Raw genomic sequence first — 417,740 nt, forward strand, 5'->3', positions numbered from 1 at the left:
AGCGAGCTCAGCGTGCCGGTCTTGCGGTCGATCTTCTGTGCCGAGTCGGCGCGATAGAACAGCCAGATCGGCTCGTAGAACAGGCTGCCGAGCGAGGTCAGACCAGCCTCTTCGTCGGCCACGGGGTCGGCGCTGCCGCCGCGCACGAAGCCCACGTCGGCGCCGCCGGTGCGCAGCAGCTGCAGGTTCTCGGTCGAGCCCGACGTGGGCTTGAGCTCCACCTCGATGCCGGCGCGCTTGAGGGCTTCCGCGTAGTGCTTGCCGAACTGAGCATAGGCGCTGCCCGTGGGGCCGGTGGCGAGCGTGACGTGCTTGGGCGGCTGTGGCTGCAGCCACCAGTAGGCGGCGATCAGCAGGCCGATCACGATGAACACGATCGGCCCGGCCGAGGCGATCAGGTCGCGGATCGACAGCAGGATCAGTTTCAAGGTTCTGGGAAACGCCATGGTGGTCTCTTCCGTGTTCAGCCGCGCGGCGTGGCGAGATCGGCCGCGCAGGGAATGTGCAGCTCGCCTACCGTCACGGACCGCGCCGCGTGCACCGCGCGCAGCGTGGCGATCGCGACGGCCTCGGCCGCCATGGTGCTGAGCACCGTCATGCCCGGCGCGCTGCCTTCCAGCGGCACGCGGCCGGTGGCCAGCGCGAACAGCGTGTCGCCGTCGCTCATGGTGTGCACCGGGTTGATGGCGCGCGCCAGCCCGTCGTGCGCGACCATGGCGAGCCGGTTGGCCTGCACCTTGGTCAGCACCGCGTCGGTGGCGATCACGCCGATGGTGGTGTTGGTGCCCGCCAGCAGCGGCTTGGGGCTGTCGCCGCGCAGCAGCGCGCGGCGCGTGTCGAGCAGCGCCTTGCCGTCTTCGGTGCGCGCGCCGGCCACGGGCTGGCCGGTGTTGTGGTCGATCACGTCGCCCAGCGAGTTGACCGCGATCAGCGCGCCCACCGTGACGCCGCCGACCGTGACCGACGCGGTGCCGACGCCGCCCTTCATTGCACGGTCCACGCCGAAGAGTTTGCCGACCAGCGCGCCGGTGCCCGCGCCCACGTTGCCTTCGGCGGGCGCCGCGGTGCTCGCGGCCTCGCAGGCCGCATAGCCGGCGGCGGCATCGGGGCGGATGCGCGCATCGCCCATGGGCAGGTCGAACAGCACGGCGGCCGGCACGATGGGCAGGGTGCCGAAGCGCACGTCCATGCCGATGCCGCGTTCTTCCATCCATTGCATTGCGCCATCGGCGGCCGCGAGGCCCCAGGCGCTGCCGCCCGCGAGCATCACCGCGTGCACCTGCTGCACGAGGTTGCCGGGCGCGAGCAGGTCGGTCTCGCGCGTGCCGGGGGCGGCGCCGCGCACGTCCACGCCGGCCACCGCGCCGTCGCGCGCCATGACCACGGTGCAGCCGGTGGGGCGGCGGGTGTCGGAGAAATGGCCGACCTCGATGCCGGCGACGTCGGTGATGGAACCGGCGGATTGGGAGGGAGCAGAAACTGAGGCTGACATGGCGGCCGATTATGGGACCGCACCCTCTACGATCCTTGCCATGACGGTTGCAAGAAGTTTCTCTCCCGGCGGCGGACGCCGCCATGTGGTGGTGATCGGCGCGGGCGCGGTGGGCAGCGCCACCGCCATCGAGGCGCTGCGCGCGGGCCTGCGCGTGACGGTGCTGGAGCCCGGCGAACCGGGCGGCCCGCATGCCACGAGCTACGGCAATGCCGGCTGGCGGTCGTCGCACTCCGTGGTGCCGCCCGCGTTGCCGGGCGCCTGGCGCAAGGTGCCGGGCTGGCTGGCCGACCCGCTCGGTCCGCTCGCCCTGCGCTGGCGCTACCTGCCGCGCGCCTTGCCGTGGTTGCTGCGCTACCTGGCTTCGGGCCTGACCGAGGCGCGCGTGCAGCGCGCGGCCGACGCGCTGCGCACGCTGCTGGTCGATGCGCCCGCGCTGCACGCGCAACTCGCGGCCGAGGCCGGCGTGCCGCAGCTCATCGAGCGGCGCGGGCTGCTGCATGCCTATCGCTCGCGCGCGGAGTTCGATGGCGATGCGCTGGGCTGGCGCGTGCGCCGGCGCGTGGGCATCCAGTGGAACGAGTGGAGCGAAGACGAACTGCGCCGCCGCGAGCCCGATCTGGACGCGCGCTACACGCTCGGCATCTTCGTGCCCGAAGCCGGCCATTGCCGCAATCCGGGCGCCTACGTGGCCGCCTTGGCGCGGCATGCGCTCGATGCGGGCGCCGAACGCATCACCGCCCGCGCGACGGGCTTTCTCGTCGAGGGCGGGCGGCTGCGCGCAGTGCGCACCGAGGCCGGCGACATCGTCTGCGACGGCGCCGCCATCTGCGCCGGTGCGCGCTCGGGCCCCCTCGCGGCGGCGGCCGGCTCCGCGGTGCCGCTGGAGTCCGAGCGCGGCTACCACGTGGTCGTCGAAGACGCCACGGCCGGCCCGCGCACGCCGACGATGGTGGCCGACGGCAAGCTCATCGCTCACTGGATGGACGGCGGCCTGCGCGCGGCGGGACAGGTCGAGATCGCCGGCCTCGGCGCGGCGCCCGACTGGCGCCGCGCCGAGATCCTGCACCGGCATCTGCAATCGATGTTTCCCGCGCTCGCAGCGGGCGCATCGCCGGCGAGGCACTGGCTCGGCCACCGCCCGAGCCTGCCCGACGGACTTCCCTGCATCGGCCCGGCCGCCGCCAGCGCCGACATCGTTCTGGCCTTCGGGCATGGCCATGTGGGCCTGTGCGGCTCGGCGCGCACGGGGCGCCTGGCGGCGCAACTGCTCGCGGGCGTTGCGGCGGAGATACCGCTGGCGCCGTTCGACCCGGGCCGCTTCAAGCCATAGGGTCAGTCGGCATGCCGAGCGCGTCAGTTCACCGGCGCGATCGACAGCACCGTGAGGGCGCCATCGACCTTGTCGGCCGTGAACTGCACCTTGTCGCCCGGCTTCACCTTGGTGAGCAACGCAGGGTCGCTCACGCGGAAGACCATCGTCATGCCGGTCATTTCGAGGTTGGGAATGTCGCCGTGCTTCAGCGTGATCTTCTTCGCGTCGGTGTCGATCTTGCGGACCTCGCCTTCGACGGATGGCAATGCGGCCTGCGCGAAGGCGGCTGCGGCGAGCAGGGCGGCGGAGAGTGCGGTGAACAGTTTCTTCATGACGGTTTGCTTTCGTTGGTTGCTGGTTGATTCAGCGATAGCTTTGGTAGATGCGCGTGCTGCCGTCGGCGAGCACCAGCAGAACGTCGTAGGGATCGCGCTGGTCGCCATAGGCCGGGCCGTCCATGCCCGGCGAGCCGACCGGCATGCCGGGCACCGCGAGGCCCACGGCCGTGGGCTTTTCCTTGAGCAGCCGCTGCACCTCGCGCGCGGGCACATGGCCTTCGATGGCGTAGCCGCCGACGACGCCCGTGTGGCACGAGCCCAGTTTGGCGGGCACGCCCAGCCGGGTGCGCGCGGCGGCGTTGCCCTCGTCGTGCACGCGGGTGGCGAAGCCGTTCTTGTTGAGGTGTTTGACCCAGTCCTGGCAGCAGCCGCAGCCCGGGTCTTTCCAGATCTCGACCATCGGTGCCGCGGCCATGGCGAGGGGGGCGAATGGCAGCGTGACGGCAAGCGCCAGAAGGGTTCTTCTTTGCATGAGCTTCTCCTCCCTGTCAGGACTGGCCGGCCGGCAGCACGCGGATGCGGCCTGCCATGCCGAGTTCGTAGTGGTCCTTCACGAGGCAGGCGAAGTCGAAATCGCCCGCGCGGTTGAAGGTCCAGACCATGTCGCCGGTCTTGCCGGCGGGCACGTGCACCATCCATGGATCGTCATGCTCCATGCCCGGGAATTTCTTCATCATGGCCGCGTGCGCCTCGATCTCGGCGGTGGTGCCGAGCACGAGTTCGTGCAGTTCCTTGCCGCGGTTCTTCAGGCGCAGTCGGATGGTGTCGCCTTCGCGCACCTCGATGACCGAGGGCGAGAACGTCATGTCGTCGGCCATCGCGATGTCGATGGTGCGCTTCACGGCACCTGCTTTGCCCGCGATGCCCCAGGCCTTCTGCTCGGGGGCGAGCGCGGCGGCGCTTTTCGGCTTGGCGCTGTGGCTTTCGTGAGCCAGTGAGGCTGCGGCAACTGCTGCGAGCGCGAGGCCTGCGGCGATGGACTTGAATGTCTTGTTCATGGTGCGAGTTCCATAAAAAAATGAAAGGGATCAGTGGTTCTGCGCGCCGTGCCCGGAAGGCTTGCGCACGGTTGCATCGGGGTTACCGTCCGTCGAGGGCGCGGGCGACTTGCGCGTGGCCGGCGGCACATTCGCGTTCGGCACTTCGCGTGCGACCGTGCCGGCCGGGTGCTTGAACCACCCCGGGTCGCGGTAGTCGCCGGGCTTCTGGTCGCGCCGTACCTTCAGCAGCGTGAACATGCCGCCCATCTCGGCCGAACCGAACGGGCCGGTGCCCGTCATCATCGGCACCGTGTTGTCGGGAATGGGCATCTCCATTTCGCCCATGTCCGCCATGCCCTTGTCGCCCATCACCATGTAGTCGGGCACGAGCTTCCTGATCTTTTCGGCCACGCCCTTGTGGTCCACGCCGATCATGGTCGGCACGTCGTGCCCCATCGGCCCCATGGTGTGGTGCGCCTTGTGGCAGTGCAGCGACCAGTCGCCTTCCTCGTCGGCGATGAATTCCATCTGCCGCATCTGGCCCACCGCCACGTCCACCGACACCTCGGGCCAGCGCGCGGTGCGCGGCACGGGGCCGCCGTCGGTGCCGGTCACCTCGAACTCGTGGCCGTGGATGTGGATCGGATGGTTGGTCATCGTGAGGTTGCCCACGCGGATGCGCACGCGGTCGCCCTTGCGCACGTTGAGCGTGTCGATGGCCGGGAACACGCGGCTGTTGAAGCTCCAGATGTTGAAGTCGGTCATGGTGTTGACCTTGGGGGTGGCGCTGCCGGGCTCCACGTCGAAGCTGCCGAGCAGGAAGCAGAAGTCGCGCTCGACCCTCTCGATCAGCGGATGCTCGGCCTTCGGGTGCGTGACCCAGAAACCCATCATCCCCATCGCCATCTGCACCATCTCGTCGGCATGCGGGTGGTACATGAAGGTGCCGGGCCGGCGCGCCGTGAATTCGTAGACGAAGGTCTTGCCCGGCGGAATGTGCGGCTGCGTGATGCCGCCCACGCCGTCCATGCCGTTGGGCAGGCGCTGGCCGTGCCAGTGCACGGTGGTGTGCTCGGGCAGCCGGTTGGTCACGAAGATGCGCACGCGGTCGCCCTCGACCACCTCGATGGTCGGGCCGGGCGACTGGCCGTTGTAGCCCCACATGTTGACCTTGAAGCCGGGTGCCATCTCGCGCACGACGGGTTCGGCGACGAGGTGGAATTCCTTGACGCCGGCGTTCATGCGCCAGGGCAGCGTCCAGCCGTTGAGCGTGACGACGGGGTTGTAGGAGCGGCCGTTCGGCGGCATCAGCGGCGCCGCTGTGGCGGTGGAGCTTTGGGACACCGGCTCGGGCAGCGCGGCCATGGACACGCGGCTTACGGTGGTCGCGGCGACGGTTGTGGCTGCGCCTGCGAAGAAGTTGCGGCGGTTCATTTCAGTTTTCCACAGTGGGTTGGGTTGCGAGGCGCTTGTTGTTCGGGGCGCTCTTGTTCGGGGTGCGTGCGAAGGCCACCGGGTGACTCCCTCCGCGAATGTCCCCCGGCTTCGCCTCCTCCTTTATTTCGCTGCGGGAGCCACCCGGTGTCCTTCGCACGAGGACACGCTGCTGGTGTGCGGCCGATCAACCACCGCACTGACCGATCACGTCGATGGGGGGCTCTGTTTCGCGAAATAAAGGAGGAGCCCGAAGGGCGGGGGACATTCGCGAAACAGAGCACGCCGTCGGCGGGACCGCGCCCTGGAGAAGAGCAAGAACGCATTTCAGTGCCCTCCCGCCGCAGGCGCATCGCCGGCCGCCGCGGTCTGCGGGGCCGTCATTCCACCGGGAGAGCTGCCCGTAAGCACCAGCTGCAGATCGGTGTCCGCCAGCCAGAAATCGCGCTGCGCCTCGATGCCCGCATTCACCACCAGCATGCTGGCGCGCGTTTCGCCGAGCAGTTCCCACACGCTCGCGAGCATGCCGTTGTAGCGCAGCACCATCTCTTCGTTGACCTTCTTGCGCAGCGGCAGCACCTCGTCGCGGTAGCGGCGGGCGAGGGCGTAGGCGGTGTTCCAGCCCTGCCATGCCTCGCGCGCCTCGCTCGCGGCCAGCACGCCCACGTTGCGCACGCGGGCGGCCGATTGCATGTACAGCGCCTCGGCGCGTCCGCTGCGCGCCTGGCCCCAGTCGAAGATCGGAATCGGCAGCTCCAGCTCGAAGCCGCGCTGCGTTCTGTGCGAGCGGTCTGCGCCGTTGTCGAACTTGCTGTTGTGCGCAACGCCGAGCTCCATCGCGTTGATCACGCTCGTGGCGCGCGTGAGGCCGAGCGAGCCGGCCATGGCCGTGTTCTGCGCCTGGGCCGAGCGCACGTCGAGCCGGTCGCGCAGTGCGAGCGCCTGCACGTCGCCGAGTTCAGGCGCTGCCTTGGGCAACGGCGGCAGGCGGTCGGGCAGGGTGTACTTGGCGGCGTGGTCGCCACTCAGTCCGAGCAGCCGGGTGAGCTGTTCGCGCGAGGCGACGGCTGCCTGCTCGGCACGCGCGAGCTGCGCGGATGCATCGGCCAGCAGCAGTTGCTCGCGCGTGCGCTGCAGCGCGCTCCAGTTGCCGACCTGGGCCATGCGGTGCGCGAGTTCGGCACCGGCTTCGGTGGCCTCCCTCGCGTCGCGCAGGTAGGCCACGCCCTGCTGCGCGGCCACCGCGCGCACCCAGGCGCGGCGCGTGTCGGCGGCCAGCACCAGCACGCTCTGCGCGGCCTGCAGCTTGGCCGACTCGTGCCGCTGGCCGGCCCAGCGCGCCTGCCAAGGCAGAGTGAGCAGGCCCACCACGTTGAAGCTCAGCAGCCGGTCGATCTCGCGCTCGCTGCCCTCGGTCAGGCGGCCGAAGGCGAACACCGGGTTCGGCAGGCTCTGCGCCTGCACGCGGTCGGCGTCGCTGAGCTGCAGGGTGGCGAAGGCGTCCTGCACGCGCGGGCTGTTGGCCAGCGCGATGCGCACGGCGGCCTCGGCGTCAAGCGGCCCGGCGAGCAACTCGTCGATGTGCTTGCGCGAGGCTTCGTCCGGGGCGCGCCGGGCCGTTGCGCCTGCCATGAGCGGGTTGCCCGAGACCAGCGCCTGCACGTCGGCGCTGCCGCCGTCGGGCGAGAGGCTGGCGCAACCGGCCAGCACCAGCGCGGCGGCCAGCGCGGCGCTGGTTCTGAGGAATGAAAGCCGGGGCCTGCGGGCGCTGGGCGGACGCCGGCCGCTGCGCTTGCGATAGATACCGGCAGGCTGCCGGCCAACAAAGGGGTTCACGCTCGATCTCCATGAGCAATACGACGAACGCCGCGAGCCGGAACAGGCTCACCGCGGACGGACTACGGGCAGGGAGATCAGGAAATGGGCGGCTTCAGGCCCGCAACGGGCTCCGCACTGGCGAAGCGGGCCGCGTGCGCCGCTGGCGGCGCCTGGGGCGCGCTGTGCACGATGCCGACGAGGGGCATGCCGCCGAGCGCGACGGTGTGGCAGACCTGGCAGGCGGTGCAGGTGCCGCAACCTTGGTGGTCGGCACCGCCGTCGTCGTGGCTGTCATGGCCGGACATGTTCATGTCCATGCCGTTGCCGGCCTCCATTGCCTCATGGCAATGGGCCTCGGTGGCCGCACTGGCCATCGAGACGGCCGCTGCCGCCGCCGGCAGCGAATGCCGCACCATCTCGACCGCCATCGCGTCGCCGAGCCAGCCGCGGACGGGCAGCAGGACGATCATGAGGGCGAGCAGCAGGGTGCGCATGGGGCGGGATGATAAACCTGCGGCCTAAGACACCAGCTGGCCGCGGGCCTTGTCCGCCCACACCTGCAGGTTGTCGAGCAGGTCCTTCTGGCTGAAGGAGCAGCTTTCCTCGCTGAAGAGCGCGCTCGACTCCAGCCGGTCGAGCAGGCTCAGCAGCACCTCGCCATAGCGCGGGGGCAGGGCGCCGATCAGTTCGGCGCTGCTGCGCGCTTCGTTCGACAGCGCGGTGACGGAGCCGCCGGAGTCGGTGCGCAGCGCCGCGATGTGCGCGGCGATGGCGTCGAGCTGCGATGCGGCGTTCATGGCGTGGTCTTCCCGGGCGGCGGCAGCGACAGCCCGCGCTCGCGCATCAGGTCGCGCAGGACGTCCGGGTAGTCGGTGATGATCCCGTCCGCGCCCCAGTCCATCAGCCGCTGCATGTCGGCGCGCTGGTTCACCGTCCAGGGCAGCACCTTCAGGCCGAGCTTCTGGGCTTCCTTGATGACAGTGGGCGTGAGGTCGGCGAAGGCAGGCGACCAGATCACCGGCCCGGGTGCATTGGCCGAAGCGGCCCTGACCATCTGCGGCACCGACGCGAAACCCGCCGCGTCGTGGCCGGCCGTCCAGCGGCTGTCCTTCAGCGTGCGGGCCGTCGTGAGGTAGGCGCGCGGCAACTGCGGCGCGAGCCGGCCGACCAGCGCCAGCGTGCGCCAGTCGAAGCTCTGGATCGTCACGCGGTCGGTCATCTTCGCCTTGTCGATCTCGGCGAGCAGCGCGCGCACCATCGGCTCGGGCGCGGCGGTTTCCTCCGGCTTGGTCGGGTCGATCTTGGTCTCGATGTTGAAGCGCACCGTCGCCGCGTCGGCGCCGCGCGCCTGCACCTGCGCGAACAGCGCGGCCAGCGTCGGGATGCGCTCGCCGTCGCGCGGCTGCTGCAGCGCGAACTGCTTGCCGTAGTTGCTCGCCGGGTTGAGGCGGCCCACGTCGTAGGTCTGCAACTGCGCCAGCGTGAGCGAGCGGATCGCCGCGCCGCTGTTCGGCGCCAGCCATGCGCCGCTCGCATCGCGCGTGTGGTCGGGGTTGAGCGACGTGTCGTGCGAGATCACGACCACGCCATCGACCGTAAGCCCGATGTCGAGTTCGAGCGTGGTCACGCCGAGGTCGATGGCGTTGGAGAACGCGGCCAGCGTGTTCTCGGGTGCCAGCCCGCGTCCGCCGCGGTGGGCTTCGAGGTCGAAGTGCTGCTTGGCCGCGGGCAAGATGGCGGCGCAGCCGGCGACGAGCAGGGCGGAGGCGAAAAGCGCCGCATATTTCATTTGAGTTGTACCTTGATGCCGTCGTCCAGCACCGTGATGTCGCCGATCTCGTAGGTCTTGCGCCCGACCGTCAGTTCGTCGGCCGTGAAGCTGCGCAGCACTTGGCCCTGCAGCAGCTCCTGCGCAACTATCGCGCCCATCTTCTGCAGCCGCTCGGCATCGCGGCCTTCCACGCCCTGCAGCTCGAGGCGCTCGGCCTTGGGCTGGTCGAGCCGCAGCGCACGCGTGGCCGCGTCGTACTTCAATGCGCTGCTGACCGACACCACGCCCTGCACCGGCGAGGCCGCTAGCAGGGGACTGGCAATGGTCAACGTGGCCGTGATAGCCGCACGGTTGCTGCGCGCATCCAGGCCCAGTTGCGGATCGCGCAGCCCGACCATGAAGATCTCGGCATAGCGCTCGGCCACCGGAAACCGCTTGGCGATCTGAATCTGCAGCTCGTCGCGGGTGGCGGTGTATTCGCTCGTGAAGAAATTGAAGCCGGCCAGCGCCGCGAAGGGCGCCTGCAGGGCCGCGGCGCCCAGCAGCGCGCGCAGCACCCGGCGGCGGGAGGTGGGGAACGGGGTGCGGAGGTTCATAGGGGCTCCGAGCTTGCCACAGGCGGGAACGTTCCCGCCAGCGCGATCGTCAGCGCCGTGATTGATTGGTCAGCCCCACGACCGCCCCTCTCGTGCGCAGGGCACCGGGTGCTCCCCGCAGCGAAATAAAGGAGGAGCGAAGCGGGGGACATTCGCGGAGGGGAGCACCCGGTGCCCTGTGCACGCACCCCGAGGCAAGTCAGTCGTGCAGCGAAGAAAGAAACTGCTTCAACTCCGCCGTCTGCGGATTCCCGAACAGCTCCGCCGGCGGCCCCATCTCGTGCACACGTCCCTGGTGCATGAAGATGACGCGGTCGCTCACCTTGCGCGCAAAGCTCATCTCGTGCGTCACCATCAGGAGTGTGATGCCCTCGTCGGCCAGCGACTCCACCACGCGCAGCACTTCGCCCACCAGTTCGGGGTCGAGCGCCGAGGTGATTTCGTCGCACAGCAGCACGGCCGGTTCCATCGCCAGTGCGCGGGCAATCGCCACGCGCTGCTGCTGGCCGCCCGAGAGCTGGTCAGGCATGGCGTCGAACTTCTCGGCAAGCCCCACGCGGTCGAGCAGCTTGCGCGCCTGAGAGGCCGCCTCCATGCTGCTGCGCTTCTTCACCAGCGTGGGCGCGAGCATCACGTTCTTGCCGACCGTGAGATGCGGAAACAGGTTGAAGCTCTGGAAGATCATGCCCACGCGCTGGCGCAACTCGCGCATGGCCATGGTGCTTTCGTGCAGCAGCGGCTTGCCGTCGACGGTGAGCGAGCCTTCCTGGAACACCTCGAGTCCGTTGATGCAACGCAGCAGCGTGCTCTTGCCCGAGCCGCTCTTGCCGATGATGGCGATCACCTCGCCGCGCTTCACGTCGAGGTCGATGCCTTTCAACACTTCGTTGGTGCCGTAGGACTTGCGCAGCGCGGTGATGCGCACGATGGGTGCGCCCACCGAGGTGGCGGGTTGCTGTTGTTGCGGTTCAAGCACGGCGGCCATGGGTCTTCCTCTCGAGGGTCTTGGCGTACAGGCTCACGGGAAAGCACAGCACGAAATAAAGCAGGGCCACGCAGCTGAACACCACGAAGGGCTTGAAGGTGGCGTTCGAAATCATGCTGCCGGCCTTGGTGAGCTCGACGAAGCCGATCACCGACGCCAGCGCCGTGCCCTTGATCACCTGCACCAGGAAGCCCACCGTCGGCGCAATGGCGATCTTCACGGCCTGCGGCAGGATCACGTGGCGCATCTGCTCGCCGAAGCTCAGGGCCAGGCTGCCCGAGGCTTCCCACTGGCCCTTCGGGATCGAGGCCACGCAGCCGCGCCATATCTCGGTGAGAAATGCGCTGGTGTAGAGCGTGAGCGCCACGCTGGCCGCGGTCCACGCCGACACGTCGATGCCGAACAGCGCGATGCCGAAGTAGGCGAGAAACAGCTGCATCAGCAGCGGCGTGCCCTGAAAGAGCTGAACGTAGAGGCCGACGGCGCGGTTCATGGCGCTGCCGCCGCGCAGGCGCAGGAACAGCAGCAGGGCGCCGACCAGTCCGCCGCCAATGAAGGCGATGAGCGACAGCACGACGGTCCAGCGCAGCGCCATCAGCAGGTTGCGCAGGATGTCCCAGAGGGAAAAATCGACCATGGTGTGTGTGGCTTTCCCGCGTTCAGCGGCCGAAGAAGAATTTCGGCCCGGCCCAGTCGAGCAGCCGCCGCAGCGCCACCGACAGCGCCAGGTAGATCAGCGTGGCGATGATGAAGGCCTCGAAGGCGCGGAAGTTGCGGCTCTGGATGAGGTTGGCCGCATAGCTCAGCTCCTCGGTCGAGATCTGCCCGCACACGGCCGAGCCCAGCATCACGATGATGATCTGGCTCACCATGGCGGGCCACACCTTCTTCAGCGCCGGCGGCAGCACCACCCGAAGGAACACCTGCGACTTGCTGAGCGCCAGGCTCACGGCCGCTTCGATCTGCCCCTTGGGCGTGGCCTCGATGCCGGCGCGGATGATCTCGGTGGAGTAGGCCCCGAGGTTCATCACCATCGCGATGATCGACGCCGTCTCCGGCGTGAGCTTGACGCCCGCCGCGGGCAGTCCGAAGAAGATGAAAAACAGCTGCACGATGAAGGGCGTGTTGCGGATCAGCTCCACGTAGGTGCCCACGATGGCGCGCAGCCATGCGGGGCCGTTGGCACGCGCCCACGCGCAGAAGGTGCCCACGATCATGCCCAGCACGGTGCCCACGGCGGTGAGGCCGATGGTCCACGCCACGCCGCGAAGCAGCAGCGGCCATTCCGACAGAACCGCCCCGAAGTCGAATTCGATGTTCATGGCCGCGCAGTTCGATCAGACGGGCAGGTCGCCAGCGGCCTTGCCGAGCCACTTCTTCGACATGGCGTCCAGCGTGCCATCCTTCCTGGCGGCGGCAATGATCTCGTTGACCTTGGTCTTCAATGCGGTTTCGCCCTTGGCGACGCCGACGAAGCAGGGGCTGTCCTTCAGCAGCAGCTTGAACTCGGCGCTCACCTTCGGATTCTTGGCGAGCATGTCGCCGGCGACCGCCGCGCTGGTTGCGATGGTTTGCGTTTGTCCGGCCACGAAGGCCGCGATCGTCGCGTTGTTGTCCTCGAAGCGGCGGTAGTCGACGTTCGAAGGCGCCACCTTGTTCAGTTCCTGGTCTTCCATCGCGCCGCGCGTCACGGCGACGGTCTTGCCGGCCATGTCGGCGAAGCTGGTGAGCTTCATGCTCTTGGCCGCATACACGGCCTGGAAGAAGGGCGCGTAGGCCGAGGTGAAGTCGATCACCTTCTCGCGCTCCGGGTTCTTGCCGAGCGTGGAAATCACGAGGTCGGCCTTGCGCGTCTGCAGGTACGGAATGCGGTTGGCGCTGGTCACGGGCACCAGCTCGACTTTCACGCCGAGCTTGGCGGCGATGAGTTCGGCCATTTCCACGTCGAGGCCCTGCGGCTTCATGTTCCTGTCGACCGAGCCATAAGGCGGGTAGTCGGTCGGCACGGCGATCTTGATGGTCTTGGCCTTGAGCACGTTGTCGAGTGCGTTCTGGGCCTGGGCGGCGCCCGCGGCGGCCAGCATGGCGACGGACGCCAGTGCGAGCGAGAAGCGGCGTTTGGACAGGGAAGAGAAGGTCATAGCAGGGCTCCTAGGTAAGTCGAAGAATCGGAAGCGGGGGATGCGGCCGCCTTGCGGCGTTTGCCCTTGGGCGCTGCTGCTGCGGCAGCGGTGTTCGTGTTCTGCAGCGGCGCCAGCGCATCGCGCAGCTGCGCGAGCGGATCGGCGGGCGCCTGCACGCGCAGCGCCGACTGCACCGTGCCGATGTGCGCGGCCATCAGCGCCTCGGCGGCGGCGTGGTCGCCGCGCTCCAGCGCCGCGACGATCTGCACGTGGTCTTCGCACGACTGCACCGCGTCGTGCGTGGACTGGTAGAGCATGGCGATCAGCGTGGTGCGCGCCGTGTAGTCGCGCAGCGTGTCGGCCAGCAGCGTGTTGCCCAGGCATTCGGCCAGGCACACATGGAAGTCGCCGAGCAGGAAGCTGCGGTTGCCGACGTCGCTCTCTTTCAGTGCGGCTTTTTCACGCTGAAGGTGCGCTTTCAGCTCGCGCAGGGCGGCCTTGTCGATCTTGCCGGCGCTGCCCGCGCTGCGGATCAGCCCCAGTTCGATGACGCGCCGGGCCTCGAAGGCCTCGCGCGCCTCGTCCTGCGAGGGCTCGATGACGAACCAGCCGCGCCGTGCGCTCACCGTGACGATGCCGCGCGCCGCCAGCCGCGTGAGCGCCTCTCGCACGATGGTGCGGCTGCAGTCGAACAGCATTGCCAGCTGCTGCTCGCCCAGGCGCGAACCCGGCGCGAGCTTCTGCGCCATCACCGCTTCGATGATGCGTGCACTGATTTGGGATGCGGAGGTGGCCATGGCCTGCATACCAGCAGCTTCTGTGCCAACTGGTATGCAAGATCTGTGCACCGAAATGGGACGTGGCCCCGCCCCCGGGGCCCCGGTCTGGCGCGTTGCTCAGTGCCTGGTGCGGCCCAGCGCGCTGGCCGGCAGTGCCACAAGCATGAGCAACGCCGACAGCACCAGCGCCCCGCTCAGCACGTACAGGCTGGCCGTGAATCCGCCCGTCAGCGTCTTGAGCGCGCCGACCATCATCGGCGCCACCAGTCCCGCGCTGCCTCCGATGGTGCTGATGAGCGCGATGCCCGCGGCCGCGGCGCTCTTTGACATGAAATTGCCGGGCACCGACCAGAGCACGGTGAACGCGGCGGAAATGCCCATGGCCGCCAGTGCCAGGCACAGCACGGCGGCGAAGGCGTTGTGCATGAACAGCGTGGTCAGCGCCAGCCCGGCCGCGCCCACCATCGCGCTCAGCGCGAAATGCCAGCGGCGCTCCTTGCGCCGGTCCGAATGCCGCCCGACGACGATGTTGGCCGCGATGCCCGCCACCGCCGGAATGACCGAATAGAAGCCGATCTGCAGCACGCTGAGCCCCATCGACTTCAGGATCGTGGGCTGCCAGAACGACAGCGCATAGATGCCGAGGATGATCAGGAACGACATGAAGCCGATCAGCCACACCCGGGCGTCGCGCATCGCCGCGCCGAAGGTGTGGCGCCCGGTGGCGCCATTGGCGGCCTGGTCGTCGGCCAGCAGGCGCGCCACGCGCTGCTTCTGCGCCGGCGACAGCCAGGCCGCCTGCGACGGGCTGTTCGACAACCAGCGGAAAGCCGCCACGCCGAGCAGCACGCTCGGAATCCCTTCGAGCAGGAACAGCCACTGCCAGCCGCGCAGCGACAGCACGCCGTCGAGATACGTCATCGTGAGCCCCGCGATGGGCCCCGCCACGATGGGCGCGGCGCCGAAGGCCATGAAGAACAGCGCAGTGGCCTGCGCGCGGCGGTGCGAGGGGAACCACAGCGTCAGGTAGAACAGCACCCCCGGCGCAAAGCCGGCCTCGAACACGCCGATGAAAAAGCGCAGCACATAGAACTGCGTGGGCGTGGTCGCGAACATCATCGCCGCCGACGCCAGCCCCCACAGGCCCATGATGCGCAGCAGCGTCGCGCGCACGCCGATCTTCGCGAGCATCAGGTTGCTCGGGATCTCGAACACCGCATAGCCGATGAAGAAGATGCCCGCGCCCAGGCCGAACACCGCGTCGCTGAAGCCGAGCTGGTCCTTCATCTGCAGCTGCGCGTAGCCCACGTTGGTTCGGTCGAGGTAGTTCAGCACGTAGCAGGCGCACAGCAGCGGCATCAGGCGCCAGGTGATCCTGCGGAAGAGCGCGGCGTCTTCGCGTGCGGCGGTATCTGCTGCCGGGGTGCGCGCATCCGCTGCGTCGAGTGTGGCGGTGTTCATCGTGTGTCTCCTTCTGTTGTTCCTGCCGAGATGCTTCAGGCGACCGTGGGCGTGCCGAAGCTCGTCTCGCCCCACAGGTGGCTGGCCGGCGCACCCGGAAACAGCCAGTGCGGCGAGCATTCGGCCGACGGCACCACGTTGCTGAACCCGTGCGAGGACGAGGTGCCGGCGAGGGTCTTCTCCAGCACCATCGAGAGGTACTGGTCGTTGCTGCCCTCCTGCGTGTTGCCGTTGAGGATCACCTCCGCGCCCGTGGCCTGCGCGTAGCGGCGGATGCCGTTGTGCCGCGACTGCAAAGGCGCCCAGCTGTCGGCCGCCACGCCGTTCTCGCTGCTCACGCGCAGGCCGTCGCCGGTGCGGTAGACCAGCGAATGGTTGCCCTCGGTGTGGCCCGGCGTGTGCACCAGGGCGAGCCCGCGGCCCAACTGGATGCTGCCGTCGAAGGCGACGATGCGTTCGGCCGGCACGCCGTCGACGCCGCGCGGGCAGTACCACTCGGCCTGTACCGGCAGCAGGCCCTGCACGTTCGCGAGCTCCTGGCGGTGCACCAGCAGCCTTGCGTTCGGCAGCAGGCCGGGCGTGCCGGCGTTGCCGAGCCAACGGCGCACGTCCTGCGTGTGCAGGTGGTCGTAGGTGATGTAGTCGACTTACTCCGGCGCGATGCCGCAGCTCGCCAGCGCTTGCGGTACGGTCTGATAGACCGGCGCGATGGCCTTGTGCAGGAACTTCGGCGTCTGCTCGCTCAGGCGCTTGAAATAGGGCGTTTCGTTGCCGGCCTCGAAGTCGGCCGGCGTGAACAGCAGCGTGCGCAAGCGGCCTTCGAAGTCGTCGTACTGGATCAGCACGGTGCGCGCCAGCAGATGCACCATGTGCGGCTTGAGCAGCTGCTGCGAGTAGACGCCGGTGAAGGCGAACCATGCGGGGTACGGAATGCGCAGCAGGTTGAAGCTGCGCGCGAAGCGCACGGGCGGCGCGTCGAGCAGCCGCTCGCGCAGTGCCTCGGCGCCGTGGCGGATGGTGCGCAGGCGGTCTTGCGGCATGGCTGCGTTGCGCGCGCCGTCGAATTCGGTCAGCTGGGCGAAGCCGGTGGGTTCGGGGTCTCGGATCATCATCGTCTCCTGGAATGAATGCTTGCTTTTCGATTCGTTGCGGTTGTTGTTCAGGGCGCGATCCCGCCGACGGCGTGCTTCTTTTCGCGAATGTCCCCGCTTCGCTCCTCCTTTATTTCGCGAAAAGAAGCCCACCATCGGCGTGATCGTTCAGAGCGGCGTTGTTCACAGCCGCGAACCAGCAGCGTGTCCTCGTGCACAGGGCACCGGGTGCTCCCCGCAGCGAAATAAAGGAGGAGCGAAGCGGGGGACATTCGCGGAGGGGAGTACCCGGTGGCCTGTGCACGTGCCCTGAACATCTCCACTCAGTACATCGACCGCCCGCCGGATATGTCGAACACCGCACCCGTGCTGAACGAACATTCATCCGATGCAAGCCACGCAGCCATGGCCGCCACCTCATCGACCTCGACAAAGCGCCCCATCGGCACGCGCGACAGCAGCGCAGTCCGCAGCTGTTCGCGGTGCTCCGCAGGCACGGCCGCGAACACTTCGGTGTCGGCCGCAGACGGCGTGATGCAGTTCACCAGCACGCCCGAAGAAGCAAGCTCCTTGCCGAGCGACTTGGTCAGCGCGATGAGCCCCGCCTTCGACGCCGAATACGCGGCGTTGAAGCCGTTGCCTTCCTTGCCCGCAACCGATGCGATGTTGACGATGCGTCCGCGCCGCTGCGCGAGCATCACCGGCGCCACCGCGCGGCAGCACAGCCACGCGCCCGTCAGGTTGATGTCGAGCACGTTGCGCCACTGTGCGGGCGTGTGCTCCCAGGCCGGCACGGTCGGGCCGAGCACGCCCGCGTTGTTGATGAGGATGTCGATGCCGCCGAAGCGCTCCTGCGACTGCGAGGCCGCGCGGGCGATCTGCTCCTCGTCGCGCACATCGACGACAGCCGAGGTCGCGGTGCCGAGCGGCGCGAGCGTTTGAAGCGCATTCGCCATCACGGACGCATTGAGGTCCCACAGCGCGACGCTGGCGCCGGCCGCGAGGTAGCGCCGCGCAATCGCCAGGCCGATGCCGCGCGCGCCACCCGTCACGACGGCGTGTCGGCCCGCGAGCGCATCGTTGCGCAGCGCAGTCATGCGGCTGCCGCTTCTTGCGGGCGTGCGGCTGCGGGCTGGCCCAGCAGCCCGCTCACCAGAGCGGCCACATGCTCCGCGGGTACGCCCGCCAGCAGTTGCCGCAACATCGTCAGTGTGTCGAAGTACACGCGCTCGCACACCAGCCGGTCGCCTTCGAAGATGAAGAAGGCGTTCATGCGGCAGCGAAAGCTGTTGCCCGTCGGCGGCAGGCCCTTGAGCGGACCGCGATGCGTGCCCAGCAGCCAGAACTCGACGACCACCGAATCGTCGGCATGCCGCAGCTGGATGATCTCGTGGCGCTGGTCGGGAAAGGCGCGGCGCGTGTCGGTGTAGTACTGGCGCACGTCGGCAATGCCGTCGTGCACCTCGCCGCTCGGGATCAGCTCGTAGTGCGGGTGCGGGAAGGTGCCGAGCACGGCGTCGAAGTCCTGCCGGGTTTCGTCGGCGAAGTGATCGAGCACGAGGCGCTCGCGGCGGGCCTGAAGTTCGGTGCGTTGTGTGTTCATCGGGGTGTGCTCCATGTGACAGGGACGACAGGTGACATCGGGTTGCTGCGAATGCGCCGGCCCGGGCTCGCTGCGTACTATCGGCACGCCCCTGAAACAAGACTGTCCGGTGTTGGCAATCGCCGCTCCGGACAAACCCGCGATGCCACGCACGCCCCTCTCTTCCAGCAGCAAGCCGGATGCGCCGTCGACACCGGCGCACAATGGCGACATGCGGCTGGCCGACGACGTGCAGCAGCGGCTGCTCGCGGTGGCGCACCGGCGCACGCTGGCGCGCGGCGAGTCGCTGTTCCACAAGGGTTCGCTGCCTGATGCGCTGTTCGGCGTGGTCAGCGGTTCACTGCGCGTGAGCGTGGTCGCGCCGGGCGGGCGCGAGGCGGTGATTGCCATGCTCGAACCCGGGCACTGGTTCGGCGAGGTGTCGCTGCTGGTCGGGCGCGAGCGCGTCTACGACACCTGCGCGGTCGACACGACCGAGATGGCCGTGGTCGCGGCGGCCGACTTCCACCAGCTGGTGGCCGAGCATCCCGACGTGCACATGGCCTTCACGCGGCTGGTGTGCCTGCGGCTGCGCCAGGCGCTGGCGTGGATCGACGACGTGATCCTGATGCCGCTGCCAGTGAGGCTCGCGCACCGGCTGCTGACGCTGGACGCGCGCGCATCGAGCCCGGGCGAGGGCGGCGGCACGCTGCTTGGCGTGTCGCAGGAAGATCTGTCGTTCATGCTCGGCGTGTCGCGCCAGAGCGTGAACCGGCAACTGAAGCTGTGGGAGGAAGATGGCACGCTGCGCGTGCGCTACCGCAGCATCGAGCTGCTCAGCCGCGCGCAGCTGGAGCGGCACGCGGCCACGCCGAGCTGAACGCGCCGGCGGGCTTCGGTTCAATCCATCCGCGCGCCGGAGGCCTTCACCGCTTTCTCCCAGCGCGGCGTTTCGGTGGCCAGGAAGCGCGCGAAATCCTCGCTGCCCAGGAAGGCCGGGTCGGCGCCCTGGCTCACCATGCGCTCGCGCACCTCGGGGCTGGTCAGCACCTGCTTGAACGCTTCGCCGAGCCTGGCGACCACGTCTTTCGGCGTGTCCTTCGGCGCGAAAAAACCATAGAAGCCCACCACTTCGAAGCCCTTGAAGCCCGACTCGATCACGGTCGGCACGTCGGGCAGGGCGGGGTTGCGCTCGCGGCTGGTCACGGCCAGCGCGCGCACCTTGCCCTGCTTGTGGTAGTTGGCCGCCTGCGGGATCGACTCGGCCATGAACTGCACCTGCCCGCCCATCAGGTCGGTGAAGGCCGGCGCGCTGCCGCGGTAGGGGATGTGCACCATGAAGATGCCGGTCGAGGTCTTGAACATCTCGGGCACGAGGTGGCTGATGCCGCCGTTGCCGGCCGAACCGTAGTTGACCTGGCCGGGCCGCGCCTTGGCGTAGTCGACGAACTGCCTGAGGTTCTGCACCGGCAGCTTCGGCGTGACCAGCAGCGCCAGCGGCTGCATGGCGGTGCGCGCGATGGGCACGAAGTCGCGCTGCGTGTTGTAGGGCAGCTTGCTGTAGAGCGCACCGTTGATCACGGCCACGCCAGTGTTGGCCAGCATCAGCGTGTAGCCGTCGGCCGGGCTCTTGGCGACCGCGTCGGCGCCCACCGAGCCGCCCGCGCCGGGCTTGTAGTCGACGATCAGCGGCTGGCCGAGCACGGCCTGCAGCTTGTCGGTGAGCAGGCGCGCGTGCTGGTCGAGCGGGCCGCCGGCCGGGAAGCCGATGACGACCTTGATCGGCTTGTCGGGGTAGGCGGCCATCGCCGTGGTGCCAATGGCAAGGGAAAGGACCGCGAGCGCGGTCCGGGCAGTCTTGTTGTTCATGATCCGTCTCCTTCTTGTGAGGAGACGATCATAGGCAGCGCGCTCAGCCGGCCAGCGTGGCCTTCAGCGTGATCTCGGGCACGCTCGCCAGCGCCTTCGAGAGCGGGCAGCCGGCCTTGGCGGCGGCCGCGATCTGTTGGAACTTCGCGTCGTCAAGGTTCGGCACGGCCGCGTCGAGCTCGAGCTGGATGCGGTCGATCTTGAAGCCGTCGCCGTCCTTGGCCAGCCGCACGGCGGCCTTGGTGTCGATGCGGGTGGCGGCCAGGCCTTCCTTTTCGAGCGCGAAGGCGAATGCCATCGTGAAGCAGGCGGCATGCGCCGCGCCGACGATCTCCTCGGGGTTGGTGCCGCGCTTGTCGTCCTCGAAGCGGCTCGCGAAGCCGTAGGGGTAGTCTTTCAGGGCGCCGGTCTCGGTGCTGACCTGGCCCTTGCCGGTCTTGCCGGCGCCTTCCCAGTGGACGCTTGCGTGCTTGTCTGCTGGCATGTCGGTTCCTTCGCTTGGGTGGTGTGTGGAGGAACGGCAGGTTCGCCCAGAAACCGGCGGCTGTCTGTAGTCGTACGGCGCGTGCGGAGGCTCGAAGGGAGAGCGGCGTCAGAAGAATGGGCGTCACCTAGGCGACGCTCCGGGGGGCTTCCCCCATGGGAGCGGCGGCCGTGGCGGCTTAGTCTGGCGAGCTGTCGCTTTTCCTTTCCCCCGCCTGTACTCACCATGCAACAACGCCCGCATTACAAGTTCTGGCCCAAACGCCTCCCTCACTCGATCACCGTTCCCGCCACCTCGCTCTGGCACAACCTGGCCACCTCGGCCGCACGCTATCCCGACAAGCCCGCGCTCGTGTTCTTCGGCCGCGTGACCACCTACCGCGACTTCGCCGCCCAGGCCGAGCACCTGGCCGGCGCGCTGCATGCGATGGGCGTGAAGCGCGGCGACCGCGTGATCCTCGACATGCAGAACTGCCCGCAACTGGTGATCGCGCATTTCGCGATCCTGCGCGCCAATGCCGTCGTGGTGCCGGTCAACCCGATGAACCGGGCCGAGGAGCTCAAGCACTACATCACCGACTCCGACGCCAAGGTGGCCATCATCACCGGCGACCTGGCGGGCGAGCTGGCCAAGGCCAGCAATGCGCTGTCCGCGGAGCAGCGGCTCGCCCACATGGTCGTGACCCAGTTCACCGATGCCTTCGACGCCGATGCATCGGGCGACGACGCTCCGGCACCCGCCTGGAAAGACTGGCTCACCACGCGCCACCCGCTGCCCGCGCTGGTCGGCGGCGAGGCCATCGCCTGGACGGATGCACTCGAAGCCAACCACCCACCGCCCGAGCACGTGGTGGGTGCCAACGACATGGCGCTGCTGCCCTACACCAGCGGCACCACCGGCCTGCCCAAGGGCTGCGTGCACCACCATTCGAGCCTGATGCACAACGCGGTGGCCGGGCAGCTGTGGGGCGGGTCGACTTCCGAGACGGTGGTGCTGGCCGTGGTGCCCATGTTCCACATCACCGGCGTGGTGAGCATGATGCACACGGCGATCCTGGCGGCGGCCACGCTGATCATCATGCCGCGCTGGGACCGCGACGTGGCCGGCCGGCTCATCTCGCGCTGGAAGGTCACGGCCTGGACCAATATCCCGACCATGGTCATCGACCTCATGGCCAGCCCCAACTTCGCGAGCTACGACCTGTCGAGCATGACCTACATCGGCGGTGGCGGCGCGGCCATGCCGCAGGCCGTGGCGCAGCGCCTGCTCGAGCAGTACGGCCTGAAATACCAGGAGGGCTACGGCCTGACCGAGACCGCCGCGCCGTCGCACACCAACCCGTCGGACCACCCCAAGCAGCAATGCCTGGGCATCCCGTTCATGAGCACCGACGCGCGCGTGGTCGACCCCGACACGCTGGCCGAAATGCCCATCGGTGAATCGGGCGAGATCATCATCCACGGCCCCGAGGTGTTCCAGGGCTACTGGAAGCGCCCCGACGCCACGGCCGCCGCCTTCGTCGAGTTCGAAGGCAAGCGCTTCTTTCGCTCGGGTGACATGGGCCGCATGGACGAGGACGGCTACTTCTTCATCACCGACCGCCTGAAGCGCATGATCAACGCGAGCGGCTTCAAGGTGTGGCCGGCCGAGGTCGAGCTGTTGATGTTCCGCCACCCGGCGATCCAGGAGGCCTGCGTCATCTCGACCAAGGACGCCTACCGCGGCGAGTCGGTCAAGGCCGTGGTGGTGCTGCGCGCCACGCACAAGGACACGACCGAACAGCAGATCATCGACTGGTGCCGCGAGAACATGGCGGTCTACAAGATTCCGCGCAAGGTTCAGTTCGTCGATGCGCTGCCGAAGAGCGGCAGCGGCAAGGTGATGTGGCGGCTGCTGCAGGAGGTGGAGGGCGCATAGGCAAACGATCGTCGGCAAGCCGTGAGGAAAGCGGCAGCGCGGACTGCATCGGGTTCTATCGATCTCCCCCGCACCCGTTGCGCTGGAGCACAGGCAGCAGCTGCGGCCCCAGCGACTTCAGCAGCTGAGTCGGCAGCGCGCTGGTGAACCGATAGCGAGCGGCATAGGGTTCATGCACGAAGGCCATGATGGTGCCGAAGTAGCGGTCGCCGATCATGAACACGAAGGTGGCCGAGCGGTCGATCTTGCGCTCCGAAATCACTCGTCCGTTCCGGTCGGTTTTCTCGTAGCGATGGTCGCCGGTGCCGGTCTTGCCGCCGATCTCGATCGCGCGGCCATGCGTGTCCGCGAGCGAGCCCTTCAGGCGCCGTGCCGTGCCGTCGTTCACCACCTCGACCAGCGCGCGCCGTACCGTCGCGACCACCTCCGTGGGCAGCAGCCGTTCGGCGCTCGCATTGCGCGGTTCCAGCCGTGTCTCGTAGGGCGTCTCGCGCCCGAAGTGCAGTGCCCCGACCCGTTGCGTCGGCAGCCGTACGCCGTCGTTGACGAGGATGCCCATCAGTTCCGCCAGGGCGGCCGGCCGGTCGCCTGACGCGCCGATCGCGCTCGCGTAGGACGGCGTCAGCGATGCGAACGGGTAACCCAGGCGCTGCCACGAACGATGAACCTGCGCGAAGGCGTCGAGCTCGATCAGCTCGCGCAGGCGCTTGTCCTGCGCGCTCTTGTGGCGTGTCTTGAAGAGCCACGCGTAGGTTTCCTGGCGTTCGCGCGTGCTCGCCTCCAGCACCTGGGTCAGCGAGGCGCCGGGGTGGCGCTGCAGGAAACCGACAAGCCAGAGCTCCAGCGGATGCACGCGCGCGACGTAGCCGCGATCGGCGAGCGACAAGCCGGCGTAGGTGCTGCGCAGCGCCCGCAGTGCGCGCGGCGAGCCGGCGCCACGGCCCAGCCGCTGCACGAGAAGCTCGTCGAGCCGCGCGTCGCTGGCCTCGGGCTCGACCGTGAACAGCACGCTCGCCAGGCGCGGCGCCGATGGCCTCAGCCCCTGCAGCAGCAGGGCTTCGGCCTCCGCGGCCGACAGGTGCTGGTACTTGCGGTGGAAGCGGATGAGGAAGGCCGAGCCTTCGCGATCGGCAAAGCGCTCGAGCAGCTCGCGCCGGCCCGCAGCGGCAGGGTCCGCCAGCAGATGCTCGGCGTCCGACGCGCCGCCGAACATGTGGTGGCGCACCAGGTCGCGCATCAGGCGGATGAACACCAGGTTGACCGAATGCTTGAAGCCTTCGCGCACCGACATCGTTTCGCTGTTGCTCGAGCGTTCGAAGTTCGCGAACTGGTGCAGGCCGCCGCCGGTGAAGAAGGCCTCGCCGGGGTTTGCCGAGTACTTCCGCTCCATGGCCGCCTCGAGCATCGGCGCGAGGCGGTGGTCCTTGGCGCGCAGGAGGTACTGCCGCGCCCACGCGCCCAACGGGTCGCGCGGGCTCGGCGCCACCGCCGACAGCTCGGCGGGGCTCAGGTCGGCCCAGTCCCCATGCAGCTCGGCCACGAGCTCCAGGTAGCTCACCAGGGTGCGCAGCTTGGCGGTCGAGCCGAGGTCCAGCCGCGCGCCCTGGTTCACGTCGAAAGGCTGGTCGATGTTGTCGGCCTGAACGCGCAGCAGGTTCTCCTGCGCGCCGCGCTCGAACAGCGTGAAGCTGTAGACCAGCGGGCTCGGGTCCGACCCCGGGTCGAGCATGTGGAATCCGAACAATCCCGCCGCCTTGGTCGCGGCGGGCGTCCGCAGGCCGGCCAGCACCCGCGCCACCATCGCTTGCGCCTCGCCGTCCAGGCTGCTCTCGGCCTCGAGGTCCAGGCGCTCCAGATCGTAGACACGCGGCACGCCGAGCAGCGTTGAGATGTGGGTGCGCAATGCGTTCGCGGCCTTGCGCTGCACGAAGTCCGGCCGGGGCGTTGGCGGCAGCTCGGGCCGCAGGTGCAAGGGCAGCGGCAGGGCCGCATCGCGCAGCTCGGGCGAAATCAAGCCTGCCTCGGCCATCAGCCGAAGGTAGCTGTCGGTCAGCCGGGCCAGCCCTGTGCCGTCGCCGAGCAGGTGCTGCGACGGGCGGCGCTGCGCGATCATCAGCGACAGTGCCTGCTTGAAGGCCTCGGCCTGCTGCTGCAACGCTTCGTTCGTGGGCGCCGTCCCCTCGGCGTTGTCGGTGAGCAGGCGGTTGATTTCGCCGAAGTCGCGTCCGTACCAGGCCCACAGGCCGTCACCCAGGCCGTGTACCTCGCCCATCCCCGGGCGTGCGGCCAGCGGCACCGTGTCGAGGTAGTCGACGACGATCTGGCGGCGTCGCGCCAGCGTGTCTTCTCCGTCCTGATAGGCACGCATCGAGGCCGATGCCATCTGGCGCAGCTTGTCGCGGACCGACCCGGTGCGGCCGTGCGGCGAATGGCGGTACTTCTCGATCTGGGTCGCCAGCGTACTGCCGCCGGTCGCCGCCTGGCCCAGGCTGACCGCTCGCAGGGCCTGCTCGAGCGCGGCCTTCGCGAAGCGTTCCGGATCGATCGCGGGATTGCGCTGCGGCGGTTGCGCGTCCAGCAGGTGGCGGTCCTCGACGAACAGCAGGGCGCTCACCAGCAGCGGCGGCACCTCATCGAAGCGCTCGTACGCGCGCTTCGGCACGCGCGTGTGCAGCAGCGCCGCATTGCGGCAGTCGCGCACCGTCAGGCCAGCCTGGTTTTTCTCGCGGTAGGGCACGAAGAGCCCGTACCCCTGCAGTTCGATCAGCCGCGGCGACATGCGGGCCTGGCGGGTGACGACATAGCCCTGGGGCTCCAGGCGATCGATGAAGGCGGGAAGATCGTGGTAGCCCAGCCGCTCGTCGTAGGGCCCGGTGTGGGGAAAGCGGATGGCATCGCTGGCACCGGCGTCGACGCTGAAGCTGGCTCCGTTGCCGAGGTCGCGCCACAGGGCCGATTGCAGCCGGGAAGTCTTCAGTTCGTCTACCGCGAATACGGCAAGCGTACCCCCCACGGCGACCCCGGCGCCGACCCAGAAAAGTGTTTTGAACCAAGTCATGCTCTGCCTCGCGAACAGTCTGCACCGTGGGTTCGTCAGTGACGATGATGCACCTTTCGAAGCCGTTTGGGTTGCGCATGATCGAGGCGGCGAATTGATTTGCCGACACCAGGAACCGGACGGCCGGGGCCCGGCGTTTTTCTTTCTTACTTCCGGCCCAGGGACTTCAGCAGCCGCCCGGCTTCCTTCTTCCCGTCCACGCTGACATACGTCGAAGACACCGCCTTGGTCAGGTAGTGCACGACCTTGCGGTGGTTCTGGTTCGGGCCTTCCCAGAGAAATAGGCGGCCCAGTTCGAGCGCCGCGTCGCCGTCGCCATGCGCATAGGCGCGCTCGAACCAGAAGCGGGCCCAGCGGAAGTTGCCTTCGTCGCGATAGCAGATGGCGAGGTTGGCGCAACCCGCAACGTCGCCGGCCCTGGCGGCCTTGCGGTACCAGTCGCGCGCGGCGGCGCTGTCCTGCTTCACGCCGATGCCGTGGTCGAGGAAGTAGCCGACGCTGTTGAGCGCGTGGGTCTCGCCTGCGGCCGCCGCCTTGAGGAACAGCGACAGCGCCTTCTTGTGCGCGCCGGCATCCCACGCGTCGTTCGCCGCGAAAAACCAGTCGTCCCGGGTGGGTTCCTGCATGTGAGGGGTCTCCTTCGAAGCGCGGTTCAGAAGAAAGAAAAAATCTGTGTCCCGACCCCTCCCTGCGCACGGATCACTTAGCCTCGATCGGTCCGGCCATTCTGCCCACATCCGGCTCTTCCATGCACTTTCGCGCGCTGCCCATTTTTCTTCTTGCCTTTCCTCTTCTCACCCAGGCCGCTTCGCGCAGCTGCCTCGTCGTCGGCATCAGCGACGGCGACACGCTCACCGCCCGCTGCGGCCGCCTTGGCGCGTACGAGCGCGTGAAGGTGCGCATCGCCGCCATCGACGCGCCCGAGAAAGCCCAGCCCTACGGCCAGCGCAGCAGGCAGGCGCTGAGCAACATCTGCTTTCGCGCGCAGGCGCTCATCACCGAGATCGACACCGACCGCTACGGCCGCACGGTGGCCGACGTGAGCTGCAATGGCGAGGACGCCGGCAGCCGCATGGTGGCCGATGGCTGGGCCTGGGCGTACGACTACAACCACCTCGCCACCAGGCGCGGTGGCGGGCTGTTCAGGCTGCAGGACGGTGCGCGTGCGCGGCACCTCGGCCTGTGGGCCGACTCCGAGCCCACGCCGCCCTGGGAATGGCGCAGGCACCGGCGCAACGAGCAGCCGCACTGGGGCAGCTTCTTCTGACGGCGGTGTGATCGGAACCTGAGGCCGCGGACGAGGAGGGCGTCGCTCAGGATTCGCTCTTGCCCTGCACTTCCGCCACCACGCGCGCATTGCGCTGGAAACTCCAGTAGGCGCCCGCCCAATCCATCATCACGACGATGCGATTGCGGAATCCGATCAGGAAGTACGCGTGCGCGAACAGCCAGAACAGCCACGCGAGCCGGCCGCTGAAGCGCAGCGGGCCGAAGGGCGTGCCCAGGTCGACCACGGCCGAGTTGCGACCGATGGTGGCGAGGTTGCCGTAGTCGGCATAGCGGAACGGCACCGTCGGCTCGCCCGCGATGCGGCGCAGGATGTTGGCAGCGGCAGCACGGCCCATCTGCTTGGCGCCGGGCGACACGCCGGGCACGGGCTTGGGTGGCTTGCCGGGCGCGTGGCTCACGGCGGCCGCGAGGTCGCCGACCACGCTGATCTCTGGATGGCCGGCCAGGCTCAGGTCGGACTCGACCTTGATGCGGCCCGCGCGGTCGCACTCGACGCCGGTGGCCGTGCCCAGCATGCGGCCCAGCGGCGATGCCGCCACGCCGGCCGCCCACACCACGCAGCTGCTATCGATTCGGTAGCTCTCGACGGGTGCACCGTCCGCGCCGCCGCCGGTCTGCACTTCGAGCCCGGTGGCGTCGATGGAGGTCACGCGCGCATTGAGCCGCACTTCGACACCCAGCTTCTCCAGCTGTTCGAGCGCCTTCCGGCTCAGCGATTCGGGCATGGCCTGCAGCACGCGCGGACCGCCTTCGACCAGCAGCACCTGCGCGCTGCTGGGGTCGATGTGGCGGAACTCGCCCGACAGCGTGTGCTTGGCGATCTCGGCCAGCGTGCCGGCCATCTCGACGCCCGTGGGGCCCGCGCCGATCACCACGAAGGTGAGCAGGGCGCGGCGGTGCTCCAGGTCGGCCGTGATTTCGGCGCTTTCGAACGACAGCAGCACACGGCGGCGGATCTCGAAGGCATCGGCCAGCGTCTTCAGCCCCGGCGCCACGGGCGCCCATTCGTCGTGCCCGAAATAGCTGTGCGTGGCGCCCGCCGCGACGATCAGGTGGTCGTACGGCACGCGGTCGCCGTTGGCCAGGTGCACGGACCGCGTCGCCGGGTCGATGCCGCCCACTTCGCCGAGCAGCGTCGTGATGTTTGGCTGCTTGCGGAACAGCGCGCGCACCGGCGCCGCGATCGATGGCGCCGCCAGCCCCGCGGTCGCCACCTGGTACAGCAGCGGCTGGAACAGGTGGTGGTTGGTCTTGTCGATCACCGTCACGTTCACGTCGGCGTTCTGCAGCTTGCGCGCGGCTTCGAGCCCGCCGAATCCGCAGCCGACGATGACGACTTGGGGCCTGCCCGAGGGGTTGGTCGTTTGCATGCGGCGAATGATACGCAGCCGGTCTGCACGTGCTTCCATCTTGTGCCACAGTGGCTGCCCTTTTTGCCGATGTGCACGCGGCGGGCCGGCGGCGTTTTGTCCTACGCGCCGCCGCGGGCCGGATGGGCTACAACTTGCGGTTGACCCGACTGGAGATTCCATGACGCTTTCCCGGCCGATCACACAGGCGGCGAGCGCACTGCGCGACAGGTTCCGCGAGGTGCGTGCAGCGAGCCTGGCACTTGCCGCCCCGCTTTCCGCCGAAGACCAGTGCATCCAGTCCATGCCCGACGCGAGCCCGACCAAGTGGCACCTCGCGCACACCACCTGGTTCTTCGAGACCGTGCTGCTGCAGCCGCACGCGGCGGGCTACCAGCCTTTCGACGTGCGCTTTCATTACCTTTTCAATTCGTACTACGAGGCGCTTGGCCCGCGCCACCCGCGCCCGCAGCGGGGTCTGCTGACGCGGCCGTCGGTGGAGGAGGTGCACGCCTATCGCCGGCATGTGGACGAGGCGGTGGTCGCGCTGCTGGAAGAGGGCGGGCTCGACTGGGCCACCGTCGAGCCCATCGTCACGCTCGGGCTGAACCACGAGCAGCAGCACCAGGAACTGCTGCTCACCGACATCCTGCATGCGCTCTCGTGCAATCCGATGCTGCCGGCCTACAAGCCCGCCGGCGGGCCAGCGCTGCGGCTGGCCGCGGTGCCGCCGGCGGCGCGCTGGCTCTCGCAGCCCGGCGGCGTGGTCGAAGTGGGGCATGCGAGGCAGGGCTTTTCATTCGACAACGAGACGCCGCGCCACAAGGCCCTGCTGCAGCCCTATGCGATTGCCGACCGGCTGGTGAACTGCGGCGATTACGCGCAGTTCATCGCGGATGGCGGCTACCGGCGGCCCGAGCTCTGGTTGTCCGACGGCTGGGCGGCGGTGCAGGCGAACGGGTGGCGGCATCCGGCGTACTGGCTCGCGTCCGACGATCCGCGGCTGGGCTTCGGTTCGCAGCCGCAGGGCGCTGCGGGCTGGCATGTGTTCGGCCTGCATGGCGTGCGGCCTATGGAGGCCGATGCACCCGTCTCGCACCTCAGTTTCTATGAAGCCGCCGCGTATGCCGAATGGGCCGGCGCGCGGCTGCCGACCGAATTCGAATGGGAGGCCGCGTTCGACGCGCCCTGCATCGCGCAGATGACCGGCCATGTCTGGCAGTGGACGCGTTCCTCGTACGACCCGTACCCCGGCTTCCGTCCGATGCCCGGCATCGCGGCCGAATACAACGGCAAGTTCATGGTGGGGCAACTGGTGTTGCGGGGTGGCAGCGTGGCCACGCCGGCGGGGCACACGCGGCCCAGCTACCGCAACTTCTTTCCGCCGGCGGCGCGCTGGCAGTTCTCGGGGCTGCGGCTCGCGAAAGACCTTTGATCATGCGCAATCCAACTTCCTCTTCCTCGTCGCTGTCGTTTGTGCCTGCCGCGAAGCCGCGCGCTTCGTCTGCGCCTGCAGCCACCGCGCCGTTGTCCGAGTTCGGACGCGAGATGCAGGCCGGCCTCGCGCGGTCGCCACGCCGCATTTCGCCGAAGTTCTTCTACGACGCGGCGGGCTCGCAGCTGTTCGACCGGATCTGCGAACTGCCGGAGTACTACCCGACGCGCACCGAGCTGCGCATTCTTGGCGAGTGCGCGGGGGAGATCGCCGGGCAGATCGGGCCGAATGCGGAGATCGTGGAGTTCGGTGCGGGATCGTTGACGAAGGTGCGGCTGCTGCTCGATGCGCTCGACTCGCCCAGGCGGTATCTGCCCATCGATATTTCCGGCGAGCATCTGGAGGCTGCTGCGCAGCGGCTGAAGGCCGACTATCCGGAGCTGGTGGTGCAGCCCATTGCCGCAGACTACACGATGCCCTTGGTGCTGCCCGCACCCGTGGCTGGTGCCGGGCGGCGCGTCGGTTTTTTCCCGGGGTCGACGATCGGTAATTTCGAACCGGAGGAGGCGCTGGCCTTCTTGCAACTGGCTGCCCGTATGTTGCGTGGCGGAGGTCTCTTGATTGGCGTGGACCTGGTGAAGGATCCGGGGCGGCTGCATGCGGCGTACAACGATGCGCAAGGGGTGACTGCGGACTTCAATCTGAATCTCCTGCGGCGCGCCAATGCCGAGCTCGATGCGGATTTCGACCTGGACGGGTTTGCGCATGCGGCGTTCTACAACGCGCCCCGGCAGAGGATCGAAATGCATCTTGTGAGCCGGCTGGCTCAGAGCGTTTCGCTGAATGGGGAGACGTTCGGGTTCGAGGAGGGCGAGACCATTCATACGGAGTACTCGCACAAGTTCACTGTTGAAGGGCTTCGTGCCTTGGCTGTTCGGGCCGGGTTTCGGCCTGGGGCTGTCTGGACGGATCCGGAGAAGCTCTTCAGTGTTCACTGGCTGGTTGCCTAGGTTGGGTTCCGGGGCCGGGTCTCGCCCCGGCGGGCGACTTACTTTCTTTTGCTTCGCCAAAAGAAAGTAAGCAAAGAAAAGGCGACCCCACTGTCTGCGACCCCTTCTCTGCGCTACGGGGCAACCTGCGGTGCTCGCGTTTCGCGGGGTCTCGCCCAAACTCGCTTCGCTCAAACAAGGGCGAGCCCTTGTCCGCGAAACGCTGCGCTCCTCGGCGTAGCCAGAGGGGCTTTGGAACCGGTCGGGCCTTTGCTTCGCTCGGCCACCATGCCACCGCAAGCGCTTCGCGCCTGCGGTGGTTGCTGTAGCGAAGCGCAGGGACGCAGACAGTGGGGTCGCCTTTTCTTTTGCCCACTTTTCTTTGGCGAAGCAAAGAAAAGCAGGTCGGCCGCCGGGCCGAGACACGGCCCCGAAAAACAAACACCCCAACAGGGCGCATACAGCAACGAAGAAAGCGACTGTGCCAAGCAAACGGCACAATACCCCAGCCCCGTGCGGCAGCGCAACGGCCAGCGCCCCGCAATCCTCCCCCTGGAGCCAAGACCATGAAAGCAACCTGGAACGGCGTCACCATCGCCGAAAGCGACGACACCGTGATCGTCGAAGGCAATCACTATTTCCCGATGAGCGCACTCAACCGCGACTACGTCACCTTCAGCAACCACAAGACCACCTGCGCCTGGAAGGGCTCGGCCAGCTACTACTCGCTGCTGGTCAACGGAGAGCTCAATACCGACGCCGCCTGGTACTACGCCGACCCCAAGCCCGAAGCCGAAGAGATCCGCGACCGCGTCGCGTTCTGGAAGGACGTGAAGGTCAGCGCGCAGTGACCACGGCCGCCTTCACTCCGCCGTTCATCGCCCCGGCCGAGCTGCCCGCCGCACTGCGCGAGCAAGGCTATGCGGTACTCAGTCCGCAGGGTGTCGGCGATTGGCTCGGCGCACCGATCGCGCAGCTCGACGCACTGCACGCAGACTGGAACGGCCTCCCGCCGGACGACTACCTGAAGGACGGTGGCCGCTACCGCACTCGGCGCCACGCCTGCTTCACCATCGAAGCCGACGACCACGCCACGCTCACGCAGGTGCCGCACCGCGCGCACTGGCAGCCGGTCGAATACAACGCGCTGCACGGCGGCATGCAGCGCTGGTTTGCGCCGATGCTCGATGCCACCGTGGCACAACCCGTGTGGCAGCGGCTGCTGCGGCAGCTCGGCAAGGCCAGCAGCGACATGCGCGGCACGACACGGCAGCGCTGGTACGTGGAAGCGCACCAGTTCCGCATCGACACCGCCGGCGGCATCGGCCGGCCGACGCCCGAAGGTGCGCACCGCGATGGCGTCGATCTCGTGGCTGTGGCACTCGTCGGCAGGCACGGCATCAAGGGCGGCGAGACGCGCGTGTTCGAAGCCAACGGCCGCCGCGGCGAGCGCTTCACCATGACCGAGCCGTGGTCCCTGCTGCTGCTCGACGACGCGCGCGTGATCCACGAATCGACGCCGATCCAGCCGCTCGAGGAGGGCGGCGAAGGCTGGCGCGACACGCTCGTGATCACTTGCCGGGCCAAGGGTTTCCAGGGGGATTGACGCCCTGTTTCCCGTCGCTGCCTTGAGTCCTACAGGTTCCCTCCGGCATCGGGGTTAAATTCGGGGCCCGGCTCGACGGTGAGTCGTGTCTGTCTGCGACGAAAGCGAGGTCCCGCCATGTTCAATCACATCCTGGTTCCGATCGACGGCTCCGAAACTTCCATGCTCGCCGTCAGCAAGGCCAGCGGCCTCGCGCTGGCTTTCGGTAGCCGCATCACGTTGATCCACGTGATCGACAACTATCCCTTCATCGGTGTGGGCGCGGACTACGCGCTCGGCCAGAACGAATACCTCGCCGCAGCCACGGCCAGTGCCAATGCGGCGCTCGCGCGCGGCGTGGCCGCCCTGGCGGCCGAAGGCCTGCACAGCGACCAGCGCGTGATCGACGGCCACGTGGTGCACGAAGGCATCGTCGACACGGCCATCGCCATCGCGGCCGACCTGATCGTGATGGGCTCGCATGGCCGCAGCGGCATCGAGAAACTGCTGCTCGGCAGCGTGACGCAGCGCGTGCTGCAGGACGCCAACATGCCCGTGCTGGTCGTCAAGGGCGGCTGATCGCTCAGGAGACGATGAAGAAATTGGGCGGCCGATTGAAGCAGAGGTCCTGCTGCGTCACCGGGTGCACGAACCTCAACTCGCTCGCATGCAGCAACAGGCGCGGCGCACGCGCCTGCAGGGCGGCATCGCCGTACAGCGCATCGCCGAGGATCGGATGGCCGATCGACAGCAGGTGCACGCGCAGCTGATGCGAGCGGCCCGTCAGCGGCTCCAGCAGCACATGGGTCGCTGCCGGTTCGCCCGGCAGCAGTGACACCGCCTTCCACCGCGTGATGCTGGGCTTGCCCGCCGGGTCGATCTTCTGCAGCGGCCGGCGCGGCCAGTCGGCCATCAGCGGCGCGTCGATCAGCGACCAGTCTTCCCGCACCGGCATCGCTCCATCGACGACGGCTTCATAGCGCTTGTGCACCCGACGCTCGGCAAAGGCCGTGCTCAGCGCGCGCTGCATGGCGATGCCGCGCGCCATCACCACCAGCCCGCTGGTGCCCATGTCGAGGCGATGCACGATCAGCGCGTCGGGCCACTGCCGCATTGCGCGCGCGCTCAGGCAATCCTGCTTGTCCTCGCCGCGGCCGGGCACGCAGAGCAGGCCGGCGGGCTTGTCGAGTACCAGCAGGTAGGGGTCTTCGTGAAGGGGGTGCAGGAGCGGCGGCGCGGTCATGGGTGCCGCCGAGTGTAGAGAGCGCGCTGCAGGCCCGTTTTGGCCCTCTCATGCCGCGCTCATGAAGCCTCGGCTATCCTCGAACGAATGTCCGGCCCCGCCCCTGTTTCCGCTTCTTCCTCCGACGCTGCAGCCGTTCCCCCAGGCACCGCGGTTTCTCCCCCCAGCTTTTCCGACCTGACGCGCGAGCGTCCGTTCATGCAGATGTGGACGGCGCGGCTGTTCGGCACAGCCGCCTCGCAGATGCTGCTGGTGGCCATCGGCTGGCACATGTACGAGCTCACCGGCAGCGCCTGGGACCTGGGCCTCGTGGGCCTCTACCAGTTCGTGCCCGCGCTGCTGCTGGCGCTGCTGGCCGGCCACGTCGTCGATCGCCACCATCGCGGGCGCATCGTGGCGGCCTGCTTTGCGGTGCAGGGGCTGGTGGCGCTGGCGCTGCTGCTGGCGGTGCTGGAGAAGCACGACACGCGCGGCCTGCTGCTGGGGCTGTCGCTGGTGCTGGGCGCAGTGCGCGCCTTCCAGATGCCGGCGCAGCAGGCGCTGACGCCGCTGCTGGTGCCACCCGCCATGCTGTCGCGCGCGATGGCCTTCAGCTCGGCCGGCATGCAGGGCGCGATCATCGGCGGGCCGGCCCTCGGCGGGCTGCTGTTCGTGGCGGGCATGGCGGTGGTCTACGGTGCCAGCGTGGTGTTCTTCGCGGTCGCCTGCGCGCTGGTGCTGCGGCTGCGCTATGCCTACACGCCGGCCGCGCGCGAGCCGGTCACGCTGGCCACGGTGTTCGCGGGCGTCGATTTCATCTGGAAGCGCAAGCCCGTGCTCGGCGCAGTCTCGCTCGACCTGTTCGCGGTGCTGCTGGGCGGTGCGGTGGCGCTGCTGCCGATCTACGCCAAGGACATCCTGCACACAGGCCCCTGGGGGCTCGGCCTGCTGCGCAGCGCACCGGCGGTGGGCGCGCTGGTGATGTCCATCGCGCTCACGCGCCGGCCGGTCGAGCGCAACGTGGGGCGCACGCTGCTGCTGGCCGTGGGGCTCTTCGGGGTGTGCATGGTGGTGTTCGGCATTTCGAAGAGCTTCGTCGTCTCGCTGATCGCGCTGGCGGTCTCGGGCGGCGCTGACATGGTCAACGTGGTGATCCGCCAGACGCTGGTGCAGCTCGAGACGCCCGATGCCATGCGCGGGCGGGTGAGCGCGGTCAACTCGATCTTCATTGGCGCGAGCAACCAGCTCGGCGAGTTCGAGTCGGGCGCCACGGCGGCGCTGCTCGGGCCGGTGGGCTCGGTGGTGGTGGGCGGCGTGGGAACGATGCTGGTCGCGCTGACGTGGTTCAAGCTGTTCCCGTCGCTGGCGCAGCGGGACCGGCTGGTGGTTGCGGCGCCTTCTGTCAGGCCCCCGCCGGCCTAATCTGCGAACAGGGCGCGCGCGCCTGGCACGTCAAGCGTCAGATCTTCGAGCGCTACCGCCACGCAGGGCAGGATCCAGCCCTCGGCTTTTTCCTCGGCGCTCAGGCCGGGCCATTCGATGGTGTGGCGGGTTTCGCCGGACAGCCGATGGCAGATGCACGTGCGGCAGGTGCCGTTGCGGCACGAACTCGGCAGTTCGATGCCGGCTTCTTCGGCGGCTTTCAGGAGCGTGGTGGCGGCGTCGGTCTCGAAGTCGAGGCCCGAGGGCTCGAGTCGAACCTTCATGGCTGCGGCGGCGGGTCCTGTTGTTGCTGCTCGCGGCGTTGCTCGCGCAGCATGAAGAGGTACAGGCTCTCGACCTTCTCGCGCGCCCACGGCGTCTTGCGCAGGAACTTGAGGCTGGAGCCCACGCTCGGGTCGAGCGTGAAACAACGGATGGGCACGAGCTCGCTCAGGTGCTCCCATCCGTAGTAATCGGCCAGCGCCGTGACGATGGCTTCCAGCGTCAGCCCGTGCAACGGGTTGCGTGGCTGGGCCTTCTTGGCCGCGGGAGCTGGCGCTTGCCCGGTCACTTGTTCTTGAGCTTGCCGCGGGGGATCACGGCGGTGGTGATCGTGCGCACGGGCTCGATGCCGCCGGTGCCCACTGGCTTGGGTGGCGAAGTGTCCTTCTTCGGTTTCTTCGCTTCCTTGGTGGTGCGTTGCTGACCCTTGGCCATGTCGAATTCTCCTGTTGTTGCGACGGATGCAGCAGGCAGTTTAGCGGTGCGGCGACAATACGCGGTTCCATCCGATTTCCCGCATTCATGTCAGATTACGAAGTTCGCCCCGCCACCCTGCGCGACGCCAAGGCCGTTGCCGAGGTCCACGCCCTGTCCGCCAAGGCCGCCTACGAAGGCATCCTCCCCGAAGAAGAGCTGCGCATGCTGGCCCCGGCCTCGCGCGAAGCCAAGTGGCGCGAGGCCATTGAATTCAGCGAACCCCAGGTGCACGTGGTCACGCTCGACGGCCAGATCGTCGGTTTCGTCGGCTTCGATCGCTCGCGCGACCCCAAGACTCCTCCGACGACTGGCGAGATCTGGGCGATCTACGTCAAGCCCGAGCACTGGGGCAAGGGCGCGGGCGTGGCCCTCTGGGATGCCGCGCGCGAAGGCCTGGAAGAAGAGGGCTGCACGACGGTCACCATCTGGGTGCCCATCCGCAACGACCGCGCCATGCGCTTCCACGAACTCGCGGGCTTCAAGCGCGAGATGAAGACCGCCAAGACCACCGCCCTGGGCACGGTGCGCGTCGAGGAAATCCGCCTCAAGCGCGACGTTTCCTGACATGGACGCCGGCAGCAGCACCCTCGGCCACGCCGCGCGCGTGCGATCGCACCAGCGCCGCACGGCTGTCGTGCAGTGGATACGCCGCACCCATGGCTGGTTCGGCCTGTGGGGTGCGGTGCTGGGGCTGCTGTTCGGCTTTAGTGGCATCTGGCTCAACCACCGCAACGTGCTGAAGCTGCCGCAGGCCCAGGAGCGCACGCGCGTCCAACTGGCGCTGCCCGATCCGGTGCCGGAAACGCCCGAGGCGATGAGCCTGTGGCTGCAAGGCGCGCTGCGCATGAGCGCGCCGCCCAGCTCCTCCCGCATCGAGCCGGCCAAGCCCGTTGCCTGGGCCGACAAGAGTGACAAGGGCACCCCGGCGCTCATGCAGCCGGCGCATTGGGTGTTCAACTTCGGCGGCCCCAACGAGATCGTGCAGGCCGAGTACTGGCAGGGCAATCGCTCGGTCGGCGTCGCCACCACGCACAACGGCTTCGTCGCCACGCTCACCAACATGCACAAGGGCGGCGCCATGCCGCTGCCATGGATCCTGCTGGTCGACACGCTGGCCGGCAGCCTGATCTTCCTGTCGATCTCGGGCGTGGCGCTGTGGATGCTCACGCACCGCCGCCGCCGCGTGGGCCTGGCGCTGTTCGGCGCGTCGCTGGCCGCGATGCTGGCCATTGCGCTCGGCGCCCTCTGATTCGCCGGCGAACTCGCATGCCGGCTCCCGTTCAAGGCGCCCGCGTACGGTTATTGCAAGGGGCGGTTGGCGGCTGCGGATAAGCTCGCCGCTTCTTTTTCAGCCCGAACCTTGCCCATGGCCACCAGCCTGCTCCTGCTGCTCGACGACATTGCGACCGTTCTCGACGACGTGTCGGTCCTCACCAAGGTCGCCGCCAAGAAAACAGCCGGCGTGCTGGGCGACGACCTCGCGCTCAATGCGCAGCAGGTGTCCGGCGTCAAGGCCGAGCGCGAGATTCCGGTGGTCTGGGCCGTGTGCAAGGGCTCGTTCGTCAACAAGGCGATCCTCGTGCCCGCGGCGCTCGCCATCGGCACCTGGCTGCCGTGGCTGGTGACGCCGCTGTTGATGGTGGGCGGTGCGTTCCTGTGCTTCGAAGGTACCGAGAAGCTCGCGCACAAGTTCCTGCACAAGAAGGAGCACGACGCCGACACCCAGCGCCACGAGAAGGCCGTGGCCGACGCCTCGGTCGACGTGGTGGCAATGGAAAAGGACAAGATCAAGGGCGCGGTGCGCACCGACTTCATCCTCTCGGCCGAGATCATCGCCATCACGCTGGGCACCGTGCAGGGCCAGCCTTTCACGACACAGCTGAGCGTGCTGGTCGGCATCGCGCTGATCATGACCATCGGTGTCTACGGCCTGGTGGCAGGCATCGTGAAGCTCGACGACGCTGGTCTCTACCTGAGCCAGCGCGCCAGCGCCGCATCGCGCGCCCTGGGCCGCGGCATCCTGGCTGCGGCGCCTTGGCTCATGAAGGCACTGTCGGTGGCCGGCACGGCCGCGATGTTCCTCGTGGGCGGCGGCATCCTGGTGCACGGTGTGCCGGCGCTGGGCCATACGGTCGAAGACTGGGCCAAGGCCACCGGCGGTGTGTTCGGCACGCTGGGCTCGATGGGCGCGAATGCCGGCGTGGGCCTCGTGGCCGGCGCTGTCGTGCTGGCCGTGGTGGAACTGGTCGGCAAGCTGCGCGGCAAGAAGGCCTGAGAGGCCAGTTTGCCGGCTATTGGCGTGGCTTGCCGCGCTTCACCAGTTCGACCACGATCAACGCCACGCCCAGCACCACCGCGAACCAGCCGACGAGATAGGCCCCGGCTACCATCTCGAACCAGCGCGTGCCCTGGAGAAAGCGCGGCCCCAGCAGAACGGCGGCGCCGATCACGAGGCAGAGGATGCCGCGTTCGAGCGTGCGGAGTTGTCGTTTGGGGTGCGCCATGGCTTGTTCTTCGTTCGGGGAGTGTGGATCGATCAGTGCGTCATTGTCCCGCGCATCGCGGCCGGATGGCCCTGCAGCGGGAACGACTTGCCCGTCGGCACCAGCATGTCGCCGTCCAGCCGCAGGATCGTGATGTCCTGGTCGATGAAGTTGCCCACGTAGAGGTACTTGCCGTCGGCGCTCCACACCGCGCCTTCGGGCAGGCCGCGCACCTCCACCTCGTTGGCGCGCGTGACCTTCTTGCCGTCGATCTTCAGCAGCACCACCGAGCCGTTGCGGTTGTAGAAATACGCGCTCTTCGACGCGTTGCTGCCGCGCAGGATCACCGCCACCGCATGCCGGCCGGTCGGGCTCACGGCCAGGCCCTCGGGTCCGTCGCCCACCACCACCTTGTCGACCACGCGCGGCGGTGCGGCTTCGAGGTCGATCACGCTCACGGTGTCGACCTGGCCGTCGGAGGCGCCCGAGTTGCCGTTGTCGGCCGTCAGCGCGAGCTTGCCGTCGGGCGTCACGTCGACGTTGTAGGGCCACAGGCCCGCCGCGAGGTCGACCTTGCCGTAGCTGACCTTCTCGCCGTTCACGTCGAGCAGCGCGATCTTGTGGCTCGGAAACTTGGCCGCCAGCGCACGCTTGCCGTCGGGCGTGAAGCGCACGTGCGCCACCGAATCGCCCATGGCCACGGTGTCGACCAGCGTCACCTTCTTGCCCGCGATGCGCAGCACGCTCACCGAGTTGTCGGCGCGGTTGGCCACCAGCGCGAGGTTGCCCGCGCGGTTGATCGACAGGCCCGAGGGCTGCTTGCCGACCTGCAGCGTGTCGAGCAGCCTGGGCGGCGTGGTGGTCAGGTCGATCACGAAGAGGCGGTTGTCGGGCACTTGCTTGCGCGCGCCGTTCTCCTCGACCACGTTGAGCGAGTTGGCGACCAGTGCCAGCGTTTCGCCGGGCGTGATCGCGAGGTTGGTCGGCGGCCCGGCGATGGTGTTGTCCAGCTGCAGCGTGCCCAGTACCTTGGGCGCCAGCGGGTCGGTGCCGATGTCGAGCACCTGCACCGTGTCGCGCCCCATCGGGCCGAGGGCCACGACGCCGGCGTCGTTCCACGACTGCTTCTCGTCGTTGGCGACCAGCATCAGCTGGCGCTGCGGCACGGTGGGCGTCATGTTCGTGCAGCCGGAAAGCGCTGCAAGGGCGGCCAGGGTGAGGGCCGCGAGTGCGACGGGGCGGAACTTCATGCTGTCTGTCTCCGGTGTTGTTGTGCGCGCATGGTAGCGAACGGCGTGGCTTCGTCGCCAGACCCGCGCCCGGCACAATCGATCAATCCACTCCCCGGGGCCCACATGACCATCGAGATACCGAAGGAAGCGCGCCAGCAGGCCATCACCTCCATCGAGCGCTACTTCCGCGAGAACATGGAGGAGCCGATCGGCAATATCGCGGCCGGCGCGCTGCTTGGCTTCTTCCTCGAAGAGGTCGGCCCGCTCGTCTACAACAAGGCCGTGGCGGATGTGCAGGAGCGCCTGCAATCGCGCATTTCGGAGGTCGACCTCGAAGTGCACGAGGACGAATTCCAGTATTGGCGCAAGTACGACAAGCAGAAGAAGGGAAGGTAGGGCGTCGCGCCCGCGCATCGCCGCGCATTCAGGAGTGCTTCAAAACGTTGCAGAATTCGAAGCCATGCATCTCCACAGCACCTCCCCCCGTTCCGCGCTCACTCCCGTTCTGCGCGCCCTTGCCGCCTTGCCCTTCGTGCTGGCCGCGTCCATCGCCACCGCGCAGCAGGAGCCGTCCAGCTTTCCGCTGGATTCGGTCGGCTACCTGAACGAGGAGCTGCCCCGCATGGAAGCCGCCATCGCCGCGAGGGACCGCAGCTTCTTCCATGGCGCGATGGTCCGCACGGTGCAGTTCTCGGAACGCTGGGGCTTCAAGGTCAAGGCCAACCCCGATCTCGCGGCCTACCCGATGTGCACGTCGGCGGTGATGGACTACGTGGTCGTCGGCATGTGCAGGCTCACGCCTTCCGAGGAGTGCGAACCGGGGCTGGCCTCGCGCTTCGATGCCAATGTGCAGCGCTGCCGCGAAGCGGCCGCGAAAAAGTAGACGAAAGAAAGAGACACCCGCCATGGACTACGCCCGCTACCAGACCCTCGCCATCACGCGCCGAGGTGCGAATGGCGCGGTGCTCGACATCCAGATGCGGGCCGCCAATGGCAAGCTGCCTACGGCGGGCCATGACGGCCACCGCGAGCTGGCCGAAATCTGGCGCGACGTGTCGGCCGACGAGTCCGTACGCTGCGCGGTGCTGCGGGGCGAGGGCCAGGGCTTCTCGGGCGGGGGCGACCTCGCGATGGTGCAGGACATGACCACCGACGACGTGGTGCGCCAGCGCGTGTGGCGCGAGGCGCGCGACCTCGTCTACAACATCATCAACTGCGACAAGCCCATCGTCAGCGCCATGCATGGCCCGGCCGTGGGCGCGGGGCTGGTGGCGGGGCTGCTGGCCGACATTTCCATCGCCGCGAAGAACGCGAAGATCGTCGACGGCCACACGCGCCTGGGCGTGGCGGCGGGCGACCATGCAGCCATCGTGTGGCCGCTGCTGTGCGGCATGGCCAAGGCCAAATACCACCTGCTGCTGTGCGAGCCGGTGAGCGGCGAGGAGGCCGAGCGCATCGGCCTCGTGTCGCTTGCGGTGGAGGAGGCCGACCTGCTGCCGCGCGCCTACGAGGTGGCCGACCGGCTCGCGGCCGGCAGCCAGAGCGCCATTCGCCTGACCAAGTACGCGCTGAACAACTGGTTGCGCCAGGCCGGCCCGACCTTCGATGCTTCGCTGGCGCTCGAATTCATGGGCTTCGCGGGCGCCGACGTGCGCGAGGGCGTGGCCTCGCTGCGCGAACGGCGCGCGCCGAACTTCGGCTGACAGGTCAGGCCTTGCGCAAACCTTGCAGCGTCTGCAGCAGCACGACGCGTGTCTGGCCCAGGATCATTCCCTTCCACTCGTCGTTGTCGCAGTAGAACGCGTCGCGCAGCTGTGCGCGGATCTCGCGCTTCTGCATCTCCGGCGCTTCGGGGTGGCGGCGCAGCCAGGTGTCGGCGCGCAGGCGCGTGAGCACTTCGCCGTCGGGCAGCGTGCCGAACTCCAGCCCCATCGGCGCGATCTTCGCGTTCGGGCATTCGTCGTACGCGGTCGAAATGACGGGGCCCGATACGTCGGCCGAGGCCGAGTCGCCGGCAAAGGGCGCAAACACGTCGGCGCCCCACCAGTCATGGGCTCGCGCGAGGTCTTCGGGCGCGTTGCGGCCCGGGTAGATCTTCTCGCCGTGGCCGTAGGGACCGAGGCCCGTGTGCATGTCGATCCAGCCGAGGTGCGTGGCCGACGCGGCGTACTTGCGCAGGATCGCGCGGATCGTCTTGTTGCTCCACGAGGGCGCGGTGCCACCGTAGAACAGGCCGTCGGGCGATGCGTACTGACCCTTGGTAACCGCCGCGCGAAACGCGCGCTTACCGTGCCTTTCGACGTAGGCGGCCACAGCCGCTTCGTCGGCGGCCGTGGGCGGCCAGGTCGCGGTCAGCACCAGTGGCTCGACCTCGGCGTACTCGGCGTTCACCGGCAGCGGCGCATGGAAGTCGATGTGGTTGCGATTCAGGTCGATGTTGTCTTCGTTCGTGCGGTGCAGGTGCGAAAAGCCGTGCGGGTTGATCGCGTGCACCAGCAGCAGCGAGACGCCGGCCTGTTCCAGCCGCGAGAGCAGGTCGGCGTCGTTGAGCGTGGCGATCTGCGTGCCCGAGCCGCAGAAGCCCTCGGGCCCATGCGTGCCCGAGCTCACGAGCAGGACCTTCTTCGCGTCGATCGCGCCGATCAGCGCCACGTCAGTGGCCAGTTCTTCGCCGAGCGCGCCGCGGTGCGCTTCGAGCACGAACGACTCGACGGCCGCGCCGCGCTGCGCGGCGGCCTCGAGGAACTTGGCGCGGGCTTCGACATAAGTGCCCGAGAAAAAGCGTGTGGCGGCGGTGGGTTGTGCTTGCATGAGATGAGGGCTCCTGTGCCTTGAAGATGGAAAGCCGTCAGGCCATCGCGTGGGCGCCCGCGGCATCGATGTCGCGGCCGGTATGGTCGCGCAGCCAGAGCAGGCCGAGCAGCGAGACCAGCGTCATCGCCACCAGGTACCACGCCGGTGCGAGCTTGCTGCCGGTGGCGTTGAGCAGCCAGGTGCTGATGAAGGGCGCGAAGCCGCCGAACAGCGCCACGCCCACGCTATACACCAGCGACATGCCGCTGGCGCGCACCGCCTTCGGGAACATCTCGGGCAGCATCGTGATGCCGGGCACCGTCTGCACCACGAGGCCGATGCTCAGCACGCCGAGCACGGTGAACAGCACCGTGGGCGTGGGCGAGGCGTTGAGCCACAGGAAGCCCGGGTAGATCAGGATCGCCAGCACGATGCGGCTCCAGAGGATGAGCGGCTTGCGGCCCACCACGTCAGACAGCCTGCCTACGAAGGGCGCGAGCGCGAACGAGATCAGGCCGGTGAGCGCGGCGCCGAACAGCGCCACCGATGGCGTGAGGCCCAGCTCGCGCACCGCATACGTCGGCATGTAGAAGTTCACGACATAGGCTGCCGTGGTGCCGCCCACCAGCGAAAGAATGGCGGCCAGCGCCGTCCGGCCGTGCCGCGTGCAGACGATCTTCAGGCTGCTCTCGCGCGGTGCGGCGGCTTCCTCCGGCGAGATGTGCAGCGACTCTTCGAGGTGGCGGCGGATGTACATGCCCACCGGCGCGATCAGCATGCCGATGACGAAGGGCACGCGCCAGCCCCAGCTCTGCATCGCCTCGGGCGTGAGCGTGAAGGTGAGCCCGCCCACCACCATGGCACCGAGCATCACGCCCAGGCCCTGGCTCGCGAACTGCCAGCTCGCCATGTAGCCGCGGTTGGCGGGCGTGGCGTGCTCGACCAGCAGCGTGGTCGAAGCGCCGACCTCGCCGCCGGCCGAGAAACCCTGGATCAGCCGTGCCAGCACGATGACGACGGGCGCCGCCACGCCGATGGCCGCATACGTGGGCGTGAACGCGATCAGCGCGCAGCCCAGCGCTATCAGGAAGATGGTCAGCGTCATGGCCTTCTTGCGGCCCGCGCGGTCGGCGTACGCGCCGATGACGATGCCGCCCAGCGGCCGCATGATGAAACCCACGCCGAAGCTCGCCACCGTCAGCAGCAGCTGGCCGTACGAGTTGAAGGTCGGAAAGAACAGCTTGCCGATCACCAGCGCCAGGAAGCCGTAGACGGTGAAGTCGAAGAACTCCAGCCCGTTGCCGATGGTGGTGGCAACGATGGTCTGGCGCCTGCGTGCGGATGACGAAGGCGGGTTGCTTGGGTTGCTCATGTCTCTCCAGTGTTTGCTTTTCGAAGGTGTCGGTCGAAGGTATGCCTTCGATCGCGCCGGATGCTAGAGACTCGCCGCTGTCATGAAAAGACAATAATTGGGCGTCAAAGATAACTTTTGGTTGTCATGAAGCCCAATCAGTTGCACGCCTTCGTGGCGGTGGTCGAGCAGATGAGCATCCGTGCCGCGGCCCGCGTGCTGGGCATTTCCCAGCCGGCCGTGACCAAGATCGTGCGGGAGCTGGAGCGCGAGGTCGGCGCGCCGCTGGTGGAGCGCAGCGTCAAGGGCGTGCGGCTCACCGAGTTCGGCAAGGCCTTTGCGCCGCGCGCGCGGCTGCTGCTGGCCGACATGCAGCGCGCACGCGACGAGATCGCGCAGATCCGCGATGGGCTCACGGGCAAGGTCTCGCTGGCCGTCAGCACCTCGTTCGCGCTCACGGTGCTACCGGCTGCGTTCAAGGATTTCCATGCGCGGCTGCCGGCGGTCGACGTGCAGTTCAGCGAAACCGTGCTGCCCTGGATGCTGGCGCGCCTGCGCGAGGGCTCGCTCGACTTCGCGGTGGCGCACGTGGTGCCGGGCCGGCTCGATCCGCAGTTCGAGGCCATGGAGCTCTTTCCGGTGAAGCTGGTGGTGGGCCTGCGCGAGCGCCACCCGCTGCGCGCGAGCCGCTCGATCCGCGAACTGCACAAGGCCGAGTGGATTCTTCCGGGTGACGACCACTTCAGCGGCCGCGATGCCATGTCGCCACTGCTGCCACTGGGCCTGCCGCCGCCCCCGCGAGTGATCCAGGGGCAGTCGGTCACGGTGGCGCTGGCGCTGGTCGGGCAGATGGACCTCGTCGGCATGTTCGTCGAGCCGCTGGCGACGCTGGCCTTCAAGCGCCACGGCATCCGGCGCGTGGAGGTCGAGGAGGAGCTGCCGATGCTCAGCGTCAGTGTCATCAAGCGCCGTGGGCAGCTGCTGACGCCGGCCGCGCAGCATTTCGTCGAATGCATCCAGCGGGCCTCCGTGGCGGCGATGGGCGGTTAGTTTGGAGGAAAGTCGATGCCGGCATCGCCGGTCTTCCATGGCGCGTACTTGTGCATGGCGCGCTCGAACAGGTCCGAGGCGGTCCAGCCTGACAGCCATGTTCGCAGGCGGGGCCAGGGCTGGGCATCGAACCATGCCGGGTCGACCATCGCGAACTGGCGCACGAAGGGCATGACGGCGGCGTCGGCCAGCGTTGCGTGGGCGCCGGCCAGATGCGGCGTGGCCGACAGCCTGGCTTCGAGGCCGCGCAGGAACTGGGCGCCGCGCTCGCGGGCGGGTTCTCCGCCATCCGCATGCCGGTCGGGATACTTGTAGCGGTCGAGCTGGGGCTTGAAGTCGTCGTCGCAGGCGGCGACCAGCGCGAGCATGTCCTGCAGCGTGCCGGTGCCGGGCTCCAGCCAGCGCCGCGGGTCGTTGCGGCGCAGGGCCCACAGCATCACGTCGAGGCTCTGTTCCAGCACCTTGCCGTCTTCGGTGAGCAGTACGGGCACCGTGCCCTTGGGCGAGGCACGCAGCATCTCGGCGGGCTTGTTCTTCAGCACCACCTCGCGCAGCTTGCAAGGCTGTTCGCTGGCGACCAGCGCGAGGCGGGCACGCATCGCGTAGGGGCAGCGGCGGAATGAATAGAGAACGGGCATGTGCAGCGGACAGGCGAAGCGTTCGATTTTCAGCCACGGTGGAGCGCTCGCGCGGCAGCGGGTTTTTCCACACAATCGCCGCATGGGCGAACGCCTCTTCCTCCGGCTCGACGACGACCCCTTGCACGGGCCTGAATCGAGCGTGCCCGCAGGAACGCTGCGCGCGCTGCCGGTGAGAGCCGCGCTGCGCGGCCATGTCTCGCACATCCTGCTGTACCGCGAGACCTTTGCCGAAGGCCATGAGGTGAATGAACGCGTGCTGCCCGATGGTGCGGCGCGGTTGGTCTTCAACTTCGGTGATGCGCCGTCGGCCGATGGCAGGGAAGGGCATGCGGTGGAAGCCGTCGGCGCTTCGGCTGCACCAGTCGTGGTGCGCATGCGGCGGAAGGTGGAGGGGCTCGCCCTCACCTTGCGCCCCGGCGCTGCCGCCGCGCTGCTGGGACTGCCGGCCGGCGAGATCGGAGGCAGTGCCGTGCATCTCGACACGCTGTGGCGTGGCGAAGGCGCGGAACTGCTGGAGCGCATGGCCGAGGCGCGGGGCGAAGCGGCGCGGGTGGTGTTGTTGCACTCAGCCTTGCAGCGCCGGCTTCGCGGCGGCGGCACCGCTGCGGGCAACGCAGCCGCCGCCATGCATGCAGTTCGGCTCATCACGGCATCCGACGGACGGCGGCCATTGCGCGAGGTGGCAACCGCGGTCGGTGTTGGCGAGCGGCGCCTGCAGCAGCTCTTCCATGCCCATGTAGGCCTTTCGCCGCGCACGTGGAGCCGGCTCGCGCGCATGCACGGCTGCCTGCGCGCGCTGCGCCTGCGGCCGTCGCCCGCTTGGGCCGACGTGGCGTTTGAGGGCGGTTTCTACGACCAGTCGCATATGGTCAACGAGTTCCGCGCGCTGTGCGGCGTCACGCCCACCGAGTTCATGGGCCGGGCGGTTTCGGTTTCTTCCAAGACGACGGGCTGAGGGCGGACTATCTTCATCCGCTCTCATGCAAAACGGATCGAAGGAGCCCATCGAATGAAGGACGAGAACACGAATCGCCCGCTGAAGGATTGCGTGGCGGTGGTCACAGGCGCGAGCCGGGGCGCGGGGCGCGGCATCGCGGTCGAGCTGGGCGCGGCCGGCGCCACCGTGTATGTGACCGGGCGCAGCACGCGCGAAAAGCCCGCCGATACCTACGGCCAGTTGCTGGCCCTGTCGGACATGGCCGTGGTGCCCGGCAGCATCGATGACACCGCCGACGAGGTCACGCGCCAGGGCGGGCGCGGCATCGCGGTGCGATGCGACCACACGAGCGAAGAGGAAGTGGCCGCGCTCTTCACCCGCGTGGAGCGCGAGGCAGGCCGCCTCGACCTGCTCGTGAACAACGCCTGGGGCGGCCACGAAACCTTCAGCGGCGTCTTCGACGCGCCGTTCTGGGAGCACCCGCTCGCCAACTGGGACGCGATGTTCGACCGCGGCGTGCGCAACCACCTCGTGTCGAGCCGCTGCGCCGCGCCGCTGATGGTGCGGCGCAAGAGGGGGCTGATCGTCACCACCACCTTCTGGGACCGCGGCCACTACCTGCGCGGCAATCTCTTCTACGACCTGGCCAAGGCGTCGATGACGCGGCTGGCCTTCGGCATCGCGCAGGAGCTGAAGCCGCACGGCGTTGCCTCGGTCGCCGTGTCTCCAGGCTGGATGCGCACCGAGTTCGTGCTCGCGGGCCACAAGACGGACGAGGCGCACTGGCCACAGCGGCCCGAGCTGGCGCGCACCGAATCGCCACGCTACCTGGGGCGGGCGGTCGCGGCATTGGCGGGCGATGCGAAGGTGCTGGAGAAAACCGGCGAAGTGTTGCGCGTGGCCGACCTGGCGCGCGAGTACGGCTTCACCGACATCGACGGAAGGCAGGTCGCGGCTTTCGAGATGTCGGCCGGGCCGTAGGACAAGTTCGCGCCCGACCGGGGAAAAGCGCGTACCGGCAACGGTCCGCGCGCGGGTGCACCATGCAGGTCGATTCTTCAATCACCCCAGGAGGTGACCTGCCATGTCTGCTCCAGCCGAAGCCGCCGAACTGGTATCCGCCAGCCGGCTTGCCCATTCCAATTCCGTCCGGTTCCCGGGCGAGAGCGTCGCCTACCGGCGGGCTCGCACGGAACTCCTTGCCGAGGAGATCGATTTGCGCCGACGCATCGAACGCGTCGCGCAAATGCGCCGCGCGCTGCCCCCGGGCGGCGAGGTGCCGCAAGACTACGAGTTTCAGGGAGTCGGCGGGCCGGTCAGGTTCTCCGAACTCTTCGGCAAGCACGGCACGCTCATCACCTACAACTGGATGTATGGCCCGAAACGCGAGCGTCCGTGCCCCATGTGCACCTCGCTGCTGAGCGCCTACGACGGCGAGATGCCCGACATCCTGCAGCGCGTGGCGTTCGCGGTCGTGGCCACTTCGCCGATCGAGCGCATGACGGCCTTTGCCACCGAGCGCGGCTGGCGCTACCTCCCGCTGTATTCATCGGGCGGCAACACCTTCAACCGGGACTATGCCGGCGAAACGCCAGACAGCGGCGACAACCCGGCATTCAACGTGTTCCGGCGCGAGGGCCGGACGATTCGCCACTTCTGGGGCGGCGAAATGGGCTTCGGAACTTCGGACCCGGGGCAGGACCCGCGCGGCGCGCCCGATGCGATGCCGATCTGGAACCTGCTCGACATGACGCCCGAAGGGCGCGGGACGGATTGGTATCCGAAGCTTGCCTATTGAGCGTCTGGCCTCGTGAAGTATTAAAACGCAACACAGTTGCGTTGTTCCATATAATGCAATTCTGTTGCATCTATGGAGACTGCCCACATGGCCGACCGCCTCCCCGTTACCGTGCTCTCCGGATTTCTCGGCGCCGGCAAGACCACGCTGCTGAACCACATCCTCCACAACCGCGAAGGCCGGCGCGTGGCGGTCATCGTCAACGACATGAGCGAGGTCAACATCGACGCGGCACTCGTGCGCGACGGTGGCGCCAAGCTTTCGCGCACCGACGAGAAACTGGTCGAGATGAGCAACGGCTGCATCTGCTGCACCTTGCGCGAAGACTTGCTGGTCGAGGTCAACCGCCTCGCGAAGGAGGGGCGCTTCGACCAGCTGGTGATCGAGTCCACCGGCATCTCCGAACCCCTGCCCGTCGCCGAGACCTTCACCTTCGCCGGCGAAGACGGCAAGAGCCTGGCCGACGTGGCGCGGCTCGACACCATGGTGACGGTGGTCGACGCCTTCAACTTCCTGCGCGACTACGGCTCGGCCGACAGCCTGGGCCAGCGCGGCCAGTCGCTGGGCGACGAGGACACGCGCACGGTGGTCGACCTGCTGATCGAGCAGATCGAGTTCTGCGACGTGCTGGTGGTCAACAAGACCGACCTCGTCACGCCCGAGGAGCGCGAGCGGCTGATGGCGATCTTGCACAGCCTGAACCCGCGTGCGCGCATCGAAGTGTCGGAATTCGGCCGCGTCGCGCTCGACCGTGTGCTCGACACGGGCCTGTTCGACTTCGAGCAGGCCGAGCAGGCGCCCGGTTGGCTGGCCGAACTGCGTGGCGAGCACTTGCCCGAGACCGAGGAATACGGCATCCGCAGCTTTGTCTACCGCTCGCGCATTCCGTTCCATCCGGCGCGTTTCTGGGAACTGGTGCAAAGCGAATGGGAGGGCGTGGTGCGCTCCAAAGGCTTCTTCTGGCTCGCGAGCCGTGCGACGCGCGCGGGTTCGTGGTCGCAGGCCGGCGGTGCCTGCCGCTATGGCGCGGCGGGTTTCTGGTGGGCCGCGGTGCCGCGCGAGCACTGGCCGACCGACCCGGACGCGCTGGATCTGATCCGCAAGAACTGGGACCCGGCCACGGGCGATGCGCGGCAGGAACTGGTGCTGATCGGCATCGGCATGGACGAGGATGCGCTGTGCGCGCGGCTCGATGCCTGCCTGCTCACGGAAAACGAGATGCGCTTCGGTGCTTCGTGGTGGCCGAACTTCCCGGACCCGTTCCCTTCTTGGAACGTGTGAGCAAAGGCTATCTGGCGCAGTCGCCGCAGGTGCCGTGCAGCGTGAGTGCGGTGTGGCGCGTGTCGATGCCCTGCTTGCGCAAGGCCCGCCCCAGCCGGCCCATCACCTTCGGCAGCTCCGGGTCCGACGGCAGTGCCAGCACCTTGTGGCACTGGTCGCATTCGAAGGTGTTGCCCGACTCGGCCTCCACGTGGCGCGAGAAGCGGTTGACGCGGTCGGCACCCACGCGGCGGTCGCACAGGCCGGCCTCGACCAGGCGGTCGAGCACGCGGTAGATGGTCACGCGGTCGGGTGCTTCGCCGGTGGCCGCGGTGTAGGCCGCGGCCACTTCCTCATGCGTCAGCGGTTGCGAGCTGTGTTCGATGAGTTCGAGCACGGTCTGCGCGGCGCGGGTCACGCGCAGGCCGGTGCCGCGCAACAGGGTTTCGCTGTCGAACGGGGCGGCGAGAGGGCGCTTCGGGTGCGAGGTCATGGTCTTCATATGCGAAACGCCATTGTGTTGCATTCCGGGGAGCCGTGGGCTGCCTCTTCGGCAGGCCGTGCGCAACGCAACGATGTGCAAGTCAGCCAACCAGCCGTTTCCGAGCCTCGGACGAGGGCCGAATGCGCTAAGGTCTGGCCATCCGCGTTCCCTAATACCTTTGCCCGATATGTCCCGTCCCCCCATCGAGATCGAAACCGCCCCCAATCCCACCGCCACGGTGATCGTGATGCACGGCCTCGGCGCCGACGGCAACGATTTCGTGCCCATCGCCAACGAGCTCGACCTTTCTGCCGTGGGCCCGGTGCGCTTCGTGTTCCCCAATGCGCCGGTGATGCCGGTGACCATCAACGGCGGCTACCAGATGCCGGCCTGGTACGACATCGCCTTGCCCGATCTGGCGGCGCAGGAGGACGAGGGCGGCCTGCGCCGCTCGCAGGCGACCATCGAGGCGATCATCTCGAATGAAAAGGCCCGCGGCATCGCCGCCGGCCGCATCGTGGTGGCCGGCTTCTCGCAAGGCTGCGCGATGGCGCTCATGACGGGCCTGCGCCACACCGAGCGCCTGGCGGGCATCGTCGGCCTCTCCGGCTACCTGCCGATCGCGGCTACCACGGCGGCCGAACGGCACGCAGCCAACCACGAAACGCCTGTGTTCCTCGCCCATGGCCGGCAGGACCCCGTGGTGCCCCTTGCCGCCGCAATGCGCTCGCGCGACGCGCTGGCCGCTCTGGGCCATGCCGTCGAGTGGCACGAATACACGATGGCGCACTCGGTGTGCATGGAAGAAATCGCCGATCTCAACAGCTTCCTGCTGCGGGTGCTCGGCTGAACCTTGTCGAAGGAGGCAACAAAATGATTCTGGTCATCGGACACGCCCTGGCAAAGCCCGACACCCTGCAGGCAATGCTCGCCATCAGCACCGAGCACGTGCTGCGCTCGCGCGCCGAAACCGGCTGCATCTCGCACGAAATCGCTACCGACGTGCAGGAACCGCTGCGCCTGACTTTCGTGGAGCGCTGGAGCGACATGGCCGCGCTACAGGCGCACTTCCGCGTCGATGCATCACGGGCTTTCGGCAAGGCGCTCGCGGCCATGGCCGACGGCACGCCGGAGATCCACGTCTACGAGTCGAGTGAGATCGACCTGTCGGCGGGCCGCGCCGGGGCCTGAGCTTTACGCGCCATCTGCAGCGCTGCCTATGCAGAAAGCTATCAAAAACATAGCGAACTACAGGGTAGCGGAGCAAGGGATTCCCTGCACGAGCAATGGCCACGCGCCCGTGCTACCTTCCAGCCCCTCAGAAGATCGATGGGTATAACAATATGAGCAACAGATTGCAGGAGAGGCTGGTTGCACTTTCAGCCGAACGACTGAAGGGCATGCGGCGTGGCATCGAGAAGGAAAGCCTGCGTGCGCTGCCGGACGGCAAGCTCGCGCTGACGCCGCATCCGCTCGCCCTGGGCTCCGCGCTCACGCATCCGCACATCACGACCGACTTCAGCGAATCGCAGCTCGAACTCATCACGGGCGTGCATGCGGGCGTCGAATCGGCGCTCGAAGAGCTCACGCGGGTCCATCAGTTCACCTACCGCGTGCTCGACCAGCTCGGCGACGAGCGCCTCTGGGTGTCGAGCATGCCCTGCGGCCTGCCGACCGACGAGACCATTCCGATCGGCCGCTACGGCTCCTCGAATGTGGGCCGTGCCAAGAGCGTCTACCGCATGGGCCTGAGCCACCGCTATGGCCGCCGCATGCAGACCATCTCGGGCATTCACTACAACTGGTCGCTGCCCGACGTGTCGAGCGAACAGTACTTCGCGCTGATCCGCAATTTCCGCCGCCAGGCCTTCCTGCTGCTGTACCTGTTCGGCGCTTCGCCGGCGCTGTGTTCGAGCTTCGTGGCGGGCCGCCCGCACGAGCTGCAGCCGCTGGGCGATGGCAGCATGTTCATGCCGCACGGCACCTCTCTGCGCATGGGCCGCCTGGGCTACCAGAGCGATGCGCAGGCCTCGCTGGCCGTGAGCTACAACAGCCTCGAGGGCTACGCTGCCTCGCTGCAGGACGCGCTCACGCGCCCATGGCCGGCCTATGAAGCTATCGGCATCCGCAACCTCGGCGGCGACTACAACCAGCTGGGCACCAGCCTGCTGCAGATCGAGAACGAGTTCTACGGCACCATCCGCCCCAAGCGCGTGATCAACCCCGGCGAGCGTCCGCTGCATGCGCTGCGCGAGCGCGGCGTGGAGTACGTCGAAGTGCGCCTGATGGACCTCGACCCCTTCGAGACCGTCGGCATCAACGCGCAGACCATGCGCTTTATCGACGTGTTCCTGCTGCACTGCCTGCTGAGCGACAGCCCCGACGACACGCCGCAGGAAATCGCCGAGCTCGCGCAGAACCAGCACCTCACGGCCGCGCGCGGCCGCGAGCCGGGCCTGAAGCTGCTGCGCAACGGGCGCGAGGTGGCGCTGGCCGACTGGGGCCTGGAGCTGGTCGAGCAGTGCCAGCCCATCGCCGCCGCGCTCGACGCGGCGCAGGGCGGCACGGCGCATGCCGATGCAGTGCGCGCCGCCGGGGCCGCGCTGCGCAACCCCGACAGCCTGCCCTCGGCACGCGTGCTTGCGGCCGTCGAGAAAGACCACGGCAACTCCTTCACCGGCTTCGTGCGCGCCCAGTCCGAGCAGACCCGCGCCACATTGCTGGGCCTGCCGTTCCCACCCGCGCAGCAGGCCGAATTCGAGCGCATGACGGCCGAGTCGATCCAGGAGCAGAAGCGCATCGAGGCGGCGGACACCATGCCCTTCGAGATTTATCGCGAGCAGTACGTCTCGCCCGCGCGCCTGGGCATGGCACGCGGCCGCATGGCGGTTGCCGCTTAGGACTTTGGTTCAGTCCTCGTTTAGCGCCTCCTTCGCTTGACGACAGGGGTGGTGGCGGATGACCTACAGGCATTGACCCGCATTGCCCACCGCGTGCAAACAGGCCGGGGCGAAGATGGCCGCCATGCGGTTCAAGGCATATCTCGTCGAAGACAGCCCGGTGATCCGGGAGAACCTGGCCGGTTTTCTGGAAGACGTGGCCAAGGCACAAGTCGTGGCTTCCGCGAGCACCGAGCAGGAGGCCATCGACTGGCTGCGCCTGCACACCTCCAAGGACGACTGGGACCTGACCATCATCGACCTGTTCCTCCAGCGCGGCAACGGGTTCGGCGTGATTCGCGCCTGCCGTCATCGGGCGCCGCACCAGAAGGTGGTCGTGCTCAGCAACTACGCCACCGCCGACATGCGCGAGCGTTCGCGTGCGCTGGGCGCCGATGCCTTCTTCGACAAGTCGGCCGAGCTCGACCAGCTGGTGGCCTTCTGCGAGAAGGTGCACTCTCCCGGGTGACGCGCGCATGACTGGGGTCGTACGCCTTCTGGGGTAAAAAGCCACGCTGCCGCCCGAGGCGGCACCCGAGCAACGGCAACTTCCCAGGAAAGCGACAGAGAGACATGAGCAACAGCAGCAGCATCGACTTCAAGGGCCGCGTGGCCATCGTGACCGGCGCGGGCGGCGGCCTCGGCCGACAGCATGCGCTGGCGCTGGCCGCGCGCGGCGCGAAGGTGGTGGTCAACGACCTGGGTGGCGCGCGCGACGGCTCCGGCGGCTCGGTGAGTGCCGCGCAGGCGGTGGTCGACGAGATCAAGGCCGCAGGCGGCGAAGCCATTGCCAACGGCGCGTCCGTCACCGACTTCGAGGCGGTGCAGGCCATGGTCCAGCAGGCGGTCGATGCCTGGGGCCGCGTCGACATCCTCGTCAACAACGCCGGCATCCTGCGCGACAAGAGCTTCGCCAAGATGGAGCTGGCCGATTTCAAGCTGGTGGTCGACGTGCACCTGATGGGCGCCGTGAACTGCACCAAGGCCGTCTGGGCTCTCATGAACGAGCAGAAGTACGGCCGCATCGTGATGACCACCTCGTCGTCGGGCCTGTATGGCAACTTCGGCCAGAGCAACTACGGCGCGGCCAAGCTCGCGCTGGTGGGCCTGATGCAGACCTTGAGCATCGAAGGCGCGAAGAACGACATCCGCGTGAACTGCCTGGCGCCCACCGCCGCCACGCGCATGACCGAGGACCTGTTCCCCAAGGAAATGCTCGAAGCCTTCCGCCCCGAGGCCGTGGTGCCCGCGATGCTGGTGCTGGCCGCGCAGGACGCGCCCAACCGCACCATCCTGTGCGCGGGCGCCGGCACCTTCGAGGCCGCGCACATCACGTTGACGCAGGGCGCCTGGCTGGGCATTGACGCCGACACGCCGGAGCAACTGGCGGCGCGCCTGTCGGAAGTAACCGAGCGCGAAGGCGAGGCTGTGCCGCAGAGCGGTACGGCGCAGGGCGCGAACGAAGTCGCCAAGGGCATGGCGAACGCGAAGAGGGGCTGATCGACACCCTGGCGTCCATGGCGCTTGACCTCGAGTGCACTCGAGCATTTCCAATGAATTCTCCGGGTATCCGGTTCATTCAATCCAAGGAAATCAAGCCATGAACACGATCGACAACAAGGCCCTGGTCCAGCGCATCCATGACGAGCTGGACAAGGGCAACGGCCAGGCCTTCGTCGACAGCCTGGCCGACGACGCCAACTGGAAGCTCGAAGGCACCACCCCGTGGTCGCGCACCTACCGGGGCAAGAAGGCGATCCGGGAGGAGTTGCTGAACCCGCTCTTCGCGCAATTCGCGGCGCCCTACGTGAGCAAGACCGAGCGCATCATCGCCGAGGGCGACCGCGTGGTGGTGCTGTTCAGCGGCGACGTGCCCACCAAGGCCGGCAAACGCTACAACAACCGCTACTGCTACGTCTACCGACTCGAAGGAGGCAAGGTGAAAGAGCTGACCGAGTACTTCGACACCGCACTGGTCCAGGAGGCGCTGCAGGCGCCCCCGGTCGCCGTTGCCGCCCATGCCGGCTGACGGCGGCACGCCTTTCCACATCGGCGAGCTGGCCACGCGCACCGGCCGCACGGTGCACGCCATCCGCTGGTACGAGACGCAGGGCCTCGTGCCCGGCGTGGCGCGCGACGAGGGTGGCCGGCGCCTCTACGTCGAGCTGCACGTCGGCTGGCTCGACCTGATGGAGCGGCTGCGCCGCACCGGCATGTCGATTGCCGAGATGCGCGAATACACCGCGCTGGCAGTGCAGGGCAAGGTCACGTTGCGCCAGCGGCGCGACATGCTCGCCGCGCACCGGGAGCGCGTGACCGAGACCATTGCCGAGTGGAAGCGGGCGCTGTCGCTGGTCGACCGCAAGATCGGCTTCTACGACGAATGGATGGCCAGCGGCCACCGCCCGCCGCTCGTTCCCGCCGAAAAAACGCCCGGCCTGAAGCCGCCGAAGCGCAAGGGCAGGTGAGCGGACCTACTCCGCGATGAAGCCCGGGTCCGTGCGGATCGAGCCGCGGTCGCGGTGGTTGTGCAAGCGCCCCAACGTGTTGTCCAGCAAGCGCTTGAGCTTGTCGGCCGCGCCGCGGAAGGCCTCGTCGAGGCTGGTAGCGTGCTGCGTCACCGCCAGCGGCTGGTGGTGCGCCAGGCGTGCCTCCATCACGCAGCACTTGTCGCCGCCGCCAGTCTTGTCGTGGTTCTCGTCGCTCAAGTGCACTTCGACGCGCGTCACGTCGTCGACGAAACGGCTCAGGTGCTGCTTGATCTCGGTGTCGGCCCAACGCTCCAGCGCGTCCTTGTTCGTGATGCCGTTGCTCGTGTTGACCTGGATCTGCATGCAATATTCCTGCTGGATGGAATGGATGGAAGTCCACTGATCGCCCTGACGCGCCGCAGGGTACGTAGGCCCGTTCCCTACCCATGCGCGGGGCAGGGTCCGCAATGGGGCACAGAGGGGCTCAGCTCTGGATGTACGTGGTCAGCTGCTCGATGGTGGCCTCGTGGTCCGAGATGATGTCGTCCATCAGGTCCTGGATGGAGATCATGCCGATCACCTTGTCGCCATCGACCACCGGCAGGTGGCGGAACTTGCGCTGGCTCATCAGCGTCATGCAGGCGCGCGTGCGGGTCTGGGGGGTGACGGTCATCACGTCGGGCGTCATGATGTCGCGCACCTTCACTTCCTTCGAGTTCTTGCCCTGCAGCGCGACCTTGCGGGTGTAGTCGCGTTCGGACAGGAAGCCCACCAGCTTCTCGCCGTCCATCACCATCAGTGCGCCCACCTCGAAGCGCGCCAGGGTGGACAGTGCGTCGAACACGCTGGTGTCGGGGGAGGTGCGCCATGCTGCGGAATCATGGCGCTTGAGCAGTTCGGAGACGGGTTTCATCGCGGGTAACTCCATCAAAGGGTTTCGATTCGACCGACGCTCGGGCGCCGCACTCGGTCAAATCATAGGGGCGATGACTGCCTCCGCGATGCAAACCCCCTAGGGGATTGCGCGTGTTTGCAACGCACGCGCAATGCGCGAGAACTTATGGCTGGGCGGGTGCAGCGGCCAGCATGCGGCTCAACGCCACCGGATCGCCCACCACCGTCTTCACGAGGCCCTTCTCGTCGAACTGCACCTGGAACTCCGACCAGCTGTCGCGCCAGTAGCGCCACACGGGCGCGTCGAGGCTGGGGTTCTCGCTGGCAACCGGGTAGCCGATGGCCATCAGCACCTGGTCGCGCGTCATGCCCGGCATCACCTTCACGGCGAGGATGGCGTCGCGCACGGCGGGCGGGAAGGCCGCCATCTTCTGCTTCGGGTCTTCGGTTACCACATAGCGCTGTGCGAACGCGGGCAACGGGATGTTGCGGCTGTAGTCGTTCTTGATGCGCTGCGGCTTGCCGCCGAGATCCAGGTTGAACCAGCGGAAGTCGTACGCGGTGATGCGCGCCGGCGTGCCCACCGCGACGATGCGCGTGCCCTGCTCGTCGTAGTTGATGTCGCTGATCGAGTCGCCGTAGGTGCGCATGTTGCAGCACAGGTAGCCGTTGATCATGGGGCCGGGCGGAGGAGAGGGCCGCTGGGCATGGGCGACGGTGACGGTCGCGGGCACGACGATGGCTGCCAGCAGGGCGGCAGCGGCAAGGCGCTTGAACATGGATTTCCCTCGAAGTTGTTGGAGTGGCTGCGCGGGGCAGCGCGCGGATTCTAGGATCGAACAGGCCCCAAGCGAAGGCAGAATGCCCGCATCCAGCTATCGAAAGCGTAGCAACAAGGTCCCGTTCAGGTTCCCGGTTCACAATGCGCACCCGGCCCCCTTTCGGCGGCCATCCCATTCCCAGACAGCGCGAAAGAAAGAGCCAACCGATGGCGATCCAGTGGTTCCCCGGTCACATGTATGCGACCCAGAAGGCCATCACCGAACGGGTGAAGGACATCGACGTGGTCATCGAACTGCTCGATGCGCGCCTGCCTGGCTCCAGCGCCAACCCGATGCTGGCCGAACTCACGGCCGGGCGGCCCACGCTGAAGGTGCTCAACAAGCAGGACCTTGCCGATCCCGCGCGCACTGCACTCTGGCTGGCGCACTACAACGCGCTGCCCGCCACGCGCGCCATCGGGCTCGATGCGAGCCAGACTACGCCCGCGCAGCAACTCGTGAAGGCCTGCCATGAACTTTCACCCAACCGGGGCGGCATGGCCAAGCCGATGCGCGTGCTGATCTGCGGGATTCCCAACGTGGGCAAGTCCACCCTCATCAACACGCTCATCGGCGGGCGCAAGGCCAAGACCGGCGACGAGGCCGGCATCACCAAGCTCGAGCAGCGCATCACGCTGGCCGACGACTTCTACCTGTGGGACACGCCCGGCATGCTGTGGCCGCGCATCATCGTGCCCAAGAGCGGCTACAACCTCGCGGCCAGCGGCGCGGTGGGGCGCAACGCCTTCGACGAGGAGGAGGTGGCGCTGGAGCTGCTCGACTACCTCAAGACGCACTACGCCGCGGGCGTGGCCGCGCGCTTCAAGCTCGTGGAGCTCGACGCCGAGACCATGGCCGGCATGAAGGACGAGGCGCTGCTCGACACCATCGGCCGCAAGCGCGGCGCGCTGCTGGGCAAGGGCCGCGTCAACCTGCAGAAGGCGGCGGAGATCGTGATGCACGAGTTTCGCGCGGGCAACCTGGGGCGCATCACGCTCGAAACGCCCGAAGAGTTTGCGCTGTGGCTGGCCGATGGCCAGCGGGCCGATGCCGAGCGCGCGGCGAAGAAGGCCGCGCGCAAGCACAAGGGCAAGCCGAAGCCCGAGATTGCGCCCGAACAGGACGCCTGAGAGCGCGCGGCTGCCGGCCTGCCATGGCGCCGCTGTCGCCAATGCAACTGTTCGCTACCCTGCCCGTCACGCGCGTGACGGAGCTTGTCCTGCGTGGTTCGTAGAGTGGCCTGACCGCTTCTCACACCCGCCACGCACAGGACACGCCATGCTCGAAACCTTCAAGGCTCTCAACGAAACCGCATCCTTCAATCGCTGGGCCGGCATCGAGGCCACCCAGGCTGGCAACGGCGAGGCCGAGCTGCGCATGAAATGGCGCAAGGAAGACATGGGGCAATACGCCGGCTTCCTCCACGCGGGAATGATCTCCGCGCTGCTCGATACCGCGAGTGGCTATGCGGCCGCCACGCTGGCCGGCCGCGTGATGACGTCGCACTTCTCGGTGAACTTCATGTCACCGGCCGTGGGTCAAGCCTTTGTGGCACGCGCGCGTGTGGCGAAGGCCGGGCGCAAGCAGGTGTTCGTTGCGTCCGAACTGTACGCACAGCCCGAAGGCGCAGGCGACGATGCGCTCAAGCTCGTGGCGACGGGGAACGCCATCCTGGTTCCGGTGGAAGAGGCTTCTCCGAAGCCGGCCGCCTGAGCTTCAGCCCGAACAGCGGCCGAAGCCAGTTCACGCGGCGGATCAGGCCGTCGTTCAGCGCCCAGCAGCCGAGCACCGTGAGCGTCACCAGCAGCGCGGGCTCCAGCACCGGGCCGAGCGCAAGCGGCGCCAGCGCGCTCGCGGCGGCGATGATCAGCGTCTGGTGCAGCACGTACCACGGGTACACCGACTCGTTGGCCCAGCGAAGCCAGGGCCATGGGCAGTTCAGGTGGCGGTGGGCATGGCCGAGGATGGCCGCGACGGCCAGCCACAGGTAGAGCATGCGCAGCGTGTCCATCGTCAGGCCGGACGCCGGGCCCTTCGCGCCGGCCCGCAGCGCGATGAAGGCGGCGATCGCCGCGACCGCCAGTGCGAGCGACACCCGGCGCAGCCGTTCCAGTTCCTTCCACACGCCGGTGTCCACGCCCATCCAGTAGCCGTAGAGGAACATCGTGAAATACAGGCTGTGCAGGTGGAAGTCGCGCACCAGGTTGTGCGTGGGTGGAAAGCGCGAGGCCAGCAGCGTGGTGAAGACGAGCAGCGGCACCACCGGCAGCAGCAGCTTCCAGCCCCGCAGGCCGTTGAAGCCGCGCCGAAGCCACTGGCCGGCGGCGGAATTCCACAGCGGCAGCGTCAGCGCGACCAGCGCGGTGTAGGTGAACAGATAGGGCAGGTACCAGAGGTGGTTCCAGGTGATGCCGAACTCCGCGCCGTCGAAGGCCCGCTTCGGCCACGGTTCGGCCATCGACAGGTAGCGCAGCAGGAAGGCACCGAAGCCCGGCGCGACCAGCCCGTTGGCCACGCCCTGCGCATAGGCCTGGTACGGCACGATCACCGCCATGCCGAAGGCCAGCGGCAGCATCAGCCGCAGGCCGCGGCTGCGCAGCAGGTCCCAGGTGCCCTGGCCCCGGCTCAGGAAGCCGAGCGACACGCCAGAGACCAGGAAGACGAGGTCCATGCGCCAGAGGTTCAGGATGCGCATCGGCCACTGCAGCCATTCGGCCGCGTGCGGGCTCTTGAGGTGCCAGGGCCAGTCGGCCACGTAGTACATGCCCACGTGATAGAGGATGACGAACAGGAAGGCCAGCGCGCGCAGGGCGTCGATGTCGTGGCGGCGGTGGCCGGGCGGGTTGGCGGCGATGTTCATCGCAAGCTCCTCGAAGCAAAGAAGCCGCGATGCTCGGCCCCGTGGCGGCTGCGCGGCTCATCCGGGGGACGGAGGGCCCCCGCTTTGTGACGAGCGGTGGTCCCAAGGGACGAAATTCACCGCCCCGAGGCCCGTTTTCGGGAGAATCCCGCCCCATGGGAGACCCACGCAGGAACCTCTACGAGCGCTACGAGCCGATTCGCCGCCCCGTGGAGGTGGCGTTCTGGATCGTGCTGATGGCCCTGCAGGCCGTGTTCAGCACGATGGTCGCGATCGTCGACATGCGCACGCGCGCCGTGCCGCGCGCCAACTGGGAGGTCGCGACCTGGGAAGGGTCGAGCCACCTGGTGCTGTTGCTGCTGATCCCGGCGCTGGTCGCCGTCGAGCGCCGGCTGTCGCCGCTGGTGCGCGGGCACTGGGTGCGCTTCCTGGCCTGGCATGGGTTGGCGAGCGTGGCGTTCAGCGTGGTCCACGTGGTGGGCATGTTCGGGTTGCGCGCAGTCGTCTACGCATTGGCCGGCGAGCGCTACGACTTCGGCGGCTGGGCTGGCCAATGGGGCTACGAATACCTGAAGGACGTGCGGGTGTACGCGAGCATCGTCTTCGGCGTCTGGGCCTACCGGCTGTTCATGCTGCGGCTGCAGGGCGAGGCGCGGGTGCTCGATGCGCCGGAGGCCCCGGCCGAACCGGAGGGCGCCGCACCCGCCGAGCCCGAAGCCTTGTCGCCGCCCGTGCGCCCCGAGCGTTTCCTCGTGCGCAAGCTGCGCCGCGAATTCCTCATCGCCGCAACCGACATCGACTGGCTCCAGGCCGAGGGCAACTACGTCGGCCTGCACGTCAACGGCCATGACTACCTGCTGCGCGCCACGCTGACCGACTTCCTGGCGCAGCTCGACCCCGCCTGTTTCGTTCGGGTGCACCGAAGCCATGCGGTGAACCTGGGCCGAATCAAGGAAATCGAGCCGCTCGACGGCGGCGATGCCCGGCTGCACATGCACGACGGCACCACCGTGCCCTGCAGCCGCCGCCACCGGGACGCGTTGCGCGCCGGCGCGGGCTGATCCGGTGCATGGCGGGCTTGCGGCAGTCCGTTTTGGTTCATTGCGCACCATCGAAGAGCTTTCAGGCACCATTTTTGCTTCATTGGCCGACCGCTCCGGGTCATTCGGGTGCGGCGCACCAATCCGAATCAAAAATCAGCAAGAAGCTTCAATGGACGCACTCAAACAGGGCGCAGACGCGCTGTTCATCCTTCTCGGCGCCATCATGGTCCTGGCCATGCACGCCGGCTTTGCCTTTCTCGAACTGGGCACCGTACGCAAGAAGAATCAGGTCAATGCGCTGGTGAAGATCCTGGTCGACTTCTCGGTCTCGACCATCGTGTACTTCCTCGTGGGCTACGGCGTGGCCTATGGCACGCATTTCTTCGTCGGCGCCACCGAGCTGGCGGAAAAGAGCGGCTACGAGCTGGTGAAGTTCTTCTTCCTGCTCACCTTCGCGGCGGCCATCCCGGCCATCATCTCGGGCGGCATTGCCGAGCGCGCCAAGTTCTGGCCGCAGCTGATCGCCACGGCGGTGATCGTCGGCTTCGTCTACCCGCTGTACGAAGGCATCGCGTGGAACAAGCACTTCGGCATCCAGGACTGGATCGCCTCGCTCACGAGCCACGAGTTCCATGACTTCGCGGGCTCGGTGGTGGTGCATGCGGTGGGCGGCTGGCTCGCGCTGCCGGCGGTGCTGTTGCTGGGCGCGCGGCGCAACCGCTACAAGGGCGACGGCTCGCTGAGCGCGCATCCGCCGTCGAACATTCCGTTCCTCGCGCTCGGTGCATGGGTGCTGTGCGTGGGCTGGTTCGGCTTCAACGTGATGAGCGCGCAGAGCATCGACAAGATCTCCGGCCTCGTGGCCGTCAACTCGCTGATGGCGATGGTCGGCGGCACGCTCGTGGCGCTGGCCATGGGCAAGAACGACCCCGGCTTCGTCTACAACGGCCCGCTCGCCGGCCTGGTGGCCGTGTGCGCCGGCTCCGACCTGATGCATCCGCTGGGCGCGCTGGTGGTGGGCGGCGTGGCGGGCGCGATCTTCGTCTACATGTTCACGCTGGTGCAGAACAAGTGGAAGATCGACGACGTGCTCGGCGTGTGGCCGCTGCACGGCCTGTGCGGCACCTGGGGCGGCATCGCGGCGGGCATCTTCGGCACGCAGGCGCTGGGCGGCATCGGCGGGGTGAACGTGTGGGCGCAGCTGATCGGCACCGCCATCGGCGTGGCCTGGGCCGCGCTGGCGGGCGCGGCGGTGTATGGCGCGCTCAAGGCTTCGGTGGGGCTGCGGCTGTCGCAGGAGGAGGAGTACGACGGCGCCGACCTGTCGATTCATCACATCTCGGCCACGCCGGAGCGCGAGGTCAACTGGTAATCCTCGGTCCCTGAAGCACGGCAGGCCTGCTTGGGCTATTCTCGGCGCCCCTTACAACCGCCGAGGAGCAGACCCATGACAAGAACACCCGCCCGCTGGCTGCGCCGCGGCATCGCCGCACTGGCCGGCAGCCTGTTGATGCTTTCGTTCGCAGCGCAGGCCGGCGCCCCGCAGGTCAAGACCCAGGCGCCGGGCTTCTACCGGATGATGCTCGGCGACTTCGAGGTGACCGCGCTGTTCGACGGCACCCTCGACCTCGAGCCCAAGAAGCTGCTCACCAACACCACGCAGGCGCAGGTCGGCAAGCTGCTCGATCGCGGCTTCGAAAAGGATGCCGTGCCCACCTCGGTGAACGGCTACCTCATCAACACCGGCAGCAAGCTGGTGCTGGTCGACACCGGCGCCGGCGGCCTGTTCGGCCCCACGCTCGGCAGCCTGCAGGCCAACCTCAAGGCCGCGGGCTACCAGCCCGACCAGGTCGACGACGTGCTCATCACCCACATGCACGGCGACCACGTCGGCGGCCTCGTGCAGGACGGCAAGCTGGTGTTCCCCAACGCCACCATCCATGCCGGCCAGGAAGACGCCGACTTCTGGCTGAGCAAGGCCAACCTGGAGAAGGCCCCCGCCGAGATGAAGGACTTCTTCCAGGGCGCGATGGTGTCGCTGAACCCGTACGTGGAAGCGGGCAAGTTCAAGGGCATGAAGGGTGGCACCGACCTGCTGCCCGGCATCAAGGCCGTGCCCGCCCACGGCCACACGCCGGGCCACAACATCTACGTCGTCGAGTCCAAGGGCCAGAAGCTGGTGCTGTGGGGCGACCTGATGCACGTGGCCGCCGTGCAGTTCGCGCAGCCGCAGGTCACCATCTCGTTCGACGTCGACTCGAAGCCGGCCGCAGTGGAGCGCAAGAAGGCGTATGCGGATGCGGCGAAGGGCCGCTACCTCGTGGGCAGCGCCCACCTGCCGTTCCCGGGGCTGGGGCACGTGCGGGCGGAGGGGAAGGGCTATGTGTGGGTGCCTGTGGATTACCAGCAGGTGAGGTGATGGGGCTTGGCTGAAGCGTATTTGCCTGCTCGAACGAACGGGGCAGGGCAAGGCCACGCGGTACGCGCTCGTTCTTGCAATGCAGCAGCGCGAAGCACGAATGCGTGGCCTGTAGCAAACTCGCCCGACCGCTCCGTTTCACGCCCCACGACCCCATGACCCAATCTCCTCCCGCCCTCGAAGTCCTCCCCCGCGACCTTTCTGCGTACCGCAAGGGCAACGTCGGCATCGACTACGTGCACCGCTTCGAGTCGGGCAAGCCCGGTCCGCACGTGCTGATCAACGCGCTGACGCACGGCAACGAGATCTGCGGCATGACGGCGGCCACACACCTGCTCGACAACAACGTGCGCCCGAAGATCGGCACGCTCACCGTGAGCTTCGCCAACGTGGCCGCGTACGAATCCTTCAACGAGGCGCTGCCCTTCGACAGCCGCCAGCTCGTGCACAACCTCAACCGCATCTGGTCGCCCGAGTGGCTGGACGGCACCGAGGACAGCCCCGAGCTGAGCCGCGCGCGCGTCCTGCGCCCGGTGGTGGAGGCGGCCGACCACATTCTCGACATCCACTCGACCAGCCAGCCCGTCGTGCCGTTCTGGGTCTACCCGGCGTTCGAGCGCAACGCCAAGGTCGCACTGGCCATCGGCCGACCGTCGGTGCACCTCGTGATGCCCGACGGCCTGGGCTCGGGCACCCCGCTGATCCAGTACGGCGGCCACGGCGGGCCGGACGGCAAGGGCGTGGCGATGGTGGTCGAATGCGGCCAGCACTTCCTGCGCTCGGCATCGGAACTGGCGACGGCCGTCACGTACGACTTCCTCGCGTACTTCGGCCTCGTCGACAAGGACCAGGCCGCGCCTGCGACCGAGCCGCAGCGGCGCTTCCAGCTGCTGCAGACGCACGTCATCAAGTCGCCGGAGTTCGCCTTCGTGCGACCGTTGATCGGCTTCGAGACTTTCGCCAAGGGCGAGCTGATCGCGACCAACGGCGACGAGGAAATTCGCGCGCTGTGCGACGACTGCACGATCTTCATGCCCGCGCAGCGCGTGATCGTGGGGCGCGAGGCGGTTTACCTGACGAAGCCGATCTGAGGTCCGCCGGCAGATCGGTGGGTATGGTCGAATGGTCGTTCGATGGCCTCAGGCTGCGATGAACAACGCCGGATCCACCATCGCCCGGTTCAGCATCACCGACCAATGAAGATGCGGCCCCGTCACGCGACCAGTCGCTCCGACTGCGGCCAATGGTTCGCCAGTCTTCAGCACATCGCCGACCTTCACATCGACCCTGCTCAAGTGGCAATACATCGTCAGCAGCCCGCCGCCGTGGTCGAGCCACACCGTGCCGCCGTTGAAGAAATAGTCCCCTGTATCGATCACCTTCCCGGGCAGCGGCGCGAGCACTGGCGTGCCCGTGCCCGCGGCGATGTCCATCCCGCTGTGTGGATTGCGCGACTGTCCGTTGAACACGCGGCGCAGGCCGAACGAACTGGAGCGGCGGCCCGGCACGGGCACGCGCATCTGCAGCGATGCATCAGGGGGCATGTCGGTGAGCGTGGCCATCACGGTGGCCAGGTGGTCCCGTTCGCGTTCGTAGCGCGCCTGATCCTCAGGCGAGAGGTCGACCGTGCGCGGCGCCACGGTCAGGCGTTGTTCGCGATACTGCTTCGGGGCCACCGTGTAGGCGATCTGCCGCTCGGGCCTGCCTTCGGCGCGCACCGCGATGCTGGCCTCGCCGGGCTCGGCCGCGAGCGGAATGCCGACCAGCGCGGTCCATTCGATGGCATCGCGGAGCACCAGCAGCGGCACATCACCCGCGAAGGCTTGAGGCCGCTTCGCTGACGGACCCAGCGACAGGCGGGCCACGCCGCCCGGCACCTGCGATGCATGCGGCCATACAGCGGGCGGTGGTTGTTTCTTCGTCTTGGACGCGGTTGCGGCCTTGGCCTGCATCGCGGGCAGCGCAAGAAGGCCGATGGCGCCGAGCACGGCGCTGCGGCGGTTCAGAACGGCGGAAGTGAGGTCGGGTGTGTGCATGGATAAGTTTCGAATGAAGGTTGCGCGGTGGTGCGCTATTCCCGCCAGGTTCCGGGTGCGAGTCCGTCGAGCGTATGAGGCCCGATCGCGGCGCGGATCAAGCGCAACGTCGGCAGCCCCACGGCTGCCGTCATCCGCCGCACCTGGCGGTTGCGGCCTTCGCTGATCGCCAGCTCGAGCCACGCGGTGGGAATGTTCTTGCGTTCGCGGATGGGAGGCTGCCGCTCCCAGACTTCGGGCGGCGGATCGAGCAGCCGCGCTCTTGCCGGACGCGTGGGGCCATCGTTGAGTTGCACGCCGCCGCGCAAGGCTGCAAGCGCTGCTTCGGTCGGAACGCCTTCCACCTGCACCCAGTAGATCTTCTCCATCTTGAAGCGCGGATCGGCAATGCGCGCCTGGAGCTTGCCGTCGTCGGTGAGCAGCAGCAGTCCCTCGCTGTCGGCATCGAGCCGGCCGGCGACGTAGACGCCGGGGATGTCGATGAACTCTTTCAGGCCGCGCCAGCGGCCCTCGGGCGTGAACTGGCTGAGGACGCCGTAGGGTTTGTTGAAGCGGATCAGGCGGGAAGAGCTCGGAAAAGTCATGAGCGCACAGGATAGCCCGGGTCTGTCCTGCAGCATTCGGGCCGCCTTGGAGATTCCAATCGGCTCATCACACAGGAGAACCCGGCATGACGATGCGAAGCCACATCCATCTCGCGTGCGTGGCGGCGGCAGGCCTTTCGATGGCTGCCTGCAGCAGCTCATCCCTGCGCGTCGGCGGCGCGCCCGAGGCGAGCGTCAAGAACTGCGTCGCTGCGGCCGCACGCGAACTGCGTGTGTCTCCTGGCAGCATCGTGGTGGACAGCGGCACGACGCCGCGCGACGGCGTCTACACGATCAACCTGAAGGTCGGGCCGCAGGGACGCTCCGCCGTTTGCACCACCGACGAGAACAGTGCGGTGCTGGGCGTGGTCTACAAGCGGCCCGGATAGCGGCGCAGGGCTTACTTGCCCCAGCTGTCCCGCATGCCCGCCGCGCGGTTGAACACGGGCTTGCCATCCGCGCTCGCCTTCGCGTCGAGCACGAAGTACCCGTGCCTCTCGAACTGAATGCCGACACCGGCTTCCGCCTTGGCGAGCGAAGGCTCGACGAACGCCGAGCACACTTCCAGGCTCGTCTTGTTCAACTCGTCCAGCAGCTCACCGCTGCCCGGATTGGCCGCGGCAAACAGCCGCTCGTACAGCCGCACTTCGGCCTGCACCGCATCCGCGGCCGCCACCCAGGTGATGTTGCCCTTTACCTTGATCGCATCCGCGCCGGGTGTGCCGCTCTTGGTGTCTGGAACCAGCGTGGCCTGCACTTCGACGAGCTTGCCGCTCGCGTCCTTGGTGCCGCCGGTGCATTCGATGACGTGGCCGTACTTCAGCCGCACCTTGTTGCCGGGGAACAGGCGGAAGAAGCCCTTGGGTTGCACTTCTTCGTAGTCGGTGCGTTCGATCCATACCTCGCGGCCGAGCTTGAATTCGCGGTGGCCCATTTCCGGGTGATGGGGGTGAACCGGCGCCGAGCAGTTGTCGAGCGCATCGTCGCCACCCATCAACTCGCCCCAGTTGGTGATGACGAGCTTGACCGGGTCGAGCACGGCCATGGCGCGCGGCGCGACGGGGTCGAGGGTGTCGCGCAGCGCGGCTTCGAGGCTCGCGTAGTCGATCCATCCGCCGGACTTGGTCGTGCCGCTGCGTTCGCAGAACAGCCGCAGCGCCTCGGGCGTGTAGCCGCGGCGGCGCAGGCCGGCGATGGTGGGCATGCGCGGGTCGTCCCAGCCATCGACGTATTTCTCCTCGACCAATTGGCGCAGCTTGCGCTTGCTGGTGAGCACGTGGGTCACGTTGAGGCGCGCGAATTCGTACTGGCGCGGATGGGGGCTGGCGACGAGGCCGCCTTCGGCGAGGCGGTCGAGCAGCCAGTCGTAGAAGGGGCGCTGGTCTTCGAATTCCAGCGTGCAGATGCTGTGGGTGATCTGCTCCAGCGCATCCTCGATGGGGTGCGCATAGGTGTACATCGGGTAGATGCACCACTTGTCGCCGGTGTTGTGGTGGGTGGCCCGGCGCACGCGGTACAGCGCGGGGTCGCGCATGTTGATGTTGGTGCTGGCCATGTCGATCTTCGCGCGCAGGATGGCGGCGCCGTCGGCGACCTGGCCGTCGCGCATGGCGCGAAAGCGCGCGAGGTTTTCTTCCGCGCTGCGGGTGCGGAAGGGGCTGTCGGTGCCGGGCGTGTTGAAGTCGCCGCGGTTCGCGCGCACCTCTTCGGCGGTCTGTTCGTCGACGTAGGCGAGGCCGGCGCCGATGAGGTATTCGGCGGCCTCGTACATGAAGTCGAAGTAGTTGCTCGCGAAGTACTCGTGCGGCTGCAGCGTGCCGGGCGCGCTCGGACGATCGGCCAGGTAGGTTTCGTAGCCGAGCCACTTCACCGCGTCGCGGATCGAGTCGACGTATTCCTGGTCTTCCTTCTCGGGGTTGGTGTCGTCGAAGCGCAGGTGGCTCACGCCGCCGTATTCCTTGGCCAATTCGAAGTTGAGCCAGATGCTCTTGGCATGGCCGATGTGCAGGTAGCCATTGGGCTCGGGCGGGAAGCGCATGCGCACCCTGGCCGGGTCGACCATGCCCTGGGCGTGGTGGGCGGCGTTGCCGGGCGATCCGCCCCATTTGCGGCCAGAATAGGCACCCTGTGCGAGGTCGTTCTCGATCACGTGGCGCAGGAAATTGCTCGGTGCAGCGGTCGTTTTGGCGCCGTTTTTGTCGGTCGGGGAGGTCATTGCCTCATTCTAGAGGGCACCCTTTATGGGTTACCTTTGGCAACGTTCTTCACAATGCCCGGTGCACCCCCTTTGCATTTGCCGCGTTCAATACATCCATGGGCGGTTCAGACCCGAACGCAGCCCACCGAAACAAGGAGTCCAGGATCATGAGCCTCACACGTTCAACTTTCTTCAAATGGGCCACCGCAGGCGTGGTGGCAGCCGGTGCACTGTTTGCAGCCACTTCCGCCAGCGCCCGCAGCGACGTAAGCTGGTCGGTCGGTGTCGGCCTTCCCGGCGTGGCAGTGGGCGTGGGCGCTCCGGCCTACTACCCGGCGCCGGTCTATGCACCGCCGGCACCCGTGTACTACGCACCCCCGGCCCCGGTCTACTACAACCCGCCGCCCGTGTACTACCGTCCGGCCCCTGTCTACTACGGTCCGCCGGCCTATTACGGCCCGCGCTACTACGGTCGTGGCTACTACCGCGGCCATGGCCATGGCCACTGGCGCTAAATTGCAACGTCATTCGTGACCGAATGAAAAAGCCGGCCCCCAAAAAGGGCCGGCTTTTTCTTGGGCGTTCGCCAGTCGATTTCACATGGCGCGGAAGAGATGGGCGTACAGGCGGCTGACCGGGATCTTCTCGGCCCTGCCACGCAGCATCAGGTGCAGCTTGCCGGCCTCGTCGCGGTGCACCGATTCGATGGCCGAACTGCGCACCACCACCGCCCGGTGCACCTGCCAGAAGGTGTCGGCGTCGAGCTGGGTCAGCAATTGCTTGAGCGGCGTACGGATCAGGTATTCGTGCGAGGCGGTCAGCACGCGCAGGTATTTGTCGGCGGCCTCGAAGTACAGCACTTCGTTGATGGGCACCATGCGCACGGTGCTGCCGCCGGCATCGCTGGCGGCGATCATGCGCAGCGGGGCGGGCGCCTCGGTCGCTGCGCCGGCTCCGGCGGCCGTCAGCACCTGGCGCCATTGGGCGAGCGTTCGTTCGAGCGCTTCGCCGGCCCCCGCGGATATAGGTGCGGGTTGCCGCGCGGCCAGCGCCTGCTGCAGCCGGCCCACGGTCTTGCGCAGCCTCTCCGGCTGCACGGGCTTGAGCACGTAGTCGATGGCCTGGGCCTCGAAGGCGCGGGTGGCGTATTCGTCGTAGGCCGTCACGAACACCAGTTGGGGCATCGGCGCTTCATCGATGGGCCAGCTGTCGGCCAGTTCGGCGGCGGCGCCCAGGCCGTCGAGGCCGGGCATGCGGATGTCGAAGAACAGCACCTGTGGCAGCAGGCGCAGCGCCTCGCGCACGGCGCTGCGGCCGTCGCCTGCCGTGGCGACGATCTGCAATTCGGGCCAAGCGGCGGCCAGCTCGGCCTTGAGGGCCTGCGTGAGCAGGGGTTCGTCTTCGGCAATGAGGGCGGTCGGGGTCATCTGCTTGTTGTTGTGTGGAGTCGTTGTTCAGACGGGCATGGGAAAGCTCAGCGTGGCGCAGGTGCCGCCGGCGGGTGAGGACGCGAGGCTCATGCGGCCCCGGGCGCCGTACACCGTGGCCAGCCGCTCGCGCACCTGCTCGAGCCCGAAGCCGCTGCCTTCTGAAGGCGGTGCGGCATCGAGGCCCACGCCGGTGTCGCTCACCTCGATCTCCAGCAGGCCGGCTTGCCTGCGGGCGCGCACGACGATCTCGCCGCCTTCCACCTTCGGCTCAAGCCCGTGGCGGATGCTGTTTTCCACCAGCGGCTGCAGCAGCAGCGGCGGCACGGGCGCATCGCGCAGGTCGTCCGGCAGCTCGAGGGTGTAGCGCAGGCGTTCGCCCATGCGCACCGACATCAGTTCGAGGTAGTCGCCGAGCCGCTCGAACTCGGCCGACAGCGGATGCGACAGCGCGCGCGAGCCGCTCAAGGTCATGCGCAGGTAGCTGTTGAGCCGGTCGAGCATGGCCACGGCGCGCGGCGGGTCGACGGTGATCAGCACGCGCAGGTTGGCCAGCGTGTTGAACAGCATGTGCGGCTCGAGCTGCGTCTCGAGCAGCTTGAGCCGCGCTTCCGTGGCGTTGCGCTGTGCCAGCTCGATCTGGCTTTGCATGTGCTTGCTTCTGCCGAGGCTGTAGAAGAAGAAGCACATGCCGACCGTCGCGATGATGGTGATCGTGGCGGCGGTGGCCAGCTTGTGGCCCTTGAATTCGAGGAAGTCGAATCGGGGCGCGCCGAACCAGGCGTCGCCGATGAGATTGCCGACGAAGAAGCCGACGACCATGCCCATGGCGATCAGGAGAAAGCCCGCAGGCCATCCTGGCCAGAGGGTTTCGCGGTGTCCGCTGATCAGCAGCCGGCCGATGTCGATGAACAGCCAGCTCACGGTGCCGATCGCCAGCGAATAGACCAGGTGGCCGGCCCAGTTGCCGCCGCCGGTGACGGTCATCGCGGTGGCGATGAGGCAGCAGAAGACGGCGGTGATCAGGCCATGCCGCAGCATGCTCCTCAGGTTCTCGGGCGCGAACCTGTTGTTTGCAGCAGGCAGGCCTGGGTTCACCCGCGGTCCCCGGCACCCAATGCGCGGCGCTCGCGCTCCACCAGCCTGTCGTAGAAGCCGCCGCCGGCCACGAACCAGACCACGGCGCCATGGATCAGCAGGCCCAGGCCCCAGCCCATGAGCGGGTACATCGCCCAGCTGCGGCCATGGGCGGCAGAGAGCGTCACGAGGCCGAGGTTGACCAGCACGTAGACGAAAGCGTGGATGTACCAGCCCATCTTGGCGCCTGCGCGGCGGCGGGCGCGGCGTTCGATGTCGGAGCGGGCGGGGTTCGATGCGATGTGGTTCATGACAACTCCTTGTATTGGACAGGAATGAAATCGGAGGCGGCCAGCGATGGCGGCGATGCCGCCTGCAAGGCCGCGCGCTGCCGCAGCTCCTCGGTCGTCTCGCCCGGTCCGTCGGGCTTCCAGCCCGGCGGCTTCACGAGGTAGCCGACGAAGGCGCGCACCGAGCGGGCCGAGGCCAGGTCGCGGAACAGCGCGCGCCAGTGCGTGAACTCGATCTCGAGGAGGTTGTAAGAGGTGATCGGGTTCACCAGCCCGTAGCGACAGGGAATGTCGGTGCGCTCGGGAATGTAGGTGCCGAACAGGCGGTCGAACACGATCAGCACGCCGCCGTAGTTGCCGTCCAGGTACTCCAGGTTCGAGGCGTGGTGCACGCGGTGGGCCGAGGGGGTGTTCAGCACCCATTCGAGCGGTCCGAGGCGCGGGATCCAGGCCGCGTGGATCCAGAACTGGTACAGCAGGTTCAGCGTGAACATCAGCAGGATCACCCGCGGCGGCATGCCCAGCAGCGGCGCCAGCATGAAGAAGGCCAGGGTGCCGGTGAGCTTGCCGGTCCAGCCGAAGCGGTAGGCGGCCGACAGGTTCAGCTGGTTCGGCGAATGGTGGATGGCGTGGGTGCACCAGAACCAGCGCACCCGGTGCGCGGCGCGGTGGTACCAGTAGTAGCAGAACTCCTGCCCGATGAAGCAGGCGGCCCAGCCGGTCCAGTGGTCCATCGGCAGGGTGAAGATGCGGTGGGCGTAGAACCAGTCCATTGCGCCGGTCCAGAAGGCCAGCGGCAGCAGCCAGCGCAGCGGGTATTCGCGCACCAGGAAGTCGACCACCGAGATGCCGGACGCCTTCCAGTCGTAGCTGCGCCAGCCGTTGCGCCAGGACAGCACGAGCGCCTCGGCGATGGAGGCGGCGAGCACCACCGTGACGGAGATCTTGAGGATCAGCAGGAGTACGTTCATGGCGGTGGTTTCCTGGAGGCTGCGGCTCGGGATCTTAGGCGGCGCGGACCGTGGCCGTCATGGCGTCAGTACGGATGGCCAGCTTCCACAGGCGCACTGCACGGGCCGCGAAGACACCGCTGAACGCGCCGTACATCACCGGGATCACCAAGCCGAAGGCGGCCTGCTGGCGCAGCTCGGGGTGCATGGCCAGGGCGGCGCCCACCACGTACTTGGTCAGGAAGATGCCCATCATGAGCATCAGCGGCACGGGGCTGCCGGCCACGTGGAAGCGGCGCGCTGCCGCGTCGTAGCGGGTGGCGGCTGGCAGCGGACGCTGCAGCACCAGCGCCAGCATCGCCACCGCCGCGGCGGCCCAGCCGAGCAGGGCGCCGAAGGAGTCGCCGAAGACCGAGACCACACCGTAGACCGACAGCGCGCCCATGGCGGCGGGCATCAGGGTGACGCGGCTCAGGCTCACGTTGTTGGCGAGCAGCTGCCTGGCGCCGAGCCACAGCAGCAGGAAGAACACGGCGAACACCCACTTGGGCGTGTGAAGGATGATTTGCATCAGCATGGTGGCGCTCCGTTGAAGTGAAGAAAGAAATCGGGAAGGGCTGCAAGGGAATCGATGAAGCGGACTGTGCCGGCGCCCGCCCGCAGCCGCCAGCGGCGTGCGACGAAATGCACGCGGGCGGCGCGGATTGCAGCCAGGCGGCGCGAATTGCGGATGCTCCGCGGGCAGCTTTACCGTCGCTTTACGGCGCAGCAAACAGCCGGACTACCATTCGGCGCTGTACTACGCTGGTCCGCACTCCTGCCCTGCATTTCCTGCACGCACCGTCCATGGAACAAGAAAAACCATCCGAGCCCCTGCCTCCCACCGTCTCGCCCACACATCCGACGGTGCGCAGGCGCCGCTGGGTCGGAGTGCTGCTGACGCTGCTGCTGCTCGTGGCACTGGGCGGGGGCGCCTGGTATCTGATCCAGCGGTCGAAGACGCCCGTTCCCGGGCCCGGTGGCGGCCCTGGTGCCGGGCGGCAGGGCGGGCCTGGTGGTCCGGGCGGCCCGGGTGGGCGCGGCGGCGGTGGCGGGGCCTCCAGCACGGTGGGCATCGCCACGGCCAGGCAGGCCGACATCCCCGTGCAACTCGAAGCGCTGGGCACCGTCACGCCGCTGGCCAACGTGATCGTCCAGCCGCAGGTGTCGGGCGTGCTCACGGCCGTGCTCTTCCAGGAAGGGCAGATGGTCAAGAAGGGCGACGTGCTCGCCACCATCGATCCGCAGCCGTTCCAGAACGCGCTGGCGCAGGCTTCCGGGGCGCGGCAGCGCGACGAGGCGCAACTGGCCGCTGCGCGCGTCACGCTGCAGCGCTACCAGACCCTGCTGGGGCAGGACTCCATCGCCCGGCAGGACGTGGACACGCAGGCCGCGCTGGTCAAGCAACTCGAAGGCACCGTGGCCATCGACCGCGCCAACGAGAACACGGCCAAGCTCAACCTCGCCTGGAGCCGTATCACTGCGCCGGCGAGCGGGCGCATCGGCCTGCGGCCGGTGGACGCGGGCAACTACATCTCGACCGGCACCACCAACGGCGTGGCGACCATCACGCAGATCGCACCCATCGACGTTGAATTCGCGATCCCGCAAGACCGCGTGCCCGAGGTGCAGGAGCGCCTCGCAAAGGGCGCCAGGCTCGACGCCACCGCCTTCGACCGCACGCGCACGCGCCGGCTCGCGAGCGGCAGCTTCGCCACCCTCGACAACCTGGTCGACACCGCGACCGGCACCGTCAAGGCCAAGGCCCGTTTCTCCAATGCCGACGATGCGCTGTTCCCGAACCAGTTCGTCAACCTGCGGCTGTTGCTGCGCACCGTGAGCAGCGCGGTGGTGGTGCCGGTCACGGCGCTGCGCCACGGCCCCAACGGCGACTACGTGTATGTGCTGAACGACGACAGCACGGTGTCGCAGCGGCCGGTGACGCGCGGCGAATCGAGCGTGGACAACGTGGCGGTCATGTCGGGCCTGAAAGCCGGCGAACAGGTCGTGACCGAAGGCGGTGACCGGCTGAAGGACGGCGCGCGGGTGCAGACCCAGGCCGACCGGCCGGCCACGCCGGCCTCGGGCGCCGCCTCCGGTGCGCGCCGTGGCAACAGGGAAGGTGGGCGCCGCGGCGAACGCGGTGCCCGGCGCGAAGGCGGCGGCGCCAATGCATCCGGGGCGGGCGGCGCACCGCCGGGACAGCCGATCGAGTCGGCCACGCCACCGGCCGGCGCACCGGTTCCCCCGGCCGCCCCAGCCGTTGCGCCGACGCCAGCCAACGGCCCGGCGCGCTGAGGCCGGCTCGCAGCAGCCACGCGCACGATGAGCCCCTCACGTCCCTTCATTCTTCGACCGGTGGCGACCTCGCTGCTGATGGTCGCCATCGTGCTGGCCGGCCTGGTGGCGTTCCGCTTCCTGCCGCTGTCGGCGCTGCCGCAGGTCGACTACCCGACCATCCAGGTGCAGACGCTCTACCCCGGGGGCAGCCCCGAAGTGATGAGCAACACCGTCACCGCGCCGCTGGAGCGCCAGTTCGGCCAGATGTCGGGGCTCGACCGCATGAGCTCGACCAGCGCAGCGGGCGTGTCGATCATCACGCTGCAGTTCTCGCTCGGCCAGACGCTCGACGTCGCCGAGCAGGAAGTGCAGGCCGCCATCAACGCCGGCGGCTCGCTGCTGCCGGCGGACCTGCCCGCGCCGCCGGTGTATGCCAAGGTCAATCCGGCCGATGCACCGGTGCTCACGCTGGCCATCACGTCCGACACGTTGGCGCTCACCGAGGTGCAGAACCTTGTCAACACGCGGCTCGCGCAGAAGATCAGTCAGGTCTCGGGCGTCGGGCTGGTGTCGCTCAGCGGCGGGCAGCGCCCGGCCGTGCGCATCCAGGCCAACACGCAGGCCCTCGCCGCCAACGGCATCGGGCTGGACACGCTGCGCACCGCCATCAGCGCGGCCAATTCGAACGGCGCCAAGGGCAGCTTCGACGGCCCCAAGCGCGCCTACACCATCAACTCGAACGACCAGCTGCTCACGGTCGAGGACTACAAGAACCTCATCGTCAGCTACAAGAACGGCGCGCCGATCCGCATGGTCGACGTGGCGCAGGTGGTCAACAGCGCCGAGAACACGCAGCTCGGCGCATGGGCCGGGACCAAGACGGGTGAGGGCGCAGAAGGCAAGCTCACGCCGGCCATCATCCTGAACGTGCAGCGCCAGCCGGGCGCGAACGTGATCGCCACCGTCAACGCCATCAAGAAGCTGCTGCCCGAACTGCAGGCCGGTTTTCCCGCGGGCCTGAAGATCGAAGTGCTCAGCGACCGCACCGCGGGTATCCGCGCGTCGGTGCAGCACGTGGAGATGGAACTGGTGCTGGCCGTGGTGCTGGTGGTGCTGGTGATCTTCGCCTTTCTCGGCAGCCTGCGCGCCACCGTCATCGCCAGTGTCGCGGTGCCCATCTCGCTCATCGGCACCTTCGGCCTGATGTACATGCTGGGCTACAGCCTGAACAACCTGAGCCTGATGGCGCTGACCATCGCCACAGGCTTCGTGGTGGACGACGCGATCGTGATGATCGAGAACATCGCGCGCTACATCGAGGAGGGCGAGAAGCCCCTGCAGGCCGCCTTCAAGGGTGCGACGCAGATCGGCTTCACCATCATCTCGCTGACGGTGTCGCTCATTGCCGTGCTGATTCCGCTGCTCTTCATGGGCGACGTGGTGGGGCGGCTGTTCCGCGAGTTCGCGGTGACGCTGGCCATCACCATCCTGATCTCCGCCGTGGTGTCGCTCACGCTCGTGCCGATGATGTCGGCGCGCTGGCTCAAGCATCAGCCGAAGAAAGAAGGGGGCACGGGCTTCGGCGCGCGCGCCCAGCGTTTCTTCAGCGGCGTGATGGTGCGCTACGACCGCTCGCTGCATTGGGTGATCGATCACCAGCCGCTCACGCTTTTGGTCGCCTTGCTCACCATGGTGCTGACCGTGGTGCTGTACCTCACCATTCCGAAGGGCCTGTTCCCCACACAGGACACCGGCCAGCTGCAGGGCCGCATCCAGGCGGCGCAGGACGTGTCGTTCGACCGCATGTCGCAGCTGCAGCAGCAGGCGGCCCGCGCGATCCTGGACGACCCCGACGTGGAGAATCTCAGCTCCTTTGTCGGGGTGGACGCCGCCAACAACACCATGCTGCACACCGGCAGCATGCTCATCAACCTGAAGTCCGGCCACGACAACCAGCAGAAAGTGATGGACCGGCTGCGCGAACGCGCGCGGCAGGTGGCCGGCGTCACGCTGTACCTGCAGCCCACGCAAGACCTGACCATCGACGCCGAGACCGGACCGACCGAATACCGCGTGTCGCTCGAAGGCGTGGACAGCGCGGCGATCACCGAGTGGATGAAGAAGCTCGTGGCGAAGCTGCAGGACTCGGACAAGGTGCGCAACGTGAGCAGCGATGCAGGGGCGCAAGGGCTGGCGGCCTTCGTGAACGTGAACCGCGACACAGCGGCGCGGCTGTCGATCACGGCGAGCACGGTGGACGATGCGCTCTACAGCGCCTTCGGGCAGCGCATCGTGTCGACGATCTTCACCGAGACGAACCAGTACCGGGTGATTCTCGAAGCCCGGCCCGGCATGGTGACCACGCCGCAGACGCTGGGGCAGCTGAACCTGATTGCCGGCTCCGGCACCGCGACGCCGCTGTCCGCCATCGCCGACATCACCGAGCAGCAGGCACCGCTGCAGATCACGCACGTGGCGCAGTACCCGGCGAGCACGCTGAACTTCGATACCGCGCCTGGGGTTTCGCTTGGCGCTTCGGTCGATGCGATTCGGGCGGCCGCCAAGGAGATCGGGCTGCCGAGCAGCGTGACGATGACTTTCCTGGGCGCTTCAGGGGCCTACGAGAGGTCGCTGTCGAACCAGCTGTGGCTGATTCTTGCCGCGGTGGTCTGCGTGTACATCGTGCTGGGGGTGCTGTACGAGAGCTACGTGCATCCGCTGACGATCTTGTCGACCTTGCCGTCCGCCGGCGTCGGCGCGCTACTGGCGCTGATGGTCACGGGCAATGACCTGGGGGTGATCGGGATCATTGGGATCATCCTGCTGATCGGCATCGTGAAGAAGAACGCGATCATGATGATCGACTTTGCGATCGATGCGGAGCGGACCCAGGGCAAGTCTCCGCGGGAAGCTATTCATCAGGCGGCGTTGCTGCGCTTCCGGCCCATTTTGATGACGACGCTGGCGGCCTTGTTTGCTGCCATTCCTTTGATGTTGAGTTTTGGGGAAGGCGCCGAGTTGCGCAGGCCTCTTGGCTTGGCGATCTTCGGCGGGCTGATCGTCAGCCAGTTGCTGACGCTGTTCACTACGCCTGTGATCTATCTGGCGTTTGACCGGCTGGGTGGGGGAAGCTCCCGGCAGGCTGTGATCGAGGAGGAGACGGTTTGAACCGTTTTGCTTCCTGCGGCTTGTTTGTTTCCCGAGGCCGGGAGTTCCGCCCGGCGGCGGACTTACTTTCTTTTGCTTCGCCAAAAGAAAGTAAGCAAAGAAAAGGCGACCCCACTGTCTGCGACCCCTTCGCTGCGCTCGGCCACCAAGCCATTGCAGGCGCTTCGCGTCTGCAATGGTTGGTATTGGTTGTCGGTATTGGATATTCAGTGGCCGAGCGTAGCGAAGGCCTGTCCCCAAATCCCTTCTGGCTGCGCCGAGGAGCGCAGCGTTTCGCGGATCAGGGCTCGCAGCTGTTTGAGCGAAGCGAGTTCTGCGAGACCCCGCGAAACGCGAGCACCGCAGGTTGCCCGCAGCGAAGCGGAGGGACGCAGACAGTAGGGTCGCCTTTCTTTTGCCTACGTTTCTTTGGCGAAGCAAAGAAAAGCAGGTCGGCCGCCGGGCCGAGACCCGGCCCCGGAACTCAACAAGAGGCAGTGAGATGAACCTCTCCCTGCCTTTCGTCCGCCGCCCCATAGGCACAGTCCTGCTGACCATCGGCGTCGCCCTCGCAGGCATAGCCGCGTTCTTCGTCCTCCCGGTCTCGCCGCTCCCCCAGGTCGACTACCCCGTCATCTCGGTAAGAGCATCCATCCCGGGAGCAAGCCCCGAGACGATGGCAACCAGCGTGGCAACCCCGCTGGAACGCCACCTGGGAACCATCGCTGGCGTGAACGAAATGACGTCCACCAGCTCGGTAGGCTCCGCAAGAGTCACCCTGCAGTTCGACCTGAGCCGCAACATCGACGGCGCGGCCCGCGAAGTGCAGGCCGCCATCAACGCCAGCCGCGTCGACCTTCCCGCCACGCTGCGCAGCAACCCGACCTACCGCAAGGCCAACCCGGCGGCCTCGCCGGTCATCATCTTGGCCCTCACGTCCAAGACCAAGACCCCGGGCCAGATCTACGATGCCGTCTCGAACATCGTGAGCCAGCGCCTGTCACAGGTGGACGGGGTGGGCGACGTGGAGATCGGCGGCGGCTCGCTCCCCGCGGTGCGCGTGGAGCTGCTGCCGTTCGCGCTCAACCGCTACGGCATCAGCACCGAGGACGTGCGCGCCGCCATCCAGGCCTCCAACGCCAACCGCCCCAAGGGCATGGTGCAGGGCGAAGGCCGCAAGCTCCAGATCTACACCCAGACGCCAGCCCTGCGCGCCAGCGACTACGCCTCGATGGTGGTGGCCTGGCGCAACGGCGCGGCGGTGCGGCTGCAGGACGTGGCCGAGGTGCTCGACGGCGTGGAAGACACGCGCACGCTGGGCCTCTTCAACGGCCAGCCGGCGATCATCATCCTCATCACGCGGCAGCCCTCGGCCAACATCATCGAAACCGTCGACAGCGTGCGCGCGCTGCTGCCCGAACTGCAGGCGCAACTGCCGCCCGACGTGACGCTGCAGGTGGCGTCGGACAGCACCAACTCCATCCGCGCCTCGTTGCGCGAGGTCGAGTTCACGCTGATCGCCTCGGTGCTGCTCGTGGTGCTGGTGGTCAGCCTGTTCCTGCGCAGCGTGCGCGCCACCATCGTGCCGGCGGTGGCCACCGTGGCGGCCCTGCTCGGCACTTTCGGGGTGATGTACCTGCTGGGCTTCAGCCTCAACAACCTGAGCCTGATGGCGCTCACTGTGGCGACGGGCTTCGTGGTGGACGACGCCATCGTGGTGCTCGAAAACACCAGCCGGCACATCGAGTCCGGCATGTCGCGCATGAAGGCGGCGCTGCTGGGCGCGAAGGAAGTGGGCTTCACCGTGCTGTCGATCAGCGTGTCGCTGGTGGCCGTGTTCATTCCGCTCCTGTTCATGGGCGGGCAGGTGGGGCGGCTGTTCCGCGAGTTCGCGATCACGCTGTCGGCGGCGGTGATGATCTCGCTGGTCATCTCGCTCACCACCACGCCGATGATGTGCGCATGGCTCCTGAAGCCCGGCGGTGAGCACGACAAGAACAGGCCGCAGGGACGCCTCGGCCGCATGGCCGCGCGCAGCTACGACTGGGTGCTCAAGCGCTACGAGACCAGTCTCGACTGGGCGCTCGACAGCAAGGCGCTCGTCATGCTCATTCTGGTGGCGGTGGTCGGGCTCAACGTCTATCTGTTCAGCGCCGCGCCCAAGGGCTTCTTTCCGCAGCAGGACAGCGGCCAGCTCAACGGCGGGCTGCGCGCCGACCAGAGCATTTCGTCGCAGGCGCTGGCCGACAAGCTGCGGCAAGTGATCGACATCGTCCGCAAGGACCCGGCGGTCGACACGGTGATCGGTTTCACCGGCGGATCGCGTGCGGGTGGCGGCTTCATGTTCGTCAACTTGAAGCCGGCCAACCAGCGCACGGAAAGCGGCCTGGCCGTGATCGCGCGGCTGCGGCCACAACTCAACGAGGTGACCGGCCTGCGCGTGTTCCTCGGCACCGTGCAGGACGTGCGTTCGGGCGGCCGCGCCAGCAATTCCACCTACCAGTACTCGCTCAAGAGCGACAACCTGACCGACCTGCGCACCTGGGCCACGAAGCTGGCCGACGAGCTGAAAACGCAGCCGGTGCTGACCGACATCGATACCGACCAGGACCAGAACGGCGTGGAGACGGTGGCCAAGGTCGACCCCGACAGCGCGCGCCGACTGGGCCTGACTTCCACCGCCATCGACAACGCGCTCTACAACGCCTTCGGCCAGCGGCAGGTGGCAACCATCTACACCGAGCTCAACCAGTACCACGTGGTGATGGAGTGGGCGCCGCGCTACACGCGCAGCCCCAATTCGCTGAGCGATGTGTACGTGCCGGCGACCAAGACCTCGGTGATCGGCGGGCAGACGGTGACCACCCAGGTGGCGGCGGCGACAAGCACCACGTTGGCCTCCGGCAGTTCGGCGGCATCGGCATCGGCCACGGCCGCGACGGTGCCGGTCTCGGCCAACGCGGGCCTGCGCGGTGCATCGACCGGCAACGTGCTCAGCAACACGGCCACTGCCCTGGTGCCGCTGTCGGCGGTGGCGAAGTTCGAGGAGCAATCCGTCGCAACCTCGGTAAGCCATGAAGACGGCGAGCTGGCGACCACGATCTCGTTCAACCTTGCCGAGGGCGCGAACCTCGGCGACGCGCGCGAGGCCATCGCCAAGGCCGAGGCGAACATCGCCATGCCCACCAATGTGCGCGGCGCGTTCGCCGGCACGGCAGCCAGTGCGCAGCAGTCGCAGGGGCAGCAGTTGATGCTGATCCTGGCGGCGCTGATCGTGATCTACATCGTGCTGGGCATCCTCTACGAAAGCCTGGTGCATCCGATCACCGTGCTGTCAACGCTGCCGTCGGCCGGCGTGGGCGCGGTGCTGGCGCTGCTGATGTTCCGCATGGAGTTCTCGATCATTGCGCTGATCGGCGTCTTCCTGCTGATCGGCATCGTGAAGAAGAACGCCATCTTGATCATCGACTTCGCGCTGGAAGCCGAGCGCTCGCGCGGCCTGAGCCCGCTCGAAGCGGTGCGCGAGGCCTGCCTGCTGCGCTTCCGACCGATCCTGATGACCACGCTGGCCGCCGCCTTGGGCGCGCTGCCGCTGGCCATCGGCTTCGGGGAGGGCGCCGAGCTGCGCCGGCCGTTGGGCGTGGCCATCATCGGCGGGTTGATCGCGAGCCAGCTGTTGACCCTGTTGACGACGCCAGTGGTCTACCTGTTGCTGGACAAGCTGCGCCGCCGCAGCAAACATGAACACGAATTGAGCCGTGCCACGCCCGTCTGAGAACAACACCGCCATGAACGCACTGCTTTCCACTTCGCGCTTTTCGCTCTCGGCGCTCGCGCTCGCCGCGGCCCTCGCCGGCTGCGCCGTCGGCCCGCGCTACGTGCAGCCCACCACCGCCGCGTCCATCGACTGGAAAGAGCAGAAAACCGCCGAAGGCTGGCTGCCCGCCGCACCGGCCGATGCGCTCGACCGTGGCGAGTGGTGGAAGCTGTTCGCTGACCCCACGCTCGACGACCTGGCTGGCCGCGTGCAGGTGTCGAACCAGAACATCGCCGCGGCGGTGGCCAACTACACGCAGGCCCAGGCGCTGGTGCGCGGCGAGCGGGCGGCGCTGTTCCCGTCGGTGTCGCTCGACGGTTCGGGCAAGCGCTCAGGCACGGTGGGCAGCAGCACGTCGAGCCCGACGAATACTTTCTCGGCCACGCTCGGCGCGAGCTGGACGCCCGACGTGTGGGGCCGCCTGCGCGAAGCCGTGAGCAGCGCGCAGGCCAATGCGCAGGCGAGCGAGGCCGATCTTGCTGCCGCGCGGCTCTCGGCCATTGGCGACCTCGCGACCAGCTACTTCTCGCTGCGCGAGGCCGATGCCGAGATCGTGCTGCTCGACGAAACCATCCAGGGCTACCAGCGCGCCTTCGAGATCACGGGCAACCGCTATGCGGCCGGCATCGCCGCGCAGACCGACGTGCTGCAGGCACAGACGCAACTGGTCAATGCCAAGGCCGATCGCGTGGGCCTGCAGCGCACGCGCTCCACCTACGAGCATGCCATCGCGATGCTGCTGGGCGTGGCGCCCGCCGACTTCAGCCTGCCCGCCGCGCAATGGACGCCCATGGTGCCCGGCGTGCCGCTCGGCGTGCCTTCCACGCTGCTGCAGCGCCGGCCCGACATCGCGGCGGCCGAGCGTTCGGTGGCGGCGGCCAATGCGCAGATCGGCATTGCGCGCGCGGCGTACTTCCCGAACATCGGCCTCACGGCCTCGGTCGGCAGCAGCGCAAGCCGCGTGAAGGATCTGTTCGGTTCGGCCAACACACTGTGGGGGCTCGGGTTGTCGGTGGCGCAGGTGATATTCGACGCGGGCGCGATTGCGGCCAATGTCGATTCCGCCAAGGCCGGCTACGAGTCCAGCGTGGCGCGCTACCGCCAGACCGTGCTCACTGCCTTCCAGGCCGTGGAAGACCAACTCACCGCCAGCGCAACGCTCGCGCAGCAGGAGGGCCTGCGCCGCGAGGCGTCGGTGGCGGCCGACAAGACCGAGCAGCAACTGCTCAACCGCTATCGCGCCGCGCAGGTGAGCTACACCGACGTGGTCACGGCACAGGCTGCCGCGCTCAGCGCGCGGCGCACGCTGGTGCAGCTACAGGTCAATCGCCAGAACACCGCCGTCGCGCTGATCCAGGCGATGGGCGGCGGATGGCAGGCCGGGTGGATGGAGGGCAACGCCAAGGCGGATACGGCAGCACCGCACCCCGCCGCTTCCCGCACGCAGTAGAGCGGCGATGCCGGGATGGGCGCGAGGCCCATCCGCAAGCCCGAAGATCAGCGCAGGCGCTTCGCCGGGCCTGATTGCAATGTCACGACGTCCGGGCGGTCAATGCGCCGTACGGTCGATGGTGTGGCCCAGGTAGTCCTTGTCGGTCACCAGCACCCACAGCGCCAGCACCAGGATCACCGCGGCCACGAGCACCGCGTTGACCATGGCCATCTCGATGCCGCGGAAGCCGAGCACCCAGGGCGAAACCGCGAGCCAGGCCGCGAGCCCGACCTCGGTCCATTCTTCCCACTGCCGGGGCACGAAGGTCGCACCGAGCGCCACCGCGCCGAGCAGGATGCCGGTCGCCACCATCGTCCACATGGCGGCCGTCGTGCCCGAAAAGCCCAGGACCCAGGGCGAGACGATCAGCCAGGCGCCGGCGACGGCGTTGACAGGGTCTTGCCAATGCTTCACTTGCTTCATGGTCATTACCTCCTGCCGCGACAAGGCGCCGCGACCTGCGTTGGACACCGGCGTTCGGACGTGGTTCCGCGATGCGGTACGGGCCGGGCTTGCGCACCTGCAATCTCTTTCTATAATTGAGTATGTACTCAATCAATAATTGAACCCGACGCATGGCTCGACCCCGAAGCGAAGACAAGCGCAATGCGATCCTCGATGCCGCCGTGGCCGAGTTCGCAAGCCACGGCGTGTGGACCACGCCCACCTCGGCGATCTCCAAGGCCGCAGGTGTGGCCGAAGGTACGCTGTTCACCTACTTCGCGAGCAAGGAAATTCTCGTCAACGAACTCTATCGCGCGCTGAAGACCGAGCTGGCCGAATGCATGCTCGCAGACTGGCCGGAAGAGGCCGACCCCAAGACCAAGTACCGCCACATCTGGGACCGCTACGTCGACTGGGGCGTCGACAACCCCGAAAAGTGCAAGGTGGTTTCTCAGCTGAAGGTGTCTGACCAGGTGAGCGACGAGAGCCGCACCGCCGGCATGGCACCTCTCCTGAAGCTCGAGCTGCTGGCCGAGGAGTGCATCGGGAACAAGCTGATCCGCGACCAGTCTCTGCCCTTCCTCGGCGCAATGATGTGTGCGATGGCCGAGGCCACCATGGTCTTCGTCGCGCAGGCCAGGGCGAAGAAGGAGCGGCTCAAGTACCGCAGCGCTGGCTTCGAGACTTTCTGGCAAGGCATTGCCGTCATCTGAAAAAAAGAAACCCACCATGCCCAAACTCAAGCGCCGCCACTTCGTCCTCGGCACCCTCGGGGCCGTCGGTGCCCTTGTCGTCGGATGGTCCGCCACGCCGGCCGCGTCGCGGCTCGTGCCTTCGAAGCCGCTGCCCGCGGGTCCGGGCCAGGTCGCGCTCAATGGCTGGGTCAAGGTGAGCGGCGACAACACCGTCACACTGATGATGTCGCAGTCGGAAATGGGGCAGGGCACGCACACGGGCCTGTCGATGCTGCTGGCCGAGGAGATGGGCGCTGCGCTCGACCAGATCCGGCTCGAGACGGCCGGCTCCGACGCCATCTACAACAACCAGGCGGCGATCCTCGACGGATTGCCTTTCCGGCCCGGCGACGAAGGCGCGGTGAAGCGCTCCACCCAGCACGTGGTGAGCAAGCTGCTGCGCGCGATCCCGGGGCTGACGGGCACGGGCGGTTCGTCGAGCATCACCGATCAGTGGCTGCCCGTGCGCGAAGCCGGTGCCTCCGCACGCGCCATGCTGGTGGGAGCGGCAGCCGCGCTGTGGCAGGTGCCCGCCGCCGAATGCCGTACCGAGGCCGGTCGCGTGCTGCATGCGGGCGGCAAGAGCGCCAGCTTCGGCGAACTGGCGGCCAGGGCTGCGCAGCAGCCGCTGCCCACGCAGGTCGCGCTGAAGAAGCCGGCCGACTTCAAGCTCATCGGCCAGCCCGCGCGTCGCATCGACAGCGCGGCAAAGCTCGATGGCTCCGCCACCTTCGGCCTCGACGTGCTGCCGCCCGGCCTGCTGTACGCGAGCATCGCGATGTGCCCGACCACCGGCGGCCGCGTGGTGCGCTTCGACGCCACTGCCGCGCAGAAGCTGCCCGGCGTGCGCAAGGTGGTGGCGCTCGAACCGGTCGGCGCCACGCTCATCGGCACCGGCAGCACGCCGGGCGGCGTGGCCGTGATTGCCGACACGCCGTATCACGCCATGCGCGCCGTGAAGGCGCTCGACATCGAATGGGACCACGGCCCCGCCGCCAGCCTCTCCAGCGCCGAGATGATCGAGCGGCTGTCGCAGACGCTGAGCACCAAGCCCGGCAAGGCCCAACTCGACGACGGCGACGTGGCCGCCGCGCTCGAGTCGGCCGCCAGGACCATCGAGGCCGAGTATCGCGTGCCCTTCCTGGCCCACGCGACCATGGAACCGATGAATTGCACCGTGCAGTTCAAGGACAGCGCGGCGACCGTCTGGGCACCGACGCAGATCCCCGGCATGACGCGCAGCGCGGTGGCCAAGGCGCTGGGCATCGACGGCGCCAAGGTCGACCTGCACGTGACCTACCTCGGCGGCGGTTTCGGCCGACGCTACAGCACCGATTTCGTCACGCAGGCCGCCATGCTGGCGCGCGAGACCGAGGGCGCACCGGTGCAGCTCTTCTGGTCGCGCGAGGAAGACATGGCGCACGACTTCTACCGGCCGGCTTACGTGGCCCGCTGCAAGGCGGGCTTCGACGCAGCCGGTGCGCTGGTTGCCTGGCAGACCGCCACGGCGGGGTCGAGCCTGGGCATACCGTCGGTCATGGACACCACCACCGACGGCGCCTGGAACACGGCCTATGCCTTTCCCAATGCGCGCGTGGCGCACGAGCCGGTGGAATCGGCCATGCCCACGGGTGTGTGGCGCTCGGTCGCGCATTCGCAGAACGCCTTTTTCGTGGAGAGCTTCATCGACGAATGCGCCGCCGCCGCGGGCAAGGACCCGCTGGCGTTCCGCGCCGCGCTGCTGGCGAAGGACGAACGGCATCTGCGCGTGTTGAAGCGCGTGGCCGAGTTGTCGAGTTGGGGCCAGCCGACGGCAGCGGGCCCCGATGGGGCGAAAAGGGCGCGCGGCCTCGCGATCCATCGTGCCTTCGGCAGCATCGTCGCGCAGGTGGCGGAGGTGTCGGTGTCGGCGGACAAGCAGATCCGCGTGCATCGCGTGGCCTGCGTCATCGATTGCGGCGTGGCCATCAACCCGAACCTGATCCGCCAGCAGATGGAAGGCGCCATCGTCTACGGCCTGTCGGCCGCGCTGCACGGCGAGATCACGGTCGAGAAGGGCCAGGTGCAGCAGAGCAACTTCCACGACTACATGCCGCTGCGCATGAACGAATGCCCCGCCATCGAAACCGACATCGTCGCCAGCGGCGAGGCGCCCGGCGGCGTGGGCGAGCCCGGCACACCGCCGATTGCGCCGGCGGTGGCCAACGCCGTGTTCGCGCTCACCGGCCAGCGGCTGCGCAGCCTGCCGCTGAAGCTCGCCTGAACGAAAGACAGACAGGAAGGAACGCCCCATGACCACCACGCTCACCATCAACGGCAAGGCCACCACCGTCAACGCCGAGCCCGACACTCCGCTGCTGTGGGTGCTGCGCGGCGAAATGCAGCTCGTCGGCACCAAGTTCGGCTGCGGCAAGGCGCTGTGCGGCGCCTGCACCGTGCACCTCGACGGGGAGGCGGTGCGCTCCTGCGTCACACCGATCGAGGCGGTGGGCAGCCGCGAGGTCACCACGATCGAGGGGCTGAAAGGCAAGGAGGCGGACGCCCTGCGCCAGGCCTGGACCGAGGTCGACGTGGTGCAGTGCGGCTACTGCCAGAGCGGCCAGCTGATGTCGGCCTGCGCGCTGCTCAGGAAGATGCCGAAACCCAGCGACGACGACATCACGAACGCCATGAGCGGCAACATCTGCCGCTGCGGGACCTACCCGCGGATCCGTGCCGCAATCCACCTCGCGGCGGAGACGGCGGCTTAGCTCGCTGACGAGCTTTGCGTGTCGCGCACCCCGGCGCGCACCGCCGGAGCCATGAGGTAGGCCCCCGATTCGAACAGTTGCGCCTCCGCCTGGTCGATGCGCCGGATCACGGGCTTGCCGGCGCGGCTGGCCAGCAGCTCGACCAGCGCTTCCGTTACCGCCACCCCGGCCGCGACCGAGGGGAAGAACGAGGGGCTGTTGATCGTGAAGAGCAGCGTCTCGTCCGCCAGCAGCGACAGCGGCGAGGCCACGCTGTCGGTAATGGCAACGATGCGGCAGCCCGCCGCCCGAGCCGCCTGCGCCACCTGCAGCGCCTCGCGCGAGTAGGGCGCGAAGCTCGCCACCACCAGCGCGTCGCCCTTGGCGAAGGCGCGTTGCTGCATCTCCAGCGAGCCACCCTGGCCGTCGACCAGATGCACGCTGGCGCGGAAGAGCCGGTATACGTAAACGAATGAAAAGGCGATCGGAAAGCACGCCCTGAAACCCGCGGCGTGCACGGCCGGGGCCTTCTCGATCAGCGCGCAGGCCTTCTGCAGCGCCTGCTCGCTCTGCTGGTGGGTGGCTTCGAGGTTGCGGCGCTGCACCTCGAACATTTCGCCGGTCAGCGTCTGGTCCTTCGCGCGGCCGACGAGCTGCTTGGCGCGCCCGCCGTAGGTTTCGGAGCCCAGGCCCATGTCGGCGGCAAAGGCCTCCTTGAGTTGCGGCCAGCCCCCGAAACCCAGATGCTGCGCGAACCGCACGAGCGTGGCGGGCGTGCTCTGTGAACGCGTGCCGACGTTGCGCATCGAGCCTGTGACCACCTCGTTCGGATGGTCGAGCACGTAGCGCGCCACCTGCTGCAGCGCGGGGCTCAGTTCGTTGAAACGCTGGCGGATCTGCTCTCTGGCGCCCATGACTCTACCTTTCTTCGGCTGCGGTGGAACAAATGTACCGGAGGTGAAATGCAGGAATAGTTGACGGAACAAATGTTCCAAACAATAATTCAGGCGAAACGTTGGTTCCAAGTATCCGAAACACCATGACGCACGTCTTCCACCGCCACCTTCGCCAGACCCCGCCCGTAGCCGCCGGCTCCCACGGCATGTACGTCCGCGACGCCGAGGGCCGCGAATACCTCGACGCCTCGGGCGGCGCTGCGGTGTCGTCGCTGGGCCATGCGCACCCCGAGGTGCTGGCTGCCATGCACGCCCAGCTCGACAAACTGGCCTATGCGCACACCAGCTTCTTCACGAGCGAGGTGGCCGAACAGCTGGCCGACGAGATGATCGGCGCCGCCCCCGAGGGCATGAGCCACGTCTATCTGGTGAGCGGCGGTTCGGAGGCGGTGGAATCGGCGCTGAAGATGGCGCGGCAGTACTTCGTCGAGATCGGCCAGCCGCAGCGCACGCACTTCATCGCGCGGCGACAGAGCTACCACGGCAACACGCTGGGCGCGCTCGCGGTGGGCGGCAACGCGTGGCGGCGCGAACCCTTTGCGCCGATCCTCGTGCCGGCCACGCATGTGGCGCCTTGCTATCCCTACCGCGAGCAGCGCGCCGACGAAGGCGCCGAACAGTACGGCCTGCGCCTCGCGGCCGAACTCGAGGCGGCCATCCTCGCGCAGGGTGCCGACCGGGTGATCGCCTTCGTGGCCGAGACCGTCGGCGGCGCCACGGCCGGTGTGCTCACGCCCGTGCCGGGCTACTTCAAGGCGGTGCGCGCGGTGTGCGACAAATACGGCGTGCTGCTGATCCTCGACGAGGTGATGTGCGGCATGGGCCGCACCGGCTCGCTGCACGCCTGCGAGCAGGAGGGCGTGGTGCCCGACCTGATAACCGTCGCCAAGGGCCTGGGCGGCGGCTACCAGCCCATCGGCGCGGTGCTGGCGCAGCGCCGCGTCGTCGATGCGATGTCGAAGGGCAGCGGCTTCTTCCAGCACGGCCACACCTACCTCGGCCACCCGATGGCCTGCGCCGCCGCGCTCGCGGTGCAGCAGGTGATCCGGCGCGACGGGCTGGTCGCCAAGGTGCGCGAAGACGGCATTGCCTTCGGCGCGATGCTGGCCGAGGCGCTGGGCGCGCACCCGCACGTGGGCGACATCCGCGGGCGCGGCTTTTTCTGGGGCATCGAGCTGGTGGCCGACCGCGCGAGCAAGGCACCGTTCGATCCGGCGCTGAAGCTCAACGCCACCGTCAAGAAGGACGCCATGGCGCGCGGCCTGCTGTGCTACCCGTTCGGCGGCACCGTTGATGGCCGGCAGGGCGACCACGTGCTGCTGGCACCGCCCTTCATCGCCACGCGGCAGGACCTGCAGGAAATCGCCGCGCGGCTCGCGGCCTCCATCGACGCCGTCACGCGCGCCGCTGCAACTGCTGCTGCGCGCTGAGCACCACTTTTCAGTTCTCTTTTCCTTCAACCGTCGTTCCGAGGAGCGTTCCATGCCCAAGCTTCGTCTGCCGTTTCCCTTCGGTGCCACCGCGCTCGCGGTGCTCTTCGCGGCCCTCATGCCGCTCACGGCCGCGCAGGCCCAGGAAAGCGACACGCTCGCCAAGATCAAGGCCAGCGGCGCCATCACCTTCGGCTACCGCGAGTCATCGTTCGGCTTCTCGTACCTCGATAGCAACCTCAAGCCGGTGGGCTACAGCATCGAGATCTGCAACCGCATCGTCGAGGCGGTGAAGGCCGAGCTGAAGATGCCCGCCATCGAGATCAAGTACCAGGCCGTGACCTCGGCCAACCGCATGCCGCTGGTGCAGAACGGCACGGTCGACATCGAGTGCGGCTCCACCACCAACCTGGTCGAGCGGCAGAAGCAGGTGGCGTTCTCGCCGGACATCTTCCGCTACAACGTGCGCATGCTGGTGAAGGCCGATTCGGGCATCAAGGGCATCGCCGACCTGCAGGGCAAGACGGTGGCAACCACCACCGGCACCACCTCGTTCCGCCTGCTGCGCGAAGCCGACCGGGGCCGCAGCCTCGAGGTGAACAACCTCGCGGGCAAGGACCACAGCGACTCCTTCCTGCTGGTGGAAAGCGGCCGCGCCCAGGCCTTCGTGCTCGACGACATCCTGCTGGCCGGGCAGATCGCGAATGCGCGCAACCCGAAGGACTTCGTCATCACCGGCGAGAGCCTTCGCACCGAGAACCAGTCGCTGATGTTCCGCAAGGACGACCCGGCCTTCAAGGCGTTGGTCGACCGCGTGGTGTCGGGCATGATGAAGTCGGGCGAAATGGAAAAGCTCTATGCCAAGTGGTTCATGTCGCCGATTCCGCCGAAGGGCATCAACATCAACTACCCGCTCAACGCCGAGACGAAGGACGCGTTCGCGAACCCCTCGTCGAAAGGCATCTGAACCCCGTGACCCCATGACTCGCATTGCCCTGATCCACGCCCTGTCGCACTCGGTCGCGCCCATCAACGACGCCTTCGCGCGCGACTGGCCCGAGGCGCAGCGCATGAACCTGCTCGACGACAGCCTGTCGGCCGACCTCGCGCGCAACGGCAGCAAGGGGCTCGACGGCGCCATGCACGAGCGTTTCCAGCGGCTCGCGCAGTACGCGGTCGACACGGGCGCGCAGGGCATTCTCTTCACCTGCTCGGCCTTCGGGCCGTGCATCGAGGCGGTGGCGCGGCGGCATGCGGGCATTCCGGTGCTCAAGCCCAACGAGGCCATGATCGAGGAGGTGGCGCAGGGGCAGGGGCGACTCGGGCTGATTGCCACCTTCGCGCCCACGTTGGCCTCGATGCCGCCCGAGTTTGCGCAAGACACGGCACTCGAACTTGCACTGGCCGAGGGCGCACTCGACGCATTGAACGCTGGCGACACGCAGCGTCACGACGCCCTGATAGCCGCACAGGCCGCGGCCCTGGGCGAGCGCGGCTGCACGCGCATCGCGCTGGCCCAGTTCAGCATGGCGCGGGCGCGCGCCGCCTGCGAAACGGCCAGCGGCCTGCCGGTGCTGACCACGGTCGACAGCGCGGTGCGCGCACTGCGCCGGCGCATCGGACCCGGTTCAGCGTGAGCGCGAAGCTTCGATGACCGAGAACAGCGCCGTCATCGCGATCTGCGCCGCGTCGCCGCGCCCCAGGTAGCGGGTGATGCCGGTTTCGCGGTCGGTCGCTTCCAGGCCCTGCGACAGCCGCCGGTAGATGTCCGCCGAGGGCATGCATGCCGAGGTGCCCAGCGCATCGCAATAGGTGTCGATGAGCACGCCCGCGAGCTGCTCGCTCTGTGCGTTCGACAGCTTCATCGGGGTGCCCGCGAACACGGCGGCGATGCAGTGCATCAGGTAGGCCTGCGTTTCGAGCGAGAACGACTGCTGCCGCACGTAGCACTCGACGGCTGCCCAGAACAGCGGCTCGGAGGTGCGGCGCCAGCTTTCCAGCACCTTGCGCGCCTTGGCCACCAGGTCGGCGTGCGCATCGCCGGGCTCGGTGGGGCGCAGCGCCAGGCCCTGCAGCGTGAGCGCGGCGTCAGAGCCGGCCGCACCGAGGATGAAGCTCCAGAACTTCCAGCGGGCGTACCACTTCTTGTCGTGCGCCGGGTCCAGCGTTTCGAGCAGCCAGAAATCGATGCTCTGCATGGCGTCGACCTGCTGTTCGGCCATGTTGCCGCCGCCGAGGTCCAGCACCGGCATGCCCGACTGCATGCGGTCGGCCGCGATATGGCCCTGCGCCACGATGCCGGCGCTCGTGCCCGTGCGGTCGATGTCGAGCAGCCGCTGCATCAGCTGCTGCAGCTCGCTGGCCGATGCGCCGGTGGCCTCGGCCACCCGCCGCATCGAGGCGCGCTGCTCGCGCTCGAGATCCTGCGCGTTCTTCCGGCGGTCTTCGCCGTGGTCGTCGGCGGTCGAGACGTGTTCTTCGAGCCCGTCGTTGGGCGTGAACGTTCGCATTGGTCAAAGCTCCTTCGGGCGCCACACATGCCCGAACATGCCCGACTGTGTGCCAACGCACCGGGTCTGAACATCACCCGAACAGGGGAGCCTGAATGGCGCCTGACTGCTCCCTCGCGATAATGGCCGCTCTTCAAAGGAGTGCGCGTGGACATTGTTTTGCTGGTCAAGGCCGCCGTGATGGGCATCGTCGAAGGGCTGACCGAATTCCTGCCGATCTCGTCGACCGGCCACCTGATTCTTGCGGGCTCGCTGCTGGGTTTCGACGACGACAAGGCCAAGGTCTTCGACATCGCCATCCAGACCGGCGCGATCTTCGCGGTGATCCTGGTCTATTGGCACAAGATCAAGTCGACGGTCGTCGCGCTGCCCCGGCAGCCGAAGGCGCAGCGCCTGGCGCTGAATATCTTCATCGGCTTCCTGCCGGCGGTGGTGCTGGGCCTGCTGTTCGGCAAGGCCATCAAGGCGCACCTGTTCATTCCGATCGTGGTGGCGAGCACCTTCATCATCGGTGGCTTCATCATCCTGTGGGCCGAGAAGCGGCCGCCGGGTTCGGTGCGCGTGGAGCATGTCGACGACATGTCGCCCTGGGACGCGCTCAAGGTCGGCCTGGTGCAGTGCTTCGCGATGATCCCCGGCACCAGCCGCAGCGGCTCGACCATCATCGGCGGCATGCTGCTGGGGCTGTCGCGGCAGGCGGCGACCGACTTCTCGTTCTTCCTGGCCATTCCGACGCTGATCGGCGCCGGCGTGTACAGCCTCTACAAGGAGCGTGCGCTGCTGTCGATGGCCGACCTCCCGCTGTTCGCGGTGGGGCTGGTGTTCTCGTTCATCAGTGCGTGGCTGTGCGTGCGCTGGCTGCTGAAGTACATCAGCACCCACAACTTCATTCCGTTCGCGTGGTACCGCATCGCCTTCGGCGTCGTCGTGCTGGCCACCGCGTGGAGCGGGGCGGTGGTCTGGGCGGAGTAACTTTGCGCGGCGCTCAGCCTGCCTCTGCCGCCAGCGGCACCTGAAGCGTCAGCCGCGTCTCGCCCGGGCGCGACTGCAGCCGCAGTTGGGCCCCGAGGCGCCGCGCGCGGGCCCGCAGGCTGCGCAGTCCGGCACCCGCGCCCTTGTCGGCGCCATCGACCACGAAGCCGCGACCGTCGTCGCGCACGCTGAGCTGCAGTTCCGCGCCGGTGCGGGTCACGGCCACGTCCACGCGCCGGCCTGCGCTGTGCTTGAGCGCGTTCGTCAGCGCCTCCTGCAAGAAGCGCAGCAGATCGAGGCTCTGTGACGGCGGCAGCTCGAGCGTCTCGATGTTCGACACCTGCCAGCGGCAGTCGATGCCGTTCGCGTCGAGCAGCTGCGAGGTGCGATGGCGCAAGGGCGCGAGCAGCTCGCCGAACGCACGCGCCCCGTCGTGCTGGCCCGTGGCCTCGATGATCAGCCGCAGGTCGTCGCGCAGGCTCTTGAGCATCGCGAGCAGTGCGGGTGCGGAAAGCTCCTCGGGCCTGCGTTCGAGTGTCGCGATGCTGCCGACCAGCATGCCGCCCAGCCCGTCGTGCAGGTCGCTCGCGAGGTTCACGCGCTCGCCGATGCGCGCATGCGCCAGCTCCAGCGCATGCTGCTGCGCGAGCGTGGCGGCCAGCTCGGCCTTGGCGGCGTTCACCTCCTCGATGAGCTCGGTGTTGAAGTTCTCGATGCGCTTCAGGCTGCTCACGAAGCGCCCGGCCTGCGTCAGCGCCATGCCCAGCAGCAGCACGTACGACGACATGGTCGTGTAGTAGATGTTGCTGTGGATCACCTGCGTGAACACCAGCAGGTCGTGCATGGCCGTTGCCGCCGACACGGCCATGAAGGGCGCGAGCGAACGCATCGGGCTCGCGCGGTGCCGCAGGGCGTGCACGATCGATGCGCTGTTCACCGCGATGACCGTGAGGCCGCCCACCAGCGTCCAGATGGCGCGGTGAACCGGCAGGTCCAGGCCGCTCGCCAGCCACAGGTCGAGCACGCCGGCCAGCGCGACCACCAGTGCCGCCGCTTCAAGGCGCGGCATGCGCGACGCGCAGAAGCGAAGCGCAAAGACGATGTAGGACACGCCGAAAGCCAGGAGCAGCGAAGTGTTGAGCGCCTGCCAGCCGTGGTTGGAGGCAAACGGCCAGGGGCTGGTGGCGATCTGGTTGTAGCCGAACAGCAGCCACAGCACCGACATCAGCGCGAACCAGCCGTAGGCCGTCTCGCGCCGCCGCAGCAGCCACAGCGCGGCGAAGAACGCCGAGACCGCCGCGCTGACCGCGAGGCCCAGCACCTGCAGGTCGCGGCGCACGAACCGCTCCTGCTCGTAGGTCGCCTGCACGGCGGTGGGCCTGCCGAGGCTGACCGGGCCCAGGCCGGCCTGGTAGGCAGACAGGCCCGAGACGCGGACCATCAGCATGTTGGTGGCGCCCGGCTTCAGCAGCGGCGGTGCCAGCAGCCAGTAGCGCGGCATGTTCCAGGCGCGAGTCAGCGGTTCGACCAGGTTCTGGTCGCGCGAGATCGGCGTGCCGTTCAGCGAAACCTCGCCGGCCATGTTGAGGTAGTGCAGCAGCAGGCCCGTTTCATCGGTCTGCGCGGGCTGGTCCCAGCTCAGCCGGTACCAGGCCACGCCGTCGAAACCGGGCCAGCGTTCGGCCCAGCTGTCGGGCAGCGTGACGCGCGTCCAGCCGTCGGTCGGCGGGGTGGTGTCGTTCCAGCCCGCGCCGCGCACGGCTTCGACGCGGAGCTCGGGAGGAAGGGGCTGCTGCGCCAGCGTTCTCGCGGGGATGGAAACAAGGAGGAAGAAAAAAAAGGCGCCTATCAATGCGGCAAGCAGTGCCTGTGCGGGCGATGTGGGCTGCCGGCGTTTCATTCGATCCAAATCCTTCATCTACCAGTTCTCGGGGATGGCTTCGATGAGAACGAAAAGACACACTTTGCCACGTTTCGTCTTATTTGTTCACAGGGGAGAAGTCCATGTCCATTCGGATCCACGCCAATGGCGAGCATGAAGTCTTGCGCAAATGCCCGAGAGGAAAACAGCGGTTCGCACGGAGGCTTCGGCATCTGCCTGCGCTTGCGTTGCTCGTCGCGGCAAGCGTGCATGCGGCAGGATTCGTCGCTGGCACTGCGGGCAGCAACGGTACGGGAGTGGCCGGTGGCTCGGGAGGCGCCGGAGGGGCTGCGGCCGTCGTCTCGGGCGACGGAGCTACGGCGCTGGGGGCGGGTGGCAATGGCGGCAATGGAAGCGCCAGTGGAATCGGCGGCATCGGAGGGGGCGGTGCAAGTGCAACTGCAGGCAGCTCGACGGCCATCGGCGGCGGCGGTGGCGGCGGAGCAGGCATTTCACGCGGCACGGGCGGGGCAGGGGGAAGCGGCGCTCAGGCCACGTCCTCCAGCGCCGTTGCGGTCGGCGCGGGCGGCGTCGGCGGAGGAGGCAGTTCAGGCGGCACGGGCGGGGTAGGGGGGCGCGGCGCTCAAGCCACGTCCTCCAGCGCCGTTGCGGTCGGCGCGGGCGGCGTCGGCGGAGAAGGCAGTGCGGGCGGCACGGGCGGGGCAGGGGGAAGCGGCGCTCAGGCCACGTCCTCCGGCGCCATTGCCGTCGGCGCTGGCGGCACCGGTACGGATGGTTGCTGCGGCTCAGGCGGCCAGACAGGCGGCAGCGGCGCGCAGGCCACGGGCAACTCGGCGATCGCCATCGGAAGCGCCTCGGGCACCAGCCAGGGCGCAGTGGCGTCCGGCAACGGCAGCATGGCGATCGGCGGCGCAAACGGTGGCGCTTCGGGCGCGGCGGCGCTTGCGACAGGCAGCGTGGCCATCGGCTCGGCCAGTCGGGTCGAAAGCGGTGCGACCGGCAGCGCGGCCATTGGCGCCAACTCCGTTGCCACGGCGGCCAATACGGTCTCTTTCGGGTCCGCCGGCCAAACGCGCGGCCTGGTCAACGTCAGTGCCGGAGCAGTGACCCCCACGAGCACCGACGCCGTCAACGGCAGCCAGCTGTACTGGGTGCAAGAGACCGCCGACACGGCTCGGGCAACCGCCAGCGGCGCAACTGCCATGGCTGCTCTTGCCCAGACTGCCGCGGCGGCAGCTGAGGGCACGGCGAACACTGCGCTTGCCAATGCGGGCGCTGCACAGACCACGGCCAACGGTGCCCAGACGGCGGCGGCTGCCGCCCAGGGCACGGCGAACACCGCCTTGGGCGTGGCGAACAACTCGGTCCAGTACGGCCCGGGCGGTAACACCGTCAGCCTGAATGCCAACGGCGGCGCGGGAACGACACTCAGCAACGTTCGCGCCGGCACGGCCATGACGGATGCCGCCAACGTCGGCCAGGTCCAGCAGGCGGAACAAGGCGCCGTGACGGCCTCCAACAGCTTCACGGTGCAGCAGGTGACCGCATTGCAGAGCGTCATGAACCAGGCCTTTGCCAACGGCCTGTGCAGCTTCAGCGGGGGCAGCGTGACCTGCGGCACGGGCAGCAAGGCCACCGGTGCGGGCGCCACGGCAATGGGCACCAATGCCACGGCCAACGGCGACAGCACCACCGCCGTGGGCAGCGGCGCCGAGGCCCGCTATGCCGGCTCGGTGGCCATTGGCGCCGGTGCCAGGGCGCTGGCCGATCCCACTACCGCCGTGGGCAACAACGCGGTGGCCACCGGCAACAACGCCGTGGCGCTCGGGGCCAACACGCTGGCCTCGGGCAGCAATGCGGTTGCGTTGGGGCAGGGCTCGGTGGCGGACCGCGACAACACCGTGTCGGTGGGCAACGCCGCCACCGGGCAGTTGCGCGGCATCGCGAATGTCGCGCCCGGCGTGCTGGGCACCGACGCCGTCAACGTCAACCAGCTGCAGCAGGCGGTGAGCAGCGCGACCAGCCAGGCGAATGCCTTTGCTGCAAAGGGCATTGCAGCGGCGCTCGCCATGCCCTCCATGCCGACGCTTGCTGCAGGCAAGAAGTGGATGGGGGCCGCCGCGGGCAACTACGCCGGCGCATCCGCCATCGGCTTCGCTTTCGGCTACCAGGTCAACGACAACCTGAACCTGGGGCTGGGTGTCTCCACCGCCACTAGCAGTGGCAGCAGCAACCGCGTGGCCGCCCGCGTTCAGGCGGGCTACGCATGGTGAAGGGCGGATGAAGAAGGCCGGCGCTGGTCAGGTCAGCGCAGCAAGCCGTGCCTTCGCGCCTGGAAGACGGCTTCGGTGCGGGAGTTGACGGCCAGCTTGCGGTAGATGTTCTTGGTGTGGCATTCCACGGTCAGTTTGGAGATCGACAGCGATTCAGCCATGTCGCGGTTGCTCAGGCCTTGCGACACGAGCTCGAGGATCTTGTGTTCGCGCCGTGTCAGCACGGCCGGTGCATCGGCGGCCGCCGTCGCTTCGCCGGGGGCTTGTGCCTGCGTATCGGCCGACGCCTGTTGCGTGGCGAGCCACGCGAGGATGTGGCGCGCAATGCTCGGGTCGATGGGCGCGCCGCCCTGTTCGATGCTGCGCAGCGCGATGCTCAGTTCGAGGTCGTCGCGCTCCTTCAGCAGGTAGCCGATGGCGCCTGCGCGCAGCGCCGCGAAGATGACCTCCTCGGTGCGCCAGGCCGAGATCACCACCGCCGGAATGCCCGGGTGGTGCGCCCGCAGCCAGCCGATGAGATCCACGCCGCTGCCGTCGGGCAGGCCAATGTCCACCAGCACCACGCCGTAGCTGCGTTTGCCCAGCAGCTGTTGCGCCCCGGCGACGCTGTCGGTCACTGCGATGTGTTTCTCCTCGCAGCCGAGCGTGGACAGCACGTAGCGCAGGCGTTCCTGCATTGCCGGATCGTCCTCGACGATGAGGGTGGGGCTCAGCAGGACGGGTTCGGCGCCTTCGATCAGGGGAGGGGACATGCAGCGGATTTTTCGGCCAACTTGGAACAGCGGGTAGGACGTATCTACTTATTTTCGCGGCACATGATCACGTAAGCCGAGTTCGCGGTCTTCCGGCATCAGAACGCGCCCAGTCCGCGCGGCCTCGTCCAGCGAGTAGGCGAAGTACGCGGCGAGAACCGCCTTGCGGGCCGGCATGTCGTGCTCGAAGTCGACGGAGATCGCGAGATAGAACGGATCGACGATCAGTGCGTCGGCCAGCGCGGGTGCTGATGGGGATTCGGGCTGCATGCGGGATCGGCAAGGTTCAGGGTGACCCGCGCGATTCTAGGGAGCCGCCCTCAGTCCAGCGTGATCCCGCCGCTCAGGTTCAGCACCGCACCCGTCATCGCGCCGGCGCCTTGCGATGCCGCGAACAGCGCCGTGGCCGCCATCTGGTCGAGCGAGGGCAGGTGCTTCACCAGCAGCCCGGGCGGATTGCCCGAGAGCATCTGCTCGACCGTGATCCCCATGCTTTCAGCGACGGGGCGGAACACCTCGTAGGCGTGCGAGCCGCCGAGCGCCGCTTCGGGAATGGCGTGCGAGCGGATGCACACCGTGCGGATGTTGAAAGCCGCCAGCTCGCCGGCCATGTGGCGCGACAGCGCCTCCACGCCCGCGCAGGCCACCGCGTGGCCGAGGTAGCCCGGGCCGGGCAGGCGCGAGGCCGGCGTCGACACCGACAGGATCACGCCGCCGCCGCGCTTCGCCATGTGCGGCGAGACGGCCTTGGCCGTGAGGAAAGTGCTGCGCGTGTAGGCGTGCACGGGCAGGAAGAAGTCCTCCAGCGACAGCGCCGACAGCGGCGTGCCCTGCACATGCAGGATGCCGATGGCATTGAGCGCGACATCGATGCCGCCCGCGCGCTCCGCCACCTCGCTGGCGTGGCGGAGCATGGCCTGCTCGTCGAGCCCGTCGACCACCGCCGCCTCGGCACTGCCGCCCGCCAACGCGATGGCCCGCACCGCCGCATCGAGCCTGGTGCGGTTGCGCCCCGTGATGAACACCTGGGCGCCTTCGCGCGCAAAGGCGCGGGCCACCGCGCTGCCGATGGCGCCGCTGCCGCCATGAACCACCACGCACCGGCCTTGGAATGCCTGGGACATCGTCTTCTCCTCGGGTTGCCGCCCGCGACATGCGGGCGTTCGAACCAAGGACGGACGGCGGCGGTGCGATCCGACAATGCCGGTGATTTTTTTCAGACCTGCGGAATCCGCGCCGGAATCACGCCCGGGTCGTACCAGGTGATCGGCCGGATCTCGAACACGCCGGTCTCGAAGGCCAGCCGGTGCGCGGCATGCGTGGCCTCCTCGACGGTCTCGCATTCCACGATGTAGATGCCCATCAGCTGCTCTTTCGTCTCGGCGAAGGGGCCATCGGTGACCATCGGATGCATATCGCCCGCGCGGCGCACCGTGGTGGCCACGTTCGGCATCAGCCGCAGCACCGTGCCGAGCCGGCCCTGCGCCTGCAGGTCGTCGCGCAGGTCGGTGTGGCGGTCGAGCATTTCCTCTTCGACGCCGGGTTCCCAGGCGGCCACTGCGGATTCGGAACCGTAGATGAGGATGGAATAGAGCATGGCTTTCCTTTTCTGGCTGTGGTTCTTGATGGGAGATCAGCCGCCCGGTGCGCCGAGGCCGTCGAGCATCGTGCGGATGTGCGCTGCCTCGGCGGCCGTGCGGGCCAGGCCGAGGGCGCGCGCGAAGGCGGCGCGGGCTTCCTCGCCGCGGCCGAGCTGCATCTGCAACGCGCCCTGCAGGCCGTGGAAGTGAAAGTAGTCGGCCAGTGCGCCGGCCAGCGGTTCCGTCAGCGACAGCGCCGCCTGCGGCCCGCGCAGCTTATGTACCGCCACCGCGCGGTTCAGCGTGACGACCGGCGAGGGTTGCAGGGTTTCGAGCGCGGCGTAGAGGCGGTCGATCTCGGCCCAGTCCGTGTCTTCGGCGCGCGCGGCCTGCGCATGGGTGCCGGCGATGGCGGCTTGCAGCTGGTAGGGGCCGGGCCGGTGCTGCCGCAGCGCGCCTTCGACCAGTGCCAGGCCTTCGTCGATCAGCGCATGGTTCCAGCGTGCGCGGTCCTGGTCTTCGAGCAGCACGACCAAGCCGCCGGCATCGAGCCGCGTATCGGCGCGCGCGTGCTGCAGCAGGAGCAGGGCGGCCAGGCCCATCGACTCGGGCTCGTCGGGGAACAGCGCGAGCAGCAGCCGCGCCAGCCGTATCGCCTCTTCGCACAGCGCAATGCGAACGTGCTCGGTGCCGCCGCTGGCCGAGTAGCCCTCGTTGAACAGCAGGTAGACCGTGGTGCACACGGCCGCCAGCCGCTCGTCGCGCTCGCGCCGCCCTGGCGTGTCGAACGGAATGCCTGCCGAGGCCACGCGCTTCTTGGCGCGCGTGATGCGCTGCTCCATCGCGCTCTCGCCGACCAGAAAGGCGCGCGCGATCTCCTGCACCGACAGCCCAGAGACGATGCGCAGCGCCAGCGCGATCTGCTGCGTCAGCGGCAGCTCGGGGTGGCAGCAGACGAACAGCAGGCGCAGCACGTCGTCGCGGTAATGCGCCTGGTCGAGCTGCTCGACCAACCGGGCCTCGGTGTCTTCGAGGTCGCAGAGGCTGGAGATGAGCGCGTCGTCTTCGGGCAGCGCCTCGTGCCGGCTGCGCCGGCGCACCTCGTCGAGTGCCGCGTTGCGCCCGACGAAGATCAGCCACGCCAGCGGGTCGCGCGGCGGGCCGCTCTCGGGCCAGTGCTGCAGGGCGCGAAGACTGGCTTCCTGGAAGGCTTCCTCGGCCGTGTCGAGCTCGCGGAAGTAGCGCAGCAGCGCCGCCACCGCGCGCGGGCGCGAGGCGGTCAGCGTGGTGGCGATCCAGGCGGTGTCGGTCATGCGATGCGCTTGCCCCTCGTTCTTGATCACCCAAGGACGAGCGAGTATGCGTCGCGCCGACATGCTCGGCAAAATCGGCCGGACAGTCCTGGAAACGATATGGAGCACCACGGATGACGCTGGCAATGAGCTGGAGCGAATGGGCCGATCACGACGGCATCGGGTTGGCCGAACGGGTTCGCAAGGGGGAGTTGACGGCGGCCGAGCTGGCGGCGCAGGCGGCTGCCGGCATCGCGAAGGTCGATCCGTCGCTGGACGCGGTGGTCGAAGTCTTCGACGACGTGGTGGCCGACCCGCTGAAGGACGGCATGAACCCCGAAGGCGTGTTCGCGGGCCTGCCCTACCTGATGAAGGACCTCGGCCCGACGCTGAAGGGCCGGCTGCAGGAGTTCGGTTCGATGATGATGCAGGGTCATCGCCCCGCGGCCGACAGCTTTCTCACGCAGCAACTGCGCAAGGTGGGCCTGAACATCGTGGGCCGCAGCACCACGCCCGAGTTCGGCGTGTGCAGCTCGGCGGAGAACGCGCTTTGCACCACGCGCAATCCGTGGAATCTGGAATACACGACCTGCGGGTCCTCGGCCGGCACGGCGGCCGTGGTGGCCGCTGGCGTGCTGCCGCTGTCCCATGCCACCGACGGCGGCGGTTCCATCCGCATTCCAGCGGGCGTGAACGGCAACATCGGCCTGAAGGTGTCGCGCGGCGTGTTCTCGCTGGCGCCCAGCCTGTCGGACCTGTCGGGGCTCGTGTCGATCCAGGGCTGCCACAGCCGCACCGTGCGCGACACGGCGGCCTTCGTCGATCACTGCCGTGGCGGTGCGCCGGGCGAGTTCATGCCCTTCTGGTCGCCAGCCGAGCCGTACAGCGACCTCATCCGGCGCGACCCGGGCCGCCTGCGCATCGCGCTGTCGCACGAGTGGGGCGACTTCCGCGCGACGCCGCATTTCGTGGCCGAGCTGGAGCGCGTCGGCCGCTTTCTCGAGGGGCTGGGCCACCACGTCGAATGGGCGCTGCCGGAGATCGACTTCCGAACGGCCTTCGACGCGCAGACCACCTGCTACATCAGCAACTTCGCGCAGGTCATCGACGGCCATCTGCACCGGCTGGGGTTGGAGCGCCCGCCGGCCGAGCTGCTGGAGCCGATCAACATCAAGATCTGGGAAGCCGGGCTGCACACCTCCTACACAGAGCGCTCGAAGATGCAGGCGGTGTTCAACAGCACCTCGCGCGCCTTCGGCGACTTCTTCCAGCGCTGGGACATCATCCTGACGCCGATCAGCGCGCTGCCCACGCCCAAGGTCGGCACCAGCGAGTACCTGACGACCAGCACGAACCCGTCCGTTTACGACTGGTTCGCCAATCTCTGGAAAAACTTCGCGTACACGCCGCTGGCCAACCTGTGCGGCATGCCAGGCATCTCGCTGCCCATGGCGGCGCAGGAGAACGGCATGCCGCTGGGCATCCAGGCTCAGGCCGCGCAGGCGAACGACGGGCTGCTGCTACAGCTGGCCGCGCAGATCGAGCGGGCGCTTGGCGGCAAGTGGAATGCGGGCAGGCGGCCCGGGGTGCACGTCACCAGCGGGTGAGGTGCAGGCCGTTGGCGTTGTGGTCGATGTAGTCGCGCAGCAACTGTGCGTCCCACTTCGCAAGGCCTTCTTACTGCGAAAGTGCTCGAACATCGCCTCGCGATGCGCTCATTTGCATCGCGGCGTGCACACGGGCTTGACCTGCGGGAGAACGTCCGCATACTGCGCTCCGTCACAAGCGCAGCTAACAGTTGGGACACGATTGAAGAGCCGCGCTTCCGGACTCAGGGGGAGCGAGAAAACAGCGTACCGCGAAAGCACTATGGAACCCGGGCGTCGAGCACGCCCACGTTCTGAACGATCCGAATCTTCTTCTTGATCTCGATCTTCTTCATGGAACCAACCGAGGCCTGCATGACCACTCCTTTGTCGCAGACACGATTCATCCTTCCCGCACTCTTGTCCTGGTACGCCCTTCGGGACTCGATTTGGAGAACCGCCCTGGTCTTCTTCATGTCGGTGGTCGTGACCGCCTGCGGGGGCGGCGGCAATGGCGGCGGTTTCTTCCCGTTCTTTCCATTGCCCACGCAGCTCTACGCGGTGGGCGGAACCGTCACAGGCCTGACGGGCTCCGGGCTCGTCCTGCAGAACAACGGAGGCGATGATCTGGCCGTGCCGGCCGGCAGCAGCAGCTTCCGCTTCGCGGGCAAGCTGGCCAAGGGCGAGGCCTACGCCGTGCGCGTGAAGACGCAGCCCGGCTCTCCGGCACAGACCTGCACCGTGAACAGCGCCACCGGCACCGTGGCCGACGCGGACGTGAGCACCGTCACGATCGTTTGCGCCAGCAACAGCGTCACCGTGAGCGGCACGGTCAGCGGACTGGTCGGCTCCGGGCTCGTTCTGCAGAACAACGGCGCAGACTCTCTCGCAGTGGCAGCCAATGGCAGCTTCACCTTCGCGACGCCCATGGCGAACGGCGCCACCTACGCGGTCACGGTGAGCGCGCTGCCCGCGGCGGAATTCTGCAGCGTCACCAACGGCAGCGGCACTGCGGCTGCGGACGTGAGCAATGTGGCCGTGCAGTGCTCGGTCGGCTCGGTCACGACGGTGGCAGGCACCGGTGCAAAGGGCTCGGCCAATGGGAACGGCACGGCTGCCTCGTTCAACCAGCCATTCGGCATGGTCGTGGATTCGGGCGGCAACCTCTATGTGGCGGACAGCGCCAACAACACGATCCGCAAGATCACCCCGGCGCGCGATGTCACGACCTTCGCGGGCTCCGTGACGCCGGGCTCTACCAACGGCAACGGTACGCTTGCGTCGTTCGACCGCCCGACGGGCCTGGCATCGGATACCGGCGGCAACTTCTATACGGGGGATTTCAACAACAACATGATCCGCAAGATCACCCCGGCAGCCGATGTCACGACGATCGCCGGCTCCGGGGCCTTCGGCTCGACCAACGGCAACGGCACCGCTGCGTCCTTCAACAATCCAGCGGGCGTGGCAGTGGACGCCGCCGGCAACGTCTATATCTCGGACTACAACAACAACCTGATCCGCAAGATCACGCCAGCGGGCGATGTCACGACGTTCGCGGGCTCCGGGGCGGTGGGCGGGGCCGATGGCAACGGCACGGCCGCGTCCTTCAACAGTCCGGTGGGCCTCGCGCTGGACGCCGCCGGCAATCTCTATGTGGCGGACTCCCTCAACAACGTGATCCGCAAGATCACTCCGGCAGGCGATGTCACGACGTTCGCGGGTTCCGGGACGGCGGGCGCGGTCGACGGCAACGGCACTGCCGCGTCGTTCCGCGTTCCGAACGGGGTGACGGTGGACGCCAGCGGCAACATCTATGTGGCGGACTACGGCAACAACCTGTTCCGCGTGATCACCCCGGCTGGTGACGTGAGAACGCTGGCGGGCTCGGGGGCGCCCGGCGCGGCCGACGGCAAGGGCGCGGCCGCAAGTTTCAATGGCCCTGTCAGCGTGGTTCTGGACGGCAGTAATGCCTTTTACGTCGCCGACTACGACGGCCAGTTGATCCGCAGGATCGTGCTCGTGCCCGGGCCTTGATCGACGCTGTCCTGCAGCGCGGTGGCGCTCAGATCAGCTTTTCGTCGGGCGTGGAGATCTTGCGCAGCGCGCCGTGCCGCGTGGCGGGCATCTTCAGCGGATGCTCGGTATGGCTGTCGTCCCACACCGGGTCTTCGATGCTGTCGAACACCTCGCGCAGCTTCTGGCCCCAGCTGTTGTGCATCATGCGGTAGTAGGGGTTGTCGGCATCGATGCAGATCACGCGGTCGGTCTCGAGCTTGTTGGCCTCGTACACCACGAGGTCGAGCGGCAGGCCGACCGACAGGTTCGACTTCATGGTCGAGTCCATCGACACCAGCGCGCACTTGGCGGCTTCGTCGAGCGGGGTCTCGGGCGTGAGAACCCGGTCGAGCACGGGCTTGCCGTACTTCGACTCGCCGACCTGGAAGTAGGGCGTCTCGGTGGTGGCTTCGATGAAGTTGCCGGCCGCATAGACCAGGAACAGTCGCATGCCCTCGCCCTTGACCTGCCCGCCGAAGATGAAGGACACGTTGAAGTCCAGCCCCGCATGCTTGAGTGCTTCGGCATCGCGGTCGTACACGTGGCGCACCGCCGAGCCCAGAACGCGCGCGGCATCGAACATGCTCTTGGCGTTCCAGATGGTGATCGGGTCGCCCTGCGTGCCGTCTTCGCGGGTCTCGCGCAGCTCCTCGATCTGGAGAATTTCGCGCACCGACTGCGAGATGCTCAGGTTGCCCGCCGACAGCAGCACCATGACGCGGTCGCCCGGCTGCTCGTAGACGATCATCTTGCGGAAGGTGCTGATGTGGTCCACGCCCGCGTTGGTGCGCGAGTCGGAGAGAAACACCAGGCCGGCGTTGAGTTTGATGCCTACGCAGTAAGTCATGAGTTCATCTTGCATGAACGGTGCCCGGTCATGCGGCGCCGAGTTCACGTTTATTTAGTTTTTGAAGGGCGTACAAGGCGTCGAGCGCCTCGCGCGGGCTCATGGTGTCGGGGTCGAGCGCAGCCAGCGCGGATTCTACGGCGCTGGCCAGCGGCGTTTCGGCCACCGGGGGCGGTGCGAACAGGTCGACCTGTGCACGTGTTTGCGCATGCTGCGATTCGAGCGCCTCCAGCGCCTGCCGCGCATGGTTGACCACCGCCGCGGGCATGCCCGCGAGCCGCGCCACCTGGATGCCGTAGCTCTTGCTGGCCGGGCCGGGCTGCATTTCGTGCAGGAACACGATGTCGCGGCCCGCCTCGGTGGCGCTCACGTGCATGTTCACCGCGCCATGGTGCGTGGCCGGGAACTCGGTCAGCTCGAAGTAGTGGGTGGCGAACAGCGTGAAGGCCTTGCTGCGGTCGTGCAACTGGGCCGCGATGCCGGCGGCCAGCGCCAGCCCGTCGAAGGTGCTGGTGCCGCGGCCGATCTCGTCCATCAGCACCAGCGACTGCGCCGTGGCGCTGTGCAGGATCTGCGCGGCCTCGGTCATCTCGAGCATGAAGGTCGACTGCGCATTGGCCAGGTCGTCCGCCGCCCCGATGCGGGTGTGTATCGCGTCGATCGGCCCGAGCCGGCAGGCCGCCGCCGGCACGTGCGAGCCGATGGAGGCCAGCAGCACGATGATCGCCACCTGCCGCATGTACGTCGACTTGCCGCCCATGTTGGGGCCGGTGATGACCTGCATGCGCTGCTGCGGCCCAAGCTGCGTGTCGTTGGCGATGAAGCCGCCCGACGACTTCTCGGCCAGCCGGGCTTCGACCACCGGATGGCGGCCCTGCTGGATCTCGATGCACGGGTGCGCCACGAAGCTGGGCGCGCGCCAGTGCAGCGTGTGCGAGCGCTCGGCCAGCGCGCACAGCGCGTCGAGCGTGGCGATGCCGCCAGCCAGCTGCGTGAGCGCGGGCACCGAGGGCTGCAGCGCGTCGAGCAGCTGTTCGTACAGCCATTTCTCGCGGGCCAGCGCGCGGTCTTGCGCGCTCAGGGCCTTGTCCTCGAAGGTCTTCAGTTCGGGCGTGATGAAGCGCTCGGCGTTCTTCAGCGTCTGGCGGCGGCGGTAGTTGTCGGGCACCTTCGAGAGCGCGCTTTGCGTCACCTCGATGTAGAAGCCGTGCACGCGGTTGAACTGCACGCGCAGGTTGCTGATGCCGGTGCGCTCGCGCTCGCTCACTTCGAGCTTCAGCAGGAAGTCGTCGCAGTTCTCGCTGATGGCGCGCAGCTCGTCGAGCTCGGCGTCGTGGCCGGTGGCGATCACGCCGCCGTCGCGCACCAGCGCGGAAGGGTCGGGCTTGATCGCGCTCGCCAGCAGGTCGGCGCAGCCCGGTGGCGGGGCGAGGCGTTCGGCGATCCGGGCCAGCAGCGCGGCGGCGCCGGGCAGCAGCGGCGCCAGTTGCTCCGCTTTGGACAGCGCCTGGCGCAGCGCCAGCAATTCGCGCGGGCGCACCTGCCGCAGTGCGATGCGGGCCGCGATGCGTTCCACGTCGCTCGTGTTCTTGAGCTGCTCACGCAGCGTGCGCCAGGGTGCGGCCGTGCCGCCCAGTACCGTGGCCTGCAGCGCACCGACGGCCTCGAGCCGGGCCTGCGCCTCGGAGCGGTCGCGCCGCGGCGACAGCAGCCAGCGCTTCAGGAGCCGGCTGCCCATGCCCGTCATGCAGGTGTCGAGCAGCGAGAACATGGTGGGCGAATCTTCGCCGCGCAGCGTCTGCACCAGTTCGAGGTTGCGGCGCGTGGTGGGCGGCAGCTCGATCAAATCGCCATCGCGCTCGACCGAGAGGCGCTGCACGTGCGACAGCGCACGGCCTTGCGTGTGCTCGGCATAGCCCAGCAGCGCAGCGGCCGCGGCGTGCGCGTTGGTGAGCGATTCTGCGTTCCAGGCGGCGAGGCTGTTGCTGCCCATCTGCTCGCTGAGCTTGCGTTCGCCCAGGCCGCCATCGAACTGCCACGCCGGTCGCAGCGACAAGGTGAATGGCGTAGTGGCGCGCGCCGCCTTCAGGCGCTGCTCGAAGGCGGGTGTCACTTCGGCGCTGTAGAGCAGTTCGCTCGGCGCGATGCGCGCGATCCAGGCTTCGAGCGCGTCGGCCGGGCATTCGGCCAGCCGCAGTTCGGCACCTGTCACGCTCAGCCAGGCCAGCCCGCAGAAATTGCGCGTACCCGCATGCACCGCGAGCAGCAGCGATTCACTCTTGTCGTTGAGCAGTTCGGAGTCGGTCAGCGTGCCGGGCGTGACCACCCGCACCACCTTGCGTTCCACCGGCCCCTTGCTGGCTCCGACCTCGCCCACCTGCTCGCAGATGGCAACCGATTCGCCCAGCTTGATGAGCCGGCCCAGGTAGGTGTCGACCGCATGGAAGGGCACGCCGCACATCACCACCGGCTGGCCGGCCGACTGGCCGCGCTGGGTGAGCGTGATGTCGAGCAGGCGGGCCGCTTTTTCGGCGTCGGCCCAGAAGAGTTCGTAGAAATCGCCCATCCGGTAGAACAGCAGGGTGTCCGGATGGTTGGCCTTGAGGCCAAGGTACTGGGCCATCATGGGCGTGTGCCCAGAGAGATCGCTGGTCGAGGGGGTAGGGTGGGCAGTCGTCGTGTTCACTCGGGCAATTATCGGGGAGAGGCGAAAGTCTCAACCCGCATCCCCCACTCTAAAATCCCCCAGCGCAAACCCCGCGTGAAGAACAAGGCGCCCATGGCCCAGCTGGATGAATTCAAAGGCCCTGAAGCGGACGCGCTGCCGGATACCGCCACCTTGCCTGCCGAACTCGCGGCTCTGTATCTCTGCATATCGCCGGCCCAGCTCGCGGACCTGCGCAAGCCGAAGCGGCCCGAGGGGCGCGGGGGCAACGGCCCGCCCGTCATCAAGCCGGTGGAGGGCGGTGCAGCCGGGTCCAAGGATCCGGTGCTCTACACACTCGGTACCCTGCGCGAATTTGCCAAGGCGCACCCCGCCCCTTCGGCCTTCGACACCGCGCTGAACAGCGGCCTGCTGGGCTGGGTGTCCGCCAAGCTGCCTTTCTTCGCCGAGCGCGAACCTCGCATCAAGCGCGGCAAGCGCGTGCTCATCGGCGGCGCCTGGGACCGCGCGGACCCCCTGCGCGAGAAGCGCTTCGTGGCGCTGGCGAAGGGCCGCATCCGCTTCACATCGCTCACATGCGCCGAAGCCGCCGCGAGCCTGTGGGCCGACGTTGCGAGCCACGCTGCATTCGCCGAGAAGGGGCTCGCCCTGCTCAAGGGCGAGACGCTGGCCATCGAGGCGTCGCTGGCTGCCACGGGCCAACTGGCCGCGGCCGGCCCCCGGGACTGAACACGGACGCATACCGATGCTTATCAACTGCGTGGCCTACGAAAACGGCTCCAAGCTCGCCGACATTTCGGTCGAGGACATCAGCGACTACATCAGCCGGCCGGGCTGCTTCGTCTGGGTGGCGCTGAGCGATGCATCGCCCGAGGAACTGAGCGTGATGCAGCTTGAATTCGGCCTGCATCCGCTCGCGGTCGAAGACGCCCACCACGGCCATCAGCGCCCGAAGGTGGAGGAGTACGGCGATTCGCTCTTCGTGGTCATGCACCTGGTGGAGCCTTCGCCCGAGGGCGAGCACTGCACGAACGTGGGCGAGGTCGACGTGTTCGTCGGCACCAACTACGTGCTGTCGGTGCGCAACCGCAGCAAGCAGGGCTTTCTGGGCGTGCGCGAGCGCTGCGAGCGCGAGCCCGAGCTGCTGCGCAACGGCGCGGGCTTCGTGCTGTATGCATTGATGGATGCGGTGGTCGACCGCTACTTTCCGGTGATCGACGCGCTGGAGGTGGAGCTCGAGGCTATCGAGCAGCAGATCTTTGGCCAGGGCGGCGCGGCGCGCGACAAGATCAAGCAGCTCTACGACTTGAAGCGGCGCAGCATGATCCTGAAGCGCGCGGTGGCGCCGCTGCTGGAGGCGGCCAGCAAGCTGCACGGCGGGCGGGTGCCCCAGATCTGCATGAGTTCCCAGGAGTACTTCCGCGACGTGGGCGACCACCTGGGACGCATCAACGGCTCGATTGACGCCATGCGCGACACCATCGGCACGGCGGTCCAAGTGAACCTGTCGATGGTCACCATCGAGGAGAGCGAAGTCACCAAGCGCCTCGCGTCCTGGGCCAGCATCTTCGCGGTGTGCACCGCCTACGCCGGCATCTGGGGCATGAACTTCGAGAACATGCCGGAGCTGAAATTCCGCTACGGCTATGCGGTGGCGCTGGGACTGATCGCCGGCACCTGCGGCTATCTCTATTACCGGTTCAAGCGCGCCGGTTGGCTGTAAAGGCGGGGCTGCCCGGTTTTTCTCCCTCCCCTCCCGGAGGAGGGCGGGGGTGGGGGCTGACGGCGTATCAATCATCAGCGGCTTATCGAGCGCCGCTTGCCCCCATCCCAGCCTTCCCCCGGAAGGGGAAGGAGCAATACCAACACGTCACTCGTCGTGCGAGTCGTGCGTTGCCACTGCGCCGCGGCGCCAGTAGCCCGAGGCCCGTGTCCATTTCGGGTTCGCGCCGCGCTCGCCCACGAGGTGCGCGCGCAGCGCCTTGGCGATGGCCGATTCGCAACCGACCCATGCATGGAAGTCGCCAGCCGGTAGCTGCATCGCTTTCAGCGCGTCGAGCAGCACAGGGCTCAGGCCCGGCTCGGTGCTGCGGCGGTGCACCCACTTCAGCGTGAGTTCGGCCTGCGTGTCGAACGGAATCTCGTCGGCTTCGCTGTCGACTTCCGCCAGCACCACCACGCGCGCGCCGGCCGGCAGTTCAGCCAGGCGGCGCGAGATCGCGGGCAGGGCGGTGTCGTCGCCGATCAGCAGATGCCAGTCGAATTCGGTCGGCACGATGAACGAGCCGCGCGGGCCGCCCACGCCGACGACGTCGCCGGGCCTGGCCCGCTCGGCCCATTGCGTGGCGGGGCCGGCTTCGTGCAGCGCGAAGTCGATTTCGAGCGTGCCGGCATCGGCGTCATGGCGGCGCGGCGTGTAGTCGCGCATGGTCGGGCGGCCTTCGGGCCAGATCGGGCCCTCGGGGCCGACCGTGGGCAGCGTGAGCTTGCCGGTGGCGTCGGGAAAGAAGATCTTCGCGTGGTCGTCGAAGCCGGGGCTGGTGAAGCCCGCGAGGTAGTCGCCCGCGAGGGTGATGCGGATCAGGTGCGGCGTCACGCGCTGCGCGGCCTTCACCGTGAGCCGGCGAAAGCGCAGGTCGTGGCGCACCCGGCGCGGCATGCGGTCGGGTGCGGCGGAAGCAGATGAAGTACTGAGGTCAGTCATTGCAGAAGTCCTGGGTGAGCAGGGCGGGTTGAGATTCGGGAGGAGGGCGCGGGCTCAGATCTTTTCGATCTGCTGGGCCGCGGCGTCGAGCACCGCGGCGAATTCATGCGCCTGCTGCTCGGTCATCGCGGCGCCCGACAGGCGCATGCGCATTGCGAGCTTGAGGTTCTCGATGGCGCGCGTGACCTGCGGCGGCCGTCCGCCGCGCGGGCCGGCGCCGTCCACGCCGCCGCTCATGCGGGCCATCATGGCGTCGGCCATCTCGCGGTTGGCCGCGAGGAATTCCTGGCCGCTGGCCGTGATGCTGTAGCGCTTGCGGCCGCTGCCGTCGCCGGCTTCCACGCTGAGGTAGCCCATTTCCTCGAGCAGCGTGAGCGTGGGGTAGACCACGCCGGGGCTCGGCGCGTAGCTGCCGCCGAGGCGGTCTTCGATGGCCTTGATCAGTTCGTAGCCGTGCGCCGGCTTGTCGGCGATGAGCTGCAGCAGCACGAAGCGCAGGCCGCCGTGGCCGAACACGCGTGCGCCGCCACGGCCACCGCCGCGGTGTTGTCCACGGCCGCCGGAAAGGCCGTCTTCATGTTCGCTGCGGGCGGTGCGGCAGTGGTGATGGTTGGAATGGAAATGTCTCATGGTGAGCATCCTTCAAGATGTGTATCGGAATTATTTTAGATATATCTAAAATAAAGTCAAACCGATACACCCCGGACCGCACGGGCGGCGGCCCGCCCACCGCCACGAGTCAGCCGTCCGAAGCCTCTCCAGCGGCCACGAAGCGCCGCTGCCGCATCCACTTGGTCGCCACCCATTTCTCGCCGCGCAGCACGGGTGCGCCCGCATGCAGCGATGCAGGGTCCACCTGCCCGAGGCTGTTGTAGTACTCGAAGTACACCGCGCTGCCGCGTCGTGGCGACACCGACCAGCCGCATTCGGGAAATACGGTTTCGCCGCCTTCCTCCACCTCGTTGAGGTAACTCACGAGCGTGCTCACGCGCTGGCCGCTGCGTGCGAGCGAAGCCTTGTTGGCCTCGTTGGACGGCACCAGGAAATCGAAGTGCGGCATGCTCTGCGTGCCGGCCGGGTAGTACAGCACCTGCAGGCCCTCGCCGTTTTCCACCGGCAGGTTCATGAGCTCCGACACGCGCCGGTCGAGTTTGGCGATGAAGGCGTTTTCGCGCAGCCGGAAGAACATGCCCAGGCTGCTGCGCTGCTCACCGACAAGGTCGCGCCCGGACAGCGGATCGACAGTGGTCGATGGCGCGAGCCGGGGCCTCGCGAGCGCGATCAGCTCTTCGCATTCCTGCGCGTTGAACACGTCGTCGAGCACCGCCATGGCCGGCTGCGCCGCGCGCGCGGCCACACGCACGAGCCGGTCCGTGGTGCGGATCGACGTGCCCGGCGGCAGCCGCGGCGGCTCGTACTGGTAGGGGGGCGCTATCGTCACCGAATCGATAGGCAACGGGCTACCGGTGCGCAGCGCGAACACGAAGGCATCGACGATGGCCTTGGCGGCCTCGGGCGGCATGTCCTGCGCGCGCATGGCCTCGATCACGTTCGCGGGGGCGCAGCCCTGGTGCAGGTTGTGCGATACCCAGTCGCTCAGCGCGGGCGAGAAGCGCAGCACCGCATCCATCGGCTCAGACTTCCGCCGGAACCCAGCCGTTGTCGGTGCGTTTGAAGTTCTGCTTCAACTGCATGGTGCCGGCGCCGCGCACCACGCGGTCGACCATCGGAAAGGCCTTTTGCACGTCGGCATTGCCCGTCCAGGGCGCGGCATCGATCCTGTAGGTGTAGGTGACGACGACTTCGGCCGGGTCCTTGGCGTCCTTGCGCGCTTCCCAGCCGACGATCTTGTCGAGCGTCAGGTGGGCGGCGCAGAAGTCGCCCTGGCCGCTCTGGCCGCTTTGGTTCTTGCGCACCAGGAAGTACTTCTTTCCTTCGTCGGTCAGCGCGTAGCGGGTGACCCCGATCTCGCCGGCCTCCTTGCCGTCCTCCACCTTCGCGGTGGACGCGCTCACCAGCCCGACATGCTCCAGCACCGGCATCTGCACCGCGTTGCGCGCGCGCGTGCCTGCCTCGCGCTGCGGCACGTCGATGGGCCATTGGGTCTTGCCCAGGCACAGGTCGCCTTTCTTCGCAAGGTAGGCGTTCATCGCGGCCGTGAGGTTCGGCAGGTCGGCTTCGGGCTGCTGCGGGCCGCAGCCCGTGAGTGCGGCCAGGGCGGCGGCGGCCATTGCCGCGCAAAGGATCTTGTTGTTCATGTGTAGGCAAATCAATTGACGCACGCCCCCGGCTTCGCGGGCGTGGCCGGTGCCGTGTCCGCATCGCTCAGGGTGTTCAGGAAGCAGAGCAGGTCCGCGATGTCCTGCTCGGACATGGGAGGCGCGGAGCCCGCGGCGCGGCCGTCCATCGGCAGTTGCGTGTCGATGTTGGTGGCGTAGGCGGGCGGCAGGTCGTCGTACTTCTGCACCTTGCCGCCCGTGTACTGCGTGGTGACGAGGCCATATGCCGGAAAGCCCGGATCGTTCTTCGCCTTGGGCGTTCCGCCGACGGTGGGGTACCACAGCTCGGGCTGCGTGTCGCGCGTGTTGTAGAAGCGCACGACCTGCTCCAGCGAATGCATCACGCCGTTGTGGAAGAAGGCCTGCCGCGTCGCCACGTTGCGCATGGTCGGCGCCTTGAACATGCCGCAGAAACCGTTCGCGGCATTCGGTGCGGCCGGCGCGTGGTCGGTGCGCAGCGGGCCGCATACGCCCATGTCGAAATACTTCAGGTCGCCGTTGGCCGGAATGCCCGCGTTGCGCGGCACGCTGATCGCCTCGTACGAGAAGTCGGTGAACAGCGCCGAACTGCCGTTGAGCCCCGCGCCCTGGTAATGGCACGAGGCGCAGTTGCCGGTGGCCGGGTTGGTGAACACCTTCAGCCCGCGCGTTTCCGCCGGCGTGAGCGTGCCGCCGATCTTGTTGGCCGCGTACAGGTCGAACTTGCTGCTGTACGGATGAAAGCTCTTGTCCTCCAGCTGATAGGCCTGCAACGCCTGCAGCGCGCTGGTGAAGGCGGCATCGCTGTCGTCGAACACCTTCGCGCCGAAGGCCTTGGCGACGAGCGGTGCGTAGTCGGCGGCCTGCAACTTCTTCACCACGTCGGTGCTGCTCGCGTTGGCCATCTCCAGCGGATCGAGCAACGGAAGGCGGGCCTGCGCGGCCAGCGTGCCAGCGCGGCCGTCCCATGCGAAGCCGCCGCCGGGGCCCGGCACGCTGATGCCGTCGGGGTTGTCCAGCAGGTCGGCGTAGGGCGGCGTGACGTCCTTGTAGCGCAGCGAAGGCACCGCGCGCAGGCCGGCCTTGTCCATGTGCTCGCCGCCGAGCTGCACGGAGAGGTCGTTGGCCGGCGCGTACGCATGGGCCGGGTCGTGGCAGCTCGCGCACGACATGGCGCCGGAGCCCGAGAGGTTCTTGTCGAAGAACATCTTCTGGCCCACCTGCGCCGCGAGGCTCAGCGTGCTGGGGGCGGCGGCGGGGGCCGCGGGCGCGGAGCCCGCCGCTGCGGGAGCGGATGCGGCCGGCAGCGCGGCGGCCGATCCGCCGCCGCCACAGGAGACGAGCGCACCGCCCGCCGCGCCTGCAGCGGCCAGCACCGCCAGCCCGATCCAGCCGGCGCGTGTCACGGCCGGCCCTTTCGGGCCCGAACGGCGTTCTTCGCTCATTGCTTCAGCGACCAGACGTTGAACTGGTTGGCATCCGGCCCGACCTGCGCGGCGGTCGACACGTCGCCCGACTGCTTCTGCGTGTAGCTCGCCGGGATCACGAAGGCGTGGTTGATCGGCCGCACGCTGTCGAAGTGCGTGTCCGCGCTGCCCGCGTACTCCGGCAGGTTCATGATGTTCTGGGCGATGAAGGCCTCGGTGTACTTCGAGCGGTTCATGTACGAACCATCGATGGCCGGGTCGGCCAGCTGGAACATGTCCTGCAGCGTACGCACGAACGAGAAGTGGCTGTAGGCATCGCTGTCCGACACGCCCTTGGGCGCATCGGGCTGGTTCGTCAGGATGCCGAAGATGCTCTCGCCGTGGCCGCGGTTGCCCTTGGTGTAGTTGTTGATCGTGGCATCGACCGACCAGGTGCCATCCGCGTTCTGCTTGATCGGATTGGCGACGGTGCTGTTGGCCACGTTCCAGCCGCAGCAGGAATTGAAGCCGCTGGTGGCGCTGCCTTCGTCGAACATCAGCACGATGGCCACCCGCTTCTGCGTGTTCTTCCACAGCGGCGAAGCCTGGATGCGCTTGACGGTGAAGTCGACGTAGTTGTCGCCGCGCGTGATGATCGGCGACACGGCCGTGGTCGATACGTTGTTCGCCACGCTGCTGCAGTCGCTCGCGGTACCGGTGCCGCCAGTGCCCTTCACGCTGATGCCGTGCATGTCGTCGCACTGGTCGGGCACCAAAAAGTTCAGGTTGCCGACGTTGCCGCTGGCCAGGTCGGTGCCGAGCTGGTCGTAGTCGTAGCTGGCGGGAATGGCGTAGTCGGCGCTGTTTTTCAGCGTGGCGTCCCACTGGCCGCCGCCCATGGTGCGGTTGCTGTACTTCCACTCGGGCGCGCTGCGCACATTCTGGTACGCCATGCCGGGGTGGTGCTTGGTCTTGTACAGGCCGCCCGGCAGCGGCAGCGTGAGCGTGGCGTCGCCGATGGTCGTGGTGTTGCCGCCGAGCGTGCCGGGCGGGTAGACGTTGTCCTTCGCGGTGACGGCGGTGTCGGCCACGCTGTCGGTGCGGAAGTCCTGGCCCGGGTTCATCGACTCGCTGTAGGTGCGCCAGGTGAGGCCGGCGCTCGTGATCGCGTTGAAGAGGTTCGGCTTGCCGACGATGTTGTGGTTCACCGCGGCGGCCTGCGTGCAGGTGGCCGCGAAAGGAGACTTGGCCAGACCCGGCTGCGTGTTGTCGGGCACGGGCAGGTCCTGCACGGCGTTGGCGCCGGTCGCGTCGCAGTTCCACTGGCTGTCGTCGGTGATGCCCCAGTCGTCCGCGCCGCCCAGCGCCGTGTAGTTGGGCTCGCTCGGGTTGCCGGTGGCGTAGTAGCTCACGAGCTGGTTGCCGGCCTTCAGGTAGCTGTTGATCTTGGGCGCGTAGGCCGAGTTCAGGATCGACATCGTGGCCTTGTTTTCCAGCATCACGATGAAGATGTTGTCGTAGCGCGGCACGCCTTCGACGTTGAACGCCGCTTGCTGCGACTGCAGGAAGGTGATCGGCTTGCGGTTGTCCGCGACGCCCGCCGTGGCGACCGTCACGCCGGCCATGCCGCTCAGGCGCGGATCGCCGCCTGGGTTGGCCAGCGCATCGGGAAACAGGTCGCCGCGGTCGAGCTTGGTGGTGGCGTAGGCGAAGCGGTTGTTGAGCGCATTGGCTTCGTCGAGCAAGGCGGTCTTCACGTTGGCGGCTGCGGCACTGAAGTCGCCGAGCAGGGCGTCGGCCGGCACGCCCAGGCGCGTGGCCAGGTTCTGCTTCTCGACGGCATAGCTCGTGCCGTTGGCTTCGATCAACCGCGCCACTTCGGACGACAGCGGGCTCACCACCACGTTCGTGCCTTGCTCCTTCACCTGGTCGAGCGCCACGCGCAGCACTTCGCGCCTGGGCACGCTGACGTTGCTGGCGGTGTTCTTCGCGCTGGTGCCGATGTCGGCAATGAGCGCGGACGCGGCGGACAGCGAGAGGCTGAACTTGCCGTTGGCATCGGTCACGGCGGCGGGCTCGCCGCTGTCGCAGCGACCGTTGTTGTTGCTGTCGACGCAGACGGTGGCACCTGCGTAGTAGCCGGCGGTGATCACCGGATCGGTGCTGCTGCCGGCCTTGAAGGCGGTGGCGGCGAGCACGCCGCTGAAGGTGGTGTTGCCGGAGCCCGCGGGCTGGCTCGTCGGCTGGCTCGCGGGCGGCGGGAGGAATGCAACCGGCCCCGAGCCGCCGCCTCCGCCTCCGCACGCAGCCAGCAGCGAAGCTGCGAGCACGGTCAGGGTGGGGCACAGCAAGCCGGATCTGATTTTTTGAATGGCTTTCAATTTCTTCTTTCGAGCGTGGAGGGGAGCGTGAAGCAGCAGCGCAGCCGATGGCTGCGCTTGCACTGCGGATCGCGGATGAATCTAGAAGCCCTCTGTGTCAGTCAAAAGTCGAAAGACTTAGCGCTGAATTAGCAAGCTTCGTGGCCGAACTTGTGCGACAGCCACCGACCCCCTTGCAACATCGGCCGGTTCGCGGCATCGTGCGCACGCACCAGAAGCCGAAGCAGGAGAGATGGCATGGCAAGCAACCCCCCGACCACCATTGCCGAGTACATCCAGGCTGCCCCGGCCGAGGGCCAGCCGCATCTGCGCCGAGTGCATGCCATTCTCAAGAGCGTCGCGCCGCAGGCCCAGGAGGCGATCAAGTGGGGTACCCCCTTCTTCGTGGAGCCCCGGTTCCTGTTCGCCTTCTCGGCGCACAAGGCGCACCTGAGCTTCGTGCCGATAGAGGGAGCGTTCGAGCCTTTCCGCAAGGAGCTGGAAAAGCACAAGACCACCAAGGGCACCCTGCGAATTCCCTACGACGACCCCATGCCCGAAGAACTCATTTGCAAGATCGCCGAGCACTGCCTGCGGACCGTGAGCGCCCGCAAGAGCGACGCCTTCTGGTGACGTGGCCTCTCAGGCCTTCGTCTTCTTCGCCACAGCCTTTTTCGTCGCCGGCTTCTTCGCCTTGCCCGCCCCATTGAGCGCTACCGCTTCGAGAACGAGCGCCGTGAACGCGGCCGCGTCCAGCTCTTCACCTTCATGGATGTCGATGGCGCGGCGCACGTTGCCGTCGAGGCTCGAATTGAAGAGACGGGCCGGGTCCTTCAGCGACGCGCCCTTGGCGAAGGTCAGCTTCACCACGCTCTTGTACGACTCGCCCGTGCAGATGATGCCGTCGTGCGACCAGACCGGCGTGCCCATCCACTTCCACTCCTCGATCACTTGCGGGTCTGCCTCGGTGATGAGCTTGCGCATCCTGGCGAGGGTTGCGCCGCGCCAGTCACCGAGCCCGGCGATTTTTTCGGAGATGAGCTCCGAGGCCGGCTGGCCCTGGTCTTCTTTCGTGTCCGACTGCTTCATGTTCGTACCTCGATGAGTGGATCCAGTTCGGCGCGAAGGCGTCTTACCGCCACTTCGTGCCGCAGCGTCTGCGCGCCGCGCCCGTAGGTCGCGGCCTTGCGAATCAGCCGCAACTGCTCGCGCTGCAGCCGTGTCTTCAGGCGCCTTGCGCGCCAGCCGTAGGTCCAGCCTGTTTCCCTGCGGACCTTGTAGCGCTGCATGGGCGCGCCCAGCCGCACCCATTCGTCGTCGCGGATCAGCTCGCGCTCCGGTACGAACCACGCCGCCAGCGCATGCAGGTACGTGCCGTTCTCGCGCGCGGCAACCTGCCAGAAAAGCCCCGCGACGATGATTGCGGGGAGCCCCTTGATCACCAGCATGATGGCCATTTCACCGTATCCGCCGTCGAAGAGATCTTCGAGGAAAGGTGAGTTCCAAATGAAGTGCATCGCCCACGCGAGCATGAAGCACAGCAGCGCGCACGCGATGCGCACCGCCATCGGCCGATGCGGATGCAGCAGGAACCACGCCACGCCGAAAGACGCGATCGCCGTGTAGGCCGCGTGGCTCCACAGCCCGCTCAGCAGCCCGCGCGTCAGCAGGTTGAGCAGCACCGGATACACCTGGTTCTCCAGCGGAAAGTGCATGGAGGCGTTGACCGTGTAGCTCAGGTTCTCGATCACCTGGAAACCCAGCCCCGCCATCGCGCCGACGATCAGCACCGAAAGGTAGGTCTGGAACTGGTTGCGCGCCACCAGCACCAGCAGGACGACGCCGGCAAGCTTCAGGAACTCTTCCGTGATCGGCCCCGCAACGGCCGGCCCCCACACCGCGACGAACTCCGGCGACACCAGCTTCGCGCACAGGCTCTGGATGGCGATGTTGGCCGGCGCCGCGAAATACACCGCGCCCATGCCACCCCATGCAAAGGCCAGCACGTAAGCTTCCGGCGGATGTTGCTCGAGCAGGTCCAGCGTGCGAAAGGCCAGCACGAAAAGCAGCGTGTAGACCCCCCACACCAGCAGCCCCAGGAATGCGGTGATGGGCACCACGCGAAATCCCATCGAGAACATCTGGACCGTGTAGAACAGCCCGTTGACGATCAGCGCCACCAGCAGCCAGAAAGCGGCGCGCTGCGGCTGGAAGAACGAATCGGTGCCGACCGGCCATTGGGCCCCGTCCTGCTCGAAGACGGGCGGCTTCACTGCGCCGCCTCCAGGTCCATCGAGTCCAGCATGCCGCGGGCTTCGGTCAGCGCGTCGTCCATGCCTTCGTTGGCGCCGTAGAAATCGATTTGCACCAGCGATTTGCGCTGCAGGTCGACCACCTGCCAGAACCGGCCCGCCAGCTTGGAGCCGTAGTAGGCAAAAGTCTTGCCCTGCAGCCCCCACGACGTGACGAAGTCGGACACGTCGCCATCGATGCGCAGGCGCTGGCCGCGCTCCATCAGCCGCTGCTGCCGCAGCAGCGAGCCGTCCGGCCCGCCGGCCCACGGCTGCGTCGTTACCAGGAACTTGTGGCTGCCCTTGAACAGCATCAGCGACTGGCCTGCCTTCGAGCGGGAAACGTCCATCTCCCATCCCTCGGCGGGGACGAACCTGGCCTGGCCGGCGTCCACCGTCTGCCCCACGGGCAACGGCCGGTTGCCCGGCGTGTGGCGGTTCCAGAACGTGAGGCCGCCCACATAGGCGGCAATGGCGAGGAGCACCGCCAGCGCGCCTGGCCAGGTGCGATACGGTATGCGGCGTGACGGCTCATGCATCCTTTGATCGTGCCATACGATCGCATGCGCCTGGCGGCCCCCGCAACCGATGCGGCATACTGCCAGCCCCTAAAAAACTCCCAGAAGCCCGCCGAATGGAAAACGAAGTCGACCCCCAGGTACTCGCTGTCATCAATGAAAAGCGACTGTCCGGACCACGGCTCACGCCGGTCGAAATCGTTGCCAAGATGGGCGTGTTCGACGCGCGCGAAAAGCCGTTCGACCACGCCTGGCTGGCCACCGGCGACAACGTCATCGCCACCGTCTGGGCCGAATGGGTGAACGTGGGGGCCGGCGGGCGCTGGTTCTGCCTGGAGTCGCTCGACATCCACCACCGCGCGGGCGGCGGCGAGCGCAATGCGCAACAAGTCCAGCGCGGCAAAGACCGCCTGGCCTTGCTCAAGCGCACCTTCGACGCCGGCCAGGGCTTCCGCGCCGTCGTGCAGACCAACCGCCTCGCCATCGTCGAAGTGGAAAGCAACAAGGACGCCAAGGTGTCCACCCGCGTGCGCGACGACGACGAATGGCACGTCGCCAGCTGGGAGCCCGCGCAGAAGTTGGCCGTGCTGGTGCGCGGCCCGCGCGGCTGGGTGCCGACCGAGGCCGAAGTGCAAGCCGCCAGGGCGCGCAGCAACGTGCCGCAGCAACTGGCCGCAGGCGTCGGTGCAGCCGATGGCGCGGCAAGCAAGGCGTCGCCCGAAGAAGTGCGAGCCGCCGCCATCGCGTACGTCGTCAAGCACTTCACCGGCTACGGCTACAAGGCCGAGAACATGACCGGCAAGGGCTACGACCTCGAAGTGTCGAACGCCAAGGGCCAGACGCTGCTGCGCGTCGTGGTCAAGGGCACCGCACCGGGCGTGCCGAGCTTCAAGCTCAACGCGGAAGAAAGCGCATGCGCCGTGCGCGAGCCGCTCTGGCGTTTGCTGGTGGTGACCGACGCGGGCAGCCCGACCGCGCAGCACAAGATCTACAAGCCCACCGAGATCAGCTCGGCCCCGGGCCACGACCCGTCGTAAGCAGCGCGCCAGGGCCGGCGCATCTCAGGCCCACCGCATGGAGGAATCCAGATGCCTGTCGCCATGTTTGCCGCCCTGGGCTTTACGGTCGCGCTCCTCGTCACGACGGCCTACTTCATCATGGGTTCGATCCCGCTCCTGGTGCTGAAGCACGACACGCCGCTCGACGCCCGCTTTGTACGCGGCTTCTTCAACATCTACTACAACGCCGCGTTCATTACCGCGACTGCAACGGCCATCAGCCTTGCCTTTGCGGGACGCGCAGGGCTCGCAGCGGGTGCCGTGGTGCTGGCGCTGATTGCCATCGCCCTGCGCAGGAAGATCATCCCCAAGATGGACTCGCTCGGGGCGCAGATCCAGGCGAACTGGATGCCATTCCGGGATTCCGCCGAACGCACATCATCGCGATCCTGATCAACATCGCCCAGCTCGTGGCCATCGTGTGGAGCCTCATTTCGCTGGGGCGGTAGTTCGGGCCGGGAGCCCAACTGTCAGAGCTCTGTGTCTTGCCCTTGCCTCACGGCGGGTGGCCGGTGCCCTCGTGCATCGGTGCGAATGTGAGGCACAAAAGGCGACGGCCAAGGCGCGTGAACACCCTGACCGTCTGACCACATGACGTGCATCTCCTTGGAAAGGGCACACCACATGGCTGATCGAATTATGGCCGGGCGTTCCACGCCCCAATCTTCCCGCCGCACACGCGGCTCCACCAAGCCCACTGCGGCCACCCCGACGCCCGATGAGACAAGGGAACTGCTCGAAATCAAACTGGCGCAGCTGAACTCGCTGCTGTGGTGCTGCTACGGCGACGGCAACAGGTGGTTCGCGGAAGCAGGGGAGAAGCACCGGGATCGCATGCTCTGGATCGCGGCGGATCTGGCGCGAGAGGCGGAGAGTTGTTGCAGGTGAGTGGGCGGGGGTAGGCTCCGTTCAAAGGTTCAAGAGTTTCGTATTGTTTGATTTATCGTAGTTCAACTACGACATATCGATTAAATCGAAGGCTTGCAAGCGCTTAAACTTATCTGAATAATCGTAGTATGGCTACGATAAATCGTTCAAAACTAAACGCATTGCTGGCGCGGGTGCCAGGCGGAACGCCCATAGCCAGTGAAGATCTGGCGCTCGAGGGCATCTCCGCCGACCTGGCCGTCCACTACGTACGCGCGGGGTGGCTCAGGCGCTTGGCGCGAGGCGTGTATTGCCGCCCGGACGCTCCCTTGCAGCGTGACCCCAGCTTGCTGCTGCTCCAGCGCCAGATCCCCGCGCTGCATGTGGGAGGCAAGTCCGCACTGGAATGGCACGGCATCCGCCACTATGTTTCCCAACTGCCCAAGCTCCATCTCTATGGCCTGAAGTCGGCCAGGTTGCCGGAGTGGTTCACCGACGCCTTTCCGTCGGAGTACCACCGCAAGCGGCTCTTCAGCAGCGATGCGACCGGCATGCAGCACACGGGCCCTTTCGAGGGCCGCGCAAATGGACCGAATGTTTCGGCTCCTGAGCGCGCGTTTCTTGAAATGCTGAGCGAAGTGGGCGTGCGTCAGCCGGTGGCGGAGGCGCGCGAACTGGCGGAGAGCATGTACGGCTTGCGATCCTCGGTCCTCAATGAATTGCTGCGCCAGTGCACCAGCGTGAAAACGGTTCGCCTGTGCCTTCATTTCGGGCGCGAGTTGTCCTTGCCATGGGTGAAGAAACTCGACACGGCAAACCTGCCCACCGGTGGCGACCGCCGGTGGGTCTCCCGAACCCATGACGGGCTGCTGGTCCTGAAATCGTGAACGACATCTACCTCAAGACTGCGCGCCTGCTGACGCAGGTCGCGCCTTTCGTCTTTGCCGACGAAACCTTCGCGCTCAAGGGCGGCACGGCCATCAACCTATTCGTGCGGGACATGCCGCGGCTGTCGGTCGATCTGGACCTCGTGCTGCCGGACCACACGCTGTCGCGCGATGACGCGCTCGACAAGATCAAGGCATCCCTCGGCAAGGCCTCCGGCGCGCTCAGGGCAAGGGGGTTTCAGACTCGTCTCTCAGGCGTGCCCGCCGCTGACGAAACCAAACTCTTCGTGAGGCGCGATGACGCCGAGGTCAAGGTAGAAGTCAACTATGTGATGCGCGGCACCGTGAGGCCCGTCGCGATGGCGGGGCTCGCCCCCAAAGCCGAGGAAGTGCTTCAGGCGGAACTGGATATTCCAGTGGTGTCGGTCGATGACGTGTACGGCGGGAAACTTGTCGCAGCCATGGACCGGCAGCACCCGCGGGATCTGTTCGACGTGATGCAGTTGCTGGCAAACGAAGGCATCACGAGCGGTATTCGGCGTGCGTTTGTGGTCTACCTCGCAAGCCACAACAGGCCGATCCACGAGGTCTTGTTTCCACCGCTGCGCGATGTGACCGCCGAGTTCGCGGCCAACTTCCAGGGCATGACTGCCGAGCCTGTCGGGTTGGGCGCACTGCTCGCAGCGCGAGACCAGATGATTGCCACGCTTCACAAGGAACTTGACACGGACGAGCGCGCATTTCTCGTGACGCTCGCCAACGGCGCTCCAGAGTGGAGCCGCATGGAGCTCGCGCATCTCAGCGCTATGCCCGCGATTCAATGGAAGCTGAAGAACCTGGCCAAACTGAAGGAAAAGAATCCGGCCAAGTTCGTGGAGCAGTCACGAGTGCTGGCCGAAAAGCTTTCAGGCTCGTGAAGGAGTCCTCGATCCAGCGCGGAAGTCAACGCTGCGGCATGTCCTTGACTGAATACCCCAGGCTCACAGTCGCATCCTCCGGAATCGCCGGCATCGTCGCATTCCAAGCCTGCCAATCCGCCCGCATCGCAGCCAGCCTTTGCGGCTCCTTCTTCGCCAGATTGGCCCGCTCGCGCTCATCCCCAGGAACGTTGAACAGGTACTCGTTCCCGTCCACCTTCAGGTACTTCCAGTCCCCATCGCGCATGGCTTCCTGCCCGCGGTGGTTCATGCGCCAGTGCAGTGGCCTGCGGAAGCTTTGCTTCGCGTCCTTTAGCACGGGCATCAGCGACACGCCGTCGAGCGGATAGTCCGCATGCGCCGCCACGCCGGCCGCGTCGAGCATGGTGGCCGACCAGTCCATCGTCATGCACAGCTGCGTGCTCTCGCCGCCCTTGCCGATCACGGCAGGCCAGTGCGCGATCCATGGCACGCGGATGCCGCCTTCGGTCAAGTCCATCTTGCCGCCCACCAGCGGCCAGTTGTCCGAGAAGCGCTCGCCGCCGTTGTCGCTGGTGAACACCACCAGCGTGTTGTCGGCCATGCCGTGCTTCTGTAGCGCGGCCATGATCCAGCCGATGCCTTCGTCCATGTGATGGATCATGCGGCGGTACACGTGGATGTTGCCGCCGGCCAGGTCGAACAGGTTGTCCTTCACGGCGGGTGCCTTGGCCGCGTCGTCGCGCGTTTCCCATGGCCAGTGCGGGGCGGTGTAGTGCAGGCTCAGGAAGAAGGGCGCTTCCTGCTTTGCCATGCGGTCCACGTACTCGACCGCGCGCTTCGAAAGGATGTCGGTGAGGTAGCCCTCTTCCTGCTTGTCTTCCTCGCCGAACCACAGGTCGTGCCGTCCGGTGGAGTCGCAGTGGGTGAAGTAGTCGACCCCGCCCGACATGGGCCCGAAGAATTCGTCGTACCCCGAGCGCAGCGGCCCGAAGCTGGGCGGGTAGCCCAGGTGCCATTTGCCGATGAGCGCTGTGCTGTAGCCGCTGGCCTTCAGCAATGAAGGCAGCGTGGGATGGTCAGTCGGCAGGCCCAGGGTAGTGCTGCCGCGGCTCTTGCTGTTGATGGGCTCTTCGGCGGCGCCGCGCAGGCGGTACTGGTAGCGCCCGGTGATCATGCCGAAGCGCGTGGGCGAGCACACGGGCGAGTTGGCGTAGCCCTGCGTGAGCTTCAGGCCGTTGGCGGCCAGTCCGTCGAGCACGGGCGACACGGGGCCGAACACGGCGTCGCGGCCGCCGTAGCAGCCGAGGTCGGCATAGCCGAGGTCGTCGGCAACGATGAAGATGATGTTGGGTCTTGCTGTCATGTCTCTTTGGCGTCGTCGAGGCTCAGGGCTGGTAGCCCGACTTCTGCACCACCGGCGCCCATTGCGCGCGGTAGGACTTCAGCATCGCGGCGGTCTGCGCCTGCGTGCTCACCACCGGGGTCATGCCGGAGTCCTTGAACTTGCGCTGCGTGTCCGGGTCCTGCATCACTTCGCGAATGATGTTGGACAGGCGCTCGACCTTGTCCTTGGGCATGCTGGCCGGTGCGAAGAAGGTGTTCCAGCCGGTCGCGGACAGGTCGAGGCCGGCTTCCTTGAAGGTGGGCACGTTCGGCGCAAAGGGCGAGCGCTTGGCGCCCGACAGCGCGAGGATGCGCAGCTTGCCGGCCGCGTGCTGCGGGATCACCACGTCTTCGGTGTCGACGGCAATGGGCACCTGCCCGCCGATCAGGTCGTTCAGCAGCGGCGCAGAGCCGCGGTAGCCGATCACCTGGGTCTGCACCTTGGCCTTCTCGCCCACCATGAGGCCGAAGAAGTGCGGCAGGCTGCCGGTGGCCGGCACGCCCACGTTGGCCTGGTTGGGGTTGGCGCGCATCCAGGCGAGCAGGTGGTTGAGCTCGCGCACGGGCAGGGTGGGCGACACGGCCAGCGCGAAGTTGTAGTCGTTGACGTAAGACACGGGCACGAAGTCGCGCTCGGGGTCGTAGTTGTTGTCCTTGAAGACCAGCGGCGCCACCACCATCACGGCGGGGTTGGCGAGCATCAGCACGTTCTGGCTGGCCGGGGTGGTCTTCACCTGCTGCGCCGCAAGGCGGCCGCCCGCGCCGGGCTTGTTGTCGACCACCACGGGCACGCCGAGGCGCGAGGAGAGCTTGTCGCCCACGATGCGCGCCACGCGGTCGGTGGCGCCGCCCGGGGCGTAACCGACGACGATGTGCAGTGGGGTGTCGAACGTCTGTGCGCTCGCTGTGGTCGCCGTGGCGGCGATGGATGCCATGAAGCCGGCTGCGGCAAGCAGCGTGGCCAGGCGGCGGGTGATGGGGGTGGTCTTCGGCATATCGGGGTTCCTCCTCGTTTCGGTCGTTCGTTCGGTTGTTCAGTCGTTGGCCTGGAAATTCACGGCCTTCATGATGCCCGCCCAGCGCGCGGTGTCTTCGCGCATGGTCTTCAGCAAGGCGTCGCTGCCGTCGCCGACCGGGTACATGCCGTTCTGCAGCAACTGCTGGCGCACCTCGCGCGAGTTGACGGCGCGGGCGAATTCCGCGCGCAGCTTGTCGACGATGGCCTGTGGCGTCTTGAGCGGTGCGTAGTAGGCGAACCAGGCGGTGGCCACCACGTCCTTGTAGCCGGCTTCGACGAAGCATGGCAGGTTGGGCATGAGCGGCGAGCGCTTCTCGCCGCTGGTGGCCAGCACCTTCACGCGGCCCGTGGGCATCATCTGCTGCGCACCGCCGATGGTGTCGAAGTACACGGGTATGGTGCCGCCCATCACGTCCTGCCGAGCGGGCGTGGAGCCGCGGTAGGGCACATGCACCATCTTCAGCCCGGCTGTGCGGTTGAGCATCTCGCCCAGAAAGTGCGAAGGCGTGCCCGCGCCGTAGGAGCCGAAGCTCACCTTGTTGCCCTGCACCTTGGCCCAGGCGATGAACTCGGCCAGCGTGTTGGCGGGCACGTCCTTGTGCACGGTCAGCGCCAGCTCGAAGCGCGCCGCGTTGATGATCGGCACGAAATCCTTGAACGGGTCGTACGAGAGGCTGCGGTAGGCGCTCGGGTACATGGTCATCATGCTGGCCGTGCCCAGCAGCAGCGTGTGGCCGTCGGGGGCGGCGGTCTTGACGGTTTCCGCCGCAATGCGGCCCGCCGCGCCCGCGCGGTTGTCGACGATGAGCGGGCCCAGCGCCTCGCGCACCTGCTGCGCGATCGCGCGGGTCAGCACGTCCTGCGTGCCGCCGGCGGGCACGCCAATCAGTACCTTGATGGGCTGGCCTGGCCTGAAGGCCTGGGCCTGGGCCCGCGCATCGAGGGCGAGCGGTGCAAGGGCAAACCCACCCAGGGCGGCGAGTGCGTGGCGGCGGTCGAAAGAAAAAGGGGGCGTGGGCATGGGCGCGGTGTCTCCGGGGTTTTCTCGGGGTTGGCGTTCGATCCCGAAGACTGTAGAGACGCTACAGTCGATTGATCTAATCAACCAACCCCCGGACTAACCCCCAATGACCACGCCGCACCGCTCGCTGGACGACCTGCTGCTGTACCGGCTGTCGCGTGTGGTCGGCGTGGCGGGCGGCATGGTGATCCGGCTGTGCGAGGGCCGCTTCGGCATCACGCGGCGCGAATGGCGGCTGATCGTGGTGCTCGCGCGCCGCGGCGAACTGGGCTCCTCCCAACTCGCCGAGCATGCCCAGCTCGATCGGGCCCGCACCTCCAAGGCCGTCGGTTCGCTGGTCGAAAAGCAGCTGGTTTCGCGCGTGTCCCGAGCGGGCGACCGGCGGCAGGTGCTGCTGGCGCTGACCGAGGCGGGGCACGCGCTGTATGCGGAACTTTTCCCGCTGGTCGCCGGGATTAATGCCGAGCTGACAAGCGCCCTGAGCGGCGAAGACGCGGCGCGCCTGGACGAATTCCTGCACCGCCTGCAGGCGCAGGCCGAGCGCATGGTGGCAGTGGCCGTGCTGCCCAAGGCGGACCGGGGCCGCCGCGGCGCGAGCGGCATCAGTCCACCTTCATCCCGGTCACCTTGACGATGCGGCCGTAGCGCGCCTGGTTGGTTGCCAGGCGCTGCGCCGCGGGGGCGCCGGTTTCGCCGAGCGCCACCATGTCGAGCGAGGCCAGGCGCGACTTGATCTCGGGCTGCGCCAGTGCTTTCTGCAGCGACTGCCGCAGCGTCTGCATCACCGGCTCGGGCGTGGCGGCCGGCACCATCGCGAGATAGAGCACCTCGAACTCCAGGTCCTTGAGGCCGAGTTCGCCGACAGTGGGCACCTCGGGCAGCAGCGGCGAGCGCTGGCGGCCGGTTACGGCCAGCGCGCGCAGCTTGCCGGCCTGCACCTGCGGAAGCAGGCCCGGCGTGGCAAGGATGCCTGCCTGCACCTCGCTCGAGAGCATGGCCATCACAGCTGGTGCATTGCCCTTGTAGGGCACATGCGTGATCTTCGCGCCGGTCGCGTTCGAAAAGATCTCGGCCGCAAGGTGCCCGGGGCTGCCGTTGCCGGCGGAACTGAAGGTGGCGGCTTCGGTCTTGGCCTGCGCGACGAAGTCCGGCAGCGTCCTCGCTTTCACGGATGGCGCGACACCGAAGCTCAGGCCCGACGAGCCGAAGACCATCAGCGGCTTCAGGTCCTTGGCCGCGAAGGGCATCGACGCGTACAGGTGCGGGTTGATGGTGAAGGTGCTGTCGATGCTCAGCAGCACCGTGTAGCCGTCGGCCGGGCTCTTGGCCACCAGGTCGGCGCCGATGTTGCCGCCCGCGCCGGGCCGGTTGTCGACGACGAAGGGCTGCTTGAGCTCCTTCTGGAGCACGTCGCCCAGCGCGCGGCCCAGGATGTCGAGCGGGCCGCCGGCCGGGAAGTTGCTGATGAACTTCACCGGCTTCGTGGGATAGGCCGCATCGGCCTGCGCGGACGGGCTGCCCAGAGCGAGGGAAAGCGCCGCGCAAGCGGCCGCAGCCAGGGCCAGGCGGCGCGATGCGCTCGGGGCGTTCTTCTTCATGAAATCGGTGGTCATGTCTTGCTTGTCTCCGTATCGACGGCCACTCTAGAAGGCAGAAGCGGCTCGCACAACTGAAAGCTCTTCTGTCAGCTATTCCATTTGGTTATATTTAAATCGCCACCCCACAGGGAACAAGCATGTCAGCCATGAACTTTGCGCGCCTCAAGCTGCGCCATCTGCAATGCCTCGTGACGGTGGCGCAGGAGCGCAACTTGGTACGCGCGGGCAGGGCCCTGTCGCTCACCCAGCCCGCGGTGTCGAAGACCATTGCCGAGCTGGAAGAGATCGTCGGCCGCCAGTTGCTGCTGCGCCGCCGCCGCGGCGTCGAGCTCACGCCAGCGGCCGAGGTACTGGTGCGCCACGCCGTCTCCGCGCTGCGCGGACTGCGCGAAGGCCTGGGCCTGGCCATGGACCAGCCCGAAGCCGATCAGCTGCGCGTGGCCGTGGGCGCCCTGCCCAACATGGCGGCCAACCTCTTGCCTGAGGCCGTCGCGCGGCTGGTCGAATCGAATCCGGCGCTGCGCGTGCGTGTGGTGAGCGGCACCAATGCGCAGCTGATGACGCAACTGCGCCAGGGCGAGATCGACCTCGTGCTCGGCCGCCTTGCGCAAGCCTCGGCCATGGCCGACCTGGCGTTCGAGCAGCTCTACAGCGAACCTCTGTTGCTGGTGGTGCGCCCCGGCCATCCGCTCGCGGCGCGCCGCAAGCCGGCGCTCGATGCATTGGCGGCCTATCCGCTGGTGCTGCCCGTCTCGGGCACCCTGATCCGGCACACGGCCGATGCCTTCCTGATCGCGCAGGGCTTGGCGCTGCCGAACCGCCTGGTCGAAGCGACCGACACCAGCTTCGTGGTCGGGCTGCTGCAGCGCTGCGACGCGGTATGGTTCGCGCCGCAGGGGGCGGTCGAGGGTCTCGTTGCGCAGGGCGCCTTGAAGCGCGTTGCCATCGACACCTCGGGCACCGAAGGGCCAGTGGGCTTCACGGTGCGGCGCGGCGGCGATTCAGGCGAGGGCGTGCGGCTGCTGGTCGAGGCGATCCGCGGGATCGTTCTGGCAGCGGCGCGGGGCCGGGTCGATGCCAGACGCGGGAATTCCGCATGACAGCTCTTTCGCAAGGCATGGCGCGCCAGAACCCTTCCACGCAGGCCATGGGCGGCGCACCGAACGAACGCCAGCAAATGGTCGATGCGCTGCGCGGTTTCGCGCTGCTGGGCATCCTGCTCGTGAACATCGCGACCTTCTCGTCGCCTTACTACGGCGCGGGCTTGCCCGACCCGATGGCCGTGTCTCTGGCCGAGCGCAGTGCGCTGTTTGTGCGGACCTTCGTGTTCGAGACCAAGTTCTACCTGCTGTTCTCATTCCTCTTCGGCTACAGCTTCACGTTGCAGATGCAGTCGGCGCAGCGCGACGGCAAGCCTTTCGCACCACGCATGGCGCGGCGGCTCGTGGGGCTGTGGGTGCTCGGGCTGCTGCACGCGGTGCTGCTGTACCACGGCGACATCCTCGCGACCTATGCGGTGCTGGGCGCGGTGCTGCTGATGCTGCGGCGGCGCGGCGATGTGTTTCTGGCCCGCTGCGCGATCGGGCTGGTGCTGGCGACGTCGCTGCTGTGGGCCGGCATCGGCTATCTGCTGACGGTGGCCGGAGCGTCGCCGGAGACATTGCGCAACGCGTATGCCGACGCCGCCGTGGCGTTGGCGGCGTATCGCGGAACGCCCGCCACGGTGATCGTCCAGCATCTGCGCGAGCTGTCGCAGATCTGGTGGATCACCGGGCTGGTGCAGGCACCGACGGCGCTGGCCATGTTCTTTGCGGGCTTCATCGCCGGGCGGCATGGACTTTTTGCGAACGCCGCCGCGCATCGCGCGCTGTTCCGGCGGCTGCTGTCCTGGGGGCTGGCGATAGGGTTGCCGGGGGCCGCGGTGTATGCCTTTCCTTCGATGCGGCTGGACAACGCGGTGCGGGAGTTCTACGGCCTCGCGGCCACGCTGCTGACGGCGCCTTTCCTCGCGGCAGCCTATGCGGCCGGCCTGGTGCTGCTGATGCAGACGCCGCGCGGCCGCATGCTCCAAGGCCTGCTGGCGCCGGCGGGGCGGATGGCGCTGACCAACTACCTCATGCAGTCGCTGGTCTGCGCATGGATATTCCTGGCCTACGGGCTGCGCTGGATCGGCACGGTCGGGCCGCTCGCGGCAACCGCCATTGCCTTTGCGATCTTCGCGGTGCAGCTGGCGCTGAGCCGCTGGTGGATGCGCCGATTCGTCTATGGGCCGGTGGAGTGGCTGCTGCGGGCGTTCACGAACCTGGAGCGTCCTGTGGTGCGCCGCAGGCGCTGAACCGCAACACAGCAGAGTTCACGGCGGCGGCAGCGGCCGCGACCACAGCCACGCCAGCACGACGGCCATGCACCCGATGGCCAGCACGGCGAGCCATGCGCGGTGCGCCGTGAACGACACGACCACGGCGCACGCCGCCATCGTGACCGTTGCACTCCACTTGGCGCGCCGGCTGACGGTGCGGCCGTTGGCCCAGTTGCGCAGCAGCGGGCCGAACAGCCGATGGTTCAGCAGCCAGGCGTGCAGCCGCGGCGAACTGCGGGCAGCGGCCCATGCGGCCATCAGGATGAACACCGTCGTCGGCATGCCGGGCACGACGACGCCGATGAGGCCGAGCACCAGGCACAGCACGGCAAAGCCGTACAGCAGGGCCCGCACGAGCGCGGAAGTCCGTTCGGGCTCGGGCTTCAACGCCGTATCAGGCCGCGGCCCGTTGCTGCTGCTGCCCGTATTCCTGGTCGCCGTCGCTCGCGATGCGCATCTTCGGCAGGAACTGCGGGTGCTCGCGCTGCATGAAGTCGATCAGCCCTTCGCGCACGCTGCAGCGCAGGTCGAACGCAAGGCCCGATGTTGCCGCGGTGCAAAGCACGCGGATCTGCATGGTGCGCTCCGTCGCATCAGTCACGCGCAGGTTGAAGAAGCGGCCGTCCCATTCGGGCGCGGCCTTCACGATGCGCTCGACCTCCGCGCGCAGCGGCGCGAGCGGCATGCCGTAGTCGACGTAGATGAACACGGCGCCCAGCAGCTGCGCCGAGTGCCGCGTCCAGTTCTGGAACGGCTTCTCGATGAAGTAGGTGAGCGGCAGGATCAGCCGGCGCTCGTCCCAGATCTTGAGGACGACGAAGGTGCCGGTGATCTCCTCGACGCGGCCCCATTCGCCCTCGACCACGAGCACGTCGTCGATGCGGATCGGCTGCGCCAGCGCGATCTGCAGGCCCGCAATGAGGTTGCTGAACACCGGCTTGGCCGCGAGGCCGGCCACGATGCCGATCACGCCAGCCGAGGCCAGCAGGCTCGCGCCCACCTGGCGTGCGCCCGGAAAAGTCATGAGCATCATCGCGCCGCCGGCCACCAGCACCACCGTCATGGCGGTGCGCGCCAGCACGCGCGTCTGCGTGAGCACGCGGCGCGCCTGCAGGTTATCGGCAACGTCGTAGGGGTTCTGGGCCAGCACGCCCTCCGCGAAGCCGCTGATGGCCTTCACCGCGAGCCAGGTGGTCGCCGCGATCAGCAGCAGGCCCGTGAGATGGCGCACGCTGCCGATGAAGCGAAGGTCGTCGGGCGCGCCCTGCCACACCATGGTGAGGGCCGCCAGCGGAAGGACCAGCCGCGCCGCTGCGTTGCAATTGAGCACCATCGCGTGGATCGCCGGCGCGGGGCGTGTCACCCGCTTCAGGACAAGACCGCCGATGCGGTGAGCGAGAAGAGAGAGGGGAACTGCGACGAGGGCGGCAATCCATGTGCCGAGCCAGGGGTGGGCGAGTATCTCTTTGGTCATCAGGCGGCGGTCGTCTTTGCTTGCGTTGCTGCTGTTGTCTCGTTCAGGGGTTGAAGAATGCGCGCCGCGTCGTCGCGCAGCTGCGTGGCGAGTGCCGTGGCCAGGTCGAGCCGGCGCAGCAGCCAGGGGCTGATGTCGTTGTCGAACGGGTCGGGCAGGGGGATCGGGCCGCCCACGGTGGTCGAGCCGGCGCTCTCGGGTTGGGAGGGGCCGGTGGTCGGGATGGTTCCGATGGCCGCCTCGATGCGCTGCGCGGTGCGGCTGATCGGGCCTTCGACCTCTGCGGGCGTGAGGCGGTCGCGCCGCAGCACGAGCATCGACTTCACGGCGCTCAACTGCGCGAGCAGCTGGTAGCTGTGGGCCTGCAAGTGCTCGAGCGGCTCCAGCGGCGGCTGCACCGCGCGCGGCTCCGAGAGCGAGCGCTGCGTGGCCTGCACCAGCGCCGAGAGGCTGTCGTAGGCCTCGCGGCGCGCGAGCCGCCATTCGAGCTCGGGGCTGCTGTCGATGGCCTTCAACTGGCCGAGGCCGAGCGCGAGCCGCGCGTGCCGGGCCTGCGCGGTGAGCACGCGCGACACCAGCGCCGGAATCTGCGTGCGCTCCCACGAGGGCAGCACGTAGCAGAAGCCCCAGGCCAGCGCGGCGCCGATGAGCGTGTCGGCGATGCGTTCGAACAGCGCGAAGATGGGCGCGATGCCCACGTTCAGCATGTGAGCCTGCACCAGGCCGAGCACAGTGGCGGCCACGGCGGTAATGAGGTAGCGCCGCACCGCGAAGCTGTGCGCGATGGCCTGCGCCACGGTGACGATCACCAGCAGCATCAGCGCCGACGGATGCGCCGACAGCAACCCTACCGCGAGCACGCAGCCAAGCAGCGTGCCGGCCACGCGTGCGTTGCGGCGCTCCAGCGTCTGCGACAGGCTGCCGCGCAGCACGACCACGATGGTCAGCAGGATCCAGTAGTCGTGCGAACCCCAGGGCATCGACACCGCGATGGCGTAGCCCGCGGCAATCGCCAGCGCGGCGCGGATGGCGTGGCGCAGCGGCGGCTGGTCCCAGCGCCACAGCGTGAGGAAGGGGCGCAGCGACCAGGCGGTCGGGCTCACGAAGAGCTGCCAGTTGGCGCGCACCACGGCAAGGTTGGGCTCGGCGTCGCCGCGCGCCATGGCCGACAGGCGCAGCACCTCGTCGTTGATGTGGCCGATGCGGCTGGCCAGCCCTCGCGCGAGCATGGCGGCTGTGGGGCCGATGTGCCCGCCGCCGCTGCCGGGCGTGTTTGCGCTGTCGTCGGCCGAGACGTGGATGGCCGCGAGCCTCGGGCGCCGGTCGGCCACGGCCTCGGGGTGGCGGCCCAGCATGAGGGCATCGGCCAGCGCGATGGTTTCGTCGGCCAGCTCTTCGAGCACGCGGCGCATGTCGACCAGCGCCTCGGCGTGCGCGGGGTGGGCGCGCAGGGTGTCGAGGTCGAGCTCGCTGGCCAGCAGCTGATCGCGCATCTCGAGCACGATCACCAGCATGGCGGCAAGGCGCTGGCGGCGCGGGGTGCGCGGCGATTCGAGCACGATGTCGCGCGTGGCCTGCAGCTGGTCGGCCAGTGCGGCCTGCTCGCGCAGCAGCTGGCCCAGCATCGGCGCGGGGGTGTCGCGCACGTCGCGGGTTTCGTCCTGCGGCAGGAACTGGCTGGCCTCGGTGCGCATCAGCGCGGCCAGCGAATACAGCACGTCGGCCACCGACTGGGTGCGAAAGCGCCCGTTGAGCGCGAGGTTGGCAAGCGTGGCCCAGATCACGTACAGGCCCGCGCCCAGTCCGAAGTGCCAGGTGCGCACCAGCGCGTCGGCCAGGTCGGCGGGTGCCGGCGTGGCCATGGAGAAGATCATCGAGAACATCACCGCAATCGCGATGGGGATGCCCCGCTTGCCCCAGGCCATGGCGAGGAAGGCCATGAAGGTGGCGGGCACCAGCAGCAGCCCGAGGCGGATCGGTGCGGCGTGCAGCATCTGCACCGCAAAGAACAGCGGCAGGCCGATGAGCGGCGCCGGCAGCATCTGCAGGAACTTGCCGCGGCGCGGGCCCGGCAGGTCGGGCGGCGCGGTGACGATCACGCCGGTGGCGGCCGCAGAGGCCGCGATGGTGCCCAGCCAGAGGTGGATGCCGCCCGAGATGAACAGCAGGCCCAGCGCAACGGTGAGCCCGCTCGCGACGTAGTGGCTCAGCGCAATGCGCAGAGCGGCACGAGCGCGGGGCGCGGCGTGGGGCCCCAGCATCGTCACTTGGCGGGCGTGTCGCCCTCGGAGGGGCCACCGGCGTTGGGTGCGTCGCGGCGGATGCGTGTGAGCTTGCGGGGGGCGGGTGCGGCGGCGGGTGCCGGGGCGGCGGCTTCGGCAGCTTCATCCGCGAAGTCGACCACGGTGCTGCGGGCGTACAGGTCGGCCGAGGCGTCGGCGGCATTCGACTTGGTCGAGGCGGACACGGCGCGCACGCGGTCGCTGGCGCGCAGCTTGTCGTCCACGTTGGCGAACTTGGAGTACTTGGCGAGCAGCGGCACCAGCTGGCCGTAGATGCGCGGGGCGCCGGCCAGGCATTCGCGCTGTTCGAGGAATTCGGGCTCGCCCGTGAAGTTGCCGATCAGGCCGCCGGCTTCGGTAACCAGCAGCGAGCCCGCGGCCACGTCCCATGGGTTCAGGCCGGTCTCGAAGAAGGCGTCGGTGAAGCCGGCCGCCACGTAGGCGAGGTCGAGCGCGGCCGCGCCGGGGCGGCGCAGGCCGGCGGCGCGGGGCATCATGTCCGCCATGATGGCCAGGTACTGCTTGAAGTTGTCGCCGGTGCGGAACGGGAAACCGGTGGAAATCAGGCACTCGTTGAGGCGGGTGCGCTTCGAGACGCGGATGCGGCGCTCGTTCATGTAGGCGCCGCGGCCCTTGGTGGCGGTGAACAGGTCGTTGCGGGTGGGGTCGTACACCACGGCCTGCTCGATCTTGCCGCGCACCGACAGCGCGATCGACACGCAGTACACCGGGAAGCCGTGGATGAAATTGGTGGTGCCGTCGAGCGGATCGATGATCCAGACGTAGTCGGAGTCTTTGGCGCCGTGTTCGGTGCCCGATTCTTCGGCCAGGATGCCGTGCCCCGGGTACGCGCCAAGCAGCGTCTCGATGATCGCTTTTTCGCTGGCGTGATCGACTTCGGTGACGAAGTCGTTGACCTGCTTCTGGGAGATGCGCACGGCCTCGACGTCGAGGGCGGCGCGGTTGATGATCGCGCCGGCGGCGCGTGCGGCCTTGACGGCCACGTTGAGCATGGGATGCAGGTTGGGGGACGACATTGGATTGTGAGAAGAACGGTGGGGAGGCCCCCGGAGGCGGCCCGGCGATGCGGGCGGCGAGAATCGGGGGATTTTACCGGCTCCGCCGTTTCGTGTCTCCAAATCCGCCATGCGCACCCGTTTCATCCTGATCCAGACCAGCCACGCCGGCAATGTGGGCGCCGCTGCCCGCGCCATGAAAACCATGGGTTTTTCCGACCTCGTGCTGGTGGCGCCGCGCTGGGCCAACGTGCTGCGGCGCGAGGAAACCATCCAGCGCGCGAGCGGCGCGCTCGACGTGCTGACCAATGCCCGCATCGTCGAGACGCTGGACGAAGCCCTGGACGGCGTCACCCACCTGTGCGCCACGGCCATGATCCCGCGCGACTTCGGCCCGCCCACGCGCACGCCCCGGGAACACCTGGAACCGCTGGCCAAACAGAGCGAGAAGGACGACCAGCACGTGGCCTTCCTGTTCGGCTCCGAGCGATTCGGCATGCGCAACGAGGACGTCTACCGCTGCAACGTGGCCCTGAGCATCCCGACCGATCCGAAGTTCGGCTCGCTCAACCTGGGCGCGGCGATCCAGGTGGTGGCCTACGAATGGCGGCTCGCCCTCGGCGGCTACGAGGTGCGCGAGGCCATCAACCCGGTGCAGGCGGCCGATGCGCAGGCGGTGGCCGGCATGCTCGACCACTGGGAGCGCTCGCTCGTGGAGATCGGTTTTCTCGATCCCGAGGCGCCCAAGAAGCTGATGCCAAGGCTGCAGCAGCTCTTCAACCGCGCCCAGCCTACGCCGGAAGAAATCCACATCCTGCGTGGCATCGCCAAGGCCATGGCCGACGCCGCCAAGGCACCCAAGGGTTCGTAAAACCCCATCGGCCGTACGCGAAGACCCCCGGCCTTAGACTGCGCCGCCCCTATCGATATAACGACAACAGACAGAAGGCAGCGATGTTCTCTCGACTGCGCGCCGACATCCGGTGCATCCTCGAACGCGACCCGGCCGCCCGCAGCGCCTGGGAAGTGATCACGGTCTACCCCGGCTTCCACGCCGTGGTGCTGCATCGCTGGGCGCATGCCTGTTGGACCCATGGCTTCAAGTGGCCCGCGCGCTTCATCGCGCACTGGGCGCGCTGGCTCACCGGCATCGAGATCCATCCGGCCGCCAAGCTCGGCGAGCGCGTGTTCTTCGACCACGCCATGGGCGTGGTGGTCGGCGAGACGGCCGAGATCGGCGACGGCTGCACCATCTACCAGGGCGTGACGCTGGGCGGCACCTCGCTCTACAAGGGCGCCAAGCGGCACCCGACGCTGGGGCGTGATGTGGTGGTGAGCGCGGGAGCCAAGGTGCTGGGCGGCTTCGTCGTGGGCGACGGCGCCAAGATCGGCAGCAACGCGGTGGTCATCAAGCCGGTGCCGGCGGGTGCGACCGCGGTGGGCATTCCCGCACGCATCATTCCGTCGAAGACTGGCGAAAGCGCCGATGTGGCCGCGCCGCAGAAGTTCTCCGCCTATGGCATCACGCAGGAAGACGATCCGCTGAGCCAGGCCATGCGTGGGCTGATCGACAGCGCATCGAGCCAGGAGCACCAGATCGCGCTGCTGTGGCAGGCCATCGAGAAGCTGTCGGCGCAGCCGGGTAGCAAGGACTGCGTGCCGGGTGACGCGGCGCGCGACGAGAGCTTCGAGGCGGACAAGCTCACGCAGCTGGTGGGCAAGTAAGAAGAAGCCCGATCAGCCGCCCCGGTTGGCCGGCGCATGCAGCGCCCCGTGCACATGGCCTGCGTGCTGCCCGAAGGTTTCGAGCGCGGGAGCGGCGGTGTCCAGCTCCTGCAGGATGCCGCAGACGTTCGCCGATTCGGGGCCGCAGCATTGCTGGCGCAGCGCCTTCAGTTGCTTCTCCAGCATCTTGAGTTCGGCGATGCGCGTGGCCACGTGGCCGATGTGGTCGTCCAGCAATTGGTTGACCTCGCCGCAGTCGTCCTGCGGCGCGTCGCGGAATTTCAGCAGGCTGCGGATCTCGTCGAGCGTCATGTCGAGCGAGCGGCAGCGCCGGATGAAGCCCAGGCGCTGGGCATGGTCTTCGTCGTAGATGCGGTAGTTGCCATCGGTGCGCGCGGGCTCGGGCAGCAGTTGCTCGCGCTCGTAGTACCGGATTGTTTCGACCGGCGTGTTCGCGACCTTGGCCAGTTCTCCGATTTTCATGATGCGGCAAATGAACGAGTGAGGATGGGCGTTTGACTCTACACCTGCTTCAGGGTTTCCAATCGATGCCATGACGAACCAGAACGCCCTGAAGCCGGTGACGCCGGCCCTTCATCCGCACGACCACGATCATGGTCACGACCACGCGCCCGGGCATGCGCATTCCCCTGTCGCAACGTCCTGCTGCGGCAATCCGGTCTGCGGCTCGTCGCCTGCCATCGACCCGGCCGACATTCCCAAGGGCGCCTTGCTCTTTCGCATTCCCACGATGGATTGCGCCGTCGAGGAATCCGAGATCCGCCGCGCGCTCGAGCCGGTCGCGGGGGTCAAGGGTCTGCGCTTCCGGCTCGGCGAACGCACCCTGGCCATCACCACCGACGACGGCGTGCTGCCCGAGGCGCTCGCCGCTATCCGCAAGGCCGGCTTCAAGCCCGAGCCGCTGAACGTAGAGGGTGCCGCTGCAGCCGCGCCCGCGAAGATCGCCGGCATGAGCATCGGGCTTGCACGCCTGGTGGCTGCACTGCTGCTGGCCATCGCGGCCGAATCGATCTCCTTCATGGGGTTCGAGAGCAAGGGCTTCATGGCGGCCGAGATGGTGCTGGCACTGGGCGCGATCGGCCTCGCCGGTCTCGACACCTACAAGAAGGGCTTTGCCGCATTGGTGCGCGGGCGCCTGAACATCAACGCGCTGATGGCTGTGGCCGTCACCGGCGCTTTCATCATCGGCCAGTGGCCCGAAGCCGCGATGGTGATGGCGCTCTATGCGATTGCCGAATTGATCGAAGCGCGCGCCGTGGACCGCGCGCGCAACGCCATCCAGAGCCTGCTGGCGCTCGCGCCCGAGCAGGCCGAGGTGAAGCAGGCCGACGGCAGCTGGCGCACCGTGATGGCCAGCGAGGTGGCGCTGGATGCCATCGCGCGCATCCGCCCCGGCGAGCGCGTGCCGCTGGACGGTGTCGTGACCGAGGGCACGAGCGCCATCGACCAGGCGCCGGTCACCGGCGAGAGCATTCCGGTCGACAAGACCGTCGGCGATCAGGTGTTCGCGGGCACCATCAACCAGACCGCCGGGCTGGAGTTTCGCGTGACGGCGGTGGCGGCCAACACCACCTTGGCGCGCATCATCCACGCGGTCGAGGAGGCGCAGGGTTCGCGCGCGCCGACGCAGCGCTTCGTCGACAGGTTCGCCGCCATCTACACGCCCACCGTCTTCGTGCTGGCGCTGGCTGTCGCGGTGCTCACGCCGCTGTTCATGGACTGGACGTGGATGCAGGCCATCTACAAGGCGCTGGTGCTGCTGGTCATCGCCTGCCCGTGCGCGCTGGTGATCTCGACGCCCGTCACCGTGGTGAGCGCGCTGGCCGCGGCCGCGCGGCGCGGCATTCTCATCAAGGGCGGCACGTACCTCGAAGAGGCGCGCAAGCTCAAGGCGGTTGCGCTCGACAAGACCGGCACCGTCACCGAAGGCAAGCCGAAGCTGGTCGACTCGGTGCTGGTCGACACCTCGGGCAACGAGGCCACGGTGTTCGCCATTGCCGCCAGCATCGCGGGCCGTTCGGACCACCCGGTGTCGAAGGCCATCGCCGAAGGCTTGAAGGGGCCGCAGGACGAAGTCGGCGACTTCACCGCGCTGCCGGGCCGCGGTGTGCAGGCCACGCACGCGGGGCAGGCCTACGTGCTTGGCAACCACCGCCTGATCGAGGAGCGGGGCCTGTGCACGCCGTCGCTCGAAGCCGAGCTGAAGCGCCATGAAGAGGCGGGCCGCACCGTCACGCTGCTGGCCTCGGCCAAGGCCGTGCTCGCGCTGTTCGCCGTGGCCGACACCATCAAGGAATCGTCGCAGGCCGCGGTGGCGGAACTGCGTGCGCTCGGTGTCGTGCCCGTGATGCTCACCGGCGACAACGCAGCCACCGCGAAGACCATCGCCGCGCACGCCGGCATCGACGACGTGCGCGGCAACCTGCTGCCCGAGGAAAAGCTCGAGGCCATCAAGGCCATGCAGCAACGCTACGGCGCCGCCGCGATGACCGGCGACGGCATCAACGACGCCCCCGCGCTCGCGCAGGCCGACATCGGTTTCGCGATGGGCGGGGCCGGCACCGACACCGCGATGGAGGCGGCCGACGTGGTCATCATGAACGACGACCTGCGTCGCATCCCCGAGACCATCCGCCTGTCGCGCCGCGCGCATTCGGTGCTGTGGCAGAACATCACGCTGGCGCTGGGCATCAAGGCCGTGTTCTTCGTGCTCGCGGTGTTCGGCAGCGCGACCATGTGGATGGCGGTGTTTGCCGACATGGGCGCGAGCCTGCTGGTGGTGGCGAACGGGCTGCGTTTGATGCGCGCGCAAAAGTAGCAGCCAACGGCTTCGGCCGGCGCGCCCGAACTCGGCAAAGCGGCTTCGAACTAACATCTGCCGCATCGCCTCCCGGATTCCAGCCCCTCGATGTCCGCCACTTCGCTCCTGCTGCAACTCATCGTCATCCTGACCACCGCGCGCCTGTGCGGATGGATTCTTCGCCACGTGGGACAGCCGGGCGTCGTTGGCGAGATGGCGGCAGGCCTGATGCTCGGGCCGGTCGTCATGGGGGCGCTGTTTCCCTCGCTGCATGCGCAGCTGTTCTCCAAGGAGTCGCTGCAGGGGCTTTCCTCGCTCTCGACGCTGGGGCTGGTGCTGTTCATGTTCGTGGTCGGCCTGGAGCTGCGGGCGTCGCAGGGCGTGCGTGAGCAGCTGCGCTCGGCGGGCTATGTGGGTGTGCTGAGCGTGGTCGTGCCGATGGCGCTGGGCCTCGCGATCGCGCCGGCGCTGCATCCGGCGCTCGCGCCGGCCGGGGTCGGGTTCTGGCCTTTCGCGCTGTTCATTGCGGCGGCGCTGTCGATCACCGCCTTTCCCGTGATGGCGCGCATCCTGAAAGACCGCGGCATGACGCGCACGCCCTTTGGCCAGCTCTCGCTGGGCGCCGCGGCCGTGGTCGACGTGTTCGCGTGGATCCTGCTGGCCGTCGTGGTCGCGCTGGTTGGCGCGGGCGAGGGCTACCGGGGCCTGCTCAAGACCACGCTGGGCATGGCGGTGGTGCTGCTGGCGTTGTTCTTCGGGCTCAAACCGGCCTTCGCACAGCTGCTGCGCGCCAAGGCGCCTGAAGGCGAGCCCTCGACCACAGTGATGGCGGCGCTGATGCTGGGCCTGCTGACGACGGCGCTGGTCACCGAGTGGCTGCACCTGCATGCGGTGTTCGGCGCCTTCCTGTTCGGCGCCTGCCTGCCGCGCGACGATCGGTTGCTGAAGTCGCTCACTGAGCGCATCGAGCCGATCTCCATCGTCGTGCTGATGCCGCTGTTCTTCGCGCTGGCGGGGCTGGGCACCACGGCCAATGCCTTCTCGGGCGCGAGCCTTGGCGCGATGCTGCTGATCGTGGGCGTTGCCACCGTCGGCAAGATCGCCGGCGGCGCGGCCGGCGCGCGCATGGCGGGCTACGGCTGGCGCGACAGCCTGGCCACGGGCTCGCTGATGAATGCGCGCGGGCTGATGGAACTCATCGTGATGAAGATCGGCCTCGACGCGGGGCTCATTGGGCCGGAACTGTTCACGATGCTGCTGGTGATGGCGCTCGTGACTACCGCAATGACGGGGCCGCTGATCAACCTGTTCATCGGCCGCAAGGCGGCGGTCGCGTCGGACGGCGCGCACGCCAAGCCCTGATGGCGGCTCAGCCGTCGCGGCGCACCGTGAAGCCGATGCGCGTCTCGCCGCCCTGGCTCGCCGCGAACACGCGCCCGCCGTGCATGCGCGCGATGGCTTCCACGATGGACAGGCCCAGGCCGTGGTGCCGGGGCGAGCCGTCGCGCGCCGGTGCTGCGCGATAGAAGCGCTCGAACAGGCGAGGCAACGCGGCGGGGTCGATCGGCTCGCCCCGATTGACCACCGCCAAGGTGAATTCGCTGTCGTTATTCTCGCCCCCGATCTCGATGCGGATCGACGAGGCCGGCGCCGCAAAACGGATCGCGTTGCCCAGCAGGTTGAAGAGGGCGCGCCGGACCAGTGCGGCGTCCACGTCGGCCATGGTGTCGCCCTTCACCTCGGCGCGCAGGCCGGCTTCTTCGAGCATGGCGTCGTAGAAGTCGATCACGTCGCCCGCCTGCGCCGCCAGGCTGGCCGCCGCCCGCGTGCGCATCGGCGTGCCGCGTTCGGCCTGCGAGAGAAACAGCATGTCGGTGACGATGCCCGAGAGCCGGCCGATCTCTTCGAGGTTGGACGCGAGCACGGCCTGCAGCTCTTCGTTGCTGCGCGGGCGCGTGAGAGCGAGTTCGGTGGAGCAGATCAGATTGGCGAGCGGGGTGCGCAGCTCGTGCGCCACGTCGGCATTGAAGGATTCGAGCTGCACGTAGGCGCGCTGCACCCGCAGCAGCAGCGCGTTGAACTGGGTGATCCAGGGGCGCAGTTCTTCCGCGAAATCTGCTGCGTCGATGGGCCGGTTGGCCTTGTCGGGCGCCATCGCGGCGGTGCGCCGGGTCAGCGCCACGAGCGGGCGCAGGCCGCGGCGCACCAGCCACATGCCGGTGAGCGAGACCAGTGCCGTGCCCAGCACCACGGCGCCCAGCAGCGTCCACGCCAGGCGCCGCAGCAGTTGCGCTTCCTGCGCCGTGTTCACGCCGATGCGCGCCGACAGCCGCGTGGTGGCGCTGCCTTGCGTCCAGGGCACTTCGACGTCGCGCAGCATCCAGCGTCCGCCGGCCAGGGGCCTGGACTGATAGAGCGGCTTGCCCTCATGCGAGATCGACAGCGTCACGTCGTCATGCATCGAGAAGAAGTCGTCGAGCTTGTGTTGCAGGAAGCCGAGGTCGCCGCCCTTGTCGGCTTCCTGCAGCAGGTGCTGCACCAGCACGGCCTTGCGTTCGAGTTCTTCTTCCTGCTTCTGCCCGAAGTTCCAGGCCGTGACGAGGTAGATGGCGAAGCAGATCGCGCTCAGCCCCAGCAGCGTCTGCGCGGCGAGCCAGAGCGACAACCGGCTCTGCAGCGATTGCGGCCGGGGACTCAAGCCCAGGACCGGTCTTCCAGCACGTAGCCCATGCCGCGCACCGTGTGCAGCAGCTTCGCTTCGAACGGATCGTCGAGCTTGCTGCGCAGGCGCCGGATGGCCACTTCCACCACGTTGGTGTCGCTGTCGAAGTTCATGTCCCACACCTGCTCGGCGAGCGCGGTGCGCGACAGGATCTGGCCGCGCCGGCGCAGCAGCACCAGCAGCAGCGTGAACTCCTTGGCCGTGAGGTCGAGCCGCGTGCGGTTGCGCACGCACTTGCGGCTGACGAGATCGACCTCCAGGTCGGCCAGCCGCAGCACGGTCGATTCCTGCGGCTTGCCGCGGCGCAGCAGCGCCTGCACGCGCGCCAGCAGTTCGGAGAAGGAGAAGGGCTTGACGAGATAGTCGTCCGCGCCCTGCTGCAGCCCCTGCACGCGGTCCTCGACCTTGTCGCGCGCCGTCAGCACCAGCACGGGCACGTTCTTCGTGCGGCGGATGGCCTGCAGCACGGCGAAGCCGTCGATGCCGGGCAGCATCACGTCGAGCAGGACAAGGGCGTAGTCGCCCTCGGTGGCGAGGTACCTCCCCTCGATGCCGTCGCGAGCGATATCCACGACATAGCCGTTCTCCTCGAGTCCCTTTTTCAGGTACTCGCCCAGCTTGGGTTCGTCTTCTATGACAAGGATTCGCATTCACGCATGGTATCGAAGCACTTTCGATACGAGGATTACGATTTGGTAATCCTATTGACAGACAAAACCTTCATCCGGCGTCATACATGGCGCCGGGCCCGCAGGCCGCAAGGCCTTTGCCGGAGCCTGCCGCGCGCCGCCGATATACTTTTTGCTCCCATGCGCCGCTGGCTTCTCATCTTCCTGCTCGTCCTGTTGCCGTTCCAGTTCAGCTGGGCGTCGGCATCGGCGTACTGCCAGCATGAGCGCGACACGCAGCCCGAGCACTGGGGCCATCACGAAAGCGAAACCCGCGGCACCGACCGCAGTCACAGCGGCGAGGGTGCGCAGAAAAACTCCAGCACCCAGCCGAATGCCGTGGTCGGCGACTGCGCGGTCTGCCATTCCGGCAGCGTGCAGCATGCGGAAGCTTCGGCGGAGCCGGTGATGACTGCGGCCCGCGCAGCCCAGGCCCTGCGCGCGATGCCCGCCCAGCGCTTCGCCTCGCACATCTCCGACGTTCCGGTCCGTCCCGACTGGTCTCTCGCCCTCTGATTCGGCGAGAGAACACACCCCTTTTCTGATCCCCACCATCAGCTGAGCTCTCGCCGAATTCGTCCGTCCGTTGTTTCGCAACCCAGGAGAATTCGATGCGCACGCTCTTCGTGCCGCTGGCCGCATTGGCCATGGCGGCGCCCCCGGCTTTTTCGCAGGTCGCACCTGCCGCTGCCGGCTCCCCGTATTCACAGCAACCCGGCGTAGCGGCCCGCATACTGGAGCCCGCAGGCCCGCTGACGTTGGGCAACGCCGTCGCGATGGCGTTGCAGGCCAACCCCGGCCTGTCCGCGGCATCCCGCGAGCAGGACGCCACCGAGGCCGCCATCGTCCAGGCCGGCGCCTGGCCCAACCCCACGCTGGATGCGCAGGTGGAAGACCTGCGCCGCGACAACCGCACCACCACGCTGCAGCTGAGCCAACCGCTCGAACTGGGGGGCAAGCGCGCCGCCCGCGTGACGGCGGCCGAGCGCGCGCGCGACCAGGCCGCCTCTGCGCTGGCCGGCCGCCGCGCCGAGATCCGCGCGGCGACGGTCACCGCCTTCTTCGACGTGCTGACCTCGCAGGAGCGCTTGCGGCTCGCGCAGGATTCCGCCGGACTCGCGCAGACGGCCACTCGCGCGGCGGCCAACCGCGTGGCAGCCGGCAAGGTCTCGCCGCTGGAAGAAACCAGGGCGCGCGTTGCCGAGGCCGGCATCCGCGTCGAGCTGCTGCAGGCGGAGGGCGCGCTGCGCTCGGCGCGCCGGCAGCTGGCCGCGCTGTGGGGCAATCCGAGCCCGCGCTTCACGCAGGTGGATGGCGCGCTCGATCAGCTGCCGGCAATGGTGCCGGCGCAGGAAGTGCAAAGCCGCCTCGGTGCCGCGCCCGTGGTGCGGCAGGCGCGGCTCGAAGTCGAGCGGCGCGAGGCGCTGTCCGAGCTGGAGCAGGCGAAGCGCATTCCCGACGTGACCGTGTCGCTCGGCGCCAAGCGCGTGCCGTCCTCCGATGGCGAGACCGGGGGCGGCCGCCGCAACCAGGTGGTCGTGGGGCTGTCGGTTCCGCTGCCGATCTTCGACACCAACCGCGGCAACGTCGCCGAGGCCCTGAGCCGCGAAGAGAAGGCGCGCGACGACCTTGCCGCTGCCGAGCTGCAATTGGGCACCGACGTCACGCAGGCTTCGGAGCGGCTGCGCTCCGCACGCGCCACCGCGCAGACGCTGCAGCGCGATGCGCTGCCTGGCGCCGAAGCCGCCTACAAGGCCGCGACGAAGGGCTTCGAGCTCGGCAAGTTCAGCTTTCTTGAAGCACTCGATGCGCAGCGCACGCTGTTCCAGGTGCGCGCGCAGTACCTGCTCGCACTGGCGGACGCGCACCGCGCGGCCGGCGAGCTCGACCGGTTGCTCGGCAGCGAAGGCAACGACATCTCTCCCGCGACGGCGCCCATTGCGCGCTGACAAGCAAGGAATTCCAAAGATCATGAACACAGAAGAACGCAAACCTTTCGCTGAAAAAAGCACCGGCAGGAAGCAGTGGATCGCCATCGCGGTCGTCGTGGTGCTGGGCCTTGGCGCGGGCGCGATGATCCTGCGCACCGCACCCGTCAAACCCGAAGCAGCGGGCCATTCGGAGGCCGCGGGGCACGGCGACGGCGAGCACCACGAAGAAGAAGGTCAAGAAGGCCACAAGGAAGCCGGGGCGCAGGCCAAGGACCACGACCACAGCCATGGCGAAGCCTCAGGCCATGCCGACAAGGAGCACCACGAAGAGGACAAGCGGGAAGCCAGCCACGAGCCCGCCGGCCACAAGGAAGACGAAGAGAAGATCGCCTTCACGGACGAGCAGATCAAGGCGGCCGACGTGAGCATCGAGAGCGCCGGCCCCGCGCGCATCAAGACGTCGCTGCAGCTGCCCGGCGAGATCAAGTTCAACGAGGACCGCACGGCCCATGTGGTGCCGCGCGTGGCGGGCGTGGTCGACAGCGTGCCGGCCAACCTGGGGCAGGAAGTGAAGCGCGGCCAAGTGCTCGCGGTGCTGTCGAGCCCGGGGCTCTCGGAGCAACGAAGCGCGCTGCAGTCGGCGCAGCGCCGGCTGGAGTTGGCCCGCACCACCTACGAGCGCGAGAAGAAGCTGTGGGAAGAAAAGATTTCTCCGCAACAAGACTACCTGCAGGCCCAGCAGGCGATGCAGGAGGCGCAGATCGCAGTGGCCAACGCCAACCAGAAGCTGCTGGCGCTCGGCGCCACGCCCGGCTCGTCGGCGCTGGGCCGTTACGAGCTGCGCGCGCCCTTCGACGGCATGGTGGTCGAGAAGCACATCTCGCTCGGCGAGTCGGTGGGAGAGGCCGTCAACGTCTTCACCATCTCCGATCTGTCGAACGTGTGGGCCGAGATCAGCGTGGCCGCCAACAACCTGAACCTGGTGCGCATCGGCGAGCCGGTGACCATCCGCTCGACTTCGTTCGACCAGACGGCCAGCGGCACGGTGTCGTACGTGGGCTCGCTGATCGGCGCGCAGACGCGCACCGCCACCGCGCGCGTCACGCTCACCAACCCGCAGCGCATCTGGCGACCGGGCCTGTTCGTGAATGTCGAGCTCGTGGCCTCGGAGACGGATGCGTCCGTGACCGTCTCGGCCGAAGCGGTGCAGACGGTGGAGGACAAGCCGACCGTGTTCCTCAAGGTGCCCGGCGGCTTCGTGCCGCAGCACGTGCAGACCGGCCGCAGCGACGGCAAGCGCATCGAGATCGTGAGCGGACTGAAGCCCGGCGCGGCCTATGCCGCCAGCGGCAGCTTCGTCGTGAAGTCGCAGCAGGGCAAGAGCTCTGCCACGCACACCCACTGAGGACGCCCGCATGTTCGAACGCATCATTCGCTTCTCCATCGAGCAGCGCTGGCTGATCCTGCTTGCCGTGCTCGGCATGGCCGCACTCGGCATCTTCAGCTACCAGAAGCTGCCCATCGACGCGGTGCCCGACATCACCAACGTGCAGGTGCAGATCAACACTGCCGCGCCCGGCTATTCGCCGCTGGAGACCGAGCAGCGCGTGACCTACCCCATCGAGACGGTCATGGCCGGCCTGCCAGGCCTGCAGCAAACCCGTTCGCTGTCGCGCTACGGCCTGTCGCAGGTGACGGTGATCTTCAAGGACGGCATCGACATCTACTTCGCGCGGCAGCTCGTCAACGAGCGCATCCAGTCGGCGCGGGAAAGCATGCCGAGCGGCATCTCGCCGGTGATCGGGCCGATCTCGACCGGCCTCGGCGAGATCTACCTCTGGACCGTCGAGGCGGAAGAGGGTGCGAAGAAAGCCGACGGCAAGCCGTACTCGCCCACCGACCTGCGCGAGATCCAGGACTGGATCATCAAGCCGCAGCTGCGCAACGTGGCTGGCGTGACCGAGATCAACTCCATCGGCGGCTACGCCAAGGAGTTCCAGATCGCGCCCGACCCCGCCAAGCTGCTGGCCCACGGCCTCACGATGACCGAGCTGGTCACCGCGCTGGAACGCAACAACGCCAACGTGGGCGCGGGCTACATCGAGAAGCGCGGCGAGCAGTACCTGATCCGTGCGCCGGGCCAGGTGAAGTCGGTGGAAGACATCGGCAACGTCATCCTCGGCAACGCCAACGGCAATCCGCTGCGCGTGCAGGACGTGGCCGAGGTCGGCATCGGCAAGGAGCTGCGCACGGGTGCCGCCACCGACAACGGCCGCGAAGTGGTGCTGGGCACCGTGTTCATGCTGATCGGCGAGAACAGCCGCACCGTGTCGCAGGCCGTCGACAAGAAGATGCAGCAGATCAACCGCACGCTGCCCGCCGGCGTGAAGGCGGTGACGGTGTACGACCGCACCGTGCTGGTCGACAAGGCCATCGCCACGGTGAAGAAGAACCTGTTCGAGGGCGCGGTGCTGGTCATCGCGATCCTGTTCCTGTTCCTCGGCAACATCCGCGCGGCGCTGATCACGGCACTCGTGATTCCGCTGTCGATGCTCTTCACCTTCACCGGCATGGTGAACCAGAAGGTCAGTGCCAACCTCATGAGCCTGGGCGCGCTGGACTTCGGCATCATCATCGACGGCGCGGTGGTGATCGTGGAGAACTGCGTGCGGCGGCTGGCCCATGCGCAGGCGCACAAGGGTCGTCCGCTGACGCGCATCGAGCGCTTCCATGAAGTGTTCGCGGCCTCGCAGGGGGCGCGGCGGCCCCTGCTGTTCGGCCAGTTGATCATCATGATCGTGTACCTGCCCATCTTTGCGCTCACGGGGGTCGAGGGCAAGCTGTTCCACCCGATGGCCTTCACCGTGGTGATCGCGCTGCTGGGCGCGATGATCCTGTCGATCACCTTCATTCCCGCGGCCGTGGCGCTGTTCATCGGCAACAAGGTCAGCGAGAAAGAGAATCGCCTGATGGTGTGGGCCAAGCGCGGCTACGAGCCGCTGCTCGCGCGCGTCATGTCGGCCAAGCCGTTGGTCATCACGCTGGCCGCGGTGGCGGTGGTGCTGTCGGGCCTGCTGGCGACGCGACTGGGCACCGAGTTCGTGCCGAGCCTGAGCGAGGGCGATTTCGCGATCCAGGCGCTGCGCATCCCGGGCACCAGCCTTACGCAGTCGGTCGAGATGCAGAAGCAGCTCGAACGTACGCTGAAGGCGAAGTTTCCGGAAATCGAGCGCGTGTTCGCGCGCACGGGCACGGCCGAGATTGCATCGGACCCGATGCCGCCGAACATCTCCGACGGCTATATCATGCTCAAGCCCGAGAGCGAGTGGCCCAAGCCGAAGCGCACGCGCGAAGAACTGCTGGCCGCCGTGCAGGAAGAGGTGGAGAAGCTGCCGGGCAACAACTACGAGTTCTCGCAGCCGATCCAGCTGCGCTTCAACGAACTGATCTCCGGCGTGCGCAGCGACGTGGCCGTGAAGATCTTCGGCGACGACATGGACGTGCTGAACAAGACGGCGGCCGAGGTGTCGGGCGTACTGGGCAAGATCGCCGGCGCGGCCGAGGTGAAGGTGGAGCAGACCACCGGCCTGCCGATGCTCACGGTGAACATCGACCGCAACAAGACCGCGCGCTACGGCCTCAACGTGGGCGACGTGCAGGACGCGATCTCGGCCGCGGTCGGCGGGCGCGAGGCCGGCACGCTGTTCGACGGCGACCGGCGCTTCGACATCATCGTGCGCCTGCCCGAGAACCTGCGCACCGACCTCGAGGCCATCAAGCGCCTGCCCGTTGCATTGCCCAGGGGCGCGGGCGCCGAAGGCACGCGCACCAGCTTCATCCCGCTGGGCGAGGTGGCCACGCTCGACATCGCGCCCGGCCCCAACCAGGTGAGCCGCGAGGACGGCAAGCGCCGCATCGTGGTGAGCGCCAACGTGCGTGGCCGCGACCTGGGTTCCTTCGTGGCAGAGGCCGAGGAGGCGATGCGCAAGGTGGCCATCCCGGCCGGCTACTGGACCGCATGGGGCGGCCAGTACGAGAACCTCGCCTCGGCCACCGAACGGCTGCAGGTGGTGGTGCCGGTGTCGCTGCTGCTGGTGTTCACGCTGCTGTTCGCGATGTTCGGCAACCTGAAGGACGGCCTGCTGGTGTTCACCGGCATTCCGTTCGCGCTCACGGGCGGCATCGTGGCGCTGTGGTTGCGCGGCATTCCGCTGTCGATCTCGGCGGCGGTAGGCTTCATCGCGCTGTCGGGCGTGGCGGTGCTCAACGGGCTGGTGATGATCTCGTTCATCCGCAACCTGCGCGAGGGCGGGCTGCCGCTGGACGCCGCGATCCGCGAAGGCGCGCTCACGCGGCTGCGGCCGGTGCTGATGACGGCGCTGGTCGCTTCACTGGGTTTCGTGCCGATGGCCATCGCCACGGGCACCGGCGCCGAGGTGCAGCGGCCGCTGGCCACGGTGGTGATCGGCGGCATCCTGTCGTCGACCGCGCTGACGCTGCTGGTGCTTCCGCTGCTCTACCGCAGCGCGCACCGGCGGGAGGAGGACGATGCGTTGGAAGACGCCCGTGAACGGCATCACGGCGCGCGACTGGATCCTTCGCAGGGCGTGACGATCCACCACGGCACATGAGCGTCGGCAGGCGGCCGGGCGCCATGGTTTCGGGCCGGCAATGACGGCTGCCTCGCTCGGCAGTGCTGCCGATTCCGGGAAATTTCGATCCCGGCGTCACAAACGCCCCCCGCTGGACGTCTTCCTCGCATGGACGCCCACGGGGGGCGTTCCTTTGACTCCCTTTACGAGGAATCGACCATGAAGATCGTCATCATCGGAGGCTCAGGCCTCATCGGCTCCAGGCTCGCCGCCCGGCTGCGCCAGGCCGGCCAGGAGGTTGTCGCGGCCTCGCCTTCCACGGGCGTCAATACGCTCACCGGCGAAGGCCTTGAAGACGCGCTGGCCGGCGCCCAGGTCGTCGTCGACGTGGCGAATTCGCCTTCATTCGAAGACGCAGCGGCGCTCCATTTCTTCGACACGGCAGGGCGCAACCTGCTGGCGGCGGCCGCGCAGGCTGGCGTCGCGCATTTCGTCGCGCTGTCGGTGGTCGGCACCGATCGCCTGCTGGCCAGCGGCTATTTCCGCGCCAAGCAACGGCAGGAAGAACTGATTGAGGCCTCCCCGGTGCCCTGGACCATCGTGCAGGCCACGCAGTTCTTCGAATTCGTGGCCGGCATTGCCGACGGGAGCATGCGCGATGGCGAGGTCCGGCTCTCGAACGCGCTGATCCAGCCGATGGCAGCGGACGACGTCGCGGCCGCGCTCGCAGTGGTGGTGGGCGAGCCGCCCGCGCGGGGCCGGATCGAGATCGCGGGGCCGGAGGCTCTGCCGCTGGATGTGCTGGTGCGCCGCCTGTTCGCGGCGACCGGCGATGAGCGTCCGGTTGTCACCGATGCCCAGGCGAGCTATTTCGGCGTGCAACTCGATGACCGCTCGCTGACACCCGGCACCACGCCGCGGCTCGGGGCGACCCGCTTCGAGGAGTGGCTCGCGCAGCGCGCGCGGGCCGGAAAGACACCATGACCCGATTCCGGAAGACCTGCATTTCCCTCGGCCTCGCATTCGGCGCGTTCACCGCGATGCCCGTGCTGGCGGCGCGCCGTTGCTGACGCTGGTCAAGTAACCAGCGGGCAAGGCGCTCAGCGCGCCGGGCGAACGGCCGACTTCGGCCTGAACGCCTTGCAGACCGAATCGTCCGTCTCGAGGTACGGCCCGCCGATCAGGTCGATGCAGTAGGGCACTGCTGCAAAGATGCCGGGTACGACCTGCACGCCTTCGGTGTCCTTGAGTCCTTCGAGCGTCTCCGCGATCGACTTTGGCTGCCCCGGCAGGTTGATGATCAGGCTCTTGCCGCGGATCACCGCCACCTGCCGCGACAGGATCGCGGTCGGCACGAAGCGCAGGCTGATCTGGCGCATCTGTTCGCCGAAGCCGGGCATTTCCTTGTGGGCCACGGCCAGCGTGGCCTCGGGTGTCACGTCGCGCAGGGCAGGGCCGGTGCCGCCGGTGGTCAGCACCAGCGAGCAGCCGGCGTCGACCAGTTCGATCAGCGTGGCGCTGATTTGCGCCGCCTCGTCCGGGATCAGCCGGGGCTCGAATTCGATGGGGTTCTTCAGCGCCCGGCCGAGCCACTCCTTCAGCGAAGGCAGGCCCTTGTCTTCGTAGGTGCCGCTGGAGGCGCGGTCGCTGACCGAGACGATGCCGATGCGAACAGAGTCAGGTGCGCTCATGGTGTTGCTCCTTCCCCTTCCGGGGGAAGGTTGGGATGGGGGCAGGCAGAGCGCTCGATGGATACGCCGCTTGCCCCCACCCCGGCCCTCCCCCGGGAGGGGAGGGAGAAAGACAAGGGGCTCATGCGTCGTCTTCCCGGTCTTGCGCGGCGGCAGCCGCCGCATGGTCCGCGCCTCCGTGCACGGCCAGTTGCGCGCGCACGAGCTGAAAGATTTCGCGATAGGCCTTGCCCTGGCGCGGCGCCTCGCCGGCCGGGCCGGACTTCATGTCCTTGCGGGCCTGGCGCACCAGTGCGCGCAGCTGTTGCGAGTCGGTGGCGGGGTGGGTTTCGATCCAGCCGCCCAGGGCGTCGTCGTCGGCAATCAGCCAGTCGCGCCAGCGTTCGGCCTCGTGCAGGGCGGCGGTTTCGGCGGCCGGCACGCTGTTCTGCTCGGTCAGGGCGAGCTTCACGGCCTCGAGCACTTCGGGCTCGAGCTTGCGCATGAGCTTGCCGATGAACTGCATCTGGCGGCGCTTGCCCTCGAAATTGGTGATGCGCCTGGCCTCGGCGATGGCGTCGACCAGTTTCTCGTCGAGCTGGAGCGCATCGAACAGGCCGGCGCGCAGCGTGAGCAGCTCGGTGCCGAGCTTCTGCAGTTCGTCGCTTTCGCGCTTGAGATCGGTGCGGCTGGCTTCGTCGGAGCCCTTGAGCTCGCGCTTGAGCTCGAGGTCGAGTTCGCTGCCCTCGGCAACGAACTGGCCACGGACGAAATAGCCTTTTTTGGGTTTGCGGGACATGAGGTGGATTCTGGGCCGCACCGTGCGGCGTTGCAACGCGTGCAATGCGCAGTGGGAAGCTGGGGAAAACGGGAAATGGGGGGCGCAAGTATCATAGCCACCACATGACGACATCCTCCTCGCGCGCCGATTCCGGCTTCGCCTACAGCCGCTCCTTCTTCGAAAACCTGGTCGACTCGGCCTTGGCCCATGCCAAGAAGCTCGGCGCCACCGACGCCGGGGCCGAGGCCTCAGAGGGCTGCGGCCTGAGCGTCTCGGTACGCAAGGGCGAGCTGGAAAACGTCGAGCGCAACCGCGACAAGTCGCTGGGCATCACGGTCTACGTGGGCCACCGCCGCGGCAACGCCAGCACCTCCGACTTCTCCGAAGCCGCCATCGAGCAGACCGTGCAGGCGGCCTACGACATCGCCCGCTTCACGGCCGAAGACCCCGTCAGCGGCCTGCCGGACGAAGAAGACATCGCCAAGGTGCACCCCGAACTCGACCTGTTCCATCCCTGGGACGTGACGAGCGAGCAGGCCGCCAAGCTGGCGCTGGAATGCGAAGAGGCGGCCCTGACGACCGACAAGCGCATCACCAACAGCGAAGGCGCGGGCGTCTCGGCGCAGCAGAGCCACTTCTTCAGCGCCCACACGCACGGCTTTCGCGGCGGCTATGCCAGCTCGCGGCACTCGATCTCGGTGGCACCCATCGCCGGCAAGGGCGACGACATGCAGCGCGACGCCTGGTACAGCTCCATGCGCTCGGCCGGCGAACTGGCCAGCCCGAAGGCCGTGGGCCGCTACGCCGCCGAGCGGGCGCTGAGCCGGCTGAAGTCGCGCAAGATCAAGACCACCGAATGCCCGGTGCTGTTCGAGTCGCCGCTGGCCGTGGGCCTGCTGGGTGGGCTGGTGCAGGCCGTGAGCGGCGGTGCGCTGTACCGCAAGAGCAGCTTCCTGCTCGACTCGCTGGGCAAGCCCGTGCTGCCCAAGCACGTCGATGTGGCCGAAGATCCGCACGTCATGCGCGGCAAGGGCAGCTCGCCCTTCGACGACGAAGGCGTGACCACGCGGGCGCGCAAGGTGGTCGATGCTGGCCGCCTCGAAGGCTACTTTCTCTCGACCTACTCGGCCCGCAAGCTGGGCATGAAGACCACCGGCAACGCCGGCGGTTCGCACAACCTGACGCTGAGCTCGCGCCTCACCAAGCACACCGACGACCTCGACGCCATGCTGGCCAAGCTCGGCACCGGCCTCTTTGTCATCGAGCTGATGGGCCAGGGCGTGAACTACGTGACCGGCGACTACTCGCGCGGTGCCAGCGGCTTCTGGGTCGAGAAGGGCCGCATCGCCTTCCCGGTGCAGGAGATCACCATCGCCGGCAACCTGAAGGACATGCTCATGGGCATCGAGGCCATCGGAGCCGATGCCTATACCTTCGGCGCCAAGACCACGGGGTCGGTCCTGGTGAACCGCATGAAGATCGCGGGCAGCTGAGCCCCAAGGCGGGCGCCTGCCCGCCGATCACTTCTTCGCATGTTCTTCCGGCGGCGCGATCAGGTGCTCGAGCATGCGCCGCGCATTGAGCGGCAGGTCTTCCGACGAGCGCACGCAAGCCATCAGCGTGCGTTCCGCCCAGGCGTCGGAGAGCGAGGCGCGTGCAATCTTCATCGAACGCGCGCAGCGTTCGGCCGCGGTCTGCGGCACGATGCCGACGCCGATGCCGTACTCGACCATGCGGCACACGGCCTCGAAGTTGCGCACGCGCACCCGGTAGGCCAGGTGCTTGCCGAGCGCGCGCACATGCTGGGTGATGAGCTGCTGCAGCGCACTGTTCGCAGGCAGGCCCACGAATTCGCTGTCGACCACGTCGGCCAGCCGCAGGCGCCGGCGTCCGGCCAGGGCGTGGCCGCGCGGCATCACGAGCACGAGGTCGTCGCGGCGAAAGGGATGGCATTCGAGCCCTTCGCTGTCGATAGCGTCCGAGACGATGCCGATGTCGCACAGGCCGCCGCGCAGCGCTTCCACCGTGTCCGGGCTGGCGCGCTCCTCGAGGTCGACCGAGATGCGCGGATGCTCGGCGAGAAAGCGGCTCAGTACCTCGGGCAGGTGCTCGGTCAGCGCCGAGGTGCCGCACATGAAGCGCACGTGGCCCTTGAGGCCCTGGCCGTATTCGCCGAGTTCGCCGCGCAGGCGCTCCATCTGCTGCAGCACGACGCGCGCGTGGTGCAGCAGCGTGCGGCCGGCTTCGGTGGCGCGCACGCCCTGTGCGTGGCGCGTGAGCAGCGGGCTGCCGAGGGCGTCTTCCATGCCGCGCACACGCTGGCTCGCGGAGGCCAGCGTCATGTGCGAGCGCCCGGCGCCGCCGGTGAGGCTGCCGGCTTCGACGACGTTGAGAAAGAGCCGGAGGTCGGTGAGGTCGAATCGCATGGTTCGGCGGAGTGTGCATCAAGAGCCTCAGCCGCAGCCTGAGGCCGGCTCTGCGAACACCGCATTTCCCGGCGCGGCATTGCCCGGCAGACTCGGCCGCGATGATGCATTCGAACGACTTGACGAGCTTCTGGATTGCCGCAGCGGCCGTCTTCCTGCTGGCCGGGGTGATCAAGGGCGTGATCGGGCTGGGGCTGCCCACGGTGTCGATGGCGCTGCTCGCCCTGTGGATGCCGCCGGTGCAGGCGGCGGCACTGCTGATCGTGCCGTCGCTGGTCACCAACGTCTGGCAGACCGGGCCGCGCGCGAGCTTCGTGCCGGTGCTCAAGCGCATCGGCGGCATGCAGGCGGGGATCGTCGTCGGCACGCTGGGTAGTGCGCTGTGGCTGGGCGTGCCGTCGGGGGCGTGGGCGACGGGGGCGCTTGGCGTGGCGCTGGTGCTCTATGCGGGCTGGGGGCTGACGGGGCGGCAGCTGTACGTGGCCGAGGGGCAGACGCGCTGGCTGGGGCCGTTGGTGGGCATCGCCACGGGGCTGGTGACGGCCGTGACCGGCGTGTTCGTGGTGCCGGCGGTGCCGTACCTGCAGGCGCTGGGGTTCCGGCGCGATTCGCTGATCCAGGCGATGGGCATTTCGTTCACCACCTCGACGGTGGTGCTGGCCATAGGGCTGGCCGGAAATGGGAGCTATCCGGTGTCGGTGGTGGGTGGGTCGATCGCGATGCTGGTGCCGGCCATCGGCGGCATGGTGCTCGGGACCTGGCTGCGGCAGCGGCTCTCGGTGGCGGTGTTCCGGCGCTGCTTCCTGGTGGGGCTGGCGCTGCTGGGCGTGTACATGGCCACGCGCGCCGCGGGCTGAAAAGCCTCAGGCCGCGAGCAGCAGGGCCGTGCGCACGCGCTCGATGGTCTGTCGGTAGGGCAGGGCGAAGTCGTCGATGGCATCGCCGGGTTCGAGCCAGCTGAACAGGAAGACGAGGCCTTCTTCTTCGGGACTGCCGGTGGCGGTGTGCATGAAGGTCTCGGGCAGCCTGCCCTCGGCGCGCATCAGGAACAGGTGCCACAGCTGCGGATGGCGGTGCGTGTTGCCCTCGACGCCGGCCTCGCATTCGCGGTCGAGCGTGCCGAGCGATTGCAGCGCGCCGGCGTAGTCGATGCCCGATTCTTCGAGCAGCTCGCGGCGCACCGCGGCCTCTGGCGATTCCCCGGGCTCGATGGTGCCCTTGGGGAGCTGCATGTTGCCATCCTCGGGATGGCGGAACACCAGCAGCCGGCCCTGCGCGTCGACCAGGCAGGCACAGGCCTTGAGGATCGGGGCGCGGGGGCTGCCGGTGCTCATCAGGCGCCTGTCAGGGCCGCTTTGACGGCAGCGCTGACCTGGCCCATGTCGGCCTTGCCGGCGAGGCGGGTCTTGACCACGCCCATCACCTTGCCCATGTCGCCGGGGCCGCTGGCGCCCAGTTCGGCCACGATGGCCTTCACTGCGGCCACCGTTTCATCGGCGCTCATGCGCTGGGGCAGGTAGACCTCGAGCACCTTGATCTCGGCGGCTTCCTTGTCGGCCAGGTCGATGCGGCCGCCGGTGGTGAAGGCGGCGATCGAGTCCTTGCGCTGCTTGACCATCTTGTCGACGATGGCGACGACCATGGCGTCGTCGAGCTCCACGCGCTCGTCGACTTCCTTCTGCTTCAAGGCCGCGAGCAGCAGGCGGATGGTGGCGAGGCGCTCGGAGTCCTTGGCGCGCATCGCCGTCTTCATGTCTTCGGTGATCTGTTCTTTGAGAGTCATTCGACAACCTTTCGGAAAAAACAAAAGCCGCGGCAGGTTTCCCTGGCGCGGCTGAGGCAACTGGGCGACGGCGCCGACTTTCGTCGAGGCCTGCCGCCCGGGGCGTTGCTTAGTACAGCTTCTTGGGCAGCTGCATGCTGCGCACGCGCTTGTAGTGGCGCTTGACCGCGGCGGCCTTCTTGCGCTTGCGCTCGGCGGTCGGCTTTTCGTAGAACTCGCGGGCGCGCAGGTCGGTCAGCAGGCCGAGCTTTTCGATGGTGCGCTTGAAACGGCGAAGTGCGACGTCGAAGGGCTCGTTTTCTTTAACGCGGATGGTGGTCATTGATGAATCGTTGAACTGAAGTTGGCTCGGGGAGATCGAGGCCCAAAGCCGGGGTTCCTCAACTGAAATCTTTGGTGGCCGTTGAGGGGAGGCCAGAAGTTAGCCCGAGATTATAGCGCGCTTGCGCAGGCATGCGCGCTCGCCCAGGCCCATTGGAAGTTGTATCCGCCCAACCAACCCGTCACATCGACCACTTCGCCGATGAAATAGAGGCCCGGCTGCTTCGATTCCATGGTCTGAGACGACAGATCGCGGGTGTCGACGCCGCCGGCCGTCACCTCGGCCTTCTTGTAGCCTTCGGTGCCGCTGGGCGTGATCTGCCAGCGGGCGATGCGCTCCGACAGGGCGGCCAGCGCCTTGTCGGCGGCCTCGTTGACCGGGCGCTGCAGGGCCGGGTCCTGTCCGACCCAGGCGTCGGCCAGCCGGGAGGGCACGAGCGTGGCCAGTTCGTTGGCGATGCGCTTCTTCGAGCGCAGCTTGGCTTCGCCGAGCGCCTCGGCCACGTTCGTGCCCGGCGCGAAATCGAGCGTCAGCGGGGTGCCGGGCTTCCAGTAGCTCGAAATCTGCAGCACGGCCGGGCCCGACAAGCCCCGGTGGGTGAACAGCAGGTCTTCGAGGAATGCCGTCTTTTCCTTCCTGGCGCCGGTCTCGATGCGCACTGGCAGCGCGAGTCCGGCCAGTTCGGCATACGGCGCCCAGGCCTCGCCGCCGAAGGTCATCGGAACCAGCGCCGGCCGGGGCGTGACGAGGCGCAGGCCGAACTGCTCGGCGATGCGGTAGCCGAAGTCGCTGGCGCCGATCTGGGGGATCGACAGGCCGCCGGTGGCAACCACGATCTTCGGCGTTTCGATGAGGCCTCGATCGCTCTCGATTCGATAGCTGCCAGAGCCCGTCAGCGTGATGTTTCCGGCCCTGCACGGCTGCCATCGCTCGACCCCACCCGCCGCGCATTCCGCCAGCAGCAGGTCGACGATCTGCTGCGAGGAGCCGTCGCAGAACAGCTGCCCCTTGTGCTTTTCGTGGAAGGCGATGCCGTGCTTTTGCACCAGCTCGATGAACTGCTGCGGCGCATAGCGCGACAGCGCCGAGCGGCAGAAATTCGGGTTGTCGCCGATGAAGTGGCGCTGCGGCGCGCGCACGTCGAGGTCGCGGTTGGTGAAATTGGCGCGGCCGCCGCCCGAGATGCGGATCTTCTCGCCGACCTTCTCGCTGTGGTCCACCACCAGCACCTTGAGTCCGCGCTGGCCGGCCACGCCGGCGCAGAACAGCCCCGCGGCCCCGGCGCCGATCACGACGACGTCGAAGCGGGAAGACGCGGCCGCGCTCAAGGGCCGTCTGCCGCGAGCAGCGGCGGCGGGTTGTATTTCAGGTGGCCCACATAGCGCAGCGGCTGCGTGGCGGCAATGGAAGGCACGTCGCCTTCGCGCATGTGCAGCAGGTCGGCAGGACTCACCCAGCGCGGGTCGGCGCTGGTGATCGGCAGGCCGGCCCGCTTGTAGGCCTCGAGCACGAACTGCGAGCAGAAGAACTGGTCGTCGCGGCTCGCACCCAGCTGCACCATCGCCATGCCACTCATGCAGTAGTGGCTGACTGCGCCCGGCACCAGCGGCAGCTCGCACAGGCGCCGGTTCAGCACGAAAGGCGCGTTCAGCAGCACGCCCACGGTGTTGTAGCGCGCGCCGACCTGCGACAGCGCCCATTCGCGGATGCGCCCGGCGCCGGCTTCGTCCACGCCCGGCACGCGGAAGGCCACCACCATCTGTTCTTCGTCGACCACCTCGGCCAGCGGCCGGGCGCGCACGCCGGTGCCCACGGCTTCGGCGATCTGGCCGTCGCCGAGGTAGAGCACCGCATGGCTCACCGGCGAGAAGGTGCCCAGCCGGATGCCGAAGGAGTTCACCGTGGCGATGGAGGTCAGCAGGATGTCGCCCGGCGCCAGCGCGTCGGCGGCGATGAGCTCGCCGCCGTTGCCCGGTGCGATGACCGAGCTCTGCACCCGCACGCGCAGGCCGGCGTCCTTGGTCGGCAGGTCGACGCGGGTGGCGCAGGCCGTGAGCAGCAGGGCGGCGCCCGCGGCAGCGAGGGCCGCGAAAGTCCGGAAGCGGGAGCGCATCAGCCTTTCCAGACGAACGGGAACTTCAGCTGCTTGAAGAAGCCGTTGGGCACGTAGTCGCCCAGCACGCCGTATTTCTCGGGCCAGAGCTTGGTGCTCTTCACCGCGGTGCCGAAGAGGTAGTCGAGGAAGGCGTAGTGCGCCGCGTAGTTCTTGTCGAGCGCCTCGATGTCCTGGCTGTGGTGCCAGTGGTGGAAGTTGGGCGTCACGATCAGGTAGCGCAGCGGGCCGAGCCGCACGCTCACATTGCAGTGGTTGAACACCGCCTGGAAGCCCACCACCACGATGTAGGCGTCGATCACTTCCTTGCTGAAGCCCAGCACGTAGATCGGCGCGAGCACCAGCGTGCGCGTGATCAGCAGTTCGAGAATGTGCTGGCGCGAGCCCGCCATCCAGTCCATGCTCTTCACGCTGTGGTGCACCGCGTGCAGGCGCCACAGCACCGGCACCTCGTGGTACGCGCGGTGCGTCCAGTACTGCACGAGGTCGGCCACCAGGATGATCAGCAGGATGCCGGCCCAGAACGGCAGGTTGCCCACCCAGCCGCGGATGCCGTCGTTGGCGGCCCAGCCGAAGAACTTGTGCACCATCAGGTTGGTGGCCAGCAGCACGAAGCCCACGATCATGTGGTTCACCACGAAGTGGTGGAAGTCGGTTTGCCACTCCTCGCGGAACACGGGCTGGTCTTTGCGCAGCGCAAACAGCTTCTCGATGAAGATGAAGATCAGCGACGAGCCCAGCAGGTCGAGGATGAACCAGTCCAGGCCGATGTACGGCGTGTTGTCCGCGAAGTCGTGCACCGGCACTTTGTGCCCGCCCAGCAGCGCCGAGGCCACCACCAGCAGGAACGCGGCCGACGAGAGCCAGCGCGAGCGGTTGAAGATGATGTTGACCAGCGACAGCCCGCCCGAGATCACCATGGCCGCCAGCAGGATGAAGCGCATCACGTCGACGTTGTAGCTCTTGCGCAGCTCCGGCGTGGTGAGGTACTGCGGAAAGTGGAAGGCCAGTACGCCGAGGAAGCACAGGATGCCAAGGCTCAGTGCGATGGTTCCGGTGACCAACCCCTGGCCGCGGCGCAATTCGCCGTGGCTTTCCGTGAATTCATTGAGTTTCTCGAGCATTTCCGCCTCTTTCTTGTTTGCGCTTTTGTTGGGGCGCGATTTTAGGCGGCTGTAGGAAAACGCTCACGCCTTCCGCACGGCGCGCCGGCGCAGCAGCGCAGCCGCGCCCAGCGCCGCCGCCATGACCAGCAGCGACACCACGGTGGTCACCGTGCCCAGCGCATAGATCGACGGCGTGGTCACGGTCGAGGTCAGCCCCTGCAGTTCGAGCGGCAGCGTGTTGACGTCGCCGATGGCCTGCGAGGTGCGGGCAATCTCGTCCCACGACAGCGTGAAGCCGAACATGCCGATGCCCACGATCGACGGGCCGATCAGCGGCAGCACCACGAAGCGGAAGGTTTGCCACGGCGTGGCGCCGAGGTCGCGCGCGGCTTCCTCGTAGGCCGGGTTGAAGCGGTTGAAGACCGCGAACATGATGAGCAGCCCGAACGGCAGCGTCCACGTCAGGTGCGCGCCGAGGGCGGAGCTGAACAGGCCGAGCGCGGTGCCGTAGCCCTCGAGCAGCGTGGTTGCGTCCACGGCCGTGAGCAGGCTCTTGATACCCGTGTCGAGCAGCCGGAACTGCAGGCCGATGCCCAGCGAAATGATGATCGACGGCATGATGAGGCTGGCAACCGTGACGAAGAACAGGGTGTTGCTGCCCGCGAGCTTCTTGCGGAACGCGAGCCCGGCGAGCACCGAAAGCACGACGGTGAAAGCCATGACCACCGCGCCCAGGGCCAGCGAGCGCCGGAAGGCCGCGCCGATGTCTACTGTGCCCAATCCCTCAGCCAGTTTGTAGAACCAGTGCAGCGACAGCCCTCGCAGCGGGAAGGTGAGGCCGCCTTCGGGGCCCTGGAAGCTCAGCACGAAGATCGTGATCATCGGGCCGTAGAGGAACAGCACGAACAAGGCGAACACGGTCGCCAGGGGCCAGAAGCCGGGGGGACGTTGTTCTCTGATGTGTTGGGTCATGGGTTGGGTCCTTCAGGGCGTGTGCACAGGCCACCGGGTACTCCCCTCCGCGAATGTCCCCCGCTTCGCTCCTCCTTTATTTCGCTGCGGGGAGCACCCGGTGCCCTGTGCACGAGGGCACGCAGCGAAATAAAGGAGGAGCGAAGCGGGGGACATTCGCGGAGCAAGGCACCCCGTCGGCGTGATCGCCCCCCGAACGACGCCGCACGATTCGAACGTCGGAGTTCCGGTTCACTTCAGAGCTCCTTGCGAATATCGACCAGCCGGGTGAGCCCCCAGATGATCATCAGCACCACCGCCAGCAGGATCATCGCGTTGGCCGCAGCCAGCGGAAACTGCAGGTACGAGGTCTGCACCTGGATGATCTTGCCGATCGACGCGATCTGCTGGCCGCCCATCACGCCGATGGTGACGAAGTCGCCCATGACGATGGTGATGACGAAGATCGACCCGATCAGGATGCCGGTGCGCGACAGCGGCACCACCACGTTCCACAGCGTCTGCCAGCCCGAGGCGCCCGCGTCGCTGGCCGCTTCGAGCAGCGAGCGATCGATGCGCATCATGCTGTTGAAGATCGGCACGATCATGAACATCGTGTACAGGTGCACGAAGGCCAGCACCACCGAGAAATCGGAGAACAGAAGCCACTCCACCGGCTGGTTCACGAGGCCCGTGCCCATCAGCGCCTGGTTGACCAGCCCGTTGCGCCCCAGCAGCGGCACCCACGAGACCATGCGGATCACGTTGGAAGTCCAGAAGGGCACCGTGCACAGCACGAACAGCACCGTCTGCATCGTCGACGAGCGCACGTGGAACGCCAGGAAGTAGGCCACCGAAAAGCCGACGAGCAGCGTGATGCCCCATACCAGCACGCAGAACTTGAACGTGCTCAGGTAAGTGTTGAGCGTGACGCACAGGTCGCCGTTGTCGGTGAGGTGCGAGCAGCCCTCGAACAGGCTCCGGTAGTTGCGCAGCGTGACGGCCGGGATCAACTCGTACTCGTTGAAATTCCATAGGCTGACCATCGCGACCAGCGCCAGCGGAATCAGGAAGAACAGCAGGAACACCAGCGCGAACGGCGCCGCCTGCCACCACGCCTTCACGGTGTGAACGGGGGCAGTGGCGACGGACGCGCGGGTGGCGGGAGCGCTCACAGGCTCAGGCCGCAACGAACTCGTTCCACTTGCGGACCATGTATTCGTTCTCGTCCATGACGGCGTTCCAGCACGCGATGCCGCCCATGCGCTGCTCGTAGCTGCCGCCGTCGCGCACTGCGCCGGCCTTGGCGATCACGTCGCCCTGGGGGCTCTTGATGTCCTGGGCCGCGGGCTTGCCTTCCATCCAGTAGGCCCATTCGTAGGCTTCCATCTTGGCCTTGGCGGTGTCGAGCACGGCGCTGTAGTAGCCCTGGCGGTTGAGGTATGCACCGGCCCAGCCGTCGAGGAACCAGTTGATGAATTCATAGGCGCCGTCGAGCTTCTTGCCCGAAAGTGTGGCCGGCAGGCCGAAGCCCGAGGCCCAGGCGCGGTAGCCTTCCTTGAGCGGCTGGAAGGCGCAGTCGATGCCCTTGCTGCGCACGGCCGTGACGGCGGGCGACCACATCGACTGGATCACCACCTCGCCCGAGACCATCAGGTTCACCGACTCGTTGAAGTCCTTCCACAGCGCGCGGAACTGGCCGGCCTTCTTGGCCTCGATCAGGGTCTTGATCGTCAGGTCGATCTCGGCCTTGGTCATGTTGCCCTTGTCGGCGTACTTGTGGATGCCCTTGGCTTCCACCACCATCGCGGCGTCCATGATGCCGATCGACGGAATGTTCAGGATCGCGGTCTTGCCCTTGAACTCGGGGTTCAGCAGCTCGGCCCAGGAGCCGATCGGGCGCTTGATGAGGTCGGGTCGAATGCCCAGCGTGTCGGCGTTGTAGGTGGTCGGGATCAGCGACATGAACTGCGTGGCCGACTTGGCGAAGGCCTTGCTCTTCTCGCCTTCGAGGTAAATCACCTTGACCGGCGCCGTGCCCTGGCTGCCGACCTTCTTGCCCGCCACTTCGCCCTTGGTGAACAGCGAGGTGATCTTGTCGGCGTTCTTCACGCGCCTGGTGTCGATGCCCTTGAGGTTGCCGGTCGGCACGATCTTCTTGAGCGAGAAGAACTCGGTGTCGATCAGGTCGAAGCTGTTCGGCGCGGTGACTGCGCGCTTGGTCACGTCGTCGGTGGTCACGGCGACGTACTGGATCTCGATGCCGGTGTCGGCCTTGAACTTCTCGGCGATGGCCTTGTCCTGGTTCACGGCGGTGCCGAGGTAGCGCAGCACGACCTTCTCCTGCGCATGCACGAAGGGCGCGACGCCCGTGGCCAGGATACCGGCCGTGCCTTGCAGAAGGGTGCGGCGCTTGACGCCGGTGGACGAGTCGATGGGATCGGTCATGGCTGAGTCTCCAGAAGAAAAGTGGAAGGGGACGAACGCGGGAAAAAGAGAAAGCTGGCTGGGGAAGCGCTCACAGGGTCAGGGCGAGCGCGGCCATGTCGTCGCGCAGGGCGTTTGCGTTGACGGGCGCCGACACGCGCTCGCCCGGCGGCCTGGCGCCGGGGCCGAGCACGCGCGCGTCGGCCTCGGCCCACGAAAGGCGCACCGCCTCGCCCTGCGCATAGGGGCGCGAGAGAAAGGCGGCCTCGCCCAGCAACACCGAGACGTTCTGGCGCCCCGGCGCGACGGCGTCGAGCGTCAGGCCGAGCAGCACGTAGGTGCCCTGGTACTCGACGTCGGTGACGGTGGCGGGCAAGCCGGCCGCCGTGATGGCATCCGTTGCCGCGACGATCCGCATGTGGTCGTTGCGCACCGCGATCGGGCCGGCCGGCGTATCGAACACGTTGTGGCCGCCCATGAAGCGCGCCACGAATTCGCTCGCCGGATGGTTGTAGACCGCGTGTGGCGAGCCGACCTGCTCGATCACGCCGTGGTTCATGACCACCATGGTGTCTGCCAGCGCCATCGCTTCCTCCTGCGAGTGCGTGACGTGCACGAAGGTCAGGCCCAGTTCCTTCTGCCAGCGCCGCAGCTCGGCGCGCATCTGGATGCGCAGGAAGGGGTCGAGCGCCGAGAGCGGTTCGTCGAGCAGCAGCACGCGCGGTTCGGTGATGAGCGCCCGCGCCAGCGCCACGCGCTGCTGCTGGCCGCCCGACAGTTCACCGGGCTTGCGCGCGGCCAGGTGGCCCATGGCGACGCGCGCGAGCAGGTCGTTGGCGCGCCGGTGGCGCTCGGCCTTGCCGACGCCTTTCATCTTGAGGCTGAAGGCCACGTTGTCGGTGGCCGACAGGTGGGGGAACAGCGCGAAGCTCTGGAACATCATCGCCGTGCCGCGCGCGGCGGCGGGCAGGTTCGTGATGTTGCGGTTGTCCAGCAGGATGTCGCCGCTGGTGACCGACTCGTGGCCGGCAACCATGCGCAGCGTGGTGCTCTTGCCGCAGCCCGAAGGGCCCAGCAGGCAGCAGTAGCTCCCGCTGGCGATACGCAGGTCGATCTGGTCCACGGCGGCCGGCGTACCGGGGGAGTAGCGCTTGGTGAGCGCGATGATCTCGACTGCGGCGGGGGCGGGCGTGGCAACGGCATTCATTGCCGGGAGCGCAGCAGGAAACATGCCACGCGGCGGCCTGCGGCACCTGCGGCATCCCCGCCGCCATCGCCCTGGTCAGGTGCTGCTCAGGTACCGAATTTGCCCGCGCTCGCCGGCAGCGCCGCTGCCGCAAGCCCACGCAGCACGTCGCCCACGACGATCACCGCCGGGCTCGCCAGCCCGGCTTCGGCGATGCCGCTTTGCAGCTTGTCGAGCGTGGTCGCGATGTGGCGCTGGTGCGGCAGGCTCGCATGCTGGATGACCGCCACCGGCGTGTCGCCCGGCAGGCCTTGCAGCAGTTCGCGTTCGATGTGCCCGGCACCCGACACGCCCATGTAGATCACCAGCGTCAGGCGTGCGTTGTAGGCCGTCGCGGCCAGCGCGCGCCAGTCGGTCGGGTCTTCGCCCGCGCCCGCGCCGGTCTTGGCGTGGCCGGTGACGAACACCACGCCCTGCGCATGGTCGCGGTGCGTGAGCGGCACGCCCAGCGAGGTCGCGGCCGCAAGGCCCGCGGTGATGCCGTTGACCACGGTGCATTCGATGCCGGCTTCGCGCAGGTGCTCGACCTCTTCACCGCCGCGGCCGAAGATGAACGGGTCGCCGCCCTTGAGCCGGACCACGGTTTCGCCTTCGCGCACGGCGGTGATCATCAGCCGCTCGATGAAGGCCTGCGGCGTGCTCTTGCAGCCGCCGCGCTTGCCCACGTGCACGATGCGCGCGCCGGGGTTGGCGTAGGCCTGCACGATCTGGTCGTTCACGAGATCGTCGACCAGCAGCACCGTTGCGGCCTGGATCGCCTTCACGGCCTTGACGGTCAGCAGCTCGGGATCGCCAGGGCCGGCGCCCACCAGGGTGCAGCGGCCGGTGATGAGAGTGGATACGTTGTTCATGCGTGGGATGCCAGTTGCGTGATGTGCCTGACTTGCGTTGCGATGGCCTCGGGCACGGGAAGCTCGCCGGCCAGCACGCGGCGCGTGTAGTCGGCGGTGGTCGCGACGTCGATTTCCTTCGGCAGGCCCGGCACCTCGGTGGCGGTGCCGGCCTGCTGCGCCTGCAGCTCGGTGCGCACGCCGCGCACGAAGCCGTCGATTTGCGCGGTGCGGCGCGGATCGGACACCACTTCGCCTTCGAGGCCGCGCGAGAGCAGGGCGGTCATGCCCATGAGCTCGAAGGTCTCGCCCATGGTGCGCGCGTATTCGGGGTGCGTGTAGCTCGCGATCACCACACAGGGGCCGGCCGCGGGCTGCATCAGCTTCACCACGCTGTGGCCGGGGTTGCGCAGGCCGACCACGCGGCGCACGTCGAGCAGGCGCTTGAGCGCGGGGTTCAGCAGCTCGGTGGGTGCAAAGGCCGCTTCGCCGTTGGCGATGGGGCGGACTTCGGTCATCGGCGGCAGGTCGAGTGCCGTGAGCACGTTCGATGCGAGCACGCGCGAGGTTTCGCTCGCGCTGCCATGCACTAGCACCGGCAGGCCTTCGCGCGCCAGCAGCAGCGCTAGCAGCGGCGTGAGCACGGGCAGCTTGCGCGCGCCGTTGTAGCTCGGCAGCACGACCAGTGGGCGGTCGCCGGCCGGGATGCGGTTCAGCCGCGCGTGGGTCGCATCGAGAAAGCCGGCCATCTCCTCGGGCGTTTCGCCCTTGATGCGCATGGCCAGGCAGAAGCCGCCGATTTCGAGATCGGTGACGGTGCCGTCCAGCACCTGGCCGAACAGGTCGGTGGCCTGTTCGCGCGTGAGCGGCTTGGCGCCTCTCGCGCCGCGGCCGATTTCCTTGATGTATTGGCTGATTCCCATGGGTGGGTGGATTGTCCTGCAAGGCTTATGCCGGAATGCGAGGTGGCTTATGCATTGGATTGGCTCCTTCCCCCTTTGGGGGAAGGTTGGGATGGGGGCAGGCAGAGCGTCCCATAGGCGCGCCGCTTGCCCCCACCCCAGCCCTCCCCCAGCGGGGGAGGGAGCAAGACGGGGAGTCATGGGGTGACCGCCTCGGATTCGGCCGCCGTAGCCCGCACCATCCGCTTGAGTTCCGGAATGCACGATCCGCAGTTCGTGCCGCACTTCAGCGCCCCCTGCAGCTTGGCCAGCCGCTCGTCGGCTGTACCGCTGCAGCGGCCCAGCTCGGTCTGGATCGCCACGTCGGCCACGTTGAAGCAGGTGCACACCATCTTGCCGCGCGACTGCACCGCCACCGGCGCCTTCGAACCTGGCGACAGCAACAGCCGGCCGTAGCTCTGCGCCGGCAGTTCCTCGCGCAGCAGCGTGGCGATCCAGGCTTCGGCGCTGGTGTCGCCGCCCAGCAGGAAGGCTTCCAGGCCGGCGCTGCCGTCGGCGCGGCGCACCAGCCGCGCGGAGCGGCGCTGGCCGCGGCGGCGGTCGGCGTAGCGCAGGGTGTCGGCGGTCTGCAGGCCGAGCAGGGTTTCGATCTTCTCGACCAGCGCCTCGTCGGGCGCGTCGTGCGCGGCGGCGCGGAACAGGATGCCGCTGCGCTCCTGGCCTTGGGTGTTGCCCGCGAACGGCACGCAGGTCGCAAAAGGAAACAGCGCCATCAGCGGCTGCAGCGCGCGGTGCGCGGTCAGCGCCGCGTCGGCGGGCAGCCAGGCCATGGTCAGCAGCGACCACGGCAGCTCGGCCTTGAGGATCTTCACCGGCGTGTGCTTCAGCTCGGGCTGCTTCGACGTCGGGCAGTAGGCCGGCGTGGTGAGCGCGTTGATGCCCGCAAGCCGCACGCCGGTCGACGAGCAGCCGCTCAGGTATTCCTCGCCCCAGTGCATGGCGACGAAGGCCTGGCTCAGGCCGATCTCGGCGCTGGCGCGCGCGGGCAGCATGATCGAGCCCCGCTTCGAGGTCAGGTGCACCAGGTCGCCTTCGCCGATCTGGCGGCGCGCCATGTCCTGCGCGTTCATCTGCACCACAGGCTCCGACACGTGCCCGAACAGCCGGCCGGCCGTGCCGGTGCGGCTCATGCCGTGCCACTGGTCGCGCAGGCGGCCGGTGTTCAGCGAGAAGGGGTAGCGCGCCTCGCGGGCCTCGGCCACCGGCTTGTAGACGGTGTCGACGAAGCGGGCGCGGCCGTCGGGCGTGGGGAACACGCCGTCTTCGTACAGGCGAATGCGGCCGGTGCTTTCGCCTTCCTTCAGCGGCCATTGCTGCGGACCGGCGGTTTCCAGCATCGCGTAGCTCAGGCCGGTGATGTCCAGGTCGCGCCCGCGCGTCGATTCGCGGTGTTCGTTCCAGACCGATTCGGCCGTCTCGTACGGGAACAGCGTGGACGCGCGGCCCAGCTGGCGTTCGAGCCGGTGCGCGAACGCCACCGCAATCGACCAGTCGTTGCGTGCCTCGCCGGGTGCGGCAACGGCCGGGCGCACGCGCGAGATGCGGCGCTCGCTGTTGGTCACGGTGCCTTCCTTTTCGCCCCAGGTGGTGGCGGGCAGCAGCAGGTCGGCGAAGGCGCAGGTGGCGGTGGTAGCGAAGGCTTCCTGCACCACCACGAACTCGGCGCGCTCCAGCGCGCGGCGCACCGTGGCCTGGTCGGGCATCGACTGCGCCGGGTTGGTGCAGGCGATCCACAGCGCGCGGATCTCGCCGTCGGCCGCGGCCTGGAACATCTCCACCGCCGTCTTGCCCGGCTTCTCGGGCACCGAGGGCACGCCCCACAGCGCGGCCACTTCGGCGCGGTGGTCGGGGTTCGCCAGGTCGCGGTGCGCGCTCAGCAGGTTGGCCAGGCCGCCGACTTCGCGCCCACCCATCGCATTGGGCTGGCCGGTCAGCGAGAACGGGCCCGCGCCGGGCCGGCCGATCTGCGCGGTCGCCAGGTGCAGGTTGATGAGCGCGGCATTCTTCGCCGTGCCGCTGGAGGACTGGTTCAGGCCCTGGCAATACAGGCTCAGCGTCGCGGGCGAGGTAGCGAACAGCCGTGCGGCCGCGAGCAGGTCGTCCTTCGGGATGCCGCAGACCTGCGCCACCTTGTCGGGCGTGCATTCGCGCACGGTGGCCTTCAGCGCGTCGAAGCCGCTGGTGTGGGCGGCGATGTACTTCGCATCGATCCAGCCTTCCCACAGCATCAGGTGCAGCATGCCGTTGAACAGCATCACGTCGGTGCCGGGCTGGATGGGCAGGAACAGGTCGGCGATCTCGACCGTGTCGGTGCGGCGCGGGTCGGCCACGATGATCTTCAGCGCCGGGTTCGCGGCTTTCGCGTCCTCGATGCGGCGGAAAAGAATGGGGTGCGCCCACGCCGTGTTGCTGCCCACGATGAACAGGCAGTCGGCATGCTTCAGGTCGTCGTAGCAGGCCGGTGGCGCATCGGCGCCCAGCGTCTGCTTGTAGCCGGCGACCGCGCTGCTCATGCACAGGCGCGAGTTGGTGTCGACGTTGTTGGTGCCGACCAGGCCCTTGGCGAGCTTGTTGAAGACGTAGTAGTCCTCGGTCAGCAGCTGGCCCGACACGTAGAAGCCCACCGCGTCGGGGCCGTGGTCGCGGATCACCTGCGCGAACTTGCCGGCGGCGTTGTCGAGCGCGGTGTTCCATGCCACGGCAGTGGGCGCTTCTCCGCGCACGAGGCGCTGCATGGGCTGCAGCAGCCGCGTCTGCCGCGTGACCGTGGCGCTGGCCGTGAGGTGCAGCGTCGAGCCCTTGGTGCACAGGCGGCCGAAGTTCGCCGGATGGTCGGGGTCGCCGCGCACGCCGGTGATCTCGTCACCACTCGATTCGATGATGACGCCACAGCCTACGCCGCAGTAGGGGCAGGTGGAGCGCGTCTCTTGCGTCATGCGTTATTCCAGTGGAAGGACCGACAGCGTCGCGAACGGCTTCGGGCCGGCGACCGGGCGTTCCAGGTCGATGGCATGCGTGGCCAGTTCGCCCGCATCGAGGTGCACCACGCCGTCTTCCAGCTTCACGGCGAACTTCGGCGTACAGCCTTCGTCGGGCGACCTGGCGCAGCCGTCGTCCAGCCCGATGGCCCAGTTGTGCAGCGGGCAGGCCACGCTGGTGCCGAACACGATGCCCTGGCTCAGCGGGCCGCCCTTGTGCGGGCAGCGGTCGAGCAGCGCGAACACCTGGTCCTCGGCATTGCGGAACACGGCCACGTCCACGCCGGCGGGCCGCGCCACGCGGCGGGCGCCGAGCACGGGGATGTCGTCGATGCGGCAGATGACTTTCCAATCGCTCATGGTGGGCTCTCTTTTTATCTATGTCTTGATTTCTGAGTACAGGCCAGTGACGCGGTCCATGATCGCCAGCAGGTTTTCGCTGGCGACGAACACGTCGGACATCAGGGCGGGCGACGCGCCGGCGCCATCGAGGCGCTGCAGGCCCCGGTTGAAGAACATCCATTGCGCATCGGCCAGTACCAGTTCCTGCCTGATCTGCGCGGTGGCTTCGGGCGCGTTGCGCAGCACTTCGAGCGCGGCCAGGAATTCGGTGCGCGACTTGCCGATCTCGGCCGTGCTGCCGGCCGGGTCGATCTGCATGGCCGTGGCCAGGTAGAACTTGGCCATGCGCTGCGACAGCATGCGCTGGCGGCCCGCGATGTTCACGAGCTTGCCCCCCGGCTTGCCGGACGCGGCCTCGTACTGCGCGGTGCCCTGGTTGGCCAGCGCGAGCACGGCGGCGTCAAGCTTCACGACCCGGGCGGCTTGTTCCCTGCCGGGCCCGGCGTCGGTGAGTTCGTTCTTGAACGCGACCCAGGCGCCCTCGAGCGATTCGTAGGTGGCGCGGATGGCCGTGCTGGGCGCGAAGGCCTTGAGCTCGCCGAGCTGGCGCTCGAACAGCGCAACCGACTTGTCGAGCACCTGCTGCGCGTTGCGCGATTCCACCTTCTGCACCAGCGCCAGATACGCCTTGCTCGTGCGCTGCGACAGCATGCGCAGGCGGCCCGCCTTGTTGATCGCGTCGTTGAGGTCGGCGACCTGGGCGTTCGCGCCCAGCCCGACGCCCATGCCGGCGGCGGCCGCGATGAAGGCCCTGCGCTTCATGCGCTCAGCGGCGTGAACTGCCGCACGTCGACCGAGGCCTGCGCCGATTCGAACCACGGATCGGGTTCGCCGTCGAGCGCGAACTGCAGGCGCTCCCACAGCGTCTTGCGGGCCTCCGCGTCTTCGAGGATTCGCTTCTTCACGTAGTCCAGCCCCACGCGGCCGATGTAGTGCACCGTGCGTTCCAGGTACCAACCCTCTTCGCGGTACAGCTGCAGGAACGCGCCCGCGTACTCCATCACCTCTTCGCTGGTCTTCACCTTGACGAGGAACTCGGCCACTTCGGTCTTGATGCCGCCGTTGCCGCCCACGTAGATTTCCCAGCCCGAGTCGACGCCGATCACGCCCACGTCCTTGATGCCGGCCTCCGCACAGTTGCGCGGGCAGCCCGATACCGCCAGCTTGACCTTGTGCGGCGAGTACATGGCCCACAGCGCGCGCTCCAGGTCCTTGCCCATCTGCGTGCTGTCCTGCGTGCCGAAGCGGCACCATTCGCTGCCCACGCAGGTCTTCACGGTGCGCAGCGACTTGGCGTAGGCAAAGCCGCTGGGCATGCCGATGTCCTTCCAGACGTTCTCCAGGTCTTCCTTCTTCACGCCCAGCAGGTCGATGCGCTGGCCGCCCGTGACCTTGACGGTCGGGATCTTGTACTTGTCGGCCGCGTCGGCGATGCGCCGGAGCTCGTCGGGCGTGGTGTGGCCGCCCCACATGCGCGGGATGACCGAGTAGGTGCCGTCCTTCTGGATGTTGGCGTGGCTGCGCTCGTTGATGAAGCGGCTCTGCGGATCGTCCTTCGCCTCTTTCGGCCAGGTGCTGATCAGGTAGTAGTTGATGGCCGGGCGGCAGGTGGCGCAGCCGTTGGGCGTGCGCCAGCCGAGGTTGCGGTACACCTCGTCGTGCGTGAGGTAGTGCTGCTTGCGGATCGCGTCGCGCGCGTCCTGATGGCTGACGTCTGTGCAGGCGCAAATGGCCTTCTTCTTCGGCGTGGCCGAGTAGTCGCCGCCGGCCGTGAACATCAGGATCTGCTCGACCAGCCCGGTGCACGAGCCGCAGCTCGCGCTGGCCTTGGTGTGCTTCTTCACCTCGTCGAGCGTGAACAGGCCCTTGTCCTTGATGGCCTTGCAGATGGTGCCCTTGCTCACGCCGTTGCAGCCGCACACCTCCGCATCGTCGGGCATGCTCGCGGCCTTGCTGTGGCCCTCGTGGCCGGTGTCGCCGATGTTCGATTCGCCGAACATCAGCTTGTCGCGGATGTCGTGCACGCTGCGGCCGTCGCGCAGCAGCTTGAAGTACCAGCTGCCGTCGACCGTGTCGCCGTAGAGGCAGGCGCCGATCAGCTTGTCGTCCTTGAGCACCAGCTTCTTGTAGACGCCGCCGAAGGGGTCGCTCATGACGATTTCTTCCGTGCCTTCGCCGCCCATGAACTCGCCGGCCGAGAACAGGTCGATGCCCGTCACCTTCAGCTTGGTGGAGGTCAGCGAGCCCAGGTAGCGGCCGATGCCGAACTGAGCAAGATGGTTGGCCGCCACCTTGGCCTGCTCGAACAGCGGCGCGACCAGCCCGTAGGCAATGCCGCGGTGCGCCGCGCATTCGCCGACCGAGTAGATGCGCGCATCGGTCACGGTCTGCATGGTGTCGGTGACGACGATGCCGCGGTTGCAGTGCAGGCGCATCTTCTCGGCCAGCTCGACGTTGGGGCGGATGCCCACGGCCATCACCACGAGGTCGGCCGCGACCTCGGTGCCGTCCTTGAAGCGGATGGCCTTCACGCGGCCGCTCTTGCCGTCATCCTCGTCGCCGACGAGGTCCTGCGTCTGCGCACCCATCAGGAACTTCAGGCCGCGGTCTTCCAGCGACTTCTGCAGCAGCTTGCCCGCCACGTCGTCGAGCTGGCGCTCCATGAGCCAGGGCATCACGTGCACCACCGTCACGGTCATGCCGCGCAGCATCAGGCCGTTGGCTGCTTCGAGCCCCAGCAGGCCGCCGCCGATGACCACCGCGTTCTTGTGCGTGCGCGCGGTCTCGATCATGTAGTCGGTGTCGGCGATGTCGCGGTAGGCGATCACGCCCTTCAGGTCCTTGCCCGGCACGGGCAGCATGAAGGGGTTGGAGCCGGTGCACATCAGCAGGCGGTCGTAGGCGGCCTCGGTGCCGTCTTCCGCGCGCACGATGCGCTTCACGCGGTCGATCTCGACCACTTTCTTGCCGGCGTGCAGCGTGATGTGGTTGTCGCTGTACCACTCCCAGCTGTTGAGCACGATCTCGTCGACCGTCTGCTCGCCCGCCAGCACAGGCGACAGCAGGATGCGGTTGTAGTTGGGATGCGGCTCCGCGCCGAAGACGGTGATGTCGTACAGGTCAGGCGCGATCTTCAGCAGCTCTTCGAGCGTGCGCACGCCGGCCATGCCGTTGCCGACCATCACGAGTTTCATTTTCTTCATGGGGCCCTACCTTTCGTCGAATCAAGCAAGCGAGTGCCCGCGGCGCGCGTGGAGAATCGCGCCATGAGCTTTGAAGTGGATATCGGCTACAGCAGCCAGCGCGGACCGCGCGAGCTGAACGAAGACTTCGCCGGCGCGGTGCATGCGCCGCCCGGCGACGAGGCGCGCGGCCTCATTGCGGCCATTGCCGACGGCGTGTCCAGCGGCGGGCATGGCCGCGAGGCGGCGCAGACCACGGTGATGGGCCTGCTGGCCGACTACTTCGCCACGCCCGACACCTGGGAACCGACCGCCGCGCTCGACCGTTTGATCGGCGCTCAGAACGGCTGGCTGGCCGACCACAACCGCCGGCGCCAGGGCAAGGACGGCGGCGGCACGGCGCTCACCACGCTCACCGCGCTGGTGCTGCACGGCCAGGGCTACACGCTGGCACACGTGGGCGACACGCGCGCCTGGCGCGTTCGCGCGGGCGGCGAGCCGGCCGTGCCGCTCACGCAGGACCATGCCTTCGACCATCCCGACATGCGCAGCCGCCTGACGCGCGCCATCGGCCTCGACGACCAGGTGCGCGTCGACTACGTGCAGGGCGACGTGCGCGTGGGCGACTGCTTCGTGCTGAGTTCCGACGGCGTGCACGGCGTGCTCAAGCCGCAGCAGGTGGCTGCGCTGGCCTTGCAGGGCGACGCCGAAGCGGCCAGCGAGGCGCTGGTGCACGCGGCGCTCGAGGCCGGCACCCGCGACAACGCCACCGCGCTGGTCATCCGCGTGGTGGGGCTCGACGCGCGGCAGCTCGACGACGAACTCGGCGACGGCCGCCGGCTCGCACCGCCGCCCGCCCTGAAGGTCGGCGACGTGCTCGACGGCTACGCCATCACCGCGCTGGTGGCCGACACCGGTGTGCACCTGCTGTACCAGGCGCGCCATCCGCTCACGCGCCAATTGGTCGCGCTGAAGACGCTGCACCCCTCGCGCGCCGGCGATCCGCAGGAGCGCGCGATGCTGGCGCACGAGGCGTGGCTCGGTTTGCGCGTCGGCACCCGCGAGGACAGCGGCTTCGTCCGCGTGCACGAGCGGGCCGAGAACGCGAGCGCGCTGTACATCGTGTTCGACTGGCATGGCGGCCGCACGCTGGAGCAACTGCGCAAGGCGAACGCGCGCGGCGCGGTGGCCGAGGTGGTCCCCGCCGCCATCGCGCTGAGCCGTGCGCTCGGCCGGCTGCACCGCCAGGGCGTGGTGCACCGCGACATCAAGCCGGGCAACCTGCACCTGGGCGAAGACGGCCGCTGGCGCATCATCGACCTGGGCGTGGCGCTGTCCGGCCGCGAAGGCGCGGCGCAGCGCGAACTTCATGCCGGCACGCCGAGCTACATCAACCCCGAGCAATGGGAGGAGGGTGGCGTGGCGGATGCGGGCAGCGACCTGTTCGCGCTCGGCGTCACGCTGTACCAGTGGCTCACCGGCCACCTGCCTTACGGCGAGATCGAGCCCTACCAGGTGGCGCGCTACCGGCGAGACCCGGTCGCGCTCTCGCGCCTGCGGCCCGACGTGCCGATCTGGCTCGACCACCTTGTGCGCAAGGCCGTTGCCCGCGATCCGCGCGAGCGCTTCGAAACCGCCGAGGAGCTGCTGCTCGCATTGGAGCGCGGCGCCTCCCGCCCGGTGAACGCGCCCGCCGCCACGCCGCTGATCCGCCGCGACCCGCTTGCGCTCTACCAGCTCGCGCTCGGTGTGTCGGTGCTGTTCAACGTGCTGCTCATCGTGTGGCTGCTGTTCTTGCCGCATTGAAACCACCCCCAGGCTTGCCCACTTCGTGTGGCCGCCAACCCCCTCGCCGGGGGCAACACCGGTGGCCCGGCAAAGCCGGTTCCACGGTGTTCCTGGCAAGAAGGCGCTTGGGTTCATGCGAGGCGCCCTGCTGACGGCGATTGCGGCATCACGCGCGCACGGCCACCCTTCTCGGCCCAGGTGCGGGTCCAGCGGATCTGCATCACGCGCATCACGCCGAGCATCACCAGCGACAGCAGCGCGAAGAACACGAAGCCCCAGACGTAGCTACCCAGGTACTGCTTCGACAGGCCCATGGCGTTGGGCACGAGGCCGCCGCCCAGCGCGCCGATCTCGCCGATCATCGAGCCGGCCACCGCCGTGCTCGCGGGCCAGCGCAGCGGCACCAGCTGGAACAGCGCGCCGTTGCCCGCGCCCAGCGCAGCGAAGCACGCGATCAGCACCAGCGTGGTAACGGTCAACGAGCCCGACGAGACGCCCACCAGCACGAGGCTCACGGCCACCACCAGCAGCACCACGGTCAGCGTGTTCACACCGCCCCAGCGGTCGGAGAGCCAGCCGCCCACGATGCGCACCGCCGCGCCCATGAAGGCCGCGAGCATGGTCAGCTGGCCGGCCTGCACCTTGCTCACACCGAACTGGTCGTAGTAGTAGGAGGGCAGGAAGGTCGTGAGGCCGATGAAGCCGCCGAAGGTCACGCCGTAGATCAGGCTGAACACCCAGCCGTCTTTCTCGAACAGGCAGGCGATGTGCTCGCGGAAGCTCGAATGGGCGTTCACGTCCGGCGGTTCCTTGGCGAACACCACCATCACGACCATGGGTATGAGGATGGCGACCGCGGCCACGCCGTACACCGCCTGCCAGCCCAGCCACAGCGCGAGCGGCGGCGCCACCAGCACCGACACCGCGGTGCCCACGTTGCCCGCGCCCACGAGGCCCATGGCCAGGCCCTTGTGCTGCGGCGGGAACCAGCCCGAGCCCAGCGACAGCGCCACGCCGAAGCTCGCGCCCGCGATGCCCAGCAGCACCCCCATGGCGAGCAAGTTGTTGAAGCTCTTGACGAAGAAGAAGCCGAACAGCATCGCCACCGCGATCAGGCCCATCTCGACCAGCGTGGCCTTCTTGCGGCCGATGTACTGCGACAGGATGCCCAGCGGAAAGCGCATCAGCGCGCCCGCGATGATCGGCACCGACAGCATCAGGCCCTTCTGCGCCGGCGAGAGGCTGAAGGTTTCGCCGATGAAGGGCGCCATGGCGCCGTTGAGCACCCAGATGCAGCAGGAGAACGAGAAGTACAGAAAGGCCGCGAACAGTGTCGGGCTGTGGCCTGACTGCAAGAAGTTCTTGAAACTGGACATGGCATTCAAAGGTGCAAAAAGCCGCGGCGCGACCCTGGAAAGGTCGTGTCGACGGACGGGGTTGTAGACGGATTGCCGGCAGCGGATGCCGTCGGCGTAGGGGTGCGCGCGGCCTGTGCGTGGCCGCGCCGGATGCAGGAGCCTGCAGCATCACCAAAGCGGTGCTTCGTTACACCGCGGCTCGCTTCATGCAAGAGCCGTGCCTGCGAATTCGAGCGGGCGTGGCCTATGCTCGCGGTGCGTTCCCACACCGCTTTTCCAAGATGTCCCTTCTCGTTGTCCTGTCCGATGAAACTGCCGGTCCCGTGCTGCCCGAGGCGCTTGCACGGGCGCTGTCCGACGCCGGTCTCGATGTGGCCGGCTGCGCGGACTGCGGCACCTTCGTGCGGCAGGTCGAGGCGCTGGCCCCGGCCCAGGCCCTGATCTGCCTGCCCTTGCCCACGCCCGCCTTGCTCGAGGCGCTGCGCGCGTGGTCTGGCGCGCCGCCGTGCGCGCTGAGCCTGGTCAGCGGGCCGTTGAGCGGCGCGCAGCACGAAGAGCTGGCGCAGCTCGGCGTGCACGCGTGGATGCAGGCCGATGGATTCGCCGCCGCGTCGCTCGCGGCGCTCACCGCCCGCGCCCAGGCCCGCTGGCAGCGCGAGAGCGCCTTGCGCACCGAACTGGAGAGCCTGCGCACCCGCATGGACGAGCGCAAATGGGTCGACCGCGCCAAGGGCCTGCTGATGTCCGCGCGCGGCATCGGCGAGGACGAGGCCTTCGGCCTGCTGCGCGGCGCCGCGATGCACGCCAACCTGCGGCTGGGCGAGGTGTCGCGCTCGGTCATCGAGGCGGCGCAGTGGGCCGACGCGATCAACCGCGCCGGGCAGCTGCGCATGCTCTCGCAGCGGCTGGTGCGCGTGGCGGCGCAGCTGCTGGGCAGCATCGATGCGCAGCGGGCGCGGGTGCTGCGTACGCAGTCCGCCGAGCGGGTGCAGCAGAACCTCGATCACCTGGCGGCCCTCGGGCTCGGTGCGGCTGGCGCGCAGGCGCTCGCACAGGCGCAAGCCGCATGGAGCGGGCTGGCCCCGGCCCTGACGGCGCGGCCCACGGCGGCGGGACTGGCCCACGTCGACCAGCGCGCCGAAGTGCTGCTCTCGGCCGCGGAGGCGCTGACCGAGGCACTCGAAGCCTCGGGCGCGCGGCGCGCACTGCGCATCGTCAACATCTGCGGACGGCAGCGCATGCGCGCCCAGCGGCTTGCGAAAGACGCGCTGCTCGCTGCCGCGCTGAAAGAGAAAGCCGCGAACGCGCGGCTGGTGCCCACCATGGCCGAGTTCGAGGCCGCCTTGCTCGAACTCGAGCGCGCCCCGCTCAGCACCACCGAGATCCGCGCCGCGCTGGCCAGCGCCCGCGACGAATGGCTGCGGCTGGTCGGCGGCGTGCACGCACTCGACAGCGCCGATGGCCGCGCCACGCTGGTGCGCTCCAGCGACGCGCTGGTCGACACCTTCGAGCGCCTCACGGCATCGTACGAGCACAGCCTGCAAGTGATCATGTCCTGAACCTGGCACGCCCCCAGGCTGCAGGGGGCAACACCAACGGCCCGGCAAAGCCGGTTCCGCGGTGTTTGCCGGAAGGAAGGCATGGCTCGACGCGCCTGGGCGCTGTGTCGATCTGTCAGGCCGCGGCCTTCTCCACGTGCGCCTGGCGCGTGTAGAGGAAGTCGATCACGGCCTTGCGCGCGTGCACGTAGGCCGGGTCTTCGGCCAGTTCGACGCGATTGCGTGGGCGCGGAATGTCGACCGCGAGCACGTCGCCGATGGTGGCGGCCGGGCCGTTGGTCAGCATCACGATGCGGTCGCTCAGCAGCACCGCCTCGTCGACGTCGTGCGTCACCATGACGACCGTGCTGCGCGTCTTCTGCACGATGGCCAGCAGCTCGTCCTGCAGCTTGGCGCGCGTGAGGGCGTCGAGCGCGCCGAAGGGCTCGTCCATCAGCAGCACCTTGGGCTCCATCGACAACGCGCGTGCAATGCCCACGCGCTGCTTCATGCCGCCGGAGATCTCGCCGGGGCGCTTCTGCGCGGCGGGCGTGAGACCCACCAGCGCCAGCGCCGCGTCGGTGCGCGCGCGCAGTTGCGCCTTGCTCTCTGTGGCCGCGAACACGCGCTCGACCGCGAGGTACACGTTCTCGAAGCAGGTGAGCCAGGGCAGCAGCGAGTGGTTCTGGAACACCACCGCGCGCTCGGGGCCGGGGCCCTTGATTTCCTTGTTGGCGCACAGCAGCGAGCCTTCGGTGGGCGTGGTGAGCCCGGCGATGAGGTTCAGCAGTGTCGACTTGCCGCAGCCCGAGTGGCCGATGAGCGTGATGAACTCGCCCTTGGCCACGTTCAGGTTCACGTCGCGCAGCGCGACGAAGCGGCCCTTGGGCGTCTTGAAGGCCTGCTCGACGCCGTGGATCTCGATGTACTTGGATTCGTTGATCATGACTTCACCTCTTCGAACGTGAATGCGGTCGCAAGCTTGATGAGCGCGAACTCCAGCACGAGGCCGACGATGCCGATCACGAAGATCGCGATGATGATGTTGGCGACGTTGAGGTTGTTCCACTCGTCCCACACCCAGAAGCCGATGCCGACACCGCCGGTCAACATTTCGGCCGCCACGATCACCAGCCACGCGGTGCCCACGGCCAGCCGTACGCCGGTCAGCATGTAGGGCAGCACGGCGGGGAACAGGATCTTCGTGAGGATTTTCCATTCGCTCAGGTTCAGCACCTTGGCCACATTCATGTAGTCGCTCGGCACGCGCTGCACGCCCACCGCCGTGTTGATGACCATCGGCCAGATCGAGCAGATGAAGATGGTCCAGATGGCGGCCGGGTTGGCGCCCTTGAACACCAGCAGGCCGATGGGCAACCACGCGAGCGGCGACACCGGGCGCAGCAGGCTGATCAGCGGGTTGAACATGCGCGCGAGGAACTCGAAGCGCCCGATCGCGAAGCCGGCCGGAATGCCCACCAGCGCCGCCAGCCCGAAGCCCAGCGCCACGCGCTGCAGCGACGAGAGCACGTTCCAGCCCACGCCCTGGTCGTTCGGGCCCTTGCTGTAGAACGGGTCGCTGAACACGGTCACGGCCTGCTGCCAGGTGGCGGCGGGCGTCGGGAAGCCGGTGGTGCTTTTCATGGCCACGATTTCCCAGATCAGCAGCAGCAGGCCGAAGCCCGCGAGCGGCGGCAGCACGCGCATCCAGAAGGCGCGCAGGTCGAGTGGTGTTCTCGGTTTTTGCTCCTTCTGCGCGCGGGGCAGAGGGTTGGGGTGAGGGGCCGCCTCGGCGCGGGCCACACCCTCACCCCGGCCCTCTCCCGCACGCGGGAGAGGGAGGGATGCGTTCAGGGGCGAATGAAATACAGCGCTGACCATGGTGTGTTTCTCCTCGAACATCAAACGTGCAACTTGAACGACTCTGCGTACTTCTTCGGATCCTTGCCGTCCCAGACCGAGCCGTCGAACAGCTTGCTGGTGCGCATGGTTTCCTTGGGCACGGGCGTCTGCGTGGCGGCGGCGGCCTGCTTGTAGATGTCGATGCGGTTGATCTCGGTGGCCACCTTCAGGTAGTCGGGGTGCTCCTTCAGCAGGCCCCAGCGCTTGTGCTGCGTGAGGAACCACATGCCGTCCGACAGGTACGGGAAGTTCACGGCGCCGCCGTTGTAGAACTTCATGTGGTTGGGGTCGTCCCAGCTCTTGCCCAGGCCGTTGGTGTAGCGGCCCAGGATGCGCTGGTTGATCGCGTCCACGCTGGTGTTGACGTAGCTCTTGTCGGCAATGGTCTCGGCCATCTTGTTCTTGTTCTGCAGGCCGGCGTCGATCCACTTGCTGGCTTCGAGGATGGCTGCGGTCACGGCGCGCGCGGTGTTCGGATACTTCTTGGTGAACTCGGCGGTGCAGCCCAGCACCTTCTCGGGGTGGTCCTTCCAGATATCCTGCGAAGTGATGGCCGTGATGCCGATGCCGTCCATGATGGCGCGCTGGCCCCAGGGCTCGCCCACGCAGTAGCCGTCCATGTTGCCCACGCGCATGTTGGCGACCATCTGCGGAGGAGGTACGACGATGTTCTTCACGTCCTTGAACGGGTCGATGCCGGCCGAGGCGAGCCAGTAGTAGAGCCACATGGCATGCGTGCCGGTGGGGAAGGTCTGCGCGAAGGTGTATTCGCGCTTCTCCGTGGCAATCAGCTTGGCGAGCGAGGCCGCATCGACAGCGCCCTTGTCCGAGAGCTTCTTCGACAGCGTGATGGCCTGGCCGTTGTTGTTCAGGGTCATGAGCACGGCCATGTCCTTCTTCGGGCCGCTCAGGCCGAGGTGCATGCCGTAGACCATGCCGTAGAGCACGTGCGCCATGTCGATGTCGCCGTTGGAGAGCTTGTCGCGCACGCCGGCCCAACTGGCTTCCTTGCTGGGCACGATCTTCACGCCGTACTTCTTGTCGATGCCCAGCACCGAGGCCATTACCACGCTGGCGCAATCGGTCAGCGGAATGAAGCCGATCTTCACTTCTTCCTTCTCGGGCTTGTCCGAGCCCTGGGCCCAGACGGCGGCACGCAGCGCGGGGTCGATGCCGACGGCGCCGATGGCAGCGGCTTGCAGGACGCGGCGTCGGCTGAGGCGGGTTTTGAGCAGGTCGGTCATGGGGCGGGGCTCCGGTTGAAGGCGAACAAACAAAAGACGGAAGACAAAAACAAAAAAGGCGTCCGCACCGCGCAGGGGCTGCTCGAAAACGAGCCCTTGCGGGATGGGGACGCCTTTGTCCGGTTCGGTGGCAAACACCCGCCGTTGGGTGCCGCCTGCCTGAAGACCCTTGGAGGGCTACGAACGAGATGCTTGCAAGCGGTGTGCCAGCTTTCAGGTCCGGCGCGCCGCTATCAAGAAGGTAGCTCGATGCAGCGGCGCGGCGCGGGCGAAGGATCGATCGGACTGCGCAGCGCCGGCCGCACGGTTGTTGTGCACTGCACCAAATTGAACGGCCAAGCCGCTTCAGCGCGCGGGCGCGCGGTCGAGCATGGGCAGGTAGTCGGCCATCGCCAGCATCGACTCGGCCACGTCGACCAGCCGCCGCTTCTGGTTCATGGCGGTCTGGCGCAGCATCTTGTGCGCTTCGTCCTCGCTGAGCCGGCGGTGCGCCATGAGCAGGCCCTTGGCGCGCTCGACGATCTTGCGTTCGTTGAGCGAGGCGCGCACGGTTTCGAGCTCGTCGCTCATGGCCTGCAGGCGATGCGACTGTTCCTGGACCATGTCGAGCACCGAGCGTTCGAGGTGGCGGCCGAGCCGGGCGGGCGCGGCGGCCTGCGCGTCGGCGTCGTCGAAGAACAGGGCGCGGGCGCCTGCCTGCGGCGCCAGCGTGTCCAGCAGCTGCCGGTAGTCCTGCAACTCGCTGCGCGCCTGCGCGGTCTTGTGCTCGCACAGTGCGCGCAAGACTGCGGCCAGGCGCTCTTCCACGGTCTTCATGGCGTCGATGCGGCGGGTGCAGCAGTCGAACCAGGCCTGGCTCAGCGGCACGTCGGCCGGGGCGGAGGTGGCGCCGCGCCGGCGGATGCGTTCGAGCTCGGCCACTTCGGCATCGGGCTGGCTGTTGCGCCAGAGCGCGAGCACCGCCTGGCCGGAGAAATCGGTGAACACCTGGAAGCAGCGCTCCTGCGACTCGATCAGGTGCAGCCATTGCAGGCGCTGCGCCTCGTCGCTGCGGCCCAGCGCCAATGCCGCCGCACCAAAGGCGCGCTCTTGGCCGGCAAATTCCTTGCCCTGCATGAAGTTGAACATCGCGACCAGCAGGCGCGAGATCTCGGGGTCGGTGGAGCCGTCGGCCGCCTCGAACACCACCGACAGCAGGCCGGCAACGAGCTTGGCGAAGGCTGCGGTGGACTGCTGCGGCTTCAGCGCGAGCGCATCGATGCGGCGGCGCAGGGCGGGCAGGGCGTCCAGGCCCGGGATGACCCAGGCGATGCGGCTGAACAGGCGCGCGCTGTTGCCGGCGCCTGCGCCGCGGTGGTCGTCGGCTTCGAGCTGGTCGAAGCCGGCGCGCACCTCCTGCTCGAGCGCCATGCATTCGGCGATCTGCGGGCCGCGCTGGTCTGCGAAGCGGCCGCCGTGCGAGGCGAGGAACATGTTCGACATGCCCCGTTCGCGCTGCAGCGCATGGACGAGGCGGCCGATCACACCCACCAGCTCGCTGGTGCGGGCGAGCCGGTCCAGCTCGTCGATTTCGCAGCGGCGGGCGGCGATCAGAAAACTCAGTCCGGATTTCATGGTGGGAGGGGGCGCTGTCTTCCTCACTGCAACATTCGTGCCTTGCAGGGCGCCGTTTGTCCCTTCGCGGGCGGCCGCCCGGGGCGCCGCCTACACTCGGCGCCATGCTCTTGTTGGGAATCGAATCATCCTGCGACGAAACCGGCGTGGCGCTGGTCGAGTCGCACGGCAGCGCGCTGCCGCTGCTGCGTTCGCACGCGCTGCACAGCCAGATCGCCATGCACCAGGCCTACGGCGGCGTGGTGCCCGAGCTAGCCAGCCGCGACCACATCCGCCGCGTGCTGCCGCTGACCGAGACCGTCATGGCCGAAGCCGGCCGCTCGCTGGCCGAGATCGACGTGGTGGCCTACACGCGCGGGCCAGGCCTGGCGGGCGCACTGCTCGTGGGCGCGGGCGTTGCCTGCGCGCTCGGTGTGGCGCTGGGCAAGCCGGTGCTGGGGGTGCATCACCTCGAAGGGCATCTGCTGTCGCCGTTCCTGAGCGCCGATCCGCCGGAGTTTCCGTTTGTCGCGCTGCTGGTGTCGGGGGGCCACACGCAATTGATGCGGGTGGACGGCGTGGGGCGCTACGAGCTGCTCGGCGAGAGCATCGACGACGCGGCCGGCGAGGCCTTCGACAAGAGCGCCAAGCTCATGGGCTTGCCGTACCCCGGCGGCCCGTGGCTCGCGAAGTTGGCCGAAGGCGGCAATGCCACGGCCTTCAAACTGCCACGGCCGCTGCTGCACAGCGGCGATCTCGATTTCTCCTTTGCCGGCCTGAAGACGGCCGTGCTCACGCAGGCCAGGAAGCTCGGCGACCAGCTCGAAGCGAACAAGGCCGACCTGGCGGCGTCCACTCAGGCGGCCATCGTCGAGGTGCTGCTGAGGAAATCGCTTGCCGCGCTCGACCAGACCGGGCTCAAGCGGCTGGTGGTGGCGGGCGGGGTGGGGGCCAACAGGAATTTGCGAGAACAGCTGAATGCCGCGTGCGCGAAGCGCAAGGTGCGCGTGCACTACCCCGAGCTGCACCTGTGCACCGACAACGGCGCCATGATCGCCATGGCCGCGGCGATGCGCCTGCAATCGGGCCTGTCGCAGGCGAGCGAGCGCTATGCCTTCGACGTCAAGCCGCGATGGCCCATGGCGTCGCTCTCGTCGGCTGAGGCGCCGCTGCCGGAGACTGCGTAGCCGGCTGCCGCGAGCGGCCGATCGCCGGCAGCGGCAGCACGTCCAGCACATTGCGCCACAGCTGGCGCCATTGCGGCCAGTCGTGGCCGCCCTCGATCGTGAAGACGCGTCCCGGCGGCAGGGCGTCGGCCAGCAGCTTGTGGTTGCTGGCAAAGCGGTCGTCCAGCCCGAAGCCCAGGTACAGCGGCGGCAGGTTCTTCGACGGCTTGGCTTCCAGGTACTGCTGGAAGAAGGGCCAGAGCTTGCGGTCGGGCTCCTCGTCGGCCTGCGGCCCGGTGGGCGCCTGCCAGGCGCGCAGGCCGCCGGCCTTCTTGATCTCCGCGCCGAGCACCCGGCGACCGAGGTAGGGCGCGAGCGCCACGATGCCGTCCACCGAGCCCGGCCGGGCCAGTTCGTGGATCAGCGCGCCGAAGCCGCCGATGGAAATGCCCACGAGCCAGATCGACTTGTAGCCCCTGGCGCGCTGGGGCTCGATGACCTCGGTGTGCAGGCGCTCGCTCAGCGTCTGCTCGTAGTAGTAGGAAACATCCGCGTCCACCAGCAGCGCGTCGGCCGCCAGGTGGCGCTCGCGCACCGCGGCGATGAACCCTTCACGCTCGAACTCGTCGGGCTTCAGGTAGGCGCCGGGCAGGAACACCAGGAGCGTGTCGGATTGTTCGTTGGGGTTGGCAAGTTGAAGGTGCGTGTTCATGGTGCCTTTTTGGGACACCCGGACCGCACCGGCGGGGATTTCGGTGCGCTCACGAGACGCCCACGAAGAAGAAAGTTCTAAGAAAACGTCACATCATGTGACGTTATCCAGCGCTATTGTGAATAAGGTGCTCGTTTAAAGTCAAAACAAGACCATTACTGACATTTTTCCTCTTGTGGGCATAGGCCGGTTAGTTGATTTGCAACTGTGCGGCCTGGTTCGCGGGCACCAGTTTGCCGAGCTTCAGCGTGAGCACGCCGTTCTCGAGCTTGGCCTCGCTGGCCGCCACGTCGATGTCCTGCGGCAACTCGTAGGCCGCCTTGAACTGGCGCTTGGCTTCGGCCTTGCTGTCGATGCGCAGCACGGCGCCTTCGATGCTGATCGCGAGGTCTTCTCGCGCAAAGCCCGGCACGTCCAGCGAGAGGGTCCAGCTCTTGTCGTCCTGTTCCACCAGCGGGGAGCGGCGGGGGGCGGCGAAGGCATCGTTCACGAAGCGTTCGAAGGCGCGGTCATAGGCGCGGGGAGCGAAGCGGGCGGTGCGAAGGGTGGGGGCGAAAAGCATGGTGAAGAACTCCTGAATGAACACAATGGGGACAAGGAATGTGTGTCCCTTACACTGCGCGGCCATTCAATCCTGAGTGCCGCTTGACACCTCATCTAGGCGCAGCCGCACGCGTTTCAAGACGATGACTCCCTCCTTTATTTGGCGCCGCCGGGCCTTGAAATTCGCGGCGCTGGCGCTATGCGCGGCTTCCTTCACCACAACGGCGCAGACGCAGGCCGCGCCCATCCGTCTTGCCTTGATCGAAAGCATGAGCGGCCCGTTCGCCAACACCGGCGAGGCGGTGTTCCGCAACCTGCTGTGGGCGGTGGAACGCGTCAACGCACGCGGCGGTGTGAAGCTGCCGGGCGGCGCTCGGCCGCTGCAGCTCGACCGCTACGACAGCAAAGGGCGGAACGAGGAGGCGCTCTCCGCCCTGCGCGCCGCAATGGACGATGGCGCGCGCATCGTGCTGCAGGGCAATTCGTCGGCCACGGCCGCGGCGCTGGTCGATGCCATCGACAAGAACAACGAACGCGACCCCGCGCGGCGCGTGATCTTCCTCAACTACGCGGCGGTCGACCCGGCGCTCACGAACGAGCGCTGCAGCTTCTGGCACTTCCGCTTCGACGCGCATGCCGACATGCGCATGGCCGCGCTGATGGATGTGGTGAGGGACGACGCCGCGCTCAAGCGCGTCTACCTGATCGGCCAGGACTACAGCTTCGGCCAGGCCGTGCTGCGCGAGGCACGCCGGCAGCTCGGTGCGCAGCGCCCTGACGTGGAGATCGTGGGCGACGAACTGCATCCGATGGGCAAGGTGAAGGATTTCGCGCCCTACGCCACCAAGATCATCGCGAGCGGTGCGCAGGCCGTGGTCACGGGCAACTGGGGCAACGACCTCACGCTGCTCGTGAAGGCGGCGCGCGAGGCTGGCTTCAACGGCACCTTCTATACCTTCTATGGCAATGCGCTGGGCGCACCGGCGGCCATCGGCGATGCGGGCATCGGCCGCGTGATCGCCGTGGCCGACTGGCTGCCCAACGTGCAGACGGCGCAGTCCGAAACCTTCTACCGCGCCTTCCGCACGCGCTTTCCGAAGCCGGCCGACGACTATGTGCACATGCGGCTGCAGCTGATGATCGAAGCGCTCGTGCAGGCCGTCGAGCGTGCTGGCAGCGCAGACGCGGTGCCGGTGGCGCGCGCGCTGGAGCAGGCCGACGTGAGCCTGTACGGCCAGCGCGGGCGCATGCGCGCAACGGACCACCAATTCCAGCAGCAACTGGTGGTCGGCGTGATGGACCGGCAGGGCAGGCCGGGCGTGCAGTTCGACGTCGAAGGCTCGGGCTACGGCTTCCGTGTGGTCAAGACGATTCCCCCGGAGCGCGCAGAACTGCCGACCTCGTGCAAGATGAAGAAGCCTTGATGACGACGATGAAGAACAGGACAACCAGACATGCGTGAAGCCATCCACAACCTCGAAGCCTCGAAGATCCGCGAAGTCGCCAATGCCGGCATGGGCCGCGACGACGTGCTGGCTTTCTGGTTCGGCGAAAGCGACGAAGTCACGCCCGAGGTGATCCGCCAGGCGGCCATCGATTCGCTGCAGCGGGGCGAGACCTTCTACGCCCACAACCTTGGCCTGCCCGAGCTGCGCGAAGCCATCGCGCGCTACACCAGCGGGCTGCATCCTGCGGTCGATGCCTCGCGCATCGCCGTCACCTCGGGCGGCGTGAGCGCGCTGATGCTCGCGGTGCAGGCACTGGTCGACGCGGGCGACGAAGTGGTCGCCGTGACGCCGGTGTGGCCCAATCTGACGGCGCAGCCCGCGATCATGGGCGCGCGGGTGCGCACCTTGCCGCTGGTGCCGGTGAACGGGCAATGGACGCTCGACCTGCCCGCGCTGCGCGCGGCGGTCACTTCGAAGACGAAGCTGCTGATCGTCAACGCGCCGAACAATCCCACGGGCTGGACCATGACGCGCGACGAGCAGCAGGCCGTGCTCGACCACTGCCGCCAGACCGGCACGTGGATCCTCGCCGACGAGGTGTACGAGCGCCTGTACTACGAGCCGACGCCCAATGCCTGTGCGCCGAGCTTCCTCGACATCTCGAAGCCCGACGACCGGCTCGTCGTCACGCACAGCTTCTCGAAGAGCTTCCTGATGACGGGCTGGCGCCTCGGCTGGCTGGTGCTGCCGCCGTCGATGGTGGACGGCATCGGCAAGCTGATCGAGTTCAACACCTCGTGCGCCAGCGTGTTCACGCAGCGCGCCGCCATCACCGCCATCGAACACACGAGCGAGATCACGCCGCGCGTGGTGGCGCACCTGAAGCACTGCCGCGATACGCTGGTGCCGTTGCTGGCGGCGCTGCCGGGCGTGCAGGTGGCCTCGGCCAAGGGCGGCATGTATGCCTTCTTCCGGCTCGAAGGCTTCGGCGATTCGCTCGAAGTGGCCAAGCGGCTGGTCGCCGAGGCGGGCCTGGGGCTCGCGCCGGGCAATGCCTTCGCGCCCGAGGCACAGGGATGGCTGCGCTGGTGCTTTGCGTCGAAAGACCCGCAGCGGCTGGTGAAGGGCGTGGAGCGCCTGCGCAACTGGCTGGCGGAGCAGCCGCAGCGCAAGGGCTGATCCGGCCCTCTGCAATTTCGTTCAATACGCGGCGCGACCGGGCCGCGAAGCTCGGGCTTTTCTCGGAAGCGAAAGGTCTGGCATGTCGGAACGGTTGAAGGGAATGGCGCTGTGCGCGCTGGCAATGGTCACGGTGGGCAGCACGGTGGTGGCCAGCAAGGTCATCGCAGGCGGGCTACCGCCCTTCACCGCGACCGCACTGCGGTTTGCGATGGCGCTGCCGGTGTTTCTTGTGCTGTTGCGGCTGACGCGCACGCCTTGGCCTCGCCCTGAGCGGCGCGACCTGGTGTTGCTCTTGTGCCAGGCCGGGCTGGGCAGCGTGGGCTACACGGTGTTGCTGATCCTGGGCGTGAGGTGGGCGCCGGCCGCGAGCGCGGGCGTGGTGGCCGGGACGCTGCCGGCCGTTGCGGCGCTGGTGGCGGTGCTGGCTTTGCGCGAGCGGCCCGGGCGCTATCTGATCGGCAGCGTCGTCTTGGCGACGGCGGGGGTGCTGGCAATCAGCTGGCCGGGCGAGGGCTCCGCAGGGGACTCCAAATCGCCCGCGGCGATGGTCGGCAACCTGCTGGTGCTGGGCGCGGTCGTCTGCGAGGCAATGTTCATCCTGCTCAACAAGCGGCTGCGGGCGCCGGTGCGTTCGCTGGCGCTGTCGACGCTGATGACGGCCTTCGGGCTCGTGCTGTCGCTGGTTCCGGCGCTGTTCGAGCGGGCCTGGGAACACCCGTTGCCGAACGATGCGCTGATCGGCGTCGCCTACTACGCGCTGGTGCCGACGGTGCTGGGTTTCGTCCTCTGGTTTGCCGGATCGGCGAGGCTGAAAGGGGCGGAAGCGGCGCTTTTCACCGCGCTCTTGCCGGTTTCCGCACTGATACTGGCGGCCCTCTGGCTGGGAGAAAGTATCAGTTCAGGGCAGATCGGCGGGGCAGCCTGCGTGCTGGGCGCGGTGGGCCTGGCTTCACTCGATGGACGGATCGGGACGCGGCCCGACGAAGTCGCGGCCCCTTCGTGAAACACCGCGGAACCGGCTTTGCCGGGCCGCAGGTGCTGCCCCCGATAGGGGGTAGGAGAAGCGACACGAAGTGCGCGTAGCCTGGGGGCGAGCCCTGTCCAGGCTATAATCCCGAGGCTTTGCATGCCGCAAGGCGCACGGTGAGGGTAGTTCCAGCGCTCACCGCAAGTCAAACATCCCGGAACAAGGAAATTCAACATGATCGCAGCCTCCATCAAGGCCGAAGTCGTCAAAGACAACGCCCGCGCCGCCAACGACACCGGCAGCCCAGAAGTGCAAGTCGCACTGCTGACCGCCCGCATCAACGAGCTCACCCCCCACTTCAAGACGCACGCCAAGGACCACCACGGCCGTCGCGGCCTGCTGCGCATGGTGAGCCGCCGCCGCAAGCTCCTCGACTACCTCAAGTCCAAGGATGCCGACCGCTACACCGCGCTGATCGCCAAGCTGGGTCTGCGCAAGTAAATCGAATCGCATGAAAAAACGCCTGGGTTAGTCCGCTAGCTCAGGCGTTTTTTACTTCGCGATCCACTTTCGGAGTGCCAAAACAGAGCGAAGCTGTGTCATTCCAATGAAGTTCTCTCCGAGCTTCGCTGGAATGGCATCGTGTTCTGAGACAGCCTCCGCCCCTTGCGAACCCCGAGTGGTTCGCTACTAAAACAGGAGCAAACATGAGCCTCTTCAACAAAATCACCAAGTCCTTCCAATGGGGCGACAAGACTGTCGTCATGGAAACGGGCGAAGTCGCCCGCCAGGCCAATGGCGCCGTGCTGGTCGACATCGACGGCACCGTGATCCTGGCGACCGTGGTCGCTTCCAAGTCCGCCAAGCCGGGTCAGGACTTCTTCCCGCTGACCGTCGACTACATCGAGAAGACCTACGCCGCCGGCAAAATCCCCGGCAGCTTCTTCAAGCGCGAAGCCAAGCCCAGCGAACATGAAACGCTGACCAGCCGCCTGATCGACCGCCCGATCCGCCCGCTGTTCCCCGAAGGCTTCCTGAACGAAGTGCACGTGGTCATCCACACCGTGTCGCTCAACCCCGAAGTCGACGCCGACATCGCCGCCATGATTGGCGTGAGCGCTGCGCTCGCCATCTCCGGCATTCCGTTCAGCGGCCCGATCGGCGCCGCCCGCGTCGGCTATATCAACGGCCAGTACGTGCTGAATCCGGGCCAGACGGCTCGCAAGGATTCGCAGATGGACCTCGTCGTCGCCGGCACCCAAGCCGCCGTGCTGATGGTCGAATCGGAAGCCCAGCAACTCAGCGAAGAAATCATGCTCGGCGGCGTGGTGTTCGGCCACGAACAGGCCAACATCGCGATCAACGCGATTCATGACCTCGTGCGCGACGCCGGCAAGCCGGTGTGGGACTGGCAAGCGCCCGCCGAAGACGAAGCCTTCGTCGCCAAGGTCAAGGACCTGGCCGAAGAAAAGCTGCGCGCCGTCTATCAAATTCGCAGCAAGCAGGCCCGCACGCAAGCCCTGCGCGAAGCCAATGCCAGCGTGATGAGCACGCTCAAGGAAGGCGGCGAGCCCTTCGACGCCGGCAAGGTCAACGACCTGCTGTTCGCCATCGAATCGAAGATCGTGCGCAGCCAGATCCTGTCGGGCGAGCCCCGCATCGACGGCCGCGACACGCGTACCGTGCGCCCCATCGAAATCCGCAACTCGGTGCTGCCGCGCACCCACGGTTCGGCCCTGTTCACGCGTGGTGAAACCCAGGCGCTGGTCATCACCACGCTGGGCACCGAACGCGACGCACAGCGCATCGACGCGTTGGCCGGCGAGTACGAAGACCGCTTCCTGTTCCACTACAACATGCCTCCCTTTGCCACCGGCGAAGTGGGTCGCATGGGCTCGACCAAGCGCCGCGAAATCGGCCACGGCCGCCTGGCCAAGCGCGCGCTCGTCGCCGTGCTGCCGACCAAGGAAGAATTCCCGTACACGGTTCGCGTGGTGTCGGAAATCACCGAGTCGAACGGCTCCTCGTCGATGGCTTCGGTCTGCGGCGGCTGCCTGTCGATGATGGACGCCGGCGTGCCGATGAAGGCGCACGTGGCCGGTATCGCCATGGGCCTGATCAAGGAGGACAACCGATTCGCGGTGCTCACCGACATCCTGGGCGACGAAGATCACCTGGGCGACATGGACTTCAAGGTTGCGGGCACCACCAACGGCATCACCGCGCTGCAGATGGACATCAAGATCCAGGGCATCACCAAGGAAATCATGCAGGTCGCACTGGCGCAAGCCAAGGAAGCGCGCATGCACATCCTGGGCAAGATGCAGGAAGCCATGGGCGAGGCCAAGGCCGAAGTCTCCAGCTTCGCACCGCGCCTGACCACGCTGAAGATCAACCCCGAGAAGATCCGCGACGTGATCGGCAAGGGCGGCTCGGTCATCCGTGGCCTGCAGGAAGAAACCGGCACGACGATCAACATCGACGAAGACGGCACCATCACCATCGCCTCGACCGATCCGGAAAAGGCCGAACTGGCCAAGAAGCGCATCGAGCAGATCACGGCCGAAGTCGAAATCGGCAAGGTCTACGAAGGCCCGGTCACCAAGATCCTGGACTTCGGTGCGCTCATCAACCTGCTGCCCGGCAAGGACGGCCTGCTGCACATCAGCCAGATCGCGCACGAACGCGTTGAGAAGGTGACCGACTATCTGAGCGAAGGCCAGATCGTGAAGGTCAAGGTTCTCGAGACGGACGAAAAGGGCCGCGTCAAGCTGTCGATGAAGGCGCTGACCGAGCGTCCGGCCGGCATGGAATACAGCGAGCGCCCGCCGCGTGAAGACCGTGGCGATCGCGGTGACCGTGGCGGCGACCGCCGTGAGCGTTCGGACCGTGGCGACCGCGGTGGTGATCGTGGCGAGCGCGCACCGCGCTTCAACGACCAGCAGCAACAGCCGCGCAACGAGCAGCCGCAGGCCCCGGTCGGCGAGCAATCGCAAGCACCGCGCGAGCCTCAGGAGTAAGAAGGGCGCAACGGCGGTTCATTGCCGCCGTTGCTATCTTTTGAACGTCAAGCTTCGCCCCATCTGCGGGCGTTGGAGGCCGAAAGACCATGAAAGCCATTGAAATCACTTCGTACGGCGCCCCTGAGGTGCTGCGCGTGGCCGATCGTCCCGATCCGGTGGCGGGTGCGAGCGAGCTGCTGATTCGCGTCGCGGCCAGTGGCGTCAACCGGCCCGACGTGCTGCAGCGGATGGGTCACTATCCGGTGCCGCCGGGCGCATCCGACCTGCCGGGCCTCGAAGTGGCCGGCGAGATCGTGTCGGGCGACGCTGCGGCGCTGGCCGAGGCGGGTTTCAAGGTCGGCGACCGCGTTTGTGCGCTGATCGCCGGCGGTGGCTATGCCGAGCTGTGCGTGGCGCCCGTGGCGCAATGCCTGCCGGTGCCGAAGGGTTGGAGCGATGTCGATGCGGCATCGCTGCCCGAGACCTTCTTCACCGTCTGGAGCAATGTGTTCGAGCGCGGCCGTCTGCAAAAAGGCGAGACGCTGCTGATCCAGGGCGGCTCGAGCGGCATCGGCGTCACGGCGATCCAGATCGCCAAGGCGCTCGGTGCGACGGTGATCGTCACGGCCGGCAGCGACGACAAGTGCGAAGCCTGCAAGAAACTCGGTGCCGACCACGCCATCAACTACCGCACGAGCGACTTCGTCGAAGAAGCGAAGAAGCTCACCGGTGGCAAGGGTGTGGACGTGATCCTCGACATGGTTGCAGGCGACTACGTGGCGCGCGAGATCGAATGCCTGGCCGAAGACGGCAGGCTCGTGATCATTGCGGTGCAGGGCGGCGTAAAGGCTCAGATCAATGCGGGCCTCGTGCTGCGCAGGCGACTCACGATCACCGGCTCGACGCTGCGGCCTCGGCCGGTGGCCTTCAAGGGCGCCATTGCCAAGGCCCTGCGCGAGAAGGTGTGGCCGCTGCTGGAAAGCGGCGCCATCAAGCCCGTGATCCACAGTACCTTTGCGGCAGCGGGTGAGCCTAGCGGCGCAGCCCAGGCTCACACGCTGATGGAATCGAACCAGCACATCGGCAAGATCGTGCTGACATGGTGACGGGAAGAATGCGATGACAACCAAGAAGAAACTGATCGCCGGCAACTGGAAGATGAACGGCAGCCTCGCCGCCAACGAGGCGCTGGTGAAGGCCTTGCAGCAAGGCCTGGCCGCAAGCCCGGCCGCGTGCGACGTGGCGCTGTGCGCGCCCGCGCCGTACTTTGCGCAACTGCAGTCGCTGCTGGCGGGCTCGCCGGCACTGGCGCTCGGTGCACAGGACATTTCGGCGCATCCGCAAGGTGCATTCACCGGCGAGCAATCGGCGGCGATGCTGAAGGATTTCGGCGTGCGCTATGCAATCGTCGGCCACTCGGAACGCCGGCAATACCACGGTGAAACCGATGAGGCCGTCGCGGCGAAAACCGCTGCGGCATTGGCCAACGGCATCACGCCGATCGTCTGTGTCGGCGAAACGCTGGCCCAGCGCGAAGCAGGGCAGACCGAAGAGGTCGTCAAGCGCCAGCTGGCTGCGGTGATTCACGTGAACGGCCATTGCATCAGCGAGATCGTCGTGGCGTATGAGCCTGTCTGGGCCATCGGCACGGGCAAGACGGCCTCGCCGGAGCAGGCGCAAGCGGTGCATGCCGTGCTGCGCGCGCAACTGCATCACGCGGCGAGCGAGCATGCCGCGGGCATCCAGATTCTTTATGGCGGCAGCATGAATGCGGCCAATGCCGCCGAACTGCTGGCGCAGGCCGACATCGACGGCGGCCTCATCGGTGGCGCGTCGCTCAAGGCGCCCGATTTTCTGCAGATCATTTCTGCCGCTGCGCGCTGAATGCGCAACGGCTGTATCAATTAGGAGTAAGAACGAATGAACGTGGTCCTCAATCTTCTGGTCGGCGTACAGATGCTGGCAGCCCTCGCAATGATCGGCCTGATCCTGGTCCAGCATGGCAAGGGCGCCGACATGGGTGCGGCCTTCGGCAGCGGCAGCGCCGGTAGCCTGTTCGGCGCCAGCGGCAGTGCCAACTTTCTCTCGCGCACCACGGCCGTGCTTGCAGCAGTGTTCTTCGCATGCACGCTGTTGCTGGCCTATTTCAGCCATGCACGTCCCGCGGGCGGCGGCAGTCTTCTGGAGCGCGCCGCGGTGGGTGCACCCGCTGCGCCGGCTTCCGGTGCGGCTGGTGAAATTCCTGGCGCAGCAGCTCCGGGTGCCCCTGCTTCGGCTCCTGCAGCCCCGGTTTCGGGTGCGGGCCAGATCCCCAGCAAGTAATCAACTCGTTTTCATGAGTTGCCTGTGAGAAATGGCTTCATTTCAGGGTAAACTCTAAATCTGTTCGGAAAGCCAAATGCCTCTTGCAGGTACCTCATGCCATCCGAACAGCAAAAACCGCGGTCGTGGTGAAATTGGTAGACACGCTATCTTGAGGGGGTAGTGGCGAAAGCTGTGCGAGTTCGAGTCTCGCCGACCGCACCAAATCTCATCGGCAGAAAACCTCATCCAGGGGTTCTTCTTGCCGGTGGCAAGCGGTGAAAAACTCTCGATGAATCTCGACTCCTACCTCCCCGTCCTTTTGTTCATTCTGGTCGGAGTCGGCGTAGGCGTCGCCCCTCAGGTCATCGGATACATCCTCGGCCCGAACAGGCCCGACGCCGCGAAGAACGCTCCCTACGAGTGTGGCTTCGAAGCCTTCGAGGACGCACGCATGAAGTTCGACGTGCGCTACTACCTCGTCGCGATTCTCTTCATCCTGTTCGATCTCGAAATTGCCTTTCTCTTCCCTTGGGCCATTGCGCTCAAGGAGATCGGCGCTGTCGGCTTCTGGGCCATGATGATCTTCCTCGCCATCCTCGTCGTGGGCTTCGCCTACGAGTGGAAAAAGGGCGCGCTCGACTGGGAATGACAAGGAAAGCACACGATGGCCATTGAAGGCGTTCTCAAAGAAGGTTTTGTCACCACCACCTACGACTCGGTGGTGAACTGGGCGAAGACCGGATCTCTCTGGCCGATGACGTTCGGCCTCGCATGCTGTGCGGTCGAAATGATGCACGCGGGTGCTGCCCGCTACGACATCGATCGTTTCGGCATGCTGTTTCGTCCGAGCCCGCGCCAGTCCGATCTGATGATCGTGGCCGGCACGCTGTGCAACAAGATGGCGCCGGCGCTGCGCAAGGTCTACGACCAGATGCCCGAGCCGCGCTGGGTGCTGTCGATGGGTTCGTGCGCGAATGGCGGTGGCTACTACCACTACAGCTATTCGGTCGTGCGCGGCTGCGACCGCATCGTGCCCGTCGATGTGTACGTTCCGGGTTGCCCGCCCACCGCCGAAGCATTGCTCTACGGCGTGATCCAGTTGCAGCAGAAGATTCGCCGCACCAACACCATTGCCCGCGCCTGAGGGATTGCCGACGATGACTGACTTTGCAATTTCGCCGGAGGTGCTGCGCGCCACCATCGCCGAGACGCTCGGCGCCAAGGCCAGGAGCGTGACGCTCGCACTGGGCGAGGTGACCGTGGTGGTGAGTGCCGTTGATTACATCGACGCTGCCACGCTGCTGCGCGACGCGCCCGGCTGCCGCTTCGAACAATTGATCGATCTTTGCGGCATGGACTACTCCGACTACCGCGAAGGCGAGTGGCAGGGCGAGCGCTATTGCGTCGTCACGCACCTGCTGTCGGTGAGCCTCAACCAGCGCGTGCGCCTCAAGGTGTTTGCGCCGAGCGAAGACCTGCCGGTGGTCGATTCGCTGCAGCCCGTCTGGAGCGCCGCCACCTGGTTCGAGCGCGAAGCCTTCGACCTGTACGGCATCGTGTTCGACGGCCACGACGACCTGCGCCGCATCCTGACCGACTACGGCTTCATCGGCCATCCGTTCCGCAAGGACTTCCCGGTGTCCGGATACGTCGAGATGCGTTACGACGAAGAACAGAAGCGCGTGGTCTACCAGCCGGTATCGATCGAGCCGCGCGAAATCACCCCGCGCGTGATCCGCGAAGACAACTACGGCGGCGGTTTGCACTGATATGGCCGAAATCAAGAACTACACACTCAACTTCGGTCCCCAGCATCCCGCGGCACACGGCGTGCTGCGCCTGGTGCTCGAGCTCGACGGCGAAGTGATCCAGCGCGCCGACCCGCACATCGGCCTGCTGCATCGCGCGACCGAGAAGCTCGCCGAATCGCGCACTTTCATCCAGTCGCTGCCCTACATGGACCGCCTCGACTACGTGTCGATGATGTCCAACGAGCACGCCTATTGCCTCGCCATCGAGCGGATGATGGGTCTCGATGTGCCGATCCGCGCGCAGTACATCCGCGTGATGTTCGCCGAGATCACCCGGCTGCTGAACCACCTGCTGTGGCTCGGCGCGCACGGCCTTGATTGCGGTGCGATGAACATGCTCATCTACTGCTTCCGCGAGCGTGAAGACCTGTTCGACATGTACGAGGCCGTGTCCGGCGCGCGCATGCATGCGGCGTACTTCCGTCCGGGCGGCGTCTACCGCGACCTGCCGGACGCGATGCCGCAGTACAAGGTCAGCAAGATCAAGAACGCGAAGGCCATCGAGCGCCTGAACGAAGATCGCCAAGGGTCGCTGCTCGACTTCGTCGACGCCTTCTGCAAGCGCTTCCCGAAGATGGTCGACGAGTACGAGACGCTGCTCACCGACAACCGCATCTGGAAGCAGCGCACCGTGGGCATCGGCGTGGTCACGCCGGAGCGCGCGCTGAATCTGGGTTTCACCGGCCCCATGCTGCGCGGCTCGGGCATCGAATGGGACCTGCGCAAGAAGCAGCCCTACGACGTCTACAGCGAGATGCAGTTCGACGTGCCCGTCGGCAAGACCGGCGACTGCTACGACCGCTACCTGGTTCGCGTCGAAGAGATGCGCCAGGCCAACAAGATCATCCAGCAGTGCTCGGCCTGGCTGCGCGCCAACCCCGGCCCGGTGATCACCGACAACCACAAGGTCGCCGCGCCCGCGCGCGAATCGATGAAGGCGAACATGGAGGAGCTGATCCACCATTTCAAGCTCTTCACCGAAGGCTTCCATGTGCCCGAAGGCGAAGCGTATGCCGCCGTCGAGCATCCGAAGGGCGAATTCGGCATCTATCTCGTGAGCGACGGCGCCAACAAGCCGTACCGCCTGAAGATCCGCGCCCCTGGTTTCCCGCACCTCGCCGCCCTCGACGAAATGTCGCGCGGTCACATGATCGCCGACGCTGTCGCGGTGATCGGCACGATGGACATCGTGTTCGGCGAAATCGACAGGTGAGAAAGAGCGAATGACTTCCTCGACCCACCATGACACGGCGCCCTCGGCGCCTTCTGCTCCTCTGAAGCCAGTGATCCTCGAGCGCTTTGCGCGCGAGGTGGCCAAGTACCCCGAAGCAGGCAAGCAATCCGCCGTGATGGCCTGCCTCGCCATCGTCCAGCAGGACGAGGGCTACGTCAGCCTGCAGCGCGAACGCGAGATTGCCGAGTACCTCGGCATGGCGCCCATCGCCGTGCATGAAGTGACGACCTTCTACAACATGTACAACCAGCATCCGGTGGGCAAGTTCAAGCTCAACGTGTGCACCAACCTGCCGTGCCAGCTGCGTGACGGCGTGACCGCGCTCGTGCACCTCGAGAAGAGGCTCGGCATCAAGATGGGCGAGACCACGGCCGACGGCGTGTTCACGCTGCAGCAGAGCGAGTGCCTGGGCGCCTGTGCCGATTCGCCCGTGATGCTGGTCAACGACCGCACCATGTGCAGCTTCATGAGCAACGACAAGCTCGACCAGCTCATCGAGGGCCTGCGTGGCTCCGTCAAAGGGGAGGCCGCCTGATGTCACCCGAACAAGTTCTCCAGCAGTTCCAGGCCACGGGCGTCCAGACCTGTTTCCATGACCGCCACATCGAGCCGCAAATCTATGCGGGCCTCGATGGCACCAACTGGCGCCTGGCCGACTACGAAGCGCGCGGCGGCTACAAGGCCCTGCGCAAGATCCTCACCGAGGGCCTCACGCCCGACCAGGTGATCGCCGAAGTGAAGGCCTCGGGCCTGCGCGGCCGTGGCGGCGCAGGTTTCCCGACCGGCCTGAAGTGGAGCTTCATGCCCCGCCAGTTTCCGGGCCAGAAGTACCTCGTCTGCAATTCGGACGAAGGCGAGCCCGGCACCTGCAAGGACCGCGACATCCTGCAGTTCAACCCGCACATCGTGATCGAGGGCATGGCCATCGCCGCGTATGCGATGGGCATCAGCGTCGGCTACAACTACATCCACGGCGAGATCTTCCAGAGCTACGACCGTTTCGAAGAGGCGCTTGAAGAAGCGCGCGCCGCCGGCTACCTCGGCGACAAGATCATGGGCAGCACGTACAACTTCCAGTTGCACGCCGCCCACGGCTTCGGCGCCTACATCTGCGGCGAGGAAACCGCGCTGCTCGAATCGCTCGAAGGCAAGAAGGGCCAGCCGCGCTTCAAGCCGCCGTTCCCGGCGAGCTTCGGCCTCTACGGCAAGCCGACCACCATCAACAACACCGAGACCTTCGCGGCGGTGCCCTGGATCATCAACAACGGCGGTCCGGCCTACCTCGAATGCGGCAAGCCGAACAACGGCGGCACCAAGATCTACTCGGTGAGCGGCGACGTCGAGTTGCCCGGCAACTACGAAGTGCCCATGGGCACGCCGTTCTCCAAGCTGCTCGAACTGGCCGGCGGTGTTCGCAAGGGCCGCACGCTCAAGGCGGTGATCCCCGGTGGATCGTCGTCGCCGGTGCTGCCGGCCGACATCATGATGGCCTGCACCATGGACTACGACTCCATCGCCAAGGCCGGCTCCATGCTGGGCTCGGGCGCGGTGATCGTCATGGACGACAGCCGTTCGATGGTCGAGTCGCTCAAGCGCCTGTCGTACTTCTACATGCACGAGTCCTGCGGCCAGTGCACGCCGTGCCGTGAAGGCACGGGCTGGCTTTATCGCGTGGTGGACCGCATCCACAACGGCAAGGGCAAGCCCAGCGACATGCAACTGCTCGACTCCGTCGCCGGCGACATCATGGGCCGCACCATCTGTGCGCTCGGCGATGCGGCGGCAATGCCCGTGCGCGCCATGATCAAGCACTTCCGTCACGAGTTCGAAGCCCTGATCCCGGGCCACGTCCCGACGGCGCCCGTCAAGGCCTGAGCGCGAGAAGAAACATACTCATGATCGAAATCGAACTCGACGGCAAGAAGGTCGAAGTGACCGAAGGCAGCATGGTGATGCATGCGGCCGACAAGGCGGGCACGTACATCCCGCACTTCTGCTATCACAAGAAACTCAGCATCGCGGCCAACTGCCGCATGTGCCTGGTCGACGTGGAAAAAGCGCCCAAGCCGATGCCGGCCTGCGCCACGCCCGTCACGCAGGGCATGATCGTTCGCACCAAGAGCGAAAAGGCCATCAAGGCGCAGCAGTCGGTCATGGAGTTCCTCCTGATCAACCACCCGCTGGATTGCCCGATCTGCGACCAGGGCGGCGAATGCCAGCTGCAGGACCTGGCCGTAGGCTACGGCGCTTCTTCCTCGCGCTACGAAGAAGAAAAGCGTGTCGTGTTCCACAAGGACGTCGGCCCGCTGATCAGCATGGAGGAAATGAGTCGCTGCATCCACTGCACGCGCTGCGTCCGTTTCGGCCAGGAAGTGGCCGGCGTGATGGAGCTCGGCATGTCGCACCGCGGCGAGCATTCCGAAATCGAAACCTTCCTCGGCGACTCGGTCGACTCCGAACTGTCGGGCAACATGATCGACATCTGCCCGGTGGGCGCGCTCACGAGCAAGCCGTTCCGCTACAGCGCCCGCACCTGGGAGCTGTCGCGCCGCAAGTCGGTGAGCCCGCACGATTCCACCGGTGCCAACCTGATCGTCCAGGTCAAGAACAACCGCGTGATGCGCGTGGTGCCGCTCGAGAACGAAGACGTCAACGAATGCTGGATCGCCGACCGCGACCGCTTCTCGTACGAAGCGCTCAACGGCCCGGAACGCCTGACGCAGCCCATGCTGAAGCAGGGCGGCCAATGGCAGCAGGTCGACTGGCAGACGGCGCTCGAATACGTCGCCAACGGCCTCAAGCAGATCAAGGCCGACCACGGTGGGCAGAGCATCGGCACGCTGGTCAGCCCGCACAGCACGCTCGAAGAGCTGCAACTTGCCGCCATGCTCACGCGTGAACTCGGCAGCGACAACATCGACTACCGCCTGCGCAACGCCGAGTTCACGGCGTTCGAGGGCGTGCGCTGGCTCGGCACCTCGATCGCTTCGCTCACGCAAGTGCAGCGCGCTCTGGTCGTCGGTTCGAACCTGCGCAAGGAACATCCGCTGTTCGCGCAGCGCATCCGCCAGGCCGTGCGCAAGGGCGCCGCGCTGTCGGTGATCACCTCGGCAAGCCTGATGGCCGCACGCGACGCCTGGGCCATCGACGTGGCGCAATCGTCCATCGTCGAAGCCGACCAGTGGGTCGAAGCGCTGGCCGCCGTGGCCGCTGCCATCGGTGAAACCAACGGTGCAGCCGCGCCGCTGGCACCGAAGAACGCACCGGATGCCGCCGCCAAGGCCATCGCAGCTTCGCTGCTGAGCGGCGAGCGCAAGGCCGTGCTGCTCGGCAACGCCGCCGCCCACCATGCCCAAGCCAGCAGCCTGCTGGCCCTGGCGAACTGGATCGGCGCGCAAACCGGCGCCACCGTCGGCTACCTGACCGAAGCTGCCAACACCGTGGGCGCGCAGATCGTCGGCGCGTTCCCGAAGAACGGCGGCCTCGATGCCGGCCGCATGCTCGCCGCAGGCTCCGGCCTGAAGGCCGTGATGCTGCTGAACACCGAGCCGGTGTTCGACTCGGCCGCCGGCGCCGCCGCTGCCGATGTCATCGGCAATGCGCAGATGGTCATCACGCTGAGCCCCTTCAAGGCCAACCTGGCGTTCAGCGACGTGCTGCTACCGATCGCTCCGTTCAGCGAAACCCCCGGTACCTTCGTCAATGCCGAAGGCCGCCTGCAGGGCTTCCATGCCGTCGTGAAGCCGCAAGGCGAAGCGCGCCCGGCGTGGAAGGTGCTGCGCGTGCTGGCCAACCTGCTGGGCCTGCCTGGCTTCTCGTTCGAGTCGACCGCCGAGGTGCTGGCCACCATCGGTGACAAGGGCGCGGTGCCCGCGAATGCGCTGAGCAATGCGACGTCCGCGAAGGCCGTCGCCTCCAGCGGGGCGGCTGTCGCACCCGTGGTCGCGAGCATCTACCAGCTCGACTCGATCGTGCGCCGCGCACCGTCGCTGCAGCTGACCGCCGACGCACGTGATGCATCGGCCGCACCCGCCACACCGGCACGGGCCGAGGAGGCACTGGCATGATCGACGCAATTCATGGCTTCGGCCAGGGGCTGGTCGCCGCAGGCTGGTGGACCGCCGTGGTCTGGCCCGTGATCTGGACGCTGATCAAGATCATCGTGGTCGTCCTCCCGCTGATGGGGGCCGTGGCGTACCTCACGCTGTGGGAACGCAAGGCCATCGGCTTCACGCAGATTCGCATCGGCCCGAACCGCACCGGACCGCTGGGCCTGCTCCAGCCGATCGCCGATGCGCTCAAGTTGATGACCAAGGAAATCATTCTTCCGACGGTCGCCAACAAAGGCCTGTTCCTGCTGGGCCCGGTCATGACCATCATGCCGGCGCTCGCCGCATGGGCCGTGATTCCCTTCGGTCCCGACGTGGCGCTGGCCAACATCAACGCCGGCCTGCTGTTCGTGATGGCCATCACTTCGCTCGAGGTGTACGGCGTGATCATCGCCGGCTGGGCCTCGAACTCGAAGTACGCCTTCCTGGGCGCGCTGCGCGCCTCGGCGCAGATGGTGAGCTACGAAATCGCGATGGGCTTCTGCTTCGTCGTGGTGCTGATGGTCACCGGCAGTCTGAACATGAGCGAGATCGTGAACGTTCAGGGCAAGGGCATGTTCGCCAACATGGGCGTCGGCTTCCTGTCGTGGAACTGGCTGCCGCTGCTGCCGATCTTCGTCGTCTACTTCATCTCGGGCCTCGCCGAAACCAACCGCCACCCGTTCGACGTGGTGGAAGGCGAGTCCGAAATCGTGGCCGGCCACATGATCGAGTACTCGGGCATGAGCTTCGCGATGTTCTTCCTGGCCGAGTACGCCAACATGTGGCTCGTCTCGATCCTGTGCGTGGTGCTGTTCCTCGGCGGATGGCTGCCGCCGTTCGAGTTCCTGAGCTTCATTCCCGGCTGGATCTGGCTGGGCGCCAAGACCTTCTGCGTGGTCACCATGTTCCTGTGGGTGCGCTCGACGTTCCCGCGCTTCCGCTATGACCAGATCATGCGTCTGGGCTGGAAGATCTTCATTCCGGTCACTCTTGTGTGGCTGGTCGTGGTCGGTGGCTGGATGCAGACGCCGTTCAACATCTGGAAATAACAGGAAGCGCCAACATCATGACTGCTTCGCACACCGCCGGCGCGCTGGCGCGCCCTTCCAAGCTCGCGTCTGCGCCTTTTTCGCTCAAGGACTTCCTGGGCAGCTTCATGCTGTTCGAGTTGTTCAAGGGCCTGGCCATCACCGGCAAGTACGCCTTCGCCCGCAAGATCACGGTTCAGTTCCCCGAAGAGAAGACGCCGCTGTCGCCGCGCTTCCGCGGCCTGCACGCGCTGCGCCGCTATGAGAACGGCGAAGAGCGCTGCATCGCCTGCAAGCTCTGCGAAGCCGTCTGCCCGGCGCTGGCCATCACCATCGAATCGGATGTGCGCGACGACGGTTCGCGCCGCACCACGCGCTATGACATCGACCTGACCAAGTGCATCTTCTGCGGCTTCTGCGAGGAAAGCTGCCCGGTCGACTCGATCGTCGAGACGCACATCTTCGAATACCACGGCGAAAAGCGCGGTGACCTGTACTTCACCAAGGACATGCTGCTGGCCGTGGGCGACCGCTACGAAAAAGAAATTGCAGCGAACAAGGCGGCCGACGCCAAGTACCGCTGATCCGACCAGCCCGAACCCATTCGAATTCCATGGACGTCAAGACCGGTCTGTTCTATCTGTTTGCCGTGGTGCTGCTGTTCGCAGCGTTCCGCGTCATCACCGCCCGCAACCCTGTGTACGCCGCGCTGTATCTGGTGCTGGCCTTCTTCCAGGCATCGGCCATCTGGCTGCTGCTGCGCGCCGAGTTCCTCGCGATCTCGCTGGTGCTGGTGTATGTCGGCGCCGTGATGGTGCTGTTCCTGTTCGTCGTGATGATGCTGGACATCAACGTCGACGGTTTGCGGGAGGGCTTCTGGAAGCACTTCCCGCTGGCCGCCGGTGTCGGCGCACTCATCGCGCTCGAAATGGCGGCCGTGCTCATGGGCGGCTTCCGCCTGGGCGAGGCACCGCGTGCCACTGCCGGTGCGATGGGCCCCAACACTTCCAACACGCTCGAGCTCGGCAAGCTGCTTTACTCCGAATATCTCTACCCGCTGGAAATCGCCGCGGTCATCCTGCTGGTGGCCATCGTGGCCGCCATCGCACTGACGCTGCGCACCCGCAAGGACAGCAAGTACGTCAACCCGGCTGACCAGGTGCGCGTGAAGGCGCGCGACCGCGTGCGCATCGTGCAGATGCCGGTCACGCGTGCGGCCGAGCCTGTGGTCGAAGCTGCGGACGCTGCAAAGGAAAACAAGGCATGACGCTCACGCTCGGACACTTCCTCTCACTCGGCGCGATGCTCTTCGCGCTGTCCGTGATCGGCATCTTCCTGAACCGCAAGAACCTCATCGTGCTGCTGATGGCCATCGAGCTGATGCTGCTCGCGGTCAACATGAACTTCGTGGCGTTCTCGCACTATCTGGGCGACATGCACGGCCAGATCTTCGTGTTCTTCATCCTGACGGTGGCCGCGGCCGAGTCTGCCATCGGCCTGGCGCTGCTGGTCCTGCTGTTCCGCAACAAGTCGAACATCAACGTCGACGAACTCAACTCACTCAAGGGTTGAACGCAACATGAGCGCAACCCTTTCCGCATCCACCTTGCTGGCCGTGCCGCTGGCACCCCTGGCCGGCGCCGTCGTTGCCGGCTTGTTCGGCACCAAGTTCGGCGGCGATCACATCGGCCGCAAGGTCACGCATTCGCTGACCATCCTGGGCGTGCTGGTCGCCTTCATCATCTCGGCCATGACGCTCAAGAGCGTGGTGGCCGACGGCGCCCGCTTCAACGAAACCATCTACGAATGGATGACCGTTGGCGGCCTGAAGATGGAAGTCGGCTTCCTGGTCGACGGCCTCACCGCCATGATGATGTGCGTGGTGACCTTCGTGTCGCTGATGGTGCACATCTACACCATCGGCTACATGGAGGAAGACGACGGCTACAACCGCTTCTTCGCGTACATCTCGCTGTTCACCTTCTCGATGCTGATGCTCGTCATGAGCAACAACATGCTCCAGCTGTTCTTCGGCTGGGAAGCGGTGGGCCTGGTGTCGTACCTGCTGATCGGTTTCTGGTTCAACCGGCCGACTGCGATCTTCGCGAACATGAAGGCCTTCCTGGTCAACCGCGTGGGCGACTTCGGCTTCATCCTCGGCATCGGCCTTATCGCGGCCTATGCCGGCACGCTGAACTACGGCGAAGCCTTCGCCAAGGCCAACACGCTGGCCGGCATCACCTTCCCGGGCACCGAATGGATGCTCATCACGGTGATCTGCATCTGCCTGTTCATCGGCGCCATGGGCAAGAGCGCGCAGTTCCCGTTGCACGTGTGGCTGCCCGACTCGATGGAAGGCCCGACGCCCATCTCCGCGCTGATCCACGCGGCAACGATGGTGACGGCCGGCATCTTCATGGTGGCGCGCATGTCGCCGCTGTTCGAGCTGAGCGACACGGCACTGAGCTTCATCCTCGTGATCGGCGCCATCACCGCGCTGTTCATGGGCTTCCTGGGCATCATCCAGAACGACATCAAGCGCGTGGTCGCGTACTCGACGCTCTCGCAGCTCGGCTACATGACGGTGGCGCTCGGTGCGTCGGCCTACTCGGTCGCGGTGTTCCACCTGATGACGCACGCCTTCTTCAAGGCGCTGCTGTTCCTCGGCGCCGGCTCGGTGATCATCGGCATGCACCACAACCAGGACATCCGCTGGATGGGCGGCGTGCGCAAGTACATGCCGATCACCTGGATCACCTCGCTGCTGGGTTCGCTCGCGCTGATCGGCACGCCGTTCTTCGCGGGGTTCTACTCGAAGGACAGCATCATCGAAGCGGTGCACGAAAGCCACCTGTGGGGCGCGAACTTCGCGTATTACGCGGTGCTGGCCGGTGTGTTCATCACGGCGTTCTATTCGTTCCGCATGTACTTCCTGGTCTTCCACGGCAAGGAGCGTTACGACCAGAACCCCGATGCGCACCACCACGACGAACATGCGGAGCACGACGACGATCACGGCCACGGACACAAGCCGCACGAATCGCCCTGGGTGGTGTGGCTGCCGCTGGTGCTGCTCGCGATCCCGTCCGTGGTGATCGGCTTCATGACGATCGAGCCGGTGCTGTTCGGCGAGTTCTTCAAGAGCGCGATCTTCGTGGACGGCAACAGGCACCACGCCATGAAGGAACTCGAAGAAGCCTTCCACGGCCCGGTGGCCATGGCCATCCACGGCCTGACGGCGCCGCCGTTCTGGCTGGCGCTGGCGGGCGTGGTCCTGTCCTGGTACATGTACATGATCAATCCGGCGCTGCCGGCCGCGATCAAGCGCGCCTTCGGCCCGATCTACCGCCTGCTCGAGAACAAGTACTACATGGACTGGTTCAACGAGAACGTCATCGCCCGCGCCACGCGCGCGCTCGGCACCGGCCTGTGGAAGGGTGGCGACCAGGCCCTGATCGACGGCGCCGTCGTGAACGGCTCGTGGAAGGTGGTCGGCCGGATTTCAGGCGTGGTTCGCTGGATGCAGTCCGGCTACATCTATCACTATGCCTTCGCGATGCTGCTCGGCATCTTCATCCTGATGACGTACTTCGTCTGGTTCAAACGCTGAGCCTAGCGCTGGAGAAAAAGAAAAATGGGTTTGTTGAGCCTTGCCATCTGGGTGCCGATCGCATTCGGCGCCGCGCTGCTGGCGTTTGGCCGTGACGAGCACGCCAGAGGCGTACGCTGGGTCGCGCTCGTCGGTTCCATCGTGAGCTTCCTGGTCACGGTGCCGCTGTTCACGCGCTTCCAGAACGGTACCGCCGCGATGCAGTTCGTCGAGAAGACGGGCTGGATCTCGCGCTTCAACGTCAACTACCACCTCGGGATCGACGGAATGTCGCTCTGGCTGGTGCTGCTGACGTCGTTCATCACGGTCGTCGTCGTGATCTCGGCCTGGGAAGTGATCACCGAGCGCGTGAACCAGTACATGGGCGCGTTCCTGATCCTGTCGGGTTTCATGATCGGCGTGTTCGCCGCGCTCGACGGCGTGCTGTTCTACGTGTTCTTCGAAGCCACGCTGATCCCGATGTACCTGATCATCGGCATCTGGGGTGGCCCGAACAAGATCTACGCGGCGTTCAAGTTCTTCATCTACACCTTGCTCGGCTCGCTGCTGATGCTGGTGGCGCTGATCTACCTGTACAACAAGTCGGGCGGCAGCTTCGACATCCTGAGCTGGCACAAGCTGCCGCTGGGTGCGAGCGCGCAGACATTCCTGTTCTTCGCCTTCTTCGCGGCCTTCGCGGTGAAGGTGCCGATGTGGCCGGTGCACACCTGGCTGCCCGACGTGCACGTCGAGGCGCCCACCGGCGGCTCCGCCGTGCTGGCCGCGATCATGCTGAAGCTGGGCGCCTACGGTTTCCTGCGCTTCTCGATGCCCATCGCGCCCGACGCCTCGCACGAATGGGCCTGGCTCATGATCGCGCTATCGCTGATCGCGGTGATCTACGTGGGCCTGGTCGCGCTGGTGCAGCAGGACATGAAGAAGCTGGTGGCTTACTCGTCGGTGGCCCACATGGGCTTCGTGACGCTCGGCTTCTTCATCTTCAACGAGCTCGGCGTGTCCGGCGGCATCGTGCAGATGATTGCGCACGGCTTCGTGTCGGGCGCCATGTTCCTGGGCATCGGCGTGCTGTACGACCGCGTGCACTCGCGCCAGATCGCCGACTACGGCGGCGTGGTCAACACCATGCCCAAGTTCGCCGCGTTTGCGCTGCTGTTCGCCATGGCCAACTGCGGCCTGCCGGGCACCGCCGGTTTCGTGGGCGAGTGGATGGTGATCCTGGGTGCCGTGAAGGCCAACTTCTGGATCGGCATGGCGGCAGCCACCGCGCTGATCTTCGGTGCCGCCTACACCCTGTGGATGTACAAGCGCGTGTACCTCGGCCCGGTCGGCAACGACCATGTCAAGGAAGTCAGCGACATCAATGCCCGCGAGTTCCTGATGCTGGCGCTGCTGGCGATCGCCGTGCTGTGGATGGGCCTCTATCCGAAGCCTTTCACCGACGCGATGAACGCTTCCGTGACCGAGCTTCTTCGCCACGTGGCGATTTCGAAGCTGCCCTCCTGATGCCACGCTGAAGACAAGAGAACGAGATGATTGACAAACTCAGCTGGGTCACGATCTACCCCGAAATCGTGTTGCTGGTCATGGCCTGCATCATTGCGCTGGTCGACCTGTCGGACGCGAGCCCGCGCCGTACCCGCACCTATGTACTGACGCTGGCCACGCTCGCCGTGGTCGCCGTGCTGTCGGGCCTCGCCGCCCTCGGTGGCAAGACTGCCTACGGTTTCGGCGGCATGGTCGTCAGCGATCCGATGGGCAATTGGCTCAAATGCTTTGCCACCGTCGCCCTGATGGTCACGCTGGTCTACGGCCGTCCCTATGCGGCCGACCGCGAGATGCTGCGCGGCGGCGAACTGTTCACCATCAGCATGTTCGCGCTGCTGGGCATGTTCGTGATGATCTCGGGCAGCAACTTCCTGCTGATCTACCTGGGCCTGGAACTGCTCACGCTGTCGAGCTATGCGCTGGTGGCGCTGCGCCGCGACAACGCGGTGGCCAGCGAAGCCGCCATGAAGTACTTCGTGCTCGGCGCCATGGCCAGCGGCTTCCTGCTGTACGGGCTGTCGATGATGTACGGCGCGACCGGTTCGCTCGACGTCAACGAAGTGTTCAAGACCATTGCGAGCGGCAAGGTGAACCACCAGGTGCTGGTGTTCGGCCTGGTGTTTATCGTGGCCGGCCTGGCCTTCAAGGTGGGCGCCGCGCCGTTCCACATGTGGGTGCCCGACGTCTACCAGGGCGCACCGACGGCGGTCACGCTGCTGATCGGCGCCGCGCCCGAACTGGCGGCCTTCGCCATCATCATCCGCCTGCTGGTCGACGCGCTGCAGCCGCTGGCGATCGACTGGCAGCAGATGCTCGCCGTGCTCGCCATCGCGTCGCTGCTGGTCGGCAACCTGGCCGCCATTGCGCAGAGCAACCTGAAGCGGATGCTGGCGTACTCGACGATCTCGCAGATGGGCTTCATGCTTCTCGGCCTGGTGGCGGGTTCGGACCAGCAGGGCACGTACAACGCCCAGTTCGCCTACAGCGCCTCGATGTTCTACATCGTGACCTACGTGCTGACCACGCTGGCGAGCTTCGGCATCATCCTGCTGCTGGCGCGCGAAGGCTTCGAAAGCGAAGAGATCACCGACCTCGCAGGCCTGAACCAGCGCAGCCCGCTGTATGCCGGCGTGATGGCCATCGCGATGTTCTCGCTGGCCGGCTTGCCGCCCCTGGTCGGCTTCTACGCCAAGCTGGCAGTGCTGCAGGCGCTGATCGCCTCGGGCCAGGCCATCTACATCGGCCTCGCGGTGTTCGCGGTGATGATGTCGCTGATCGGTGCGTTCTATTACCTGCGCGTGGTCAAGGTCATGTACTTCGATGAGCCCGTCACGGCCACCACGGTGTCGGCACCGCGCGACGTGCGCACCGTGCTCGCGATCAACGGCGCGCTGATCCTGATCCTGGGCATCGTGCCTGGCGGCCTGATGACGCTCTGCTACGACGCGATCGTGGCCACGCTGGCCCACTGACGCGGCCGACCTCGGGTGTCGCAAACCGCGTCGGTCTGGGTCGTTCTGCTGGTGGCCCTCGTGGCCGCCAACCTGCCGTTCTTCAATGACCGCCTGTTCGGCGTCGTGCCTCTGGCGACAACACCCAAGTCGCTCGCGGTGCGGCTCGCCGAACTGGTGGTCTTGTATTTTCTGGCGGGCGGTGTCGGGCTGCTGTTCGAGCGCAGGGCAGGGCAGATCGCCTCGCAGGGCTGGGAGTTCTATGCGGTGACCGGCGCGCTGTTCATCGTGCTGGCCTTTCCCGGGTTCACCTGGCGCTACCTGATGAAACACAGGCACTGACGACATGACCTCGACCACCACCACGACCACCGATTCGCACCTGAAGGAAGAACTCACGCACAGCGTGGAGCTCTTCAAGGGCAACTTCCTGCACGCCAAGCGCGACACCGTGCGCCTGCCCGACGGCCACACCGCCACGCGCGAGTACGTGGTGCACCCGGGTGCCGTGGTGGTCGTTCCGCTGCTGGACGATGGCCGCGTGGTGCTGGAGCGCCAGTTCCGCTACCCCGTGGGCCACGTGATGATCGAATTCCCCGCGGGCAAGCTCGACGCGGGTGAAGACCCGTTCGTTTGCGGCCGGCGCGAGCTGCTCGAGGAAACCGGCTACACCGCGCGCGAATGGGCGCACGCGGGTGCGATGCACCTGGCGGTGGCGTACTCGACCGAGATCATCCACATCTACTTCGCGCGCGGTCTTTCGCTGGGCGAGCGGCAGCTCGATCATGGCGAGTTCCTCGACGTGTTCACGGCCACGCCCGAAGAGCTGGCCGGCTGGTGCCGCGACGGCACCGTGACCGATGCCAAGACGCTGAGCTGCACGCTCTGGCTGCAGAACGTCCTTTCGGGCGCATGGGCTCTGGACTGGCAGGCGCTGCCCGCAGAAGGCAGCGCGGGATAATCCGCGCATGAAGGTTCTCAATCTCCGCTGCGCACACGGCCACGGCTTCGAGGGCTGGTTTGCGTCCAACGAGGCCTTCGACACCCAGCTGGCGAGCGGACTGGTCGAGTGCCCGGTCTGTGGCGACACCGCCATCGTCAAGCTGTTGAGTGCGCCGCGCCTCAACCTCGGCAATGCCAAGGCGCCGCAGGAAGCCGCTGCACCCGCTGCCGCGGCTTCGAATGTTCCCGCCGAACTCTCGCCCGAGGCCCGCTGGATGCGTGCCGTGCGCGAGGTGCTGGCGAAGACCGAAGACGTCGGCGATCGCTTTGCCGACGAAGCCCGGAAGATGCACTACGGCGAGACCCAGGAACGCGGCATTCGCGGACAGGCCACGCCCGAGCAGGCCGAGGCGCTGCTCGACGAGGGCATTGCGGTGATGGCGCTGCCGGTTCCGGCTGCGCTCAAAGAGACCCTGCAGTAACTGACCGGGCCGCGCGGCCGCTCAGGCCGTGAACTGCAGCGCAGCGAGGCGCGCGTAGACCCCGCCCTGCGCCACCAGCGTCGCGTGCGTTCCCTGCTCGACGATCCCGCCGTGGTCCAGCACCACGATGCGGTCGGCCTTCTGCACCGTCGCCAAGCGGTGGGCGATCACGACCGTCGTGCGGTTCTCCATCGCCGATTCCAATGCCGCCTGCACCATGCGTTCGCTTTCCGCGTCCAGTGCACTCGTGGCCTCGTCGAGCAGCAGCAGCGGCGGGTTCTTGAGGATTGCGCGCGCGATCGCGATGCGCTGGCGCTGTCCGCCCGACAGGCGCACGCCGCGCTCGCCGAGGAAGGTGTCGTAGCCCTCGGGCAACGCCTGCAGGAAGTCGTGGGCGAAGGCGGCGCGGGCGGCGGCATGCACCTCCTCGGCCGTGGCCTCGGGCCGGCCGTAGCGGATGTTCTCGAACGCGCTGGCCGAGAAAATCACCGCATCCTGTGGCACCAGGCCGATGCGGGTGCGCAGGTCGGGCAGGGCGAGCGAAGCCAGCGGCGTGTCGTCGAGCAGCAGGCGGCCCGATTGCGGGTCGTAGTAGCGCAGCAGCAGCTGGAACACAGTGCTCTTGCCCGCGCCGCTCGACCCCACCAGCGCCACGGTCTCGCCGGGTGCGACGTCGAGGCTGAAGCCACGCAATGCCGGCGTGTCCGGCCGGGACGGGTAATGGAAGGTCACGGTATCGAATTTGATCGCGCTGCCCGCCACGGGAACGGGCGCCACCGTCGGATTCGGCGGTGAAAAGATGGCCGCGGGCGCATGCAGCAGTTCCATCAGCCGCTCGGTTGCGCCGGCTGCGCGCAGCAAGTCGCCGTACACCTCGCCGAGCACGGCGGTCGCACTGGCCAGGATGGCGACGTAGACGACGGTCTGGCCCAGGTGGCCGGCCGTGATGTCGCCGCGCAGCACTGCCTGCGTGCCTTGGTAGAGGCCCCAGAGCAGGGCCGCGGAGGTCGCGATGATGATGAACGCCACCAGCACCGAGCGGGCCTTGGTCCGGCGTACGGCGGTGCGGAAGGCGTTCTCCGTCGAACCGCTGAAGCGCGCGGCCTCGCGGCCTTCGGCCGTGTAGCTTTGCACCACCGGAATCGCATTCAGCACCTCGGCGGCGATGGCGCTCGAATCGGCCACGCGGTCCTGGCTGGCGCGCGACAGCTTGCGCACGCGGCGGCCGAACCACATGCTCGGCAGCACCACCAGCACGAGGATGCCCAACACCTGCACCATCACATAGGGGTTGGTCCACACGAGCACGGCCAGCGCGCCCACGCCCATCACCGCGTTGCGCAGGCCCATGCTCAGCGAGGAGCCGACGACCGTCTGCACCAGCGTGGTGTCGGCCGTCAGGCGCGAGAGCACCTCGCCGGTCTGCGTGGTTTCGAAGAAGGCCGGGCTCTGCTTCAGCACGTGGCCATAGACCGCGTTGCGGATGTCGGCCGTCACGCGTTCGCCCAGCCAGCTCACCGTATAGAAGCGCGCCGCCGAGAAAAGACCGAGCGCCACGGCCACCGCGAAGAGGGAGCCGAAGTGCTCGCGCAGCGCCATGGTCTGAGCGCCCTTGTCCGCGCTGATCAAGCCACCGTCAATCAAGCTGCGCAATGCGATAGGGAAAACCAGTGTGGTGAGCGCCGCCATCACCAGAAAGATGCCTGCCAGGACGATCTGCACCCGGTAGGGACGGAGAAAAGGGCTCAGGCCCGAGAGCGATCGGGGCGAGCCCTTGGCCATGGAAGACGGTGGGGGAGAAGCCATGGAAGGATTCTACAGAAACATTGCTACTACAAAGGCAGCCTTGACAATAACTGCCTCGGCAACTAATATTGGGCCCATGAGCGATGCAACTACCCCCCAAGCCCCGTCGGCGCCTGCCGACGCCGAGCGTCGCCCGCCTGCAGCCTTCTACAGCCCGGAAACCTACCGTACCGAAGAAAGCATCGGCTACCTGATGCGCCGCATCGTCACGGCGGTCGGCCAGTCGGTCGAAAACCGCATGTGCGAGCCGGGCAGCCCGACCTATCCGCAGTGGGTGCCTCTCTATAAATTGCATGTAGGCGCCGCCACCACCGTGGCCGAACTGGCCCGTGCCTGCGAACTCGACACCGGCGCCATGACGCGCCTGCTCGATCGCCTCGAGGCCAAGGGCCTGTGCCGCCGCGTGCGCTCGCTCGAAGACCGCCGCGTGGTCAACATCGAGCTCACCGACGAAGGCCGTGCCGCCGCCAAGGAAGTGCCCTACGTGCTGAGCCGTGTGCAGAACGAACACCTTGCAGGCTTCAGCACCGAAGAATGGGAGCAGCTCAAGGGGTACTTGCGCCGCATCCTCGACAACGCCCAGGCCCTCGCGGCCCGTGGAGATAAAAATGACTGATTCCCTTGCCGTGCGCGCCGTGCGCCGCACCCCCATCGTGGCCGCCGCACTGCTGGTGGTGGCATTGGCCGGCTGTGCCGACATGGCCGGCATCGGCTCGCAGGCCAAACTGCGCGACGCCTCGTCGCTGGGCATCGCGCCCGACAGCGCCGCGGCGCCGGCGTCCCGCCTCGACAGCCAATGGTGGCTGGCCTTCGGCGACACGCAGCTCAATTCGCTGATCGACCAGGCCGTGGCCGGCAACCCGAACCTGCAGGTCGCTCAAGCCCGCCTTGCGCGTGCACAGGCCTCGGCCGACATTGCCGGCGCGGCGCTCAAGCCGCAGGTCAAGGGCGACCTCGACCTGAAACGCCAGAAGTTCAACAGCAACTACATCTACCCCGCACCGCTGGGCGGCTCGACGCAGAACATCGGCCTGCTGCAGCTCAGCGCCAGCTGGGAGCTCGACTTCTTCGGCAAGAACCGCAGCGCGCTCGACACCGCCATCGGCGCGGCCAACGCCGCGGCCGCCGATGCGGATGCCGCGCGCGTGCTGCTCGCGAGCAACGTGGCGCGCAGCTACTTCCAGTGGGCGCGTCTGAACGACCAGCTCACCGTTGCCGGGCGCACGCTGGCGCAGCGCGACGAAACGCTCAAGCTCGTGCGCGACCGCGTGTCCGCCGGCCTCGACACCCGTCTCGAACTGCGCCAGAGCGAAGGCGGCCTGCCCGAGGCACGCCAGCAGATCGAATCGCTCAACGAGCAGATCGCGCTGCAGCAGCATGCGCTCGATGCGCTGGTCGGCCAGCCGAATGTGTCGGCATCGCTCAAGCCGCCGGTTCTGGCGAACGTCAAGCCGATGGCGCTGCAGGCCAACATTCCGGCCGACCTGCTCGGCCGCCGCGCCGACATCGCCGCCGCGCGCTGGCGCGTCGAGGCCGCCACGAGCGACGTGGCCAATGCCAAGACCCTGTTCTATCCCAACGTGAACCTCACGGCCTTCGCCGGCTTCCAGAGCCTGGGTTTCGGCAAGCTGCTGAAGTCGGGCAGCGAGCAGTGGGGCGTGGGCCCGGCCATCACGCTGCCGATCTTCGAAGGCGGCAAGCTGCGCGCCAACCTGCGCGGCAAGTCGGCCGACCTCGACGTGGCCATCGAAAGCTACAACGCCACCGTGCTCGACGCGGTGCGCGACGCGGCCGACCAGGCCACCAGCGCGCAGTCGATCGCGCGTCAGCAAACCGAACAACGCGCCGCGCAGACCGCTGCCGAGGGCGCCTACGACATCGCCGTGCAGCGCTACCGCGCGGGCCTCGGCAACTACCTCAACGTGCTGACGGCAGAAACCTCCGTGCTCGCGCAGCGCCGGCTGGCGGTCGATCTGTCCGCCCGTGCACTCGACACGCAGGTGGGCCTGGCGCGCGCGCTGGGCGGCGGCTGGCAGCCCCCGGCCACCGCCACGGCAGCGGCGCCATCAGCCGCACCGAACTGACACCACCCGAACCAGTCCGATTTTTTCGTCTTCGGAAAGAACTTCATCATGAGCGACAACAACACTCCGACGCCCGCTGCAGCCGCAGCTTCCGCAGCCCCCGAGGCGCCTGCCGGCAACGGCAAGCGCCGCCGGGCACTCACAGCGCTCGCCGCGGTGGTGATCGTCGCCGGCGGCGGCTGGGGTATCTATGAATGGCTGGTCGCCAGCCACTACGAGGACACCGACAACGCCTACGTGCAGGGCAACGTGATTCAGATCACGCCGCAGATCGGCGGCACCGTGATGGCCATCAACGCCGACGACACCGATTTCGTGAAGGCCGGCCAGCCGCTGGTGCAGCTCGACCCGGCCGACGCCAAGGTGTCGCTCGAACAGGCCGAAGCCGCGCTCGCGCAGGCCGTGCGCCAGGTGCGCACGCTGTATGCCAACAACGGCTCGCTGGCCGCGCAGGTCACGCTGCGCCAGGCCGACATCGTCAAGGCACAGAGCGACATCGCCAAGGCGCAGGACGACCTGCAGCGCCGCCGCGCGCTGTCGGGCAACGGCGCCGTGTCGAAGGAAGAACTCAACCATGCCGAAACGCAGCTCGACACCGCCAAGAGCCAGCTCGCCGCGGCGCAGGCCGGCGTGGTCGCCGCGAAGGAAGCCCTGGTCAGCAACCAGTCGCTGACCGAAGGCACCAGCGTGGCCCAGCACCCGAGCGTGCTGGCCGCTGCCGCCAAGGTGCGCGAGGCCTACCTCGCCACGCAGCGCGTGGCCATGCCCGCGCCGGTCGACGGCTACGTCGCCAAGCGCACCGTGCAGCTCGGCCAGCGGGTGGCCGCCGGCACGCCGATGATGTCGATCGTGCCACTCAACCAGCTGTGGGTCGACGCCAACTTCAAGGAAGTGCAACTGCGCAACATCCGCATCGACCAGCCCGTGAAGCTCACGGCCGACGTCTACGGCAAGAAGATCGAATACAGCGGCAAGGTCGCGGGCCTGGGCGTGGGCACGGGCAGCGCGTTTGCGCTGCTGCCTGCGCAGAACGCCACCGGCAACTGGATCAAGGTGGTGCAGCGCGTGCCCGTGCGCATCGCGCTCGACCCCGAGCAGCTCAAGTCCAACCCGCTGCGCATCGGCCTGTCGATGGACGCCGAGATCGACATCTCGTCGAAGAGCGGCAAGATGCTCGCCGACGCGCCGCGCGCCGCTGCGCTGACGCAGACGCAGGTCTACAGCCAGCTCGACCGCGGCGCCGATGCCGAAGTGGAGCGCATCGTCGCGGCCAACCTCGGGCGCAGCGCACCGACCGCGGCGGCCGCCGCACCGGCGAAGCACACGGCCGCGCCTGCCGCAGCCATGGCCGCGCAGGGCCAGCCGGGCTGATCGCCCGCGCGTCCTTCATCAGGTAAACAGCCCGCTCATGGCAACCGCTGCTCCTGCTTACGTCGCGCATCCGCCGCTCGAGGGCGCAGCCCGCCTCTGGGGCACGGTCGCGCTGTCTGCGGCAACCTTCATGAACGTGCTCGACTCGTCGATCGCGAACGTGTCGCTGCCTGCCATCTCCGGTGACCTGGGCGTGAGCACCACGCAGGGCACCTGGGTCATCACCAGCTTCGCGGTGGCCAACGCCATCGCGGTGCCGCTCACCGGCTTCATGACGCAGCGCTTCGGGCAGGTGCGCCTGTTCATGGCCAGCGTGATCCTGTTCATGGTCACCTCGCTGATGTGCGGCCTGGCGCCGAACATGACGACGCTGATCGCCTTTCGCGCACTGCAGGGCTTCGTTGCGGGTCCGATGATCCCGCTGTCGCAGACGCTGCTGCTGTCGAGCTATCCGCGCGCCAAGGCGGGCCTCGCGATGGCGATGTGGTCGATGACCACGCTGGTCGCGCCGGTGATGGGGCCGCTGCTCGGCGGCTGGATCACCGACAACATCTCGTGGCCGTGGATCTTCTACATCAACATCCCCGTGGGCATCGTCGCGGCTTCCATCACCTGGGCGCTGTACCGCAAGCGCGAGAGCCTCACGCACAAGGTGCCGATCGACGCCATCGGCCTCGCGCTGCTGGTGTTGTGGGTGGGCTCGATGCAGCTGATGCTCGACAAAGGCAAGGAGCTCGACTGGTTCCACTCGGGGCAGATCGTCGCGCTGGCGGTGGTGGCCGTGGTCGGCTTCGCGTTCTTCCTGGTGTGGGAGCTGACCGACAAGCACCCGGTGGTCGACCTGTCGCTCTTCAAGCGCCGCAATTTCTGGTCGGGCGCCGTGGCAACGGCCGTGGCCTATGGCCTGTTCTTCGGCAATGTGGTGCTGCTGCCGCTGTGGCTGCAGCAGTGGATGGGCTACACCGCCACGCAGGCGGGGATGATCATGGCGCCCGTGGGGCTGCTGGCGATCTTCTTCTCGCCGGTGGTGGGGCTCACGGTGGCCAAGATCGACCCGCGCCGCTATGCGACCTTCTCGTTCCTGGTGTTCGCGCTGGTGCTTTGGATGCGCTCGAACTTCAACACGCAGGCCGACTTCGTGACGATCATCATCCCGACGATCATCCAGGGCATCGCGATGGCGTTCTTCTTCATTCCGCTCGTGACCATCACGCTGTCGGGCCTCACGCCCGATCGCATCCCGGCCGCGTCGGGGCTGTCGAACTTCCTGCGGATCACCGCGGGTGCGATGGGCACGTCGATCACCACCACGCTGTGGGAGAACCGCGCGGCGCTGCACCACTCGCAATTGGCGGAGACGGTGAACCAGGGCAACAACGCGGCGACCAGCGCGATGTCGGGCCTTGCGGGCAGCGGCTTCAGCAGCGAGCAAGTGCTGGGGCAACTGAACCGCATCGTCGACCAGCAGTCGTTCATGCTGGCGACCAACGACATCTTCTATGCGTCGGCGATTCTGTTCCTGCTGCTGATTCCGCTGGTGTGGCTGGCAAGGCCGCAGCGCGGCGGTTCCGGCGGCGATGCCGCAGCCGGCGCGCACTGAGCGCGCACCGTCGTCACCTCATCAACCCCCAGCCTTCGCGAGGAGCCTGGGGGTTTTCTTTGTCGCTGCGACGACAGTCCGATTCGATTGCCGCGCAGCTTCGTGAAGGTTGCACTGCAGCATAGGCATTTGCCCCAGTATGCAAGCGAGTGGCACGCACGAACAATCGGTCCGCGCTCAATGGTGGCGCATCGAGATGGACAGCATGACCGACTTTCTTTTTCCGAATCCGGGCGACCTCGCGAGATGAGCGACGTCATCCTCGAAACACGCGAGCTCACCAAGGAATTCAAGGGGTTCACCGCGGTCAGCAAGGTCAACCTCTCGGTGGCGCGCGGCTCGATCCACGCACTGATCGGCCCGAACGGCGCCGGCAAGACGACCTGCTTCAACCTGCTCACCAAGTTCCTCGAGCCGACCACCGGCACGATCCTCTTCAACGGACAGGACATCACCGGCGAGCGGCCCGCGCAGATCGCGCGGCGCGGCATCATCCGCTCGTTCCAGATCTCGGCCGTGTTCCCGCACCTCACGCTGCTCGAGAACGTGCGGCTGGGCCTGCAGCGCCGGCTAGGTACTTCGTACCACTTCTGGAAGAGCGAGAAGTCGCTGAAGCCGCTCGATGCGCGCGCCCGCGAACTGCTCGCCGAAGTGGGCCTCGAGGCACTCGCCGACGAGCAGACCGTCAACCTGCCCTACGGCCGCAAGCGCGCACTCGAGATCGCGACCACGCTGGCCATGGAGCCAGAGCTGATGCTGCTCGACGAGCCCACGCAGGGCATGGGCCATGAAGACGTGCATCGCGTGGCCGAACTCATCAAGCGCGTGTCGGCGGGGCGCACCATCCTGATGGTCGAACACAACATGAGCGTGGTCTCGACCATCGCCGACACCATCACGGTGCTGCAGCGCGGCGCCGTGCTGGCCGAAGGTCCTTACGCCGAAGTCTCCGCGAATCCCCAGGTCATGGAGGCCTACATGGGCACCACCGACGGCCAACTGCAGGGAGCGCATTGATGACTGCGGCACTGGAGATCAAGGGCCTTCAGGCCTGGTACGGCGAATCGCACGTGCTGCACGGCGTCGACATGGTCGTGCAGCCGGGCGAGGTCGTCACGCTGTTGGGCCGCAATGGCGCGGGCCGCACCACCACGCTGCGCGCGATCATGGGGCTCACCGGCGCGCGCAAGGGCAGCATCGAGGTCAACGGCAAAGAGACCATCGGCATGCCGACGCATCGCATCGCGCATCTCGGCATCGGCTATTGCCCGGAGGAGCGCGGCATCTTCGCGAGCCTTTCGTGCGAAGAAAACCTCATGCTGCCGCCCGAGCTGAAAGGCGCGGGGCAGGGCATGTCGGTCGAAGAGATCTACGCCATGTTCCCCAACCTCGCCGAGCGCCGCCACAGCCAGGGCACGCGCCTGTCGGGCGGCGAGCAGCAGATGCTGGCCGTGGCGCGCATCCTGCGCACTGGCGCCAAGCTGCTGCTGCTCGACGAAATCTCCGAAGGCCTGGCGCCGGTCATCGTGCAGGCGCTGGCCCGAATGATCACCATGCTGCGCGCCAAGGGCTACACCATCGTCATGGTGGAGCAGAACTTCCGCTTCGCAGCGCCGTTGGCGGACCGCTTCTATGTGATGGAGCACGGCCGCATCGTCGAGAAGTTCGGCGCGGCCGAACTCGAGGCCAAGATGCCGGTGCTCACCGAACTGCTCGGCGTCTAGGTTCTTTCACCCCTTGCAACTGCTGGAGACAAACATGAAAAATCGGCTCACCGCATTCGCCCTGGCTTTCGGCGCACTGGCGCTCGCCGCGTCAGCCCAGGCGCAAGGACAGGACAAGATCAAGATCGGCTTCATCACCGACATGTCGAGCCTGTATGCCGACCTCGAAGGCAAGAACGGCGCGCTGGCGATCCAGATGGCCATCGACGACTTCGGCGGCAAGGCCGCCGGCAAGCCCGTCGAACTGCTGACGGTCGACCATCAGAACAAGCCCGACATCGCCGCCTCGAAGGCGCGCGAGTGGATTGACACGCAGGGGCTGAGCATGGTGTTCGGCGGCACCAACTCCGGTGTGGGCCTGGCGCTGGCCAAGGTGGCGGCCGAAAAGAAGCGGGTGTACTTCAACAACGGCGCTGCATCGTCCGTGCTGACCAACGAACAGTGCTCGCCCTATACCGTGCACTACGCCTACGACACGGTGGCGCTCGCCAAGGGCACCGGCGCGGCCGTGGTCGACGGCGGCGGCAAGACCTGGTTCTTCCTGACCGCCGACTACGCCTTCGGCCATGCGCTCGAAGCCGACACCTCCACCGTCGTGAAGGCCAAGGGCGGCACGATCTTGGGCTCGGTGCGCCATCCGCTCAATGCGTCCGATTTCTCGTCGTTCCTGCTGCAGGCGCAGAACTCCAAGGCGCAGATCCTCGGCCTGGCCAATGCGGGCGGCGACACCGTCAACAGCATCAAGGCCGCCAAGGAATTCGGCATCGGCAAGACCATGAAGCTCGCCGGCCTGCTGATCTTCCTGAGCGACGTGCACAGCCTGGGCCTGAAGAACACCGAGGGCCTGCAGTTCACCACCAGCTGGTACTGGGACCTGAACGACGAGACGCGCAAGTTCTCCAAGCGCTTCTTCGAAAAGGCCAAGCGCATGCCCACCGAGATCCAGGCGGCCGACTACTCCGCCACCATGACCTACCTCAAGGCGGTGGATGCTGCCAAGTCGGACGATGCCGACAAGGTCATGGCCGAGCTCAAGAAGATGAAGCTCAACGACTTCTTCGGTTCCGGCCAGATCCGTGCCGACGGCCGCTACGTGCACGACATGTACCTGATGCAGGTCAAGTCGCCGGCCGAATCGAAGACGCCCTGGGACTACTACAAGCTCGTGAAGAAGCTGCCCGGCGACTCGGTCTTCACCACGAAGGCCGAGTCCAAGTGTGCGCTCTGGAAATAACCCCTCGACACCTTTCTCAGGAGCTCCCATGAAAAAAGCATTCGCCTATACCGCCGTCTTCGCCGCCGCAGCGCTGGCCGCAGGCGCCGCCCAGGCCCAGGACAAGGTCAAGATCGGCTTCATCACCGACATGTCGAGCCTCTACGCGGACGTGGAGGGCAAGAACGGCGCCCTCGCGATCCAGATGGCCATCGACGACTTCGGCGGCAAGGTCAACGGCATGCCCATCGAGCTGCTGCAGGCCGACCACCAGAACAAGGCCGACATCGCGGCTTCCAAGGCGCGCGAGTGGATCGACACGCAGGGCCTGACGATGCTGTTCGGCGGCACCAGCTCGGGCACGGCGCTGGCCATGGCCAAGGTGGCGCAGGAGAAGAAGCGCGTGTTCGTCGTGAACGGTGCCGGCAGTTCGGCGCTCACCAACGATCAGTGCAGCCCCTACACCGTGCACTACGCCTACGACACCGTGGCGCTGGCCAAGGGCACGGGCAGCGCCGTGATCGCACGCGGCGACAAGAGCTGGTTCTTCCTGACGGCCGATTACGCTTTCGGCCAGGCACTGGAAGCCGACGCGTCCAAGGTCGTGAAGGAGAAGGGCGGCACCGTGGTGGGCAGCGTGAAGCATCCGCTCAACACCTCCGACTTCTCCTCGTTCCTGCTGCAGGCGCAGAACTCCAAGGCCCAGGTGCTGGCACTGGCCAATGCGGGCGGCGACACCATCAACTCGATCAAGGCGGCCAAGGAGTTCGGCATCAGCAAGACCATGAAGATGGTCGGCCTGCTGGTGTTCGTGACCGACGTGCACAGCCTGGGCCTGAAGAACACCGAAGGCCTGCTGCTCACCACCAGCTGGGACTGGAACCTCGACGACAAGACGCGCGCCTTCGGCAAGCGCTTCTTCGAGAAGACCAAGCGCATGCCCACCGACATCCAGGCCGCCGACTATTCGGCCACCATGACCTACCTGAAGGCCGTGCAGGCGGCCAAGACGGTCGATGCCGACAAGGTGATGGAGACGCTCAAGAAGACCCCCGTCGACGACTTCTACGCCAAGGGCAGCATCCGCGCAGACGGCCGCTTCGTGCACGACATGTACCTGGTGCAGGTCAAGTCGCCGGCCGAATCCAAGCAGCCGTGGGACTACTACAAGGTGGTCCAGAAGCTGAAGGGCGAAGATGTCTTCACGACCAAGGCCGAGAGCAAGTGCGCGTTGTGGAAGTAACCCCCCAGGCTGCGCGCACTTCGTGTCGCTTCGCCAACCCCCCTTTGCAAGGGGGGCGGGCCGGCCGCTTCGGGCGGCCGTGCACGGCGGCCCCCATGAGCCCGCCGGTTTTCTGAAACGTTTATGACCATTTCCCTTCCCGCCTTGTTGAGCCAGCTCCTCCTGGGGCTGGTCAACGGCTCGTTCTATGCCATCCTGAGCCTCGGGCTGGCGGTGATCTTCGGCCTGCTCAACGTCATCAACTTCGCGCACGGCGCGCTGTTCATGCTGGGCGCCGTCCTGACATGGATGGCGATGGAGTATCTCGGCGTCAACTACTGGGTGATGCTGATCGCGGCGCCCATCGTCATCGGCATCTTCGGCGTGCTCATCGAGCGTCTGCTGCTGCGCTGGATCTACAAGCTCGACCACCTCTACGGCCTCTTGCTCACGCTGGGCCTCACGCTGCTGATCGAGGGCGTGTTCCGCTCGGTCTACGGCGTGTCGGGACTGCCCTACGACGCACCCGATGCGCTGTCGAGCGCCACCGACCTCGGCTTCATGGTGCTGCCGAACTACCGCGCCTGGGTGGTCGTTGCATCGCTGGTGATCTGCTTCGCGACCTGGTTCGTGATCGAGAAGACCCGCCTGGGCGCCTACCTGCGCGCCGGTACCGAAAACCCCCGGCTGGTGGAAGCCTTCGGCGTCAACGTGCCGCTGATGATCACGCTGACCTATGCCTTCGGCTGCGCGCTCGCGGCCTTTGCCGGCGTGCTCGCTGCGCCGGTGATGCAGGTGTCGCCGCTGATGGGGCAGAACCTCATCATTGTGGTGTTCGCGGTGGTCGTGATCGGTGGCATGGGCTCGATCATGGGGGCCATCCTCACCGGGCTCGGGCTCGGCGTGATCGAAGGGTTCACCAAGGTTTTCTATCCCGAGGCATCGTCTACGGTTGTGTTCGTGATCATGGTCATCGTGCTGTTGATTCGCCCCGCCGGCTTGTTCGGCAAAGAAAAATAAGGCGAGTGGCATGAACACGAAAAAAATCTCCCTCGTCGTCTACGCACTTCTGCTGGTCGCGCTCGTCGCGGCACCGTTCTTCGGCGCCTACCCGGTGTTCGTGATGAAGCTCATGTGCTTCGCACTGTTCGCCGCGGCGTTCAACCTGCTGCTGGGCTTCACGGGCCTGCTGTCGTTCGGCCATGCGGCGTTCCTCGGCGGTTCCGCGTACGTCGCGGGCCATGCGATCAAGGTCTGGGGGCTCACGCCCGAACTGGGCCTGATCGCGGGCACGCTCAGCGGCGCTTTCCTCGGCTGGATCTTCGGCGTGCTGGCCATTCGCCGCCAGGGCATCTACTTCGCGATGATCACGCTGGCGCTCGCGCAGATGATGTTCTTCGTCGCGCTGCAAGCCAGGTTCACGGGCGGCGAAGACGGCCTGCAGGGCGTGCCGCGCGGCAAGCTGTTCGGCCTGATCGACCTGTCGAACGACCTCACGATGTACTACGTGGCACTGGTCATCGTGGTCGCGGCTTTCCTGCTGATCGTGCGCACCATCCACTCGCCCTTCGGGCAGGTGCTCAAGGGCATCAAGGAGAACGAGCCGCGCGCACTGTCGCTGGGCTACGACGTGAGCCGCTTCAAGCTGCTGGCCTTCGTGATCTCGGCGGCGCTGTCGGGGCTGGCCGGTTCGCTCAAGACGCTGGTGCTGGGCTTCGCCACGCTGTCGGACGTGCACTGGACCGCCTCGGGCCAGGTCATCCTGATGACGCTGGTGGGTGGCTTGGGCACGCTCTCGGGTCCGCTGGTGGGCTCGGCCGTGGTGGTGCTGCTCGAGAACAAGATCGGTGAACTCGGCAACCTGCTTGCGCGCATCACGGCGGTGGACTGGTTCAACACACTGGGCGAGTCGGTGACCATGGTGACGGGCCTGATCTTCGTGATCTGCGTGCTTGCCTTCCGCAAGGGGATCATGGGCGAGATCATTGCGTTTATCGACAGGCGGCGGGCGAAGTAACGCGCGGCCAACAAAAAAGGGAGCCTCTCGGCTCCCTTCGTGTTTGTGGATCGGCGATCAGCAGTTGCCTTTTTTCGCCTGGCCGGGCGGGCAGAAATCGCGCTCGCGGTCATGGCCGTGGCCGTGCCGGCGGTCACCGTCGTGGCGGCGATGGTCGTCCTCCCATTCGCGCTCGCGGCGGTCTTCACGGCGGGCTTCGCGCCGGCGCCAGTCGCCTTCGGTCCAGCGGTAGCCGCCGCGGTCTTCGACCCAGCGGCCTGGAGCATAGGCGTATCCCGCGCGCTCGGGCTGCCAGCCGCCCGGGCGCCATCCATAGGCGCGGCCATCCCAGGCCCAGCGGCCCGGCACCCAGACGAAGCCGCCGCGTGGCGGGGGCAGGGGCTCGTAGCGCGGCGGCGGCGGTGCCGTCATCACCAGTCCGGGAACGTTGATGTTGACCGAGACCTGCGCGTTGGCGGCAATGGGGCTTGCAAGGATGGAAAGGGCGCCGGCCGCGGCCAGCACTGCGATTCGAATCTTCATGGGTGATCCTCCGTTTTCAAATGGGTGGGGCACGATTCCCAACGCATGCGGCAAGGAATCGGTTGTCAGGTCTTGGGCGCGGCTACAACAGTTACAGCTTCAGCGGCGCGGCATAGCCGGTCATTTCCAGATAGCCGCGGCCCACGCGGCGGCCTTGGGCATCGAGCAGTTCGCTCACGCCTTCCCAGTACACGCCGCCGGTCGAACCGCGGCTGTCGAGTTCCTGGTCGTCGAGCAGGGCGCGCACTTCGAAGCTGCCGGCGGGCGTCTGCACGCGCCATTGCGTCGGGTACTTTGCCTGCGTGCGCGGGCTGTCCCAGGTCTTGAGGGCTTCGAAGCGCACTTCGTCGTTCCTGAAGGTTCGTGCCGCGCCATCGCGCTGGCGGAACGAGCCACCGGTCCACAGCGCGCTGCCGTCGCTGCGCCGCAGGCGGAAGGCGGTCAGGGCGCTGCCGTCGTCGAGGTTCATGCCGATCCAGTCCCAGCCCACGGCCTCTGGGTGCATCAGCGCTTCGCTCCATTCGTGGTCGAGCCACGCGGCGCCGGCGACGTCGAAGGCTTGTCCCTTGAGCGTGAGCCTGCCCTGCGCCTTGAGCTGCGGCTCGCTGTAGTAGTAGCTCGCCTGCGATTCCTCGGGGCCCTTGCGCGAGAGGCCGGCGTTGCCTTGCAGAAGCACCGGCTGCGTCGGCGTGAAGCGCAGGTCCAGCGTGAACTCACCGGCCGGAATGCGCGCAACGTAGAGCCCGTTCTTCCGCACCAGCGACCAGTCGCGGATGCGCACGTCGGTGTCGTCGGTGCCGGCTTCCGCCACGCCGAAGCCCGCGCGTGCGATGCGCTGGTCGTGCAGCAGCACGCGGCCTTCGAGGTCGGTGACGGCCGCGTGCGCGAACACGAGATGCTTCGCGGCAAACGCCGAGCGCATGCCCTGCGTGGCCTCGACGCGCGAGCGGAAGAAGGTCACCTGAAAGCCGAACTCGCGTCCGCCCGTCGTCTTCGCGTGGCCGGTGACGTACCACCATTCGGTGCGCAGGTCGGGGTGGCTACCGAAGTCGCGCGGGAACTCCATCCGGCGCTCGGGCAGTGCCCACGCCGCCAGTGGCCCGGCCGCGAGCGCCGCCAGCAGCAGGCCGCGCCGCGAGAGGCCGAACAGCGGCGAAGGAGGAGGCGTCATGCCGCTACCAGCGCATCAATGCGCTGCTGCGCCGGCGCGATGTCGCCGAAGGCATTCCGCACCCAGGCCGCATCGTGGTAGCTCGGCAGATAGCGCTCGCCCGCATCGCACAGCAGCGAAAGAATGGAGCCCTGCTGTCCCGCCGCGCGCATCTCGTGCGCCACGGCCAGCATGCCGATGAAGTTGGTGCCCGTCGACGGCCCGACCTTGCGGCCCAGCAGCGCCGACAGCGCATGCATCGCCGCCACCGAGTCGAGGTTCGGCACTTCGATCATCCGGTCGACCAGCGTGCGGATGAAGCTGGGCTCCACGCGCGGGCGGCCGATGCCTTCGATGCGCGAGCCCACATCCGTCAGCGAGGCATCGCCCGTGCGGTGGTAGGCCGAGAACACCGAACCTTCGGGGTCGGGCACGCACACCTGCGTGTCGTGGCAGCGATAGCGCAGGTAGCGCCCGATGGTCGCGCTGGTGCCGCCCGTGCCCGCGCCGACCACGATCCACTTCGGCACCGGATGCCGCTCGCGCGCCATCTGCTGGAACATGCTCTCGGCGATGTTGTTGTTGCCGCGCCAGTCGGTCGCGCGCTCGGCATAGGTGAACTGGTCCATGTAGTGGCCGCCGGTGCGCTCGGCCAGCGCGCGCGCCTCTTCGTACACCTGGGCGGCATGGTCCACGAAGTGGCAGCTCGCGCCGTAGAAGACGATCTGCGCGACCTTCTCCGGCGAGGTGGTGCGCGGCATCACCGCGATGAAGGGCAGGCCCAGCAGCCGCGCGAAGTAGGCCTCGCTCACGGCCGTGGAGCCGCTCGAGGCTTCGACGATGGTGGTGCCCTCGCGCACCCATCCGTTGCACAGCGCGTAGAGAAAGAGCGAACGCGCGAGCCGGTGCTTGAGGCTGCCGGTCGGGTGCGTCGATTCGTCCTTCAGGTACAGGTCGATGCCGTGCGCCGCGAGCGAGGGCAGGGGCAGCGGGATCAGGTGCGTGTCGGCGCTGCGTTGGTAGTCGGCCTCGATGCGGCGGATGGCGCTGTCGAGCCAGTCGCTGCAGAGGGAGGAAGAGGGTGTTTGCTGCATGGTGCGCCAGTCTACAAGTCATGCCTGGTAGCGCCCATGGAGCGCCCGAGCTACCAGTCTTCCTTCACGGCCAGCACCACGTCCTTGCTGGCGGCGGCCCGTCCCGCCAGCCAGGCAGTGACGGTTCCCGCCACTACCACCGCGCCGCATAGCGTCAGCAGCCGCAGCCACGGCACCAGCAGGTCCATGCTCCAGTGGAAGCTCTGCGGGTTCACGACCTTCACGAGCACCACCGACACCGCCAGCCCCAGCCCCAGACCCGCGACGGCGCCGATGGCCGTCCAGGCCGCACCTTCGCCGGCCACCACCGCCAGCACCTGCCACCGCGTGAAGCCCAGGTGCGCGAGCAATCCGAATTCCTTGCGCCGCGCCAGCACCTGCGCGCTGAAGCTCGCGGCAATGCCGAACAGCCCGATGGCGATCGCCACCGCCTGCAGCCAGTAGGTCACCGCAAAGCTCCGGTCGAAGATGCGCAGCGAGGTCGCGCGGATCTGCCCCACCGATGCGATCTCGACCGACCCGGCCGACGAGCCGCCCTGGCGCGCCGCCAGCGCGCGCACCGCGGCCTGCACCTCGCCCTCCGGCGCACCGGGCGCCAGCCACAGCGCCACGTCGCTCACGTTGCGCTCGCCGGTGATGCGCTCGAAGTCCCGCGCATCCATCGTGATCGCGCCGAACTGCCGCGCATAGTCGCGCCACACGCCCGCCACGAAGAAGGCCTGCGCCTTTCCCGAGCCCGCCGGCATGCCCATCGCAGCCGACAGCGGCGTAAACACCGTGCCCGGCTTCGCGCCATACAGCTCCACCATCGGCTCGCTCACGTAGATGCCGATCTGCCCCTCGGGCACCGGCAGCGCGGCGCCGATCAGCGGCTGCGACTGCGTTGCGCCGCCTTCCAGGCTGCGCGCGATCAGCGTCACTGCGGGACGCGTTGCATCCAGCCGCAGCGATTGCGTGCGCAGCGTGCCGGTGCGCGCCACGCCGGGCAGTTGCGCCAACGACTGCACGAAGGCCGGTGAAAAGGTCGCTGTGTCTGTGCTGCTGCTGTTGCCGCTGTTGCCGCCGCGCCCGCCCGAGGTGGCACGCACATACAGGTCGGCCGGCAGCACCACGTCGAGCCAGTGCGTCACCGAATCGCGAAAGCTCGCGACCATCACCGTCAGCGCGACCGCCAGGCTCAGGCTCGCGACCACGCCGCTGACCGCCACCGCGGCCGTGCCGCGCATGCGGCGGGCGCGCTCGATGGCCAGCATCGGCAGCACGCGCTGCGCGAACATCGGCGCCACGCGGTCGTACAGCAGCGCGATCAGCCAGGGCAGCGCGGTGATGCCGCCCACCAGCAGGCAGGCCACCGACAGGTAGGCCGCCACCGGAATGCCGCCGATGGCCGGCACATTGGCCAGCACCGCGCCGAGCGCGATCAGCCCGAGCGCGAGCCAGTGGCTGTTGCCCTGCGCGGGCGCCGCGCCCAGGCCCTTGAGCGTCTGCGCCTCGGGCAGCGCCTGCGCCGCACGCGCGGGCCACCAGCCGCCGACCAGCGCGGCCAGCACGCCGAGCCCGCCGTACAGCAATGCCGCGCCAGCGCTCCAGTGCAGCGTGGGCGCCACGCCTTCGAAATACCCGCCACCGAGATCGCCGCCCAGGACGCGCAGCGCAAAAGCCGCGAGCGCCGTGCCCAGCGCAAGGCCGGCCACGCTGCCGATCAGGCCCAGCACCAGCGATTCGGCCAGCACCAGCCGCAGCCGCTCGCGCGGCGTCAGGCCCAGCACGCCGAGCAGCGCGAACTGCTGCGCACGCTTGGCCACGCTGAGCGCCAGCACCGAGAACACGAGGAACGCGCCCGTGAACAGCGCCACCAGCGCCAGCACCGTGAGGTTCACTCGATAGGCGCGCGACAGGTTGCTCACGCGCTCGGCCGCATCGCCGGGTTCGGCGAACTGCACGCCCGCGGGCCAGCCCGGCGACTGCTGCAGCGAGGCCATGAAGGCGGCCCTGTCGGTACCGGGCGCCAGCCGAAGATCGATGCGGTCGAGCCGGCCGATCTGGCCGAACAACTCCTGCGCGGCCCCAATGTCCATCACCGCGAGCGCCGAGCCGCTGGCGGCGACGTGGCCGGACACGTCGAGCCGCTGCCAGGCATCGCCGCTGCGCAGTTGCATCGTCTCCACGACGCCGCCGCCAGGCGCTTGCGTGGGCAGGCCCAGCGCGGTGCGCGCCGCGGTGTTGAGAAACACATGGCCCGGCGCGAACAGCGCGAAGCGATCGGCGCCGGCTGCGGCCTGAGGCATCAGCGCCGGAGCGATGGCCGGCAGCACCAGCGCATCGACGCCGATCACGCGCATCGGCACCTGTCGCCCGCTCGCCAGCGCCAGGCCCGGAAACTCGACCACCGGGCTCGCCAGCGCCACCTGCGGATGACGGGCCAGTCGCGCGAACACGGCCTCGTCGAAGCCGCCCTGCACGGCGCGCACTTCCAGGTCGGGCTGGCCGTTGACCGAGCGCACCGCGCTCGCGAACTCGTCGAGCGCCGACGCATTGATCAGCTGCACCGAGAAGGCCAGCGCCACGCCCAGCATCACCGCCAGCACGGCCGCCGCATTGCGCCAGGGGTGATGGCGGAGTTCCTGCCAGGAGAAAGTGGTGAGCAATGCGCGCATGGGTCGATTGTCGCGGCGAGCGCGGATCGAAGCGGCCGGTGCGCGAGACGGAGCCGGTGGCCGCGCCGCGGGAGTGGCGGCGGCGTTGATGAAGAGCCGGCCGCTCAGAGCCGGTCCGACATCGCATGCAGGTACGCGCGCACCACCGCGCTGGCGCTGAGCCCGATGGCCCGGTCATACGCCTGCCGCGCCGCCGCCCGTGCACCGCCAGCCGCGAGCAGATGGGCGCGCGCCGCCCAGAAGGGCTGGTAGTTCGTCACCTCGTTGGCTGCTATGGCATCGAGTGCCCGCAGGCCGGTTTCCGGTCCGCGTGCGTTGGCAAGTGCGCAGGCGCGGCTGACCTGCGCGCCGACGCTCGGCCGCAGCGCCAGCAGGCCCTCGTACAGGGCCACCAGTGTTTCGGGTGGCACCGGTGCGCCAGCGCGGCGCTCGCAGTGTGCCGACTGGATTGCCGCCTCCAGCTGGTAGGCGCCGAGCGACTGCATGGCGCAGGCAAGCCGCAGATGGTGTTCGGCTTGCGCGAGCAGTTCGTGGTTCCAGCGCGTGATGTCCTGCTGGTCGAGGGGCACATAGGCGCCGGCATCATTGCGGCGCGCCGCCGTGCGGGCCTCGCAGAACAGCATCAGCGCGAGCAGGCCGAGCGGCTCGGGCTCGTCCGGCATCAGGCTGCAGAGGATGCGGCAGAGGTCGATGGCTTCGGCCGTGAGGCCGCAGGGCAGGGCGTCGGCGCCGTCCACGTCGTCCCAGCCGGTGCCGTAGGCGGCGTAGATGCCGTCGAGCACGTCCTGCAGCCGCTGCGGCAGGTCGCGCGCTTGCGGATATTCGAAGGGAATGCCGGCCGCGCGGATGCGGGCCTTGGCGCGCACCAACCGCTGGCCGAGCGTGGCCGGCGCGGTGAGGAAGGCGCCGGCCATGCGCGCGGCGTCGAGCCCGAGCACGGTCTGCAGCATCAGCGGTGCGCGCGCGGCCGCGTCGATGGCCGGATGCGCGCACACGAAGAGCAGGCGCAGCCGCTCGTCGGGCACGGCCGCGCCGTCGGTGGTGCCTTCGTCGACCTCGCCGGCCAGCAGCATCAGGCTTTGCGTGGCCGCATCCTGCACGCGGGTGTGGCGCCAGGCGTCGAGCTTGCGGTGCCGCGCCACGCTCAGCAGCCACGCATCGGGCTGCGCGGGAATGCCATCGACCGGCCAGCGCTCGAGTGCCCGCGCGAAGGCGTCGGCCAATGCGTCTTCCGACGCGGCGATGTCGTGCGTGCGCGCCGACAGGATGGCCAGCAGCCGCCCGTACGAATCGCGCACCGCACGCTCGGCGGCCTGGCGAGCCGCCGGCTCATTCATGCTGTGGCTACGGCCGTGGCCATGAAGACGGGGCGGATCTCCACTCCGCCACTGGTCGCGCAAGGCGCACGGGCCGCCCATTCGAGTGCGGCGTCGATGTCGGGCACGTCGACCACGAAGTAGCCGCCGAGCTGCTCCTTGGTGTCGGCGAAGGGGCCGTCCTGCACCTGGCGCTTGTCGCCGCGCACGCGCAGCGTGGTGCCGGTCATGGGCGGGAAAAGGCCGTGGCCGCCGAGCGAAATGCCGGCCTGGCGCACGGCGTCGGCATACGCGACCCAACTGGCCCGGTAGGCCTGCGAGGACGCATCGTCGCGTTGTTCGAATTCGGCCGCGGGCTGATAAAACATCAACATGTACTGCATGGTGTCTCTCCGTCATGGAAAAGGTTGTTGAGCAAGATCGCTCACCACAATGACGGCCCGCCGGCGGTCATTTCGACACGGGTAACGTGCCGAGCAGAAGATTTTTTACGCGATCGCCGCTTGGCGCAATGCTTCGTCGCTCCTTCAGGCCGCCCTGGCCCGCACCGAAGGCGCGAACATCGCCTCCATCTCGCCGCGCAGCTTGTAGGCCGCGGTCGTCGTGTCGATCGCCACGTCGGCCCAGCTCAGGCTCTGGCCCTTCTTCACCGGGCGCACCAGCTTGACGTTGTGCGCCAGCCCGAGCGGCAGGCCGCCCAGGCGCAGCGAACGCTCCGCCGGCAGCAGCTTGCCCCAGACCGTGTAGCCGCCTTCGCCGTCGAGCATCTCGCCCGCCGCGAGGTCGCGCTTGGCGGTGGCGACCACGTCGGCGTTCCAGCAGGTGGCGACGCCAGTGGGTTCGCCGCGCAGCGCCACGCTGGCCACCGACATGCCGACTTCGAGCCCGATCAGGTGCCAGCGCTTGTAAAGCGTGAAGTAGCGCCCGCTGGGGTCGGTGTGAGCGTTGTATTCCTCGAAGCAGTTCCTGATGTAGTCGCTCTCGGCCTCGACCGTGACCCACACGCCCATGCGGATGTCGTACGGGATCTTGCGGCCATCGGCTTCGAGCGAGGAAACGACCTCGACCATGCCCTTGCGCTCCAGCACGCCGCCCTCGCTCTTCGGCCGCGTGACGAACGGAATGTCTTCCACGCTCGCGGGCGGATAGAGCAGCCCGTCCGAAGGCACGGTGAGGCCGGTGGCGTTGGCGACTGCCGAGCTTTCGATGGAAGGCTTGGAGCCGTCGAGAAAGCTGTTGAACATCTTCGGGTTGAGACCGCCGCGCTTTGCCTGCTCGGGCGTGAGGCCGTAGTTGCCCCACACGGTCTCGGGCGTCGATTCGGTGAAGTGCGGCAGCCACTTGTGGCCGCGCCCGGCCGCCACCACCGGAAAGCCGCAGGTGCGCGCCCAGTCGACCAGGTCGCAGATCAGCGCGGGCTGGTCGCCGAAGGCCAGCGAATAGATCACGCCGGCCTGCCGTGCCTTGTGAGCGAGCAGCGGCCCGCAGAAGGCGTCGGCCTCGACCGTCACGTTGACCACATGCTTGCCGTGCGCGAAGGCGTCGAGGCAGTGGTCCACCGCCGCGATGGGGTTGCCCGTGCACTCGACCACGATGTCGATCGAGGGTTCGCGCGTCACGGCCTGCCAGTCGTCGGTGATCCAGGTGGTGCCGTGCTTCAGCGCCTCCTGCACCGAGGCTGCGGCGGCACGCTCGGCCTTCCAGCCCACGCGTTCGAGATTGACGCGGGCCGCGTAGGGCGAAAGGTCGGCGATGGCGACCAGCTGGACGCCGGGCGTGCGCGGAATCTGCGCGAGGTACATCGCGCCGAACTTGCCGGCGCCGATCAGGCCGATGCGGATGGGGCGGCCTTCGGCGGCGCGCTGTTGCAGGCGGGTGTGCAGGCTCATGTCGTTCAGGCCTCCATGGTGTCGAGCACGTCGAGCGAGGTGCGCAATGCGCTCTCGGGCAGGCCGTTCTTCCACGGCACCTCGACCGGGTAGGGCTTCAGCAGGCAGTCGTCGGGCAGCATCTCGATGGGCGTGAAGTTCCGGTGCGCGATGAACTCGGGCCGCTTGTGGCGCCGGATGTGGTTGCTGACCGCGCACAGGCTCAGGTACACCGCCACGCGGTTGAAGGGCGAGAGGTTGCTGCCCGATGCATGCACCAGGCAGCTGTGGAACAGGATCATCGAACCGGCCGGCCCCTTGGGCGAGACGATGCCGCCGTGCCTGCCGCCCGCGCGGTCGACCAGTTGGCGGATCAGGTCGTTGTCCACGGTCCACAGCGGGTAGCTCGTGGTCGTGAGGTCATGCTTCGCATCGACCACGCCCTTGCGGTGGCTGCCCGGAATGAACATCAGCGGGCCGTTGTGCTCGTTCACCTCGTCCAGAAAGATCGCGACGTTCATCGCGCGCTCGGTGGGCATGAGGTCGTCGTTGAGCCAGGTGCCGTAGTCCTGGTGCCACTGCCACACGTCGCCCTCGAAAGCCATCTTGCCGTTGATCTTGAACTGGTGCATGTAGACCTCTTCGTCGAAGAGATCGCTCACCGGGCCGACCATGCGCGGGTGGCGCGCAAGCCGGGCGAAGGGCTCGCTGATGAGGTGCGCGGCGAAGTTCGTGCGCACGGCGTCGGAGCCTTTCTCGCGCACGTTGAAGGCTTCGCGCTTGCTGTAGAGATCGGGCACCGCGTCTGTCAGCACCTTGGTTTCTTCAGCCGAGAAATGGCCGGGAAAGAACAGATAGCCGTCGCGCTCGAATTGCGCGCGTTGCTCGGGGGTCAGCTTCATGCCTTGTTTCCTTTTTTCTGCGGGGTGGTCGGGGTGGTGGTTGCGGCGCGCGCCAGTTGCTGCGCGAGCCGTTCGCTCAATGCCTCGCTGGCCCGCGAGACGTGTTCTTCGCTCAGGCGCGCCGCGCGATCGGCGTTGCCGGCGGCGATGGCGTTGGCGATGGCCTCGTGCTCGTCCCACAGCGTTTCGCGCTGCGGCTCGGCCTGCAGCACCGCACCCATCGCGCGGCGCAGGTGGCGCCAGTGCGGGGCGGCGCTCTGGCCGATCAGCGGGTTGCCCGAGGCCTCGTAGATGGCCTGGTGAAAGGCCACGTCCGCATCGATCATGGCTTCGACGTTGCGCCCGCGCGCGGCGCGCCGTCCGCGCTCGATGAGCTTCGGGTCGATGCGAAAGCGCTGGCGCGCCGCGAGCCGTGCGGCCAGCACGTCGAGCGCGCCACGCACCTGATAGACCTGGCGCATCGCCTCGGCTTCGAGCGGCGTCACCAGCACGCCGCGGCCGGGCGCATCGCGCACGAAGCCGTCTTTCTTGAGCAGCCGCAGCGCCTGGAGCACGGGCTGGCGAGACACCGAGAGGCGTTGTGCGATGTCTTCCTGCGTGATGCGCTCGCCCGGCGCGAGCGTGCCGCCGCTGATGGCGCCGAGCAGGGCGCGGTAGACCTGGTCGACGAGATCGGGAGTGGCTTCGATGCTGAGGAGCTGGGCGGGCATGGCGGCTTTCTTTGAACTCTGTATACAGAGTACCGAAATTGCACGAGCGTGCGTCCCGGGTTTTTACCCATCGGGGCTGCAAAAAAACACGAGCCCCCGCTAAGCTCGCCCCATGCAACTACCTACCTACGACGACGTCATCGCCGCGGCCGCGCGGCTCGAAGGCCATGCCCACCGCACGCCGGTGCTGCGCTCGGCCACCGCCAATGAACGCTGGGGCGCCGAGTTCTTCTTCAAGTGCGAGAACTTCCAGCGCATGGGCGCGTTCAAGTTTCGCGGCGCGTTCAACGCGCTGTCGAAGTTCGATGCCGCGCAGCGCAAGGGCGGCGTGATCGCGTTCTCGTCGGGCAACCATGCGCAGGCCATCGCGCTGTCGGCGCGCCTGCTGTCGATGCCGGCGGTGATCGTCATGCCCAAGGACGCACCCGCCGCCAAGGTCGCCGCCACCAAGGGCTACGGTGCCGAAGTGGTGATGTACGACCGCTTCACCGAAGACCGCGAGGCGCTGACGAAGCGGCTCGCGCAGGAGCGCGGCATGACGATGATCCCGCCCTACGACCATCCCGACGTGCTCACGGGGCAGGGCACGGCGGTGAAGGAACTGATCGAGGAAACGGGCCCGCTCGACCACCTGTTTGTATGCCTGGGCGGCGGCGGGCTGCTGTCGGGTTCGGCGCTGTCGGCGCGCGCGCTGGCGCCGGACTGCAAGGTCTATGGCGTCGAGCCCGAGGCAGGCAACGACGGCCAGCAGTCGTTCCGCGCGGGGAAGATCGTGCACATCGAAACGCCGAAGACCATCGCCGACGGCGCGCAGACGCAGCACCTGGGCGAGTACACCTTCGGCATCATCCGCCGCGACGTGGACGACATCTTCACCGTCACCGACGGGCAGCTCGTCGATGCGATGCGCTTCTTCGCCGAGCGCATGAAGATGGTGGTGGAGCCGACCGGCTGCCTCGCTTTTGCAGGCGCTATTGCGGCGGGCAAAGCGATTGCCGGCCAGCGCGTGGGCATCGTCGTCAGCGGCGGCAACGTCGACTTGTCGCGCTACGCCGCGCTGATCGCACCGCAGTAGTTCAGGCGCGGATTCCGCCGGCCGTCAGGTGCAGCAGGCGGTCGGCCCGGGCCGCTGCGCTCTCTGAATGCGTCACCAGAACCAGCGACGCACCGTGCTCGCGCGTCTGGCCGATCAGCAGCTCCATCACCTTCGCGGCGGTGGACGGATCGAGGTTGCCCGTGGGCTCGTCGGCCAGCAGCAGGGCGGGGCGGTGCACCAGCGCGCGCGCAATCGCCACGCGCTGCAGCTGGCCGCCCGACAGCGTCTGCGGCAGCCGCGCGCCCATGCCGGGCAGGCCGACCGATTCGAGCATGTGGTCGACGCGGCCGTCGTCCTTCTGCTGCTGGCCCAGCAGCATCAGCGGCAGCGACACGTTCTGCGCCACATCGAGGTGCGGCAGCACATGAAAGGCTTGGAACACGAAGCCGACGTGCCTCCGCCGCCAGAGCGCGCAGGCTTCGCCGTCGAGCGCGCCGATGTCGGTGCCGTCGTGCGTCACCGTGCCCTGGTCCCAGCTGTCGAGGCCGGCCATGCAGTTGAGCAGCGTCGACTTGCCGACGCCCGACTCGCCCACGACGGCGACGAACTCGCCCGGCTCGACGGCGAGCGTCACGTTCTCGAAGACCGGCGCATCGCCGTAGTGCTTGCCGAGGTTGGTAATGCGCAGCGTCATCCGGGGCTTGTGGTCTTTGCAATCAGTTGAACGGCGGTCTGCACCGCGTCGGGGGCATCGCAGGCGATCACGGTGCGCTGCGGCATGCTGCGCAGCCAGGTGATCTGCCGCTTGGCAAGCTGGCGCGTGGCGGCGATGCCGCGCTCGCGCAGCTCGGCCATGGCCTTGGTGGAGGGCGCCGCGTTGCCGCAGGCAACGAGCGTTTCCCACGCCTGCCGGTAGCCGACGCAGCGCATCGAGGGCAGCTCGGTAGACAGGTCGCCGCGCGCGCGCAGCGCCTTCACCTCGTCGAGAAAGCCGGCTGCCAGCATCGCGTCGAAACGCTCGGCGATGCGCGCGTGCAGCCAGGCGCGGTCGGTCGGCTCGAGGGAGAACAGCACGCCGCCTTCGACGGCCTTGGCGGTCTTGTTGTCGCTCGCATGAAAGCTCGACAGCGGCCGGCCGCTGCTCTCCCACACTTCGAGTGCGCGCTGGATGCGCTGGCTGTCCTGCGGCGCGAGCCGTGCGGCCGTGACCGGGTCGACCTGCGCGAGCCGCGCGTGCATGGCCGGCCAGCCGAGCGTGGCGGCCTCCGCATCGATGCGCGCACGCACCGCTGCATCGGCCGCGGGCATGGCGTCGATGCCGTCGAACAGCGCCTTGAAGTACAGCATGGTGCCGCCCACCAGCAGCGGCAACGCGCCGCGCGCGCGGATCACATCGATGAGCCGCGTCGCGTCGGCCACGAAAGCGGCGGCGCTGTAGCTTTCGCGCGCATCGAGGATGTCGATCAGGTGGTGCGGCACAGCGGCCTGCTCGGCCGCGGTGGGCTTGGCGGTGCCGATGTCCATGCCGCGGTAGACCAGCGCCGAGTCGACGCTGACGATCTCGACCGGCTGCTGCCGGGCCACGGCCAGGGCCACGGCGGTCTTGCCGGAGGCGGTGGGGCCGGCGAGCGCGATGTAGCGCGGGGGAACGAAGGAAGCGGGGGCAGGCGCGGCGCCTGCCGGTGCGAAGCTGGGGGGCATGCGTCGAGGGTAGCAAATGGCGCTGCCGTCCGGCAGCGCAGCGTTCAAGCGACGATGGTCGCGTCCCGCATCCGCCGGATGTCGCGCAGCGGCGGCGCACCGAAGAGGCGCGCGTATTCGCGGCTGAACTGCGAGGCGCTTTCGTAGCCCACGCGCCCGCCCGCCGTGCCCGCGTCGATGCCCTGGTTCAGCATCAGCTGCCGGGCTTCCTGCAGGCGCAGCTGCTTGAGGTACTGCATTGGGCTCATGCCGGTCACAGCCCGGAAATGTTCGCGGAAGGTCGACGGGCTCATGTGCGCGGACGCGGCCAGGTCGTCCGCCAGCAGGGGCTTGGTGAAGTTCATCTTGAGCCACGCCAGGCTCTGCGCCACCTGCTGGCTCGGCGAGCCCACAGTCACGAGGCGCTGCAGTTGCGGGCCGTGGCGCCCGGCGAGCAGCCGCACGACGATTTCCTTTTGCAGCAATGGCACGAGCTGGGGAACGAGTCGGGGCTCGGCCAGCAGTTCGACGAGGCGCGTGACGGTGCCGAGCAGCGTCGGGTCGAGCGCGCCCAGCGACAGTGCGCGATGGTTGTGGGGCTCCTTGGCGGGCAGGGGCAATGCCATCTCGGTCGCCACCTGCACGACGGCGCGCGCATCGAGCTTGAGCATGAGGCCCAGAAAAGGCTGCGCCGCACTGGCGCGGGTGACGTGCGCCACGACGGGGAGGTCGGCCGTGATGAGCAGCGATTGCCCGGCGCCGTATTCGAAGATCTCCTCGCCGAGCGCCGCGCGCTTCTGTCCGCCGACCGTGATCCCCAGGCCGAAGCCGTAGATGCAATGCAGGGGTTCGGTCGCGGCACTGCGACGGTGCAGCGAGAGTTCGGGAATGGCGGTGGCGTGGTCGCCGTCGTTTCCGGCAATGCGCCCGACGGCCGCGGCCAAGGCCCGAAGGACGGCCGATTCGTCTTGCTGCGTCGGCGGTAGCGCTTCCATCTGAATCCTTTCGGCTGCTTGCGCAAAAGTCTAGCCGGGGCATTCTGTACCACAGGCGTTTCCAGCGCAGTCTCGTTGTTTCAGGCAAGAACGCGCGCGGATTGGGCAAGTGGCGGCGGGCGCTTCGTCGGACACTGGCCCCCGTGGTGTCCTGCCGCGCGTGGCGCGAGGACCGCTCCCGACCCACACGATGAAAGAAGAAATGACCCACGACGAACGCAACCCGCTTCGCGGCATGGACCGCATCTCCGCCTCGCTCGTTGCGGCGCTGGCCATCGGCGTGAGTGCCGCGTGGCCTGCCCATGCTGTCGCCAGTACCGCACTGGCGCAGAAGTATTCATGCGTCGCATGCCACCAGCCCGCGACCAAGGTGGTGGGCCCGTCCTGGAAAGACATCGGCGCCAAATACGGCGACGGCAAGGGCACGGCCGCACAGCTGGCCGCAAGCATCAAGGCCGGCAGCTCGGGCAAGTGGGGCTCGATGCCGATGCCGCCACAGGCCCAGGTTCCCGATGCCGACCTGCAGTCGCTTGCCCAGTGGCTGCTCGACGGCGCCAAGTGAATAAGACCCCGATCATTTCAACCCACCCACGGAGAAAAAGAACATGAGTGCGCTCCACGTCAATGGCCGTGAACACACGGTCGATGCCGATCCCGGCACCCCCATCCTCTGGGCCCTGCGCGACACGCTGGGCATGACCGGCACCAAGTTCGGCTGCGGCGCCGCGCTGTGCGGCGCCTGTACCGTGCACATGGACGGCCAGGCCATCCGCTCGTGCATCACGCCCATTGCCGCGGCCGAAGGCAAGAAGATCACCACCATCGAGGCCGCCACCGACGGCAGCGACAAGGTTGGCGCCGCGGTGCACGCCGCCTGGGTGCGGCACGACGTCGCGCAGTGCGGCTACTGCCAGAGCGGCCAGATCATGAGCGCGACCGCGTTCCTGAAGTCGCTCCCCGCGGGCAAGCAGCCCAGTGCCGACGAGATCGACTCGGCCATGGCCGGCAACATCTGCCGCTGCGGCACCTATGCGCGCATCCGCGCCGCCGTGGCCGATGCGGCCCGAACCCTCGCCTGAAGGAGTCCTCATGCTGCCCTCCATCGACTACCACGACCTGCCGCGCGCCCTGCAGCGCCTGATGGCCCAGGCTTCGGCCGAAGAGCCCGCCACGCTGCCCCGCCGCAGCTTCCTCAAGATGGCCGGCGCCGGCGGCCTTGTGCTCGGCGCCTTTCCTCACTTGGCCATGGCGCAGGCCGACGGCGCAAAGCCGGCGGCCGGCGGCCTCAAGCCGACGCAGCAGCCCTCGGCCTTCGTGCAGATCGCGCCCAGCGGCGAAGTCACGGTGACCATCAACCGGCTCGAATTCGGCCAGGGCGTGCAGACCGGCCTGCCGATGATCCTGGCCGAGGAGCTGGACGCCGACTGGGCGCTGGTGCGCAGCCGCAACGGCACGAACGATGCGGCATACGCAGACCCGCTGTTCGGCATGCACCTGACCGGCGGCTCCAATTCGATCAAGAACAGCTTCACGCAGTACCGCGAACTCGGCGCCCGCGCCCGCGCGATGCTGCTGTCGGCCGCGGCGGCGCGCTGGAAGGTCGACGTGGCCACGCTGCGCACGCAGGCCGGCACGGTGCTGGGCCCGGGCGGCCGCAAGCTCGGCTACGGCGAGCTGGCCGAGGCGGCGATGGCGCAGCCGGTGCCCGAGAAGGTCGTGCTGAAGGACCCCAAGAATTTCCGCATCATCGGCCGCGCAACCACGCGCCTGGACGCAAGTGCGAAGAGCAGCGGGAAGCAGGACTTCGGCATCGACGTGCGGCTGCCGGGTCAGCTCACGGCCGTGGTGGCGCATCCGCCCGTGTTCGGCGCCCGCCTGGCTTCGGTGGACGACAGTGCTGCGCGCGCCGTCAAGGGCGTGAAGGCGGTGGTGCGCATTCCGCTGGACCGCGGTGCCGAAGGCGTGGCCGTGGTGGCCGACGGCTACTGGCCGGCCAAGCTGGGCCGCGACGCGCTGAAGCTGCAATGGGACACGGCCGCCGTGGAAAAGGTGGACAGCGACAAGCAGCTGGCCCAGTACCGCGAAATGGCCGGCCGGCCCGGCAGCCGCAAGTTCGACGCCGACATGGCCCCGCTGGCCACCGCGCCGCACAAGCTGGAAGCCGAGTTCGTGTTCCCGTACCTCGCGCATGCGCCGATGGAGCCGCTGAACTGCACTGTGAAGCTGTCGAACGGGCGCGCCGAACTGTGGGTCGGCACCCAGAGCGCCGATCTCGACGGCATGGCCGCGGCACGCACGCTGAAGCTCGAACCTGCGCAGGTGAAGGTGAACGTGCAGATGGCGGGCGGCGGCTTCGGCCGGCGCTTCGTGGGCTCGAGCGACTTCGTGGTCGAGGCCTGCGAGATCGCCAAGGCCACGCGCGCGGCGGGCCTCGACGCGCCCGTGCGCCTGCTGTGGAGCCGCGAGGACGACATCAAGGGCGGCTACTACCGGCCCATGCACCTGCACCGCGCGCGCATCGGTTTCGACGAGCGCGGCAAGATCCTGGCGTGGGACCACGTCATCGTGGGCCAGTCCATCACCTCGGGCACGGTGTTCGCCGGGATGATGGTGAAGGACCGCATCGACGCCACCGCCGTCGAGGGCATGCGCGATCCGTACCCCGTGCCGATGCGCCTCACGGTGCACCATCCGCAGGTCAACGTGCCGGTGCTGTGGTGGCGCAGCGTGGGCTCCACCCACACCGCCTTCGTGATGGAGACGCTCGTCGACGAGATCGCCCGCAGCACGAAGCAGGACCCGGTGGCCTACCGCATGCAGCTGTTCGGCGACAAGCACCCGCGCCATCGCGCCGCGCTGCAGCTGGCCGTCGACAAGAGCGGCTACGGCAAGAAGAAGCTGGCGGACGGCCGTGCCTGGGGCGTGGCGGTGCACGAGTCTTTCGAGTCGGTGGTGGCCTACGTGGTGGAAGCCTCGGTCAAGGACGGCCAGCCGGTGCTGCACCGCGTGACCAGCGGCGTGCACTGCAACCTGGCCGTCAACCCGCGCAGTGTGGAAGCGCAGGTGCAGGGCGCAGCGGTGATGGGGCTGTCGACCTGCCTGCAAGGCAGCGCGATCACGCTGAAGGACGGTGTCGTGCAGCAGGGCAACTTCGGCGACTTCACCGTGGCCCGCATCACCCAGGTGCCGGAGTTCGACATCCACATCGTGCCCAGCGCCGATGCACCCAAGGGGATGGGGGAGCCTGGCCTGCCGCCGCTGGCACCCGCTTTCGCCAATGCCGTCGCGCAGCTGACGGGCAAGCCTTTGCGGCAGCTGCCTTTCAACCTGGCTTGATACGGGATTGCGTTCGAAAGGGTTTGTCTTTTCGAACGCAGCCCGGGCAGCTAGATCGCCGCGGGCACGCTGCTCGCGCGCGCCTCACCGTGCGCGTCCTGCGGCGCCAGCGAAGGCGGCGACAGCTTCGGCTGGTTGCGCGCCACCATGCCTTCGGGCTTCATGCGGAACAGCTGTGTCAGCGCCGCGCGGTACTGCGCCTCGCCGACCGAATTGGTGTTGTGGTGCGAGCCGCCTTCGACCAGCACGAACAGCTTGGGCACGGTGGCCGCGTCGTAGAGCTTGCGGCCCAGCGTGGGGTTGATCAGGCTGTCGGCCGTGCCATGCACCACCAGCAGCGGCGCGCCGATGTCCTTGACGGTGTTGATGGCCTCGAAGCGCTGCGTAATGAACGGGCCGAAGGGCAGCCAGCCCCACTTGAAGCTGCTCGCCACGTCGGCGATCGAGGTGAAGGTGCTCTCGACGATGGTGCCGCTCTCGTCGTTCACGTGCGCCGCCAGGTCGATGCCGATGGCGCCGCCCAGCGAGTGGCCGAAGATGTAGCGATGCTGCCGGGGATGGCGCGCGGCCAGCCAGGTCCAGGCGGCCCGGGCGTCCTCGCGGGCCGATTCTTCAGAGGGCAGGCCCTTGGAGCTCTTGCCGAAGCCGCGGTAGTCGATGGCCAGCACCGAGAAGCCCAGCTCGTGCATGCGCTGGATGCGCGGCGCCGAACCGGCCACGTTGTAGCGGGCGCCGTGCAGGTACAGCAGCACGGGCGTGTCCGTGGTTTCGGGCGCGCTGCCCAGCCACAGGCCGTGCAGGCGAGCGGGCTCACCGGTGGTGGGCGACTGGAAATCGATCCACACGTCTTCCATGCCCTTGGCCATGGTGGCGGTGTTGCCCCAGCTGCTGTCGCTGGGCTGGAAGATCCATTCGCGCTGCTGCTGGTCGAGCGTCGAGCAACCGGCGGCCAGCAGGGCACACAGCGAGAGGGCAGACGCGAGGAGGGTCCAGCGTTTCATCATGGGGTTGAAGGACAGCGAAGCCGGCTGAAAAGTTCATCTGCTTTCACCGAGGTGCGCCGACACTGCACTTTGGTAACCCCCCGAAACAACGCTCGCTGGCGCCTTGACGAACCTATGCAACGTACGTGCCCACAATTCCGATGACGGCGGAAAACCCTAGAAAAAAGGCTTAAAAAGCGCTGATCTGCCTATCGGCCGCGCATGAACAGCGAATCGAGCTCGCGAACCGACAGCTGGCGCCAGGTCGGCCGGCCGTGGTTGCACTGGTCCGAACGTTCTGTTGCTTCCATTTGGCGTAACAGTGCGTTCATCTCGTCGATGGTGAGCTTTCGGTTGGCCCGCACCGCCCCGTGGCAGGCCATGGTGGACAGCAGTTCGTTCTGGGCGCGCTGCACCACGGTGCTCGCGTCGTGCTGGCCCAGCTCGGCCAGCACGCTGCGCGCCAGTTCTACCGGATCGCCGTCGGCCAACGTTCCGGGCACGGCACGCACCGCGAGGGTGCGCGCCGAGAAGGGGGTGATTTCCAGGCCCAGCGTGGGCAGCACCTCGGCGCAGGCCTCGGCGGTGGCCACTTCCTGTGGCGTGGCGGCGAAGGTGGCCGGGATCAGCAGCGGCTGGCTGGCGATGGCCGCGCCGTCGAGCTGGGTCTTCAGCCGCTCGTAGACGATGCGCTCGTGCGCCGCGTGCATGTCGACGATCACGAGGCCCTGGCTGTTCTCGGCCAGGATGTAGATGCCCTGCAGCTGCGCCAGCGCACGGCCCAGTGGCCATGCCTCCTCCTCGGTGGCGAGAGGGGCGGTGTCTGCGTCCACGGGCAGCCCTGCGGGTGCCGGGAACGTCGTCGGCACCGCACTGACCGAAGGCCAGAGGTGCGAGGCGGTGGGCTCCGCCGCATGCGCCAACTGCTCGCTGCGCCTGGGCCACATGGCCTCGAAGTCGCCGGCGCCGCGTTCCCGCGCCGTGAAATTGATGGCGGGCTGCGCCCAGCTGGCGTTCGACGGCAGAGGGGCCTGCTTGAAGAACGGCTGCGGCGCGCCCGGGGCCGCTACGGCGTCGCCCGCGCGCGGAGCCGCCAGCGCGTCCTCGATGGCGTGGCGCACCGCCTGGTGCACCTCGCGCCCGTCGCGAAAGCGCACCTCGATCTTGGTCGGATGCACGTTCACGTCGACGCGCGCCGGATCGATTTCGAGGTACAGCGCATAGATCGGCTGGCGTTGTCCGTGCAGCACGTCTTCGTACGCGCTGCGCACCGCGTGCGACAGCACCTTGTCGCGCACGAAGCGGCCGTTGACGTAGAAGAACTGCTGGTCGCCGCGCGAGCGCGCCGCATCGGGAATGCCGGCGCGGCCGATCACGCGCACCGGGCCGCCTTCACGCTCGACGGCCACGCTCTGCGCCACGAAATCGTCGCTCAGTGCGTCCGCCAGCCGCTGCTCGCGCGTGGTGGCGGCGCGCCACTGCTCGACCAGCTTGCCGTCATGCCAGACCGAAAAGCCCACCTCGGGCCGTGCCAGCGCGTGGCGGCGCACCGCCTCGATGCAATGGGCCAGCTCGGTGGCGTCGGTCTTCAGGAACTTGCGGCGCGCGGGAGTTGCGAAGAACAGCTCGCGCACCTCGACCGTGGTGCCGGTGGAGCGGGCCACGGGCCGCAATTCGCCGGTGCGGCCGTCGAGCGCGAAGGCGCCCTCGGAACCGGCGAAGCGCGACAGGATGCTGAGTTCGGCGATCGCGTTGATGGCGGCCAGCGCTTCGCCTCGGAATCCCATGGTGCCGACTGTTTCGAGGTCGTTGAGGCTCGCGATCTTGCTGGTCGCGTGGCGGCGCAGGGCCACCGTGAGTTCCTCGCGCGGTATGCCCAGGCCGTCGTCCTCGACCGAGATCAGCCGCACGCCGCCCGAGGCCAGCCGCACCGTGATCTGGCCGGCTCCCGCGTCGAGCGCGTTGTCCAGCAGCTCGCGCACCACCGAGGCGGGGCGCTCGACGACTTCGCCGGCGGCGATCTGGCTGATCAGCTCGTCGGGGAGTTCGCGGATCGGGCGGCGTTCGGTGGGGGAGATGGAAGTGGGGAGGGCGCTCACCGGGGCATTCTAAAAGCGCGCTCATCCAGGCGCTGGCCAGTTACGGCTGTCGCAATTGCTTGAACATGACGAAGGCATCCACGAAGCCGTGCTGCGGATGCTGGAACGCGCCGGGCAGCGTGCCGACGATGTCAAAGCCCAGCTTGCGCCAGAGATGCACCGCGCCCTCGTTGGTGGACACCACGAAGTTGAACTGCATCGCGCGGAACCCCATGCGCAGCGCCTCCTGCTGCGAGTGTTCGCACAGCGCCGATGCCACACCCATGCCGCGCGCGGCATCGGATACTACGTAGCCGCAGTTGCTCACGTGCGAGCCCTGGCCCGGCTGGTTGGGGCGGATGACGTAGGTGCCCAGCACAGTGCCTTCCTCGTTGCATGCCACGAAGGTTGCGGTGGGCACTTTCGTCCACGAATGGCGTGCCTGCTCTTCGGTCACGTCGGGGGCGTAGGTGTATGTGTCGCCACGGCGGAAGGTCGGTTCGAGGACGGACCAGATGGCGGGCCAGTCCGCATCGGTGGCAGCGCGTATGTGCAGCATTGGGGTGATTCAGGGAGCGTTCGGTTTCCGCAAGGATAATCCGCCCCCATGGAAATCATCAGCTTTCTCGTCGACTTCATCCTTCACGTCGACAAGCACCTCGAAGCCTTCGTCATTGCCTACGGTCCCTGGGTCTACGCGCTGCTGTTCCTCATCGTCTTCGTCGAAACTGGTGCGGTGGTGATGCCGTTCCTGCCCGGGGACTCGCTGCTCTTCATCGTGGGCGCGCTTTGCGGCGTGGGGCTCATGAGCTTTCCGCTGGCCTGCGGGATCCTCATCGCCGCGGCCATCCTGGGCGACCAGTGCAACTATTCGATCGGCCGCTACTTCGGGCCGAAGGTATTCCAGTGGGAGAACTCGCGCTTCTTCAACCGCAAGGCCTTCGACCAGGCCCACGGCTTCTACGAGCGCTATGGCGGCATCACGATCATCCTCGCGCGCTTCATGCCCTTCATTCGCACCTTCGCGCCCTTCGTGGCCGGCGTGGCCGAGATGAGCCGCGCGAAGTTCACCATGTACAACGTGGTCGGGGGGCTCATCTGGGTGCTGGGCATTGCAACAGCGGGTTATTTCTTCGGCAACCTGCCCTTCGTGCGCCAGCATCTGGACAAGATCATCTGGGCGCTGATCTTCGTGCCCGGCCTGCTCGCGATCTTCGGCGCGTGGCGTGCATCGAAGGCGGAGAAGGCGCGCGCGGCGCGGGCCTGACGACCGGCCCTGCGCATCAACGACAAAGCGCGCCAATGGGCGCGCTTTGTCGTTCAGGCTGCGGATCAGTAGTTCGGCCCGTTGCCCGGGTAGTAGCCGCTGCCGCGGGGATAGCGCTGCTGGTTGTAGTAGTTGCGCTCATCGGCACTGCGGCCGACTTGGTTGCCGATGACGCCGCCGATGGCCGCGCCACCCAACGTGCTTGCCGTGTTGCCGCCGATGGCATTGCCCACCAGCGCGCCGCCTACGGCGCCTACCCCAGTCCCGAGATTCTGGTTAGGGCCACTCGCGCAGCCCGCAATCGTCATGACCGAAGTGGCTGCGGCTGCAGCGATCCAGAGACGTGTGTTCATGATGTCCACCTTTCGAGAAGTGATGATTCATCATGTCCGCAAGGCGAGTCCCCGGTGTAGGAGCCTGCCGCACCTGCCTGTGCGGTGTAGCGGGCCGCACGGCGTGGGACGGAAGGGCGTGCTTTGGCTTTACAAAAGCCGCTGCGCGAGATCAGAGCTGCCGGCTGCGCGCCAGAGGCGGGTTCTGGGCGAAATAGCGCTGGATGCCGCGCATCAGCGCATCGGCCAGGTTCTCCTGGTAATCGACACGGCGAAGGTTGGCTTCTTCTTCGGGGTTGCTGATGAAGGCCGTCTCCACCAGCACGCTCGGGATGTCCGGCGCCTTCAGCACCGCGAAGCCGGCCTGTTCGACCTGCCCCTTGTGCAGCCGCGCGCCGATGCCCTTGATCTCGCCGAGCATTGCGCCGCCGAGCTTCAAGCTGTCGTTGATCTGCGCGGTCGTGCTCATGTCGAGCAGCGCGCGCTGTACCTGTGCCTCGTGATTGCCGACGTTCACGCCGCCGACCTTGTCGGCGTCGTTTTCCTTGTTGGCGAGCCAGCGCGCCGCGCTGCTCGACGCGCCGCTCTGGCTCAGCGCGAACACGCTGGCGCCGCGCGCGGCGGGCGTGGTGAAGGCATCGGCATGGATGCTCACGAACAGGTCGGCCTGCACGCGCCGCGCCTTCTGCACGCGCACGCCCAGCGGCACGAAGAAGTCGGCGTCGCGCGTGAGAAACGCGCGCATCGGGCTGCCGTTCACGCTGCTTGCGTTGATGCGCTCGCGCAGCCGGTGCGCCACCTGCAGCACGATGTCTTTCTCGCGCGTGCCGTTGGGGCCGATGGCGCCAGGGTCTTCGCCGCCGTGGCCGGGGTCGAGCGCCACGATGATGATGCGGTCGGTGCGGCTCGCCGTGGCGTCGCCGCGTCCGGCGGCCACCGGCGGCGCGACGGGCCTGGAAGGTGTCGCGGCCACCGCAGGCGGCGGGGGAGTCAGGGGCACGGGCAGCCCCGCCGGGCGCTCGCTGCCGGCCACCACGGGCGGCGGCGGTGCGGGAGGGCCGGGACGCACCGATTGCTGTGCCATCAGGTCGCCCAGCGGATCGATGGCGGTCGGGGCGGGGCGCGCCGGTGCGGGCGGTGCGCCGGCCACGGCCGGGGAGCTGTTGTTGTTGCCGCCGCGGGGCGCATCGCGCAGGCGCTCGGCGATCAGCGCTTCCATCGGATCGACCGCCTGCTCGGGATACAGGTCGAGCACCAACCGGTGCTTGTATGCAGCCACGGGCGCGAGCGAGAACACCTGCGGCACCACGGCCTGCTTCAGGTCGAAAACGATGCGCACCACCTTCGGCGCGTTCTGGCCGACGCGCAGGCCGTTGATGTACGGGTCACCCGGCTTGATCTTGCCGACCAGCTCGCGCAGCTCGGGGCTGAGCTCGATGCCTTCGATGTCGACGGCCAGCCGTGGCGGGCTGCCGACCACGAGCTGCTGCGAACTGAGCCGCGCATCGGACTCGATGGTCACGCGCGTGTAGTCGGCCGCCGGCCAGACGCGCACCGCGAGGATGCTGGCGCCGCGCGCGATCTGGTGCACGCCGAGCATCAGCGCGATGCTGCCGCCCTGCAGCAGCACGCGCCGTTTCAGGCCGCGCGCCTTCATGCGGCAGTGCGCGCCAGCAGATCGCTGCCGCGAGGGGTGTTCGCGAGAAGGGTCACGCTGCGTGTGTCGTCGGTCATTGCTTCTATTTTAATAGCGAGGTCGGCAACTGGTGTGCGGCCCGCGGCGTTTTCCGGCCATTCGGCCAGCTTGAGGCCCGGTCCCGCGAAGATGTCGCGGAAGCCGGCGTCGTCCCATTCGCGCGGATCGGCGAAGCGGTAGAAATCGAAATGGAAGATCTGCAGGCCGTCGGGCGCCTCGTGGGGCTCGACCACCGCGTAGGTGGGGCTCTTGATGCGGCCCGCGATGCCGAGCGCGCGCAGCAGGTGGCGCACGAAGGTGGTCTTGCCGGCGCCGAGGTCGCCTTGCAGCGCAATGAAAGCGTCGCGCAATGCGGGCGAAGCGGCCAGCGATCGCGCGAAGGCGTCGGTGTCGGCTTCGCTGCACCAGCGCAGGATGCGGGTGTTCTTGTGCGTTTCTACAATCGGCAAGTGATCGTCAGCCATCCACTCGTTGTTCGTATTCAGGCTTTGGCCCGGGAACTCGGATTCTCCCAAATCGGAATCGCGGGCGTCGATCTATCGAGCGCCGAGGACGGTCTGATGCAATGGCTGGCCCAAGGGTTCCATGGCGAAATGCAATACATGGCAACACACGGCACGCGCCGCGCCCGTCCGGCCGAACTGGTGCCGGGCACGGTGAGCGTGATCACCGCGCGCATGGACTACCTGCCGCGCAGCACCGGGCCCGAGTGGCAGGCCATCGAGTTCGATCGGCTCACGCGGCCCGGCGAAGCCATCGTTTCGGTCTATGCGCGCGGCCGCGACTACCACAAGGTGCTGCGCAACCGCCTCGCAAAACTGGCCGAGCGCATCGCGGAAGAGGTCGGGCCTTTCGGCCACCGCGCCTTCACCGACTCGGCCCCCGTGCTCGAAGCCGAGCTGGCCTCGCGCAGCGGGCAAGGCTGGCGCGGCAAGCACACGCTGATACTGGACCGCAACGCGGGCTCGATGTTCTTCCTGGGCGAGATCTACGTCGACATGGAACTGCCGCCGAGCGAGCCCGTCACGGCGCACTGCGGCAGCTGCAGCGCCTGCATCGACATCTGCCCCACGCGAGCCATTGTCGCGCCGCAGCGGCTGGATGCGCGGCGCTGCATCTCGTACCTCACCATCGAGCACGGCGGGCCCATTCCGCTGGAGCTGCGGCCGCTGATGGGCAACCGCATCTACGGTTGCGACGACTGCCAGCTGATCTGCCCCTGGAACAAGTTCGCGAAGAAGAGCGAGCTGCCCGACTTCGATGCGCGCGAAGGGCTCACGGGGCGCACGCTGGCCGAGCTTTTTGCGTGGACGGAAGAAGATTTCTTGCGCCGCACCGAGGGCAGTCCCATTCGCCGCATCGGGCATGAGCGCTGGCTGCGCAACATCGCCGTGGCACTGGGCAACGCGGCGAGAGCGGGCGAGACCGGTGCGCTGGAGGCGCTGGCGACACGCGCCGGGCATTCGAGCGAACTCGTGCGCGAGCATGTCGCGTGGGGCCTGGCGCAGCAGGCCGCGGGCTGACGCTTCAGGCCGGCAGGATCTCGCGCACGCGCTCCCACGGCCGGCACATCAGCGTGCCGCGCGGAGACACCACGATGGGCCGCTGCAGCAGGATCGGATGCTCGACGATGGCGTCGAACAGCTGGTCGTCGGTCCATTTCGGATCGGCCAGCTTCAGTTCTTCGTATGGCGCTTCCTTGGCGCGCAGCAGATCGCGCGCGCCCATGTTCATCGCCTTCGCCAGTTCGCGCAGCTTCTTCTTCGATGGCGGCGTCTCCAGGTACAGCACGATCTCGGGCTCCACGCCGCTTTCGCGGATCAGCGACAGCACGTTGCGCGAGGTGCTGCAGTTGGGCTTGTGATAGATCGTCATCGGATAGGCGGTGGTCGGTGTGCGTGCGGTCATGGGGTCGAAGGGGTCGTGGTGAAGGTAAAGCGCGCCGCCCAGAAGTCTGCCAGCCGCGGGTCGGCATCCACGAGGCGAACCACCCGGGCCATGCGCGGCGCCACGCGGTAGAAGCGCCTGCGCCGCGGCGTCCAGCGCGACATCACGGTCACGTACAGGTCAAGCATGCTCAGCCTCTCGCCGAGCAGGTAGGGCGCGGGCTCGTCGATCTGCGTGTCCATCAGGTGCCAGCAGTGCGCGATGCGCTCGGCGGTGCGTTCTAGCATCACGGCCTGCGCGGCCGGGTCGGGCGTAAGGCGCGTGGGTTCGTCGCGCACCCAGAACAGCGAATAGATGGACGCCGACAGGTAGACCATCCAGCGCAGGTAGCGCGCGCGCAGCGGATCGCCGGGCGCGGGGCAGAGCCCGGCCTCGGGGTAGCGGTCGCCGAGCCAGATCAGGATGGCCGCGCTCTCGGTCATCAACTCGCCCGAGGGCAGCACGAGGGCGGGCACCTGCCGCATCGGATTGATGCCCGACATGCGTTCGCGCTCGGCCTCGCTTTCCCAGGGGGAGATCTCGACGGTTTCGACCTGCGCGCCGATCAGCGTCAGCGCGGCGTGAATGGGCGTGGCGCCCGAACCGGGCGCGCCGTAGAGGGTGTAGCGGTCTTCGCTCATCCGCCCAGATTACTGCAGGCTTGCGCCTGTTGTCACGCCGCCAGCAGCGCGTCGACCTTCTTCAGTCCTTCGAGCGTCTTGAAGCAGGCCTCGGCCACTTCCGTGCCCTTGACCGCGAAGTGGCGGTGGAAGTACTTGCGGTGCTCCACGTGCTCGTGGAAATGATGCGGCGTGAGCACGGCCGAGAAGATCGGCACGTCGGTTTCCAGTTGCAGCGACATCAGCGTGCTGACCACCGTGTTCGCCACGAACTCGTGGCGGTAGATGCCACCGTCGGCCACCAGCGCGCAGCCGATGATGGCCGCGTACTTGCCCGAGTTGGCGAGCCGCTTGGCATGCAGCGGGATTTCGAAGGCGCCCGGCACGTCGAAGATGTCGATGCGTTCGCGGGCCACGCCAAGGCGCGCCATTTCTTCGAGGAAGGCGTCGCGTGCCTGGTGGACGATGTCCGAATGCCATTGCGCTTCGACGAAGGCGATGCGCTCGCCGCGCGATGCATTCGACGCGGTGATGGCGGAGAGGGGAAGGTCGTTGATCTGACTCATGGTGTGCCTCTGAAAGCAGGTTTCCTGAATCAGGGCGCACGAAACCGCAAGGCAGGCCGCGCGCTCACGGCAGAGCGCGCGGGCTTGCCCGCATTTCGCGCTCTCTTTCATCCGGACTGTGACCGTCGGCTTCGGAATCGCACCGAAATCTGCTGACCCCTTGGCCTGCTTGCGCAGGCCTCAGGCGCTCGCGGGCTTGTGCGGTTTTTTACGCCGCCATCACCGCCGGTGGGGAATTGCACCCCGCCCTGAGAACGCTTGCCGTCCGGCGAACCGGACAACGGCGCGATTCTAGAAGCCCGTTGTCGCGCGGGGTTGTCGCCCGCGCGCCAGACCTTCGGGCGCAAGGGGATTTTGTCCGGGCTCAGCGCCCGGCCAGGAACTGCGTCATGCGGTGCAGTTCGTCGTCGAGCGCCGCGCGGAAGGCCGCGTCGCGTGGTTTCTTGCCGGCATAGCCGAAAGCCGGCTGCAGCCGGCCCTCGGGCGCCGTCACGTTGGCCCAGCCGATCACTCGGTCGTGATGCAGCATCGGCAGCGCGTAGTAGCCGAACTGGCGCTTGGGTGCCGGCGTGTAGGCCTCGAACTTGTACGTCCAGTCCCAGAGCAGCTCGAAGCGGCGGCGGTCCCACACGACGGGATCGAACGGCGCCAGCAGGCGCACCGCGTCGTCGGGGTCGTGCCGGCGCGAGACGGGGTTCTCGTCCGCGGGCCAGTACCACGTGGTGCCGTCGATGCGGCAGCTCGCGAGTTCTTCGCGGGCGATGCGCAGGGCCGCCTGCGTCTGCTGCGACAGGTGCGGCGCGCCATAGCCGAGCAGCCGCACGAGGTACGTCAGGCTCGCGGCCGGCAGCGGCGCGTACTTGCGCACCACGAGTTCGATCAGCGCGGCGGCGCGTTGGGCGCGGCCGGCGGGGCTGTCGTCGGCGGGCTGGTGCGTCACGGCTTCGTAGACGCGCGTGCCGCTGTCGCGCCGCACCACGCGCAGCATGCCGCGATAGTGCATCTCGTCGAGCAGGTGCGTGGTCGCGTTGCTGGAACCGCCCCAGTAGTTCTTGATGCGGCCGTGCGCGAAGTGCTGCTCCACCTGGCGCGGGTGCACCGGGCCGTGTTCTCGCACGTAGGCGAGCACATCGGCTGCCTTGCGCCGCGTGTCGGCGTCCCATGCGCGCTTGGCTTCGCGCGGATGCATCAGCGCCAAGTGTTCGCGCGGCAGGAAGCCGTAGTTGACGAGGCAGTCTTCTTCCACCGCGAGACGGGTGTAGCGGCTTTCGAGATCGCCTGCGCGGTAGTCTTTCACGCGATGGCGCAGCGTGAGGTCTTGTGCGCGCGCCGGGGCGCGGATCGGATCGGCTTGCACGAAGCCGAGTTGGCGGATTGCGGAGGGCAGCGTCGTGGGCTTGAAGAGGGTGCGCGCTATTGCATAGCGGCGCAGGTCGTCGAGGGTCGGGGTGGCCATGGGCGAATTGCAGCACAGGTGGCTGCTGTTCAGGGGGCCGTTCAGGGCGCGCTCACGCCGCCGGGGTGCCTTGCTCCGCGAATGTCCCCCGCTTCGCTCCTCCTTTATTTCGCTGCGCAAGGCACCCCATCGGCGTGATCGATCAGCAGAGCGGTTGAACCGCCGACGCAAGCAGAGCGTTCACTGTGCACAGGGCATCGGGTGCTCCCCGCAGCGAAATAAAGGAGGAGCGAAGCGGGGGACATTCGCGCAGGGGAGTACCCGGTGGCCTGTGCACGCGCCCCGAAACTGAACCTGCGTCTAGACGGCCTCCTTGTGTCGCTCAATACAGACGTCCAATGTCTCCGCACCGGCCCGTTGCCACCAGTCGAGGTTCGAGAAGATCTCGACCTCGCTGAACCCCGCGAAGCCCGCATCCTCGACCCAGCCGCGAATCTTCTTCAGCTCGACCACGCCGTCACCCATCATCCCGCGGTCGGAGAGCAGATCGCGCGTGGGCGTGAGCCAGTCGCAGACGTGGTAGGCCAGCAAGCGTTCGCGGCCGGCGCGGGCGATCTGCTGCTGCAGCTTCGGGTCCCACCACACGTGGTAGATGTCGAGCGCCACGCCGAGCATGCCGCTCTTGCCCGCGTCGAGTTCGTCGCAGAGGTCGAGCGCGTGTTCGAGCGTATTGATACACGCGCGATCGGCTGCCTGCATCGGGTGCAGGGGCTCGATGGCGAGCGGCATGCCGACCTCGCGGGCATATTCGAGCGATGCGGCGATGCCGTCGCGTACTTCGCCGCGCGCACGGCCGATGTCCTTGTAAGCGGCCTTGCCTTCGAACGCACCTGGCAGCGCGCCGACCACGAGCACGAGGCAGGGGGCATCGAGCGTCTTCGCCTCGTCGATGGCCCGGCGGTTGTCGTCGAGCGCGGCCTTCAGGCCAGCGGCGTCGGGAGCGGGGAAGAAGCCACCGCGGCAATAGCCCGACAGGCCGATGCCGTGCGTCTTCAGCTGCCTGGCCACCTTGTCGAGCCCGACGGTCGCCACCTGGTCGCGCCAGGGGCTGATGGCGCGGATGCCGCGTTCGGCGCACTGGTCGATGATGCGGTCGAGCGGCACCTCGGAGCCCGATTGCTTGCGGATCGTCGCGGTGTTGATCGACAGCCAGTCGTGGTTCTGCGAGAAATCGCGCATGTTGCTTCAACCTTCCACGCCGTGCAGGGCCAGCAGTGTCTTCATGCGCCGAACGGCCAGCTCGGGCTGCTCCAGCAGGTTCGCCGCATCGGCCAGCCGGAACAGTTCGGCAAAGTGCGGGAGCGAACGCGTGCTCTGCTGGCCGCCTACCATCGTGAAGTGTTTCTGGTGGCCGTTGAGCCACGCCATGAACACCACGCCGGTCTTGTAGAAGCGCGTGGGCGCCGCGAAGATGTGGCGCGACAGCGGGACCGTGGGGCCGAGGATGGCGTGGAACTTCGCGGTGTGGCCCTGAGCGAGCGCGCCGAGCGCGGCGCTGGCGGCCGGTGCGATGGCGTCGAAGATTCCGAGCAGCGCATCGCTCTTGCCGTGCGTGGGCTCGTCACCGAAGCCGTCGCCTGCGATCAGCTCGGCGTAGTTGAAGTCGTCGCCCGTGTACATGCGAACACCGGCTGGCAGCCGTCGGCGCATCGCGATTTCCTTGTCTTTGTCGAGCAGCGAAATCTTGATGCCGTCGACCTTGTCCGGATGCGCCGCGATGATGCCCACGGCGGTGTCCATTGCCGCGTCGATATCCTTCGTGCCCCAATAGCCGGCCAGCGCCGGGTCGAACATGTCGCCGAGCCAGTGCAGCACCACCGGCTGCTTTGCCTGACGCAGGATGCGGTCGTACACGCGCTCGTAGTCGGCGGGGCTATTGGCAACGCGGGCCAGCGCGCGGCTGGCCATCACGATCAGCTTGCCGCCGAGCGCCTCTATGGCGGCCATCTGCTCTTCGTAGCCGCGGATCACGTCGTCCACGCTCTTCACGTCGTCGATGTTGAGGTGATCGGTGCCGCAGCCCGAGGCCACCAGCGCACCCGGCACGTCTCGGGCCGCATCGAGCGAGCGGCGGATCAGCTCGAGCGAGGTAGGCCAGTCCAGGCCCATGCCGCGCTGCGCGGTGTCCATGGCCTCGGCCACGCCAAGACCCAGCGAGAACAGGTGGCGGCGGTAGGCGATGGTGGTGTCCCAGTCGACCGCCGATTGCAGCCACGGGTCGATGGCCGCGAGCGGGTCGGCGACGACGTGCGCGGCCGAGTAGGCGATGCGGTTGAACTTGACGCCCGCATCGGGCTTTACCGGTGCGGTGCCGCGCAGGGCATAGGGCGCGAGCGCGCCGCTCGCAGTGGGAAGAGTCAGCGCAAGAGCCATGTCGCGAACCTCAGACCTTCAGCGCGGGCACGTCGACCCAGCGGCGGTCCTTCCACGACGCGAGCGCGGCCTCGACCAGCTGCACGCCCTTGGCGCCTTCGGGCAGCGTCCACTTGTAGGGCTCGTTCTCGACCACGTGGCGAATGAAGTGCTCCCACTGGATCTTGAAGCCGTTGTCGTAGACCTGCGAGTCCGGAATCTCCTGCCACTGGTCGAAGAAATTCATCATCTGCTTTTCGTCGGGGTTCCACACCGGGCGCGGCGTGGCCACGCGCGACTGGGCGCGGCAGCTCGACAGGCCCGCCACGGCGGAGCCATCGGTGCCGTCGACATGGAAGGTCACGAGGTCGTCGCGGCGCACGCGCGTCGCCCAGCTCATGTTGATTTGCGCGATCACCGGCTCGCCGTTGTGGCCCGTGAGTTCGCAGGTGGCATAGGCCGCATCGTCGGCGGTGGCCTCGTAGGGCTGACCGGCTTCGTCCCAGCGCTTGGGAATGTGAGTGGCGCCTATGCACGACACAGCTTTCACTTCGCCGAACAGGTTGTCCAGCACGTAGCGCCAGTGGCACATCATGTCCAGGATCATGCCGCCGCCGTCTTCCTTGCGGTAGTTCCAGCTCGGGCGCTGGATGGGCTGCAGGTCGCCCTCGAACACCCAGTAGCCGAACTCCAGGCGCACGCTGAGCATGCGGCCGAAGAAGCCCGCGCGGCGCAGCATGTCGAGCTTGCGCAGGCCCGGGAGAAAGAGCTTGTCCTGCACCGCGCCATGCTTCAGGCCGGAGCCTTCTGCCAGGCGCGCGATCTCGACGGCTTCGTTCAGGTTGGTGGCGATCGGCTTTTCGCAGTACACGTGCTTGCCGGCGCGGATGGCCTTGGCCAGCAGCGTGGGGCGCATCTGCGTGGTGCCGGCGTCGAAGAAGATGGTGTCGTCCTTGTTCTCCAGCGCCTTGTCGAGGTCGGTGCCCCAGCGCGCGATGTGGTGGGCCTTGGCGAGCGCTTCCATCTTCTCGGCGTTGCGGCCGATGAGGATCGGATCGGGCATCACCTTGTCGCCGTTCGACAGCGTCACGCCGCCTTGCGCGCGAATGGCGCAGATCGAGCGGATCAGGTGCTGGTTCATGCCCATGCGGCCGGTGACGCCGTGCATGATGATTCCTAGACGTTGGGTGGCCATCGTTTTGTTCCTTGGGATACGGGAGGGGCTTCAGTAGACGGAACGCATGGCGTCCCACGAGATGCCGGCGCCGGGTCTGCCGGTGGCAAAACCGGGTGTGGAGGCGAGCGACGACACGTTGAGCTGTCCGTCGCGGATGGCGAGGCGCACGGCGCTGTCGCTGGTTTCGTACAGGCCGGGGTGCAGCTTCTGCAAAGACTGCTGCTCCGCCTCGGGCACGGCCGCGAGGCCGTTGACGTAGTGGTGGCCGTTGCGCTCGACGTGCGAGAGGCCGAGCCAGCCGACGAGTGCAAGGTCTTGCTGCACGCCAACGCCGGCCTGCATGGTGAGGTCTTCGCCGGAAAGAAAATAGCGTGAGCTTTTTTCCGCCGCGTTCCAGTGCACGCAGCGTGCCGCATTGACCACTGACTTGTAGAAGCCTTTGCAGCTCTTGCTCGACACGCCGGTGTAGCCAAGCGCGCGGGCCCGCACGAAGGCGTCGAGCGTGCCGTCTGATTCGTCGATGAGCAATGGAATGCGCTTGCCGAGCGCGGACACGTCGCGCTGCAGCGCCGCGTCGCGGCGGATCGGCTGCTCGACGAAGACGGTCTTTTGCGCGAGCTCCCAGAGCACGGGCGTGGACAGCATGCGGTCGAGGAAGATGGCGAACGCATCGGCGTCGGCGTACTGCTCGTTGCCATCGAGCGTCACGAGCAGGGCATGGCCATCGATGACGCGGGCGATGCGTTCGAGGCGTGCAATGTCCTGCGCGATGTCGCCGCACAGCTTGAGCTTGAAGTGCGTGAGGCCGTAGCGGCGAACGGCGGCTTCGAGCGTCGTCGGAAGGCCGTCGGCGGGGGCGCCAGGCAGGGCGTCGTAGTCGTCGATGGCATCGGCGAGGCCCACCGTGTGGCGCGCCGCGATGCGCGTGCGCGGCGACTGCTTCGCCAGGAAGGCTGGCATGTCGAAGCCGGCGAGGTCATCGGCCAGGCCGCTGCCTGCGACGTCGATGCCGCAGAGGTTGCCGCTCATGGCCGTCGCGAAGCTCGCGCCGCTGTGCAGGCACAGCGCGTCGAGCAGTGCGCGATCGATCAGCGCCGGGCCGTAGCTGGCCACCAGAGGTCGCAGGCCCTTGGCCTTGGCGAGTGACTGCAGCGCCTCGTAGTTGGAGGCGAAGTGCGTCCACGCGGTCTGCGCGTCGGGCTCGGCGATATAGGCCTCGCGCGCATCGCGCAACGCGAAGCGCAATTGCTCGAAGTTCTGTTCATTGGTGAGCGTCGGGTTCTTGTCGAACCACTTGGGCACCATCATCTCGGCGGCACAGCCCTCGGCCGTGCGGCCATTCGAAAAGCGGATGCGGGCTTTCACATAAACCTGCGGGCAAGCCGTGACGGTGGCCGCACCGAAGCGGAACGGCAGCCGCAGCGTCACGTCGCGCTCGGCGAAGTGGATCTCTTCGATGTGAAAGCGGATTGCATCCATGGCCGGTGCCTTCAGTGGTCCAGGATGCCTTGCGAGAAGAAATGCGCGCGCACAATCTTCGTGTACGCGCCGAACTCTGCCGAGCCCATCATGTCGAGCGTGCGGGGGCGCGGCAGGTCGATGTCGTACACAGCGGCGATCGAACCTGGCCGCTCGCTCATCACGATCACGCGGTCCGACAGAAAGATCGCCTCGGGAATGCTGTGGGTGATCAGCATCACCGTCTTCTTCGATGCCATCCAGATGCGCTGCAGCTCGAGGTTCATCTTCTCGCGCGTCATCGCGTCGAGCGCGCCGAAGGGCTCGTCCATCAGCAGCACCGACGGGTCGTGCAGCAGCGCGCGGCAGATCGAGGCGCGTTGCTGCATGCCGCCCGAGAGCTGCCAGGGGTACTTGCCCTCGAAGCCCTTGAGGCCGGCCATCTCCATCAGCTCGCGTGCGCGGGCCTGCGATGACGCCCTGGGCAGGTGGCGCATCTCGGCCTGCAGCAGGATGTTGTCTTCCACGCTGCGCCAGGGCAGCAGCACCGCGCTCTGGAATACGATGCCCACGTCCTTCTGCGGACCCTTGATCGGCTTGCCCGCCAGCGTGAGCTCGCCGCCGCTGATGGGCAGCAGGCCCGCCACCATCTTCAGCAGCGTGCTCTTGCCGCAGCCCGAGGGGCCGACGACGGAGACAAACTCGCCTTCCTTGACGGAGAAGGCTAGAGGCCTGAGCGACTCGACGGGGCCATCCTTGCTTTGGTAGGTCTTCGAGACGCCTCGCGCTTCGATCAGGATATCAGTGGGCATCGAGCTTTGCGTTTTCGGGGAACACCGCGGGACCGGCTTTGCAGGGCCGCAGGTGCTGCCCCCGGTAGGGGTAGGCGAAGCGACACGAAGTGCGCGCAACCTGGGGGCGAGCCAATCAGGGCAAGAAATCCAGCGTCACGTAGTCCTCGGGCTTGCCGCGCGTCGACGGGTCCATGCCGCCGTACTGCACCAGCAGGTCGAGCGAGTCGTTCACGTTTTTCATCGCCACGCGGAACGGGCGCTGGTTGGCCGTTTCCTTCGTGTGATAGAGCGCCACGCTCTGCTTCATGCCTACGATCAGCGTGTCGCGCACGCCAGCTTTAGGGTTGGCCTTGAGCATCGCATCGACCGCGGCCTCGGGGCTCTTCTCGGCGGCTTCGGCGGCCTTGGTCGAGGCGCGCATGAAGCGCTTCACGAGGTCGGGGTTCTCCGTCAGCAGGTTCTTGTTGGCGATGATCCCGGAGCTGATCTGGTTCACGCCCGAGTCGGCGAAGCGGATCGGCGTCACAGGCTTGCCAGTGGCGTCCTGCAGCTTGATCGCCTGATCCATCACATAGCCCAGCAGCAGGTCGGCTTGGCCGCTGGTCACTGCATTGAGCTTGGTCTGGGCATCGCCCGAGACGATCTTCACCTGGTCCGGCGAGATGTTGTTGACCTTGAGGAACAGCGGCCACATCTGCGACATCGAGTCGCCGGGCGTGACGGCCACGGTCTTGCCGACGATGTCCTTCGGCGCCCTGACGTTCTTCTCGGTGAAGCCCATGACCGACATCGGGCTCACCTGGAACAGCACGCCGGTCGACTTCAGCGGCGCGCCCTTGGCGGCGGCCTTGATCATGGTCGTGACGTCGATGTAGCCGAAGGTGGCCGACTTGGCGGCCACCGCTTGCGCGGTGACGGCGGAGCCGCGGCCTTCCTGGATGTCGAGGTCGATACCCTCGTCGGCGTAGAAGCCCTTTTCCTTGCCGAGGAAGAAGGGCGCGTGCTCGCTGTACAGGTACCAGTTGAGCATCAGCGTGACCTTGTCCTTGGGCTTGTCGACCTGGGCATGGGCGGGTGCGATGGCAAACGTGGCCAGTGCGGTCACAGCGACGGCAAGCATCGAGGGAAGCAGTTTCTTCATGGCGTTGTCTCCGGAAGTTTTGTAGATGTGACGAAGGAACTCATTGCACGTGGCGCTGCGAGGCGTGCCACGGAATCATCACGCGCTCGACCAGGTCGACGGCGACGAAAAGGATCACGCCGATGCTCGACAGCACGACCAGCGCGGCGAACATCAGCGGCAGGTCGAAGTTGCCGTTGGCCACCTGCAGCACATAGCCGATGCCCGAGTTGGAGCCGACGAACTCGCCGACCACCGCGCCCACCACAGCCAGCGTGACCGACACCTTCAGGCCGCTGAAGATCGCGGGCATGGCTTGCGGCAGGCTGATCTTGAAGAAGGTCTGCAGCCGGCTCGCGCCCATCGAGCGGGCCAGGTCGAGCATGTCTGGCTCGACCGACTTGAAGCCCATCACCGTGGACACCACCACAGGGAAGAAGCCCAGCAGGAAGGCGCTGATCACCTTCGGGAAGATGCCGAAGCCGAACCACACCACGAACAGCGGCGCAATCGCTACCTTCGGAATGCTCTGCGAGAACACCAGCAGCGGGTAGACGTACGACTCGACGACGCGCGAGTAGGCGATGACCATCGCGATCGGAATGCCGATCAGGATCGTCAGACCGAAGCCGCCGAGCGTGGCGAGCGTGGTCTTCCAGCTCTCGCCGAGCAGGCGCGGCCATTCGGCAATGAGCTGCTTCACGACCTCCCACGGCGGCGGAATCAGGTAGGCCGGAATCCTGAAGAGCCGGATCGCCAGGTCCCACAGCACCAGCAGCAACAGGATCAGGATGAAAGGGCGCAGGGCCGGAGAGAGCAGGAGCTTGCGGAGCATGGCGGGTATCGAAGCGTGCGTGCGTGTCTACTGCTGGACCGACAGGCCGGCGGCCTTCACAAGTTGCGCGTTGCTCGCGATCTCTTCCTTGATGTAGGCATCGAACTGCTCGGGCCTGAGCGTCCATGCGTCGGCGCCGAGCTTGGCGAAGCGCTCCTTCACCTCGGGTGAGGCCAGGGCCTTCGCCACTTCGGCGTTCAGCCGCTCGACGATGTCGCGCGGGGTCTTGGCGGGTGCCATCATCCCGATCCAGAAGTTGAATTCGGAGCCGGGCACGCCAGCCTCGGTGGTCGTGGGCACATCGGGCAGGGCGGCGGCGCGCTTGGGCGAACCGACGGCCAGCGCCAGCAGCTGGCCTTCCTTGATCTGGCCGATGACCGGTGCGATGGGCGAAAAGTAATAGTCGACGCGGCCCGAGAGCACCTCGGTGACGGCCTCGCCCGATCCCTTGAAGGGAATGTTGGTGGCGTCCATCTTCGCGGCAATCTTGAATTTCTCGGCGTTCAGGTGTGTGGCGCTGCCTTGGCCGGCAGAGGCGAAGTTCATGCTGCCGGGCTTGGCGCGCGCGGCGGCAAGCAGCTGCGGCAGCGTCTTGATGTTCTTCGTGGGTGAGATGACCAGCGCGTTGGGCAGCGAAGAGATGGGCGTAACGCCCGCGAAGTCGTGCAGCGTGTCGAAGGGCAGCTTGGCGAAGGTCGAGGGGCTCACCGTATGCGACGACGAGTGGATCATCACCGTGTAGCCGTCGGGCGCGGCCGTGGCCACGGCTTGTTGGCCAATGGTGCCGCTCGCACCACCTCGGTTGTCGATGACCAGCGTCTGGCCCATGCTCAGGCTCATCTTGTCTGTGATGGCGCGCGCAATGATGTCGGTGGTGCTGCCGGCCGCGAAGGGCACGACCACGCGGATCGGCTTGCTGGGGTAGGCGCCCTGCGCGGAGGCCACGCACGGCAGCAGGGTAAGGACGCAGGTCAGCGAGGCAAGGAACTTCATGGAATGTCTCCGCGCGGTCGGGTCGTCTTCTCGAATCGATCAATTCACCATTGAGTGAATTATTCATTGTAGAAACGGCTGCGCCGCAGCGTCAACGGCCGATGCCTAGTGAATACCCGGGGTGTGCGAAGGCGCGCTGAGGCTTAGTGCAGGACGTAGCCCAGCACGAGGTCGGTCATATGCGAGAGGCGTTGCGCCATCGCCTTGGGCGCACGCAGGTCGCGCCCGAAGATGGCCGACAGCGTATGGTTGTTCGAGAGGTAGAAGTAGCAGAGCGACGCGATGGAGATGTACAGCTGCACCGGGTCCACGCCCGAGCGAAACAGCTTGTCGCGGCGACCGCGCTCGAGCACGGTGTCGAGCAGCTGCACCAGCGGCGAGTTCATTTCCTGAATGCGTTCGGAGCGCTTCAGGTGCGCCGCGCAGTGCAGGTTCTCGCTGTTGAGCAGCGTGATGAACTCGGGGTGCTCGAGGTAGTAGTGCCAAGTGAACGACACCAGTTGGCGGATGGCCTCGACCGGCTCGATCTCGTCGAGGTGCAGGCGCTGCTCGGCCTCGCGGATGTCGGCGTAGGTGCGCTCCAGCACCGCGAGGAACAGATCGTCCTTGCTGCCGAAGTAGTAGTAGATGAGGCGCTTGTTCAGGCCTGCGCGCTCGGCGATGCTGTCCATGCGAGCACCGGCAAGGCCGCGCGCCGCGAACTCGTCGCGCGCCGACGCGAGGATGGCGAGCTGCGAACGGTCGGCGTCGCGCGAGCGGGGTTCGAGTGCCTGGGGTGAGGAATCCTTCGATGCCTTCATGGCGAGAATTTAACCAATTGGGGAATTAACGCAAGGCGTGCATCGCACAGGCGCATAGGAAGCTCGCCGCCGCAGGCGAAAAAAAAAGCCGGCATGAAGCCAGCTTTTTGATTCAGGAGCGCGAGGCCCCTGAGCGCTTACTTGACGTGCTTGCCGATCAGCGCGGCCAGCTCGAACATCGACACTTGCGGCTTGCCGAAGATTTCCTTCAGCTTGGCGTCGGCGTTGATGTTGCGCTTGTTGGCCTTGTCCTGAAGATTGTTCTTCTTGATGTAGTCCCACAGCTTGCTCACGACAGCGGTACGCGGCAGCGGCGTCGAGCCGACCACAGCGGCCAGTGCCGGGCTGGGGGTCAAGGCCTTCATGAACGCGGCGTTGGGCGTGCGCTTCTTGGCGGGAGCAGCCTTCTTTGCGGGAGCGGCCTTCTTGGCAGGAGCCTTCTTCGCCGGAGCAGCCTTCTTGGCAGGAGCCGCAGCCTTCTTGGCCGGTGCAGCCTTCTTCGCAGGAGCCGCCGCCTTCTTTGCGGGAGCGGCCTTCTTTGCCGGAGCTTTCTTGGCCGGAGCCTTCTTTGCAGTTGCCATGGTTGATTTCCTTTTTTGGTTGAACACTCACCAATGAAAAACTTGCGTCTCCAGTGGCATTGCGGATGCTAAATGAGAAAAAACGCGTTTCCAAGGGAAAAAGCGCTTTTTTCATTGGGAGTTGTTGTTTTTTTCAGAGGGGAGAAGCGTGCTTTTTCACGTTCCGCGTCCGGGCCACGTCGCGAGCACCACGCCCGCGAGCGCGATCACGAACGCAACCAGCTGTGGCGAAGAGAGGCTTTCACCCAGCACGAGCACGCCCACGAGGGCCGCGCTCACGGGCAGCATCACGGCGAAAACACCCGCCTGTGCGGCTGGTACGTGGCGAAGTCCGGTCATCCAGAGCCACACCGTCCAGATGCTCGCGGCGAGCGCATAGGCCACGAGCAGCGCCCAGGTGCCGAAGCGCACCGAGGTGAAGTCGAACTGCAGCGCGAACCAGATGCCGAAGGGCATCGAGAGCACGAAGCCCCAGAGATTGATGAGCGAGGCGATGCGCTTGGGCCCCAACCGTCCCGTGAGCGACTTGCCGATCACCGCATACGCCGTCTCGCACAGCACCGCGCAGAACACCAGCAGGTTGCCGAGCCAGGGCATGGGCGATTGCGTGGAGGCGGGCGATGCCGGCGCGTGCGCTGGCGACAACGCGAGCAGGCCGATGCCGAGCGCGGCGCAGCCGATGGCCAGGCCGATGCGCACGGTGATGCGCTCGCGCAGGAAGAGCCAGCTCGCGACGGCCACGCATGCGGGGATCGACGCCATGATCACGCCCGCGGACACCGCACTCGTCAGGCTCACGCCGAACAGCATGCAGATCGAGAACATGAAGTTGCCGAGGAAGGACTCGAGGAACACCAGCCAGCGCGTGCGCGCCGCCATCGGTGGCTCTTCGGTCGCGCGCTTGAGCCAATGCGGCATGGCCAGCGCGGCGATGCCGAAGCGCAGCCACGCGAGCAGCAGCACCGGAAAGGCCGCGACAAGAGGTTTGGAAAGGGCGACGTAGCCGCCCACGAGCGACATGCTCAAGGCCAGGCAGCCGTAGGCCACGAGGCGGCCTGATGCAGGGGTAGCGGAGTTCAATAGACTGAAGCCATGTAGTTGCGGAGAAAGCGATTTCGATAATGCCCCACGTTTTTGTCTACGGCACGCTGCGCCGCGGCGGGCGCAACGACATCGCGCGCTACCGGCCCGCGCCGGTATGGATCGGCGAGGCCAGCATCGCCGGCACGCTGTACGACCTGGGCGCCTATCCGGGCGTCGTGCTGGGTGGGACGCGGCGCGTGAGGGGCGAGGTCTACGTCGTCGAGCCCGCTGTCGAGGCGGCGCTCGATGTGCTCGAGGAGGTGGCCGCCGGCGGCTCGGGTGAGTACATCAAACGACGGGTGCGGGTGGAGGTTGGCGGACAGTGGTTCGATTGCCTGGCATACGAGATCCATCGAGCGCGCATCGCGGGCCGTCGTGTGATCGAAAGCGGCGACTGGATCGCACATGCGGCGCGCGGCGATACCTGGTTTTCACAACCGAAAGACTGATTGCGCATAGCGAAATCCACCGCTGTTGCGCCGCAATATTTTTTCTCAATATGAGAAAAATAATTTTGTATTGAGAAATATCTCTGTAAGTTGTTGATTTTGTTCGGTGAAAAATATGTCTTATATAAGACATAAGAGTCTGCGATTCGATTAAAGTAACTCCACGGCCGCAGCGCCAAACTTCAATCAACCTCACGGAGTGACCATGCCCCAGACCCTCACCGAACAACTGAGCCGCGAACAGCAGATCGCCGCCCTCGAAAAAGAATGGGCCACCGACCCCCGCTGGAAGGGTGTCAAGCGCGGCTACAGCGCGGCAGACGTCGTGCGCCTGCGCGGTTCGTTCCCCATCGAGCACACGCTGGCCAGGCGCGGTGCCGAGAAGCTCTGGGACAAGATCAACGGCGGCGCCAAGAAGGGCTACGTGAACGCGTTCGGCGCGATCTCCGCCGGCCAAGCGATGCAGCAGGCCAAGGCCGGCCTGGAAGCCGTGTACCTGTCGGGCTGGCAGGTCGCCGCCGACGGCAACACGTCGGAGACGATGTATCCCGACCAGTCGCTCTATGCGTACGACTCGGTGCCGACGATGGTCCGTCGCATCAACAACACTTTCCGCCGCGCGGACGAAATCCAGTGGGGCCGCGGCATCAACCCCGGCGACAAGGAATTCATCGACTATTTCCTGCCAATCGTTGCCGACGCGGAAGCCGGTTTTGGTGGCGTGCTCAACGCCTTCGAGCTCATGAAGAACATGATTGCCTCCGGCGCAGCCGGTGTGCATTTCGAGGACCAACTGGCCGCTGTGAAGAAGTGCGGCCACATGGGCGGCAAGGTGCTCGTGCCGACGCAGGAAGCCTGCGAGAAGCTGATCTCGGCACGCTTTGCCGCCGACGTCATGGGCGTGTCCACCATCGTGCTGGCCCGCACCGATGCGGAAGCCGCGAACCTGATCACCTCCGACCACGACGCCAACGACAAGCGCTTCCTGACCGGCGAGCGCACGCCTGAAGGCTTCTACCGCGTGAAGAACGGCCTGGAGCAGGCCATCAGCCGCGGCGTGGCCTACGCGCCCTATGCCGACCTGGTGTGGTGCGAAACCGGCGTGCCGGACATTGGCTTCGCCCGCGAATTCGCGCAGGCCGTGCACGCTGCCTGCCCCGGCAAGCTGCTGTCGTACAACTGCTCGCCTTCCTTCAACTGGAAGAAGAACCTCGACGACAAGCAGATCGCCTCGTTCCAGGAAGACCTGTCGGAGCTGGGCTACAAGTACCAGTTCATTACGCTGGCCGGCATCCATGTCAACTGGTTCAACACCTTCCAGTTCGCCCACGCCTACGCCCGCGGCGAAGGCATGAAGCACTACGTCAACATGGTGCAGGAACCCGAGTTCGCCGCGCGCGACAAGGGCTACACCTTCGTGTCGCACCAGCAGGAAGTGGGCGCGGGTTACTTCGACGACGTGACCACCGTGATCCAGGGCGGTTCGTCCAGCGTGAAGGCGCTGTCGGGTTCGACCGAGGAAGAGCAGTTCCACTGATCCGCGGACGCAGTTTTCGCTGTCACTCTCGAGCCCGGCCACGTGCCGGGCTTTTTTATGGGCAACCCGGCGAGGCGCCGGGGCTCCGCGCCGCTGCGGCCGCGGCTTGAACGGGCAGAAGTTAGAATCGCCGCCTCTGCACTCAACAAGAGCGAGAAAGGCACCTTGGTTATGACACCGCGAACTACTCCGCAAGGATTCAGCGGCTTTTTCTTCTTCGAAGGAAAAGGCCGGTAGCCCCGCGCTCGCTGGTTTCTGCCAGCTCTTCAACCAGGCAAAGCGCGGCATCCACCGCGCTTTTTTGTTTTTCTCCCGAGGTTTCCACATGATCCAGATCACGCTTCCCGACAACTCGCGCCGCGAGTTCCCCGGCCCGGTTTCGGTGGCCGAAGTCGCCCAGTCCATCGGCCCCGGGCTCGCCAAGATGACGGTGGCCGGCAAGATCGACGGCCGGCTCGTCGATGCCAGCGACGTCATCGACCACGACGCCAGGCTCCAGATCATCACGCCCAAGGACGACGAGGGCCTGGAAATCATCCGCCACTCGACGGCCCACCTGGTCGGCCATGCGGTGAAGCAGCTCTATCCGACGGCCAAGATGGTGATCGGGCCCGTGATCGACGAGGGCTTCTACTACGACATCTCGTACGAGCGCCCTTTCACGCCCGAGGACATGGCCGCCATCGAGGCGCGCATGCGCGAGCTGATCGCGCAGGACTACGACGTGGTCAAGAAGATGACGCCGCGCGCCGAGGTCATCGAGGTCTTCAAGTCACGCGGCGAGGACTACAAGCTGCGCCTCGTCGAGGACATGCCCGACGAGCAGGCCATGGGCCTCTACTACCACCAGGAATACGTCGACATGTGCCGCGGCCCGCACGTGCCGAACACGCGTTTCCTGAAAGTCTTCAAGCTCACGAAGCTGGCCGGTGCCTACTGGCGTGGCGACGCCAAGAACGAGCAGCTGCAGCGCATCTACGGCACGGCCTGGGCCGACAAGAAGCAGCTCGACCAGTACATCCAGCGCATCGAGGAAGCCGAGAAGCGCGACCACCGCAAGCTCGGCAAGGAACTCGACCTGTTCCACATCGACGAAGTGGCGCCGGGCGTGGTCTTCTGGCACCCCAAGGGCTGGGCCGTGTGGCAGCAGGTCGAGCAGTACATGCGCGGCATCTACCGCGACACGGGCTATTGGGAGGTGAAGGGGCCGCAGATTCTCGACAAGAGCCTGTGGGAGAAAACGGGCCACTGGCAGAACTACCGCGACAACATGTTCACGACGGAGTCGGAGAAGCGCGAGTACGCGTTGAAGCCGATGAACTGCCCGGGCCACGTGCTGATCTTCAAGAGCGACCTGCGCAGCTACCGCGACCTGCCGCTGCGCTACGGCGAGTTCGGCCAGTGCCACCGCAACGAACCCAGCGGCGCGCTGCACGGCATCATGCGCGTGCGCGGCTTCACGCAGGACGACGGCCACATCTTCTGCACGGAAGACCAGATCCTCGACGAGTGCATCGCGTACACGGAGCAGCTGCAGAAGGTCTACGCCGACTTCGGCTTCACGGACATCCTCTACAAGGTGGCTACGCGGCCCGACAACCGCGTGGGCTCCGACGAGCTGTGGGACAAGGCCGAGCACGCGGTGATGGAGGCGCTGCGCCGCTCGGGCGTCGACTTCATCATCTCGCCTGGCGACGGTGCCTTCTACGGCCCGAAGATCGAATACACGCTGAAGGACGCGCTGGGCCGCCAGTGGCAGTGCGGCACGATGCAGGTCGACTTCAACACGGCCGAGCGCCTGGGCGGCGAATACGTGACGGAATCGAGCGGCCGCGCGCACCCCGTGATGCTGCATCGCGCGATCGTCGGTAGCCTCGAGCGCTTCATCGGCATGCTGATCGAACACCATGCCGGCGCACTGCCCGCATGGCTCGCTCCGGTGCAGGTGGCGGTGCTCAACATCAGCGAAGGGCAGGCGGACTACGCTGCTTCAGTGGCGAAAACGCTGCAGAATCAAGGGCTTAGGGTCCAGCTGGATCTGCACAACGAGAAGATTACGTATAAAATACGGAAGCATTCGTTGCAAAAGCTCCCTTACATCCTCGTCGTGGGCGACAAGGAAAAGGAAGCAGGTGCCGTCGCAGTGCGCGCCCGGGGCAATCAAGACCTCGGAGCAATGTCCCTCGAATCGTTCGTGCAACGGCTCGTCCAGGATGTTGCCGACAAGCGTTGATTTGCCTCTGAAACACCCCATATGTTTCCCAGCCAGATCGTGCCGCTTGTCCGCGAGGACTGACCGGCGTTCGCTACAGATTTTGTAGCAATTTTTGAAGGATTCTGACCATCGCTACTGCATTTCGCGACCGCCGCCACCGCGAGGAACGCCAACACCGCCTGAACCGGGAAATCATGGCCCCGGAAGTCCGCCTTGTGGGCCCGGAAAACGAGCCATTGGGTGTTATGAGTCTCTCGGAGGCCTTGCGCCTTGCTGGCGAGGCCGATGTGGATCTGGTGGAGGTCGTCGCGGCGGCCAACCCGCCGGTATGTCGCCTGATCGAGTACGGCAAGTTCAAGTACCACGAGCAGAAGAAGGCGGCCGAGGCGAAGTCGAAGCAGAAGGTCATCGAGGTCAAGGAAATCAAGTTCCGGCCCGGTACCGACGATGGCGACTACAACATCAAGATGCGCAACATCAAGCGCTTTCTTGAGGACGGCGACAAATGCAAGATCACGCTGCGCTTCCGTGGCCGCGAGATCACGCACCAGGAGCTGGGCCTGGCATTGCTGCAGCGCATTCGCGACGAACTGGGCGACCTGATCATGGTCGAGCAGTTTCCGAAGCTCGAAGGCCGGCAGATGATCATGATGATCGCGCCGGGCCGCAAGAAGGCCGGCGGCGGGGCTCCCAAGCCGGCAGCAGACGCTGCGCCGGCAACGGCGCCGGCTGCAACCGCCTGAGGCGTTTGCAGCAGTCAGGGTTTTGAAGGGATTTCGCCGTTGCCGGCACTTCGCAAGAAGAGCGGGCAGGGGCGAGATAAAGAAGTGTCTCGGGGCCAACAAGTCCGTGGAGCATCCATGGCGCCTCACGAGCACAAACTAAAGGAGCATTCACATGCCCAAAATGAAGACCAAGAGCAGCGCGAAAAAACGTTTCCGCGTTCGTCCCGGTGGCACCGTCAAGCGCGGTCAAGCCTTCAAGCGTCACATCTTGACGAAGAAGACCACCAAGAACAAGCGTCACCTCCGTGGTGCAGTCGCAGTGCATGAAACCAACATGGTTTCTGTCGCCGCCATGCTGCCCGGCCGTGGCATTTAACTCAGACGAACAAGGAGTACACACATGCCTCGCGTCAAACGTGGTGTAACGGCTCGCGCCCGCCACAAGAAAGTTCTCGCACTCGCCAAGGGTTTCCGCGGTCGCCGCGGCAATGTCTTCCGCGTCGCCAAACAGGCGGTGATGAAGGCAGGCCAATACGCCTACCGTGACCGCCGTACCAAGAAGCGCGTGTTCCGTCAGCTGTGGATCGCGCGTATCAACGCCGCCTCGCGTGAACTGGGCCTGACCTACAGCCAGTTCGCCAACGGCATCCGCAAAGCCGGTATCGAGATCGACCGCAAGATGCTTGCGGACATCGCCGTGCACGACAAGGCCGCTTTTGCCGGCATCGTGGAGCAGGTCAAGGCCAAGCTGGCTGCTTGATTTTGCACAGCAGGTTGCCGTCTCCGGACGGCTTCTTGCGCCCACGGCTCAAGGGCTGGCGCTTGAAAAGGCTCCAGCTCTTTTTTATTTCCCCTCGAAGATTTTTGTTGCTATGAACGAGTTGGACTCCCTGGTCGACACCGCCCGCGCCGCTTTCGCCGAGGCGAAGACGCCCGCCGAGCTCGAAAACGCCAAGGCCCAGTTCCTCGGCAAGTCGGGCCGTATCACCGAGCTGATGAAGGGCATGGCCGCGCTGAGTGTCGAAGAGAAGAAGTCCCGCGGCGCCGCGATCAACGTGGGCAAGCAGGCCATCGAGGCCGCACTGACCGACCGCCGCCAGCAACTGGCCGATGAAGAACTCTCGCTGCAACTGCGCGCCGAAGCGCTCGACGTGAGCCTGCCCGGCCGTCGCCGCATTTCCGGCGGACTGCATCCTGTGAGCCGCACCCTGGAGCGCATCGAGGAGATCTTCTCGAGCATGGGGTTCGACGTGGCCGACGGCCCCGAGATCGAGAGCGACTGGCACAGCTTCACCTCGCTCAACAATCCGCCGAATCATCCTGCACGTTCGATGCAGGACACCTTCTACGTCGACCTGAATGGCGACGACGGCATTCCCTACAACCTGCGTCCGCACACCAGCCCGATGCAGGTTCGCTACGCGCATCAGCACATCAAGAAGTACGCGGCCGAATTCGCCGCTGCTGCAGCCGACACCACCGGCACCGTGAAGGCGCCCGAGATCCGCGTGATCGCGCCGGGCCGCACCTATCGCGTCGACAGCGACGCCACCCACTCGCCCATGTTCCACCAGTGCGAAGGCCTGTGGCTCGGCGAGAACGTGAGTTTCAAGGACCTGAAAGTCGTCTTCACCGACTTCTGCCGCACTTTCTTCGAGCGCGACGACCTCGTGCTGCGCTTCCGACCGAGCTTCTTCCCGTTCACCGAGCCGAGCGCCGAGATCGACATCCAGTTCGCGAGCGGTCCGCTGGCCGGTCGCTGGCTCGAGGTGGCAGGCTCGGGCCAGGTGCACCCGAACGTGGTGCGCAACATGGGGCTCGACCCCGAGCGCTACATCGGTTTTGCCTTCGGCATGGGCCCCGACCGGCTCACGATGCTGCGCTACGGCGTGAACGACTTGCGCCTCTTCTTCGACGGCGACCTGCGTTTTCTTTCGCAGTTCCAGTGAGCCCCCTCCATAGATAGAAAAACCAGATCGAGATCGAAGAGATGCAATTCCCGGAATCCTGGCTGCGCGAGTTCTGCAACCCGCCCATCGACAGTGCCGCACTGGCCGAAACGCTCACCATGGGCGGCTTCGAGGTCGAGGAGCGCCGACCGGTGGCGCCGCCTTTCACGCGCATCGTGGTTGGCGAGATCAAGGAAGCGGTGCAGCACCCGAACGCCGATCGCCTGCGCGTGTGCCAGGTCGACGCGGGGCAGGGCGCCTTGCTCAACATCGTGTGCGGTGCGCCGAATGCGCGCGTCGGCATCAAGGTGCCGTGTGCGCTGGTCGGCGCCGAACTGCCGCCGGGTGAAGACGGCAAGCCCTTCCTCATCAAGCTCGGCAAACTGCGCGGCGTCGAGAGCCAGGGCATGTTGTGCTCGGCGCGCGAACTGAAGCTCGGCGAAGACCACGGCGGCCTGCTCGAACTCGACGCCAATGCGCCCATCGGCGCCGACGTGCGCGACGTGCTCAAGCTCGACGACGCGCTGCTCACGCTCAAGCTCACGCCCAACCTGGCGCATGGCCTCAGCGTGTATGGCGTGGCACGCGAGCTCGCCGCGCTCACGGGTGCGCCGCTCAAGACCCCGGCCATCGCAGCGGTGGCCACGTCGTTCTCCGACGTGCTGCCAGTCAAGGTCGAGGCGCCTGAGCTGTGCGGCCGCTTCTCGGGCCGCATCGTGCGCGGCGTGAACACCAAGGTCGCCACGCCGGCGTGGATGGTCGAGCGCCTGGCGCGTTGCGGCCAGCGCAGCGTGACGCCGCTGGTCGACATCTCGAACTACGTGATGTTCGAATACGGCCAGCCCAGCCACATCTTCGACCTCGACAAGATCCACGGCGGCCTCACGGTGCGCTGGGGCAAGGCAGGCGAACAGCTCAAGCTGCTCAATGGCAGCACCATCACCGTCGACGACAAGGTCGGCGTGATCGCCGATGACCGCGAAGTCGAATCGCTCGCCGGCATCATGGGCGGCGACGCCACGTCGGTCTCCGACGACACGCGCAACATCTACGTCGAGGCCGCGTTCTGGTGGCCCGAGGCCGTGCAGGGTCGTTCGCGACGCTTCAACTTCTCGACCGATGCGGGCCACCGCTACGAGCGTGGTGTCGATCCGAGCCGCACGGTGCAGATCATCGAGCGCATCACGCAACTGATCATTGAGATCTGCGGCGGCGAAGCCGGCAGGATGGACGACCAGACGCTGCGCGTGCCCGAGGCCGTGCCCGTCACGCTGCGCGTCGCGCGCGCCTCGCGCGTGATCGGCATGCCGCTGACGCAGGCGCAATGCGCCGATGCGCTGAGCCGCCTCGGCTTCGCGATTGCGGAGGGCGAGGGCACGCTGACCGTGACCCCGCCGCCGCACCGCTTCGACCTGTTGATCGAAGAAGACCTGATCGAAGAAGTTGCGCGCCTGATCGGCTTCAACAATCTGCCGACCGTCGCGCCGCTTGCGCCCATCACCGCGCGCGTGCGGCCCGAGGCGCAGCGCAGCCGCTTCGCGGTGCGCCGCAGCATCGCGGCGCTCGGCTACCAGGAAACGATCAACTTCAGTTTCGTCGAAGCACATTGGGAGCAGGACCTCGCTGGCAATGCCAACCCGGTCAAGCTGCTGAACCCCATCGCCAGCCAGATGAGCGTGATGCGTTCGTCGCTGCTCGGCTCGCTGCTGCAGGTGCTCAAGTTCAACCTCGACCGCAAGGCACCGCGCGTGCGCGTGTTCGAACTCGGCCGCGTGTTCATGCGCGACGACAGCGTCGTCACCACCGACAGCACCGTGCGCGGCGTGAATCAACCGATGCGCGTGGCGGGCCTCGCCTGGGGCGATGCCGACGAGGCGCGCTGGGACGGCAAGCCGAACCGCGTCGACTTCTACGACGTCAAGGGCGACGTCGAGGCGCTGCTTGCACCGCTCGTGCCGGTCTTCGAAGTGGCTGAGCATCCTGCGCTGCACCCGGGCCGTTCGGCGCGCGTGCTGGTCGATGGCAAGGCCATCGGCTTCGTTGGTGAACTGCATCCGCGCTGGCGCCAGAAGTGGGACTTCGCCCAGGCACCGGTGCTGTTCGAACTCGACCTCGACGCCGTCACTGCACGCCCCGTGCCGGTTGCGCAGCCCGTGCCGAAGCACCAGGCCGTGGAGCGCGACCTCGCCGTGGTCGTGGCCGAAGCCGTCACGCACGACGCGCTGGTGCAAGCCATTCGCACGGCAACGGCCGCACAGGGCCTGCTGCGCGACGTGACGCTGTTCGATATCTATCGTCCGCAGCCATTGCGCGATGGGGTCGTGGCCGCGCCCGGTGCATTGGCGCAAGGCGAGAAGAGCATGGCGGTTCGCCTGACTTTCCAGAACGACGGCGCCACCCTGACGGACGAGCAGGTCGAACCTGCAGTCCGCGCAATCGTCGAACAATTGGGCGCCACGCTCGGCGGCCGCTTGAGGGGATGACGGGAATGAACGCTGCGGAATTCACGCTCGAGGCTCTCGAAACGCCCGCGCTCACCAAGGCGCATCTGGCCGACCTGCTGTTCGAGCAGATCGGCCTGAACAAGCGTGAGTCCAAGGACATGGTCGAGGCGTTCTTCGAGCTCGTTGCCAACAGCCTCATCGAAGGCACGGACGTGAAGATCTCCGGTTTCGGCAACTTCCAGATCCGCGTGAAGGCACCCCGTCCGGGCCGCAATCCGCGCACCGGCGAGGCGATTCCGATCGGCGAGCGCCGCGTGGCCACGTTCCACGCGAGCGCCAAGCTCAAGGAACAGATTCACGGAAGCATCGACCCAAACGGCGCAGCCGAAGTCGAGTGGAGCCTGGGCGCCGAATAGTGCTTGGTGCTGCGCGCCCGGGTGGAGTAATCTCTAAGGTTTCCCGCGCACAGTCTTGATTTCAATGGAGAAAACGCTCCCACCGATTCCCGTCAAACGCTACTTCACCATCGGTGAGGTCGGCGAATTGTGCGGCGTCAAGCCGCACGTGCTTCGCTATTGGGAGCAGGAGTTCACGCAGCTGCGGCCCATGAAGCGGCGCGGCAACCGCCGCTACTACCAGCACCACGAGGTGCTCATGATCCGCCGCATCCGCGATCTGCTCTACGACCAGGGCTTCACGATCAGCGGTGCGCGCAACAAGCTGCAGGAACTCGTGCAGGGCGAGCGCGACCGCCGCAAGGCAGGAGAGGTGCCGCTCGAAGGCGTGGAGGCCATCGAGATCGATCAGGAAGAATTCGACGCTGCGGTGGTGCAGGAGTCCGCTGCACCCGCTGCTGCGCAGACGGTCGACCTGTCGCAGTTGTTGCACCTGCGGCGCGAACTCTTTGAAATTCGTGAGCTGCTGACCATCGGACGCTGAATTTCAACCGCTATAATTGAGAGCTTCGGTGTGTGGCGCAGCCTGGTAGCGCACTTGCATGGGGTGCAAGGGGTCGAAGGTTCGAATCCTTTCACACCGACCAACAAAACGTCCAAGGGCGTCCGGTTTCATCCACCGGACGCCCTTTTTCATTGGGGAACTGGGCGAATAGCATCCGGAGGCATACACTGAAATCCGGTGACTGCCAGCGCCAAGTGGGGGTACAGAAGGGGGTACAAACCTCCTGAACCCCCAAAGACGGCAGTTTTGTACCCCCACCCCCTGGATGTACCCCATGCCGTTGACCGATGCCGCATGCCGTAACGCCTCCTGTCCGCCGGACCGCAAGCAGGCACGCTACGCAGACGCGAGTGGCCTCTATCTGGAAGTCTCGGCCTCGGGTTCTCGCCGATGGTTCTGGAAGTTCAGGATCGAGGGAGTCGAGAAGAAATTCGCCTTGGGCTCCTATCCCGACGTGAGCCTTGCGGCAGCGCGCAAGGCGCGTGATGCGGCCAAGGCGCAGAAAGCGGCCGGGATCAACCCCATTCAGGCGAGGCAGGTTGTCAAGCTCAAGGCGGCCGTGAACACCGGCGACACCTTTCGAGAGACCGCGCTCGAGTGGTTCGACAAGCACCATACGCGCTGGAGCGGCCACTACGCCACGCGCGAGAAGCGCAACTTGGAGAAGGATCTTTTTCCGTACTTCGCTGCTCGTCGCATCAGCGAAATCGAGCCCATCGAATTGTTGGCGGCCCTCCGCCGTGTCGAGGAGCGTGGCGCTCTCGACGTGGCTGGCCGCGTGCTGATGACGGCGCGAGCGGTGTGGCGCTACGCGGTGGCGACTGCGCGGGCGCCGCGCGATATCACGGTGGATCTCAAGGGCGCACTCACGCCCCACAAGAAACGACATTTCGCCGCGATCACGGATCCGGCCCAACTGGGTACGCTGATACGCGTCATGCGGGGCTACCAAGGAGGAGCCATTGTGCGTACGGCGCTTCAACTGGCACCCATGCTTTTTCAACGCCCGAACGAACTGCGAGCGGCGGCTTGGGCCGAGATCGATCTGGACGGGGCGCTCTGGACCGTGCCCGCTGCGCGAATGAAGCGGCGCATCGATGGCAAGCAACATGGTGATCCGCACTTGGTGCCTCTCCCGAGGCAGGCCTTGGAGCTGCTACGCAAGCTGCATCCCATTACGGGCCACAGTACGCTGGTTTTCCCGGGCGAGCGCAGTCATGAGAGGCCCATCTCGGACAACACTCTGCGTGCAGCGCTGCTGACTTTGGGGTACGGCCCGACCGTGCAGACGGTTCATGGCTTCCGGGCGACAGCCCGGACCTTGCTCGCTGAAACGCTGGAAATCGACCCGCTGGTGATCGAAGCCCAGTTGGCGCATGCCGTCAAGGACGCCAATGGGCGCGCCTACAACCGTACGCAGTACCTCAAGCAACGCACGGCAATGCTCCAGCGGTGGGCGGACTATCTGGACGTGCTGGCGACCAAGGCGGGTTCTTCTACGGTTGAGTTGAAAGCGGCCGCGTGAGAAGGGCGACGACCGGTTGATGGCGCGGCGGCGCGATCCGGATCACCGAATCAAGGCATGCGTCCGTCCATGCGCTCCGCGATCCACGATTGCACGGCGCTCTCTGGCCATGCCGCGATGCGTCGTCCGGCTTTGACCGAGCGCGGAAAGATGCCCCTGCGCATCTGCTCGTAGATGGCCGACCTGCGCAGGCCGGTGAGGCGCTCAACTTCAGGCAGTCTCAGAAGCCTGTCGGGAGGGCGCTTTACCGTCTGCGCCAGCGGCATCGTTGAGTCGGCGCAAAGGAGCGTGAGTGCCTCCTGTAGCAGATGAGCCGCCTGCAGGGCTCGTTGAGCGGCATGGTCAGCGGCGACACGTGCGCTTGATTCGTTGTCGGTCTGGGCTCGCATGGGCACTGCCTTTCGGTCTTTCCGCAGCGCGTCCAATACCGTTGCGGAACGCCTATAGGTTGCCGGGCATGTTCGCCGAGTCCAACTCGCCATGGCGATGCAAGGCGCACTGCGGCGAAGGCGTGGGAATCGAGGAAGAACTCATCGCGCAGCTTGTCGTTGAACGACACGACCAAGGGGGGGGGGCGGCCAGCATCCTGGATTCGGCGACGGCGAACGCGTCACGCGCCCAGTCAACAAGCCTTCGGAATCCGGGAATCAAAATGCGGCGTTCGTAAAGCCAGCTTCGAGCCATGCCGATGAGGTCGTCAAGGTGAGCGGCCTGGTCGGACGCGACGGCGAGGACTTCTTGCAGTTCGATGGCCTTCGTGTCGTCGAGATCCTGCAAGCCCAGGTAGTCCTTGACCCAGCGCTGATGCTCGTAGAGGGTAGGGCGGCGCTGGTAGAGCGACCGCAGGCTGGCGATGGTCAGCGGGGGCGCGCCCAGGGCGTTGCTGACGGTACGCAGGGGATTCTTCGGAACGACGGCGACGCGGTCCAGGGGTCGGCCGCTGGCGCGCAGGTACACAAGCAAGATCGCTACCGGCACGCGCCGGTCGGCGCGGAACCGTTCGCCCAGCGCCAGGACGTCCGCCTTGGTGAGCGTGAAGTACTGCTCGACGTCGAACTCTGACAGCCTGGCAGGCAGGCTGTCGGCGCCGACATAGCGATGTGCGAAGGTCATGGCACGGTCCAAGCCTTTTCCAGGAGGAGCGCCAATTTACGCCGACTGCAGGCGCTGGTGGAGTGACTTACACGCCGAGCGCTCGTAGATGGAGCCGGGATGCAACCGTATCAATCCGCACCAAAAATACGATCACCCCAGGGCGCTCACGCTGAAGCGGGTCGCTTGACCATCACGGTGGCTGGCGTCGGACTGTGCCACCGCCCTTCCGCTGACCTGCTCGGGTCTCGAGCAGGTGCACCCTGGGGCGGCGAGAGCTATGTCGCGAGAGCCGAGGTTGCAGATGAGCCCTTCGCTTGCTTTCAACTACTGTTAGTGCCCTGCCTCTAGCTCAGCAGTCCTGACGCCAGCACGATGCGTGCGGTCTCCTCGAAATGTTGGCGCAAGATCTTGCAGGCGCGATCGGCATCGCGCTCCAAGACGGCGTCAAGGATATTCCGGTGCTCCTTTTCGACATTTCTCTTGCTGGCTACCGGCGCCGGCGCAGCCCAGCGCCGATACAGGTCCGTCGACAACGCAAGGTTGTTGGCGACACGGATCATGGGCTCGCAACCGCAGCCGGAGATCAAGGTCTGGTGGAAGTTACGGTGCGCGCTTGACCATTCCTCGCTGATGCGGGACGGATCTTCGCTGCTGCGGCGATCCGTCCTGGTCAACCGGTGATGGACTGCGAGCAGGCTTGTTTCCCACTGGAGATCGCCGCGCTCTATGGCCAGGCGCAGGGCTAGAGATTCCGTGACGCATCGCAGTTCGGTCACGTCTCGGAACTCCTGCAGATCCAGTTCGGGAATGAAGAAGCCGCGGTTCATTTTCGCGGCCACGAGGTTCTCTCCGACCAGCCGAGTGAGAGCCTCTCGCACGACCGTTGTACTGGTGTCGAAACGCTCAGACAACGTTGCTGGCGCCAGCCTGTGACCGGGCGACCAGTCTCCTTCGAGGATCGCGCGACGAATCCGTTCAAACACAGGCGTATCAGTGGTAGCGGTCACCATGAATCATATTCTACTATTGTTTAAGAAAATATTATTTTTTGACAAGTAGCTTTTTCTTGCCATAGTATTGAGCCACGGCGCAAGCACGCCGGCAGTTAGCCGCTGCCACCGCGTTCAAAGACAAGAAGGAGACTGCTGATGACGCTGGCTTTGTGTGCCTTGTCGCACTCACCCCTTTTCGGGATCAACGATCCGGGGCCGGAAACGATCAACGGTGTGGTCGCCGCGCTGGACGAAATGCGCGACTTCGTGCGCGATTTCGATCCGGAAATCACTGTGATCTTTGGGCCCGATCACTTCAACGGCGTCTTCTACGACATGATGCCGGCCTTCTGCATTGGCTCTGGTGCCGTGTCCGTGGGTGACTGGGGCACCGAGCCGGGGCCTTTGCCGGTCGACCACACTGCGGCCCGCCAGTTGGTCCGGGCCGTGTTGGAGGCGGGCGTGGACGTCGCCCAGTCGGAGCGGCTGCACGTTGATCACGGTGTCACCCAGCCGCTGGAGTTCCTGTTCGGCAAGCACTACACGCAGCCGATCGTGCCGATCTTCGTCAATGCCGTCGGACTTCCCCTGGGGCCGATGCAACGCGTGCGCATGCTCGGCGAAGCTGTGGGCGCTGAACTCACAAGTTGGGGCCGCCGCGTACTGGTGATCGCTTCCGGCGGCTTGTCGCACGACCCTCCCGTGCCGCGGTTGGAAGGCGCGTCCGCAGAGATTGCTGCACGACTGATTGACGGCCGAAATCCCACCCTCGAAGCGCGCGCGCAGCGGCAGCGGCGCGTCGTCGAGGCGGGCAAGGCGCACGCGCTGGGCGATTCGTCGTTCCAGAAGATCAATCCCGAGTTCGACGCACAGGTGATGGACACGCTGGCTTCCGGGCAACTGAAGGACGCCGATGCATGGACCAATGAATGGATCGAAAGCAGCGGTGGCCATTCGGGCCACGAGATCAGGGCGTGGCTAGCGGCCTTTGCGGCGCTGTCCACAAGCGGTGCCTACCGCGTCACCAATCGATGGTATTGGCCTGTGGACGAATGGATGACCGGCTTCGGAATGATGACTGCCCTACAGGAGCGTTGAGATGCAATCAGGATCGCAAAACCATTCCCCGATCACCGTCGAACTTCGGCTGGAAATTCAAGCGTTGACTGCGGAGCATGCGTACCGCCTGGACCATGGGGAAGCGGACACGCTTCACGAACTCTATACCGTCGACGGCGAACTGCTGGGCCTGCCGCCGAGCGACCTCGTCGGACGGGATTCGGTTGCCGCATGGGGCGCCGCACGTGTCAAGTTGCCCCGCGTTTCGCGCCACGTTGAGACCAATCATCGGCTCTGGTGGAGCAATGAAGGATTGCGCGGCACGCTGTACGCAAGCGTCTTTCGCAGCGAGACCACCGACGCCGTCGATACCACGCCGCTCATGGTGGGCGACTACGAAGACCTGTATGCGCAGGAGGACGGCCAGTGGCGCATTCGCAGCCGCGTCATCCGCCGGGCCTTTCGCGCCGCGCGTTGATCGATCCACTGGAAACGACCCATGACTGACTCGACCCAGCAGCCGACGAGGAGCGTCGCGCGCGTTTTCCGGATGGACCAGATGGCCTTGACCGAAGTCCGTCCGGGCTTTGCCAGGACCGGCCTTCGCTCCGACGGCGCCGTGACCACCGTCAACTGGTTCGAACCGGGCTACAAGACCATTGGCCCCCACTCGCATCCTTTCGACCAGCTCAGCTACGTGCTGTGCGGTGCGATCCGGTTCTGGGTTGGCGACGAGGTGTTCGACGTTGTGTCGCCGAGCGTGCTGTACATCCCCGGCGGCGTGCCGCACTGTGCGGAGCCGATCGGCGACGAGCGCGCGCTCAATGTCGACGTGTACGCACCGCTGCGTCAGGACTACCTCGCCTTGTGTGATCACCAGGGCTTCGTGGCCTGAACGCCATGGCGCACATCACCCGTCGTACCGCAGCGCTCGGCATGGTGACCGCCATAGTGAGCCATGGCGCCCGAGGTCAGGCACCGAGCTATCCCAACAAACCAATCCGACTGATCCTGCCCTTCGTGCCTGGCGGCATTAGCGACGCGGTGGCCCGGGCCGTGGCGGAACACATGTCCGCTTCTCTGGGACAACGCATCGTCGTTGACTACAAGTCCGGGGCAGGCGCGATGATCGCATCCGATCTTGTCGCCAAAGCGCCCGCCGACGGTTATACGCTGCTCTGGGGCACCGCCTCTGCATTGACGATCAATCCGGCGCTCTACAACAAGACAAGTTTCGACCCTGCCAAGGCGTTCGCGCCCGTCGCGCTGCTGGGTTCGGTACTTCACGTCCTCGTGGCCAGCGATGCCCTTGGCGTGCGCACGACGCAAGCGCTGCTTCAAAAGGCCAAACAGCAACCGGGGCAACTGACCTACGCTTCAGTTGGCAACGGTACCTCCACCCACCTGGAGATGGAACTGCTGAAGAAGATGGCCGAGGTGGACATCGTTCATGTGCCCTACAAGGGCAGCACGGCAGCCATGGTCGATTTGCTGGGCGGGAGGGTGGATGTGATGTTCGATCCGCTCGGCACCTTGTCGCCGCACCTCAAGACCGGACGGCTCGTCCCTCTGGGTGTCACCTCGGCGCGTCGCTCCACCTTGTTGCCGGATGTGCCGAGCCTCGCCGAGGCCGGTTTGCCCGGCTATGAAGTGATCCCGTGGGTTGGGCTGCTCGCACCGGCAGGGACCTCACCGGTGATCGTCGAGCGGCTGAACAGCGCGGCCAATCAAGCGCTGGCCTCGACCGACCTCAAGTCCACCTTCACTGCACAGGGCGTGGAAACGCTTGGAGGCAGCGCGGCCGCCTTTTCCAGCTTCATGCGCAAAGACCTCGAGGGCTGGAAGAAGGGTGTCAAGGACACCGGCGTCAAACCCGAATGACGAGCGGTGCCACGCAGCAGCAAGAACCGAAATGGAGACTGACTCGAATGAATGACACGATCGATACCGACGTGTTGGTGATCGGCGCGGGCCCGATGGGCCTGCTCTCCGCGAACCTGCTCGCGGACCAAGGTCTGCGTGTGATGCTGGTCGAGCGCAACTCGGCCATTGCCGATGAGCCGCGCGCCATCAGCATCACCGACGAATCGCTGCGCGTGATGGCTGACGTCGGCGTACTGGACAAGTTGCTCCCCGAAGTGCTGGCGGACACCGGCGCGCGCTACTTCGGGCGCAAGGGCCAGTTGCTGGCGGAAGTCCGTGCGAAAACACCGCGCCTGGGCCAGCCCGTCAAGTCGCACTTCGACCAGCCGATCCTTGCAGGACTGCTGTTCGAGGCGGCGCAGGCCAAGCCCTCGGTTGACATGCGTTTCGGCACCGAGGCCGTGGTTCTCACCGATCATCCCGAGCACATCGAGGCGAACCTGGTGAATGCAGCCGATTCGCGGCGGGTGCGTGCCAAATGGATCGTGGCCTGCGACGGCGGCCGCAGCCCGGTCCGCACGCAGCTCGGCATCCCGCTTGAAGGCTCGACTCAGGTCGAAAAATGGATCGTGGTAGACGTGCTCAACAGCACCACAGAGCCTGAGCTGTTCTCGCAATTCCATTGCAACGGCGTGCGGCCCTGCGTCGTGGTGCCGGGCGTCAAAGGGCGCTGCCGCTACGAGTTCATGCTGCTGCCCGGCGAAAACGCTGAGACAGTCACTGCGCCGGACTTCATCATTGATCTGGTCGCACCCTACCAGCGCATCGTCGCCGCCGACATCCGGCGCGCCGCCGTGTACATGGCGCAGCAGCGCATCGCTTCGAGCTACCGTGTCGGCCACGTGTTGCTGGTCGGCGATGCGGCGCACTTGATGCCGCCCTTTGCAGGGCAAGGGCTCAACGCCGGCGTCCGCGACGCGGCCAACGTCGCGTGGAAGATCGCCGCGCACGTGCGGGGTCAGGCCACCGACGCGTTGATCGATTCCTATCAGGCCGAACGCCGGCCGCATGCCGCAGAAATGGTCCGGCTTTCGCACCGGATCGGCAAGGTTGTCATGAACACCAACCCCGTACTGACGGCCGTCCGCGACGCCTTGGTCGTGGCGTTGGGCATTGTGCCGCCCGCCAAGCGCTGGTTGGTGGGCATGAGGTTTCTAAAGCAACCGCACTACACCTCGGGTTGCATCGTTCCACCCGGCGACGGGGTGCCGAATGCTGCTGCCGAGCTGGTGGGACGTTCACTGCCGCAACCGCTGGTGCAGCGCGCGAACGGCGAGCGCGTTCCGCTCGACCGCCAGCTGGGTTCGAGCTGGGCGCTGCTGCGCTTTCCGCGCGACTCGGTCATCGAGATCCAGCGCTCGACGCATCCGACGGGTGGCCAGGGCGCGCAGACCGAAACCGTCGTCGACTTCACCGGTGCGTTCGCTCCTCAATCGGGAAGCGGCATGACGCTGGTGGTGCGCCCCGACCGTTATGTGGCCGCCGCTGCGCCTAAGGCGAGCGAAAGCGAAAGCCTAGAAGCGTTGGCAATCTATGTTCCCGAACTGCAGGTGCTCCTGAATGTGGCGTCCGCGCAAGGCGGCTCGCCGCCCCGCGCCGCCATGGCGACAACCTAGCCGCAACCTCTCTCTCCAACCCTTACTGACACAGGAATCCCATGAAACTCATCAGCTTTGAACACAACGGCAAGGTCAGCTTCGGTGCTGTCGTCGGCGACAGCGTCATCGACCTCGGGACAGCGCTCGAGGGCCGCTTCGCCGACCTCAAAGGCCTGCTCGAAGGTGATGGCATCGCGGCGGCAAAGGCCGCCATCGAAGGCCGCACGCCTGAGCTAAAACTGGCCGAAATTACCTTTCTGCCGGTGATCCCGAATCCCGGCAAGATCTGGTGCGCCGGGTTGAACTATGGCGAGCACGTGCGCGAAACCGGCCGCGAAGTCTCCGAGCAGCCCATGTTCTTCCTGCGGTTTGCGGACTCTCAGGTCGGTCATGGGCAGGCCATCCAACGTCCCCCTGAATCGGTCAAGCTGGACTACGAAGGCGAGATCGCGGTGATCATCGGCAAGGGTGGTCGACGTATTTCCGAAGCGGATGCCTGGGACCATATAGCGGGATACGCTTGCTACAACGACGGCTCGATCCGTGACTGGCAGTTGCACACCCAGCAATGGTGCCCGGGAAAGAATTTCTGGCGCACCGGCGGCTTTGGCCCCTGGATGGTGACCACCGACGAGATTGAAGCGGGCGCCACCCTCTCGTTGGTGACGCGCCTGAACGGCGCGGAAGTGCAGCGTGCCACCACCGACATGATGCTGCACAGCATCCCACGCCAGATCGCCTATGCATCGACAGTTGCACCCCTGCAGCCTGGTGACGTGTTCGTGACCGGCACACCCGGCGGCATTGGTGCCAAGCGCACGCCGCAGCTTTGGATGAAGTCAGGCGACGTGGTGGAAGTCGAGGTCGAGCGCGTCGGCATCCTTCGCAACACCATCGTCGACGAGCAGGTCGGCTGACGCACCAGAACCATCGAAAGGCCCCAAATGCTCAGGAAACTCCTGCTCTCTGTTGCCATGGCCGCAGCTGCCGCCATGCCTCTGTCTGCACTCGCGCAAGGCTTTCCGACCAAGCCGATCACGATCATCGTTCCGTTTCCGGCCGGTGGCGCTGCCGATGCATCGACGCGCATCGTGGCGCAAAAGCTCGGCGATAACCTCAAGCAGCCAGTGCTGGTCGACAACCGGCCCGGCGCAGGCGGCCAGATCGGCGCCTCCGCAGCAAAGCGAGCCACGGCCGACGGCTACACGCTCTTTCTCGCCAATAGCGGCTCACATGCGGCCAACCAGGCACTCTATTCGAAGCTCTCGTACGACCCACAGGCCGACTTTGAGCCGGTCATCGAGATTGTGCAGATTCCCCAACTGCTGGTGGTGCCAACCGACAGTTCGGCAAAGACGGTTGCCGAACTGATCGCCAAAGCCAAGGCAGCTCCCGGCACGATCAGCTACGCCTCCCAGTCGGTGGGGGCCGGCGGCCACATCGCCGCGGAGATCCTGCGGTCCAAGAACGGGCTGCAGATCAATCACGTTCCGTACAAGGGTTCCGCGCCGGCCCTCACCGACCTAGTAGCCGGTCGTGTGGACTTTATGTTCGATGCCGTTCCATCCTCGTTGCCATTCGTCAAAGACAAGCGGCTGCGCGTCCTGGGCATCGACGCCCCTCAGCGTTCGCCGCTTCTTCCCGAGGTGCCCACGCTGGTGGAACAAGGCCTGACTGGATACGAAGCAAGCCCATGGTTTGGTCTCGTGGCACCTGCGGGAACACCGAAAGCCGTCCTTGGCAGACTGCACGATGAAGTAGCCGCCGTATTACGCACCCCAGACGTGCTGACCCGGCTCAATGACTTGGGCATGACGGTTGTTGGCGGTACGTCTCGCGACTTCGCCGATCTCATGAAGGCGGACACGCAGCGGTTGGGCGCGGTGATCAAAGAGTCCGGCGCGAAGCTGGATTGATCGCACAACAGTACATCGATGGAGAACACACAAATGAAAAACTTTTCGCGCATCAGTCGGTCGCTCGCGTTCGGCGTGCTCCTTGTCGCTGCGGCATGCAGCAGCACCGCACAGGAATATCCCTCGCGACCGGTACAAATGGTGGTGCCCTTTGCGGCAGGAGGCGGCCTTGACCTCAACGCGCGCAACTTCGCCGAGGCCGTGTCTCAGAATCTTGGCGAGGCTATCGCCGTGACCAATCGGGATGGCGCGGCAGGCACGATCGGGCTCAATGCGGTGGCGAGTGCTCGTCCCGATGGCTACATGCTCAGCTTTACGCCTGCTGTGCCGCTGTCGAGCGAGCCGCATCGATTGAAGTCGCTGGCCTACAACCTCGACTCGTTTCGGTATGTGTGCCAAGTCTTCGACAACATCTTTGCGATCGCGGTGCCGGCGAAATCGCCGTATCGCAACGTCGATGACATCCTTGCCGACGCGCGCAAAGACCCAGGGCGTGTGAACTACGGCACTTCAGGCACCGGCTCCATTCCGCATTTGGGGACGTCGGACATCGAAGCCACGACCAAGACAACATTGACGCATGTGCCTTACAAGGGCGACGCGCCGATGCTGCAGGATCTGCTCAGCCAGCGCCTGAGCTTCGGCTCAGTGCTCGTCAGCTCGATCACCGGGCACCTGGACTCCGGTGCGCTGCGCCTTATCGCGGTGTATGCAGACAAGCGCCATCCTTCTTTTCCGAATGTGCCGACATTGAAGGAAGCAGGCGTGCCTGTCGTGCAAGCGAGCTTCGGAGGTGTGCTGGCTCCGGCGCGCACGCCCGACGCGGTGATCGCGAAACTGGAGGCGGCATGCAAGGCTGCCGTGGCTTCGCCCAAGTACCAGGATTGGGCGCGCAAGGCCAATCAGGTGGTCGATTTCCGGTCCGGCAAGGACTTCGAACGCAACATGCGCGAGGACAGCCGCCTGAAGGCAGCCACCATCCAGCGTCTGGGCCTAAACAATCCCTAAAGCCCGTCCAGCCACACCGTTGAACTGATTTGCAAATGACCCGACCGATTCTTCACACCCTGATCTGCAGCACGCGCCCAGGGCGCGTCGGTCCCGCAGTCGCCGAATGGGCAAATGCGGTGGCCATGTCTCACGCAGGCTTCGATGCGCGACTTGTGGATCTCGCGGCCTTTCGCCTTCCCGTTTTTGACGAGCCCGAACACCCCCGTCTTGGCCGCTATGTTCATGAACATACGAAAGCATGGAGTTCGAGCGTGAAAGAGGCGGATGCCTTTCTGTTTGTGCTGCCCGAATACAACTACGGACCGCCGGGCGCATTGATCAACGCCTTGAACTTTCTCGTTCGCGAATGGCAATACAAGGCCGTGGGCTTTGTCAGCTATGGCGGCATGTCGGGCGGCATCCGCTCGGTGCAGGTGACCAAGGGACTTCTGACGACGCTGAAGGTCGTACCGATGCTTGAAGCGGTAGCGATCCCTTTCGTCGAGCAGCAGTTACAGGCCGAAGGCGGCATCGCGGCCAACTCCATACATGTCGCAGCAGCGACCACGATGCTCAGTGAGTTGCTTCGCTGGACGGAAGCGCTCCGGATTCTGCGGGCCTAGTGCGGCCTTAGCGCGTGCGACCAGTTAGCGTGCGCTGAACGGAATGCATTCCCGCAACCCGGGGAGCACGGTTTAGAAACAGCAGCGACTGGAGCGTTTGCAGAAGGAAAGCGCCTCGCTCTGCGAAGTTGACCGGCAACCATCGCCTGCCGAACTTTTTTTGATATTGACAAACACCAAACAGAAAGCAGCCATGAAGATCAAAAAACTACCCAGGCGCCAATTCTTGCAGGGCACAGCAGCCGTGCTGGCTACTCCCGCGCTGTTGCTGTCGCAAAGGAAGGCCGGCGCTGCCACTCCATCGCGGGCTCTTTCCGCGCGCCAGCTTCCACTGCGTGGAGACTATCTGCTCGAGGGGGGCTATGTCATCTCGATGGACGAGCAAATAGGGGATATTGCAGAAGGTAATGTTCACGTGCGAAACGGGAAGATTCTCGCGGTCGGCAAATCGCTCAAGGTCCCAGCAGGAGTTGAGCGCATCAATGCCCGCGGCGCGATCGTGCTTCCCGGCCTAGTTGAAACGCACTGGCACATGTGGAATACGCTCTTGCGAAGCATGGCAGGCCGGACAAAGGAAAAAGGCTACTTCCCGCTTTCGGAAGTGTTGGGAAAAGCATTTCTGCCGAGCGACATGCACGTCGGCGTGACCTTGGCGGCGAGCGAAGCGCTGCATTCAGGAATCACGACGGTCCACGACTGGTGTCACAACACCCTCACGCCCGCGCACGTCGACAGTGACATTGAGGCGCTACGCCGCTCGGGCATCCGTGCGCGCTTCAGCTACGGTTATCCACAAGGACTTCCCCGAGACCAAGCCATCAATCTTGATGACCTTCGGCGAGTAAAGGGCGAACACTTTTCCGGCGCATCCGATGGACTGTTGACTCTCGGGTACGCGGCGCGCGGAACACGCTATCCAGGTGCCTACAGAAAGGAATGGGAGTTTGCGAGAGAGATGGGACTTCCAATTTCGGTCCATGCAAATATCGCGCGCGCCTTCGGCAACGTTGATGAGATCGAAGTTCTTGCCCGGGATGGCTTTCTAGACCAGAACCTGCAGGTTATTCACGCGCTGACAGCGCCTCCTGCAGCCATCGAAGCGTTGGCGAAGGCGGGGGCGTCCGTGAGTCTGAGTCCTCACACCGAGATGCGAATGGGCTTCGGTCTTCCTCAAACTGGCAATTTCCTCGCTGCGGGAGTGCGCGTGACGCTTTCTGTCGACACCACGGCCCTTTCAGGAAACGCGGACATGTTCACGGTCATGAAGGCCATAGAAAATGTGGAGAACGCGCAAGCAGAAAATGAATTCAAGCTGGACTCACGACGCGTCCTGCAAATGGCCACGATCGATGGTGCACGAGGGTTGGGCCTTGGCGATCGCATCGGTTCTTTAACTCCTGGCAAGCAAGCTGACCTAATCGTCATCCGAACGGATGAAATAAACATGGCTCCGCTCACAGATGCGGCAGAACTTGTTGTGCACGCCGCGAATCCATCGAACGTGGAAGTGGTCATGGTCGATGGAAGAGTGCTGAAGCGAGGCGGTCGGCTTAGCTTAGTTGACACTGCTGCCCTTGCAAAGGATGCTGCGGCGTCGCTGCGAGGTGTAAAGCAGCGAGCGAATTGGGGTTGACGAGGTCTCTATAAGACCACCGAGGGGTTGAGCCTAGCTGTCGCACAGCTTCATGTGGACCACTTGCAGCTTGCGGTACAGGCTTGCAAATGACAAGCGATTCTTCGCTCCAATCAAACTAGAAGGCTTCACTCAACTCGAAGGCCAGCGGTACGAAGGCGCGGCCAAGAGCCGCACCTTCTTGCTGGTGCGCGCCAGCCACGCACGAAGCCGGTCAGGCGCGAGTAGCTGCCCATGTACCCTTGCGAGCGAATCTGCTCAAAAAACGCCTTGGCGGTGCGCCGCTCTTTCTTGTGCCGATGCGCATCGGCCAACAGCGCCTGCGTGATGGTCTCAACGTAAGCAGTCAATAAATCACGCCGTTGCGCGCCGTGTCGGAATCGGCGTGCGCTGGGCGTTCTACAGCCCGCCGAGTTCGATGTTCCAGGGCAACAGCGCCTCGTAGTCGTCGACGGTCTGCGCCAGCGGCAGCTTCTTTGACGCGCGACGAGGTAGCGGCAGGGCTCGATGTCGTTGGCGCAGGGGGCTGACAACGAGTACGCCATGATCGACTCGACCATCGTTCGGGCATCCGGAACATCTCACGTTGCACATTTACCTCGCTCGTTTCAACGCCCTTGTTAGCGGCTGTCGCGGCGTCACGGTACTGGTCGAACGCACGAACCTTATGCTCTGCTGAAAACCGGGCAAGTGCAGGTCGGTCGCAACGGCGTGCCGATGGTGCAGCCGGGGCAAGAGCTGCAAGCGACTCAAGTGACACCGCCTGCTTCCGGTGACCGGCGCGCACAACGCAAGCAAGGCGGCGAAAATCGTGGCAACTCCCTCGTGCGGGAATGCGGGAGTCCTTCCGTACGCATTCATAGTTCAGTGGCGACGCCGAAGGTACCCCTCAAGAAGCGCCACAATTTCTTGCACAAATTCCGCTTGCGCCAGCATTTCCGGTCGGTGCGAAGCGGCTTCGTGGATCACTGCGTGAGCCGCCTTGAGACCGATCTGGAATGCGAAATCAGGATCCGGAACGTTCTTCATGAACGGACGCAGTTGTTGCAGCAGCTGTTGGTCAAAGGCATTGCTTTCACGGGGAGCACATCGGGCCGAACGCGGCAGTTCCTCGGCGATTGCGCGATGGACGGCTGGAGCGATCTTGTGTTCATCTACGATCGACTGCACAAGAACAGTGAGCGCATCGCGCAGCGAACGCTGTGCGGGAAGCTTCAAGAGCGCGCTTGTCAGCGTCTGCCGCGCCTGAGTCGCGTGGCGACGTTCCAACTCGGCAACGATGGCCTGCTTGTTGGGGAAGTACTGGTAGAGCGAGCTGATGTTGACGCCCGCGCGCTCCGCAATCGCATTTGTGGTCAGCTTGTCCCATCCCCGCTTTACCAAAATGTAAGTCGCAGCTTGCGTTATCGCGTCCACAGTGGCTCGCGAACGCTCCTGGCGCGGAGTTTTCCTGGGGTTCGTCAATCGTTTGCTCGCTCTCATGCAGGGCTCCAAATGCGAGTATTAAAAAATAAAGCAAAAGCTTAGTATTTCTGCATGCAGAAGCAAGACATTCCTTTATCGTGGGCCGCGTTCCAGGACGTGAATCGCCGTCGGCGAGCCATCAGAGACTTCGATGGCCAGCTGATACCTGACGAGCAGGTCAGGGCCTTGTTGTCCGAGGCAACCCAGGCGCCTTCCAGTGGCAACCTGCAACCCTACAGGCTGCACTGGATTCGAGACGCAGGGGTGAGGGCCAGGATTGCCACGGCCTGCAACGGCCAGCGGGCGGCCAGCTCGGCGCCGACACTGGTGGTCATAGAAGCGAGTCGGGAAATCGCACTCGATACCGCGGCGCTGCAGTTGAATTTCATCGAGGGGTCGAACGACATGACGGAACGCGGCAAGAACTACCACCGCGGTCAGATGCGGATGTTCGGCCGTGTCCTCAGGCTGGGTTCGTGGCCGATCTGGACGCCGCTCGTGTCGATCGTGGGGCTTTTCAAGCCCAGTCTTTCATTGCTGCCAATTGGGCACCTGGGCAGCCGTGCCTGGGCGGCGCGCAATGCGGCCTTTGCAGCGCAGACGCTCATGCTGGCCGCATCGGCCAGTGGGATCGACTCTTGTCCGATGGAGGGCTTTTCGGCGCCGAAGATCGCGCAAGTCCTCGGACTGCCTCGCGGAACAGTCATCCCAGTTGTCATTGCGTTGGGATATCGGGCCCCGGAGGCAAGGGTCGATGTCAAGTGGCGCAGGCCGATTGCCGATGTGATCGTGGAGCATTGACGCCGTTTGGTTTCGCCCCGACGGGGCTAGCCGGAGTGCCTCGGGGACATGAGGCCGCGGCGAAGCGATCGTACGTTCGCGTCACGCACATTCCGGCGCCAGCCGGTCAAGCACCTTGACAATGCTGCGCACGAGCCTGTCGGAGTACTGCTTCGAAGGATGCAGAACATCGGCCATCTCGTTCGGCGAGTACTTCACGGCGTCCCAATCGGCGAACGGCACGCGCAACGCAGAGGCCAAGTGCCGGATTGTCTGGTCTGCGGATGAACGGCCCGCGATCGGCAACGGCTGCCGGGAAAGCCCGGTCAAGATGACTTCTCTGCCTTCGCGGCGGGCGATATCGATCATCTGTCGCAACGGCGCTTCCACGGGCAAGCGCTGAATCGAGTCGTTGATTCCGTGCTCGATGACCACGAAGCGGCCGGTCCGCCGTTCGCTTTCAAATGTTCTGGCTCGCTGCCCTGCGGTTTCGCCGTTGAGCGACAGATCTCGCACGGTGTATTTGGGCCGCAGGCGTTTCAATGTCGCCGCGGGTGGCTCATCGAGGCGCAAATTTCCTCCATAGCCGCCGTGCATGATGGAGTCGCCATACAGGTCGACGCTACAGGTCATGGCGCTTGTGCGTTCGGTGGGTGGGACAGACGCTTCGGGCATGGCGCATGCAACGCAACTCACCAGCCCGGCGAGCGTGGCTGCAAGCCAGCGGCGATGCGAGATTCTGTAGATTTCAGGCATCGACTCACTGTCTTGCCGCGACGCGTTAAGCGAGGTCCATATGCGTCAAGAAGTGCAAAGATCCCGCAATCGACTGCGTCGTTTGGACGCGGGATCAAGCGCGGCACACGCTTGCGAGCGGAGCTCAAGGCCAAGGGCATCCTGTCGGCGTGCCGTTCGCATCCGGATGTCGTTGAAGGGGAAGGTGAAAACCCCACTTTCGGGAACGCCAGACATCCGCCCACCGAATTGGCCAGGGGCATTGAACCGCCTCGGCGAAACCCCGAGAAAACGCGTCGACGGCGGGGGAGCTCTTGCCATCGGGCCGGATCGACCGCTTGGGCGCGCGGCCATGGGTGATGGCTTGTTCCTTGCCCATCCAGTGCTCGAATCCTTCTCTGCCACACCCGGACCAGTGCAAATGGATGCTTTGCATGTCTGCAGTGGAGCGCAGGGTATTCCGACCCAGATCGCATCTATGGAACACCCTGAAGCCGCCCGAAAAGACGATCTCCAATATCCAGTGAGACCGGCTGTTCGGCCGGCCATGCAATACGAACCGGCCGTCTCCGGCGAGAACCTTCGCGCCATGCACCTGATGGGTGTGTTCGGACAAATTCCTGCTGTGGTCGAGTTCGATGTCGTTCCATTGCCTGACGTAGCGCTCGTACATTCGGAACAGGGTTTGCCTTGTCTGGGCATCGTCCAGCACCGTGCCGAAGTCGGTGTAGGACCATTGGTCCCCATCGAGAGGTTGCCCGCCTATCCAGTACCCATTTGCTTCGTTCATGCTTGCCTCTTTCGAGCTGCCGGCACCCTCGAGCAGTGAGGACGATCCGTTGAGTTTGAATGTCGAGGATCCGGCCGTAAAGAGACCTCTGGATATGTCAAGAACCGCAAAGGTCGATGTCGAGACCGGACGGCGACCGATCCCATCGCGGCCCGTGCAATCGGGCTGCGGCGTGTGTACCGCTGCGTTGGGCCGTGCCTTCAGTCGCGTGTCGGCAGCGACAACGTGACGACGAGCCCCCCGCCTTCGCGCAGAGCGGCCTCGGCGGTGCCGCCATGCAGCAGCATCGCGCGTCGCGCGATCGCAAGACCCAGGCCGGTGCCGCGCACCGACTCGCTGCCCTCGACCCGCGTGAAGGGCTCGAAGATGGCCCGCAGCATGTCCGAAGGCACGCCGGGGCCGCGGTCCTGCACGGTGGTGACGAGCGTCCTGCCGCCTTCGGTGATGCGCGCATCCACGTCGATCCGGCTGCCGGCGGGACTGAACTTCAGGGCATTGCGAATGACGTTCTCGAAAGCGCGATAGACCAGTTCGCCGTGCGCTGCGGTGACGAAGCTGCCCGTCGCGTCGACCCGCAGCGTCCGCTGCGATGCCCGGGCCTCGAAGTCTGCGTCGTCGGCAATGGCCTGCAGCAGCTCGATGACGTCCACGCGCTGCTGCGGTACGCCGCTGGGGCCGGCGTCCAGCCGGTGCAAGGTCAGCAACTCCTCGATCAGCAGGTCCAGCCGTTCGCTCTCGAGCACGATGCGCTCGATCATCGCGTCCGCCTGCACCGGGTCCTGCCGCAGCAGTCCGATCGCCGCCTGCATGCGGGTCAGGGGCGAGCGCAGTTCGTGGGAGATGTCATGCATCAGCGCGCGATTGGCCTGCGCCAGTTGCTCGATGCGCGCGGCCATGCGATCGAAGTCGTACGCCAGGTCGGCGATCTCATCGCGCCGCCCGCTCATCAGGGGTTCGACCCGGGTATCGAGCCGCCCCTCTGCGATGCGGTCCATCGCCCAGCTCAGGTGGCGCAGCGGACGCGACAGATACCAAGCGAACAAGAGGCTGATCAGCAGCACCGCACCGACGGCCGTCACGAAGGGCACCACCGGTATGGGGCCCCACATCGACAGACCGTCAGGCGGCGGCGGTGCCTCGTGGCCCGTGAGATACAGGTAGCTCACTGCAACGCCAATTGCCAGCACCATGCTCATGGCGATCGCGAACAGCAACTTCCAGAAGAGGCGGCCAAGCCGGTGTTCGCTTCTCATGGCTAGTCTTCCAGCAGCTGATAGCCCCTGCCGCGCACGCTCTGGATCCACGATTCCCCATCCGGCCGCGTGCCCAGCTTCTGGCGGATGCTGCTGATGTGCACGTCGATCCGGCGGTCGAAGCGCTCCAGGGGCTTGCCAAAGGCCTGCTGCGAGATGGCGTCCTTGCTGACGAGTTGCCCCGCATGGCGCGCCAGCACATCGAGCAGGCCGAATTCGGTGCCCGTCAGTTCGAGGGGCTGACCGCGCCACAGCGCGCGCCGGCTGCCGGGCCACAGCGCGAGTTCACCCACCTGGAGCATGCGTGGATTTGCGGCAGTGGCGGCAGTGGCGGCAGGCTCGCGTGTTTCGGTCCGACGCAGGATGGCGCGGACGCGAGCGGCCAGCTCGCCGGGTGTGCACGGCTTGGACACATAGTCGTCCGCGCCCATGTCGAGGCCGACGATGCGGTCGATGTTTTCGCCGCGCGCGGTCAGCATGAGGACCGGCACCTGGCTCGTTGTGCGAATGCGGCGCAACGCTTCGATGCCCGACATGCGCGGCATCATGACGTCGAGCACGACGATCGCATAGGTGCCCCGCACCGCTTCTGCAACGCCGCTTTCGCCGTCGTGCACGGCGTGGACGTCGAAGCCCTCGCGCACGAGGTACATCGACAACATCTCGGTGAGGTCTACGTCGTCGTCGATAAGGAGTACGCGTGGCATGGATCGATCGTGAATACGGCCGAAAGTATCGCGCTGTTTGAACGGGAGGCACCCGTCGAGGCCTGTACTTTTACCCATCTTAACGCCGCCGAACCGTGGTGAACGGAGGCTCTTCCTACGATGAGTGAACTCCCGGCGACACCATGCGTTCTTCTTTTTCGACCCATCCTTTCACTGTCCTGGCACTGTCTCTCGGGAGCCTCGCACTCGCGGCCTGTGCCGTCGGACCTACTTATTCCGAACCGGCGCCGGCAGCGCCCGCCGCTTGGCAGTCCGTGCTGCCCCATGGCGGGGATGCCGGCGCGATGCGCGACTGGTGGCGGCAGTTCGACGACCCCGTCGTAGCGCAGCTGATCGCGCTCGCCGATGCGGACAGCCCCAGCCTCGTGAAGGCATGGGCGGGTATCGAGAAGGCGCGCGCGACACTCACCACCGCGCGTGCAAGCGGCTTGCCGAGCCTTGATGGCAGCGCATCGCTTTCCCGGGCGCGCCAGCAGTCCGTGTCGGGTGCGCTGGCCACGGAAACGACGCGCAGCGCCGGCCTCGATGCGGCATGGGAGATTGACCTGTTCTCCAAGGTGCGGCGCAACACCGAAGCGGCCGAGGCACGCGCCCATGCGCGCGTGGCGGACTGGCATGACGCGCGGGTCTCGCTGGCGGCTGAGGTGGCCGACACCTATGTGCAGTACCGCGCCTGCGAGTTGCTGGTCGAAGCCTACGAGCGCCAACGCGCTTCGACGGCGCAGACTGAGCGGGCAACGGCTGCTGCCGTGCGGGCAGGCTTCAGTGCGCAGTCCGATGCCGCGCTGGCGAGCGCCAGTCTTGCGAGCGCGGCCTCGACGCTGATCTCGCAGCGCGCGCAGTGTGATCTGCTCGTCAAGTCGCTTGTGGACCTGACCGGGCGCGACGAGCCGGCGTTGCGCTCGTTGTTGTCCGGCGGCAAGGCGGCCGATGGCCGCCTGCCTGCCCCGGCGGCCCTCGAGGTGCAGAGCGTGCCGGCCAATGCGTTGCGGCAACGGCCCGACCTCGCGTCGCTCGAGCGCGAACTGGCGGCGAGCAGCGCCGAGATCGGCGCGGCGCAGGCCGACCTGTACCCCAGCCTGTCGTTGTCGGGCTCGATCGCGATCTCGGCGACGCCAGGCACCTCGGCCTTGACGACTTGGTCGCTCGGTCCCTCGTTGTCGATTCCGCTGTTCGACGCAGGAAGGCGTCGCGCCGCAGTGGCTACCGCACAGGCCGGCTACCGGATGGCGCTCGCCAGCTACCGGCAGGGCGTGCGTACGGCGGTGAAGGAGGTCGAGCGTTCACTCGTCAACCTGGACAGCACAGCGCGCCGCGTCGAAGAGGCCGAGCGCGCGGACCTGAACTACCGCCGCTACTTTCAGGCCACCGAAGTGAACTGGCGTGCGGGCCTCGAAAGCCTGCTGACGCTGGAAGAAGCGCGTCGCTCCGCTCTGTCGGCAGAAATCACCCTGATCACGCTGCGGCGTGATCGCATCGAATACTGGATCGCGCTCTACAAGGCGCTTGGCGGAGGCTGGCAGCCGGGCACGCCGGCAACTGCATCCGGCCTCACGCCCACCGAAGCTTTGAACACAAACTCATGAGAACTCTTTTGAACAAAACCCTGCGCGCCGGCGCGGTGGCGCTGGTCGTTGCGCTGGTGGCGGGTGCCGTCGTCTGGAGCCAGGCGCCAGCGACCGCCGCTTCCGCGTCCGATGCCAAGGCACCGAGCGTGTTGAGCGTCAACGCGATCGCACCGACGACGCAGGTGTGGCCGGACATCGTGCAGGGCAGCGGTCCGTTGGCCGCGTGGCAGGAAATCATCGTCAGCCCCGAGACCGGAGGGCTGCGCATCGCGGAGCTTCTGGTCGATGTGGGCTCGAACGTCAAGCGTGGTGATGTGCTTGCACGGCTGGCCAACGAAAGCCTGCAGGCCGATCTGCGCAAGCAGGAGGCGTCCGTTGCGCAGGCCCGCGCGACACTGGAACAGGCCGTCTCGAACCTGCGGCGCGCAAAAGATGTCGAAAGCAGCGGGGCGCTCTCGGCACAGAAAGTCGAGGACTACCGCATCACCGAGGCGACGTCGCGTGCATCGCTCGCGTCGGCCGGGGCCGAGCTCGACAGCATCCGCCTCAAGCTGCGGCAGACGCGCATCGTCGCCGTCGACGATGGCGTCGTGTCGTCGAAGTCGGCGGTGCTCGGCAATGTCGTCAGCGCAGGGACCGAGATGTTCCGACTGGTGCGCCAAGGCCGCGTCGAATGGCGCCCGGAACTCGATGCCCGGCAGGTGTCGCGCCTTCGGGTGGGTCAGAAGGCGTATGCGAGCTTGCCGAGCGGCGAGCGGGTCGAAGGCCGCGTGCGACTGATCGGCCCGACCCTGAGCACCAGCACCGGTCGCGCAACCGTCTATGTCAGCTTGTCGGGCCATGGGTCCGAGCGGCTGGGCATGTTCGTGAACGGTGTCATTGAACTCGCGTCCCGGCCGGCGCAGACCTTGCCACAGACAGCGGTGACGCTGCGCGACGGCCGTGCCTACGTCTACCTGGTGGGCGCCGGAAACGAGGTTGCAAGCCTTGCGGTGACAACCGAACGCCGGCAGGGGGATCGCGTGGAGGTAGAGGGTTTGCCCGCCGGAGTGCGCGTCGTCGCCGAAGGCGGAGCTTTTCTCTCCGATGGGGTGCAGGTGACCGTGCTCGAAGCACAAGAGACTGTCGGCGCACCGCCGCAGGGGGTTGCCCGATGAACTTCTCGTCGTGGTCCATCCGCAACCCCGTGCCGGCGTTGCTGCTTTTCGCGTTGTTGACCGTGCTGGGGATTCTCGGCTTCCGGCAACTCCAGATCCAGAACTTCCCGGACATGGATCTGCCGACCGTGCAGATCACGGCCACGCTGGAAGGCGCGGCGCCTTCGCAGCTCGAAACCGAGGTCGCGCGCAAGATCGAGGACAAGCTGGCCTCGCTCAGCCGGCTCGATCACATCGTCACGACCATCACCGACGGCTCGGTGTCGATCAGCGTGAGCTTCGAGATCGACAAGAACGGCGAAGAGGCGCTGAGCGAAGTGCGCAATGCCGTGGACGGCGTGCGGGCCGACCTGCCGTCGAGCATGGCCTCGCCGACGGTCTCGAAGATCACGACGGCCGGCTCGGCATTCCTGACCTACACGATCGAGTCGGAAACCCTGGACGAACAGGACCTGTCCTGGTTCGTCGACAACGACCTCACGAAGGCATTGCTCGCGGTAAAGGGGGTCGCGTCGGTCGCCCGCGTCGGCGGTCTGGACCGCGAGGTGCACGTCGACCTCGACCCCACGCTGATGTCGGGCCTGGGCGTGACGCCGTCGGATGTGTCGGCCAAGCTGACGGCGACGCAGAAGGAAAGCTCAGGCGGGCAGGGCGACATCGGCGGCCAGCGCCAGTCGACGCGCATGATCGCGACCGTCGGCACGCCCGCCGAGGTCGGCGCGCTCACCCTGGCGCTGGCCGATGGCCGCTATGTGCGGCTCGATCAGATCGCGCGCATCACTGACGGGCGCACCGACCCGACGACGCTCGCGTTCCGTGATGGCCGGAAAGTCATCGGCTTCCAGGTAACGCGTTCGCGCGGCTACTCGGACGTCGGTGTTGCTGACGCGGCGCGCGCCGCGGTGGGCCGTTTCGCGCAGGCGCATCCCGAAGTCAAGATCGTCGAAGCGAGCGACACGGTCGCTCCGGTCCAGGAAAACTACGAAGGCTCGATGCATCTGTTGATCGAAGGCGCGCTGCTCGCGATCGTCGTCGTCTGGTGCTTCCTGCGCAACTGGCGCGCGACCTTCATTGCGGCCACCGCGCTGCCGCTGTCGATCGTGCCCACTTTCGGTGTGATGGCGCTGGCCGGCTACTCGCTGAACACGATCACGCTGCTGTCGCTGTCGCTCGTGGTCGGTGTGCTCGTCGACGATGCCATCGTCGAGATCGAGAACATCGAGCGCCACCTGCGCATGGGCAAGACGCCGTTCCAGGCGGCGATGGAAGCGGCCGACGAAATCGGCCTGGCCGTCATCGCGACGACCTTCACGCTGGTGGCGGTGTTTCTGCCGACGGCATTCATGGGCGGTATTCCGGGCAAGTTCTTCCGCCAGTTCGGCATCACCGCATCGGTCGCCGTCTTGATGTCGTTGCTGGTCGCGCGGCTGCTGACGCCGATGATGGCCGCCTACATGCTCAAGCCGGTGAAGGCCGATGCGCAAGCAAAGGCCGACGGACCGCTGATGACACGTTATCTGGGCGGGGTGCGTACCACGTTGTCGCACCGGGGTGCCGTCGTCGCGGCCTCTATGGCCTTTGTCCTGGCCTCCGTCGGCGTCGCCATGCTGCTGTCGACCAGCTTCCTTCCGGCCCAGGACAAGGCGCAGAGCACCGTGACGATCAAGCTGGCGCCGGGGAGCACGCTGGAGGCAACCGCTGCGGCGAGCCAGCGTGCCGCCCAGTTGCTGCACACGCTGCCCGAGGTACGCACTGTCTTTGTTTCGGCCGGCACCGCCACCGCCGCATCCAGTCCGACCATGTCGTCATCGGCGGCGGACCTGACGAGCGCGACCCTGACCGTCGATCTGGTGCCGCGCGGCGACCGGCACCTGAAGCAATCGGCTGTGGAGGCGAAGATGCGCGAGGTGCTGCGCGCAATTCCGGGCGTGCGGGTCACGGTGGGCAGTGGCGATAGCGGCGAGGCCCTGCAGATCACGCTCGCCGGCGACGACCCCGGGACCTTGCTGCGCGCGGCGGCCGATGCCGAAGCGCAACTGCGTACGCTCAAGGGCATCGGCAACGTGACGTCGAGTGCGGCGCTGCAGCGCCCGGAAATCCAGGTGCGGCCCGACACCGCGCGGGCGGCCTCGCTCGGGGTGACCTCGGAGGCACTCGGTGACGCCGTACGCCTGGCAACCTACGGCGACTATTCGACCGCGCTGCCGAAGCTGAATCTGCCGCAGCGCCAGATCGCGATCCGCGTGCGCATGGACCCGGCATTGCGCGGCAACTTGGGCCGCGTGGCCGACTTGCGGGTGCAGGGCAGCAATGGCAGCGTGAGTCTAGGCTCGGTGGCAGAGGTCACCTTGGGCAGCGGGCCTTCGCAGATCGACCGCCTCGATCGTTCCCGCAATGTCACGCTGAGCGTGGAACTAAACGGACGCGCCATCGGCGATGTGCAACACGAGGCGATGGCGCTTGCAGCCCTGCGCTCGCTGCCGGCCGGCGTGCGCAGCGTCGACCAAGGCGACGTGCAGCGCATGGGCGAACTGTTCCGCAGCTTCGGCACCGCAATGGCGATCGGCGTCTTCTGCATCTACGCCGTGCTGGTTTTGCTGTTCCACGACTTCCTGCAGCCCGGCACCATCCTGGCTGCGCTGCCGCTGGCCCTGGCCGGCGCACTGTTCGCGCTGTGGATGACGCAGCAGCCATTCTCGATGCCGGTCGTGATCGGCGTGCTGATGCTGATGGGGATTGTGACGAAGAACTCGATCCTGCTCGTGGAATACGCCATCCTGGCGCGGCGCGAACGGGGTCTTGGACGCTTCGAGGCGCTGATGGATGCATGCCACAAGCGCGCCCGGCCGATCGTGATGACGACGATCGCCATGGGTGCCGGCATGCTGCCCAACGCGCTGGGCCTGGGCGCAGAACCGAGCTTTCGCCAGCCGATGGCGATCGTGGTCATCGGCGGGTTGTTGACTTCGACGGTGCTGAGCCTGCTCGTCGTGCCAGTGGTGTTCACGCTTGTCGACGACCTGCTGCTGGGGGTTAGGCGTTTCATCAAGCGCTCGGTACCGCAAGCTTCCGAGCAGGCCCTGTTGTAGAGATTGGGGCGGTCTTCGAGGGAACGGACCGACGAGCGAGCGCTGCCTACTTGTGGCCGGCACTACTGCGGGGCCATCTTTCCATTCCATCCAGAAGGATCTTCAGGCCTGCGTTGAAAGCAGTCCGGCTATCGAGCTTCGAGAATGCGGAGGCAAAGAAGTGGGCCGCAGGGAACTGCTCCTTGGAGGTCTCTCGAATCTTTCCCAGGATGTAGTCACCGTGGTCCCCAGGTAGCTGCCGGTTCACCTCTGCGTACGCCGAAGTCATGACGTACTGGATCAGCAAGTGATAACCAAGGGCGCACTTTTCCGCATTGAATCCACCGCTTCGAAAAATCTCCGCGATCCGGTTCAGATAGACCATGCCGTAGTCCGTCTCGCCCGCACCCACTTGCTGGAACAGGCGAAAGCGGTTGTGAGACATCAGATACCGGAGCACGCCTCCGTACTGAAGCATCACATCAAAGATGGCATACGCATGGTCTTCCACGTTGGATCGCCAGTTCTTGCGTGTCAACGGGCGCAATTTTTCGACGCGCTCCATGAAGTAGCGGTTGATGACGCCCGAGATCAGCTCATCGCGGCTGCCCGCGTAGTAGTGGATCAGCGCAGTGGTCACACCGAAGTGCCGAGCCAGGCTGACGATCGATAAGTCGCTCAGCGGCTCGCTCTTCGTCAACTCGACCGCCTTCTCGATGATGTCCTCGCGCGAGATGAGTGGCGTCACGCAAGCGTCCGCTGTCTCCTCTTTGCGGGGGCGCCCCCGACGCCTCGGGACGATTACCGCCTCAGGGGTCACGGGTTCGCCCGGTTTGACTTTCGTGCGCTTGAGGGGCGGCAAGGCCCGCTCGGTAACAGGTGCTTTCATGACCGCATTCTGGCGCATTTGACGCGTCATTAAATTTCCCCTACATTAAATTAACTGATCATTAATTAAACAGACCGGAGACAAGCATGAGCGAATCGATCAAGAGGCCTCCAGTAACCGCGGGGCTGCGCGGTGCAGGCTGGAACCCGGCGCGCATGGAGCGGGCTTACACCGTCAAGCCGCACGGGCTGCGCACGGCTGACAACCAGCGCACGCTGGGCTTCCTGTACAGCCAGACAGGTACGGAGAAGACGGTGGTGTGCTTGATGCACCCGCGCGAGTTCTCTGGCACTCCCTACCTCGTACCCGACGTACTGGACGCCGGCTGTGCATGCTGGGTTCAGGCCCCGCGATCCATCGGCAACGACCTGCGTCTCGAACACGAAGTCGCACTTCTGGACGTTGCTGCCGGTGTGGCACACCTCAAGAAGCTGGGTTTCACGAAAGTCGTCCTGCTCGGCAATTCCGGTGGTGCGGGTCTGTACGCGTTCTATACCCAGCAAGCAATGCGTGTTCCCGAAGCTCGGCTCGAGGCAACCCCCGGCGGAAGGCCGGTCAAGCTTGCAATGGCCGACATGCCGTCACCGGACGCGCTGATCCTCGTTTCGCCTCACCCTGGGCAAGGCAAGCTGCTGCTGAACTGCATTGACCCTTCCGTCACTGACGAGTCGGATCCGATGTCTGTCGAGCCTGCGCTTGATCCTTTCCAGCCGGCCAACGGCTTCAAGGAGGCGCCGTCTTCCTCGACGTACACGCCCGCGTTCGTGGAGCGATACCGCGCAGCGCAACATGCGCGTGTTGCCAGAATCGACGCGCACGCCAAGGCGTTGCTGCGAACACGCGCTCTGGCACGCAAAGAGCTGAAGACGCTGCGTGCGGACACAGCGCCGTCCTCGGAGCTGCGCCGCCGCGTTGCCTACACACCGGTTTTTCCTGTCTGGCGCACCGATGCGGACCTGCGCTGCTGGGATCTGAGCCTGGACCCATCCGATCGTCAGGTCGGTACATTGTGGGGAGCAGACCCCTTCACGTCGAACCTGGGCAGCGTAGGCTTTGCGCGACTCGTGACCCCTGAATCCTGGTTGTCGACCTGGTCAGGCATCAGTTCCAACGCGAGCTTCGAGAAGTGCGGGAACGAACTCCAGCTGCCGACGCTGATGCTGGAGTACACGGGTGACCAAGCTGCTTTCCCATCCGACATGGACGCGATCTATGAGTCGCTGGGGACATCGGACAAGTCACGGCAAAAGATCCGTGGCAATCACCATGGGATGGCCCTGGCCGAGGGCGAAGAGTCCGGCCAAATAGCCGTCGGGCGTGCGATGCAGGCATGGCTTAAAGACAAGGTCATGGTCTGACGCTGGACGCGCAACCAAACACAAGCGGAGACATCGTGAAAACTTCAAGACGCAACGCCGCAGCCATTGCTGTTGCGCTGATAAGTATCTGCGCGCCTGCATGGGCGCAAACGTACCCCAGCAAACCCATCCGGCTCGTGTTGCCAACTGCACCCGGCACGGCGCCCGACACCATCGCTCGCATCGTGGGCGACAAGCTTTCGCGGGCGCTCGGACAGCCCGTCATCGTAGAGAACAAGCCAGGCGCCGGGGGCATCATCGCTATGAACCAGCTGAAGTCCGCGCCGGCCGACGGATACACCCTGGCGCTTGTGCACGCAGCGGTTGCAACGGTGACGCCCTTGACCTACAAGGAGGCGCAGTACGACATTGAGCGCGACTACGCGACGGTAGCGCTCATCGGCGTCACTCCGATGATCTTCGTGGCCAATCCCAAGTTCGAGGCGAAGACGTTGGCGGATGCCGTTAAGCTGGCCAAGGCGGCCCCCGACACTGTGGCCGCAGGCAGCCCAAACCGGACATCCATTCCGCATCTCGCGAACGAGCTGCTCGCGATGAAGTCAGGAATCCGTCTGCAGCAAGTCCCGTTCACCACGACAGGGCAGGGCGTGCAGGCCGTGGTCGCCGGCGACATCGCGATGTACACCGATGGTGTCGCCCCGCTGATACAGCTGATCAAGTCAGGTCGCCTGCGTGCATTGGCAGTGGCGTCGGACAAGGTGCTCCCCGGGCTGGAGGGCATTCCTTTGGCGAAGGGCACCGTGCCCGACCTGAAGGTCATGGGATGGTTCATGGTGGCTGCGCCAAAGGGCACGCCCGCCGCGGTGGTAGAGCGCCTCAACCAAGAGCTCAACACAGCACTCCAGCTCGCGGATGTGAACGCGAAGTTTCAGGAGTTCGGGACGTATACAACGCCGGGCACCGTCGCCGAGGCCCAGCGGTTCGTGAAGCAAGAGAAAGCCCTCTTCGGGGGCGTCGTCAAAGCCATTGGAGTGAAGCCGGAATGACCGCAGAGAACAATCAACGAGCTATCGGTGTGCATGAACCGATCGAAGGCGTCGTGTACCCGCCTCTTCTCAAGTTGCAGCGCTATGTCGACGAGGGCGCGCTCACCTTCGAGAGCTTGGCCCAAGGCCTTCGCGAATCGTTCCAGGAGAACGCCGAGCGCGTCGCGCTATGTGGGCCGGCAGGTCACCTGACGTACCGGGAGCTCGACGAGGTGTCCGAGCGTTTCGCAGCCTCCCTGCTTGCGCTGGGCCTCGCCCCAAAAGACCGCGTGATCTTCCAACTGGCGAACAGCACTGAGCTGGTGGTCGGGTTCGTCGCCTGTCTCAAAGCCGGCCTTATTCCCGTGTCGACGCTGGCGGCGCACCGGGAACACGAGATTGGCTACCTTGCCGAGCTGAGCAAGGCGCGCCTGCATTTTGTCCAGGGCGACGATCCCAAGTTCGACGATGTCGAGTTCGCGCAGCGCATGCAGGCTCAGGTGGGATCGCTCCAACACATCGTGCAGGCCCGCGGAGAGGCTCGCGGCTCGGCGCTGTCCATGCGAGCGCTGATTGACACCATGTCGCTGGACGCCGCGAGGCAGCAACTCGCGCAGATTGAAATCGATCCCTTCCAGGTGGCCGTGTTCCAGCTCTCCGGCGGTACCACGGGCGTGCCGAAGATCATTCCCCGCTTCAACAACGAGTATCTGTACAACATGCGCGCCGTGGCGCAGTTCAACGGCTACCGAAGCGACGACTGCCTGTTCATGCCGCTGCCGATGATGCACAACCTCAACATGGGATGTTGCTTCGGGCCATTCCTCCTGACCGGCGGTGCAATCACGATCTCCACGGACTTGCAGCCGCAGTCGTTGTTCGCACTTTTTCGCGAGTACCTGCCCACCTGGGCGGTCGTCGGCGGGCCCGTGCTCGAGAAGCTCAGGCCCGCGATCGAGTCCGGCCAGATGCCCGTCAAGCAGCTTCGCGGCGTGATCTCGTCCACCGGTGCGCCGAAGCTGCGCGCTATCCTGGGGGTGCCGGCGTATCACATCTTCGGCATGACAGAGGGCGTCATCATGATGACGCGCGACGACCAGCCGCAGGAAGTGCGCGATGGTATGGTCGGGCGCCCGGTGTCGCCGTGGGACGAAGTGAAGCTGTACAAGATCGGGACGGAGGAAGAGATTCTGGAGGAGGGCGTCGAAGGCGAGTGCGTCTTTGCGGGGCCTTACACGATCCACGGCTACTACAGCGCACCTGAGCGGAACAAGGAGGCCTTCACTTCGCAGGGTTACTACCGCTCCGGTGACTTGATGCTGTTTCGTGACATCGATGGTCAGCGCTACTACAAGTTTTGTGGCCGCACCAAGGACGTGGTCGACCGTGCCGGCGAGAAGATCAACTGCGAAGAAGTGGAAATGGTCGTCAGTCGCCATCCTTCTGTTGCACTGACTTCGGTGGTCGGCATGCCGGATCCGATCTACGGCGAGCGCGTGTGCGCGTTCATGATCGTCAAGGCGGGCGCCAATGTACCCACCGTGGCTGAGTTGGGCGCATTCCTCAGCGAAAGCGGTGTCGCCAAGTTCAAGTGGCCCGAGCGCATCGAGGCCATGGACGAATTCCCGCTGACCAAGACTGGAAAGCTGAGCAAGCCGCTGCTCAAGCAGTTGATCTCCGAAAAGCTGGCGGCCGAGAAGGCCGCTGACGTTTCCTCCTCATCCCAACCAAGGACACAAGCATGATTGCAAAGTCTGGATTGCCGCTGGTCGGCGTTCATCACACAGCGCGGCCCACCTGGAAACTCGCGGAGACCGTTCATTTCTACCGCGACCTGCTGAAGCTGCCGTTGGTTCACGCCATCTCCGCGCGCGGATGGGGCCCGGAAGACCACGCTGACTTTCTGCATTTTTTCTTCGACAGTGGCACCGGCAGCACGATCGCGTTCTTCTACTACATCGGCACGCAGCCGCCCGAGTTCGCCACAGCGCGCGACGACTATCGCTACCGTGCAACCCACACCGCATGGCGAGTCGAGACCCGCGAAGACTTGCTGGCCTGCAGGGCCGCAGTCGAGGCTGCCGGCATCAAGGTGAACTATCAGATCCGCCATGAAGTGATCGAGTCGATCTACTTCTTCGATCCGAACGGCTACTCTATCGAAATCACCTGGCAGGTTCGTCCGTTCAGCGACATCGACGTGTCAGATGCGAATCGCACGATCGACGCAGCAACGGCACTGGAGGACGCGAGCCGAGCAGGTGGCGCTCCCTTCACGTGCATTGACGATGTCTGGCGCACCAAAGGTGAACGCCTGGCGGCCGACCTGGAGGCTGCATGATGCCCACGATCTTTGTCCTCGACGTGCCCGAGTTCTTGCCGCTGGTTATGCATGCGCAAGAGGTGTCCGAGCTTGCGGTCACCGGTCCCCGCCTGGGCTACTACCGCATTCAGAGCCAAGGCACCATCACGCTCCACCGCAAGGCGCTGGGCTTCAAGCCCGCGGTGTGGCACGGCGCATTGACCGGCGGCTTGATCGGCCAGGTCGAGCACTTCGACAACGATGAACTTCGCATCGGCGAACTCCATAAATCATGAAGATCTCCATTGTTGGCGCGGGACCCTCCGGCCTGTATCTCTCCATTTTGATCAAGCATCGGTGCCCCCACTGGGACATCAAGATCGTTGAACAGAATGCCGCCGATTCGACCTTTGGCTTCGGTGTCGTCTTGGCCGAAGCCGGCCTCAGCCGGCTGCGGGCTGCCGATGCGCCCACGCACGACGCGCTGGTCGAGAAGATGATCTTCACCACGCATCAGATCATCACGACGCGCGAGACGCCGATCTCGATCCGCCGACCGAATGCGGGCGGCGGTGCGATCGCACGCATCGATTTGCTACAGATCCTTCAGAAGGAAGCCACCGATGCAGGCGTCCAGATCGAGTTCGGCGTTCGGGTGCAGGACATGGCCGATCTAGACGCAGCCGGTCTGTCGGATGCGGACGTGATCGTCGGTGCAGACGGGATCAATTCTTCTCTTCGCACGGCGTGTGAGTCCCAATTTGGCACCACGCGCGAGTCCCTGACCAACCATTTCGCGTGGTTTGGTGTCGGGAAGGCGTTCCCCACCGCCGCACTCGTCTTTCGGGAGCATCGAGGCGGCGCCTTCATTGCGCACTACTACCCATACTCTGAAAGCAACAGCACGTTCGTGGCTGAATGCGACGATGCCACCTGGCAGACGTTCGGCATGGCGGCGATGACGGCGGAGCAACGCCAGCAGCTGTTTGAGGAGGTGTTCGCACCTGAGCTCGACGGCCACGCGTTGATCTCGAACAATTCGACCTGGCGACAGTTCCCGGTGATTCGCAATGCCCGCTGGGCGGCCGGCAAGGTGGTCCTGATTGGCGACGCGGAGACCAGCGCGCACTTCTCGATCGGCTCGGGCACGCGCATCGCCATGGATGATGCGATTGCGCTGGCCGACGCCTTGGTGAACGACGGCGATGACGCAGCCGTCACGGCGGTCGAGCGTCTCGCCCGGTTCGCGGCCTCCCGCGGCCCAGAAAAGCTGAAGCTGATCGCGGCCTCGGAAAAATCTTATCGCTGGTATGAAAGCATTGGCGAATGGATGAAGCGCTACACGCCGTACGAATTCATCTACGCCTTCATGACGCGAACTGGCCGGATTGACGAAGGCAGGCTCGCGGCGGCGTATCCCGAACTGATGCAGCAGATCAAGCTCGCTCAGGCGCAACGCGCGCACGCCGCCAGCGCGGACGTTGAAGCCGGTTCCACGGGTCAAATCGCATGATTGACAGCTACGAATCCGTGGTGTCCCGGCGACCATTTGTCGTTCGCCGCCGTGTCCGCTGGAGCGACTGCGACCCTGCAGGCGTGGTGTTCACGGGGAAGTTCACGGAGTACGTGCTCAACGCGGTCAATCTGTTCTACAGCGAGTTGAGCCAAGGCCGAGGTGCTGAGTGGCGCAAGACTTTGGGCGTCGACACCCCCTGCAAGGGCATGGCACTCGAGTTTCATCGGGCGCTCTGGCCTGAAGAAGAGTTCGATATCGCCGTGCACGTCGGCGAGATCCGCGAGCATGGCTATGACATCGAGTTGGAAGCCACGCAGCACGGCGGCGTGCGGATCTTCAGTGCTCGGGTATCGCCCATCTGCATTCGCACCGACGCGCGGGTTCGCGCGCCGATCCCTGAGGAAATGCTCGTGGCCCTCCAGCCGTTTGTCCTTGGTCCGCCAAACCAGTAGTCCTGCACTCAAAGACGCTCAAAAAGATGACCAGAAGCTATCGTATCGGCCAGATTGTGCCGAGTTCCAACACCACGATGGAGACGGAGATCCCGGCAATGTTTCGTGCAAGGGAGGCTCTGCATCCGGAGCGATTCACGTTCCATTCCAGCCGGATGCGCATGCATCGGGTGACACCGGAAGAACTGGCGAACATGAACAAAGAGGGCCTTCGCTGCGCTGCGGAGCTCTCTGATGCGCGCATGGACGTGATGAGTACCGCGTGCCTCGTAGCCATCATGGCGCAAGGCCTCGGTTATCACCGTGAGGTCGAGCGCGACTTCGCACGCATTGCCCGCGAGAACAACAGCGACGCCAAGGTCATGACTTCGGCGGGGGCGCTCATCCACGGTTTGAAGGCGCTGGGTGCCCGTAAGGTCTCGTTGCTCGCGCCGTACATGAAGCCGTTGACCGACAAGGTGGTCGCGTACATTGAAAGTGAAGGCATCGAGGTTGTTGACCGTATCTGCTTTGAAATAGCGGACAACCTGGAGGTTGGCAAGCGGGACCCCATGCGTCTGCTGGAGGATGTGAAGCGATTGAATGTCGCCAATGTCGATGCCGTGGTGCTTTCGGCCTGCGTGCAGATGCAGTCGATCCCTGCCGTGGCGTCTGCGCAGTCGATGCTCGGATTGCCGGTCACCTCTACCTCGATCTGCACCGTGCGCAACATGTTGGACCTGCTCGAGCTGCCATCGGCAACACCGGGCTTTGGTGCACTCCTCGCGCCCATGGTCTGAAGTCAGATGGTCAACGAGAGGCCAAGTACGCGTGACCCGAGCAAGCGCTTGCGTGAAGGCAGCTTCCGCTGCGCGCCTGGTTCGAAGCTGACTAACGGCTTCAAAAGGAGTGTCCAACGATGAAAGCAATTGCTTGTATAGGTGCCGGTGGTCCCGAGGTATTGCGCGTGGTGGACCGTGACGTCCCAGTGCCTGGTCCCACCGACATTCTCATCAAGGTTCATGCATCGGGTTTGAACCATGCGGATCTCGCCCAACGTGCGGGGTTCTATCCGCTGCCGACCGGCGTGACCGACATCCTTGGCCTTGAGGTCGCAGGAGAGGTGGCATACCTGGGATCCGAGGTGGCGGGCCGGTCCGTTGGCGACCGGGTGTGTGCGCTGCTAGTGGGAGGGGGACATGCCGAGTATGTGTCCGTTCCCGCAGTGCAAGTGCTTCGCGTGCCTGACGGGCTCAATTTCACGCAGGCTGCTGCGCTCCCGGAAGCCTTCGCGACTGTGTGGATGAACGTCTTTCAGAAAGCTGCCTTGCAACCCCACGAGCATCTGCTGGTGCACGGCGGCTCCAGCGGTGTGGGGACTGCCGCCATCCAGTTGGCACATGCGCTTGGCGCGCATGTGGTGACCACGGCGGGCACTGATGAGAAATGTCGTAGTTGCGTGCTGCATGGCGCGCAGCGGGCCATCAACTACAGGACCGAAGATTTCGCGGAAGTGCTGCTGGAAGGGGAGCGCAAGCAGTTCATGGACGTCGTGTTCGACATGATCGGCGGCAGCTATTTCGAGCGCAATGTCCAGGTCCTCGCACGCGGTGGACGCATGGTTTATGTGTCGGCGCTCGCGGGCCGAAAGGTCGAACTGGACCTGGTCGATCTCATGCGCAAGCGGCTCGCGCTGTTCGGCTCGGTGCTTCGGCCCCTCGCACCTGCGGAGAAGGGCGCGATCCTGTCGGACATGGCCCGGGTCGTGTGGCCTTTGCTGGAACGCGGTGCGTTCTCGCCGGTCGTCTTCGATACCTACGCCTATGAGGACGTCGCCTCGGCGCACCGGGTCATGGACGCACACACTCACACGGGAAAACTTGTGCTGACTTGGTAGCGTCCGGATTCGCGGTGCTGCGGGTGCACCGCGAGCATGCAACGGTGCGTCGGTCTCGCACATCGGTCCGGACCATGCCGCGTAGAGCTCGGTCGCCTGCTTCTCACGTTGGCGGGAGGGCGTGCATCCCCAACCCCTTCGCATACGTGAACGGCCGAGGGTAAACACCGGTGACTTCAGTCCCTCCATTTAATTGACGGCACATAAATTAATTCTTAAGATTAATTAATTGATGGTTAATATTTTGCTGACCATCGCAATGCAGCGGAAGCAGGCGTGGCACACGGGCCCGCCATGTAATCCGCCGCGAGACACCGATCAGGAGACAAAGACAATGACCCCACATCCGGCCCTCGCGATCCCGCGCTGGATCTACGCATCGGTGGTGTTCGCCGCTGCGCTTGGCATGTTTGCCGGCTTTGCGCCGGTGTTCAACAGCACGGCAGGAATTTTCTTTTCGCCGTTGACCGCCGAATTCGGTTGGGGACGGGGAGAAGCGTCTCTGTCTTATGCGATGTCGATGCTGGGCTTGGCGTTGGCCAGTCCGATCGTGGGTCGACTCATGGATCGCTTTGGCGTCAAGCGTGTGATCGGCGCTTCCATCTTGCTGTTCGGCATCAGCGTCGCGGGCATGGCACTGCAGAACGGCCAACGCGGCCCGTGGATCACTCTTTCCTTCATCGTTGGTGTGTCGGGTGCAGCGACCTCCGTGCTCGGTTACCTGGCAATTCTTCCCCAATGGTTTGATCGTCGGCTTGGCCTTGCCGTCGGCATCGCAATGTGCGGACTTGGCCTGGGTGCCATCGCTATGCCGGCGATTTCGCATGCGGCCATTTCCGCATTCGGGTGGCGGGCGGCCTATGTGCTGCTGGGAGCGGGCTCGCTGATGCTGTCCCTGCCTGCGTGGTTGCTGCTCAAGGAAAACCGGGCACCATCTTCGCGCGAGACGACTTCTCACTTCAACCCCTCCGAGACCCGAGCGGGTCTTTCTGCGGCTCTTCGCTCCTATCGACTGTGGGCAATCTTCTCGATGTTCGTGCTCGCCTCGGCAGCAACGCTCTCGTTTGGCCCCCACCTCCCGTCGATGTTGATCGGCAAGGGCTTCACCGTTGTGGAGGCAGCACGAAGCGCTTCGATGGTCGGCGTGGGATTGCTCATCGGACGTCTCGCAACAGGCGTCCTGATCGACCGGATCCATGCACCCTATGTAGCGTGTGGCTTCTTCCTGGCGGGAGCGTTGGGCTGCTACTTGATCCGCACCTCGGAGACTTATGCCTTGTTGATGGGATCGTGCTTTTTGATTGGACTCGCGATCGGTGCCGAAGGCGACATGATCGCTTACCTGGTGCGATCGTATTTTGATCTTGCCTCGTTCGGCACCCTCTTCGGAATCGCGTTCTCGGGTTACGCAGTCGGAGCAGTGGTCGGTCCCATCGCAGTCGGCGTGGTGTTCGATCGCACCTCGTCCTACGAAGGGACGCTGGCACTCATGCCCTGGCTGCTGGCCTTGGCGGGACTGCTGGCATTGACTTTGGGTCCGTACAGATCCCGTCCTCGCAGCATTGACGCGGGCGCGTCGCCCTCGACCGCATAGAGCGCGCGTCAGATCACAGCGTCGTTCCAGGCGCTCTACCGGTTCTCCGAATCCATTGAAGCCCGTGCACTGCATGCGGCCGACAGGGAGTGCCACGCGCGCGCCTTTCCTTCACTGCGATCACTGCGAGGAAGAAAACGGTGTGCCGCGGATCAGTTCAAGAGAAGTTTAATAACGGAGACAAGCAACATGAAACGTTCCATTCTTTCAATCGCTACCATCTCGCTCACAACCGCGGTGTCGGCACAGTCGAGCATTCAACTCTTTGGCGTCGTGGATGCGTCGATGAGTGCGTACTCGACCAGTTCGCGAGATCAGAGAAATGCCGTCACGTACAACGCTTTCGGTGTTCCGGTGGGATTCAATCCGGCCTTCGTGAATCAAGGTACCGTCAAGCTGAGCAAGAAAGCCTTGGCCAACTCGGCATACAACCAGAGCCGACTCGGCCTCAAAGGAACTGAGGATCTTGGAGGGGGTCTCGCGGCAAGTTTTTGGCTAGAAGCGCCCATCACGAACGATGATGGTCAAACCGGGCTTTCGACTTTTTCCCGCCGCTCCACGGTCAGCCTTTCCGGTCCATTCGGTGAAGTTCGGCTGGGCCGTGACTACACGCCATCGTTGTGGAACGACACCGTGTTTGATCCCTTCGGTACCAGCGGCGTCGGCACCAGTCTCATCTTTTCCGCGTCACTCGCCCCAAATGCGATTGCAGGTGCGGTGGCCGCCGCTCCCGGTATTCCCTCTGTGAGCAACAGCAACTATGTACGGGCTTCCAACAGCGTTGGGTATTTTCTTCCAGGAAATCTTGGCGGCTTCTACGGCCAGGTGATGTACACGTTTCATGAGAAGACCAAGTACGATCCCGGCACTTCAACCCCCGGCCGCGCAGCCGTGGACGGAAACGATGCTCGAACCGGTCGCTATGTCGGTACTCGATTCGGCTATGCACAAGGACCGCTCGACATCGCGGTGGCCTATGGTGACAGCACCGTGGGCGACAACTACTACGCGGGCGCTACCACTCACACGAAGACCGTGAACGCGGGTGCGTCATATGACTTCGGACTGGTCAAGTTGATGGGTGAGCTTTCGCGCGTCCGCCGAGAAACTGAGTTCGATGGAGCTACGTTTGCCGCGAACATCCAGGGAACTTCGTTTCGCGGGCAGTTGCTCGGTTTCACTGTGTCAATTGGACCAGGGCTGATTCGGGGCTCCATTGCAAGGGTGCGATATGACAATGCGCCGGGGCGTGTAGACCAGTCGCGACCGGAGGCGACTCAACTTGCTATCGGGTATGTCCACAATCTGTCAAAACGGACGGCTCTATACGCGACATTTGCGCGGTTGACCAACAAGAATGGTGCTGCCCTCAACCTCTTTAATGCTCCAGCGCCGATCGCGACTGGAGGTATGACGCCGTATCGTTCAACAGGATATGACTTCGGGATTCGCCACGCCTTTTGACGTTGCGCTCAAGAAAGTCCTGCGGCAGACGATCGTCGTATCGTTGCCAAAATATTTTCAGCGAGCCATTCGGCCCACCTAGATCGACGCAGAGAAGCTTTCTGCTCCTGGGGGACGTTCTATCTGAAGCGCCGCTGTCCGGCTGCATGAGCTGGCATCGCGCCGGCTGCTGTTGCATGGCAGCAAGTCGGGCGCCGGCACCGCGCACAACAGCTGGATGAAATCTTTAGGCGTTCAACCGACCGACGTGATTATCTTGGGGATCGCACCAGCGCCACGCCACGCAAAGCGGCCTACGCCACAACGGCCGAGGCAATTTTTCTGCGGTACGAAACCGTAAGCTTGCGAACGACCTGTTCCAAATCCCCAACGGCGTTCATTCCGGGCAGGGTCGTACGCCAGGCCACGTGCCCATCCGGACGAACGAGGATAGCTCCGTGCTCGCCAACCTCAAAAAGTGACACCAGTTCTGCGCGATCTTCAGCCTTGCTGGGAACCGCCACGATCAACACGAGTTCACTGACATATGGAAGGGGTAAGCATAGAAGTGCTTGGGCCCACCCAACGTCATCATGAGTGATCAGGGAAAACTTGCGCTTGTCGATGACGTAGAGGAGGGGAATCTCCACACCCCCCCGCGATATCAGCGCATGCGGCAGGCGGCAGCCCGGCCATGTTGTAGGCTGGTAGTCGACGACGCCGGCTCCAACTTTCGGCTGCATAGAGCGCTCTGGTATGACCAGTCCTCCTGAGTAGGCATAGCCAAACTCCAGCCCCGTGGAGAGGAAATGCTCCAACTGGCCCGGCACGGCCTGTGCAATTCGGCTTCTCAGTTCATGGGCACGGGCACTTGTTTCGGTCAGCTGTCGCGTCTTGCTAAAGGCCAGCTTCATGAGGGCATCGGCAAATCGCCCCTTAAGTTTGGATGGTAGCCATTTGATGGGCGCGGTTTCGAAGGCCTTGGTGGCTGACATCAGACCTCGATTGGTGATGTTCAGGTGATTGGTGACCTCGTCGAGCTTGAAGTGGTTGCTCACGCTTTGCTCCGCGAACAACGCAACGACCGGCTTGCGCTCGGCTTCGTAGGAATCCAGCAGGCTTTCGGTGGCCCGTGACTCTTGCACGGCGGCCAGCTTCCACGCCAGATTTTGCGCATCTTGCACGCCGCTGTTCAAACCGAAACCACCCGTATGGGGAAAACGGTGGGCGGCATCGCCTACCAACATGACCCGTCCTTTCCTGAAGACCTGTGCAAGTTGTGTGGCCATGCTCCAGTTGCCCTGCGTACGGATCTGGAACGGCACATCCGCACCGATAACCTTAGGAATCATCCGCGACCAATAGGAAGCTCCGAGTCTTACCATCTCCTGTTCCTGAGTGATGAACGGGCTCATCAAGATGTAGTGGTCATCAAAATGCTTGATAAGCACGCCACAAAAGTCAGGGTTATAGATCCAACTCAGCAAGGGGCGCGGCTTTGCAAGCACGCTGTCAAGGTCCGCCGAGAAGAAGACGCTCGCCATGTGGGCCAGCACCGGCCCTTCCATGCTGACGCCCAGCATCTCGCGGACAGAACTGTTGGCGCCGTCGGCTCCTATCAGCCAGTCCGCTCGGTAGGCTGTAGTTCCCGAATGAGCATGCTTCACGCCGACGGTGGCCCCTCCCTCATCTTGGTTCAAGCTGATCAAGCCGGCGCCCTTCACAAACGTGATCAGGGATTCGCTCTCAATCCAGCGCCATAGCACGGGCATGAGTTGGTGCTGCCCGATGTGAGCGATGTGGTAGGGGCTGAAAGTAGCGACTTTTTCAAGCCGGGCTTGATCATCTAGCAAGTCGATCTTCCCCAAGGGATGCGCGGCTAGGCTCGTACACCAACGTATCTCGCCGATCTCTGCGTGCGGTGGACACAAGCTGCTGATCTCTCGCGCCATCTCATGTGAGTAGGCTGACCAAATCTCGAACGTGCGGCCATTGATGACATGCGCCGCCGGATGTCGCAAAGGTGCTTCCCGACGCTCGATCAATACCGAAGGAACACCGTAGCTCGCGAGCAGAAGTGCCAATGTGCATCCACTAGCTCCGGCTCCGATGATGACAACAGGTGCTGAGGCTAGGCTCGTTGTCAAAGTGTTCTCCAGTTGATGGCCTTCATATTTGCTGCCGGTTGCGTACCCGGCGGGTTACCGGCGCCCTGGCGCATCAGCTCCGTGACTGCTTCTCCAGCTTGCAGACGCGCGAGGAGGTAGTCCGCATCGAAGGTCACGCCGATAGGGTTTTCGGCAAAGTCCTTCGACCTGAAGTAGCGTTTCGTTTCCTCAGCGGTGTCGAAATTCTCAACCTGGAACTCCAGTCGATTGCCGTCTGGGTCCTCGTAGTAGATCGACGTGGTCGGGCCATGATTGATGGTCCACACCGGCCGCACACCCTTTTCCTGCAATCGAGAATAGGTTGCCAGCAGCGATTGCAACGACTTGAATCCGAATGCGATGTGGTCTATGCCGTAGAGCTTGCGCCGCATCTTCGCGAAGGGGAAGAGCAGGCGCACCCAACGCGGCAATGCGATGAGCGCGAGGCGGTGACTCTCGGCGTCCCAAGCCAGGAAGGCAATGGTGGCATCGGCGTGGACGAGTTCGGCGTTGAACACCTTGCCATACCAGTCGATCATTTCCTGACGGCGCGCCGTCTTGCAAACCCAATGGGCGATGTAGTGCGGACCGTCATTGCTCATGATCAAACTTCCAAACTGTGTGCGCGCCGGCGCTGCAGCAGCGGGCTGGACGCGCATATGAAACTGCCGACGTAGCAGCGGCATGTCAATTGCAGGGTTCTCAAGTGAACCACGACGATGCCGCCCCAGGTGGGTTGCGCTCCAGCTCACTAGAACCGGTACCCTACAGATAGAAAGCTCACGATCGGGTTGATCTTCGCTTTGGTTGTCGAAACCACATCACCCACGCTCGATTTCGTCGTGAGCGTCGCTCGCGTGCTGAGGCGTGTGTACGACACAGACAGCCCCAGCGACCAATGCTCGTCGATGTTGTAGTTGACACCGAGGCTCACCACAGGAGCAATCGAACTGGTGAAGGATGCAGTGGTGGGTCCCTCGAGCAGTGAGCCGAGTGTTGGATCGCGCAGAAAAGCCCCGCTGGAGATCGAGTTCGCAAGCTCGATCTTGCTGAGCTTCACGTAAGAAAGGCCCGCCCCCACGAACGGGCGCAGCTTGGCCGAGGATTCAAGAAAGTGGTATTGCAGCAGCAGCGATGGACTCACGATCTCTGCGCTGCCGACTTCACCCAGTTTTGCGAGCGTACCTGTGCCGATCAGGCGCAGGCGAGGTGGCTTGGCAATAGCGGTTTCGAGCGCGAAATTGTCGGTCAGGAAGTATGTCGCGGTGATGCCGAATGTCTCGGCATTGGCCACTTTCGACGAGCTTCCCTGCACTGGTGTGGACTGGCCGAGTGCCGTGACTGTCAAAGGTGTGCCCGAGGACTGTGGCGCGACGTGGAACCAGCCGCCTCCTATCTTCCATTGGCCGGCGGATTGGGCATGAGCCCCGCCCATCGAGCACAGCAGCAGCGTAAGAGCCACGGCGTTCTTTTGCATTTTCATTGACTTGTCTCCTGGTGGTGGTTTTTTGACGAAAGGCAGGGCCGGTCCATCCGACTTATGTTCGATGACCTGGCATTCCTACCGGGGGCGGGACTAACGGGGGAAAAGATGAACCAGCGTCTTGCCGGGAATGCGCGGTGCGGTGCTTTCTGAAAACTCGGTGGGAAGTGCCGGGGCTGCGAGCACTCGTTGGACAACAGATTGCGCTTGCGCCTTCGAAAAGAAATCGACCAGCCTTGCCAGGGCCTCTGACTCCTCGCGGAACAACACCTGCCGGTAGCGAACGCCGTTGAGTGATGCGCTGGCCTTGCGCCAAGCGAGGTCAGCGCCGGCGCGCAACAAGCCAGGCAATAGCCCATGCCGAGTGACGAGGCCCAGCGTGGGCGTGATCACTGTGGCGTAGACGCGCCGGCCATCCGTGCGCTGCAGCGCGGCGAGCAACGGGTCGTGCCTACGATCACCGCCCTCGGAAGCAGGCGTGGCGAAGTCGATCACGCTGTCGGCTGGCAAAGTCTGCAAGCCGCGCGCTTCTTCATAGTCCATCGTCCGTGATGCACCGAGTTCCTTGAGCCAGGCGTGATTGCGCGTGGAACACACCGCGGTCACTTGCGCGCCCCATCCGGCGGCCATCTGGACAGCAATCGTTCCGAGACCTCCACTGGCGCCATGGATCAGGAGCCGCCTTCCCCGCGCCCTGACGGGATCAAGGTCCGCCGCCCGCAGTGCTTGCACGGCGGTCGAACCTGCATAGCCGACAACAGCGGCGGCATCGTCCGTCATCGTCTCGCCGAGGGCGCAAGCGCAAGCGCCCGGTATCGTGACCTGCTCGGCGTAGGTTCCGTCGCGGCGCGGCGATACGGCAAGCATGACACGCTGGCCTACACGCAAATGTGAAACCGCCGAGCCGGTGGCCATGACCGTACCGACCCCATCCCGGCCCAGGATGCGTGGAAAGCGACCACGAGGATTGACGAGAACTGCGCCGTAACCTGTGGCAAGGAGGCGGTCGATCGGATTGATCGAGCTTGCCGTCATCGCCACTCTCACTTCAGTCGGTGCAGGCGTTGGTGCGGGAGGAACCTGCAAGGCGATGAGACGAGAACGCGCGCGGTGAGTAATGGCATAGGCCAGCATGGTGTTGTCCGTTGAGACTCAAGAGCTCGCCGCGTTGAGCAGAGAGAACGTTTCGTTGACAAGGCGCTGAGCCTCAGTCACGGGCCCGTCGTGCATCACTGTCCGATCCGGTCGCACCACCGCCGCCCAGCCGAAGGGCGCGGCATTCGGAATCAAGACATTGCTGAGGTCCTCGTAGCTCCGCTCACCACGATGCAGAGCTTCGCCGCGCAGACAGAAATGGACGATGTTGCCGCCACGGGCCGCCCATTTGCTACGTGTAGCCTCATCAAGATGTGCCGTGGGGTCGAGCCCGAAGCCAATCAAGGTCAAGCCTTGGCCAAGCGCATCGTCGCTCAACAGGTGCGTGCCATTGGCCATGCGCACCACGCCTTGCGGCAGGAGGTCGCCATGCGCGAGTCTTTTGCCCTTGCCGGGCACGAACAAGCCTTTGGTGAAACGGTTTTGCGGCTTGATCTCCAGTTCCTCGAGATAGCCACTCAGGCCAGGGAGGTAGCGCAGCAGGCGCGAGATGCCGTGCATCGCTATGGCCATGAGCGCATTGCGTGGCATCACCAAGCGCCCCATGAACTTGGCAAGGCCGATCATTTTCTTGGCGTGAGGCCTGCGCTCCTGGTCGTAGCTGTCCAGGATTGCCGATGCCGCCTGGCCTCGCACGACCCAGGCGAGCTTCCACGAGAGGTTGGCTGCATCGCGCAGGCCTGCGACCAGCCCTTGACCCGCAAAGGGCGGGGTGATGTGCGCGGCATCACCGGCCAAAAACACGCGACCTTTCGAGAAGCGCTCGCAAGACCTTGCGTGGAAGCGGTACACCGCCTGGCGTTCGATCCGCATCTCTCGACCCTGGCTCCATGGAGCGAGCAGGGCTCTGATGGACTCTTGGGTTTCGATCTGCTCGCGAGTCTCTCCAGAGCGCAACATGAACTCCCAACGTTCACGGCCACCGGGCGCCACCATGTGAGGCGTAGGTCGGCGGTGGTCGCAGAGAAATTCGACATGATCGATAGGGTGGGGCACGTCAAGCGCATCCACGATCAGCCAGTCCTGTGCGTAGGTTTGCCCGCCGAAGTCCTGTTCGATGTCTCTGCGCACGACCGAACCCGCCCCGTCAGCGCCCACCAGGTAACGAGCGAGCACGTTGGCAACACTTCCGTCCGAGCGGGTGAGGGTGGCTGTGACACCTTCCGCTGTTTCGCAGAAGGAAGTCAACTCCGTCCCCGCCAGGAACTGCACATGCTCGTATTCCGCAACCTTGCCGCGCAATGCCCGCTCCAGCTCGGGCTGGTAGAAGGTCACGAGCTTGGGGTGACCGTTGAGGCTGCCGCTGGTGTTGACGCGCGCGAATTCGCCGACATACGGACAGTGCATGCGCACGTGCGGGATCGCGATTGTTGGAAACGCACCTTCCTCGAGGCCCGCCAGTTGCAGGATCCGCAGCGCTTCGTTGTCGAGTGCGATGGCGCGAGGCGCGAGATGAATCCCGCCAGCCTTGTCGATTGCCAGCACGCGTACGCCGTAGCGGCCAAGCAGACAGGCGACCGCTGCGCCGACCGGGCCATGGCCGACAATCAGCACGTCCACATCGGGCAGCGATGCAGCGGTGGATTTATCCTTCGATGCCAATGCGCTGCTCCCCGAGATCGATGACACGGTCTGCACTGGCGATGGTTGCGGTCACCGTGTCGCCCGGCTTCAGGTATTGGGAGCGCCGACCCTGCATCCGCTTGAAGACTGCCCAGAGTTTCTTTTCGTTCAGCAGCAACTGCATCACCCGACGCAGGAATGGCGGTGGAACGCGTAACGCGCAGCCTGAGGGGGTTCCCGTAAGCAGCAGGTCTCCGGGTGCGACATCGCTGAAGGTCGAGAGTTCGGTGATGGTCTCGGCGGGCTTGTAGACCAGGTTCGCCGTGCTGTCCTGCTGGCGTACTTCGCCGTTCACCGCCAGTGTCAACGTAAGGTGATTCAGGTATCGGAAGTCGGATGGCTCCAGCACCGCAAGATATGGCCCTACCGGGCAAAAGCCACGGTAGCTCTTGCCCTTGAAGAACTGCATCTGCGGCAGCTGGATGTCGCGAGCGGAAATGTCGTTCGCAATGACGAGGCCGAACACGTACTTGTGCAGGTCAGCGTCAGACACAGTCACTGGTTTGGTGATGGCGGTCTTGAACACCAGGCCGAGCTCAATTTCGTAGTCGAGCAGCGAAACGTGAGCGGGGCGGCGTACGCTGCCGGTCGGCGCATTGAGCGAACAATCGGACTTCTCGAAAAACATGTTGAAGCGCTTCTCGCCCGGGTTCATGCCCGACTCGATCATGTGCTGAGGGTAGTTCGCACCCTGGCACAAGAGCCTGGCTGGCGCCGTTACTGGCGACAAGAGTTGCATGCCCGCATAGGGCAGCGACGGGGGACTGCCGTGCGCCGCGCGCCAGTCGGCTTCGCCTGATGCGATGAGTTCGGCGGTGGTGGCGTATGAGCCCGTCAGCGGCGAAATGCCGTGGACATGCGCCACTCCCCAGTGGGATTGGTCGTTGTGCAGGTAATGGACGAGATGAATGGCCATGGCGTGATGTGGGAAGAAGTTCCTCAGCGCGGCTGGGGTTTGCGGAAGCGCCGTCCGGCCCAGATGCGAGGCGGCAGCGAGAACACTTTTTTGATGGCGACGAGCCGAGAGAGCTTGAAGTCGGGCCGCGTGCGCAGGCCGAGAATCACCTGGGCGAGCATTGACACCGAAGGCCGGGCGTCGATGAAGTGGCCGGGCATGTCGGGCCCCCACTGATACATCGATCCCTTTCCGGTCTCGTGGTAACGCGTGGGGTAGTGGCAGTCGAAGACATCGCCGTCCGCGTAATGCTCGACGGGAAAGCCGGAAGGGTCGTAGTGGTAGTTGAAAACCTGCGAGCCGAGCACATGCCGGCCCACGCCCCAGTTGTGCACCCAGCCCTGCTGCTGTAGCCATTCACCGCCCAGCGCAACCGCGTCGAGGTCCAGCGTCTCGAACGCCGCGTGGTCGTAGTGATTGCGCGGGCCGCTGGCGATCACCAGCGAATGGTGATCGCTCGGCGTGTCTCCACGGTCGCAGCGCAGGAAGGCGATAACGGCTTCGCGCGTCACCGGGAGCACCTCGACGTCGCTCGCGATCAGTCCGAAGTTCCGGACGTACCAGTTCGCGTTGCGTGCGAACTCCTGGCGTTGCATCACGAGGTGGCCAAGGCGGAAGACTTCGGCGGGCGCCGCGATGGAGGGCTGCGGTGCATTGACGCGTCGCTTGTCGCTCGGCATGTTCCAGGAGCGCGGCGAACGGTGGGGCAGCGGAGGCAGTTCGTCGAGGCCGTGGACGACTTCGACCCGCATGCCCGAGGGATCTTCGAGGCGCACGATCTGCCCCCCTCCAGGCTCGGCTGAGGCACGCACCTGTGTACCGTGAGCTTGCGCAAGCGCAGCCAGGTCGGCCAGGCCTGAGGCCCGCAGGCCCAACGAGAGAAAGCTGTCGTGCGCCGTGCGTTCGATGATGACGATGTGGTGTGCGCCCAGAACCCCGCGCAGATAGATGGCGTTGCCCGTGCGCGCTGACACCTGCAGTCCGAAGTCGAGAAAGTAGCGCTCGGCCCGGTCAAGGTCCTTGCGACCGAAGCGCAACCATGCGATGTCCTCGACCTTGATGACCGGTGTTTCGGCACGCGGCTGGAACACCGTCATGATGCGATCTCCATCGCGAAGGTATAGGCCGACAGTGCCTGCTTGAGCGCCTCGGCATTTCGGCCCGCCTGCATCTTCGCCAGCAGACCGCGCTGCGGGTGCTGGAAGACATCGAGCGTGATCAGTTCTGTGTCCGTGGCAGAGGCATGGCCGCGTACCACGTCCTCGATCTCGCGCATCGACAGCGCGGGCTTGAATATCTTGCCCACGGCGGTGACCGGTAGCACCTCGAGCACGCGCACATGCTTGGGCCATGCGGCGCGCTCGTGCACGTTCTGCATGGCAAAGGCCATCAGTTCCTCGGGCGTGGCACTTGCGCCGGGCTTGAGCTGCACATAGGCCACGGGCACCTCGCCCGAGTGCGCATCGGGCCGACCGATGGCTGCCGCGAGCGCGACGGCCGGGTGAGTGTGCAGCGGCGCTTCGATCAGGGCGGGATCGATGTTGTGGCCGCCACGGATGATCAATTCCTTCTTGCGGCCGGTCAGCCAGAAGTAACCATCGGAGTCCTGGCGTGCCATGTCTCCGGTATTGAGCCAGCGCGCGCCGTCACGATCAATCCAGATGCCTTGGTTGTGGCGAGGGTCGAGGTAGCCTGCGAAAACGTTGGCCCCGTGGATCGCGAGCACGCCAACTTCTTCTGGTGCGGCGTCGCGCAGGTAGCTGCCGTCGTCGTCGACGATCAGTACGCGCATGTCCTGGTAGGGAAAGCGCAGCCCGATCGAGCCGATGCGAGCAGAGCCGGAAGGAGGGTTGGCACTGGAGGCGCAGGCCCCCTCAGTAAGCCCATAGGCCTCGAGGATGCGGATGCCGGTCTGTCCGACAAATGAGCGAAACAGCGCCTGCGGCATGGGCGCGGCACCACACAGTGCAAAGTCGAGGCTCGACACGTCGTGCGATCCGATCGGCGTTTGCAGCAGTGCCGAGAACACGGTCGGCACACCTGAGAAGGCATTGATGCGGTAGTGTTCGACGATTGCCCAGAAGCGCGCGAGCAGGCCCGCTCCGCGATAGCCTTGGGGCGTGCCCATGACGACGTGCGCGCCGCGACCCAGTGGTGCCAGCCCGGTGACGAGCTGCCCGTTGACGTGGAAAAGCGGCAGGCCACAGAAGATGGTGCGTCCGGGGGCGAAGCCACCCTCGACGAAGATCGACATCGCCCATGCGTCGAAGGCTTCCGAGAAATGCGTGCGCGTGGCGATCTTCGGCAGGCCAGTGGTGCCGCCGGTGCAGAAGTACGAAGCGATCTGCCCGGGTTCGGGTGGCTGGAAATCGAGTTGATCGTCCCTGGCGGCGCACAAGGTCCGGTTGAAGTCCAGAACCGGCACGTCGAGACCCGGTAAACGCGACTTCCGCATTCGTGACATCGCCTTAAGTGCCAGACCCCGCGCACCACTCACGTAAGACCCCAGGCCGACGGTAAGGATGCCGCGCAGGCCGTCCACCTTCCGGGCCGCGGCCGTGGCCTTCTGCCAAAGATCGGTTCCGGGTGTGGGTTCGAGCGTGATCACCCAGCGCGCCTCGGCCGCATTCAGCAACTCAGCGATCTGTTCCGACTCCAGCAGCGGATTGATCGCGAAAACGATGCCCGCAGCTTCCCCGCCCCAGATGACGAAATGGGTTTCCGGCAGGTTGGGCAGCACAAAAGCCAGCACATCCTTGCGCTCGATGCCGAGGCTGCGAAACAGATTGGCCGCCTGGGTGATCTTGCGGAACAGTGCCTCGTGCGTCCAGACGTGGGGGCGATCGAAGCGTTCGGCATCGAGGAAGAACGAGAGCGCGGGCTGCGTGGGCGCCAGCGAAGCACCCTGGCGGAGCATTTCGTACGGCGTCTGCGGCACGGACCGCTCCGAGAGCGGGACGGACTCGATGCGAAGCACGTCGGCGAGAGAGGCGATGGATGACATGGCAGAGTCTTCAGGCCGCAAATGCCGGCGAGGCGGTGGCTTTATTTCTTCAACGGTTGGTTTGTCTCTTGGGTCGATATTGAACATCAATGTTCAATATAAGTCAATAAAGTTCAAATTAACTTTCAGGCCGGCGTGCGACACTGAGCCAGATGGCCACGCCGCGACCTCCCGCTGGGCGAGGCCCGGCAGGCAGGAATCTGGAGGGGAACCGCCGCCCTAGTCGAGCGGCGCGGGCTGCAGCGGTGGCAGTTCGACGGTGGCAAGCCGGCGTGCTTCATCGGGCGGAATGCCCAGCGCGCGCAGCACAAGTTCGGCCGCGTCGGACCCGGCATCGCGCCATGTCCGGTGGCCGTCCTGCACGAGCAACATCGCGGCGAGGCCACTGCCAGCAAGGAGAGCGATGGCGGAGACCACTTGCTCAGGCCGGATCGCGTAGCGGCCCTGGGCCATGGCAGCCATCACGTCCGACGTCGGTGGACCGCTCCACATGGCCTTCAGCGATGCGTTGCTGAACGCGAAGCGCGTGAGGAAGCGCCCCCAATGCGGCTCCTCATGCGCGCGCCGCACGAAGAAACGCAAGCCGCAGGCCATCCGCAGTACGGGATCGGCGATGTCTATGGAGCTTGCCGTTACGCGACGGTGCATCTCGGCGGTAAGCTGCGTTGCCACGCTCTCGAAGAGAGTCTCGGTGGATTCGAGGTTGTTGTAGATCGTGCCCCTTGCGATGCCCGCAGCCTGCGCGAGCTCGCTCACCGTGACGCGGGTGTCGCCTTTTTCGGCAAATAATTGCAATGCGGCTCGATGGATGCGTTCTTGGGCGGGGGTCAAGTTTGTTCAGTACGGATCAAATCTCGATAGATTGAACGGTCACGTTCAAAATAAGTCAAGTGGCGGTCGGCTGAAATTGCCTGCCTTTGCTGTTGTTTGCCCAGCGGCAAGTTTCGCTCAACAAGCCTCGTCGCAGAACGACCCGTGTCGTCTCTTCGTAGTGCGCTCGAAGCCGTTCGACGGCGCGTGCGGCATTGCGCGCAATCACCGCGTCGAGGATGTCGCGATGCTCGTGTTCAACGTCTCGCCAGACGGCGGCGACTGCCGGCGCTGCCCATTGCCGATCGAGATCTGTGGACAGCGCCAAGTTGTTGGCGACAGGGATCATTGGCTCGCAGCCACATGCGGACAGCAGCGTCTGGTGGAGATCGAATGCGCCGGCACGGTAAAGCTAGCGATAACGGGGTATTGACGTGCCTTTGATTATCGTCGGTTGTCATGTGCTCGCGGATGGAACTGTTTCCGGATGAACTGTCATGTCTCTCTTTCTGCTGTTTTTTTACGACCGACTGCGATGCTTATCAATGAACTCGCGTATCCATGATTCAGCGCGCGAGGTGATGACCCATCGGTCTGCCTCAGCGGAAAGACGCATGTTGATCATTGAGACGTCTTGATTTGATATCGTGAAATTCCGAAGCGAAACCATGGAGATAGCCAGTACTTTTTGAGGACCCAGGGGTAGCAAAAAGGCATCTTGGCCCCCGTAGATGCCACGCAGTGGCCGCATCGCCGGGCGGTCGCTGGTGAAGAAGTGCTTGGTGGGCGGAGCGCTGAACACGGCCATACTCATTGATGCGATCAAGTTGGTCGTCGCCGACTCGCGACCGGGTTTGAGTGCCATGTGCCAGATGGCGTCCGAGGGCGTGCTCCCTGCCTTTCTGCAAGCTTCTGCAATCTCAGCGCGACGGCGTTCGACCGACCTGACATCGGCCCCAGCGGCGAGTTGCTTATTCAGCGCGGCTTCGAGTTTCTGATAGATCTCCGCCGCAGCTTCGGGAACCTTTGAGTTCACTAGTTCCCTTGCCATCGGGGATCGGTCGATCAGGGAGCGAAAGTAGGTCGCGACAACTTGTTTGTCTTCCTCCTGCACCGAGCCTCCGCCGTTGATTCGGTCAATGATCGGCCCCATCGGAGTCTCGATCTCACGGTTCAGCGCCCCCTCCAGATCATTTGGGTAGAGGCCGGTCTCCTGCCCAATATTCTTTGTGTTCGGCTTAATGAAAGCTGCACCATGCGTAGTCGGATAGGCGACGACGTAGTCGCCGTCTTCCGCCCACGCCCGGAGATACGCTTGCGGTACGAAGTGGTTTCCCATAGATGGTTCCTCCTAGGTTGAAATGAGCTACTTGCCCGATCACCTGATTCTGAGGGCAAGGCCCGTCGATGCGGACTAGTAGACCCTCTGAGCTGCGACGCCTCACCCGCAGTCGTTTGTGCGTTGCCAGTAGCTGTCGCCGAAGGCGCAGCTCGCGTTGCGCGGTGGAATCCCGCCCTTAGCGAAAACAGCGTCAACTTGCCGGCTGCGCGATGGGGATCGCAGGCGGTGGCGACCTCAGGCCAGGCATCACGCGAAGGGTGAATGGCCGCCGGCAACGTCCCTCCGAAATTTCCACCAACGGTGCCGCCCCGTGCTCGTCTCTAGCGGCCGCATGTCGAGGGTGGGGGAAGACCGTGTGCTCGCGCACTACTCGGCGAACGGCCTGTCCCCGGCGGGGTTCGGCCACCACCTTTATCCCGACGGGCGATCCGCGCGTGGCCGCATTGCTGGCCATGCTCGACCCGCCGAAGGTCATCGCGCGCTTCATCGACAAGGTGACCCAGCTGACGGGGCTGCAGCCCAACATCGACGTGGCGCTGGCCGCGCTTGCGGCGCACCACCGGCTGCAGGCCAACGCGGCTTTCGGCCTGTTCGCGACGGCGCGCAGCGTGGGGCTGCTGGCGCACAGCCTCGCATGACTGTGCCTAGTGGAACAGCCGGGAGACAGACGGCGGTCCTTTGCCTTGCCAACCGACGGTAATGGGGTGTTTACGTGCCTGTGGTTATCGTCGGTTGGGCACCCAATCAACCGAGTAGACAAACTGCTGCCGTGGGCGGTCACCGGCAGCCCCGTCATCGAGGTGCCGCGTGAGCGCCTCCCATTGGTTCAGCGTGTGATCGATGGCTCCCGCCATGGCGCGCCGTCGTTCCGGCACGCATGTCGACAGGCTCAACCACGAGCCACACCATGTTGACACGAATCATCGCAGCAGCTCGCGCATCCACATGGCGCAGTCGGCAACCACCACCGGCAACTAATCGGCGGCATCGACAATGTCGCGCAGACCGTCGAGGATTCCAGTGCGTTTGCACAGGGCAAGAAGCTGGTCGAACGCCAATCCGCTTCTGACGTGGGTACTCGGACCGTCGATTTGTTCGGAAACTCTTCGGACGATCAACGTGTATTCCGGAGCATCGTGACCGCCGATTCCGGGTGATTGTGGCCGAACTCTCAAGTCAACACGGGACGGCTGGTTCACATATCAAAGGACTCTGAACGTCTATTGCTTGTAAGAGGAGTCCACGCGGTCCAGCAGGCGCAGCATGGCCAGCCAATCTCTGCCCTGGATGAACGAGTTGTCGTTCGCAAACTGCGCAGCTGTGTGCTCGCAAACTTCCTGCTGCGGCATATTGAGCATCTGGCTACCTGAGGTTGCATTGATCTGGATCTGACAAGCGCGCTCAAGGAAGTACATCTCCTTGAAGGCCTTCGCAACGTCGTGACCCAGCGTCAGAAGCCCATGGTTTCGCAGGATCACGGCATTTTTCGAGCCTAGGTCCTGGACGAGACGTACCTTTTCCGAATCGTCGAGTGCGATGCCTTCGAAATCATGGTACGCCACTTTCCCGTAGAACTTTAGGGCGTGCTGCGAGATGGGCAGGAGGCCCTCTTTTTGGGTCGAGACAGCGATGCCGGCGGCGGTATGTGTGTGCAGGACGCAGTTTGCGTCCGGTCGTGCTTCGTGAATGGCACCGTGGATCACGAACGCCGCTGGATTGACGACCAAAGGCACGTCTTCCACCAGGTTTCCCTTGACGTCGACCTTGACCAGGTTCGAAGCGCTGACCTCTTCATAGAGCAGTCCGAATGCATTGACCAAATAGTGACCAGGTTCGCCGGGAACATTTGCGGAGATGTGGTTGTAAATCCAGTCGGTCATGCGCAGCTGTGCCAGCAACCGATAGCAGGCGGCGAGATCAACGCGTACCGCCCACTCTTCAGCGCTGACGCTCGAGGCGAGCGCTCTGCGTTTCGCGAGCACGTCGAGCAACTCGGAATTTGTCAGCACCTTATGGATGGCGCCGTGATTGGCGGTTCTGGCGACGGGATTGAGCGGCTTTGGATCGTCGATCGACTGGACTTCGACCTTGCCTTGCCCGAGATAGGCAACGCCTCTGTTGTTGGTCATATGAACTGATCCCTTAAAAGAATGCCACGCCTAAGATGGCTGATGAAGTAGGCGGCTCGCTTTGCGCAAGCGATGCCGGTTGAACGCGACTGGAACCGGTAATAGATGCCGCTTGCCACCGAGACACTCTGCTCCTGTGAAGGCCGGTTGCTATCGACGAGCTTGGAGTTGATGCGGCGCGCGCGGTTTAGCGGAGTGCCCAGAAACGCCATAGCCAGACAGGATGCTATGACTATTTGGTTGGTATATCAACAAGTTGAATGATCAACTGTATTGGTACTTCCCCTCTCCATCGAACTTCAGGAATAGGTGAAAAGCAGAGGGAATGGCCGAAGACCAGTGATGTTCGATGCGCTTTGAGCGTGCGCGTCGGAACGCATGTATTGCATGCGATGCAATGCTCAATCCGGCCCAGACATCGCGCCAAGGGTCGGAGACGCCGATTTGCAGCGTTGTCAGATCGCAATCAACGCGAATTCGAAGTTGAGGCGGTTCCACGCTTGCGCCGCGTCGGTCGGTGGGCCACGCCGGCGCCGACGGACACCACCGGGTAGTTTTCGAAGGTCTCCTTCATCGTCTCGCGCAGCCAGATCACCGCGGGGTCGTGGTGGAAGCGCGGATGCCAGTGCTGCGACAGCGCGAAAGTGGGCAGGTCGACGGGAGGCTTCACAACGCGAATGCGGCCGTACTCCTCAAACACATTGGCCAGCTGCAGCGGCACCGTGGCGATGAGATCGGGGTGCTCGTCCATGAGCAGCGGAACAGACAGGAAGTGCGGCGTCGTCAGATAAATGTTGCGCTTCACGCCCAGCGCTTCGAGCGCGTTGTCGTAGGCGCCGCTGACGTGGCCGGTGAGCGTCACGGCAATCTGCGGCAGCCGCTCGAATTCCTCCAAGCTCAGTGTGTCTCCCACACTCTTGTTGCGTGCACTCACGATGGTGACGAAGGAATGCATGAACAAGCGTTGCTGAAAGAGCCCCTCTGGCGCGGCGCGCAACGAGCCCACAGCGAGGTCCGCATCACCGCCCGCCAGCGTGGCCTCGACCTGCGACACGGGGACCTGCAGCGTATGCAGCGTGCAATGTGGCGCATCCCTGCGCAACCGGCTGATCAGTGGCGGCAGGAAAACGAGTTCACCCATGTCGGTCATGCACAGAGTGAAGGCCCGGCGCGCGGTGGCGGGGTCGAAGCGCGATTCCGACAACACCTGCTGCCGCAGGATCGTCATGACCTGCAAGATCGGATCGACCAGCGCCTCGGCCTTGCGCGTGGGCGTCATGCCCGAGGGCGTGTTGACGAACAACTGGTCGTCGAAGAATTCGCGCAGCCGGTTGAGCGCGTGGCTCATCGCGCTCTGACTCAGGCCGAGCCCGTGCGCGGCCCGCGTCACATTGCGTTCTCTGACCATTGCATCGAAGGCAGTGAGCAGGTTGAGATCCAGTTTTTCGATATGCACGCACTACATTCCCTGCATGCATCGCATGCTGTTTACGAATAGTGACTCCCTGCCTATTCTCTTGTCAAGCGCCACGACGAAGGCGCCACGCAGAAACGGAGACCCGATGAACAGACCCCCGCTGCAGCCAGGCTGCTAGCCCAATTCCTTGCAGTTGCCAGCGTTGCGCGCTTCATTCGAAGTCAGCGCAAGGGCATGGTGCGCACCGTTTTTTGAATCAAAAGGAGACAAGACATGTTTATCAAGAACACGTGGTACGTGTGTGCCTGGGACAAGGAAATTCCCGTCGAAGGCATGTTCGCGCGCACCATCATTGGCGTGCCCGTGGTGATGTACCGCGACAGCCAGGGCGACATCATCGCGCTCGAAGACCGATGCTGCCACCGCGGCGCGCCGCTGTCGGTGGGCCGGCGCGAAGGCGACTGCGTGCGTTGCCTGTATCACGGCCTCAAGTTCGACAGCAGCGGCCAGTGCGTCGAGGCGCCCGCACAGGAGCGCATTCCGCCGCAAGCCCGGGTACGCAAGTTTCCCGTCGTGGAGCAACACCGCTGGGTGTGGATCTGGATGGGCGACCCCGAGCGCGCCGACGCATCGCTCATTCCGGACACGCAGTGGCTCGACCACCCCGACTGGCGCAGCCTCGACGGCTACATCCACTACGACGTCAACTATCTGCTCATCTGCGACAACCTGCTCGATTTCTCGCACCTGCCCTTCGTGCATCCGACCACGCTCGGCGGCAGTGCCGACTACGCGTCGAACAAGCCGAAGGTCGAGCGCATCGCGGGTGGCGTGCGCGTCACGCGCTGGTCCATCGACACCGAGGTACCGGCCTTCGCAGCTGCAGTGAGGCAGTGGCCGGGCCGCGTCGACCGCTGGAACATCTACAACTTCACCATCCCCGGCGTGCTGCTCATGGACTCGGGCATGGCGCCCACGGGAACCGGCGCGCCGGAGGGCCGGCGCATCGACGCGGCGGAGTTTCGCGGCTGCCAGGCCCTCACGCCTGAGACCGAAAACTCGACGCACTACTTCTTCGCGCATCCTCACAACTTTGCGATCGACCGGCCCGAAGTGACGGCGTCGATCCATCAATCGGTGGTTACGGCCTTCGACGAAGACCGCGACATCATCACTGCGCAACAGAAAAGCCTGGAGCGCGCACCCGATTTCAAGATGACGCCGTTTGCCATCGACGCGGCGTTGTCACAGTTCCGCTGGGCAGTCAACAAGCGGCTCGAGGAAGAGGTCTCGCAGCAGAAAACAGCGCCGCCGCTATAGCGCGGCAGCGACAGCCAAAAAAACCACAGGAGGCAACAACCATGACAACGATTTCGCCGGCACCAGCATCCAGCGGCGGCACCACGCGCGAGGAGAGGAACTTGGCAGGGAACGCTATCTCAATTGGGGCTGGCGCATCCCGTTCCTGCTGTCGGTGGCGTTGATAGTCGTGGGCATCGTGATCCGGCGCACGGTCGAAGAGTTGCCCGTGTTCCGACGCATGCACGAGCACCACAAGGACGCGTCGGCGCCGCTGGGCCACTTGCTCAAACGGCTCGGCAAGCCGGAGATGGGAGGCAGGCTCGGCGCCCGCATCGGGCGCGTGCGTACTTTCCAGCTTGGTTACGTGGAGGCGATGGACAGTCGCATCGCTTTGACTGTGAGAACGAGGCTAGGGCGTCGACGGCGGGCGAACATCTCTGGGCGCAAGGCCGTACCGAGCCCGGAATGTCCGGCTGAAGTGTGCCGCGTCATTGAAACCCCAGAAGTAGGCAATCTCGCTGACCGAACGGCTGCGCATCGCCGGTTGCACCAGCTCGCGTTTGGCGCCCTCTAGTCGACACGTCCAGATGAACTCGTGCAGACTACAGCTCTCGCCTGACCAAGCACGCTGCAAGGTGCTTGGAGACACGCGTAGCACGTTGGCGAGCGCGGCTACGCCGAAACCTGGTTCGCGCAGGTGCAATTGCACCGCTTGCCGAATCTGTTGACGGTGCAAGGCCGCGAGGGAAGACGCAGGGCGCGCCTGCGCTGCGGGGAGTTCCGAAAGTCCGGCGATCAAGAGACTCATCACGCCGTCGGCCACAGCGGCCGCAGAAGCGTTTGTTAGTGCGCCGATGTCAGTCGCTAGAGTTCGTATCATCGATTGCAGAAGGTACCCAGTGCCCTTGTCGCCGTGGATCGGCGTAGCCGTCAATCGTTCGGCATCTCGCAAACTGCCGCGAAGCAGTGGCCCAGGAAATCGCAGCACGTACTGCTGCATATTCCCACTGAAACTTAGAACATAGGGGCGGGTACTGTCGTACAGCGCAAAATCCCCGGGACGCAGGAACGCTTCACGCCCGTCCTGGCTGACTAGACCGTCTCCACTGGTCTGAACGCTGACGAGGAAAAAGTCCTCGTTGGAACGGGCAATCTTTGTGGGCGTGCGACGCACCGTTTGCGCTGTTGCGGTAACGCGGGAAAGCTGCAAGTTGGAAAAAGTAAAAGCAAGAATTTCACCTTCGACAATGTCCTTGGACGCCGCCGGTTCGCATTCCAAATCCACGTAGGTTCCGCACACCAAATCCGTCCAGAAGGCCGTTCGTTCTCTAGACGGTAGGCCAGCTGTGGAGAATATTTGTGACATGGCAATAGTCTAGGAACGAGCTGCCAGGAAGACAACAGGGCCAACCCGCGAGCTGGATAACACGATGTGGGGAACGCTCATCTCTCAGAACGACTTCGGTTCAGCGGGAATCGACGCTGCTTGAGCTCAGTGTTCATCGGCGCTTTCTCTTTGGGCTTGCTGTCCTCTATTTGCGCATCTTGCTAGCAAGCCCTGAGTTCCCCTCGACGTTCTTGACGACAACGCAGATCGTTGCTTTTCTGACTGCGGCATTCAGGCAAGAACTCTGCGTGCTCTAGGCAAGCTGACCATCACTTGGAGCCATAGCATCGACGTTGAATTTCTACCACCACGGAGCATCTGCACCATGTCAGTCCAGCATCCCAAATTCCGCGCGGCCGTAATCCAAGCTGCTCCGGTCTATCTCGATCTCGACGCATCAATCGACAAGGCAATCGGGCTTATTGCCGAGGCTTCACGCAATGGCGCCAAGCTGATCGCTTTTCCCGAAACCTGGCTACCGGGCTATCCTTGGTACATCTGGCTGGACTCGCCGGCCTGGGGCATGCAGTTCGTCCAGCGCTATTTCGACAATGCATTGGAGTACGGTACACCTCAAGCAGACAGGCTCTCAGCCGCAGCAAAAGAGCATCAGATTACTGTGGCGATGGGGCATAGTGAGAGGGACGGTGGCAGCCTGTACATGGGGCAGTGGCTCATCGGACCCGACGGGCAGACGATTGCCAAGCGCCGCAAGCTCAAACCAACTCATGTCGAGCGCAGCGTGTTCGGCGAGGGCGACGGAAGCGATCTTGCCGTCTGGGACACTCCGCTGGGACGCCTCGGTGCACTGTGCTGCTGGGAACACCTGCAGCCACTTTCGAAGTACGCGATGTATGCGCAGAACGAGCAGGTGCACATTGCAGCCTGGCCCAGTTTCTCCATGTATCGGGGCGCCGCCAACCAATTGGAAGCGGAAGTGAACATGGGTGCCAGTCGCCTGTATGCGGTGGAAGGCGGGTGTTTTGTTCTGGCCGCCACCGCTACGGTGAGTCCCGAGATGGTGACCATGCTTTGCGGCGACGACCCAGTAAAGAAGCAACTGTTGCTGGAAGGAGGGGGATTCTCTGCAATTTTTGGCCCAGACGGACGACAACTGAGCGAACCACTGCCGGAAGGCAAAGAAGGCATCGTGTACGCTGATCTGGACCTCGGGACGATCTCGCTGGCAAAGTTGACTGCCGACCCAGCAGGCCACTACTCCCGAGCTGACGTGACGCGTCTACTGGTTGATCGCACGCCGCGCGAACCCGCTTCTTTCAGACAGCGAGCCCAATCCGACTCGTCCACGGCTGAATTCGACGATCAAGCAGAAATGGCTGAACTGCCTACGCAGCGCGCCAGGGAGACCCCTGCTCCAACGGCACGTCGGGCCACTGCTTGAACGCAAGGTAGAGCACCCGTCAGGGTGATCGAGCGGCAGTTCGGCCTCGCGAAGGTCAGGTTCAAGGGGCTGGCCAAGAACACAGCGCATGTGATCACGCTATTTGCGCTGTTGAACCTGTGTTATGACTTGATCACTGGTTCGAACCAGGCCCATCGTTGCTTGTCCGGTACTGCTCGATCTGAGGCATTACTCCCTCTACCCAATCCGCCAAACTGCGCACTCGATGCGCGGCTTGGCATCCAAGATCAGTCAGACTGTATTCAACATGCGGTGGTACGACTCGATACTCCGTGCGCATAAGCATTCCGTCACATTCCAATTGCTGAAGCGTTTGCGCCAGCATTCGTTCACTCACACCCTTAACTTTGCGGCGTAGATCACTGAAGCGCTGGGTGCCGTCCTGAAGCGCAATCAGCAGCAGCACGCCCCAACGACTGGTGAGGTGCCGAAGCACGGCTCGGCCGGGACAATCGACCGACATCCATTCGCCGCGATGCATCTTGTCGGCGAGGGTGTCTGTCGGCGTGGGAAGAGTGACTGTCGTGTTCTTCATTACTTACCAATATGTGCGTACTTACTAAATGAAAGTTTATAGGACATAGTGAATCTTCACCAACAACGAAGGTATTGAACATGTCGATTGCCATTACAGGAGCATCGGGAAGGCTGGGCCGCTTGGTCGTCCAAAAGCTCAAAGGCAAGGTAGATCCCGCATTGATCGTCGCAATGGTGCGAGATTCCGCCAAGACCCATGATCTGGGAGTCGCGGTGCGCCAAGCCGATTACGACCAGCCCGCGCAACTCGAGAAGGCACTGCAGGGGGTGGAGAAGGTTCTGCTGATCTCCTCCTCCGAGGAGGAGGGAAAAGCCCGGCAACATCTGAACGTGATAGCGGCGGCTGTGAAGGCTGGCGTCAAGTACATGGCTTACACCAGCCTACTTCGTACCGAGACATCACCCATCAGCATTGCGGCCGATCACATCGTGACCGAGCGCGCGATGCGCGAATCGGGCTTGGACGTGACGATGCTGAGAAACGGCTGGTACACCGAGAACTACGCCGACTTCTTTCTCGCGGCATCGGGGTCGGGCACCCTCTATGGCTGCGCGGGTGATGGCCGATTCTCGTCGGCCACCCGCTCGGACTATGCCGATGCAGCAGTCAAAGTGCTGACCAGCCAGGGCCATGAAGGCAAGATCTATGAACTGGCGGGCGATACGAGCTACACGCTGGCCGATGTCGCCAAGGAACTGTCACGTCTGATTGGCAAGGTCGTGACCTACCAGAATGCTTCCGATTCCGAGTACATCGCCGCACTGAAGCGCATGGGCCTGCCGCACTTGGATGCGGCCAAGATCGCCAACTTTGATACATCTGCCGCCAAGGGAGCGTTGTTCGACGAGGGTCGGCAGCTTTCCGCACTAATCGGCCACTCGACGGAGCCGCTGGCGACCACGCTCCAACAGATGCTCAAACGCTGAAAGGGTCAAAATTCAACCGGCGCCGACAGGTCGCGCTCCTCGAAGCGATTTGCTGGTTGGGTCGAATGGACGGCTATTCTCGCTCTGCAATCCGTCAGATCTTAGGATGTTGCTACCACGCGTCGGAGCCGCCCTCGTGCAGTAGCCGTAGGAAGTGCTCCGCTTGGATGGATACCGGCCGATCCGCTCGGGTGATGCTTCCGTAGGAAGCCAAGCGATTGCGCAACTCATAGCGCAGCAAGTCCAGCATCCTGTGCTTCTGAAAGCCCTTGGCGACCGACTGCGGCAGCGCCGCGATCATCTCCGTGCGGCTTACCAGATGAACCGTGATGAGCGTCGAAGACGTTTCCAACAGTCCAGGGGGTAGGGAGGTGTGGTGCGCCTGAAATTCTTGAATGATGGCGTCATGCATAGGCGTGCCTTCCGGCTGCAGCACCCACGGGTATTGCAGCAGACGTTCAAAGCGTAGGCTGCGAGCCTTTGCCAAGGGATGACCGGGCGCGCAGACCAGCGAGATTGGCTCCTCCGACAGCGGCAAAAAATGGTAGCCGCTGGCCGCACCGGGTATCCGCCCGATCACCACATCCAGACCGCCTTCGTCCAGTTGCTCCATCAGCCGGTCACTGGTGCCGACCTCAACCTCGACCGAGACCAATGGCAGTTGCTTCTTGAGCTTGGCTAGCGCCAGCGTGAGATACGTCGGCGAGGCGGCCATGATGCTGCCGATCGACAGGCGACCGGCGTGGCCAAGTTGCAGTTCGTAAAGCTCACGTTGAAGCAGCTCCAGTGTCCCGCGTACGCCCCTGAAGCTCAAAAGAGCTCGCTCACCCGCTTCGTTGATCCGCAGAAGGCGTCCGACGCGTGCGAAAAGCTTTTGCCCCAGTGTCTCCTCAAGTTCGCCCAGCATCTTGGTGGCAGCCGGCTGCGTCATGCCGATCGCCTTGGCCGCCGCACTGAGGGTTCCGCATTCGTCGATTGCCAGCAGCAACGCCACCTGGCGCATCCGCAAGCGGTTGAGGACTTGTGCCACCTGAGGAGTGCGCATGCTGATATCCAGGGGATATGGATTGATAAGACAAATTCATTTTACGGGAATGAGTCTGATGTCGATGATCCATCAGCGGCGAGGATTTTCAGTTCCCGGCCCGACAACGAAAGCAGGAGACAAAAAATGAGCTTGCATGGGTATCTTCACTCTCGCCGTGCGTTGCTGATCGCCGCGACGTTCGCGCTGAGTGCCGGCACGGTAGGTGCCCAGGAAAATTTCCCGAACCGCCCGATCAAGATCGTCGTCGGTTCCGAGGCAGGCAGTGCCCCTGACGTGCTGGCTCGTCTAGTTGCGCACGAATTGGGCCCGCTGCTTGGTCAATCTGTCATCGTAGAGAACAAGGCTGGTGCGGCAGGCACCATCGGTGCCAACTTTGTGGCTGGTGCGCCGCCTGATGGCTATACGATCTTGATGGGAACCGTATCCAACGTCTCTCTCGCGCCATCGTTCTATCCCGTCAAGTACGACCCAGTGAAAAGTTTCACGCCGATCGGCATGGTCGCGTCGGTGCCACTGGTGCTTGTAACGACGCCCGGACTTCAGGTCAATACGTACCAGCAGCTCGCTGCGAAGGTCAAGCAGGGCACGCCGATGAGCTTCGCATCGCCGGGCATTGGCGGTCCGCAGCATCTCGCAGGCGTGCTCTTGCAGCGCCAGCTCGGGGTTTCGATGATGCACGTGCCATACAAGAGCGGCGGTGCGGCCATGACAGCCGTCGTGTCCGGGGAAGTGCAGTTTGCGTTTGCGGGTATTCCGGTGGCGGCTTCGTTGGCATCCGGAAAGAAGGTGACGCCCATCTTCGTCACGCTTTCGAAGCGTTCCCCGGCGATGCCCGATGTACCGTCAGCCACAGAAGCCGAGCTGAAAGGCTTCGATATAGACAACTGGCACGCGCTTCTGGCACCAGCCGGCATTCCCCCCGCAGTGCGCTCTGCGCTGGACGCGGCTTTGCAAAAGGCGCTTGCGTCCCGAGCTCTGGCTGATCAGTTTGCCAAGATGGGGGCAGCACCCGCTCCTGGCACCGGCAAGCAATTGGAGAGTGTCATTGCCGCCGAGACGGCGCGGTGGTCCAAGTTCGTTACCGAGAACAAGCTGAAGGTGGAGTGATGCAGGCGCAGAACCTCTTGATCATCATGGACGACGAGCACAACAAGAAGGTGCTCGGCTACAACGGCCATCCCGCCGTGAAAACGCCCAACCTGGACCGCTTGGCCGCAGGCGGCACGGTCTACGACAACGCATACTCGAGTTCGCCGATCTGCGTGCCCGCACGAGCGGCCTTCGCCACCGGGCGGTATGTGCACGACAACCGGTGTTGGGACAATGCGATTGCTTATGACGGCAGCATGCCGAGCTGGGCGCACGTCTTGCGTGAAAGCGGTCATGTCGTTACTTCGATCGGAAAACTTCACTACACCGGCGATGCGATAGACGGTGGCTTCACGGAGCAGATTATTCCGATGCACATCGAAGCCGGGGTCGGCGATCTGTACGGGTTGATCCGCGATCCGCTGCCCGTGCGCCACCAGTCGGCTGACCTGGCGCGCAGCATCGGCCCGGGGGAAACCAGCTACACCCGGTACGACCGTGATATTGCAGAAAAGACGGTGCAATGGCTATACGGCGCTGCACGAACCAAGCACGAAATGCCGTGGGTGCTGTACACGTCCTTTATTGCGCCGCACTCGCCATTGATTGCGCCGCCCGAGTTCTACGAGATGTACTCGGCGCGCGATATCGAGCTGCCCAGCAAGCGCGTTCCATTCCATCCGTGGATCAAGGCCTGGAACGACTGCTACCGCTTCGATTCCCACTTCGAAAGCGACGAGCAGCGCCGAATCGCGATAGCTTCGTACTACGCCCTGTGTTCGTTTCTTGATTCGAACGTCGGCAAGATCCTTTACGCATTGGAAGAAACTGGCCTGGCACACAACACGCGCGTTGTGTTCGTGTCCGACCACGGCGACAACCTGGGATCCCGAGCCCTGTGGGGCAAGTCGACCATGTACGAAGAGTCGGCGGCGGTACCGATGCTTGCGTGCGGCCCTGACATCGACCGTGGCCGCCGAGTGCGGACACCTGTGTCTCATGTCGATTTCTTCCCTTCGATTCTTCAGGCTGTGGGAGCCGAACAACACGTATCGCGCGATCTGCCGGGGCGTTCCTTTTTCGACATCGCGGATGCGCCATACGACGCGAGTCGCGCCGTGTTCAGCGAGTATCACGCAGCGGGAGGTGTCAGCGCTTCCTTCATGCTGCGCCAAGGACGGTACAAATACATTCACTACACCGGCTTCGCTCCCGAATTGTTCGATTTGGAAGCGGACCCGGAAGAGATGCAGGATCTGGCTGGCAATCCTGAATCATCTGGAGTGCTGGCGGAGTTCCGTGTGCTCCTTCAGAGTATTTGCGACCCCGAGATCACGGATCGGCAGGCCAAGCGGGACCAGCAAGCTTTGATCGAGGCGAACGGTGGCTCGCGGAAAATCCTTGCCCGTGGTGGCAGCAGCTACACACCGATTCCCGGCGAAGAAGTGAAGTTGATCGGCAACCAAGCTTAAGAGACGACATGCTCGACGGCCTTCTGACCTGGCTGGCATCGCCGCTCAGCGGTGCGCTCGACCATGCCATTGGCGCAAGGATTTCGTGGCACGGACGATTGATGGTCCTCGCGTGGGGAGTTGCTGTGCCGCTGGCGATCTTGTTGGCGCGCTACTTCAAGGTCGTGCCGAGGCAGGATTGGCCTCGGGAACTCGACAACAAGTTCTGGTGGCATAGCCACCGGGCACTTAACTATGGTGCGGTCATCCTTGGCTGCGTCGCCGTCGCTCTTGTTTGGCAAGGGGACCGTTACGCGGGAACTGCGCGCAACCTCCACGGATGGCTAGGGTGGTCCATCTTCAGCCTAGGACTGCTACAGGTACTGGGCGGACATCTGCGCGGGACAAAGGGCGGTCCGAGCGCACCTCGCCTGGGCACCGACGGAACGGTGCTGGATCTCTGCGGCGACCATTACGATATGACACCCCGTCGCGTCGCCTTCGAGCGCGTACACAAGGCGTTGGGCTATACCATGCTCATGCTGGTTTGGATAACGGTGCTGTTGGGGCTGTGGGTGGTGGATGCGCCGCGTTGGATGTGGCTGGGCCTGGCGGGGTGGTGGGTGCTGCTCTCGGCTGTAGTCTGGTATCTGCAATCCGAGAGAGGCTGCCTCGACACCTACCAAGCGATCTGGGGCCCCGATCCCGAACTTCCCGGTGCCGCGGTCCGCCCGATCGGTTGCGGCATTCGGCGTGTGAGATCGGACGCGAGCAACGCTTCTTGATCTGAAAATCCCTTCGAAGGGCGCCTGACTGCGGCACGGGCGCTGCACAGGCGGAACGATGGCGCACGAGAGTCGCGGCACTATGATTCAATTTCAACAGCCATTGACAAAGGTTCAGCATGTTGCGTGAGAACGGCGAAGAGGATCCAGAAGACTGCCGTGCCCTGAGTGAAATCTTGGGGCGTATCGGGGATCGATGGACTATTCTGATAGTTGGTGCATTGAATGGAGAACCAATGCGCTTCAATCAGATCCGTCGCACCATGGACGGAATTTCTCAACGGATGTTGACCCTGACACTTCGCGGACTGGAACGTGACGGCCTTGTCACGCGGACGCAGTACCCAACCAATCCGCCCTCAGTTGAGTACGCTCTGACCGCGCGAGGGAGATTGCTGCTCGTGCCGCTGACGGCTCTCGCACAGTGGGCGCAAGAACATCGTGTTGAAATTGAGTTGTCCCGACAGATCTTTGATGAGCGGTCGGAGGTGGATGTGAAGACGCCGGTTAGCTTCGCCGATCACCGGTTTCACCGCATATCGCACATCGGTAACTGACGTTCGGGTTCGTCGAGGCGGGGAGCACATCCTGTTGAAGCTGCCATCGAGTAGGGAGCTTCCTGACCAAGCACTCGGTATCACATGTGTGCCTTCTTGCGGATCTTCGCTCAATCTTGAGAATTGCTTTGTGCTGCGAATTGCAGCACCTATGCGTCTAGGGAGCACTCGACAGTGTGACCCTATTGGTGACGCGTCAAACTCAAGAAAGAATCCGAATGTCCGAATCGAAAGCCGTTCTCCGAACGAAATCATCTAGCCGCGCACTCAATATCACCCTTTGGGTAGCTCAACTGATCGTCGCCTTGTTCTTCGTTTGGGCGGGGGGAATGAAGCTCATGACCCCCATAAACCAGCTTGCAGCTATGTGGCCCTGGACGGGAGAACTACCAGCGGGGATTGTTCGTTTCTTGGGTGCTATCGATCTTGCGGGCGGCATCGGAGTGCTTCTGCCCGCGCTTACCCGCATCAAACCGCGTCTTACAGTTCTCGCGGCGCTCGGCCTCGTAGTTTTGCAAATTTGCGCTGTGATTTTTCATGCTTCGAGAGGCGAGTTTCCTGCATTACCGTTTAATGCGGTCCTCATTGTTTTTTGTGCCTTCGTTCTTTGGGGGCGATCGAAAAAAATCCCGTTTCAGGCCCGTAGTAGCACCTGATGTCGGCTTCGCCGAGAACGGTGCCGTGTAACACCCTTGAACTGCCTGCTCAACATCACAAGCAGTAGCAGATGAATTGATTGATCGCGGCAGGGGCTGCATCAATCTCGCTCGGGTGCGTCGACTACCCCTTGTCGGGTCGCCATGATCAACCCTGCCGTACTTTGGACTACGTTGGTGGCATTGCTTCGACGGAAGAAATTGGTGAAAGGCAGCGATCTGCACCACAAGAAAACGCTTCAAACGCCACGAACGGATGGCATTCCCCTCTCTAAAGAAAGACTCCGGTGCTTGATCTCAATGATGTAGCGATGTTTGTGGAGGTTGCGGGTTGCGGCAGCTTCGCTGAGGCCTCACGACGTTTGCGGGTGCCGTCGGCCACTGTCAGCCGGCGCATCCAACAGTTGGAGGTGCAATTGGGCACACGGCTGATGCAGCGCTCCACGCGAAAGCTGACGCTGACGGGTGCGGGCTTGGCTTTCAAGGAGCGGTGCAGCCCTGCGGTCCTGGAGTTGATGGGGGCTGGTTTGCGGCAGGTGACCGAGAGCCAGGAGCCGAGCGGCGTGGTGCGGGTGGCGGCGCCGGCCAGCTTCTTTAAGTTCTTCAAGATGGAATGGGTCAACGCGTTCCTGGACGAGCATCCGCTGGTAAAGCTGGAGTTCGTGCTCAGCGACCGCGTGGCCGACCTGATCGATGAGCGCATCGATATCGCGTTTCGCGGAGGACCTCTTGCCGATTCCAGCTATGTTGCGCGGAAAATATTTGCCAACTATGGCGGGCTCTTTGCCAGCCCGTCCTATCTCGCGAGGCATGGGGAACCCAATACGCTGCGGGAACTGCCGGAACATCATTGCGTGATCACGCCGCCGGACGCCGGTAACTTCGCCACTTGGCGCCTGGAGGGTCCCGATGGCGACGAGGAAGACGTCAAGGTAAAGGGGCGCTTCATCAGCAACTCCCAGGATGTGCTTCGCCAGGCCGCGTGCGCCGGGCTCGGCATTGCCGCCCTGCCGTCGATCATCGCGGTGGGCGACGTGGAATCGGGCAATCTGATCCCCGTCTTGCCGCGATACAAGCGGGCCGGACGCGGCCTGAGCGTTATCTACACGAGCCGTCAGCAACTCCCGCAAGCGGTATCAGCATTCATCGACATGGCGGTGAAGAAGCTTGGGCAGCAGGAATGGGGTGGGACCACTTCCTGTTCATCTGAAGCGCCAAAGATCCAGGTTGGTGCAGGTCGCGCGCCAATCGTTCTGCCTCGCACGCAGTACGGATTGCGAGACTGCGTGAAAATCTGACTCGCAGCAGTCCGATCAACTTCTATTCAAGTAGTTAGCGCAGTAGTTTGGTGTCTCGGCGCCTACGATGGCGATTCAAGTGGGTCGTTTGAGAACTAAGCGTGCAGGCTTTGGGAATCACCGGCCAATGCTTGCACCCGGGCTGCGAGTTGCGTCCGATTGTCGACGTGCAGCTTGCGAAAAGCGTTGCCAAGATGAAAGCGCACAGTCGGCAGTCCCACTTCCATCTGCTTGGCGATGAGCTTGTCCGGGCAGCCCGAAAGAACCAGCGATGCGGCTTCGGCTTCGCGTCGGCTCAATGACGACTTGCGCTGCAGCAGTTCGCTCACGCCCTCGCGGATCACTGCCGTCGACGCGCCCTGCGCCTGCCAGCGCAGCCGGCCCAACGCCGCGGCGAATACAGGCTCCACCATCCGCAGCACCTCGATATCGTTTGCGTCGAAGTTGCCCCGTTCGCGGTGACGCCAGATGCGCATGTCGCCCGTGCAGTCGCCGTCGGCGAACACGTACACGTTCACACCCCAATGCATGCGGTCGCGCGAGAGGAAGTCGTTGAAAAACTCGGTGCGCGAAAGGTCCTGTTGGCAAAGGATCTGCGTCGCCAGCGTTGGATGCCGGCGCGTCATCATCGGAACCGTGAGCGGATCGATGAAGCGGTAGTACTCGTCCCAGTTGCGCAGGTTGTCTGGCGACATGTTGAGCGCTTTTACGCGCGCGAAGCGCTGCGCCTCACCGTCCCAAGCGAACGATACATAGGTGTCGGCGCGCATCAGGTCGAGGATGGGGAGCGCCAGATCGTTGCGCAACGCATCGGCGTCATCCGCTTCGACCAGCAGGCGCATGACGCCGGCCAATGAGCGAGTCTGGGTGGTGGAGAGATACATGGCTTCAGGGAAGCAAAGATCGTGCAAGGTTTGCGGGATTCCGATGCTAGTCGGCATGGGTGGTTTGCCAATCGGTGCCGACCCGTAGATCCCCCTATCAATGGTGCTAGGTGTGCGTGCGCGCCGTGCTTCTTAGCATTCCGTGTCCATCGATAGAGGAAGTCCATGCATATCACTGAACTTGGCGTCGCGGGCCTGCGGCGCGCATTCCGGGCCGGGTCGCTGACCAGCACCGAACTCGCCGAGGCGCTCATCGCCCGCACCGAAGCGCAAGCCGCACTCAATGGCTATGTTGCGTTCGACGCCGAAGCCCTGCGCGCCCAGGCGCGCGATGCCGACGCGCGCATCGCGGCCGGCGAAGACCTGCCGCTGCTAGGGGTCCCGGTTGCGCTGAAGGACAACATCGATGCTGCCGGGCTACCGTGCTCGGCCGGGACGCGGGCCCTGCTGGGCTTGCATCCGGCGCGCGATGCGGAACTGGTGCAGCGGCTGCGCGAGGCCGGTGCATTGATCGCCGGTAAAGCGAACATGCACGAGCTGGCGCTGGGCATCACCACGCGCAACGACGTGACCGGTGCCTCGCGCAATCCGTGGAATCCGGAACGCATTCCGGGCGGCAGCAGCGGCGGTTCCGGTGTGGTGGTGGCTGCGGGCCTGGTGCCGGCCGCCATTGGCACCGACACCGGCGGTTCGGTTCGCGTGCCGGCTGCTCTGTGCGGGCTGGTCGGGCTGCGGCCCACGGTGGGTCGGGTGTCGGGTCGCGGCATTGCGCCGATTTCACTGACGCGCGACACGGCTGGGCCTATTGCGCGCAGCGTGGAAGACTGCGCGCTGCTCGACAGGGTGCTCACCGGAAGCATACAGCCAGTGGTGGCGGCATCGTTGCAGGGTGTGCGGCTGGGTATTCCGGGGCCGGGTTTCTGGGACGATCTCGAAGCCGGCGTGCGCGACGTAGCCCAGGACGCGGTCGACCGGCTGCGTGCCGCAGGCGCGCAGTTCGTCGAGGTGCCGCTGCCGGCGCTCGCGGCTTTCAACGAGGCTGCGGGCTTTCCGATTGCGCTGTATGAGTTCGTGCGCGACATGGCCGACTACCTGCGCAGCGCGGAACGCGGCGTCGACCTGGCCAGTCTGGTCGAGGCCGTCGGCAGCCCGGACGTGGCCGCAATCGTGCGGCCGCTGATCGGCGACGGCGCGGTACCCGCGGCGGTCTACCTTCAGGCCCTGCAGACTCGGCGTGAATTGCAGGCCGTGTACGCAGAGGCTTTCGCCGCGCACGGCATTCGTGCACTGGTGTTCCCGACCACGCCGCTGACCGCAGCCCCCATTGGTCACGATGAAACGGTGAAGCTCAACGGGCGCGACTGCCCGACCTTCCCGACCTTCATCCGCAACACCGACCCCGGCAGCAACGCCGGCATTCCAGGCGTCACGCTGCCGGCTGGCCTCGCGGGTGGCTTGCCCGTGGGGCTGGCACTCGACGGGGCAGCGAATAGCGACCGCGGCCTGCTGTCGCTGGCCCTGGCAGTCGAAGCCGTTCTGCCGAGGGTCGCGTCCGCGCCGTGGATGCGCTGAGCGCCGTTCGCCCTTTCTCCTTTCACCCAGTTTCCATCAACCGATTTGCCGTCACCCAACCCAGGAGTTCATATGGACCGTCGTACCTTTATTCACGGCATCGCCGCCGCGGCAGCCGTCAGTTCCACCGGCGTGCGCGCGGCGTCGCCACTCAACGTGGCGGTCATGCTGCCCATGAGCGGCCCTGCCGGGCTGTTCGGCCCTTCCGGCAAGGCCTGCACCGAGCTGGCGGTGCAGACTATCAACGCGCGCGGCGGCATTCTCGGGCGCAACATCAACGTGCTGTTCGGCGATGCAGGGCTGCCGCCAGCGGAAGCTTCGCAGACCGCGCTCAAGCTCTGGAAGGGGCAGGGCGCGCAGGCGGTGATCGGCATGCACGATAGCGCGGTGCGCGGCGCTCTCGTGGGCCTTTTTAAGGGACAGGTGCCGTACTTCTACACGCCGGTCTATGAAGGCGGTGAGTGCGCGCGCGGCACCTACATGAACGGCGAGACGCCGCAGCAGCAGTTGGCACCGGTCATCCCGTGGCTGGCCGCCGAACGCAAGCCAAAGAAGTGGTACATGATCGGTAACGACTACATCTGGGGCCGCAACACCAACGCAACGGCGCGCGAGTACATCCTGAAGACCGGCGCGCAGGTCGTCGGTGACGAGTACCTGCCGTTCACCGCCGACAACTTCGATTCCAGCCTTGCGCGTATCCGCGACAGCGGCGCCGATGCCGTGCTCGTGTCGCTGGTGGGCGGCGCGTCGGTCACCTTCAACAAGGCCTTCGCAAGCTTCGGCCTGGCCGACAAGGCCATCCGCCTGGGCAGCCTGATCGAGGAAAACACGCTGGCCGGCATTGGCTTGGCCAACGCGCGAAACCTGTACTCGAGCGCTGGGTATTTCGCCAACGTCGAGACGCCGGCGGCCAAGGCATTTTCCGACGCGTACTTCAAGCGTTTCGGCGCCCAGGCGCCCGCCCTCAACGGACTGGCCGAGTCGGCCTACGAAGGTTTCCTCATGTTCGAGGCCATCGCCGCACGCGCCAAGTCGCTCGAAGTCGCGAAGATGGAGCAGGCCAGCGAAGGCGCGAGCTACAACGGCCCGCGTGGTGCGGTGACCATGCACGCTCGTCACGTCGAGCAGGACATCTACCTTGCCGATGTGGGCGAGAAGGGCTTCCGCGTGGTCAAGACCTTCCCGCGCGTCGCTTCGGGCCAGATCTGCAAGGCGTGACGGCGCCATGGACACCAGTTGGCTCCTGCATGCGCTGAACCTCGCCTACGCGCTGGCGACGCTGGGCCTCACCACGCTCGGCCTGGCCGTGGTGTTCGGCCTGCTCGGCGTCATGAACATGGCGCACGGAGAATTCGTGATGCTGGGCGCCTACGCGGTCGTCACCGTGCAGTCGTGGGGCTGGCCGATCGCCACCGCCATGCCGTTAGCCATGATCGTGTGCGGCGTGCTCGGCTATGCGGTGGAGCGCTGGCTGATTCGCCCGCTCTACGCACGGCCGTTCGACACGCTGCTCGCGACATGGGGGCTCGCGATGGTGATGCGCAAGACCGTCGAGGCGGTGTACGGGCGCGACTACCGCAACATCGAGAGCACGCTGGGCTCGCCGGTCTCGCTCGGCGATGTCCAGTACCCCGGCTATCGGCTTGCGCTGATCGCGCTGGCTGCCGTGCTGATGGTCGCGCTTGCGCTGTGGTACCGGCGCAGCACCATGGGGTTGCGCGTGCGCGCGATGACGGGCAACCCCGTGCTGGCGCGGGCACTGGGCATCGACACGCGCCGGTTGGCCTCGCAGACCTTCGTCATCGGCGTGGTACTGGCCGGTGCGGCCGGCGTGCTGCTGGCGCCGCTGGTGCGCATCGAGCCCGGCATCGGCGTCGACTACCTGCTCGATTCCTTCTTCGTGCTGGTGGTGGGCGGGTTGGGCACGCTCGGCGGCTTCGGCGGCGGCGTGAGCGTCATCGGCGGCACGCAGTCCGTCGTCAGCAGCATTGCGGGCCAGACCAGCGGCTACGCGGTGGTGCTGATTCTTTCGATCCTTTTTCTCTGGTTGAAACCGAATGGACTCTTTGGACGCCGTTAATGCATCACCGGCGCCCATGCCGGCCGTGAAACCCGCAGTGCGGCGCCGGCGCTTGCCCGGCACTGCCCCCTTGTTGCTCGGTGTAGCGCTGGTGGCGCTGCCGTTCGTGTCGAACGACTTCATTGCCTACCAGATCGCGCTGTTCCTCATCTACGGCATCGCCACGCAGGGGGTGGCGCTGTGCTGGGGGCGGCTTGGCTTCCTGCCGTTGGGGCATGCATTGTTCTTCGGCCTGGGCGCCTACCTGGCCGGCGGCACGCTCAAGGCGGCGCAGCAGCAACCGGGGTGGTACGCGGCCTTGCCGCTGGCGTTGTTGCTGCCGGCGGCGCTGGCCTACCTGACGGCGCGCCTGGTGTTCGCGCGCAGTCACCGCAGCGGGCCATTTTTCTCGCTCATCACGCTGGCTATGACGATGCTCGGCTTCCTCGCGGCGCAGCAGTGGAGCGCGGTCACGGGTGGCTTCAACGGCATGGCCGACATCCCCGAGCTGCCCGGCACCGAGCGCTACAGCACCTTCTACTGGGTGGTGGCCGCGTGCGCGCTGTGCACCACGCTGCTGCTGGGCGGCTTGCTGCGCCGGCCGCTCGGCCTGCTGTGGAGCGCGCTGGCGCAGAACGAGGAGCGCCTGCAGCTGTTCGGCTACGCCACCGACCGCATCAAGGCGGTGGCCTTCGCTCTCTCCGCGATGCTCGCCGCGCTGGCCGGCCTGTTGTTTGCCATGCACCAGGGCATCGTCACGCCGCTGACCATGGGCTTCGTGCTGTCGACCGAGTTCGTCATCTGGGCCGCGGTCGGTGGCAAGGCCAGCCCGCTCGGTGCCTTGCTGGGCGCGGTGTTCGTCGGCTATGCCTCGTCGGAGTTGCGCGATCACTTCGCCTACTGGGAGGTGCTGGTCGGCGCGATCTTCATCGTGGTGGTTCGCTTCCTGCCGCAAGGGCTGGCCGGCCTTGCCAGCCTTATGGTCCTCGGCCGGCGCGACGAGCCGCTGCAGGCCGAGCATCCCCGCATGCCGGCATCGCCGGTGCGCATGCCCGAGGGAGAGGTGAGCCTGGCCTTCGAGCAGGTCGCCTCGTCGCAGGGCGGCGTGCGCATCCTCGACGGGCTGGACTTCGACCTGCGCGGCGGCGGCCTGCGCTGTGTGATCGGCCCCAACGGCGCGGGCAAGACCTCGGCCTTCAACGTGATGACTGGGCGGTTGCCGCTGCGCGCCGGGCGCATCCTGCTGGACGGCGAGGACATCTCGGGTGCCACCGCGTGGCGCGTGGCGCGCCGGGGCGTGGGCCGCAAGCTGCAGATTCCTTCGGTGTTCCCGGGCCTGAGCGTGAGCCAGAACCTCGACGTGGCCCTGTGGGCCGGTCGCCTGCGGCCCGCCGCCTCGTTGCGCCGCGAGGCGCTCGGTTGGGACAGCCCGCTTCGCGGCGAACTGCTCGATCTTTTTCCCGCGCTGGCGCGCCAGTTGCATGCACCGGCGGGCAGCCTGTCGCAAGGCGAGCGGCAGGCGCTCGAATTCATCATGACGATGTTGCCGCAGCCGCGCCTGGTGCTGCTCGACGAACCGTGCGCGGGCCTGTCCCCCGGAGAGACGCATCACATGATCGACGCGATCAAAATCGCCACCCACCGGCTCGGCGCGGCCGCGCTGGTCATCGAGCACGACATCAGCGCCGTGGCGTCCATCGGCGGCGAGGTCTACGTGCTGCACCAGGGCAAGCTGCTGGCGCGCGGTCCGCTCGCGCATATCCAGGCCGACCCGGCGGTACGCGCCGTCTATGCGGGAGCACGCAAATGAGCGCGCGGCTGCTTGAATTCACCGACGTGGTCTGCGGCTACGGCGACACCATGGTGCTGCGAGGCCTGAGCGGTGGTGTGGCGCCGGGCCGCGTGCTCGGCGTGCTGGGACGCAACGGCGTCGGCAAGACAACGTTGATGCGTGCGCTGACTGGTTTCCTGCCACTGCGCAGTGGCCGCGTGCTGCTCAGCGGCAGCGACCTCGCACGCGTGCCGCCGCAGGAGCGCTTGGCGGCAGGCATGGCCTATGCACCGCAGGAGGATGTGGTCTTCGGTGACCTCAGCGTCGGCGAGAACCTGTGGCTGCACCTGCGCTCACGCGACAGCACGCGCTATGCGGCCTGCCTCGAGGCGTTCCCGCGCCTGGCCGAGCGGATGCAGCAGCGCGCTGGTTCGCTCAGCGGCGGCGAGCGCAAGCTGCTGTCGTTCACGCGCACCATCGGGCTGGGCGCGGGACTGAGCATCCTCGACGAGCCGACCGAAGGCGTGCAGCCCGAGAACATCGAGCGCATGGCCGTGTTGGTGCGCGCGCGCAAGGCCTCGGGCGCTGCGTTTGTCATCGTCGAGCAGAACCTCGAGTTCCTGCTCGCCGTGGCCGACGACATCCTGGCTATCGACCACGGTGAATGCTCGCTGTCGGGCGTCGCCGCCGACTTGCCGCGCGAAACGCTGGAGCAGCACATGGTGGTTTGACCTGAAGCCGCCGCATGTGGCCTTGTGGCACATTCCAGCCTCGCCCACCGGCAAGACCCATGAGCCACCTCGACCTGAATCTTGTTCGCGTGTTCGTCGCGATCTACGAAACGCGCAGCGTGACCCATGCGGCCGAGCGGCTCGACGTCACGCAATCGACCGTGAGCTACGGGCTGGCCAAGCTGCGCAAGGCCTACGTCGACCGCCTGTTCTCGCGCGGAAGCGACGGCCTGGTGCCCACCGGTATGGCCGAGCAGCTGTTCCAGCGATTCCGCGAGGCGCTCACCGCCGTCGAGGGCACCCTCGAGCAGAACACCGCCTTCGACCCGCAGCGCTCCACGCGGCGCTTCCGCCTGGCGATGTCGGACATCGGCGTGCTGTATTTCGTGCCGCCGCTGCTGCGCCGCTTCCAGGAAGTGGCGCCGCGCATCGAGATCGACATCGTGCAGATCTCGGAAGCGCTGGGCGAAGACCTGTCGACCGGGCGGTTGGATATGGCCATCGGCAACATCCCTTCGCTGGGCTCGCCGGTGCACAGTGCGCTGCTGTTCCGCGAACACTACGTGTGTCTGATGTCGGCCAACCATCCGAACATCGGCGACAGCATGAGCCTGGAGGCATTCTCCGCGGCGCGCCACGTGATGGTGTCGTCGCCGCGTTCGGGCCACTTCCTGATCGAGGACGCGCTTGCCGAGCGGGGCATCCACCGCAACATCGTCGCACGCGTGCCGCAGTTCACCGTGCTGCCGCAACTGCTGTCGCAAAGCGACCTGCTGGTGCTGCTGCCTTCGCGCGTGGCCAGCCTCTACGTGCACCAGGGCGGGCTGAAGGCGCTTGCGCTGCCCGTGCCGCTACCCGACTTCCTGGTGCAGGCGCACTGGCACGCGCGGCACGAATACAGCGCGGCGCATCGTTGGCTGGTTTCCGAGATCGTGAGCACGCTCAAGGGGCTGTGAAAGGCGCCGGCAGCGGGCAGCGCCTTTTCACGACGTCAGAACGGATAGCGGATCGGCCGTGCCTTGCTGCTGATCCATTGCGTCTGCGTGAACTCGTCGAGGTTGGCCGGCCCGCCGAAGCGTCCGCCGTTGCCCGATGCACCCATGCCGCCGAATGGCACCTGGAATTCGTTGTTCACCGTCTGGTCGTTGATGTGCACCATGCCGCAGCGCAGCCGCTCGGCCATGGCCGTGGCGCGGCCCAGATCGAGCGAATGAATGGCGGCCGCCAGGCCGTAGTCGCTGCGGTGCACGAGCTCGATGGCCTCTTCGTCGGTGTCGAAAATGGTGATCGGTGCGACCGGCCCGAAGATCTCCTCCTTGAACGCCGGCATGTCGGGCGTCACGTCGACAAGCACCGTCGGCTGGTACATCCGGCCCTCGTGCGCGGCGCCGATCAGCGCGCGCGCGCCAGCCTTGATGGACGACTGCACGATGTCGTGCACCTTGGCCACCTGGCGGTCGTTGATCAGCGGGCCGATATGCACGGGGCCCTTTGCCGGGTCGCCCACGTGCAGCGCGGCCGCGCGCTCGCGCAGCTTGCCGGCGTAGGCCTCGGCCACCGAGCGGTGCACCAGATGGCGGCCGGCCTGCATGCAGATCTGGCCCTGATGCAGGAACGCACTCCAGGCCGCGCACGACGCCGCGCCATCAAGGTCGGCGTCGGCCAGTACCACCATCGCGTTGTTGCCACCGAGTTCGAGCGCCGTCTTCTTGAGCATGCGACCGCAGATCTCGCCGATCTGCCGGCCGACGGCCGTCGAGCCAGTAAAGGAGATCATTCCCACTGCCGGATGGCGAACCAGCGCGTCGCCGGTGGCGGCGCCGCCCGGCAGCACCTGCAGCACGCCAGCCGGCAGGCCCGCGTCTTCGAACAGTTGCGCCACCAGCAGGCCGCCCGTGACGGCCGATTGCGTGTCGGGCTTGAGCACCACGGCGTTGCCGAGCGCCAGCGCCGGCGCCACCGAGCGCATGCCCAGCAGCAGCGGAAAATTCCAGGGCGCGATCACACCGACCACGCCGATCGGCACACGGCGCCACATGTTGGTGCGACCCGGCATGCTTGAGGGAAACAGCAAGCCGTGCGCCTCCATCGGCAGCGCAGCGGCCATCGAGATCTGCTCCACGGTCGCGTGCAGTTCCCACTCGGCCTTGGGAACGATGGAGCCGCACTCGCGCACGTTCCAGTCGTTGAAGGTGGCGGCGCGTTCCTGCAACAGCGCTGCTGCCTTGCGCATCACGGCGGCGCGCTGATCGAAGGGCGTTTCGGCCCACGCCGCGCCGGCCTTCGCGGCTGTGCGCGCGGCGGTGTTGACATCGCTATCGTCGGCGACGCCGATGCGGGTCAATACGTTGCCGGTGGCGGCTTCGCGCACCTCGGTCGTGCCGCCGTGGGCCTTGGCCCAGCCATTGGCGGCGTAGATGTTGTCAGTCCAGTTGGTTGCGGTCATGAAGAGTCTCCTGGTTGTCGAAAAAAAAGCAGAACGGATTTCAGGCTGGACGCAGCATCTCGGCGAGACGCTCGCCGATGACGACGCAAGGCATCATGGTGTTGCCCGTGGTGACGGCCGGCATGATCGAGCCGTCGGCAATGCGCAGGTTCTGGATGCCGCGCACGCGCAACTGCGCGTCGACCACTGACATCTCGTCGCGGCCCATCTTGCAGGTGCCGACCTCGTGGAAATAGGTGCCGGCGGCATTGCGTACGAAATCTTCCATCGCTGCACCCTTGAGCGGGCCGGGCATGATTTCGCGCTTCACGAATTCGCGCATCGCCTGCGAATTGCCGATCTCGCGGCACAGCTCCACGCCGCGCACCAGAGCCTTCAGGTCGTCAGGATGCGACATGAAGTTGGCGTCGATCACCACGCCGTCGGCCGGCTTGCTGGAGCGCACCGTAAGTCGGCCTCGGCTCTTGGGCCGCACCAGCCCCGGCGCGATCGACCATGCAGCCTCGGCCATCTGGAACTGCTTGCTCGTCACTTCGTTGACGTAGGGCACCTCGATCTGGAAAGGCTGCAGGTCGGGCGAGTGCAGGCTCGCGTCGCTCTTCCAGAACAGTGTGCATTCGGCTGCGTTGTTGCGCGGCGCCTGCGGGGTCCTGTATTCCCACACGCAGCCCGCGAGCAGCATGTGGTCGTGGTAGTTGCGCCCCACACCAGGCAAGTGATGAGCGCGCGCAATGCCCGCGCGCTTCAGCTCGGCTTCATCGCCGATGCCCGAGTGCATCAGGATGCGTGGCGTGTTGATCGCGCCGGTCGAGAGAATGACTTCGCGCGCCGCCGAGATGCGATTCATCTTGCCGCCATGCACGATCTCGACGCCCGTCGCGCGCAGCCCCTTGAGCACCACGCGATGCACCTCGGCGCCGGTCAACACCGTGAGGTTGGGGCGTTCCAGGGCGGGGTGGAGGTAGGTCTTCGACACGCCGTGCCGGCGTCCGTCCTTGATCGTCGTGTTGGCGATCGAGCAGCCGCCTGGGCCTTCCATCATGCGGCCGTTGTGGTCGTCGAAGCTCGGAATGCCGACCGACGCCGCGCCCGCCACCATCGCCGGTGCAATCGGGTTCGGGTCTTTCGCGGGTTGGACCCAGAATATGCCGCCCTTGCCGCGATAGTCGGGGTCGGCCGGGCCCTGCCAGTCCTCGATCCGCTTGTAGATTTCGAGCACGCTCCTGTATGACCAGCCCGGGTCGCCAGCCTCGGCCGCCCAGTGATCGAAGTCGCTCATGTGGCCGCGCACGTAGGCCATGGCATTGATGGCGCTGCCGCCGCCCAGCGCCTTGCCCATCGGCTGCGGCACCACACGGTTGTTGAGTGCCGCGTTGGGCTGCGTCTTGAAGGCCCAGTCGAACTCGCCGCCGATGTTGGTGAACCACACGCCCGGGTTGTCGATGCCGGGCTTGTCGTCGCTGCCGCCGGCCTCGATCAGCAATACGCGCAGGTTCGGGTCCTCGCTCAGGCGGTGCGCGACCACGCAGCCCGAAGAACCCGCGCCGCAAACGATGTAGTCGTATTCGCTGCGCAACTTGCGGTTCAGTGCGGCCTGCCGGCCCTGTGCAGTCGCTGCCAGCGCGTGCGCGGGGCCCGAGGCCACGCCGATGGTCGCGAGCAGGCTCACGAACCTGCGCCTGTCGATGCGCCCTCGCAACAAGGCGCTTTCCGCGGCGTCGATCGCGTCGCCGAGCGCCAGTGCGTCCGATGGTTTTCCTGTGTACATGCGTGTCTCCGTTGCTTCTAGAATTTGCCCGGCTGGTGAGGCGGGCAAGGGCTGGACTGCAATTGGCGTGCCGCATGTTCTCCACTGGAAAAAGGGCGAAATGACGGCCGCAAGCGCATCGCAACGAGCCGCCTCGCCTCGAAATGAGACAACTCACCGTCTCAGAATGAGACGGTGGCCAGAGGCAAGGCGCAACGATGCAAGTTCACACGAACGCGGTTTCCCTGTCCCACGCGGGTGCCATTGCGGTGGCGCGCCAGGCTTTCTTCGAAACCGGTGCCATGCCGCAGGGGCAGGTCGATGACGCCGTGCTGCGTTCGTGGGTGCGTTGCCGCGACGCCGGCCGCCATCATCGCGAGCCCTGCGATTTCAGCGTCGACCGCGCAGACGAGTTGCGTGCGTTGCTCGAGCGCGAGCGCGTGCTCTGCGATGCCGCCGCACCCGAACTCGAACGGCTGGGCCGTGCCGTGGCGGGCGCCGGCTATGCGGTGCTGCTGACCAACTCAAGAAGCCGCGCGCTGGCCGTCGTGGGCCAGCTCGACAGGCATGGTGCATCGTTGCGCGCAGCGTTCAGGCCGGGTGTCGACCTGTCGGAGAACGCCATCGGCACCAACGCCATGAGCAATGCCGTGATCGAGGGGCGCGCGGTGCGCGTGTTCGCCGACGAGCATTTTTTCGCGATGAACGGCAGCTTTCACTGTCTCGCCGCACCGGTGTTCGACCCCTTCGGTCACGCGGTCGGCTCGGTCGACGTCACGCGCGACACCGGCGGCGCATCGGCTGCGCCGCTGGTCCTGGTGCAAGCGTGCGCGCAGGCCATCGAGCGGCGACTGTTCGAGCGGCTCGAGGGTTTCCTGCTGCTGCGGCTGGGATGGCACGCGGCGCACTCGGCGGTGTCGGGGGAGTCAATGTTGGCCTTCGGGCCCGACGGCGAACTGCTCGCGCTCGACCGCGCGGCGAGCGCGCTGTTGTCGATCCCGCAGCAACGGCGTGGCATGCACTTCAACGATGTGTTCGAGGACGGTTTCGCAGCGTTGGTCGGCGAGGTTCGCAGGGGCCAGGCGCCCGCGAGCCTGCGCCTGCAGGATGGCGTGCTGGTGTTTGCGCAGTCGATGGAACTGCGGAACATGCCGCAAATGCCGGCGCGCACGGCTGCGGCACCCGCCGCTCACGTGCCCGAATTCGGCGATGCATCCACGCGCACCGCGTTCCTGCGCGCCCGCACTGCGCTCGACGGCGGCCTGCCGATCCTGCTCGCTGGCGAAACCGGCACCGGCAAGGAAGTCGCAGCCCGCGCCTTGCACGCTGCCAGCGCCCGCGCCCAGGGCCCGTTCGTGGCGATCAACTGCGCGGCCGTGCCGGCCGAACTCATCGAGGCCGAGTTGTTCGGCCATGCCGAGGGTGCTTTCACAGGTGCACGGCGCGGCGGTGCCATGGGAAAGATCGAGGCCGCACACCGGGGCACTCTGTTTCTCGACGAGATCGGCGACATGCCGCTCCATCTGCAGGCCGTGCTCCTCGGCGCGCTGGAACGGCGCGAGGTCACGCGCCTGGGCAGCCTGCAGGCACGCAAGGTCGACCTGCAACTGATCTGCGCGAGCCATCGCCCGCTCCAGGAGATGGTCGCGCTTCGGCAGTTCCGCGAAGACCTTTATTTTCGCCTTGCTGGCTACTCGCTTCGCATGCCACCGCTGCGCGAGCGCGGTGATCTTGACCTTCTGGTCGATACGCTGCTGGTTGAAGAGGCTGGTGACATCGGCTCTCTTCGGCTTGAAGACGCTGCGCGCGAAGCGTTGCTGCGTCATGCGTGGCCGGGCAATGTTCGCGAATTGCGTTATGCGATTCGCCACGCGCGGGCCATGGCGGTGTTGCCTGGGCACATCTCGTTGGCGGATCTGCCCGAAGGATTGAGCGCGACGTTGCCTTCCCCCGAGCAGCAGGCGCTGCCTGCGCCACAGGCCGTCGCAGCAGTGCTGGCACCGGCGACGCGGCACCTGGGTGACATCGAACGGCAGACCATCGAGGCGGTACTGATCGAGTGCGAGCAGAACATGACGCTCGCGGCACGCCGACTGGGCATCGGGCGCGCAACGCTTTATCGCAAGGTGAAGGCAAAGCGCGACGTCACCAAAGCGCGTGCATGCGCCACCGGGACCGCGTCATAGACAGCATCGATCACGACGGCTTGCGGGCAGAGTGTGCCCTCCCCGGGCAACGCACGAGCTCCAGGTGATGACGCCCGCTACACCAAGTGGTGCCGTACGGCCTCTTCGTTCCATTCGATGCCCGTGCCCGGCTCAGCCGGCGCAGTGGCCATGCCGTTCTCGAAGGCCAGCGGCCGCGCCAGCACCGGCGCCGCCAAGTCCATGCGCTCCAGCAGGTGGCGCGTCGGCGTGACGGCCAGCAGGTGCACGCTGACCTCCTGGAAGATGTGGCTCGACATCGGCACGCCGTGCGCCTGCGCCAGCGCCGCGGCGCGCAGCCAGCCGGTGACGCCGCCGATCTTCATCGCGTCGGGCATGGCGAGATCGCAGGCGCCGGCTTGCAGCGCCTTGGCCATCTCGTCGGGGCCGCACCAGTTCTCGCCCATCTGCACCGGCAAGCGCACGCGCTCGCGAATGCGTGCATGGCCTGCGTAATCTTCCTGCAGCGTCGGTTCTTCGACCCAGCCGATGCCTTCGTCTTCGAGCGCATGGATGCGGCGCACCGCCTCGGGCACCGTCAGGCCCTGGTTGTAGTCGACCAGCAGCTGCGTCCTGTCGCCGATAACGCCGCGCAGTGCGCGCACCACTTCGAGGTCTTCGGCCAGCGTGGCGTAGCCGATCTTGGTCTTGATGGCACCGAAGCCCTGCTCCATGGAGAACGCGGCGCGCTGCATGCCGAGCGCAACGCCGTCCATGCTGTGACTGTCGTAGGCCGTGATGGCGCGGCGCGTGCCGCCCAGCAACTCGACCAGCGGCACGCCACGCACCTTGGCCAGCGCGTCCCAGGCGGCCATGTCCAGCCCGGCGCTGGCCATCTGCGCGATGCCAGTGCGACCCAACAGCCGCAGGCGCTGCGCCAGCAACTGGTCGAGGTCGAAGGGCGCCAGCGGCTGACCCTTGAGCGCGCCGCCCAGCGTCAGCAGCATGCGCCGCGTGGCGCGCAGCGCCAGCGGCGTGTAGGTGAAGACGTAGGCCCGGCCCACGGTGCCGTCGCTGGCGTACAGGTCGACCAGCACCAGCGGTGCCGTCGCCACCACGCCCACGCTGGTGCGCACGGGGTGCTCAAGCGGCACGTTGACGCAGCGCGCCTGCACGTCGGCCACCAGCAGGCCGGTATCGGGAAAGATGTTCATGGGTGTGGTTCCTTCACAGGCCGAGGTAGGCCGCCTTCACGCGCTCGTCGCCGAGCAGTTGCGCGGCCGGCCCGCCGAGCGCGATGGTGCCGGTCTCCAGCACGTAGCCCCGGTCGGCCACCGACAGCGCCGCGTGCGCATTCTGTTCCACCAGCAGGATGGGGATGCCGCGTGCCTTGAGCCGCGCGATGACGTTGAAGATCTCCTTCACCAGCAGCGGCGCCAGGCCCATGGAAGGCTCGTCGAGCAGCAGCACCTTGGGCTCGCTCATCAGCGCGCGCGCAATGGCCAGCATCTGCTGCTGGCCGCCCGAGAGGGTGCCGGCCGCGAGCAGGCGCTTCTCCTCGAGCACCGGGAACAGCGCGTACATCTCGGCCAGCCGCTCCTGGCGGCGCGCGGGGCGGGTGTAGCTGCCCAGCAGCAGGTTGTCCTGCACCGAGAGCGGGCCGAACACCTGCCGGCCCTCTAGCACCTGCGACAGCCCGGCGCGCACGCGCGCGTCGGCGCTGTCGCGCGCGATCTCGCGGCCGAACAGCGTCACGCTGCCGGCGCTGGCGCGAATGAGCCCCGACACCGCGCGCAGCAGCGTGGTCTTGCCCGCGCCGTTCGCGCCCACCAGCGCCACCAGCTCGCCCTGGCCGACGCGCAGGTCGATGCCGTGCAGCGCCTCGATGCGGCCATAGCCCGCGAACAGGCCCTTCACCTCGAGCGCGGCGCTGCTCATGCGGCCTCCGCTTCGGTGCCGAGGTAGGCCGCGATCACCTGCGGGTTGGCACGCACCTCGGCGGCCGTGCCTTCGGCGAGCTTGCGCCCGTAGTCGAGCACCAGCAGGTGGTCGGAGATGTTCATCACCAGCTTCATGTCGTGTTCCACCAGCAGCACCGTCACGCCCGAGGCGGCGATGCCGCGGATCAGTTCGGTGATCTCGTGCGTCTCGGTGTCGTTCAGGCCGGCGGCCGGCTCGTCGAGCAGCAAGATGCGCGGCTTGCTCGCCAGCGCGCGTGCGATCTCCAGGCGCTTGAGCAGCCCGAACGACAGCTGCGTGGCGTGGGCATGGGCGTGCCGCCCCACGCCCACGTAGTCGATGAGCCGCAGCGCCTCCTCGCGCAGCGCGGCATCGGCGCTGCGCGTGGCGCCGGTCATGCCGCCCAGCAGCGAGCTGCGCGTGTGCAGGTGCGCGCCCAGCATCACGTTCTCGCAGGCGGTCATGTTCATGCACACCTGCAGGTTCTGGAAGGTGCGGCTCATACCGCGGCGCGCCAACTGCTCGGGCGCCATGCCGGCCACGTTCTCGCCGTCGAGCAGGATCTCGCCGCGCGTGGGCTCGTAGACGCCGCTGATCAGGTTGAACAGCGTGGTCTTGCCCGCGCCGTTGGGCCCGATCACCGAATGCACCGAGCCGCCGCGCACACTGAAGCTCACGTCCTGCATGGCGTGCACGCCGCCGAAGGACTTGCCGAGGTTCTTCACTTCGAGCATCTCAACCTTTCCTGCGCAGCCGGAGCGCCAGCGTGGGCACCAGTCCCTTGGGCAGGAACATCATGGTGAGCATCAGCACGAGACCGAAGAACACCATCTCGTAGCCGTGCAGGCCGCCCAGCAGCTGCGGCAGCGCCGTCAGCAGCGCGGCGCCCAGCACCGCGCCGAAGGTCGAGGCCATGCCGCCGAGCACCACCATGGTGGCCAGCTCCACCGAATGCGTGAAGGCTGCGAGCGACGGGCTGATGAAGCCCAGGTAGTGGGCCGTGAGGCTGCCCGACACCGCAGCGAACACGGCAGAGACCACGAATGCGCGCACCTTGAAGCGCGCCACGTCCACTCCCATGACGCGCGCAGCCACTTCGGAGCCGTTGAGCCCGCGCAGCGCGCGCCCCGCGGGCGACTGGTAGAGGTTGAGCGACAGCAGCACCGACAGCCACAGCAGCACCGCAGCCAGCGCGTACCAGTGCAGCACCTTCGCGAAGGTGAAGCCGGCCACCACCAGCGGCGGCACGGCCATGCCGTCGGGCCCGCCGGTCCAGTCGACCTCATTGATCAGCACGATGTTGACGATCACGCCCAGCCCCAGCGTGGCCATGGTCAGCGAATGGCCCTTGAGCCGCAGGATGGGCTTGGCGATGAGCCAGGCCACCGCCGCCGCGCCCACGGCCGCGCCGCCGATCGCCAGCAGCGGCGGCCAGCCGAAGCGCACCGTGACGATGCCGCTGCCGTACGCGCCGATGGCCACGAAGGCCGCGTGGCCGATGCTGATCTGCCCAGCGAACCCCATCAGCAGGTTGAGCCCGATGGCCGCGATGGCCGCCAGCGCGATGCGCACCGCGACGTCGGCCACGTAGTTGTTGGGCATGGCCAGCGGCAGCAGCGCGAGCACCAGTGCCAGCACCAGCAGGGAAGGGCGCAGCAGCGCATGCGAGCTCGCCTTCATACGCGCTCCGCCGCCTTGCGGCCGAACAGGCCGTGCGGCATGACCAGCAGGATGAACACGATCAGCACGAACGGCACCGCATCCTTGTAGGCGGACGACACGTAGCCCGCCATCAGCGCCTCCAGCAGCCCGACGATGAGCCCGCCCACCACCGCGCCGCCCGCGCTGCCGAGCCCGCCCAGCGTGGCCGCGACGAAGCCCTTCATGCCCAGCATCAGGCCGATGTCGTACACCGTGGTCGTGATGGGCGCGGCCACCACGCCGGCCACCGCGCCCAGCAGCGCCGAGAGCCCGAACGAAAGCTGCAGCACGCGCGAGGTGGGAATGCCCACCGCGCGCGCCGCCAGCGCATTGGCCGCCACCGCCAGCATCGCCTTGCCGACCATCGTGAAGCGGAAGAACGCAAAGCACAGCGCCACCAGCACCGCCGCCGTGCCCAGCACCCAGAGGCTTTGCGGCAGCACGTAGGCGCCGAGGATCGACAGCGACGCGTCGCCGCTGAAGGCGGGCAAGGTCTGCTGGTTCTTGCCGAGCACGATCTGCACCACGCCCTGGATGAAGATCGACGCGCCGATGGTGATGATGATCAGCGACACCACGCCGGCCTCGCCCGCGGGCTTGATGGCCAGCCGGTACAGCAGCAGCCCGGCCACCACCGTAGCCAGTACGCCGCCCGCCACGGCGATGCCGTAGGGCATGTTGGCGCCGAGCAGGGCGGCGGTGATCATCGCGCCCAGCATCAGGAAGTCGCCCTGCGCGAAGTTGATGACGCCGCTGGCGTTGTAGATCAGCGAGAAGCCCAACGCGGCCAGCGCGTAGATCGCGCCGGTGGTGAGCCCCGAGAAGACGAATTGCATGAAGTCAGCCACGGCGGTCTCCGGTCTGAATTGCGAGAGGTGTTGAAAGGTTGGTGAGCAGGTGCCGCTGCGACACGTCCGCCACGCGGTCGGCACCGATCAGCACCATGGTGCGGGCGATGTCGTCGGCGAGGCCGGCAAGCACGCCGCGCGCGCCCGCTTCGCCGCCGGTGGCCATGCCCCACACCGCGGCACGGCCGACGAAGGCTGCGGTGGCGCCAGCGGCCAGCGCCTTCACCACGTCGCTGCCGCGGCGGAAGCCGCTGTCCACGAACACGGGAATGCGGTTCGCGACGGCATCGACCATGCGCGGCAGCACCGAGATGGTCGAGGGCGCCGCGTCGAGCTGGCGCCCGCCGTGGTTGGACACCACAATGGCGTCGGCGCCGTGGCGCACGGCCAGCGCGGCGTCGTCTGGGTGCAGCAGGCCCTTGACAACCAGCGGGCCGTCCCACAGGCGGCGCAGCCAGGCCAGGTGCTCCCACACCAGCGTGCGATCCATGGTGCGCGACAGCAGCGCGGCCTGCAGCTGGGGCGAGGTGGCGCCGTCGTCGGCCTCGCTGAGGTTCACGAACGACGGCGAGCGCCCCTGCAGCGCCATGCCGAGCGACCACGCCGGGTGCAGCGCCAGGTCGAGCAGGGTCGACGGCGTAAAGCGGAACGGCAGCTTGAAGCCGTTGCGCACGTCGCGTTCACGCTGGCCGCTGACGGCGGCATCCACCGTGAGCACCAGCGCGCCGTAGCCGGCCTCGCGGGCGCGGCGCACCAACTGCTCGGCAATGGTGCGGTCGCCCATCACGTAGAGCTGCATCCACTGCAAGGCCGCGGGGTTGCGGCGCAGCGCGGCCTCGCGCACCGCCTCGAGCCGGTCGTTCGACGGCGTCGACAGCACGTGCGGCACGCCCGCCGAGGCGGCGGCGCAGGCCAGCAGGGTGTCGCCATGCGGGCGAACCAGGCCCGCGAAGCCGACGGGCGCCACGCCCATCGGCGCCGACCAGCGCTGGCCGAACACCGTGATGCCGGTGTCGCCATGGCGCGTGTCGCGCAGCGCGGTGGGCACTAGGTGCAGCCCGGCCAGGTCTGCGACGTTGCGGCGCAGGCAGTCTTCGTTTTCCGCGCCGCCATCGACATAGTCGAAGACGAAGCGGGGCAGCCGCCAGCGTGCGTGCCGGCGGTGGTCGTTCGCATTGAGCTTCATGCGCTTCCTTGGGTGATCCGCGCCGCTTAGTGAACTTCCGCGAACTTGCCTCCCTGCACCTCGACCATGCGGAACGCGGACACGTCCAGGCCCATGTGGTCGGTGGCCGACATGCGGTAGATGCCGCTCACGCCGACGAAGTCCTTGGTGGCCTCGATGGCGTCGCGCAGCTTCTGCTTGTCGGTACCGCCCGCACGCTGGATCGCGTCGACCAGCAGGAACAGCGCGTCGTGCGCATAGCCGCCGAAAGTGGAGACGTCCATCTTCGCCTGCGACTCGAACTCCTTCGCATACGACACGCTGACCTTCTTCTGTGGATCGCTGTCTGGCAGCGCCTGCGCGATCAGCAGGGCGGGAGAGGGCATGCGGATGCCTTCGGACGACTTGCCCGCGATGCGGATGAACTCGGTCGAGGCCTGGCCGTGCGTGGTGTACAGCGGCTGCTTCATGGCCAGTTGCTGGTAGTTGCGCGCAATGATGGCCGGCGCCTGGCCCGTGCCGAACACCAGGATCGCCTGCGCAGGCGAGGACTTGATGCGCGTGAGCTGGGGCGTGATGTCGGTGTCCTTCTCGCCATAGGTCTGGTCTTCAGCAATCTTCAGGCCGAGCGTTCCGGCGAGCTTGATCGTCTCGGTGCGGCCCGACTTGCCGAAGCCGCCGGTGTCGGACAGGAGCGCGAACTGGGTGAAGCCGCGCTTCTTCATTTCGTCCAGCACCTTCTCGGCCGCCATGCGGTCGGAGTGCGGCATCTTGAACACGTAGGGCTTGACCGGCTCGACGATGACCGAGGCGGCCGCCAGCGAGATCATCGGCACCTTGGATGCCTCGGCCTGCGGCACCATCGCCATGGTGGAGCCGGTGGTGGATGCGCCCAGGATCACGTCGACCTCGTCCTGCATGATCAGGCGCCGCGCGAAGGCGTTGGCCTTGTTGGCGTCGCTGGCGTCGTCGTACAGCACCAGCTCGAGCTTGCGCCCGAGCACGCCGCCGGCCGCATTGATCTTGCGCACGTACATCTCCAGCGTCTTCTGCTGCGGATCGCCGAGGAAGGAAGCCGGGCCGGTGGCCGACACCACGGCACCGATCTTGATCGGGTCGGCCGCGTGCACCACCGACGCCAGCGGCAGCAGCATGGCGGCAGCCAGCAGGGAATTCACGGCGCGGCGGCCGAAGGGGGTGGAAGTCGTTTTGTTTTTCATCGTCTTGTCTCCTGTCGTTCTAGGTTGGTAATTCGTGCCGTCAGCGCGCCGGCTTGCGCCGCACGATGTGAATCGGATGGGTGCGCGCCGCGGGTGCCGGCAGGCCGAGCGCGCGGGCCAGCGTGCGGCCTTCGGGGTCGGACAGCGCCGCTTCGCGCGCGGCGCGCACGCGGGCCGCAGCCTGGTCGATCGATGCGGCGCCAGGATGCGGTGCGGCCAGCGCGGCCTGCATGTCGTCGAGCACCGCGCCGAGGTTGCGATGGCCGCGCTCGCTGGTCTCGCCGTAGCCCTTCACCAGGTTGCCGCACAGCGCGATTTCGTAGGCCAGGCGCGGGCTCATCGCGATCGCGCGGCGCACTGTGTCGAGCCAGCGATCGATCATCTGCTGCTCGATGGCGTAGCGCGCGCTGGCGCGGCGCATCACCCGCAGCGAGCGCAGCCCGCACAGCATCGCAAAGCCGAACACCGTGTCGGTGCGCATGTGCAGCCCCACGTTTAGCTTGTGCGCCTTGTGCGCCAGGCGCTTGCGCAGCCAGGCCGAGGCGGTCGGCGGCAGCAGCGAGCAGACCTCGTCGAGCCCGGGCTTGAGGTATTCGGTGAGGCGCAGCGGCTCGTTGCCGCGCGCGCCCACTTCGTTGCGCACGCGCTGCAGCCGTTCGCCGCGTGTCTTGAGGTCGGCCACGCGGACCACGTCCTCGTAGCTCATCCACAGCGCGAGGTAGCGCGCGGTCTCGCGCGTCACGGGCAGGTCGCCGCCGAACGGCTGCTCCAGCGCCAGCACCGATTCGACGCGCTGCATGTACAAGTCGCCGTAGCGCGCGTCCTGGTAGTCGGCGACTTGCCGAAGCCCGTGGCCGAGCAGGTGGCGCAGCGGCTCGGGCAGGGCGGCGATGCGAGGGTGCACCGGCGCTGCGGCCGGCGATGTGGTCGCGGCGGGAGGCGCTGCACCCACCACGGCCGCCACGCCCGTCACATGGTTGAAGCCCGCCGCGAAACCCTTCAGGCTGGCCTCCACCGCCTTGCCCGATGCGCGGATCGCCTGTTCGCAGGTTTCGCGCGAGAACGGAATGGCGCCGCTGCCGGCCATGGCGCCGAACATCACGGTGTTGATCACCGTGCCGTTGCGCCATGCGAGCGCGCGCATGTCGAACAGGAAGCTGCGCTGCGCGAGCTCGGTGGCCGCGTCGATCACGCGCTGGCCGTCGTAGCGCCCGTCGCCCATGGCGGACTTCTCGACCACCGCGTATTCGCGGTGCGTGGAAGCCGCGAGCGTGGTGCGCCGCGGATGCACGAAGCCACCCTGCAGCATGCGGCCGGCCTCCACCAATTCGGAGGCGGCGACGATGTCGACGTCGCCCGGGTTCGGCGTGAGCGAGAACACCGGGCGTGCGTTGCCCAACTGCTCGGCCGGCACGGGGTAGATCTCGACGTAGTAGTTGGTGGCGCCGGTGCGCTGCGCCACGCCGGGCACCGAGGTGCTCTGTACCGGGAAGCCGCAGGCCGTGGCCGCGGAGATGAGCCAGTCGGCCAGCACGCCGCCGCCCTCGCCGCCCATGGCGGCCACCAGCACGGTGACGATGCGCGGTGTCGCGCCTGCAGGTGTCGTCGTGTTCATGCCGCCAGTGCCTCCGAGCGGTCGCGCGCCTTGCCGGCCATGAGGCCGATGACCCCGCCGCGCAGCCGGTGCAGCAGCCGCTCCCAGGTGCCGGCGTTCTGCACGATCTCGGCCTTGTAGAACGACGGACAAAGAATGGCCGCGTGCGCGTTCTCGCCGCATAGGCCGCAGCCCACGCAGCCCTGGTTGACCGTGGCCACCGGGTCGGTGCGCAGCGCGCTCGGGTTAGGCTTGACGGTGAGCGACGGGCAGCCCGACAGCCGGATGCACGAGTGGTCGCCCGTGCACACGTCGTCGTCGATGCCGAAGCGCGTGCGCACCACGCGCTCGCCGCGCTTGAGCTTGGCGGCCTGCACCGGCTTGATGCGGCGCTGCCGCTCGAGCTGGCATTCGCCGTCAGCAATGATCACCTTGAGGCCGCCTTCTTCGGTGGTCATCGCTTCCTGCAGCGTGTCTCGCATATCGGCGACGCTGTAGCTCCTGACCTTGCGCACCCAGCTCACGCCCACGCCCTTGAGCGCGGCCTCGATGTCGAGCGTCAGCGGCTTGGCCGCGGGTTGCGTGGGCGACGAGGGAATGGCCTGCGTACCGGTGGCGGAGGTGTAGCCGTTCTTTAGGATCACCAGTACCGAGTCCTGGTTGTTGTAGACCGCGTTCACCACGCCGCTGGTGAAACCGTTGTGCCAGAAGCCACCGTCGCCCATGATGCTCACGACACGGTTGCCCATGAGTGGAGCGATGCCCGAAGAGCTCGCTAGCCCCAGGCCGTAGCCAAGCACCGTGCTGCCCGTGTTGAACGGCGGCAGCGTGCCGAAGGTGTGGCAGCCGATGTCGGCGCTGACGTGCACCGCGCCGAGCTCTTTCTGCATCAGCTTGATGGCCGCGAACACGGGGCGCTCGGGGCAGCCGATGCAGAAACCTGGCGGGCGGTTGGGCACCGGCACGCCAAGCGCGGCCACAGCCTGCGGCTTGAGCGCGCCCAGCGGCGCGGCGGTGTCGACCACCTGCAGTGCGCCGTCTTCGCCCAGTGCCTGCGGACGGGCCTGGTGGATGAACTCGGCCAGGCTGCGCACCAACACTTCGCCGGTGTATTCACCGGCCATCGGGAAGATGTCCTTGCCGTGCAGGCGGGTGTCGCAGCCGGCCTTGCGCAGCATCGCGTGCAGCGCGTCTTCAAGATAGTTTGGCTGGCCTTCCTCGACCATCAGCACCGCGCGCTTTCCGCTGCAGAAGCCGACGAGCTCGTCGGGCACCATCGGGTAGACCACGTTGAGCACCTGCAGCGGAATGCGGCTGTTGCCGAACGCGTCGGCCAGGCCGAGCTGCTGCAGCGCGCGGATCGTGCCGTTGTAGAGCCCACCCGGCAGGATCAGGCCGATGTCGTTGCAGTCGCCGTCGAAGCGCTCGTTGAGCTTCTCGCGGCGGATGAAGTCCAACGCGGCCGGCCAGCGCGAATCGATCTTCATGCGCTCCTGCGCGTAGATCGACGGCGGCAGGTTGATGTTGGCGAAGTCGAAATGCGGCTCGGTGATCGACTCGCGCGTCGAGATCGCCGGCGCGCGGTTGTCCTTGCAAACGAAGCTGCCGTGCACGTGGCAGGCACGGATGCGCAGCTGCAGCATCACGGGCGTCTGGCTCGCCTCCGATAGCTCGAAGCTGCGCTCCACGGCGTCGACGATCGATGTCAGATTGGGCCGCGGGTCCATGAGCCACATCTGCGACTTCATCGCGAAGGCGTGCGTGCGCTCCTGGATGATGCTGGAGCCCTCACCATAGTCTTCGCCGAGGATGATCAGCGCGCCGCCCTTCACGCCGGCCGAGGCGAGGTTGGACAACGCGTCCGACGCGACGTTGGTGCCCACGGTGGACTTCCATGTCACTGCGCCGCGCACGGGGTAGTTGATGGACGCGCCGAGCATCGCGGCCGCGCCGGCCTCGGACGCGCTGTTCTCGAAGTAGATGCCGAGCTCGTCGAGCAGGCCGCGCGCGTCGCCCAGCACGTCGATCAGGTGCGAAACCGGCGCGCCCTGGTAGCCGCCGATGTAGCTCACGCCCGACTGCAGCAGCGCCTTTGTGACGGCGAGGATGCCCTCGCCATGAAATTCCTCGTCGGCGCCCAGCGAAAGGCGTTTGACTTCTTCGGCGAAAGATCGCTCCATGGCTTTTTTTGTCTCCGGCTCGCGCCCGGTCGGGCGCTGGCATGTGTCGTGGGATGGCTTGCGGGTTTGGACTTTAGGTGGGTACTTTCAGCAATCCAATCGATGCGATGAGAGTTACGCATCGATGGATTCGATGAAGAGGGCAATCAACCCTGTCGATGCGCGACACCGGTTGTTTGAACAGAGGCAGCAGGGCAAACCAAGAGTCGCGGTTCCAAAGACAGTGTCCGCGCCGCACGTCAGGGCTTCAGCAGTCAGCTGCGTAGGAAGCACCCTTGTCGTGGCGCTTGCGTCGAAGGAACCCATGCGCAACAACCGGCTTTGAGTTCCGCACCAGCCAGCGCCGTGGCTTGAACAAGCTGAAGAGATGCGTGCCGGCCGGTGCTCAGGCTCCTGCTGATGAGTCCACGCTCCACACCTTGTTGACAGTGCTTGATCGACCGACGGAATAAACCCGAGTCGCCAATCGTCCACCTCCCAAACACCCACGGACTCGAAAAGATTGTCATGTCCCAGATCAATTCACCCCGTCGCCAAGGCACTGCCTGGCGCATTCGCGCTCAAGGAGGTCGAGCCCCTGTACTTGCGCCCTCGCGCCGGCGCCTCATGCAAGGCGCGGGCCTTCTGGCGCTTGGCGCATCACCGCTTGCCGCGCTGGCGACGGACATGCACATGCATGGCATGCACGCCGAGAACACCGCACCACCACGCTTCGTGGCAAGTACCGCCAAGCCCTTTGGTGCGCTGATGGACGACGCCATGGCCGTGATGGACCACGGCATGCAAGCCGCACCCATGAACGGCCAGCCCGCGCACGACTTCATGACCATGATGATTCCCCACCACCAGGGCGCCGTCGACATGGCGAAGTCGATCCTTCTCAATACGCGAGACCCTGAGGTGCGCAATCTCGCGCAAGGCATCGTCACCGAACAGGCCAACGAGATCCGGCTGATGCAAGCATGGCTCGAGCGCCACGCGCAGTCCGCCAAGTAAACGCATCCTGCCCATTCCCTCTCCTGACGCGTCAGCGCGTCCAAGAAAGTCTCTCCCCATGAATTCGCTCAAACCTCTCGCAGCCGCCGTGGCGCTGGCCGTCGCATCCTTCGCCTGCTCGGCGGCCTCCAATCCTGGTGACCGCATCTACACGGCCGACCAGAACACCAACACGGTGTCGGTGGTCGATCCGAACAGCAACACATTGCTTGGGCAGATAAAGCTGGGCAACCAGCGACCCGACCTGCTGTCGGCGCTGTACAAGGGCGAGATCAATGTGCACGGACTGGGTTTTGCGCCCGACCACCGCACACTGGTCGCCGTTGCCAACGGTTCGAATTCGCTGACCTTCATCGACACGGCGACCAACAAGATCAAGGGCATCACCTACGTCGGCCGCTCGCCGCACGAAGCCTTCTTCACGCGCGACGGCAGGGAGGTCTGGGCGACGGTGCGCGGCGAGAACTACCTCTCGGTGATCGATGCAAGGACTTTCAAGGAAAAACGCCGGATCGAGACCGCGCCGGGCCCCGGCATGGTGCTGTTTACGCCTGACGGTGGCCGCGCCTTCGTGGTGTCGAGCTTCACGCCCGAAGTGGCTGTGGTCGACACCCACTCGTACAAGATCGTCAAACGCATCCCCGTTGTCAGTCCGTTCTCACCATTTCTGCAATTCACACCTGACGGAAAGGAAGTCTGGATGGGGCACAAGGACGTGGGCAAAGTCACCCGCATCGACGTGAAGACAATGAGGGTTGCCAGTGTGATCGACACGGGCTTCATCACCAACCATTTCGGCTTCGCCAAGACCGCGCGTGGCACGCTGGCTTATGTCGCCGTGGGCGGCGAGAACGTCGTGAAGGTGTATTCGACCGACGGTGAAGCCAAGCTCCTGAACACTATCGCAACCGGCGCGCTGCCGCACGGTGTCTGGCCGTCGGACGACAGCACGCGCATGTATGTCGGTCTGGAAAACGGCGACGCGGTTCAGGTCATTGACACCGGCAGCGACAAGGTGATTGCGACCGTGCCGATCGGCCAGGCGCCACAGGCGCTCGTCTATGTCTCCAACGCGGTGCCGTCCGGCCCGGGCACCGACAACCTGCAGCCGCTGGCCAATGCGACGCCAGCCAATATTCCGCTCGTGCCTGCATCGGGGGAGGCCAAGGGCTTCGTGGTGGCGCGCAGCTTCGGCGTGGTCGATGCGCTGGAGGTCTTTCTCTACAAGCTGAAGCCGGGAACTGTCTACAGTGTGTTCGTCGGCGAACAGACGGCGCCGGTGGCGAGCTTCAAGACCAACCCGGTGGGCATGGCGAACGGTACCGCCATCGGGGCAATTCGCGAAGTGGCGCGTCTGCGCTCCGAAGCAAACCCGACGGCTTCGCGTATTGTGGTCGTCGAAGGCGAAGGCCCAATGGACACCGCCAAGGTCGTGCTCCGCAGTCCGATGTGAGCGAAGCAACATCTGCGAGCGGACGAGGTGCTGCCACTCCGTGCATTCGGGACAAGGTCATGCCCCGCACGTACCCCGGCCGCAGAAGATCTCGACCTGCTCCAGCAAGGGCTGTCGCTCTGGCCAGTGGGGCGCCATGGCACCCATCGACACGCGCCGCTGCGTTGCTCAGCGCGGCCCGAGCTGCTTGTAGACTTCATCCGCAACCTGCAGCAGTGCCTGCCGGTCTGCCCCTGCAGAAATCGCGTAGCCGAAGTCCTTGTCAATCCAGTAGAAGACATTCACCGGACCGTCCTGCCCGAAGCGGAAGGCAGTTTCGCGCCCGGCATCTTCGCGCGTGACATACAGCGTCAGGCGTTCACCCTTCGCGCCATCGAACATGAATTGCGCGACCGGGCCCTTGTCACCAGGCAGCAGGCGGCCGCCGATCAGTGCATAACCCACATTGCGCAGATCCGGAGGACGCACCGTCGTTCCCATCCGCTTGGTGAGCCAGGTTACGAGCGCCTGCTCCTGATCGGCGCCGACCTCCACTGGCCTGCGCACATCCGGGCTGTACACCACGTGGGCCACAGCCGCGCGATGCGCAAAGCCACGCAATGTGTGGGCATCGCCGGCAGCGAGTTCGATACGGCTTGTCGCGTTTGCCACGCGTTGTGCGTTGTCGTCCACCGAACCTCGCAACCACCACGCAGAGCCGGCGCTGAAAGTGGCAATCGCCACGCCTGCGGCCATCGAGCGCCAGGGCCATGTATGGGTGGGCTGTTGGAGTGGGAGCCTCAGCGGCAATGGCTCCGTGAGCACCGGGTCGAGAAATTGTTTCAGCGCGTGGTTTTGTGCTTGCCAGTCGTCAATCCGCTGACGCTCCTCTGGGTGACCTTCGAGGAAAGCGTCAATCGCAGCGCGACGGTCTGAAGTCAGCAGGCCGTCGGCGTAGGCATGGAGGTCGGCTTCGGTCACGGGCGGGGTGCCGTCGCTTCCACCGGTCGCGGGGTGAAGATGGGGGGAGTCCATTATTTGATCCGTCGCAAAGGCATCGTGGCAGGTGCGGCACGACCCTGCAACTCCTGGCGAAGCCGTTCACGGCCGCGCGCGAGCCGCGACATCACGGTGCCGACAGGTACGCCCACTACTGCCGCGGCTTCGAGATAGCTCATCTGCTCGACTGCGATCAGCAGCAGGATTTCCCGCTGTTCGGTTGGCAGGCGTTGCAGCACGCGGTCGAGGTCCTGCACTTCGATGCGATCCGACTGCGTCGCTCGTTGCGCGACCTCCGGCAGCTCGTCGCCGGCGCTCTCCTCGGGCCGGCTGCGCAGCGCGCGAACGCCATCGATGAATTGGTTGTGCATGATGCCGAACATCCATGCGCGGATCTCGCCGCGCCGTTGCCATAGCGAAAAGCGACCCCACGCGCGCTCAAGCGTGTCCTGGACCAGATCGTCCGCACGTGCAGCGTCCGATACCAGCCCGCGCGCATAGCGGCGCAAGCTGGGAATGCAGGCAACGATCGCAGCCTCGTCCTGTGTGCGCATCGGCTGGCAGGTCGTCTGTCGTACGGTGAGGATTGATCAGGGCTTGATGACGTGCCAGACGCTCTTGAAATTGTCGCCCGTCATGTCGCCGGCTTTCACATCGGATTTGTACAGATAGACCGGCTTGCCTTTGTACGCCCATTGCTTGGTGCCGTCATCGCGCTGGATGACAGTCATGTCGCCTTCGGCGGCGGCGTCCGCGGCCGCCGCGACCGGTGGCCAGAGTCCGGCGCATGGGCCGTTGCAGACGCTTTGCCGCTGCCTGCCGCATCGTTGTCGAAGGTGTAGAGCGTCATGCCGTTGCTGTTGACCAGCATGCCGCCGGCCGTCTTGACGGGGGTAGCGGCCTGAGCCAGGCCGGCCGACGCGGCGGCAATGGTGAGAATGAAAGTCGAAATGAGGTGCTTGCGCATGACAATCCTTTGAAGGCAGAGTGAAGGAAACGCTCCATAGACGCAGGGCATCCTCTGAATATTCCAGGAAACCTCGAGTTTTTCGATGAGGTGACGGATCTACGGGTAGGTCGATCGCGTCTACATGGAGGACTGCAATCTTCAAACTGCACGGCCTGTCGTTCGTTCTGTTGACCTCAAGAACCCGACTTGAAGGCTCCAAGCCTGCCGAGTGTCGGGCTCCATTTCCTGGCGATTGATTGTCCACTGTGACAGCCAACTGATGCGCTTCATGGCTTTGCCGACCCTCCGGAGGTACACGACTGTGATCCCGATGCAGCTTCACTGCCTCATTGCCTCGGTCGCCCGCGAACCATTGCAGATGTCTCGTCGTGCCGAGGGGGACGGGCGCGCGCAACAAAAGTTAAGTGGACATTGAGGACCGATTGGTCCATAATTGGCGAATTCGTTGAAATGACTACTGGAGACAGGCCATGGCGCGGCCACAAGAGTTCAATACCGCAGAAGCCTTGCACAAAGCTTTGGGCGTTTTTTGGCGCAAGGGCTATGAGGGGACCTCGATGGCCGATTTGCTCCTCGCCATGGGCCTGAGCAAGAGTAGCTTGTACGGCACTTTTGGCGGCAAGAGGGAGCTCTTCATCGCGGCCTTTGATGCCTACCGCGAGGACCGGGCGCGAGACATGCATCGGATTTTGGCGCAAGGTTTGGCGCGCGGAGCGATCGAAACGTTCTTTCGCATGATCATTGACGATGCCAGCTCTGAGGAATTCTCTTGCGGATGCATGAGCATCAATCAGGCCGTCGAGATGGCGCCGCGCGATCCGGAAATTCGAGCACGCGTGGTCGAGGACTTTCAGACGATCGAGAGCGACTTGGCGCGCACGATCAAACGGGGGCACGCTGACGGCTCAGTCAAGAGCACCAAGGGCTCTCAAGAACTGGCTCAACTGCTGCTGCTGGCCTTCCCTGGATTGCAGGTCATGGTGCGGGCCGGTTGCGATAAGACCTGGCTCGACAACGCGTTGAGTCTGCTGCTCTCAAATTTAGACTGAAAAATCTAGACGGAAATCAATACCGTTTTTTACCCAAAATGGACCAATCGGTCCACAACGCTAGCCTACGAAGGATATTTTATGAAGATCACGCAAGTACGCAACGCAACGCTCATCATCGAATACGCAGGAACGAAATTTCTTGTTGATCCGATGCTGGCCAAAAAAGGGATATACCCCGGATTCGAGGGTACGCCGAATAGCCATTTGAAGAATCCTACTGTCGAATTGACTGTGCCGATGGATCAAATCTGTGACGTCGATGCAATCATCGTGACTCATACCCATCCAGATCATTGGGATGACGCAGCAAAATCTCTATTGCCCAAGCACTTGCCGGTGCTAGTCCAGCACGAAAAAGACCGGGAAATCATCAGAATATCTGGATTTTTCGATGTTCGTCTCATTACGGACGGGCAATTCAACGGTGTGACGCTCAGTCAAACCTCGGGGCAGCACGGCACAGATTCCGCTCTTTCGGCTATGGGCGAAATTCTGGGTGAGGTGTGCGGGGTCGTATTCAAGAGTCCGAGTGAAAAAACACTTTATCTGGCTGGCGACACGGTCTGGAATCAATTTGTTCAGGACAGTCTCGATCAATTTCAGCCGGACGTCATCATCCTGAACAGTGGTGACGCTCAGGTCATCGGTTTGGGCTCGATCATTATGAACAAGCAGGATGTACGTGAGGTCTATAAGGCTGCCCCGCAAGCGACCCTCGTCGCCAGCCACATGGAGTCGGTGAATCACTCAATGCTGACCAGGAAAGAGCTGCGTGAGTTCTCGGCGGAGAATGGAATGACTGATCGTCTGCTGGTCCCGGAAGATGGCGAAGCATATTCGCTTTAAAACGAGCTCAGTCCCCATTAATTATCAAATCAAGGAATTTTATTATGTCGATCGAAAAAAATAAAGAACTAGTCCGTCAATTCTATGACGCCATCCAGAAAGAAGATTACGACGCGGTCGCAAAATTGTGCCATAAGGATTTTGTGTTCTATCATCAGGTGAACACGCCCATTTATGGAGCAGAAGGATTTGTGGAGTCGGAAAAGAAGAATTTTGATTCTTTTCGTGGCTTTAAGTTTCCGATCGAGGCATTGCTCGCTGAAGGAGACCAAGTTGCTGTCTATTTGACATTCGAAGGCACGCACACCGGCGTGAACATGGGTATCCAACCTACTGGCAATCGGGTCAAATTTTCACTGATGATGCTGCTGAAAATTGCCGAAGACAAAATCATCGAGAAGCGAGCGCATTTCGATGTGATGGACATTCGCCGGCAGCTTACTGGTGAAAGCTGAACCCGGGCAGTATGGGTGATTGGCCACGCGCAATCGTGGCATGGCATACGACACAAAGCGTAAGGCGATCAGGAATCCGAATCCTTGGATCCTCGCCGCTGCAATGCATGGGGGTGGCGCCGGCTGAAATGGTCGCGGGTGGCGGCCTCGACCGCTGGCAGGTTTTCATGCAAGCGGCGCAGCAGGTCCAGCAGCATCTTGCGCTCCGCCGCCGTCAGGACCGACAAGAAGGCACGCTCGCGCTCCATGGCGATGTCCCTGATCTGATCGTGCACCGCGCGGCCGGACGGCGTCAGCGTCGCGATGCGGGCACGTCCGTCCTGGGGGTCGAGGCTGAGTTCGATGAAGCCGCGCGCCTGCATGCTCTTGAAGCAGCGGCTCATCGAGGCCTTATCCATGCCGATGATGCCGCAGGCCTTCTGTGCCGAGATCGATCCTTCGATCGCCAGCAACACCAGCACCCGCCAGCTTTCGATGCCAACGTCGAAGGCCGCGAGGTAGGCCTGCGAGGCACCGCTCGACAGCTTGTTAGCGATCCAGGTGAGATAGGCGGGGGCGTAGTTTTCGAGATTGATCACGTCACCCGGCGCTGCCTTCGAGGCTTTTCGCGCGGATGGGGTCTTGGTACGAGGCATCGGAAAAGAACCAGAGTTGCTGTCGCCACTGTAGCTTCCCCTGGCGGTCCGGCATGGCGTGGATGCACGAACTTACCGCTTGAGCTGTCCGTGGGGATCGATGACGAATTTGGTGGGCGCCCCGGCATCGAATTGAGCGTAACCCGCTGGCGCCTCGTCCAGGGAAATGAGCTTGACGCCCACGATATTGGCGATGTCGATGCGGTTCCACAGGATGGCCTGCATCAACGCCCGGTTGTACTGCATGACCGGCGTCTGCCCCGTCATGAAGCTGTGCGATTTGGCCCAGCCCAACCCCAGGCGGATACTGAGCGAACCCGTCTTTGCCGCCTTGTCGACGCCACCGGGATCGTCCGTGACGTACAAGCCCGGGATTCCGATCTTGCCGGCCGCCCGGGTTACCTCCATGAGCGAATTCAAAACGGTGGCCGGCGCTTCGTGCTGTGCCCCCTCGTGGCCATGACCGCGTGCCTCGAAGCCTACGGCGTCGACAGCACTGTCTACTTCGGGAACGCCGAGGAGGGCTGCGATCTGCTCGCCCAGTGGTGTGTCAATGGACAAATCGGCAGTCTCGAAACCGACCGCCTTGGCGTGCTCGAGCCGGGCAGGGTTGACGTCGCCGACGATCACGACGGCGGCGCCCAGCAGGCGTGCGGATGCCGCAGCGGCCAAGCCCACCGGTCCCGCACCGGCCACGTACACCGTGCTGCCTGGACCGACGCCCGCGGTGACGGCGCCGTGATAACCCGTGGGCAGGATGTCCGAAAGGCACGTAAGGTCGCGAATCTTCTCGATGGCCTGCTCACGGTCAGGGAACCTCAGAAGATTGAAGTCGGCATAGGGCACCATGACGTATTCGGCCTGCCCACCCACCCAGCCGCCCATGTCGACGTAGCCGTAGGCGCCGCCGGGGCGCGATTCGTTCACTGTCAGGCACACGCCGGTCTGGCGCTCCTTGCACAGGCGGCAGCGCCCGCAGGCAACGTTGAAGGGCACGGAGACGATGTCTCCTACAGCCAGAGTTTCGACGTCCTTGCCTGCCTCGATGACCTCGCCTGTGATCTCATGGCCAAGGACCAGGCCGGCAGGTGCGGTAGTTCGCCCGCGCACCATGTGCTGGTCCGAGCCGCAGATGTTGGTGGTCAGCACCTTGAGGATCACGCCGTGGTTGGCGGTGCGGCCTCGAGGGTTGAGCAGTTTGGGATAGTCGATCGGACGGACCTCGACCTTGCCCTGCGATACGTAAACGACGCCTCTGTTCGTAGCCATGCGCTGTCTCCTTGTTTGCTGTTTTAGGAATCGGTGGGTTCTGCAACGGCCTGCTTCTTGAGCAACTCGGCAACGATGCGCCTGGCGCGGTTGGCGCCGGCATCGACGTGAATGTCGATCCAGTTCGCCTTGTCGCCGAACGCCAGCATGTTCCGGTACTGCGCCTCGATGACGGTGCGGTCTTCATCGAAGGTGAAGGCGGTTTGCTGGATCACTGCATCGATGTTTTCGGGCATGTCCGGATGCTTGGTGCTGGCCATGCTCCAGAAGTAATGGCAGGTCTCCTCGGTCTCGGGCGTGATGCCGTGAAAGCCGCGCATGTGGAAGCCGCCGCGGTCGGGGTTATCGATGGCATCCGTGCCTGGCTCCACCGCGCCTGTCCAGATCCGCAGATGCGTCACGTCGAATTCGATCTCCTGCCAGCGCTCGCATTTTTCTGCGAAGGGCCAGGCCGCACGGTAGGTGGGCGGTGGCGTCGAGTTGGGCATCAGGCGCACGACCTTGACCTGCTCGCCTTCGGAGCTCACTTTCATCGGCGCGTTCATATGCAACTTGGCGTCGCCACCGATGGTCTGCAGATGGACGTAGCCCAGGTGGCTCAGGTCGAGCAGGTTGTCGTGGATCAGTTGCCAGGGCGATTGGTAGTGGTAGTTGCCGCTGCCGAACTTGTAGCGGGGGTCGTCGTGGAACGGGTAGTCCGGCGCCAGGCGTGCTGGTTGCGCGGCTTCGTCGCGGGGCATCCAGATCCAGATGATCTTGTTCTGCTCGACCACGTGGTAGGCCTTCACTTTGGCCTTGGACGGGATGCGCTCCTGCCCGGGAATCTCGATGCATTGCCCGTTCGGCGCGTAGAGCAGGCCGTGGTAGCCGCATCGCACGCCGGAGCCTTCGACTGTCCCGCACGACAGCGGCAGCGAGCGATGGCAGCAACGGTCCTCCAAGGCCGCGACTTGTCCTTCTCCGGTGCGAAATAGCACCACCTTCTGATTGAGGAAGGTTCGTGCAATGGGCTTGTCAGTGAGTTCGGACGAGAAGCCGGCCACGTACCACTGGTCGAGCGGAAAACGGCTGGTGTTGGCGTTCTGAGCGAGGTTCTTGATGGGGATGCAGGTCGTGGTCATCGGGGATCTCCTTGAAAGGGGGCGGGCGGATCAAAGGTCGAGCACCAGCAGCGGAGACAGCGCCCGCGAGCAACAGGGCGTGAACTGGTCGTTGGCAGCGCGCTCGGCGTCGGTGAGGAAGCTGTCGCGGTGATCAGGCGTGCCTTCCAGGACGCGGGTCAGGCATGTCCCGCAGAGGCCAGCCTCGCAGGAGGTCGGCACTTCCACGCCATGCGCTGCCAGCACCTCGGTCACTGTCTTGCCGGCCGGCACTTGGCAGCTCAGGCCTGTGCTCGCCACGCGAACCTCGAAGCTGCCGTCCGTTGCGAGAGCCGTTGCCACGCCGGCGAAATACTCGCGATGCAGTTGCGTTTCCGGCCAGTCGAGGCGCCTGGCGGTTTCGAGGACGTGGTCCATGAAGCCGTTCGGCCCGCACACATACAGGTGCGTATGGCCTGCGGGATGGGCCAGCACGCGCTGGGCATCGAACTTCTGCGCCGGCACGTCGTCGGCATGGAGGACCACGCTGCTCGCGAAGGCGGCAGACGCGAGCTCCTCGAGAAACGCCATCCGGCTCGCGGAGCGGCCGCAGTAGTGCATCTCGAAGTCTCGGCCTTGCGCATGCAGGGCGCGCGCCATAGCCAGGATGGGCGTCACGCCGATCCCGCCGGCCAACAGTAGGCTGCGAGGCGCGTCGACCAGGGGAAAGTGATTTCGGGGTGCACTCACGCGCAGCACGTCACCGGATCGAACGCTGTCGTGCATGCCGGCCGATCCTCCGCGGGAGCTCGGCTCCCGCAGAACCGCGATCCGATAGCGGTTGCGCTCAGCGGGATCGTTGCTGAGCGAGTACTGGCGAATCAAGCCTGGCGCCACGTGCACATCGATGTGCGCCCCTGCCGCAAAGGCGGGCAAGGCACTGCTGTCCTGCGGCACGAGTTCGAAGCTGCACACGCCGTCGGCTTCTTCGACACGCCGGGCGACACGGAGCATCAGTTCATTTGTCATGGTGTTTCATCGCGTTGTTTGCTTCTTCATTCAGTGCACGGCCATGCCGACCCAGCGCTCCAGCGTCTGGGGATCGTGGAGCAACGCCGAGGCGCTGCCGCTGTGGACGACGGCACCGTGGTCCAGGATCAGTGCGCGCTCCGCATAGCCGAGCGCCTCGTCGACCTGTTGCTCGACGATGACGACAGAAATACCGGTCTGCTCGCTCAGGTTGTGGAAGGCGTGCAGCAGCTCCAACCGGATCAGGGGCGCGAGGCCTTCAAGCGGTTCATCCAGCAGCAGCAGCAAGGGCTGGCCGAGCAGCGCCCGGGCGACGGAGAGCATTTGCTGCTCGCCGCCCGAGAGCTGGGCTCCGCCATTTCGGCGGCGCTCGGCGAGCCGCGGAAACAGCGTGTAGGCCTCGTCCAGCGCGCTGCGCGAACGCCGCTTGAGCCCGGCCAGCAGGTTCTCCTCGACGGTCAGCGATGGAAAAATGTCGCGGGTCTGAGGCACGTAGCCTAGGCCGAGGTCTGCACGCTGATGGGGTGCGAGCGCGGAGATGTCCTGGCCCCTGAACCTCACACGGCCGCTGCGCAGCGGCACCAATCCCATGATGGCCCGCAGCGCGGTGGTCTTGCCGACGCCATTGCGTCCGACCATGGCCAGTCGCTCCCGGGCCGTCATCTCGAATGAAAGGCCGTTGAGCACGGTCGTGGGGCCGTAGCCCGCCACCACGTCCTCGAGCTTGAGAATCGGTTCGGGCATCTCAGTTTCCCAGGTAGGCGGCGCGCACCTTGGGGTCGCGGCGAATGTCGTCGGGAGAGCCGTCGGCAAGCACGGCCCCTTCAGCCAGCACCACGATCCGGTTGGCAAAGCGGAACACGAGGTCCATGTCGTGCTCGATGATCAGCACGGCCAGATCGCTGGGCAGCGAATCCAGTGCGGCCAGCAGACGCTCGCCATCGCCTTTCGGCACGCCGGCCATGGGTTCATCCAGCAGGACGACCATGGGTCGCAGTGCCAGCGCCAGTGCCATCTCGATCAAGCGCTGCTCGCCATAGGCGAGGTCTTCCGTTGCCGCGGCCGCATGGGCGACCAGGCCAAAGCGGTTCAGGATGCCCTGGGCTTCCGCCTGCAGGGCAGGGTATGCATCGATGCTGCGCCACATGCGGCCGGTCATTCCTTCGCGCTCCAAAAGCGCGAGTTCGATCTGTCGCTGGACTGCGAAATGCGGTGCCAGCGTGGTGATCTGGAAGGTGCGGGCCAGACCGGCGCGCACGCGCCTGGCCTGGCTCAGGCGGGTGACGTTCTCTCCGCGAAGCCAAATCTCGCCGGTGTCGGAGGCCAGTACGCCACTGATCTGGTTGACGAGCGTGGTCTTGCCAGCCCCATTGGGGCCGATCAGTGCCAGCCGGTCGCCGGCTTGCAGCGCGAACGACACCTCGCGCGTGACGTGAAGCCCGCCGAAGCGCTTGTCCAGCGATTTGAGTTCGAGCAATGCGCTCATCGCACGCCTCCTGCACGGCGACGCAACCAGGCCCAGGCCTTGGCCGGCGACACGAGGACCACCAGCATGAGCAAGGCGCCCACCACGAACAACCAGTGGTAGGGATTGATGGAGGCCGCCGTGTGATGCAGCACCGTGAACACGGTGGCGCCGACCAGGGCTCCGGTGAGTCGCCCGGCGCCACCGAGGATGAGCATGACCAGCGCTTCCGCGGACAGCGCGAACGACAGGCTGTCCATCCCGACCACGGCGTTGGTCTGTGCCGACAGGGCGCCGGCGGCGCCTGCCATCGCACCGGCCACGGTGTAGAGCACCCACAGCCGCGCGAACACCGGCGTGCCCAGTGCCGCCATGCGGGCGCGGTTCTCGTGGATGCCGCGCACGGCCAGGCCGAAGGGTGAGTCGACGATCCGCCGCGCAACGTAGAAAAGCACGACCAGCACAACCAGCGCATACAGCGCAGCGACCCGGCCTTCGAGGTCGAATTCGAAGCGACCCAGGACCGGTCCCATCACGAACCCCGACAAGCCATCGTCACCACCGGTCCAGCGGCGTGCCTTCTGCGCCAGACTCAGCAGGATCTGCGAGATCGCGATGGTCAGCATCAGGAAGGTGAAGCCTTGAAAGCGCAGCAGGAACGCACCCGACAGCACGGCCAGGCCGGCGCCGGCGGCAATACCGACCACCAGGCCGACCAAGGGGTCAGGGTGGACCTGCAGCGCGAAGATGCCCGCTGCATAGGCGCCCATGCCGAACAAGGCAGCGTGGCCCAGTGTCGCCAGGCCCGCGATGCCCACGACCAGATCCAGCGAAAGCACGAAGAGCGCGGTGATAAAGATCCGCGTCATCAGGCCCAGTTGGTCCGGCATCAGGGCGCAGGCGACGATGCCGACCAACAGCACGCCGGCAGGCGCACGCCAGGCCGGCGCACAGCGCGGTGCCGCTGCCGCCGCCTGAGCCGGTGCCGCAGCGAGCGCCGAAGGGGTTGTTGCCATGGTGTTCATCGTTTCAGCAGACCGTTGGGGCGCCAGGCCAGGAGGAGAGCCATGGCGACAAAGAAAAATAGGCTTCCCCACTCCGAGGCGAGGTACTTGCTGGCGGTCTCTATGACGCCCAGCAGGACGGCCGCCAACAGCGACCCGGTGATGGAGCCCATGCCACCCACGGAGACGACCACCAGTACCAGCACGAGGTACTTGAGCGCGTAGTAAGGCTCCAGCGGCATCAGCTCGGCGCCGAGGATGCCGCCAAGGCCGGCCAGCGCAGCACCGGCAGCGAAGCTCGCGCATTGCACCGTGCGGATCGGGATTCCGAGCGACGATGCGGTGCCGCTGTGGTCGACCGCCGCCCGCAGCCAGATGCCGAAGCGGGTGCGCGTGACCGTCCAGGCGGCCAGCGCCGCCACTGCACAGCCGGCACCGATCACCAGCAGGCGTTGCGCGGGCAGGGTGCGAAAGCCCAGGTCGACCGAGCCCGCGAGAAGCGGCGGCAGCGGAATCATCTGCACCTGCGGACCGACCAGTACATTGGTGGTGGCGATCAGCACGAAGCTCAGGCCGATCGTGAACAGCACCTGCTCGAGCTCCTTTCGGCGGTACAGGTGGCGCAGCACCAGTGCCTCGAGCACGCCGCCCAGCAGGGCCGTCGCCAGGACGGCGGCGGGCACTGCCAGCCAGAAGCTCCATTGAGCCTCACGTGTCAGGAGGGCCGCGCAGTAGCCCCCGACCATGGCGAAGGCGCCGTGACTCAGGTTCACGAAACGCATCAGGCCCAGCGTCACCGACAGGCCGACCGCGATGACGAACAGCACCATGCCGTAGGCCAGCCCGTCGATGAGGATGTTGAGGAAGGTGTTCACGGAGGGAGTTTCAGAAGAGACGCGTCGCGCGCGAACTCACTTCTCCAATCCGAAGTCGGCCTGGGGTCCGAAGCTCTGCAGCTCCTTGTTGACCCACTGGTCGCCTGCCTTCTCGACCTTGCGCAGGTAGACGTTCTGCGTGATGTGCCGCGTCTTGGGGTCGATGCTCACCGGCCCGCGCGGGCTTTCCCATTTGAGCGAGCGGGCTGCGGCCAATGCCTTCGGGCCGTCCTTCTTGCCGCCCGTGGCCTCGATCATCTTCTGGATCACGTACATGCCATCCCAGGCCCCGACCGATGCGTAGTTGGCAACCGCGTTGGAATCCTGCTTCTTGAGCGCGGCGACGAACTTCTTGTTTTCAGGCGAGTCGTGTGTGCCCGAGTAGTGGAAGACCGTCGTCAGGCCCAGCGCGGCATCGCCGAACTTCTGCAGGTCGTACTCGTCGGTCTCGGCCGAGCCGAAGAACTGCACGCCGGCCTTGGCCAGGCCGTTTTCGTTGTAGGCCTTGACGAACCCAAGGTTCGGCGGGCCGCCCGGCAGGAAGGTGTAGACGGCCTGTGCGCCGCTGGCCTTGATGCGCTGAACAAAGGGCCCGAAGTCCGTGGTGGCGATCGGCATGCGGATGCTCTCGACCACGGTGCCGCCTTGCTTGGTGAATTCGCTCTTGAAGGCCGTCTCGGCGTCGATGCCGGGCCCGTAGTCGGTGACGGCCGTCACGACCTTCTTCATGTTCTGCTTGGCCGCCCACTGCGCAGCCGGCACGGTGACTTGCCACAACGTGTAGCTGGTGCGGATGAAGTACTCCGACTTCTCGGTGATGGCCGAGGTCGCGGCGTTGAAGATGACCGTCGGCGTGCGGGACTGCTGGATCAACGGTGCCACGGCCATCGCATTGGGCGTGAACACGAAGCCACCGAGGTAGTCCACCTTGTCCTTGACCAGCAGCTCCTGAACCAGGGTCTTGGTCAGCGCGGGGTTGGGACCGCCCGTGTCGCGATAGATGAACTCGACGTTCTGGCCGGCAAGCTTGCCGCCCTGGCTTGCGACATAGCCTTCCGCCGCTGCCTTGAAAAGCGAGCCGTAGTGCGCGAACGGTCCGGAGAAGGGACCGATGATGCCAACCTTCACGGCTTGTGCCATGGCCTGGGGGGAGGCGAGCGACAGCGCAGTCGAAGCGAAGAGCGCACACGCAATGGCGCGACGGTGGAATTTCATCGTGGGTCTCCAGTAGTGATTCGTGCCCGAAATGCCGCCACGCTGGACTGCTTCGGCCTGATTATTTTGGTTGATATGCCAACTAGTTGCAATATCAACTGCTTGGTGTTTACCCGGAGCAGCGCTTCGCTCCGGGCATTCACGCTGTTGATTCGTCAACGGCTTGCCTATATTTCGGCGTGATGGCTTCAACCTGGTTGCTCGAAAATCCGCCGGCAGGGCACATGCTCGATGCCTGTGCGGTTGCGCGTTTGCTGGATGCCGGCGACGGGCGTGCACCGGCGCTCGAGATGCTCGACTTCGTGAACCACGTCCTGCCTGTCGAGTACATCTCGCTCGTCGAATATGTGGATGGCGTTCCTTCCCAAGTGGAAGGTCATTCGACGGGGCGCCACGAAAACATCACGGCAGAGTGCTTCTCGCTCTATAAGAGCCGATTCCGACAGGCTGACGAGCTCACGCGCCTGGCGATGCGCATGGTCGGGGAGACCTCGATGCACGCTCCCGTGACAGCGCTGCTGTACGACGTGACGGACATTCCCGATCAGGGCTGGCGCGACCAGATCTTCGTGGGGCGGAAACTCACGGGCCGCTTGAGCTTTCTCTATGCGCCGCTGCCGCGAACGCTGTTTGCGATCAACCTCTATCGCGACCAGCACGACGGCAGGTTCGAAGAGGCCGATGTGCAACGGCTCCTGGGGCTGGCGCCGATCCTCAAGAGGGCGCACCGCAATGCGCTCTTTGCCCATCTGGCATCCCCCGATGCGCGGCTGCGCGGACTCGAGATTGAGCGTGCGCTTCAGCGGACAGCGCCGCTGCTCTCGCCTCGTGAACGCGCGGTGTGCGCGCGGATCGCTTGCGGGATTGGCGCCGATGGCATCGCGGCCGATCTGTGCATCGCGGCGTCTACCGTCGCGACGCTGCGCAAACGCGCCTATGCCAAGCTGGCGATCCACGGGCGGCAGCAGCTCTTGCGCTTCATTCACTAGTCCCTAGACAGCGGGGCACGTTTGTACCCTTCTGCAGGGACAGACGGCATGACCCGCATTTCCTACATTGCCTGGACTTTATGCAGACAGGCATGTGGATACGAAACTGCTGGTACGTCATCGCGTGGGAACACGAAGTTCCTGCCGAGGGCATGTTCACGCGGCGCGTGCTCGATGAGCCGATCCTCGTCTATCGGACCGGCGATGGCGGGCTGGTCGCGATGCAGGACCGCTGCTGCCATCGCCATGCGCCCTTGTCGCGTGGACGCCGCGAAGGCGACTGCGTGCGTTGCGGCTACCACGGGCTCAAGTTCGACGCGGCGGGCGTCTGTGTGGACGAGCCCGGCCTGGCAAGCATCCCCGTCAAGACACGCGTGCCGACCTATCCCGTGGTTTCGCACAACAAGTGGATCTTCGTCTGGATGGGTGACCCGGCATTGGCCGATCCCGCCTTGCTGCCCGACAACTTCTCCTGTGACCATCCCGACTGGTCGTACAAGCCCGGCTACGTGCATTACGACACGCCCTATCTGCTGGTCTGCGACAACCTGCTGGACTTCTCGCACCTGAGCTATGTGCACGAGAGCACGCTGGGTGGGACGACGGTGATCGCGCAGGCAGTTCCCAGGATCGAGCAGATACCCCGTGGCATCAGGGTCATGCGGCACGTTTTGGATGTGGCGCCATCGCCATTCTGGAAAACCTTCCAGACTTTCGATCGCAATGTCGACCGCTACTTCGTCTACGACTTCGTGCTGCCGGGCACCTTGTTGATGCAATCGGGCGGTGCGCCCGTGGGCCAGCTGGAGGGCGACTTGCGCGGCGAGGTGCAGCTTCACAGCTGCCAGACGCTGACGCCGGAGACCGAGACCACCACGCACTACTTCTTTCAGCAATCGCATCGCAGCAGCATCGATGACCCTGCCGTGACGGACGCGATCTACCGCGGACTGGTCACCGCCTTCGAAGAAGACCGCGGGACGATCACAGCCCAGCATCTCAACATCGACCCCGATGTTCCGATGCTATTGCTCGGGATGGACCAGGCCCTGATCTGTTATCGCCGGTTGCTGCAACAAGAGTTCGAGCGAGAGCGCAGCACGCTTTTGTCGACTCGCGAAACGGCCTGATTCGCCCCCGAGAACATACAAAAAGGAGACCCCAATGCGCCGCACCTTCCTGGCACTGAGCCTGACCACCGTCCTCGCGACTTTGCCGCTCGCAGGCTTCGCCCAAGGCACGTTCCCGAGCAAGCCCATACGCATCGTCGTCACCGCGCAGGCCGGCGGTGCCAACGACTTCGTGGCGCGACTGATCGGCGAGCGTGTCGCCAAGTCCCTGGGCCAGGCTGTCGTGGTCGACAACAAGGCCGGTGCCAATGGCACCGTGGGGCTGGGCGAGGTGGCCCGTGCCGTGCCGGACGGCTACACGATTGCCGTCACGCTGGGCGACTCGCTGATCAACAACGTCGCGCTCTACAAGAGCCTGCCCTACGATCCGAAGCGCGACTTCGTCTTTCTCACCCAAGTGGTGCGCAGTCCCGCCATCCTTTCCGCCAATCTCGAGTTGGGTGTGAAGAACATGGACGACTTCAGGAAGCTGGCGGCAAAGCCTGGCCAGCAGCTGAGCTACGGCACATGGGGGCCCGGCGGCCTCGGCCACCTGGCAGGCGAAGCCCTCAATCGCAAGCTCGATGCGCACATGGTCCATGTGCCGCAGCGCGGGGAGGCGCCGGTGCTGGCTGACCTGCTGAGCAACACCGTGAGCGTCGGTCTCACCTCGGCTGGTCTCGCACGCCAGCACGTGCAGGCTGGCAAGATCGTGCCGCTGGCGATCATGGGGCGCGAGCGCTCTGCTGTTCTGCCGCAGGTGCCGACAATGCGTGAACTCGGTTTCGAAGATACCTTGTTCGAAGCAGCGGTCTGGATCGCCTTTGTCGCGCCTGCGAAAACGCCACCTTTGGTGGTCGAGCGATTGACCACCGCCCTGCGTGCTGCGGCCGCGATGCCGGACGTCCAGGCGAAGATGGCCGAGCGCGGCCTCGAGATGCTCAATACGACGCCGGAGCAGTTCAATCAGAACTACAAGCGGGATTTCGAGGTGATCACAAAGCGGATGCAGGAGTTCGGTATCGAGGCGCAGTAGGTTCTCCGCGTTCCATTTCGGGACATCGGCGTGCGCGGCGTGCCGCGAAGGCGGTTTTAGGGCTACGCTGAAGTAGCCACCCGTCTACGACTCTGGGCGGGTTGCATTTTTCATATTGCAAGCGGCGTGATGGTCAGTGTTTTTCTTGCGCGCGGTTGATCACCCCCTCGGATGACGCGCTTCCCTGCACTTGCTTCGTCTGAATGGATCGCTTCGATGATGTGCACGTTCTCGTGCAGGAGAAAAGAGCCTTGACTCTCATCGATCAGTTACAACAAGCTCGACAGCATGAAGGTGATCCTTGCCGGCATCGCCTCCGCCATTGTGGGCGTCTACGTCGCAAGGGCAATCGGGTCGATCGCTGGCGTGCCGCTCCTGAACAGGTTCAACAGCCAGGTCAAGGGAGTCTTGACGGGCATGGTTGTCACGGCGGTGCCACCGGTCGCGATCTATACCTTTGAGCGGAACAAGCAGAGCATGAACTTCTCGATCGCCAAGCTCAGGGCGGCGCTGCCGTTCGGATCAGTCGGCGGTTGAGAGCCTCTGTCAAGCTTCGCCCGCGTGCCTCTCGCCGACGCTCGCGCACCGACCATGGCAAGGCAAGACGCGACGAACCGCCGAGAAACGGCGCAACCAGCCGTTCGCCGTGCCAGCACAATGCGACGAGAACGAGAAAGGCGACCTTGCTCGCATATTGCCTCGCGCCGTGCCGGCCACCGATAACAGGGTGTTTACGTGCCTGTGGTTATCGTAGGTTGGCTGACCGGGCAACGGGCAAGTGGCAGCGCCAGGCGATGACTCTGCGTCCGGAGTGAAGTCTATGGCGCGCCTTCGCCAGGCTGGCCCGGACTTTGGCCAACACGCCAGGAGCCGCAAAGTCGTGGCCGATGCGGCCCAACTTCTCACCGTCGCTCAGATCCCAATGCACGGAAAGATTGGTTCGGAACGCGTTCTGGGTCCTATTGCGCAGGGGTGATCTTCCGCGCCTTGACGACGTCGCCCCACATCCTTGTCTCCTTTCGGATCAGCTCGTCGAGTTCCTCGGCGGTGCTCCCGACGGCGACTGCCGACAACGCCGCAAGTCGCTCCCTGGTCTCGGGCTTCGAAGCGACTGATCGCCAAGCCTCGGTCAATGTCGCGACGACCTCCTTGGGCGTCCCCACCGGCGCCCAGACGGCATACCAAGCATCAATCACATAGCCTGGCACGGTTTCACTGACGGTGGGGATGTCCTTCAAGCCTTCTGCCCTGCGCTCGCCGGTCTGCGCCAGCGCGCGAATCTTGCCGCTCGCTATCAAGGCGGGCACCTGCGCCGCGGGACTCATCGACAACTGGACCACGTTCGACATTAGGTCGGCGCTGAAATTGCCCGCATAGTTCACTGGCAAAACCTCTGCCCCGGTCTGGTAGGCCAGGAGCTGCGAACCGAGATAGGCGGCGGAAGCAAATCCGGTGACGCCCATCGCAAGCTTCCCGGGCTGGGATTTCGCATAGGCAACCAGTTCCGGGAACGTCTTGACCGGGATCTGTGTATTGACCATCCAGACGAAGGGCGCAGCCGCGAACCTGGAGATGGGCACCAGTTCCCGCTGCGGGTCGTAGGGCAGATTTGCAACCACGTGAGGATTCATGGTGATCGTCTGATTGAAGGCGAAAAGCAGCGTGTAACCGTCCGGTTTCGCACGGGTGACTTTCTGGACTCCGATGACACCGCTGGCACCCACTACGTTCTCGATCACCACGGGTTGACCGAGCACTTCCGACAGCTTCTGCGCCCCGAGCCGCCCGATAATGTCGACGCCCGTCCCGGCTCCGGCCGGCAGGACCAGCGTGATCGGCCTGGAAGGGTATCTCGCCTGGGAGAAGGCTGCCCAAGGAGTGCCGATGGCCGCAGTCGCCAACAGGGCGGCGACAGATCGGCGTGCTGAATTGATCATGAGTCAGCTCCTGATTTACAAGCGCCTGGTGGCTTGCCAATGCAGCAGCTTCAGCCCGCCTTCGGTCTGCTTCCAGACCGTCGTGAAAGCGTTGTCCATCACCTTGGTCTCGCCGGCGACGTCGAGCGTCGTGAGAGTCCTTCCATGCAACAGGACGAGCGGGCCTGCGAGGCGGACCTGCTGCGCCGTACGTTCGGCTTGGACAAAGCGATACCGGGCCGTCTCGATCGATGCCAGGAAGGCCGCCTTGTCGTCGACCTTGCCGTTCGCGTGGATATGGACATAGTCCTCATCGGCCAGCATGTGCCCGAGCGCTGCCACGTCCTGCCTGTACAAGGCCTGATACCTCGATTCGTCGGCCGCCAGGACCTGCGCCCGGATGTCGGAATCTTCCTTGGTCATGCGTTCTCTCCCATGACGTCGTTGCGAAGCACGCCCACGCCCTCAATATCGATCTCGAAGCTGTCGCCGGGCTGGAGCGGGCCGACACCGCCGGGTGTCCCGGTCATGATGAGATCGCCGGGCATCAGGGTGATCGACCGGCTCAGGTAGGCCACCAGCGCGTCCACTCCGAACAGCAGATCGGAAGTCTGGCAATTCTGGACGACTGCGCCGTTCAAGCGGCCTTGCATCCGCAGCTTCGAGGGGTCGACTGAGGTCTCGATGCAGGGGCCGATCGGCGCGAACGTGTCGAAGGCCTTGCCGACCGTCATGAGGCCTGAGGCCATTTCTTTGCGCTGGATGGTGCGTTCGCTCACGTCGTTGCCGCAGGTGTAGCCGAGCACGTAATTCAGGGCGTCTTCGCGAGCGATGTTCCTGGCCTTGCGCCCGATGACCGCGACCAGTTCGGCCTCGTAGTGGACGAGTGTGCTAGCGCTCGGATAAACGATGCTCTCGCCGTGACCGATCAAGGCGGTGTCCGGCTTCATGAAGAAGGGCGGGATGTCCGGCAACGCGCGGCCAGTCTCCAGAATATGAGACTTGTAGTTGAAGCCCACGCCGAAGATTCGCGGGTGTGCCACGGTGGGCGGCAAGAGGACGAGGCTGGAAAGCGGCCAAGTCTCGTCATCCATCTTGATGCTGCCCTCGAACGGCGATTCCTTCATGGCCCGGACGGTGTCTGGCCCTTCGAGCACGCCGAACCGGGGCTGGCCGTTTTGCAGAAACTTGTAGATTTTCAATTCGTACTCCTATGGTGAAACCTTGATGGCGAATCGGCGGGCGATTGAGAGCACGCCGTTGCCCAGCAGGACCAGGACCGTCGCGAGGAAGATGCCGTAATAGACGCCGACGGAGTCGCTCAACTGGCGCGCTTCCTCGATGCCGTGGCCGATACCGACTTTGGCCGCGAGGTACTCGGCGACCAGGGCAGCGCTGACCGCCCACGGCAACGCCACCTGCAGTCCCGTGAAGATGAAAGGAAGGACGCTCGGTATGACGATGTGCCGGGTGAGTTGCAGCGGACTGGCGCCGAACACCCTCGCAGTCATGGTCAGGCGTGGGTTCACGGTCACCAGCCCGGCGTAGACGAGCGAGAAGATGATGAACAGCACCGTCAAGGCGACCAGCATCACCTTCGGCGCCCATCCGGTCCCGAACCACAGCACGAGCAAAGGAACGAGGCCGAGCTTCGGAATGCTCATGATGGCCGTGATGAAGGGTTGCATCATGGCGTCGATTCGAGGCGACAGCCTCAGCACGCAAGCAAGGCCGCAACCGAGCACGGATCCAATGGCCGTACCTGCCAGAAGCAACTGGCTCGTCGCCCAGAAGTCGGCAAACAGCTTGCCGACGAGCAACTCCTGCCAGAACCGGACGGCGACCTGTCCAATGCTGGGGACCCAATAGTCTCCGACCCAGCGGCTTGCCAGCGCCCACGCCGACGCAAAAGCAGCGAGGCCTATCGCCTTCGCCAGGAGCATCCTTTGCGGCGTCATGAGTGACTGGCGGCCCGCAGGCAACTGCGGACGGCGTCGTAGTGCCCCGCGAACGTGGGGGCCTTGAAGATCAACTCGGGGTCGCGAGGCCGTTCGATGTCGATCCTGCGTTCAAGCACGACTTGTCCCGGCGACCCTGACAGCACGACGATGCGATCGCCCAGCGCGATGGCCTCGTTGATGTCGTGCGTGACGAAGAGGATCGTCTTCTTCTCCGACGCCCAAAGGTCGAGCAGATCGGCCTGCAGCTGCGCGCGTGTCTCAGCGTCGAGCGCCCCGAAGGGCTCGTCCATGAGAACCACAGGAGGGTCGTATGCCAGGGTGCGAGCCAGGGAGGCGCGCTTGCGCATGCCGCCCGAGAGCTGATGCGGATAGTGCTTTGTCCATGGCGTGAGGCCAACCTGTTCGATGAGCCTTCGCACGCGATCGACGTCCGAAACCGAAGGTTTGCCGACCAGCGTAAGCGGGAACATCACGTTGTCCCAGATGGTGCGCCATGGCAGCAGGTTGTCGTCCTGCGTGACATAGCCGATCTGCCGGCTGCTGCCGGGGTCGGCCGGCACGTCGGCGCCGCCAACCACCCTCCCGCGAAAGGCGATCTGCCCTGCCGAAGGCTGAAGCGTCTGGGCGACCAGGTTCAACAGGGTGGACTTGCCTGCGCCGGACGACCCCATGATGGTCAGGAATTCCCCTTCCTGCACGTCCAGGTCCAGGTCGCGCAGGATCCAGCACCGCTCGCTGGAGTCGCCCGCGCTGTAGGAGATGCCCAACTGCCGCAGCTGCAGCAGGGCGCCGGCATTGATGCTTTGGGGCAGGTCGCGTTTCATGGTCATGCAGCGCTGGCGTGCGGGTTTTGCGAGGAGCCGTCTTGCCATCTCAACAAGCGTCGCTGAACCTGAGACAGGGCTGCACTGACTGAAAGAACTATGAGCATGACGGTCACCAGAGAGACGAACACCAGTGTGGTATCGAAGTCGCTCGCACCGAACTGGGCGAGATAGCCAAGGCCGCGATTCGACGAGATGATTTCACCGACGATGGCGCCGGCGATCGCATATGGGACGGCGACACGCAGCCCGCCGAACACATAAGGGACGACTGCGGGCCAGACCACATGCCGGAGCAGTTGCCATTCAGATGCACCGAAGACGCGTGCGGACGAGAGGAGCTTTTGATCGACGGCATCGACACCGTTCAAGGTGCTGTAGAAGACGATGAAGAAGATGGCTGTGGCGACCAGCGCGACCTTCGCCCCCGGGCCGACGCCGAGCCACAGGATGAACAAGGGAACCAGAGCCGTCTTCGGTACGGCATACCCGATGGCGGCGATCCCAAGAAACGCGGCCCGGACGACGGGGTGGCTGCGCAGCCCCATGGCGATCGCGCAACCCGGAATCGCGCCGAGCAGGAATCCTCCGAATGCCTCGGCGAGCGTGAAGCGACCGTGGAACCAGAGGTCTCCGTTCAGCGCCAGTGTCCAGATCCGTTCGACGACCAGCGTCGGTGAACTGATCCAGTACGAGCCGCGAATCGTGCTGACGGCTTCCCAGGCGGCCAGCGTCACGCAGGCGAGCGCGATCCGGTCGATCCACAGACGGCGTCGTTTCACGTCAGTCCACCTGCTTGGCCGAGCGGACGAACTCGTCGGTATGGATCGTCTTGGCAATGGCCTTCAGTGCGACCTTATCGTCCTGCGGCCCGAACATCACGTCCACGGTGTGATCGAACGCTTTGCCCATCGGCATCACGCGCGCAGGCGTGTTGCGTCGAAAGCTCTCGAATGCCTGTTTGAGCAGTTCGGGATCCATCTTGTCGAAACGCTTGGTCAGCAACGCAAGAGCTTTTTGGGGTTCGTTCGCAATGAGCGCGAGACTCTTGTTGAGCGCACTCAACATGTTCTTGCAGATGTCGGGGGCGCTCGTGCAGAAGCCGTCGCGCGCGACCAGCACGTTGTAGGTGGTCGGGTTCACATCCGGAAAATCTCTGCGAGGGCCGCTGATCCAGAGCGCGGCGCCCCTGCGCACGGCATCGAGCGTGAAAGGGCTGGAGAAGACGAACCCGTCGACCTCCTTGTTTTGCAGCGCGGCACCCATGCCGGGCGGTGCGATGAAGACCAGACGAATGTCGCGGTCCGCATCGAGCCCCGCTTGCCGTGCCACATAACGGAGATAGGCATGCGGCAGGCCATTCGCCGCGTCCACCGCCAGCGTGAGGCCCTTGAGCACGCGGGTCCTGTCGATCGGTGTCTTGGCGGTGGATAGACGTTCGGCGGTCGCGGTCGACAGCACAATCTCGGTGGTCGCGTTTTCCTGCAACCCTGCGATCGCCAGCGTCTTCTGGCCGCGTTGGGCCGCTCGCAGCTGGATGAGCCCCGCGATTGTGGTGAAGTCGCTGCTACCGCCGATCAGCGCATTGAGCGCGGCAGGGCCTGCCAGCTGACTGAGTTCGACCTCGACACCCGCGCTTTTGAAATAACCGGCATCTTCCGCGATGTAGACCGGCGCGAACAGGATGGACACCGCTGGAAGAACCAACTTCGCCTTGGCGGGTTGGGCGGTGGCCGTTGCGGCCGCGAGAGCCATGAGCGCGACGATCGCGGTGTTCTTCAGTCTTGTGCTGAGCATGTTTTGTCTCCTTGGGCTGGCTGCGTGACTGCTTTACTGGACCGAATCGGGGCGGCGCATGAGCTCGACCTCCGGCACGCCCTCGCGCAGTTGCTGCAGCATGCGGTCCGGGTCGAACTCGATGCCGATCGGGTTGCGCCTGAAGGCCTCGCTCTGCATCCATGCGTTGGCGGCTGCCGCGTCGGGGAAGCTATCGACCTGCAGCTCGATCTCGTTGCCCTCGGGGTCCGCGTAATAGAACGAGACCGTCGGCCCGTGGTTGATCGACCGGTACGGAACGATCCCAAGTTCGCGCAGGCGCACGAAGTTGCCGAGCAGGTCGGCCAGGGAGTCGTAGGCGAAGGCCGTGTGGTAGTGGCCCACGCGGGTGGTCTCGTCCTTCGCCGGGTAGTTCTGCAATCCGATCAAGGCGATGCGATGGTGCTCGTCGTCATAGGTCAGGAACGCGACCTTGTCGGACGCATGGGCCACGTGCGCACCCAGGACGTTGCAATACCAGCCGATGAGTTCGTCGATCCTGTTGGTGCGCAGCGCAATATGGGCAAGTCGGCTCGGCGATCTTGCGGCGGTGACGGCAGATGGGTTCACGCGGATACCTCCGGTTGGTGGTGTGATGGATGAGCCGCTACGCGGCGGCCTTGATTCGATGCGAACACGCCGATCACGCGGTTCATCGCCTCGTCGATGTCAGGCGCAGTACCGCGGGCACGCCAAGCCACGTGGCCGTCCGGGCGGACCAGCACAGCGCCGTGCGGAGAGATTCCGTAGAGGTCGTGGAATGCGCCCAGGTGGTCGAGCAGGTCGCCGCATGAGCCGACGACGAACGCTTGCGATCGAAGGCCCGCGCCGGACGCGGCCTTGGTGAATGCTTCGGCCCAGGGCTGTCCGTCGCGCCCTGCGAGAAGAGTGAAGCGCAGATCCTTGAACAGGTCCACGGTCGAGATCGTCGGCCCGCCCTCCGGCAGCTTCAGCCAGCAGTGGGGCGCCCGTCCGCCGGGGGCTGCCGTCGCGTCGTAGGTATTGATGTTCTCGGGCTCGGCCGATTGACCCTCGTCGAAAACCAGCGCCGAACGATAGGCGTAGCCGAAAGTCTGCCCGTGATACTCGAAGTGCTCTCGCTGTCCGGGAATGGCATCTCGCATTCGGTCGATGTCGCTCTCGCAGAAATCCTCGTGTGTCCTCATGATCCCGCCCAGTCCGGCGGCCTCCATGCTCCGGGCGTTGCGCACGCTTTGCGCCACATTGAATCGAATCACGGGCAGGCGTTCGATTTCGTAGGAGTCGAGAAGACTGTCGTCGGCTACCCCTTTGAGGACCAGGGCGAGTTTCCAGCAAAGGTTGTGGACATCACCGATGGCCGTGTTCATGCCTTGTCCGCCGGTCGGTGGTAAAGGGTGCGCGGCGTCCCCTGCGAGGAAGATTCTCTCCACACGCAATTTCTCCGCGACGCGGGCCTGCATCTGCCATACACGGACGTCCTTCACCTGCAACTGAAGGTCATCGACGCCGATGGCAGATCTGACGACGTCGGCGCAGCGCTCGGGCGTGAAGTCCTCGGGCGTGTTCTTGGTCGGGTCGTAGCCGAAGTTGTACGTCCAGCGACGGCGTCCATCCAGCGCAATCATCACGCCGACGGTCGTTTGGTTGTAGATCCACCAGAGCAGGTGAGGGCGGTCCGCCACCCAGGGCCATAGGTCGGCCTCGAAATAGACGCCGATCTGGTTGCCGAGCGCGCCGTCGCCACTGAGAGGAACGCCAAGTTGCTCGCGAACGGTGCCACGCGCGCCATCGGCCGCGATCGCGTAGCGTGCATGAACGTCCCGCCTCGTGCCGTCACGCGAACTGATCGTCGCTGAGACACCCTGCGCGTTTTGCCGCAGATCCTGCAGCACGGTCCCGAAGCAGACGTCCACACTGGCCTGGCCTTCAGCCGCGCGGCGCAGGATGGGCTCAAGCGCATCCTGCGGACACGAGGTCTTCGCACTCGGGCCGTAGGTTTCGAACTGTCGATTCCGCTGCCGGTCGGCGTAGGTCTGGATATCGCCGATCACCTCGCCCACCACCGACCGAACGAACACGACGCCCTGGTTCCGGTCGTGCGGAATGCCGCGGGCGCGAACGGCGTCCTCCAAGCCCCAAGTTCTGAATATCTCCATCGTCCTCGCGCTGACGACGTGGCCGCGCGGATGAAAGCTCGTCGATGGATGCTTTTCGACGAGAAGCGTGCGTACACCGCAGCGTCCCAGCGCGATAGCCGCTGCCAATCCACAGGGTCCGCCACCGACGATCAGAACCTCGTAGCTGGGAGCAGTCGCGTCTCCCGATTGCTTTGCCATGATTTGCATCTACCTAATTGATTGACTGTCAGTCAGTCTAAGCCGATGATTCGCGATCTGCAATTGCTGGTTTTCCCTGAGGCTCACAAAGGCTTTGCGCCCGAGCAGACATATGATCAAAACGATGACTGACACTGCGATTTCTCCTGGTCCCTCTAACCGGCAGGTGCCCGTGAGGCCGCCTTCGGGCAAGCAACGAATCCTGGAAACAGCGGAGCGCCTTTTTGCGAACAAGGGATTTCCGGACGTCTCGGCCGCGGAGATCGTTCGCGAGGCGGGCGTTGCTCACGGTTTGCTCTTCCATCACTTCGGATCGATGGAAGGTCTTTATGCCGAGGTCAGCAGGGCGGCGGCGCAGCGGATGAATGAAGCGCAGCAGCATTCGTTTCGCGGACGGACCGCGCGTGAACAGGTGGCCTCGTTCCTGAGGGCACATCTAAAGGCCGTCAAGCAACGGCAAGGCGATGCGCTCTTCAGGGCACGGTCCCACAATCTTGCAATTAACACCGAGGTCGCCGAGATTTGGGAGGCGTCGCGCCAGCAAGCCATCGGTCGACTATGCGAAGTCCTGGGAATACCCGAACCCACCAAAAAGGTTCGAGCATGCATGCGGGCCTGGATTGGATTTCATGACCAACTTGTTTTGGCGTGGCTTTCCGACCGCGCGTTGAGCGAGTCGGAAGTTTTGAAGTTGACGCTTCGGCAACTTGAGCATTTGGCGTCCGATGAGCTGTCCGTTGAGATCGATCGCGGTGTTTAGTGCGACCTCCGCAACAAGCTGAGGCTCGATATCGGTGCCATCCCGGATGCCAGTTGAACTACGCGCCATCAACACCTTTCTCTGCCGCAACCCGCACGCGCCACTTGGCCAACCTGGCCCGAGACGCTGGCTGGTGCCCAGAAGCAGGCATCTACGAAGTCCAAGGCTTCAGGATATGCAAATGGGTGAGCGCTCGAGCGGTAGGTGATCAGCAGGCGAGTGGCGCTTTGTGCCCGGGAGATAACCCGGTCAGTTAGTCAATCTTTATCCTTGCCTCGCGGATCACCTTGCCCCACATCGCGCGGTCTGCGTTGATGAAGGCAGTGAACTCCGCTGGCGTGTTGCAGCGCAGCTCGCCGCCGTAGTCGCGCCACTTCTTCGCCAGCTCCGGCGACTGGCAGGCCTTCTGCATGGCCGCGCTGAGTTTTTCCAGCACCGCCTTGGGCGTGCCCGCGGGCGCGAGCACGCCTTGCCAGGCGATGGGTGCGTAGTCGGGCAGGCCCACTTCCGCGAAGGTGGGCACGTCGGGGAAGCTGGGCGCGCGCTCCTTGCCGGTGATCGCTAGCAGCTTGAGCTTGCCGGTGTGGATGTTGCCGGCCGCCGCGGGCAGGCCGTCGAACATGAGCTGCACCTGGCCCGCGATCAGGTCGGTGTAGGGGCTGCTGCTGTTGTACGGCACCAGGTTGGTCTTCACGCCCGCGGCGTTGTTGAACCACACGCCCGACAGGTGCGAGTAGCTGCCGATGCCCGCGGTGGCCACGGCCATGGAATCGGGCTTGGCCTTGAGCATGGCGATGAGGGCGCGCGCGTCTTTTGCCTCCACGCCCGGCGTGGCGATGAGGCCGGTGTTCAGCACGCCCAGCAGGCTGACCGGCGCGAAGTCTTTCTCGGCATTGAAGGGCAGCTTCGAATACAGGTGCGGCACCACCGACAGCGAACTGGTCGTGCCGATGTACAGCGAGTAGCCGTCCGCGGGCGCCTTCGCGGCCACCTCGGTGCCGATGATGTTCGACGCGCCGGGGCGGTTCTCCACATAGAAGGTCTGGCCGAAGATCTTCGTGAGTTCGGCGGCAATCTCGCGCGCGTTGGCGTCGGGCCCGCTGCCCGCGGGGAACGGCGCAATGATGCGCACCGCCTTGCTGGGGTAGTCGGCCTGGGCCGCCGCGCCCGTGCCCCACGTGGCCGCCACGGCCATGACAACAAGGGCGAGCCCACGGCGCGCCGGCATCTTCTGAACGTTCATCGGTTTGTCTCCTGGTGGTAATGCGTGCTGCATGCACGGGCTGGAATGATAGTAAAAACATATGTATTGTCAAAATATGAGAATACGAATATCATTTTAACAACCCGAGGCCGTACAACGGCACGCTTTATCGCCTGGAGACATTCGAATGATAGAAAACACCCCGTCGAACCTGCAGTTCAGCCACATCGGCCTCTATGTGACGGACCTGCCCCGCATGGCGCGCTTCTACAAGCAGGCACTGCGCTTCACGCAGACCGACGTGGGCGACCTGGGCACGGTGCAGCTGGTGTTTTTGAGCCGCGACCCGCGCGAGCACCACCAGCTGGTGCTGGCCACGGGCCGGCCGGCGGAGCCGGGTTTCAACGTGGTGAACCAGATTTCCTTTCGCGTGCCCGACATCGCCACGTTGCGCCAGTTTCATGACCGGCTGCTGGCCGAAGGCGCGCACGACATGCACCCGGTGACGCACGGCAACGCGGTGTCGGTCTACTGCCGCGACCCGGAGGGCAACCGGCTCGAGCTGTTCATGGACACACCCTGGTACTGCGAGCAGCCGCTGCGCGAGCCGGTGGACCTGTCGCAGCCCGACGAGGTGATCCTGGCGCGCGCCGAGGCCATTGCAAAACGCTTTCCAAGGTTCATGAGCCGTGCGCAATGGCAAGCCGAGGTGGCGTGCCGCATGGAGGAAGACCAGCGTGGCTGAAACAGTCAAGGCGGCTGAAATGGGTCGAACGATGCCTTGCCACGATGTGGCCATCGTCGGGCTCGGACCGACCGGTGCCACGCTCGCCAACCTGCTGGGCGCGGCGGGGCTGTCGGTGCTGGTGCTGGAGAAAGAAGGCGGGGTGTTCCCGCTGCCGCGTGCGATTCACTTCGACGGCGAGGTACTCCGCATCCTCCAAGGCGTGGGACTGCGCGAGCAGGCGCTGGCCATTGCGCGCCCCGGTGAGCAGGGCATGCACTTCGTCAACGGCGCGGGCGAAACCATGCTCATTCGTGGCGGCAGCGCCGCGCTGGGGCCGCACGGCTGCGCCAACAACTACTACTTTCACCAGCCGGAGCTAGAGGCGGTGCTGCGCGCTGGGCTCGAACGCTTTCTCAACGTGCAGGTGAAGTTGCGGCACGAGGTGACCGGACTCTCGCACGATGCACACGACGCATCTGACGCAAACAATGCGCCAGGCGTCACGCTGAACGTTCGCGATACCACCACCGGCCAGGGCTCGACCATGCGCGCGCGCTACGTCGTCGGCTGCGACGGCGCGCGCTCTCCGGTGCGCCAGCACATGGGTAGCGCGATGCTCGACCTCGGCCTGCGCCAGCCATGGCTGGTGTTCGACGTGGTGCTGCGGCAGCCGGTCGACCTGCCCGCGTACACGGTGCAGCACTGCGACCCGGCACGACCCATGACTTATTGCAACGTGGTCGGCGACCGGCGGCGCTGGGAAATCATGGTGCTGCCCGGCGATGACCGCGAGGCGCTGGTGCAACCAGCATCGCTCTGGCGCCTGGTGGCGCCGTGGGTGCGGCCCGAGCAAGCGCGGCTGGAACGCGCAGCCATCTACACCTTCCACTCCGTCATCGCACAGGGCTGGCGCCAGGGCCGGCTGCTGCTGGCGGGCGACGCCTGCCACCAGACGCCGCCCTTCCTCGGCCAGGGCATGTGCGCGGGCATCCGCGACGCGGCCAACCTCGCGTGGAAGCTGGAGGCGGTGCTGCTGCGGCAAGCCCCCGATTCGCTGCTCGACACCTACGAGTCGGAGCGCGCGCCGCATGTGCGCGCGCTCATCGAACTGGCCGTGCGGCTGGGCAACATCATCCAGACCACCGACCCCGCGCTCGCGGCCGAGCGCGACGCGAAGTTCCGCGCCGGCCGTCCCGAGATCTTCGAGCTGCCGCCGCAGGTGCTGGGGGCGGGCGCCTTCGACGCGCAACCCGGCTCGCCCGCGGGCCGCCCGTTTCCGCAGCCGCGCCTGCACGACGGGCGGCTGCTGGACGAACTGCTGGGGCGCCGCAGCGCGGTCATCGGCCGGCCCGCCGCGCTCGCGGCCGCCGCCCCCGCCACCGTCGAACGTTGGCGCCTCGCAGACGCGATGGTCATCGACCAGCCCGACGCGCCGCTGCGCGACTGGCTCGACGCCCAGGAAGCGCAAGCGGTGATACTGCGGCCCGACCGATATATCGTCGGCGTCGCGCGCACGGGGCACGATCTGGATCGCATCTCGCAACACCTCCCCGTCGCGCCATGACATCCTGGAGGAAATCGCGTGCCGGAAAAATCCATGTCCAGCCTGGGCCGCATGCTGGGCGTTCTCGACCTGTTCGACGACACGCACCTGACACGTACGGCGGACGACATCTCGGCCACGCTCGACGTGTCGCTGCCCACAGGCTACCGCTATGTACGGCTGCTGCTGGAGGCCGGCCTGCTGCAGCGCGTGGAAGACTCGCACTACGCGCTGGGGCCGCGCATCATCCTGCTCGACCACTACATCCGCAAGGCCGACCCGGTGCTGCGCGAAGGCATCCCGGTGATGCGCGAGCTGGTGGCGGCCACCGGCTTCGACTGCGTGACCTCGGGCCTGTTCGGCATGCAGGTGCTGGACACGCACCGCGAGATGGGCGGTGCGCCGCCCGCGCTGGCCTATGGGCGCGGCAGGCCACGTCCTCTGTTCCAGGGCGGCGCGCCCAAGGTGCTGCTGGCCACGTTCGCGCCGGCGCAGTTGCGCAAGGTCTTCGATGTCCGCCACGACGAGCTCGTGCGCTGCGGGCTGCCCGCCGAGTGGAGCGAGTTTCGCCGGCACTACGCGGCGATCCGCAAGGCGGGCCACTACGTGTCGATCGGCGAACTCGAGCCGCAACTCGCGGCCGTGGCCGCGCCCATCCTGAAGGCCGACGGGGGCGCATGGGGCGCCGTCTCGCTGGTCTTCGACACCTCGCGCCTGTCCATCGTCGATCTCGACAAGATCGTTCACCTGATCACCGAAGGCGCGTCGCGCATTGGAGGTCGCCTGGCGTAAACCTATTCCCACAACCACCACGTGCCCTCGCGGGCCTCACGGACAAACCATGAAACTCATCAGCTACCAACACAACGGCATCGACAGCTACGGCGCGGTGACAGGCGACCGCGCAGACCGCGTTGCCGACCTGCGAAGCGTCTTCGGCAGCCGCGCGACGGACTTGAAGGCGCTGATTGCCGCTGGCCTGCTGGACGAAGCCGCCACGTCGATTGCGAATGCCGACGCAACATTGCCGCTGAGCGAAGTTCAACTGCTGCCGGTGATCCCCAACCCCGGCAAGATCGTTTGCGTGGGACTCAACTACGGCGAGCATGTGCGAGAGACCGGTCGTGAAATCACCGAGCAGCCCACCCTCTTCCTGCGCGTGGCGGAGTCGCAGGTGGCGCATGGCGACGACATCGTGCTGCCGCCGGAATCGAGCAAGCTCGACTACGAGGGTGAGATCGCCATCGTCATCGGCCGGGGCGGACGGCGCATCGCCGAAGCCGACGCGTGGAACCACATCGCCGGCTACGCCTGCTACAACGACGGCAGCATCCGCGACTGGCAGACCGCCACCCCGCAGTGGACCGCCGGCAAGAATTTCTGGCGCACCGGTGGTTTTGGCCCGTGGATGGTCACGCGCGACGAGATCCAGGACAACCAGGTCATGACGCTCATCACGCGCTTGAACGGCCAGGAGATGCAACGCACCACCACCGACAAGCTCATCCACAGCATTCCGCGGCAGATCGCGCACATCTCCGCCTTTATGCCACTGGCTCCGGGCGACGTGATCGTCACCGGCACGCCCGGTGGCGTGGGCGCCAAGCGCACGCCGCCCGTTTGGATGAAGGCGGGCGATGTGGTGGAGATCGAGGTCGATTCCATCGGGACTCTGAGCAACGGCATTCGCGCCGAGTGACGCCATAGATCGAATCTTCACCGGTGCGAGGTGCACAACGCGAAATCTCGGTACCGTGCCGGTGCCGAGAGGATATGAAGCTATCGGGTGTCGCGCCCCGTGCTGGGCTCTGCCCCTGGTGACAAGATAACCTCACGTGCATCATTGATCGACGGCTCATCCTTCAGCGCAGACAGTTTTCCGACATCCGTCGAAGCGAAATCTGGAGGCACATGAATGCTCTCTTCGTCCCGCCAGACGGGCCGTGACTTTCCCGGTCACGCATGGTCTTGATGCAAGGGCCGTCGGGCCTTTGCGTCGATGTGCGCCTCATGCGCGCGGCACCTCGGCGTCGGCGGAGCCCTCGGCCTTCGGCATCAAGCTCACCGACCAATGGCCACCTTGCTCCTGCTGGGAGACCAGCAGATCGTAGGTCCTGACCATGTTCAGCAGTCCCGAGTGGCCGTAGGTCTGGGGCGAGAAGGCGGGGTCGGTGCGCTTGAGGTACTGGCCCAGGACCCCCAGACCGACCTTGCCTTCGGAGGTGTCGCTGGCCAGCAGCGCCAAGGCCTCGACGAGGAAGCGCGGCCGGCGCTTCGGCGCGGGCTTGGGCGGTTCCTGCTTCGGCGACTCGGCCTTGAGCGGCTCCGTCTTCGCGGTGGCCTTCGGCGCAGCCGCGGTGGCCGCTTCCGCCGGAGGCTCGGGACGCACCCATTCGAAGAACTGGTCGCTGGCATTGCGCAGGGCGTCGGGTGTCTTGGGCTCGCCGACGATGCACACGGTGGCGCCGCGCTCGCGCAGCTTGCGACACAGATAGGCAAAGTCGGAATCGCTGGTGACCAGGCAGAAGGTGTCGGCGCGCTTGTCGAAGAGCGCTTCCAGCGCGTCCAGCGCCAGGGCGATGTCGGCAGTGTTCTTGCCGGCGGCGTACTGGTACTGCAGGCAGGGGGTGAAGGCCAGGCGCACCAGGGCGTCCTGCCACTTGTTGGCCAGCGTGCCCTGGTTGCCGTAGCCGCGGCGCAGAACGACGCGGCCGAACTGGGCCACCATGCGCAGCGCGTGCTCGAGGATGTCGGGCGGCACGTTGTCGCAGTCGACCAGGACGGCCACACGCGTTTCTGTTGTCGTTGGGGTGGTGCTCATCCGGGGTTTTGCGTTGCTGGGTTGAATTGCTCGCAACAGTAGCTGATTCCGGGCGTCTCCGGCCATGGAGGTATGGCCGGCCGCGCTGTCGTGCTTGCGCATCGAGCCACCCTTGGCGTCTCGCCCCTTGGGGCTTCCATCGTTCCCTCGCTCCGCTCGGTTGACGCCTTCGGCCCGGCTCGCTGATCCGGGCCTGCGCGCTTCGCTTGCGTGGTGTCCGCGACGAAGGCGGCCATTGCCTGTCCAGCCATCTTTCCTTCCCTCATCACCTTGTCCGCGACCGTAGCGCACGCCGGGGCGCTGTCAAGGCGCGCCAGGCCGTGTCCTCGCCTGCGGCTGCGGGCCGCACCACCCCTGTCGCTTCTTCCTTGACGGCGCCCCTGCGCGCGCTCTTTTGGCCGCGGGCGATGAACTCAGGAAAGACGGTGGCAACGAGGCCAACCGGGTTCTTCGTGCCGACCCCACCGGAAGACCCGAAGAGGGCTCTGAATCTAGGAATCCGGTGATGCTTTTTCAACAGCCAACTTCGTCAGGAGAAATCACCATGCAACTTGCATCCCGTTTCGCCAACCACTCGCCGGTGCTGCGCTCGGAACATCCCTTGTCGGATGACCAGATACGGACCGTGGCCCCGTCCATCTTTGGGCAGGCCCCGCACGGCAGCCGCTCGGAACGCTACAGCTACATCCCCACGGCCACCGTGCTGCGGGAGTTGAGAGGGGAGGGCTTCGAGCCCTTCATGGTGTGCCAGACCCGCGTGCGGCAGGAAGGACGGCGCGACTTCACCAAGCACATGATCCGGCTGCGCCATGCCAGCCAGATCAATGGCCACGAGGCCAACGAAATCATCCTGCAGAACTCCCATGATGGGACCAGCAGCTACCAGATGCTGGCGGGCATGTTCCGCTTCGTGTGCAGCAATGGGCTGGTGTGCGGTGACACTGTGGCCGATGTGCGCGTACCCCACAAGGGCGATGTGGCAGGCCACGTGATCGAAGGCGCCTATGCCGTGCTGGAGGGCTTCGGACAGGCGCAGGCCTCGCGCGAATCCATGCGGGCGGTCACGCTGGACGCCGGGGAAGCGGAGGTGTTCGCGCGTGCTGCGCTGATCCTCAAGTACGACGACCCGGAAAAGCCCGCGCCCATCACGCAAGCGCAACTTCTGACGCCGCGCCGGACGGACGACGAGCGCCGTGACCTGTGGAGCGTATTCAACCGCACGCAAGAAAACCTCATCAAGGGCGGCCTGCGTGCCCGCGCCGCCAACGGACGCCGCCAGAGCACGCGGCCCGTGCAGGGCATTGACCAGAACCTGCGCCTGAACCGCGCCCTGTGGCTGCTGGCCGATGGCATGCGCCAGCTCAAGGCCTGAGCCCTTCCGGAGGGGCATGCAGCCCCTCCATTCATTTCCCAGTTTTACGTCTGTCTGTTTTTCCACATTTCCGATTGGAGCTACACCATGAACACCGCTACCTTTGAAGAAACCACCGCCATCGCAACAGCCGTGGCAGTTGCCACGGTCGGCGCTTCCGCCGTCGCGGCCTCGCAGCAACTGCTGCTGATCCCGCTGTCCAAACTCCGGCCTTCGAGCCGCAACGTGCGCAAGAGCGGCGGCACCTCGATTCCCGAACTGGCCTCAAGCATCGCCCGCGTGGGGCTGCTGCAAAACCTCACCGTGGTGGCCGCGCCTGATGGCGAGCACTACGAGGTAGTCGCGGGTCGGCGGCGCTTGGCTGCGCTCAAGCTGCTGGCCAAGCGCCGCAAGCTGGCGAGAGACCACGAAGTGCATTGCCTGCTGGTGCTGGATGACGCGGCGCGCACCGTGAGCCTGACCGAGAACGTGCAGCGCGAAGCCATGTCGCCCATCGAGGAACTGTTCGCGTGGAAAGACCTCGTGGCCGAGGGCCGTCCGGTGGAGGACATCGCGGCTGACTTCGGCGTGACGCCCCTCGTGGTGCAGCGGCGCCTGAAGCTTGCCAACGTCTCGCCCCGGTTGCTGGCGGACTTCGGGATGCAGGCCGTGACGCTGGAGCAGTTGATGGCGCTGGCCATAACCGATGACCATGCGGCGCAGGAAGCTGCGTTCTATGAGTCGCCGCAGTGGCAGCGCAGCCCCGAGGCGTTGCGCGACCACCTGACCAGCGAGGAAATCGACGCCAGCCGCGATGCGGTGGCGCGTTTCGTGGGGGCAGACGCCTACGAGCAGGCGGGCGGCGGGGTGCGCCGCGACCTGTTCGCGGATGAGCGCAGCGGTGTCTTCCTGACCGACGGTGCACTGCTGGATGCGCTGGCGCGGGACAAGCTCGCGCCTGTAGCCGAACAGGTGCGAGCCGAGGGGTGGGCGTGGGTGGATGCCGCACCGCGTGCCACGTCCTCCGACCTGTACCAGTTCCAGCGGGCGCGCAGCACGCGCCGTGAACCCGGCAAGACCGAAGCCAAGCGCATCGCCAAGCTGGAAGAGCAGCAGGCGAAGCTGCAGGAGCGCCTGGACGACGAGAACGAGGACATGGCCGACGAGCAGGCGCAGACGCTGCAGGAGGAAATGGACGAACTCGGCAACGAGCTGGACGCCATCGAGCAGAAGCTGGTCGAGTACCCGCCCGCCGTGGTGGCTTTGGCCGGGGCGGTGGTGTCGGTCGATCACATGGGCGGCGTGGTCGTGCATCGCGGCTTGCTGCGTGAGGAACCGGCCAAGGCGTTGCGGGAACAGGCACGGCATGAGGAGGGCGGGGCGGGCGATAGCTCGGACGCCAGTGCCGAGATACCGGCCAAGCCCGGTATCTCGGAGAAGCTGGCGAAGCGCCTGAGCGCGCACCGCACCGCCGCCTTGCAGGCCGAGGTGGCACGGCATCCGCAGGTCGCTTTGGTGGCCTTGGTGCATCGCCTTGCGCTGCGCGTGATCGTGGACAGTTATGGCTCGGGAGGCTCGCCCGTTGACGTCAGCGCCACGCCGCAGGATGGGCTGGGGTTGCATGCGCCGGACATGGGCGAGGCACCGGCGGCAGTGGGTTTGCGGAAGGTGAGGCAGGCATGGGCTGATCGCCTGCCCGAGGGCCCAGACGCGTTGTTTGCCGAACTGCTGGCCTTCCCGCAGCAGGAATTGCTGTCGCTGCTGGCTGTGTGCGTGGCCTGCACGGTCAACGTGCTGGCCTCGAATGAAGAGGAAGTCCCCGCCGCCAAGCTGGCGCGGGCGGTCAACCTCGACATGCACGACTGGTGGACGCCGACTGCTACGGGCTACTTCGAGCATGTCTCGAAAGCCAAGGCATTGGAAGCGGTGCAGTCGTTCGCGCCCGATCAGGTCAACCGGCTGGGCAAGCTCAAGAAGGCCGAGATTGCCAGCGAGGCCGAGCGGCTGGCGGCGGGGTCGGGGTGGTTGCCTGTGATGTTCCGCGGGCAGGAGGCTGCTGCCGCAGTCGAAGCGGAAACGCAGGCCGCGCCGGAGAATGGGGCCTGTGCCGATGCAGAGGGCAAGGGCGCTGTCGAGGCGGAAGTCCACGAGGGCGAACACGCTACCGCGTGAGCATGAGCCCCGGCCTTCGGGCGGGGGCTTCTTGAATTGGCGCGACGCGCGCGGCAGGTGTGCCGCGCGCGTTTTGACATCCAGCGGCTGCGCCGCTGAGACCTTCCGGAAGTGCGCTCCGCCGAAGGGCGGAGCGAGACCACGACAGGCTTGGCTGCGCTGGGTTCCGGAATGCAGCGCCATCCCTGACGCTGGCGGGCAGGCCCCCGTGAACGACGGAGGCTTTCTTTGACAGGCCGTTCGCCATGCCCTTCCATTTCGCTGATGCCGACCCTGCATGTCTGCGATGCGGCGGAGCGTTCATTCTGGTCTTCGCGAGGCGGCTACTTTGGCATTCGAGTGCGGGCCCTCCATGCCGGAACGCTGTTGCTTCGGGCGGGTGCCAAGCTCATGCGTCCCTTGCGAGAACAGGTCCGCGCCCACGGCCTTGTATTTGCCGTGAATCCTGGCGCGGGCACGGCGGCGCTGCTCTTCGTTGCGCTTCGCCTCGGGCTTCATCGCCGCAACCGTGCGGCACGACAAATTTCCCCTCTGCTGTGCAGATTCCTCGCGAGGCAAATTTCTCGTGCCTTCCAGTCCTTCGCTGCGCTGCGGCCCCTGCTTCGCCCTGGGGTGCGGCGCGCCCGGCACCTCGCCGTTCGGATCACGCCAAGGCCGCGATGGGCGCGGACCTGGGTTCAACCTCGAAAGGACTTCATCATGAGCACCATTGGCAACTTCACCGCTTCGGGCAACGGCTACGCCGGCACGGTTCGCACCTTGACCCTGAACGTCAAGGTCAAGATCGCCGCCAGCGAGAAGACGAGCGAGAACGCTCCGGACTACCGCGTCATCGCCGGCAACGGCCTGGAGATCGGCGCGGCGTGGAAGAAGATCAGCAAGGCGGACCGGCCCTACCTGTCGGTGACGCTGGATGACCCGTCGTTCCCGGCGACCATCTATGCCCGCCTGGTCGAGGGCGAGGACGGCGCGCACAACCTGATCTGGTCGCGCAGCAAGGGCGACTGAGCGTCGCCCTCGGCGCCCCGCTTCGGCGGGGCGCTTTCTTCACCGAGTGCATCGACGGCCGCGAAGGTTCGCGGGCGTCTTTATGCGGAGGCGCGTGTTCACGTGTTGTCTTCTTTGCGCATGTGCGGATGCGCGCAAGAAGCGCAGTTCCGCATTTGCGCTTTGTCGTAGAGCCGATTCCGTGGCTGCGCTGATCTGCGGTTCTACGACGATGTGTGGAGTCGGGATGGCGGTTCCGCGAGTTTCAGCAGATGCGCTTCCACGGTTGCACGATTCCGTGCGTCTCCGGCGATGCCGGACCGCGCTCTCGTGCTGCGCATCGAGCCGCCCATGGCGTCTCGCCCCTTTCGGGCTTCCATCCCTGACGCCTTCGCACCTGCGGTGCTGCGCGCTGCGCTTGCGATGCGGGTGCACATGCAGTGGTGGGGCTGTCTTGCTGTTCCCTTCATCGTTGCACGCCGTTCTCGCCGTCAAGGTCGGCGCGTGCCTTGCACGCTGGCGTCCTGGCGGCCGTCTTCGACCCCTGACGGCTGCGCTGCGCCGTGCTGCCTCCGGTCTCGGGCAATTCCGCCCGGAATCCTTTCAAGGAGAAAGACCATGACGACGCTCATCACCGAGGAACAACGCGCGCAACTGCTGGCCAATGGCCGGCGATCCATCGAAGGCGACGGATTCGACCCGCACCCCGTGGTCAAGCTGTTCACACCCAATGCGGGTGCGACCTGGCTGCTGACCGAAATCGATCCTGACGACCAGGACCGCGCCTTCGGCTTATGTGGAGCTCCACATAAGCCGAACTATGTGAAGCACACGGTTATGTGAACCGACGAGTCACACAGGCGGGTGTAATTGACGCAATTGGCTTCACATAACTACGACGACCTGGCGCCCGCGAGCATCGCGAGCAACCGGTCCGAGACCCCTGTGAAGACGCCCCTGCGGACGGCTGGCGCAGCGCTGGCGTCCAGGATCTCCAGCTTGTGCACGGGATCCACGCGCAGGTAGATCTCTGTGCTCTGCACGCTGCTGTGCCCAAGCCAAAGCGCCACGCGCCGGATGTCGCCGGTGGCCTCCAGCGTGTGGATCGCGCAGGTGTGCCGCAGCACATGCGGGCTGACGTGCTTCTGGGCGAGCGACGGCGCCTTGCGTGCGGCGCGAGCCACATGTGTCGCGAGGCGACTGGCGAAGCCATGGCGCGTCATTGCCTCCCCACGTTGATTCAGGAACAACGCGTCGGCGCCATTGGTAGGGCGTACGCGCATCCAGTCCCCCAGAACTGCTCGGGTCTCCTTCCAGAGCGGCAGCACGCGCTGCCGCCGTCCCTTGCCCAGGATGTGAACGGTGTCCAGGCCCGGCTGGGCGAGATCATCCAAGCGCAGGGCCGTCAGCTCGGACACCCGCAGACCGGCTGCGTAGGCGAGGTGCAGCATCGCGCGGTCACGCAGCCCTGAGGCGCTGTGACGGTCGGGTACGTCGAGGACCGCTTGCAGCTCATCCCGCGAGAGGTACGCCACCAGCGGCTGTACGACGCGTTTGCTGGGAATGGCGTGGACTTGCATGGACTGGCCCAGACACGCAGGTGCGCGGTACTCCAGATATCGGAAGAATGACTTGAAGGCCGCAAGGCGCGCGTTGCGGGTGCGTGGCTTGTTCGCCCGGCTCGTCTCGATGTGGTCCAGGAAGTCCAGGATCAGCTCGGTGGAGAGTTGCTCCAACGCGATCTCGCTGGGCCTGATCTTGAGACGTTGCGCAGCGAAGGTCACCAGGAGCTGGAAACTGTACGCATAGCTGTCCGTCGTGTGTCGGCTGGCGCCGCGGTCGCGCGGCAGGTACTCCAGCAGGTAGCTGCTCAGATGGGGAGCTAGCGCCGTCATGATCTGCTCCTTGCGCTTAGCGCCTCCGCCACATGGGCGATCTGCCGTGTGATGACAGGCGTCGCCTCCAGGTACCAGTACGTGTCTGAGAGGCACGCGTGGCCGAGATAGATGCTCAGCGCCAACATGTGCCGGTCGACGGCGTTGCGATCGTTGCCACACTGTTCGAGCGAGCGCACAGCGAAGCTGTGACGCAGGTCGTGCAGCCGCGGGCCACGGCCCGAGGCGCTGCGCAGGCCACACAGTCTGGCGAGCTTGACGAAGGTGCGGGTCACGGTTGCAGGATCGGGCGGCTTGCCGTTGGACAGCACGAAGACATGCGGGTCCGGACCGCCAATGCGTCCGCGCAGCTTGAGGTAAGCCGCCAGGGCAGCCTGGGTGGTCGAAGCGATGGGCACCAGGCGCGACTTGTGAAACTTGGTCTGACGGATCACGAGCCCGTCCTGCCCCAGGTCCGCGCGCACCAGCGCGATCACCTCTGACACGCGCAAACCCGTCGCCGCCAGGAGGCCGAGCAGGTAGTAGTAGGTGTACGGCGTCAGGGACGCCGTGGGCGGCAACCGCAGCGCGGCTCGCATGAGGCGCTCGATGTCTTCGGCGGCAAGGATGTGCGGCGGTGGTCGCAGCCGCTTCGCCTTGCCGAAAACGTCGCGTGGCGGGATCTCGTGGCGGTCGTCCTCCGCGTGCAGCGCGATGGCGAAGTTGCGAATGACCCGGAAGCACTCGGCCGAGCGCTGCGACGACGAGGCCTTGGCGGCCCATGCGATCGCGCGCGAAGCGCTTAGGAACTCATCCTCCTTGGAAAATTCGGCGAACCGGCTGAGGGCGTACGCCTGGTCGACGAAGCTGTAACCCAGGGTGCGCTTGATCGCGACGTAGCGATCGACGTGGTCGCTCATCGGCATGTCACACCTCCGATCCAGGGTTGCACGACGCGCGCCAGCATCCGCGTGTCGACCTTGGCGTAGATCGCGGTCGTCTCCGTGGTGCGGTGGCGAAGCAGCGCACCAACGGCCTCAAGGGTCGACCCGGAGCGCAGCAGGTGGGTCGCTGCGGAATGCCGCAGCAAATATGCGCCGCGCAGGTTCACGTTCCTGATCCCGGCGCGGCTCAGGGCGTCGCGCACGATGCCGGTGATTGCGCTGCCGTGAGCGAGTGGCTCGAAGGGCGCGATCGCGCGCAGGAAGACATGGTCCGCGTGGATGCGAGGGCGCGCTCGCTCGATGTAAGTCGCGAGGGCGTCGCCGACATCCTGGGGAAGCGGCAAGCCCACTTCACGAGTCGACTTGCCGGCGACCCTGATAAGGGCGTTGTTCCAGTCGATGTCGCTCAAGCGCAGGCCGACGACATCGCCGGCCCGCAGGGCCAAGCGCGCGAGCAGTAGCAGGATCGCGTGGTCCCGCATCCCGCGGCCGGTCGTCAGGTCGCACGAGGCGAGGACCCGCTCGACATCGTCATGCACGATGTAGCGCGGCAGCGTGGCCAGCCGCCAGCGCGGCACCGTCGGGATGGCATCAACCAGGGACGGCGCGCACTGGCCGGTGGACGCGAGGTACCGGAAGTACATTCGCAGCGCGCTCGTCGTCGCCTGCGCGCCTAACCGCGATCCGGCGGTCGCTTGCTGAAGGATCGCGCTGCGCACCAGCGATGCGTCGTACCGACCCGGATCGGGCCCAAGCTCTGGGAGCACCCGGCGCAGCAGGTGCAGGTGCTTGACCATGGTCTGTTCGCCGGTGCCGCGATGGCGCCGCATCCACTCTTGGAACTCGGCAAGCGGCAGGGTCGGTTCGCTGCCGGCAAGCACGGCCGGCCTCGCCACGACGCCCGTCGTGGCGAGGTAGCGCACGAAGCGAGCAACCCGCTTCAGGCAATGACCGTCGCGCTGCCCGCTGATGGTGAAAGAGCCCGGGCAGATGCAGTCATGGCGGGCGAACCGATCGACGACCCCATCGTCGATCGACGCCAGAGGAATGTGCTGCTGGCGCAGCCATGTGATGAAGTGGATACCGTTGCGGCGGTAGTTGGCCACTGTGCTTGGCATGTGTCCCTCCCTCGCCAGATGGGCAACGAAGGCGTCGACACGCTGGTGCGCGTCGGTCAGGTCCATGGGGTTGTACAGATACCCCCTCGCCTCAAGAAACCCAACGAACCGAAGAACCCGGCTGCCGAGCTGACGCCCACCGTGCACCACGCATTGATAGCGTTCACCAGATGGCCGAGGGCAGTGGCACCGGTGATCCAGGAAGCGTTGGATGATCTCACCGTCGATGTGCTGAATCTCGATGGACTGCTGGTGCAGCCAGACGAGGAAGTGCTTCGCTGGGCCAGGGTAGTTGGCGATGGAGGACGCTCGCATGCCAGCGCGCAGCAGGTGCGCGACGAACGCCGGAATGTAGGGGTCGAACAGGCTCCGATCTGGCGGCTCGGGCGCACGCGTTCTTCTTGCAATAGATGCTGGCATCTCGTATTCCGTTGGATTGAGGGACCAGCAGCTTGCGCGTTATGGAGAGCTACGTCCTCCAACAGACCCGCTCCGCGCCGATGAGTACGTCGCGGTGCACATAACCGTGTGCTTCACATAGTTCGGCCTGTGCGACCTGGGACAAGGATTTCCCGAGTTGGGCTACGTGAGCCTGGAGGAATTGGAGAGCTTGCGAGGGCGCTGGGGTCTGCCCATCGAGCGGGATCTGCACTTCCGGGGTGCCAAGGCCATCAGCGCCTATGCGCGCGAGGCTCGGTTGGCAGGGCGCATCGTGGCGTAGGCGCTGCAGGCATCAGCCGCCGGCTTGTCCGGCTGGCGGCTGGTGCCATTCCCTCGGAAGCTTGGCTTCCGTCTCAAGCAGCAATTCGCCCGCGCTGCGGTTGAGCGCACGTGCGATCTTGAGCACCAGGACCAGCGTGGGCATGTGTTCGCCGCGCTCGATCTTTCCCATGTGCGAACGCTCGATGCCGGCCAGGTGCGCCAGCGTTTCCTGCGCAACGCCATCCTCGGTGCGCAGCGCGCGCACCACGGCACCGAACGCCAGCGCGGGCGCGACTTCGAAGGTCGTCGCACCGGCCGGCCGTCCACGCTGGATGGTTCGCTTCTGCATGGACAGAAGCGTCTCGGTTCAGCACAATTTAAACCACGTTATCTTTAACTCATAATTTGATTGTTGACGGCAGGCTGTGGACTGAAACCCGCTTCCGCGCCGAACTCGCAAGGACTAGCATGACGTCAGTCCTAAAACAACATTACTCACCGGAGGCATATGACCTTCATCACCGGTCAGCAACGCACGCAGATGCTCGCTCACGGCGCCGCCCGCGCACGTGGCGATGCCATCGATCCCTACCCGGTCGTCAAGCTGTACACGCTGGACGCGCCTGCTTGCTGGCTGCTCACCGAGCTCGATGCCGATGGGGACCGCGCCTATGGGCTGACCGATGCCGGCACCGGCTTCCCCGAGTTGGGCCACGTGAGTCTGTCGGCGCTCGAAGGCGTGCGCGGCCCCAAGGGCCTGCGCATCGTGGCCGATCCGCATTTCAAGGCGCGCCAGCCGCTGTCGGCCTATGCGGCCGATGCACAACGCGACGGGTCGATCAACGACTGAGCTTCAGGGCGGTCGGATCGCGCGGCAGCGTCGCTGCGCGCGCGAGCGCGCATCGCCGCAAAAGCCAGCCACGCCAGCCATACCTGTGGCAGGGTACTCCCAGGCAAGAAAAGGGAGTTTCGCCATGACCGACCGCAATATCGAGGATCTGCCGAACGCGCCCTGGGGCGTGTCGGCCGCCTACCTGTACACGCTGGGCCTCGATGGTCCCGGGCTCGCTTGGGAGTACCTGCGCCGCCATCCGCAGTACCAGGCGGACTGGATGCGCCGCGGTGCATCGTTCGAGCGATGGGGGTTGCGACAGCGCTGAAGATCCAACTCTCGATGCGCGTGAAGCGCATCCGCTCTGGATCACGGCGACTGACGACTTGCTGCACGTGCGCGCGTCGACTGCACGCAGTGCGCCTGGCCTGCAATCCTTCGACCTGTGGCGCGTACCTGGACGCAAGCGCCTGGCACTTGGCGATGCAGGCCTGACGCTGCTGGCTGAGGTGTCTGCGCAGCGCCTGCACGTGTCACTGGCGGCCGACCTCGCCGACGGGACGCCCTATGCCGTCACCGCCCCGCTCGGCCCTGGACTGCGCGGCCAGCTCGAGTCATTCACCGCGCAGGCACAAGCCCTTGAGGGCCATGCGCCGGCTGAGCCGTCTGCGCGTGCCGTCACGCGTGCGGCGCTGCTGCATCTTCGCGCCCTGCAGGCGCTCGATGGCTTGCAAGCAGGCGCCTCGCATCGCGACATCGCCCAGGCCTTGTTCGGCCTCGAAGCCGTGGCGTTGCGCTGGCAGGCCGATGGTGAACTGCGGGCTCAGGTCCGGCACCTGCTGCGGCGCGCTGAGGCGTACATGAGGGGCGGCTATCTGGTCCTCGCGGGTGTCGGGCGAACCGCAGCGCGGCCCCCCGGAGCCGAACCGATGCGCTGAATCTCTCCCTGCGCAAGAAGGCGCTTGCTCCCGAGACTGCCTCTATCGGGTTGCAAATGGTTTGCGGCCCACCGACAGCGATGGAGGCCGTCATGGCGAGTGCCAGTTCCCTGTATCCCACCCGCGCCCCTGCGCCATCGCCAAAGGCGCAAGCGGTACCCGCCGCGCCAGCTAACCCCGAGTTTCTGACCACCGACGAGGCCGGTGCGTTCCTGCGCCTGTCACCGCGCACGCTGGAGAAACAGCGCGTGCTGGGCGGTGGCCCGAGGTTCCGGAAGTTCGGCGCGCGCGTGGTCTACGCGGTCGAGGACCTGCGCGCCTGGGCCAACAGCCGCGCCTACGGCATGACCTCCGATCCCGGCTACGTGCAGCGCGACTCCGTCCGCTGATTGACGTTGAGCAGGGGAGCGCCTTTCATGTCGAAACGCTCGAGCGAACGTGAACAGCTGTCGCTGTTCCGCGCGCTGCCGGGCGGCGACATGGCGCTGCGCGACGCGCAGGACCTGATGGCCTACCCGTTCTTCTCGCTGGCCAAGTCGCCGCGCACCGTGCCCATTCGCTTCGAGGCCGGTGGCGTATCGCTCACCGTCGAGGGCGTTCCCGAGCACGGCATCGCCACCATCTGGGATGCCGACGTGCTGATCTGGGCTGCAAGCCAGATCGTCCAGGCCAAGAAGGAGGGCATCGCGCCTTCGCGCCTGATGGTGGCCACACCCTACGAGATCCTGCGCTTCGCGCAGCGTGGCACCGGCCGCAGCGACTACCTGGCGTTGCGCGCCGCGCTGGACCGCCTGCAGTCCACCACCGTCGCCACGACGATGCGCCAGCGGGAGCGCCCGAATGGCGCCAAGCGCACGCACCGCTTCTCCTGGATCAACGAGTGGAAGGACTACATCCGATCCGATGGCCGCTCCGACGGCATCGAGCTGATCCTGGCCGACTGGTTCTTCTCGGGCGTGATGGACGAGGCCCTGGTGCTCACGCTCGATCCCACGTACTTCCGGCTTTCCGGCGGGATCGAACGCTGGCTCTATCGGCTGGTGCGCAAGCACGGCGGCCGGCAGCCGGGTGGCTGGCGCTTCGACATGCGGCACCTGTATCTGAAGTCCGGCAGCCTGCAGCGCCCTTCCGACTTCGCGATCCAGGTGCGGCGTCTCGCGCGGCGACAGGCGCTGCCCGGCTACCGGTTGTCCATGGAGCGCAGCGGCGGCATCGAATGGCTGGCCTTCCGGCCCGCCCCGGCGAAGCCATCCCAACCCGACTTATCCACAGCTTCTGTTGAAGAAGCTGTGGATGGCGTGTGGACGGACTTGGTGGATCACCCGCACGACCCTCGGTGGATCACCCGCAGAACTATCGGTGGATCGCCCGCACCGATCGACCGGGAAGCCACGCCCAGCAACGGTTTCGGCGCTCCCTAAACATCTAAAGGGATACATAAATGGAAGTCACGCGCGCGCGAGTGGAGGCTGCTCAAAAAATGGGCATCGCTTCAGCGACTGCAAATCAGGCAGGCCCAACATCCGACAGCCGTCGACAAGAAAGGCAGGACAGCCGCCCCGGCAAGGTGATCGCACTGCTCAACCAGAAAGGCGGGGCAGGCAAGACCACGCTCGCCACGCACCTGGCCGGCGAGCTGGCCTTGCAGGGAAGCTGCGTCACGCTGCTCGATGCCGATCCGCAGGGTTCGGCTCTCGACTGGGCCCAACGGCGGCTGCAGAGCGGTCAGGAACGGCTGTATGGCGTCTTCGGGCTGGCGCGGGACTCGCTGCACCAGGAAGCGCCGCAGATCGCCCTGCAGGCGGACTACGTGGTGATCGACGGGCCGCCGCGCGTCGCGGCCCTCGCGCGCTCCGCGCTGCTGGCCGCCGACCTGGTGCTGATTCCCGTGCAACCGAGCGCCTACGACGTGTGGGCCAGCCATGAAATGGTGCAGCTCATTGCCGAGGCGAGGGTGTTCCGGCCGCAACTGCGTGCGGCCTTCGTGGTTAACAGGCGCGTGGTCGGCACGGTGATCGGACGCGAAGCGCGCGCCGCGCTCGCCGATCAGCCGTTCGCCGCGTTGGCGACGGAGGTTTCGCAGCGCATCGTGTTTGCCGACAGCGTGGCCGCGGGACGGCTGGCCTGCGAAGTGGCACCGCAGTGCGCGGCCGCACGCGAGATCGCCGCGCTCGCGCAGGCGGTGCGGGAGATGCTGCGATGACCGGAGCCCAGCCATCTGCGAAACCACGCCGGGCACCGATCGGCCGCAGGCCCGGTGCCGATCCGGCGTCGACCTGGGTGCGGCGGGTGGACACGCCCGAGCTGCCGGCCAAGGCATCCATCTACACCGCGCGGCTCACGATTGACGTGACGCCCGCGCTGCGCGGGCGCATCAAGGTCGTGGCGTTCCGGCGCAGCCTCACGGCGGCAGACATGCTGCGCGAGCTGCTGGAGCGCGAGTATCCGGAGGACGCGGTATGACGGCGCCGGCTTCGCATCCGACGCCCGTCGTCCCGCAGGCCCCGCTGCAGGCGATGGCGCCGCAGCGGCCCGCCGGGATGCGGGTTTCGCTCGCTTTCCTCGAGCATCGGGTGAACATCTGGCTGCGGTTTGGTCAGCCGACCGTTGAGATCGTGCTGGATCGCTGGCGGCGCGTTGTGATGTTCATGCCACGCAAGGTGTGCTGCCGTGTGAAGTGGATCGGCAATGACTACGGCACGGCACTCTGGCAGCTCATGGTGTTGCAGGCGCCGACACCCTTCGAAGACGCGCAGCGCGTCGCCGGCGTGCTGCCGGGCGCGCGCATCCTGCTGCGTGCCGATGGCGAGGCGCAGGTCAAGGCGGTGCTTGCGGCAATCGACGCGATCGAGGCGCTGGGCATCGACTCGTACGCGGCCGCCGCCACATACTGGCGCACGGTCGGCAACCGGCTGGCCGCGCGGCAGCCGCTGCCGGTCTACACGGCCGAGCGGCATGCGGCGCATCTTGCGCGCGAGGCGCTGCAATGACGCCACGCATGCACCGGATGATGCTGCTGGGTGTGATCGGTATCGGCCTGGCGGCGCTGTGCGCGCCGGCCGTGCTGCAGCCCTTGGCGCGCGTGGTCTACAACCCGAGCGACAGCGTCGCGCGTGGCTGGTATCGCATCGATCCCGTGGCCGGCCCTCCCTCGCTGCACGTCGGCAGCATCGTGCTGGTCCGGCTCCCCGCTGGCGTGGCCGCGTTCGCGGTGCAGCGCGGCTATCTGCCCAGCGGGGTGCCGATCCTTAAGCGCGTCGGTGCCGTGGCTCCGCAATTGGTGTGCGTTCGGGAACAGGCCGTGCGCATCGACGGCGCCGCCGTGGCGACCACGCTCGCGCACGATGGCAAACACCGGCCATTGCAGCCGTGGGCGCAATGCCGCGTGCTGACGGAAGGTGAACTGTTCCTGCTCAGCGACGCGCATCCGGCCTCGTTCGACAGTCGTTACTTCGGCCCCATCGATGCGTCCGCCGTGCTTGGCACCGCGCGGCCGATATGGACAGGGAGCGCGCAATGAGCAGGCGCGCTTTCTTGCGCCCTGACCTGCGCGGCTGTTGCGCCGCGTCGGCGTCCAGGCTGTCACCGGCCATGCGCCCGCGCATGCACCGGGCTTGCACCGTCCGTGTGCCGATGCCGTGTCCAACCGTGCGCGATCCACGCCGCCAAACTGCAGCCGAAGCCTTGCTTCGGCTGCAGTCTGACGTGCAGACATCCTGCCGCCAGCGTGCAGCGCCTGCTGCACCGCCGCGGCCCCTCGGGCAGCGTTGCGCACCCCGTGCGCGGCTGGCGGTGGGTCGGAGCCGGGAGCGGATGCGGGAGGCGGAGACGGAGGGCAAGATAAAAGGGGTGGCACGCCTTGGCCTGCCAAGCCAGTCTGCACGTGGGTTGGGGACGGCACCGCACCTGCGGCCTTCAGTGCCGCGCAAGCACGCAATGCCATACGGCGCCAGGGTCTTGCGCGTGCCGCTTCCGATCCACTGTGCCATGCTGCGCTGGGGCTTGTGCCATGGCTTCGCGTAAGGGTTCGCAAGACGCGGACCGTTTCCGCGTCCGGCCGGCGGCTCCCAAGTCCCGTGCCGGCCCGGGCTCGCAGCGCTTTGTCTCGCAGGTGCTGAAGGCCGTTTCCAAGGCGGGCGCGAAGGCTTCAGGTGTGAAGGGCGCGCGTCCTGCGTCCACCTTCGGCAGGGGGCGCGTGGCGGCCGGCATGGCCGGAGGCCGGCTGGGCGCGAACGCCCGGCGCGTCGTCATCAAGTCCCGGTTCCTAGTGCTCAAGAAGGCTGGAGCACGATCGGTGGCGACCCACCTGCGCTACATCGAGCGTGACGGCACGACGCGCGACGGGCAGCGCGGCCAAGCTTATGGCGCTGGCACCGATACCGCCGACCTCCAGGCGTTCGAGGAGCGTGGCCGGGGCGACCGGCATCAGTTCCGATTCATCGTCTCGGTAGAGGATGCATCGGAGTTCGAGGATCTGCGTGGCTACACGCGTGAACTGATGGCGCGCATGGAGGTGGACCTGGAGACCCGCCTGGACTGGGTGGCCGTCGACCACTGGGACACCGACAACCCGCACACGCACGTCGTGCTGCGGGGGAAGGTGGGGCAGGGCAGGGGCACGAGGGATCTGGTGATCGCCCCGGACTACATGGCCCATGGCATGCGCCTGCGCGCGAGTGAGCTGGCAACCGAATGGCTGGGGCCGCGCACCGAGTTGGAGATGCGGCAGGGCCTGCTGCGCGAGGTCGATCAGGAGCGGTACACCAGCCTGGACCGGGCGCTGCTGCGGCAGGCGGCCGTGGATGTGGTGGACCTGACCGCGATACCGGGAGCAACGGTGGACCGGGCGCGGCGCCAGACGGTACTGCGTGCGCGGATGCATCGTTTGGAGGCCATGGCGCTGGCCGAGCGGATCGACGCCAATCAATGGCGGCTGGTGCCGGGCATGGAGCAGACCCTGAATGCTTTGGGCGAGCGCGGGGACATCGTGCGTGCGATGAACAAGGCAATGAGGGGCGAGCCGCGCGAGTTCGCGCTGGAGGCAGTAGTAACGGGCTCCATGGTGGGCCGCATCGCAGCCAAGGGAATGGCTGACGAACTGAACGACCAAGGCTACCTGGTGGTCGACGGCGTCGATGGGCGAGCGCACTACGTGAAGCTGCCCAAGGGGGCCGGCCTGGCGGAACTGCATGACTTGCCCGTTGGCGGCATCGTGGAGGTGAAAGCCAAGGGTCAACCGAGGGAGGTAGACAGGACAGTGGCCGCTCTGTCCCACGATGGCGTGTACCGCACAGCGGACCACTTGGCACACCTGCGGATCGCCCGGGCCGTCGATCCGCAATCCACGGTCGGCGTGCATGCGCGCAGGCTGGAGGCGCTGCGCCGCGCAGGGATCGTTGACCGACAGGGGAATGGAGTCTGGCGAGTACCACACGATTTGGTAGAGCGAGCTCGGCAGTATGACCAGCAGCGGGCCAGTTCAGTGCTCACGCTGCGCTCACATCTGTCGATCGACCAGCAGGCTCGCGCCCTGGGCGCGACCTGGCTGGACGAGCAACTCATAAATCGTGGTCAGGGGCTGGCGGGCGAGGGATTCGGCCGGGGTGCGCGGGACGCCATGCGGCAGCGAACAAACTTTCTTGTGGAACTAGGACTGGCTGAGCGTCGGGGTGGTGCCGTAATCCTTGAGCGAAATCTGCTGAAAACCCTGCGCGGGAGAGAGGTGGCCTTGGCGGGTAAAGCACTGGAGAGCGAAGTCGGAAAAGCCTATCGCGCATTGGAGAGCGGCGACTGGGTCAGCGGTGTTTATCGCCGCGCGATTCAGCTTGATAGCGGGCGTTATGCGCTGCTCGATGGTGACAGAGGTTTCTATCTTGTCCCATGGCGGCCAATCATCCAGAGCCGGCTGGGGATACATGTGTCTGCCACGGTACGGGAATCCAACGTCAGCTGGGAGCTGACCCAGAACCGCGGTGTTTCGCGGTGAGGACGAGTGCAACTTTCTCTGCTTTCCAAAGCAAAGGATGCGGCCACCATGCAATGACGCCTGCAGAAAAGTGGGTCGTTGTGCGTGACGTCCTCTGTGCCCAGCGTTGCGAGAGCGCCGAGCTTGAAACACCGGCGTCACTGCAAGAACTGCGCACAACGGAGCTAGCGAAGAAGGACGCGAGGCTGGATAGGCCGGCCTTACGGGAGCGGTTCGGCCGACGGTGCGGATAAGCGCGCCAGCAGAAATTCGCGAAGTTCCACTGTCGCTCGCGAGAGGTAGCGGTCAGGGCTGTGAAGCCGTACGTCCGCGCGCGGCAGGCGTGGGAACCCCTCCTTTTCCGTGAGCTCACGCAAGCGTTCGAAATTGACTGCCTCACGCAGGAACACGGCGACGGCCAATCCCGCCTCGACTGCGGCCACCATCGCTGCGAGGTTCGTGCTCTCGTGGGCGGCATGCCAAGCGCGACCCTGCCGCGCAAGAGCCTCCAGGGCGAACTTGCGAAACAGCGATCCGTTCGGCAGCAGGGCCAGGGGCAGCGGTTCCCTGGCGTGAGGAGAGTGGCGCGCCGACGTAACCCACACCGGCTGCTGACTGCCTATCAGCACACCATCGCCTTGTCCTTCTTGCGAGATGTTGATGATCAGGTCGTAAGTGCTGCCGAGCTTGCGGTCCATTTCCGCGGCCACGCCGGTATGTACCTCGATTTGCACCTCGGGATGAAGTTCGCAGAACTCGGCCAGCAAGGGCGGCAGGATGCCGCTTGCGTAGTTGTTAATGGCACCGATGCGTATACGGCCGGCCAGCTCATCGCCACGGACGGCGCTCAGTGCCTCGTCATTCAAGCTCAGCATTCGGCGCGCATATTCCAGCAGGATCTCGCCCTGGCGGGTGAGCTGCACGGTCCGGCGCGGATGCTGCAGCAGCGGTGCCTGCACCGTTTCCTCGAGGCGCTTGATCTGCAGGCTGACCGCGGCTTGCGTTCGATGAAGAACCATTCCGGCGGCGGTGAATCCTCCGTAGTCCACCACCGTGACGAAGACGCGCAGCAACTCGTGTTCGATGACACGAGTACGCACTGGGGACTGTGAAGTAGATGCGGAAGGTTGTGCGCCATGGCTCATCCAACCCAGTATGCCCGAGCCCACGATAACAACAGCTTATGGTGACCCCGAACCGTCGTCATTGGCTTTGTGAACGCCCTCTGACTAGAGTGCGACCAAATCTGAGCCGACTCTTGATTGTGACGCGCGCTGCCTGAGGAGCCTCTTGCAGCACTCAATGGGGACAATCATGACAACACAAAGCAGAGCCAGCACATTTTCGCGCCGCCGTTTCATGGGGCAGGGCGCTTCGCTGGCGGTGGCTGCGGGGCTGTCCGTCGGGTGTTCGAGCGCGCCTGCGGCGCGCAAGACCGGGATGATTCAGGTCGACGGCGGACAGCTGTACTACGAAGAGGCGGGGGTCGGATCGGCCGTCGTACTGCTGCACGGGTTTACCTTGGACACGCGCATGTGGGATGACCAATTTGAAGTGCTGGCCAAACGCCATCGGGTGGTTCGCTACGATCTTCGCGGTTTCGGCAAATCCAGCCTGCCCACTGGCAACTACGTTCATGCAGATGACTGCAAGCGCGTGCTGGAAGCGTTGAGCGTCCAGCGGGCCAACATCGTGGGCCTCTCCCTTGGCGGGCGTGTTGCAATCGATGTTGCAGTGAAGCATCCCGCGATTGTTTCGCGCGTGGTGGCGGTCGATACGTTCGTGAGTGGATACGTGCCGTCGAAAGCCTTCCGCGATGCGTCCGCCGAGATGGCGGCAGCTGCGCGGGCGGGGGATCTGGCTAAGGCGAAGGCGTTATGGCTGGACCACGCCCTGTTCAGATCGGCGGCAACCCGACCTGCAGTCAGCGCGCGACTGCGCCAGATGGTGCAGGCCTATTCGGGGTTCCACTGGACACAGGCGAACCCCGAGGTTCCTGTGAGCCCGCCTGCATTGCCGCGCCTGGGCGAACTCCGCATGCCTTTCATGGCAATAGTTGGCGAAGGAGACATCGACGATGGTAATAGTCCGACGGAGGCCGTCCTTGCCTGATGCGCAGGCTGCAGGAAGCATCTGACCTCAATCGCAGACCCGCTTGGAGGTGTGCGCTAAAGGAGNGGTAATAGTCCGACGGAGGCCGTCCTTGCCTGATGCGCAGGCTGCAGGAAGCATCTGACCTCAATCGCAGACCCGCTTGGAGGTGTGCGCTAAAGGAGATGGTGCACACCATGAAGAGTGAGCAAGACTCGAAGGCCGGCCGACGACATCACGACCGTGCGTTCAAGCAGGAGCTGGTACGGCAGAGTTTGGAACCGGGCGCATCCGTGTCGGCAATAGCGCTGCGCAGTGGCATCAACGCCAACATGCTGTTCAAGTGGCGCAGGGAGCATGTTCGAGCCGCAGGCGACGCGCCGCCGACGGTGCTGTTGCCGATAGAGGTAGCACCGGCGAGCGAAGTCATGTCGATTCCGACGTCGACCGGGCCGGCCCCGTCGCCATCGAGGTCGGCCCCGCGCAATGGCGTCATCGAGCTGGAGTTCGCCGGTGCGCAATTGCGACTGCGTGGCGCTGTCGACGAAGACAGCCTGTGCAGCGTTCTGCGCGCGCTGCGCCAAAGCGCATGATCGGCCCGCGTGCGGGCACCCGGGTGTGGCTGGCTGCCGGTGTGACCGACATGCGCTGCGGCATGGACACGCTGGCGGCGAAGGTTCAGACCGCGCTCACCGAGGACCCGTACGCCGGCCATGTCTTCGTCTTCCGCGGGCGCCGTGGCGATCTGGTCAAGCTGCTCTGGAGCGACGCAGACGGCATGTGCCTGTTGGCCAAGCGGCTGGAGCGTGGGCGATTCGTCTGGCCGCAGGCCGAGTCGGGCTCGATCTCCCTGAGCGCCGCACAGCTGTCGATGCTGCTCGAAGGCATCGACTGGCGCCGACCCGAGCGCACCTGGCAACCGCGCGCAGCGGCGTAGCGGACCGCCGGCCAAGTTGACAGGACAACTCCGGTTGTAGGGGCGGATTCCGCCCGGCACAGTCGTGCCCATGACCTCGCAGGAACTGCTTGCCGCCAACGCCGCTCTCAGCGGCGAGGTGCAGCGCTCGCAAGAGGCATTGAAGATCGCGCTGCTCACCGTCGAGAAGCTCAAGGTCGAAGTGGCGTACTTGCGTCGCATGAAGTACGGTCGCTCCAGCGAGCAACTCGAACACGCCCAGCTTGAGCTTGTGGGCGGCCAGCTCGCGCAGCCGACATTGACACCGGCGACCCGGGCCGAGGGCGCCGGCGCCGAAGACGGCGAGCACCATTCCAACGTCACGTCCATCGAGCAGGGCCGCAAGAAGCGCCAGGCGCGACAGCGCACCGGCGTGCGTGAACTGCCAGAGCACTTGCCGCGGCGCACCGTGGTGCATACGCCGCACAGCGGTTGCGACTGCCAGGCCTGCGGCCGCGGCCTTCGCGAGATCGGCCAGGACGTCTCGGAGGTACTGGACTACGAGCCAGGCAGCTTCCATGTCGTGCGCCACGTTCGCCCCAAGCTCGCGTGCACGAGCTGCAGCACAATCACCCAGGCGCCAGCGCCGAGCCGGCCCATCGATCGCTGCATGGCCGGCACCGGCCTGCTCGCGCACGTGCTGGTGAGCAAGTATTGCGATCACACGCCGCTTTACCGGTTGTGCCAGATCTACGCCCGTGAAGGCGTCGAACTGCAGCGCTCGACCCTGGCGGACTGGGTGGCGCAGGCAGCGCGTCTGCTGAGCCCGCTGGCCGAAGCCATTGGGCGCTACGTGTTGGCGGCCGACAAGATCCACGGCGACGACACGCCGATCCGCGTGCTCGGCGGCACGGGCGCCAAAGCGCGCACCGGGCGCCTGTGGGTGTACGTGAGGGATGACCGGCCCAGCGGCGACACGGCGCCGCCGGCGGTGTGGTTCCAGTACTCGGCGAACCGCAAGGGCGAACACCCTGTGCGCCACCTGCGGCACTTCAAGGGAATCCTGCAAGCGGATGCCTTCGCTGGCTACCACCCGTTGTATGAAGATGGCCGGGTAATCGAAGCTGGCTGTTGGAGCCATGCACGGCGCAAGCTGTGGGACATCCACGAGCGCCAGCACAAGCTCGGCGGAACGCTGGCACACCAAGCGCTGCAGCGCATCGGCAAGGTCTTCGGTGTGGAGGCCGAGCTCCGAGGCAAGCCGCCACACGAGCGAATGCGGGTTCGCCAGGAACGCACCGGTGCGATGCTGGGCGAATTGAAGGAGTGGTTCAACACAACGCTGTCGCAGGTCTCTGCGAAGTCGCCGATGGCATTGGCGATCGGGTACTCGCTGAGCAACTGGACGGCGCTGACGCGCTTCGTCGACGACGGTCGGATCGAGGCGCATAACAACGCGGCCGAGCGCGCACTGCGCGGCGTCGCGATCGGGCGAAAAAATTACCTGCATCTTGGCTCCGACAACGGCGGGCACAGCGCGGCGGTGATCTACACCTTGATCGGCTCGGCCAAGCTCGTCGGCATCGATCCGCAGGCCTACTTGCGCCACGTGCTGGAGCGCATTGCCGACCATCCGAGCAACCGCATCGACGAGTTGCTGCCGCGGGCGGTCGCCGGCGAGCTCGCCAGGTCCGCTGCAACGTCCTCACAAGCGACTGACAAGCTCGCGGCCTGAGCGCATCACCGCTGGCAAAATCGCCAGCATGCGTGTCAAGCAGATCGAAGATCTCCCCATGGCCACAAGCGCCGAGCTGTACCAGCTCAGCTGGGTCATCGAGCAGCTCATGGCCGACCCGAGGCGTATCGTGCAGGCGCGCTCGCAGTTGCACATGGGCCAACTGGTGAAGTACTGGGACTGGGGAACTGGCAAGCTGCGAGAGGCTCGCATCGCGGCGATGAAGGACCGGCAGGTCACGCTGCTCGACGAGCAAAGCAAACAGCGCTTCAGCGTGCTGTACGCGGCCGTCGTGCCTGTCGATGATCAGCAGACAGGTGCATCCTCCTCACCGGCGCCTGCCGCACCGCTGAGGCCGCCGCCGGAGATCCATCACAAGCAGGACTTCCGCGTCGGCCAGCGTGTGAGCTTCACCGACCAAAGCCTGAAGCGGCACGTCGGAGAAATCGTTCGGATCAACCAGCGCACGGCCACCGTTCACTGCGACGGCCGCGCATGGCGCGTGGCGTTCGCTCTGCTTCAACACGTCACCGACATCACGCCTTAAACCACCCAGCCGTCAACCACGGCCTCGAGCGGACTATTAC

General features: G+C 66.1%; 404 protein-coding genes, 2 tRNA genes, 7 pseudogenes and 1 riboswitch (1 of these 414 only partly in view). Of the genes and pseudogenes, 206 read left to right on the forward strand and 207 right to left on the reverse strand.

Annotated elements, in window-relative coordinates:
• Both ASC92_RS04125 and ASC92_RS04130 read right to left on the reverse strand, forming a co-directional pair.
• Positions 1 to 446: the 5' end (the start) of a TAXI family TRAP transporter solute-binding subunit gene (locus ASC92_RS04125; RefSeq protein ID WP_056510606.1), read on the reverse strand. Its footprint begins 934 nt before the window's first position; only the first 446 of its 1,380 coding nucleotides appear in the window; it begins with the start codon at positions 444 to 446; its stop codon lies beyond the left edge, outside the window.
• A gap of 17 nt (positions 447 to 463) precedes the next feature.
• Positions 464 to 1,492, reverse strand: a complete 1,029-nt coding sequence (locus ASC92_RS04130) for a P1 family peptidase (RefSeq protein ID WP_056510609.1) — start codon at positions 1,490 to 1,492, stop codon at positions 464 to 466.
• Positions 1,493 to 1,532: 40 nt separating this feature from the next.
• On the opposite strand from ASC92_RS04130, the gene ASC92_RS04135 reads away from it, so the two are divergent.
• On the forward strand, positions 1,533 to 2,825 hold the full coding sequence (locus ASC92_RS04135) for an NAD(P)/FAD-dependent oxidoreductase (RefSeq protein ID WP_056511852.1): 1,293 nt from the start codon (positions 1,533 to 1,535) through the stop codon (positions 2,823 to 2,825).
• Positions 2,826 to 2,848: 23 nt separating this feature from the next.
• Here ASC92_RS04135 and ASC92_RS04140 read toward each other — a convergent pair whose 3' ends face one another.
• From ASC92_RS04140 to ASC92_RS04225, 19 genes are all read right to left on the reverse strand, one after another.
• On the reverse strand, positions 2,849 to 3,139 hold the full coding sequence (locus ASC92_RS04140) for a copper-binding protein (RefSeq protein ID WP_056510612.1): 291 nt from the start codon (positions 3,137 to 3,139) through the stop codon (positions 2,849 to 2,851).
• A gap of 31 nt (positions 3,140 to 3,170) precedes the next feature.
• Positions 3,171 to 3,617 (reverse strand): DUF411 domain-containing protein, encoded by a 447-nt coding sequence (locus tag ASC92_RS04145; protein ID WP_056510615.1) that lies wholly within the window; start codon positions 3,615 to 3,617, stop codon positions 3,171 to 3,173.
• Between the two features lie 16 nt (positions 3,618 to 3,633).
• Positions 3,634 to 4,143, reverse strand: a complete 510-nt coding sequence (locus ASC92_RS04150) for a plastocyanin/azurin family copper-binding protein (protein WP_056510620.1) — start codon at positions 4,141 to 4,143, stop codon at positions 3,634 to 3,636.
• Positions 4,144 to 4,173: 30 nt separating this feature from the next.
• Entirely contained in the window at positions 4,174 to 5,559 is a 1,386-nt protein-coding gene (locus tag ASC92_RS04155) for a multicopper oxidase family protein (RefSeq protein ID WP_056510623.1), read from the reverse strand.
• Between the two features lie 327 nt (positions 5,560 to 5,886).
• A complete protein-coding gene (locus tag ASC92_RS04160) occupies positions 5,887 to 7,395 on the reverse strand; it encodes a TolC family protein (RefSeq protein WP_082519459.1) in 1,509 nt (502 codons plus the stop codon).
• Between the two features lie 77 nt (positions 7,396 to 7,472).
• Entirely contained in the window at positions 7,473 to 7,871 is a 399-nt protein-coding gene (locus ASC92_RS04165) for a hypothetical protein (RefSeq protein WP_056510625.1), read from the reverse strand.
• Positions 7,872 to 7,895: 24 nt separating this feature from the next.
• Entirely contained in the window at positions 7,896 to 8,174 is a 279-nt protein-coding gene (locus ASC92_RS04170; RefSeq protein ID WP_157608974.1) for a hypothetical protein, read from the reverse strand.
• On the reverse strand, positions 8,171 to 9,166 hold the full coding sequence (locus ASC92_RS04175; RefSeq protein WP_056510629.1) for a glycerophosphodiester phosphodiesterase: 996 nt from the start codon (positions 9,164 to 9,166) through the stop codon (positions 8,171 to 8,173). The genes ASC92_RS04170 and ASC92_RS04175 overlap by 4 nt, the downstream gene beginning before the upstream one ends.
• Positions 9,163 to 9,744 carry a DUF1439 domain-containing protein gene (locus ASC92_RS04180; RefSeq protein ID WP_056510631.1) on the reverse strand — a complete coding sequence of 194 codons (582 nt, stop codon included), beginning with the start codon at positions 9,742 to 9,744 and terminating at the stop codon, positions 9,163 to 9,165. The genes ASC92_RS04175 and ASC92_RS04180 overlap by 4 nt, the downstream gene beginning before the upstream one ends.
• Positions 9,745 to 9,943: 199 nt before the next feature.
• Positions 9,944 to 10,729 (reverse strand): amino acid ABC transporter ATP-binding protein, encoded by a 786-nt coding sequence (locus ASC92_RS04185; protein ID WP_056510635.1) that lies wholly within the window; start codon positions 10,727 to 10,729, stop codon positions 9,944 to 9,946.
• The gene (locus ASC92_RS04190; protein ID WP_056510637.1) at positions 10,713 to 11,366 is read right to left on the reverse strand and encodes an amino acid ABC transporter permease; all 654 of its coding nucleotides are present in this window, start codon (positions 11,364 to 11,366) and stop codon (positions 10,713 to 10,715) included. Before ASC92_RS04190 ends, ASC92_RS04185 begins: the two co-directional genes overlap by 17 nt.
• Before the next feature lie 22 nt (positions 11,367 to 11,388).
• The gene (locus ASC92_RS04195; RefSeq protein ID WP_056510638.1) at positions 11,389 to 12,051 is read right to left on the reverse strand and encodes an amino acid ABC transporter permease; all 663 of its coding nucleotides are present in this window, start codon (positions 12,049 to 12,051) and stop codon (positions 11,389 to 11,391) included.
• 15 nt (positions 12,052 to 12,066) lie between these two features.
• Positions 12,067 to 12,870: a transporter substrate-binding domain-containing protein gene (locus ASC92_RS04200; protein WP_056510641.1), complete on the reverse strand. Its 804-nt coding sequence runs from the start codon at positions 12,868 to 12,870 to the stop codon at positions 12,067 to 12,069.
• Positions 12,867 to 13,649: a GntR family transcriptional regulator gene (locus tag ASC92_RS04205; RefSeq protein WP_056511861.1), complete on the reverse strand. Its 783-nt coding sequence runs from the start codon at positions 13,647 to 13,649 to the stop codon at positions 12,867 to 12,869. Before ASC92_RS04205 ends, ASC92_RS04200 begins: the two co-directional genes overlap by 4 nt.
• A 99-nt stretch (positions 13,650 to 13,748) precedes the next feature.
• Positions 13,749 to 15,092 (reverse strand): MFS transporter, encoded by a 1,344-nt coding sequence (locus ASC92_RS04210; RefSeq protein WP_056510643.1) that lies wholly within the window; start codon positions 15,090 to 15,092, stop codon positions 13,749 to 13,751.
• 35 nt (positions 15,093 to 15,127) lie between these two features.
• Positions 15,128 to 15,700, reverse strand: coding sequence for a hypothetical protein (locus ASC92_RS29190; RefSeq protein WP_235505656.1), 573 nt, complete (start codon positions 15,698 to 15,700; stop codon positions 15,128 to 15,130).
• 39 nt (positions 15,701 to 15,739) lie between these two features.
• Entirely contained in the window at positions 15,740 to 16,204 is a 465-nt protein-coding gene (locus ASC92_RS29195; RefSeq protein WP_235505658.1) for a hypothetical protein, read from the reverse strand.
• A gap of 302 nt (positions 16,205 to 16,506) precedes the next feature.
• Positions 16,507 to 17,280, reverse strand: coding sequence for an SDR family NAD(P)-dependent oxidoreductase (locus tag ASC92_RS04220; RefSeq protein ID WP_056510645.1), 774 nt, complete (start codon positions 17,278 to 17,280; stop codon positions 16,507 to 16,509).
• On the reverse strand, positions 17,277 to 17,786 hold the full coding sequence (locus ASC92_RS04225; RefSeq protein ID WP_056510648.1) for an ester cyclase: 510 nt from the start codon (positions 17,784 to 17,786) through the stop codon (positions 17,277 to 17,279). The genes ASC92_RS04220 and ASC92_RS04225 overlap by 4 nt, the downstream gene beginning before the upstream one ends.
• Positions 17,787 to 17,928: 142 nt before the next feature.
• On the opposite strand from ASC92_RS04225, the gene ASC92_RS04230 reads away from it, so the two are divergent.
• Positions 17,929 to 18,645: a Crp/Fnr family transcriptional regulator gene (locus ASC92_RS04230; protein WP_056510652.1), complete on the forward strand. Its 717-nt coding sequence runs from the start codon at positions 17,929 to 17,931 to the stop codon at positions 18,643 to 18,645.
• A 20-nt stretch (positions 18,646 to 18,665) separates the two neighbouring features.
• Here the strand turns inward: ASC92_RS04230 and ASC92_RS04235 are convergent, their stop codons facing one another.
• Both ASC92_RS04235 and ASC92_RS04240 read right to left on the reverse strand, forming a co-directional pair.
• Positions 18,666 to 19,634, reverse strand: a complete 969-nt coding sequence (locus ASC92_RS04235) for a Bug family tripartite tricarboxylate transporter substrate binding protein (protein WP_056510655.1) — start codon at positions 19,632 to 19,634, stop codon at positions 18,666 to 18,668.
• Positions 19,635 to 19,677: 43 nt separating this feature from the next.
• Positions 19,678 to 20,118: an OsmC family protein gene (locus ASC92_RS04240; protein WP_056510658.1), complete on the reverse strand. Its 441-nt coding sequence runs from the start codon at positions 20,116 to 20,118 to the stop codon at positions 19,678 to 19,680.
• 225 nt (positions 20,119 to 20,343) lie between these two features.
• Here ASC92_RS04240 and ASC92_RS04245 point away from each other — a divergent pair, with 225 nt between their 5' ends.
• Positions 20,344 to 22,035, forward strand: a complete 1,692-nt coding sequence (locus ASC92_RS04245) for a long-chain fatty acid--CoA ligase (protein ID WP_056510660.1) — start codon at positions 20,344 to 20,346, stop codon at positions 22,033 to 22,035.
• A 55-nt stretch (positions 22,036 to 22,090) separates the two neighbouring features.
• Here ASC92_RS04245 and ASC92_RS04250 read toward each other — a convergent pair whose 3' ends face one another.
• Together ASC92_RS04250 and ASC92_RS04255 are read right to left on the reverse strand one after the other, a co-directional pair.
• Complete coding sequence (locus ASC92_RS04250) at positions 22,091 to 25,093, reverse strand: transglycosylase domain-containing protein (RefSeq protein WP_056510663.1); 3,003 nt, start codon at positions 25,091 to 25,093, stop codon at positions 22,091 to 22,093.
• A 146-nt stretch (positions 25,094 to 25,239) separates the two neighbouring features.
• Positions 25,240 to 25,719 (reverse strand): tetratricopeptide repeat protein, encoded by a 480-nt coding sequence (locus ASC92_RS04255; RefSeq protein WP_056510666.1) that lies wholly within the window; start codon positions 25,717 to 25,719, stop codon positions 25,240 to 25,242.
• A 122-nt stretch (positions 25,720 to 25,841) separates the two neighbouring features.
• Here ASC92_RS04255 and ASC92_RS04260 point away from each other — a divergent pair, with 122 nt between their 5' ends.
• Positions 25,842 to 26,360 carry a thermonuclease family protein gene (locus ASC92_RS04260; RefSeq protein ID WP_056510669.1) on the forward strand — a complete coding sequence of 173 codons (519 nt, stop codon included), beginning with the start codon at positions 25,842 to 25,844 and terminating at the stop codon, positions 26,358 to 26,360.
• Between the two features lie 46 nt (positions 26,361 to 26,406).
• On the opposite strand, the gene ASC92_RS04265 is transcribed toward ASC92_RS04260, so the two are convergent.
• Positions 26,407 to 27,753 carry an NAD(P)/FAD-dependent oxidoreductase gene (locus tag ASC92_RS04265; RefSeq protein ID WP_056510672.1) on the reverse strand — a complete coding sequence of 449 codons (1,347 nt, stop codon included), beginning with the start codon at positions 27,751 to 27,753 and terminating at the stop codon, positions 26,407 to 26,409.
• Positions 27,754 to 27,913: 160 nt separating this feature from the next.
• On the opposite strand from ASC92_RS04265, the gene egtB reads away from it, so the two are divergent.
• The 5 genes from egtB to ASC92_RS04290 all read left to right on the forward strand — a co-directional run bounded on the left by egtB (position 27,914) and on the right by ASC92_RS04290 (position 32,320).
• Positions 27,914 to 29,167 (forward strand): ergothioneine biosynthesis protein EgtB, encoded by a 1,254-nt coding sequence (egtB, locus tag ASC92_RS04270; protein WP_056510675.1) that lies wholly within the window; start codon positions 27,914 to 27,916, stop codon positions 29,165 to 29,167.
• Between the two features lie 113 nt (positions 29,168 to 29,280).
• The gene (egtD, locus tag ASC92_RS04275; protein WP_235505692.1) at positions 29,281 to 30,177 is read left to right on the forward strand and encodes an L-histidine N(alpha)-methyltransferase; all 897 of its coding nucleotides are present in this window, start codon (positions 29,281 to 29,283) and stop codon (positions 30,175 to 30,177) included.
• Between the two features lie 545 nt (positions 30,178 to 30,722).
• The gene (locus ASC92_RS04280; protein WP_056510680.1) at positions 30,723 to 31,007 is read left to right on the forward strand and encodes a DUF427 domain-containing protein; all 285 of its coding nucleotides are present in this window, start codon (positions 30,723 to 30,725) and stop codon (positions 31,005 to 31,007) included.
• A complete protein-coding gene (locus tag ASC92_RS04285) occupies positions 31,004 to 31,762 on the forward strand; it encodes a 2OG-Fe dioxygenase family protein (protein ID WP_056510683.1) in 759 nt (252 codons plus the stop codon). The genes ASC92_RS04280 and ASC92_RS04285 overlap by 4 nt, the downstream gene beginning before the upstream one ends.
• A gap of 117 nt (positions 31,763 to 31,879) precedes the next feature.
• Complete coding sequence (locus ASC92_RS04290) at positions 31,880 to 32,320, forward strand: universal stress protein (protein ID WP_007833935.1); 441 nt, start codon at positions 31,880 to 31,882, stop codon at positions 32,318 to 32,320.
• A gap of 4 nt (positions 32,321 to 32,324) precedes the next feature.
• On the opposite strand, the gene ASC92_RS04295 is transcribed toward ASC92_RS04290, so the two are convergent.
• Positions 32,325 to 32,984 (reverse strand): RluA family pseudouridine synthase, encoded by a 660-nt coding sequence (locus ASC92_RS04295; RefSeq protein ID WP_056510686.1) that lies wholly within the window; start codon positions 32,982 to 32,984, stop codon positions 32,325 to 32,327.
• Positions 32,985 to 33,182: 198 nt separating this feature from the next.
• Between ASC92_RS04295 and ASC92_RS04300 the strand changes: the two genes are divergently transcribed.
• On the forward strand, positions 33,183 to 34,385 hold the full coding sequence (locus tag ASC92_RS04300) for an MFS transporter (protein WP_056510689.1): 1,203 nt from the start codon (positions 33,183 to 33,185) through the stop codon (positions 34,383 to 34,385).
• Here the strand turns inward: ASC92_RS04300 and ASC92_RS04305 are convergent.
• The 3 genes from ASC92_RS04305 to ASC92_RS29000 are packed head-to-tail and all read right to left on the reverse strand — an operon-like array spanning position 34,382 to position 35,102.
• Positions 34,382 to 34,669: a 2Fe-2S iron-sulfur cluster-binding protein gene (locus ASC92_RS04305; RefSeq protein ID WP_056510693.1), complete on the reverse strand. Its 288-nt coding sequence runs from the start codon at positions 34,667 to 34,669 to the stop codon at positions 34,382 to 34,384. The two genes, ASC92_RS04300 and ASC92_RS04305, sit on opposite strands and share 4 nt — an antisense overlap.
• The gene (locus tag ASC92_RS04310; RefSeq protein ID WP_056510696.1) at positions 34,666 to 34,956 is read right to left on the reverse strand and encodes a VF530 family DNA-binding protein; all 291 of its coding nucleotides are present in this window, start codon (positions 34,954 to 34,956) and stop codon (positions 34,666 to 34,668) included. The genes ASC92_RS04305 and ASC92_RS04310 overlap by 4 nt, the downstream gene beginning before the upstream one ends.
• Positions 34,953 to 35,102: a hypothetical protein gene (locus ASC92_RS29000; RefSeq protein WP_165403194.1), complete on the reverse strand. Its 150-nt coding sequence runs from the start codon at positions 35,100 to 35,102 to the stop codon at positions 34,953 to 34,955. The genes ASC92_RS04310 and ASC92_RS29000 overlap by 4 nt, the downstream gene beginning before the upstream one ends.
• Positions 35,103 to 35,189: 87 nt before the next feature.
• Here ASC92_RS29000 and ASC92_RS04315 point away from each other — a divergent pair, with 87 nt between their 5' ends.
• The 3 genes from ASC92_RS04315 to ASC92_RS04325 all read left to right on the forward strand — a co-directional run bounded on the left by ASC92_RS04315 (position 35,190) and on the right by ASC92_RS04325 (position 37,419).
• The gene (locus ASC92_RS04315) at positions 35,190 to 35,708 is read left to right on the forward strand and encodes a GNAT family N-acetyltransferase (protein ID WP_056510698.1); all 519 of its coding nucleotides are present in this window, start codon (positions 35,190 to 35,192) and stop codon (positions 35,706 to 35,708) included.
• A gap of 1 nt (position 35,709) precedes the next feature.
• Entirely contained in the window at positions 35,710 to 36,393 is a 684-nt protein-coding gene (locus ASC92_RS04320; protein ID WP_056510701.1) for a PepSY-associated TM helix domain-containing protein, read from the forward strand.
• Between the two features lie 117 nt (positions 36,394 to 36,510).
• Positions 36,511 to 37,419 (forward strand): DUF808 domain-containing protein, encoded by a 909-nt coding sequence (locus ASC92_RS04325; RefSeq protein ID WP_056510704.1) that lies wholly within the window; start codon positions 36,511 to 36,513, stop codon positions 37,417 to 37,419.
• A 16-nt stretch (positions 37,420 to 37,435) separates the two neighbouring features.
• Here ASC92_RS04325 and ASC92_RS04330 read toward each other — a convergent pair whose 3' ends face one another.
• Both ASC92_RS04330 and ASC92_RS04335 read right to left on the reverse strand, forming a co-directional pair.
• Positions 37,436 to 37,648: a hypothetical protein gene (locus tag ASC92_RS04330; RefSeq protein ID WP_056510708.1), complete on the reverse strand. Its 213-nt coding sequence runs from the start codon at positions 37,646 to 37,648 to the stop codon at positions 37,436 to 37,438.
• Between the two features lie 32 nt (positions 37,649 to 37,680).
• Positions 37,681 to 38,877 (reverse strand): lactonase family protein, encoded by a 1,197-nt coding sequence (locus ASC92_RS04335; RefSeq protein WP_056510710.1) that lies wholly within the window; start codon positions 38,875 to 38,877, stop codon positions 37,681 to 37,683.
• A 105-nt stretch (positions 38,878 to 38,982) separates the two neighbouring features.
• On the opposite strand from ASC92_RS04335, the gene ASC92_RS04340 reads away from it, so the two are divergent.
• From ASC92_RS04340 to ASC92_RS04350, 3 genes are all read left to right on the forward strand, one after another.
• Positions 38,983 to 39,255, forward strand: a complete 273-nt coding sequence (locus ASC92_RS04340) for a DUF2164 domain-containing protein (RefSeq protein WP_007833887.1) — start codon at positions 38,983 to 38,985, stop codon at positions 39,253 to 39,255.
• Between the two features lie 64 nt (positions 39,256 to 39,319).
• Positions 39,320 to 39,742 carry a hypothetical protein gene (locus ASC92_RS04345; RefSeq protein WP_056510713.1) on the forward strand — a complete coding sequence of 141 codons (423 nt, stop codon included), beginning with the start codon at positions 39,320 to 39,322 and terminating at the stop codon, positions 39,740 to 39,742.
• A 22-nt stretch (positions 39,743 to 39,764) separates the two neighbouring features.
• Positions 39,765 to 40,562 carry an enoyl-CoA hydratase/isomerase family protein gene (locus ASC92_RS04350; RefSeq protein ID WP_056510716.1) on the forward strand — a complete coding sequence of 266 codons (798 nt, stop codon included), beginning with the start codon at positions 39,765 to 39,767 and terminating at the stop codon, positions 40,560 to 40,562.
• 4 nt (positions 40,563 to 40,566) lie between these two features.
• On the opposite strand, the gene ASC92_RS04355 is transcribed toward ASC92_RS04350, so the two are convergent.
• Complete coding sequence (locus ASC92_RS04355) at positions 40,567 to 41,670, reverse strand: M14 family metallopeptidase (RefSeq protein WP_056510720.1); 1,104 nt, start codon at positions 41,668 to 41,670, stop codon at positions 40,567 to 40,569.
• Between the two features lie 37 nt (positions 41,671 to 41,707).
• Positions 41,708 to 43,024, reverse strand: coding sequence for an MFS transporter (locus ASC92_RS04360; RefSeq protein WP_056510723.1), 1,317 nt, complete (start codon positions 43,022 to 43,024; stop codon positions 41,708 to 41,710).
• Between the two features lie 126 nt (positions 43,025 to 43,150).
• Between ASC92_RS04360 and ASC92_RS04365 the strand changes: the two genes are divergently transcribed.
• Complete coding sequence (locus tag ASC92_RS04365; protein WP_056510726.1) at positions 43,151 to 44,053, forward strand: LysR family transcriptional regulator; 903 nt, start codon at positions 43,151 to 43,153, stop codon at positions 44,051 to 44,053.
• Here the strand turns inward: ASC92_RS04365 and ASC92_RS04370 are convergent.
• Positions 44,050 to 44,691, reverse strand: a complete 642-nt coding sequence (locus ASC92_RS04370) for a glutathione S-transferase (protein ID WP_056510729.1) — start codon at positions 44,689 to 44,691, stop codon at positions 44,050 to 44,052. The genes ASC92_RS04365 and ASC92_RS04370 overlap by 4 nt on opposite strands.
• A gap of 82 nt (positions 44,692 to 44,773) precedes the next feature.
• Between ASC92_RS04370 and ASC92_RS04375 the strand changes: the two genes are divergently transcribed.
• From ASC92_RS04375 to zigA, 4 genes are all read left to right on the forward strand, one after another.
• Positions 44,774 to 45,649, forward strand: a complete 876-nt coding sequence (locus tag ASC92_RS04375) for a helix-turn-helix domain-containing protein (protein WP_056511864.1) — start codon at positions 44,774 to 44,776, stop codon at positions 45,647 to 45,649.
• 54 nt (positions 45,650 to 45,703) lie between these two features.
• Complete coding sequence (locus ASC92_RS04380) at positions 45,704 to 46,612, forward strand: SDR family NAD(P)-dependent oxidoreductase (protein WP_056510733.1); 909 nt, start codon at positions 45,704 to 45,706, stop codon at positions 46,610 to 46,612.
• Between the two features lie 103 nt (positions 46,613 to 46,715).
• The gene (locus tag ASC92_RS04385; protein WP_056510735.1) at positions 46,716 to 47,429 is read left to right on the forward strand and encodes a DUF899 family protein; all 714 of its coding nucleotides are present in this window, start codon (positions 46,716 to 46,718) and stop codon (positions 47,427 to 47,429) included.
• A gap of 87 nt (positions 47,430 to 47,516) precedes the next feature.
• Positions 47,517 to 48,710 (forward strand): zinc metallochaperone GTPase ZigA, encoded by a 1,194-nt coding sequence (gene zigA / locus ASC92_RS04390; protein ID WP_056510737.1) that lies wholly within the window; start codon positions 47,517 to 47,519, stop codon positions 48,708 to 48,710.
• Positions 48,711 to 48,717: 7 nt separating this feature from the next.
• Here zigA and ASC92_RS04395 read toward each other — a convergent pair whose 3' ends face one another.
• Complete coding sequence (locus tag ASC92_RS04395) at positions 48,718 to 49,191, reverse strand: Fur family transcriptional regulator (protein ID WP_056510739.1); 474 nt, start codon at positions 49,189 to 49,191, stop codon at positions 48,718 to 48,720.
• Between the two features lie 169 nt (positions 49,192 to 49,360).
• Here ASC92_RS04395 and ASC92_RS04400 point away from each other — a divergent pair, with 169 nt between their 5' ends.
• From ASC92_RS04400 to ASC92_RS04430, 7 genes are all read left to right on the forward strand, one after another.
• A complete protein-coding gene (locus ASC92_RS04400) occupies positions 49,361 to 50,023 on the forward strand; it encodes an alpha/beta hydrolase (protein ID WP_056510743.1) in 663 nt (220 codons plus the stop codon).
• A gap of 23 nt (positions 50,024 to 50,046) precedes the next feature.
• Positions 50,047 to 50,364 carry a putative quinol monooxygenase gene (locus ASC92_RS04405; RefSeq protein ID WP_056510746.1) on the forward strand — a complete coding sequence of 106 codons (318 nt, stop codon included), beginning with the start codon at positions 50,047 to 50,049 and terminating at the stop codon, positions 50,362 to 50,364.
• 152 nt (positions 50,365 to 50,516) lie between these two features.
• Positions 50,517 to 52,073, forward strand: a complete 1,557-nt coding sequence (gshA, locus tag ASC92_RS04410; protein ID WP_056510750.1) for a glutamate--cysteine ligase — start codon at positions 50,517 to 50,519, stop codon at positions 52,071 to 52,073.
• A gap of 124 nt (positions 52,074 to 52,197) precedes the next feature.
• Positions 52,198 to 52,581: a response regulator transcription factor gene (locus ASC92_RS04415; RefSeq protein ID WP_056511867.1), complete on the forward strand. Its 384-nt coding sequence runs from the start codon at positions 52,198 to 52,200 to the stop codon at positions 52,579 to 52,581.
• 104 nt (positions 52,582 to 52,685) lie between these two features.
• Positions 52,686 to 53,612, forward strand: coding sequence for an SDR family NAD(P)-dependent oxidoreductase (locus ASC92_RS04420; RefSeq protein ID WP_056510753.1), 927 nt, complete (start codon positions 52,686 to 52,688; stop codon positions 53,610 to 53,612).
• Between the two features lie 100 nt (positions 53,613 to 53,712).
• Positions 53,713 to 54,141: a nuclear transport factor 2 family protein gene (locus ASC92_RS04425; protein WP_056510756.1), complete on the forward strand. Its 429-nt coding sequence runs from the start codon at positions 53,713 to 53,715 to the stop codon at positions 54,139 to 54,141.
• The gene (locus tag ASC92_RS04430; protein WP_056510758.1) at positions 54,131 to 54,580 is read left to right on the forward strand and encodes a MerR family transcriptional regulator; all 450 of its coding nucleotides are present in this window, start codon (positions 54,131 to 54,133) and stop codon (positions 54,578 to 54,580) included. The genes ASC92_RS04425 and ASC92_RS04430 overlap by 11 nt, the downstream gene beginning before the upstream one ends.
• Before the next feature lie 6 nt (positions 54,581 to 54,586).
• Here the strand turns inward: ASC92_RS04430 and ASC92_RS04435 are convergent, their stop codons facing one another.
• From ASC92_RS04435 to ASC92_RS04445, 3 genes are all read right to left on the reverse strand, one after another.
• The gene (locus ASC92_RS04435; RefSeq protein ID WP_007833857.1) at positions 54,587 to 54,946 is read right to left on the reverse strand and encodes an HPF/RaiA family ribosome-associated protein; all 360 of its coding nucleotides are present in this window, start codon (positions 54,944 to 54,946) and stop codon (positions 54,587 to 54,589) included.
• Between the two features lie 121 nt (positions 54,947 to 55,067).
• Positions 55,068 to 55,496, reverse strand: a complete 429-nt coding sequence (locus ASC92_RS04440) for a CBS domain-containing protein (protein WP_007833856.1) — start codon at positions 55,494 to 55,496, stop codon at positions 55,068 to 55,070.
• A 145-nt stretch (positions 55,497 to 55,641) separates the two neighbouring features.
• Complete coding sequence (locus ASC92_RS04445) at positions 55,642 to 56,256, reverse strand: cell envelope protein SmpA (protein WP_056510761.1); 615 nt, start codon at positions 56,254 to 56,256, stop codon at positions 55,642 to 55,644.
• A 209-nt stretch (positions 56,257 to 56,465) separates the two neighbouring features.
• On the opposite strand from ASC92_RS04445, the gene ylqF reads away from it, so the two are divergent.
• Both ylqF and ASC92_RS04455 read left to right on the forward strand, forming a co-directional pair.
• Positions 56,466 to 57,428: a ribosome biogenesis GTPase YlqF gene (gene ylqF, locus ASC92_RS04450; protein WP_056510764.1), complete on the forward strand. Its 963-nt coding sequence runs from the start codon at positions 56,466 to 56,468 to the stop codon at positions 57,426 to 57,428.
• Positions 57,429 to 57,576: 148 nt separating this feature from the next.
• On the forward strand, positions 57,577 to 58,011 hold the full coding sequence (locus ASC92_RS04455) for a PaaI family thioesterase (RefSeq protein ID WP_056510767.1): 435 nt from the start codon (positions 57,577 to 57,579) through the stop codon (positions 58,009 to 58,011).
• On the opposite strand, the gene ASC92_RS04460 is transcribed toward ASC92_RS04455, so the two are convergent.
• On the reverse strand, positions 57,941 to 59,158 hold the full coding sequence (locus tag ASC92_RS04460; protein WP_056510769.1) for an acyltransferase family protein: 1,218 nt from the start codon (positions 59,156 to 59,158) through the stop codon (positions 57,941 to 57,943). The two genes, ASC92_RS04455 and ASC92_RS04460, sit on opposite strands and share 71 nt — an antisense overlap.
• A 155-nt stretch (positions 59,159 to 59,313) precedes the next feature.
• Between ASC92_RS04460 and ASC92_RS04465 the strand changes: the two genes are divergently transcribed.
• The 4 genes from ASC92_RS04465 (at position 59,314) to ASC92_RS04480 (ending at position 63,711) form a co-directional block, all read left to right on the forward strand.
• Complete coding sequence (locus tag ASC92_RS04465; RefSeq protein WP_056510772.1) at positions 59,314 to 60,219, forward strand: LytTR family DNA-binding domain-containing protein; 906 nt, start codon at positions 59,314 to 59,316, stop codon at positions 60,217 to 60,219.
• A gap of 151 nt (positions 60,220 to 60,370) precedes the next feature.
• A complete protein-coding gene (locus ASC92_RS04470) occupies positions 60,371 to 61,573 on the forward strand; it encodes an ammonium transporter (protein WP_056510775.1) in 1,203 nt (400 codons plus the stop codon).
• 75 nt (positions 61,574 to 61,648) lie between these two features.
• Positions 61,649 to 62,620: an MBL fold metallo-hydrolase gene (locus ASC92_RS04475; RefSeq protein ID WP_056510778.1), complete on the forward strand. Its 972-nt coding sequence runs from the start codon at positions 61,649 to 61,651 to the stop codon at positions 62,618 to 62,620.
• Positions 62,621 to 62,775: 155 nt separating this feature from the next.
• Positions 62,776 to 63,711, forward strand: a complete 936-nt coding sequence (locus ASC92_RS04480) for a succinylglutamate desuccinylase/aspartoacylase domain-containing protein (RefSeq protein WP_056510781.1) — start codon at positions 62,776 to 62,778, stop codon at positions 63,709 to 63,711.
• Positions 63,712 to 63,759: 48 nt separating this feature from the next.
• Here the strand turns inward: ASC92_RS04480 and ASC92_RS04485 are convergent, their stop codons facing one another.
• Positions 63,760 to 64,656 (reverse strand): M23 family metallopeptidase, encoded by an 897-nt coding sequence (locus ASC92_RS04485; protein WP_056510784.1) that lies wholly within the window; start codon positions 64,654 to 64,656, stop codon positions 63,760 to 63,762.
• Positions 64,657 to 64,691: 35 nt separating this feature from the next.
• Positions 64,692 to 65,240, reverse strand: a complete 549-nt coding sequence (locus ASC92_RS04490) for a pseudouridine synthase (RefSeq protein ID WP_157608975.1) — start codon at positions 65,238 to 65,240, stop codon at positions 64,692 to 64,694.
• 86 nt (positions 65,241 to 65,326) lie between these two features.
• On the opposite strand from ASC92_RS04490, the gene ASC92_RS04495 reads away from it, so the two are divergent.
• A complete protein-coding gene (locus ASC92_RS04495) occupies positions 65,327 to 65,629 on the forward strand; it encodes a hypothetical protein (protein WP_056510789.1) in 303 nt (100 codons plus the stop codon).
• Positions 65,630 to 65,640: 11 nt separating this feature from the next.
• Here ASC92_RS04495 and ASC92_RS04500 read toward each other — a convergent pair whose 3' ends face one another.
• On the reverse strand, positions 65,641 to 67,455 hold the full coding sequence (locus tag ASC92_RS04500) for a glutamine--tRNA ligase/YqeY domain fusion protein (protein WP_056510792.1): 1,815 nt from the start codon (positions 67,453 to 67,455) through the stop codon (positions 65,641 to 65,643).
• A 149-nt stretch (positions 67,456 to 67,604) separates the two neighbouring features.
• Here ASC92_RS04500 and ASC92_RS04505 point away from each other — a divergent pair, with 149 nt between their 5' ends.
• Positions 67,605 to 67,952 carry a hypothetical protein gene (locus tag ASC92_RS04505; protein WP_056510795.1) on the forward strand — a complete coding sequence of 116 codons (348 nt, stop codon included), beginning with the start codon at positions 67,605 to 67,607 and terminating at the stop codon, positions 67,950 to 67,952.
• An 81-nt stretch (positions 67,953 to 68,033) separates the two neighbouring features.
• On the opposite strand, the gene ASC92_RS04510 is transcribed toward ASC92_RS04505, so the two are convergent.
• From ASC92_RS04510 to ASC92_RS04530, 5 genes are read right to left on the reverse strand one after another with little or no spacing between them, the layout of a single operon-like run.
• Positions 68,034 to 68,864, reverse strand: coding sequence for a LytR/AlgR family response regulator transcription factor (locus ASC92_RS04510; protein WP_056510797.1), 831 nt, complete (start codon positions 68,862 to 68,864; stop codon positions 68,034 to 68,036).
• Positions 68,865 to 68,891: 27 nt separating this feature from the next.
• A complete protein-coding gene (locus ASC92_RS04515; RefSeq protein ID WP_056510800.1) occupies positions 68,892 to 69,905 on the reverse strand; it encodes a sensor histidine kinase in 1,014 nt (337 codons plus the stop codon).
• A gap of 53 nt (positions 69,906 to 69,958) precedes the next feature.
• On the reverse strand, positions 69,959 to 70,252 hold the full coding sequence (locus tag ASC92_RS04520) for a 2TM domain-containing protein (RefSeq protein ID WP_056510803.1): 294 nt from the start codon (positions 70,250 to 70,252) through the stop codon (positions 69,959 to 69,961).
• On the reverse strand, positions 70,249 to 71,202 hold the full coding sequence (locus ASC92_RS04525; protein ID WP_056510806.1) for a sterol desaturase family protein: 954 nt from the start codon (positions 71,200 to 71,202) through the stop codon (positions 70,249 to 70,251). Before ASC92_RS04525 ends, ASC92_RS04520 begins: the two co-directional genes overlap by 4 nt.
• 34 nt (positions 71,203 to 71,236) lie before the next feature.
• Entirely contained in the window at positions 71,237 to 71,758 is a 522-nt protein-coding gene (locus tag ASC92_RS04530) for a DUF6622 family protein (RefSeq protein WP_056510809.1), read from the reverse strand.
• Between the two features lie 269 nt (positions 71,759 to 72,027).
• Between ASC92_RS04530 and ASC92_RS04535 the strand changes: the two genes are divergently transcribed.
• The 4 genes from ASC92_RS04535 (at position 72,028) to ASC92_RS04550 (ending at position 81,914) form a co-directional block, all read left to right on the forward strand.
• A complete protein-coding gene (locus ASC92_RS04535) occupies positions 72,028 to 73,518 on the forward strand; it encodes an efflux RND transporter periplasmic adaptor subunit (RefSeq protein ID WP_082519460.1) in 1,491 nt (496 codons plus the stop codon).
• Positions 73,519 to 73,545: 27 nt separating this feature from the next.
• Positions 73,546 to 76,668, forward strand: coding sequence for an efflux RND transporter permease subunit (locus ASC92_RS04540; RefSeq protein ID WP_056510812.1), 3,123 nt, complete (start codon positions 73,546 to 73,548; stop codon positions 76,666 to 76,668).
• Positions 76,669 to 77,149: 481 nt separating this feature from the next.
• Positions 77,150 to 80,422, forward strand: coding sequence for an efflux RND transporter permease subunit (locus ASC92_RS04545; RefSeq protein ID WP_056510815.1), 3,273 nt, complete (start codon positions 77,150 to 77,152; stop codon positions 80,420 to 80,422).
• A 13-nt stretch (positions 80,423 to 80,435) separates the two neighbouring features.
• Entirely contained in the window at positions 80,436 to 81,914 is a 1,479-nt protein-coding gene (locus ASC92_RS04550; protein ID WP_056510817.1) for an efflux transporter outer membrane subunit, read from the forward strand.
• 99 nt (positions 81,915 to 82,013) lie between these two features.
• Here ASC92_RS04550 and ASC92_RS04555 read toward each other — a convergent pair whose 3' ends face one another.
• The gene (locus ASC92_RS04555) at positions 82,014 to 82,379 is read right to left on the reverse strand and encodes an SPW repeat protein (protein WP_007833805.1); all 366 of its coding nucleotides are present in this window, start codon (positions 82,377 to 82,379) and stop codon (positions 82,014 to 82,016) included.
• 152 nt (positions 82,380 to 82,531) lie between these two features.
• On the opposite strand from ASC92_RS04555, the gene ASC92_RS04560 reads away from it, so the two are divergent.
• From ASC92_RS04560 to ASC92_RS04570, 3 genes are read left to right on the forward strand one after another with little or no spacing between them, the layout of a single operon-like run.
• A complete protein-coding gene (locus ASC92_RS04560) occupies positions 82,532 to 83,113 on the forward strand; it encodes a TetR/AcrR family transcriptional regulator (RefSeq protein WP_056510820.1) in 582 nt (193 codons plus the stop codon).
• A 16-nt stretch (positions 83,114 to 83,129) separates the two neighbouring features.
• Positions 83,130 to 85,397 (forward strand): xanthine dehydrogenase family protein molybdopterin-binding subunit, encoded by a 2,268-nt coding sequence (locus tag ASC92_RS04565; protein WP_056510821.1) that lies wholly within the window; start codon positions 83,130 to 83,132, stop codon positions 85,395 to 85,397.
• Positions 85,398 to 85,425: 28 nt separating this feature from the next.
• The gene (locus ASC92_RS04570) at positions 85,426 to 85,884 is read left to right on the forward strand and encodes a (2Fe-2S)-binding protein (protein WP_056510823.1); all 459 of its coding nucleotides are present in this window, start codon (positions 85,426 to 85,428) and stop codon (positions 85,882 to 85,884) included.
• On the opposite strand, the gene ASC92_RS04575 is transcribed toward ASC92_RS04570, so the two are convergent.
• Entirely contained in the window at positions 85,881 to 86,777 is an 897-nt protein-coding gene (locus ASC92_RS04575) for a MurR/RpiR family transcriptional regulator (RefSeq protein WP_056510826.1), read from the reverse strand. The genes ASC92_RS04570 and ASC92_RS04575 overlap by 4 nt on opposite strands.
• 125 nt (positions 86,778 to 86,902) lie before the next feature.
• Here ASC92_RS04575 and ASC92_RS04580 point away from each other — a divergent pair, with 125 nt between their 5' ends.
• The 3 genes from ASC92_RS04580 to ASC92_RS04590 are packed head-to-tail and all read left to right on the forward strand — an operon-like array spanning position 86,903 to position 89,886.
• Positions 86,903 to 88,249, forward strand: coding sequence for an aspartate aminotransferase family protein (locus tag ASC92_RS04580; RefSeq protein ID WP_056510828.1), 1,347 nt, complete (start codon positions 86,903 to 86,905; stop codon positions 88,247 to 88,249).
• A gap of 52 nt (positions 88,250 to 88,301) precedes the next feature.
• Positions 88,302 to 89,216 (forward strand): transporter substrate-binding domain-containing protein, encoded by a 915-nt coding sequence (locus ASC92_RS04585; RefSeq protein WP_056510832.1) that lies wholly within the window; start codon positions 88,302 to 88,304, stop codon positions 89,214 to 89,216.
• A gap of 13 nt (positions 89,217 to 89,229) precedes the next feature.
• Positions 89,230 to 89,886, forward strand: coding sequence for an aspartate/glutamate racemase family protein (locus ASC92_RS04590; RefSeq protein ID WP_056510835.1), 657 nt, complete (start codon positions 89,230 to 89,232; stop codon positions 89,884 to 89,886).
• On the opposite strand, the gene ASC92_RS04595 is transcribed toward ASC92_RS04590, so the two are convergent.
• Positions 89,878 to 90,759 carry a hypothetical protein gene (locus tag ASC92_RS04595; RefSeq protein ID WP_056510837.1) on the reverse strand — a complete coding sequence of 294 codons (882 nt, stop codon included), beginning with the start codon at positions 90,757 to 90,759 and terminating at the stop codon, positions 89,878 to 89,880. The genes ASC92_RS04590 and ASC92_RS04595 overlap by 9 nt on opposite strands.
• A gap of 147 nt (positions 90,760 to 90,906) precedes the next feature.
• Between ASC92_RS04595 and ASC92_RS04600 the strand changes: the two genes are divergently transcribed.
• Complete coding sequence (locus ASC92_RS04600; protein WP_056510840.1) at positions 90,907 to 91,731, forward strand: undecaprenyl-diphosphate phosphatase; 825 nt, start codon at positions 90,907 to 90,909, stop codon at positions 91,729 to 91,731.
• A gap of 13 nt (positions 91,732 to 91,744) precedes the next feature.
• Here the strand turns inward: ASC92_RS04600 and ASC92_RS04605 are convergent, their stop codons facing one another.
• Positions 91,745 to 93,631, reverse strand: a complete 1,887-nt coding sequence (locus ASC92_RS04605; RefSeq protein WP_056510843.1) for an ATP-binding protein — start codon at positions 93,629 to 93,631, stop codon at positions 91,745 to 91,747.
• Between the two features lie 209 nt (positions 93,632 to 93,840).
• Between ASC92_RS04605 and ASC92_RS04610 the strand changes: the two genes are divergently transcribed.
• A complete protein-coding gene (locus ASC92_RS04610; protein WP_268810462.1) occupies positions 93,841 to 95,886 on the forward strand; it encodes a YadA family autotransporter adhesin in 2,046 nt (681 codons plus the stop codon).
• Positions 95,887 to 95,918: 32 nt separating this feature from the next.
• On the opposite strand, the gene ASC92_RS04615 is transcribed toward ASC92_RS04610, so the two are convergent.
• From ASC92_RS04615 to ASC92_RS04635, 5 genes are all read right to left on the reverse strand, one after another.
• Positions 95,919 to 96,638: a response regulator transcription factor gene (locus ASC92_RS04615; RefSeq protein ID WP_056510847.1), complete on the reverse strand. Its 720-nt coding sequence runs from the start codon at positions 96,636 to 96,638 to the stop codon at positions 95,919 to 95,921.
• Between the two features lie 48 nt (positions 96,639 to 96,686).
• Positions 96,687 to 96,908, reverse strand: a complete 222-nt coding sequence (locus ASC92_RS04620) for a hypothetical protein (protein WP_056510850.1) — start codon at positions 96,906 to 96,908, stop codon at positions 96,687 to 96,689.
• A 50-nt stretch (positions 96,909 to 96,958) separates the two neighbouring features.
• On the reverse strand, positions 96,959 to 97,762 hold the full coding sequence (locus ASC92_RS04625; protein ID WP_056510852.1) for an SDR family NAD(P)-dependent oxidoreductase: 804 nt from the start codon (positions 97,760 to 97,762) through the stop codon (positions 96,959 to 96,961).
• Between the two features lie 92 nt (positions 97,763 to 97,854).
• Positions 97,855 to 98,235: a YciI family protein gene (locus tag ASC92_RS04630; protein WP_056510855.1), complete on the reverse strand. Its 381-nt coding sequence runs from the start codon at positions 98,233 to 98,235 to the stop codon at positions 97,855 to 97,857.
• A 36-nt stretch (positions 98,236 to 98,271) separates the two neighbouring features.
• Positions 98,272 to 99,531 (reverse strand): RNA polymerase sigma factor, encoded by a 1,260-nt coding sequence (locus ASC92_RS04635; protein WP_056510858.1) that lies wholly within the window; start codon positions 99,529 to 99,531, stop codon positions 98,272 to 98,274.
• A 113-nt stretch (positions 99,532 to 99,644) separates the two neighbouring features.
• On the opposite strand from ASC92_RS04635, the gene ASC92_RS04640 reads away from it, so the two are divergent.
• Entirely contained in the window at positions 99,645 to 101,117 is a 1,473-nt protein-coding gene (locus ASC92_RS04640) for an amidase (RefSeq protein ID WP_056510861.1), read from the forward strand.
• Between the two features lie 315 nt (positions 101,118 to 101,432).
• Positions 101,433 to 103,133, forward strand: a complete 1,701-nt coding sequence (locus tag ASC92_RS04645) for an NHL repeat-containing protein (protein ID WP_157608976.1) — start codon at positions 101,433 to 101,435, stop codon at positions 103,131 to 103,133.
• Between the two features lie 28 nt (positions 103,134 to 103,161).
• Here ASC92_RS04645 and ASC92_RS04650 read toward each other — a convergent pair whose 3' ends face one another.
• Together ASC92_RS04650 and mutS are read right to left on the reverse strand one after the other, a co-directional pair.
• Positions 103,162 to 104,001, reverse strand: a complete 840-nt coding sequence (locus ASC92_RS04650) for a proteasome-type protease (RefSeq protein WP_056511873.1) — start codon at positions 103,999 to 104,001, stop codon at positions 103,162 to 103,164.
• Positions 104,002 to 104,029: 28 nt separating this feature from the next.
• Complete coding sequence (gene mutS / locus ASC92_RS04655; protein WP_056510866.1) at positions 104,030 to 106,687, reverse strand: DNA mismatch repair protein MutS; 2,658 nt, start codon at positions 106,685 to 106,687, stop codon at positions 104,030 to 104,032.
• Between the two features lie 93 nt (positions 106,688 to 106,780).
• Here mutS and ASC92_RS04660 point away from each other — a divergent pair, with 93 nt between their 5' ends.
• Both ASC92_RS04660 and ASC92_RS04665 read left to right on the forward strand, forming a co-directional pair.
• Positions 106,781 to 107,395: a hypothetical protein gene (locus ASC92_RS04660; RefSeq protein WP_056510871.1), complete on the forward strand. Its 615-nt coding sequence runs from the start codon at positions 106,781 to 106,783 to the stop codon at positions 107,393 to 107,395.
• A 16-nt stretch (positions 107,396 to 107,411) separates the two neighbouring features.
• Positions 107,412 to 108,389: a magnesium and cobalt transport protein CorA gene (locus ASC92_RS04665; RefSeq protein ID WP_056510874.1), complete on the forward strand. Its 978-nt coding sequence runs from the start codon at positions 107,412 to 107,414 to the stop codon at positions 108,387 to 108,389.
• A gap of 147 nt (positions 108,390 to 108,536) precedes the next feature.
• On the opposite strand, the gene ASC92_RS04670 is transcribed toward ASC92_RS04665, so the two are convergent.
• The 6 genes from ASC92_RS04670 to ASC92_RS04695 all read right to left on the reverse strand — a co-directional run bounded on the left by ASC92_RS04670 (position 108,537) and on the right by ASC92_RS04695 (position 115,385).
• Complete coding sequence (locus ASC92_RS04670) at positions 108,537 to 109,370, reverse strand: siderophore-interacting protein (RefSeq protein WP_056510878.1); 834 nt, start codon at positions 109,368 to 109,370, stop codon at positions 108,537 to 108,539.
• Positions 109,371 to 109,424: 54 nt separating this feature from the next.
• The gene (locus ASC92_RS04675) at positions 109,425 to 110,000 is read right to left on the reverse strand and encodes a PadR family transcriptional regulator (RefSeq protein WP_056511876.1); all 576 of its coding nucleotides are present in this window, start codon (positions 109,998 to 110,000) and stop codon (positions 109,425 to 109,427) included.
• A gap of 109 nt (positions 110,001 to 110,109) precedes the next feature.
• Complete coding sequence (locus tag ASC92_RS04680; RefSeq protein ID WP_056510882.1) at positions 110,110 to 111,000, reverse strand: 2OG-Fe(II) oxygenase; 891 nt, start codon at positions 110,998 to 111,000, stop codon at positions 110,110 to 110,112.
• A gap of 4 nt (positions 111,001 to 111,004) precedes the next feature.
• Positions 111,005 to 111,628: a hypothetical protein gene (locus tag ASC92_RS04685; protein ID WP_056510884.1), complete on the reverse strand. Its 624-nt coding sequence runs from the start codon at positions 111,626 to 111,628 to the stop codon at positions 111,005 to 111,007.
• Between the two features lie 11 nt (positions 111,629 to 111,639).
• Entirely contained in the window at positions 111,640 to 113,073 is a 1,434-nt protein-coding gene (locus ASC92_RS04690; RefSeq protein ID WP_056510887.1) for a cytochrome-c peroxidase, read from the reverse strand.
• Positions 113,070 to 115,385: an alkaline phosphatase family protein gene (locus tag ASC92_RS04695; protein WP_056510890.1), complete on the reverse strand. Its 2,316-nt coding sequence runs from the start codon at positions 115,383 to 115,385 to the stop codon at positions 113,070 to 113,072. The genes ASC92_RS04690 and ASC92_RS04695 overlap by 4 nt, the downstream gene beginning before the upstream one ends.
• Before the next feature lie 267 nt (positions 115,386 to 115,652).
• On the opposite strand from ASC92_RS04695, the gene ASC92_RS04700 reads away from it, so the two are divergent.
• Complete coding sequence (locus ASC92_RS04700; RefSeq protein ID WP_056510894.1) at positions 115,653 to 116,027, forward strand: iron chaperone; 375 nt, start codon at positions 115,653 to 115,655, stop codon at positions 116,025 to 116,027.
• Positions 116,028 to 116,036: 9 nt separating this feature from the next.
• Here ASC92_RS04700 and ASC92_RS04705 read toward each other — a convergent pair whose 3' ends face one another.
• Genes ASC92_RS04705 through ASC92_RS04715 form a run of 3 tightly spaced genes read right to left on the reverse strand, consistent with a single transcriptional unit; the run spans position 116,037 to position 118,224 of the window.
• Positions 116,037 to 116,483, reverse strand: a complete 447-nt coding sequence (locus ASC92_RS04705; protein WP_056510897.1) for a DUF1801 domain-containing protein — start codon at positions 116,481 to 116,483, stop codon at positions 116,037 to 116,039.
• Complete coding sequence (locus ASC92_RS04710) at positions 116,480 to 117,667, reverse strand: PrsW family intramembrane metalloprotease (RefSeq protein ID WP_056510901.1); 1,188 nt, start codon at positions 117,665 to 117,667, stop codon at positions 116,480 to 116,482. Before ASC92_RS04710 ends, ASC92_RS04705 begins: the two co-directional genes overlap by 4 nt.
• Positions 117,664 to 118,224, reverse strand: coding sequence for a hypothetical protein (locus ASC92_RS04715; protein ID WP_056510905.1), 561 nt, complete (start codon positions 118,222 to 118,224; stop codon positions 117,664 to 117,666). Before ASC92_RS04715 ends, ASC92_RS04710 begins: the two co-directional genes overlap by 4 nt.
• 95 nt (positions 118,225 to 118,319) lie before the next feature.
• Here ASC92_RS04715 and ASC92_RS04720 point away from each other — a divergent pair, with 95 nt between their 5' ends.
• The 5 genes from ASC92_RS04720 (at position 118,320) to ASC92_RS04740 (ending at position 121,932) form a co-directional block, all read left to right on the forward strand.
• Complete coding sequence (locus ASC92_RS04720) at positions 118,320 to 119,240, forward strand: protein NO VEIN domain-containing protein (RefSeq protein WP_056510908.1); 921 nt, start codon at positions 118,320 to 118,322, stop codon at positions 119,238 to 119,240.
• Positions 119,241 to 119,291: 51 nt separating this feature from the next.
• Entirely contained in the window at positions 119,292 to 119,654 is a 363-nt protein-coding gene (locus ASC92_RS04725; protein WP_235505661.1) for a hypothetical protein, read from the forward strand.
• Positions 119,655 to 119,885: 231 nt separating this feature from the next.
• On the forward strand, positions 119,886 to 120,149 hold the full coding sequence (locus tag ASC92_RS04730; RefSeq protein ID WP_157608977.1) for a hypothetical protein: 264 nt from the start codon (positions 119,886 to 119,888) through the stop codon (positions 120,147 to 120,149).
• 128 nt (positions 120,150 to 120,277) lie between these two features.
• Positions 120,278 to 121,015, forward strand: coding sequence for a type IV toxin-antitoxin system AbiEi family antitoxin domain-containing protein (locus ASC92_RS04735; protein ID WP_056510912.1), 738 nt, complete (start codon positions 120,278 to 120,280; stop codon positions 121,013 to 121,015).
• Entirely contained in the window at positions 121,012 to 121,932 is a 921-nt protein-coding gene (locus ASC92_RS04740; protein ID WP_056510916.1) for a nucleotidyl transferase AbiEii/AbiGii toxin family protein, read from the forward strand. The genes ASC92_RS04735 and ASC92_RS04740 overlap by 4 nt, the downstream gene beginning before the upstream one ends.
• Before the next feature lie 25 nt (positions 121,933 to 121,957).
• Here the strand turns inward: ASC92_RS04740 and ASC92_RS04745 are convergent, their stop codons facing one another.
• From ASC92_RS04745 to ASC92_RS04755, 3 genes are read right to left on the reverse strand one after another with little or no spacing between them, the layout of a single operon-like run.
• The gene (locus ASC92_RS04745; protein ID WP_056510919.1) at positions 121,958 to 123,277 is read right to left on the reverse strand and encodes a sulfatase; all 1,320 of its coding nucleotides are present in this window, start codon (positions 123,275 to 123,277) and stop codon (positions 121,958 to 121,960) included.
• A gap of 22 nt (positions 123,278 to 123,299) precedes the next feature.
• The gene (locus ASC92_RS04750) at positions 123,300 to 124,292 is read right to left on the reverse strand and encodes a Bug family tripartite tricarboxylate transporter substrate binding protein (RefSeq protein WP_056510923.1); all 993 of its coding nucleotides are present in this window, start codon (positions 124,290 to 124,292) and stop codon (positions 123,300 to 123,302) included.
• Between the two features lie 39 nt (positions 124,293 to 124,331).
• Positions 124,332 to 125,336: a Bug family tripartite tricarboxylate transporter substrate binding protein gene (locus ASC92_RS04755; RefSeq protein ID WP_056510927.1), complete on the reverse strand. Its 1,005-nt coding sequence runs from the start codon at positions 125,334 to 125,336 to the stop codon at positions 124,332 to 124,334.
• Positions 125,337 to 125,442: 106 nt separating this feature from the next.
• Between ASC92_RS04755 and ASC92_RS04760 the strand changes: the two genes are divergently transcribed.
• Entirely contained in the window at positions 125,443 to 125,967 is a 525-nt protein-coding gene (locus ASC92_RS04760; RefSeq protein WP_056510930.1) for a MarR family winged helix-turn-helix transcriptional regulator, read from the forward strand.
• Here the strand turns inward: ASC92_RS04760 and ASC92_RS04765 are convergent.
• Positions 125,939 to 126,949 (reverse strand): Bug family tripartite tricarboxylate transporter substrate binding protein, encoded by a 1,011-nt coding sequence (locus ASC92_RS04765; protein ID WP_056510933.1) that lies wholly within the window; start codon positions 126,947 to 126,949, stop codon positions 125,939 to 125,941. The genes ASC92_RS04760 and ASC92_RS04765 overlap by 29 nt on opposite strands.
• 122 nt (positions 126,950 to 127,071) lie before the next feature.
• Here ASC92_RS04765 and ASC92_RS04770 point away from each other — a divergent pair, with 122 nt between their 5' ends.
• Both ASC92_RS04770 and ASC92_RS04775 read left to right on the forward strand, forming a co-directional pair.
• Positions 127,072 to 128,034, forward strand: coding sequence for a LysR substrate-binding domain-containing protein (locus tag ASC92_RS04770; protein ID WP_056510936.1), 963 nt, complete (start codon positions 127,072 to 127,074; stop codon positions 128,032 to 128,034).
• A gap of 47 nt (positions 128,035 to 128,081) precedes the next feature.
• Complete coding sequence (locus ASC92_RS04775; RefSeq protein WP_056511878.1) at positions 128,082 to 129,269, forward strand: DUF418 domain-containing protein; 1,188 nt, start codon at positions 128,082 to 128,084, stop codon at positions 129,267 to 129,269.
• Positions 129,270 to 129,287: 18 nt separating this feature from the next.
• Here ASC92_RS04775 and ASC92_RS04780 read toward each other — a convergent pair whose 3' ends face one another.
• Genes ASC92_RS04780 through ASC92_RS04795 form a run of 4 tightly spaced genes read right to left on the reverse strand, consistent with a single transcriptional unit; the run spans position 129,288 to position 134,086 of the window.
• Positions 129,288 to 129,680 (reverse strand): YbaN family protein, encoded by a 393-nt coding sequence (locus ASC92_RS04780; protein ID WP_056510938.1) that lies wholly within the window; start codon positions 129,678 to 129,680, stop codon positions 129,288 to 129,290.
• A gap of 7 nt (positions 129,681 to 129,687) precedes the next feature.
• Positions 129,688 to 130,767: a mechanosensitive ion channel family protein gene (locus tag ASC92_RS04785; RefSeq protein WP_056510941.1), complete on the reverse strand. Its 1,080-nt coding sequence runs from the start codon at positions 130,765 to 130,767 to the stop codon at positions 129,688 to 129,690.
• Complete coding sequence (locus tag ASC92_RS04790) at positions 130,767 to 133,028, reverse strand: FUSC family protein (protein ID WP_056510944.1); 2,262 nt, start codon at positions 133,026 to 133,028, stop codon at positions 130,767 to 130,769. Before ASC92_RS04790 ends, ASC92_RS04785 begins: the two co-directional genes overlap by 1 nt.
• Positions 133,029 to 133,030: 2 nt before the next feature.
• Positions 133,031 to 134,086, reverse strand: coding sequence for an inositol monophosphatase family protein (locus ASC92_RS04795; RefSeq protein WP_056510948.1), 1,056 nt, complete (start codon positions 134,084 to 134,086; stop codon positions 133,031 to 133,033).
• A gap of 109 nt (positions 134,087 to 134,195) precedes the next feature.
• On the opposite strand from ASC92_RS04795, the gene ASC92_RS04800 reads away from it, so the two are divergent.
• Together ASC92_RS04800 and cysE are read left to right on the forward strand one after the other, a co-directional pair.
• On the forward strand, positions 134,196 to 134,936 hold the full coding sequence (locus tag ASC92_RS04800) for an RNA methyltransferase (RefSeq protein ID WP_056510952.1): 741 nt from the start codon (positions 134,196 to 134,198) through the stop codon (positions 134,934 to 134,936).
• Positions 134,937 to 135,019: 83 nt separating this feature from the next.
• A complete protein-coding gene (gene cysE, locus ASC92_RS04805) occupies positions 135,020 to 135,790 on the forward strand; it encodes a serine O-acetyltransferase (RefSeq protein ID WP_056510955.1) in 771 nt (256 codons plus the stop codon).
• Positions 135,791 to 135,802: 12 nt separating this feature from the next.
• Here the strand turns inward: cysE and cadR are convergent, their stop codons facing one another.
• Complete coding sequence (cadR, locus tag ASC92_RS04810) at positions 135,803 to 136,273, reverse strand: Cd(II)/Pb(II)-responsive transcriptional regulator (protein WP_056510958.1); 471 nt, start codon at positions 136,271 to 136,273, stop codon at positions 135,803 to 135,805.
• 70 nt (positions 136,274 to 136,343) lie between these two features.
• On the opposite strand from cadR, the gene ASC92_RS04815 reads away from it, so the two are divergent.
• Both ASC92_RS04815 and ASC92_RS04820 read left to right on the forward strand, forming a co-directional pair.
• Positions 136,344 to 138,629 (forward strand): heavy metal translocating P-type ATPase, encoded by a 2,286-nt coding sequence (locus tag ASC92_RS04815; RefSeq protein WP_056510960.1) that lies wholly within the window; start codon positions 136,344 to 136,346, stop codon positions 138,627 to 138,629.
• Between the two features lie 90 nt (positions 138,630 to 138,719).
• A complete protein-coding gene (locus tag ASC92_RS04820; RefSeq protein ID WP_056510965.1) occupies positions 138,720 to 139,973 on the forward strand; it encodes a cation:proton antiporter in 1,254 nt (417 codons plus the stop codon).
• Positions 139,974 to 139,980: 7 nt separating this feature from the next.
• Here the strand turns inward: ASC92_RS04820 and ASC92_RS04825 are convergent, their stop codons facing one another.
• A complete protein-coding gene (locus ASC92_RS04825; protein ID WP_056510967.1) occupies positions 139,981 to 141,309 on the reverse strand; it encodes a heavy metal sensor histidine kinase in 1,329 nt (442 codons plus the stop codon).
• Entirely contained in the window at positions 141,306 to 141,983 is a 678-nt protein-coding gene (locus ASC92_RS04830) for a heavy metal response regulator transcription factor (protein WP_056510970.1), read from the reverse strand. The genes ASC92_RS04825 and ASC92_RS04830 overlap by 4 nt, the downstream gene beginning before the upstream one ends.
• A gap of 159 nt (positions 141,984 to 142,142) precedes the next feature.
• On the opposite strand from ASC92_RS04830, the gene czcI reads away from it, so the two are divergent.
• The 5 genes from czcI (at position 142,143) to ASC92_RS04855 (ending at position 149,508) form a co-directional block, all read left to right on the forward strand.
• Entirely contained in the window at positions 142,143 to 142,517 is a 375-nt protein-coding gene (gene czcI, locus ASC92_RS04835) for a cation efflux protein, CzcI family (protein WP_056510975.1), read from the forward strand.
• A gap of 95 nt (positions 142,518 to 142,612) precedes the next feature.
• Positions 142,613 to 143,950 (forward strand): TolC family protein, encoded by a 1,338-nt coding sequence (locus tag ASC92_RS04840; protein WP_056510978.1) that lies wholly within the window; start codon positions 142,613 to 142,615, stop codon positions 143,948 to 143,950.
• A 22-nt stretch (positions 143,951 to 143,972) separates the two neighbouring features.
• Positions 143,973 to 145,337 carry an efflux RND transporter periplasmic adaptor subunit gene (locus ASC92_RS04845; RefSeq protein WP_056510981.1) on the forward strand — a complete coding sequence of 455 codons (1,365 nt, stop codon included), beginning with the start codon at positions 143,973 to 143,975 and terminating at the stop codon, positions 145,335 to 145,337.
• A gap of 10 nt (positions 145,338 to 145,347) precedes the next feature.
• On the forward strand, positions 145,348 to 148,563 hold the full coding sequence (locus tag ASC92_RS04850; RefSeq protein WP_056510984.1) for a CusA/CzcA family heavy metal efflux RND transporter: 3,216 nt from the start codon (positions 145,348 to 145,350) through the stop codon (positions 148,561 to 148,563).
• A gap of 180 nt (positions 148,564 to 148,743) precedes the next feature.
• Positions 148,744 to 149,508 (forward strand): SDR family oxidoreductase, encoded by a 765-nt coding sequence (locus ASC92_RS04855; RefSeq protein WP_056510987.1) that lies wholly within the window; start codon positions 148,744 to 148,746, stop codon positions 149,506 to 149,508.
• A gap of 116 nt (positions 149,509 to 149,624) precedes the next feature.
• Here the strand turns inward: ASC92_RS04855 and mog are convergent, their stop codons facing one another.
• Entirely contained in the window at positions 149,625 to 150,215 is a 591-nt protein-coding gene (gene mog, locus ASC92_RS04860) for a molybdopterin adenylyltransferase (RefSeq protein ID WP_056510991.1), read from the reverse strand.
• Between the two features lie 121 nt (positions 150,216 to 150,336).
• Positions 150,337 to 150,993 (reverse strand): ribosome biogenesis factor YjgA, encoded by a 657-nt coding sequence (gene yjgA / locus ASC92_RS04865; protein ID WP_056510995.1) that lies wholly within the window; start codon positions 150,991 to 150,993, stop codon positions 150,337 to 150,339.
• Positions 150,994 to 151,097: 104 nt separating this feature from the next.
• Here yjgA and pmbA point away from each other — a divergent pair, with 104 nt between their 5' ends.
• Positions 151,098 to 152,468 carry a metalloprotease PmbA gene (gene pmbA, locus ASC92_RS04870; protein ID WP_056510998.1) on the forward strand — a complete coding sequence of 457 codons (1,371 nt, stop codon included), beginning with the start codon at positions 151,098 to 151,100 and terminating at the stop codon, positions 152,466 to 152,468.
• 27 nt (positions 152,469 to 152,495) lie between these two features.
• Here the strand turns inward: pmbA and ASC92_RS04875 are convergent, their stop codons facing one another.
• Positions 152,496 to 153,401 (reverse strand): LysR family transcriptional regulator, encoded by a 906-nt coding sequence (locus tag ASC92_RS04875; RefSeq protein ID WP_056511001.1) that lies wholly within the window; start codon positions 153,399 to 153,401, stop codon positions 152,496 to 152,498.
• Between the two features lie 101 nt (positions 153,402 to 153,502).
• Here ASC92_RS04875 and ASC92_RS04880 point away from each other — a divergent pair, with 101 nt between their 5' ends.
• Positions 153,503 to 154,258 carry a sulfite exporter TauE/SafE family protein gene (locus ASC92_RS04880; protein ID WP_056511004.1) on the forward strand — a complete coding sequence of 252 codons (756 nt, stop codon included), beginning with the start codon at positions 153,503 to 153,505 and terminating at the stop codon, positions 154,256 to 154,258.
• 6 nt (positions 154,259 to 154,264) lie between these two features.
• Here the strand turns inward: ASC92_RS04880 and ASC92_RS04885 are convergent, their stop codons facing one another.
• The 16 genes from ASC92_RS04885 to nirB form a co-directional block, all read right to left on the reverse strand.
• Entirely contained in the window at positions 154,265 to 154,735 is a 471-nt protein-coding gene (locus ASC92_RS04885) for an NUDIX domain-containing protein (RefSeq protein ID WP_056511008.1), read from the reverse strand.
• Entirely contained in the window at positions 154,735 to 155,184 is a 450-nt protein-coding gene (locus tag ASC92_RS04890) for a GatB/YqeY domain-containing protein (protein ID WP_007833692.1), read from the reverse strand. Before ASC92_RS04890 ends, ASC92_RS04885 begins: the two co-directional genes overlap by 1 nt.
• A 109-nt stretch (positions 155,185 to 155,293) precedes the next feature.
• Positions 155,294 to 155,506: a 30S ribosomal protein S21 gene (rpsU, locus tag ASC92_RS04895; RefSeq protein WP_007833691.1), complete on the reverse strand. Its 213-nt coding sequence runs from the start codon at positions 155,504 to 155,506 to the stop codon at positions 155,294 to 155,296.
• A gap of 110 nt (positions 155,507 to 155,616) precedes the next feature.
• Positions 155,617 to 156,834: an NAD(P)/FAD-dependent oxidoreductase gene (locus ASC92_RS04900; RefSeq protein WP_056511011.1), complete on the reverse strand. Its 1,218-nt coding sequence runs from the start codon at positions 156,832 to 156,834 to the stop codon at positions 155,617 to 155,619.
• A complete protein-coding gene (locus ASC92_RS04905; RefSeq protein ID WP_056511014.1) occupies positions 156,831 to 157,619 on the reverse strand; it encodes a YaeF family permuted papain-like enzyme in 789 nt (262 codons plus the stop codon). The genes ASC92_RS04900 and ASC92_RS04905 overlap by 4 nt, the downstream gene beginning before the upstream one ends.
• Complete coding sequence (locus ASC92_RS04910; protein ID WP_056511018.1) at positions 157,619 to 158,743, reverse strand: sterol desaturase family protein; 1,125 nt, start codon at positions 158,741 to 158,743, stop codon at positions 157,619 to 157,621. Before ASC92_RS04910 ends, ASC92_RS04905 begins: the two co-directional genes overlap by 1 nt.
• 63 nt (positions 158,744 to 158,806) lie before the next feature.
• Positions 158,807 to 159,697 carry an ABC transporter permease gene (locus ASC92_RS04915; protein ID WP_056511021.1) on the reverse strand — a complete coding sequence of 297 codons (891 nt, stop codon included), beginning with the start codon at positions 159,695 to 159,697 and terminating at the stop codon, positions 158,807 to 158,809.
• Positions 159,698 to 159,933: 236 nt separating this feature from the next.
• Complete coding sequence (locus ASC92_RS04920) at positions 159,934 to 160,851, reverse strand: ABC transporter permease (RefSeq protein WP_056511025.1); 918 nt, start codon at positions 160,849 to 160,851, stop codon at positions 159,934 to 159,936.
• A gap of 4 nt (positions 160,852 to 160,855) precedes the next feature.
• Complete coding sequence (locus ASC92_RS04925) at positions 160,856 to 162,124, reverse strand: ABC transporter substrate-binding protein (protein WP_056511028.1); 1,269 nt, start codon at positions 162,122 to 162,124, stop codon at positions 160,856 to 160,858.
• Between the two features lie 70 nt (positions 162,125 to 162,194).
• Positions 162,195 to 163,310 carry an ABC transporter ATP-binding protein gene (locus ASC92_RS04930; protein WP_056511031.1) on the reverse strand — a complete coding sequence of 372 codons (1,116 nt, stop codon included), beginning with the start codon at positions 163,308 to 163,310 and terminating at the stop codon, positions 162,195 to 162,197.
• An 86-nt stretch (positions 163,311 to 163,396) separates the two neighbouring features.
• Positions 163,397 to 164,200 carry a uroporphyrinogen-III C-methyltransferase gene (gene cobA / locus ASC92_RS04935; RefSeq protein WP_056511035.1) on the reverse strand — a complete coding sequence of 268 codons (804 nt, stop codon included), beginning with the start codon at positions 164,198 to 164,200 and terminating at the stop codon, positions 163,397 to 163,399.
• Positions 164,197 to 165,102: a DNA-binding protein YbiB gene (gene ybiB, locus ASC92_RS04940; protein WP_056511038.1), complete on the reverse strand. Its 906-nt coding sequence runs from the start codon at positions 165,100 to 165,102 to the stop codon at positions 164,197 to 164,199. The genes cobA and ybiB overlap by 4 nt, the downstream gene beginning before the upstream one ends.
• Positions 165,103 to 165,278: 176 nt before the next feature.
• A complete protein-coding gene (locus tag ASC92_RS04945; protein WP_056511041.1) occupies positions 165,279 to 168,077 on the reverse strand; it encodes a nitrate reductase in 2,799 nt (932 codons plus the stop codon).
• A gap of 3 nt (positions 168,078 to 168,080) precedes the next feature.
• A complete protein-coding gene (gene nirD, locus ASC92_RS04950) occupies positions 168,081 to 168,479 on the reverse strand; it encodes a nitrite reductase small subunit NirD (RefSeq protein ID WP_056511044.1) in 399 nt (132 codons plus the stop codon).
• Between the two features lie 18 nt (positions 168,480 to 168,497).
• Entirely contained in the window at positions 168,498 to 169,283 is a 786-nt protein-coding gene (locus ASC92_RS04955; protein ID WP_056511048.1) for a type IV pili methyl-accepting chemotaxis transducer N-terminal domain-containing protein, read from the reverse strand.
• The gene (gene nirB / locus ASC92_RS04960) at positions 169,280 to 171,724 is read right to left on the reverse strand and encodes a nitrite reductase large subunit NirB (protein WP_056511051.1); all 2,445 of its coding nucleotides are present in this window, start codon (positions 171,722 to 171,724) and stop codon (positions 169,280 to 169,282) included. The genes ASC92_RS04955 and nirB overlap by 4 nt, the downstream gene beginning before the upstream one ends.
• 63 nt (positions 171,725 to 171,787) lie before the next feature.
• Between nirB and ASC92_RS04965 the strand changes: the two genes are divergently transcribed.
• Entirely contained in the window at positions 171,788 to 173,509 is a 1,722-nt protein-coding gene (locus ASC92_RS04965) for a bifunctional protein-serine/threonine kinase/phosphatase (protein ID WP_056511882.1), read from the forward strand.
• Positions 173,510 to 173,622: 113 nt separating this feature from the next.
• On the opposite strand, the gene ASC92_RS04970 is transcribed toward ASC92_RS04965, so the two are convergent.
• Positions 173,623 to 174,867: an MFS transporter gene (locus ASC92_RS04970; RefSeq protein ID WP_056511054.1), complete on the reverse strand. Its 1,245-nt coding sequence runs from the start codon at positions 174,865 to 174,867 to the stop codon at positions 173,623 to 173,625.
• A gap of 263 nt (positions 174,868 to 175,130) precedes the next feature.
• Between ASC92_RS04970 and ASC92_RS04975 the strand changes: the two genes are divergently transcribed.
• On the forward strand, positions 175,131 to 176,408 hold the full coding sequence (locus ASC92_RS04975) for an ANTAR domain-containing protein (protein WP_056511885.1): 1,278 nt from the start codon (positions 175,131 to 175,133) through the stop codon (positions 176,406 to 176,408).
• Between the two features lie 115 nt (positions 176,409 to 176,523).
• Here ASC92_RS04975 and ASC92_RS04980 read toward each other — a convergent pair whose 3' ends face one another.
• The 4 genes from ASC92_RS04980 to ASC92_RS04995 form a co-directional block, all read right to left on the reverse strand.
• Entirely contained in the window at positions 176,524 to 177,333 is an 810-nt protein-coding gene (locus ASC92_RS04980) for an ABC transporter ATP-binding protein (RefSeq protein ID WP_056511056.1), read from the reverse strand.
• Positions 177,330 to 178,268, reverse strand: coding sequence for a nitrate ABC transporter permease (gene ntrB, locus ASC92_RS04985; protein ID WP_082519499.1), 939 nt, complete (start codon positions 178,266 to 178,268; stop codon positions 177,330 to 177,332). The genes ASC92_RS04980 and ntrB overlap by 4 nt, the downstream gene beginning before the upstream one ends.
• A 20-nt stretch (positions 178,269 to 178,288) precedes the next feature.
• Positions 178,289 to 179,533 (reverse strand): CmpA/NrtA family ABC transporter substrate-binding protein, encoded by a 1,245-nt coding sequence (locus ASC92_RS04990; protein WP_056511063.1) that lies wholly within the window; start codon positions 179,531 to 179,533, stop codon positions 178,289 to 178,291.
• Positions 179,534 to 179,878: 345 nt separating this feature from the next.
• Positions 179,879 to 181,147, reverse strand: a complete 1,269-nt coding sequence (locus tag ASC92_RS04995) for a nitrate regulatory protein (RefSeq protein ID WP_056511067.1) — start codon at positions 181,145 to 181,147, stop codon at positions 179,879 to 179,881.
• A 104-nt stretch (positions 181,148 to 181,251) separates the two neighbouring features.
• On the opposite strand from ASC92_RS04995, the gene tsaD reads away from it, so the two are divergent.
• Positions 181,252 to 182,313 carry a tRNA (adenosine(37)-N6)-threonylcarbamoyltransferase complex transferase subunit TsaD gene (gene tsaD / locus ASC92_RS05000; protein ID WP_056511070.1) on the forward strand — a complete coding sequence of 354 codons (1,062 nt, stop codon included), beginning with the start codon at positions 181,252 to 181,254 and terminating at the stop codon, positions 182,311 to 182,313.
• Here the strand turns inward: tsaD and ASC92_RS05005 are convergent.
• The 3 genes from ASC92_RS05005 to ASC92_RS29200 all read right to left on the reverse strand — a co-directional run bounded on the left by ASC92_RS05005 (position 182,249) and on the right by ASC92_RS29200 (position 183,818).
• Entirely contained in the window at positions 182,249 to 183,004 is a 756-nt protein-coding gene (locus tag ASC92_RS05005; RefSeq protein ID WP_056511073.1) for an alpha/beta hydrolase-fold protein, read from the reverse strand. The genes tsaD and ASC92_RS05005 overlap by 65 nt on opposite strands.
• A 190-nt stretch (positions 183,005 to 183,194) precedes the next feature.
• Positions 183,195 to 183,566 (reverse strand): Hsp20/alpha crystallin family protein, encoded by a 372-nt coding sequence (locus ASC92_RS05010; protein ID WP_056511076.1) that lies wholly within the window; start codon positions 183,564 to 183,566, stop codon positions 183,195 to 183,197.
• A 66-nt stretch (positions 183,567 to 183,632) separates the two neighbouring features.
• Positions 183,633 to 183,818, reverse strand: a complete 186-nt coding sequence (locus ASC92_RS29200; RefSeq protein WP_235505704.1) for a hypothetical protein — start codon at positions 183,816 to 183,818, stop codon at positions 183,633 to 183,635.
• Between ASC92_RS29200 and ASC92_RS05015 the strand changes: the two genes are divergently transcribed.
• The 26 genes from ASC92_RS05015 (at position 183,805) to ASC92_RS05140 (ending at position 208,644) form a co-directional block, all read left to right on the forward strand.
• Positions 183,805 to 184,971, forward strand: a complete 1,167-nt coding sequence (locus ASC92_RS05015; protein WP_235505698.1) for a branched-chain amino acid ABC transporter substrate-binding protein — start codon at positions 183,805 to 183,807, stop codon at positions 184,969 to 184,971. The genes ASC92_RS29200 and ASC92_RS05015 overlap by 14 nt on opposite strands.
• Positions 184,972 to 185,001: 30 nt before the next feature.
• Complete coding sequence (locus tag ASC92_RS05020) at positions 185,002 to 186,174, forward strand: pyridoxal phosphate-dependent aminotransferase (RefSeq protein WP_056511080.1); 1,173 nt, start codon at positions 185,002 to 185,004, stop codon at positions 186,172 to 186,174.
• Between the two features lie 82 nt (positions 186,175 to 186,256).
• Positions 186,257 to 187,180 (forward strand): DMT family transporter, encoded by a 924-nt coding sequence (locus ASC92_RS05025; protein WP_056511083.1) that lies wholly within the window; start codon positions 186,257 to 186,259, stop codon positions 187,178 to 187,180.
• A gap of 198 nt (positions 187,181 to 187,378) precedes the next feature.
• Positions 187,379 to 187,645, forward strand: coding sequence for a 30S ribosomal protein S15 (gene rpsO, locus ASC92_RS05030; protein WP_007837783.1), 267 nt, complete (start codon positions 187,379 to 187,381; stop codon positions 187,643 to 187,645).
• Between the two features lie 206 nt (positions 187,646 to 187,851).
• Positions 187,852 to 190,164 carry a polyribonucleotide nucleotidyltransferase gene (gene pnp, locus ASC92_RS05035; protein ID WP_056511088.1) on the forward strand — a complete coding sequence of 771 codons (2,313 nt, stop codon included), beginning with the start codon at positions 187,852 to 187,854 and terminating at the stop codon, positions 190,162 to 190,164.
• 89 nt (positions 190,165 to 190,253) lie between these two features.
• A complete protein-coding gene (locus ASC92_RS05040) occupies positions 190,254 to 191,252 on the forward strand; it encodes an NAD(P)H-quinone oxidoreductase (protein WP_056511091.1) in 999 nt (332 codons plus the stop codon).
• Between the two features lie 13 nt (positions 191,253 to 191,265).
• Entirely contained in the window at positions 191,266 to 192,030 is a 765-nt protein-coding gene (gene tpiA, locus ASC92_RS05045; RefSeq protein ID WP_056511094.1) for a triose-phosphate isomerase, read from the forward strand.
• A 36-nt stretch (positions 192,031 to 192,066) separates the two neighbouring features.
• Complete coding sequence (secG, locus tag ASC92_RS05050; RefSeq protein ID WP_056511097.1) at positions 192,067 to 192,468, forward strand: preprotein translocase subunit SecG; 402 nt, start codon at positions 192,067 to 192,069, stop codon at positions 192,466 to 192,468.
• A 119-nt stretch (positions 192,469 to 192,587) separates the two neighbouring features.
• Positions 192,588 to 192,672, forward strand: a tRNA-Leu gene (locus ASC92_RS05055).
• 67 nt (positions 192,673 to 192,739) lie between these two features.
• The gene (locus tag ASC92_RS05060; RefSeq protein ID WP_012748607.1) at positions 192,740 to 193,099 is read left to right on the forward strand and encodes an NADH-quinone oxidoreductase subunit A; all 360 of its coding nucleotides are present in this window, start codon (positions 192,740 to 192,742) and stop codon (positions 193,097 to 193,099) included.
• 15 nt (positions 193,100 to 193,114) lie between these two features.
• Positions 193,115 to 193,594, forward strand: a complete 480-nt coding sequence (locus ASC92_RS05065) for a NuoB/complex I 20 kDa subunit family protein (protein WP_007837763.1) — start codon at positions 193,115 to 193,117, stop codon at positions 193,592 to 193,594.
• Between the two features lie 13 nt (positions 193,595 to 193,607).
• Complete coding sequence (locus ASC92_RS05070; protein WP_056511099.1) at positions 193,608 to 194,219, forward strand: NADH-quinone oxidoreductase subunit C; 612 nt, start codon at positions 193,608 to 193,610, stop codon at positions 194,217 to 194,219.
• Between the two features lies 1 nt (position 194,220).
• A complete protein-coding gene (locus tag ASC92_RS05075; protein WP_056511102.1) occupies positions 194,221 to 195,474 on the forward strand; it encodes an NADH-quinone oxidoreductase subunit D in 1,254 nt (417 codons plus the stop codon).
• Positions 195,475 to 195,484: 10 nt separating this feature from the next.
• Complete coding sequence (gene nuoE / locus ASC92_RS05080) at positions 195,485 to 196,030, forward strand: NADH-quinone oxidoreductase subunit NuoE (RefSeq protein ID WP_235505663.1); 546 nt, start codon at positions 195,485 to 195,487, stop codon at positions 196,028 to 196,030.
• Positions 196,030 to 197,370, forward strand: a complete 1,341-nt coding sequence (gene nuoF / locus ASC92_RS05085; RefSeq protein WP_056511105.1) for an NADH-quinone oxidoreductase subunit NuoF — start codon at positions 196,030 to 196,032, stop codon at positions 197,368 to 197,370. The genes nuoE and nuoF overlap by 1 nt, the downstream gene beginning before the upstream one ends.
• A 20-nt stretch (positions 197,371 to 197,390) precedes the next feature.
• Positions 197,391 to 199,562, forward strand: a complete 2,172-nt coding sequence (gene nuoG / locus ASC92_RS05090; protein WP_056511108.1) for an NADH-quinone oxidoreductase subunit NuoG — start codon at positions 197,391 to 197,393, stop codon at positions 199,560 to 199,562.
• The gene (gene nuoH / locus ASC92_RS05095) at positions 199,559 to 200,635 is read left to right on the forward strand and encodes an NADH-quinone oxidoreductase subunit NuoH (protein WP_056511111.1); all 1,077 of its coding nucleotides are present in this window, start codon (positions 199,559 to 199,561) and stop codon (positions 200,633 to 200,635) included. The genes nuoG and nuoH overlap by 4 nt, the downstream gene beginning before the upstream one ends.
• A gap of 17 nt (positions 200,636 to 200,652) precedes the next feature.
• Positions 200,653 to 201,198, forward strand: coding sequence for an NADH-quinone oxidoreductase subunit NuoI (gene nuoI / locus ASC92_RS05100; RefSeq protein ID WP_056511115.1), 546 nt, complete (start codon positions 200,653 to 200,655; stop codon positions 201,196 to 201,198).
• Between the two features lie 29 nt (positions 201,199 to 201,227).
• Positions 201,228 to 201,881 carry an NADH-quinone oxidoreductase subunit J gene (locus ASC92_RS05105; RefSeq protein WP_056511119.1) on the forward strand — a complete coding sequence of 218 codons (654 nt, stop codon included), beginning with the start codon at positions 201,228 to 201,230 and terminating at the stop codon, positions 201,879 to 201,881.
• A complete protein-coding gene (nuoK, locus tag ASC92_RS05110) occupies positions 201,878 to 202,186 on the forward strand; it encodes an NADH-quinone oxidoreductase subunit NuoK (protein WP_007837741.1) in 309 nt (102 codons plus the stop codon). The genes ASC92_RS05105 and nuoK overlap by 4 nt, the downstream gene beginning before the upstream one ends.
• 7 nt (positions 202,187 to 202,193) lie before the next feature.
• Positions 202,194 to 204,224, forward strand: a complete 2,031-nt coding sequence (gene nuoL / locus ASC92_RS05115) for an NADH-quinone oxidoreductase subunit L (RefSeq protein WP_056511121.1) — start codon at positions 202,194 to 202,196, stop codon at positions 204,222 to 204,224.
• A 24-nt stretch (positions 204,225 to 204,248) separates the two neighbouring features.
• Positions 204,249 to 205,727 (forward strand): NADH-quinone oxidoreductase subunit M, encoded by a 1,479-nt coding sequence (locus ASC92_RS05120; protein ID WP_056511124.1) that lies wholly within the window; start codon positions 204,249 to 204,251, stop codon positions 205,725 to 205,727.
• Positions 205,728 to 205,753: 26 nt separating this feature from the next.
• The gene (gene nuoN, locus ASC92_RS05125; RefSeq protein ID WP_056511127.1) at positions 205,754 to 207,241 is read left to right on the forward strand and encodes an NADH-quinone oxidoreductase subunit NuoN; all 1,488 of its coding nucleotides are present in this window, start codon (positions 205,754 to 205,756) and stop codon (positions 207,239 to 207,241) included.
• A 15-nt stretch (positions 207,242 to 207,256) separates the two neighbouring features.
• Positions 207,257 to 207,562 carry a DUF2818 family protein gene (locus tag ASC92_RS05130; RefSeq protein ID WP_056511131.1) on the forward strand — a complete coding sequence of 102 codons (306 nt, stop codon included), beginning with the start codon at positions 207,257 to 207,259 and terminating at the stop codon, positions 207,560 to 207,562.
• A 4-nt stretch (positions 207,563 to 207,566) separates the two neighbouring features.
• On the forward strand, positions 207,567 to 208,181 hold the full coding sequence (locus ASC92_RS05135; protein WP_056511134.1) for an NUDIX domain-containing protein: 615 nt from the start codon (positions 207,567 to 207,569) through the stop codon (positions 208,179 to 208,181).
• Between the two features lie 7 nt (positions 208,182 to 208,188).
• Positions 208,189 to 208,644 (forward strand): DUF1178 family protein, encoded by a 456-nt coding sequence (locus ASC92_RS05140; protein ID WP_056511137.1) that lies wholly within the window; start codon positions 208,189 to 208,191, stop codon positions 208,642 to 208,644.
• 21 nt (positions 208,645 to 208,665) lie between these two features.
• On the opposite strand, the gene ASC92_RS05145 is transcribed toward ASC92_RS05140, so the two are convergent.
• A complete protein-coding gene (locus ASC92_RS05145) occupies positions 208,666 to 210,450 on the reverse strand; it encodes an ABC transporter transmembrane domain-containing protein (protein WP_056511140.1) in 1,785 nt (594 codons plus the stop codon).
• Positions 210,451 to 210,526: 76 nt separating this feature from the next.
• Here ASC92_RS05145 and ASC92_RS05150 point away from each other — a divergent pair, with 76 nt between their 5' ends.
• The 10 genes from ASC92_RS05150 to ASC92_RS05195 all read left to right on the forward strand — a co-directional run bounded on the left by ASC92_RS05150 (position 210,527) and on the right by ASC92_RS05195 (position 221,681).
• The gene (locus ASC92_RS05150) at positions 210,527 to 211,066 is read left to right on the forward strand and encodes a MarR family winged helix-turn-helix transcriptional regulator (protein WP_056511143.1); all 540 of its coding nucleotides are present in this window, start codon (positions 210,527 to 210,529) and stop codon (positions 211,064 to 211,066) included.
• The gene (locus ASC92_RS05155; RefSeq protein WP_056511146.1) at positions 211,059 to 212,534 is read left to right on the forward strand and encodes an efflux transporter outer membrane subunit; all 1,476 of its coding nucleotides are present in this window, start codon (positions 211,059 to 211,061) and stop codon (positions 212,532 to 212,534) included. Before ASC92_RS05150 ends, ASC92_RS05155 begins: the two co-directional genes overlap by 8 nt.
• Positions 212,535 to 212,582: 48 nt before the next feature.
• Entirely contained in the window at positions 212,583 to 213,905 is a 1,323-nt protein-coding gene (locus ASC92_RS05160; RefSeq protein ID WP_056511149.1) for an efflux RND transporter periplasmic adaptor subunit, read from the forward strand.
• A gap of 37 nt (positions 213,906 to 213,942) precedes the next feature.
• Positions 213,943 to 215,505 (forward strand): DHA2 family efflux MFS transporter permease subunit, encoded by a 1,563-nt coding sequence (locus tag ASC92_RS05165; protein ID WP_056511152.1) that lies wholly within the window; start codon positions 213,943 to 213,945, stop codon positions 215,503 to 215,505.
• 246 nt (positions 215,506 to 215,751) lie between these two features.
• On the forward strand, positions 215,752 to 216,522 hold the full coding sequence (locus ASC92_RS05170) for an ABC transporter ATP-binding protein (protein WP_056511155.1): 771 nt from the start codon (positions 215,752 to 215,754) through the stop codon (positions 216,520 to 216,522).
• Entirely contained in the window at positions 216,522 to 217,229 is a 708-nt protein-coding gene (locus tag ASC92_RS05175) for an ABC transporter ATP-binding protein (RefSeq protein ID WP_056511158.1), read from the forward strand. The genes ASC92_RS05170 and ASC92_RS05175 overlap by 1 nt, the downstream gene beginning before the upstream one ends.
• A 34-nt stretch (positions 217,230 to 217,263) precedes the next feature.
• Positions 217,264 to 218,463 carry an ABC transporter substrate-binding protein gene (locus ASC92_RS05180; RefSeq protein ID WP_056511162.1) on the forward strand — a complete coding sequence of 400 codons (1,200 nt, stop codon included), beginning with the start codon at positions 217,264 to 217,266 and terminating at the stop codon, positions 218,461 to 218,463.
• A gap of 28 nt (positions 218,464 to 218,491) precedes the next feature.
• Complete coding sequence (locus ASC92_RS05185; protein WP_056511167.1) at positions 218,492 to 219,685, forward strand: ABC transporter substrate-binding protein; 1,194 nt, start codon at positions 218,492 to 218,494, stop codon at positions 219,683 to 219,685.
• A gap of 123 nt (positions 219,686 to 219,808) precedes the next feature.
• Entirely contained in the window at positions 219,809 to 220,684 is an 876-nt protein-coding gene (locus ASC92_RS05190) for a branched-chain amino acid ABC transporter permease (protein ID WP_056511170.1), read from the forward strand.
• A gap of 10 nt (positions 220,685 to 220,694) precedes the next feature.
• Positions 220,695 to 221,681 (forward strand): branched-chain amino acid ABC transporter permease, encoded by a 987-nt coding sequence (locus ASC92_RS05195; RefSeq protein ID WP_056511173.1) that lies wholly within the window; start codon positions 220,695 to 220,697, stop codon positions 221,679 to 221,681.
• 57 nt (positions 221,682 to 221,738) lie between these two features.
• On the opposite strand, the gene ASC92_RS05200 is transcribed toward ASC92_RS05195, so the two are convergent.
• The 9 genes from ASC92_RS05200 to ASC92_RS05240 form a co-directional block, all read right to left on the reverse strand.
• Positions 221,739 to 222,203: a YXWGXW repeat-containing protein gene (locus tag ASC92_RS05200; protein WP_056511176.1), complete on the reverse strand. Its 465-nt coding sequence runs from the start codon at positions 222,201 to 222,203 to the stop codon at positions 221,739 to 221,741.
• A gap of 91 nt (positions 222,204 to 222,294) precedes the next feature.
• Complete coding sequence (locus ASC92_RS05205; protein ID WP_056511179.1) at positions 222,295 to 223,374, reverse strand: lipocalin-like domain-containing protein; 1,080 nt, start codon at positions 223,372 to 223,374, stop codon at positions 222,295 to 222,297.
• On the reverse strand, positions 223,371 to 224,447 hold the full coding sequence (locus ASC92_RS05210) for a PLP-dependent cysteine synthase family protein (RefSeq protein ID WP_056511182.1): 1,077 nt from the start codon (positions 224,445 to 224,447) through the stop codon (positions 223,371 to 223,373). The genes ASC92_RS05205 and ASC92_RS05210 overlap by 4 nt, the downstream gene beginning before the upstream one ends.
• 50 nt (positions 224,448 to 224,497) lie before the next feature.
• Complete coding sequence (locus ASC92_RS05215; protein ID WP_056511185.1) at positions 224,498 to 227,104, reverse strand: FtsX-like permease family protein; 2,607 nt, start codon at positions 227,102 to 227,104, stop codon at positions 224,498 to 224,500.
• A gap of 104 nt (positions 227,105 to 227,208) precedes the next feature.
• Positions 227,209 to 228,441, reverse strand: coding sequence for an RNA polymerase sigma factor (locus tag ASC92_RS05220; RefSeq protein WP_056511188.1), 1,233 nt, complete (start codon positions 228,439 to 228,441; stop codon positions 227,209 to 227,211).
• Positions 228,438 to 228,803 (reverse strand): YciI family protein, encoded by a 366-nt coding sequence (locus ASC92_RS05225; protein ID WP_056511191.1) that lies wholly within the window; start codon positions 228,801 to 228,803, stop codon positions 228,438 to 228,440. The genes ASC92_RS05220 and ASC92_RS05225 overlap by 4 nt, the downstream gene beginning before the upstream one ends.
• 144 nt (positions 228,804 to 228,947) lie before the next feature.
• Positions 228,948 to 230,309, reverse strand: a complete 1,362-nt coding sequence (locus ASC92_RS05230) for an NAD(P)H-dependent oxidoreductase (protein WP_056511196.1) — start codon at positions 230,307 to 230,309, stop codon at positions 228,948 to 228,950.
• Between the two features lie 5 nt (positions 230,310 to 230,314).
• Positions 230,315 to 231,190 carry a phytanoyl-CoA dioxygenase family protein gene (locus ASC92_RS05235; RefSeq protein ID WP_056511197.1) on the reverse strand — a complete coding sequence of 292 codons (876 nt, stop codon included), beginning with the start codon at positions 231,188 to 231,190 and terminating at the stop codon, positions 230,315 to 230,317.
• Positions 231,187 to 231,900, reverse strand: coding sequence for a GntR family transcriptional regulator (locus ASC92_RS05240; RefSeq protein ID WP_056511202.1), 714 nt, complete (start codon positions 231,898 to 231,900; stop codon positions 231,187 to 231,189). Before ASC92_RS05240 ends, ASC92_RS05235 begins: the two co-directional genes overlap by 4 nt.
• Positions 231,901 to 232,012: 112 nt before the next feature.
• On the opposite strand from ASC92_RS05240, the gene ASC92_RS05245 reads away from it, so the two are divergent.
• Complete coding sequence (locus ASC92_RS05245; protein WP_056511208.1) at positions 232,013 to 232,975, forward strand: threo-3-hydroxy-L-aspartate ammonia-lyase; 963 nt, start codon at positions 232,013 to 232,015, stop codon at positions 232,973 to 232,975.
• Position 232,976: 1 nt separating this feature from the next.
• On the opposite strand, the gene ASC92_RS05250 is transcribed toward ASC92_RS05245, so the two are convergent.
• The 3 genes from ASC92_RS05250 to ASC92_RS05260 are packed head-to-tail and all read right to left on the reverse strand — an operon-like array spanning position 232,977 to position 235,611.
• Complete coding sequence (locus ASC92_RS05250) at positions 232,977 to 233,630, reverse strand: ABC transporter ATP-binding protein (protein WP_056511209.1); 654 nt, start codon at positions 233,628 to 233,630, stop codon at positions 232,977 to 232,979.
• Positions 233,627 to 234,637, reverse strand: coding sequence for a tRNA (adenosine(37)-N6)-dimethylallyltransferase MiaA (gene miaA, locus ASC92_RS05255; RefSeq protein WP_056511212.1), 1,011 nt, complete (start codon positions 234,635 to 234,637; stop codon positions 233,627 to 233,629). Before miaA ends, ASC92_RS05250 begins: the two co-directional genes overlap by 4 nt.
• A gap of 44 nt (positions 234,638 to 234,681) precedes the next feature.
• On the reverse strand, positions 234,682 to 235,611 hold the full coding sequence (locus ASC92_RS05260) for an AraC family transcriptional regulator (RefSeq protein ID WP_056511214.1): 930 nt from the start codon (positions 235,609 to 235,611) through the stop codon (positions 234,682 to 234,684).
• A 202-nt stretch (positions 235,612 to 235,813) separates the two neighbouring features.
• Between ASC92_RS05260 and ASC92_RS05265 the strand changes: the two genes are divergently transcribed.
• From ASC92_RS05265 to ASC92_RS05275, 3 genes are read left to right on the forward strand one after another with little or no spacing between them, the layout of a single operon-like run.
• Positions 235,814 to 236,173, forward strand: a complete 360-nt coding sequence (locus ASC92_RS05265) for a c-type cytochrome (RefSeq protein ID WP_321164575.1) — start codon at positions 235,814 to 235,816, stop codon at positions 236,171 to 236,173.
• 43 nt (positions 236,174 to 236,216) lie between these two features.
• The gene (locus tag ASC92_RS05270; protein ID WP_056511219.1) at positions 236,217 to 236,690 is read left to right on the forward strand and encodes a (2Fe-2S)-binding protein; all 474 of its coding nucleotides are present in this window, start codon (positions 236,217 to 236,219) and stop codon (positions 236,688 to 236,690) included.
• A gap of 10 nt (positions 236,691 to 236,700) precedes the next feature.
• On the forward strand, positions 236,701 to 238,947 hold the full coding sequence (locus tag ASC92_RS05275) for a xanthine dehydrogenase family protein molybdopterin-binding subunit (protein WP_056511224.1): 2,247 nt from the start codon (positions 236,701 to 236,703) through the stop codon (positions 238,945 to 238,947).
• 50 nt (positions 238,948 to 238,997) lie between these two features.
• Here the strand turns inward: ASC92_RS05275 and ASC92_RS05280 are convergent, their stop codons facing one another.
• The 3 genes from ASC92_RS05280 to ASC92_RS05290 all read right to left on the reverse strand — a co-directional run bounded on the left by ASC92_RS05280 (position 238,998) and on the right by ASC92_RS05290 (position 242,567).
• Positions 238,998 to 239,948 (reverse strand): alpha/beta hydrolase, encoded by a 951-nt coding sequence (locus tag ASC92_RS05280; protein WP_414820392.1) that lies wholly within the window; start codon positions 239,946 to 239,948, stop codon positions 238,998 to 239,000.
• A gap of 191 nt (positions 239,949 to 240,139) precedes the next feature.
• Positions 240,140 to 242,029: a DNA mismatch repair endonuclease MutL gene (gene mutL, locus ASC92_RS05285; protein WP_056511230.1), complete on the reverse strand. Its 1,890-nt coding sequence runs from the start codon at positions 242,027 to 242,029 to the stop codon at positions 240,140 to 240,142.
• A gap of 40 nt (positions 242,030 to 242,069) precedes the next feature.
• A complete protein-coding gene (locus ASC92_RS05290; RefSeq protein ID WP_056511235.1) occupies positions 242,070 to 242,567 on the reverse strand; it encodes a GNAT family N-acetyltransferase in 498 nt (165 codons plus the stop codon).
• A gap of 48 nt (positions 242,568 to 242,615) precedes the next feature.
• Here ASC92_RS05290 and ASC92_RS05295 point away from each other — a divergent pair, with 48 nt between their 5' ends.
• Positions 242,616 to 243,275, forward strand: a complete 660-nt coding sequence (locus ASC92_RS05295) for a DedA family protein (protein WP_056511237.1) — start codon at positions 242,616 to 242,618, stop codon at positions 243,273 to 243,275.
• Between the two features lie 65 nt (positions 243,276 to 243,340).
• On the opposite strand, the gene ASC92_RS05300 is transcribed toward ASC92_RS05295, so the two are convergent.
• From ASC92_RS05300 to tsaE, 3 genes are all read right to left on the reverse strand, one after another.
• Positions 243,341 to 243,628, reverse strand: coding sequence for a glycine zipper domain-containing protein (locus ASC92_RS05300; RefSeq protein WP_056511894.1), 288 nt, complete (start codon positions 243,626 to 243,628; stop codon positions 243,341 to 243,343).
• Positions 243,629 to 243,779: 151 nt separating this feature from the next.
• On the reverse strand, positions 243,780 to 245,264 hold the full coding sequence (locus ASC92_RS05305) for an N-acetylmuramoyl-L-alanine amidase (RefSeq protein ID WP_056511240.1): 1,485 nt from the start codon (positions 245,262 to 245,264) through the stop codon (positions 243,780 to 243,782).
• Positions 245,261 to 245,767 (reverse strand): tRNA (adenosine(37)-N6)-threonylcarbamoyltransferase complex ATPase subunit type 1 TsaE, encoded by a 507-nt coding sequence (gene tsaE / locus ASC92_RS05310; RefSeq protein ID WP_007836569.1) that lies wholly within the window; start codon positions 245,765 to 245,767, stop codon positions 245,261 to 245,263. Before tsaE ends, ASC92_RS05305 begins: the two co-directional genes overlap by 4 nt.
• Here tsaE and queG point away from each other — a divergent pair.
• A complete protein-coding gene (gene queG / locus ASC92_RS05315; RefSeq protein WP_056511242.1) occupies positions 245,753 to 246,826 on the forward strand; it encodes a tRNA epoxyqueuosine(34) reductase QueG in 1,074 nt (357 codons plus the stop codon). The two genes, tsaE and queG, sit on opposite strands and share 15 nt — an antisense overlap.
• Positions 246,827 to 246,830: 4 nt before the next feature.
• Here queG and arsC read toward each other — a convergent pair whose 3' ends face one another.
• From arsC to ASC92_RS05390, 15 genes are all read right to left on the reverse strand, one after another.
• A complete protein-coding gene (gene arsC, locus ASC92_RS05320; RefSeq protein WP_056511244.1) occupies positions 246,831 to 247,211 on the reverse strand; it encodes an arsenate reductase (glutaredoxin) in 381 nt (126 codons plus the stop codon).
• The gene (locus ASC92_RS05325) at positions 247,208 to 247,870 is read right to left on the reverse strand and encodes a glutathione S-transferase family protein (RefSeq protein WP_056511247.1); all 663 of its coding nucleotides are present in this window, start codon (positions 247,868 to 247,870) and stop codon (positions 247,208 to 247,210) included. The genes arsC and ASC92_RS05325 overlap by 4 nt, the downstream gene beginning before the upstream one ends.
• 32 nt (positions 247,871 to 247,902) lie before the next feature.
• Positions 247,903 to 248,415 (reverse strand): 6,7-dimethyl-8-ribityllumazine synthase, encoded by a 513-nt coding sequence (locus tag ASC92_RS05330; protein ID WP_056511250.1) that lies wholly within the window; start codon positions 248,413 to 248,415, stop codon positions 247,903 to 247,905.
• Positions 248,416 to 248,510: 95 nt separating this feature from the next.
• Positions 248,511 to 248,675, reverse strand: a riboswitch (FMN riboswitch).
• A gap of 104 nt (positions 248,676 to 248,779) precedes the next feature.
• Positions 248,780 to 249,871, reverse strand: a complete 1,092-nt coding sequence (locus ASC92_RS05335) for a DNA glycosylase AlkZ-like family protein (RefSeq protein ID WP_056511253.1) — start codon at positions 249,869 to 249,871, stop codon at positions 248,780 to 248,782.
• A gap of 300 nt (positions 249,872 to 250,171) precedes the next feature.
• Complete coding sequence (locus ASC92_RS05340) at positions 250,172 to 251,050, reverse strand: sugar phosphate isomerase/epimerase family protein (protein WP_056511256.1); 879 nt, start codon at positions 251,048 to 251,050, stop codon at positions 250,172 to 250,174.
• Positions 251,051 to 251,056: 6 nt separating this feature from the next.
• The gene (locus ASC92_RS05345) at positions 251,057 to 252,244 is read right to left on the reverse strand and encodes a dihydrodipicolinate synthase family protein (RefSeq protein ID WP_056511259.1); all 1,188 of its coding nucleotides are present in this window, start codon (positions 252,242 to 252,244) and stop codon (positions 251,057 to 251,059) included.
• A 10-nt stretch (positions 252,245 to 252,254) separates the two neighbouring features.
• Positions 252,255 to 253,418, reverse strand: coding sequence for a Gfo/Idh/MocA family protein (locus ASC92_RS05350; RefSeq protein ID WP_056511262.1), 1,164 nt, complete (start codon positions 253,416 to 253,418; stop codon positions 252,255 to 252,257).
• A gap of 30 nt (positions 253,419 to 253,448) precedes the next feature.
• Positions 253,449 to 254,879 carry an enolase C-terminal domain-like protein gene (locus ASC92_RS05355; RefSeq protein ID WP_056511263.1) on the reverse strand — a complete coding sequence of 477 codons (1,431 nt, stop codon included), beginning with the start codon at positions 254,877 to 254,879 and terminating at the stop codon, positions 253,449 to 253,451.
• Positions 254,880 to 254,890: 11 nt separating this feature from the next.
• Positions 254,891 to 255,670 (reverse strand): ABC transporter ATP-binding protein, encoded by a 780-nt coding sequence (locus ASC92_RS05360; protein ID WP_056511266.1) that lies wholly within the window; start codon positions 255,668 to 255,670, stop codon positions 254,891 to 254,893.
• 115 nt (positions 255,671 to 255,785) lie between these two features.
• Positions 255,786 to 256,793 (reverse strand): ABC transporter substrate-binding protein, encoded by a 1,008-nt coding sequence (locus ASC92_RS05365; protein WP_056511269.1) that lies wholly within the window; start codon positions 256,791 to 256,793, stop codon positions 255,786 to 255,788.
• A 40-nt stretch (positions 256,794 to 256,833) separates the two neighbouring features.
• Positions 256,834 to 257,607 (reverse strand): ABC transporter permease, encoded by a 774-nt coding sequence (locus tag ASC92_RS05370; protein WP_056511273.1) that lies wholly within the window; start codon positions 257,605 to 257,607, stop codon positions 256,834 to 256,836.
• Between the two features lie 27 nt (positions 257,608 to 257,634).
• Positions 257,635 to 258,600, reverse strand: coding sequence for a tripartite tricarboxylate transporter substrate binding protein (locus tag ASC92_RS05375; RefSeq protein WP_056511276.1), 966 nt, complete (start codon positions 258,598 to 258,600; stop codon positions 257,635 to 257,637).
• A gap of 143 nt (positions 258,601 to 258,743) precedes the next feature.
• Positions 258,744 to 259,400 (reverse strand): TetR/AcrR family transcriptional regulator, encoded by a 657-nt coding sequence (locus tag ASC92_RS05380; RefSeq protein WP_056511280.1) that lies wholly within the window; start codon positions 259,398 to 259,400, stop codon positions 258,744 to 258,746.
• A gap of 137 nt (positions 259,401 to 259,537) precedes the next feature.
• Positions 259,538 to 259,981 (reverse strand): SWIB/MDM2 domain-containing protein, encoded by a 444-nt coding sequence (locus tag ASC92_RS05385; RefSeq protein ID WP_056511283.1) that lies wholly within the window; start codon positions 259,979 to 259,981, stop codon positions 259,538 to 259,540.
• Positions 259,982 to 260,137: 156 nt separating this feature from the next.
• Positions 260,138 to 261,061: a DMT family transporter gene (locus tag ASC92_RS05390; protein ID WP_056511286.1), complete on the reverse strand. Its 924-nt coding sequence runs from the start codon at positions 261,059 to 261,061 to the stop codon at positions 260,138 to 260,140.
• A gap of 41 nt (positions 261,062 to 261,102) precedes the next feature.
• Here ASC92_RS05390 and ASC92_RS05395 point away from each other — a divergent pair, with 41 nt between their 5' ends.
• The 12 genes from ASC92_RS05395 to ASC92_RS05450 all read left to right on the forward strand — a co-directional run bounded on the left by ASC92_RS05395 (position 261,103) and on the right by ASC92_RS05450 (position 272,868).
• Positions 261,103 to 261,513 carry a gamma-glutamylcyclotransferase gene (locus ASC92_RS05395; RefSeq protein ID WP_056511289.1) on the forward strand — a complete coding sequence of 137 codons (411 nt, stop codon included), beginning with the start codon at positions 261,103 to 261,105 and terminating at the stop codon, positions 261,511 to 261,513.
• Positions 261,514 to 261,718: 205 nt separating this feature from the next.
• Positions 261,719 to 263,050 (forward strand): isocitrate lyase, encoded by a 1,332-nt coding sequence (gene aceA, locus ASC92_RS05400; RefSeq protein WP_056511293.1) that lies wholly within the window; start codon positions 261,719 to 261,721, stop codon positions 263,048 to 263,050.
• Between the two features lie 325 nt (positions 263,051 to 263,375).
• Entirely contained in the window at positions 263,376 to 265,283 is a 1,908-nt protein-coding gene (gene thrS / locus ASC92_RS05405; protein ID WP_056511297.1) for a threonine--tRNA ligase, read from the forward strand.
• A gap of 101 nt (positions 265,284 to 265,384) precedes the next feature.
• On the forward strand, positions 265,385 to 266,008 hold the full coding sequence (infC, locus tag ASC92_RS05410) for a translation initiation factor IF-3 (protein WP_082519464.1): 624 nt from the start codon (positions 265,385 to 265,387) through the stop codon (positions 266,006 to 266,008).
• Positions 266,009 to 266,162: 154 nt separating this feature from the next.
• The gene (gene rpmI, locus ASC92_RS05415; RefSeq protein ID WP_007832497.1) at positions 266,163 to 266,366 is read left to right on the forward strand and encodes a 50S ribosomal protein L35; all 204 of its coding nucleotides are present in this window, start codon (positions 266,163 to 266,165) and stop codon (positions 266,364 to 266,366) included.
• A gap of 24 nt (positions 266,367 to 266,390) precedes the next feature.
• Positions 266,391 to 266,750: a 50S ribosomal protein L20 gene (rplT, locus tag ASC92_RS05420; RefSeq protein WP_007832499.1), complete on the forward strand. Its 360-nt coding sequence runs from the start codon at positions 266,391 to 266,393 to the stop codon at positions 266,748 to 266,750.
• A gap of 112 nt (positions 266,751 to 266,862) precedes the next feature.
• Positions 266,863 to 267,939, forward strand: coding sequence for a phenylalanine--tRNA ligase subunit alpha (pheS, locus tag ASC92_RS05425; protein WP_056511303.1), 1,077 nt, complete (start codon positions 266,863 to 266,865; stop codon positions 267,937 to 267,939).
• A gap of 41 nt (positions 267,940 to 267,980) precedes the next feature.
• Complete coding sequence (gene pheT, locus ASC92_RS05430) at positions 267,981 to 270,422, forward strand: phenylalanine--tRNA ligase subunit beta (protein WP_056511306.1); 2,442 nt, start codon at positions 267,981 to 267,983, stop codon at positions 270,420 to 270,422.
• Positions 270,423 to 270,427: 5 nt separating this feature from the next.
• Positions 270,428 to 270,799, forward strand: coding sequence for an integration host factor subunit alpha (locus ASC92_RS05435; RefSeq protein WP_056511308.1), 372 nt, complete (start codon positions 270,428 to 270,430; stop codon positions 270,797 to 270,799).
• Between the two features lie 64 nt (positions 270,800 to 270,863).
• A complete protein-coding gene (locus ASC92_RS05440) occupies positions 270,864 to 271,322 on the forward strand; it encodes a MerR family transcriptional regulator (RefSeq protein ID WP_007832504.1) in 459 nt (152 codons plus the stop codon).
• A 26-nt stretch (positions 271,323 to 271,348) separates the two neighbouring features.
• Positions 271,349 to 271,425, forward strand: a tRNA-Pro gene (locus tag ASC92_RS05445).
• A 192-nt stretch (positions 271,426 to 271,617) separates the two neighbouring features.
• Positions 271,618 to 272,868, forward strand: a complete 1,251-nt coding sequence (locus ASC92_RS05450) for a tyrosine-type recombinase/integrase (RefSeq protein WP_056511311.1) — start codon at positions 271,618 to 271,620, stop codon at positions 272,866 to 272,868.
• A gap of 50 nt (positions 272,869 to 272,918) precedes the next feature.
• Here the strand turns inward: ASC92_RS05450 and ASC92_RS29205 are convergent, their stop codons facing one another.
• The 3 genes from ASC92_RS29205 to ASC92_RS05465 all read right to left on the reverse strand — a co-directional run bounded on the left by ASC92_RS29205 (position 272,919) and on the right by ASC92_RS05465 (position 274,973).
• Entirely contained in the window at positions 272,919 to 273,257 is a 339-nt protein-coding gene (locus ASC92_RS29205) for a helix-turn-helix transcriptional regulator (protein ID WP_235505665.1), read from the reverse strand.
• A gap of 52 nt (positions 273,258 to 273,309) precedes the next feature.
• Positions 273,310 to 273,981, reverse strand: a complete 672-nt coding sequence (locus tag ASC92_RS27860) for a DUF4158 domain-containing protein (protein ID WP_082519465.1) — start codon at positions 273,979 to 273,981, stop codon at positions 273,310 to 273,312.
• Positions 273,982 to 274,307: 326 nt separating this feature from the next.
• Positions 274,308 to 274,973, reverse strand: coding sequence for a GntR family transcriptional regulator (locus ASC92_RS05465; RefSeq protein WP_056511314.1), 666 nt, complete (start codon positions 274,971 to 274,973; stop codon positions 274,308 to 274,310).
• A 138-nt stretch (positions 274,974 to 275,111) separates the two neighbouring features.
• Between ASC92_RS05465 and ASC92_RS05470 the strand changes: the two genes are divergently transcribed.
• The 10 genes from ASC92_RS05470 to ASC92_RS05515 all read left to right on the forward strand — a co-directional run bounded on the left by ASC92_RS05470 (position 275,112) and on the right by ASC92_RS05515 (position 284,697).
• Positions 275,112 to 276,053, forward strand: coding sequence for a 3-carboxyethylcatechol 2,3-dioxygenase (locus tag ASC92_RS05470; protein WP_056511318.1), 942 nt, complete (start codon positions 275,112 to 275,114; stop codon positions 276,051 to 276,053).
• A gap of 1 nt (position 276,054) precedes the next feature.
• Entirely contained in the window at positions 276,055 to 276,492 is a 438-nt protein-coding gene (locus ASC92_RS05475) for a nuclear transport factor 2 family protein (protein WP_056511321.1), read from the forward strand.
• A gap of 21 nt (positions 276,493 to 276,513) precedes the next feature.
• Positions 276,514 to 276,909 (forward strand): cupin domain-containing protein, encoded by a 396-nt coding sequence (locus ASC92_RS05480; protein WP_082519466.1) that lies wholly within the window; start codon positions 276,514 to 276,516, stop codon positions 276,907 to 276,909.
• A 5-nt stretch (positions 276,910 to 276,914) separates the two neighbouring features.
• Positions 276,915 to 277,895 (forward strand): tripartite tricarboxylate transporter substrate binding protein, encoded by a 981-nt coding sequence (locus ASC92_RS05485; protein WP_082519467.1) that lies wholly within the window; start codon positions 276,915 to 276,917, stop codon positions 277,893 to 277,895.
• Positions 277,896 to 277,942: 47 nt separating this feature from the next.
• The gene (locus tag ASC92_RS05490; protein ID WP_056511330.1) at positions 277,943 to 279,553 is read left to right on the forward strand and encodes an FAD-dependent monooxygenase; all 1,611 of its coding nucleotides are present in this window, start codon (positions 277,943 to 277,945) and stop codon (positions 279,551 to 279,553) included.
• Positions 279,554 to 279,594: 41 nt separating this feature from the next.
• On the forward strand, positions 279,595 to 280,452 hold the full coding sequence (locus ASC92_RS05495) for a fumarylacetoacetate hydrolase family protein (protein ID WP_056511332.1): 858 nt from the start codon (positions 279,595 to 279,597) through the stop codon (positions 280,450 to 280,452).
• Between the two features lie 27 nt (positions 280,453 to 280,479).
• The gene (locus tag ASC92_RS05500; RefSeq protein ID WP_056511334.1) at positions 280,480 to 281,451 is read left to right on the forward strand and encodes a Bug family tripartite tricarboxylate transporter substrate binding protein; all 972 of its coding nucleotides are present in this window, start codon (positions 280,480 to 280,482) and stop codon (positions 281,449 to 281,451) included.
• Between the two features lie 33 nt (positions 281,452 to 281,484).
• Complete coding sequence (locus ASC92_RS05505; RefSeq protein WP_056511336.1) at positions 281,485 to 282,459, forward strand: Bug family tripartite tricarboxylate transporter substrate binding protein; 975 nt, start codon at positions 281,485 to 281,487, stop codon at positions 282,457 to 282,459.
• Positions 282,460 to 282,494: 35 nt separating this feature from the next.
• Complete coding sequence (locus ASC92_RS05510) at positions 282,495 to 283,064, forward strand: NADPH-dependent FMN reductase (protein ID WP_056511338.1); 570 nt, start codon at positions 282,495 to 282,497, stop codon at positions 283,062 to 283,064.
• A 193-nt stretch (positions 283,065 to 283,257) separates the two neighbouring features.
• The gene (locus tag ASC92_RS05515; protein WP_082519470.1) at positions 283,258 to 284,697 is read left to right on the forward strand and encodes an amidohydrolase family protein; all 1,440 of its coding nucleotides are present in this window, start codon (positions 283,258 to 283,260) and stop codon (positions 284,695 to 284,697) included.
• A 36-nt stretch (positions 284,698 to 284,733) separates the two neighbouring features.
• Here the strand turns inward: ASC92_RS05515 and ASC92_RS28490 are convergent.
• Positions 284,734 to 285,047: pseudogene (locus ASC92_RS28490) on the reverse strand (IS21 family transposase); the annotation flags it as partial.
• Between the two features lie 514 nt (positions 285,048 to 285,561).
• Entirely contained in the window at positions 285,562 to 286,179 is a 618-nt protein-coding gene (locus tag ASC92_RS05520; protein ID WP_056511340.1) for a TetR/AcrR family transcriptional regulator, read from the reverse strand.
• A gap of 54 nt (positions 286,180 to 286,233) precedes the next feature.
• Between ASC92_RS05520 and ASC92_RS05525 the strand changes: the two genes are divergently transcribed.
• On the forward strand, positions 286,234 to 286,962 hold the full coding sequence (locus ASC92_RS05525) for a nitroreductase family protein (protein ID WP_056511343.1): 729 nt from the start codon (positions 286,234 to 286,236) through the stop codon (positions 286,960 to 286,962).
• A gap of 81 nt (positions 286,963 to 287,043) precedes the next feature.
• Here the strand turns inward: ASC92_RS05525 and ASC92_RS05530 are convergent, their stop codons facing one another.
• The 4 genes from ASC92_RS05530 to ASC92_RS05545 all read right to left on the reverse strand — a co-directional run bounded on the left by ASC92_RS05530 (position 287,044) and on the right by ASC92_RS05545 (position 290,426).
• Positions 287,044 to 287,697, reverse strand: coding sequence for a GDSL-type esterase/lipase family protein (locus ASC92_RS05530; protein ID WP_082519471.1), 654 nt, complete (start codon positions 287,695 to 287,697; stop codon positions 287,044 to 287,046).
• A 124-nt stretch (positions 287,698 to 287,821) separates the two neighbouring features.
• Complete coding sequence (locus tag ASC92_RS05535) at positions 287,822 to 288,466, reverse strand: hypothetical protein (RefSeq protein ID WP_056511348.1); 645 nt, start codon at positions 288,464 to 288,466, stop codon at positions 287,822 to 287,824.
• A 200-nt stretch (positions 288,467 to 288,666) separates the two neighbouring features.
• Positions 288,667 to 289,719 carry an ATP-binding protein gene (locus tag ASC92_RS05540; RefSeq protein WP_056511350.1) on the reverse strand — a complete coding sequence of 351 codons (1,053 nt, stop codon included), beginning with the start codon at positions 289,717 to 289,719 and terminating at the stop codon, positions 288,667 to 288,669.
• 2 nt (positions 289,720 to 289,721) lie between these two features.
• Positions 289,722 to 290,426, reverse strand: coding sequence for a response regulator transcription factor (locus ASC92_RS05545; protein WP_056511353.1), 705 nt, complete (start codon positions 290,424 to 290,426; stop codon positions 289,722 to 289,724).
• Between the two features lie 143 nt (positions 290,427 to 290,569).
• On the opposite strand from ASC92_RS05545, the gene ASC92_RS05550 reads away from it, so the two are divergent.
• From ASC92_RS05550 to ASC92_RS05560, 3 genes are read left to right on the forward strand one after another with little or no spacing between them, the layout of a single operon-like run.
• Positions 290,570 to 292,033 carry an efflux transporter outer membrane subunit gene (locus ASC92_RS05550; protein ID WP_056511356.1) on the forward strand — a complete coding sequence of 488 codons (1,464 nt, stop codon included), beginning with the start codon at positions 290,570 to 290,572 and terminating at the stop codon, positions 292,031 to 292,033.
• A gap of 8 nt (positions 292,034 to 292,041) precedes the next feature.
• On the forward strand, positions 292,042 to 293,172 hold the full coding sequence (locus ASC92_RS05555; RefSeq protein ID WP_235505667.1) for an efflux RND transporter periplasmic adaptor subunit: 1,131 nt from the start codon (positions 292,042 to 292,044) through the stop codon (positions 293,170 to 293,172).
• Positions 293,169 to 296,261, forward strand: a complete 3,093-nt coding sequence (locus tag ASC92_RS05560) for an efflux RND transporter permease subunit (RefSeq protein ID WP_056511360.1) — start codon at positions 293,169 to 293,171, stop codon at positions 296,259 to 296,261. Before ASC92_RS05555 ends, ASC92_RS05560 begins: the two co-directional genes overlap by 4 nt.
• A gap of 46 nt (positions 296,262 to 296,307) precedes the next feature.
• Here the strand turns inward: ASC92_RS05560 and ASC92_RS05565 are convergent, their stop codons facing one another.
• A complete protein-coding gene (locus ASC92_RS05565; protein ID WP_082519500.1) occupies positions 296,308 to 297,129 on the reverse strand; it encodes a TetR/AcrR family transcriptional regulator in 822 nt (273 codons plus the stop codon).
• A gap of 86 nt (positions 297,130 to 297,215) precedes the next feature.
• On the opposite strand from ASC92_RS05565, the gene ASC92_RS05570 reads away from it, so the two are divergent.
• The 11 genes from ASC92_RS05570 to ASC92_RS27865 all read left to right on the forward strand — a co-directional run bounded on the left by ASC92_RS05570 (position 297,216) and on the right by ASC92_RS27865 (position 308,677).
• Positions 297,216 to 298,487, forward strand: a complete 1,272-nt coding sequence (locus ASC92_RS05570; RefSeq protein WP_200935934.1) for an alpha/beta hydrolase — start codon at positions 297,216 to 297,218, stop codon at positions 298,485 to 298,487.
• A 35-nt stretch (positions 298,488 to 298,522) separates the two neighbouring features.
• Positions 298,523 to 299,494: a Bug family tripartite tricarboxylate transporter substrate binding protein gene (locus ASC92_RS05575; RefSeq protein ID WP_162245697.1), complete on the forward strand. Its 972-nt coding sequence runs from the start codon at positions 298,523 to 298,525 to the stop codon at positions 299,492 to 299,494.
• On the forward strand, positions 299,491 to 301,218 hold the full coding sequence (locus ASC92_RS05580; RefSeq protein ID WP_056511370.1) for an AMP-binding protein: 1,728 nt from the start codon (positions 299,491 to 299,493) through the stop codon (positions 301,216 to 301,218). The genes ASC92_RS05575 and ASC92_RS05580 overlap by 4 nt, the downstream gene beginning before the upstream one ends.
• Positions 301,215 to 301,814 (forward strand): VOC family protein, encoded by a 600-nt coding sequence (locus tag ASC92_RS05585; RefSeq protein WP_056511373.1) that lies wholly within the window; start codon positions 301,215 to 301,217, stop codon positions 301,812 to 301,814. Before ASC92_RS05580 ends, ASC92_RS05585 begins: the two co-directional genes overlap by 4 nt.
• Positions 301,811 to 302,071, forward strand: coding sequence for a hypothetical protein (locus tag ASC92_RS29580; RefSeq protein WP_056511376.1), 261 nt, complete (start codon positions 301,811 to 301,813; stop codon positions 302,069 to 302,071). The genes ASC92_RS05585 and ASC92_RS29580 overlap by 4 nt, the downstream gene beginning before the upstream one ends.
• The gene (locus ASC92_RS05595) at positions 302,068 to 303,288 is read left to right on the forward strand and encodes an FAD-dependent monooxygenase (protein WP_056511377.1); all 1,221 of its coding nucleotides are present in this window, start codon (positions 302,068 to 302,070) and stop codon (positions 303,286 to 303,288) included. The genes ASC92_RS29580 and ASC92_RS05595 overlap by 4 nt, the downstream gene beginning before the upstream one ends.
• Positions 303,285 to 303,743 carry an acyl-CoA thioesterase gene (locus ASC92_RS05600; protein WP_056511380.1) on the forward strand — a complete coding sequence of 153 codons (459 nt, stop codon included), beginning with the start codon at positions 303,285 to 303,287 and terminating at the stop codon, positions 303,741 to 303,743. Before ASC92_RS05595 ends, ASC92_RS05600 begins: the two co-directional genes overlap by 4 nt.
• 26 nt (positions 303,744 to 303,769) lie before the next feature.
• A complete protein-coding gene (locus ASC92_RS05605; protein WP_056511383.1) occupies positions 303,770 to 304,522 on the forward strand; it encodes an aspartate/glutamate racemase family protein in 753 nt (250 codons plus the stop codon).
• Positions 304,523 to 304,641: 119 nt separating this feature from the next.
• Positions 304,642 to 305,619: an NAD(P)H-quinone oxidoreductase gene (locus tag ASC92_RS05610; RefSeq protein WP_056511386.1), complete on the forward strand. Its 978-nt coding sequence runs from the start codon at positions 304,642 to 304,644 to the stop codon at positions 305,617 to 305,619.
• A gap of 334 nt (positions 305,620 to 305,953) precedes the next feature.
• Entirely contained in the window at positions 305,954 to 307,213 is a 1,260-nt protein-coding gene (locus tag ASC92_RS05615) for an MFS transporter (RefSeq protein ID WP_056511390.1), read from the forward strand.
• Positions 307,214 to 307,402: 189 nt separating this feature from the next.
• Positions 307,403 to 308,677 (forward strand): porin, encoded by a 1,275-nt coding sequence (locus ASC92_RS27865; RefSeq protein ID WP_082519473.1) that lies wholly within the window; start codon positions 307,403 to 307,405, stop codon positions 308,675 to 308,677.
• 293 nt (positions 308,678 to 308,970) lie between these two features.
• Here ASC92_RS27865 and ASC92_RS05620 read toward each other — a convergent pair whose 3' ends face one another.
• The 11 genes from ASC92_RS05620 to ASC92_RS05665 form a co-directional block, all read right to left on the reverse strand.
• Positions 308,971 to 310,803: an FAD-dependent monooxygenase gene (locus tag ASC92_RS05620; protein WP_162245698.1), complete on the reverse strand. Its 1,833-nt coding sequence runs from the start codon at positions 310,801 to 310,803 to the stop codon at positions 308,971 to 308,973.
• Complete coding sequence (locus ASC92_RS05625; RefSeq protein ID WP_235505670.1) at positions 310,800 to 311,489, reverse strand: VOC family protein; 690 nt, start codon at positions 311,487 to 311,489, stop codon at positions 310,800 to 310,802. The genes ASC92_RS05620 and ASC92_RS05625 overlap by 4 nt, the downstream gene beginning before the upstream one ends.
• 65 nt (positions 311,490 to 311,554) lie before the next feature.
• Positions 311,555 to 312,280, reverse strand: a complete 726-nt coding sequence (locus ASC92_RS05630; protein WP_056511903.1) for an OmpW/AlkL family protein — start codon at positions 312,278 to 312,280, stop codon at positions 311,555 to 311,557.
• Positions 312,281 to 312,379: 99 nt separating this feature from the next.
• The gene (locus tag ASC92_RS05635) at positions 312,380 to 313,420 is read right to left on the reverse strand and encodes an alcohol dehydrogenase catalytic domain-containing protein (RefSeq protein ID WP_082519475.1); all 1,041 of its coding nucleotides are present in this window, start codon (positions 313,418 to 313,420) and stop codon (positions 312,380 to 312,382) included.
• An 18-nt stretch (positions 313,421 to 313,438) separates the two neighbouring features.
• The gene (locus ASC92_RS05640) at positions 313,439 to 315,043 is read right to left on the reverse strand and encodes a bifunctional 3-(3-hydroxy-phenyl)propionate/3-hydroxycinnamic acid hydroxylase (protein ID WP_056511400.1); all 1,605 of its coding nucleotides are present in this window, start codon (positions 315,041 to 315,043) and stop codon (positions 313,439 to 313,441) included.
• Complete coding sequence (locus ASC92_RS05645; protein WP_056511403.1) at positions 315,027 to 315,980, reverse strand: fumarylacetoacetate hydrolase family protein; 954 nt, start codon at positions 315,978 to 315,980, stop codon at positions 315,027 to 315,029. Before ASC92_RS05645 ends, ASC92_RS05640 begins: the two co-directional genes overlap by 17 nt.
• Before the next feature lie 23 nt (positions 315,981 to 316,003).
• Positions 316,004 to 317,116: a VOC family protein gene (locus ASC92_RS05650; protein WP_056511406.1), complete on the reverse strand. Its 1,113-nt coding sequence runs from the start codon at positions 317,114 to 317,116 to the stop codon at positions 316,004 to 316,006.
• Positions 317,113 to 319,023: an acyl-CoA synthetase gene (locus tag ASC92_RS05655; protein WP_056511409.1), complete on the reverse strand. Its 1,911-nt coding sequence runs from the start codon at positions 319,021 to 319,023 to the stop codon at positions 317,113 to 317,115. Before ASC92_RS05655 ends, ASC92_RS05650 begins: the two co-directional genes overlap by 4 nt.
• Before the next feature lie 219 nt (positions 319,024 to 319,242).
• Positions 319,243 to 319,854: a TetR/AcrR family transcriptional regulator gene (locus ASC92_RS05660; RefSeq protein ID WP_056511412.1), complete on the reverse strand. Its 612-nt coding sequence runs from the start codon at positions 319,852 to 319,854 to the stop codon at positions 319,243 to 319,245.
• 55 nt (positions 319,855 to 319,909) lie between these two features.
• A complete protein-coding gene (locus ASC92_RS29620) occupies positions 319,910 to 320,182 on the reverse strand; it encodes an FCD domain-containing protein (protein WP_414820393.1) in 273 nt (90 codons plus the stop codon).
• Positions 320,183 to 320,353: 171 nt separating this feature from the next.
• Positions 320,354 to 321,172: a DUF4238 domain-containing protein gene (locus tag ASC92_RS05665; RefSeq protein ID WP_056511414.1), complete on the reverse strand. Its 819-nt coding sequence runs from the start codon at positions 321,170 to 321,172 to the stop codon at positions 320,354 to 320,356.
• Between the two features lie 334 nt (positions 321,173 to 321,506).
• Between ASC92_RS05665 and ASC92_RS05670 the strand changes: the two are divergent.
• Positions 321,507 to 321,807, forward strand: a pseudogene (locus tag ASC92_RS05670) (citrate/2-methylcitrate synthase); the annotation flags it as partial.
• A gap of 588 nt (positions 321,808 to 322,395) precedes the next feature.
• Here ASC92_RS05670 and ASC92_RS05675 read toward each other — a convergent pair.
• Both ASC92_RS05675 and ASC92_RS05680 read right to left on the reverse strand, forming a co-directional pair.
• Positions 322,396 to 323,304, reverse strand: a complete 909-nt coding sequence (locus ASC92_RS05675; protein WP_082519478.1) for a class II aldolase/adducin family protein — start codon at positions 323,302 to 323,304, stop codon at positions 322,396 to 322,398.
• A 466-nt stretch (positions 323,305 to 323,770) separates the two neighbouring features.
• Complete coding sequence (locus tag ASC92_RS05680; protein ID WP_056511422.1) at positions 323,771 to 324,760, reverse strand: LysR family transcriptional regulator; 990 nt, start codon at positions 324,758 to 324,760, stop codon at positions 323,771 to 323,773.
• Positions 324,761 to 324,994: 234 nt separating this feature from the next.
• On the opposite strand from ASC92_RS05680, the gene ASC92_RS05685 reads away from it, so the two are divergent.
• A complete protein-coding gene (locus tag ASC92_RS05685; RefSeq protein WP_056511426.1) occupies positions 324,995 to 326,041 on the forward strand; it encodes an aromatic ring-hydroxylating dioxygenase subunit alpha in 1,047 nt (348 codons plus the stop codon).
• Between the two features lie 391 nt (positions 326,042 to 326,432).
• Here ASC92_RS05685 and ASC92_RS27875 read toward each other — a convergent pair whose 3' ends face one another.
• Complete coding sequence (locus ASC92_RS27875) at positions 326,433 to 327,389, reverse strand: helix-turn-helix domain-containing protein (RefSeq protein ID WP_082519479.1); 957 nt, start codon at positions 327,387 to 327,389, stop codon at positions 326,433 to 326,435.
• A 346-nt stretch (positions 327,390 to 327,735) separates the two neighbouring features.
• Here ASC92_RS27875 and ASC92_RS05695 point away from each other — a divergent pair, with 346 nt between their 5' ends.
• Complete coding sequence (locus tag ASC92_RS05695; protein WP_056511432.1) at positions 327,736 to 328,812, forward strand: carbon-nitrogen hydrolase family protein; 1,077 nt, start codon at positions 327,736 to 327,738, stop codon at positions 328,810 to 328,812.
• Positions 328,813 to 328,827: 15 nt separating this feature from the next.
• Positions 328,828 to 328,932 (forward strand): annotated as a pseudogene (locus ASC92_RS28495) (IS5/IS1182 family transposase); the annotation flags it as partial.
• Between the two features lie 13 nt (positions 328,933 to 328,945).
• Here the strand turns inward: ASC92_RS28495 and ASC92_RS27880 are convergent.
• A complete protein-coding gene (locus tag ASC92_RS27880; RefSeq protein ID WP_082519480.1) occupies positions 328,946 to 329,368 on the reverse strand; it encodes a winged helix-turn-helix transcriptional regulator in 423 nt (140 codons plus the stop codon).
• An 80-nt stretch (positions 329,369 to 329,448) separates the two neighbouring features.
• On the opposite strand from ASC92_RS27880, the gene ASC92_RS05700 reads away from it, so the two are divergent.
• Positions 329,449 to 330,297, forward strand: coding sequence for an SDR family oxidoreductase (locus ASC92_RS05700; protein WP_056511437.1), 849 nt, complete (start codon positions 329,449 to 329,451; stop codon positions 330,295 to 330,297).
• Positions 330,298 to 330,409: 112 nt separating this feature from the next.
• Here ASC92_RS05700 and ASC92_RS05705 read toward each other — a convergent pair whose 3' ends face one another.
• Complete coding sequence (locus ASC92_RS05705) at positions 330,410 to 331,342, reverse strand: LysR family transcriptional regulator (RefSeq protein ID WP_056511440.1); 933 nt, start codon at positions 331,340 to 331,342, stop codon at positions 330,410 to 330,412.
• A 126-nt stretch (positions 331,343 to 331,468) separates the two neighbouring features.
• Here ASC92_RS05705 and ASC92_RS05710 point away from each other — a divergent pair, with 126 nt between their 5' ends.
• The 6 genes from ASC92_RS05710 (at position 331,469) to ASC92_RS05730 (ending at position 337,181) form a co-directional block, all read left to right on the forward strand.
• On the forward strand, positions 331,469 to 332,452 hold the full coding sequence (locus tag ASC92_RS05710) for a Bug family tripartite tricarboxylate transporter substrate binding protein (RefSeq protein ID WP_082519481.1): 984 nt from the start codon (positions 331,469 to 331,471) through the stop codon (positions 332,450 to 332,452).
• Positions 332,452 to 333,906 carry a sulfatase-like hydrolase/transferase gene (locus tag ASC92_RS05715; RefSeq protein WP_056511443.1) on the forward strand — a complete coding sequence of 485 codons (1,455 nt, stop codon included), beginning with the start codon at positions 332,452 to 332,454 and terminating at the stop codon, positions 333,904 to 333,906. The genes ASC92_RS05710 and ASC92_RS05715 overlap by 1 nt, the downstream gene beginning before the upstream one ends.
• 8 nt (positions 333,907 to 333,914) lie before the next feature.
• Positions 333,915 to 334,670, forward strand: a complete 756-nt coding sequence (locus ASC92_RS05720) for a cytochrome b561 domain-containing protein (protein WP_056511446.1) — start codon at positions 333,915 to 333,917, stop codon at positions 334,668 to 334,670.
• A gap of 119 nt (positions 334,671 to 334,789) precedes the next feature.
• On the forward strand, positions 334,790 to 335,227 hold the full coding sequence (locus ASC92_RS05725; protein ID WP_056511448.1) for a winged helix-turn-helix transcriptional regulator: 438 nt from the start codon (positions 334,790 to 334,792) through the stop codon (positions 335,225 to 335,227).
• 218 nt (positions 335,228 to 335,445) lie between these two features.
• On the forward strand, positions 335,446 to 335,883 hold the full coding sequence (locus ASC92_RS27885) for a DoxX family protein (RefSeq protein ID WP_082519482.1): 438 nt from the start codon (positions 335,446 to 335,448) through the stop codon (positions 335,881 to 335,883).
• Between the two features lie 287 nt (positions 335,884 to 336,170).
• Positions 336,171 to 337,181 carry a LysR family transcriptional regulator gene (locus tag ASC92_RS05730; protein WP_082519483.1) on the forward strand — a complete coding sequence of 337 codons (1,011 nt, stop codon included), beginning with the start codon at positions 336,171 to 336,173 and terminating at the stop codon, positions 337,179 to 337,181.
• Positions 337,182 to 337,276: 95 nt separating this feature from the next.
• Here the strand turns inward: ASC92_RS05730 and ASC92_RS05735 are convergent, their stop codons facing one another.
• Positions 337,277 to 338,065 (reverse strand): helix-turn-helix transcriptional regulator, encoded by a 789-nt coding sequence (locus ASC92_RS05735; RefSeq protein WP_056511451.1) that lies wholly within the window; start codon positions 338,063 to 338,065, stop codon positions 337,277 to 337,279.
• Positions 338,066 to 338,230: 165 nt separating this feature from the next.
• Here ASC92_RS05735 and iaaH point away from each other — a divergent pair, with 165 nt between their 5' ends.
• The 6 genes from iaaH to ASC92_RS05765 all read left to right on the forward strand — a co-directional run bounded on the left by iaaH (position 338,231) and on the right by ASC92_RS05765 (position 345,157).
• Positions 338,231 to 339,637: an indoleacetamide hydrolase gene (gene iaaH / locus ASC92_RS05740; protein ID WP_056511456.1), complete on the forward strand. Its 1,407-nt coding sequence runs from the start codon at positions 338,231 to 338,233 to the stop codon at positions 339,635 to 339,637.
• A 72-nt stretch (positions 339,638 to 339,709) separates the two neighbouring features.
• Complete coding sequence (locus ASC92_RS05745) at positions 339,710 to 340,858, forward strand: substrate-binding domain-containing protein (RefSeq protein ID WP_056511457.1); 1,149 nt, start codon at positions 339,710 to 339,712, stop codon at positions 340,856 to 340,858.
• Positions 340,859 to 340,865: 7 nt separating this feature from the next.
• On the forward strand, positions 340,866 to 341,720 hold the full coding sequence (locus ASC92_RS05750; RefSeq protein WP_056511460.1) for a branched-chain amino acid ABC transporter permease: 855 nt from the start codon (positions 340,866 to 340,868) through the stop codon (positions 341,718 to 341,720).
• A gap of 70 nt (positions 341,721 to 341,790) precedes the next feature.
• Positions 341,791 to 343,509: an ABC transporter permease subunit gene (locus ASC92_RS05755; protein WP_235505674.1), complete on the forward strand. Its 1,719-nt coding sequence runs from the start codon at positions 341,791 to 341,793 to the stop codon at positions 343,507 to 343,509.
• Entirely contained in the window at positions 343,506 to 344,201 is a 696-nt protein-coding gene (locus ASC92_RS05760) for an ABC transporter ATP-binding protein (RefSeq protein ID WP_056511464.1), read from the forward strand. Before ASC92_RS05755 ends, ASC92_RS05760 begins: the two co-directional genes overlap by 4 nt.
• Before the next feature lie 59 nt (positions 344,202 to 344,260).
• The gene (locus tag ASC92_RS05765) at positions 344,261 to 345,157 is read left to right on the forward strand and encodes a LysR family transcriptional regulator (protein ID WP_056511467.1); all 897 of its coding nucleotides are present in this window, start codon (positions 344,261 to 344,263) and stop codon (positions 345,155 to 345,157) included.
• Between the two features lie 35 nt (positions 345,158 to 345,192).
• Here ASC92_RS05765 and ASC92_RS05770 read toward each other — a convergent pair whose 3' ends face one another.
• Both ASC92_RS05770 and ASC92_RS05775 read right to left on the reverse strand, forming a co-directional pair.
• Complete coding sequence (locus ASC92_RS05770; RefSeq protein WP_056511470.1) at positions 345,193 to 346,647, reverse strand: benzaldehyde dehydrogenase; 1,455 nt, start codon at positions 346,645 to 346,647, stop codon at positions 345,193 to 345,195.
• A gap of 40 nt (positions 346,648 to 346,687) precedes the next feature.
• Positions 346,688 to 348,415, reverse strand: a complete 1,728-nt coding sequence (locus ASC92_RS05775; RefSeq protein ID WP_056511473.1) for a GMC family oxidoreductase — start codon at positions 348,413 to 348,415, stop codon at positions 346,688 to 346,690.
• A gap of 197 nt (positions 348,416 to 348,612) precedes the next feature.
• Between ASC92_RS05775 and ASC92_RS05780 the strand changes: the two genes are divergently transcribed.
• Positions 348,613 to 350,580: a sigma-54-dependent Fis family transcriptional regulator gene (locus ASC92_RS05780; RefSeq protein WP_056511477.1), complete on the forward strand. Its 1,968-nt coding sequence runs from the start codon at positions 348,613 to 348,615 to the stop codon at positions 350,578 to 350,580.
• Positions 350,581 to 350,657: 77 nt separating this feature from the next.
• Here ASC92_RS05780 and ASC92_RS05785 read toward each other — a convergent pair whose 3' ends face one another.
• From ASC92_RS05785 to ASC92_RS05825, 9 genes are read right to left on the reverse strand one after another with little or no spacing between them, the layout of a single operon-like run.
• Positions 350,658 to 351,752: an enolase C-terminal domain-like protein gene (locus ASC92_RS05785; RefSeq protein ID WP_056511480.1), complete on the reverse strand. Its 1,095-nt coding sequence runs from the start codon at positions 351,750 to 351,752 to the stop codon at positions 350,658 to 350,660.
• Positions 351,753 to 351,765: 13 nt separating this feature from the next.
• A complete protein-coding gene (locus tag ASC92_RS05790) occupies positions 351,766 to 352,476 on the reverse strand; it encodes an ABC transporter ATP-binding protein (protein WP_056511484.1) in 711 nt (236 codons plus the stop codon).
• Positions 352,473 to 353,231: an ABC transporter ATP-binding protein gene (locus ASC92_RS05795; RefSeq protein WP_056511487.1), complete on the reverse strand. Its 759-nt coding sequence runs from the start codon at positions 353,229 to 353,231 to the stop codon at positions 352,473 to 352,475. The genes ASC92_RS05790 and ASC92_RS05795 overlap by 4 nt, the downstream gene beginning before the upstream one ends.
• A 1-nt stretch (position 353,232) precedes the next feature.
• Complete coding sequence (locus ASC92_RS05800) at positions 353,233 to 354,177, reverse strand: branched-chain amino acid ABC transporter permease (protein ID WP_056511489.1); 945 nt, start codon at positions 354,175 to 354,177, stop codon at positions 353,233 to 353,235.
• Positions 354,174 to 355,046, reverse strand: a complete 873-nt coding sequence (locus ASC92_RS05805; protein WP_056511492.1) for a branched-chain amino acid ABC transporter permease — start codon at positions 355,044 to 355,046, stop codon at positions 354,174 to 354,176. The genes ASC92_RS05800 and ASC92_RS05805 overlap by 4 nt, the downstream gene beginning before the upstream one ends.
• Positions 355,039 to 356,232: an alpha-hydroxy acid oxidase gene (locus tag ASC92_RS05810; RefSeq protein ID WP_056511496.1), complete on the reverse strand. Its 1,194-nt coding sequence runs from the start codon at positions 356,230 to 356,232 to the stop codon at positions 355,039 to 355,041. Before ASC92_RS05810 ends, ASC92_RS05805 begins: the two co-directional genes overlap by 8 nt.
• 26 nt (positions 356,233 to 356,258) lie before the next feature.
• Positions 356,259 to 357,431, reverse strand: a complete 1,173-nt coding sequence (locus tag ASC92_RS05815; RefSeq protein ID WP_056511499.1) for an ABC transporter substrate-binding protein — start codon at positions 357,429 to 357,431, stop codon at positions 356,259 to 356,261.
• Between the two features lie 40 nt (positions 357,432 to 357,471).
• The gene (locus ASC92_RS05820) at positions 357,472 to 359,046 is read right to left on the reverse strand and encodes an indolepyruvate oxidoreductase subunit beta family protein (RefSeq protein WP_056511500.1); all 1,575 of its coding nucleotides are present in this window, start codon (positions 359,044 to 359,046) and stop codon (positions 357,472 to 357,474) included.
• Positions 359,043 to 361,205 (reverse strand): indolepyruvate ferredoxin oxidoreductase subunit alpha, encoded by a 2,163-nt coding sequence (locus ASC92_RS05825; protein ID WP_056511503.1) that lies wholly within the window; start codon positions 361,203 to 361,205, stop codon positions 359,043 to 359,045. The genes ASC92_RS05820 and ASC92_RS05825 overlap by 4 nt, the downstream gene beginning before the upstream one ends.
• A gap of 606 nt (positions 361,206 to 361,811) precedes the next feature.
• Between ASC92_RS05825 and ASC92_RS05830 the strand changes: the two genes are divergently transcribed.
• Complete coding sequence (locus ASC92_RS05830) at positions 361,812 to 362,201, forward strand: DUF305 domain-containing protein (RefSeq protein ID WP_056511506.1); 390 nt, start codon at positions 361,812 to 361,814, stop codon at positions 362,199 to 362,201.
• A gap of 58 nt (positions 362,202 to 362,259) precedes the next feature.
• Positions 362,260 to 363,654: a hypothetical protein gene (locus ASC92_RS05835; RefSeq protein WP_056511510.1), complete on the forward strand. Its 1,395-nt coding sequence runs from the start codon at positions 362,260 to 362,262 to the stop codon at positions 363,652 to 363,654.
• 168 nt (positions 363,655 to 363,822) lie between these two features.
• On the opposite strand, the gene ASC92_RS05840 is transcribed toward ASC92_RS05835, so the two are convergent.
• The 3 genes and pseudogenes from ASC92_RS05840 to ASC92_RS05850 all read right to left on the reverse strand — a co-directional run bounded on the left by ASC92_RS05840 (position 363,823) and on the right by ASC92_RS05850 (position 365,599).
• A complete protein-coding gene (locus ASC92_RS05840) occupies positions 363,823 to 364,668 on the reverse strand; it encodes an anti-sigma factor family protein (protein WP_056511514.1) in 846 nt (281 codons plus the stop codon).
• Entirely contained in the window at positions 364,668 to 365,186 is a 519-nt protein-coding gene (locus tag ASC92_RS05845; protein ID WP_056511517.1) for a sigma-70 family RNA polymerase sigma factor, read from the reverse strand. The genes ASC92_RS05840 and ASC92_RS05845 overlap by 1 nt, the downstream gene beginning before the upstream one ends.
• Positions 365,187 to 365,222: 36 nt before the next feature.
• Positions 365,223 to 365,599: pseudogene (locus tag ASC92_RS05850) on the reverse strand (hypothetical protein).
• 473 nt (positions 365,600 to 366,072) lie between these two features.
• On the opposite strand from ASC92_RS05850, the gene ASC92_RS05855 reads away from it, so the two are divergent.
• The 3 genes from ASC92_RS05855 to ASC92_RS05865 all read left to right on the forward strand — a co-directional run bounded on the left by ASC92_RS05855 (position 366,073) and on the right by ASC92_RS05865 (position 367,955).
• Positions 366,073 to 366,651, forward strand: coding sequence for a TetR/AcrR family transcriptional regulator (locus tag ASC92_RS05855; RefSeq protein WP_056511521.1), 579 nt, complete (start codon positions 366,073 to 366,075; stop codon positions 366,649 to 366,651).
• A gap of 81 nt (positions 366,652 to 366,732) precedes the next feature.
• Entirely contained in the window at positions 366,733 to 367,500 is a 768-nt protein-coding gene (locus tag ASC92_RS05860; RefSeq protein ID WP_056511524.1) for an MBL fold metallo-hydrolase, read from the forward strand.
• 44 nt (positions 367,501 to 367,544) lie between these two features.
• A complete protein-coding gene (locus ASC92_RS05865) occupies positions 367,545 to 367,955 on the forward strand; it encodes an ester cyclase (RefSeq protein ID WP_056511527.1) in 411 nt (136 codons plus the stop codon).
• 68 nt (positions 367,956 to 368,023) lie between these two features.
• On the opposite strand, the gene ASC92_RS05870 is transcribed toward ASC92_RS05865, so the two are convergent.
• The 9 genes from ASC92_RS05870 to ASC92_RS05910 form a co-directional block, all read right to left on the reverse strand.
• On the reverse strand, positions 368,024 to 368,533 hold the full coding sequence (locus ASC92_RS05870) for a MarR family winged helix-turn-helix transcriptional regulator (protein ID WP_056511530.1): 510 nt from the start codon (positions 368,531 to 368,533) through the stop codon (positions 368,024 to 368,026).
• 129 nt (positions 368,534 to 368,662) lie between these two features.
• On the reverse strand, positions 368,663 to 369,859 hold the full coding sequence (gene fdhA / locus ASC92_RS05875; protein WP_056511533.1) for a formaldehyde dehydrogenase, glutathione-independent: 1,197 nt from the start codon (positions 369,857 to 369,859) through the stop codon (positions 368,663 to 368,665).
• Between the two features lie 23 nt (positions 369,860 to 369,882).
• Entirely contained in the window at positions 369,883 to 370,980 is a 1,098-nt protein-coding gene (locus ASC92_RS05880; protein ID WP_056511535.1) for an aromatic ring-hydroxylating dioxygenase subunit alpha, read from the reverse strand.
• Positions 370,981 to 371,010: 30 nt separating this feature from the next.
• Complete coding sequence (locus ASC92_RS05885; RefSeq protein ID WP_414820394.1) at positions 371,011 to 371,952, reverse strand: PDR/VanB family oxidoreductase; 942 nt, start codon at positions 371,950 to 371,952, stop codon at positions 371,011 to 371,013.
• A 45-nt stretch (positions 371,953 to 371,997) separates the two neighbouring features.
• The gene (locus ASC92_RS05890; RefSeq protein WP_056511540.1) at positions 371,998 to 372,711 is read right to left on the reverse strand and encodes an ABC transporter ATP-binding protein; all 714 of its coding nucleotides are present in this window, start codon (positions 372,709 to 372,711) and stop codon (positions 371,998 to 372,000) included.
• Between the two features lies 1 nt (position 372,712).
• Entirely contained in the window at positions 372,713 to 373,453 is a 741-nt protein-coding gene (locus tag ASC92_RS05895) for an ABC transporter ATP-binding protein (RefSeq protein WP_056511543.1), read from the reverse strand.
• Positions 373,450 to 374,448, reverse strand: a complete 999-nt coding sequence (locus tag ASC92_RS05900) for a branched-chain amino acid ABC transporter permease (RefSeq protein ID WP_162245699.1) — start codon at positions 374,446 to 374,448, stop codon at positions 373,450 to 373,452. The genes ASC92_RS05895 and ASC92_RS05900 overlap by 4 nt, the downstream gene beginning before the upstream one ends.
• Before the next feature lie 5 nt (positions 374,449 to 374,453).
• A complete protein-coding gene (locus tag ASC92_RS05905; protein WP_056511551.1) occupies positions 374,454 to 375,311 on the reverse strand; it encodes a branched-chain amino acid ABC transporter permease in 858 nt (285 codons plus the stop codon).
• Positions 375,312 to 375,347: 36 nt separating this feature from the next.
• Positions 375,348 to 376,526: an ABC transporter substrate-binding protein gene (locus ASC92_RS05910; protein WP_056511556.1), complete on the reverse strand. Its 1,179-nt coding sequence runs from the start codon at positions 376,524 to 376,526 to the stop codon at positions 375,348 to 375,350.
• An 86-nt stretch (positions 376,527 to 376,612) separates the two neighbouring features.
• Here ASC92_RS05910 and ASC92_RS05915 point away from each other — a divergent pair, with 86 nt between their 5' ends.
• The 4 genes from ASC92_RS05915 to ASC92_RS05930 all read left to right on the forward strand — a co-directional run bounded on the left by ASC92_RS05915 (position 376,613) and on the right by ASC92_RS05930 (position 380,197).
• Entirely contained in the window at positions 376,613 to 377,515 is a 903-nt protein-coding gene (locus tag ASC92_RS05915) for a LuxR C-terminal-related transcriptional regulator (protein WP_235505676.1), read from the forward strand.
• 80 nt (positions 377,516 to 377,595) lie between these two features.
• Complete coding sequence (locus ASC92_RS05920) at positions 377,596 to 378,645, forward strand: aromatic ring-hydroxylating dioxygenase subunit alpha (RefSeq protein ID WP_235505677.1); 1,050 nt, start codon at positions 377,596 to 377,598, stop codon at positions 378,643 to 378,645.
• Between the two features lie 34 nt (positions 378,646 to 378,679).
• Complete coding sequence (locus ASC92_RS05925) at positions 378,680 to 379,660, forward strand: Bug family tripartite tricarboxylate transporter substrate binding protein (RefSeq protein WP_056511561.1); 981 nt, start codon at positions 378,680 to 378,682, stop codon at positions 379,658 to 379,660.
• 288 nt (positions 379,661 to 379,948) lie between these two features.
• Positions 379,949 to 380,197, forward strand: coding sequence for a hypothetical protein (locus ASC92_RS05930; protein WP_056511562.1), 249 nt, complete (start codon positions 379,949 to 379,951; stop codon positions 380,195 to 380,197).
• 422 nt (positions 380,198 to 380,619) lie between these two features.
• Here the strand turns inward: ASC92_RS05930 and ASC92_RS05935 are convergent, their stop codons facing one another.
• From ASC92_RS05935 to ASC92_RS05975, 9 genes are read right to left on the reverse strand one after another with little or no spacing between them, the layout of a single operon-like run.
• Positions 380,620 to 381,597, reverse strand: a complete 978-nt coding sequence (locus ASC92_RS05935) for a Bug family tripartite tricarboxylate transporter substrate binding protein (RefSeq protein WP_056511565.1) — start codon at positions 381,595 to 381,597, stop codon at positions 380,620 to 380,622.
• A gap of 15 nt (positions 381,598 to 381,612) precedes the next feature.
• Positions 381,613 to 381,999, reverse strand: coding sequence for a nuclear transport factor 2 family protein (locus ASC92_RS05940; RefSeq protein WP_056511567.1), 387 nt, complete (start codon positions 381,997 to 381,999; stop codon positions 381,613 to 381,615).
• A complete protein-coding gene (locus tag ASC92_RS05945; RefSeq protein WP_056511569.1) occupies positions 381,996 to 382,778 on the reverse strand; it encodes a fumarylacetoacetate hydrolase family protein in 783 nt (260 codons plus the stop codon). Before ASC92_RS05945 ends, ASC92_RS05940 begins: the two co-directional genes overlap by 4 nt.
• A gap of 9 nt (positions 382,779 to 382,787) precedes the next feature.
• Complete coding sequence (locus tag ASC92_RS05950) at positions 382,788 to 383,534, reverse strand: ABC transporter permease (RefSeq protein WP_082519486.1); 747 nt, start codon at positions 383,532 to 383,534, stop codon at positions 382,788 to 382,790.
• Positions 383,531 to 384,361 carry an ABC transporter ATP-binding protein gene (locus tag ASC92_RS05955; protein ID WP_235505678.1) on the reverse strand — a complete coding sequence of 277 codons (831 nt, stop codon included), beginning with the start codon at positions 384,359 to 384,361 and terminating at the stop codon, positions 383,531 to 383,533. Before ASC92_RS05955 ends, ASC92_RS05950 begins: the two co-directional genes overlap by 4 nt.
• A gap of 2 nt (positions 384,362 to 384,363) precedes the next feature.
• Entirely contained in the window at positions 384,364 to 385,143 is a 780-nt protein-coding gene (locus ASC92_RS05960; protein WP_056511579.1) for an ABC transporter permease, read from the reverse strand.
• Between the two features lies 1 nt (position 385,144).
• Complete coding sequence (locus ASC92_RS05965) at positions 385,145 to 386,158, reverse strand: ABC transporter substrate-binding protein (RefSeq protein ID WP_056511581.1); 1,014 nt, start codon at positions 386,156 to 386,158, stop codon at positions 385,145 to 385,147.
• 33 nt (positions 386,159 to 386,191) lie between these two features.
• Positions 386,192 to 386,746 carry a VOC family protein gene (locus ASC92_RS05970; protein ID WP_056511584.1) on the reverse strand — a complete coding sequence of 185 codons (555 nt, stop codon included), beginning with the start codon at positions 386,744 to 386,746 and terminating at the stop codon, positions 386,192 to 386,194.
• On the reverse strand, positions 386,743 to 388,503 hold the full coding sequence (locus tag ASC92_RS05975; protein ID WP_056511587.1) for an FAD-dependent monooxygenase: 1,761 nt from the start codon (positions 388,501 to 388,503) through the stop codon (positions 386,743 to 386,745). The genes ASC92_RS05970 and ASC92_RS05975 overlap by 4 nt, the downstream gene beginning before the upstream one ends.
• Before the next feature lie 115 nt (positions 388,504 to 388,618).
• On the opposite strand from ASC92_RS05975, the gene ASC92_RS05980 reads away from it, so the two are divergent.
• Complete coding sequence (locus tag ASC92_RS05980) at positions 388,619 to 389,254, forward strand: TetR/AcrR family transcriptional regulator (RefSeq protein ID WP_162245700.1); 636 nt, start codon at positions 388,619 to 388,621, stop codon at positions 389,252 to 389,254.
• Positions 389,255 to 389,507: 253 nt separating this feature from the next.
• On the opposite strand, the gene ASC92_RS05985 is transcribed toward ASC92_RS05980, so the two are convergent.
• The gene (locus ASC92_RS05985) at positions 389,508 to 390,497 is read right to left on the reverse strand and encodes a Bug family tripartite tricarboxylate transporter substrate binding protein (protein WP_082519488.1); all 990 of its coding nucleotides are present in this window, start codon (positions 390,495 to 390,497) and stop codon (positions 389,508 to 389,510) included.
• Positions 390,498 to 390,645: 148 nt separating this feature from the next.
• On the opposite strand from ASC92_RS05985, the gene ASC92_RS05990 reads away from it, so the two are divergent.
• From ASC92_RS05990 to ASC92_RS06005, 4 genes are read left to right on the forward strand one after another with little or no spacing between them, the layout of a single operon-like run.
• A complete protein-coding gene (locus tag ASC92_RS05990) occupies positions 390,646 to 391,203 on the forward strand; it encodes a VOC family protein (protein ID WP_056511596.1) in 558 nt (185 codons plus the stop codon).
• Positions 391,204 to 391,222: 19 nt separating this feature from the next.
• Positions 391,223 to 392,749: a bifunctional 3-(3-hydroxy-phenyl)propionate/3-hydroxycinnamic acid hydroxylase gene (locus ASC92_RS05995; protein ID WP_056511599.1), complete on the forward strand. Its 1,527-nt coding sequence runs from the start codon at positions 391,223 to 391,225 to the stop codon at positions 392,747 to 392,749.
• A gap of 33 nt (positions 392,750 to 392,782) precedes the next feature.
• Positions 392,783 to 393,520 carry an IclR family transcriptional regulator gene (locus tag ASC92_RS06000; protein ID WP_056511602.1) on the forward strand — a complete coding sequence of 246 codons (738 nt, stop codon included), beginning with the start codon at positions 392,783 to 392,785 and terminating at the stop codon, positions 393,518 to 393,520.
• A 49-nt stretch (positions 393,521 to 393,569) separates the two neighbouring features.
• Entirely contained in the window at positions 393,570 to 394,427 is an 858-nt protein-coding gene (locus tag ASC92_RS06005) for a fumarylacetoacetate hydrolase family protein (protein WP_056511604.1), read from the forward strand.
• A 309-nt stretch (positions 394,428 to 394,736) separates the two neighbouring features.
• Here the strand turns inward: ASC92_RS06005 and ASC92_RS06010 are convergent, their stop codons facing one another.
• The gene (locus ASC92_RS06010; RefSeq protein ID WP_056511606.1) at positions 394,737 to 395,549 is read right to left on the reverse strand and encodes an NYN domain-containing protein; all 813 of its coding nucleotides are present in this window, start codon (positions 395,547 to 395,549) and stop codon (positions 394,737 to 394,739) included.
• A 544-nt stretch (positions 395,550 to 396,093) separates the two neighbouring features.
• Here ASC92_RS06010 and ASC92_RS06015 point away from each other — a divergent pair.
• Together ASC92_RS06015 and ASC92_RS06020 are read left to right on the forward strand one after the other, a co-directional pair.
• Positions 396,094 to 396,921, forward strand: coding sequence for a DUF932 domain-containing protein (locus ASC92_RS06015; RefSeq protein WP_056511608.1), 828 nt, complete (start codon positions 396,094 to 396,096; stop codon positions 396,919 to 396,921).
• Positions 396,922 to 397,008: 87 nt separating this feature from the next.
• A complete protein-coding gene (locus ASC92_RS06020; protein WP_056511611.1) occupies positions 397,009 to 399,072 on the forward strand; it encodes a ParB/RepB/Spo0J family partition protein in 2,064 nt (687 codons plus the stop codon).
• Between the two features lie 300 nt (positions 399,073 to 399,372).
• Here the strand turns inward: ASC92_RS06020 and ASC92_RS28500 are convergent, their stop codons facing one another.
• Positions 399,373 to 399,570, reverse strand: a complete 198-nt coding sequence (locus ASC92_RS28500) for a hypothetical protein (protein WP_157608982.1) — start codon at positions 399,568 to 399,570, stop codon at positions 399,373 to 399,375.
• A gap of 201 nt (positions 399,571 to 399,771) precedes the next feature.
• Between ASC92_RS28500 and ASC92_RS06025 the strand changes: the two genes are divergently transcribed.
• Together ASC92_RS06025 and ASC92_RS06030 are read left to right on the forward strand one after the other, a co-directional pair.
• Positions 399,772 to 400,080, forward strand: a complete 309-nt coding sequence (locus ASC92_RS06025) for a DUF736 domain-containing protein (RefSeq protein ID WP_056511613.1) — start codon at positions 399,772 to 399,774, stop codon at positions 400,078 to 400,080.
• Between the two features lie 597 nt (positions 400,081 to 400,677).
• A pseudogene (locus ASC92_RS06030) lies at positions 400,678 to 400,857 on the forward strand (DUF2958 domain-containing protein); the annotation flags it as partial.
• Positions 400,858 to 400,952: 95 nt separating this feature from the next.
• Here the strand turns inward: ASC92_RS06030 and ASC92_RS06035 are convergent.
• The 3 genes from ASC92_RS06035 to ASC92_RS06045 are packed head-to-tail and all read right to left on the reverse strand — an operon-like array spanning position 400,953 to position 404,415.
• On the reverse strand, positions 400,953 to 401,954 hold the full coding sequence (locus ASC92_RS06035) for a tyrosine-type recombinase/integrase (RefSeq protein ID WP_056511620.1): 1,002 nt from the start codon (positions 401,952 to 401,954) through the stop codon (positions 400,953 to 400,955).
• Positions 401,951 to 402,853, reverse strand: a complete 903-nt coding sequence (locus ASC92_RS06040) for a tyrosine-type recombinase/integrase (RefSeq protein ID WP_162245701.1) — start codon at positions 402,851 to 402,853, stop codon at positions 401,951 to 401,953. The genes ASC92_RS06035 and ASC92_RS06040 overlap by 4 nt, the downstream gene beginning before the upstream one ends.
• Complete coding sequence (locus ASC92_RS06045; RefSeq protein ID WP_157608983.1) at positions 402,850 to 404,415, reverse strand: tyrosine-type recombinase/integrase; 1,566 nt, start codon at positions 404,413 to 404,415, stop codon at positions 402,850 to 402,852. Before ASC92_RS06045 ends, ASC92_RS06040 begins: the two co-directional genes overlap by 4 nt.
• A 121-nt stretch (positions 404,416 to 404,536) precedes the next feature.
• On the opposite strand from ASC92_RS06045, the pseudogene ASC92_RS06050 reads away from it, so the two are divergent.
• Positions 404,537 to 404,716 (forward strand): annotated as a pseudogene (locus tag ASC92_RS06050) (DUF2958 domain-containing protein); the annotation flags it as partial.
• 12 nt (positions 404,717 to 404,728) lie between these two features.
• Here the strand turns inward: ASC92_RS06050 and ASC92_RS06055 are convergent.
• On the reverse strand, positions 404,729 to 405,046 hold the full coding sequence (locus ASC92_RS06055) for a helix-turn-helix domain-containing protein (protein WP_056511626.1): 318 nt from the start codon (positions 405,044 to 405,046) through the stop codon (positions 404,729 to 404,731).
• Between the two features lie 159 nt (positions 405,047 to 405,205).
• Between ASC92_RS06055 and ASC92_RS06060 the strand changes: the two genes are divergently transcribed.
• From ASC92_RS06060 to ASC92_RS06105, 10 genes and pseudogenes are all read left to right on the forward strand, one after another.
• Positions 405,206 to 405,547: a DUF2958 domain-containing protein gene (locus ASC92_RS06060; protein ID WP_056511628.1), complete on the forward strand. Its 342-nt coding sequence runs from the start codon at positions 405,206 to 405,208 to the stop codon at positions 405,545 to 405,547.
• 124 nt (positions 405,548 to 405,671) lie between these two features.
• Positions 405,672 to 405,857 (forward strand): transcriptional regulator domain-containing protein, encoded by a 186-nt coding sequence (locus ASC92_RS28880; protein ID WP_056511632.1) that lies wholly within the window; start codon positions 405,672 to 405,674, stop codon positions 405,855 to 405,857.
• A 67-nt stretch (positions 405,858 to 405,924) separates the two neighbouring features.
• Positions 405,925 to 406,467, forward strand: coding sequence for a DUF2285 domain-containing protein (locus tag ASC92_RS06070; protein ID WP_235505702.1), 543 nt, complete (start codon positions 405,925 to 405,927; stop codon positions 406,465 to 406,467).
• 92 nt (positions 406,468 to 406,559) lie between these two features.
• A complete protein-coding gene (locus tag ASC92_RS06075) occupies positions 406,560 to 406,856 on the forward strand; it encodes a helix-turn-helix transcriptional regulator (RefSeq protein WP_056511639.1) in 297 nt (98 codons plus the stop codon).
• A gap of 27 nt (positions 406,857 to 406,883) precedes the next feature.
• Positions 406,884 to 407,708: pseudogene (locus tag ASC92_RS06080) on the forward strand (replication initiator protein A); the annotation flags it as partial.
• Between the two features lie 200 nt (positions 407,709 to 407,908).
• Complete coding sequence (gene parA / locus ASC92_RS06085) at positions 407,909 to 408,670, forward strand: ParA family partition ATPase (protein ID WP_235505680.1); 762 nt, start codon at positions 407,909 to 407,911, stop codon at positions 408,668 to 408,670.
• Positions 408,667 to 408,930, forward strand: a complete 264-nt coding sequence (locus tag ASC92_RS06090; protein WP_056511648.1) for a hypothetical protein — start codon at positions 408,667 to 408,669, stop codon at positions 408,928 to 408,930. The genes parA and ASC92_RS06090 overlap by 4 nt, the downstream gene beginning before the upstream one ends.
• Positions 408,927 to 409,457 (forward strand): DUF2840 domain-containing protein, encoded by a 531-nt coding sequence (locus ASC92_RS06095; protein ID WP_056511651.1) that lies wholly within the window; start codon positions 408,927 to 408,929, stop codon positions 409,455 to 409,457. The genes ASC92_RS06090 and ASC92_RS06095 overlap by 4 nt, the downstream gene beginning before the upstream one ends.
• The gene (locus ASC92_RS06100) at positions 409,454 to 409,987 is read left to right on the forward strand and encodes a S26 family signal peptidase (protein ID WP_082519490.1); all 534 of its coding nucleotides are present in this window, start codon (positions 409,454 to 409,456) and stop codon (positions 409,985 to 409,987) included. Before ASC92_RS06095 ends, ASC92_RS06100 begins: the two co-directional genes overlap by 4 nt.
• A gap of 489 nt (positions 409,988 to 410,476) precedes the next feature.
• Positions 410,477 to 412,453: a DUF3363 domain-containing protein gene (locus tag ASC92_RS06105; RefSeq protein WP_056511654.1), complete on the forward strand. Its 1,977-nt coding sequence runs from the start codon at positions 410,477 to 410,479 to the stop codon at positions 412,451 to 412,453.
• A gap of 200 nt (positions 412,454 to 412,653) precedes the next feature.
• Here ASC92_RS06105 and ASC92_RS06110 read toward each other — a convergent pair whose 3' ends face one another.
• A complete protein-coding gene (locus tag ASC92_RS06110) occupies positions 412,654 to 413,532 on the reverse strand; it encodes a LysR substrate-binding domain-containing protein (RefSeq protein WP_162245702.1) in 879 nt (292 codons plus the stop codon).
• A gap of 214 nt (positions 413,533 to 413,746) precedes the next feature.
• On the opposite strand from ASC92_RS06110, the gene ASC92_RS06115 reads away from it, so the two are divergent.
• The 5 genes from ASC92_RS06115 to ASC92_RS06135 all read left to right on the forward strand — a co-directional run bounded on the left by ASC92_RS06115 (position 413,747) and on the right by ASC92_RS06135 (position 417,700).
• Entirely contained in the window at positions 413,747 to 414,544 is a 798-nt protein-coding gene (locus tag ASC92_RS06115) for an alpha/beta fold hydrolase (protein ID WP_162245703.1), read from the forward strand.
• A 176-nt stretch (positions 414,545 to 414,720) separates the two neighbouring features.
• Positions 414,721 to 415,116: an IS66-like element accessory protein TnpA gene (gene tnpA / locus ASC92_RS06120; RefSeq protein WP_162245704.1), complete on the forward strand. Its 396-nt coding sequence runs from the start codon at positions 414,721 to 414,723 to the stop codon at positions 415,114 to 415,116.
• The gene (tnpB, locus tag ASC92_RS06125) at positions 415,113 to 415,460 is read left to right on the forward strand and encodes an IS66 family insertion sequence element accessory protein TnpB (RefSeq protein ID WP_056511665.1); all 348 of its coding nucleotides are present in this window, start codon (positions 415,113 to 415,115) and stop codon (positions 415,458 to 415,460) included. The genes tnpA and tnpB overlap by 4 nt, the downstream gene beginning before the upstream one ends.
• Positions 415,461 to 415,545: 85 nt before the next feature.
• Positions 415,546 to 417,153 (forward strand): IS66 family transposase, encoded by a 1,608-nt coding sequence (tnpC, locus tag ASC92_RS06130; RefSeq protein WP_414820395.1) that lies wholly within the window; start codon positions 415,546 to 415,548, stop codon positions 417,151 to 417,153.
• A 58-nt stretch (positions 417,154 to 417,211) separates the two neighbouring features.
• Complete coding sequence (locus tag ASC92_RS06135) at positions 417,212 to 417,700, forward strand: hypothetical protein (RefSeq protein WP_235505681.1); 489 nt, start codon at positions 417,212 to 417,214, stop codon at positions 417,698 to 417,700.
• Positions 417,701 to 417,740 lie beyond the last annotated feature (40 nt).

The sequence above is a fragment of the Variovorax sp. Root411 genome, assembly GCF_001425205.1.
Classification (GTDB): Bacteria; Pseudomonadota; Gammaproteobacteria; order Burkholderiales; family Burkholderiaceae_C; genus Variovorax.

What these genes read in the sequence shown, in the direction of transcription:
- ASC92_RS04385 (WP_056510735.1), top strand. Translation starts at nt 46,716, where the DNA reads ATGTCTGCTCCAGCCGAAGCCGCCGAACTGGTATCCGCCAGCCGGCTT.
- ASC92_RS27860 (WP_082519465.1), bottom strand. Translation starts at nt 273,981, where the DNA reads ATGACCTTCGCACATCGCTATGTCGGCGCCGACAGCCTGCCTGCCAGG.
- czcI (WP_056510975.1), top strand. Translation starts at nt 142,143, where the DNA reads ATGCGCCGCTGGCTTCTCATCTTCCTGCTCGTCCTGTTGCCGTTCCAG.
- ASC92_RS05545 (WP_056511353.1), bottom strand. Translation starts at nt 290,426, where the DNA reads ATGCCACGCGTACTCCTTATCGACGACGACGTAGACCTCACCGAGATG.
- ASC92_RS04305 (WP_056510693.1), bottom strand. Translation starts at nt 34,669, where the DNA reads ATGAAGGTTCGACTCGAGCCCTCGGGCCTCGACTTCGAGACCGACGCC.
- ASC92_RS04325 (WP_056510704.1), top strand. Translation starts at nt 36,511, where the DNA reads ATGGCCACCAGCCTGCTCCTGCTGCTCGACGACATTGCGACCGTTCTC.
- ASC92_RS05495 (WP_056511332.1), top strand. Translation starts at nt 279,595, where the DNA reads ATGAAACTCATCAGCTTTGAACACAACGGCAAGGTCAGCTTCGGTGCT.
- ASC92_RS05305 (WP_056511240.1), bottom strand. Translation starts at nt 245,264, where the DNA reads ATGAAGGCGCGCGGCCTGAAACGGCGCGTGCTGCTGCAGGGCGGCAGC.
- ASC92_RS05950 (WP_082519486.1), bottom strand. Translation starts at nt 383,534, where the DNA reads ATGACGCCGCAAAGGATGCTCCTGGCGAAGGCGATAGGCCTCGCTGCT.
- ASC92_RS04565 (WP_056510821.1), top strand. Translation starts at nt 83,130, where the DNA reads ATGCCCAAACTCAAGCGCCGCCACTTCGTCCTCGGCACCCTCGGGGCC.
- ASC92_RS04720 (WP_056510908.1), top strand. Translation starts at nt 118,320, where the DNA reads ATGGAAAACGAAGTCGACCCCCAGGTACTCGCTGTCATCAATGAAAAG.
- ASC92_RS04340 (WP_007833887.1), top strand. Translation starts at nt 38,983, where the DNA reads ATGACCATCGAGATACCGAAGGAAGCGCGCCAGCAGGCCATCACCTCC.
- ASC92_RS05760 (WP_056511464.1), top strand. Translation starts at nt 343,506, where the DNA reads ATGAGCGCGCGGCTGCTTGAATTCACCGACGTGGTCTGCGGCTACGGC.
- ASC92_RS05185 (WP_056511167.1), top strand. Translation starts at nt 218,492, where the DNA reads ATGAAAAAAGCATTCGCCTATACCGCCGTCTTCGCCGCCGCAGCGCTG.
- ASC92_RS04375 (WP_056511864.1), top strand. Translation starts at nt 44,774, where the DNA reads ATGGGCGAACGCCTCTTCCTCCGGCTCGACGACGACCCCTTGCACGGG.
- ASC92_RS05720 (WP_056511446.1), top strand. Translation starts at nt 333,915, where the DNA reads ATGCTCGACGGCCTTCTGACCTGGCTGGCATCGCCGCTCAGCGGTGCG.
- ASC92_RS05270 (WP_056511219.1), top strand. Translation starts at nt 236,217, where the DNA reads ATGAGTGCGCTCCACGTCAATGGCCGTGAACACACGGTCGATGCCGAT.
- ASC92_RS04995 (WP_056511067.1), bottom strand. Translation starts at nt 181,147, where the DNA reads ATGAAATCCGGACTGAGTTTTCTGATCGCCGCCCGCCGCTGCGAAATC.
- ASC92_RS04350 (WP_056510716.1), top strand. Translation starts at nt 39,765, where the DNA reads ATGGACTACGCCCGCTACCAGACCCTCGCCATCACGCGCCGAGGTGCG.
- ASC92_RS04540 (WP_056510812.1), top strand. Translation starts at nt 73,546, where the DNA reads ATGAGCCCCTCACGTCCCTTCATTCTTCGACCGGTGGCGACCTCGCTG.
- ASC92_RS04585 (WP_056510832.1), top strand. Translation starts at nt 88,302, where the DNA reads ATGCCCAAGCTTCGTCTGCCGTTTCCCTTCGGTGCCACCGCGCTCGCG.
- ASC92_RS04705 (WP_056510897.1), bottom strand. Translation starts at nt 116,483, where the DNA reads ATGAAGCAGTCGGACACGAAAGAAGACCAGGGCCAGCCGGCCTCGGAG.
- tnpA (WP_162245704.1), top strand. Translation starts at nt 414,721, where the DNA reads ATGAAGAGTGAGCAAGACTCGAAGGCCGGCCGACGACATCACGACCGT.
- ASC92_RS04675 (WP_056511876.1), bottom strand. Translation starts at nt 110,000, where the DNA reads ATGAGACATTTCCATTCCAACCATCACCACTGCCGCACCGCCCGCAGC.
- ASC92_RS05985 (WP_082519488.1), bottom strand. Translation starts at nt 390,497, where the DNA reads ATGAACGTTCAGAAGATGCCGGCGCGCCGTGGGCTCGCCCTTGTTGTC.
- ASC92_RS05475 (WP_056511321.1), top strand. Translation starts at nt 276,055, where the DNA reads ATGCAATCAGGATCGCAAAACCATTCCCCGATCACCGTCGAACTTCGG.
- ASC92_RS04505 (WP_056510795.1), top strand. Translation starts at nt 67,605, where the DNA reads ATGAGCCTCACACGTTCAACTTTCTTCAAATGGGCCACCGCAGGCGTG.
- ASC92_RS04510 (WP_056510797.1), bottom strand. Translation starts at nt 68,864, where the DNA reads ATGACCCCGACCGCCCTCATTGCCGAAGACGAACCCCTGCTCACGCAG.
- ASC92_RS05665 (WP_056511414.1), bottom strand. Translation starts at nt 321,172, where the DNA reads ATGGGAAACCACTTCGTACCGCAAGCGTATCTCCGGGCGTGGGCGGAA.
- iaaH (WP_056511456.1), top strand. Translation starts at nt 338,231, where the DNA reads ATGCATATCACTGAACTTGGCGTCGCGGGCCTGCGGCGCGCATTCCGG.
- ASC92_RS27875 (WP_082519479.1), bottom strand. Translation starts at nt 327,389, where the DNA reads ATGTCACAAATATTCTCCACAGCTGGCCTACCGTCTAGAGAACGAACG.
- ASC92_RS06025 (WP_056511613.1), top strand. Translation starts at nt 399,772, where the DNA reads ATGAGCACCATTGGCAACTTCACCGCTTCGGGCAACGGCTACGCCGGC.
- ASC92_RS05635 (WP_082519475.1), bottom strand. Translation starts at nt 313,420, where the DNA reads ATGCTGGCCTATGCCATTACTCACCGCGCGCGTTCTCGTCTCATCGCC.
- ASC92_RS04335 (WP_056510710.1), bottom strand. Translation starts at nt 38,877, where the DNA reads ATGAAGTTCCGCCCCGTCGCACTCGCGGCCCTCACCCTGGCCGCCCTT.
- ASC92_RS04405 (WP_056510746.1), top strand. Translation starts at nt 50,047, where the DNA reads ATGATTCTGGTCATCGGACACGCCCTGGCAAAGCCCGACACCCTGCAG.
- ASC92_RS04155 (WP_056510623.1), bottom strand. Translation starts at nt 5,559, where the DNA reads ATGAACCGCCGCAACTTCTTCGCAGGCGCAGCCACAACCGTCGCCGCG.
- ASC92_RS04265 (WP_056510672.1), bottom strand. Translation starts at nt 27,753, where the DNA reads ATGCAAACGACCAACCCCTCGGGCAGGCCCCAAGTCGTCATCGTCGGC.
- ASC92_RS05515 (WP_082519470.1), top strand. Translation starts at nt 283,258, where the DNA reads ATGAAGATCAAAAAACTACCCAGGCGCCAATTCTTGCAGGGCACAGCA.
- ASC92_RS04580 (WP_056510828.1), top strand. Translation starts at nt 86,903, where the DNA reads ATGACGCACGTCTTCCACCGCCACCTTCGCCAGACCCCGCCCGTAGCC.
- ASC92_RS05550 (WP_056511356.1), top strand. Translation starts at nt 290,570, where the DNA reads ATGCGTTCTTCTTTTTCGACCCATCCTTTCACTGTCCTGGCACTGTCT.
- ASC92_RS04170 (WP_157608974.1), bottom strand. Translation starts at nt 8,174, where the DNA reads ATGAACGCCGCATCGCAGCTCGACGCCATCGCCGCGCACATCGCGGCG.
- ASC92_RS04975 (WP_056511885.1), top strand. Translation starts at nt 175,131, where the DNA reads ATGTCCCTTCTCGTTGTCCTGTCCGATGAAACTGCCGGTCCCGTGCTG.
- ASC92_RS29580 (WP_056511376.1), top strand. Translation starts at nt 301,811, where the DNA reads ATGATGCCCACGATCTTTGTCCTCGACGTGCCCGAGTTCTTGCCGCTG.
- ASC92_RS05775 (WP_056511473.1), bottom strand. Translation starts at nt 348,415, where the DNA reads ATGTACACAGGAAAACCATCGGACGCACTGGCGCTCGGCGACGCGATC.
- ASC92_RS04135 (WP_056511852.1), top strand. Translation starts at nt 1,533, where the DNA reads ATGACGGTTGCAAGAAGTTTCTCTCCCGGCGGCGGACGCCGCCATGTG.
- ASC92_RS05705 (WP_056511440.1), bottom strand. Translation starts at nt 331,342, where the DNA reads ATGCGCACTCCTCAGGTGGCACAAGTCCTCAACCGCTTGCGGATGCGC.
- ASC92_RS05135 (WP_056511134.1), top strand. Translation starts at nt 207,567, where the DNA reads ATGACCTCGACCACCACCACGACCACCGATTCGCACCTGAAGGAAGAA.
- ASC92_RS04685 (WP_056510884.1), bottom strand. Translation starts at nt 111,628, where the DNA reads ATGAACAACAAGATCCTTTGCGCGGCAATGGCCGCCGCCGCCCTGGCC.
- ASC92_RS04495 (WP_056510789.1), top strand. Translation starts at nt 65,327, where the DNA reads ATGACGATGCGAAGCCACATCCATCTCGCGTGCGTGGCGGCGGCAGGC.
- ASC92_RS05815 (WP_056511499.1), bottom strand. Translation starts at nt 357,431, where the DNA reads ATGAAAAACAAAACGACTTCCACCCCCTTCGGCCGCCGCGCCGTGAAT.
- ASC92_RS06105 (WP_056511654.1), top strand. Translation starts at nt 410,477, where the DNA reads ATGGCTTCGCGTAAGGGTTCGCAAGACGCGGACCGTTTCCGCGTCCGG.
- ASC92_RS04140 (WP_056510612.1), bottom strand. Translation starts at nt 3,139, where the DNA reads ATGAAGAAACTGTTCACCGCACTCTCCGCCGCCCTGCTCGCCGCAGCC.
- ASC92_RS05165 (WP_056511152.1), top strand. Translation starts at nt 213,943, where the DNA reads ATGGCAACCGCTGCTCCTGCTTACGTCGCGCATCCGCCGCTCGAGGGC.
- ASC92_RS05020 (WP_056511080.1), top strand. Translation starts at nt 185,002, where the DNA reads ATGCGTGAAGCCATCCACAACCTCGAAGCCTCGAAGATCCGCGAAGTC.
- ASC92_RS04425 (WP_056510756.1), top strand. Translation starts at nt 53,713, where the DNA reads ATGAACACGATCGACAACAAGGCCCTGGTCCAGCGCATCCATGACGAG.
- ASC92_RS04320 (WP_056510701.1), top strand. Translation starts at nt 35,710, where the DNA reads ATGGACGCCGGCAGCAGCACCCTCGGCCACGCCGCGCGCGTGCGATCG.
- ASC92_RS29200 (WP_235505704.1), bottom strand. Translation starts at nt 183,818, where the DNA reads ATGCTTTCGATCAAGGCAAGACGGATGGGCGCGGCCTGCGTCTGCGCC.
- ASC92_RS05500 (WP_056511334.1), top strand. Translation starts at nt 280,480, where the DNA reads ATGCTCAGGAAACTCCTGCTCTCTGTTGCCATGGCCGCAGCTGCCGCC.
- ASC92_RS05105 (WP_056511119.1), top strand. Translation starts at nt 201,228, where the DNA reads ATGGACGTCAAGACCGGTCTGTTCTATCTGTTTGCCGTGGTGCTGCTG.
- ASC92_RS04965 (WP_056511882.1), top strand. Translation starts at nt 171,788, where the DNA reads ATGAGCTTTGAAGTGGATATCGGCTACAGCAGCCAGCGCGGACCGCGC.
- ASC92_RS05335 (WP_056511253.1), bottom strand. Translation starts at nt 249,871, where the DNA reads ATGGCCACCCCGACCCTCGACGACCTGCGCCGCTATGCAATAGCGCGC.
- ASC92_RS05215 (WP_056511185.1), bottom strand. Translation starts at nt 227,104, where the DNA reads ATGCGCGCATTGCTCACCACTTTCTCCTGGCAGGAACTCCGCCATCAC.
- ASC92_RS05385 (WP_056511283.1), bottom strand. Translation starts at nt 259,981, where the DNA reads ATGGCAACTGCAAAGAAGGCTCCGGCCAAGAAAGCTCCGGCAAAGAAG.
- ASC92_RS04280 (WP_056510680.1), top strand. Translation starts at nt 30,723, where the DNA reads ATGAAAGCAACCTGGAACGGCGTCACCATCGCCGAAAGCGACGACACC.
- nuoI (WP_056511115.1), top strand. Translation starts at nt 200,653, where the DNA reads ATGACTGCTTCGCACACCGCCGGCGCGCTGGCGCGCCCTTCCAAGCTC.
- ASC92_RS04730 (WP_157608977.1), top strand. Translation starts at nt 119,886, where the DNA reads ATGGCTGATCGAATTATGGCCGGGCGTTCCACGCCCCAATCTTCCCGC.
- ASC92_RS05240 (WP_056511202.1), bottom strand. Translation starts at nt 231,900, where the DNA reads ATGCCCGCCCAGCTCCTCAGCATCGAAGCCACTCCCGATCTCGTCGAC.
- ASC92_RS04315 (WP_056510698.1), top strand. Translation starts at nt 35,190, where the DNA reads ATGTCAGATTACGAAGTTCGCCCCGCCACCCTGCGCGACGCCAAGGCC.
- ASC92_RS06100 (WP_082519490.1), top strand. Translation starts at nt 409,454, where the DNA reads ATGACGCCACGCATGCACCGGATGATGCTGCTGGGTGTGATCGGTATC.
- ASC92_RS05365 (WP_056511269.1), bottom strand. Translation starts at nt 256,793, where the DNA reads ATGAAGAAACTGCTTCCCTCGATGCTTGCCGTCGCTGTGACCGCACTG.
- ASC92_RS05200 (WP_056511176.1), bottom strand. Translation starts at nt 222,203, where the DNA reads ATGAAGATTCGAATCGCAGTGCTGGCCGCGGCCGGCGCCCTTTCCATC.
- ASC92_RS04460 (WP_056510769.1), bottom strand. Translation starts at nt 59,158, where the DNA reads ATGAACATCGCCGCCAACCCGCCCGGCCACCGCCGCCACGACATCGAC.
- ASC92_RS04760 (WP_056510930.1), top strand. Translation starts at nt 125,443, where the DNA reads ATGACCACGCCGCACCGCTCGCTGGACGACCTGCTGCTGTACCGGCTG.
- ASC92_RS05685 (WP_056511426.1), top strand. Translation starts at nt 324,995, where the DNA reads ATGTTTATCAAGAACACGTGGTACGTGTGTGCCTGGGACAAGGAAATT.
- ASC92_RS05605 (WP_056511383.1), top strand. Translation starts at nt 303,770, where the DNA reads ATGACCAGAAGCTATCGTATCGGCCAGATTGTGCCGAGTTCCAACACC.
- ASC92_RS04680 (WP_056510882.1), bottom strand. Translation starts at nt 111,000, where the DNA reads ATGGATGCGGTGCTGCGCTTCTCGCCCGCGCTGAGCGACTGGGTATCG.
- ASC92_RS05955 (WP_235505678.1), bottom strand. Translation starts at nt 384,361, where the DNA reads ATGAAACGCGACCTGCCCCAAAGCATCAATGCCGGCGCCCTGCTGCAG.
- ASC92_RS04925 (WP_056511028.1), bottom strand. Translation starts at nt 162,124, where the DNA reads ATGACCGATCCCATCGACTCGTCCACCGGCGTCAAGCGCCGCACCCTT.
- ASC92_RS29620 (WP_414820393.1), bottom strand. Translation starts at nt 320,182, where the DNA reads ATGATCCCTGTCGCCAACAACTTGGCGCTGTCCACAGATCTCGATCGG.
- ASC92_RS05325 (WP_056511247.1), bottom strand. Translation starts at nt 247,870, where the DNA reads ATGAGCGAAGACCGCTACACCCTCTACGGCGCGCCCGGTTCGGGCGCC.
- ASC92_RS04370 (WP_056510729.1), bottom strand. Translation starts at nt 44,691, where the DNA reads ATGCCCGTTCTCTATTCATTCCGCCGCTGCCCCTACGCGATGCGTGCC.
- ASC92_RS27865 (WP_082519473.1), top strand. Translation starts at nt 307,403, where the DNA reads ATGAAACGTTCCATTCTTTCAATCGCTACCATCTCGCTCACAACCGCG.
- ASC92_RS05480 (WP_082519466.1), top strand. Translation starts at nt 276,514, where the DNA reads ATGACTGACTCGACCCAGCAGCCGACGAGGAGCGTCGCGCGCGTTTTC.
- ASC92_RS05520 (WP_056511340.1), bottom strand. Translation starts at nt 286,179, where the DNA reads ATGAGAGCGAGCAAACGATTGACGAACCCCAGGAAAACTCCGCGCCAG.
- ASC92_RS04225 (WP_056510648.1), bottom strand. Translation starts at nt 17,786, where the DNA reads ATGAACACACAACGCACCGAACTTCAGGCCCGCCGCGAGCGCCTCGTG.
- ASC92_RS27880 (WP_082519480.1), bottom strand. Translation starts at nt 329,368, where the DNA reads ATGAAGAACACGACAGTCACTCTTCCCACGCCGACAGACACCCTCGCC.
- ASC92_RS04980 (WP_056511056.1), bottom strand. Translation starts at nt 177,333, where the DNA reads ATGATCAACGAATCCAAGTACATCGAGATCCACGGCGTCGAGCAGGCC.
- fdhA (WP_056511533.1), bottom strand. Translation starts at nt 369,859, where the DNA reads ATGGCTACGAACAGAGGCGTCGTTTACGTATCGCAGGGCAAGGTCGAG.
- mog (WP_056510991.1), bottom strand. Translation starts at nt 150,215, where the DNA reads ATGAGCGCACCTGACTCTGTTCGCATCGGCATCGTCTCGGTCAGCGAC.
- ASC92_RS05295 (WP_056511237.1), top strand. Translation starts at nt 242,616, where the DNA reads ATGGAAATCATCAGCTTTCTCGTCGACTTCATCCTTCACGTCGACAAG.
- ASC92_RS05700 (WP_056511437.1), top strand. Translation starts at nt 329,449, where the DNA reads ATGTCGATTGCCATTACAGGAGCATCGGGAAGGCTGGGCCGCTTGGTC.
- ASC92_RS05330 (WP_056511250.1), bottom strand. Translation starts at nt 248,415, where the DNA reads ATGAGTCAGATCAACGACCTTCCCCTCTCCGCCATCACCGCGTCGAAT.
- ASC92_RS05900 (WP_162245699.1), bottom strand. Translation starts at nt 374,448, where the DNA reads ATGGCAACAACCCCTTCGGCGCTCGCTGCGGCACCGGCTCAGGCGGCG.
- ASC92_RS05990 (WP_056511596.1), top strand. Translation starts at nt 390,646, where the DNA reads ATGATAGAAAACACCCCGTCGAACCTGCAGTTCAGCCACATCGGCCTC.
- ASC92_RS05450 (WP_056511311.1), top strand. Translation starts at nt 271,618, where the DNA reads ATGCCGTTGACCGATGCCGCATGCCGTAACGCCTCCTGTCCGCCGGAC.
- ASC92_RS05610 (WP_056511386.1), top strand. Translation starts at nt 304,642, where the DNA reads ATGAAAGCAATTGCTTGTATAGGTGCCGGTGGTCCCGAGGTATTGCGC.
- nuoH (WP_056511111.1), top strand. Translation starts at nt 199,559, where the DNA reads ATGATCGACGCAATTCATGGCTTCGGCCAGGGGCTGGTCGCCGCAGGC.
- ASC92_RS05820 (WP_056511500.1), bottom strand. Translation starts at nt 359,046, where the DNA reads ATGAACACGACGACACCTGCAGGCGCGACACCGCGCATCGTCACCGTG.
- ASC92_RS05595 (WP_056511377.1), top strand. Translation starts at nt 302,068, where the DNA reads ATGAAGATCTCCATTGTTGGCGCGGGACCCTCCGGCCTGTATCTCTCC.
- ASC92_RS05375 (WP_056511276.1), bottom strand. Translation starts at nt 258,600, where the DNA reads ATGAAGTTCCTTGCCTCGCTGACCTGCGTCCTTACCCTGCTGCCGTGC.
- ASC92_RS05890 (WP_056511540.1), bottom strand. Translation starts at nt 372,711, where the DNA reads ATGCCCGAACCGATTCTCAAGCTCGAGGACGTGGTGGCGGGCTACGGC.
- ASC92_RS04660 (WP_056510871.1), top strand. Translation starts at nt 106,781, where the DNA reads ATGGCCCAGCTGGATGAATTCAAAGGCCCTGAAGCGGACGCGCTGCCG.
- rpsO (WP_007837783.1), top strand. Translation starts at nt 187,379, where the DNA reads ATGATCGCAGCCTCCATCAAGGCCGAAGTCGTCAAAGACAACGCCCGC.
- ASC92_RS05995 (WP_056511599.1), top strand. Translation starts at nt 391,223, where the DNA reads ATGGGTCGAACGATGCCTTGCCACGATGTGGCCATCGTCGGGCTCGGA.
- ASC92_RS05860 (WP_056511524.1), top strand. Translation starts at nt 366,733, where the DNA reads ATGAAGATCACGCAAGTACGCAACGCAACGCTCATCATCGAATACGCA.
- ASC92_RS04235 (WP_056510655.1), bottom strand. Translation starts at nt 19,634, where the DNA reads ATGAACAACAAGACTGCCCGGACCGCGCTCGCGGTCCTTTCCCTTGCC.
- ASC92_RS05925 (WP_056511561.1), top strand. Translation starts at nt 378,680, where the DNA reads ATGCGCCGCACCTTCCTGGCACTGAGCCTGACCACCGTCCTCGCGACT.
- ASC92_RS05465 (WP_056511314.1), bottom strand. Translation starts at nt 274,973, where the DNA reads ATGGTGACCGCTACCACTGATACGCCTGTGTTTGAACGGATTCGTCGC.
- nuoN (WP_056511127.1), top strand. Translation starts at nt 205,754, where the DNA reads ATGATTGACAAACTCAGCTGGGTCACGATCTACCCCGAAATCGTGTTG.
- ASC92_RS27885 (WP_082519482.1), top strand. Translation starts at nt 335,446, where the DNA reads ATGTCCGAATCGAAAGCCGTTCTCCGAACGAAATCATCTAGCCGCGCA.
- ASC92_RS05920 (WP_235505677.1), top strand. Translation starts at nt 377,596, where the DNA reads ATGCAGACAGGCATGTGGATACGAAACTGCTGGTACGTCATCGCGTGG.
- ASC92_RS05505 (WP_056511336.1), top strand. Translation starts at nt 281,485, where the DNA reads ATGAAAAACTTTTCGCGCATCAGTCGGTCGCTCGCGTTCGGCGTGCTC.
- ASC92_RS05170 (WP_056511155.1), top strand. Translation starts at nt 215,752, where the DNA reads ATGAGCGACGTCATCCTCGAAACACGCGAGCTCACCAAGGAATTCAAG.
- ASC92_RS06075 (WP_056511639.1), top strand. Translation starts at nt 406,560, where the DNA reads ATGGCGAGTGCCAGTTCCCTGTATCCCACCCGCGCCCCTGCGCCATCG.
- ASC92_RS05975 (WP_056511587.1), bottom strand. Translation starts at nt 388,503, where the DNA reads ATGCAAATCATGGCAAAGCAATCGGGAGACGCGACTGCTCCCAGCTAC.
- tpiA (WP_056511094.1), top strand. Translation starts at nt 191,266, where the DNA reads ATGACAACCAAGAAGAAACTGATCGCCGGCAACTGGAAGATGAACGGC.
- ASC92_RS04395 (WP_056510739.1), bottom strand. Translation starts at nt 49,191, where the DNA reads ATGAAGACCATGACCTCGCACCCGAAGCGCCCTCTCGCCGCCCCGTTC.
- ASC92_RS05485 (WP_082519467.1), top strand. Translation starts at nt 276,915, where the DNA reads ATGGCGCACATCACCCGTCGTACCGCAGCGCTCGGCATGGTGACCGCC.
- ASC92_RS04800 (WP_056510952.1), top strand. Translation starts at nt 134,196, where the DNA reads ATGCGCACCCGTTTCATCCTGATCCAGACCAGCCACGCCGGCAATGTG.
- ASC92_RS05865 (WP_056511527.1), top strand. Translation starts at nt 367,545, where the DNA reads ATGTCGATCGAAAAAAATAAAGAACTAGTCCGTCAATTCTATGACGCC.
- ASC92_RS05160 (WP_056511149.1), top strand. Translation starts at nt 212,583, where the DNA reads ATGAGCGACAACAACACTCCGACGCCCGCTGCAGCCGCAGCTTCCGCA.
- ASC92_RS06045 (WP_157608983.1), bottom strand. Translation starts at nt 404,415, where the DNA reads ATGCCAGCATCTATTGCAAGAAGAACGCGTGCGCCCGAGCCGCCAGAT.
- ASC92_RS04595 (WP_056510837.1), bottom strand. Translation starts at nt 90,759, where the DNA reads ATGCGAACGTTCACGCCCAACGACGGGCTCGAAGAACACGTCTCGACC.
- ASC92_RS05830 (WP_056511506.1), top strand. Translation starts at nt 361,812, where the DNA reads ATGCAAGGCGCGGGCCTTCTGGCGCTTGGCGCATCACCGCTTGCCGCG.
- ASC92_RS04445 (WP_056510761.1), bottom strand. Translation starts at nt 56,256, where the DNA reads ATGTTCAAGCGCCTTGCCGCTGCCGCCCTGCTGGCAGCCATCGTCGTG.
- ASC92_RS04480 (WP_056510781.1), top strand. Translation starts at nt 62,776, where the DNA reads ATGACCCAATCTCCTCCCGCCCTCGAAGTCCTCCCCCGCGACCTTTCT.
- ASC92_RS04255 (WP_056510666.1), bottom strand. Translation starts at nt 25,719, where the DNA reads ATGCAGGAACCCACCCGGGACGACTGGTTTTTCGCGGCGAACGACGCG.
- ASC92_RS04795 (WP_056510948.1), bottom strand. Translation starts at nt 134,086, where the DNA reads ATGTCGTCCCCCAACCTGCATCCCATGCTCAACGTGGCCGTCAAGGCC.
- ASC92_RS04880 (WP_056511004.1), top strand. Translation starts at nt 153,503, where the DNA reads ATGATGCATTCGAACGACTTGACGAGCTTCTGGATTGCCGCAGCGGCC.
- ASC92_RS05490 (WP_056511330.1), top strand. Translation starts at nt 277,943, where the DNA reads ATGAATGACACGATCGATACCGACGTGTTGGTGATCGGCGCGGGCCCG.
- ASC92_RS05580 (WP_056511370.1), top strand. Translation starts at nt 299,491, where the DNA reads ATGACCGCAGAGAACAATCAACGAGCTATCGGTGTGCATGAACCGATC.
- ASC92_RS05855 (WP_056511521.1), top strand. Translation starts at nt 366,073, where the DNA reads ATGGCGCGGCCACAAGAGTTCAATACCGCAGAAGCCTTGCACAAAGCT.
- ASC92_RS05770 (WP_056511470.1), bottom strand. Translation starts at nt 346,647, where the DNA reads ATGACCGCAACCAACTGGACTGACAACATCTACGCCGCCAATGGCTGG.
- ASC92_RS04365 (WP_056510726.1), top strand. Translation starts at nt 43,151, where the DNA reads ATGAAGCCCAATCAGTTGCACGCCTTCGTGGCGGTGGTCGAGCAGATG.
- ASC92_RS04615 (WP_056510847.1), bottom strand. Translation starts at nt 96,638, where the DNA reads ATGTCCCCTCCCCTGATCGAAGGCGCCGAACCCGTCCTGCTGAGCCCC.
- nuoK (WP_007837741.1), top strand. Translation starts at nt 201,878, where the DNA reads ATGACGCTCACGCTCGGACACTTCCTCTCACTCGGCGCGATGCTCTTC.
- ASC92_RS05245 (WP_056511208.1), top strand. Translation starts at nt 232,013, where the DNA reads ATGCAACTACCTACCTACGACGACGTCATCGCCGCGGCCGCGCGGCTC.
- parA (WP_235505680.1), top strand. Translation starts at nt 407,909, where the DNA reads ATGGAAGTCACGCGCGCGCGAGTGGAGGCTGCTCAAAAAATGGGCATC.
- ASC92_RS04185 (WP_056510635.1), bottom strand. Translation starts at nt 10,729, where the DNA reads ATGGCCGCCGTGCTTGAACCGCAACAACAGCAACCCGCCACCTCGGTG.
- ASC92_RS04515 (WP_056510800.1), bottom strand. Translation starts at nt 69,905, where the DNA reads ATGCTGCGGCATGGCCTGATCACCGCCGTCTTCTGCTGCCTCATCGCC.
- rpsU (WP_007833691.1), bottom strand. Translation starts at nt 155,506, where the DNA reads ATGACCACCATCCGCGTTAAAGAAAACGAGCCCTTCGACGTCGCACTT.
- secG (WP_056511097.1), top strand. Translation starts at nt 192,067, where the DNA reads ATGAACGTGGTCCTCAATCTTCTGGTCGGCGTACAGATGCTGGCAGCC.
- rplT (WP_007832499.1), top strand. Translation starts at nt 266,391, where the DNA reads ATGCCTCGCGTCAAACGTGGTGTAACGGCTCGCGCCCGCCACAAGAAA.
- ASC92_RS05675 (WP_082519478.1), bottom strand. Translation starts at nt 323,304, where the DNA reads ATGACCAACAACAGAGGCGTTGCCTATCTCGGGCAAGGCAAGGTCGAA.
- ASC92_RS04560 (WP_056510820.1), top strand. Translation starts at nt 82,532, where the DNA reads ATGGCTCGACCCCGAAGCGAAGACAAGCGCAATGCGATCCTCGATGCC.
- ASC92_RS04295 (WP_056510686.1), bottom strand. Translation starts at nt 32,984, where the DNA reads ATGACCGCGCCGCCGCTCCTGCACCCCCTTCACGAAGACCCCTACCTG.
- ASC92_RS04180 (WP_056510631.1), bottom strand. Translation starts at nt 9,744, where the DNA reads ATGAACCTCCGCACCCCGTTCCCCACCTCCCGCCGCCGGGTGCTGCGC.
- ASC92_RS04300 (WP_056510689.1), top strand. Translation starts at nt 33,183, where the DNA reads ATGCAGATGTGGACGGCGCGGCTGTTCGGCACAGCCGCCTCGCAGATG.
- ASC92_RS04725 (WP_235505661.1), top strand. Translation starts at nt 119,292, where the DNA reads ATGCCTGTCGCCATGTTTGCCGCCCTGGGCTTTACGGTCGCGCTCCTC.
- zigA (WP_056510737.1), top strand. Translation starts at nt 47,517, where the DNA reads ATGGCCGACCGCCTCCCCGTTACCGTGCTCTCCGGATTTCTCGGCGCC.
- ASC92_RS04400 (WP_056510743.1), top strand. Translation starts at nt 49,361, where the DNA reads ATGTCCCGTCCCCCCATCGAGATCGAAACCGCCCCCAATCCCACCGCC.
- ASC92_RS04785 (WP_056510941.1), bottom strand. Translation starts at nt 130,767, where the DNA reads ATGACCAAAGAGATACTCGCCCACCCCTGGCTCGGCACATGGATTGCC.
- ASC92_RS05010 (WP_056511076.1), bottom strand. Translation starts at nt 183,566, where the DNA reads ATGCTTTTCGCCCCCACCCTTCGCACCGCCCGCTTCGCTCCCCGCGCC.
- ASC92_RS04620 (WP_056510850.1), bottom strand. Translation starts at nt 96,908, where the DNA reads ATGCAGCCCGAATCCCCATCAGCACCCGCGCTGGCCGACGCACTGATC.
- ASC92_RS04500 (WP_056510792.1), bottom strand. Translation starts at nt 67,455, where the DNA reads ATGACCTCCCCGACCGACAAAAACGGCGCCAAAACGACCGCTGCACCG.
- ASC92_RS04260 (WP_056510669.1), top strand. Translation starts at nt 25,842, where the DNA reads ATGCACTTTCGCGCGCTGCCCATTTTTCTTCTTGCCTTTCCTCTTCTC.
- ASC92_RS04205 (WP_056511861.1), bottom strand. Translation starts at nt 13,649, where the DNA reads ATGGCCACCTCCGCATCCCAAATCAGTGCACGCATCATCGAAGCGGTG.
- ASC92_RS28880 (WP_056511632.1), top strand. Translation starts at nt 405,672, where the DNA reads ATGACCGACCGCAATATCGAGGATCTGCCGAACGCGCCCTGGGGCGTG.
- ASC92_RS06115 (WP_162245703.1), top strand. Translation starts at nt 413,747, where the DNA reads ATGACAACACAAAGCAGAGCCAGCACATTTTCGCGCCGCCGTTTCATG.
- ASC92_RS05965 (WP_056511581.1), bottom strand. Translation starts at nt 386,158, where the DNA reads ATGCTCAGCACAAGACTGAAGAACACCGCGATCGTCGCGCTCATGGCT.
- ASC92_RS05360 (WP_056511266.1), bottom strand. Translation starts at nt 255,670, where the DNA reads ATGCCCACTGATATCCTGATCGAAGCGCGAGGCGTCTCGAAGACCTAC.
- aceA (WP_056511293.1), top strand. Translation starts at nt 261,719, where the DNA reads ATGCCCCAGACCCTCACCGAACAACTGAGCCGCGAACAGCAGATCGCC.
- ASC92_RS04775 (WP_056511878.1), top strand. Translation starts at nt 128,082, where the DNA reads ATGGGCGGCGCACCGAACGAACGCCAGCAAATGGTCGATGCGCTGCGC.
- ASC92_RS05155 (WP_056511146.1), top strand. Translation starts at nt 211,059, where the DNA reads ATGACTGATTCCCTTGCCGTGCGCGCCGTGCGCCGCACCCCCATCGTG.
- ASC92_RS05190 (WP_056511170.1), top strand. Translation starts at nt 219,809, where the DNA reads ATGACCATTTCCCTTCCCGCCTTGTTGAGCCAGCTCCTCCTGGGGCTG.
- ASC92_RS05250 (WP_056511209.1), bottom strand. Translation starts at nt 233,630, where the DNA reads ATGACGCTGCGCATTACCAACCTCGGCAAGCACTACGGCGATGCGCCG.
- ASC92_RS05650 (WP_056511406.1), bottom strand. Translation starts at nt 317,116, where the DNA reads ATGACGGTGTTCCAGCCGCGTGCCGAAACACCGGTCATCAAGGTCGAG.
- ASC92_RS04430 (WP_056510758.1), top strand. Translation starts at nt 54,131, where the DNA reads ATGCCGGCTGACGGCGGCACGCCTTTCCACATCGGCGAGCTGGCCACG.
- yjgA (WP_056510995.1), bottom strand. Translation starts at nt 150,993, where the DNA reads ATGTCCCGCAAACCCAAAAAAGGCTATTTCGTCCGTGGCCAGTTCGTT.
- ASC92_RS05845 (WP_056511517.1), bottom strand. Translation starts at nt 365,186, where the DNA reads ATGCGCACACAGGACGAGGCTGCGATCGTTGCCTGCATTCCCAGCTTG.
- ASC92_RS04770 (WP_056510936.1), top strand. Translation starts at nt 127,072, where the DNA reads ATGTCAGCCATGAACTTTGCGCGCCTCAAGCTGCGCCATCTGCAATGC.
- ASC92_RS05750 (WP_056511460.1), top strand. Translation starts at nt 340,866, where the DNA reads ATGGACACCAGTTGGCTCCTGCATGCGCTGAACCTCGCCTACGCGCTG.
- ASC92_RS06035 (WP_056511620.1), bottom strand. Translation starts at nt 401,954, where the DNA reads ATGACGGCGCTAGCTCCCCATCTGAGCAGCTACCTGCTGGAGTACCTG.
- ASC92_RS05935 (WP_056511565.1), bottom strand. Translation starts at nt 381,597, where the DNA reads ATGATCAATTCAGCACGCCGATCTGTCGCCGCCCTGTTGGCGACTGCG.
- ASC92_RS05540 (WP_056511350.1), bottom strand. Translation starts at nt 289,719, where the DNA reads ATGAGAAGCGAACACCGGCTTGGCCGCCTCTTCTGGAAGTTGCTGTTC.
- ASC92_RS04485 (WP_056510784.1), bottom strand. Translation starts at nt 64,656, where the DNA reads ATGCACACACCCGACCTCACTTCCGCCGTTCTGAACCGCCGCAGCGCC.
- ASC92_RS04815 (WP_056510960.1), top strand. Translation starts at nt 136,344, where the DNA reads ATGACGAACCAGAACGCCCTGAAGCCGGTGACGCCGGCCCTTCATCCG.
- ASC92_RS04465 (WP_056510772.1), top strand. Translation starts at nt 59,314, where the DNA reads ATGGGAGACCCACGCAGGAACCTCTACGAGCGCTACGAGCCGATTCGC.
- ASC92_RS05765 (WP_056511467.1), top strand. Translation starts at nt 344,261, where the DNA reads ATGAGCCACCTCGACCTGAATCTTGTTCGCGTGTTCGTCGCGATCTAC.
- ntrB (WP_082519499.1), bottom strand. Translation starts at nt 178,268, where the DNA reads ATGGTCAGCGCTGTATTTCATTCGCCCCTGAACGCATCCCTCCCTCTC.
- ASC92_RS29000 (WP_165403194.1), bottom strand. Translation starts at nt 35,102, where the DNA reads ATGGCCAAGGGTCAGCAACGCACCACCAAGGAAGCGAAGAAACCGAAG.
- ASC92_RS06005 (WP_056511604.1), top strand. Translation starts at nt 393,570, where the DNA reads ATGAAACTCATCAGCTACCAACACAACGGCATCGACAGCTACGGCGCG.
- ASC92_RS05585 (WP_056511373.1), top strand. Translation starts at nt 301,215, where the DNA reads ATGATTGCAAAGTCTGGATTGCCGCTGGTCGGCGTTCATCACACAGCG.
- ASC92_RS29195 (WP_235505658.1), bottom strand. Translation starts at nt 16,204, where the DNA reads ATGATGATCCGAGACCCCGAACCCACCGGCTTCGCCCAGCTGACCGAA.
- gshA (WP_056510750.1), top strand. Translation starts at nt 50,517, where the DNA reads ATGAGCAACAGATTGCAGGAGAGGCTGGTTGCACTTTCAGCCGAACGA.
- ASC92_RS05345 (WP_056511259.1), bottom strand. Translation starts at nt 252,244, where the DNA reads ATGGCTCTTGCGCTGACTCTTCCCACTGCGAGCGGCGCGCTCGCGCCC.
- ASC92_RS06135 (WP_235505681.1), top strand. Translation starts at nt 417,212, where the DNA reads ATGGCCACAAGCGCCGAGCTGTACCAGCTCAGCTGGGTCATCGAGCAG.
- ASC92_RS05145 (WP_056511140.1), bottom strand. Translation starts at nt 210,450, where the DNA reads ATGGCTTCTCCCCCACCGTCTTCCATGGCCAAGGGCTCGCCCCGATCG.
- pmbA (WP_056510998.1), top strand. Translation starts at nt 151,098, where the DNA reads ATGACGACATCCTCCTCGCGCGCCGATTCCGGCTTCGCCTACAGCCGC.
- ASC92_RS04475 (WP_056510778.1), top strand. Translation starts at nt 61,649, where the DNA reads ATGACAAGAACACCCGCCCGCTGGCTGCGCCGCGGCATCGCCGCACTG.
- ASC92_RS04555 (WP_007833805.1), bottom strand. Translation starts at nt 82,379, where the DNA reads ATGAAGCAAGTGAAGCATTGGCAAGACCCTGTCAACGCCGTCGCCGGC.
- ASC92_RS05175 (WP_056511158.1), top strand. Translation starts at nt 216,522, where the DNA reads ATGACTGCGGCACTGGAGATCAAGGGCCTTCAGGCCTGGTACGGCGAA.
- ASC92_RS05710 (WP_082519481.1), top strand. Translation starts at nt 331,469, where the DNA reads ATGAGCTTGCATGGGTATCTTCACTCTCGCCGTGCGTTGCTGATCGCC.
- ASC92_RS05735 (WP_056511451.1), bottom strand. Translation starts at nt 338,065, where the DNA reads ATGTATCTCTCCACCACCCAGACTCGCTCATTGGCCGGCGTCATGCGC.
- ASC92_RS05510 (WP_056511338.1), top strand. Translation starts at nt 282,495, where the DNA reads ATGACCCGACCGATTCTTCACACCCTGATCTGCAGCACGCGCCCAGGG.
- ASC92_RS04440 (WP_007833856.1), bottom strand. Translation starts at nt 55,496, where the DNA reads ATGAAACCCGTCTCCGAACTGCTCAAGCGCCATGATTCCGCAGCATGG.
- ASC92_RS04700 (WP_056510894.1), top strand. Translation starts at nt 115,653, where the DNA reads ATGGCAAGCAACCCCCCGACCACCATTGCCGAGTACATCCAGGCTGCC.
- ASC92_RS05625 (WP_235505670.1), bottom strand. Translation starts at nt 311,489, where the DNA reads ATGCCGCTGCTACGTCGGCAGTTTCATATGCGCGTCCAGCCCGCTGCT.
- cadR (WP_056510958.1), bottom strand. Translation starts at nt 136,273, where the DNA reads ATGAAAATCGGAGAACTGGCCAAGGTCGCGAACACGCCGGTCGAAACA.
- ASC92_RS05355 (WP_056511263.1), bottom strand. Translation starts at nt 254,879, where the DNA reads ATGGATGCAATCCGCTTTCACATCGAAGAGATCCACTTCGCCGAGCGC.
- ASC92_RS05025 (WP_056511083.1), top strand. Translation starts at nt 186,257, where the DNA reads ATGTCGGAACGGTTGAAGGGAATGGCGCTGTGCGCGCTGGCAATGGTC.
- ASC92_RS06015 (WP_056511608.1), top strand. Translation starts at nt 396,094, where the DNA reads ATGCAACTTGCATCCCGTTTCGCCAACCACTCGCCGGTGCTGCGCTCG.
- ASC92_RS04290 (WP_007833935.1), top strand. Translation starts at nt 31,880, where the DNA reads ATGTTCAATCACATCCTGGTTCCGATCGACGGCTCCGAAACTTCCATG.
- ASC92_RS04415 (WP_056511867.1), top strand. Translation starts at nt 52,198, where the DNA reads ATGCGGTTCAAGGCATATCTCGTCGAAGACAGCCCGGTGATCCGGGAG.
- ASC92_RS06095 (WP_056511651.1), top strand. Translation starts at nt 408,927, where the DNA reads ATGACGGCGCCGGCTTCGCATCCGACGCCCGTCGTCCCGCAGGCCCCG.
- ASC92_RS06060 (WP_056511628.1), top strand. Translation starts at nt 405,206, where the DNA reads ATGACCTTCATCACCGGTCAGCAACGCACGCAGATGCTCGCTCACGGC.
- ASC92_RS04245 (WP_056510660.1), top strand. Translation starts at nt 20,344, where the DNA reads ATGCAACAACGCCCGCATTACAAGTTCTGGCCCAAACGCCTCCCTCAC.
- ASC92_RS04970 (WP_056511054.1), bottom strand. Translation starts at nt 174,867, where the DNA reads ATGTCCAGTTTCAAGAACTTCTTGCAGTCAGGCCACAGCCCGACACTG.
- ASC92_RS05370 (WP_056511273.1), bottom strand. Translation starts at nt 257,607, where the DNA reads ATGCTCCGCAAGCTCCTGCTCTCTCCGGCCCTGCGCCCTTTCATCCTG.
- ASC92_RS04830 (WP_056510970.1), bottom strand. Translation starts at nt 141,983, where the DNA reads ATGCGAATCCTTGTCATAGAAGACGAACCCAAGCTGGGCGAGTACCTG.
- ASC92_RS05565 (WP_082519500.1), bottom strand. Translation starts at nt 297,129, where the DNA reads ATGAAAGCACCTGTTACCGAGCGGGCCTTGCCGCCCCTCAAGCGCACG.
- ASC92_RS05725 (WP_056511448.1), top strand. Translation starts at nt 334,790, where the DNA reads ATGTTGCGTGAGAACGGCGAAGAGGATCCAGAAGACTGCCGTGCCCTG.
- tsaD (WP_056511070.1), top strand. Translation starts at nt 181,252, where the DNA reads ATGCTCTTGTTGGGAATCGAATCATCCTGCGACGAAACCGGCGTGGCG.
- ASC92_RS04765 (WP_056510933.1), bottom strand. Translation starts at nt 126,949, where the DNA reads ATGACCACCGATTTCATGAAGAAGAACGCCCCGAGCGCATCGCGCCGC.
- ASC92_RS04535 (WP_082519460.1), top strand. Translation starts at nt 72,028, where the DNA reads ATGGAACAAGAAAAACCATCCGAGCCCCTGCCTCCCACCGTCTCGCCC.
- ASC92_RS05535 (WP_056511348.1), bottom strand. Translation starts at nt 288,466, where the DNA reads ATGAACGAAGCAAATGGGTACTGGATAGGCGGGCAACCTCTCGATGGG.
- egtD (WP_235505692.1), top strand. Translation starts at nt 29,281, where the DNA reads ATGCAGGCCGGCCTCGCGCGGTCGCCACGCCGCATTTCGCCGAAGTTC.
- ASC92_RS04570 (WP_056510823.1), top strand. Translation starts at nt 85,426, where the DNA reads ATGACCACCACGCTCACCATCAACGGCAAGGCCACCACCGTCAACGCC.
- ASC92_RS04435 (WP_007833857.1), bottom strand. Translation starts at nt 54,946, where the DNA reads ATGCAGATCCAGGTCAACACGAGCAACGGCATCACGAACAAGGACGCG.
- ASC92_RS04175 (WP_056510629.1), bottom strand. Translation starts at nt 9,166, where the DNA reads ATGAAATATGCGGCGCTTTTCGCCTCCGCCCTGCTCGTCGCCGGCTGC.
- ASC92_RS04665 (WP_056510874.1), top strand. Translation starts at nt 107,412, where the DNA reads ATGCTTATCAACTGCGTGGCCTACGAAAACGGCTCCAAGCTCGCCGAC.
- ASC92_RS05695 (WP_056511432.1), top strand. Translation starts at nt 327,736, where the DNA reads ATGTCAGTCCAGCATCCCAAATTCCGCGCGGCCGTAATCCAAGCTGCT.
- ASC92_RS05910 (WP_056511556.1), bottom strand. Translation starts at nt 376,526, where the DNA reads ATGAAATTCCACCGTCGCGCCATTGCGTGTGCGCTCTTCGCTTCGACT.
- ASC92_RS04150 (WP_056510620.1), bottom strand. Translation starts at nt 4,143, where the DNA reads ATGAACAAGACATTCAAGTCCATCGCCGCAGGCCTCGCGCTCGCAGCA.
- ASC92_RS04525 (WP_056510806.1), bottom strand. Translation starts at nt 71,202, where the DNA reads ATGAACGTACTCCTGCTGATCCTCAAGATCTCCGTCACGGTGGTGCTC.
- ASC92_RS04230 (WP_056510652.1), top strand. Translation starts at nt 17,929, where the DNA reads ATGCCACGCACGCCCCTCTCTTCCAGCAGCAAGCCGGATGCGCCGTCG.
- ASC92_RS04530 (WP_056510809.1), bottom strand. Translation starts at nt 71,758, where the DNA reads ATGCTGATGCAAATCATCCTTCACACGCCCAAGTGGGTGTTCGCCGTG.
- ASC92_RS06010 (WP_056511606.1), bottom strand. Translation starts at nt 395,549, where the DNA reads ATGAGCACCACCCCAACGACAACAGAAACGCGTGTGGCCGTCCTGGTC.
- ASC92_RS05895 (WP_056511543.1), bottom strand. Translation starts at nt 373,453, where the DNA reads ATGAGCGCATTGCTCGAACTCAAATCGCTGGACAAGCGCTTCGGCGGG.
- ASC92_RS05745 (WP_056511457.1), top strand. Translation starts at nt 339,710, where the DNA reads ATGGACCGTCGTACCTTTATTCACGGCATCGCCGCCGCGGCAGCCGTC.
- ylqF (WP_056510764.1), top strand. Translation starts at nt 56,466, where the DNA reads ATGGCGATCCAGTGGTTCCCCGGTCACATGTATGCGACCCAGAAGGCC.
- ASC92_RS05290 (WP_056511235.1), bottom strand. Translation starts at nt 242,567, where the DNA reads ATGCTGCACATACGCGCTGCCACCGATGCGGACTGGCCCGCCATCTGG.
- ASC92_RS04345 (WP_056510713.1), top strand. Translation starts at nt 39,320, where the DNA reads ATGCATCTCCACAGCACCTCCCCCCGTTCCGCGCTCACTCCCGTTCTG.
- ASC92_RS04605 (WP_056510843.1), bottom strand. Translation starts at nt 93,631, where the DNA reads ATGAAACGCCGGCAGCCCACATCGCCCGCACAGGCACTGCTTGCCGCA.
- miaA (WP_056511212.1), bottom strand. Translation starts at nt 234,637, where the DNA reads ATGCCCCCCAGCTTCGCACCGGCAGGCGCCGCGCCTGCCCCCGCTTCC.
- ASC92_RS04650 (WP_056511873.1), bottom strand. Translation starts at nt 104,001, where the DNA reads ATGACTTACTGCGTAGGCATCAAACTCAACGCCGGCCTGGTGTTTCTC.
- ASC92_RS05265 (WP_321164575.1), top strand. Translation starts at nt 235,814, where the DNA reads ATGACCCACGACGAACGCAACCCGCTTCGCGGCATGGACCGCATCTCC.
- ASC92_RS04490 (WP_157608975.1), bottom strand. Translation starts at nt 65,240, where the DNA reads ATGACTTTTCCGAGCTCTTCCCGCCTGATCCGCTTCAACAAACCCTAC.
- ASC92_RS05560 (WP_056511360.1), top strand. Translation starts at nt 293,169, where the DNA reads ATGAACTTCTCGTCGTGGTCCATCCGCAACCCCGTGCCGGCGTTGCTG.
- ASC92_RS04590 (WP_056510835.1), top strand. Translation starts at nt 89,230, where the DNA reads ATGACTCGCATTGCCCTGATCCACGCCCTGTCGCACTCGGTCGCGCCC.
- ASC92_RS05210 (WP_056511182.1), bottom strand. Translation starts at nt 224,447, where the DNA reads ATGCAGCAAACACCCTCTTCCTCCCTCTGCAGCGACTGGCTCGACAGC.
- ASC92_RS05630 (WP_056511903.1), bottom strand. Translation starts at nt 312,280, where the DNA reads ATGCAAAAGAACGCCGTGGCTCTTACGCTGCTGCTGTGCTCGATGGGC.
- ASC92_RS05800 (WP_056511489.1), bottom strand. Translation starts at nt 354,177, where the DNA reads ATGAAGGCGAGCTCGCATGCGCTGCTGCGCCCTTCCCTGCTGGTGCTG.
- nuoF (WP_056511105.1), top strand. Translation starts at nt 196,030, where the DNA reads ATGTCACCCGAACAAGTTCTCCAGCAGTTCCAGGCCACGGGCGTCCAG.
- ASC92_RS05645 (WP_056511403.1), bottom strand. Translation starts at nt 315,980, where the DNA reads ATGGCCATTCATCTCGTCCATTACCTGCACAACGACCAATCCCACTGG.
- ASC92_RS04145 (WP_056510615.1), bottom strand. Translation starts at nt 3,617, where the DNA reads ATGCAAAGAAGAACCCTTCTGGCGCTTGCCGTCACGCTGCCATTCGCC.
- ASC92_RS05825 (WP_056511503.1), bottom strand. Translation starts at nt 361,205, where the DNA reads ATGGAGCGATCTTTCGCCGAAGAAGTCAAACGCCTTTCGCTGGGCGCC.
- ASC92_RS04955 (WP_056511048.1), bottom strand. Translation starts at nt 169,283, where the DNA reads ATGAAGCGCAGGGCCTTCATCGCGGCCGCCGCCGGCATGGGCGTCGGG.
- nirB (WP_056511051.1), bottom strand. Translation starts at nt 171,724, where the DNA reads ATGAAGAAAATGAAACTCGTGATGGTCGGCAACGGCATGGCCGGCGTG.
- ASC92_RS05225 (WP_056511191.1), bottom strand. Translation starts at nt 228,803, where the DNA reads ATGCAGTACATGTTGATGTTTTATCAGCCCGCGGCCGAATTCGAACAA.
- ASC92_RS04240 (WP_056510658.1), bottom strand. Translation starts at nt 20,118, where the DNA reads ATGCCAGCAGACAAGCACGCAAGCGTCCACTGGGAAGGCGCCGGCAAG.
- ASC92_RS04855 (WP_056510987.1), top strand. Translation starts at nt 148,744, where the DNA reads ATGAAGATCGTCATCATCGGAGGCTCAGGCCTCATCGGCTCCAGGCTC.
- ASC92_RS05230 (WP_056511196.1), bottom strand. Translation starts at nt 230,309, where the DNA reads ATGAGCCTGCACACCCGCCTGCAACAGCGCGCCGCCGAAGGCCGCCCC.
- ASC92_RS05380 (WP_056511280.1), bottom strand. Translation starts at nt 259,400, where the DNA reads ATGAAGGCATCGAAGGATTCCTCACCCCAGGCACTCGAACCCCGCTCG.
- nuoL (WP_056511121.1), top strand. Translation starts at nt 202,194, where the DNA reads ATGAGCGCAACCCTTTCCGCATCCACCTTGCTGGCCGTGCCGCTGGCA.
- ASC92_RS05810 (WP_056511496.1), bottom strand. Translation starts at nt 356,232, where the DNA reads ATGAAGCTCAATGCGAACGACCACCGCCGGCACGCACGCTGGCGGCTG.
- ASC92_RS04200 (WP_056510641.1), bottom strand. Translation starts at nt 12,870, where the DNA reads ATGACCTTCTCTTCCCTGTCCAAACGCCGCTTCTCGCTCGCACTGGCG.
- arsC (WP_056511244.1), bottom strand. Translation starts at nt 247,211, where the DNA reads ATGACCGCACGCACACCGACCACCGCCTATCCGATGACGATCTATCAC.
- cobA (WP_056511035.1), bottom strand. Translation starts at nt 164,200, where the DNA reads ATGAACAACGTATCCACTCTCATCACCGGCCGCTGCACCCTGGTGGGC.
- ASC92_RS05260 (WP_056511214.1), bottom strand. Translation starts at nt 235,611, where the DNA reads ATGGAAGCGCTACCGCCGACGCAGCAAGACGAATCGGCCGTCCTTCGG.
- pheS (WP_056511303.1), top strand. Translation starts at nt 266,863, where the DNA reads ATGAACGAGTTGGACTCCCTGGTCGACACCGCCCGCGCCGCTTTCGCC.
- ASC92_RS04355 (WP_056510720.1), bottom strand. Translation starts at nt 41,670, where the DNA reads ATGCAAGCACAACCCACCGCCGCCACACGCTTTTTCTCGGGCACTTAT.
- ASC92_RS04640 (WP_056510861.1), top strand. Translation starts at nt 99,645, where the DNA reads ATGACGCTGGCAATGAGCTGGAGCGAATGGGCCGATCACGACGGCATC.
- ASC92_RS04915 (WP_056511021.1), bottom strand. Translation starts at nt 159,697, where the DNA reads ATGACCCAACACATCAGAGAACAACGTCCCCCCGGCTTCTGGCCCCTG.
- ASC92_RS05220 (WP_056511188.1), bottom strand. Translation starts at nt 228,441, where the DNA reads ATGAATGAGCCGGCGGCTCGCCAGGCCGCCGAGCGTGCGGTGCGCGAT.
- ASC92_RS04550 (WP_056510817.1), top strand. Translation starts at nt 80,436, where the DNA reads ATGAACGCACTGCTTTCCACTTCGCGCTTTTCGCTCTCGGCGCTCGCG.
- ASC92_RS04330 (WP_056510708.1), bottom strand. Translation starts at nt 37,648, where the DNA reads ATGGCGCACCCCAAACGACAACTCCGCACGCTCGAACGCGGCATCCTC.
- ASC92_RS04840 (WP_056510978.1), top strand. Translation starts at nt 142,613, where the DNA reads ATGCGCACGCTCTTCGTGCCGCTGGCCGCATTGGCCATGGCGGCGCCC.
- ASC92_RS05785 (WP_056511480.1), bottom strand. Translation starts at nt 351,752, where the DNA reads ATGAACATCTTTCCCGATACCGGCCTGCTGGTGGCCGACGTGCAGGCG.
- ASC92_RS05120 (WP_056511124.1), top strand. Translation starts at nt 204,249, where the DNA reads ATGGGTTTGTTGAGCCTTGCCATCTGGGTGCCGATCGCATTCGGCGCC.
- ASC92_RS04625 (WP_056510852.1), bottom strand. Translation starts at nt 97,762, where the DNA reads ATGTCCCAGGCATTCCAAGGCCGGTGCGTGGTGGTTCATGGCGGCAGC.
- ASC92_RS05840 (WP_056511514.1), bottom strand. Translation starts at nt 364,668, where the DNA reads ATGGACTCCCCCCATCTTCACCCCGCGACCGGTGGAAGCGACGGCACC.
- ASC92_RS05880 (WP_056511535.1), bottom strand. Translation starts at nt 370,980, where the DNA reads ATGACCACGACCTGCATCCCCATCAAGAACCTCGCTCAGAACGCCAAC.
- cysE (WP_056510955.1), top strand. Translation starts at nt 135,020, where the DNA reads ATGTTCTCTCGACTGCGCGCCGACATCCGGTGCATCCTCGAACGCGAC.
- ASC92_RS04690 (WP_056510887.1), bottom strand. Translation starts at nt 113,073, where the DNA reads ATGAGCGAAGAACGCCGTTCGGGCCCGAAAGGGCCGGCCGTGACACGC.
- ASC92_RS04990 (WP_056511063.1), bottom strand. Translation starts at nt 179,533, where the DNA reads ATGACCGACCTGCTCAAAACCCGCCTCAGCCGACGCCGCGTCCTGCAA.
- ASC92_RS06000 (WP_056511602.1), top strand. Translation starts at nt 392,783, where the DNA reads ATGTCCAGCCTGGGCCGCATGCTGGGCGTTCTCGACCTGTTCGACGAC.
- ASC92_RS05350 (WP_056511262.1), bottom strand. Translation starts at nt 253,418, where the DNA reads ATGGCCACCCAACGTCTAGGAATCATCATGCACGGCGTCACCGGCCGC.
- ASC92_RS29205 (WP_235505665.1), bottom strand. Translation starts at nt 273,257, where the DNA reads ATGCGAGCCCAGACCGACAACGAATCAAGCGCACGTGTCGCCGCTGAC.
- ASC92_RS05440 (WP_007832504.1), top strand. Translation starts at nt 270,864, where the DNA reads ATGGAGAAAACGCTCCCACCGATTCCCGTCAAACGCTACTTCACCATC.
- ASC92_RS04520 (WP_056510803.1), bottom strand. Translation starts at nt 70,252, where the DNA reads ATGAACCACATCGCATCGAACCCCGCCCGCTCCGACATCGAACGCCGC.
- ASC92_RS05525 (WP_056511343.1), top strand. Translation starts at nt 286,234, where the DNA reads ATGCAGAAGCAAGACATTCCTTTATCGTGGGCCGCGTTCCAGGACGTG.
- ASC92_RS04745 (WP_056510919.1), bottom strand. Translation starts at nt 123,277, where the DNA reads ATGACAGCAAGACCCAACATCATCTTCATCGTTGCCGACGACCTCGGC.
- ASC92_RS04130 (WP_056510609.1), bottom strand. Translation starts at nt 1,492, where the DNA reads ATGTCAGCCTCAGTTTCTGCTCCCTCCCAATCCGCCGGTTCCATCACC.
- ASC92_RS04630 (WP_056510855.1), bottom strand. Translation starts at nt 98,235, where the DNA reads ATGCTCTATTCCATCCTCATCTACGGTTCCGAATCCGCAGTGGCCGCC.
- ASC92_RS05070 (WP_056511099.1), top strand. Translation starts at nt 193,608, where the DNA reads ATGACTGACTTTGCAATTTCGCCGGAGGTGCTGCGCGCCACCATCGCC.
- ASC92_RS04715 (WP_056510905.1), bottom strand. Translation starts at nt 118,224, where the DNA reads ATGCATGAGCCGTCACGCCGCATACCGTATCGCACCTGGCCAGGCGCG.
- ASC92_RS05570 (WP_200935934.1), top strand. Translation starts at nt 297,216, where the DNA reads ATGAGCGAATCGATCAAGAGGCCTCCAGTAACCGCGGGGCTGCGCGGT.
- nuoG (WP_056511108.1), top strand. Translation starts at nt 197,391, where the DNA reads ATGATCGAAATCGAACTCGACGGCAAGAAGGTCGAAGTGACCGAAGGC.
- ASC92_RS04910 (WP_056511018.1), bottom strand. Translation starts at nt 158,743, where the DNA reads ATGCTCGAGAAACTCAATGAATTCACGGAAAGCCACGGCGAATTGCGC.
- ASC92_RS04755 (WP_056510927.1), bottom strand. Translation starts at nt 125,336, where the DNA reads ATGCCCACGCCCCCTTTTTCTTTCGACCGCCGCCACGCACTCGCCGCC.
- ASC92_RS05795 (WP_056511487.1), bottom strand. Translation starts at nt 353,231, where the DNA reads ATGCTCGAAGTGAAGAACCTCGGCAAGTCCTTCGGCGGCGTGCACGCC.
- ASC92_RS05075 (WP_056511102.1), top strand. Translation starts at nt 194,221, where the DNA reads ATGGCCGAAATCAAGAACTACACACTCAACTTCGGTCCCCAGCATCCC.
- ASC92_RS04890 (WP_007833692.1), bottom strand. Translation starts at nt 155,184, where the DNA reads ATGACTCTCAAAGAACAGATCACCGAAGACATGAAGACGGCGATGCGC.
- ASC92_RS05005 (WP_056511073.1), bottom strand. Translation starts at nt 183,004, where the DNA reads ATGAACACGCACCTTCAACTTGCCAACCCCAACGAACAATCCGACACG.
- ASC92_RS05885 (WP_414820394.1), bottom strand. Translation starts at nt 371,952, where the DNA reads ATGCTCCGTGTCGCCCGGCGTGTCGAAGAAGCCGACGGCGTGTGCAGC.
- thrS (WP_056511297.1), top strand. Translation starts at nt 263,376, where the DNA reads ATGATCCAGATCACGCTTCCCGACAACTCGCGCCGCGAGTTCCCCGGC.
- ASC92_RS04820 (WP_056510965.1), top strand. Translation starts at nt 138,720, where the DNA reads ATGTCCGCCACTTCGCTCCTGCTGCAACTCATCGTCATCCTGACCACC.
- ASC92_RS04930 (WP_056511031.1), bottom strand. Translation starts at nt 163,310, where the DNA reads ATGAATGCCGTTGCCACGCCCGCCCCCGCCGCAGTCGAGATCATCGCG.
- ASC92_RS05790 (WP_056511484.1), bottom strand. Translation starts at nt 352,476, where the DNA reads ATGAGCAGCGCCGCGCTCGAGGTGAAGGGCCTGTTCGCGGGCTATGGC.
- ASC92_RS05180 (WP_056511162.1), top strand. Translation starts at nt 217,264, where the DNA reads ATGAAAAATCGGCTCACCGCATTCGCCCTGGCTTTCGGCGCACTGGCG.
- ASC92_RS28500 (WP_157608982.1), bottom strand. Translation starts at nt 399,570, where the DNA reads ATGAAGCCCGAGGCGAAGCGCAACGAAGAGCAGCGCCGCCGTGCCCGC.
- ASC92_RS06020 (WP_056511611.1), top strand. Translation starts at nt 397,009, where the DNA reads ATGAACACCGCTACCTTTGAAGAAACCACCGCCATCGCAACAGCCGTG.
- ASC92_RS04195 (WP_056510638.1), bottom strand. Translation starts at nt 12,051, where the DNA reads ATGAACATCGAATTCGACTTCGGGGCGGTTCTGTCGGAATGGCCGCTG.
- ASC92_RS04735 (WP_056510912.1), top strand. Translation starts at nt 120,278, where the DNA reads ATGGCTACGATAAATCGTTCAAAACTAAACGCATTGCTGGCGCGGGTG.
- ASC92_RS04210 (WP_056510643.1), bottom strand. Translation starts at nt 15,092, where the DNA reads ATGAACACCGCCACACTCGACGCAGCGGATGCGCGCACCCCGGCAGCA.
- ASC92_RS06090 (WP_056511648.1), top strand. Translation starts at nt 408,667, where the DNA reads ATGACCGGAGCCCAGCCATCTGCGAAACCACGCCGGGCACCGATCGGC.
- ASC92_RS04850 (WP_056510984.1), top strand. Translation starts at nt 145,348, where the DNA reads ATGTTCGAACGCATCATTCGCTTCTCCATCGAGCAGCGCTGGCTGATC.
- ASC92_RS05980 (WP_162245700.1), top strand. Translation starts at nt 388,619, where the DNA reads ATGACTGACACTGCGATTTCTCCTGGTCCCTCTAACCGGCAGGTGCCC.
- ASC92_RS04945 (WP_056511041.1), bottom strand. Translation starts at nt 168,077, where the DNA reads ATGACGCAAGAGACGCGCTCCACCTGCCCCTACTGCGGCGTAGGCTGT.
- ASC92_RS05470 (WP_056511318.1), top strand. Translation starts at nt 275,112, where the DNA reads ATGACGCTGGCTTTGTGTGCCTTGTCGCACTCACCCCTTTTCGGGATC.
- ASC92_RS05940 (WP_056511567.1), bottom strand. Translation starts at nt 381,999, where the DNA reads ATGACCAAGGAAGATTCCGACATCCGGGCGCAGGTCCTGGCGGCCGAC.
- ASC92_RS05140 (WP_056511137.1), top strand. Translation starts at nt 208,189, where the DNA reads ATGAAGGTTCTCAATCTCCGCTGCGCACACGGCCACGGCTTCGAGGGC.
- ASC92_RS05435 (WP_056511308.1), top strand. Translation starts at nt 270,428, where the DNA reads ATGAACGCTGCGGAATTCACGCTCGAGGCTCTCGAAACGCCCGCGCTC.
- ASC92_RS04845 (WP_056510981.1), top strand. Translation starts at nt 143,973, where the DNA reads ATGAACACAGAAGAACGCAAACCTTTCGCTGAAAAAAGCACCGGCAGG.
- ASC92_RS05040 (WP_056511091.1), top strand. Translation starts at nt 190,254, where the DNA reads ATGAAAGCCATTGAAATCACTTCGTACGGCGCCCCTGAGGTGCTGCGC.
- egtB (WP_056510675.1), top strand. Translation starts at nt 27,914, where the DNA reads ATGACGCTTTCCCGGCCGATCACACAGGCGGCGAGCGCACTGCGCGAC.
- ASC92_RS05530 (WP_082519471.1), bottom strand. Translation starts at nt 287,697, where the DNA reads ATGCCTGAAATCTACAGAATCTCGCATCGCCGCTGGCTTGCAGCCACG.
- ASC92_RS04905 (WP_056511014.1), bottom strand. Translation starts at nt 157,619, where the DNA reads ATGCGCTCCCGCTTCCGGACTTTCGCGGCCCTCGCTGCCGCGGGCGCC.
- ASC92_RS04380 (WP_056510733.1), top strand. Translation starts at nt 45,704, where the DNA reads ATGAAGGACGAGAACACGAATCGCCCGCTGAAGGATTGCGTGGCGGTG.
- ASC92_RS04635 (WP_056510858.1), bottom strand. Translation starts at nt 99,531, where the DNA reads ATGACCGACACCGCCTGGATCGCCACCACGCTGACCGCCTCGCGCCCG.
- nirD (WP_056511044.1), bottom strand. Translation starts at nt 168,479, where the DNA reads ATGAGCGATTGGAAAGTCATCTGCCGCATCGACGACATCCCCGTGCTC.
- ASC92_RS04190 (WP_056510637.1), bottom strand. Translation starts at nt 11,366, where the DNA reads ATGGTCGATTTTTCCCTCTGGGACATCCTGCGCAACCTGCTGATGGCG.
- ASC92_RS04455 (WP_056510767.1), top strand. Translation starts at nt 57,577, where the DNA reads ATGCTCGAAACCTTCAAGGCTCTCAACGAAACCGCATCCTTCAATCGC.
- ASC92_RS05205 (WP_056511179.1), bottom strand. Translation starts at nt 223,374, where the DNA reads ATGACGCCTCCTCCTTCGCCGCTGTTCGGCCTCTCGCGGCGCGGCCTG.
- ASC92_RS05780 (WP_056511477.1), top strand. Translation starts at nt 348,613, where the DNA reads ATGCAAGTTCACACGAACGCGGTTTCCCTGTCCCACGCGGGTGCCATT.
- ASC92_RS05065 (WP_007837763.1), top strand. Translation starts at nt 193,115, where the DNA reads ATGGCCATTGAAGGCGTTCTCAAAGAAGGTTTTGTCACCACCACCTAC.
- tsaE (WP_007836569.1), bottom strand. Translation starts at nt 245,767, where the DNA reads ATGGCTGACGATCACTTGCCGATTGTAGAAACGCACAAGAACACCCGC.
- ASC92_RS05195 (WP_056511173.1), top strand. Translation starts at nt 220,695, where the DNA reads ATGAACACGAAAAAAATCTCCCTCGTCGTCTACGCACTTCTGCTGGTC.
- ASC92_RS04360 (WP_056510723.1), bottom strand. Translation starts at nt 43,024, where the DNA reads ATGAGCAACCCAAGCAACCCGCCTTCGTCATCCGCACGCAGGCGCCAG.
- ASC92_RS05060 (WP_012748607.1), top strand. Translation starts at nt 192,740, where the DNA reads ATGAATCTCGACTCCTACCTCCCCGTCCTTTTGTTCATTCTGGTCGGA.
- ASC92_RS05275 (WP_056511224.1), top strand. Translation starts at nt 236,701, where the DNA reads ATGCTGCCCTCCATCGACTACCACGACCTGCCGCGCGCCCTGCAGCGC.
- ybiB (WP_056511038.1), bottom strand. Translation starts at nt 165,102, where the DNA reads ATGGGAATCAGCCAATACATCAAGGAAATCGGCCGCGGCGCGAGAGGC.
- ASC92_RS05715 (WP_056511443.1), top strand. Translation starts at nt 332,452, where the DNA reads ATGCAGGCGCAGAACCTCTTGATCATCATGGACGACGAGCACAACAAG.
- ASC92_RS06040 (WP_162245701.1), bottom strand. Translation starts at nt 402,853, where the DNA reads ATGAGCGACCACGTCGATCGCTACGTCGCGATCAAGCGCACCCTGGGT.
- ASC92_RS04885 (WP_056511008.1), bottom strand. Translation starts at nt 154,735, where the DNA reads ATGAGCACCGGCAGCCCCCGCGCCCCGATCCTCAAGGCCTGTGCCTGC.
- ASC92_RS05615 (WP_056511390.1), top strand. Translation starts at nt 305,954, where the DNA reads ATGACCCCACATCCGGCCCTCGCGATCCCGCGCTGGATCTACGCATCG.
- ASC92_RS04670 (WP_056510878.1), bottom strand. Translation starts at nt 109,370, where the DNA reads ATGACTGACCTCAGTACTTCATCTGCTTCCGCCGCACCCGACCGCATG.
- ASC92_RS04545 (WP_056510815.1), top strand. Translation starts at nt 77,150, where the DNA reads ATGAACCTCTCCCTGCCTTTCGTCCGCCGCCCCATAGGCACAGTCCTG.
- ASC92_RS04220 (WP_056510645.1), bottom strand. Translation starts at nt 17,280, where the DNA reads ATGACTGCGCTGCGCAACGATGCGCTCGCGGGCCGACACGCCGTCGTG.
- ASC92_RS05300 (WP_056511894.1), bottom strand. Translation starts at nt 243,628, where the DNA reads ATGAACACACGTCTCTGGATCGCTGCAGCCGCAGCCACTTCGGTCATG.
- ASC92_RS05280 (WP_414820392.1), bottom strand. Translation starts at nt 239,948, where the DNA reads ATGAAACGCTGGACCCTCCTCGCGTCTGCCCTCTCGCTGTGTGCCCTG.
- ASC92_RS05150 (WP_056511143.1), top strand. Translation starts at nt 210,527, where the DNA reads ATGAGCGATGCAACTACCCCCCAAGCCCCGTCGGCGCCTGCCGACGCC.
- ASC92_RS04790 (WP_056510944.1), bottom strand. Translation starts at nt 133,028, where the DNA reads ATGCTGGGGCCCCACGCCGCGCCCCGCGCTCGTGCCGCTCTGCGCATT.
- ASC92_RS05655 (WP_056511409.1), bottom strand. Translation starts at nt 319,023, where the DNA reads ATGTCATCCATCGCCTCTCTCGCCGACGTGCTTCGCATCGAGTCCGTC.
- ASC92_RS04250 (WP_056510663.1), bottom strand. Translation starts at nt 25,093, where the DNA reads ATGACTTGGTTCAAAACACTTTTCTGGGTCGGCGCCGGGGTCGCCGTG.
- ASC92_RS05340 (WP_056511256.1), bottom strand. Translation starts at nt 251,050, where the DNA reads ATGCGCGATTTCTCGCAGAACCACGACTGGCTGTCGATCAACACCGCG.
- ASC92_RS05835 (WP_056511510.1), top strand. Translation starts at nt 362,260, where the DNA reads ATGAATTCGCTCAAACCTCTCGCAGCCGCCGTGGCGCTGGCCGTCGCA.
- ASC92_RS04575 (WP_056510826.1), bottom strand. Translation starts at nt 86,777, where the DNA reads ATGGGCGCCAGAGAGCAGATCCGCCAGCGTTTCAACGAACTGAGCCCC.
- ASC92_RS04420 (WP_056510753.1), top strand. Translation starts at nt 52,686, where the DNA reads ATGAGCAACAGCAGCAGCATCGACTTCAAGGGCCGCGTGGCCATCGTG.
- ASC92_RS04750 (WP_056510923.1), bottom strand. Translation starts at nt 124,292, where the DNA reads ATGCCGAAGACCACCCCCATCACCCGCCGCCTGGCCACGCTGCTTGCC.
- rpmI (WP_007832497.1), top strand. Translation starts at nt 266,163, where the DNA reads ATGCCCAAAATGAAGACCAAGAGCAGCGCGAAAAAACGTTTCCGCGTT.
- pnp (WP_056511088.1), top strand. Translation starts at nt 187,852, where the DNA reads ATGAGCCTCTTCAACAAAATCACCAAGTCCTTCCAATGGGGCGACAAG.
- ASC92_RS05600 (WP_056511380.1), top strand. Translation starts at nt 303,285, where the DNA reads ATGATTGACAGCTACGAATCCGTGGTGTCCCGGCGACCATTTGTCGTT.
- ASC92_RS05930 (WP_056511562.1), top strand. Translation starts at nt 379,949, where the DNA reads ATGAAGGTGATCCTTGCCGGCATCGCCTCCGCCATTGTGGGCGTCTAC.
- ASC92_RS04165 (WP_056510625.1), bottom strand. Translation starts at nt 7,871, where the DNA reads ATGCGCACCCTGCTGCTCGCCCTCATGATCGTCCTGCTGCCCGTCCGC.
- pheT (WP_056511306.1), top strand. Translation starts at nt 267,981, where the DNA reads ATGCAATTCCCGGAATCCTGGCTGCGCGAGTTCTGCAACCCGCCCATC.
- ASC92_RS05235 (WP_056511197.1), bottom strand. Translation starts at nt 231,190, where the DNA reads ATGAAGCTGACCCCCGAGCAACGCGCGCAATTCGAGCGCGACGGCTAT.
- ASC92_RS04875 (WP_056511001.1), bottom strand. Translation starts at nt 153,401, where the DNA reads ATGCGATTCGACCTCACCGACCTCCGGCTCTTTCTCAACGTCGTCGAA.
- ASC92_RS04470 (WP_056510775.1), top strand. Translation starts at nt 60,371, where the DNA reads ATGGACGCACTCAAACAGGGCGCAGACGCGCTGTTCATCCTTCTCGGC.
- ASC92_RS05395 (WP_056511289.1), top strand. Translation starts at nt 261,103, where the DNA reads ATGCCCCACGTTTTTGTCTACGGCACGCTGCGCCGCGGCGGGCGCAAC.
- tnpB (WP_056511665.1), top strand. Translation starts at nt 415,113, where the DNA reads ATGATCGGCCCGCGTGCGGGCACCCGGGTGTGGCTGGCTGCCGGTGTG.
- nuoE (WP_235505663.1), top strand. Translation starts at nt 195,485, where the DNA reads ATGACTTCCTCGACCCACCATGACACGGCGCCCTCGGCGCCTTCTGCT.
- ASC92_RS06055 (WP_056511626.1), bottom strand. Translation starts at nt 405,046, where the DNA reads ATGCAGAAGCGAACCATCCAGCGTGGACGGCCGGCCGGTGCGACGACC.